438 protein-coding genes, 6 pseudogenes, 1 riboswitch and 1 other annotated feature (2 of these 446 only partly in view) are annotated in these 461,373 nt (G+C 43.5%); of the genes and pseudogenes, 105 read left to right on the plus strand and 339 right to left on the minus strand.

Going from position 1 to position 461,373, the window contains the following annotated elements; genetic code table 11:
- The 13 genes from FED51_RS10620 to FED51_RS10680 form a co-directional block, all read left to right on the plus strand.
- Positions 1-180 carry the 3' portion of a lantibiotic dehydratase family protein gene (locus tag FED51_RS10620; RefSeq protein WP_138090511.1) on the plus strand. The gene continues 2,277 nt to the left of window position 1, outside the view, so 180 of the gene's 2,457 nt are visible here — the last part of the coding sequence; its start codon lies off the left edge, out of view; its stop codon occupies positions 178-180.
- A gap of 18 nt (positions 181-198) precedes the next feature.
- Positions 199-1,329, plus strand: coding sequence for a glycine oxidase ThiO (gene thiO, locus FED51_RS10625; RefSeq protein WP_138090513.1), 1,131 nt, complete (start codon positions 199-201; stop codon positions 1,327-1,329).
- Between the two features lie 6 nt (positions 1,330-1,335).
- A complete protein-coding gene (locus FED51_RS10630; protein WP_138090515.1) occupies positions 1,336-3,807 on the plus strand; it encodes a lantibiotic dehydratase in 2,472 nt (823 codons plus the stop codon).
- Positions 3,788-6,352, plus strand: coding sequence for a lantibiotic dehydratase (locus FED51_RS10635; protein WP_053431144.1), 2,565 nt, complete (start codon positions 3,788-3,790; stop codon positions 6,350-6,352). Before FED51_RS10630 ends, FED51_RS10635 begins: the two co-directional genes overlap by 20 nt.
- A complete protein-coding gene (locus tag FED51_RS10640; RefSeq protein WP_175414319.1) occupies positions 6,339-8,621 on the plus strand; it encodes a lantibiotic dehydratase in 2,283 nt (760 codons plus the stop codon). The genes FED51_RS10635 and FED51_RS10640 overlap by 14 nt, the downstream gene beginning before the upstream one ends.
- The gene (locus FED51_RS10645; protein ID WP_138090519.1) at positions 8,614-10,290 is read left to right on the plus strand and encodes a hypothetical protein; all 1,677 of its coding nucleotides are present in this window, start codon (positions 8,614-8,616) and stop codon (positions 10,288-10,290) included. Before FED51_RS10640 ends, FED51_RS10645 begins: the two co-directional genes overlap by 8 nt.
- A gap of 32 nt (positions 10,291-10,322) precedes the next feature.
- The gene (locus FED51_RS10650; RefSeq protein ID WP_053431141.1) at positions 10,323-12,812 is read left to right on the plus strand and encodes a lantibiotic dehydratase; all 2,490 of its coding nucleotides are present in this window, start codon (positions 10,323-10,325) and stop codon (positions 12,810-12,812) included.
- An 8-nt stretch (positions 12,813-12,820) separates the two neighbouring features.
- Positions 12,821-15,292 carry a lantibiotic dehydratase gene (locus FED51_RS10655; protein WP_053431140.1) on the plus strand — a complete coding sequence of 824 codons (2,472 nt, stop codon included), beginning with the start codon at positions 12,821-12,823 and terminating at the stop codon, positions 15,290-15,292.
- Between the two features lie 5 nt (positions 15,293-15,297).
- Positions 15,298-17,214 (plus strand): radical SAM protein, encoded by a 1,917-nt coding sequence (locus FED51_RS10660; RefSeq protein WP_053431139.1) that lies wholly within the window; start codon positions 15,298-15,300, stop codon positions 17,212-17,214.
- A complete protein-coding gene (locus FED51_RS10665) occupies positions 17,183-17,851 on the plus strand; it encodes a tetratricopeptide repeat protein (protein ID WP_053431138.1) in 669 nt (222 codons plus the stop codon). Before FED51_RS10660 ends, FED51_RS10665 begins: the two co-directional genes overlap by 32 nt.
- Positions 17,851-18,384, plus strand: a complete 534-nt coding sequence (locus tag FED51_RS10670) for an NADPH-dependent FMN reductase (protein WP_053431137.1) — start codon at positions 17,851-17,853, stop codon at positions 18,382-18,384. The genes FED51_RS10665 and FED51_RS10670 overlap by 1 nt, the downstream gene beginning before the upstream one ends.
- A gap of 15 nt (positions 18,385-18,399) precedes the next feature.
- Positions 18,400-19,161, plus strand: a complete 762-nt coding sequence (locus FED51_RS10675; RefSeq protein WP_053431136.1) for a class I SAM-dependent DNA methyltransferase — start codon at positions 18,400-18,402, stop codon at positions 19,159-19,161.
- A 284-nt stretch (positions 19,162-19,445) separates the two neighbouring features.
- Positions 19,446-19,955: a DinB family protein gene (locus tag FED51_RS10680; RefSeq protein WP_010898210.1), complete on the plus strand. Its 510-nt coding sequence runs from the start codon at positions 19,446-19,448 to the stop codon at positions 19,953-19,955.
- A 159-nt stretch (positions 19,956-20,114) separates the two neighbouring features.
- Here the strand turns inward: FED51_RS10680 and FED51_RS10685 are convergent, their stop codons facing one another.
- The gene (locus tag FED51_RS10685) at positions 20,115-20,297 is read right to left on the minus strand and encodes a small acid-soluble spore protein H (protein WP_010898211.1); all 183 of its coding nucleotides are present in this window, start codon (positions 20,295-20,297) and stop codon (positions 20,115-20,117) included.
- Between the two features lie 412 nt (positions 20,298-20,709).
- Here FED51_RS10685 and FED51_RS10690 point away from each other — a divergent pair, with 412 nt between their 5' ends.
- The 5 genes from FED51_RS10690 to FED51_RS10710 all read left to right on the plus strand — a co-directional run bounded on the left by FED51_RS10690 (position 20,710) and on the right by FED51_RS10710 (position 23,887).
- Positions 20,710-21,060: a glycoside hydrolase family 88 protein gene (locus FED51_RS10690; RefSeq protein ID WP_233443757.1), complete on the plus strand. Its 351-nt coding sequence runs from the start codon at positions 20,710-20,712 to the stop codon at positions 21,058-21,060.
- Between the two features lie 26 nt (positions 21,061-21,086).
- A complete protein-coding gene (locus FED51_RS10695; protein WP_053431134.1) occupies positions 21,087-21,329 on the plus strand; it encodes a hypothetical protein in 243 nt (80 codons plus the stop codon).
- Between the two features lie 342 nt (positions 21,330-21,671).
- Positions 21,672-22,289: a TIM-barrel domain-containing protein gene (locus FED51_RS10700; protein ID WP_233443759.1), complete on the plus strand. Its 618-nt coding sequence runs from the start codon at positions 21,672-21,674 to the stop codon at positions 22,287-22,289.
- A 164-nt stretch (positions 22,290-22,453) separates the two neighbouring features.
- On the plus strand, positions 22,454-23,017 hold the full coding sequence (locus FED51_RS10705; RefSeq protein ID WP_010898214.1) for a class I SAM-dependent methyltransferase: 564 nt from the start codon (positions 22,454-22,456) through the stop codon (positions 23,015-23,017).
- Positions 23,018-23,284: 267 nt separating this feature from the next.
- Positions 23,285-23,887, plus strand: a complete 603-nt coding sequence (locus FED51_RS10710; protein ID WP_010898215.1) for a DedA family protein — start codon at positions 23,285-23,287, stop codon at positions 23,885-23,887.
- A gap of 53 nt (positions 23,888-23,940) precedes the next feature.
- Here the strand turns inward: FED51_RS10710 and FED51_RS10715 are convergent, their stop codons facing one another.
- Positions 23,941-24,177 carry a hypothetical protein gene (locus FED51_RS10715; protein WP_175414320.1) on the minus strand — a complete coding sequence of 79 codons (237 nt, stop codon included), beginning with the start codon at positions 24,175-24,177 and terminating at the stop codon, positions 23,941-23,943.
- Positions 24,178-24,706: 529 nt separating this feature from the next.
- On the opposite strand from FED51_RS10715, the gene FED51_RS10720 reads away from it, so the two are divergent.
- The 4 genes and pseudogenes from FED51_RS10720 (at position 24,707) to FED51_RS10735 (ending at position 27,647) form a co-directional block, all read left to right on the plus strand.
- Positions 24,707-25,186, plus strand: coding sequence for a 2-thiouracil desulfurase family protein (locus tag FED51_RS10720; protein ID WP_053431130.1), 480 nt, complete (start codon positions 24,707-24,709; stop codon positions 25,184-25,186).
- Positions 25,182-25,531: pseudogene (locus tag FED51_RS21750) on the plus strand (class I SAM-dependent methyltransferase); the annotation flags it as partial. The gene FED51_RS10720 and the pseudogene FED51_RS21750, both read left to right, overlap by 5 nt.
- A 273-nt stretch (positions 25,532-25,804) precedes the next feature.
- Positions 25,805-26,254, plus strand: a complete 450-nt coding sequence (locus FED51_RS10730) for a MarR family winged helix-turn-helix transcriptional regulator (RefSeq protein ID WP_053431129.1) — start codon at positions 25,805-25,807, stop codon at positions 26,252-26,254.
- 58 nt (positions 26,255-26,312) lie between these two features.
- Complete coding sequence (locus FED51_RS10735; RefSeq protein ID WP_053431128.1) at positions 26,313-27,647, plus strand: MFS transporter; 1,335 nt, start codon at positions 26,313-26,315, stop codon at positions 27,645-27,647.
- A gap of 111 nt (positions 27,648-27,758) precedes the next feature.
- On the opposite strand, the gene FED51_RS10740 is transcribed toward FED51_RS10735, so the two are convergent.
- Complete coding sequence (locus tag FED51_RS10740; RefSeq protein ID WP_053431127.1) at positions 27,759-28,103, minus strand: DUF4181 domain-containing protein; 345 nt, start codon at positions 28,101-28,103, stop codon at positions 27,759-27,761.
- A gap of 322 nt (positions 28,104-28,425) precedes the next feature.
- On the opposite strand from FED51_RS10740, the gene qoxA reads away from it, so the two are divergent.
- From qoxA to qoxD, 4 genes and pseudogenes are all read left to right on the plus strand, one after another.
- The gene (qoxA, locus tag FED51_RS10745; RefSeq protein WP_053431971.1) at positions 28,426-29,385 is read left to right on the plus strand and encodes a cytochrome aa3 quinol oxidase subunit II; all 960 of its coding nucleotides are present in this window, start codon (positions 28,426-28,428) and stop codon (positions 29,383-29,385) included.
- A 33-nt stretch (positions 29,386-29,418) separates the two neighbouring features.
- On the plus strand, positions 29,419-31,362 hold the full coding sequence (gene qoxB, locus FED51_RS10750; RefSeq protein WP_053431126.1) for a cytochrome aa3 quinol oxidase subunit I: 1,944 nt from the start codon (positions 29,419-29,421) through the stop codon (positions 31,360-31,362).
- Positions 31,363-31,365: 3 nt separating this feature from the next.
- On the plus strand, positions 31,366-31,980 hold the full coding sequence (qoxC, locus tag FED51_RS10755) for a cytochrome aa3 quinol oxidase subunit III (protein WP_053431125.1): 615 nt from the start codon (positions 31,366-31,368) through the stop codon (positions 31,978-31,980).
- Positions 31,981-32,298, plus strand: a pseudogene (qoxD, locus tag FED51_RS10760) (cytochrome aa3 quinol oxidase subunit IV); the annotation flags it as partial.
- A gap of 138 nt (positions 32,299-32,436) precedes the next feature.
- Here qoxD and ywcE read toward each other — a convergent pair.
- Positions 32,437-32,718 carry a spore morphogenesis/germination protein YwcE gene (ywcE, locus tag FED51_RS10765; protein WP_010898226.1) on the minus strand — a complete coding sequence of 94 codons (282 nt, stop codon included), beginning with the start codon at positions 32,716-32,718 and terminating at the stop codon, positions 32,437-32,439.
- A 377-nt stretch (positions 32,719-33,095) separates the two neighbouring features.
- Between ywcE and FED51_RS10770 the strand changes: the two genes are divergently transcribed.
- The 12 genes from FED51_RS10770 (at position 33,096) to FED51_RS10825 (ending at position 48,338) form a co-directional block, all read left to right on the plus strand.
- Positions 33,096-33,932: a DUF368 domain-containing protein gene (locus FED51_RS10770; RefSeq protein WP_053431123.1), complete on the plus strand. Its 837-nt coding sequence runs from the start codon at positions 33,096-33,098 to the stop codon at positions 33,930-33,932.
- Positions 33,933-34,402: 470 nt separating this feature from the next.
- A complete protein-coding gene (locus FED51_RS10775) occupies positions 34,403-35,236 on the plus strand; it encodes a histidine racemase CntK family protein (RefSeq protein WP_053431121.1) in 834 nt (277 codons plus the stop codon).
- Between the two features lie 25 nt (positions 35,237-35,261).
- On the plus strand, positions 35,262-36,056 hold the full coding sequence (locus FED51_RS10780; protein WP_053431120.1) for a class I SAM-dependent methyltransferase: 795 nt from the start codon (positions 35,262-35,264) through the stop codon (positions 36,054-36,056).
- A gap of 34 nt (positions 36,057-36,090) precedes the next feature.
- Positions 36,091-37,401, plus strand: a complete 1,311-nt coding sequence (locus FED51_RS10785; protein WP_053431119.1) for an opine metallophore biosynthesis dehydrogenase — start codon at positions 36,091-36,093, stop codon at positions 37,399-37,401.
- A gap of 74 nt (positions 37,402-37,475) precedes the next feature.
- Entirely contained in the window at positions 37,476-39,083 is a 1,608-nt protein-coding gene (cntA, locus tag FED51_RS10790; RefSeq protein ID WP_053431118.1) for a staphylopine-dependent metal ABC transporter substrate-binding lipoprotein, read from the plus strand.
- A gap of 191 nt (positions 39,084-39,274) precedes the next feature.
- Positions 39,275-40,207, plus strand: coding sequence for a nickel/cobalt ABC transporter permease (gene opp1B / locus FED51_RS10795; RefSeq protein WP_138090523.1), 933 nt, complete (start codon positions 39,275-39,277; stop codon positions 40,205-40,207).
- A 1-nt stretch (position 40,208) separates the two neighbouring features.
- Positions 40,209-41,090, plus strand: a complete 882-nt coding sequence (gene cntC, locus FED51_RS10800; RefSeq protein WP_138090525.1) for a staphylopine uptake ABC transporter permease subunit CntC — start codon at positions 40,209-40,211, stop codon at positions 41,088-41,090.
- Positions 41,071-41,895 (plus strand): staphylopine uptake ABC transporter ATP-binding protein CntD, encoded by an 825-nt coding sequence (gene cntD, locus FED51_RS10805; protein WP_053431117.1) that lies wholly within the window; start codon positions 41,071-41,073, stop codon positions 41,893-41,895. The genes cntC and cntD overlap by 20 nt, the downstream gene beginning before the upstream one ends.
- Positions 41,882-42,616: an ABC transporter ATP-binding protein gene (locus FED51_RS10810; RefSeq protein WP_010898236.1), complete on the plus strand. Its 735-nt coding sequence runs from the start codon at positions 41,882-41,884 to the stop codon at positions 42,614-42,616. The genes cntD and FED51_RS10810 overlap by 14 nt, the downstream gene beginning before the upstream one ends.
- 31 nt (positions 42,617-42,647) lie before the next feature.
- A complete protein-coding gene (cntE, locus tag FED51_RS10815; protein ID WP_041821541.1) occupies positions 42,648-43,823 on the plus strand; it encodes a staphylopine family metallophore export MFS transporter CntE in 1,176 nt (391 codons plus the stop codon).
- Between the two features lie 223 nt (positions 43,824-44,046).
- Complete coding sequence (locus FED51_RS10820) at positions 44,047-47,205, plus strand: S8 family peptidase (protein WP_010898238.1); 3,159 nt, start codon at positions 44,047-44,049, stop codon at positions 47,203-47,205.
- A gap of 263 nt (positions 47,206-47,468) precedes the next feature.
- Entirely contained in the window at positions 47,469-48,338 is an 870-nt protein-coding gene (locus tag FED51_RS10825; protein WP_138090527.1) for a LysR family transcriptional regulator, read from the plus strand.
- Positions 48,339-48,392: 54 nt separating this feature from the next.
- Here FED51_RS10825 and FED51_RS10830 read toward each other — a convergent pair whose 3' ends face one another.
- The gene (locus FED51_RS10830; protein ID WP_010898252.1) at positions 48,393-49,007 is read right to left on the minus strand and encodes a PH domain-containing protein; all 615 of its coding nucleotides are present in this window, start codon (positions 49,005-49,007) and stop codon (positions 48,393-48,395) included.
- Positions 49,008-49,301: 294 nt separating this feature from the next.
- Between FED51_RS10830 and FED51_RS21385 the strand changes: the two genes are divergently transcribed.
- The 5 genes from FED51_RS21385 to FED51_RS10850 all read left to right on the plus strand — a co-directional run bounded on the left by FED51_RS21385 (position 49,302) and on the right by FED51_RS10850 (position 52,256).
- Positions 49,302-49,523: a hypothetical protein gene (locus FED51_RS21385; RefSeq protein ID WP_233443767.1), complete on the plus strand. Its 222-nt coding sequence runs from the start codon at positions 49,302-49,304 to the stop codon at positions 49,521-49,523.
- Between the two features lie 124 nt (positions 49,524-49,647).
- Complete coding sequence (locus FED51_RS10835; protein WP_233443770.1) at positions 49,648-50,508, plus strand: sensor histidine kinase; 861 nt, start codon at positions 49,648-49,650, stop codon at positions 50,506-50,508.
- A complete protein-coding gene (locus FED51_RS10840; protein WP_010898254.1) occupies positions 50,435-51,067 on the plus strand; it encodes a response regulator transcription factor in 633 nt (210 codons plus the stop codon). The genes FED51_RS10835 and FED51_RS10840 overlap by 74 nt, the downstream gene beginning before the upstream one ends.
- A gap of 120 nt (positions 51,068-51,187) precedes the next feature.
- Positions 51,188-52,042, plus strand: a complete 855-nt coding sequence (locus tag FED51_RS10845) for an ABC transporter ATP-binding protein (RefSeq protein WP_138090529.1) — start codon at positions 51,188-51,190, stop codon at positions 52,040-52,042.
- A 13-nt stretch (positions 52,043-52,055) separates the two neighbouring features.
- Positions 52,056-52,256 carry a hypothetical protein gene (locus tag FED51_RS10850; RefSeq protein WP_053431112.1) on the plus strand — a complete coding sequence of 67 codons (201 nt, stop codon included), beginning with the start codon at positions 52,056-52,058 and terminating at the stop codon, positions 52,254-52,256.
- Between the two features lie 159 nt (positions 52,257-52,415).
- On the opposite strand, the gene gdhA is transcribed toward FED51_RS10850, so the two are convergent.
- On the minus strand, positions 52,416-53,792 hold the full coding sequence (gene gdhA, locus FED51_RS10855) for an NADP-specific glutamate dehydrogenase (RefSeq protein WP_010898258.1): 1,377 nt from the start codon (positions 53,790-53,792) through the stop codon (positions 52,416-52,418).
- A gap of 203 nt (positions 53,793-53,995) precedes the next feature.
- On the opposite strand from gdhA, the gene gltC reads away from it, so the two are divergent.
- The 3 genes and pseudogenes from gltC (at position 53,996) to FED51_RS10870 (ending at position 56,531) form a co-directional block, all read left to right on the plus strand.
- Positions 53,996-54,901, plus strand: coding sequence for a glutamate biosynthesis transcriptional regulator GltC (gene gltC / locus FED51_RS10860; protein ID WP_010898259.1), 906 nt, complete (start codon positions 53,996-53,998; stop codon positions 54,899-54,901).
- Between the two features lie 348 nt (positions 54,902-55,249).
- A complete protein-coding gene (locus tag FED51_RS10865; RefSeq protein ID WP_010898260.1) occupies positions 55,250-55,816 on the plus strand; it encodes a TetR/AcrR family transcriptional regulator in 567 nt (188 codons plus the stop codon).
- 103 nt (positions 55,817-55,919) lie between these two features.
- Positions 55,920-56,531 (plus strand): annotated as a pseudogene (locus tag FED51_RS10870) (GNAT family N-acetyltransferase).
- A gap of 251 nt (positions 56,532-56,782) precedes the next feature.
- Here FED51_RS10870 and FED51_RS10875 read toward each other — a convergent pair.
- The gene (locus FED51_RS10875; RefSeq protein ID WP_010898262.1) at positions 56,783-57,949 is read right to left on the minus strand and encodes a family 8 glycosyl hydrolase; all 1,167 of its coding nucleotides are present in this window, start codon (positions 57,947-57,949) and stop codon (positions 56,783-56,785) included.
- Between the two features lie 473 nt (positions 57,950-58,422).
- Between FED51_RS10875 and FED51_RS10880 the strand changes: the two genes are divergently transcribed.
- From FED51_RS10880 to FED51_RS10920, 9 genes are all read left to right on the plus strand, one after another.
- On the plus strand, positions 58,423-58,971 hold the full coding sequence (locus FED51_RS10880) for a type 2 periplasmic-binding domain-containing protein (RefSeq protein ID WP_233443775.1): 549 nt from the start codon (positions 58,423-58,425) through the stop codon (positions 58,969-58,971).
- A 31-nt stretch (positions 58,972-59,002) separates the two neighbouring features.
- Entirely contained in the window at positions 59,003-59,647 is a 645-nt protein-coding gene (locus FED51_RS10885; RefSeq protein WP_010898265.1) for a YesL family protein, read from the plus strand.
- Positions 59,648-60,346: 699 nt separating this feature from the next.
- Positions 60,347-61,933 carry a response regulator gene (locus FED51_RS10890; protein ID WP_233443795.1) on the plus strand — a complete coding sequence of 529 codons (1,587 nt, stop codon included), beginning with the start codon at positions 60,347-60,349 and terminating at the stop codon, positions 61,931-61,933.
- Positions 61,934-62,036: 103 nt separating this feature from the next.
- On the plus strand, positions 62,037-63,794 hold the full coding sequence (locus FED51_RS10895) for a sensor histidine kinase (RefSeq protein WP_053431109.1): 1,758 nt from the start codon (positions 62,037-62,039) through the stop codon (positions 63,792-63,794).
- Positions 63,795-64,087: 293 nt separating this feature from the next.
- The gene (locus tag FED51_RS10900; RefSeq protein WP_010898268.1) at positions 64,088-65,773 is read left to right on the plus strand and encodes an ABC transporter substrate-binding protein; all 1,686 of its coding nucleotides are present in this window, start codon (positions 64,088-64,090) and stop codon (positions 65,771-65,773) included.
- A gap of 257 nt (positions 65,774-66,030) precedes the next feature.
- A complete protein-coding gene (locus FED51_RS10905; protein ID WP_233422112.1) occupies positions 66,031-66,894 on the plus strand; it encodes an ABC transporter permease in 864 nt (287 codons plus the stop codon).
- Between the two features lie 14 nt (positions 66,895-66,908).
- Entirely contained in the window at positions 66,909-67,835 is a 927-nt protein-coding gene (locus tag FED51_RS10910) for a carbohydrate ABC transporter permease (protein ID WP_010898270.1), read from the plus strand.
- A gap of 95 nt (positions 67,836-67,930) precedes the next feature.
- Positions 67,931-70,045: a glycoside hydrolase family 52 protein gene (locus FED51_RS10915; protein WP_053431108.1), complete on the plus strand. Its 2,115-nt coding sequence runs from the start codon at positions 67,931-67,933 to the stop codon at positions 70,043-70,045.
- 174 nt (positions 70,046-70,219) lie between these two features.
- Positions 70,220-70,915: a glycoside hydrolase family 16 protein gene (locus FED51_RS10920; RefSeq protein WP_053431107.1), complete on the plus strand. Its 696-nt coding sequence runs from the start codon at positions 70,220-70,222 to the stop codon at positions 70,913-70,915.
- A 600-nt stretch (positions 70,916-71,515) separates the two neighbouring features.
- Here FED51_RS10920 and FED51_RS10925 read toward each other — a convergent pair.
- A complete protein-coding gene (locus FED51_RS10925; RefSeq protein ID WP_053431106.1) occupies positions 71,516-72,709 on the minus strand; it encodes an MFS transporter in 1,194 nt (397 codons plus the stop codon).
- A gap of 100 nt (positions 72,710-72,809) precedes the next feature.
- Between FED51_RS10925 and FED51_RS10930 the strand changes: the two genes are divergently transcribed.
- Entirely contained in the window at positions 72,810-73,682 is an 873-nt protein-coding gene (locus FED51_RS10930) for a LysR family transcriptional regulator (protein WP_138090531.1), read from the plus strand.
- 143 nt (positions 73,683-73,825) lie between these two features.
- The gene (locus FED51_RS10935; protein WP_138090533.1) at positions 73,826-74,893 is read left to right on the plus strand and encodes a helix-turn-helix transcriptional regulator; all 1,068 of its coding nucleotides are present in this window, start codon (positions 73,826-73,828) and stop codon (positions 74,891-74,893) included.
- Positions 74,894-75,126: 233 nt separating this feature from the next.
- On the opposite strand, the gene FED51_RS10940 is transcribed toward FED51_RS10935, so the two are convergent.
- The 3 genes from FED51_RS10940 to FED51_RS10950 form a co-directional block, all read right to left on the minus strand.
- Positions 75,127-75,612, minus strand: a complete 486-nt coding sequence (locus FED51_RS10940; protein ID WP_053431105.1) for a GyrI-like domain-containing protein — start codon at positions 75,610-75,612, stop codon at positions 75,127-75,129.
- A gap of 247 nt (positions 75,613-75,859) precedes the next feature.
- Positions 75,860-77,050, minus strand: coding sequence for an endo-1,4-beta-xylanase (locus tag FED51_RS10945; protein WP_053431968.1), 1,191 nt, complete (start codon positions 77,048-77,050; stop codon positions 75,860-75,862).
- 516 nt (positions 77,051-77,566) lie between these two features.
- Complete coding sequence (locus FED51_RS10950) at positions 77,567-77,857, minus strand: TSUP family transporter (RefSeq protein WP_233443802.1); 291 nt, start codon at positions 77,855-77,857, stop codon at positions 77,567-77,569.
- Between the two features lie 355 nt (positions 77,858-78,212).
- On the opposite strand from FED51_RS10950, the gene FED51_RS10955 reads away from it, so the two are divergent.
- On the plus strand, positions 78,213-78,974 hold the full coding sequence (locus tag FED51_RS10955) for a response regulator (RefSeq protein WP_233443809.1): 762 nt from the start codon (positions 78,213-78,215) through the stop codon (positions 78,972-78,974).
- Here FED51_RS10955 and istB read toward each other — a convergent pair.
- Both istB and istA read right to left on the minus strand, forming a co-directional pair.
- On the minus strand, positions 78,951-79,676 hold the full coding sequence (gene istB / locus FED51_RS10960) for an IS21-like element helper ATPase IstB (protein WP_134229558.1): 726 nt from the start codon (positions 79,674-79,676) through the stop codon (positions 78,951-78,953). The two genes, FED51_RS10955 and istB, sit on opposite strands and share 24 nt — an antisense overlap.
- Positions 79,676-81,184 (minus strand): IS21 family transposase, encoded by a 1,509-nt coding sequence (gene istA, locus FED51_RS10965; RefSeq protein ID WP_134230280.1) that lies wholly within the window; start codon positions 81,182-81,184, stop codon positions 79,676-79,678. Before istA ends, istB begins: the two co-directional genes overlap by 1 nt.
- Before the next feature lie 666 nt (positions 81,185-81,850).
- Between istA and FED51_RS10970 the strand changes: the two genes are divergently transcribed.
- Positions 81,851-82,246 carry a hypothetical protein gene (locus tag FED51_RS10970; RefSeq protein WP_053431103.1) on the plus strand — a complete coding sequence of 132 codons (396 nt, stop codon included), beginning with the start codon at positions 81,851-81,853 and terminating at the stop codon, positions 82,244-82,246.
- Here the strand turns inward: FED51_RS10970 and FED51_RS10975 are convergent.
- From FED51_RS10975 to fadH, 19 genes are all read right to left on the minus strand, one after another.
- On the minus strand, positions 82,243-82,578 hold the full coding sequence (locus FED51_RS10975; protein WP_041820593.1) for a helix-turn-helix domain-containing protein: 336 nt from the start codon (positions 82,576-82,578) through the stop codon (positions 82,243-82,245). The genes FED51_RS10970 and FED51_RS10975 overlap by 4 nt on opposite strands.
- An 80-nt stretch (positions 82,579-82,658) precedes the next feature.
- Positions 82,659-82,790, minus strand: a complete 132-nt coding sequence (locus FED51_RS10980; RefSeq protein WP_010898283.1) for an anti-repressor SinI family protein — start codon at positions 82,788-82,790, stop codon at positions 82,659-82,661.
- A 190-nt stretch (positions 82,791-82,980) separates the two neighbouring features.
- Positions 82,981-83,565, minus strand: a complete 585-nt coding sequence (locus FED51_RS10985; protein WP_053431102.1) for a class D sortase — start codon at positions 83,563-83,565, stop codon at positions 82,981-82,983.
- Positions 83,562-84,185 (minus strand): LPXTG cell wall anchor domain-containing protein, encoded by a 624-nt coding sequence (locus FED51_RS10990; protein WP_233443919.1) that lies wholly within the window; start codon positions 84,183-84,185, stop codon positions 83,562-83,564. Before FED51_RS10990 ends, FED51_RS10985 begins: the two co-directional genes overlap by 4 nt.
- A gap of 205 nt (positions 84,186-84,390) precedes the next feature.
- Positions 84,391-85,023 (minus strand): CalY family protein, encoded by a 633-nt coding sequence (locus tag FED51_RS10995; protein WP_053431100.1) that lies wholly within the window; start codon positions 85,021-85,023, stop codon positions 84,391-84,393.
- Between the two features lie 81 nt (positions 85,024-85,104).
- On the minus strand, positions 85,105-85,674 hold the full coding sequence (gene sipW, locus FED51_RS11000) for a signal peptidase I SipW (protein ID WP_053431967.1): 570 nt from the start codon (positions 85,672-85,674) through the stop codon (positions 85,105-85,107).
- A complete protein-coding gene (gene tapA, locus FED51_RS11005) occupies positions 85,652-86,497 on the minus strand; it encodes an amyloid fiber anchoring/assembly protein TapA (protein ID WP_175414322.1) in 846 nt (281 codons plus the stop codon). Before tapA ends, sipW begins: the two co-directional genes overlap by 23 nt.
- A 299-nt stretch (positions 86,498-86,796) precedes the next feature.
- A complete protein-coding gene (locus FED51_RS11010) occupies positions 86,797-88,584 on the minus strand; it encodes an L-lactate permease (protein WP_053431098.1) in 1,788 nt (595 codons plus the stop codon).
- A 189-nt stretch (positions 88,585-88,773) separates the two neighbouring features.
- Entirely contained in the window at positions 88,774-90,957 is a 2,184-nt protein-coding gene (glcB, locus tag FED51_RS11015; protein ID WP_053431097.1) for a malate synthase G, read from the minus strand.
- 22 nt (positions 90,958-90,979) lie between these two features.
- On the minus strand, positions 90,980-92,416 hold the full coding sequence (locus tag FED51_RS11020) for an FAD-linked oxidase C-terminal domain-containing protein (protein ID WP_053431096.1): 1,437 nt from the start codon (positions 92,414-92,416) through the stop codon (positions 90,980-90,982).
- Positions 92,413-93,768 carry a (Fe-S)-binding protein gene (locus FED51_RS11025; protein ID WP_053431095.1) on the minus strand — a complete coding sequence of 452 codons (1,356 nt, stop codon included), beginning with the start codon at positions 93,766-93,768 and terminating at the stop codon, positions 92,413-92,415. The genes FED51_RS11020 and FED51_RS11025 overlap by 4 nt, the downstream gene beginning before the upstream one ends.
- Before the next feature lie 2 nt (positions 93,769-93,770).
- On the minus strand, positions 93,771-95,096 hold the full coding sequence (locus FED51_RS11030; protein WP_053431094.1) for an FAD-binding oxidoreductase: 1,326 nt from the start codon (positions 95,094-95,096) through the stop codon (positions 93,771-93,773).
- A gap of 178 nt (positions 95,097-95,274) precedes the next feature.
- Entirely contained in the window at positions 95,275-96,030 is a 756-nt protein-coding gene (locus tag FED51_RS11035; RefSeq protein WP_053431093.1) for an IclR family transcriptional regulator, read from the minus strand.
- A 52-nt stretch (positions 96,031-96,082) separates the two neighbouring features.
- Positions 96,083-96,562: a metal-dependent hydrolase gene (locus FED51_RS11040; RefSeq protein WP_053431092.1), complete on the minus strand. Its 480-nt coding sequence runs from the start codon at positions 96,560-96,562 to the stop codon at positions 96,083-96,085.
- Between the two features lie 160 nt (positions 96,563-96,722).
- Complete coding sequence (gene parC, locus FED51_RS11045) at positions 96,723-99,173, minus strand: DNA topoisomerase IV subunit A (RefSeq protein ID WP_053431091.1); 2,451 nt, start codon at positions 99,171-99,173, stop codon at positions 96,723-96,725.
- Between the two features lie 2 nt (positions 99,174-99,175).
- Positions 99,176-101,143: a DNA topoisomerase IV subunit B gene (parE, locus tag FED51_RS11050; RefSeq protein WP_010898297.1), complete on the minus strand. Its 1,968-nt coding sequence runs from the start codon at positions 101,141-101,143 to the stop codon at positions 99,176-99,178.
- Positions 101,144-101,435: 292 nt separating this feature from the next.
- Entirely contained in the window at positions 101,436-101,852 is a 417-nt protein-coding gene (locus tag FED51_RS11055; protein ID WP_041821571.1) for a CoA-binding protein, read from the minus strand.
- Positions 101,853-101,880: 28 nt separating this feature from the next.
- On the minus strand, positions 101,881-102,519 hold the full coding sequence (locus FED51_RS11060; RefSeq protein WP_053431090.1) for a VOC family protein: 639 nt from the start codon (positions 102,517-102,519) through the stop codon (positions 101,881-101,883).
- 206 nt (positions 102,520-102,725) lie between these two features.
- The gene (fadH, locus tag FED51_RS11065; RefSeq protein WP_010898301.1) at positions 102,726-103,499 is read right to left on the minus strand and encodes a 2,4-dienoyl-CoA reductase; all 774 of its coding nucleotides are present in this window, start codon (positions 103,497-103,499) and stop codon (positions 102,726-102,728) included.
- Between the two features lie 204 nt (positions 103,500-103,703).
- Here fadH and FED51_RS11070 point away from each other — a divergent pair, with 204 nt between their 5' ends.
- A complete protein-coding gene (locus FED51_RS11070) occupies positions 103,704-104,285 on the plus strand; it encodes a TetR/AcrR family transcriptional regulator (RefSeq protein ID WP_053431089.1) in 582 nt (193 codons plus the stop codon).
- 25 nt (positions 104,286-104,310) lie between these two features.
- Positions 104,311-106,782 (plus strand): YhgE/Pip domain-containing protein, encoded by a 2,472-nt coding sequence (locus tag FED51_RS11075; protein ID WP_053431088.1) that lies wholly within the window; start codon positions 104,311-104,313, stop codon positions 106,780-106,782.
- A gap of 36 nt (positions 106,783-106,818) precedes the next feature.
- Here the strand turns inward: FED51_RS11075 and FED51_RS21135 are convergent, their stop codons facing one another.
- The 3 genes from FED51_RS21135 to FED51_RS11085 all read right to left on the minus strand — a co-directional run bounded on the left by FED51_RS21135 (position 106,819) and on the right by FED51_RS11085 (position 109,076).
- Positions 106,819-106,995, minus strand: coding sequence for a hypothetical protein (locus FED51_RS21135; protein WP_166740080.1), 177 nt, complete (start codon positions 106,993-106,995; stop codon positions 106,819-106,821).
- A 137-nt stretch (positions 106,996-107,132) separates the two neighbouring features.
- Positions 107,133-107,456 (minus strand): hypothetical protein, encoded by a 324-nt coding sequence (locus FED51_RS11080; protein WP_010898305.1) that lies wholly within the window; start codon positions 107,454-107,456, stop codon positions 107,133-107,135.
- A 102-nt stretch (positions 107,457-107,558) separates the two neighbouring features.
- Positions 107,559-109,076: a carboxypeptidase M32 gene (locus tag FED51_RS11085; protein WP_053431087.1), complete on the minus strand. Its 1,518-nt coding sequence runs from the start codon at positions 109,074-109,076 to the stop codon at positions 107,559-107,561.
- A gap of 156 nt (positions 109,077-109,232) precedes the next feature.
- Between FED51_RS11085 and FED51_RS11090 the strand changes: the two genes are divergently transcribed.
- Positions 109,233-109,544, plus strand: coding sequence for an iron-sulfur cluster biosynthesis family protein (locus tag FED51_RS11090; RefSeq protein ID WP_053431086.1), 312 nt, complete (start codon positions 109,233-109,235; stop codon positions 109,542-109,544).
- Positions 109,545-109,610: 66 nt separating this feature from the next.
- On the opposite strand, the gene FED51_RS11095 is transcribed toward FED51_RS11090, so the two are convergent.
- The 7 genes from FED51_RS11095 to FED51_RS11120 all read right to left on the minus strand — a co-directional run bounded on the left by FED51_RS11095 (position 109,611) and on the right by FED51_RS11120 (position 114,186).
- Complete coding sequence (locus tag FED51_RS11095) at positions 109,611-109,877, minus strand: DUF2564 family protein (protein WP_053431085.1); 267 nt, start codon at positions 109,875-109,877, stop codon at positions 109,611-109,613.
- 161 nt (positions 109,878-110,038) lie between these two features.
- Positions 110,039-110,842, minus strand: coding sequence for an HAD family hydrolase (locus FED51_RS11100; RefSeq protein WP_053431084.1), 804 nt, complete (start codon positions 110,840-110,842; stop codon positions 110,039-110,041).
- 13 nt (positions 110,843-110,855) lie between these two features.
- Positions 110,856-111,932: a branched-chain amino acid aminotransferase gene (locus FED51_RS11105; RefSeq protein WP_010898313.1), complete on the minus strand. Its 1,077-nt coding sequence runs from the start codon at positions 111,930-111,932 to the stop codon at positions 110,856-110,858.
- 81 nt (positions 111,933-112,013) lie between these two features.
- Complete coding sequence (locus FED51_RS11110; protein WP_053431083.1) at positions 112,014-112,556, minus strand: GNAT family N-acetyltransferase; 543 nt, start codon at positions 112,554-112,556, stop codon at positions 112,014-112,016.
- Between the two features lie 231 nt (positions 112,557-112,787).
- The gene (locus FED51_RS11115) at positions 112,788-113,621 is read right to left on the minus strand and encodes an aldo/keto reductase (protein WP_083445517.1); all 834 of its coding nucleotides are present in this window, start codon (positions 113,619-113,621) and stop codon (positions 112,788-112,790) included.
- Between the two features lie 14 nt (positions 113,622-113,635).
- Positions 113,636-113,785: a hypothetical protein gene (locus FED51_RS21140; protein WP_175414323.1), complete on the minus strand. Its 150-nt coding sequence runs from the start codon at positions 113,783-113,785 to the stop codon at positions 113,636-113,638.
- A gap of 17 nt (positions 113,786-113,802) precedes the next feature.
- Positions 113,803-114,186, minus strand: coding sequence for a VOC family protein (locus FED51_RS11120; protein WP_053431081.1), 384 nt, complete (start codon positions 114,184-114,186; stop codon positions 113,803-113,805).
- 124 nt (positions 114,187-114,310) lie between these two features.
- Here FED51_RS11120 and FED51_RS11125 point away from each other — a divergent pair, with 124 nt between their 5' ends.
- Positions 114,311-115,744, plus strand: coding sequence for a hypothetical protein (locus FED51_RS11125; RefSeq protein ID WP_010898318.1), 1,434 nt, complete (start codon positions 114,311-114,313; stop codon positions 115,742-115,744).
- Between the two features lie 39 nt (positions 115,745-115,783).
- Here FED51_RS11125 and FED51_RS11130 read toward each other — a convergent pair whose 3' ends face one another.
- From FED51_RS11130 to FED51_RS11140, 3 genes are all read right to left on the minus strand, one after another.
- Positions 115,784-116,602, minus strand: a complete 819-nt coding sequence (locus FED51_RS11130; RefSeq protein WP_053431080.1) for a uroporphyrinogen-III synthase — start codon at positions 116,600-116,602, stop codon at positions 115,784-115,786.
- 140 nt (positions 116,603-116,742) lie between these two features.
- Positions 116,743-118,137 (minus strand): MATE family efflux transporter, encoded by a 1,395-nt coding sequence (locus tag FED51_RS11135; protein ID WP_010898320.1) that lies wholly within the window; start codon positions 118,135-118,137, stop codon positions 116,743-116,745.
- Positions 118,115-118,576 carry a MarR family winged helix-turn-helix transcriptional regulator gene (locus tag FED51_RS11140; protein ID WP_010898321.1) on the minus strand — a complete coding sequence of 154 codons (462 nt, stop codon included), beginning with the start codon at positions 118,574-118,576 and terminating at the stop codon, positions 118,115-118,117. Before FED51_RS11140 ends, FED51_RS11135 begins: the two co-directional genes overlap by 23 nt.
- A 198-nt stretch (positions 118,577-118,774) precedes the next feature.
- Here FED51_RS11140 and FED51_RS11145 point away from each other — a divergent pair, with 198 nt between their 5' ends.
- Entirely contained in the window at positions 118,775-119,821 is a 1,047-nt protein-coding gene (locus FED51_RS11145) for a Gfo/Idh/MocA family protein (RefSeq protein WP_010898322.1), read from the plus strand.
- Between the two features lie 77 nt (positions 119,822-119,898).
- Here FED51_RS11145 and kduI read toward each other — a convergent pair whose 3' ends face one another.
- The 4 genes from kduI to FED51_RS11165 all read right to left on the minus strand — a co-directional run bounded on the left by kduI (position 119,899) and on the right by FED51_RS11165 (position 123,284).
- Complete coding sequence (gene kduI / locus FED51_RS11150; RefSeq protein ID WP_010898323.1) at positions 119,899-120,729, minus strand: 5-dehydro-4-deoxy-D-glucuronate isomerase; 831 nt, start codon at positions 120,727-120,729, stop codon at positions 119,899-119,901.
- Positions 120,730-120,783: 54 nt separating this feature from the next.
- A complete protein-coding gene (gene kduD / locus FED51_RS11155; RefSeq protein ID WP_010898324.1) occupies positions 120,784-121,536 on the minus strand; it encodes a 2-dehydro-3-deoxy-D-gluconate 5-dehydrogenase KduD in 753 nt (250 codons plus the stop codon).
- 70 nt (positions 121,537-121,606) lie between these two features.
- On the minus strand, positions 121,607-122,386 hold the full coding sequence (locus FED51_RS11160; RefSeq protein WP_010898325.1) for a DeoR/GlpR family DNA-binding transcription regulator: 780 nt from the start codon (positions 122,384-122,386) through the stop codon (positions 121,607-121,609).
- Positions 122,387-122,570: 184 nt separating this feature from the next.
- Positions 122,571-123,284 carry a hypothetical protein gene (locus FED51_RS11165; protein ID WP_010898326.1) on the minus strand — a complete coding sequence of 238 codons (714 nt, stop codon included), beginning with the start codon at positions 123,282-123,284 and terminating at the stop codon, positions 122,571-122,573.
- 168 nt (positions 123,285-123,452) lie between these two features.
- Between FED51_RS11165 and FED51_RS11170 the strand changes: the two genes are divergently transcribed.
- The gene (locus FED51_RS11170) at positions 123,453-124,082 is read left to right on the plus strand and encodes a LysE family transporter (protein ID WP_010898327.1); all 630 of its coding nucleotides are present in this window, start codon (positions 123,453-123,455) and stop codon (positions 124,080-124,082) included.
- 3 nt (positions 124,083-124,085) lie between these two features.
- On the opposite strand, the gene FED51_RS11175 is transcribed toward FED51_RS11170, so the two are convergent.
- The 8 genes from FED51_RS11175 to FED51_RS11210 all read right to left on the minus strand — a co-directional run bounded on the left by FED51_RS11175 (position 124,086) and on the right by FED51_RS11210 (position 130,641).
- A complete protein-coding gene (locus FED51_RS11175) occupies positions 124,086-125,453 on the minus strand; it encodes an amino acid permease (protein WP_053431079.1) in 1,368 nt (455 codons plus the stop codon).
- A 14-nt stretch (positions 125,454-125,467) separates the two neighbouring features.
- Positions 125,468-125,755: a hypothetical protein gene (locus FED51_RS11180; RefSeq protein ID WP_041821576.1), complete on the minus strand. Its 288-nt coding sequence runs from the start codon at positions 125,753-125,755 to the stop codon at positions 125,468-125,470.
- A gap of 590 nt (positions 125,756-126,345) precedes the next feature.
- The gene (locus tag FED51_RS11185; RefSeq protein ID WP_053431078.1) at positions 126,346-126,681 is read right to left on the minus strand and encodes a metal-sulfur cluster assembly factor; all 336 of its coding nucleotides are present in this window, start codon (positions 126,679-126,681) and stop codon (positions 126,346-126,348) included.
- 52 nt (positions 126,682-126,733) lie between these two features.
- Positions 126,734-127,348, minus strand: coding sequence for an alpha/beta hydrolase (locus FED51_RS11190; RefSeq protein WP_053431077.1), 615 nt, complete (start codon positions 127,346-127,348; stop codon positions 126,734-126,736).
- A gap of 16 nt (positions 127,349-127,364) precedes the next feature.
- Positions 127,365-128,348: a ring-cleaving dioxygenase gene (locus tag FED51_RS11195; protein ID WP_053431076.1), complete on the minus strand. Its 984-nt coding sequence runs from the start codon at positions 128,346-128,348 to the stop codon at positions 127,365-127,367.
- Positions 128,349-128,394: 46 nt separating this feature from the next.
- The gene (locus FED51_RS11200; protein ID WP_010898333.1) at positions 128,395-128,832 is read right to left on the minus strand and encodes a MarR family winged helix-turn-helix transcriptional regulator; all 438 of its coding nucleotides are present in this window, start codon (positions 128,830-128,832) and stop codon (positions 128,395-128,397) included.
- An 89-nt stretch (positions 128,833-128,921) separates the two neighbouring features.
- A complete protein-coding gene (locus FED51_RS11205; protein WP_083445516.1) occupies positions 128,922-129,314 on the minus strand; it encodes a DMT family transporter in 393 nt (130 codons plus the stop codon).
- Between the two features lie 175 nt (positions 129,315-129,489).
- Entirely contained in the window at positions 129,490-130,641 is a 1,152-nt protein-coding gene (locus tag FED51_RS11210) for an acyl-CoA dehydrogenase family protein (protein ID WP_053431966.1), read from the minus strand.
- A gap of 228 nt (positions 130,642-130,869) precedes the next feature.
- Between FED51_RS11210 and FED51_RS11215 the strand changes: the two genes are divergently transcribed.
- From FED51_RS11215 to FED51_RS11225, 3 genes are all read left to right on the plus strand, one after another.
- A complete protein-coding gene (locus tag FED51_RS11215; RefSeq protein WP_053431074.1) occupies positions 130,870-133,005 on the plus strand; it encodes an ATP-dependent Clp protease ATP-binding subunit in 2,136 nt (711 codons plus the stop codon).
- A 193-nt stretch (positions 133,006-133,198) separates the two neighbouring features.
- Positions 133,199-134,110, plus strand: coding sequence for a 5'-3' exonuclease (locus FED51_RS11220; protein ID WP_053431073.1), 912 nt, complete (start codon positions 133,199-133,201; stop codon positions 134,108-134,110).
- Between the two features lie 362 nt (positions 134,111-134,472).
- Positions 134,473-135,303, plus strand: a complete 831-nt coding sequence (locus FED51_RS11225; protein WP_053431072.1) for an arylamine N-acetyltransferase — start codon at positions 134,473-134,475, stop codon at positions 135,301-135,303.
- A 96-nt stretch (positions 135,304-135,399) separates the two neighbouring features.
- Here FED51_RS11225 and FED51_RS11230 read toward each other — a convergent pair whose 3' ends face one another.
- Positions 135,400-135,654 carry a DUF2187 family protein gene (locus FED51_RS11230; protein WP_010898339.1) on the minus strand — a complete coding sequence of 85 codons (255 nt, stop codon included), beginning with the start codon at positions 135,652-135,654 and terminating at the stop codon, positions 135,400-135,402.
- A 363-nt stretch (positions 135,655-136,017) separates the two neighbouring features.
- On the opposite strand from FED51_RS11230, the gene FED51_RS11235 reads away from it, so the two are divergent.
- Positions 136,018-136,986 (plus strand): S8 family peptidase, encoded by a 969-nt coding sequence (locus FED51_RS11235; protein ID WP_053431071.1) that lies wholly within the window; start codon positions 136,018-136,020, stop codon positions 136,984-136,986.
- Positions 136,987-137,032: 46 nt separating this feature from the next.
- Here FED51_RS11235 and FED51_RS11240 read toward each other — a convergent pair whose 3' ends face one another.
- The 4 genes from FED51_RS11240 to FED51_RS11255 all read right to left on the minus strand — a co-directional run bounded on the left by FED51_RS11240 (position 137,033) and on the right by FED51_RS11255 (position 139,385).
- On the minus strand, positions 137,033-137,197 hold the full coding sequence (locus FED51_RS11240; protein ID WP_010898341.1) for a YjcZ family sporulation protein: 165 nt from the start codon (positions 137,195-137,197) through the stop codon (positions 137,033-137,035).
- 36 nt (positions 137,198-137,233) lie between these two features.
- Positions 137,234-137,323 (minus strand): YjcZ family sporulation protein, encoded by a 90-nt coding sequence (locus FED51_RS11245; RefSeq protein ID WP_010898342.1) that lies wholly within the window; start codon positions 137,321-137,323, stop codon positions 137,234-137,236.
- 241 nt (positions 137,324-137,564) lie between these two features.
- A complete protein-coding gene (locus FED51_RS11250) occupies positions 137,565-138,359 on the minus strand; it encodes a S1C family serine protease (RefSeq protein ID WP_053431070.1) in 795 nt (264 codons plus the stop codon).
- Between the two features lie 180 nt (positions 138,360-138,539).
- Positions 138,540-139,385: a manganese catalase gene (locus FED51_RS11255; protein WP_010898347.1), complete on the minus strand. Its 846-nt coding sequence runs from the start codon at positions 139,383-139,385 to the stop codon at positions 138,540-138,542.
- Between the two features lie 164 nt (positions 139,386-139,549).
- Between FED51_RS11255 and FED51_RS11260 the strand changes: the two genes are divergently transcribed.
- From FED51_RS11260 to FED51_RS11270, 3 genes are all read left to right on the plus strand, one after another.
- On the plus strand, positions 139,550-139,759 hold the full coding sequence (locus tag FED51_RS11260) for a spore coat protein W (protein WP_010898348.1): 210 nt from the start codon (positions 139,550-139,552) through the stop codon (positions 139,757-139,759).
- A 101-nt stretch (positions 139,760-139,860) separates the two neighbouring features.
- Positions 139,861-140,343, plus strand: coding sequence for a spore coat protein (locus FED51_RS11265; RefSeq protein WP_053431069.1), 483 nt, complete (start codon positions 139,861-139,863; stop codon positions 140,341-140,343).
- Positions 140,344-140,521: 178 nt separating this feature from the next.
- A complete protein-coding gene (locus FED51_RS11270) occupies positions 140,522-141,301 on the plus strand; it encodes an MBL fold metallo-hydrolase (RefSeq protein ID WP_010898350.1) in 780 nt (259 codons plus the stop codon).
- Positions 141,302-141,306: 5 nt separating this feature from the next.
- Here FED51_RS11270 and FED51_RS11275 read toward each other — a convergent pair whose 3' ends face one another.
- The 3 genes from FED51_RS11275 to FED51_RS11285 form a co-directional block, all read right to left on the minus strand.
- Entirely contained in the window at positions 141,307-142,179 is an 873-nt protein-coding gene (locus tag FED51_RS11275; RefSeq protein ID WP_053431068.1) for a DUF1028 domain-containing protein, read from the minus strand.
- A gap of 22 nt (positions 142,180-142,201) precedes the next feature.
- On the minus strand, positions 142,202-143,413 hold the full coding sequence (locus tag FED51_RS11280) for a pyridoxal phosphate-dependent aminotransferase (protein ID WP_083445515.1): 1,212 nt from the start codon (positions 143,411-143,413) through the stop codon (positions 142,202-142,204).
- A gap of 793 nt (positions 143,414-144,206) precedes the next feature.
- On the minus strand, positions 144,207-144,587 hold the full coding sequence (locus FED51_RS11285; RefSeq protein WP_010898354.1) for a hypothetical protein: 381 nt from the start codon (positions 144,585-144,587) through the stop codon (positions 144,207-144,209).
- Between the two features lie 291 nt (positions 144,588-144,878).
- Here FED51_RS11285 and FED51_RS11290 point away from each other — a divergent pair, with 291 nt between their 5' ends.
- Entirely contained in the window at positions 144,879-145,145 is a 267-nt protein-coding gene (locus FED51_RS11290) for a hypothetical protein (protein ID WP_010898355.1), read from the plus strand.
- A 908-nt stretch (positions 145,146-146,053) separates the two neighbouring features.
- Here FED51_RS11290 and trpS read toward each other — a convergent pair.
- The 7 genes from trpS to FED51_RS11325 form a co-directional block, all read right to left on the minus strand.
- Complete coding sequence (gene trpS, locus FED51_RS11295) at positions 146,054-147,052, minus strand: tryptophan--tRNA ligase (RefSeq protein ID WP_053431066.1); 999 nt, start codon at positions 147,050-147,052, stop codon at positions 146,054-146,056.
- 153 nt (positions 147,053-147,205) lie between these two features.
- Positions 147,206-147,457 (minus strand) — a binding site (T-box leader).
- A 63-nt stretch (positions 147,458-147,520) separates the two neighbouring features.
- Entirely contained in the window at positions 147,521-148,216 is a 696-nt protein-coding gene (locus FED51_RS11300) for a DUF421 domain-containing protein (RefSeq protein WP_083445514.1), read from the minus strand.
- 82 nt (positions 148,217-148,298) lie between these two features.
- Complete coding sequence (locus FED51_RS11305; protein WP_053431065.1) at positions 148,299-148,931, minus strand: DedA family protein; 633 nt, start codon at positions 148,929-148,931, stop codon at positions 148,299-148,301.
- A gap of 154 nt (positions 148,932-149,085) precedes the next feature.
- Positions 149,086-149,289: a DUF6501 family protein gene (locus FED51_RS11310; RefSeq protein WP_010898360.1), complete on the minus strand. Its 204-nt coding sequence runs from the start codon at positions 149,287-149,289 to the stop codon at positions 149,086-149,088.
- Positions 149,290-149,399: 110 nt separating this feature from the next.
- Positions 149,400-150,617, minus strand: a complete 1,218-nt coding sequence (locus FED51_RS11315) for an ISL3-like element IS651 family transposase (RefSeq protein WP_138090144.1) — start codon at positions 150,615-150,617, stop codon at positions 149,400-149,402.
- A gap of 244 nt (positions 150,618-150,861) precedes the next feature.
- A complete protein-coding gene (sucB, locus tag FED51_RS11320) occupies positions 150,862-152,097 on the minus strand; it encodes a dihydrolipoyllysine-residue succinyltransferase (protein ID WP_053431064.1) in 1,236 nt (411 codons plus the stop codon).
- A gap of 20 nt (positions 152,098-152,117) precedes the next feature.
- Complete coding sequence (locus FED51_RS11325) at positions 152,118-154,955, minus strand: 2-oxoglutarate dehydrogenase E1 component (RefSeq protein WP_010898362.1); 2,838 nt, start codon at positions 154,953-154,955, stop codon at positions 152,118-152,120.
- A 306-nt stretch (positions 154,956-155,261) separates the two neighbouring features.
- On the opposite strand from FED51_RS11325, the gene FED51_RS11330 reads away from it, so the two are divergent.
- Positions 155,262-155,894: a hypothetical protein gene (locus FED51_RS11330; protein WP_041820608.1), complete on the plus strand. Its 633-nt coding sequence runs from the start codon at positions 155,262-155,264 to the stop codon at positions 155,892-155,894.
- Between the two features lie 26 nt (positions 155,895-155,920).
- Here the strand turns inward: FED51_RS11330 and ku are convergent, their stop codons facing one another.
- Positions 155,921-156,757 carry a non-homologous end joining protein Ku gene (ku, locus tag FED51_RS11335; RefSeq protein ID WP_041821588.1) on the minus strand — a complete coding sequence of 279 codons (837 nt, stop codon included), beginning with the start codon at positions 156,755-156,757 and terminating at the stop codon, positions 155,921-155,923.
- Positions 156,758-156,906: 149 nt separating this feature from the next.
- Between ku and FED51_RS11340 the strand changes: the two genes are divergently transcribed.
- The 4 genes from FED51_RS11340 (at position 156,907) to FED51_RS11355 (ending at position 161,058) form a co-directional block, all read left to right on the plus strand.
- The gene (locus FED51_RS11340; protein WP_233443920.1) at positions 156,907-158,733 is read left to right on the plus strand and encodes a DNA ligase D; all 1,827 of its coding nucleotides are present in this window, start codon (positions 156,907-156,909) and stop codon (positions 158,731-158,733) included.
- A gap of 236 nt (positions 158,734-158,969) precedes the next feature.
- Positions 158,970-159,704, plus strand: a complete 735-nt coding sequence (locus FED51_RS11345; protein WP_053431062.1) for an SDR family NAD(P)-dependent oxidoreductase — start codon at positions 158,970-158,972, stop codon at positions 159,702-159,704.
- Positions 159,701-160,711, plus strand: coding sequence for an S-adenosylmethionine:tRNA ribosyltransferase-isomerase (locus FED51_RS11350; protein ID WP_053431061.1), 1,011 nt, complete (start codon positions 159,701-159,703; stop codon positions 160,709-160,711). Before FED51_RS11345 ends, FED51_RS11350 begins: the two co-directional genes overlap by 4 nt.
- Complete coding sequence (locus FED51_RS11355) at positions 160,711-161,058, plus strand: VOC family protein (protein ID WP_053431060.1); 348 nt, start codon at positions 160,711-160,713, stop codon at positions 161,056-161,058. Before FED51_RS11350 ends, FED51_RS11355 begins: the two co-directional genes overlap by 1 nt.
- A 26-nt stretch (positions 161,059-161,084) precedes the next feature.
- On the opposite strand, the gene FED51_RS11360 is transcribed toward FED51_RS11355, so the two are convergent.
- A complete protein-coding gene (locus FED51_RS11360; protein WP_010898369.1) occupies positions 161,085-161,738 on the minus strand; it encodes a response regulator in 654 nt (217 codons plus the stop codon).
- Positions 161,735-163,171: a GAF domain-containing sensor histidine kinase gene (locus tag FED51_RS11365; protein ID WP_053431059.1), complete on the minus strand. Its 1,437-nt coding sequence runs from the start codon at positions 163,169-163,171 to the stop codon at positions 161,735-161,737. The genes FED51_RS11360 and FED51_RS11365 overlap by 4 nt, the downstream gene beginning before the upstream one ends.
- A 139-nt stretch (positions 163,172-163,310) precedes the next feature.
- Here FED51_RS11365 and FED51_RS11370 point away from each other — a divergent pair, with 139 nt between their 5' ends.
- On the plus strand, positions 163,311-164,279 hold the full coding sequence (locus FED51_RS11370) for a glycoside hydrolase domain-containing protein (protein WP_010898371.1): 969 nt from the start codon (positions 163,311-163,313) through the stop codon (positions 164,277-164,279).
- A gap of 48 nt (positions 164,280-164,327) precedes the next feature.
- Here the strand turns inward: FED51_RS11370 and treP are convergent, their stop codons facing one another.
- The 13 genes from treP to melA form a co-directional block, all read right to left on the minus strand.
- Positions 164,328-165,740: a PTS system trehalose-specific EIIBC component gene (gene treP / locus FED51_RS11375; protein ID WP_010898372.1), complete on the minus strand. Its 1,413-nt coding sequence runs from the start codon at positions 165,738-165,740 to the stop codon at positions 164,328-164,330.
- Positions 165,741-166,103: 363 nt separating this feature from the next.
- Positions 166,104-166,382 carry a hypothetical protein gene (locus FED51_RS11380; RefSeq protein WP_010898373.1) on the minus strand — a complete coding sequence of 93 codons (279 nt, stop codon included), beginning with the start codon at positions 166,380-166,382 and terminating at the stop codon, positions 166,104-166,106.
- A gap of 12 nt (positions 166,383-166,394) precedes the next feature.
- Entirely contained in the window at positions 166,395-167,207 is an 813-nt protein-coding gene (locus tag FED51_RS11385) for an SPL family radical SAM protein (RefSeq protein ID WP_053431058.1), read from the minus strand.
- Positions 167,208-167,333: 126 nt separating this feature from the next.
- Complete coding sequence (locus FED51_RS11390) at positions 167,334-168,341, minus strand: LacI family DNA-binding transcriptional regulator (protein WP_053431057.1); 1,008 nt, start codon at positions 168,339-168,341, stop codon at positions 167,334-167,336.
- A gap of 98 nt (positions 168,342-168,439) precedes the next feature.
- The gene (locus tag FED51_RS11395; protein WP_053431964.1) at positions 168,440-169,477 is read right to left on the minus strand and encodes a Gfo/Idh/MocA family oxidoreductase; all 1,038 of its coding nucleotides are present in this window, start codon (positions 169,475-169,477) and stop codon (positions 168,440-168,442) included.
- A 17-nt stretch (positions 169,478-169,494) separates the two neighbouring features.
- On the minus strand, positions 169,495-170,532 hold the full coding sequence (iolG, locus tag FED51_RS11400; protein WP_053431056.1) for an inositol 2-dehydrogenase: 1,038 nt from the start codon (positions 170,530-170,532) through the stop codon (positions 169,495-169,497).
- A gap of 19 nt (positions 170,533-170,551) precedes the next feature.
- Positions 170,552-172,294, minus strand: a complete 1,743-nt coding sequence (locus tag FED51_RS11405; RefSeq protein ID WP_053431055.1) for a solute:sodium symporter family transporter — start codon at positions 172,292-172,294, stop codon at positions 170,552-170,554.
- Positions 172,295-172,484: 190 nt separating this feature from the next.
- Entirely contained in the window at positions 172,485-174,731 is a 2,247-nt protein-coding gene (locus FED51_RS11410) for an alpha-galactosidase (RefSeq protein ID WP_053431054.1), read from the minus strand.
- Between the two features lie 40 nt (positions 174,732-174,771).
- On the minus strand, positions 174,772-175,602 hold the full coding sequence (locus tag FED51_RS11415) for a carbohydrate ABC transporter permease (RefSeq protein ID WP_010898380.1): 831 nt from the start codon (positions 175,600-175,602) through the stop codon (positions 174,772-174,774).
- Positions 175,602-176,516: a carbohydrate ABC transporter permease gene (locus FED51_RS11420; protein WP_010898381.1), complete on the minus strand. Its 915-nt coding sequence runs from the start codon at positions 176,514-176,516 to the stop codon at positions 175,602-175,604. The genes FED51_RS11415 and FED51_RS11420 overlap by 1 nt, the downstream gene beginning before the upstream one ends.
- Positions 176,517-176,576: 60 nt before the next feature.
- Positions 176,577-177,851, minus strand: a complete 1,275-nt coding sequence (locus tag FED51_RS11425; RefSeq protein ID WP_053431053.1) for an ABC transporter substrate-binding protein — start codon at positions 177,849-177,851, stop codon at positions 176,577-176,579.
- A gap of 133 nt (positions 177,852-177,984) precedes the next feature.
- On the minus strand, positions 177,985-179,028 hold the full coding sequence (locus tag FED51_RS11430) for a LacI family DNA-binding transcriptional regulator (protein WP_010898383.1): 1,044 nt from the start codon (positions 179,026-179,028) through the stop codon (positions 177,985-177,987).
- A 285-nt stretch (positions 179,029-179,313) separates the two neighbouring features.
- Positions 179,314-180,618 (minus strand): alpha-glucosidase/alpha-galactosidase, encoded by a 1,305-nt coding sequence (melA, locus tag FED51_RS11435; RefSeq protein WP_053431052.1) that lies wholly within the window; start codon positions 180,616-180,618, stop codon positions 179,314-179,316.
- A 162-nt stretch (positions 180,619-180,780) separates the two neighbouring features.
- Between melA and FED51_RS11440 the strand changes: the two genes are divergently transcribed.
- Positions 180,781-181,644: an AraC family transcriptional regulator gene (locus FED51_RS11440; protein WP_233443921.1), complete on the plus strand. Its 864-nt coding sequence runs from the start codon at positions 180,781-180,783 to the stop codon at positions 181,642-181,644.
- 439 nt (positions 181,645-182,083) lie between these two features.
- On the opposite strand, the gene FED51_RS11445 is transcribed toward FED51_RS11440, so the two are convergent.
- From FED51_RS11445 to FED51_RS11470, 6 genes are all read right to left on the minus strand, one after another.
- Positions 182,084-185,359 carry a hypothetical protein gene (locus FED51_RS11445; RefSeq protein ID WP_053431050.1) on the minus strand — a complete coding sequence of 1,092 codons (3,276 nt, stop codon included), beginning with the start codon at positions 185,357-185,359 and terminating at the stop codon, positions 182,084-182,086.
- A 30-nt stretch (positions 185,360-185,389) separates the two neighbouring features.
- Entirely contained in the window at positions 185,390-186,838 is a 1,449-nt protein-coding gene (locus FED51_RS11450; RefSeq protein WP_053431049.1) for a glycosyltransferase family 2 protein, read from the minus strand.
- A gap of 3 nt (positions 186,839-186,841) precedes the next feature.
- Positions 186,842-187,876 (minus strand): HEAT repeat domain-containing protein, encoded by a 1,035-nt coding sequence (locus FED51_RS11455; RefSeq protein WP_138090539.1) that lies wholly within the window; start codon positions 187,874-187,876, stop codon positions 186,842-186,844.
- Entirely contained in the window at positions 187,876-189,249 is a 1,374-nt protein-coding gene (locus FED51_RS11460; RefSeq protein ID WP_053431047.1) for a response regulator, read from the minus strand. The genes FED51_RS11455 and FED51_RS11460 overlap by 1 nt, the downstream gene beginning before the upstream one ends.
- A gap of 72 nt (positions 189,250-189,321) precedes the next feature.
- Positions 189,322-190,266: a diguanylate cyclase gene (locus tag FED51_RS11465; protein ID WP_053431046.1), complete on the minus strand. Its 945-nt coding sequence runs from the start codon at positions 190,264-190,266 to the stop codon at positions 189,322-189,324.
- Between the two features lie 625 nt (positions 190,267-190,891).
- Positions 190,892-191,533, minus strand: coding sequence for a nitroreductase family protein (locus tag FED51_RS11470; protein WP_053431045.1), 642 nt, complete (start codon positions 191,531-191,533; stop codon positions 190,892-190,894).
- Between the two features lie 338 nt (positions 191,534-191,871).
- Here FED51_RS11470 and FED51_RS11475 point away from each other — a divergent pair, with 338 nt between their 5' ends.
- Complete coding sequence (locus FED51_RS11475) at positions 191,872-193,317, plus strand: NADP-dependent glyceraldehyde-3-phosphate dehydrogenase (RefSeq protein WP_010898393.1); 1,446 nt, start codon at positions 191,872-191,874, stop codon at positions 193,315-193,317.
- Between the two features lie 92 nt (positions 193,318-193,409).
- Here the strand turns inward: FED51_RS11475 and FED51_RS11480 are convergent, their stop codons facing one another.
- The 11 genes from FED51_RS11480 to queC all read right to left on the minus strand — a co-directional run bounded on the left by FED51_RS11480 (position 193,410) and on the right by queC (position 202,140).
- Positions 193,410-193,892, minus strand: a complete 483-nt coding sequence (locus FED51_RS11480; protein ID WP_010898394.1) for a low molecular weight protein-tyrosine-phosphatase — start codon at positions 193,890-193,892, stop codon at positions 193,410-193,412.
- Between the two features lie 79 nt (positions 193,893-193,971).
- A complete protein-coding gene (locus tag FED51_RS11485; RefSeq protein ID WP_053431044.1) occupies positions 193,972-194,604 on the minus strand; it encodes a YusW family protein in 633 nt (210 codons plus the stop codon).
- Between the two features lie 417 nt (positions 194,605-195,021).
- Positions 195,022-196,206, minus strand: a complete 1,185-nt coding sequence (locus FED51_RS11490) for a Ger(x)C family spore germination protein (protein ID WP_053431043.1) — start codon at positions 196,204-196,206, stop codon at positions 195,022-195,024.
- Positions 196,203-197,675 (minus strand): spore germination protein, encoded by a 1,473-nt coding sequence (locus FED51_RS11495; RefSeq protein ID WP_053431042.1) that lies wholly within the window; start codon positions 197,673-197,675, stop codon positions 196,203-196,205. Before FED51_RS11495 ends, FED51_RS11490 begins: the two co-directional genes overlap by 4 nt.
- On the minus strand, positions 197,672-198,118 hold the full coding sequence (locus FED51_RS21390) for a hypothetical protein (RefSeq protein WP_233443811.1): 447 nt from the start codon (positions 198,116-198,118) through the stop codon (positions 197,672-197,674). The genes FED51_RS11495 and FED51_RS21390 overlap by 4 nt, the downstream gene beginning before the upstream one ends.
- A complete protein-coding gene (locus tag FED51_RS21395) occupies positions 198,115-198,756 on the minus strand; it encodes a GerAB/ArcD/ProY family transporter (protein ID WP_233443813.1) in 642 nt (213 codons plus the stop codon). The genes FED51_RS21390 and FED51_RS21395 overlap by 4 nt, the downstream gene beginning before the upstream one ends.
- 463 nt (positions 198,757-199,219) lie before the next feature.
- Positions 199,220-199,648: an erythromycin esterase family protein gene (locus tag FED51_RS11505; protein WP_053431041.1), complete on the minus strand. Its 429-nt coding sequence runs from the start codon at positions 199,646-199,648 to the stop codon at positions 199,220-199,222.
- 168 nt (positions 199,649-199,816) lie between these two features.
- A complete protein-coding gene (gene queF, locus FED51_RS11510) occupies positions 199,817-200,314 on the minus strand; it encodes a preQ(1) synthase (RefSeq protein ID WP_010898397.1) in 498 nt (165 codons plus the stop codon).
- Between the two features lie 28 nt (positions 200,315-200,342).
- Positions 200,343-201,053 carry a 7-carboxy-7-deazaguanine synthase QueE gene (gene queE, locus FED51_RS11515; protein WP_053431040.1) on the minus strand — a complete coding sequence of 237 codons (711 nt, stop codon included), beginning with the start codon at positions 201,051-201,053 and terminating at the stop codon, positions 200,343-200,345.
- Positions 201,050-201,472, minus strand: coding sequence for a 6-carboxytetrahydropterin synthase QueD (queD, locus tag FED51_RS11520; RefSeq protein WP_010898399.1), 423 nt, complete (start codon positions 201,470-201,472; stop codon positions 201,050-201,052). Before queD ends, queE begins: the two co-directional genes overlap by 4 nt.
- Positions 201,469-202,140: a 7-cyano-7-deazaguanine synthase QueC gene (gene queC, locus FED51_RS11525; RefSeq protein ID WP_010898400.1), complete on the minus strand. Its 672-nt coding sequence runs from the start codon at positions 202,138-202,140 to the stop codon at positions 201,469-201,471. The genes queD and queC overlap by 4 nt, the downstream gene beginning before the upstream one ends.
- 121 nt (positions 202,141-202,261) lie before the next feature.
- A riboswitch (PreQ1 riboswitch) is annotated at positions 202,262-202,305 on the minus strand.
- A 149-nt stretch (positions 202,306-202,454) separates the two neighbouring features.
- Here queC and FED51_RS11530 point away from each other — a divergent pair.
- Both FED51_RS11530 and FED51_RS11535 read left to right on the plus strand, forming a co-directional pair.
- On the plus strand, positions 202,455-203,687 hold the full coding sequence (locus tag FED51_RS11530; protein WP_053431039.1) for an aminopeptidase: 1,233 nt from the start codon (positions 202,455-202,457) through the stop codon (positions 203,685-203,687).
- A gap of 76 nt (positions 203,688-203,763) precedes the next feature.
- Positions 203,764-203,994 (plus strand): hypothetical protein, encoded by a 231-nt coding sequence (locus FED51_RS11535; protein ID WP_053431038.1) that lies wholly within the window; start codon positions 203,764-203,766, stop codon positions 203,992-203,994.
- Here the strand turns inward: FED51_RS11535 and FED51_RS11540 are convergent.
- The 3 genes from FED51_RS11540 to msrA all read right to left on the minus strand — a co-directional run bounded on the left by FED51_RS11540 (position 203,976) and on the right by msrA (position 206,797).
- Positions 203,976-204,608: an SIMPL domain-containing protein gene (locus FED51_RS11540; protein WP_053431037.1), complete on the minus strand. Its 633-nt coding sequence runs from the start codon at positions 204,606-204,608 to the stop codon at positions 203,976-203,978. The genes FED51_RS11535 and FED51_RS11540 overlap by 19 nt on opposite strands.
- 373 nt (positions 204,609-204,981) lie before the next feature.
- Positions 204,982-206,139: an alpha/beta hydrolase gene (locus tag FED51_RS11545; RefSeq protein WP_010898404.1), complete on the minus strand. Its 1,158-nt coding sequence runs from the start codon at positions 206,137-206,139 to the stop codon at positions 204,982-204,984.
- A 151-nt stretch (positions 206,140-206,290) separates the two neighbouring features.
- Positions 206,291-206,797, minus strand: a complete 507-nt coding sequence (gene msrA / locus FED51_RS11550; protein WP_041821603.1) for a peptide-methionine (S)-S-oxide reductase MsrA — start codon at positions 206,795-206,797, stop codon at positions 206,291-206,293.
- 233 nt (positions 206,798-207,030) lie between these two features.
- Between msrA and FED51_RS11555 the strand changes: the two genes are divergently transcribed.
- Both FED51_RS11555 and FED51_RS11560 read left to right on the plus strand, forming a co-directional pair.
- Positions 207,031-208,368, plus strand: coding sequence for a YjiH family protein (locus tag FED51_RS11555; protein WP_053431036.1), 1,338 nt, complete (start codon positions 207,031-207,033; stop codon positions 208,366-208,368).
- Positions 208,369-208,480: 112 nt separating this feature from the next.
- Positions 208,481-208,708 carry a YuzF family protein gene (locus FED51_RS11560; RefSeq protein WP_083445512.1) on the plus strand — a complete coding sequence of 76 codons (228 nt, stop codon included), beginning with the start codon at positions 208,481-208,483 and terminating at the stop codon, positions 208,706-208,708.
- 37 nt (positions 208,709-208,745) lie between these two features.
- Here FED51_RS11560 and FED51_RS11565 read toward each other — a convergent pair whose 3' ends face one another.
- Both FED51_RS11565 and FED51_RS11570 read right to left on the minus strand, forming a co-directional pair.
- The gene (locus FED51_RS11565) at positions 208,746-209,033 is read right to left on the minus strand and encodes a HesB/YadR/YfhF family protein (RefSeq protein WP_010898408.1); all 288 of its coding nucleotides are present in this window, start codon (positions 209,031-209,033) and stop codon (positions 208,746-208,748) included.
- Between the two features lie 175 nt (positions 209,034-209,208).
- The gene (locus tag FED51_RS11570) at positions 209,209-209,730 is read right to left on the minus strand and encodes a DoxX family membrane protein (RefSeq protein WP_138090541.1); all 522 of its coding nucleotides are present in this window, start codon (positions 209,728-209,730) and stop codon (positions 209,209-209,211) included.
- A 554-nt stretch (positions 209,731-210,284) separates the two neighbouring features.
- Between FED51_RS11570 and kamA the strand changes: the two genes are divergently transcribed.
- Both kamA and FED51_RS11580 read left to right on the plus strand, forming a co-directional pair.
- Positions 210,285-211,691 carry a lysine 2,3-aminomutase gene (gene kamA / locus FED51_RS11575; protein WP_053431035.1) on the plus strand — a complete coding sequence of 469 codons (1,407 nt, stop codon included), beginning with the start codon at positions 210,285-210,287 and terminating at the stop codon, positions 211,689-211,691.
- Positions 211,681-211,953: a YokU family protein gene (locus FED51_RS11580; protein ID WP_010898412.1), complete on the plus strand. Its 273-nt coding sequence runs from the start codon at positions 211,681-211,683 to the stop codon at positions 211,951-211,953. The genes kamA and FED51_RS11580 overlap by 11 nt, the downstream gene beginning before the upstream one ends.
- A 281-nt stretch (positions 211,954-212,234) precedes the next feature.
- Here the strand turns inward: FED51_RS11580 and ablB are convergent, their stop codons facing one another.
- From ablB to FED51_RS11630, 10 genes are all read right to left on the minus strand, one after another.
- Entirely contained in the window at positions 212,235-213,041 is an 807-nt protein-coding gene (ablB, locus tag FED51_RS11585) for a putative beta-lysine N-acetyltransferase (RefSeq protein WP_053431034.1), read from the minus strand.
- A gap of 4 nt (positions 213,042-213,045) precedes the next feature.
- Positions 213,046-213,717 carry a 3-oxoacid CoA-transferase subunit B gene (locus tag FED51_RS11590; protein WP_010898414.1) on the minus strand — a complete coding sequence of 224 codons (672 nt, stop codon included), beginning with the start codon at positions 213,715-213,717 and terminating at the stop codon, positions 213,046-213,048.
- Positions 213,702-214,379 (minus strand): CoA transferase subunit A, encoded by a 678-nt coding sequence (locus FED51_RS11595; protein ID WP_053431033.1) that lies wholly within the window; start codon positions 214,377-214,379, stop codon positions 213,702-213,704. Before FED51_RS11595 ends, FED51_RS11590 begins: the two co-directional genes overlap by 16 nt.
- Entirely contained in the window at positions 214,376-215,713 is a 1,338-nt protein-coding gene (locus tag FED51_RS11600) for an aspartate aminotransferase family protein (RefSeq protein ID WP_053431032.1), read from the minus strand. The genes FED51_RS11595 and FED51_RS11600 overlap by 4 nt, the downstream gene beginning before the upstream one ends.
- Before the next feature lie 203 nt (positions 215,714-215,916).
- Complete coding sequence (locus tag FED51_RS11605) at positions 215,917-216,129, minus strand: hypothetical protein (RefSeq protein ID WP_053431031.1); 213 nt, start codon at positions 216,127-216,129, stop codon at positions 215,917-215,919.
- 65 nt (positions 216,130-216,194) lie between these two features.
- Positions 216,195-217,112, minus strand: coding sequence for a chemotaxis protein (locus tag FED51_RS11610; RefSeq protein ID WP_053431030.1), 918 nt, complete (start codon positions 217,110-217,112; stop codon positions 216,195-216,197).
- Between the two features lie 87 nt (positions 217,113-217,199).
- Positions 217,200-218,615 (minus strand): HAMP domain-containing sensor histidine kinase, encoded by a 1,416-nt coding sequence (locus tag FED51_RS11615; RefSeq protein WP_053431029.1) that lies wholly within the window; start codon positions 218,613-218,615, stop codon positions 217,200-217,202.
- Positions 218,612-219,307 carry a response regulator transcription factor gene (locus tag FED51_RS11620; RefSeq protein ID WP_053431028.1) on the minus strand — a complete coding sequence of 232 codons (696 nt, stop codon included), beginning with the start codon at positions 219,305-219,307 and terminating at the stop codon, positions 218,612-218,614. The genes FED51_RS11615 and FED51_RS11620 overlap by 4 nt, the downstream gene beginning before the upstream one ends.
- A gap of 66 nt (positions 219,308-219,373) precedes the next feature.
- The gene (locus FED51_RS11625) at positions 219,374-220,639 is read right to left on the minus strand and encodes a hypothetical protein (RefSeq protein WP_053431027.1); all 1,266 of its coding nucleotides are present in this window, start codon (positions 220,637-220,639) and stop codon (positions 219,374-219,376) included.
- Positions 220,640-220,715: 76 nt separating this feature from the next.
- Positions 220,716-220,982: a hypothetical protein gene (locus FED51_RS11630; RefSeq protein WP_010898422.1), complete on the minus strand. Its 267-nt coding sequence runs from the start codon at positions 220,980-220,982 to the stop codon at positions 220,716-220,718.
- A gap of 178 nt (positions 220,983-221,160) precedes the next feature.
- On the opposite strand from FED51_RS11630, the pseudogene FED51_RS11635 reads away from it, so the two are divergent.
- Positions 221,161-222,158 (plus strand): annotated as a pseudogene (locus FED51_RS11635) (serine hydrolase domain-containing protein).
- A 154-nt stretch (positions 222,159-222,312) separates the two neighbouring features.
- Here FED51_RS11635 and FED51_RS21695 read toward each other — a convergent pair.
- From FED51_RS21695 to FED51_RS11655, 4 genes are all read right to left on the minus strand, one after another.
- The gene (locus FED51_RS21695; protein ID WP_338035663.1) at positions 222,313-222,519 is read right to left on the minus strand and encodes a hypothetical protein; all 207 of its coding nucleotides are present in this window, start codon (positions 222,517-222,519) and stop codon (positions 222,313-222,315) included.
- Between the two features lie 197 nt (positions 222,520-222,716).
- Complete coding sequence (locus tag FED51_RS11645) at positions 222,717-223,454, minus strand: SurA N-terminal domain-containing protein (RefSeq protein ID WP_053431026.1); 738 nt, start codon at positions 223,452-223,454, stop codon at positions 222,717-222,719.
- 209 nt (positions 223,455-223,663) lie between these two features.
- A complete protein-coding gene (locus tag FED51_RS11650) occupies positions 223,664-224,449 on the minus strand; it encodes an ABC transporter ATP-binding protein (protein WP_233443816.1) in 786 nt (261 codons plus the stop codon).
- 10 nt (positions 224,450-224,459) lie between these two features.
- Positions 224,460-225,392: a dipeptidase gene (locus tag FED51_RS11655; protein ID WP_053431025.1), complete on the minus strand. Its 933-nt coding sequence runs from the start codon at positions 225,390-225,392 to the stop codon at positions 224,460-224,462.
- Positions 225,393-225,487: 95 nt separating this feature from the next.
- Here FED51_RS11655 and FED51_RS11660 point away from each other — a divergent pair, with 95 nt between their 5' ends.
- Both FED51_RS11660 and FED51_RS11665 read left to right on the plus strand, forming a co-directional pair.
- Positions 225,488-225,922 (plus strand): Hsp20/alpha crystallin family protein, encoded by a 435-nt coding sequence (locus tag FED51_RS11660; protein WP_010898428.1) that lies wholly within the window; start codon positions 225,488-225,490, stop codon positions 225,920-225,922.
- 23 nt (positions 225,923-225,945) lie between these two features.
- Positions 225,946-226,275: a YppG family protein gene (locus FED51_RS11665; protein ID WP_010898429.1), complete on the plus strand. Its 330-nt coding sequence runs from the start codon at positions 225,946-225,948 to the stop codon at positions 226,273-226,275.
- An 8-nt stretch (positions 226,276-226,283) separates the two neighbouring features.
- On the opposite strand, the gene FED51_RS11670 is transcribed toward FED51_RS11665, so the two are convergent.
- From FED51_RS11670 to metA, 7 genes are all read right to left on the minus strand, one after another.
- A complete protein-coding gene (locus FED51_RS11670) occupies positions 226,284-226,592 on the minus strand; it encodes an iron-sulfur cluster biosynthesis family protein (protein WP_233443818.1) in 309 nt (102 codons plus the stop codon).
- A gap of 84 nt (positions 226,593-226,676) precedes the next feature.
- Complete coding sequence (locus tag FED51_RS11675) at positions 226,677-228,692, minus strand: methyl-accepting chemotaxis protein (protein ID WP_053431024.1); 2,016 nt, start codon at positions 228,690-228,692, stop codon at positions 226,677-226,679.
- Positions 228,693-229,161: 469 nt separating this feature from the next.
- Positions 229,162-230,340 carry an MFS transporter gene (locus tag FED51_RS11680; protein ID WP_010898432.1) on the minus strand — a complete coding sequence of 393 codons (1,179 nt, stop codon included), beginning with the start codon at positions 230,338-230,340 and terminating at the stop codon, positions 229,162-229,164.
- Between the two features lie 38 nt (positions 230,341-230,378).
- Positions 230,379-231,596, minus strand: coding sequence for an EAL domain-containing protein (locus tag FED51_RS11685; protein WP_053431023.1), 1,218 nt, complete (start codon positions 231,594-231,596; stop codon positions 230,379-230,381).
- Between the two features lie 192 nt (positions 231,597-231,788).
- The gene (locus tag FED51_RS11690) at positions 231,789-232,421 is read right to left on the minus strand and encodes a flavin reductase family protein (protein WP_041821615.1); all 633 of its coding nucleotides are present in this window, start codon (positions 232,419-232,421) and stop codon (positions 231,789-231,791) included.
- Between the two features lie 26 nt (positions 232,422-232,447).
- Entirely contained in the window at positions 232,448-233,305 is an 858-nt protein-coding gene (locus FED51_RS11695) for an alpha/beta fold hydrolase (protein WP_010898435.1), read from the minus strand.
- 149 nt (positions 233,306-233,454) lie between these two features.
- Positions 233,455-234,366 (minus strand): homoserine O-acetyltransferase MetA, encoded by a 912-nt coding sequence (metA, locus tag FED51_RS11700; RefSeq protein ID WP_010898436.1) that lies wholly within the window; start codon positions 234,364-234,366, stop codon positions 233,455-233,457.
- Between the two features lie 121 nt (positions 234,367-234,487).
- Between metA and FED51_RS11705 the strand changes: the two genes are divergently transcribed.
- Complete coding sequence (locus FED51_RS11705) at positions 234,488-235,162, plus strand: reverse transcriptase-like protein (protein ID WP_053431022.1); 675 nt, start codon at positions 234,488-234,490, stop codon at positions 235,160-235,162.
- Between the two features lie 152 nt (positions 235,163-235,314).
- Here the strand turns inward: FED51_RS11705 and FED51_RS11710 are convergent, their stop codons facing one another.
- The 10 genes from FED51_RS11710 to FED51_RS11755 form a co-directional block, all read right to left on the minus strand.
- Complete coding sequence (locus FED51_RS11710) at positions 235,315-236,187, minus strand: PHP domain-containing protein (RefSeq protein WP_053431021.1); 873 nt, start codon at positions 236,185-236,187, stop codon at positions 235,315-235,317.
- An 11-nt stretch (positions 236,188-236,198) separates the two neighbouring features.
- Positions 236,199-236,681, minus strand: a complete 483-nt coding sequence (locus FED51_RS11715) for a DUF4352 domain-containing protein (protein ID WP_010898440.1) — start codon at positions 236,679-236,681, stop codon at positions 236,199-236,201.
- Between the two features lie 113 nt (positions 236,682-236,794).
- The gene (gene nadE / locus FED51_RS11720) at positions 236,795-237,613 is read right to left on the minus strand and encodes an NAD(+) synthase (protein ID WP_010898441.1); all 819 of its coding nucleotides are present in this window, start codon (positions 237,611-237,613) and stop codon (positions 236,795-236,797) included.
- 59 nt (positions 237,614-237,672) lie between these two features.
- Entirely contained in the window at positions 237,673-237,990 is a 318-nt protein-coding gene (locus tag FED51_RS11725; protein WP_010898442.1) for a hypothetical protein, read from the minus strand.
- A gap of 126 nt (positions 237,991-238,116) precedes the next feature.
- Positions 238,117-238,347 carry a small acid-soluble spore protein Tlp gene (tlp, locus tag FED51_RS11730; RefSeq protein ID WP_010898443.1) on the minus strand — a complete coding sequence of 77 codons (231 nt, stop codon included), beginning with the start codon at positions 238,345-238,347 and terminating at the stop codon, positions 238,117-238,119.
- A 55-nt stretch (positions 238,348-238,402) separates the two neighbouring features.
- Positions 238,403-238,834: an acyl-CoA thioesterase gene (locus FED51_RS11735; RefSeq protein ID WP_010898444.1), complete on the minus strand. Its 432-nt coding sequence runs from the start codon at positions 238,832-238,834 to the stop codon at positions 238,403-238,405.
- A complete protein-coding gene (locus tag FED51_RS11740) occupies positions 238,831-241,158 on the minus strand; it encodes an AAA family ATPase (RefSeq protein WP_053431959.1) in 2,328 nt (775 codons plus the stop codon). Before FED51_RS11740 ends, FED51_RS11735 begins: the two co-directional genes overlap by 4 nt.
- Before the next feature lie 171 nt (positions 241,159-241,329).
- Positions 241,330-242,937: a copper resistance D family protein gene (locus FED51_RS11745; RefSeq protein ID WP_053431020.1), complete on the minus strand. Its 1,608-nt coding sequence runs from the start codon at positions 242,935-242,937 to the stop codon at positions 241,330-241,332.
- Position 242,938: 1 nt separating this feature from the next.
- Positions 242,939-243,508, minus strand: coding sequence for a copper resistance CopC family protein (locus FED51_RS11750; protein ID WP_010898447.1), 570 nt, complete (start codon positions 243,506-243,508; stop codon positions 242,939-242,941).
- 93 nt (positions 243,509-243,601) lie between these two features.
- Entirely contained in the window at positions 243,602-244,882 is a 1,281-nt protein-coding gene (locus tag FED51_RS11755) for a glycoside hydrolase family 18 protein (RefSeq protein WP_010898448.1), read from the minus strand.
- A gap of 107 nt (positions 244,883-244,989) precedes the next feature.
- Here FED51_RS11755 and FED51_RS11760 point away from each other — a divergent pair, with 107 nt between their 5' ends.
- On the plus strand, positions 244,990-245,628 hold the full coding sequence (locus FED51_RS11760; RefSeq protein WP_010898449.1) for a TVP38/TMEM64 family protein: 639 nt from the start codon (positions 244,990-244,992) through the stop codon (positions 245,626-245,628).
- 61 nt (positions 245,629-245,689) lie between these two features.
- Here the strand turns inward: FED51_RS11760 and FED51_RS11765 are convergent, their stop codons facing one another.
- The 6 genes from FED51_RS11765 to acnA all read right to left on the minus strand — a co-directional run bounded on the left by FED51_RS11765 (position 245,690) and on the right by acnA (position 250,501).
- Positions 245,690-246,184: a VanZ family protein gene (locus FED51_RS11765; protein ID WP_050768979.1), complete on the minus strand. Its 495-nt coding sequence runs from the start codon at positions 246,182-246,184 to the stop codon at positions 245,690-245,692.
- A gap of 153 nt (positions 246,185-246,337) precedes the next feature.
- Positions 246,338-246,478 carry an acid-soluble spore protein N gene (locus tag FED51_RS11770; protein ID WP_010898451.1) on the minus strand — a complete coding sequence of 47 codons (141 nt, stop codon included), beginning with the start codon at positions 246,476-246,478 and terminating at the stop codon, positions 246,338-246,340.
- Positions 246,479-246,524: 46 nt separating this feature from the next.
- Positions 246,525-246,662, minus strand: a complete 138-nt coding sequence (locus FED51_RS11775; RefSeq protein WP_138090543.1) for an FbpB family small basic protein — start codon at positions 246,660-246,662, stop codon at positions 246,525-246,527.
- A gap of 75 nt (positions 246,663-246,737) precedes the next feature.
- Positions 246,738-247,436, minus strand: coding sequence for a DUF421 domain-containing protein (locus FED51_RS11780; protein ID WP_053431019.1), 699 nt, complete (start codon positions 247,434-247,436; stop codon positions 246,738-246,740).
- Positions 247,437-247,444: 8 nt separating this feature from the next.
- Positions 247,445-247,594 (minus strand): hypothetical protein, encoded by a 150-nt coding sequence (locus FED51_RS21145; RefSeq protein WP_010898454.1) that lies wholly within the window; start codon positions 247,592-247,594, stop codon positions 247,445-247,447.
- A 183-nt stretch (positions 247,595-247,777) separates the two neighbouring features.
- Positions 247,778-250,501: an aconitate hydratase AcnA gene (gene acnA, locus FED51_RS11785; RefSeq protein WP_053431018.1), complete on the minus strand. Its 2,724-nt coding sequence runs from the start codon at positions 250,499-250,501 to the stop codon at positions 247,778-247,780.
- A gap of 266 nt (positions 250,502-250,767) precedes the next feature.
- On the opposite strand from acnA, the pseudogene sspO reads away from it, so the two are divergent.
- Positions 250,768-250,923, plus strand: a pseudogene (sspO, locus tag FED51_RS11790) (small acid-soluble spore protein O); the annotation flags it as partial.
- Positions 250,924-250,951: 28 nt separating this feature from the next.
- Positions 250,952-251,089, plus strand: coding sequence for a small acid-soluble spore protein P (locus FED51_RS11795; protein WP_010898457.1), 138 nt, complete (start codon positions 250,952-250,954; stop codon positions 251,087-251,089).
- 41 nt (positions 251,090-251,130) lie between these two features.
- Here the strand turns inward: FED51_RS11795 and FED51_RS11800 are convergent, their stop codons facing one another.
- The 7 genes from FED51_RS11800 to FED51_RS11830 all read right to left on the minus strand — a co-directional run bounded on the left by FED51_RS11800 (position 251,131) and on the right by FED51_RS11830 (position 259,335).
- Positions 251,131-251,619 (minus strand): acyl-CoA thioesterase, encoded by a 489-nt coding sequence (locus FED51_RS11800; RefSeq protein ID WP_053431017.1) that lies wholly within the window; start codon positions 251,617-251,619, stop codon positions 251,131-251,133.
- A 375-nt stretch (positions 251,620-251,994) separates the two neighbouring features.
- Positions 251,995-252,333, minus strand: coding sequence for a hypothetical protein (locus tag FED51_RS11805; RefSeq protein ID WP_053431016.1), 339 nt, complete (start codon positions 252,331-252,333; stop codon positions 251,995-251,997).
- Positions 252,334-252,460: 127 nt separating this feature from the next.
- The gene (locus FED51_RS11810; RefSeq protein ID WP_053431015.1) at positions 252,461-253,873 is read right to left on the minus strand and encodes a YfcC family protein; all 1,413 of its coding nucleotides are present in this window, start codon (positions 253,871-253,873) and stop codon (positions 252,461-252,463) included.
- A gap of 22 nt (positions 253,874-253,895) precedes the next feature.
- A complete protein-coding gene (locus tag FED51_RS11815) occupies positions 253,896-255,212 on the minus strand; it encodes an allantoinase (RefSeq protein ID WP_053431014.1) in 1,317 nt (438 codons plus the stop codon).
- Positions 255,213-255,705: 493 nt separating this feature from the next.
- The gene (locus FED51_RS11820) at positions 255,706-256,590 is read right to left on the minus strand and encodes a sugar phosphate isomerase/epimerase family protein (RefSeq protein WP_053431013.1); all 885 of its coding nucleotides are present in this window, start codon (positions 256,588-256,590) and stop codon (positions 255,706-255,708) included.
- Between the two features lie 28 nt (positions 256,591-256,618).
- Positions 256,619-257,812, minus strand: coding sequence for an MFS transporter (locus FED51_RS11825; RefSeq protein ID WP_233443820.1), 1,194 nt, complete (start codon positions 257,810-257,812; stop codon positions 256,619-256,621).
- Positions 257,813-257,877: 65 nt separating this feature from the next.
- Positions 257,878-259,335 (minus strand): CoA-acylating methylmalonate-semialdehyde dehydrogenase, encoded by a 1,458-nt coding sequence (locus tag FED51_RS11830; RefSeq protein ID WP_053431011.1) that lies wholly within the window; start codon positions 259,333-259,335, stop codon positions 257,878-257,880.
- A gap of 485 nt (positions 259,336-259,820) precedes the next feature.
- Here FED51_RS11830 and FED51_RS11835 point away from each other — a divergent pair, with 485 nt between their 5' ends.
- Complete coding sequence (locus FED51_RS11835) at positions 259,821-260,834, plus strand: LacI family DNA-binding transcriptional regulator (protein WP_053431010.1); 1,014 nt, start codon at positions 259,821-259,823, stop codon at positions 260,832-260,834.
- Positions 260,835-260,932: 98 nt separating this feature from the next.
- Here FED51_RS11835 and fba read toward each other — a convergent pair whose 3' ends face one another.
- From fba to FED51_RS11925, 18 genes and pseudogenes are all read right to left on the minus strand, one after another.
- Positions 260,933-261,799, minus strand: a complete 867-nt coding sequence (gene fba / locus FED51_RS11840) for a class II fructose-1,6-bisphosphate aldolase (protein ID WP_053431009.1) — start codon at positions 261,797-261,799, stop codon at positions 260,933-260,935.
- Positions 261,800-261,834: 35 nt separating this feature from the next.
- A complete protein-coding gene (gene iolI / locus FED51_RS11845; RefSeq protein WP_053431008.1) occupies positions 261,835-262,683 on the minus strand; it encodes a 2-keto-myo-inositol isomerase in 849 nt (282 codons plus the stop codon).
- Positions 262,667-263,713 (minus strand): bifunctional inositol 2-dehydrogenase/D-chiro-inositol 1-dehydrogenase, encoded by a 1,047-nt coding sequence (iolG, locus tag FED51_RS11850; RefSeq protein ID WP_053431007.1) that lies wholly within the window; start codon positions 263,711-263,713, stop codon positions 262,667-262,669. The genes iolI and iolG (FED51_RS11850) overlap by 17 nt, the downstream gene beginning before the upstream one ends.
- A complete protein-coding gene (gene iolE / locus FED51_RS11855; protein WP_053431006.1) occupies positions 263,713-264,624 on the minus strand; it encodes a myo-inosose-2 dehydratase in 912 nt (303 codons plus the stop codon). Before iolE ends, iolG (FED51_RS11850) begins: the two co-directional genes overlap by 1 nt.
- Before the next feature lie 14 nt (positions 264,625-264,638).
- The gene (gene iolD / locus FED51_RS11860; RefSeq protein WP_053431005.1) at positions 264,639-266,552 is read right to left on the minus strand and encodes a 3D-(3,5/4)-trihydroxycyclohexane-1,2-dione acylhydrolase (decyclizing); all 1,914 of its coding nucleotides are present in this window, start codon (positions 266,550-266,552) and stop codon (positions 264,639-264,641) included.
- Positions 266,553-266,564: 12 nt separating this feature from the next.
- Positions 266,565-267,560: a 5-dehydro-2-deoxygluconokinase gene (iolC, locus tag FED51_RS11865; protein ID WP_010898475.1), complete on the minus strand. Its 996-nt coding sequence runs from the start codon at positions 267,558-267,560 to the stop codon at positions 266,565-266,567.
- An 88-nt stretch (positions 267,561-267,648) separates the two neighbouring features.
- Positions 267,649-268,461, minus strand: a complete 813-nt coding sequence (gene iolB / locus FED51_RS11870) for a 5-deoxy-glucuronate isomerase (RefSeq protein ID WP_010898476.1) — start codon at positions 268,459-268,461, stop codon at positions 267,649-267,651.
- 656 nt (positions 268,462-269,117) lie between these two features.
- Entirely contained in the window at positions 269,118-270,092 is a 975-nt protein-coding gene (locus FED51_RS11875) for an ABC transporter permease (RefSeq protein WP_010898477.1), read from the minus strand.
- A 28-nt stretch (positions 270,093-270,120) separates the two neighbouring features.
- The gene (locus FED51_RS11880; RefSeq protein ID WP_053431004.1) at positions 270,121-271,689 is read right to left on the minus strand and encodes a sugar ABC transporter ATP-binding protein; all 1,569 of its coding nucleotides are present in this window, start codon (positions 271,687-271,689) and stop codon (positions 270,121-270,123) included.
- Between the two features lie 82 nt (positions 271,690-271,771).
- A complete protein-coding gene (locus FED51_RS11885; protein ID WP_010898479.1) occupies positions 271,772-272,743 on the minus strand; it encodes a sugar ABC transporter substrate-binding protein in 972 nt (323 codons plus the stop codon).
- A 347-nt stretch (positions 272,744-273,090) separates the two neighbouring features.
- A pseudogene (locus FED51_RS11890) lies at positions 273,091-273,521 on the minus strand (aldo/keto reductase); the annotation flags it as partial.
- A gap of 168 nt (positions 273,522-273,689) precedes the next feature.
- A complete protein-coding gene (locus tag FED51_RS11895) occupies positions 273,690-274,229 on the minus strand; it encodes a hypothetical protein (protein WP_010898481.1) in 540 nt (179 codons plus the stop codon).
- Entirely contained in the window at positions 274,219-274,584 is a 366-nt protein-coding gene (locus tag FED51_RS11900; RefSeq protein ID WP_053431003.1) for a hypothetical protein, read from the minus strand. The genes FED51_RS11895 and FED51_RS11900 overlap by 11 nt, the downstream gene beginning before the upstream one ends.
- 210 nt (positions 274,585-274,794) lie before the next feature.
- The gene (locus FED51_RS11905; RefSeq protein ID WP_010898483.1) at positions 274,795-274,989 is read right to left on the minus strand and encodes a hypothetical protein; all 195 of its coding nucleotides are present in this window, start codon (positions 274,987-274,989) and stop codon (positions 274,795-274,797) included.
- Positions 274,986-275,312, minus strand: coding sequence for a TIGR04104 family putative zinc finger protein (locus FED51_RS11910; protein ID WP_010898484.1), 327 nt, complete (start codon positions 275,310-275,312; stop codon positions 274,986-274,988). The genes FED51_RS11905 and FED51_RS11910 overlap by 4 nt, the downstream gene beginning before the upstream one ends.
- 172 nt (positions 275,313-275,484) lie before the next feature.
- A complete protein-coding gene (ald, locus tag FED51_RS11915) occupies positions 275,485-276,621 on the minus strand; it encodes an alanine dehydrogenase (protein ID WP_053431002.1) in 1,137 nt (378 codons plus the stop codon).
- 177 nt (positions 276,622-276,798) lie between these two features.
- Complete coding sequence (locus tag FED51_RS11920; protein WP_233443822.1) at positions 276,799-277,221, minus strand: hypothetical protein; 423 nt, start codon at positions 277,219-277,221, stop codon at positions 276,799-276,801.
- Between the two features lie 66 nt (positions 277,222-277,287).
- The gene (locus FED51_RS11925) at positions 277,288-278,085 is read right to left on the minus strand and encodes a class I SAM-dependent methyltransferase (RefSeq protein WP_053431001.1); all 798 of its coding nucleotides are present in this window, start codon (positions 278,083-278,085) and stop codon (positions 277,288-277,290) included.
- 172 nt (positions 278,086-278,257) lie between these two features.
- Here FED51_RS11925 and FED51_RS11930 point away from each other — a divergent pair, with 172 nt between their 5' ends.
- Positions 278,258-278,713 (plus strand): DUF2621 domain-containing protein, encoded by a 456-nt coding sequence (locus FED51_RS11930; RefSeq protein WP_053431000.1) that lies wholly within the window; start codon positions 278,258-278,260, stop codon positions 278,711-278,713.
- Positions 278,714-278,733: 20 nt separating this feature from the next.
- Here the strand turns inward: FED51_RS11930 and FED51_RS11935 are convergent, their stop codons facing one another.
- Positions 278,734-279,243 carry a CcdC family protein gene (locus FED51_RS11935; protein WP_010898489.1) on the minus strand — a complete coding sequence of 170 codons (510 nt, stop codon included), beginning with the start codon at positions 279,241-279,243 and terminating at the stop codon, positions 278,734-278,736.
- Positions 279,244-279,526: 283 nt separating this feature from the next.
- Between FED51_RS11935 and FED51_RS11940 the strand changes: the two genes are divergently transcribed.
- On the plus strand, positions 279,527-279,682 hold the full coding sequence (locus tag FED51_RS11940; RefSeq protein ID WP_010898490.1) for an aspartyl-phosphate phosphatase Spo0E family protein: 156 nt from the start codon (positions 279,527-279,529) through the stop codon (positions 279,680-279,682).
- Between the two features lie 5 nt (positions 279,683-279,687).
- Here FED51_RS11940 and FED51_RS11945 read toward each other — a convergent pair whose 3' ends face one another.
- The 8 genes from FED51_RS11945 to FED51_RS11980 all read right to left on the minus strand — a co-directional run bounded on the left by FED51_RS11945 (position 279,688) and on the right by FED51_RS11980 (position 287,742).
- Complete coding sequence (locus FED51_RS11945) at positions 279,688-281,487, minus strand: ABC transporter ATP-binding protein (RefSeq protein WP_010898491.1); 1,800 nt, start codon at positions 281,485-281,487, stop codon at positions 279,688-279,690.
- On the minus strand, positions 281,484-283,241 hold the full coding sequence (locus tag FED51_RS11950) for an ABC transporter transmembrane domain-containing protein (protein ID WP_053430999.1): 1,758 nt from the start codon (positions 283,239-283,241) through the stop codon (positions 281,484-281,486). Before FED51_RS11950 ends, FED51_RS11945 begins: the two co-directional genes overlap by 4 nt.
- A 73-nt stretch (positions 283,242-283,314) precedes the next feature.
- On the minus strand, positions 283,315-283,533 hold the full coding sequence (locus FED51_RS11955) for a YneF family protein (RefSeq protein WP_010898504.1): 219 nt from the start codon (positions 283,531-283,533) through the stop codon (positions 283,315-283,317).
- Between the two features lie 134 nt (positions 283,534-283,667).
- The gene (gene sirA / locus FED51_RS11960; RefSeq protein WP_010898505.1) at positions 283,668-284,108 is read right to left on the minus strand and encodes a sporulation inhibitor of replication protein SirA; all 441 of its coding nucleotides are present in this window, start codon (positions 284,106-284,108) and stop codon (positions 283,668-283,670) included.
- Between the two features lie 231 nt (positions 284,109-284,339).
- Entirely contained in the window at positions 284,340-286,340 is a 2,001-nt protein-coding gene (gene tkt / locus FED51_RS11965; protein WP_053430998.1) for a transketolase, read from the minus strand.
- Between the two features lie 190 nt (positions 286,341-286,530).
- Complete coding sequence (locus FED51_RS11970) at positions 286,531-286,770, minus strand: DUF896 domain-containing protein (protein ID WP_053430997.1); 240 nt, start codon at positions 286,768-286,770, stop codon at positions 286,531-286,533.
- A 90-nt stretch (positions 286,771-286,860) separates the two neighbouring features.
- On the minus strand, positions 286,861-287,514 hold the full coding sequence (locus FED51_RS11975) for a YneB family resolvase-like protein (RefSeq protein ID WP_010898508.1): 654 nt from the start codon (positions 287,512-287,514) through the stop codon (positions 286,861-286,863).
- A 24-nt stretch (positions 287,515-287,538) separates the two neighbouring features.
- On the minus strand, positions 287,539-287,742 hold the full coding sequence (locus tag FED51_RS11980; protein ID WP_010898509.1) for a hypothetical protein: 204 nt from the start codon (positions 287,740-287,742) through the stop codon (positions 287,539-287,541).
- 151 nt (positions 287,743-287,893) lie between these two features.
- On the opposite strand from FED51_RS11980, the gene lexA reads away from it, so the two are divergent.
- Positions 287,894-288,517, plus strand: coding sequence for a transcriptional repressor LexA (lexA, locus tag FED51_RS11985; RefSeq protein ID WP_053430996.1), 624 nt, complete (start codon positions 287,894-287,896; stop codon positions 288,515-288,517).
- A gap of 302 nt (positions 288,518-288,819) precedes the next feature.
- On the opposite strand, the gene FED51_RS11990 is transcribed toward lexA, so the two are convergent.
- The 5 genes from FED51_RS11990 to spoVK form a co-directional block, all read right to left on the minus strand.
- Entirely contained in the window at positions 288,820-289,068 is a 249-nt protein-coding gene (locus tag FED51_RS11990) for a ferredoxin (RefSeq protein WP_010898511.1), read from the minus strand.
- Between the two features lie 977 nt (positions 289,069-290,045).
- Positions 290,046-291,395 (minus strand): type I glutamate--ammonia ligase, encoded by a 1,350-nt coding sequence (glnA, locus tag FED51_RS11995; protein ID WP_053430995.1) that lies wholly within the window; start codon positions 291,393-291,395, stop codon positions 290,046-290,048.
- A gap of 224 nt (positions 291,396-291,619) precedes the next feature.
- Positions 291,620-292,897, minus strand: coding sequence for a methionine gamma-lyase family protein (locus tag FED51_RS12000; protein WP_053430994.1), 1,278 nt, complete (start codon positions 292,895-292,897; stop codon positions 291,620-291,622).
- Positions 292,898-292,915: 18 nt separating this feature from the next.
- The gene (gene hflX / locus FED51_RS12005) at positions 292,916-294,172 is read right to left on the minus strand and encodes a GTPase HflX (RefSeq protein WP_083445507.1); all 1,257 of its coding nucleotides are present in this window, start codon (positions 294,170-294,172) and stop codon (positions 292,916-292,918) included.
- A 90-nt stretch (positions 294,173-294,262) separates the two neighbouring features.
- Positions 294,263-295,210, minus strand: a complete 948-nt coding sequence (gene spoVK / locus FED51_RS12010) for a stage V sporulation protein K (protein WP_053430993.1) — start codon at positions 295,208-295,210, stop codon at positions 294,263-294,265.
- A gap of 158 nt (positions 295,211-295,368) precedes the next feature.
- Between spoVK and FED51_RS12015 the strand changes: the two genes are divergently transcribed.
- Complete coding sequence (locus tag FED51_RS12015) at positions 295,369-296,346, plus strand: tyrosine-type recombinase/integrase (RefSeq protein WP_175414325.1); 978 nt, start codon at positions 295,369-295,371, stop codon at positions 296,344-296,346.
- Positions 296,347-296,377: 31 nt separating this feature from the next.
- Here FED51_RS12015 and hfq read toward each other — a convergent pair whose 3' ends face one another.
- From hfq to smc, 122 genes are all read right to left on the minus strand, one after another.
- On the minus strand, positions 296,378-296,614 hold the full coding sequence (gene hfq, locus FED51_RS12020; protein WP_010898519.1) for an RNA chaperone Hfq: 237 nt from the start codon (positions 296,612-296,614) through the stop codon (positions 296,378-296,380).
- 33 nt (positions 296,615-296,647) lie between these two features.
- A complete protein-coding gene (gene miaA, locus FED51_RS12025) occupies positions 296,648-297,592 on the minus strand; it encodes a tRNA (adenosine(37)-N6)-dimethylallyltransferase MiaA (RefSeq protein WP_053430991.1) in 945 nt (314 codons plus the stop codon).
- 48 nt (positions 297,593-297,640) lie between these two features.
- Positions 297,641-298,411: a class I SAM-dependent methyltransferase gene (locus FED51_RS12030; RefSeq protein ID WP_053430990.1), complete on the minus strand. Its 771-nt coding sequence runs from the start codon at positions 298,409-298,411 to the stop codon at positions 297,641-297,643.
- A gap of 4 nt (positions 298,412-298,415) precedes the next feature.
- Positions 298,416-300,329 carry a DNA mismatch repair endonuclease MutL gene (mutL, locus tag FED51_RS12035; protein WP_053430989.1) on the minus strand — a complete coding sequence of 638 codons (1,914 nt, stop codon included), beginning with the start codon at positions 300,327-300,329 and terminating at the stop codon, positions 298,416-298,418.
- Positions 300,330-300,348: 19 nt separating this feature from the next.
- A complete protein-coding gene (mutS, locus tag FED51_RS12040; protein ID WP_010898523.1) occupies positions 300,349-302,946 on the minus strand; it encodes a DNA mismatch repair protein MutS in 2,598 nt (865 codons plus the stop codon).
- A 186-nt stretch (positions 302,947-303,132) separates the two neighbouring features.
- A complete protein-coding gene (locus tag FED51_RS12045; protein WP_010898524.1) occupies positions 303,133-303,696 on the minus strand; it encodes an outer spore coat protein CotE in 564 nt (187 codons plus the stop codon).
- Positions 303,697-304,121: 425 nt separating this feature from the next.
- Positions 304,122-305,339: an ISL3-like element IS651 family transposase gene (locus tag FED51_RS12050; RefSeq protein WP_138090122.1), complete on the minus strand. Its 1,218-nt coding sequence runs from the start codon at positions 305,337-305,339 to the stop codon at positions 304,122-304,124.
- 164 nt (positions 305,340-305,503) lie between these two features.
- On the minus strand, positions 305,504-305,944 hold the full coding sequence (locus FED51_RS12055) for a YlbF/YmcA family competence regulator (RefSeq protein ID WP_053430988.1): 441 nt from the start codon (positions 305,942-305,944) through the stop codon (positions 305,504-305,506).
- Positions 305,944-307,560 carry a tRNA (N6-isopentenyl adenosine(37)-C2)-methylthiotransferase MiaB gene (gene miaB / locus FED51_RS12060; protein WP_053430987.1) on the minus strand — a complete coding sequence of 539 codons (1,617 nt, stop codon included), beginning with the start codon at positions 307,558-307,560 and terminating at the stop codon, positions 305,944-305,946. The genes FED51_RS12055 and miaB overlap by 1 nt, the downstream gene beginning before the upstream one ends.
- Positions 307,561-307,781: 221 nt before the next feature.
- A complete protein-coding gene (locus tag FED51_RS12065) occupies positions 307,782-308,648 on the minus strand; it encodes a 2-oxoacid:ferredoxin oxidoreductase subunit beta (RefSeq protein WP_053430986.1) in 867 nt (288 codons plus the stop codon).
- The gene (locus tag FED51_RS12070; protein ID WP_053430985.1) at positions 308,649-310,388 is read right to left on the minus strand and encodes a 2-oxoacid:acceptor oxidoreductase subunit alpha; all 1,740 of its coding nucleotides are present in this window, start codon (positions 310,386-310,388) and stop codon (positions 308,649-308,651) included. It abuts the gene before it with no gap.
- A 507-nt stretch (positions 310,389-310,895) separates the two neighbouring features.
- Positions 310,896-311,156, minus strand: a complete 261-nt coding sequence (locus FED51_RS12075) for a stage V sporulation protein S (protein ID WP_010898529.1) — start codon at positions 311,154-311,156, stop codon at positions 310,896-310,898.
- Between the two features lie 97 nt (positions 311,157-311,253).
- On the minus strand, positions 311,254-312,048 hold the full coding sequence (locus FED51_RS12080) for a TIGR00282 family metallophosphoesterase (RefSeq protein ID WP_010898530.1): 795 nt from the start codon (positions 312,046-312,048) through the stop codon (positions 311,254-311,256).
- A 170-nt stretch (positions 312,049-312,218) separates the two neighbouring features.
- Positions 312,219-313,784 (minus strand): ribonuclease Y, encoded by a 1,566-nt coding sequence (rny, locus tag FED51_RS12085; protein WP_053430984.1) that lies wholly within the window; start codon positions 313,782-313,784, stop codon positions 312,219-312,221.
- 147 nt (positions 313,785-313,931) lie between these two features.
- On the minus strand, positions 313,932-314,597 hold the full coding sequence (locus FED51_RS12090) for an AAA family ATPase (RefSeq protein WP_010898532.1): 666 nt from the start codon (positions 314,595-314,597) through the stop codon (positions 313,932-313,934).
- On the minus strand, positions 314,590-314,841 hold the full coding sequence (locus FED51_RS12095; RefSeq protein WP_010898533.1) for a hypothetical protein: 252 nt from the start codon (positions 314,839-314,841) through the stop codon (positions 314,590-314,592). The genes FED51_RS12090 and FED51_RS12095 overlap by 8 nt, the downstream gene beginning before the upstream one ends.
- Positions 314,842-314,872: 31 nt before the next feature.
- Positions 314,873-316,285 (minus strand): AAA family ATPase, encoded by a 1,413-nt coding sequence (locus tag FED51_RS12100; protein ID WP_053430983.1) that lies wholly within the window; start codon positions 316,283-316,285, stop codon positions 314,873-314,875.
- Complete coding sequence (locus tag FED51_RS12105) at positions 316,272-317,270, minus strand: metallophosphoesterase family protein (protein WP_053430982.1); 999 nt, start codon at positions 317,268-317,270, stop codon at positions 316,272-316,274. Before FED51_RS12105 ends, FED51_RS12100 begins: the two co-directional genes overlap by 14 nt.
- Before the next feature lie 122 nt (positions 317,271-317,392).
- Positions 317,393-318,442, minus strand: coding sequence for a recombinase RecA (gene recA, locus FED51_RS12110; protein ID WP_010898536.1), 1,050 nt, complete (start codon positions 318,440-318,442; stop codon positions 317,393-317,395).
- 190 nt (positions 318,443-318,632) lie between these two features.
- A complete protein-coding gene (locus tag FED51_RS12115) occupies positions 318,633-320,252 on the minus strand; it encodes a DEAD/DEAH box helicase (protein ID WP_407901190.1) in 1,620 nt (539 codons plus the stop codon).
- Positions 320,227-321,489, minus strand: coding sequence for a competence/damage-inducible protein A (locus tag FED51_RS12120; RefSeq protein ID WP_053430980.1), 1,263 nt, complete (start codon positions 321,487-321,489; stop codon positions 320,227-320,229). Before FED51_RS12120 ends, FED51_RS12115 begins: the two co-directional genes overlap by 26 nt.
- A gap of 18 nt (positions 321,490-321,507) precedes the next feature.
- A complete protein-coding gene (pgsA, locus tag FED51_RS12125) occupies positions 321,508-322,086 on the minus strand; it encodes a CDP-diacylglycerol--glycerol-3-phosphate 3-phosphatidyltransferase (protein WP_010898539.1) in 579 nt (192 codons plus the stop codon).
- A 36-nt stretch (positions 322,087-322,122) separates the two neighbouring features.
- Positions 322,123-322,617 (minus strand): YajQ family cyclic di-GMP-binding protein, encoded by a 495-nt coding sequence (locus tag FED51_RS12130; RefSeq protein ID WP_010898540.1) that lies wholly within the window; start codon positions 322,615-322,617, stop codon positions 322,123-322,125.
- 140 nt (positions 322,618-322,757) lie between these two features.
- Positions 322,758-323,630: a helix-turn-helix domain-containing protein gene (locus FED51_RS12135; RefSeq protein WP_053430979.1), complete on the minus strand. Its 873-nt coding sequence runs from the start codon at positions 323,628-323,630 to the stop codon at positions 322,758-322,760.
- 16 nt (positions 323,631-323,646) lie between these two features.
- Positions 323,647-324,420, minus strand: a complete 774-nt coding sequence (locus FED51_RS12140) for a DUF3388 domain-containing protein (protein WP_010898542.1) — start codon at positions 324,418-324,420, stop codon at positions 323,647-323,649.
- A 309-nt stretch (positions 324,421-324,729) separates the two neighbouring features.
- The gene (locus FED51_RS12145) at positions 324,730-324,984 is read right to left on the minus strand and encodes a DUF3243 domain-containing protein (protein WP_010898543.1); all 255 of its coding nucleotides are present in this window, start codon (positions 324,982-324,984) and stop codon (positions 324,730-324,732) included.
- Between the two features lie 96 nt (positions 324,985-325,080).
- The gene (gene ymfI / locus FED51_RS12150) at positions 325,081-325,809 is read right to left on the minus strand and encodes an elongation factor P 5-aminopentanone reductase (protein ID WP_010898544.1); all 729 of its coding nucleotides are present in this window, start codon (positions 325,807-325,809) and stop codon (positions 325,081-325,083) included.
- The gene (gene yfmH / locus FED51_RS12155) at positions 325,806-327,104 is read right to left on the minus strand and encodes an EF-P 5-aminopentanol modification-associated protein YfmH (protein WP_010898545.1); all 1,299 of its coding nucleotides are present in this window, start codon (positions 327,102-327,104) and stop codon (positions 325,806-325,808) included. Before yfmH ends, ymfI begins: the two co-directional genes overlap by 4 nt.
- Complete coding sequence (gene yfmF / locus FED51_RS12160; RefSeq protein WP_053430978.1) at positions 327,101-328,396, minus strand: EF-P 5-aminopentanol modification-associated protein YfmF; 1,296 nt, start codon at positions 328,394-328,396, stop codon at positions 327,101-327,103. Before yfmF ends, yfmH begins: the two co-directional genes overlap by 4 nt.
- 53 nt (positions 328,397-328,449) lie before the next feature.
- Positions 328,450-329,178: a GntR family transcriptional regulator gene (locus FED51_RS12165; protein WP_010898547.1), complete on the minus strand. Its 729-nt coding sequence runs from the start codon at positions 329,176-329,178 to the stop codon at positions 328,450-328,452.
- Between the two features lie 50 nt (positions 329,179-329,228).
- On the minus strand, positions 329,229-331,598 hold the full coding sequence (locus tag FED51_RS12170; protein ID WP_053430977.1) for an FtsK/SpoIIIE family DNA translocase: 2,370 nt from the start codon (positions 331,596-331,598) through the stop codon (positions 329,229-329,231).
- 153 nt (positions 331,599-331,751) lie between these two features.
- Entirely contained in the window at positions 331,752-331,973 is a 222-nt protein-coding gene (locus FED51_RS12175) for a YlzJ-like family protein (protein WP_053430976.1), read from the minus strand.
- Complete coding sequence (locus FED51_RS12180; protein ID WP_053430975.1) at positions 331,970-332,740, minus strand: ClpP family protease; 771 nt, start codon at positions 332,738-332,740, stop codon at positions 331,970-331,972. The genes FED51_RS12175 and FED51_RS12180 overlap by 4 nt, the downstream gene beginning before the upstream one ends.
- A 113-nt stretch (positions 332,741-332,853) precedes the next feature.
- Positions 332,854-334,521, minus strand: coding sequence for a ribonuclease J (locus FED51_RS12185; protein WP_010898551.1), 1,668 nt, complete (start codon positions 334,519-334,521; stop codon positions 332,854-332,856).
- A gap of 543 nt (positions 334,522-335,064) precedes the next feature.
- The gene (dapA, locus tag FED51_RS12190) at positions 335,065-335,946 is read right to left on the minus strand and encodes a 4-hydroxy-tetrahydrodipicolinate synthase (protein WP_041820641.1); all 882 of its coding nucleotides are present in this window, start codon (positions 335,944-335,946) and stop codon (positions 335,065-335,067) included.
- A 125-nt stretch (positions 335,947-336,071) separates the two neighbouring features.
- Positions 336,072-337,307, minus strand: coding sequence for an aspartate kinase (dapG, locus tag FED51_RS12195; RefSeq protein WP_053430974.1), 1,236 nt, complete (start codon positions 337,305-337,307; stop codon positions 336,072-336,074).
- Between the two features lie 7 nt (positions 337,308-337,314).
- Positions 337,315-338,364, minus strand: coding sequence for an aspartate-semialdehyde dehydrogenase (gene asd, locus FED51_RS12200; RefSeq protein ID WP_053430973.1), 1,050 nt, complete (start codon positions 338,362-338,364; stop codon positions 337,315-337,317).
- Between the two features lie 118 nt (positions 338,365-338,482).
- A complete protein-coding gene (locus FED51_RS12205) occupies positions 338,483-339,076 on the minus strand; it encodes a dipicolinate synthase subunit B (RefSeq protein WP_010898555.1) in 594 nt (197 codons plus the stop codon).
- 15 nt (positions 339,077-339,091) lie between these two features.
- Positions 339,092-339,970 carry a dipicolinic acid synthetase subunit A gene (gene dpaA, locus FED51_RS12210; RefSeq protein ID WP_053430972.1) on the minus strand — a complete coding sequence of 293 codons (879 nt, stop codon included), beginning with the start codon at positions 339,968-339,970 and terminating at the stop codon, positions 339,092-339,094.
- Positions 339,971-340,156: 186 nt separating this feature from the next.
- Positions 340,157-340,405 carry a YlmC/YmxH family sporulation protein gene (locus FED51_RS12215; RefSeq protein WP_010898557.1) on the minus strand — a complete coding sequence of 83 codons (249 nt, stop codon included), beginning with the start codon at positions 340,403-340,405 and terminating at the stop codon, positions 340,157-340,159.
- A gap of 89 nt (positions 340,406-340,494) precedes the next feature.
- Entirely contained in the window at positions 340,495-341,736 is a 1,242-nt protein-coding gene (locus FED51_RS12220; RefSeq protein WP_053430971.1) for a M16 family metallopeptidase, read from the minus strand.
- A gap of 21 nt (positions 341,737-341,757) precedes the next feature.
- Positions 341,758-342,729 (minus strand): polysaccharide deacetylase family protein, encoded by a 972-nt coding sequence (locus FED51_RS12225; protein WP_053430970.1) that lies wholly within the window; start codon positions 342,727-342,729, stop codon positions 341,758-341,760.
- A gap of 285 nt (positions 342,730-343,014) precedes the next feature.
- Entirely contained in the window at positions 343,015-345,129 is a 2,115-nt protein-coding gene (pnp, locus tag FED51_RS12230) for a polyribonucleotide nucleotidyltransferase (RefSeq protein ID WP_010898560.1), read from the minus strand.
- Positions 345,130-345,272: 143 nt separating this feature from the next.
- The gene (gene rpsO / locus FED51_RS12235; protein WP_010898561.1) at positions 345,273-345,542 is read right to left on the minus strand and encodes a 30S ribosomal protein S15; all 270 of its coding nucleotides are present in this window, start codon (positions 345,540-345,542) and stop codon (positions 345,273-345,275) included.
- Positions 345,543-345,698: 156 nt separating this feature from the next.
- Positions 345,699-346,640 (minus strand): bifunctional riboflavin kinase/FAD synthetase, encoded by a 942-nt coding sequence (gene ribF / locus FED51_RS12240; RefSeq protein ID WP_010898562.1) that lies wholly within the window; start codon positions 346,638-346,640, stop codon positions 345,699-345,701.
- 18 nt (positions 346,641-346,658) lie between these two features.
- A complete protein-coding gene (truB, locus tag FED51_RS12245; protein WP_276403770.1) occupies positions 346,659-347,573 on the minus strand; it encodes a tRNA pseudouridine(55) synthase TruB in 915 nt (304 codons plus the stop codon).
- A 101-nt stretch (positions 347,574-347,674) separates the two neighbouring features.
- Positions 347,675-348,025, minus strand: a complete 351-nt coding sequence (gene rbfA, locus FED51_RS12250; protein ID WP_010898564.1) for a 30S ribosome-binding factor RbfA — start codon at positions 348,023-348,025, stop codon at positions 347,675-347,677.
- A 27-nt stretch (positions 348,026-348,052) separates the two neighbouring features.
- Positions 348,053-348,334 carry a DUF503 domain-containing protein gene (locus tag FED51_RS12255; protein WP_010898565.1) on the minus strand — a complete coding sequence of 94 codons (282 nt, stop codon included), beginning with the start codon at positions 348,332-348,334 and terminating at the stop codon, positions 348,053-348,055.
- The gene (infB, locus tag FED51_RS12260) at positions 348,331-350,523 is read right to left on the minus strand and encodes a translation initiation factor IF-2 (RefSeq protein ID WP_053430969.1); all 2,193 of its coding nucleotides are present in this window, start codon (positions 350,521-350,523) and stop codon (positions 348,331-348,333) included. The genes FED51_RS12255 and infB overlap by 4 nt, the downstream gene beginning before the upstream one ends.
- 15 nt (positions 350,524-350,538) lie before the next feature.
- On the minus strand, positions 350,539-350,844 hold the full coding sequence (locus FED51_RS12265) for a YlxQ family RNA-binding protein (protein WP_010898567.1): 306 nt from the start codon (positions 350,842-350,844) through the stop codon (positions 350,539-350,541).
- Entirely contained in the window at positions 350,841-351,116 is a 276-nt protein-coding gene (gene rnpM, locus FED51_RS12270; protein WP_010898568.1) for an RNase P modulator RnpM, read from the minus strand. The genes FED51_RS12265 and rnpM overlap by 4 nt, the downstream gene beginning before the upstream one ends.
- A gap of 14 nt (positions 351,117-351,130) precedes the next feature.
- The gene (gene nusA / locus FED51_RS12275) at positions 351,131-352,279 is read right to left on the minus strand and encodes a transcription termination factor NusA (protein WP_053430968.1); all 1,149 of its coding nucleotides are present in this window, start codon (positions 352,277-352,279) and stop codon (positions 351,131-351,133) included.
- Positions 352,280-352,302: 23 nt separating this feature from the next.
- Positions 352,303-352,773 carry a ribosome maturation factor RimP gene (rimP, locus tag FED51_RS12280; protein WP_010898570.1) on the minus strand — a complete coding sequence of 157 codons (471 nt, stop codon included), beginning with the start codon at positions 352,771-352,773 and terminating at the stop codon, positions 352,303-352,305.
- Between the two features lie 261 nt (positions 352,774-353,034).
- Positions 353,035-357,336, minus strand: a complete 4,302-nt coding sequence (locus tag FED51_RS12285) for a PolC-type DNA polymerase III (protein WP_138090545.1) — start codon at positions 357,334-357,336, stop codon at positions 353,035-353,037.
- Positions 357,337-357,470: 134 nt separating this feature from the next.
- Complete coding sequence (locus FED51_RS12290) at positions 357,471-359,180, minus strand: proline--tRNA ligase (RefSeq protein WP_138090547.1); 1,710 nt, start codon at positions 359,178-359,180, stop codon at positions 357,471-357,473.
- Positions 359,181-359,223: 43 nt separating this feature from the next.
- Positions 359,224-360,486, minus strand: a complete 1,263-nt coding sequence (gene rseP, locus FED51_RS12295; RefSeq protein WP_053430966.1) for an RIP metalloprotease RseP — start codon at positions 360,484-360,486, stop codon at positions 359,224-359,226.
- Positions 360,487-360,501: 15 nt separating this feature from the next.
- Complete coding sequence (dxr, locus tag FED51_RS12300) at positions 360,502-361,650, minus strand: 1-deoxy-D-xylulose-5-phosphate reductoisomerase (protein WP_010898574.1); 1,149 nt, start codon at positions 361,648-361,650, stop codon at positions 360,502-360,504.
- Positions 361,651-361,677: 27 nt separating this feature from the next.
- Positions 361,678-362,472: a phosphatidate cytidylyltransferase gene (locus FED51_RS12305; protein WP_138090549.1), complete on the minus strand. Its 795-nt coding sequence runs from the start codon at positions 362,470-362,472 to the stop codon at positions 361,678-361,680.
- An 18-nt stretch (positions 362,473-362,490) separates the two neighbouring features.
- Positions 362,491-363,261 carry an undecaprenyl pyrophosphate synthase gene (locus tag FED51_RS12310; RefSeq protein ID WP_010898576.1) on the minus strand — a complete coding sequence of 257 codons (771 nt, stop codon included), beginning with the start codon at positions 363,259-363,261 and terminating at the stop codon, positions 362,491-362,493.
- Positions 363,262-363,416: 155 nt separating this feature from the next.
- The gene (gene frr, locus FED51_RS12315; protein ID WP_010898577.1) at positions 363,417-363,974 is read right to left on the minus strand and encodes a ribosome recycling factor; all 558 of its coding nucleotides are present in this window, start codon (positions 363,972-363,974) and stop codon (positions 363,417-363,419) included.
- A complete protein-coding gene (gene pyrH, locus FED51_RS12320) occupies positions 363,974-364,693 on the minus strand; it encodes a UMP kinase (RefSeq protein ID WP_053430964.1) in 720 nt (239 codons plus the stop codon). Before pyrH ends, frr begins: the two co-directional genes overlap by 1 nt.
- 161 nt (positions 364,694-364,854) lie before the next feature.
- Complete coding sequence (tsf, locus tag FED51_RS12325; protein WP_138090551.1) at positions 364,855-365,736, minus strand: translation elongation factor Ts; 882 nt, start codon at positions 365,734-365,736, stop codon at positions 364,855-364,857.
- Positions 365,737-365,905: 169 nt separating this feature from the next.
- On the minus strand, positions 365,906-366,640 hold the full coding sequence (gene rpsB, locus FED51_RS12330) for a 30S ribosomal protein S2 (RefSeq protein WP_053431955.1): 735 nt from the start codon (positions 366,638-366,640) through the stop codon (positions 365,906-365,908).
- Between the two features lie 161 nt (positions 366,641-366,801).
- Positions 366,802-367,302 carry a DUF6115 domain-containing protein gene (locus tag FED51_RS12335; protein ID WP_138090553.1) on the minus strand — a complete coding sequence of 167 codons (501 nt, stop codon included), beginning with the start codon at positions 367,300-367,302 and terminating at the stop codon, positions 366,802-366,804.
- Between the two features lie 25 nt (positions 367,303-367,327).
- Complete coding sequence (locus FED51_RS12340) at positions 367,328-367,639, minus strand: hypothetical protein (protein ID WP_010898582.1); 312 nt, start codon at positions 367,637-367,639, stop codon at positions 367,328-367,330.
- A 34-nt stretch (positions 367,640-367,673) separates the two neighbouring features.
- Complete coding sequence (locus tag FED51_RS12345) at positions 367,674-369,056, minus strand: flagellar assembly protein A (RefSeq protein WP_053430961.1); 1,383 nt, start codon at positions 369,054-369,056, stop codon at positions 367,674-367,676.
- Between the two features lie 26 nt (positions 369,057-369,082).
- Positions 369,083-369,853, minus strand: coding sequence for a FliA/WhiG family RNA polymerase sigma factor (locus FED51_RS12350; RefSeq protein ID WP_053430960.1), 771 nt, complete (start codon positions 369,851-369,853; stop codon positions 369,083-369,085).
- Positions 369,854-369,885: 32 nt separating this feature from the next.
- A complete protein-coding gene (locus FED51_RS12355) occupies positions 369,886-370,209 on the minus strand; it encodes a hypothetical protein (protein WP_053430959.1) in 324 nt (107 codons plus the stop codon).
- Positions 370,206-370,694, minus strand: coding sequence for a chemotaxis protein CheD (locus tag FED51_RS12360; RefSeq protein WP_138090555.1), 489 nt, complete (start codon positions 370,692-370,694; stop codon positions 370,206-370,208). The genes FED51_RS12355 and FED51_RS12360 overlap by 4 nt, the downstream gene beginning before the upstream one ends.
- On the minus strand, positions 370,687-371,316 hold the full coding sequence (locus FED51_RS12365) for a chemotaxis protein CheC (RefSeq protein ID WP_010898587.1): 630 nt from the start codon (positions 371,314-371,316) through the stop codon (positions 370,687-370,689). The genes FED51_RS12360 and FED51_RS12365 overlap by 8 nt, the downstream gene beginning before the upstream one ends.
- Positions 371,317-371,343: 27 nt before the next feature.
- Positions 371,344-372,384: a protein-glutamate methylesterase/protein-glutamine glutaminase gene (locus tag FED51_RS12370; RefSeq protein ID WP_053430958.1), complete on the minus strand. Its 1,041-nt coding sequence runs from the start codon at positions 372,382-372,384 to the stop codon at positions 371,344-371,346.
- Positions 372,385-372,417: 33 nt separating this feature from the next.
- Entirely contained in the window at positions 372,418-373,284 is an 867-nt protein-coding gene (locus tag FED51_RS12375; protein WP_010898589.1) for a MinD/ParA family protein, read from the minus strand.
- On the minus strand, positions 373,277-374,422 hold the full coding sequence (flhF, locus tag FED51_RS12380; RefSeq protein ID WP_010898590.1) for a flagellar biosynthesis GTPase FlhF: 1,146 nt from the start codon (positions 374,420-374,422) through the stop codon (positions 373,277-373,279). Before flhF ends, FED51_RS12375 begins: the two co-directional genes overlap by 8 nt.
- On the minus strand, positions 374,419-376,452 hold the full coding sequence (gene flhA, locus FED51_RS12385) for a flagellar biosynthesis protein FlhA (RefSeq protein WP_138090556.1): 2,034 nt from the start codon (positions 376,450-376,452) through the stop codon (positions 374,419-374,421). The genes flhF and flhA overlap by 4 nt, the downstream gene beginning before the upstream one ends.
- A 36-nt stretch (positions 376,453-376,488) precedes the next feature.
- The gene (gene flhB / locus FED51_RS12390) at positions 376,489-377,580 is read right to left on the minus strand and encodes a flagellar biosynthesis protein FlhB (protein ID WP_138090558.1); all 1,092 of its coding nucleotides are present in this window, start codon (positions 377,578-377,580) and stop codon (positions 376,489-376,491) included.
- 1 nt (position 377,581) lies between these two features.
- Positions 377,582-378,358 carry a flagellar biosynthetic protein FliR gene (fliR, locus tag FED51_RS12395; protein ID WP_053430955.1) on the minus strand — a complete coding sequence of 259 codons (777 nt, stop codon included), beginning with the start codon at positions 378,356-378,358 and terminating at the stop codon, positions 377,582-377,584.
- On the minus strand, positions 378,358-378,627 hold the full coding sequence (gene fliQ / locus FED51_RS12400; RefSeq protein WP_010898594.1) for a flagellar biosynthesis protein FliQ: 270 nt from the start codon (positions 378,625-378,627) through the stop codon (positions 378,358-378,360). Before fliQ ends, fliR begins: the two co-directional genes overlap by 1 nt.
- 24 nt (positions 378,628-378,651) lie before the next feature.
- Positions 378,652-379,353, minus strand: a complete 702-nt coding sequence (fliP, locus tag FED51_RS12405) for a flagellar type III secretion system pore protein FliP (RefSeq protein ID WP_010898595.1) — start codon at positions 379,351-379,353, stop codon at positions 378,652-378,654.
- Entirely contained in the window at positions 379,350-380,048 is a 699-nt protein-coding gene (gene fliO, locus FED51_RS12410) for a flagellar biosynthetic protein FliO (RefSeq protein WP_233443922.1), read from the minus strand. Before fliO ends, fliP begins: the two co-directional genes overlap by 4 nt.
- An 11-nt stretch (positions 380,049-380,059) precedes the next feature.
- Positions 380,060-380,425 carry a response regulator gene (locus FED51_RS12415; RefSeq protein ID WP_053430954.1) on the minus strand — a complete coding sequence of 122 codons (366 nt, stop codon included), beginning with the start codon at positions 380,423-380,425 and terminating at the stop codon, positions 380,060-380,062.
- Positions 380,426-380,450: 25 nt separating this feature from the next.
- Positions 380,451-381,656 (minus strand): flagellar motor switch phosphatase FliY, encoded by a 1,206-nt coding sequence (gene fliY, locus FED51_RS12420; protein WP_138090562.1) that lies wholly within the window; start codon positions 381,654-381,656, stop codon positions 380,451-380,453.
- Complete coding sequence (gene fliM, locus FED51_RS12425) at positions 381,649-382,641, minus strand: flagellar motor switch protein FliM (RefSeq protein WP_010898599.1); 993 nt, start codon at positions 382,639-382,641, stop codon at positions 381,649-381,651. Before fliM ends, fliY begins: the two co-directional genes overlap by 8 nt.
- 48 nt (positions 382,642-382,689) lie before the next feature.
- Positions 382,690-383,121, minus strand: coding sequence for a flagellar basal body-associated protein FliL (fliL, locus tag FED51_RS12430; RefSeq protein ID WP_010898600.1), 432 nt, complete (start codon positions 383,119-383,121; stop codon positions 382,690-382,692).
- The gene (locus tag FED51_RS12435) at positions 383,122-383,334 is read right to left on the minus strand and encodes a flagellar FlbD family protein (protein ID WP_010898601.1); all 213 of its coding nucleotides are present in this window, start codon (positions 383,332-383,334) and stop codon (positions 383,122-383,124) included. It abuts the gene before it with no gap.
- Between the two features lie 79 nt (positions 383,335-383,413).
- A complete protein-coding gene (flgG, locus tag FED51_RS12440; RefSeq protein WP_010898602.1) occupies positions 383,414-384,205 on the minus strand; it encodes a flagellar basal body rod protein FlgG in 792 nt (263 codons plus the stop codon).
- A gap of 65 nt (positions 384,206-384,270) precedes the next feature.
- Positions 384,271-384,669: a TIGR02530 family flagellar biosynthesis protein gene (locus tag FED51_RS12445; protein ID WP_010898603.1), complete on the minus strand. Its 399-nt coding sequence runs from the start codon at positions 384,667-384,669 to the stop codon at positions 384,271-384,273.
- A gap of 3 nt (positions 384,670-384,672) precedes the next feature.
- Complete coding sequence (gene flgD / locus FED51_RS12450) at positions 384,673-385,188, minus strand: flagellar hook assembly protein FlgD (protein WP_138090564.1); 516 nt, start codon at positions 385,186-385,188, stop codon at positions 384,673-384,675.
- 20 nt (positions 385,189-385,208) lie between these two features.
- On the minus strand, positions 385,209-386,411 hold the full coding sequence (locus tag FED51_RS12455; protein ID WP_138090566.1) for a flagellar hook-length control protein FliK: 1,203 nt from the start codon (positions 386,409-386,411) through the stop codon (positions 385,209-385,211).
- 22 nt (positions 386,412-386,433) lie between these two features.
- The gene (locus tag FED51_RS12460; protein WP_053430950.1) at positions 386,434-387,003 is read right to left on the minus strand and encodes a MotE family protein; all 570 of its coding nucleotides are present in this window, start codon (positions 387,001-387,003) and stop codon (positions 386,434-386,436) included.
- A 10-nt stretch (positions 387,004-387,013) separates the two neighbouring features.
- Entirely contained in the window at positions 387,014-387,454 is a 441-nt protein-coding gene (gene fliJ / locus FED51_RS12465; protein WP_010898607.1) for a flagellar export protein FliJ, read from the minus strand.
- A 1-nt stretch (position 387,455) separates the two neighbouring features.
- Positions 387,456-388,769, minus strand: a complete 1,314-nt coding sequence (gene fliI / locus FED51_RS12470; RefSeq protein WP_053430949.1) for a flagellar protein export ATPase FliI — start codon at positions 388,767-388,769, stop codon at positions 387,456-387,458.
- Entirely contained in the window at positions 388,759-389,559 is an 801-nt protein-coding gene (gene fliH / locus FED51_RS12475) for a flagellar assembly protein FliH (RefSeq protein WP_175414328.1), read from the minus strand. Before fliH ends, fliI begins: the two co-directional genes overlap by 11 nt.
- Entirely contained in the window at positions 389,552-390,559 is a 1,008-nt protein-coding gene (gene fliG / locus FED51_RS12480; protein WP_010898610.1) for a flagellar motor switch protein FliG, read from the minus strand. The genes fliH and fliG overlap by 8 nt, the downstream gene beginning before the upstream one ends.
- A gap of 12 nt (positions 390,560-390,571) precedes the next feature.
- A complete protein-coding gene (fliF, locus tag FED51_RS12485) occupies positions 390,572-392,149 on the minus strand; it encodes a flagellar basal-body MS-ring/collar protein FliF (protein WP_053430947.1) in 1,578 nt (525 codons plus the stop codon).
- A gap of 64 nt (positions 392,150-392,213) precedes the next feature.
- Complete coding sequence (gene fliE / locus FED51_RS12490) at positions 392,214-392,522, minus strand: flagellar hook-basal body complex protein FliE (RefSeq protein WP_010898612.1); 309 nt, start codon at positions 392,520-392,522, stop codon at positions 392,214-392,216.
- A gap of 12 nt (positions 392,523-392,534) precedes the next feature.
- The gene (flgC, locus tag FED51_RS12495; RefSeq protein ID WP_010898613.1) at positions 392,535-392,993 is read right to left on the minus strand and encodes a flagellar basal body rod protein FlgC; all 459 of its coding nucleotides are present in this window, start codon (positions 392,991-392,993) and stop codon (positions 392,535-392,537) included.
- Between the two features lie 4 nt (positions 392,994-392,997).
- Positions 392,998-393,396: a flagellar basal body rod protein FlgB gene (gene flgB / locus FED51_RS12500; RefSeq protein WP_053430946.1), complete on the minus strand. Its 399-nt coding sequence runs from the start codon at positions 393,394-393,396 to the stop codon at positions 392,998-393,000.
- Positions 393,397-394,040: 644 nt separating this feature from the next.
- Positions 394,041-395,258 carry an ISL3-like element IS651 family transposase gene (locus tag FED51_RS12505; RefSeq protein ID WP_138090570.1) on the minus strand — a complete coding sequence of 406 codons (1,218 nt, stop codon included), beginning with the start codon at positions 395,256-395,258 and terminating at the stop codon, positions 394,041-394,043.
- A gap of 196 nt (positions 395,259-395,454) precedes the next feature.
- On the minus strand, positions 395,455-396,234 hold the full coding sequence (codY, locus tag FED51_RS12510) for a GTP-sensing pleiotropic transcriptional regulator CodY (RefSeq protein ID WP_010898615.1): 780 nt from the start codon (positions 396,232-396,234) through the stop codon (positions 395,455-395,457).
- A 35-nt stretch (positions 396,235-396,269) separates the two neighbouring features.
- Positions 396,270-397,664, minus strand: coding sequence for an ATP-dependent protease ATPase subunit HslU (gene hslU / locus FED51_RS12515; RefSeq protein WP_010898616.1), 1,395 nt, complete (start codon positions 397,662-397,664; stop codon positions 396,270-396,272).
- A 46-nt stretch (positions 397,665-397,710) separates the two neighbouring features.
- Positions 397,711-398,253, minus strand: a complete 543-nt coding sequence (gene hslV / locus FED51_RS12520; RefSeq protein WP_010898617.1) for an ATP-dependent protease subunit HslV — start codon at positions 398,251-398,253, stop codon at positions 397,711-397,713.
- Between the two features lie 53 nt (positions 398,254-398,306).
- Positions 398,307-399,221 (minus strand): tyrosine recombinase XerC, encoded by a 915-nt coding sequence (gene xerC, locus FED51_RS12525; protein ID WP_053430945.1) that lies wholly within the window; start codon positions 399,219-399,221, stop codon positions 398,307-398,309.
- 60 nt (positions 399,222-399,281) lie between these two features.
- Positions 399,282-400,589 carry an FADH(2)-oxidizing methylenetetrahydrofolate--tRNA-(uracil(54)-C(5))-methyltransferase TrmFO gene (gene trmFO, locus FED51_RS12530; RefSeq protein ID WP_053430944.1) on the minus strand — a complete coding sequence of 436 codons (1,308 nt, stop codon included), beginning with the start codon at positions 400,587-400,589 and terminating at the stop codon, positions 399,282-399,284.
- 181 nt (positions 400,590-400,770) lie between these two features.
- Positions 400,771-402,843, minus strand: a complete 2,073-nt coding sequence (gene topA, locus FED51_RS12535; RefSeq protein ID WP_010898620.1) for a type I DNA topoisomerase — start codon at positions 402,841-402,843, stop codon at positions 400,771-400,773.
- 74 nt (positions 402,844-402,917) lie between these two features.
- On the minus strand, positions 402,918-403,826 hold the full coding sequence (dprA, locus tag FED51_RS12540; RefSeq protein ID WP_053430943.1) for a DNA-processing protein DprA: 909 nt from the start codon (positions 403,824-403,826) through the stop codon (positions 402,918-402,920).
- Between the two features lie 80 nt (positions 403,827-403,906).
- Positions 403,907-404,815, minus strand: coding sequence for a succinate--CoA ligase subunit alpha (gene sucD / locus FED51_RS12545; protein ID WP_010898622.1), 909 nt, complete (start codon positions 404,813-404,815; stop codon positions 403,907-403,909).
- Between the two features lie 32 nt (positions 404,816-404,847).
- Positions 404,848-406,008: an ADP-forming succinate--CoA ligase subunit beta gene (gene sucC, locus FED51_RS12550; RefSeq protein WP_010898623.1), complete on the minus strand. Its 1,161-nt coding sequence runs from the start codon at positions 406,006-406,008 to the stop codon at positions 404,848-404,850.
- A 200-nt stretch (positions 406,009-406,208) separates the two neighbouring features.
- Positions 406,209-406,394: a hypothetical protein gene (locus FED51_RS12555; protein ID WP_010898624.1), complete on the minus strand. Its 186-nt coding sequence runs from the start codon at positions 406,392-406,394 to the stop codon at positions 406,209-406,211.
- Between the two features lie 147 nt (positions 406,395-406,541).
- A complete protein-coding gene (locus FED51_RS12560; protein WP_010898625.1) occupies positions 406,542-406,820 on the minus strand; it encodes an EscU/YscU/HrcU family type III secretion system export apparatus switch protein in 279 nt (92 codons plus the stop codon).
- Entirely contained in the window at positions 406,817-408,544 is a 1,728-nt protein-coding gene (locus FED51_RS12565) for a hypothetical protein (RefSeq protein ID WP_053430942.1), read from the minus strand. The genes FED51_RS12560 and FED51_RS12565 overlap by 4 nt, the downstream gene beginning before the upstream one ends.
- 23 nt (positions 408,545-408,567) lie before the next feature.
- Positions 408,568-409,359 carry a ribonuclease HII gene (locus FED51_RS12570; RefSeq protein WP_010898627.1) on the minus strand — a complete coding sequence of 264 codons (792 nt, stop codon included), beginning with the start codon at positions 409,357-409,359 and terminating at the stop codon, positions 408,568-408,570.
- Positions 409,360-409,465: 106 nt separating this feature from the next.
- Complete coding sequence (ylqF, locus tag FED51_RS12575) at positions 409,466-410,320, minus strand: ribosome biogenesis GTPase YlqF (RefSeq protein WP_010898628.1); 855 nt, start codon at positions 410,318-410,320, stop codon at positions 409,466-409,468.
- 698 nt (positions 410,321-411,018) lie between these two features.
- A complete protein-coding gene (gene rplS, locus FED51_RS12580; RefSeq protein WP_010898629.1) occupies positions 411,019-411,363 on the minus strand; it encodes a 50S ribosomal protein L19 in 345 nt (114 codons plus the stop codon).
- A 136-nt stretch (positions 411,364-411,499) separates the two neighbouring features.
- Positions 411,500-412,240 (minus strand): tRNA (guanosine(37)-N1)-methyltransferase TrmD, encoded by a 741-nt coding sequence (gene trmD, locus FED51_RS12585; protein WP_053430941.1) that lies wholly within the window; start codon positions 412,238-412,240, stop codon positions 411,500-411,502.
- A complete protein-coding gene (gene rimM / locus FED51_RS12590; RefSeq protein ID WP_053430940.1) occupies positions 412,237-412,758 on the minus strand; it encodes a ribosome maturation factor RimM in 522 nt (173 codons plus the stop codon). The genes trmD and rimM overlap by 4 nt, the downstream gene beginning before the upstream one ends.
- Positions 412,751-413,167, minus strand: coding sequence for a YlqD family protein (locus FED51_RS12595; protein ID WP_010898632.1), 417 nt, complete (start codon positions 413,165-413,167; stop codon positions 412,751-412,753). The genes rimM and FED51_RS12595 overlap by 8 nt, the downstream gene beginning before the upstream one ends.
- A gap of 86 nt (positions 413,168-413,253) precedes the next feature.
- Positions 413,254-413,484 carry a KH domain-containing protein gene (locus FED51_RS12600; RefSeq protein WP_010898633.1) on the minus strand — a complete coding sequence of 77 codons (231 nt, stop codon included), beginning with the start codon at positions 413,482-413,484 and terminating at the stop codon, positions 413,254-413,256.
- A gap of 25 nt (positions 413,485-413,509) precedes the next feature.
- Entirely contained in the window at positions 413,510-413,782 is a 273-nt protein-coding gene (gene rpsP, locus FED51_RS12605; RefSeq protein WP_010898634.1) for a 30S ribosomal protein S16, read from the minus strand.
- A gap of 99 nt (positions 413,783-413,881) precedes the next feature.
- Positions 413,882-415,237, minus strand: a complete 1,356-nt coding sequence (ffh, locus tag FED51_RS12610) for a signal recognition particle protein (protein WP_053430939.1) — start codon at positions 415,235-415,237, stop codon at positions 413,882-413,884.
- 12 nt (positions 415,238-415,249) lie between these two features.
- A complete protein-coding gene (locus FED51_RS12615) occupies positions 415,250-415,579 on the minus strand; it encodes a putative DNA-binding protein (RefSeq protein ID WP_010898636.1) in 330 nt (109 codons plus the stop codon).
- A 135-nt stretch (positions 415,580-415,714) separates the two neighbouring features.
- Positions 415,715-416,707, minus strand: coding sequence for a signal recognition particle-docking protein FtsY (gene ftsY, locus FED51_RS12620; RefSeq protein ID WP_010898637.1), 993 nt, complete (start codon positions 416,705-416,707; stop codon positions 415,715-415,717).
- A 16-nt stretch (positions 416,708-416,723) separates the two neighbouring features.
- A complete protein-coding gene (gene smc / locus FED51_RS12625; RefSeq protein WP_053430938.1) occupies positions 416,724-420,290 on the minus strand; it encodes a chromosome segregation protein SMC in 3,567 nt (1,188 codons plus the stop codon).
- Positions 420,291-420,456: 166 nt separating this feature from the next.
- Here smc and FED51_RS12630 point away from each other — a divergent pair, with 166 nt between their 5' ends.
- Positions 420,457-420,678 (plus strand): DUF1128 domain-containing protein, encoded by a 222-nt coding sequence (locus FED51_RS12630; protein WP_010898639.1) that lies wholly within the window; start codon positions 420,457-420,459, stop codon positions 420,676-420,678.
- A gap of 324 nt (positions 420,679-421,002) precedes the next feature.
- On the opposite strand, the gene rnc is transcribed toward FED51_RS12630, so the two are convergent.
- The 11 genes from rnc to FED51_RS12685 form a co-directional block, all read right to left on the minus strand.
- Positions 421,003-421,794: a ribonuclease III gene (rnc, locus tag FED51_RS12635; protein WP_010898640.1), complete on the minus strand. Its 792-nt coding sequence runs from the start codon at positions 421,792-421,794 to the stop codon at positions 421,003-421,005.
- A gap of 297 nt (positions 421,795-422,091) precedes the next feature.
- Positions 422,092-422,325 (minus strand): acyl carrier protein, encoded by a 234-nt coding sequence (gene acpP, locus FED51_RS12640; RefSeq protein WP_010898641.1) that lies wholly within the window; start codon positions 422,323-422,325, stop codon positions 422,092-422,094.
- 83 nt (positions 422,326-422,408) lie between these two features.
- The gene (gene fabG / locus FED51_RS12645) at positions 422,409-423,149 is read right to left on the minus strand and encodes a 3-oxoacyl-[acyl-carrier-protein] reductase (RefSeq protein WP_010898642.1); all 741 of its coding nucleotides are present in this window, start codon (positions 423,147-423,149) and stop codon (positions 422,409-422,411) included.
- A 3-nt stretch (positions 423,150-423,152) separates the two neighbouring features.
- Entirely contained in the window at positions 423,153-424,094 is a 942-nt protein-coding gene (gene fabD / locus FED51_RS12650) for an ACP S-malonyltransferase (protein ID WP_010898643.1), read from the minus strand.
- A 4-nt stretch (positions 424,095-424,098) separates the two neighbouring features.
- Entirely contained in the window at positions 424,099-425,112 is a 1,014-nt protein-coding gene (plsX, locus tag FED51_RS12655) for a phosphate acyltransferase PlsX (protein ID WP_010898644.1), read from the minus strand.
- A gap of 15 nt (positions 425,113-425,127) precedes the next feature.
- Positions 425,128-425,688 (minus strand): transcription factor FapR, encoded by a 561-nt coding sequence (gene fapR / locus FED51_RS12660; protein ID WP_010898645.1) that lies wholly within the window; start codon positions 425,686-425,688, stop codon positions 425,128-425,130.
- Positions 425,689-425,834: 146 nt separating this feature from the next.
- On the minus strand, positions 425,835-427,883 hold the full coding sequence (gene recG / locus FED51_RS12665; protein ID WP_053430937.1) for an ATP-dependent DNA helicase RecG: 2,049 nt from the start codon (positions 427,881-427,883) through the stop codon (positions 425,835-425,837).
- Positions 427,880-428,767, minus strand: a complete 888-nt coding sequence (sdaAA, locus tag FED51_RS12670; protein WP_010898647.1) for an L-serine ammonia-lyase, iron-sulfur-dependent, subunit alpha — start codon at positions 428,765-428,767, stop codon at positions 427,880-427,882. Before sdaAA ends, recG begins: the two co-directional genes overlap by 4 nt.
- A gap of 68 nt (positions 428,768-428,835) precedes the next feature.
- On the minus strand, positions 428,836-429,498 hold the full coding sequence (gene sdaAB / locus FED51_RS12675) for an L-serine ammonia-lyase, iron-sulfur-dependent subunit beta (protein ID WP_010898648.1): 663 nt from the start codon (positions 429,496-429,498) through the stop codon (positions 428,836-428,838).
- Positions 429,499-429,595: 97 nt separating this feature from the next.
- Positions 429,596-431,269, minus strand: a complete 1,674-nt coding sequence (locus FED51_RS12680; protein ID WP_053430936.1) for a DAK2 domain-containing protein — start codon at positions 431,267-431,269, stop codon at positions 429,596-429,598.
- Positions 431,270-431,290: 21 nt separating this feature from the next.
- A complete protein-coding gene (locus FED51_RS12685; protein WP_010898650.1) occupies positions 431,291-431,653 on the minus strand; it encodes an Asp23/Gls24 family envelope stress response protein in 363 nt (120 codons plus the stop codon).
- Between the two features lie 273 nt (positions 431,654-431,926).
- On the opposite strand from FED51_RS12685, the gene rpmB reads away from it, so the two are divergent.
- Positions 431,927-432,115 (plus strand): 50S ribosomal protein L28, encoded by a 189-nt coding sequence (gene rpmB, locus FED51_RS12690; RefSeq protein ID WP_010898651.1) that lies wholly within the window; start codon positions 431,927-431,929, stop codon positions 432,113-432,115.
- 152 nt (positions 432,116-432,267) lie between these two features.
- Here the strand turns inward: rpmB and spoVM are convergent, their stop codons facing one another.
- From spoVM to FED51_RS12770, 16 genes are all read right to left on the minus strand, one after another.
- Entirely contained in the window at positions 432,268-432,348 is an 81-nt protein-coding gene (spoVM, locus tag FED51_RS12695; RefSeq protein WP_010898652.1) for a stage V sporulation protein SpoVM, read from the minus strand.
- A 415-nt stretch (positions 432,349-432,763) separates the two neighbouring features.
- Positions 432,764-433,414 carry a ribulose-phosphate 3-epimerase gene (rpe, locus tag FED51_RS12700; RefSeq protein WP_053430935.1) on the minus strand — a complete coding sequence of 217 codons (651 nt, stop codon included), beginning with the start codon at positions 433,412-433,414 and terminating at the stop codon, positions 432,764-432,766.
- 5 nt (positions 433,415-433,419) lie between these two features.
- Positions 433,420-434,304, minus strand: coding sequence for a ribosome small subunit-dependent GTPase A (gene rsgA, locus FED51_RS12705; protein WP_053430934.1), 885 nt, complete (start codon positions 434,302-434,304; stop codon positions 433,420-433,422).
- Positions 434,305-434,462: 158 nt separating this feature from the next.
- On the minus strand, positions 434,463-435,680 hold the full coding sequence (locus FED51_RS12710; RefSeq protein ID WP_138090144.1) for an ISL3-like element IS651 family transposase: 1,218 nt from the start codon (positions 435,678-435,680) through the stop codon (positions 434,463-434,465).
- A 159-nt stretch (positions 435,681-435,839) separates the two neighbouring features.
- Positions 435,840-437,834: a Stk1 family PASTA domain-containing Ser/Thr kinase gene (gene pknB / locus FED51_RS12715; protein ID WP_053430933.1), complete on the minus strand. Its 1,995-nt coding sequence runs from the start codon at positions 437,832-437,834 to the stop codon at positions 435,840-435,842.
- A 5-nt stretch (positions 437,835-437,839) separates the two neighbouring features.
- Positions 437,840-438,589, minus strand: a complete 750-nt coding sequence (locus FED51_RS12720) for a Stp1/IreP family PP2C-type Ser/Thr phosphatase (protein ID WP_053430932.1) — start codon at positions 438,587-438,589, stop codon at positions 437,840-437,842.
- A gap of 8 nt (positions 438,590-438,597) precedes the next feature.
- A complete protein-coding gene (rlmN, locus tag FED51_RS12725) occupies positions 438,598-439,686 on the minus strand; it encodes a dual-specificity RNA methyltransferase RlmN (protein WP_010898657.1) in 1,089 nt (362 codons plus the stop codon).
- Positions 439,687-439,728: 42 nt separating this feature from the next.
- Complete coding sequence (gene rsmB / locus FED51_RS12730; protein ID WP_053430931.1) at positions 439,729-441,081, minus strand: 16S rRNA (cytosine(967)-C(5))-methyltransferase RsmB; 1,353 nt, start codon at positions 441,079-441,081, stop codon at positions 439,729-439,731.
- Positions 441,071-442,024 (minus strand): methionyl-tRNA formyltransferase, encoded by a 954-nt coding sequence (gene fmt / locus FED51_RS12735; RefSeq protein WP_010898659.1) that lies wholly within the window; start codon positions 442,022-442,024, stop codon positions 441,071-441,073. The genes rsmB and fmt overlap by 11 nt, the downstream gene beginning before the upstream one ends.
- 31 nt (positions 442,025-442,055) lie before the next feature.
- A complete protein-coding gene (gene priA, locus FED51_RS12740; RefSeq protein ID WP_053430930.1) occupies positions 442,056-444,470 on the minus strand; it encodes a primosomal protein N' in 2,415 nt (804 codons plus the stop codon).
- Positions 444,467-445,681 (minus strand): bifunctional phosphopantothenoylcysteine decarboxylase/phosphopantothenate--cysteine ligase CoaBC, encoded by a 1,215-nt coding sequence (gene coaBC, locus FED51_RS12745; protein ID WP_053430929.1) that lies wholly within the window; start codon positions 445,679-445,681, stop codon positions 444,467-444,469. The genes priA and coaBC overlap by 4 nt, the downstream gene beginning before the upstream one ends.
- A 297-nt stretch (positions 445,682-445,978) precedes the next feature.
- A complete protein-coding gene (gene rpoZ, locus FED51_RS12750; protein ID WP_010898662.1) occupies positions 445,979-446,185 on the minus strand; it encodes a DNA-directed RNA polymerase subunit omega in 207 nt (68 codons plus the stop codon).
- A 1-nt stretch (position 446,186) separates the two neighbouring features.
- Complete coding sequence (gmk, locus tag FED51_RS12755; protein WP_010898663.1) at positions 446,187-446,801, minus strand: guanylate kinase; 615 nt, start codon at positions 446,799-446,801, stop codon at positions 446,187-446,189.
- Positions 446,802-446,914: 113 nt separating this feature from the next.
- Complete coding sequence (remA, locus tag FED51_RS12760; RefSeq protein ID WP_010898664.1) at positions 446,915-447,178, minus strand: extracellular matrix/biofilm regulator RemA; 264 nt, start codon at positions 447,176-447,178, stop codon at positions 446,915-446,917.
- Between the two features lie 97 nt (positions 447,179-447,275).
- On the minus strand, positions 447,276-448,160 hold the full coding sequence (locus FED51_RS12765) for a YicC/YloC family endoribonuclease (protein WP_010898665.1): 885 nt from the start codon (positions 448,158-448,160) through the stop codon (positions 447,276-447,278).
- 271 nt (positions 448,161-448,431) lie between these two features.
- Complete coding sequence (locus tag FED51_RS12770; RefSeq protein ID WP_010898666.1) at positions 448,432-451,140, minus strand: calcium-translocating P-type ATPase, SERCA-type; 2,709 nt, start codon at positions 451,138-451,140, stop codon at positions 448,432-448,434.
- A 190-nt stretch (positions 451,141-451,330) separates the two neighbouring features.
- Between FED51_RS12770 and FED51_RS12775 the strand changes: the two genes are divergently transcribed.
- Positions 451,331-453,043, plus strand: coding sequence for an Rqc2 family fibronectin-binding protein (locus FED51_RS12775; protein WP_010898667.1), 1,713 nt, complete (start codon positions 451,331-451,333; stop codon positions 453,041-453,043).
- A gap of 415 nt (positions 453,044-453,458) precedes the next feature.
- On the opposite strand, the gene FED51_RS12780 is transcribed toward FED51_RS12775, so the two are convergent.
- From FED51_RS12780 to fdhD, 3 genes are all read right to left on the minus strand, one after another.
- Complete coding sequence (locus tag FED51_RS12780; RefSeq protein WP_233443823.1) at positions 453,459-453,740, minus strand: hypothetical protein; 282 nt, start codon at positions 453,738-453,740, stop codon at positions 453,459-453,461.
- A 578-nt stretch (positions 453,741-454,318) separates the two neighbouring features.
- A complete protein-coding gene (gene moaA / locus FED51_RS12785; RefSeq protein ID WP_053430927.1) occupies positions 454,319-455,335 on the minus strand; it encodes a GTP 3',8-cyclase MoaA in 1,017 nt (338 codons plus the stop codon).
- Position 455,336: 1 nt separating this feature from the next.
- A complete protein-coding gene (gene fdhD, locus FED51_RS12790) occupies positions 455,337-456,149 on the minus strand; it encodes a formate dehydrogenase accessory sulfurtransferase FdhD (RefSeq protein ID WP_053430926.1) in 813 nt (270 codons plus the stop codon).
- 440 nt (positions 456,150-456,589) lie between these two features.
- Between fdhD and FED51_RS12795 the strand changes: the two genes are divergently transcribed.
- The 3 genes from FED51_RS12795 (at position 456,590) to FED51_RS12805 (ending at position 460,865) form a co-directional block, all read left to right on the plus strand.
- Positions 456,590-457,849: an L-lactate MFS transporter gene (locus tag FED51_RS12795; RefSeq protein WP_010898679.1), complete on the plus strand. Its 1,260-nt coding sequence runs from the start codon at positions 456,590-456,592 to the stop codon at positions 457,847-457,849.
- Positions 457,850-457,930: 81 nt separating this feature from the next.
- Complete coding sequence (locus tag FED51_RS12800) at positions 457,931-458,296, plus strand: Na-translocating system protein MpsC family protein (RefSeq protein ID WP_041821650.1); 366 nt, start codon at positions 457,931-457,933, stop codon at positions 458,294-458,296.
- A 220-nt stretch (positions 458,297-458,516) separates the two neighbouring features.
- On the plus strand, positions 458,517-460,865 hold the full coding sequence (locus FED51_RS12805) for an FdhF/YdeP family oxidoreductase (protein ID WP_010898681.1): 2,349 nt from the start codon (positions 458,517-458,519) through the stop codon (positions 460,863-460,865).
- Positions 460,866-460,896: 31 nt separating this feature from the next.
- Here the strand turns inward: FED51_RS12805 and FED51_RS12810 are convergent, their stop codons facing one another.
- Positions 460,897-461,373, minus strand: partial view of a class I SAM-dependent methyltransferase gene (locus tag FED51_RS12810; protein WP_053430925.1) — the 3' portion only. Its footprint extends 186 nt past the window's final position; the window shows 477 of its 663 coding nt (coding positions 187-663); the start codon falls outside the window, past its right edge; its stop codon occupies positions 460,897-460,899.

Consider the following 461,373-nt stretch of genomic DNA (forward strand, 5'->3'; position numbering starts at 1 on the left):
ATTTTTGTCGATTTTCATAACTTTTTTACCCTTGAGGTTCTTTATCAACTATTAAAAAGAAATGAACATGTGAGTATTACTGAAATGGTCCCAGCACAAGACTCTCTCTGGTTCACTCGTGGAGAGAACAAGCACACAGCAGAATTTCGCTTCAGCGTTATTCATGAGAATTTAACGTAACAGGACGGGGAGGATTATATGAAAGAGAGATTTGACCTATGCATAATAGGTGGCGGGGTCATAGGTTTATCGATTGCAATCCATACCGCTAAAAAAGGAGCGAACGTACTAGTAGTTGAAAAAGACAGACTTGGCCAAGAGGCTTCCGGAGGTCGAGCAGGCTTATTAACAACAGTCGCTGAAGGAGTAGACAGACATGACCCCTATTCTATTTTTTCACGAGAATCCTTACAATACTTGCTCCAATGGATTCCAGAACTAGAGGAGAAAACACAAATTTCTAGCGGTTTAGTCAAACAAAACTTACTACGTTTAGCGCTTCATGAACAAGAAGCCGCATTACTTGAAGACCATTGGTTGATGCAAACTGAAACCAACTCTCAAATCAAAAGGTTGTCCGCTGAAGAAGCCCGCACCCTAGAGCCTTTACTTTCTAACGATTTAAGAATGGCTATTTGCAGTCCAGATGAGTATCATCTGGAACCCTCATTATATTTAAATGCCTTGGCCAGAATGGCACGACAATTAGGAGTGACAATCCGTGAACAAACAGAGGTTATTCAGTTCATCCATCAAAACAATCGTATGTACGGAGTAGTAACAAATACAGGAACACAAATAGTAGCAGAAACAACAATATTAGCTGCCGGAGCATGGTCTCATCTCTTGTCTAGGTTGGCAAAAGTGAAGGTTCCTGTCTACCCATTAAAAGGACAACTTATCGTTTTGAAGCAAGGGGATACTGACTTAAATGTCATGATTAATACATCTAAAGGTTATATTTTATCCAAGCCAAATGGCACCGTGGTACTTGGTGCAACAAGTGAAAAAGAAAAGTTTAATAAATTTATCACAGCTAAAGGCATACAGGAACTATTACCACTATTTGATTATGTACCAGAACTTAAAAATTGGGAAATACAACATTTATGGGCCGGTCTCCGCCCTGCGACACCCGATGGTCAGCCTATTATTGGCTATGTACCAGAATGGGAGGGTTGGTATTTAGCAACCGGTCACAGTCGTCACGGTGTTTTATTAAGCGGCTGGACCGGTCACTTAGTGGCTGAAGAGCTTGAAGGCAAGGACCAATCCCACAAACTAGGATCATTTGGCTTACATCGCTTTGCGATGGTTGAAAGGAGGTAGGCGATTATGTGGTCATTTTTATCTGATTTTATTGTCCGTAGTACGGGATTCCCTCAACACCTGATGGATCGATTGACGTTCCCCCAATCGATGATCAAAATTAAACAGTATGTTCAGCTCGAACAATCACACGAATCTGAAAGAGATTGGTTTCTTCTTCACTTTAATGAGTGGGTCGCATCTATGCAATTAACGTATCCAAAAGGCGACCCTATTTTTAAGCTTATCTATAAAATGAAAAAGCAGGTTTCAAAAGGTAATGACATTCGAATTGAAAAATGGCCAGTCAATTTGCCTCCAGGGAAAAAATGGATCGAAGAGTATAATAAACGTAGAGCAATGTTAATGGAACAGCGTGCAGAAATGAAAACCGTTCTTCAAAATGAATGGAAAGAGAAAACAGCATCTCTTCACACTATCCTTAAAGAGCCGAAAATTCAAGAAGCCATTGCCCATTCAAATCCTGAAGTATGGAAAACGCTGCAAGGCTATCTTCAAAAATCGATGAGTGACATGAAACCTTGGAGAAAACGGTATGAGGAAAGAACTTACAGTAGTTATCTGCAACGTTTTTTGTTTAAAAATGATACAACAAGCTTTTTTGGACCACTTAATTATGGACAATTTTACAAACAAACTGAACCTGTGAAATACATAAGAACGGGGAGCATTCCTTCTAAACGACGTAGTTTTTTAGCTTATTGGGCGGTCGAAGCACTTGCTAATGAAATCAATCGTGAAGAAGAATGGAGGCCTTATCTACCCCTTTCTTTACAAGATAGCTTCTACCTCACTGATGATGGCGTCATCCAAGCACAGACAAGAAAAAAACTTACGCTAATAGCTGATGTAATCTATATTCTAAGACAATCAGACGGGCGTACTATCAACGAAAACTTGAATCAAGCGTATTCCAAGCCTGTTATTGACCAATTAGAAAAATTAATAGAGAAAGGAATCGTCCAAAGAGGATATAGAGTGTGTCCATCACACCATCATCTACTTGAAGAGTTGATGCATTTTGTTGAATCGTTACCAAACGCAGAATTACGCAAAGAATGGCTCACACGGCTCAATCAATTTCAGTTGTGGCAAGCTGAATATAGCAATGGAGACGCAGAACAAAAAGTGAGAATATTACAACAAGCAGGTAACTTATTTCGTTCGATAACTGGAAAAGAACCGACTCAAGCACAAGGGATGCTTTACGCCGATCGTCATTTATTCTGCGAGGAATGTGCCGGAGATATAAAACACTTTACTCTAAGTACAAACTTGAAAAAAGACATAGAGTCTCGAATAAGCCCTATTTTGGATTGGGGATACTCAATCGCAGTGAGAAAGAAAAATTTAGCACAACAGAAAGCTCACGAAATCTTTATCCAACTTATAGAAAGGAATGGTTTAGACAGAGTCCCTCTCTTAACTTTTTTACTTGCATTAAAGGAACATGCATTCGAAATAGATCTAGGTGAAAAAAGCCCTTCAAAATTATTAGCAAATTGGGTTTCCATGCAGACACTACAGAAATCAAAAAAGATTGAGTTACAGGATGAATGGATTCAAGAACAAATTCGTTCTAGCTCTTTCCATAAGCACTTATGTGTCACCTCACCAGATCTAATGTTACAGGCCGAAAATCTCGAAAAGATCGAACAAGGTGACTTTCAATGGGTTATTGGAGAAGTCCATTGGGGGACTCAAGGTATGAGTAACCTGCTATACTTTCATCCTAATCGTAATCAATGGATAAAAGAAGTCACTCAATCAATGAAATCTCTACCGAACGGAAAACATCTTGTTAACGTTGTTCTTAAACAAAGAGCAGGCAAAAATTTTTTTGTAGAAATGTTCGAAAAAAGCATCACACTCATGGGAGCTTCCGCGAAAGAACAAAAACATGTATATCCGTTTGCTGAGTTATACGTCACAAAGGAAGATGGAGAGTTGGTAATAAAAAATCAAAAGGAGGAACGCATCATCCCTCACATGGGGGAACCAAACAACCCGATTGCCCTTATTTTTTCCGAACCGAGCGTTGTCATTCCTAAGTTCCACATAGAAAATCATACACCACGCATTGAATATCGCAATGTTGTCATCCAACGAGAGACTTGGATTATCCCTACATCCGAGTGGAGTGACGTATCAAATAAAGATCAGTATGAACAGATTCTACACACATGGAAGTTAAAACAAAAATTTGGATTACCAGATGAAGTCTTTGTGCGAGTAGATAGCGAAATGAAGCCTTTTTATGTTCATTTTCACAATCTCTTTTTAATTGATCTCTTACTAAAATATGTACGATCAGAAGAAAAGATCACGTTTAGCGAGTTATTACCGAATCGCAACTCTACTTGGTTTCGAAACCATCAAGGAAGTTATTGTTGTGAGCTTCGAGGAATCATGATTCGACCAGAAGTGAATCATCTGAGTGGAAAGGAGGATCAAGCTTATGCCAACATCGAAACTTGAAAATCATTGGAAGCTTATGAACCGATTTGTTTTGCGAACAACAGGCTTTCCCTTTGCCTTTATCGAAAAGTTGAACGTTGATCGACTAACGAACATTTTGGAAAATTGGCTCCAGATAGAAGAACAAAAAGAGATACTCGCTAAACAGTTTTTGCACAATTATTTTGACAAAATGATGGATTGGGAGTGGAGACAAACCCAGATAAAAGAACAGCAGTACGATCGAGTGAAAAAAGTGAAAAAGTATTTTATTCAACGCAGTCCTCTCCCAAACCACCTATTTAACTGGTGGCAATCAAGAAGTTATCCAGCTGAATGGCTAGAATTCCCCCGTGACTGGAACAGGCTATTTCAGATAGAAGAACAGCTTCTATCAGATGGTGAACAACAATTTAACAAAGAATTCATTCAGAAACGAGTATGGCTAAAAGAGCTATCCAGTGATCCTCTATTTCAGGAGGCGGTGTTTTTAAGTAGCCCCTCTGCTCACGAAGCTTTAAACCGCCACGTGAAAGCTTGGGAAACATCTGATCACAAAGGTCCTAAGCGAAATAAAGATATCCGGAAGAATGAGCTACTTATTTATAGTTATTTGCAAAGATTTTGTACAAAAAATGATACAACAAGCTTTTTCGGGCCAATCAACTTTGGACAGTTTGATCCAACATCAGAAGAGGCGATCACAGTTGAACATACTGAAAAGCACAAGCTACAGCAAAGAGCCTCATTCCTTAGTCAATGGTGTGTCCGAGAGATGGCACGTAAAATCAGTCAAGACCCGTCTGTATTACCGTATATTTCACCTCGAAAAAACCCGTTGGTTAGAGTGAGAAAAGGTTTAGCAACATATCATTTTATTGGAAAGGAGAAAAAACTTCCAAGTGCTTACCTCTCTCTATTAGAACGGATAGATGGGCAAACGACTCCTGAGGAACTTTCTAAATCGTTAAATATGAGTCTAGATACAATGATGCAGATGCTGAAACAGTTAGAAAAAGCAGGTATCATTCGACATGAACTTGAATTGTGCGCAACACGTATACAACAATTGGAAGACTTAAAAGAAATGGTAAATAGATTACCGGAACATGTAGGTAAGCACTGGCGCCACTTTGTTGAAGAAGCTATTCACTTACGCCACAACTTCGAAAAAGTGAGATGGCCTGATAGAATGAAGCATTTTCAAGAAGCTGAAAAATGGCTCAGTACATGGTATGAAGAAAAAGTTCGACGCAAAGAGGGAAAACTATATGGAGACCGTTTAATTATCACTGAAGACTGTGTTGGAAGCGTGAAAAAATTAACAATCGGACACTCCCTTTATCAGCGTATCTATTCAGAAGGAGCTCTTTTATTGGAGTTTCTTAAAATTCCTGCTGCACTAAGGTGGTTAGACTATCAAGCCCACGCACTAGAAGCTTTTGAGAAAATTCGTAGGGGGCGCCAGTCGATCGCATACTCTGAACTCATTCAAATTGTCGATCAGCGAGATAACCCTTTCACTTCTATTAGGGTAAAAGAATTTGAGCAAAGAGCTAGTTCATTGTTAACTCGGACTCCTGAAGGCTACGCCCTTTTACGAGAGCATGTGGAAGACTTGCTTCAAGAATATCAACCGTTAGTCGACCAAGTGTTTGAACTTATGCCTTTTAGTCTTCCAAGTCCAGATTTAATGATTGTATCAAAGTCACCGCAAGAGCTAGAGAATGGACAATTTCAAATAGTAGTGGGTGAGATTCATGATGATTGGAGCACAATATATGACGGTGTGTTCGGATACTTTCATCCTGAAACAACTACCTTAAAAAAAGAATTACAAGCTATGATTTGCTCATTTCCTATTTGGCGTCAGATGTCTAGTGTTGTTTCGAACCGACGACACAAGCACATTACCCCAGAGCTTCCGGGATGGACGATAGAATTAGCGTCAAAATCTATCAAGTCACAAGATAAAGTGATTCCTATGAGTGAAGTAGAAATCGCTAGGTCTAAACAATTTTTAACGTTACGTTATCAAGGACAAAACCTTTTTCTATATCCAGGAGATGTACGAACTGTTGCTCATGGGGCTTTTTCCTTGCCGCGGATCATCCCTGTTGAGCTAGACAGTAATGAACATGCTAAGGATTGTTATACAGACCGAATCTACCTAGGGAATATGGTTTACCAACGAAAACGATGGAAAATAACGTGTGATCAAGTAGACGATAACATTCCTTCTGGGTTCGATTTAATGAAAGCTGGTCAAAAATTCAAATCACGATATGGGCTTCCTACTCAATTTTTTGTCAAATGGAAAGAAACAGAAAAGCCTGTATTTGTTGATGTTCGTAACTATTGGGCGTTAGATTGGCTGTTTCGAACAATGAAAAAAACCTCCACACTCGAATTGGTGGAATTTCTGCCGAACGGAGATTCTCTATGGTGGCACGGAGAGAACGGACCCCAAACATGTGAATTGCGAATGGGATTCACTTATTCACATAAGCCTTTTTCGACATTTATGAAAAAGTTAGAAGGTGATGTTGTCAGTGAAACAATCTAGTATAAATGAAGACCATAATAACTGGGATTTTTTTGGGCATTTTGTTTTACGGAGCACAGGCTTCCCTTATGAATGGATGAAGGAACTTAAAATGCAACAAACCTTTGACTTAATCTTTCAAAATGCGAAATGGGAACAGGTAGAGTCTAAGTTCAATCAAGAGTTAGCAATAAAAAGAGAGCAGTTAAAGGCTTACTTCGATTCGGAAGACTTTCGTCAAGCTGTGTTTATATCTAATCCCGATATGTATCAACATATAGACCGATATATGAAGCATTTTCAATCTCATTCACGCCCATCAAAAGTGAAAAGAATTGAAAAAAAATTATTTACGTACCTTCAGCGCTTTTGTGGCAAGAATGAATCGGCAAGTTTTTTCGGACCATTAAATTACGGTCAGGTTGAGCCAAATATTGACGAGTATTGGGACGGATCGTTTATTGAGACTAAAGATTTACAAAAGCGGGAAGCATTCTTATCCTATTGGGCTGTTAAGGCATTGGCAAAAGCGGTTGCAAAAGAGAATGAGTTAGCACCATATGTCCCTTTGCAAATCCCGTCCTGGATTGTCGTACGCAAGGAGTATGTTGTGTTGTCCTCCGGAAAACGGATTAATCTTCCGGCTTGGATGATGGAAATCATGCATTATATTCAAGAAACTTCTTCTTGTTTATGGGAACTTCAAAATCATTTCAATCATATCGAAGCAGGACAATTGAAAGCATCGTTAGAGAAATTAATTTCTAAAGGACTCATTCATAGAGAGTGGATAATCCCTTCCACCGTTGTACATCCACTACACCGTTTGCTTGAGCAGCTAAGGGAGCTTCCAGATAGCCCTGCGAAGAATAAGTGGTGTCAGGCACTTGACGAATTAGCATCTGAGGTTACTAAACTAGCTAACTTACCGATCGTAGAAAAGCGAAGAAGTTTTGCTCACTTAGAAGAAACGTTTACCAAGCTAACAGGAGAACCTAGTCGTAGAGGAAAAGCTTCTCTTTACGCTGATCGCTTCATCTACTATGAAGATGCGCAAGGGCATATACAAGAATTTAGATTCGGTAAACCTTTTATTGAGGATTTACAAACGAAGCTCGCTGGATCTTTGAATATGAGCGCTGCTTATGGAGAGGAAATATGGGCTTACTATCAAGAATTAGGAAGAAACGTGTATGAGGACATGCAGGTAGAGGCGCGTAACGATGAAAAGAGACAACTCGCCAATTCTGGAATCCCTTTTTCGTCGTTCATCAACAAACTGCGCCAAACGTACCCAGATGTCCCTCAACTACCAAAATCATCGTTTTCGAATAAAATAGAGGCGATTATTAGAGAGAAAGGGACTGAACAGCGTGTTGTTAAGCTTACTTCTGATCAATTAAATGTTTTCCCTTCGAATCGTTCCTTTTATTCTTTACCGGATTTGTTTTTACAAGCGGAAAATATAGAAGCGTTACGTAACGGAGACGTGCAAATCATTCTCGCAAAGCTACACCACCACTTGTTAATGCATAATTGGATGACTTATTTTTATCAAGACAAAGAGAGACTTGAAAGGGACCTGGTTCAACTCGTACAGAAGCTTGATCATGAAGATGGAACCGTCCTATCGGGCCTTGAAATCATGAGAAGAAACAAAGCTTACTATGATTATCCAACAACAGTCATTGAATATGCAGAGAAGCCGGACTCTAGCAAAGAGTCGATCAAGCTTACGGATCTTATTGTGGTTCGCAATGATGACGGACACCTTGAACTACAAGAAAAAAACACTTCCAGACCTATTGAATTATATGTTCCACTTGCTGATCAAGTGCACTATCTACCTTTTGCGATGTTTTCCAAACCGATGCTTCTCCATGTCCCGATTTCTAGCGGGAAACATACACCACGAATTGTAATTGATGATGTCGTATACCAAAGAGAACGATGGTTTTATTATACAAAACAGCTGGTAGATCTGTTTCACCAACTACAAGGGCCTTTGCTATTAAAAAAAGTTGAGGAATGGAGACAGGCAGAAGGAATACCAGAGGTGGTTTACATCAAGGGTTCTGATGTTCGAAAGCCTTATTGGGTCGATTTTAAAAACTATTTTTCCCTTGAGTTAATGCAGCAAATTTTACTAGAAAATAATGAGATTACAATAGAGGAAATGCTGCCAGATCCTCATCATTTGTGGCTAAAGTCAAGAAAAGGGAGTCACTCGTGCGAGTTACGGATGAGTGTTTATAAATTGGGGATTAAGGAGGTTTCTGAACATGCGTGAATTTCCAACAATTGATTCTGAAAGACACGGAAAAACCGATACGCTGGATCCGGTTGAATACCTTCTCATAGGAACCCTCCATTCAGATCATGCTACTGAGGAAATCAAACTGAACATTTCCTTTGAGGGAAAACTGTTTCACAATTTTTATGCACTTAAAGAATGCTGGTGGCAGCTTCGTGAATTAATTAACCGTGATGTTCCTGAATTGAAAGCCCAATTTTCTTCAGAATTACTTTTTCTTTTTCCTGAAGATCCGACCCTTATTGAAGGGAAGCCATTGGCAGAAATAACGGCTGGTTCCTCCGAAAGAAGATTATCAAGAGAATCCGAACAAATCTTTCGTATCGTTTGGGGGATCGCAAGACTTCTTTATCATCTAGCAAAGACGAGACGCTTAAACATCACCTTTTACCAACTAGCAGAAGCTGACAGAGTCAGCCTTCAATTTATTCGTTATCTCTCGAGCATCCTTCAAGAAAAAAGTCTCATCAAGCTTTATATTGGCGAAATCCCAACAACATGGCAAGATGAATCACGAGCGATGCGCAAAAAAATAATCGAAGAATGGAAAAAAGGATTGGTTTTTAATGACAGGAGAGAAAGATCGTTAGCGGTTCGTCCGATGGATCGACCTATGACTGCTGAAGAACAGGTAGCTCTCTCATGGATCACAGAACCTGACGCTGTTATCCATACAAAGGTAGAGGAGATCGTACAGCATTTCATTATGTGGGGAAACTATGAAGCTGGTATGACCCTTGTTGAACATGGGTTGAATCAAACAAATGACAAAGAGAACCTTTCCTTCTTTTGGATGAAAAAGGGGCTTACAAACGCCTTTTGCGGCAATTTTTCTGAAGCAATGGATTGCTACGAGATGACTCTCACGTTCACGAATCTCGCCCAAAGAAAAAGCGCTGTTTGCATGTACCTTGCGCTTTTAGCTAGCAAAAGGTTAGGACAAGAACAGCAAGCACAGGCATGGATTGAAAAAGGATTTAAGGAAGCCAATTTTCTTGAGGGAAAAGAGGCAGATATTGAAAAGGGATGGCTATGTAACGTTCGAGCATTATCAGCGTTTAGAGAAAACGATTATCCAACCGCATTACATTACTCACAGGAAGCCTTCAAACATATTAAAGCCTATCAGGGAGGAGATGCCCTCCACCTAAAGGTTAACGTTCTCTCAAATTTAAGCGTCTTATTTGAGGAAATGACGTATGTTGATAAAGCCTTAGCTACTTGGAGGAAATTCGAATCATTTGTAACACAAGGAGCGACTGAAGCCTTCACTAAAGTTTACTTTTTTCGACTCGGAGCACTACAAATAAAAAGCGGCGATCGAGCGTTAGGGTTGTCCAACATAGACCGAGCTTATCTCATTGCTAAAAAAATTGATGATGCCTTTCATGCTTGTTTCATTGCACAGGAACTCGCCCTTTATGCATGTCAAGATCACCAATGGGAAAAAGCCATTTACTGGTTAAATGAATCTGCATTCATGGCTAGACTGTTCGGCGATAACCATCTCGCAACTCGCCTCGAGGAAAAACGACAGTTAATAAAGCAAGGAGGAAAAATATGCGATGACGGAACATCATTAGAGGAGCCATTAACAAAAATAGGTCGACCATTTTATCCTATTCATATCCCTAACCCACTTTAAAGACTTTTAACCATTTTGTGGAGGTGACTAGCGTGAATGTTAATGATGTAAACTGGGAATTTGTATCAAAACTAGTCGTTCGAAAAACAGGGTTTCCATTTGAAATATTAGAGCAACTCCATTGGAAACAAACGAGCTCTGCAATTACAAAGATGTTTCAATTGGATGGAGAAAAAAAACAAGTAACAGAACAACTTCTTCACAACCTTATTCCAAAAAGTGTTGTCCAACTTGCCGAACACGATCATAAAAAGGGGTTACACCTTCTATCAAGACTTAGAAAATATCTAGGGAAAGGAGCGGTGCGAGACCGAGAAATAAACGAACTAAGGGAGTTATTTACGGGAGAACATCCTCTGCTTGTTGCTCTAAATCGCTGGAAAAACATTGAAGATCAAAGAGAAAAAGAAAGGGAAAAGGCTTACGCATTCTTTCAATTAGAGCTTAAGGAAAAGAGAAAATACCTACAAATGATCTTCAAAGACCCTTACATCGCCGAAGCTGTGTATGTTTCCAATCCTGATGTTTTTAACATCTCGTATCCTAAATTCATAGCCTATCGCGATTTTGATAAACGACCTTCAAAAATTAGAACGTTGGAAATGCGCTTCTATTCCTACTTGCAACGTTTTTGTTCAAAAAATGATACAGCTAGCTTTTTTGGCCCTATGAATTATGCGAAATGGGATAAGGAGCAACTTGCGAATGTAAAGCTAGAAAGCACAGTGGGAAAGTATAGCGATCGCATCGTTCATTACTCATTTTGGATGGTAAAAGAACTAGCGAAACGAATCGCGGAAGAAGCAGATTTTCGTCCATATCTAACCCCAAAATTACATCCTATGTGCAAGTATGATCATGACAAAGTAAGTTTTATTCACATCAAAAAGGAACTTCATTTGCCTGAAACATTTCGGAAAATTCTTCAAGCCATCGTTACCGATTCGCACACATTGTATGAATTATCACACCAACTCAATTTGAAGATGCCGACTCTGAATCATTATTTAAAACAGCTTGAACAAAAGAAAATGATTATTCTTGACATTGAGATACCTTCAACGATTTTCGACCCATTTACATACCTATATTCATGGGTACAGAACTTACCTCCGAGTGACCTTAAGAACGAGTGGTTAAACATTTTAGAGCAATTTGTTAAATACAAGGAAGAAGTTTTGACAAAGGATTTAGCATACCGCCAAAAAGTGACAGCACAGATGGAGACTTTATTTGAACAAGTGACCCATCTTCCAGCAAGGCGGAACCAAGGTCAAATGTACGCAGATCGAACGCTATATTATGAGGAGTGCAAAGGGACAATTAACGAAATGTCATTCGGTAAACATTTCCATGAAGATTTCATGAAAAGAATTAAACCTATCTTTGATATTAGCGCGGCATACGGCGATGTTTTGCGCAATTATTACCAAACGATCGCTAGACGATTATTTAAAAAAATACAAGGACAGCGAAGTCAAATTCCTTATTGTGAATTTATATATCAGTCGCAAGCACTTCTTGAAGCCGAAGACATTGATTTATCGTTTTCCCCACTGGAACATTTTCATCAACAACTAGAGCAGCTTGTACACATACGTCAAGACAACGGTGTAGCAAAACTCTCGGAAAGCGATGTTCGTCTGTTTGATCGTTTCCGAAATTATGCGGAATGCCACACGTCTCCAGATATTATGTTTTCCGCTAAAAGTATAGAAGCTCTAGCTAAGGGAGACTACAAAATTGTACTGGGAGAAGTTCATCAGTTTATCGCTATGTGGGGATCACAGTTACTCTTTGACCCCGAGAGAGAGAAAGTAAATGAGGAAATAAACCAAATGCTAGAAAAGCTCCCTATGTATAGACAGCTATCCGTGATTTTAAATACACGGAGGCACAAAGGTCTTATCCATGAGTCGTTTCCAGGAACCATTATTCAACTGTTCGGTGCTCCTTCAGAAAGGGCGAATCATGTTGTGGAGATCCGTGATTTATATGTGACAGAGGAAGGCGACGAATTATCTTTAGTCGATACAAATGGAAATCAGCATTATTTATACAACAGTGGAGACGAGAACATTCACTTATGGGCCTTTGCTCCATCTCGTGTCAGCTCACCTGCTATTCAATTTACTGGACATACTCCAAGGATTGAAATTAACGATGTTATATTTCAACGCGAACGTTGGGACATTGGGGCTGAAGAACTTCTTACTATTTGCAATCAGGAAGATCCGTTTTTGATTTATGTTGAAATGCAACGGCTCAAGCAAAAGTTTCAGCTCCCTAGATACTTATTCTTTAAAGTGAAATCTGAAAAAAAGCCTTATTATTTCGACTTTGAAAATTTCTTTTCCGTTGAAATGCTCCATAGTTTATTGAAAAAAAATAAGGAAGTGAGCTTTATTGAAATGGAGCCATCTCCAGAGAACTTATGGTTGAAAGATGATAATGGAAAATATTGCTTTGAAATGAGGGGGACCGTTTTTCAAAAGCAAGAAACGCTTCAAGCTAATATTTAAGGGAGCTGATGATCATTAGCATTTCAAATCTCTCACCTAAGTCTAATCGTTCTCAGACAAAAGATTCTCAAATAAGCAAATGGAGCTATTTTTCCGATTGCATTTTACGCTCAACTGGATTTCCTGCCGAGTGGATCGAAAAGCTGTGCTTTCATAAAACGACAACAATGTTCGATCTATGTTATCAAACCGAACAATCTTTAAATGAATTGGTTGAGCGGTTAAAAACATTAGAACAAACTTGTCATATCCCTAGTAATGCCCGACAAGATTGGCAAAGAATTCGCAAGCTAGTAGGGAAAAGAAAGAAAGTTACAGATGAATTCATTCATTTAATGAAACAGAAAGGGTTTGATCAATCCTTAACTCAAGAAATCGAAAGTTATGAAAGAAAACGTCGCCTTCAAGAAAAAAATTGGACAAAAGCTCGTGAGTCATTCGAGGCAGAATTAGTGGAAAAGCAATTATTCCTACAGGAGATTTATAAAAATCCCCGATTGCAGGAAGCCATTTTTCAACAAAGTCCTTCAATGTATAAAAACGCAGTTGTCCCTTATGTTCACTCTTCTTTACAAAAACGGAACACAAATATCAAGCGAATTGAACGACAGTTAATTTCCTATTTACAAAGACTGTGTACAAAAAATGAAACCACGAGCTTCTTTGGTCCTATTCAGTATGGAGTGTTAACCTCAGAACAACAAGACATTGAATATAATTTCAATCAGAAGGAAACTGAACGGAGAGCTTTTATGCCTTATTGGTCAATCAAAGTATTAGCAGCACAAATGAAAGAATGTGACGTATTCTTTCCTTATCTAAATGTAAAACTTTCCTATCAGTATACAAAAACAGGTGATTCAATTCATTCTCCCATTTTAGAGAAAATGGTCAAATTTCCAAAGCCATACGCGGATATCATCAAACATTTAACCTATGAAAATCAATCAATTGAGCAGCTCGCAAAAAAACTTTCTCAGCCTGTGGCATGGTTAGCAAAAAAGCTTCGACTATTAGAAAAAAAGAGATTGATCCTAATTGAGATCCCTCTATCGATCACAGAGCCGGATAGTTTAAACGAATTAAGGAGTTGGATACTTAAAATTAAAGATGTTGAACATCCCGACCTATCACTATGGCAAGAAAGATTGGAATGGCTTTGGAAAGTCAAACAAGCTTATCCTTACATGACGCTTGGGCAGAAACAAGAGCTATTTCACAAATTGGAGTCAACTTTTACTGAGTGGACAGGTGAACAGCCTAGGCGTTTAGGCGGGGAGATTTATGCAGATCGAAATCTTTTGTATGAAGAGTGTCATGGACCGTTAAACAATATTAAAATTGGTGGGTCCATTAAGCACGTTCTTAAGCAAGATGTACCTAAGTGGCTATCGATTTGCGCTAAACACGGGGAACAGAGGCGGAAACAAGAACAAGCATTGGCTCAAGAGATTTTTAAGACGATGTATCCAAATGAAGATTCTGTACCATTTCTGAAATTCGTTCGCGACCTTTCTAATCACCCAGATGTACATACGTGGGAAAAGCGATGGCAATCAATAAAAACAGAAATAGAGGAGGCCATTACCCATGAAGTAGCGAGTAATCCTAAATCAGTTGTCCATCTTTCTTTAGAATACCAAGACTTTGATCGTGACATGGCATGGTTAACTTCTCCTGATCTCATGATAGCTAAAAAAGATGATGATTCCTATCAAGTCATTTTAGGCGAAATACATGACACGATTATGGTTTGGGGATGGGCCTTACAATTTCATCCAGAAAAAGACAAAGTGAATGAACAATTAGTAAAGAAAATACAAAAAAGTACGCAACACCTTCGAATGCTTAACATGCTCTCAAGCAAACGCTTTAAAATTGTACCTTTTGAATATCCAGGTACAACGATCCAAATGAACAGCTTTTCAAACAGCCCAAATGAAAAAATTCCGTTAAGTCAATTAAAAGTAACCTACACGAAAGAGGGGCTAGCGCTAACACTTCCTGATCATGAAGAGGTTTTTTATACGTATAATGGGGAGTTAAATACAATGGTTCACTCGTTTTTTTCATTGCCCCGAGCCGTATCTTTCTCGATCAGAACAGGCGAATCAACTCCACGTTTGATGTTAGGAGACCTTGTCGTTCAACGTGCTAAATGGCACATTTCAAAACAGGACATCTGGAGCAAAAAACACACGGGCTCTTCAATCGAATTATTTTATGAGGCATACCGATTTCACTTAAAAGAAAGTCTCCCTAAAGAGGGATTTGCAAAACTTCCTGGCCAACCAAAGCCTGTCTATGTAAATTTCACTAGTTATTTTCTTATAGAGATGTTGGAGGGACTTTGGCCAGACGGAGAGAATTGTACGTTCAGCGAGATGTTACCAAACTTGTCGGAGCTATGGCTTTCTAAAGAAGATCAAAAAACTCACACCGCTGAAATAAGGCTGAGTTATTTTGTTGAAAGGAGTTAATGACCATGTCCCAATCGATTAATGTAGTTTATCCACCACTTAGAGACCCTTCCGAGATTCCATTTCTTTTATCTTCTTGCATCGCTTCCGCTCGCTCCTCAGGTATAGACATACATTTGTTAGATTTCAATCAAAACTTTTGGGAGTATGTTTTAGATTTAGAAGAAGTAAAAAGTCGTTACAAGACCCTTGAAGGAGATTGGAATTACTGGTCTGAACAACAGGAAATCCCCCCCAATAAAATAGAGTATGTTTATGGCTTGTTAAAAGCCTTTTTAAGACGAGAACATGTTGAAAACAAGCTAGTTGAAGCCGTTAAGATGATGAAAAGCTCAGAAGATCTAAATAAAAGGGAGGAAGCACGAACCGTTATTCGTTACGCATTAGAATTATTTCAACTGCCATACACACCAACCCAACTAGCTCTTAATGACGCAAATTTAATGTTCTCCACAGAGAGTACAGAGCAACTATATAAAAGCATAGAACATCCTAGTAACCCATTCTATCACTTTTTAATGTCTATGATCGAAGAGCGTGCAACGGAGTGGATCATTTGGGTTGAAGCGGATCAACAATTGATTCCAACCTATACGTTAACTTATTTGATTCACAAAAAGTATCCGAACATAAACATTTCATGGGCCGGGCCTTTTTTTGCTGAATTTGGTGCAAACCTAATTACTAGACCACCTTCTTCTATAGATAAAGTCGTTGCTGTCACTCACCCTAATGATTTCATTCAATCTCTTTCATCTGTTCGACGCATTAACAATCCAGTAATCAAGTGGGGATACGATGACTTAAAGATTAGTGATTATTGGACACCTTATGATGACATACGTTTGCGTAAAGAGTGGATCAATGATTTATCCTTTTGTGCATGGTTAACAGGGGAGCATAGTCCAACTATACGTTTTTACTTGTATCAACCGACAACCGCAATAGATGCACTCAAGTGGGGAGAAATACTAGAACGATTCCGATGGGGATTCTATCTTAAATTTGACCAATTCTTGAGTGGAGATGATATTGAAATGCTTAAAAGTAAGGGAGTTGAATGGATCCATTGGGAGCTAAAGGGTTGGCTCGCCACGGACTCAGTAGACGTTGTAAAAGAAAACATGCTACAAACTTGGAGAGCTTGCAAGGAGGCCAATATCCCAGTTTATCACTCGATCGTTCTAGGATACCCTTTAAGCTCTCCAGAAGACTTCCGTGCATTCATCACCTTTCTTTCAGATCATCAGGAGTGGGTTGATCGTAACATTCGCTTTAAACTATTCCGGTTATATGAAAATAGCCCATTTTGGAATCGGCCGAAAGACTATGGAATTACTTGGATACCCGAACAAAAGCCAAGCATGGACTTACAACGAGGATTTCCGTTTCGTACGTATACTGGCTGGGACAGCGAACATTTTTACACATTAGCGACTTCGCTCGTGTCACAAGTGCAAAGAAAAACAAGAAAAGATTTTCCCCGTGATGTTCTCGCAGTGGATGACACGAAACTTTATCTTTCTAATACAAAAGAAGAGGAAGATGTGCAAGAAATCAACATGGACGATCATATAAAAGTTGTCCTTTCATCTAAAATCCAAAACGTTACCCTCCCTTTTTCACCAACCGATTTAGAAAAAGGGGTCCAACTTACAGTACCAGGTCAAGAGAAGACATATTCTTCAGACCCAGTTATACAAAAAGAGGTTAATGTGCTCTATGATCTAGAGAAAGATCGCTTTATTTTAATAAATTCTGCAGTTTCAACGGTACTAAGAACGTGTGATCATGCCATAGAGATAGGAGACTTATTAAAAAGATTTCCAAAGAAACAACATGCCTCAGTTCGTCAGTTAGTGAAGAAGCTTAGACAGGGAGGTATATTGATTGAACAAGCTAGAAGAACGATCTCAACATAGAAAATCAAGGTTCCGGTTTTTAGTCATTTCTACATTTTGGCGTGTCCTGCTCCTTTTGAAAAACGACGCTGAGCCGCTTTTTCATTTGGGAAATATTCATTACGCTTATGGTCATAAAGCCTCTGCGATGAATTATTGGAAAGAAGCAGTATCTAAAAACCGAGAACACGAAAAGGCTTGGCATAATCTTGTTCAATGTGCGGTGATCCAAGAGGAGTGGGAGCAAGCAGCCGAAGGTCTGACCATATTATGTCGTAACCATCCAACTCGATTTGAGTATATGTCCTTGTATACTCATGCACTTAAAAAACTTGGAAAAAAAGAGGAGTTAGAGGAATGGTACTTGTCACATATAAACGGTCCTCATCATGAATGGGCAATAGAAGGGTTGGGGATGCTCTATATTCGAACCAGAAGAGAAATAGATGCTTTTAAACTATTAAGCCCCTTTGTAAGAAAGTTTCCAAATCGACCAGTCGGATTGAAAATATTAGGGATTAGTTCCATTCGCACTTATCAATACGAAGCGGGCTTAACTTTTTTAGAAAAATCCCTTGAATTAAAAGAAGATAAAGAGGTCAAGTCATTAGTTGATCGTGTAAAGCGTTTAAAAAAGGTAAGGGGAGGAAACCGTTAATGGCTAAAATTGTTTTAATCAGCGGAAGTATGAATCCGAATTCAACAAGTAAAAGTATTTTAAAAAGGATTGGTAAAGTCCTTGATAAACAAGGACATGACACGGACATGATTTGTGTATTAGAAACAAACTTTCCGTTGTATCATCCACTAAAACCAATGACAGATGAAATGCAAAAGGTATCTAAAACGATTCAATCAGCTGATGCCTTTGTCATAGGATCCCCAGAATACCATGGAGGCTACTCTGGCGCGTTGAAAAACCTTTTAGATTACCAGGACGGCTCTGGATTCATGCAAAAGCCAGTTGCTCTAGTATCTTCCTCAGGGGGCATGAAAGCGGGAATAAATACGTTAAATTCTTTACGGCTCATTTTTCGTTCTTTACACGCACATGTGATTCCTCAACAACTGGCAGTGTGCGAGAAGGAGCTAAACGAGAAAGGCGAATTAGATGAGGGCGTACAAAAACAACTTCTCACCTTGGTCAAAGGATTATTGCAGGAAATCTCGTTACGATATCAAAGCAAATAATGGAGTTGATAGTAAATGGAATCATCTTACGGAGAGATTTTTGCTAGTTTATATAATCAAAAGTGGTCGAGCTTTGCTTTACAGGCGGCTCCACGCATTCATCAATATTTTACTCAACATGATATTCATGAAAAGAACAAAAAGGTACTAGATTTATGCTGCGGTACTGGTCATCTAGCTTACTTTTTCTTAAAAAAAGAGTACGATGTGACAGGAATTGACCTCTCTCCAGGGATGTTGCACTATGCCAAAAAGAATAATTCTCGTTTTGTCAAATCAGGCCAAGCAAACTTTATCGAAGGGGACGTCACCAATTTTACATTAGATGAACAATTCGGATTGGTTGTTTCTACGTTTGATGCCCTTAACCACTTGCCAGATATAAAAGCATTAAGAGAGTGCTTTAAGTGTGTTTATCACGTTACGAGTAAAGATGGCATTTTTATTTTTGACTTAAACACAAAACAAGGACTTAAAGGTTGGACAAATATCGTTGTAGAGGATAATGAAGATTCAATGATTGTTTCGAGAAGCTTTTATGATGAGCACACTGCTCGAGCCATCACAAATATGACAGGATTTACAAAACAAGAGGACGGACTCTATAAACGATTTGTTCATTCTGTTCACAATTGTGCCTTTGAATTAAAAACTGTAAAAGAAACTCTTTTAGCAATTGGATGGCAGCAGGTCCACTTTGCTCGTTTAAAAGATTTATCCAGCCCTTTAGAAAATCCAGAAGGTGAAGGCCGCGTTTTTATTGTTGCCAAAAAGTGAGCTATGTTTATGCAAACTACACGCCCAACATGAAGTAACAACTTTTGAGTACAAAATTAAAACATATCTAATGCAACCTGAGTTTTATACTAGTATGGACTCAGGTTGCTTGTTTCAGTTGGTTTCATGTTTAATTGATCGCTCTGTTCGGTAACCGGGTAAAAATTAGGGGCTCAGCAGTACTTTATTCCGTTCTGAACTTCAGGTGTTAGTAAATTATTTACATCAATAAAGGATAAGGTCATGATGTAAAGTACCGTTTACTCAATAACGAAGGACGATCAATGGAAAAAACACTACTTACAAATGGGGGAATGATGCTGGTGCATGTGAAAGAATTGTTATTAGATCAATTACTGGCAAATGCAAATGATCCTAGTTGGTATGTCTCTTTTCAAGAATCTGTTGAAGGGCTATCAGAAGAGGATGCGTTTTGGAAACCCGACAAAGAAAGCCATAGTATTGGGGAAATTGTCCAGCATCTTATCTACTGGAATGAAACATGGCAACTTCGCTACAAAAAGTCACATACAGAAGCTGTCCCGCCACTTGAAAACAATGACCTAAGTTTCGTCATCCCAAATGGGAAAACCTTTTCAGAACTAAAAGAGGAACTATTAAAGGTACTATTACGTTGGCAAGATCTCTTGACAGAAGAAGCATTAGAGTCGAAAGTCAACGGATTTCCTGTACATGCAGAGTGGTGGGCACTAATCGGAAACACGACAACCCATAATGCCTACCACATTGGTCAAATCATGTATATCCGAAAAATGCGGAAGAACCTCTTATAAGAACATCTCACCGACAAAAAAGAAAGCAAATTACACGCTTTCTTTTTTGTTTTTGTGTTCCGATAGTACCTTCTCCTTTTTTTCTAAAGAAGGAGCTAATGTCTCTAATCCACTATAATGTTCACGACACCATTACACTTATGCTAGTAATGTTGGTTTTTAATGCTCCATTAACTGGGACAATGGTACATCTTGCTCAAGCTCTGGGTTGTCTAATGGATAAATTCGCGCAGTTTCATTTTGTTCGTCCACATGTTGAATATAGATCGGTACCTCTTGATACGTTACATTCGCCATAATCGGTGAAGCGGCAATTTCCTGTGCACGCTGCGTATTTAACATCGTGATACCTCCTTGAGAAGTAATGATACGATTATTTTTCGGCATTTCCATGTTTTATATTCATTGTAAAAAAAGATGGATGGTTTAAATGCTTTATGGGATATATTCAATATTGACTGAGGCGATGATTTCTCTCCCAATATGAGACCATTCTTTTTTTATTAAAAAATTCAAATCGCAACGATGTACCATTTTGTCTTAACACACTTATATTTATTTCTTTTAGCGATTGCTAGAATAATGATTGAAAACGTTTTCCATTTGCTGATCAACATGAATGAAGACCCTCCAAAAAGAAGGGAAGAGTTAATGATGTGGAAACAAGCCATGACAGATGTAGCTGTAAAGACCCTTACCAATATCGAACGCTTCAACGGACGATTCCCCCACGTGAGCGAAGATGGAGAACATTATGAGCTCAATAACAACAATGAGTGAACAAATGGGTTTTGGTCAGGAATTTTACGGGACAGCTCAGCATCTGCGATCGCTTCATGCGGGAATTCTTGAGCTTCTCTCCCATTTACAAGAGACAGATGCGGATAAAGCCTTTCTTCAACAATCTGTGCAAAAGCAAATGGCATCATTGGTTGAAAATTATGCTTCAGAAAAAGACGCTCAAGGTCTGATCAAAAGAGGGTCTTACAGCGTACGCATCGGTCACGCACCAGACGATTACGTCATTTGGGGAGACTACTTTTACACCGAGGCGTTAATGCGACTTGAAAAGCTGCGTAATGGCTACTGGTATGAAGGAAAATAAGTGTAGCCTAACGAAAGGAGGTACACATGAACAAAGTGATCTCTTATTCTGCTCCCGATGAAGCGGTTGGTCGTGATGATTTTTCAATAAAGGTCCGTCCTTTAAATGGACCTTGGCAAAACCTGTATGTCTATAAAGTGCCCGTCGAAGGTGACAAATTGCGTATTATGGGCAGCTGTGGCGCATCCTTTGATGATCGGAAAACAAGGGGATACCATGGAGGCGGAGACCTTATTGGAAAAATCCACTATGAAAACATCGATATTTAAGAACATCATGAACCCCAGCAGGATTATTGGGGGAGCATTAGCGATTAATGCAAGCGATCGAAACGCGGTAAGGGATGTTACTTATAAACACATTCAAGTCGAGCCATTTGAGGAAGGACAATCATTCGTTTATCTATTCATGAAAAGCGGTAACAGCGAAGTGAACCGTTCCGGTAAGTTTTCAAAAGAAATATACAAAAAGTCGTTGGTTGGAGAAAGGTTTAGATAGTAAAGCCACTGATTTAATCACCCCTAGATAAAATGGAGGGATTATCCTGTGTTCAAAATCAATGAAAATCGCCTCGTGAGAGAGTGCGATTCTGAGATACTATGGATTGAACCTTGGGGAAAGGATGCCCTGCGAATTCGTGCTTCGTATACGGCAATAGAAGACTTGGAGGTTTTCACGGCGGTAATCCCGAAGATCCTTCGTTCCAGGAATGTATCATTCGCTGGTTCCAGTATGGTGTATTTTGCCCTGTATTTCGACTTCATGGAGACAGATTGCCTAGTCAAAAGCCGATCGGAACGACTGGGGGAGGACAATGCCCTAGCGGCGCGGCCAATGAGGTATGGAGTTATGGAGAAGAGGCCTACGAAATCATAAAGGATCTTTTACATGTACGCGAAAGACTCCGCCCTTATATTACTGGCCTTATGAAAGAAGCTCATGTAAAAGGTACTCCGCCTATGAGACCACTATTCTATGACTTTCACGAGGACGAGCACGCTTGGGAAGTGGATGATCAGTACATGTTTGGTCCAGATATTTTAGTTGCTCCTATTCTAAAAGAAGGAGAGCGAAGCCGCCCTGTCTATTTGCCTAAGGGAGCAGATTGGTCGAACCCTTATTCTGGACAGTCTTTTGAAGGTGGACAACAGATAACCGTAGATGCACCATTAAAACAAATCCCGTTGTTCCTTAAAAACGGGGCAGACCTTCCGATTGTTCACCGGTAAAAGGTGTCAAAAGAGTTTTTTCAAGAGATCTTCGTATAACGAGTCCGATTATATGGGCTCGTTTTCCTATGAAAATTAAGCCTTTCTTAAGAATTTTCCACCCTATTTCTTTATATTTCCACGATAAACTAGTAGCATATGATGAAAAAATGGAGCGATGCCGCGTGAAAGCAACGTTGTTTGTTCGTGAATTCCTTTTAAATCCTAGAACGATTGGTGCTATTCTTCCAAGTTCAGACTATTTAGCAGAAAAAATGATGGCGAGTGTCTGCTTCGAACAAGCGAAATATATTATAGAATACGGACCAGGAACGGGTGTATTTACGGATAAGATTCTCCGCTACAGGCACCCTGATACGGTTGTCATGATCATTGAACATAATCGAGAGTTTTTTTGTATCCTCAACGAAAAGTATCAAGACGAAAAAAATGTCATTATCATTAATGGGTCAGCGGAACATATTGAAACATACGTAAAAGAACATAACATTCCGTTTGTAGATTATATTATTTCCGGATTGCCATTTGCTAGTTTACCTCTTCATGTTTCCAATGCTATATTGAATAAAGCTCGATATTTATTAGGAGTTAAAGGAAAGTTTATTACCTTTCAATACACACAAACCAAGGTACGATTGTTTACTCAATTTTTTAACCAAATGACGGTCGAGCGTGTCTATCGAAATCTTCCCCCTGCCTTTGTATTTTCTTGCTATAATGAAAAGTAACGACCATGACAGGAATCGACATAGAAAAAATGCACGTCCAAAAGATGTACCAAAGGAAGTCCTTTCTCGTACATAACTGGAGGGGGCTTTTTCTTTATTGATTGCTAGTTATCTACGACCTTACAAAACTGTAAGGCTGTTTAAAGGTTTTGCGATAGCAATGAACCGATCCGTTCATTACAGTATAGTTAGCACCTTGGTGTTACTGCATCAAGAATACATGCAGAAAAAAGAGAGAAAAATAATTCAAATCAATCGAGGGGCGTCATGGAATTATTTGAATTTTTACTTATAAAATATGGTTACATCGCACTTATCTTAATCCTAACTGGGGGAATTGTAGGACTTCCGATTCCAGATGAGGTTTTACTCACTCTGGTTGGATACTATATTTCACTTGGGAAAATGTCATATGTATTAGCTTTACTTGCCTCATTTCTCGGCGCGACTCTTGGAATTTCCATTAGTTACTTTTTAGGAACAAAACTTGGCCTTCCGTTTTTAATGAAATACGGGCCAAAATTTCACATTTCTCATCAGAAAATTGACCATGCGCAGGCATTGTTCCGAAAATATGGGCCCATTCTCTTGTTCATCGGTTATTTTCTTCCCGGCGTTCGTCATGTAACAGGCTACTTATCAGGATTGTCTAAGTGCAAATTCAGAACGTTTTCACTATACGCTTATACAGGTGCTTTCATCTGGTGTCTTGTTTTTATTACATTAGGACATGAAATCGGAAACAAATGGTATATTGTTGAAAAATATTTATTTAAATCTAGTTTTCTTTTATTCCTACTTATTTTGTGCGTTATCGGCTACTTTATCGTTCGTAACAAACGTATGGAAAAGAATGCGGAGAAGAAGTGACTAACCTTATAAACGTTTTTGGGACTGCGCAGAAAAAGGCAGTCCTATTTTACCTAGTCAACTTTTTTCTTTTGAAATAGAGCCGTCAATAACCCATTCACCCCAAAGCGACTAGAATCACTAGGGTACTCTTTCATTTTTCTTATTTCAATCACAGCAAAATCTTCAAAAATCTGTATAAGTTTCTGTTCTGTAAAACCTAATCCACCTTGAAGACTTTGCTGCCGATAAACATCTAAGTCCGATATAGCAGCTCCACCCAATGGTCCATTTTCGATAAAACAGGTCAAACCAAAATGTCCTCTCTAAAAGACATAATAAGTCCTCGTACTTTTTGATTAACTGTACCATAGTATCCTACCTTTCTTCACGCTTCATGTCCCTTTATGTCTATTGTATATATACAGTCGGGTTAGAAGATCTCAGCTAGGTTAAAAATACGTTAAAACAACAAAAAAAGCGGTTCTTGTTACCTATGACAATAAGGTGCTATAGACGCGGATAGCAGGTTATGTGTTTCATATTTTAGCACTTCTAATATCCAAATGAACCTGCTCCAAATCATTAAGTACAGAGGAAACGAATGCTGTAAAAACGTACACTTAATGAGAAAGTTTGATTCATACTATGACAAATGTTACGTGAATATTTCAGAAACACCTTCTGTAAGGGATTCATGTTATACTCATTACAAACATTTCCTACTAGATTCACAATGGTAAGAAGGCAGGGGGAGATGAAGGAATCTTACTGCCTTGCAGGCCGCTTTATATTGTCATTGAGAGTGGAATTAAATCGAATAGAAGGAAGAGATTTCTAATGATCCTAGTTAGCTCATGCTTAGCCGGCCGTCACGTAAGGTACAACGGTTCTCATTGCCTTAACGAAAAGATTGCAGCTTTAATCGAAGCTGGAAAAGCGACTATGGTTTGTCCAGAATTGCTCGCTGGGTTTTCAACACCGAGGGAGCCAGCAGAAATTGTTGGTGGGACTGGAGAGGATGTTCTCAATGGGACAGCAAAGGTGATCGAAAAATCGGGACGAGACGTAACAGATCTTTACATAAAAGGTGCTTATGAAACGTTAAAATTTGCCCAGGAAGTAGGTACCTCCGTCGTTGTGTTGAAAGAGAACAGCCCTTCTTGTGGGAGCACTAAGATCTATAACGGAAAATTTAAAAATGAGACCATAGCCGGTCAAGGGGTTACGACGGCCCTGCTTGCCAAACATAACATTCGCGTTTTGTCTGATGAAAACTGGCTAGATGCATGTGGTCCTATCGATCTAGAAAACCAATGAATATGATTTAATCGTTGCCGTTTCAACATTAGAGCATGTTGAATCAGAGAATGTTTTTGAAAAAGTCATTAAAAAAATGGCATCGGGAACAAAAAATGAAGGAATAAACTGTATCATTGTTAATTCAGAAGTAGAGAAATTGATATAAGTACAAACGAGAAATTAGATGCGATGATGGAAGTAAACATGAAAACAAAAGATATGTTGAGTAAATTAAGGCAAAGTTATAATGGTTGGGAAATAGTTAATCAATTAGTAAAACCATTGGAATATAAAATTGTTCGTGATGAGAGAGATGTATTGTTAAAAACAAATGCAATCACTTTCGCTGTAAAAAAGAAATAATTTTTCACTAACACACAGGAATAGACCATGCCATTAAATTACGAAAGACAACAGATATACTGTAAAGGAGAATTACGCTATTACAGGGGTTAGTCAGGCCGTGTTTTATCACAAGCTAAAGGAAATAAGAGAAATAATTTGAAGTTATTTCATGTGTGACCCCTCAATCCCCGAATCGTTTCCGTATCCCTTTTACTTATTTGTTGTAAAGGGCCTTGTTAAAGAGTGAGCTTCTTTCTTGACACCCTTTGGTTTAGCATCTAAACTAAACATATGAAAAATAACAATCCTTTACAATCAGAAAACCATGCAAGTCTTCGTCTCGGACGGTTGATCTTACAGCTCCGAAGGTTAGAGAGTACACCGCGAACGTTCGGCCGCGCTGGAGCTCTGACACCGAGTGAGATTCATACGATCGATGCAATTGGTACAGATGAAGGACTACTTATGAAAGAACTCGCAGAGCGGCTCGGGGTTACGAAGGGAGCCGTGTCACAACTCGTCGACCGATTGGAAGCAAAAACACTTGTGAGACGAACCGCACACCCAAAGGTATCTAGAGGGATTCAAGTCGTACTTACCGACAAAGGAAGGGAGGCATATCGTGCTCATGCTGATATGCATGCAGCATTCTACGAGGAATTGCAACAATCGTTCACGAAAGAGGAAATCGCCATTTTTGAGCAATGTGTTTCAAAGCTTCGCGATATTTTAAGTGAATAATGTTTGTCTAATAGTTTAGCTGCTAAACTAAATAAATGATAGAAAACGAGGGGAAGTCATGCCAAATTCACCTGCTCAAGCTCCCGATCCTAATGAGCAACAGACTGGACGCATCCAAGAGTATATCCATAGCCCTATAAAGCAAAAAATCTTATATAAACGCACCTTACTGATTGTTATCATGTCACAAATTTTTGGCGGTGCGGGCCTCGCAGCGGGGGTCACTGTTGGCGCCCTTTTAGCTCAAGACATGCTAGGGGGCGACCGCTATGCAGGCATACCAGCTGCCCTATTAACGCTCGGTTCAGCTGCGGCTGCCTTTTTTGTTGGTCGATTATCCGATCAGTTCGGTCGACGAATAGGGCTAGGAACTGGCTTCTTGTTAGGGGGAGTCGGTGCGATCATCGTTATCTATGCGGCCGTAAGTAACAGCGTCATCCTTCTCTTTCTTGGACTGCTTCTAAACGGTGCAGGAAACGCCACCAACCTACAGGCGCGTTATGCAGGGACTGATTTAGCAAAACCGAAACAACGAGCAACCGCCATTAGTATGGCGATGGTCGCGACGACATTTGGTGCCGTTGCTGGTCCAAATCTAGTGAATGTGATGGGAAATGTAGCTGGTTCCTTCGGTGTTCCGACTCTGGCTGGACCGTTTATATTAGCAACGGTCGCTTATTTACTAGCTGGGTTCATCTTTTTTGCGTTTCTCCGTCCAGATCCATTTCTCGTTGCAAAAGCAATCGTCAAACAAGAGGCTGATCACGAAAAACATAACCATTCAACCCAAACAACAGAGAAGCCACTTACTGAAAAGATGTCAACCATCGCAAAACGGGGGATCATTGTTGGAACGACGGTCATGGTCTTAACCCAAATGGTCATGGTAGCGATTATGACGATGACACCCGTCCATATGCAACACCACGGGCACGGGCTACAAGAGATCGGTCTTGTCATTAGCATTCACATTGGAGCCATGTACCTTCCATCTCTTGTGACAGGTGTTCTCGTCGATAAGCTCGGACGAACAACAATGTCGGTAACCTCTGGCGTCATTTTACTTAGTGCGGGACTGCTCGCTGCGGTTGCCCCTGGTGATTCGTTAGCCGTTTTGATCATCGCACTCGCCTTGTTAGGACTCGGGTGGAATTTAGGGTTAATCAGTGGAACAGCTATGATTGTCGATGCAACCCATCCTGCAACCCGAGCGAAAACGCAAGGAACAATTGATGTTCTCGTCGGACTGTCGGGCGCAGCAGGAGGGGCTCTGTCCGGCATGGTCGTCGCCCAATCTAGCTATGCTACTTTGTCGCTTGCAGGAGGGAGACTTGCCCTTGCTCTCGTCCCGGTCATGATTTGGTATTTGAAGAAAAATGCAAGAGCATCATAAACCTAACTATGAAAAAACATGTTTTGTTACACTCGCAAAACATGTTTTTTCTAGATTAACGACAGATGCCGCGATTCCATTAAGAAATTAAAAAAAGAGAGGGAGTTCCTTTTATGCAAAAAACAAAAAAGCTGTCATTCCAAACACGAGCCAGTGGGCAGCATCAAACAAATAAAAAAGATGTCGCTTCGAGTCTCTCTTATAAATCCATTGTTCGACTGAAAAAAGGAGATTAACAAGCACACCGATAAACGGGAACAGTAAAAAGAAGTTTACGGTTGGATAGATAAGAGGGACAAGGGCACCAACGGCGATCACAACATAAAAAAGAACCGCAAACTCTTTCCTTTCATGTTTATAGCCCCCATTCTTTTTTGAGATTTGTAGCTTTGTCTTTAAAAAGAACCTCAACATAATCCACAAACTGAGCATAATCAATAAAACAATTACTCTCATCTCATTGGCCCCTATCTTGGTTTTGGAAATGTATCTTAATGTAAGTATATCGTAGCTCCATCCTTTGAACAGGGGGGAAGTAACATCTCATAAAAAGATAGGGAACTTTTTCAAAATTTATGTCTAAAAAATTATGTCGAATTTGTGATATTTTTCACGTAACCGTTTTAATTTCGGGCACTTTTTTTTCGAAAATGATAGGATGAGTACACATCCATAATGGCTCAGGATTTCGTCAACCGTTTTAGCTCTACATATTCATTATTTTATTGTCAAAGAAAGGTGATTACAGTTGAGTACACCATCGATCATTTTCAAGTGGATGGCTCTAGCGATGGTCGGTCTCGTATTAACTGGTTGTGGTAATTTAACTGTCCTAGACCCACAAGGTCCAGTGGCTGAACAGCAAAGCGATTTGATCATGTTATCCATTTGGTTCATGATCTTTATTGTGTTAGTCGTATTCGTACTGCTGACAGTTATGCTCGTTAAATACCGTGACCGCGGGAACAATGACCATTACGACCCGTCAATCGAGGGGAGCCACAAGCTCGAAATTATTTGGACTATCGTGCCAATTATCATCGTTACCATTCTTTCGATACCGACCGTGACGACCATTTATAGTTTAGAAGAGGCGCCAGAGGTGTCTGAGGTAAATGCCGAAAACATCCAAGTTGAGCCGCTTGTCATTCATGCGACGAGCGTGAACTGGAAGTGGATATTCAGTTATCCTGAAGAAAACATCGAGACCGTCAATTATGTTAACATTCCCGTTGATCGTCCCGTGCTGTTTAAATTAACATCTGCTGATTCGATGGCATCTTTTTGGGTACCGCATCTCGGTGGACAAAAATACAGTATGGCCGGCATGGAAACGGAATTGTATCTGATGTCTCATAATACAGGTACTTTTAACGGTCGCAACTCAAATTTCACAGGTGAAGGATTTGCTGAGCATCGCTTTGTTGTCAACGCCCTCACCGCAAGAGATTATGATGCTTGGGTCGAAGAAGTTCAGACGGAAGCTCCGCCATTATCGGAAGAAGAGTACGCACATCTGATGGTTCCTGGCCATGCAGAGGAGATGACATTTTCTTCTACGCATCTTGAGTTTGTCAATCATGCGGATGATCCCACATACTCACTTGAGAAACGAGCAGAACTCGGATATGAGGCATTAAATCCGCACTCAAGGGAAGGAAAAGCATATGAAATGCCTACACTTAGTCAACCGATCGACACGACTAGAACGTATGAAGTCGAATTGGATGATGAGTGATGGTGCAAACAGCGGAAGAGAGGAGTTTTACCGTTGAGATGGGATGAATTTATTGTAACGGGTGACCCGTTAATCCTTGCTGCGCAAATTTCTATCGGACTATCCGTGATTTTGACAGTGGTCGCCCTTACGTACTTCAAAAAATGGAAAGTGCTTTGGACAGACTGGATCACAACGGTTGACCATAAGAAAATCGGCATTATGTATATCGCATGCGCCTTGTTAATGCTATTCCGTGGTGGTGTGGACGCCGTCATGATGCGCATGCAGTTGGCTGCTCCAAACATGACGTTTTTAAATAGCCAACATTACAATGAAATCTTTACGACCCATGGCACAATCATGATTATTTTCATGGCGATGCCGTTTTTGATCGGCTTAATGAACGTTGTCGTTCCATTGCAAATTGGGGCGCGCGACGTTGCTTTTCCGTTTTTGAACAATTTAAGTTTCTGGACGTTCTTTTTCGGAATGGCCCTTTTTAATATTTCCTTTATTATCGGGGGCTCCCCTGCTGCAGGTTGGACGTCCTACTTTCCGCTTGCCTCAAACGACTTCAGTCCTGGGGTCGGACAGAACTTTTATGCGCTCGGACTGCAACTTTCCGGAATAGGAACTCTGGCAACAGGAATTAACTTTCTCGTCACGATCTTAAAAATGCGTACAAAAGGCATGACACTCATGAAAATGCCGATGTTTACATGGACGGTTCTCATTACATCGCTCATTATCGTCCTCGCATTCCCGGTATTAACGGTCGCTCTGGCGATGATGACGTTTGATCGGTTATTCGGCACAGCCTTCTTTACGTTACAAGGACAAGGACTTGATATGCTTTGGGCGAACCTGTTCTGGATTTGGGGTCACCCTGAAGTGTATATTGTCATCCTGCCGGCTTTCGGGATTTTCTCGGATATTATTTCGACCTTTGCCCGTAAGAAGCTGTTTGGCTACAACGCGATGGTCGCTTCAATTGTTGTGATTTCCTTTTTAAGCTTCCTTGTATGGGTGCACCATTTCTTTACGATGGGGAATAGTGCAGCTGTGAACTCCTTTTTCTCAATCACAACGATGGCCATTTCGATCCCAACCGGCGTGAAAATATTTAACTGGATTTTCACGCTCCATAAAGGAAGGATTCGCTTTACCGTACCGATGCTTTGGTCCATTGGGTTTATCCCGAACTTTGTCATTGGTGGGGTAACAGGGGTCATGCTCGCGATGGCCGCAGCTGATTACCAATATCACAACACGTATTTTCTCGTGTCACATTTCCACTATGTACTCATAGCTGGAACCGTATTTGCCTGCTTTGCTGGTTTGATTTACTGGTATCCGAAAATGTTCGGGCACCGTTTAAATGAAACGATAGGTAAATGGGTATTCTGGGTTTTCATGATCGGCTTTAACGTATGTTTCTTCCCGCAGTATTTCCTAGGACTTGATGGAATGCCGCGCCGGATTTACACGTATTTAGAGTCGGACAACTGGTTCTCGCTTAATGCAATTTCGACGGCAGGTGCCTTTATGATGGCCATCGGATTTGCCCTATTTGTCTACAACATTTATTACAGCTGGCGTTATGAAAAGCGAGAAACGACGGGAGACCCTTGGGACGGTCGTTCGCTTGAATGGGCAACATCGTCTGCAGTACCACCATTTTATAACTTTGCAAAGTTACCGGAAGTCACTGATCGTGATGCCTTTTGGACGATGAAAGAGAAGGGCATTCGTCTACATGCCGATACGAATTATGAGAAAGTCCATATGCCAAGCAACACATGGCTTGGGTTTGTGATGAGCTTTATAATGTTTATTGCTAGCTTTGCCCTCGTCTTTAGCTGGTTTCCACTGGCGATCATTAGTGGCATCGGGATCTTTATTTGCATGATCCTTCGTTCGTTTGATTACGATGAGGGGTATTACGTAAGCGCAAAAGAAATTCAAGAAATCGAAAGCAAAGCGAAGGGGGCGTAGCGAGTGGCGGCACATGAAACGATAAATCCGAATCAACCTCTTGAATATCAATCAGCTGAAGGCCGCAACAATATTTTAGGCTTCTGGATCTTTCTCGGTGCTGAATTCGCTTTGTTTGCAACATTGTTTGCTTCTTATTTCGTCCTTGTGGATCGCAATGCTGATGCTGTCCGAGCAGCAGACTTGTTTGATTTGAACCTTGTGCTCATCATGACATTTTTGCTGTTAACAAGTTCGTTCACATGCGGGCTCGCGATTCACGAGATGAGAGCCGGGCGAATGAACCGGATGTTCGTCTGGATTGGCTGGACTCTCCTTTTAGGTCTTGGCTTCGTCGGCTTTGAGATCTACGAATTTGTCCATTATGCCCATGAAGGAGCAACACTATCAGCAAGTGCCCATTGGTCTGCGTTTTTCCTTCTCCTCGGGACACACGGCTTGCACGTATCCATTGGAATTGGCTGGATTGTGCTTCTCGTCATTCAAATGAAAAAGCGCGGATTAACGCCACGAACAACATCGAAGTTTTTTATCGCAAGCCTTTATTGGCACTTTTTAGATGTCGTTTGGATTATGATTTTCACAGGCGTATACTTGCTTGGAATGGAGTGGATGTAAATGGCACATGAAAAAGAAACAACGGCCACTCACCGTCACAGCTTTCCTTGGATGCACGTTGTTGGCTTTGCCCTTTCGATTATTTTTACGCTTTTGGCCGTATGGGTTATGAGTCAGACGCATTGGTCATGGAATGTTCGTGTGATCGTCATTTTCATCTTTGCCTTCATCCAAATGACGGTCCAGCTTCATATGTTCATGCATATGGGGGAAGGGAAGTCAGGAACCGTACAGATCGGTCATACGTGGTTTGCCATCGCCATTGCGGTTATTATTGTCGTTGGCTCTTATCTCGTATTAACGACAGGCCACCTTCATACCGATCATGAAAATCACTTGGATCATGGAGGTCATGAAAATCACATGAACCACGGGGAGCACGAAGATCACGAAGATCACTCAGGACACTAAATGAAATGACCTCGGTATTAGCCGAGGTCATTTTTTCTATAAACCCTAGTCCATTGATTCCGTGAATGTGCGAGATTTTGGACGAATGTGCGGATATGCATACAATACAAGAGCCGCAAAATGGGCAATAATAACGTTTACAAAAAAGGCCGTAAGAAAAACGGAGTGATGAAGGTCAAATAAAAACCCTTCAAACATGTGACTTAAAGCCAACACCCACATGATAATAATAAACGGGATACTCGTTAACGCTATTTTTCGATGTTCAAGCCACAAAAATAATGGTGTGGCGCTTGCAACTAGCATATAAGCAAAAAACAAATCCATAGACAACCACTCCTTTCAGGCTTGAGCATACAAACAAATTGTGTCTAGATTGTGTCTTTAGCTAACTGTATCTTATCACAAATTTGTCACAATTGAAAGCGTTTACTGAAAATGAGGCTGATGCTTATCACTCTCATGAAGTCATAAAAAAGAAGGAGAGACACGTGAACTATCCCATACGAAAGTGTTGCTTGCTTCGATTTGTGTCCAAGACGTTTGTCATATTTTGAAAAAATACGTAAAATTCATAGGTTTATTGCCCAACGATAAATTTCTGTTTACACTTTAAGAATGCTGCACTTCTATAAAAAGAAGAAAGGATTAGAAACAATCGCTTTAACCTCTAATGATTCTATTACATAAAGGAGAAGAGAACTTTGTTTCAATGGAAAAATCTTTTTAAAGGAATGGCGATGGGAATTAGCGATCTTGTTCCCGGAGTCAGTGGCGGAACGATTGCATTAATTCTCGGAATTTATCAATCTCTAATCACCGCCATTAATGGTTTAACAACAAAACAATGTAAAAAGCATGTCATGTTTTTAATTCCACTTGTGATTGGAATCGGTTTAGCCCTGCTGACTGTTAGCCATATTATTAGTTGGTTGCTGAACGAATACCCTCAGCCGACGTTATTCTTTTTTATCGGCTTAATCATTGGAATCGTGCCGACCTTGTTAAAGGACATTAACTTTATACAATCATTTACCCCTATTCATTATGGGGTGCTACTTCTCGGTGCGATCATTGTTGGTGCTACAACCCTTCTAAAGGACAGCTCGCCTACCACCATTATGGACCAGCTTGCTATAGGGGATTATATCCTGTTGTTTTTTGCCGGTTGGCTAGCGAGCACTGCGATGATTTTACCAGGGGTCAGCGGATCGTTCATTTTTTTACTCTTAGGGGTTTATCCAACAGTTATTCAAGCTCTATCTACCTTTAACTTAGCTGTTCTATTCACCGTTGGAATCGGAATTATTCTCGGACTTGGGATTACGAGCCGGCTTATTTCCTACCTGTTTGTACAGTACAAAACAGCCACATACGCGCTTATGATTGGTTTTATCGCTGGGTCTGTCTTTGTCATCTATCCTGGGATGGCTGGGGACTTTTTTCTTATCTCACTTAGCGTGATTGCTTTTGCTCTCGGCGGAGGAACAGCGTATATGCTGCATATATATAAGAATAAGCAAGCAGGGGCGAATGGATAGGGTGAAGAATAAGAGTGGGGATGAAATATGAAGCGACAAGCGAGTGTTTGTTGAAACAATCAATCCTACAAAATAAGAGTGGCACTTACTTGGAAGTGCGACTCTTATTAGCTGTGTTATTTTCCAGCCCTTTTTTTATAATCAAGAATTTAGGGATGTATATGATCAAACGAACGAATAAGCAGATTAAAAAGATACATGTTATTAAAATAGATATAATTGGATATCTGTTCAGAAAATAGCCTAAAAAGGGGGTTGACTACAAAAAAAATTCATTATACGATTTAAATCGTAATGATTACAATTTTCATTTGGTTAAATCATTCGATTTTTGAAAAAGAAAAGGAGGTAATATGGAAGCTTGACAGTACCCAACCTCATCGTCTACTTCACTTAAAAGCAGCAAATCAAATTATTATCGTTTTTCGTCTGATGATACGCTTAAAAATGAAAAGAAAAGGGTCGTTGTGATGAAACAAGGAATCGAGTTTATAAAATTTAATCCAACACAAAATATGACCATTCTTGTAGAAACGAATGATCCCATTGGGGAATATAAGCACATCGCGGAAAAAATTATGTCATACGACAGCGTATACGCTGAACAAGTTGGATTTATTGAAAAGCCCTTAAATCGACAAGCTGCTGCACATCTAGAGATGGCTGGAGGTGAGTTTTGTGGTAATGCATGCATGGCATTAGCAGCATTAATTGCATCTGAGAAAGGACTAAAACCAACCGAATTGATGGAAATAGTATTAGAAGTTTCGGGTACTGACAACTTAGTCATGTGCCAAGTGGAAAGAACTTTAGACGAATTTCATTGTCAAGTGACGATGCCGCTACCTAAACAAATCGAACAAAAGATCGTCAAGTATGATGGTAGCGAGATGAACCTGATTATCGTGAGGTATCAAGAGTTTATACATATTGTCATCGAGGTCGACGATTTTAATAAGATAGTGAGGGAAAAAGCCCAGTCATTAGCAAAATTACTAGGAGTAACTCTAGGTACCAACTTGATCGGAATCTTATTGTATAAATCAAACACCAATGAATTGGCTCCTCTCATTTTTGTTCCAGATCTGGACAGTATGATATGGGAAAGAGGCTGCGGATCAGGTACAGCCTCATTAGGAGCTTATCTAGCGTGGAAGAACAAAAAAGAAATTGTAGCAAAAATAAAGCAACCCGGTGGCACGATTCAAGTAATCGCTACGTGTGAGGAAGAAAAGTTAACAAGTTTAAAAATTGAAGGTTCCGTCGGTATAGTAGCACGAGGTAAGGCGTTTATAGATGTTTAATCATCACATAAAAAGGGAGGCATCAATGGTTGCTTTAAAAACTTTTCAAAAAGATTTACGTGAGTTTTTAGACAAATTTGATGCTTTAGCCACAAGCTATGATCATACAACCAATCATTGTTCGGAATTAGAGAGTTTAATCGATGATTACTCTAAGTTTATTACTAACGAGAGAAACAAAGAAATTTGGGGACAATTAGAGTTAGCTAAATCAAGTGAGTTTCAACAACTATTGCTAGATTTGAGAAAAAAATCGGCACTGTGTGTCTCGATTATGGAAAAATATCGTGCCTTGAAGCTACTGAATGGAAATGATGGAATGACAGATTATTTCAAAAACATTGAGTCATGTATCATAAACGAATTCGGTCATTTTCGTGTTTGTTCCGAGTCAAAAGTCTTATTAATAGGATCAGGTGCATTTCCGATGACACCACTATTAATCGCGAAACAAACGGGGGCAGAGGTTGTTGGCATCGATATTGATGATGAGGCCATTACGCTTGGATTAAATGTCCTAGAAAGGTTAGGACGAGATTTGAAAATTCGACTCGAAAATACATTAGTAGAAGACCTTGATTTCACGAAAGAAGCAACCCATATTATTTTTAGTTCAACCGTCGAGAGAAAATTCGAAATACTAGATCAATTGCATGCACGGACGAATGAAGATCTAGTGGTAGCTATGAGATATGGCAATCAGTTGAAATCTTTATTTAATTATTCATTGAAAGAAGTGGATCAGCGGAAGTGGAAAATGGTTGAAAATATCTCAAGACCGCGGCATGTGTTTGATATTGCGTTGTATACAAAGGCATAATTGAGCGCTTGTCAGTATAAAATGGAGGGCTTATATGAGTGAGATGAAGCGAGTCTTATTGTTAGGAACTGGTCCAACATCCATCCAACTGGCGGTAACGTTAAAACATCACTTGAATTGTTATATTGGAATTGCGGGAAGAGAGTCTGTTCGTTCGGAAAGCTTTTTTGAGGCAGTAAATCAAAGTGATCAGCTTATTCACGTCAGCGTTCAAAACGAGATGCATCGAGCGATGGAAGGAACATGCTTCATTGATCAAGTGATAAAAAAGTATGAAACCATTGAAGATGAATGGGACACCCTTATTTTTTCCGTTACCACAGATGCCTATAAGGAAGTGCTAAAACAAATAGATGATGAACTCTTAAAGCGCGTAAAATACATCGTTTTAATTTCTCCAACCTTTGGCTCCAATGGTTTAATCAGCCATTATATGAACAAGCTGAATCCGGATGCAGAAGTTATTAGTTTTTCGACCTACCTTGGTGATACCCGGTGGATGCACGATAGACCGTCTAATCATGTTTTGACAACAGCGATCAAGAAAAAAATCTATATTGGCTCTAACCATGTTTCATCTAAGAATGTACACAAGCTCTGTGAAGTATTTAAACAAATCGGTATTAACGTGCAAGTCATGGAATCTCCATTTGAGGCAGAGACAAGAAATATTTCTCTCTATGTTCACCCTCCGTTGTTTATGAACGATTTTTCATTAAATGCCATATTTGGATCGTTCAGTGCAAAGAAATATGTATATAAAATGTATCCAGAAGGACCCATTACCCAATATTTAATTCGCGACATGTTGGCCCATTGGAAAGAGATAATGGACATCATAGGAAAGATCAATATCAAAAAGATTAATTTACTTCAATTTATGACCGATGATAATTATCCCGTAAGAATTGAAAGTTTATCACGTCATGATATTGAAAACTTCAACCATTTTACGACGATCCATCAAGAGTATTTATTGTATATTCGTTATACCTCACTGTTGATTGATCCGTTCTCAGAACCAGATGAACATGGGCACTATTTTGATTTTTCGGCGGTACCTTTTAGAAAAATTTTTATTAACAAGGAAGGCCATTTAGATATTCCGAGAATGCCTAAGGAAGACTATTACCGTATAAAAATCATTCAAGGGATTGCTAACTACTTAAGTGTGCCTTGTCCAACGATTGATCAATTCATTACAACATACGAGAAGGCAATTAAACAGATCGCTCAATCTCATAAAGATAAAAAATTATCTCAAGCATTTGTCGTGCAAAGTTTTGATGAAGATTTGCAAATGATATGTAGCGAAATAGGAAAGAGAGTAAAAGCAAGACAGTAAAAATACATGAATCCAAACGACAGTATCGACTTAAACCTACTGGCGAAGTGGAAATAGTATTAGGGGGAAATCGCGTGAAAAAAAGTAGACTACTTGTTCATTTCTTTATCCTTTTCGTTTCGATAGGACTATTGGTAGGATGTAGCAACGAAGCTACTCAAACAGATTCAACACCTAGCATGGATGAACTGATTTATGCAACGACCAAAGATATTGACGATATGAATCCTCATTTATACGCAGGCTCTATGCCCGCGCAAGGGATGGTGTACGAATCACTGGTTGAAAATACAGAAGAAGGAATCCAGCCTTTGCTTGCTGAATCATGGGAGATTTCAGATGATGGAAAGGTATATACGTTTCATTTGAGAGAAGATGTGGAATTCCATGACGGGGAACCCTTTAACGCAGATGCAGTGAAGAAAAATATTGAGGCCGTACAAAGGAACGTCGACCTGCATTCTTGGATTAAATTGTCACAAAAAATCGTAGAATGCAATGTAATAGATGAATATACGGTGGAATTAGTCCTTTCGGAAGCCTATTATCCAACATTAGTTGAATTATCCATGACGAGACCGTACGTATTTCTGTCCCCAAACGATTTTACTAATGAGGAGACCAAAGATGGGGTGAATGGCTACCACGGGACAGGCCCATATATTCTTACAGAACATGTGAAAGATAATTATGCAACGTTTGAAGCTAATGAAAACTATTGGGGAGGTGAGCCTAGCATTAAAAAAATCACTGCCAAAGTGCTTCCAGCTGGAGAAACGACCTTTTTGGCCCTACAAAAAGGAGAAGTGAATTTCATTTTCACTGATGATCGTGGTACAGACAGTATTGATGTTGAGGCCATGAATCAATTAATAGATACAGGCGAGTATCAGCTCGTGAGAAGTGAAGCAATGAATACGAAAATAATTGCCGCTAATAGTAGCAATGCGGAGAGCCCGGTAAGTGAAACTGCTGTACGCGAAGCTATTTGGCATGCCATTGATAGGGAAACCATTGCTAATGATATTTTAGCTGGAACAGAAACAGTAGCGGATACATTGTTTTCACATAACATCCATTATGCAAATGTAGAGCTAAAAGACCGAGGCTATGATATAGAAACGGCAGAAGCGATACTCGAACAAGCCGGCTGGACACTTGAAAATGAGAGGAATGCTAGGACGAAAGACGGTATCCCTTTGGCGATGAATCTTTATTATGACAGCAATTCTTCTTCTCAAAAAACACAGGCAGAATTTATCCAGGCATCGTTAAGAGAGATCGGGATTCAGCTAGAGATCATTGGCGAAGAATCCACGTCAATCGCTAATAGAAGGGCAACCGGCGACTATGATTTATTGTTCAATCAAACCTGGGGATTAGCGTATGATCCACAAAGTACGATTGCTGCTTTTACATCTGAGTCTTCTTACTTGCATACGACAAGCGGCATTAACAATGCAGATGAGCTTTACAAAAAGATTGAAGAAGTTATGATCTCTACTGATGAAGACACGCGAGCATCATTATACGCTGATATTTTGACAATCGTCCATGATGAAGCCGTCTTTATTCCCATTTCAAATGGTAGTGTCACCGTCGTAGCTCCCCATAATTTAAACGGTATTTCCTTTAAGCAAACACAATTTGAGCTACCGTTTGAGTTCATGTACTTTGAATAGAACGATAAATAAAAAGGGGCTTTCCCCTTTTTATTTACGAGAAATCAAAGAGGGACACTACCTAAGTCCCTCTTTGATTTCTCGAAGGACATTATCAAGTGATCATTAATAGATTCAGTCGGTCTTTACTATATTTTCGTGGACGTGGACAGAGCGTGCACTATCACTTGATTCTATGAAAGGAGCATTCCATGGGAAGCTATGTCATGAAAAGACTCTTCTCCGTCATCCCGTTGCTTTTCATCATTTCTTTTTTAACGTTTGTTTTTATTAATCTTTCTCCTCTAGATCCAGCTGAAGTCGTATTGCAAGCACAAGGAGTTCCAACTATAACAGATGAGTTAATTGCTCAAACTAAGCAAGAACTGGGGCTTGATCAGCCTTTTCTTATCCAATACTTCCATTGGCTCCTAGCCTGCCTTCAACTAGACTTTGGACATTCATATGTCACGAAAGAACCTGTTTCGGCAATAATCGGTCCAGCTTTTTTTAACACATTGAAACTAACATTGGTTTCGTCGATCGTCATAATCGTTCTGTCCATCCTATTAGGTGTGATCTGCGCGATGAAAGAAGGGAAAGCAATCGATAAATCAATCAGAGGGTTCTCTTTTTTGCTTATGGGAATACCATCCTACTTGCTTGCCTCTTTCATGATTTGGTATTTTTCTGTCAAATTAGATTTACTGCCAACCAGTGGGCTCGATTCCTATCAAAGCTATATACTACCCGTTACGGTCATTACGGCCAGCTACGTGGGCATTTATTTTAGAACCGTTAGAAACTCAATGCTAAGTCACTTAAACGAGGACTTCGTATTATATGGAAGAGCATGCGGCATATCGGAAAAAAAAGTGACGATTCATATTTTGAGAAATTCATTACAAGTGGCCATTTCAATCTTTTGTATGGGGATACCTACGATATTAGGCGGAACAGTTGTAGTTGAAAATGTTTTTGCGTGGCCAGGCTTAGGGAGTTTAAGCGTTAAATCCATTTTAAACAGGGACTTCCCAATTATACAAGCATACGTTCTCATCTTAGCCGTATCCTTTGTCTTCTTCAATACCTTTTCCGATATCATAAACGCTGCGATGAATCCTAAACAAAGGAAGAGTATGTAAAATGAGGCTATTAAAAAATTTAATGAGAGATAAGGTGGCTACACTCTCCTTATCCGTGATTGTGATTACGATTGTAGTTGGTCTTTTTGCTCCTGTATTTGCGCCTCACCCTCCTAATGAAGTCCATATGGAACTAAGATACGCCTCACCTTCCTGGGAGTACCTACTAGGAAATGATCACCTCGGAAGGTGTATTTTATCTAGGTTAATTTACGGCATTCGCCCGAGTGTATTATCGGTTTTAGTGGCATTATTCCTAACGGTTCTGATTGGGCTCGTTCTAGGATTTATCGCAGGCTACTTTAGAGGGAAAGTTGATGCTGTCATAATGAGAATTTGTGACATTATGCTTTCTTTCCCCGGCTACGTCATGCCATTGGCCTTTATTGGTATTTTCGGTGTCGGTCTTGAGAATATTTTGATCGCCTTTATTTTAATGAAATGGGCTTGGTTTGCTCGTGCAATTAGAACATCTGTTATGCAATATTCTCAAGTAGACTATGTGAAATTTGCCAAAGCATCAGGGATTCATGATCTAAAAATTATTTATAAACACCTCGTTCCCGTTACATTTGCTGATGTAGCTGTGATTTCAAGTGGCTCTATCAGTTCCATGATATTACAAATATCAGGTTTTTCATTCCTAGGTTTAGGTATACAAGCTCCCCACGCGGAATGGGGCATGATGCTAAACGAAGCAAGGAATGTCATGTTCTCCAGGCCGGAATTAATGTTAGCTCCCGGGCTAGCAATTATTATAGTGGTTGCTACCTTTAACTTTTTATCAGATGCCTTACAAGTTGCTTTAGATCCAAAACTATTAACCTCTAAACAATATCGTCGAGAAAGAGAGGGGATACACAATGAACCTGTTAGAAGTTGAAAATTTAAACGTCTGGGATCAGCACACGAATCAAGTGATTATTCATAATAGCTCATTCCAACTTAAGCAACAAAGCTGTCTCGCCATAGTAGGAGAAAGTGGTAGCGGTAAGTCTGTAACATGCCGATCGATCATGAGATTGAATAAACCATCAATACGCCAATCAGGAAACATTCTATTTAAAGGAGAGAATCTACACCACCTGTCTGAAAAAGAAATGAGGAGCAAAAGAGGGAAAAACATTTGCATGGTCCTGCAAAACGGAATGCGGGCCTTTGACCCCACTTGTGTCATCGGCATTCATTTAAAGGAGACCCTTTCTCAACATACCGTCTGGAACAATAAAGAAATCGAAGAAAAAATGGCCTTTGCCATGGAGAGTGTCATGTTAAAAAATCCAATAGAGATCATGAATAAGTATCCTCACCAGCTATCAGGTGGCATGCTGCAACGCATCATGATCGCCTTAGCCTTAGTATTAGAGCCAGACATCATTATCGCAGATGAACCAACCACAGCACTAGATACGATCTCCCAATTTGAAGTCGTTGAACAATTGATTCAATTACGAGAAAGAGTTGAGTCCTCAATTCTTTTTGTGTCTCACGATTTAGGAGTGGTCAAAAGAATCGCAGATGATGTTTTAGTGATGAAGGATGGAGAGATCGTTGAGAGAGGCACCACCCAAACCATTTTTTCAGACCCTCAGCAGGATTATACAAAATATCTCGTATCTACGAGACAAGCTTTAGGGGATCATTTTAAAAGAGTCATGGAGGGAGGAGCAATCATTGCTAGTAGTTAAGGGGGTCGAGAAATCGTACACAAAAGGTGGCTTCTTTTCTAAAGAGAAACAAAAAATCCTAAACCATATTAGCTTTGAATGCAGGCATGGCGAATGTCTCGGAATCATTGGTGAAAGCGGAAGTGGAAAATCAACGTTGGGACGTCTGCTATTAGGAATTGAAAAGCCCGATCGTGGACATATTTACTTTGAAGGAAATAAGGTTGAGGAACGAAGTGTGAGGTCAGGAAACATAAGCGCTGTATTCCAAGATTATACTTCCTCCATCAATCCATTTTTTACAGTTGAAACCGCCATTATGGAACCTCTAAAAGGGAAAAAAGCAGCGAAAAGCAAGGTTGATTATCTTTTAAAGCAAGTTGGATTACATCCGTCCTATAAAAAGAAATATCCGCATGAGTTATCAGGTGGTGAGGTTCAGAGGGTATGTATTGCACGGGCGATTTCAACAGAACCGAAATGTATTGTATTAGATGAAGCGATTAGTTCTTTAGATGTATCTATTCAAACTCAAGTGCTTGATTTATTAATAGAACTTAAACGAATCTACCAGATGAGTTATCTATTTATCACCCATGATATTCAAGCTGCTGCTTACATTTGTGATCGAATCATGATTTTTAGACACGGTCAAATTGAGGAGATTGTCCCTACAGAGCAGTTAATCGACGTTCAGTCCGCTTATGCAAGGAAATTATTGAAGAAGGTCATTACATTTTAATGAGGAATAGAGATTCGGAGGAAAAGTCATGTTGAGTGGAGCTTTATCTTGGCCCTTTCTACGTTTGTATCTACTGGTACTTCTTTATTTTAGTGCCAATTCTATCTTAAATGTGATCATTCCTTTACAGAGTGGAACTTTAGGGGCAAGTAATACAACCATAGGGATTATCATGGGCGCATATTTATTTACTACGATGTTCTTTCGACCGTGGGCAGGCCAGATCATCCAAAAGCACGGTCCCATAAAAGTGTTACGCATTATTCTTATGATCAATGGTGTAGCCTTAATCCTCTATACGTTCACAGGATTAGGGGGGTATTTGGCAGCTCGTATGCTACAAGGGGTATCGACCGCTTTTTTTTCGATGGCCTTACAGATCGGTATTATTGACGCACTGCCAGAGAAGGATCGTTCTCAAGGCATTTCCCTTTATTCTTTATTCTCATATATCCCAGGGATCATTGGCCCCATGCTAGCCCTTGGAATTTGGCAAACAGATGATATGAGTTATTTCACTTTTGTGATGATTGCAATTGCCGCCTCAACGATATTATTTGGCTATAGTGCAAAAATGGATAATGATCAGTCTGCCGCAAACCATATCAAACAAAGAGAAAATATTTTCAAATCATTTAATCAATTGGTGAAAAATCCATTTTTATTTAAATGCAGCGTGTTGATGTTAGTAGCCTCTATTATTTTTGGAGCGGTTACGACCTTTATCCCTCTATACGCGGTCCAGTTGGAGGACGGCAATGCGGGAATATATCTTATGATTATGGCAGCTACTGTAGTCTTTGCTCGCTTTACATTAAGAAAAAAAATTCCTTCAGACGGAAAATGGCATTCAACGTTTATGATGGGAACAATGTTCCTTTTGGCAATTGGAACACAGTGTGTAAGTTTTTCAATAACGGGGGGAGTAGCCTTTTTCTATTTAGGTGCAATTTTTATAGGAATCGCTCAAGCCATTATATATCCAACCTTAACAACCTATTTGACTTTTGTCTTGCCTCAGACGAATCGGAATGTGTTGATTGGATTATTTATCGCCATGGCTGATTTAGGTGTTTCACTAGGAGGGGTGATTATGGGGCCAGTCGCTGATCTTTTCTCCTATTCTAGTATGTATATGGTTTGTTCTGTTTTAGGAGCAGCGATGGTTCTCTTTGCGCATGATCGAAGAAACCATTTTATTCGATGATTTAGGAATTTTTCAATTACATCATTTCCCGCCCCAACGCTATCCACACGTACTTCTAAAGCCTAAAACAGCTCGATACGGAGCGGTTTTTTCATACAGATTATAGATATTTTTTACAAATTTACACGAAAGTAATTCTTTCCAATAATGAAAAAACATGATTAAATGGAAAAGAAGGCCATCAACCTTCTAAAAAAATTTGATCGAGTGATGGAGGTACTTGATGAAAACGAAAACGGGGAAAAAAATCACAGCATTATTCTTAGTCTTTATGTTGCTTTGCAGCGTACTGCAACCATTTGGAGCTTACGCAAACGCGCTAGGTTCCATAGACACAGCAACACCGATTACGAAGGGACAAGAGTACCAATTAACCTTTGAAGAAGAAGAACAGGTTCATTGGTACAAGATCGATTCGATCGAAGAGGATGCAAAGGATGATTCTCATTATCAAATTCAATTAACGAGCGAGAATGAAATGAATATTTCTGTCTATCCTAGTCTCGACCGAGCGAAGAGCGATGATACCTATAGCTCGTACAAAAGCTATTCTATGCTCGGGGAGACAGGGAAAATTAATTTTCCTCTTGCATGGACAGGCCCCTATTATATCAAAGTAGAGTACTATGGATCAGATGAAGAGTGGGAGGAAGAAGGTGAAGAGGAATCTCCTACGACCGCCGATTATACGCTGTCATTTGAAGGAATCAAGTTACCCCCTTCGACTGGAATGGAAGAAGAAGATTGCCCGGTGGAGTTAAGTGCTTCACAAAAAGAATCTGGTAAAGAACTATTAAAAAGCTTGCGGACAATTAGAGATCAAGTGTTTTCACAAACGGAACAAGGAAAAGAATTTACTTCTTTGTATTACAAAGCAGCTCCGTTCATCGTGTCAAAAATAGCATTTGATCAAAAATTAAAAGATCAAGTCTATCAAGATTTAGTCACATTAACCCCACTTTTCAAGGAACTGTTAGATAACGGGGCTAATAGCACGTATAAGATCACGAAAAAAGATCAAGACGCGATTCTCAGACTGTATGAACTAGGGGCTGATTCCGTTCCTCATTCCTTACGTGCAGAGATGGAAAAGATCAATCAACAAGTAAACTTGCAAAAAATCGAAGGATTACGTTTAGCCACTGTGTTAGATAAGGCAGGAATGGCACCTGATACGGCATCCACGTCGAATAAAGTCATTGTCAAGTTAAAAGAAGGAAAAAGCGTTAGCGCACTTGAAGCGAAAGCTGAAGATGTAAACGATGAAGCTACCATTTCTCCATTTGAAGATCAAGACCCTTTATTTGAGGACATGTATATTGTCGAACTAGGAGATGAACAAGAGGTCAGCATTTCCTCTCAGGAACTGGATATGACAGTTGATCAACTTGAAAACTTACCAGAAGTTGAATATGCAGAACCTGTCCAAGAGTACGTAGCGTTATCAGCTGACATCCACTATTCCGATCAATGGTCTCTTGAGAATGAAGGAGGCAATCTCGGAGAAGCAGGCGCAGATATTAAATATGCCCCTTTGCAAGAACTAGTAAAAGAGAAAAACTTACCAAACACGTTAATCGCTGTTATCGACACAGGGGTTGATAGCAGATTAGCAGATTTAGAGAATCAAGTTCGCACCGATCTAGGGTACAATTTTATTGGCCGTAATACGAACGCTTTAGACGACAATGGACATGGAACACATGTCGCTGGCATTATTGCCGCCGAATCCAACAATCATTATTCAATGACAGGTATCAATCATGCCGCTGAAATTATCCCGATCAAAGTGCTTGATGGGGGAGGAAGTGGCGATACAGAGTCGATTGCATCAGGAATTAAATACGCAGCAGATCAAGGGGCTGACGTTATCAACTTAAGCCTTGGGGGATCTTATAGCCGCGTAATTGAAGCATCCTTAAAATATGCCTCAGAAAAGGGTGTAACGATCGTAGCCGCTAGCGGAAATGAATACTCACCGTATCTGTCTTATCCAGCTTCTTCCCGATATGTCATCTCAGTTGGAGCTACGAATCGTTCTGACATCGTTTCCGATTATTCCAACTATGGGAAAGGGCTTGATTTAGTAGCACCAGGAACAGACATTCCTAGTCTCCTACCAAACGGAAACGTGACCTATTTTGATGGAACGTCCATGGCTGCACCACACGTGGCAGCTGTTGCAGGGCTACTGTTATCGCAAAATGCAAAGCTTAGCTCTGAAGATATCCAGAAAATCTTAACAGAGACAACGGATTACATCGCCTTTGAAGAGTTGGATAACGAGGAAGACTACTATTTTTATTATGACGATGAAGAAGAACCAGTATTATTACCAGGCTATGACGAAGCATCAGGCTGGGGAAGATTAAATGCACACAGTGCGGTCAGCGCCGTCGATTTGAATGTAAAAGTCAATCGTTTACTTGATAACCAAAACGTTGTAACAGGCTCCGCCAAAAAAGGGACAACAATCGAAGTGACAAACGGCAGTGAAACACTTGGTAGCGGACCTGTAGATGCTAACGGTAAATTCAAGGTTAAAATCCCAGTACAACCTGCCAATCAAGTCCTTTACGTTAAAGCTTCACAAGGTGCAGCAAAGGCTTCGATTCGAATCGCAGTGGAAGAAGGGAAAAAACCAAAAGCACCGAAAGTCAACACGGTTAGTAACAAAGATACGCATGTTACAGGGACAACCGAGCCGAATCTTACTGTGAATGTGAAAGATAAAAACAAAAAAGTGATTGCGACCGGTAAAGCGGATAAGAACGGCGCGTTTAAAGTTAAAATCAATAAGCAGAAAGAAAATACAACCTTATATGTGACAGCTATGGACTTAGGAAACAAGGAAAGCAAAGCTGTCAAAATAAAAGTAATCGACAAGATCCCGCCAAAAGCACCAAAGGTTAATTCGATTAGTGATCGCACGACAACCGTTAAAGGGGAAACAGAACCAAATGCAACCGTAACAATTAAAAAGAACGGCAAAAAACTCGCGTCAGGCAAAGCCGACAAAAATGGAAAGTTTAGCATCAAAATTTCCAAACAAAAGGCTGGAACGAAGCTCTCCATTACAGCTAAGGATAAGGCAGGGAACGTCAGCAAAGCGACGACGAAAACAGTTAAAGACAAAACACCTCCTAAAAAGCCGACTGTGAATAAAGTCACGAGTCGTGATACAAAAGTGACCGGAAAAACGGAAGCGAACGCAACTGTTACCATTAAACGCGACGGAAAAACGCTCGCCTCTGGCAAAGCCGACAAAAATGGAAAGTTCAGCATCAAAATTTCCAAGCAAAAAAAGGGAACCAAGCTATCCGTTACAGCGAAGGACAAGGCAGGAAACACAAGTAAAGCAACGAAAGTGACCGTCCAATAATAGACTATACGTAAAGAGGGTGTCGATTGACATCCTCTTTAGTTATCCCGAAAGCTTTAGATTCCAAACCAATGCAGTGGAAGTGGGGGATTTGTGAAACTGAAAGACTAAAGTAGCCAATCGGATCGTAATTGTTGCTTATTAACGTAAATGAAATAAACATAAATACTTATGAATAATTTGGTGAAAATGAGATTAGAGGTGAATATTCCTATGATAAAACGCCAGATTCTCATTTTCGCTGTTGTCGCTCTAAAGGACTGATGGCTATCGAACTTTTATATCTTAAAACCTTTGTGAAAGTCGTTCAATGCGGAAGCTATACACACGCTGCTTTAAAGTTGGGGTATGCACAATCAAGCATAACTAATCACATACAAAAACTTGAGGAACAGTACGGGGGGATTACGTTACTTGAAAGGAGAGGGAAATCCATGAAGCCAACTCCCTCTGGAGAACTCCTTTATGAATACGCGGAAAAAATCCTCTCCTTGCATCAAGAATCACATATGGCTCTGCAAAAGCAAGAAATCAAAACCATTTCAATCGGAACCATCGAAACGCTTGCCATTTACTGCCTGCCTAGGATATTAGAACAATTTAAAGAGCAATACCCCGATGTTCTTATTCGAATCATCCCTGACTGTGAGGAAAACATTATAAGAAGAGTAAACGATAAGGAAATCGACTTTGGCTTTATTCTCGATTCTCCTTGTATAGTGCCAGAGATTGAAAGTCTTTCGATTCAAAAAGAACGAATGGCAGTTGTCGTACCTTTCAATCACCTATTTGAGAATAGGGAGGCGATAACGTTGAATGATCTAGAAAATCAATCCTTGCTCTTAACTGAGAAGGGGTGTACGTATCGCGCTTTCTTACTCGAAAAATTAAAGAAACACGGCGTTCCTTACAACGTCTCAATGGAACTTAGTAGTGTGGAAACAATAAAAAAAGCAGTACAAAACGAATGGGGAATTGGCTTCTTACCAGATTTTACAATAGCGCATGATGATCCCGTAAAAGCGATTCATTTTGCCAATGAAGAGTTTGATTTCTATCGTCAATTGATCTATAAGAAGGAAAAAACGAATCAAAAAGTATTCAACTTATTTATTTCTTTGTTTAATGAGTAAACCTAAGAGTTTATAAAAACACCAGCGTTACATCGTGTTACGCTGGCGTTCTCGTTAATTTTGAATATATTTTGAAAAAACATCACCGAAATCTTTTCTTGTGTTTTCATTATACGTTGTATCGAGCCAATCAAAGGCGAATTTCGTTGCTTTTTCAAATTCTTCGGAAATCGTCCCATCATGGAAGCGGTTATCCGTGAACAATTCTTTTGAATAGGTTAAACCACTTTTGGCATAGTCCTTCCGCCGATCTTGTTCAATTTGAATATGAGAAATGGCGACTAACGATTTATACAGGTCTGCAATTGCTTCTCCTTCTCTACGATCAATATCAACAGAAAAAGCTTTTTCTCCAATAGTAAATTTGATTTCTAAATCTAAATCAATCGTACCTGCCGTTTCAATCATAATGTTTCGAATAGGGAACAAGTAATAGTCATAACGATATATGTTTCGCTTACTGCTTGTCGCTTTTGCTCCATCAAGGTGAATGAGGGAACGATTGGTAAAGCAATATTCATCGGTTTTTGATTTGATGAGAAAATGAATGTTTTCTCCGTCCTCATGCAAGACATAGTCATCTGATTCCGTTTTGTCAAAATCCTCCGGACGAATAATCTTACCGATATCACTAATCCCAAGAGCATCGCTGGCAATTTTTTTAAACATGTCCACACCCCCTTCTATTATCCTATTTGTTCCATTTCGAATTTACCATAAAAATATAATAAATAAAAGATGAAAGCTGATAGAATGTAGATAAAATCTCCGTTTTTTTGCCTAATCATAAAAAGGGGGACGGTATCTGAATCGAAAAAAATCTTGGTCTCTCTGAAGTAAGATGGTAAAGTCGACAGTGTAAGGGTTAAAGTTCCTTAAATCCTGGGGTTGTTTTTTGTATATCATAGTATAATAAGAAAAAGGTTTGTTGTTACTTCCGACGTGTGTGGGAGGCTTTGTGGCATGGGAAAATCGTATTTTATTTGGCTTGCAGTCCATTTTGTTATCTGGGTATTTGTTCTTTTACATATAGAACCAAGCATACACAATAGTCAATTGGCGAGCATTTGTCTGTTTTTTATCATTTTATTTATCCTCCCCCTCTTTAAACGAAAGCCATGGATCCAAGCAGCATTGTTTAGTATTCAAGCATTGACTACCCTCATCTTTTTTTTATCCTACTGACAATGGATTAAACCTTTATGCTCTCCTCGTACATGGGTTAATTATAGCGGAAGCAGTTTTTTACCTATCTCATTGGCAAAGCTTCGTTGTGATGGGCGTTCAGCTTGGTAGCGCAGCATGGATCATGATACACGCGATCCTTCCGACTTCCGCGTTCACTTTCTCCGTGCTTTTTTATCTATTAGTCGCGATTGCAATGTTGTACCATCAATCCATACATAGACGCGGACTCGAGAGTGAGAAAAAGAAAGATGCTTTATTAGATGAATATCGAAAGATGAAAAGGCAACTCTTAACGGAAGAGGAGCAGGCAAGACAGGATGAACGGATGTTGATCGGTCATGAAATCCATGATTCAGTCGGTCATAAACTTACAGCACTCGTCATGCAACTTGAGGCTTTCCGTCTGACAGCAGCAGAGCAAGATAAAGAAACAATCGAAAGCTTGAAAGTACTAGCTGAACGAAGTCTAGAGGAAACGAGACGGGCGGTCAAATCTTTTAAGCACAAAGAAGTAGGCGGCTTGCAAGGAGTTATCCGTTTAATCCGAAAGTTAGAAATGGAGAGCTTTATGAACATCCATTTCTCTGTCAAGCATGGGGCGTTTGCTGCACCATTAACTGGGGAACAGTCCTTTGCTATTTATCGTGCGATTCAAGAAGCGTTGACGAATATTATGAAACATAGCTCGACACGGGAAGCGCAAGTCTTATTTGAATCGCCTGGCGGGAGCGTTTTTCGTTTTGAAGTCCTAAACGCGGCCCCTCCCAATCCTTTTTTTCAAGAGGGCTATGGATTGAAAGGGATGAGAGAACGATTAGAAAAAGTGGGCGGTTCACTGGATATCGTTCAAAATGAACGCCAATTTATCGTAACAGGGAGCATACGATTATTTGAACGGAGAGGATCATATGATCAAGGTATTATTAGCGGAAGATCAAGTAATGGTTCGCCAAGGCTTGAAGGTCATGATCGAGACAGATGAGGATATTTTCGTAACGGGAGAAGCAACGAACGGTAAAGAAGCGATCCGTTTATGTGAAAGCCAACGTTTCGATGTCGCCGTTTTGGATATTCGCATGCCTGAAATGGATGGAATTGAAGCGGCCAAGGTTTTACGTTCACGCTTTCCCGAGATGAAAATTCTCATGCTCACCACTTTTGATGATCACCAATATGTAATGGAAGCTCTAAAACTAGGAGTTAGTGGCTATATGCTGAAAGATGGAGATACAGAATCCCTCATTCGTTCGATTAAAAGTGCGCTGAACGGCGGCCTCTCGTTGGAGGATCAGGTTGCAGCAAAAGTGATGCCCGTGTTGCTACAACATGAAGAGGCCATCCCAATCGATCCTACCTTAACCCCGAGGGAAATTGCGATCTTAAAATGTATTGGCGAAGGTCTGAATAATAAGGAAGTAGCCGAACGGCTAGGCTTATCTGTGGGAACAGTCAAAAATCAGACGAGTCAGATTTTAGATAAACTAGCCTTAAGGGATCGAACCCAACTGGCGATCTATGCGATTCGTCATCGGCTCGTATGATGATAAGAAAAAGTGACAAAAGTAATAGATGTTAGACCTTCGAGTGACCAGAGTCAGTAGCGGCTTTGGTTTTTCTGTTTTAAGATGCAATTACACAACAGAGGGAAAGGGGAAAAAAGGATGCTTGAAACGATCAATTTGTGCAAAACTTTTAAAGGACAGCCAGCCGTGCAAGAGGTCAATATGTATTTGAACTCTGGTGAATCCGTTGGCTTGCTAGGCCCAAATGGGGCAGGGAAATCAACGACGATCTCTATGATCTCAACTTTGATTAAACCGACAAGCGGAGAAATTAAGCTTAATGGTATAAACATTATTAGTCATCCAGGAGACATTCGAAAAATTTTAGGCGTGGTGCCACAGGAGTTAGCCCTTTACCAAGAACTTTCAGCTTATGAAAACCTTAAATTTTTCGGTTCAACTTATAAAATGAAAGGAAAACACCTTGAAAATAGGATTCAACATGCATTAGAAATTGTTGGATTAAAAGACCGTCAAAAGGATTTGGTCAAAACCTTTTCTGGTGGAATGAAACGCCGGATTAACATTGCAGCAGCCCTGCTCCACGAGCCGAAAATTCTTATTTTAGATGAACCAACGGTTGGTATCGACCCGCAATCGAGAAATCATATTCTTGAAACAGTCCGAACATTAAATGAAAACGAAGGAACAACGGTTTTATACACGAGTCATTATATGGAGGAAGTCGAACAGCTCTGTGATCGATTGTACATTATGGACCATGGGGAAATTATTGCAGCAGGTACGAAAGAGGAACTACTGAGCATTTTATCGACGGAGGATACGATTAAAGTTGAACTTAGTAAGATTGACGAAACTTTTGTTCAGAATGTGAAGATGATCGAAGGTGTACGTAAGGTAGAGGCTTCTCATTCGCAATTGAAAATGATCGCGAAAACAGAGCAGTTTTACGCTATTTATTCCATCGTTAATCCCGCTAATTCCTCTGATTAGTGGGGCCTATATGATGCCTGGTACAATTACGAATCCAGTATTGTTGTTTATCGCTGACCTTTTTCCGATGGCTCATGCCATGGATGCAATGATGTCTGTCATTTTCTATCATGCTGGGTTGTCAGATGTCATAATGGCACTCCTCACTATGTTACTGATTGGGATCATTGCCATGGGCCTAGGGATTAATCTTATCGAACGGAGGAATCAGTAGCCCGACTTCTCCTTAAGTTCAACTACCTAAAAATACAGGTGAAACAACCCACAGACTTCCCTCGACAAGCCTGTGGGTTGTAGCATTGATGGTAATGCTTAGATTTTCTCAAACGGATACTATCAAAAAGCTATGAAATAAGGGAACTCAATGCAAACACTAGACGACCCCGTGGGAAATCATGGCATCTGCAACTTTCACGAATCCAGCAATGTTGGCGCCGACCACAAGATTTCCAGAAGCCTCATACAACTCCGCCGCCTTTATGCTTTCGCGATAAATGTTTTTCATTATCTCATACAGCTTGGCATCCACTTCCTCAAAAGTCCACGCTAATCTTGTGCTGTTTTGTGCCATTTCCAAAGCAGACACGGAAACACCGCCTGCATTCGCCGCTTTCGCAGGCGCAAACAGTACTCCATGCTCTTGAAAGGTATGGACAGCTTGAAGTGTGGAAGGCATATTGGCTCCTTCACCGACTGCTTTCACACCGTTAGCGATTAACATCGTTGCAGCCGCTTCATCGAGTTCATTTTGTGTTGCACAAGGCAAGGCAATGTCGCACGGAACAGACCATATACCTGAGCAACCTTGAACATAATGAGCATGGGGATGTTCGTTTACGTATTCGCTGATCCGTTTTCTTTCGACTTCTTTCAAACGCTTGACCGTCTGTAAATCGATGCCGTTTTTGTCGTAGACGTAGCCTCCAGAATCGCTGCATGCTACCACTTTTGCACCGAGCTGCATCGCTTTTTCCATGGCGTAAATCGAGACATTTCCCGATCCCGATACAACAACCGTACTCCCAGCAAAGCTGAAGCCGTGATCTTTGATCATTTCTTCTACAAAATACACCGTGCCGTAGCCAGTCGCTTCTTTTCTGGCAAGACTTCCGCCGTAGCCAATGCCTTTTCCAGTCAGCACTCCGGCCTCAAAGCCGCCACGCATTTTTTTATACTGCCCGAACATATAGCCAATTTCCTTGGCGCCCACACCGATATCTCCTGCAGGAACATCTATATCCGGTCCAATATAGTTGCTAAGCTCTGACATGAAGCTTTGGCTAAAACGCATGATTTCACCGTCGCTCTTTCCTTTTGGGTCAAAATCGGAGCCGCCTTTGCCACCGCCAATTGGTTGACCTGTTAAAGCGTTTTTAAATATTTGCTCAAATCCGAGAAATTTAATGATGCTTGCATTAACAGAAGGATGAAACCGCAAACCACCTTTATACGGTCCGAGAGCACTGTTAAATTGTACACGAAACCCACGATTCACTTGGACGTTTCCTTGATCATCCACCCAAGGGACTCGAAAGGAAATAACTCTTTCCGGTTCTACGATTCTTTCGAGTATCGCTTGCTTAACATATTGAGGATGCTTCACAAGGACAGGTAGTAACGAATCAAACACTTCCTTAACCGCTTGATGAAATTCATGTTCATTCGGATTACGTCGTTTCACGGTTTCGTATACGTGCTGTACATAATACTGAACGTCATACGTTTGTTTCTCTCTTACCAATGTTGTCATTCCACGGCCTCCCTAACTCCTTTATGTCAATCTTTCAAAAAGTCTCTCATTGTAACAGAATCCTTTTTACGTCATGAGGATTTATTCATGTGAACAAGAATAGATATCTGCTTGGAAGTATTTTATAATTAAATAAATCATCTAATCAATATCAATAATTGATAAGTTTAATGCCTTTTTTAGATGAATGTGAAGGTGATGCTATGGAATTCAGACAATTAACGTACTTCATGGAAGTGGCAAAACGAGAGCATGTAACCGAAGCGGCTGCCGCTCTACATGTAGCTCAATCTGCAGTCAGCAGACAGATCTTTAACTTAGAAAACGAATTAGGCGTTGATCTGTTTATTAGGGATGGACGTCGAGTGAAATTGACTCCCATCGGTAAAATGTTTTTAGAGCGAATCACTCATGCCATGAATGTCATTGATGATGCCAAACGAGAAGTTCAAGAGTATCTAGACCCAGAAAAGGGGACAATTCGTGTCGCATTTCCGATCAGCCTTGCAGCATATACATTGCCAACGGTTATTTACGCATTCCGCAAACGATATCCAGAGGCAAAGTTTCAGCTGAAACAAGCTCTTTATCATGAGCTGATCAATGGGGTTATTAAAGGGGACTATAATATGGCACTTATTGGCCCGGTTCCCATGGACGAAAAGAAAATTGCTCGTAAAATCTTATTCACTGAACAGGTTGTTGCACTCTTGCCGTTGCATCATCCATTGGCTGAAAACAACGCAATCCATTTACGAGATTTGAAGGATGATCCATTTGTTTTGCTCCCAGAAGGGTTTGTTTTCAGAGATATTGTCATCAATGCATGCTCCGATCTAGGGTTCTATCCCAACATCGCTTTTGAAGGGGATGATATCGATGCATTGAAAGGCTTAGTTTCGGCAGGATTAGGAGTCACATTAATGCCGGAAGTCACTCTTGTTGATAGCACGCCTCGCTCAACTGTCAAAATTCCGCTGATTGAGCCGAACGTGACAAGGACCGTTGGTGTGATCACTCCGACTGAACGAGGGCTTTTGCCAACAGAAGAATTATTTTATGCCTTTCTAGAAGAATTTTTTACACAGCTCCATCATTTTAAACATTAACCTGTATCAAAACGAGTGAAGGAAAGGCACGTAAGAAAATCGGAGAATCATACGGATCTGTGGCACTACCCAACTAAACGTTTCGTCATAAGGCGGCTTCTTTGCTTATTCGTTCGAAATGGCGACGGTGGATCGTCGCTCGAAGGCACCAACGAAAACACAGCAACACAAAAATCAGGAGAACCGCCATCAAACGGTTCTCCTGATTTTATGTTTTAAGGTGTTTTTAGGACAGCCTCTTTGCTTAATAGCCCTTATGACAGTTGACATACTATCCATTTATGATTTATACTTTTATCAAGTGATATATTTTTATATCAAAAACATCTAAATAAGGAGAAAAACAAGATGAAAAACGGGATGTCACCAACAAAAGAAGCACGTTTCAAAGCGATTCTTGATGCCGCTACCGAGCTTTTAGTTGAAAAGCCGACCGCGTCCATGAATGAGATTGCGGAATATGCAGGAGTGGGTGTGGCCACTCTCCACCGCTATGTTGAGAACAGAGAAAAGCTAATGGTTTATTTGGGTTACCGAGCCATACAGGCAGTAAGTGAAACTATTGAGGGCATTCCGCTGAATGAAGAAAACGATGAAAACTATATCTCTAAGCTGGTTGAAGCATTAATCCCACTAGGTGACAAAGTGTATTTTCTTGGGCATGACGCATCGGTATATTATAACAAAGAGTTAGAAGAAGCGGACGAAAAGTTAAGAGCACCTGTTCGCTGCGTTATTCAGCGTCTACAGAAAAAGGGATTTTTTATCCAATCGGTTAACAGTGAATGGATCTTAAATGTGCTTTACTCGTTACTTTTCCTAACATGGCAGCAAGTGCAAGAAGGCCATATAGCTAAAAATTCTGCCGCTTCACTTGTGTTAAGTACGTTTTATCACGGTTTCAGAGCAAAGTAACAGTTGATCATCCTACAATCAGAGGGCAATTTGATTTCATTTACATCCTAAAACAACAGCATTCTGATCATTAAATAAGTAGCGAGACAAAGGAGTGTCCATGATGTCACATATCTCAATCGTAAAGGCAGACCCACAATCCCAGCTCGGAGCTAGCCTGAATCAAATGGCACTAGATTATATGGTTAACCCACTAGCAGGCTCTAACAATAAGAACATAATTGATGCAACGTTTCGTAAGTTATGGCAATCGAAAAACAACCGCTTTAGCCATCAGTACGCCTTTGAAGCGCAAATCGATAGACAAACGTTAGGAATGATTACATGTTATCCAATTAAGGTTTTAAAACAGCTTGCCTGGCCGACCTTTAAGCAGCTGTTTTCTTATCGTAAATTGCAGCTTTTTTATTATAATATTCGAAACCTAAAATTACTCTATTTCATCACCACGATGAAAGAGGGGGAAGATGACGAGTTTCATGTCGGAACCATCGCCACATTGCCAGAAAGTAGAGGGTTAGGGGTAGGGAGCCAGCTTCTTCAATTTGCCGAAGTGCAAACGTCTTTACAAGGATTTTCCAAATGCTCTTTAACGGTTAAAAAGGAGAATAAACTTGCGATTAAACTATATCAAAAGATCGGTTAACATATAACAGGAGAAATCAATAAACCTGCATTTTCATTGTACCGAATGGTGAAAACAATAAGTGGATAACAAATAAGTCCTGTTTAAAAGAACCCAACAAACAAGTCTTCGTACTGACAAACATTTAGCCGGTTCCATTTACCATGGTGGAAGCCGGCTTTTTCTAGGCTTTGCTTAGTTTGGTCATGATTAGCTTTCATATAAAGGACACCTCTTCTGTATGGTATGTTTGATTCTCAACAAATCAACTATACCAAACGGCTGGGTGCTTTCTTATGCAATTTTTCATGAGCATAAGAGTATTTCAATAACGTCAGCAACTAGTGTTCCTCTTCTTGGCCCTCAGGAAACCAAATTTTAAAATTGCCGCTTAGTGCGAGCATCGCAAACAAATATAAACAATTATCGTAATAACGGCGGTTGCCGGTGCGAACCGGTGTGTTCCAGAACAAATCCACATTAGCTTTAGCGTATGGTCCATCAACAGAGGCTAAAGAACCCATCGCGTTAGTAGCAATCAGTCCGACAGGGTGCAATGATTTCTCTTCGAACGGTTCCCCGTCTATTTTATAGCGGCGGTAGTCTTCAGGCTCCTTATCTGCAAAAAACGCCTGGATCTTATTTATCTCTTCTGCCGACCACTCGCTTCCTCCGAACCATTCAGCGTCAAGTCCAATATTAGCAGCCACACGATAAGAATCGCTAAAAAAGTGGCCGTATCCCTTTTCATCATTTGGCGTTCCATCATAGTAAGCATACTCAGGCGCAAGTCCTGTTTCAGGATGGCAAGCTATTTTCAAATACTCCCGGCTCGCTTCAGCAGCCTCTTTCCAGAAGACGCGGTCCTCTTCGTTTGCCCATAAACTGAACAGTTCATAAAAATGGGGGAGATGATAAGAGGGATCACTGAACTCCACTTCAGGTATGAATTTAATGAGCTTATTATCCCGGTTCCACATTGGATGGCCAGGACCACCTTCACCATTGTGCACGCAAGTATGAAGTAGCTTACGAGCTTGTTCGCTGTAATTAAACGGCTGTTCATCACCATCGCCCCAGCGGTGCGAAGCAAAAAATAATGCAAGGGCAAAATATTCCTCTCCGTCCGGAGCTGGGCCCCAGGAGTTTTTAGTGCCATCAGGCTGGCATGACCAAGCGAAGTAGCCCGCGTGCACGCCTTCCGTCATATACATATTCTTCATCGTCCAATTCCAGATCCGGTCGAAAATATCCTTTCTGTCCATTTGAACAGCCATCATCATTCCGTAGGACATTCCTTCAGTCCGCACATCGAGGTTTCCCGTATCGAGGAGATAACCTAGATCATCGCCCACTTCATAATAAATTTTCGTTTCTGGGTTATCGCCAAAAAGCTGTTCCCATGTGTCCTTAACTCGTTCTTGGATTTCCGCTTCCGAATACCCGAATTCCTTGAAAAGATTTCGGTACTCCCTCGTATAAAATGCACCTTCTGTCGTTTTCTTCATAAGAAACTGCCTCCTCAATTAATAGTTTTAGCTCCATCCTTTTGAAAAAGAAGTAATTAAACTGCCATTCAAATCTATATAACTTTCCGTTTCATCTCTAAAAGATGGTCGATATGCTCTTTTTGCAATGCAAGCCCGATCTGGCTGCTCCTAAGCAAAGCTTCCAGCTGTTAACGAAACGCCTCGCATGTTCGTGACTTTAATTTTTCCCAATAAAATCACGCTCCCTTTTAGCCAGATTATATCAGGGGAGGGGAGGAGGCGTAATGAAGGAAACTAAAGATCATTCTTTAAAAAATATAGTATTTGGTAGGGGCTTAGCAGAATTCTTAAATTTTTTCGGTAAAAACTATAGTTTGCTATCTTTATTTTGCTGAAAAACTAGAATATTATTATTTATAAATTACATTTTCTTAACAGATAAATTAAAGCGCTTTCATAGGTTGGCGCTAAAGAAGAGGTAGTTTTTATCGGTGAAAAAAAATCTGGTGTTAGTTTGGATGGCTACGCTTCTCCTGCTCACTGCCTGCGGAGCTGAAGGACGGGGTGATGACAGCAGTCTGAATGTAATGTTCATTTCAGAAGTTCCTGTTCATTATGAAGAGAATTTCGGGCCATATTTAGATGAAATACTGTCAGACAGCGAGTTGGACTATGAAAGTATAGAAATCAATGTTGAGCTTTTTCCCGTTTCCCACGAAAAACTTACCATTTCGATTATTGAGCGGGAAGTTGATATTTTTATAGTGGATGAAGGGCTTCGGCACATTCTCCTTGATCCATACGGGCTGCAGCCGCTTGATCCATTGATGGAGAGGGTCACTGTCGATGTCGACGAATTTATTATACAGGATGAAGCAACAGGGGAATTTCACCTGTACGCGATCCCCCTAAATAATGACTCGTCCCTAGTCAAGGATATGGGGTTAATACTACCAACACCGATGATTGGCGCTATAACGAAGGACAGCCCTCATACTGAACTTGCACTTTATCTATTACAGGAGTTTTATGGAAACTAAAATTATTTTTTTGAAAAAAGGGGGATAAACTATGCAGCCAGGCTGGATGTCGAGCAGATTTTACCAAACATGTGACTGGATATGGAAATTAGCATATATCAATTTATTATGGCTTAGCGGTACACTCCTCGGCCTTGTAGTACTAGGCTTTCTGCCGGCAACAACAGCAATGTTTACCGTGCTGCGGAAGTGGTTTACAGGAAATCCCGATGTGGCCATTACGAGAACCTTTTTCCAGGCCTATAAAAACGAGTTTTTAAAGATAAATCTATTAGGGGCTGTACTACTTCTGGGAGCCTATATCCTCTATTTTAACTATATGTATCTCGGAACAGTGGAAGGCACAGTTCATATGGTTCTGTCCCTCGGCTGGTATGCATTTTTAATTCTTTACATCATCACCCTGTTCTATATTATACCTGCATATGTTCATTACAATTTGAAATTATTCCAGTATATTAAGACAGCGCTTATCATTGGGTTTGTAAACCCTTTAGCACTGGTTACACTGGCTATCAGCATTGGACTTCTTGGCTATCTGCTTTATCTCGTACCAGGACTGATACCTTTCTTCGGGCCAAGCACATTCGCCTTGATCGTTATGTGGTGCGCGAACATGTCATTTAACAGAGTTGAGAAGAAGAAAGAGAAGCTTGAATTAGCGGGGCAAAACTAAGTTTCTGACACTGACGTATGAATTTTCACGATTCATAGGAGATGGAAGTTAATAAAAAAGGATTCTTGAAATGTACGCTTGCTGAAATAAAGAAAATTACAGTCCTGCCCTCAAACGGCAAATTTCTAAGTTTAATCTTCTATTTTCTTCAAAAGCTGTGACAACAAGCAATCTATATGGTTGGTACGGTGGAATGACATATGGGAGAACTGCGAGAAGCACCTATCAAACAATTTTCAGGCTACATGGATAAACAATAGCACCACGAACAGGACATTTGAGAGTAAAACAAAGGTAAAAAGAGAAAAATAGTTAATTGCGACCAAGCTTGATTGTGACTACACAGCCATTTTATGCGAATTACCTGCTAGCTACTGTTGAATTTCCAACTGGTTAAAGGTTAAAAGAGGGGAGGGAGGGACAAACTACACCAGATATTGCAACAGATTGGCCGATAAACGACACTTATTGGACAATCTGTCGGCCTATGGCAAAGTCAGCATAGAAAATCTCCTCCACCCCTATATTCACAAAAAATAAGTGCGAGAACCCTTCCCTGTCACCCTCGCAGTCTCACTTAAAAACAAAACTTTCTTCCTTTACCATGATAACGTTATTACATTGTAACCAATTTACTATTTTGCTAAAATTACCTTAGGTTTGATAGTATACTATCTTTTTTCACCCGCAGCAGAGGGAGTGATTTATTTGTACAAAGTACTTTTAGCAGATGACGAATTTTTTGTAAGGCATGGGTTAAAAAGCTTAATTGAATGGGAAAAATGCGGCTACGAAGTTGCAGCTGAAGCTGATAACGGTGAAGATGCCTTTAAGCTGGTACAGGAAATAAAGCCTGATCTTGTCATTACGGATATAAGAATGCCTGTATTTGACGGGCTGCAACTGATACAAAAAGTGAATGAAACATTATCTTTCAATACAAAATTTATTATTATTAGCGGATATAATGATTTTTCATACGCACAAAAGGCCGTGCGTTTCGGGGCCGTAGACTTTGTATTAAAACCAATCGACCAGGACGAACTGGAAGCAGCTCTCATTAAACTTGCGGCGACCCTTGATCAGGAAAAAGCAACAAATTCTGATCAAGAAAAAGTGCTTCTAGACCAAATTTTCATTCACTCTCTTGGAGAAAATAAAAAGGAAAATGAGGTTCGCCGCTGGGCCGCGAAATTAAATATAAATAATCGCGACTTTTATTATTATTTATTACTGGAGGTAAATAACCTGTCTCTGGATAAGGGGTTCATAAATGAACAGTACAAAGAACCTATCAGAAAGGTTATCAGGGAAACTGTTGCAAGACAGGCTGCTACAGAGGAGTATACGGCAATTTACGAACAGCTCGATCATGCGTATGGGCTGCTGATTACATCAGAGCATCTAAAAAAATTTAACGGACAGATTGAACCGCTTGCTGAAAAACTAAGGAAGGATATTCAAGACTTTACAAACATCCCCCTGACTGTATATGTAGGAGCGAAAACAGATGATTTGTCAACCATTAAGAAATCATATGAAACAGCGAACAGCCTACGAAACTATAAATATATTTTTAATGAAAAAAATGTGTTTATCCACGAACAGACAGAGAGCGTAGATACAACATATGATGAACTTAATAATCACCTGTTTGTAACTTTGATGGAACAGATGGAGGAAAACAACTCCGACCGAATCGTTAATATTATTGATAAAATTTTTTCAGAATTCCAGACAAAAAAATTCGTCCCGAGCGCAGTCAAGACATCGGTTAACCGCTGTGTGCACAAGGTGATGCAGACAGTTCAGGCAATGGAAGGGGATACGGGGAAGATAATCTCTGCACAAGCAATGACAAACTGGGAAAGCTACAATCTTACTTTTGACCAGCTAAAACAGGTTTTTACGAAGTTTGTCCTTGAAGCAGCCGTTATCATTCAGGAACTGCGTAAAGAAAATATGAAGGGCGATATTTATAAAGTTAAAACTTATATTGAAAATCACTACCATGAGAATATCAGCCTGAAAAGTATTGCCAGCTTATTTTATATGAATCCTGTATATATGGGGCAGCTATTCAAAAAAACGTTTGGCGTCTATTTCAAGGAGTATCTGCTTAAATTAAGAATAAACGAAGCAAAAAAACTTCTCAGGCAGACAGATATGCGTGTTTATGAGGTGGCTGAAAGAGTAGGGTTCGGGAGCACCGATTATTTTGTTACACAGTTTGAGAAAATTAATAAAATGACTCCGACAGAGTACCGGAACAAGCTGCTAAAATAAGTAGATTCCAGGTCAAATATGGACAGATGGATACCGCAGCAGATGGCTGCAAACTTAGCAGGATTCATAAACGCTTCAAATTACTAGTGAAGGATAAAACTAAATGCTGTTTAAAAAATACAGTTTAAATAACGTGAAATTAAGAAACAAATTGCTACTGTTATATATTTTTTGTGTTTTTCTCCCCATTCTGTTAACTAATATTATTTTCTACAATGTTACTGCAAATAATATTAAAGCTCAGAAGATGGATGATATTGAGCTCGTTGTGGACCAGATTACGAACGAATTTAACAATGCAGTTGACCAAGCCATTGGGATTTCATCAGGCTTTTATACGAACACAAGAATCTATGATTTTTTTGAAACAGAATATGAAACGGCAATAGACTATATTGAAGCATATGATTTTTATTTAAGAGAATACAGCAGATTCAGCCCGCTTTATTATTCCATACAGTCAATTTCTTTTTATACGGATAATCCTAGTTTCATTTACGCCGGCGGTATACGTCCGCTGACAGAGCATACGAAAGAAGAAAAATGGTACAGGTTGTTAACGGAGGCTAATCATCCGATTATTATCAGGACTAATCCTGCTACGGACAGCGGGCTCTTCAGTGTCATAAGAGAGCTTGATTATCACAAAAATAAATACAACCATAAAAAAATTGTCAGAATTGACCTGAATCCACTGACAATTAAACAGATTTTTAACAATGCTGCATTTACTGGTGAAGTTTATTTATTAAACGGCGAGAGGAATATAGAATTTTCCTCTAATGAGGAAGTCAACTGGAGAACAGAACAACTGCATTTTGATGCGCTTGAATTTCCTGAAGACACCATTTTCACAAAAGAAAGAATGCTTTCCCAGAATTACCTAGAAGGCTGGAGAGTGGCCGGGACAATCTCGGAAAATGAAATACTGGAAGAACTTTATAAATCACGGGAGTTTATCGTGATTCTCGCCAGCATTAACCTGCTGTTCCCAACATTATTAATAGTCTTAATTTCTAAATCTATTCATTCGCGACTGCTGCGTGTATTAAAGCATATGAAGAGAATGAAAAAGCAAAAGTTTGACATTATTAATTTTCCTGGAGACAAGGATGAAATAGGAGAATTAACAAACGAGTTTAATAAGATGTCACAGACAATCAATCGATTAATTAATGAGGTCTATGCTAGCAATATTGAAAAGAAGGATCTCCAATTAAGGGAAAAGCAGGCCCAACTGAGCGCTCTGCAAAGCCAGATTAATCCTCATTTTTTATTTAACGCCCTCGAAACGATCCGGATGAGGAGCATGATTAAAGGGGAGAAGGAAACAGCAAAAATAATCCAGAATATGGCGAAAATCTTCCGAAATTCCCTTACATGGGGGAAAGACTGGGTAACCGTACGGGACGAGCTTTGTTTAATTATCTGCTTTCTCGAGATACAAAAGTACCGGTTTGGGGATAAAATGGAATATGAACTTGATATTGATGAAGAAGCATACGATTATATTATTCCAAACATGGTATTTCTCCCCTTTGTAGAGAACGCAAGCATTCACGGAATAGAGTCCGTGAAAGAAAAAGGCATTATTCAAATAAGAGTTGAGAAAAACGATGGAGAAATAGTTTATGAGATCAGTGATAATGGTGCTGGAATGGATGAAGAGAAATTAGCTAGCCTGATCGAGACTCTTAAAAATGAGGAAAGTATGGGAGAAAATGTTGGTATTAAAAACGTTTATTACCGCCTGAAACTTCATTATAAAAATCATTTTGATTTTTCCATTAACAGCAGGCCTGGGCAAGGGACGAATGTACAAATAAAACTTCCTGCGGAGAAAAATAATATTTCAAAATAATAATGATTATTTCTGATTAACTTGAGGAAAGTATTGCTGATACTTTCCTTTTCTGGCTCTTTCCTGTAAAAATAGTTTTCGAAACGTTACGACACATACTGACAGAACGGGGGATTTACTTACATATTCATCTGTTTTTATACATCGGTGACATGAAAAATTTCTGAAAAATTAAACAATAAACTATATATTTTTAAGTGAAAACTATAGTTTACCGGGTCATGCAAAAAGCCTGTCAAAGCTATAATGAAAGTGCTTTCATAAATAAAAGGGATTGCGAGAGGGGATGTCCGATGTTTAAGAAAAAGAGCTTGATTTTATCAATGGCAATGTCTTCGCTCTTAGTCGCTGCAGCATGTTCTAATGATGCTGCAACTGATGCACATGACCAGGACGAAAATAATGCAACTAATGACGCGGTTGAAGTGGAATTAGAGCCGGTTACTTACCACTATTTTAACGCCGGTGCTGCTGGGAAGGACCTCAACACGAACGAAACTTATATCGGAAAAATGCTTGAGGAAAAAACAGGAGTAAACTTCAAGGTGGAGCATCTTGTAGGGGACATCAATCAACGTACAGGTGTAATGATTGCCAGCGGTGATTATCCTGACGTTATCGTTCCTGACGCCGCTATAGATGCTTTATTAGATGCAGGAGCATTCATACCTTTAAATGATCTTCTTGAAGAGCACGGGCCAAACCTGTTAGAAGCTTATGGCGATTACCTGCACATGTTTACACATGACGATGGAAACATCTACTACATTCCTTTCGGGGCTACTGTAAACGAGTTCCAGCCTAACCCGAACATTGACCAGGGTGCGTTCTGGATTCAGCGGGGGATTTTGAAAGAGTACGGTTTTCCTGAAATCAACACATTAGATGAATATTTAGATATCATTACTCGATATGCGAAAGAAAATCCTGAGATTGACGGAATGAGAACCATTCCTTTCACCGGTTTAACGTATGACTGGAGATTCTTCGCTTTTACTAACGTACCGAACCATCTTGCCGGTTATCCAAATGACGGTGGTGTAATGGTTGATATGGATACTCACGAAGCTTCTGTTTACGCAGATTCTGAGTATGCGAAGAGATGGTTAAAAGCATTAAACGAACTTAATGCAGAAGGATTGCTGGATCAGGAAATGTTCGTTATGAACTATGATGAATATTTAGAGAAGCTTTCTTCCGGACGCGTACTTGGATTCTTCGATTATGGATGGCAGTTCGGCACTGCAAGTAACGCATTAAGGGACGCAGGCAACCCGGACCGTGAGTATATGGCACTTCCAGTCGTATTTGATGAAGGCATTAAAGACCAGTATATTGATCCGCCGGCATTCACAGGGAACCGCGGTGTCGGTATTACGGTTAATGCGGAAAATCCTGAGCGCATCATTCAGTTCTGGGATGAATTAATTAAAGAAGATAACCAGCGCTTAGTAATGTGGGGCATTGAAGGCGAGCATTACAACGTTGACGAAAATGGACGCTTCTATCAAACGGAAGAACAGATAGAGATTGTAAACAACCAGAACTTCAGAGATGAATTTGGTATGACAACATTTGAATGGTCCTGGCCGCGTATTAACGGTACATTCTCTGACGGTAATGCAGTTGAAGCAAGAAGGCAGCCTGAAGTTGCTTTCGCTAGCTACAATGATGATGATAAAGAATACCTTGAAGCATACGGAATCAGCACTTTTGCAGAATTGTTCTCCGAGCCTGACGAGCGCCCATGGTATCCTGCATGGAGTGCAAACATCGAGCAAGGCTCTCCACAGCAAATTTTCGAGGAGCGTGCTGATGAGATATTAAGAAGACACTATGCAAGAATCGTATTAGCAGATCCAGCGGACTTTGATAAAGAGTGGGACGATTTCGTTCAGGCATATAGAAGCCTTGATGTAGATGCTTATGAAAACTTCTTTACCGAAGTAGTCCAGGCGCGCGTAAGAGGCGAGTGGTAATATTCACAAAAGCGTAAAACAAAAGGGGCTGTGGCTAACCGAATACTGGTTAGTCATAGCTTCCCTTTTTTAATCAAGTTACGGAGTTCAACTGGGGAGGGATAACAATGGCATTGCAGCAGACGCAATCATCTGCGCCGCCGGGACAAGCTTCATCGCCGGCACCGATTAAACAACCACCGAAAACACCGGCAGGGAAGCCGACAGGTATAAAGTTATTTTTTAAAAAATGTTATGAGCAAAAAGCTTTGCTCTTAATGAGTCTTCCGTTTTTAATCTGGTTAATCATTTTCAGATACGTGCCATTGTATGGATGGTCAATAGCGTTCCAGGATTTCAGGCCTGCGCGCCCGATATTTGATCAGGATTGGGCTGGTTTTAAGCATTTTACATTTTTATTTACAGACCCGCGGTTCTTTGAAGTATTAAGAAATACGTTAGCAATGAGTCTCATTAATCTGGTACTTGGTTTTGTAACCGCTATCGGCTTAGCCATTCTCCTTAACGAACTCAGAAACCTGACGTTTAAACGGGTAGTTCAGACGATCAGTTACATGCCGCACTTCCTTTCATGGGTAGTAGCAGCAGGGCTCGTATCGGCAGCTTTGTCTATTGAAAACGGAATAATCAATATTGTTCTTATGAAACTTGGTATGATCAGCGAGCCGATTATGTGGCTTGGAGTTGGTGAGTATTTTTGGGGAATTATTGGTGCATCGGATGTCTGGAAAAACGTAGGGTGGAACACAATTATTTACCTCGCAGCAATTACGATGATCGATACTGAACAGTATGAAGCTGCGGAAATCGATGGCGCCACCCGCTTGCAACGCATCTGGTATATTACTCTACCAGGCATGAGGCCGGTCATTGTTATCCTGTTAATCATGAACTTAGGCTATATTTTAGAATCAGGCTTTGAAGCGCAGTACTTGCTTATGAATCCAATGAACATGGACTTTGCGGAAAACCTAGATATATTTGTTTTACGCTACGGTATTAATATGGGGAATTTCTCTTTAGCCACGGCAGCTGGAATATTTAAAACGGTGGTCAGCTTCATCTTCCTGTTCTCGGCAAACCATATTGCTAAGAGGCTTGGCGAAGCCAGACTATTCTAGAGGGGGATCGCATCATGAAAATTTTAGCGAAATTAGCGGGTAAACGGCGAGGAGCAGATGATTTTATTTTTGATTCATTAAATATCATATTTATGCTCCTACTCTGTGTCGTGATGCTGTATCCAATGGTTAATACGTTGGCAGTATCCTTAAATGATGCTACAGATACCGTGCGGGGCGGAATTTACTTCTGGCCGCGGGAGTTTACTTGGTATAACTTTGAACATGTATTCAGCCAGTCGCAGCTGTTGCACGCAGGTATGATCTCCGTTTTAAGGACAGTCATCGGAACAGCCATTTCCGTATTTTGTACCGCCATGGTTGCTTATACGATCAGCAGAAAGCAATTTGTCCTGAAAAAATTCGTGACGATCGCATTCGTCTTAACTATGTATTTAAACGGCGGACTTATTCCGACATATCTGTTAATGAGAGAATTATCGTTAATCGGTACGTTCTGGATTTACATTATTCCTGGGTTAATCGGGGTGTTTAACTTAATCGTTATCCGTTCATTTATTGAGGGGCTTCCGGAAACGATTTTTGAATCGGCAAAAATTGATGGCGCCGGGGAATTTACCCAGTTTTTCAAAATCGCATTGCCTCTATGTCTCCCGGTAATCGCAACAGTTTCCCTGTTCGTTGCAGTAGGGCAGTGGAACTCATGGTTTGACGTGTTTATCTATAACTCTAATAAACCAGAGTTAAGCACACTTCAGTATGAATTAATGAAAATATTGCAAAACTCTAACGCATCCATGTCATCAGGCTCTGCGGCAAGTGCCTTTGCTTCTTCCCAAAGCGGGGTGGTTGAAACGGTCACACCTCAGTCAGTTAGAGCTGCAATGACGATCATCGTTTCTGTCCCGATCATTTGTGTATATCCATTCCTGCAAAAATACTTTGTTAAAGGGTTAACTCTTGGCGGAGTTAAAGGATAAGCTTTATTTCAACTATAAAAGCTATAAATATATCTTTAAGGCTACTATCTACAATATTTTGTGATTAATTTCGCTACAGAAAGGGCTAATGCTTTATGTTTACACCTAAAAATATATTTTTTAACGCACATCATTCACCTGTAGGCGCATTTTCAAGCTTTACATTAGGTTTTCCCGGCAGCGGAGGGGGCCTGGACCTGGAGCTGGGCCGTTCTCCAAAGCAAAACGTATATATTGGACTTGAATCGGAAGAAATAGGGAAGTATGAAACTCTGCCTTTCCATCTCGACGCGGAGAGTGAAGCAGCCCGTTACGATCTAGAAAATCCGGACCCGAACCAGAATAAGCCTCAAATTTTGTTTCCTTTCGGGAAGGACGAGATTATGAGAGATTTCAATGCTGGCACGGATACATGGAAAGCAGGCGATTTAAAATTTACTATTTACTCGGCTGTACAAAGCGTTCCTGATCCATCGAAAGCTTCGGAGGAAGAACTGAAAGCAGCAATTGTTCCGGCTGTACTTGCAGAGCTCACCATTGATAATTCACGTGGCAAAGAACAGCGAAGAGCTTTCTTCGGCTATGAAGGATCAGATCCATACAGCTCCATGAGGAAAATTGATGATACATCCAGCGTAGCAGGAGTGGGGCAGGGAAGGTTAACGTCCATCGTTTCCAATGACCCCTCTGTAAAATCCGCCCTCCATTTCAGCATGGAAGATATCCTTTCAAATCCATTGGAAGAAAATTGGACGTTTGGGTTAGGAAAAACCGGTGCTTTAGTTGTTGACGTTAAGCCTGGTGAAGTGAAAACAGTTAGGTTCGCGGTCTGCTTCTTCCGTGGCGGTGTTGTAACAGCGGGGCTTGATACAGAATATCTTTACACCAAATTTTTCAAAACCATCGAAGAAGTGGGAGAGTACGCGCTCGGACAGTTCGATGCGATTGCTGCTAAAGCAGCAGAGTCTGATGAATTAGTTGCCAACAGCAAGCTGTCAGATGACCAGAAGTTCATGATGGCTCATGCGATCCGTAGCTACTATGGCTGCACACAGCTGCTCGAGCATGAAGGGCGACCATTATGGGTCGTGAATGAGGGCGAATACAGAATGATGAATACTTTTGACCTTACTGTTGACCACCTATTTTTCGAACTGAAAATGAATCCGTGGACAGTTAAAAATGTCCTTGATTTATTTGTCGATAGATACAGCTACGAAGACAAAGTCCGCTTCCCTAGTAATGATACAGAATATCCAGGCGGCATCAGTTTCACACACGATATGGGAGTAGCGAATACTTTCTCCCGTAAAAATTATTCTTCTTATGAACTATACGGACTTGATGGATGCTTCTCGCATATGACTCAGGAGCAGCTTGTTAACTGGCTGTTATGTGCTTCCGTTTATGTTGAGCAAACAGGGGATAAAGAGTGGAAGAAAAGCAGGTTGCCAGTTTTCGAGCAGTGCTTTGAAAGTATGCTGAACCGCGACCATCCGGATCCCGAGAAGCGGAACGGGCTTATGGGACTCGACAGCACGCGGACGATGGGCGGAGCGGAAATCACCACTTACGACAGCCTTGATGTTTCCTTGGGACAGGCCCGAAATAACATTTACCTAGCAGGAAAATGCTGGGCAGCCTATGTTGCACTAGAAAAAATCTTTGCTGAAGAAGGTCTCGAAGAGCTGTCAAAAGCTGCAGACGAGCAGGCAGAGAGGGCCGCTAAAACTATTTGCGGAAATGTAACTGAAGGAGGATACGTTCCGGCAGTTATCGGAGAGGGTAATAACTCCAAGATTATCCCTGCGATCGAAGGGCTTGTCTTCCCTTATTTTACAAACTGCCGGGAAGCTTTAGACAGAAACGGTCGTTTCGGTGAATATATTCAAGTGCTGGAAAACCATCTGGAAGCAGTCCTAGAAGAAGGGATTTGCTTATTCCCTAACGGAGGCTGGAAAATTTCCTCAACAAGCAATAACTCGTGGCTGAGCAAAATCTATTTATCTCAATTTATAGCCCGCCATATCATTGGACTGGAGTGGGACGAAAAAGGCGCAAGAGCAGACGCGGCCCATGTGGAGTGGCTTACTCATCCGACATTATCTGTCTGGAGCTGGAGCGACCAGATCATTTCCGGCGAAATCGCAGGCAGCAAATATTATCCTCGCGGCGTAACAAGCATTCTCTGGCTAGAGGAAATAACATAAGGTTCGGTTTTGGCAGGGGGCGGGCAAGAATTATTTGAAGAGAGGGAAACCTCTCTTTATTTGAGTTCAATTAAATAACTCCTATTATCGGACAAACACACTTGCCTGTAAGGGTTATGCTTCATATGATGTAATAGGACCGAAACTTCATAATTAAAGGAGGCATAAAATTATTTGAAACAAACTAGAACAATTAACTGGAGTGGTTACACTTGGAATGTAAAGGACACTCACGGGGGGAAATGGGGGCCAGGGCCAAACTATTTTTCAAGTAGCCATGACAATGTATGGGTCGATGACGCAGGGAGGCTTCATTTGAAGGTCACAAGATGTAATGGTATATGGTACTGTGCTGAAATATTCAGTACGCAAACGTTCGGTTATGGAACGTACCGTTTTTTTATTGATGGACGGCCTGACCAGTTTGATCCCAATATCGTATTAGGCTTATTTACGTATGATAGTATCTCCGACGATGCCCCAGCAGTTTACCACCGTGAAATTGATATCGAATTTGCAAAATGGGGGGACCCACACGCCTTAAACACTCAATACAGTATCCAACCACCAAAAGCTTCTAACACTGAATCTTTTCAAACATTGCTTAACGGATATCGGTCAACTCATAGCTTTAAATGGACTCCATCAGAGATAAAATTTAAGTCGCTTCACGGCCATTACTCAAAACCACCAAACCCTCTAGAATGGTACCTTATTAAAGACTGGTCCTATACTGGAGAGGATATTCCGAATACGAGAAACGAAAAAGCACATCTAAACCTTTGGTTAATGGATGGTAGGGCACCTATCAATCAACAGGATGCTGAAATCGTGATCACAAAATTTGAATTTAAACCGCTGAATCATTAAAATATCATATTGTAACCTCGTTAACTTATAGGGGACGAGGTTATTTTATATTTAAACTTTTGTGCACGGAACATTAGACTGTTATCCTTAAGACTATGATCGAACAATAAGAAATAACCTGACAGACTAAAGACCAATGATGCTGATGATAAAGATGTCCAGTCTAATTTATTTTTTTATTTTCCGTCTCATTTCAAAGAATACTTCAGAAATTGAGACAAAACACAAAAACCAAGAAGTATTCAAAAGAAGTATTTTAACTAGTGGTTTGTCAAATGCAGTTTTTAGTAGATAGAAGTTTCGCAAATAATTTTGGTTCCTATAATATATATTATGTAAACTAAAAATATAATTTAACCGGTTTGTCTTATAAATTCTTATGGGGTCTTCGTCCACGTTTCTACTGTGTACAAAAATAGCCTCTTGCTAACCACACTAAAAATAGCACTATGTCCACCAAACCCGAAACCAATTAGTGGACATAGTATACTTCAGCTCGAATTGATTGTTCAGTACATATTCAATAAATTATTTAATAAAATGACTAAAATTGTTGTTCTGTAAGTGTTAATTCCCCTTTCTCTTTTTCATTAAAAAGTCCTAACCCTTTTGATCAATGGGATAAGGCATCCTATTTTTTGCCTTATTTAAACGAAACGATACTCGGATAAAGAGTAACGCAATCACCACAAATACACTGGCTATCCATGTTAAATGAAACAAATTTACGTATTTAACAATCAGACCGCCTAACCCAGCCCCCATGGTCATTCCAATATTCATTAGGGCGGTGTTAAAGCTGAGCACGATTTCGGATGACTGAGGTTTTAAAGAAATAAGGTAGAATTGTTTGGCTGGCGTGGTCGTCCATGTTGCTACTCCCCAAATCATAATAGTCAAAAATGTTCCTACTGTGGACTGTAGGGTAAAAGTGAATAGTAATAATCCAATGGCATGAATGATCAAGCTGATAGATATGGTACGAGCAGGCCCCCATTTATCTACTGCAAACCCACCAAAACGTGATCCAATAAAAGCGGACGTCCCAAGGACAAATAATGCGACACTGATCATTTCCAGCGGCATTCCTGCTTCTCTGCTTAGTAAAGGTGAAATATAGGCAAAGACCATCGTGTATCCTAAAATCCAGAAAATGGTCGTTCCTAAGCCAGTCATTAACCGTCTATCCTTCATGATCTGAAGCTGTGTTGTAAATGGAAGTGGTTTGTTCGCTTGAATTTCCGGAAGCAATTTATAAAGTGAAATTATAAGAAACAACGAAATAAGCGCGATAATAAGAAAAATATAACGCCAGTCGACGTAAGCAGAGAAAAACGTTCCTATTGGTACACCCAAAACAAGGGATACCGTAAAACCAGTAATAATTTTTGCGATCGCACTTCCTCGCTTTTCAGGAGAAACTATTTGGGCGGCATAATTAGTCGCCACCACAATATAAAGCCCCCCACTCATCGCCATCACCACTCGGGAGAACATCAACAACGAATAGGAATAACTTACAAAAGCGATTAGATTCCCAATCAGAAAAGTGAAAATAGCATACATAAGGACTTTCTTACGGTTATACTTGGCGGTTAGCAAGACAAGAATAAGTGCACCGGCTGCATAAGACAAGGAATACATAGTAAGCAATTGACCAGCGGCAGCAATTGAGACACCCAAGTCTATCGAAATGATTTCAAGAATGCCTGAAAAAACAAATTCGGCGGTTCCTGTGACAAAAGCTCCTAAAGATAGTAAAAAAATAGTCAAGGCTGTTTTTTTGTTTGACATGTTATCTGTCTCCTTCAATTATCGATGTTGCTTTTAGTGTAAATGCCGTGTTAACATAAGTAAAATTGATGTTTTTAATGCAGGAGATGAGTATACACTCATGACAATTGTTCGTTTTGAAGTCCTCACAAAAGTAGTGGAAGTTGGGAGTTTTACAAAAGCTGCCGATAAGTTGAATATGACTCAATCGGCCGTCAGTCATGCTATTTCCAGCCTAGAATCGGAATGGGGAGTCACCCTTCTGATTCGGGATCGTAGAAAAGGTATCTCTCTGACGGACATAGGTCAAAAAACACTTCCTCATATTAGGGGAATTTTAAATCGTATGGAGAAAATCAATCAAGAAGTGGCTTTATCCACCAATTTGGAAACTGGAACGATTCGAATTGGCACGTTTGCTAGTGCATCCTCCTGTTTGCTCCCAAAACTGCTGGTGACTTTTGAAAAAAAGCATCCGAACATTGAATTTATTTTTTATGAAGGAACATATGAAGAGATTAGCGAATGGCTGCAATCGGGAATTATAGACATCGGTTTTGTTGTAAAAGGTCAATCGAATCCTGAATTTGATGTTTTTCCACTTATTAAAGATCAAATGGTCGTTGCTTTTCACCCTGAGCATTCCTTCGCTCAACAAACAACTGTTGAGATAAAGGCTTTAAAAGATGAACCATTTATTATGCCAACGGGCATGTACCAATCTCATATACGTGAACTATTTAAAGAAGGCGCTATTCAACCTTCCGTACGCTTTGAAGTACATGATTGTGCAACCATTGCTAACATGGTACAAGAAGGGTTAGGAGTGACCATTGGACCTGAACTATTTTTGAGCACCCAATCAAATATCGAAATACGGGCATTATCGGTAACCAGTGCTCGGGAAATAGCGTTAGCCTGCTCTTCGCTTTCAGAAGCTTCCCCAGCAGTTAAAACTTTTTTGGCGATAGCCCAAGATGTCTTCAGAGAATAACCATTTCATATGCGCCATAGCATAAACTTATGATTAACACGTTCATGTGCAGCATGATTCCCCTTCACGACCTTTCTTTTCTAAAGTGAACATTACAAAAAATATCCGATTAAGCTGGAATATTTAAAGGAGAGAGTGTCACGATGACAATACATAAACTGAAAGAAAAGGTCGCATCCACCGATTTCGAGCAACACTCTTATGCGTTCCGCCGATTTGTACTCGATGAGTTAAGAGTGTACATTCCTTTTACTGCCGCTTGCTTCACTACGATAGATCCGGAAAGCCTGCTCTCAACTGGTACTGTCATGGACAAACAACTTGAGCCCATTCATACATTGATTCTTGAAAATGAACATACAGGATCAGACTATAATCATTATTTTCAATTAGTCGATTCCTCGCCACATATAGCCACACTACATGATGCCACTGGTGGGAACCTTACCGCAAGTCAACGTTACACTCGCATTTTAGCACCCGCTGGATTTCATGATGAATTACGTGCTGCGTTGATCGATCAAGGGAAATGCTGGGGACATTTGACTCTCTTTCGCTCCAAAGATCACTCCCCTTTTTCTCAAGAGGAACAACAGCTTGTTAACAGCTTACTACCTGCTATAACGAAAAAAGTGAAAAGGCTAACCTTTCAATCAACCTTTTCACCTTCACCTAATAGCTCCCACTTTGAAGCCGCTATTATGATTTTTTCCGATACTTTTGAGCTACTTTCTGCAAATGAAGCCGCGCACTCTTTATTAAGCTTGCTAAGAGAGCAGGAACAACTAGGAGAAGGGACTTTCCCCCGTCCTATTGAAACACTATGTGTAAAAATAAAAGCAACTTCCTCCTCCAAAGAAGAGGGGGAAATTGATCGATGGTCAGTATGTATCCCAGCAGCAAATGGTCAGTTACTCACCCTTTATGCGAGTAAGCTAACCAGTGAACTGCTTCCTGAGCAATATGCTGTCATCTCACAAAATACAAGCCCTTTTGAACGATTAGGCTATTCCCTTCTCTATTACGGTCTCACACAACGTGAAATTCAAATTGTCGAACAAATTGTCAATGGCTACACGACGAAACAAATTTCTAGCCACCTATACATCTCAACCCATACGGTACAAGATCACTTGAAATCCATCTTTGCCAAAATGAATGTGAACAGCCGTAGAGAATTACTTTCCTTTCTCAACCAGGCGAACAAGTAAAACCTTATTTAGAGGAGTTAGGTCTCTCGTTAAAATGTAGGTAGGCAACCATCTTCAAGCCCTTATCGATCGCAGCACTTTGTCATTCTCTCTGTCATGTGTGTTGCGATCATTCAGTCCTCCTCAAGAAGCACCCTCCATTCACCACCTAGAATTGTATCAAGCTTACGAGCACGACAATTAAACGACCTTGAAAACCAATCTACCTATGTTGTTTCGTAATCGCAAAAACATTATTTTTTTACAACGGGTATATAAATATCAAAATGCGGATCATTCGGATCACGATCAACTGGATAATGTTCATGTTTAATTGGCATATAAGGATCATAGTAATCTACGCCATCTTCTCTAATTACGGTATAGTCACTATCAAATAACCATTGATGTAAATCCTGATAAGTCTTTTGGATATCTTCTCCTTTGTTATGTGTTGTCTTTACATACGTCCATTCAGGAACCTTTATTTCCATCATCCCATCAGGAATCTCCTGCTCCTCACTCACTTCATATACAGCATAATGTACAAATCCATTTTCAATGGTGTGATAGGAGAGGCCTAATTGAATGTTGGAATTGATTTTATGCTCTAATTCATCAGCACGATCTTCCATTTGTTGAATGACATTTTTTAAATCCGGGACAATTTCAGAAAAGGTCCCCTCCCATTTTAATCCGATTGCCCGATAGGCTGCTAATGTTAAGATATCATAGCTCACTAATATTTCCTCCCTCTCTCATACGTTGTCATCATTTTCTTTTCACTTTTCGCTATCCATAGGTGAAAAACCTTCTACCATTACCTGCATTGTTATTTTAAGTTGCAACCGTCGAATGTTTGTGTTCCTTTCAGAAACTTGATTATATGATTTTTACTCAACAATAGAGGCTTTTGGTTCCAATAAAAAACAGCTCTGCCAAAGCAGAGCTGTTTCGTTGCTAGACTATTAATTGAGTAGCTACCTTCTAATCAATAATTCTCCAGTAAGCAGGTTTCACTCGATAGTTATGATCAAAAACAAATGGTGCATCGATCCCTACTCCATTATTGTACTCTCTAGCGCGGCCATCAAGCCATGTATGGTTATCAGCAATTCCCCAGAAAGTTACACTGCTAATATCAGCAGCTAATTCTTCGTATAACTCGAAAAGCTGATCGTAACGGTCTGCCTGGGCTTGAAGGAGTTCTGCTGGAATGTCGTCATATGACGTGTATGCCCCTGTCGGTGGCCAGCCATAGAGACTCATGTCTAGCTCAGTTACTTGATTGTCTAATCCTAAACTCGTAAACTTTTCAAAAGAAGCTCTTGTATCTTCAATGGAAGGCCAGCCGATTTGGATATGCGACTGATGTCCTACCCCGTCAATTGGCACTCCTTGCTCTAATAAGTCTTTCACCAGGTTGTAAAGGTCATCTCTTTTTGAAGGAACTTCGGTGTTGTAATCATTAATGTACAACTTTGCCTCTTCACCACCATATTTTCTTGCGGTTTCAAAAGCTACCTTAATGTAGTCAGTGCCTGTTATTTGATACCATTCTGATTCACGCAGGCCCCCGCCATCGTCAATAACTTCATTGACCACGTCCCATGAAGTCACATCATCTTTATAACGTTCAACAACCGTTTTAATATGGTTTTCCATGCGCTCTAATAACAGCTGTTTATTCGCTTCACGTTTATCTGGGTCTGTTTCATCCACCATCCGATTGCCGTCTTCATCGATGAAAAACCATTCTGGTACTTGGCTGTGCCAAACGAGCGTGTGGAAGCGAAGCTCCATGTTATGTTTGCGGGCAAACTCCACAATTTTGTCAGCGCCTTCCCAGTTCCACTCACCTTCTCTTGGCTGGAGTGATTCAGGCTTCATTGCATTTTCCGCCACAAGGCTGTTATAATGATGCTTTAAAATTTGGGCTTGTCTCCCTTCTAATTGATAGGGCTCAACCGCTGCTCCAATATCAAACTGCTCTTGATATCGCTCAGAAAGAGAAGCAACTTGCCATGCAAAAGGCTGATCATTTCTTTTTTCATTTTCTCCAAAGACTCCGGATTTTGGTGGTCCTCCTTGAGCAGCAGCTACATTGCCGATCCCCCCTCCAACTAATAAAGAGATCGCTAGCCCAGCAACAAAAGGCTTTTTAAAAAGTGTAATCATCACAAATTCTCCTTTCGTAGCAAAGTAAAATGCAAAAAATACGGCTTTAACTAAACCTCCTTTCAATAAAGTGGCGCTGTCGATAAAAGAAAGGGCTTTCATAAAGTTGTGAAAAAATTAAATCTTTTACCTACTGGCTACTTATAATCCCATTATAGCAACAATAAACTTAGTTGATCCAGCGAACAAACTAAGTTATTTCAAAATAATCCGAATGTTATAGTAATTAAAACTTGTATTTAGTCCTATTTTAGTTGTCTTAAAGATCGATTAGTCCTAAGTACATGCTTTATGCCTTTTTCGTCAACAAAATGAAAGCATTTTTTATTACAACCAAAGAATGCACTTCACCGTCGAGATAGTGAAACAGGTCCACTTCTTCTTAGAGCTAGAGATTCAGCTTGCCTGGTAAGTGTTTTACATTTGATTCCATTCCCCAATTCTTTTTAAACACCGTATAGATCGTTACAAGGATTAACAAGAATAGAATAATTGGTTTTAAAAATTCAGATGGAATCAGTGAACGATATAAACACCTAAAGCCGATCCGACGATGGAAAGAGGCAATAAGGTAAAAACGAGTTTTTTGTTGATATGGCCAGATTGCAAAAAGTTAATCGTACTTGTCAATACTCCCATGGTTGCTACTGATTTGTTCATTCCTAAGGCGACTGAAGGTGGCAATCCAGCAAACAACAAAGCAGGAATTGAAATCAAGCCACCACCTCCGACAACCGAATCAATAAATGCTGCAACAAATCCTGATGCTAATAAGAAGATCAAAACCTCGATACTGATCTTGCCCATTGCCCTCTCCTTCCCTCCGCTAACATCGTAAGTTTTATTCGCTCATTATCGCATAAATGGAATAGAGTGTATATAAAGGCAAACAAACCATTGCACGGCAGCCCATTCTAAATCTACTTTTTTATGATATTTATCACAAAATAATGCCAATCTGCTTTACAAAATTGTAATATATTATTAAATTTTATTGTATAGGTCTGAAAAAAGGAGAATCCTAATCAACCATAATAGATCTGACTTATGTTAAATATCTCTTTCGAAAGTGCATTGTATGATCAAATATTTGAAAATCATTTGCACAGTAATGCGCAAAATAGAGATTACAGCTGTTTGTTTAATAGAAAGGATGAAGTGTATGGGGTTAATTAACGTATTGATTGCTGATGACCAGACCCTTATGAGGGAAGGCCTGAAGACGATCATCGATCTTGAAGACGATATGAATGTGACCGGTTTAGCAAAGAACGGAAAGGAGGTATTGGATCAAATCCCCTGCCTTCTTCCCCATGTGATCTTAATGGACATTCAAATGCCTATAATGAATGGGATTGAATGTTTAAAGGTAGTTAAGAGAATTTATCCCCACATTAACGTATTGATGTTAACAACGTTTGAAGATGATGATTACATTATTGAAAGTTTGGTCGGTGGAGCCAATGGTTTTTTGTTGAAAGATTTAAATTATGACCAACTGATCTATTCCATACGTCAATCGGTTGATGGACAGATGTTAATCCCTAACTCCATTGCCGTTAAGCTAGCCAAACAGCTCTCTAAATATAATGAGCTGACTGAAGTGGATTTACAAATTGAAAAGTTAAAAAAAGAAGGGTTGCATTTTTCTGAACGGGAACGACAAATTGCCTCCCTTTTAGCCCAAGGATTGACGAATAAAAAAATTGCCGAGAAACTTTATATTACGGAAGGTACTGTGAAAAATTACATAAGTGAAATTTATAGCAAGATCGGGATCCGTGATCGGATGCAAGCTTCCACCTATTTGCGAGATTTAGGAATCAATGACTTGTATTTGGCAAGAGAAAAATGCATAAAACGGCAAGCCTTTTTGCAGCCACTTAATAACACTTATTCCTTACATATTGTTCAAAAGGAATGACTCTTTCATTCGGTTACTATCTCCTCCGAAAATCACTAAATGAGAGTGGTGAATCAGGCGATCTACCACGGCTTCCGTTAAAATAGGGTCGCCAAATACATGATTCCATTGCCCAAACTGCAGATTTGTAGTGATGATAATACTCCGCTTTTCATAACACAAGGAGATGACCTGGAAGAGTAGCTCGGCTCCATGTTTGTGAAGCGGTATATATCCCAGCTCATCCAGAATTAAAAGATCAAGCTTCTCGATTTTCTTAAACAGCTTATTGAGATTTCCTTTGTCATTCGCCTCTAATAACTCATTGGCTAGAGAAGCAATGGTATAAAACTTTACTCGTTTCCCATATTTTTGTATCGCATTCATGCCAATGAGGGTGGAAAGGTAGGTTTTTCCTGCACCAACGCCGCCATAAAACACCATGTTTTCTTTTGATTCAATAAATTCACCGTCCAGGAGAGATTGTTGACTTAACCCCTGCCCCAGCTGAATATCCTTCCAGTCAAAAGGTTTGCCGGATACGTTCGGCAGGGTTGCCGCCTTGAACAAAAGATTAATTTTTCGTTCTTCACGCTGTTCTATTTCTTTTTCAAAGAGCTTCAGTAAATATTCTTCTGTGTTCGCCGCTTCTACCTCTCGGTAGTTCTCTCGAATCCAGCTTAGCTTTAAGCGCTTGGCATATTCTTGGATCTGTTCCTGCATTAGGCCTTCCTCCTTTCCTGCTGGAAGAAGACATCGTATTGATTCATACCTCGTTCAGCTATTGGCATTACTGGAACTGTACTTTTTAGCCTTACTGTCTCTCTGGAGCCTCTGCCATGAATGAGCTGATGAAAGACTTGCTTTATTGTTTCTGTGGATGGATGACATCGCTCGGATGCAATTTCCAGGGCCTCTGTAGCTGTCTCCAGACTATGGTCTTTAAGAAGGTCTGAGAGTAACTGAAGCGCCTTTTTCTTTTCTTCCAGAGTACATTCCTCCAGATAAGTTTGCCATTTAAAGGGCAGTTGATCATAGAAAGTTGTATATTTTAGCGCCGTCGGCCTTTTAGCCATTAGGTACAGATAAGGCTGCCATTTCATCGACTTTGATTCTTCTCCATACAGTCGTTCATGGCTCACAATCACTTCATAGTTGTCCGAAAGGATATCTATCCTGTTATAAGTGATGCCAGCCAATACCTTTTGATTGGCAAAGCGCGGGGAAGTAGAATACCTTTTCGTATCTACTAAGATATAGCCGTACTTGTCTGCTTTGAGAGTTTCATAGCGTACACAAGAGTATTCTTCCGGCGGTAAATACATTAACGCTTCTTTGTCCTCTTCAAACAGCCTGGCAATTTCTTGTTTCTTTTCATAATGAGGACGGTTTCGATCCTTTTCTGCCTCCTCCCATAACCGATCATTCAAATTATCCAGCTGATATACCGTTCGTTCCGGAAGGAAGAAATTATTCCTCGCATATTTAACCATCGCTTCTACATGTCCTTTTTCATTGCCGGCACCCGGATTACAAAATTCATACTCAAACCCGTAGTGCAAAGCGAAGCGCTTGAAACCCTCAGTAAGCTCGCGTTTTCCTTGTGGTAAAACCTTTTTTACTGCGGGGGATAAATTATCAAAACGAATCCTTTTTGGCACTCCTTGCAGATGATGGAAGAACCGTTTTAAGCCCTCCAGGAAACATTCCTGATTTTCAGCTTCAAACACCTGAACTAAGAATGCGTTACTGTATGGAAAAGAAAGCACCAAATACGGCAGGTCTATAACCTTTCCCTTTACTTTAAAAGGGGCTTCCCCAAAATCTACTTGAGCGTCTCCTGGCTTGGATTCCAACGGAAGAGCAGCGTCATCGCTTTCTTCCAATAACTCCTTTTTCCGTTTGGAGACATACCCGCGTACAGTTCGCTCTGAACCTTTGAAACTTACTTCATCTTTAAGTAATTGCCAAATACGTTTGGCAGTCCTTCGATACTTCTTTTTCTTCTTCATATCCTCTCTCAACCATTGATCAACTATGTCTTTGACTGGATCCATTACTGGAGCCGGCTGAGCTTTCTTCTTCTTCTTTTCCGGTTGGAAATTGTCCATATCGGCATACTTTTTGACTGTGCGGAAATCCGTGTTTGTTCTTCTCGCAACATCTGAGTACGAATACCCTTTTGAGTTAACTTCATTTCTGATATACTTAATTTCGTCCACTTGTAACATCTCCTAAAACTACCTCCTGCCAGATTATTGGGTCCAACAGGAAGTGTATTGAATTTTTGGGGTGTTAGCAAGTGGCTTTTTTTATGCAGGCCCCCCGCGGGGGGCCTGCATAAAAGGAATGCCATAACCTACATTTTTATTCTGCCATAAACATCAATGACTAGAGAGCTAGCCAGAAAGTGCAAGTTTAAGCTATCTGTCTTGTAACAGCTTCACACGAATTGACTACCTCTTTTCATTTGAAGATACATATAGGGGAGATATGATCTCATAACAGAATAACCAAGGATACTACACCTATAGATTCTTCTTGATTACAGAAAAACGCTTATCTAGTCTTTTAGAACACTAGATAAGCGTTTTTCTGGCTAAAACTTATAAAAAAAGTTATGCATTTAATTGTATAGTTTCATCATTTTTACTCACTTTTTAGTTGAATATTATGGAAATAATAAGCAAGCTACCTAGAATTAATACGCCCTTAATGACCGTTCCCTCTTTAAATTACAACTTCCTCAATATGTTATATAAATTACCTTTGTTTTTATTAATTTGTACTTAGTATAGCAAGTTTGTTCTTTATAAAGAAATGAAAAGTTGATAAATCTTCTCTCTTCCTTTATAATGTTCTTTATAAAGAACGATTTGAGTAAGGAGAGGTTGACGTTGAGGTCCATCCCCTGTTTAACCGAACCATTTTATGCTAGGTTAAAAATTATACAGGTTCATAGGCGACAGATCTCCTCTAAGGATTCGCTTGTTCAAGTTATTGAATTAGATATGAGAAAGCTTCGGTTTCAATCCGATTTAAAATTTCCTGTCTCTTCTAATGTTGTTTATGCTTTGTATGCCGAATTACTCGACTGTGAGTTTGAATTTGTTGGAACGATCGTTAAATCGATTTTCTTACAAAAACGAGCGGGCTTTGAATATCAACTGAACTACCTTGAAGGCGTACGTACAAAAAAGCCTTCAGCCGGTGCACTGCTTTCTGCCATCGCCTTTCTCGAAGCACTAGGTCATGAAGAAGGCCAACTAAACGCAAAAGCCAACAATCTCTAACGTTCTGATTGTTGGCTTTTCCATTTTTGGAATTCAAGATATTCCTTAAATTGGTCTTTGCTTATCCCTGATTCCATTGCTTCCTTGACTAGTTTCTTCCAATCTTCATCAAGCTCTTCTCTGCTAGTAGTGTCTTGTGTTGATTGTAATAAAGATTCGACAGAAACGTCCAGCACTTGGGAAATTTTTTCTAAGAAGTGAATGGATGGATTGGTTTGAATGTTCCGCTCAATTGAACTAAGATACGATTTGGCCACTCCTGCCCGCTCTGCTAACTCGGAAAGAGAAAGCTCTTTTTCCAATCGGTACTTCTTTACACGTTCTCCAATCATCAAGACCGTTCCTCTCTTTGCTTACCGAATTCGTTGTCATCATTATAACAACGAATTGAATGTTCTGTAAATAGAACCTATTAGATGATCTTGACTTTCTCTTTTTGTGAAACAGTTAAAAAGGAGCGGACTTCTTCAATAGTTAATCCTATTCTTTTTGCCTCCACGATTAATGCATACCATTCTTGATCAAGAACTTTTTCTCCATTCATCCTTGTCCCTCCACAAAAGATTTGATCCAATTACACATAGCCGTTCCCATAACGTCTCAGAAATCTTTGTGACTACGAATCCCTTACCTATTTTAAATAACATTACGTCATAAGTTTAGTTACTTCGGTCATACTTCCAGTCATAATTTATTTGTGATTTCTGAAAATTTTTGACTAATTTGTCGGTTCATTAGTATAGGGCCTCGGTCATCTCGGCTTGTACAATTAGGCGATGGGTCGGATCTTTCACAGGATCACACGTAATGAGCGTAAGTACTGGAGCTGTTCCGTCATGTTGTAAAATGTCGATATTCGTAGGTTCAACAACTGTTATACTGTAAACCGTATATCGATACATGTGATTATTCGTTGTGACGGTAATGACATCCCCTACTTCGACTTCATCGAGTCGGTTAAATTGCCTACCGTATGTTCGACTTCGGTGACCGGCGATCGCTGCGTTCCCTTTTTCTCCGATTGGCGATGACTCAATCATATGGCCGGCCCCAACTTTTAACGTCTCTTGATCAACACCTTGTAAGACTGGGAGCTTTAAAGAAATTTTCTCGATCTCTAATACACCGATCGCATGCGGTTCTTCGCTAGAAAGGAGATGTGGTTCATCATTTGTAGAGGCTTCAAGCTCCCTATTTATTTTTTCATATGAATCAATCAATCGGGTTTCGTAGAACGAATAATACTCGGTCTGTAATCTTGGAAAAAACATAAAAAGTAAGCCGAAACTAATGAACAAAACAGCTGTAATCGTTCTCATGATCCTCCTTCTAGCGACTCCTTACGATTTTTTCGGATGAGAAAGACGATACCGATTGAAAGAAGAAGAATCCCGATCAAATACATCCATGTCTGCACGGCTTCACCTGTTTGTGGTAATATCCCGCCCGGTCCACTCATCGAACCATCTGCTGGAGAATCAATTGGAGGCTGGAGCGTGCTTAACCGACCTTCCGAACGAATCTGAAAGACAATGTCAGTCTGCACTCCTTGATATTCATTACCTGCCTCTTCTGGGAAAGTGACTGTAATAAATAACACATCGTCTTCACCTGAGGATAGAGCTCTTGAATCTAGCTTACGAAAATCTTTTAATTTTCCTGAGTACAACGTCTGCCATTCATCTTTAATCGTTACATCCATGATGTTGTATAGCGCTTTCGAGCCTGAAACAAAAGAAGCTGACAAGACATAAGTACGATCATCCCCCTGGTTTACTATTATTAGTTCACGCGGAATCCAATCCCCTGGCTTTAAATGGTCCACGGAGAATAAAACATCTGCTGGGAACGTTTCAATATCGATCGTTGGCATCCGATCTGATGTAGCATATCCTGTCGTTGGAAATAAGAGCAACAAGAAGCTTATCATCAGTATCATTATCCTCAATATAATCACCACCCCACGAAAAAGAAAATCCATCCATTTTATGAGAGATTTCAGCGACTGTTGGTTTTAGCTTTACTTCTACTTACCTACCCTCAACGCGCTTCACTACTAAATTTTTGTATGAATCATCACGTTGAAGAAAAAGTCAAGGCAATGGACGTACATCACCTTGACTCCTATCGGGTTTTCGTTGTATTTAACGCGCTTGACCTGGTTTTTGTGTTGCTTCAAGTTCATGAGTAACTTTAAGTGTCAAGCCTTGATATTTATTTTGAACGAATTCTCTTGAACCTTCTTTCCGTTCATCAGTCGGAACGAAAGTAATTTTCATTTTTAATCGATCGGTATGACCGACTGGTAAGTCTTTTTTACCTGATTCCCAGATTAGCCACCTGCGATAGTTATCCGCGATATTTCCAGATTGACTTTCGAGTTCAGCTAATGTTTTTCCAGAGATTTCTGGAATAATTTTTCCTTTATTGCTTAGGAAATCGACTCTTAATTGGGTAGCAAAGTCAGCTCCCTCATCAGAGGATTTTAATTTATTACCATTTTTATACACTTCTGTTTGTGTGAACATAAGTACTTCATGAATATCAAGTGTTCCATTATTAGTAATTGTAAACTTGCGCGTCATGTGGTCGCCAGGCTTCAAATTATTTACATCAAAGACGATTGTTGGATCAACACCTAGATCGATTGTACCGGAAGCAAAGGAACTCTCAATCGTTTCCACATCGTTAAACCACGCATACGTTCCTCCACCTAAAAGTGAAACCCCTACCGCTGCGGTAATAACCGCCATCCCTACTTTTCTTTTAATTGTCATAAAGAGTCCTCCTTAAATATTCCCCCAAATGTTAGGTTGAAGGGGTTTTTTATCTATGAAAACCGCCAAATGCGGATTTCATCATGAGGTTTGATCCACTTGCTTTTGCTCCTGACGTTTTTCAAGCGTCCCAATCGCTCGCCAAAGCGTAATGATGGAATACAAGATAAGTAAAACCCCAGGAACAATCATTAAGAGTGCCGTTCCTTCTTTCGTCGTTGCAAATGTGAGAATGTATCCTAGGTATGGGACAGTAAATCCTGTGTATTCACCAACGACATTGGCTGCCAGTACAGGCTCAAGATCAGCCGCGTCATTGTTATCCCCTTTTGTTACATATTGAACATGGTCTCCGTTTTGCAGCACCTCTACAATTCGGTGCGTGACAAGTGTATTGTCTTCTTTTAAAAAGGTAATGACATCTCCAGCCTGAAAACCAGTTCCATTGCCTTCTACTTGTTTCACAGCTATAATCGAGCCTGTATGGAATGCAGGCTCCATTGAGCCGGAGAGAACCACATTTAATTGATGACCAAGCACGGTTGGTTTTCCGCCAGAGGCATGAGAAATAATCGAGAGCATCGCGACGGAGATCATTAATAGAAAAAGAAGAAACGTCATTGATTTACTAATGATTTTCAGTATCTTCATCGGCACCTTGCTCCCCTCCAGTTTCAAGATGGTTCTGTTTCGTGCGGCCTTCTTGCTCCTCTATGTCAGAATGCTCCTTTTCTTCGTTTTTCGGCGAAGGAAAATCGCTAGACTCGTCTTCTTCCAAGATTGTGTCTTCCTCAAATGTCTCTTTATCTTCCTCCATTGAGCTTCTTTCTGCTTCGTCTATCTTTTCTTCAGGCTGTTTACAATCTTTCAAAACAAATGCATCTCCATCTTGCCAAACTTCGCCTTCTTCAGGGTGCCCCTCTTCTTGATAGACTTTAAACTTATAGCGACCAGGTTCTGTTGGTTCGTATGTCAATTCCAATGTTTCTCCTGCTTTGAGAGGATCAATGGTACCTTCATAAAGGATTGTTTCATCCGTAAACGTTGGCTTGCCTTTCAAATTTGGATCAAAGTACACAACATATGTAACGCTTTTTTTCATGTCACCGTCGCCAGCATTTTTAATCGTTACTGATAGTTCTTGACAAGAGCCTTTTTGCTCTCCTTGTAGGAACGTGAGAGAACTACCCCTCCATTCTTCTTTTACGTCATCTTTTCCATCGTCCCACTCACCTGCGTTCGTCGAATGTTCAATTTTAACAACTGCATTGAAGGAAGCAGTCGTAGGCTGTGTGATGGAAGCGAGTGAAAAACATAACAAATAGATAAGAATAAATGTTTTTACAAAAATAGAGAAAGCTACTTTCTTTTTTTGTCGAGCAGTTAAGCGATCTTTGCGCAAAACTCCATCACCCCCAGCAGCTTCGTTTTGTTCTTTATAAAGAACTAACACTGTCAGTATAGATCTATACATTAAGAAAAGAAACCTCTGTAAAGAACGATAAGGACGATATAACGAACATTTTTCACACATTCTCTTTGAATAACTCATGATTTCTCACGTTTTTGTTTTTTATAAAGAACAAAAAATGACATGAATCAAGTTCCTTAATGGATTTAGTTATCCTTTCGGTTATGTTGTCGTTAAACAGATGACGACTGAGGTTCGTTCGAAAAAGCCCTCATCCTCTTACTATATAAAGTGAAAAAGCTCACCTTAACGGCGAGCTTTTTCATTATTATAAAAGTAGGCATTCGTTAAAACATTATATTCTATTTAAAGAACGAATTAGTATGGTTCACGTGAACGAAGGTTTTTTTCAGACGTTTCGGGTTTGTAGCGACTAAATAAAGAACACTAAAAACGATAAGAGACACAATTATCGTTCCAACATGAAACAAGCCTTTTTCATGATACCAGACGATCGTATAACCAATTGCACCTGAGAAAACCACATAATATAAAAATGGAAAAATCGTTTTGCGGATAATCACTCCCTCTTTTCCGACTAACCCGACAACAGCAGAAGCAGCGACAACATTATGGACACAGATCATATTTCCTGCTGCTCCGCCAACCGCTTGTAGCGCGACCACCCACGTTGGATTCACTCCAATTTGTGTGCCCACATCATATTGAAAAAGAGCAAACATCATATTGCTAACCGTATTGCTTCCTGCGATAAACGCACCAAGTCCACCTATGATCGTCGCAAACAGTGGGTAAGCCTCTCCAGTTAGCTGTGCAATACCATTTGCCAATTCGATCGGCATCCGTTCGAAGCCAGCCGAACCACCGCCGGATTGAAGAAATACCTGTACCATCGGAACGGTGAAGATTAAAGCAACCGACGCTAACAATGTCGTACGAACCGATCGTGCCAACGCTATTTTGTATGCGCTTACATTCATGCGGTGCAAAAAGAAAGTTAAGATCGTGACAACGATAAAAGTCGTTCCAGGTGAAAAAAGAGGCTGAAAACTAGCCGAGATCTCTGTACCCAATATCCCGTTCCAGTTCAATTCCCAAGACGTAATCCAACCACGAAACGGCAACATGTCGAGTCGGGATAAAACGAGAAACAACCCGATAAGCATATAAGGTAGCCATGCCCGAAACAGGCTCATCTTTTTCTTAGCCAAAGACAAATCCTGAACTTTAACAGTGCCAACCCATTCGGGATTCCATGAAGACTTTTGATCGAAGTCCCATACCTTATTCTTCGGCAGAAGCAAACCTTTTTTAGCTGCAAATACAACGATTAGTAATCCCGCTAGGCCACCCGTCATAGATGGAAATTCTGGTCCAAGAAGGTTGGCTACGATAACATAAGGGATCGTCATCGCTAACGCAGAAAATAAAGCAAATTTCCAAATTTGTAATCCTTCAGAAAAGGATTTGTTTTTACCGAAAAAGCGCGTCATTAATGCAACGACAAAGAGCGGGATCAACGTTCCTGAGATTGCATGAATGATCGCAGTCTGCCCACCAATCACCGTCGTCAATGTAAGGACGTCAGTTGAGATCGTAGTGTCAGCTGCCAATCCAGATTGGATACCAACAAGCATTGGCGTCCCTACAGCTCCAAATGAAACTGGTGTGCTTTGGATCACCATTCCTGATACAACAGCAGCCATTGCGGGAAAGCCTAGTCCAACAAGCAAAGGAACAGCGACAGCCGCAGGAGTTCCAAAGCCAGCTGCCCCTTCGATAAATGAACCAAACAACCATGCAATAATAATGACTTGAACCCGCCTGTCAGGTGAAATGTCGGTAAATCCTTGACGAATGACACTCATGCCACCGCTTTCCTGTAACGTATTCAAAAGTAAGATGGCACCGAATATAATGTAAAGTAGCGTTCCAGCCGTAATCAATCCGTTGATCGATGCAGCCGTAACTTGCTTGACAGGGACTTGCCAAATAAACAACGAAAGTCCTGCAGCCACAAGAAATGAAATTGGCATCGCTTTACTTGCAGGCATCCGCATCCCAACTAATAAGACCCCCACAACAATAATGGGTAACAACGACATAAAGGCTAACCAGCCGGTGGTCAATCCGCCTCTCCCCTTTCAATAGATTTAGACTATCTATATGAAAGCGACCATCTTCGCAACGTTCGTTAGGAGCTGTGATGGATCTGTTCGTATGTGTCGATAGACGAACATAGTCGCAAGCTTGAGATGCGATGAAAACTATTATGTAAGGAAGCACTTCCACCTAAGGTGATGGAAGTGCTTATTCATTTACACGAGTTCTTTTGCGATTTTTTGTTTAAACTCTAGGCGCCGACGATGCAAGATCGGTTCTGTATAACCACTCGGCTGTTCTGTCCCTTTTAACACGAGCTCTAATGCTGCTTGGAAGGCGACAGACTGCTCAAGATTATCAGCCATTGGACGGTAAGCGGGATCCCCGGCATTTTGTTCATCCACTACTTTTGCCATGCGTTCCATCGTTCGAATCACTTGCTCCTTACTTACGATGCCGTGACGAAGCCAATTGGCCATATGTTGACTCGAAATGCGCAAAGTGGCGCGATCTTCCATTAATGCTGTGTTGTGAATATCAGGCACCTTAGAGCAGCCGATCCCTTGTTCCACCCAACGCACGACATAACCGAGAATCCCTTGGGCATTATTATCAAGCTCTGCTTGAATGTCCTCATTCGTCCAGTCGGTAGAGCCAGCTAGAGGGATTTCAAGAATCTCCTTGCGATAGCACGTTTGATCATCTGCAAGTGTCTTTTGAATGGCAGGTACATGGTGGCGATGATAATGAATGGCGTGAAGCGTCGCTGCTGTTGGCGATGGCACCCATGCTGTATTTGCTCCAGCTTCAAGTTGACTTCCTTTCTGTTCCATCATCTCGTTCATAAGATCCGGCATTGCCCACATTCCTTTTCCGATTTGAGCTCGGCCTCGGAAACCACAAGTTAGGCCCGTGGCTACATTGGATCGCTCATAGGCTGAGAGCCAGCTAGACGACTTCATATCCCCTTTGCGAATCATCGGGCCCGCTTCCATCGATGTATGAATCTCATCCCCAGTTCGATCCAAAAATCCCGTGTTGATAAAGACGACCCGTTCCTTTACTTTCTCAATGCATGCTTTTAAATTTAGGGACGTGCGCCGCTCTTCATCCATGACGCCGATTTTCAACGTATGACGTTCCAAACCGAGAATGTCTTCAATTCGATTAAACAATCGATTGGCAAAAGCCACTTCCTCCGAACCATGCATTTTTGGCTTTACGATGTAAACCGATCCTTTTTTTGAGTTTCGGAATGTGCCATTTTGCAACAAATCATGCTTAGCAATTAGGCTCGTAACGATTCCATCTAGAATGCCTTCTGGCACTTCCTCGCCTGATTGCGTTCGAATAACAGGCGTGGTCATTAAGTGTCCAACATTCCGGATAAACATGAGCGAACGCCCTGGTAGCGAGAACGTTTCTCCATTTGGTGCCGTGTAGCTTCGATCCTCGTTTAACTTTCGCTTTTTTGTTTTTCCTTCTTTCGTAAACGTTGCTTCAAGTGTTCCTTTCATAAGACCAAGCCAGTTTTGATAGACAGCTACTTTGTCTTCAGCATCAACAGCTGCGACGGAATCTTCACAATCCATAATTGTGGTTAGCGCGGACTCAAGGACAATGTCCTTCACCTTTGCCCGATCACTTTTTCCAATTGGGTGTCTTGCATCGATTTGAATTTCTACGTGAAGTCCATGATGAAGAAGAAGAATGACAGATGGGTCTCCTTGTGAACCTTGGTAACCGACAAACTGTGTCTCGTCCTTTAATCGTGTCATCTTTCCAGATTCAAGTGTAACGACTAGTTGCTTATCCATGATGGCATAGTTGATAGCCTCATGATGAGAGCCGCTTGTAAGCGGGAACGTATGATCTAAGAAGTCTTTGGCAAACTGAATAACTTTGGCTCCTCGTTTCGGGTTGTATGTCCCCGTTTTTTCGCATCCGTCCTCTTCTGAAATGACATTCGATCCGTAAAGGGCATCATACAAACTTCCCCAGCGAGCATTCGCTGCATTAATCGCATATCGTGCATTGTTGACTGGAACCACTAGCTGTGGTCCTGCTTGCGCCGCGATTTCATCATCCACATTTTCCGTTGTAATGGTTACATGTTCAGGGATTGGCTCTAAATAGCCGATTTCTTCTAAAAACGAGTGATATGCTGAAAAATCAATGGGTCCTTTGTTTTTTTGATGCCACGCATCGATCGTTGCTTGAATTTCTTCACGTTTAGCGAGAAGCATCTTGTTTTCTGGCATCAATTCAGTGATGATTTGCTGGACACCAGACCAAAAATCTTCCTTCTTAATCCCCGTTCCAGGAAGAGCCCTCTGCTCAATAAATGTTATTAGTTTGGTCGCCACCTGCAAATTTCCCACATGTTCGTATGTTTCCATCATAACTCCTCCTTTATTTCTTTTATGATTGTTTGATCTCAACACAACGGCTAGGGGAAGGGAAAAGCTTCCCGCCGTTTAGGAGATTGCGCGGATTAAACACTTGGCGTATTTCGAGTTGGGCATTGATTTCCTCTTCTGTAAAGACGAAGCGCATCTCTTCTTTCTTTTCAATTCCGATCCCATGCTCACCTGTGATGGTTCCACCAACGGCTGCACACGCCCGGAGACATTCACTCCCTGCTTGTAGCGCTCGTTCGGTCTCTCCTTCTACCGTCGCATCAAACAGAACAAGGGGGTGAAGGTTACCATCACCGGCGTGAAAAATATTTGCGATTCGTAGCCCGTATGTTTCGCTGATTTTTTGAATCGTTGAAAGCACGACCGGAAGCTTTGTCCGCGGGATCACTCCATCTTGTACGAGGTAATCAGGTGAGATGGCACCCATGGCACCAAAGCCTGTTTTTCGGTTCGCCCACCATTTCATCCGTTCTTCTTCAGATGTAGCTACTTTCACCTCGCGAACATGATGCTTTCGGCAAACGGTTAAAATACGTTCAATTTGTTGATCCATTCCGGCAGAAATGCCGTCCACTTCGATTAGCAAAACCGCTTCCGCATCAAGTAGGTGCCCGATAGGGAAAGCGGCGGCCTCCACGCCTTCCATCGCTATGCGATCCATCATTTCAAGCGCTGCTGGGACAATTCCTTCTGAAATGATGTCAGACACCGTGTGACTTGCATCGCTCACTTTGTCAAAGTAAGCTAAAACCGTCTGTTTCGCCTCTGGATGTTTCAAAATGCGAACGGTAATTTTTGTAACAATTCCAAGTGTTCCTTCTGATCCCGTCATCAGTCCAAGCAAATCATACCCAGGTTCATCCAATATTCCAGCTTTTCCGATTTCCACAATGTCCCCATTCGGGAGTACCACTTCCATTCCCAATATATGGTTCGTCGTAACTCCGTATTTAAGACAGTGGGCACCGCCAGCATTTTCTGCCACATTACCACCGATTGTGCAGCAATATTGGCTCGATGGATCTGGCGCATAGTAATACCCTTTGTCCTCAATGGATTGAGTAAGCTTTAAATTGACATAGCCAGGTTCAACGATCGCGCGGCGGTTTTTCAGATCGACTTCAAGTAAGCGCTTCATCCGTACGAGGCTAATAATGACCTCCCCATTGATCGGGATCGCCCCTCCACTTAGTCCTGTTCCGGCTCCTCTGGCGAGAAAGGGAAGGTTGTGATCGTGACAGTAACGGACAATGCTTGCCACTTCCTTTGTATTTTCCGGAAACACAACCGCCTTTGGCAAATGTTTATGAATCGTAAACCCATCGCAATCATAGGCTAGCAAGTCTTCTTTCTTATATAGAACCGAATTGTGTCCGCTTAACAGCTCGTGAAAAGATCGGATGTGAGGATCTTCATACTTGCGCTTCCTTCCAATCATAGTCCATCCCCTCCTTTCGTCTTCAACTCTTCCTGCTGGTAAGCCAAGTCAAGCAATTGAACCGTATGAATGATTCTCTGATTACCTCCGTATTTTTTGACGCCCATAGCCATTTGCAGCATACAGCCAGGGTTCCCCATAGACACCATCTCTACATCACTTGGGACGCACTCCATTTTTTTCTCTAGTACTCTACTAGCCATCTTCGGATGCGTAAGATTATAAATGCCGGCACTGCCACAGCACCGATCAGCGTTCTCCATCGGAATTAACTCAACGCCAGGAATTTTCAGCAATAAGTCTCGTGGCTCCTGACGCACGTTTTGTCCGTGTGCTAAGTGACAGGCGTCATGGTAGGCAACTTTTGCACGGACTTTCCTTTTTGGCTTCTCATAACCTGTATCATACAAGTGTTTGGAAACATCCTTCACCTTCTCGGCAAATGCTTCCGCCCGTTCATACCATTCCCGATCGACTTCGCGAAACAATTCAGGATATTCTTGGAGCATGGAACCACAGCCTGCTGCATTGACAATAATCGTCTCTTCGTTTTCAAAAGCTTTCATGTTCTGCTTTGCAAGTCTTCTTCCCATCTCTCGATCACCTGCATGAACATGCAAAGCCCCGCAGCACGTCTGATCTTTTGGGAGCGAAACGTCGTTTCCGTTTCGCGTTAACACGCGTATCGTCGCTTCATTTACTTCACTGAACATGACATCCATCACACAACCTGCCAATAACGCAACTCTCTGCTTGGACTTCCCCTTAGCTTTTATGAACGATTTCTTGCGATAACGCTTCTGAACAGGCGTTGATACTTCAGGTATGACGGCCTCCATGTCTGCGAAATGCTCAGGAAAAAGGTGAAGCAATCCTGTTTTTCGCACTGCTTTTCGTATACCTACCTTTTGATACACTTTCACCAATGAACCGAGAGCGTGTAGACGATGAGGGTAAGGGAAAAGCCCACGGAGAAATAAATGGCTTACAACCTTTTTCCACCCAGATAACGGAAGAGCTTGGCGGATTTGTCCTCTGGCTTCTTCAATTAAGCCACCAACCTCTACATCTGCAGGACAAGCTGTTTCACAGGCACGGCAGTCAAGGCACGTAAACACCGGATCGGCAAATGCTTCATTCACTTCGAGCTTTCCTTCTGCTACCGACTTGATTAAATGAACGCGCCCCCTCGGCGATTGCTGTTCATGGCCAGTCAGCTCGTATGTAGGACAGGCCTCTAAACACATGCCGCAATGGACACAGTCCGCCCACTTGTTTGGATCGGGGTGATCGGACCAGTGATAGTTAGTCAATGATGGAGGCGAACAAGGTAGCTGCTTTGTGCTACTCATGATTAAATCCCCCCTACAAAGCGAGTTCGATTGAGTATTCGCTGTGGATCGATAGCCTGTTTAATCCCTTGTAACAGTTCCATGTAAGCAGGTGGTTCTCCCCATACATCGACAGTTTGTCGAATCGTAAGAGGAGCATGTGTGAGAACGAGATGTCCAGAGGCACCTGCAATAACTTGACGCAAATCCGCGATCGCTAGACAAATGTCTTGTTCGTCTCCTGTTAAGATGATCACACCGAGACCATGCCCCACACCGCCATGAAAAGAGGTAGAAACATGATATAGGACTGTTAATCGCTTACATTCTTGCAGCACCGAAAAAAGATCGAAATTTTTGACTGCTACTTTGAGCTTAACTGCTGTCTGTTGGTTGGATTGATCCAATGTTTGACTTGACTCCCTTTTTCGCCATTGATCCCAGAATCTATTGGCATCTTCTCGCTGAAAGATGGCAGCGTTCGTTCCCTTTGGCAATTGTGATAAGACGTATTGTTCTTGATAGTGAACCGAGGACGGTATATCTTCAAAGCTAATCAGAAGGCCTAACGCCACCTCCCCTGTGACTGCTTCCGTCCATGTCGAATTCATGATTTCAAGTGCAACCGGCTCCATATAGGAATCAAGTAAACTGGCGACAACATCTTCGATCAGTGTCAGTTGGTTTTCGTTGAAAAAGGCAATGATTACTCGCTCATCCTTTGGAAGCGGGCGTAGCTTTAAGGTCACCTCTGTCATGACACCCAATGTTCCCATCGAACCAATAAACAACTTATTCATATCGTAGCCAGCCACATTTTTGACAACTTTTCCACCAGTACGAATGATGCGACCATCAGGATAGACGACCCGTAAGCCGATGACATGATCCCTAGCTGCTCCATGACGGAGGCGTTTAGGTCCGCTTTCATTTGTGGCAATCATGCCCCCAATCGTTGCAGCTTCATCACAGGGCATGTCGAATGGGAGCGCCTGCTTAAAAATGGCAAGCTCTTTTTGAAGTTTTCGTAGAGGCGTTCCAGCTTTCACAGTCACCGTCATGTCTCCTATCGAGTGGTCTACGATGCCTGTAAACTGTTGAAGTGATACGACCCATTCCGTTTCTAATAATGTCCCAGCAAACCCCCGCTTCGTTCCAGCTCCTTCAACCGTTACAAGATGCTCCTCTTCACTTGCAAGTGTCAGAACATCGGCTAGCTCTCTCTCCGTTGTTGGGATAATTTCTAGTAAACCTGTATTTCCATAGGGATCGTTCATTCGGTCACGTTGTACAACTTGGCTATTATTTAATTGTTTGACAAGTTTGGCGTGCGCATTAGAGACGATCATCTCATCCTCCCCTAACTAAGTTTCTTAATAAGAAACTTAGTTTCCTGTAATGAGTGAAAAGAAAACGCTTTTTCAAGCGATTTTTCTTTGATGCAGATCTTATCTCGTTAATTCCATTAAACCATCTGTTTTCCTGTTTTTCAATAGAATTGTGAGATTTTTTCGAAAACATCTCTATTTAAATGTCTTGATAGCCTAAACGCTGGGATATCTTCTTACCAATAGCTATGATCAATGGTCGTAACTCATGCAAGCGCTCTTTCGATAGGCGAATAGATGGGCCAGAAATACTAACAGCAGCCGTTATAGCCCCTTGATAGTCGAAAATTGGAGCTGCAATGCACGTAATTCCTGGCTCGTTTTCTTCCATTTCATACCCGTAGCCTTCTAAGCGTATTTTCTCTAATTCCTTCATAAACGTTTCTTTATCGGTGATCGTCCGCTCCGTATGAGGTGGCAACCCATAGCGTTCAATTAAACTAATTTGCACCTTTTCTGGTAAATAAGCCATAATTACTTTGCCGACACTCGTGCAATGAATCGGTGCTCTCCGGCCAATTTTTGAATGGGTTCGAAGTGTCTTTGTCCCTTCCAGTTTGTCAATGTAAATCATCTCCCCTTGATCATATAAAACGAGATGGACGACCTCATTTGTTGTTGCCTCAAGCTGTTCTAAAAATGGCCGCGCTTGTCGGCGAATGTCGATCGATTCTAACAAGGTTGCGCTTAACTCTAAATATCGGTAACCTAGACGGTATTTTTTTGTTTCTTCATCTTGCTCAATAAATCCGTGTTCCACAAGTGTAGCCAAAAGCTTATAGGCTGAGCTTTTTGTGAGTGATAGCTTGGCTGCCACATCGGTAACCCCTAGTCCTTGTTTATGTTCGCTCACAAGCGAAATGATCGTTAATGCTCGATCGACGGATTTAACCATATAACCTTCCCCCTTATGGCGCTAGCCCCATTATAGCACAATAAAAAAGCACTTAACCGAACGTAAAAAAATAAACCGTCGCACCGATCAGCATGAACGCGACGAACCGCTCGCCTAATAATGAACCTGTTTTTGTAGTAAAAGGAAAGCGAACCCTCGTTTTTAAAGGATAAAATAAACGAATCCCCTGAGATGTCATCGCATCGAGAATAAAATGGCTAACGACCCCACTTAATAGTCCGAGTGTGATGTCGGTTGAATAGACTGGTAGCCAGTTCAATAGCCAGTAGATTCCTAGTAAAAAGAGGAGACTGTGGGTGAACGAACGGTGACCAAATGTTCGTAAAAGCACTGTTGAAACAACTGGTAATGCGCGGCCAACCATCGATCTCGGGTGACAAATGTCAGGAATAAGCGCGCCAAAAAGAGCCGCGCTATAATAAATGATCGGTTGCTCTACACTTATAGCATTAAAATAGGCCATCGCTGCAGCAGCTGTAAATCCGCCGATAATATGTGTTGGTCCTGTCATGATGTTCAACTCCTACTGTAGAGAGAAGCTACATGTCACCATAACCCTTCTCCCTTTTATCCGCCTCACCGTGTCATCATTTAAAAGTCAATAGTCGGAACCTCTAGGGCCTTGCCTTATGACCGTTTCTCAATGATGAAACATGAAAAAACGAGGGCGGTTATGATTCGCCCTCTTTATCATCAATCAATGAAACCTCTTTCCAAACGTTAGTGACTACTCCCGTTTTGTCTTGATCTAAGACAAAGGACCCGTTGCTATAACGATCACTTCGTCTAAAAGAGGAAGGATCAACAGTGACGATAGTTCCGTCCTCCGTTTTGATGAAGAACGTATCTGAACCATCGGATATGCGTTTGCAGGCTACAATGTGGTGAGGATTTTTCTTTAATTCACGGAGCATTACGAGCCCCCGTTTAGCCCGCGTTGATTTGTCAAATTCAGTAATGGAAATGCGCTTGACTCCTCCGCGATGAGTGACGACGAGAAATTCAACTCGGTCATTGAGAGTAAAGGTGGTCGCATCGACTACCACATCATCGTTTTTTAAATTGATTCCTTTTACACCAGCGGCTCGTTGCCCTACTTGACTAATTTCGTTTTCGCTAAACCAAAGACCGTAACCAAAGCTTGTCGCGATAAACACTTCTTCATTTCCAGATGTACGCATAACAGATACGACTTCATCGTCGTCTTTAAGCTTAAGTGCCATCAAAGGCTTGGAGAAACGCTGCGCTTTGTAGAGTGAAAGCTGAGAACGTTTAGCCATCCCTTGTCTTGTGATAAATAGGAGCGACTCCTCCTCCGAAAACTCTTTCACGGCAAGTGTTGTTAAAATGTCATCATCCTTATCGACCGTGACTAGGTTGGCCACATGTTGACCGTTATCTTTCCAGCGAATATCAGGTAGCTGGTGAACTGGTAAATACAAGTAGTTCCCCTTTTTCGTAAACAACAAGAGAGTATCTTGTGTGTTCATTTCATAACGGCCTAATAAATAGTCGCCTTCTTTCATACCTGGGAGTTCCCCGTTTGAGGCTGCGTACGATCTTAGGCTTGTTCGCTTCACATATCCTTCCTTCGTCACCGTCACCATCACATCTTCTGATGCGACGAGGACGTCCATTGTAATTTTGATCTCCTCGATCTCCTTTTTAATGATCGTCCGGCGCTCATCAGCAAACTGTTTTTTAATGGCCAATAGTTCCTTTTTAACGACCCCGATGAGCTTTTTTTCACTGGCTAAAATCGCTTCTAATTCGTGAATACGCCGCTCAAGTTCCGCAGCCTCTTCTTCCAGCGTAGTAATGTCTGTATTCGTCAAACGATATAGCTGCAAGGTGACAATCGCCTCTGCCTGAGCTTCCGTAAAGTCAAATTGGGCGATCAAATTATCCTTAGCGTTCTTTTTATCTTTAGATGCTCGAATCGTTTGAATGACATCATCTAAGATCGAGATCGCCTTCATGAGCCCTTGTACGATGTGCTGACGATCCTTTGCTTTTTGCAAGTCATACGTCGCCCGTCGGATAATGACATCTTTTTGGTGATCGATGTAGGCTTGGATTAAGCTTTTTAATCCCATTAATCGAGGCGTCTTGTTGTGAATGGCCACCATGTTAAAGTTATATGTAATTTGCAAATCGGTGTTTTTGAACAAATACTGCAAAATCCCGTTGGCATCGGCGTCTTTTTTAAGCTCAACGACAATGCGCAATCCAGTACGGTCCGTGTCATCACGAACCTCCGCAATCCCGTCCACCTTTTTGTCAAAGCGAATTTCATCCATTTTTTTTACGAGGTTCGCCTTGACGACCTCATATGGGATTTCCGTAATGACAATTTGCTGTTTACCACCACGTAGATCCTCAATTTCAGCTTTTCCACGTACGACTACTTTCCCTTTTCCCGTGCTGTAAGCTTGGCGGATTCCTTCGATTCCTTGCACGATTCCACCTGTCGGAAAGTCTGGCCCTTTTATGACCTGCATCAGCTCATCTAAAGTAACGTTTGGATTCTCCATTTGCATAATGACCCCATCGATCACTTCCCCGAGATGATGAGGTGGGATGTCGGTTGCATATCCAGAAGAAATTCCCGTTGAGCCGTTGACGAGCAAATTCGGAAATTTAGCTGGTAATACGACCGGTTCTTGTTCAGAATCATCAAAGTTCGGGATGTAATCCACTGTTTCTTTATCAATGTCACGTAAAAGCTCTGCCGCTATTTTTGACAGTCGCGCTTCCGTATAACGCATCGCCGCTGGTGGATCGCCGTCAATCGAGCCGTTATTCCCGTGCATATCAACAAGAATGTTACGCACTTTCCATTCCTGGCTCATACGGATCATCGCATCGTAGACGGACGAATCACCGTGTGGGTGATAATTCCCGATCACATTCCCCACGGTTTTTGCTGATTTTCGAAACGGTTTATCCGCCGTATTGCCGTCCCTGTACATAGCGTATAAAATTCGTCGCTGTACTGGTTTCAGGCCATCCCTTGCATCAGGCAACGCCCGCTCTTGAATAATATATTTTGAGTAGCGACCAAAACGGTCACCGATCACTTCTTCTAATGGGAGGTCTAAATAACGCTCTGTTTGTGCCACCCTTATTCCTCCTCAACTACTGCTAGGTTTTCGTTTTCTAAGATGTTTGTTTCCTCTTCCAAGCCAAACGCAACATGTGATTCGATCCACTTACGCCGCGGTTCTACTTTGTCACCCATGAGCGTGGATACACGCTTTTCCGCACGAGCTGCATCATCAATCCGAACGCGAATCAGCGTCCGCGTTTCAGGATCCATTGTCGTCTCCCAAAGCTGGGTTGCATTCATCTCCCCAAGTCCTTTATAGCGCTGAATCGTATACCCTCGTCCAACCTTTTTGATCGCTTTTTTAAGACCATCCTCGTCCCATGCATACTCTACCACTTCTTTTGCTCCTGACCCTTTGCTTACTTTGTAAAGGGGAGGTAAGGCAATATAGACCTTGCCTGCTTCCACGAGCGGGCGCATGTAACGATAAAAAAACGTCAACAGCAACACTTGGATGTGCGCACCATCAGTGTCAGCATCAGTCATAATGACGACTTTGTCATAATTGACATCGTCGAGGGTGAAATCGGCACCTACGCCTGCACCGATCGTATGAATAATGGTGCGGATTTCTTCGTTCTTCATAATGTCGTCGATTTTTGCTTTTTCCGTATTAATGACCTTTCCACGGAGCGGAAGAACGGCTTGGAATTTCCGGTCCCGCCCTTGCTTTGCCGAGCCTCCTGCAGAGTCACCCTCCACTAAGTAAAGCTCATTACGCTGCGGATTTTTCGATTGGGCTGGGGTTAGTTTCCCACTTAAAAGCACATCTCTCCGTCTATTTTTCTTTCCGCTGCGCGCTTCCTCCCGGGCTTTCCGTGCCGCTTCCCGCGCTTGTGCTGCCTTAATCGCCTTGCGAATGAGCATCGAACTCATTTCAGGGTTTTCTTCAAAGAAGAAGCTGAGCTTTTCAGAAACTAGGCTGTCAACGGCAGAACGAGCCTCAGGTGTCCCGAGCTTTCCTTTCGTTTGGCCTTCAAATTGTAACTTCTCCTCAGGAACACGAACAGAAATAAGAGCGGTAAATCCTTCGCGAATATCCGATCCATCTAGATTTTTATCCTTTTCTTTGAGTAGCTTCGCTTTTCGAGCATACTCATTCACAGCACGAGTCATCGCGGTCTTTGCGCCAAGCTCGTGGGTTCCCCCATCCTTTGTCCGCACGTTGTTTACAAACGAAAGAACATTCTCGGTATAGCCGTCGTTGAACTGAAAGGCAAACTCAATCTCAATCCCATTGCTCTCACCATTAAAAAAAACGACTGGATGAAGCGTTTCTTTATCCTCATTTAAATATTCAACGAACGCTTTAATGCCATCTTCATAATGGAAAACTTCCTTCGTATCGTCTCGAAGATCCACAAGTTCAATCTTAAGTCCTTTTAATAAAAAGGCCGCTTCGCGAAGTCTTTCTGAAAGTGTTTCCACATTGAAATTCGTCGTGCTAAATACCGTAGGATCTGGCTTGAAATGGATCGTCGTACCTGTTTGGCGAGTTTTCCCTTTCTTTTCTAGGGTTGTTGACGGCTTTCCCCCATTCTCAAACCGCTGTTCATATACCCAACCATCACGCTTAATCTCAACAATGAGCCATTCGGATAAGGCGTTTACAACAGAAGCCCCAACGCCGTGAAGCCCTCCACTTGTGGCATAACCGCCTTGTCCGAATTTTCCTCCTGCATGGAGCACAGTTAAGATGACCTCTGGGGTGGGCTTGCCTAACTTGTGCATTCCCGTCGGCATGCCACGTCCTTCATCTCGCACCGATACGCTCTGGTCTTTATGTATCGTCACATTTATATTCGATCCGTAGCCAGCCAACGCTTCATCGACCGCATTGTCGACAATTTCGTAAACAAGGTGGTGGAGGCCACGGCTATCTGTACTACCTATATACATTCCTGGACGCTTGCGAACAGCTTCCAGTCCTTCTAATACTTGAATTGCATCATCGTTATAGACGAAATCCTGTCTTTGTGCCAAATCTGGTACTCCTTTCACTTTTCCGTCCGCTCATTTTCTCTCTTTTATCATATCATACAAACGCATGTTCGGACTGCATTTTTCCTTTATGCTCTTCCATTGTACTGTTTCTTTCGGTAATCGCAACCTTTTTCTAGATCCTTCTCTATCATCGGTGCAATTTCCTCTATTTTTAACGATCGATCGCCACTTTGTCAAAGGAATATAAAAGAACCTCACATTAGTAACAAGTAATAACTACATGATTCACGATACGAAACAGCCCCAAGTGCCATGACTCGGGGCTGTTCTCTCATGCTTTGAATTTAGCGTGCTCCACTTTGATGCAACGATTCATAATAGACGTTACTCCGTGCTGTTGTAAATAGTCGTAAGCTTCTTTGTTTTCCAGACCTAACTGTGCCCAAAAGACTGGTGCACCAATCTCAACCGTTTCTCTCGCTACGTCCGGTAAGTGTTCGCTCCGTCTGAACACATTGACGATGTCCACAGCTCCTTCAATATCTTGCAAAGAAGGTACTGCTTTTTCCCCTAACACTTCATCGACGGTCGGATTGACTGGTATGATCTCATAGCCGGCGTGTTGCATAGCAGCAGAGACCATGTATGACGTTCGGTCAGGGTTTCCAGATAAGCCAACAACCGCAATCCGTTTTGCCTCTTGGAGAATTTGTTTGATTTTTTCATCGCTTGGATTTGTGATCATGATCGCATCAACTCCTTTTCTCTTTTCAGCATTAGTAAAAATAAAGCTTCCCATTCGATTTTGTCATCACTTCTAATGGAAAAAAATCCGAAACGCGCTCAGACATAAACCATTGTCTATCTTTTGTCACGGTTATAAAAAGTCCGTGTTCATCACCGATGGCACGAAAATGTTCGGTTCCTTGGTCCCAAACCGGATAGCCAAGGGATTCAAATAGCTTCGTTTGTTCACCTAGATCTGCTGTGACTATACCTACTTCGCTTACATAAAGAAGCTGCTCCGATGGCACGAAAGGCTCGGATGTTGTTTGATTCAAATTATGGCGAGCAATCCATTCAACGATATTGCCTGCAGGGTCTTCAAAATAGAGGGCTTCCGCGTTCCAACGCGGAAATGGGACAACGTTCTTTCCTTCATGCTGCAACAAAGTTACTCGTTTTTCCAGCCACATTTTCGCCTCTTGCAACTTATTGCTCGGAATGTTGATCGCATAATGATAAAACGGCTCACCATCATCTTCAAATTGTTCAAACGTTACAAGTGTGCTACCTACAAGGATTGTAACCTGAGAGGTTGTTTCATGGGTAACCCGCAATCCCAATGTTTCTTTGTAAAACGATTTTACTGAATCAAGCTTCTTCGTCGCAAATGTTACGGCTTCAAATTCCATGAGTCAACCTCCTTCTCTTCAAGTTAATACCATCCTATGACAATTGTCGCTGAAAACATGCTGGATGTCTAGCGAAAGAAAAAGAGACCAGCAAGATAAGCTGGTCAATTGAAAAAATAGAGGTGTTACTTGTATGGCTTTTCATGAAGCTAAGTATGGTTCATTACAAAGTTTAACCGCTTACATTTTCTTTGTCAACGCTTTCTTTAAGAAAACGGGAAAAGGGTTCCGCGCAGCCATTGACCGCCGTCAAGGCTAATGCATTCTCCATTCATATAGGTAGCTTCTTCAGAGAAAAGATAAGCTGCAAGACCTGCGATTTCCTCTAATGTACCAAATCGTTTCAAAGGAACCGTCTGCAAAACTGCCTTCTGAAATGTCTCGTTTAGGATTAGCTTCTCAGCCCCCCCTGTTCCTTCAATTGGTCCTGGAGCAATCGCATTCAACCGAATGCCGTACTTTGTTCCCCATTCTACGGCAAGCGTGCGAGTCATTGCTAATACTCCCGCCTTAGCGCTAGCCGAATGAACAACTCCTGCTCCTGCAGTCCACGCATACGTAGCGACCATGTTTAGGATATGTCCTTTTCGTCCGTCCTTAATCCACTCCTTCCCAACCGCTTGTGTGCAATGCCACGTTCCATTGAGAACGATATCAATAACCGATTTCCAACCATTCAGAGACAAATCTTCAGCTGCGCATAAGAAATTACCCGCTGCGTTGTTAACAAGTCCGTCTATCGCTCCGAACTCTGAGAGCGTATCTTTCACCATCCGTTCCACATCATCAGGATTCCTGACATCCATTTGGACGGTCAACACTCGTCCGGAATCTTGTGCAACTTCGCTTTTCGCCGTTTCGAGACGCTCTTGATCTCGTCCTGTGATCACAACATTTGCCCCTAGGGAAGCAAACCTTGCCGCCATTGCCTTTCCCATTCCATTGCTGCCACCCGTGACAATGATTGTTTGATTTTTCATATAGTTCCCTCCAATGTTTTGAATGAATATTCATTCATAATCTATTCTCCATCAACCGGCAAATATCCTTCCCGTTTAATGAAAAAGTAAATTGTGAACATTCGATGGCAAATGTTGAATTAGGTCAACATTTTTTGTATCATGTGTAAAGAGAATTGACCATTTTGTTCATTTGGTCATTTTTAAGCAAAGGAGCGCATAAAGATGGTTAAAAACAAACGAAATCAGATATTGGAAGCTGCCTCTCGTTCATTTTCATTATTTGGCTACAAAGGAACGACCATCGACCAAGTGGCAAAAATGGCAGATGTAGGGAAAGGGACGGTTTATACCGCATTCGAAAATAAAGAAGATTTATTTCATGCCGTGCTTCAGCGTGTCATCGATGAGCTAAAAGCCGTTTTTGCTGAGGCTATTAAAGAAGATCAGGATGGATTTGAAAACATCACTTCCGCACTTGATGAACTTCATACGTTCAAAGAAAAACATCAACTCGTCGCGAAGCTGGCAGATGAAGTAAGAGTACTAGGTTCAGAAAGTGCGAACAAAGCGTTGCAGCAGGTCGAATACGCCATGATTGATTTAGTCAAACAACTGCTCATAAAGGCGGAGAGAAACGGTAAAATTCATTGTCCAAACCCGCAAGCAACTGCATTTCTCTTGTACAAATCCTACCTATCGCTCGTTACAGAATTTGAAGAGAATTATGCACCGTTAGAGAAAGAGGAATTGATTGACATCTTTAAGCTTCATTTTATGCACGGAATTACAAAGGACGAGGCTTAGACGCTAGAATGGTTGAGGTGAAACGATGAATCCATATATTGGAGAACTGAAAGGGATTTGGAACAATAAAAAATTGACGATCGCCTTGATTGGAATCGTGGTCATGCCACTCCTTTATGGCGGTCTTCTTATTTGGTCTTTTTGGGATCCATATTCACAAATGGACCAGCTTCCAGTAGCGATCGTCAATGAAGATCGTGGCGCAGAAATGGACGGGGAAATGATCCGAGCAGGTGACGACTTTGTGGAGGAGTTAAAGAAAGACCCGCCCCTTGACTTCCATTTTGTTACAAAGCAAGAGGCGAAACAAGGTATGGAGGACTTCTCTTACTATTTCTATGTCGAGATTCCGGAAGACTTTTCTGAAAACCTTGTTTCTGTAAAAGAAAAAGAACCTGTACAGGCCGTTATTTCTTACGAAATCAATGAAGATTACAATTATGTATCTTCCCAAATTGCGACAAAAGCAATTGAAGAAATGGAAAAAGAATTGTCCGATACGTTGACATTAACGTATATCGAAATTGCAAATGATGCCTTCAGTGAGCTGACAAGTGCCGTCCTTGCTCTCCATGAAGGCTCCGATGAACTTGCAGATGGGAACGAACGTGCAGCTAATCATATGGAAACGTTAGCCAACGGCTTGCAGGAGTTAACGAACGGAGCTGAATCTCTGGCAAAAGGAATAGATGAAGCAAAAGAGGGAACCGGCCAATTTCGTTCGCAGTTCGAACAGCTTCAACAGGCCCTAGAGCAAACAACAAGTGACCTTGACATCGACAACATGTTTCGTGAAGCTCTTGAACTTACGAGGAATGGAATCATGTTGCTTGAAAGTGAGAAATATGATCGGGCAGCAGATGTGTTTGATGAGCTTGATCAGAAGTTGACCGCCATCAACCAACAGCTTTCAGATGCAGAAAAAGCAGCCACTCAATTAGAACAAGAAATCCAAAACATCCAAGAAATGATCGAGAATTTACAGCAATCAAATGAAGGGATGACAGCCTCCTTTCAAGCAGATGAAAATGGCATCAATCAAAGCTTTGAACAGGTTAGTTCAAATATGAGTGAGACCTTACAATCACTTGAGCGATTCGATGAGCAACTAGAGACATCAGAGCAAGAGATCGCCCACCTGTCCCATAGTGTCGATACGCTCCCTGGGATTATGGAAAACGTCGATCCACGCTGGAAGGATAACGATGATCTCGTGCAATGGTATGACGATTTAGCATCAACAACGGCTAAGCTAAGCGAGTTAAATGATGACTTTCATGCCGCCGTTGATAGCCAAGAGCAATTGCCACATGCAATGAATCAATTAAATAAAAGCGAACAAGAAATCTTAACAACTTTAGAGCAGCTTGAGGAAAACGTACAACAATTTCAGCAAACCACTGGAGACCTAGATGACACCTTGGTCACCGCCACGAATGAACTGCTCAAGCCGTTAGCTGATATTCAACAATTGCTCCAAACGATGCAAGAAACCCTTCCGAGTTCACTTCCTGACCAGACGGATTCCTTCCGTGAAGGAAAAGAGCAATTGTTAGAATCACTTTATCATGTAGAGCAAGGGTTAGAGCGCGGAGAGACTCTCTACCTTGAAGTGTTAACGGCTCAAGATAAAGCTTATGAAGGGATAGTGGCTCTGGATGAAGGACTGAAACAGTTGTCTGACGGTTCTCACCTTTTAGCAACAAAACTAGCTGAGGCTTCAGATGGAAGTCATGAGTTATTAGAAGGGTTGCGAAGTTTAAAAGACGGCGCTCGAAATCTGGAAGTAAATTTACAGAAATTAAAAGATGTCCTTTTTGATGTAGATCCAAATGCCTCACAGGAAAAGATGGTCGCCAATCCCATTGTTTCAAATTCAAAAAATACCGGAGACGGACACTCCTACGGTGAGGGGCTTACCCCTTATTTCTTATCAATTGGTTTGTATGTTGGGGGTCTCACGTTATCCATTATTTATCCGTTCCGAGAGCCACTTGCGCCGCATGCTAATGGGCGTCAATGGTTTATCGGAAAGCTCGGCGTCATCTATACCGTCGGAACGTTACAATCCGTCCTCATTCTCCTGTTCTTGTTCTTTGGCATCGGATTAGAGGTCAAACATCCATTGCTGTTCGTTCCGTTTACCATTTTCACGAGCCTCACTTTTTTAACGCTGATCTTTTTGCTTGTCGGCGTTCTTGATAACCCTGGACGGTTTGTTGCGATCATTCTGCTGATCCTTCAGCTTGGTGGAAGTGCTGGTAGCTTTCCCGTGGAGTTGCTCGCATCCCCACTTCAAACGTTGCACGGCTGGTTACCAATGACTTATTCAGTGTTAGGGTTCCGCTCGGTTCTGTTTATGAATTCACCTAGCCTGTTATCATCAAGTCTATGGTTTATGGGGATTCTTTTGATCCTTTGCTTTGCGGGTGCTCTTTTCTTCTACATGAAGCTATACCCTAAATGGTGTGAGCCTCATGTCGATCGAAACATGTAAAAAACAAACCACCTGTTTTTACCACAGGTGGTTTGTTCATGCTTGCTCCTTCCCCATTAAGCGTTTGACGGCTTCTTTCGGCTCCCAGCAAGAAAATTGATACGCCGGCTTCGTCTCATAACCTAGTCGAATGCATCGGTAAACCATTCCATTATTAACTTTCTCTGCTTCGAAATGAACGCACGTTGCGCAGCAATGGAAGTTCTTCACCATTCGCTCTCCCCTCCCAACGTGTTCCCTCCACTCTCCTTTTCTTTAGTACACGAGTAAAACGTCTCTGATTCACCTTTTCTATAGACCTACAATAGAACAAGAGTTGCTGTCAGATAAGCAACCCTTGTTCTTACACGTTAATGATAAACAATTTGGTCAAGACTAAATCCGTTCGTTGCTAGGACCTCGCATAATTGGTGGGCTTCTTGCTCATTTAAGCTTTGCCATTCATCATTCTCTGCTCGATCACATAAGAGAAATCGTCCGTACAATCCTTTGATTTCCTTTTGTCGGTTTACACGAACACCTTCCTTCGAGCAAATCAACGTGTAAGGCTTCCCTTCATAGTGAAACCGTAAAGACATCGCTTCTTCACCAACATGACGTAAAACATCCTTCACTCCGAACGGCAATTCCTCCACGATCGGTGCTTCCTTTGGGTGACATGTAATAACTCGCAATGCTATGCCTCCTTAGGCAGATGTAATTGTAGTCTAGACCAGCGCAAAGGAGTTCATACAATACACTATGAAATTTTTCAAACGATCGTGTGTTCATCTACACTAAAAATGATATAACCGCCGATATTTTTCATTTAAGTATTGAATAAGTGGTGCTGAATCAATACCTCCACCCGTAATATCTTGAATGATCTCTGTGGGCTTTTTCATTTTTCCATATTGATGGACTTTCTTTGTTAACCATTCCCGAATCGGGGCGTAATCTCCCGATTGAATGAGACGATCGAAGGATGGGATGTCTTTCAATATCGCTTCCTTCAATTGCGCTGAGTAAATATAACCTAGCGCATAGGAAGGAAAATAGCCAAACGCCCCAAAAGACCAGTGTACATCTTGTAAAACCCCTTCCCCATCATGAGATGGACGAAGACCAAGATATTCTTCCATTTTTTCATTCCAAAGGCCAGGTAGGTCCTTCACTTCGATGGAGTTCTCAAACAGCCCTTTCTCTAACTCGTAACGCAAAATAATATGTAAGCAGTACGTTAACTCGTCTGCTTCAATCCGAATCAGCGAAGGCTTTGCTTGATTGACAGCAAAATAGAAATCGTCGAGAGATACGTTATCAAATTGACCAGAAGCATGCTGTTTCAACAATTCATAGTTCCGTTGCCAAAATCCGTAATGCTTACCGACAAACTTTTCCCAAAAAAGGGATTGTGATTCGTGTATTCCCATCGATGTTCCTGTGCAAAGGGGTGTGCCAATTAGCTCTTTTGAAATGTTTTGTTCATAGAGAGCGTGACCCCCTTCGTGGATCGTTCCAAACAATGATACTCGGAAATCACGTTCGTTGTATTTAGTCGTCACCCGCACATCATTCGGGTTAATGCCAATCGCAAATGGATGAACGGTCTCATCGAGTCGACCAGCTTCAAAATCATACCCTATCTCACGTAAAACGGCTTCACTCAAAGCCTGTTGGTTCGCTTTCGGAAATCGTTCAAATAAAACGTCGGCCTCCGGTTGTGTTGCTGATTCAGTGACGCCTTTCACCAATGGAATTAATTGATCACGAAGCGTGCCGAACACTTCGTCAATCGTATCAACGAACACGCCAGGCTCATAATCGTCCAGTAGCGTATTGTACGGATGTTTGTCGTAACCCCAATACCCAATAAAGCGCTTTTTAAACTCAACCAACTTTTCCAAATTAGGACGGAATGTTTCGAAATCTGCTTTTTCCTTCGCTTCCTCCCAAATGGATTCTGATTGGTTTTGAAGCACAACATACTCTTTATATTCTTCTTTCGGGATTTTAACGTTTCGTTCGTACTCTTTCGCACACTCTTCTACGGTTTTTCTCGTAATCTCTGAAAGTTCAGCTTGAACGCCTTCCTCTTGCAAGGCGTGTAAGTATTCGCCCATCTCTGTAGAAGTGGACATTTGAAACACTTCAGAGGAGAGGGTACCGATAACTTCCGATCGCTGCACAATTCCTTTTTTCGGGGCTCCTGTGCGAGAATCCCAAGCGAGCAAAGAGAGAGCTTGCTTATAGTCCTCGATTTTTTTGACCTGATTTAAAAAATCTTTCTCTAGCTGTTGAACAGATTGTGACATTGTTTTCCACCTTTCCAAGTTGTCCATTACTTTATTACTTCATATATCTTTATTTCGGTTTACGAAAAGGAATTTCCTGCTGACTGCAAAAATTTACGAGACTATTATTTTCATGTAAGATATAGGATAGCTATTTTTGAAATTGGAGGCCGTTGAATGAAGTTAACCGTTACAGAGCAGGCAGCAAAACTTTACATCGAGGAAGTTCCGTTAAAAAAAGGAGAGCATTTACGTCTGTATGTACGAGTCGGCGGGGTGGGTTCAGGCGGCTTTTCCGTCGGTGTGATGAAAGATGTTCCAAATGAGCGATCGTATAAACAAATAATTGACGGCGTAACGTTTTTTGTGAACGAAGATGATTTTTGGTATTTTGATGGAATGACGATCGATTTTAATCCCGATACAGTTTTTTTACATGTTGATCATCCTGAGTTTACAAACACCGATCACCCAAATCGGAAAAAATAATATATTTCTTATAAATGCGAATAATCCCGTAACACGTGAAGGGTGGTACGGGATTATTTAATGCTTTTAATCTCTTGCCTCGTCCAATTGATGAGACAATTTATCAATGAGCTCGCTGGAAAATTCAAAAAAAGCTTGATCCACTCCTGTTTGATGGGAAAAGGCGTCATAGTATTGTTTTTTTGCATCTTCTAATGCTTGGGTTGCTGCTTGTAATTGCCCTTCATCCATCGATCTTGTCGCTTGTCCGACCATATGCTCTGCACTTTTAATCGCCATCTCAACTTGCTTTAATTCGTTGTAACCGTATCGTTCTTCGCTTGGCCTTGTCATGTAATGAATGCCCTCCTTGTTTCAATCATCCAGCCCTTAGTGTATTCTTGTCGGCCCTGTTCCATTCATGAGAAAATCAAGAAGATCCGCACCTTAAAAGAGATTCGTCAACAATTTGTTGATACATAAAAATAAAAGCTTTCGGACCATCGTCCGAAAGCTTATGCCATGTTGTTTTGCACGTTCAGTTTTTTTAATATGTCCAATAATTGCTCTAAATGTTCGATTTCATATGTTGGTTCGACTTCACCCTGCTCTTTTTGTTCCCGATTGATCCAAACAGACTTTATCCCGACTCTTGACGCTCCGAGGATATCGGTCATTAGGTTATCACCGACCATGATTGCCTCATCTTTTGTAAGGGAGAGCAAGGACAACGCATGCTCAAAAATCGACGGGTCCGGTTTGCCGCGACCAAAGCCGCCAGAAATGACGATATGATCGAAATAAGGGACGAGTTCTGGTGTAATATCGAGCTTTGTTTGCTGCAGATGAGGTGATCCGTTCGTCAAAAGGAGCAATTGGTAGTTACCCTTTAATTGATCTAACACACGAAATGTTTCCTCAAAAACAAAGGGGTGTTTCTTTCGTTCTTCAGGAAAACGTTCAGCCAGCTCTTCTCCAAGCGCTTGGTCTTCGATTCCAAGCTTGGCCAATCCTTGTGTCCACGCATCCTTGCGATAGGTCGGAACGATCTCTTTCATTTTTCGAAAATGATCATTGTCATCTAAAAATTGTCCCCATAACCCTTCAAATGGGTTGATCCCGATCATCTGTGTGAATTCATACGTCTCATAGGAGGCATACAATTCTCGTGCCACCTCGCGAACAGATTCCTCTAGTGCTTCTGGATCGAGCGATCGTTTGGTCGCTGCGTATTGACAAGTGGCAACAAACGCTTCTTTCACACTTTTTTTATCCCATAACAACGTATCATCTAAGTCAAAAATGATTGCTTTTACCAAGATCATCAAACTCCTATTCGTTCACTTCTCGGTTCCAATTAAACGGATCAGGTAGCTGACCGCGTTGAATACCTGTCAACGTATCGTACAACTTTTTCGATAACTCGCCAATACGTTTATCATTAATCACCATCTGATGCTCTTTCCAATTAAGCTGGCCAATCGGCGAAACAACAGCGGCGGTTCCTGTACCAAAAGCTTCCTCAAGCTTCCCTTTTTCGTAGGCTGCAAACAATTCTTCCATCGAGATTTTACGTTCCGCAACAGGATAGCCCCAATCACGAAGCAGTTCGATGATCGACATACGCGTGACACCCTCTAAAATGCTTCCGTTTAAAATTGGCGTCACAATTTCACCATCAATTTTAAAGAAAACGTTCATGCTGCCAACTTCTTCAATGTACTTTTTCTCAATCCCATCAAGCCACATTACTTGTGCATATCCTTTTTCCGCCGCTTTTTCTTGAGCGATGTACGAAGCTGAATAATTTCCTCCGGTCTTGGCCGTTCCTGTTCCTCCGCGCACGGCTCTCGTAAACTCATCTTCTACGTAGATGTTTACAGGTTGAATGCCTTCTTTATAATAGGAACCAACCGGTGACAAAATAATCATAAAGGTGTATTCGGTTGACGGAACCGCTGATAAGTTGATTTCATTCGCAAAGACGAACGGACGAATATAAAGCGAGGTACCTTCAGCGGACGGAACCCAATCGCGATCAACTTGGAGAAGCTTCACTAAATAGTCGATGGCTGCCTCTTCTGGAATTTGCGGGATGCTAATACGATGACAGGAGCGATTCAAACGCTGGATGTTTTTTTCTGGGCGAAACAACAAAATGCGATCATCGTTTGTACGATAAGCTTTCAACCCTTCAAACACCGTTTGTCCATAATGGAACACCATCGCGGCGGGATCAAGCGTAATCGATCCGTATGGGACAATTCTTGGGTCGTGCCACCCTTTTTCCTCTGTATAATCCATCACAAACATGTGATCGGTAAATACTTTTCCAAAACTCAGCTGCTCTGGATCTGGTTTTTGCTTTGGATTACTTGATCGTTCGATCCGAAGCCCCGTATCAATCATCCGAATCTCTCCTCTTCTCTGAAAATTGTCTACTCTCGTGTATTCCATTATTTTAAAATGTCCGCCTGACAATTACAAGTGTCATTTTAGGGAAAGGGCTAGCTTTTCTTTAAGCACCTCAAGATCGTCCCATAATAAACCGATTTCCGCTAACGATTGGCCAGCCAATTCAAACGATGCTTCCTTCCACTCTTTTGCCCCGAGTTTTCGGTAAAAGCTAGCAGATGGGTTATCCTTTAACACCCATACAAAGAGATTGTTCAGCTTCCTAGCCTTTAGTTCCTGTACTAATGCTGCCAGCAGCCGTTGACCGATGCCTCTCCGCTGGTATTCTTCTAAAATGTATACTGCATAGAGCTCCCCTGCTGCCCCTTCAACTCCATCTCTCACTGGGCCACCGCTAATAAAACCAACGATTTGATCATCCTTTTCGGCTACATATAAAACAGTGTTTTCTGGTGGTTGACTAAAGTAATCCTGCCACCTTTTCTCCTTCTCTTCATAGGATAGGCTCTTTAAGAAGGGTTGCTTAATGATTCCATCATATGTTGTCCGCCAGCTATCCACATGGACGCGAGCAATTCCTGCTGCATCTTCTTTACGTGCGTGTCGGATCAATGCCATCTGTCTCATCCCTTCTTCTTAAAAAATTTAGCTTACTGGCCAGTCTTAATGGCAAAGCTGATTGTTTATCTGCATTTTCATCCGTATAGAACACTACGCTTAATCATCATACTAAAGAAACCTCGATTTAGGATCAGCACAATCGAGGCCTCGTTTTATTCAACCTTATTTCGGATCGTTACGTTCGTGTCACGCGTCTCTCCCACTAAGCGGGCGGTGCTTCCCTTACGTTTAAAAATCAAAGTTGTCTGGATCAGGGCCTACCCGTTCATTTTTGTTCAACTCGTTTATTTTCTGCATGTCTTCCTCGGTCAGTTGGAAATCAAAAATATCGGCATTGCTAATGATTCTGTCTTTTTTAACCGATTTAGGAATCGTGACGACTTCATTTTGTAAATCCCAACGTAAAATGATTTGTGCGGGTGTTTTCTGATGCGCTTCTGCAATGGCTACAATTGTAGGATCATTTAACAACTGACCTTGCTTCAATGGAGACCAGGCTTCCAATTGGATTTTGTTTTGCTTACAAAAGTCATGAAGCTCTGTTTGCGTTAAATGAGGATGATACTCCACTTGATTGACCATCGGAACAATCGACCCTGCCTCTAGGACGTCTTTCAGATGATGCACTTGGAAGTTGCTTACGCCGATTGCACGAACAAGCCCATCTTGATACAGTTTCTCTAGAGCTTTCCATGTCTCGACATACTTGCCTTTCACCGGCCAATGAACTAAGTATAGATCCAGATAATCAAGGCCAAGCTTTTTCAAACTTGTGTTAAACGCCGAAATCGTAGAATCAAACCCCTGATCTGCATTCCATACTTTTGATGTGATGAAGAGCTCCTCACGCGGGACTCCAGATTCAGCAATCGCTTTGCCTACTCCTTCCTCATTCCCGTATACAGCTGCCGTGTCAATACTTTTGTATCCAGCCCTGATAGCATCTTTTACCGACTGGATCACTTCATCCCCTTCACTTACTTTAAACACACCAAGGCCAAACCAAGGCATTTTCACGCCGTTATGTAAGGTAGTCGTTGCTTGTAAGCTGTTTGCCATCATAGATCCTCCTTTTTTTAGAGATCGTCTTCATTTTCTAACAAAATGGAAGAAAAGAAAACAAATTTGCTCACACTTAGCGGAACCGAAATCGTTTGGTAAGCTATTGATCCTCTTCTCGCTTCCGTTTGCTTTCCCAATAAACTCCGCTCTAAGCTTTTTCGCATGTTTCCCTATCCCCTCGTTACGGTGCCACAATCTCAACTTTTATTCGGTTAGGATCTTCACAAAACACGGCATAATGATTCGGCCCTCCGGCGAATGGATGTCGATCCTCATAAAGAATCGGATCGCCTCTTTCTTTTAATTTTTGCGTGAGTTCGTCCACTTTCTCACGTGATGGTGCATGGAACGCAAGATGGTTAAGCCCTGTTCGTTTTCGGTGAAACGTTGAAGTTTGAAAGCGGTCTTCTGTCTGCACAAAGACAAGATACGTTTTGCCATGTTTATAGCTCTTTCCTCTTGACCAGCTTTGATAGTCTTCGTATCCTAGCTCTCCCAAAAGCCAATCCCAAAACTCGATAGATTCTTCTAAATGATCAACATTGATTTCTACATGATGTAGCACAAATTCCTTTCCCCTTTCAATTTACATAAGATTATGATCGTAAACCACTCTGACACCCTTCATTTCTCCTTGACATAAGATGATCTTAACTCAAGATGAAACCTGGAAAGGAGAGACGATCAAGATGGACTTAACAGTCGCCCACTGGCTTTACTTAGCAGGCACGTGCATCATTATCTTAACGATGCTGTTTAGACAAAATGTCGTCGTGCCCGCTCTCCTCATGACGTTCTTGATCGGTTGGACATATAGCGGTTCATTTATGCAAGGATTACAAACCACGTTTAACGGTAGTTTGACAGCGGCCGGAGCATTGTTTAACATCTTTTTAATTATCGCCATCATGACGGCTTTGCTTGATGCATTGAAGTCAATAGGCTCTGATAAGCAAATGATTATTCCTTTTCAAAAAGTAATGATCAATGGCCATGTCTCGTTTTTTATTCTCGTCTTTGTTACCTATACCCTCTCCCTTTTCTTCTGGCCTGCCCCGGCTGTGCCACTGATCGGGGCATTGTTAATTCCGGTGGCCATCCGCTCAGGTTTACCAGCGATGACATCCGCATTAGCAATCTCTCTAGCTGGACATGGGATGGCTCTTTCATCAGACTTTGTCATCCAAGCAGCTCCTGCTCTTACGGCCACAGCCGCCGGTGTTGATGTGACAGAAATTACAGATAAAACATTAATTCTCTCCTTAATTGCTGGCGCCGTTTCACTGTTAATTGTTTATTTTCAAGGACGACGTCACATTCGCTCAGCCTCACCGAGGTTGTTAACAAAATGGGAGCAAAAAGAAGCAGGTAGTGGTGGTGTACAGAGGGCGGACGATCGAATGAAGGTTCGTTCTGGACGACATAGCTTCATCTATGCGTGTCTCGTACCATTAACCTTTTTAGGGATTATCGTTTACGTGATCCTCGCCACATTTACGAGTCTCGTCCCTTCAATTGCCAGTGGAGCAGGAGCGGCATTAATTGGCGGAATTGCGATTTTACTGCTCATTGCAGCAACAGCGTCGTATGACTACCGAACAGTCTTGAAGCATGTGAGCGATCATTTGACGAATGGCTTTGTGTTTGCTTTTAAAGTGATGGGACTCGTCATTCCGATTGCTGGCTTTTTCTTGATCGGCAGTAACAATCATGCTGCTAGCATTTTAAATATTCCTAGCGGTCAAGATGCCCCTGCGTTTTTGTTTGATCTCGTTCAGGCAAGTCAGCTCGTCATCCCTGAACACCCATTCGTCTCTGGTTTTGCGATTTTGATTTTAGGAATGATTTCCGGCCTTGATGGCTCTGGCTTCTCGGGTCTTCCCCTCGTCGGAACCCTTTCTGTTGCCCTCGGTCATACAACAGGAATGGATGTCGCTACCTTAGCCTCGATTGGCCAAGTAGGCGCCATTTGGGTTGGAGGCGGCACACTCGTCGCTTGGTCACCAATCATTGCCATTGCCGGCTTTGCCAAGGTCCCGATCATCGAAATGGTAAGAAGGAGCTTTATCCCTGTATGTATTGGACTAATTGTAGCGACTGCCTTCGGGCTCTTGTTTTTCTAATGAAAAAAGCGATACTCCTACCCTTTAAAAGAAGAGAAGTCATCTCGACTTCTCTTCTTGAACATAAGAAGCTAATGCGACAATCATCGCCCCCATACGTTCGAGCTCAGGTGCAACAATTCGCTTAATTCCTTCATCTTGGAGCGCTTCCGTCGTCACTTTACCAACGGAAACGGCAATCACGTGGCGTTGGAACGCTTCTACCAATAGGTCTTTCATGTTGTTCTTTTTCGCATACGTAAACAATTCCCGCACTTGAATAGCTGCCGTAAAACAAACAGCATCGAATGCCCTTTCCTCAATTTCTCGAAAAAATTGAGCCATCGTTTCTTCTTTCGCTGGAGTATGTCGGTAAGGTAACAACGTTTGAATATCGGCTCCTTTTTCCTCTAAAAAGGCCAGAAGCTTCGGCGCATTTTCTCCATGCAACTGTACCATGACCCGCTTTCCTGTCACGTCTGCACCTTCCATTGCGGCTACGAGCCCGCTTACAGTTCCGTCATTATCGACCACTTCTGCTTGAAGTCCTAATTGTTTAATGACATTCTTTGTTTTGTAACCTCTGGCAGCAATATTGGCTTCCTTCAGTCTTGCAAGAAACTCATCTTTTTTTCCGATTCGCTCGGCAAGCTCGACTAAAGTATTTGTACCGATCCCTGTCGTGAGAATAGCCCAATCTGCCCCTTTTGAAATAAACGTTTCAAGGTCTTTTAGTACTTCATCGTCGGCTCGGAAAACCGTTCCCTGCAACGACCGAACCAACGGGGTTCCTCCCTGTTTTTCAATCAATGTAGACATTTCGTCTGTTTTTCGTGTTCCGGCAAGAACCACTTTGTAACCTGAAAGTGCGTTCCCCATAGAATAGCCCCTCCTTTTTCTCCTCATAAAGAATGGTTACTAACAGTTTAAACGATTGTGTGCTTTTGACAAGTCACGCTGCTTATAAGCTCACCTTGCCGCTATAAGGGAAAACAAAAAGAAGCAGTATAGTCTGCTTCTCACGTAGAAGAGGCGGTCTTAACTAAGTCCAATTCCCTTTCCTCTTTTGTCTTCAAGAAAAAGACGTTTCGGTCTCGGTACAGTAAGACCACGGTTAGAATAAACGAAAGCACATCCGCAATTGGGAATGCCCACCAAACACCTGAAAGACCGAAGATGTGCGGTAAGATTAATACAAGCGGAATCAAGAAGATGATCTGTCGTGATAAGGAAAGGATCAACGCTTGCTTTGGCTTGCCGAGCGACTGATACAATCCTCCCGCTACAATTTGCGCACCAATTAAAAAGGTGACACAAAAGAGAATGTGCATCGCGCTAACACCCGCTTGAATCACTTCACGATCTGCTGTGAAGACCCGTAGCAATGCTTCAGGAAACAGCATAAGTAAAGCAAAGATGCCGATGGAGAAAATGGTCGCAACCTTAAATCCAAGCATCACCGTTTCTCGTAATCGGGAATATTGTTTGGCTCCATAGTTATAACCAACAATTGGCTGCATGGCTTGCATAATTCCCATCATTGGCATCATGACAAACATCATAATACGCTGAACGAGCCCAAAAACACCTACGTAAAAATCACTACCAAAACGAAGGAGCATACTGTTGATCGCGATCATCATCAAACTAGCAGATGATTGTTGTACGAACGCTGGTAATCCAACAAGACACACTTCTTTTATGACAGAACCTTTCATACGAAGATCAGACCAATGAAGGGAGAGTGTACTTTTCCCTGTTAAAAAATAGCGAAGAACCAAGCCTGTGACAGAAGCCTGGGCAATCACTGTCGCAATAGACGCCCCAAGCACGCCCATGTTCAAACCGAAAATAAACAAGACGTCTAGCAGAATATTTAGGACAGCGGGGACGATCATCGTAACCATCGCAAATGTCGCATTTCCCTCTGAACGAATGATATTGTTTGCAGCAAAGGCAAAGAAGAAAAAAATAGAGCCTAAAAGAATAGGGAATAAATAATCGGTCGCGTACCCTTGGGTTACTGACGTAGCACCAAACAATTGTAAAGCTGGTCCAAGCAATGTGAACGCGGAAATAAATCCGATTACACTGAGAACGAGAATGACAGTCAAAATATTTCCAAACACTTGGTTCGCTTCCTCGCCGCGCCGTTCTCCTAAACGTCTTGAAATGACCGAAGCCCCACCAATCCCTAATGCCCCTGCCATTGACATCATGATCATCATAATTGGAAAGGCAATCGTTACACCTGCAACACCTTCAATTCCAACCGCGTATGAGATAAAAATCGTATCCACCACATTGTAAAGAGCCATGACGAACATTCCGATCATCGCTGGGATCGATAAACTTCTCAGTAATTTAGGAATCGCTTCGGTCCCTAATCTTTCACTTTGTTGCTTTTGTTCCATCTGCTTCACGACCTTTTTCTAGATTTGCAATTACTTTTTTTATCCATACGAGAAACAGCTGCTTCTCCTCTTGAGAGAAGCCTTCCATTAGCTGCTCTTCAAAAGCTAATAAGTTATCCCATAAAATCGCCTGAAGTTCTTCTCCTTTTTCCGTTAATGAGATCACTTTCTGTCTTTTATCTCGAGCATTATCCTTTTTCACAATTAGTTCACGCTTTAGCATCGATTCAATGATTCCATTCATCGTAGATCCTTTGATTAACAGCTTCTTTTGTAAGTTCCCTTGACTTAGATCCCCTTTCCTCGCCAAAAGGGAGAGCACCTTTGTTTGTGCAACTGTTAGCCCATAGGTAGATAAATAATCATTGTGACGATTTCGCATCAAATGGGCTGCAACACTGATGTGATAACCTACCTTATCATCAAAATCTTTATTCATTTAGTTAGCCCCCTAACAAAATTCCTTCCTAACTATACACCCAACTCAGCTAAAATAGCAACTCTTTTGTTTCATTGACTAAAAACTTCCACTAAGCTACAATCAAAACGATGAAGAGAAGCCATTAAAGGGAGTTTGCTTCACGTTTAGTTGATGACGCTTACACCCATATCTCAGTTGGAGAGAGGAGCAAGCCAAATGGAACAAAAAAAGCTGCGCGTTGGAATTATTGGAGCTGGAGGGATTGCCCGAACTGTACATATCCCTAGCTATTTATCCTTAAAAGATCAAGTAGAACTCGTTGCTATTACAGATGTACAACCTAAACATGCACAAGCTGCGGCAGAACAGTTCTCAATTCCATATGTGTATAACGATGCCTCCCGGATGATGCAGGAAGTTGAATTAGATGCTGTGAGCATTTGTACACCTAATGCTTTTCATAGGGAGCTAACAATTGAGGCATTACATGCAGGCTGTCACGTCCTTTGCGAAAAACCACCAGCGATTACCGTAGAAGATGCCAAGCAAATGGAAGCTGCAGCAAAGGAAACGGGAAACCTTTTAACGTATGGCTTCCACTATCGTCATTCCCCTGAAGTAGAAACGTTAAAACGTTTTGTCGATGAAGGTGAATTAGGAGAGATTTATCATGTCCGTGTTCAAGCGATTCGCCGCAGAGGGATCCCAGGCTGGGGTGTGTTTACAAACAAGGAGCTTCAAGGTGGGGGTCCACTTATCGATATTGGTGTCCATATGCTGGATACCGCTTTATATGTAATGGGCTTTCCAGAACCAGCAACCATTCTTGGGCAAACCCATCGGAAGATCGGGACTAAAGAGGGGGTTGGTCTGTTAGGTGAGTGGAATTGGCAGCAGTTTTCGATTGAAGATATGGCTGTTGGGATGATCACGTTTAAAAATGGCGCTTCCCTTACGATCGAAACAGCGTTTGCTGCCAATGTGAAAGAGCAGGATCATATGAATGTCTCCTTTTTTGGTGATAAAGGAGGGGCTGACTTGTTTCCCCTTTCCATCTATCAAGAAAAACATCGTACTTTACTTGATATCACACCGGTTTATTTACCAACGTACAACCATCATGAACGAGAGATTAAACATTTCGTTGATTGTTGCTTCCGTCTAGAACAGCCACTCGCTACTCCTGAGCAAGGAATTGTGATCCAGCGTCTCATTCAAGGCCTATATCAATCGGCAGAATCAGGGAAAGCGATTCAATGGTAAAAGAAAATCATCCGATGGGAAGAGCAACTGCCCATCGGATGTTATTTTCGTGAATGCATAGCTTCGAGGCGAAGCCCCTATCGCAAATCTTCCATTTTAATAAATTCCATATCGGTAAATGTGTAATTTTCACCAGCCATTGCCCAAATGAATGTATAGTTCGCAGTGCCAACACCAGAGTGAATCGACCAGGGTGGAGAAATCACTGCCTGCTCATTTTTCACAACGAGGTGGCGTGTTTCATGGGGCTGTCCCATAAAATGAAACACACGGGAGTCATCCTCCATATCAAAGTATAAGTATACTTCGTTACGTCGATCATGGATGTGGGCTGGCATCGTATTCCACATATTATTTGGCTCTAAAAGGGTCATTCCCATCATTAACTGACAGCTTTGAATTCCTTCAGAATGAATGTATTTGTAGATTGTCCGATTGTTCGATTCAGCATCTGAACCGAGCTTAGTCGGAACTGCTTCTTCAATCGGTAAAACTTTAGTTGGATACTCATGGTGAGCAAGGGCCGAGACAAAATAGAAGCGGGCAGGATTGGATGAATCCTCACTATGAAAGGACACATCTCGCTTACCGAGTCCAATATACAAGCAGTCTCTCTTGTTCAACGTATATTCGTCTCCATCCACAATCACTTTCCCCTTCGGCCCTATGTTAATAATTCCGACCTCGCGCCGCTCAAGGAAATAATCGGTTTTTAGGAAATCACCTGCATCCAATGCTAGCGGCTCCTTCATTGGGATCGCTCCCCCGATCACCGTACGGTCAAAATGGGTGTAAACCATCTGAATTTCGCCAGGAGTAAAAAGCGATTCGACTAAAAATTCTTGCCTAAGCTTATCTGTCGTGTAACGTTTTACATCTTCTGGACTAGTCGCATACCGATTTTCCATCTATTAAACACTCCCTATGAATATGATCAAAAAAAGATAACGCTTTCAACGAAACTATGAACTCATCCAACCGCCATCTACACACAAAATATGGCCGTTAACATAGCTTGATGCTTCCGATGCGAGAAAGACAACCGGTCCTTTTAAATCGGCAGGCGTTCCCCACTCACCTTTTGGAATTCGTGACGTAATATAGGCGTTTCTCACCTCATCGGCACGAAGCGCTGCCGTATTATCTGTCACCATATACCCTGGGGCAATGGCGTTTACATTGACTCCTTTTTTTGACCACTCGTTGGCAAGAGACTTCGTAAGTCCAGCGATGGCATGTTTGCTAGCCGTATAGGCAGGAACTCTGAGTCCACCTTGAAACGAAAGCATAGAGGCAATGTTGATAATCCGTCCAAACCCGTTTTCGATCATATGATTCCCTGCTTCGCGGCACATTTGAAATACAGCATTTAAATTGACATTGATGACATCATTCCAATCTTTATCGGTGAAAGCCTCTGCTTCGTTGCGCCGTATAATCCCCGCATTGTTGACGAGAATATCGATACGTCCTGCCTTTTCAATCGCATCAGCGATTAATTGCTTTCCGGCCCCTTCCTCAAATAGATCTGCTTTCAGCTCGTAAAAGGTTCGACCTAAAGATTCGATCTGCTGTCGCGTTTCAGACATATCACTAATCCCAGCGCCAATAACATCCGCTCCAGCCTCTGCAAGTCCAACGGCCATCCCTTGCCCAAGCCCACGGCTAGCTCCCGTAACTAACGCGATCTTCCCTTCTAAAGAGAATAATTGCATGCTAGGTACCTCCTTTTTTTGTTCGATAAGGTTCGTTATAGTTCGATTATAGCATGAAGGGAAACCGCATTCAATCATTCTTTTGCTCTATCGGTGCATAAAAAATCGTTCTGCCTAAAGTCTCTAATCTTTTCTTAATGGCTGAATCTAGGTTCATATCCGTAATGATTTCATCGACCTCTTCGATGGTGGCAAACTGAATTAATCCAACCTTTTCGAACTTAGTCGAGTCAACGAGAAGAGTAACCCGTTCAGCGCAGCGAAGTACTTGCTTTTTCCATTCCACATGCAGGCTGTTAAGCACAGTCAATCCGTGCTCAATTGAAATACCGGTTGCTCCAAAAAATAAGCGATTGACGCGAATACGCTTTAAGAGCTCGGAAGACTCTGGGCTAAAGAGTGAAGATGAAGTCCCGATACGTGTTCCACCAAGGACCATTAATTGTACTTTCTCTTTAGAGATCAATTCCGCAGCAATCCTTACATCATTCGTAATGATCGTGACTGGAAACGCCCCTAATTGCTTTGCAACTGCAAGGGTCGTGCTTCCTCCATCCATAAGAATCGTTTCATTTGGTTGAATTCGCTTGATTGCTTCACCAGCAATCGCCTGCTTCGCTAAGTTGTGCTTCGATTGTCGTTCGTTAATCGGAAAAATTCGCCCCTCGTCATCAAGAGGCACAGCTCCCCCGTGTATCCGTTTCAGCAAACCTTTCTTTTCTAAATGGACAAGGTCGATGCGAATCGTCTTTTCACTTACCTGGAGTTCTCTGCTTAAATCTGACACTTTGACCGCTTTATTCTTTTCTAACCATTCTAGAATTTTTTCGTGACGTTCGACAGATAGCATCCTATTCCTCCACTTTCGCTCGAATTCTTCTTTTCTATTATCGAACTAAAACGAACATTTGTAAACATAAAAGTTATTGTTTCCATTTTTCTGACGCAAGCTTGGCATCATTCTTTTTAGGAGTTAACCCCCTTAATGTAAAAAAGCTACACTTCATAAGAAGTACAGCTTTTCACTTTCCATATTATTGCTCTGACATTCGTTTCGTTAACGCCTTATAGCCATTTCTCGTTAAATTGAATTCGAAATCTACGTAACCGGCTTCCACTAAGTTGTTGACGATTTCTTCTCCTAACTGCGATTCTATCTTTTTCAATTCTTCATTAATAGCTGATATGTCTCCAGACATGATCAATTCTGAGTCAAGATGTTGCACGAGCTCTTTCATCGGATCCACTTTAATAAAATATTTTTTCGTATCTAGAACCGCTTGTTGAATTCGATTTTTCGCGGAAATAAGATCTTTCATCAAGGTCGACATTTCCGAATCTTTTTCCTTCATTTTGGACCGATATTGATTTTTCTCTGCCTCATCTAGTTGAGCCTTCGTTAGCAACTCTTCGAAGAGCTGAGTTCGGTCCAAGTCCACTTGTTCGAGACGTTGGCTAATCTCTTTTTCGTAGATAATCGTTGGTTGTTCTTCACCGGCCTCGTCCGTCTCAACCTCCCCAACTGATTGTTCAACCTCTTTATCACTCTTGCTCTTAGCTACATTCATTTGAATCGAAACAGTGAGGACTCCAAGCCATACGAGAACAAGGACGCGAAACACTATATCGAACCGAACGGCAAATGTTAACATAACAGCGGCCACCACAAACATTCCTACAAGCACGCTCCAATCACCGAGGCTCTCAGGTTTTGTTAGTCGCTGAATGAACGATTTTGATCCTTTCATTTGAACTGTACTCCTTTTGTATGGACTATACTTTTAATACTATTGTTAAACGTTATTATTCTATCATATTTTCGTATAAGGGTCTTTCTGTTTTTTTCTAGTTGTACAACCATCAAATGATGAATACATATGGGGATAGAAGAAGGACAGGTTTGGTGGTGATTTATCGTGGCCATTTTTATGAGTTATGTTTTATTAGGTTTATCGTTAGCTGCTCCAATCGGACCCGTGAATGCCGCTCAGCTAGATAGGGGAATTAAAAACGGTTTTTTTCACGCCTGGCTTGTTGGATTAGGAGCCATAACGGCTGATGTGATCTACATGCTCCTCGTATTTTTCGGCCTTGTGCACTTTTTGCAACTCCCGTTTATGCAAACTTTTCTTTGGCTTTTTGGCTTTTTTGTACTAGTCTATACAGGGATCGAAACGATCAGCTCAGTAAATCATTTAAAGGAAGCAACGAATATGAGGACAAGTGAAACGTACCGAAAATCATTTATATATGGCTTTCTCATGTCCATTTCAAACCCATTAACGATTTTGTTCTGGCTCGGTATTTTTGGCTCTGTTTTAGCCAAAACGGCTTCCGTATACGGACCTGCACAGCTAGTTTTTTATAGCAGTGCGATTTTAATTGGTTTGCTGCTGTGGGATGTGGCAATGGCAGGAATCGCGAGCGGGGCAAGGCATATGCTTACACCTGCCCGCCTCAAAATCGTTTCTATCCTATCTGGTCTTACTCTGATTGGGTTTGGTGTCTATTTCGGCCTTCAAGCCTGCCGGGTATTGTTCGGTTGATCATCATTCAGAATTTGGTTTTAACTTCACAAATATGGAAGGGCGTTTTTTTTCATCGCCCTCCTCTTGCTTCCAGCGCTTTTTCATTATGAGGGTCACAATTCCGATTACAACTAAAAACCCAAGACTAAACAAAAAACCCGGCCTACTTGTTCGGTGAAACAACGTCCCGATTACAGCTAACAAAATGAACAAGGTGCCAATCCAACGCTTCGTTAAACTGTACTGAATTAACTTCCCTGACGAGGCGATGATAAATAGCCAGTTATATAAGAGCATGAGTCCCGCTGCCGTCGTAAAGTATTCGTAAATTCGACCGGGGATAAGCAACGACAACACGACGGATAACGCCATCCCGATCGCCGTTAGTCCGATGGCTGGGAGAGCTATTTTATTTTTTACTTTTTTGGCAAACAGATTAGGGGCATCTTTATCTGCGGCCAATGTCACTAAAATACTCGTCACAGCAAATAAAGAGGCTACCATAGTAGAAAAGCCAGCAATAATCAAGACGCCATTAAACAAATGGGACACGATCGGTAAACCGTATGGCTTCAATGCAGTAATAAATGGACTTGTCTCCGTATTAAAGCGATTGAGGGGGACGAGAATGAGGGCCAGTCCAACAGAAACGACGTATAGAAACGTAAGCAACAGCAGCATGGCACGCCCTGATTTTGCTGCATCCCCTTTTTCCTCCAAACGATTGGCAAGCAACCCCATAATTTCAATCCCGCCAAAGGCATAAAAACCGAAAATGAGGGCTGGCCAGAGTCCAAGAAACCCTTCAGGAAATAAACCGTTCCAAGTCCTCGGTATACCTGCACCTTCAGGGCCAGCGCGAAAAACCCCAAACAAAGCTAAAATGGCCAGAGCAATAAACATGACGATTGCCGCTACCTTCATAACTGCAAACAGATTTTCGATTCTGTCAAACCCTTTCGAGCCAGTCAAAATGACGATGATGCCAAGAACGGCGAAGCCACTGGCGAAAATCCACAGCGGAACATCTGGAAACCAGAAACGAGAAAAAATCGACAGAGCCGTTAGCTGACTCCCCATAATTAACATTTCTGAGGCCCAATACACCCATCCACTCGTAAACCCAGCCCATCGGCCGTAGGCTTTTTTAGCATAAGAACGAAACGATCCTTTCTCAGGGTCAGCAGACGTCATTTGTGCCAATGCATCAAAAACAATATATGTACCGATTCCTGCTAAAATAAATGCGAGCAATACAGACGGGCCGGCCATCTGGATCGCAATGCTCGAACCAAGAAAAAAGCCTGTTCCAATGATACAGCCGACCCCAAGGAGAGAGAGTTCCCACCACTTTAGCATTTTTTCAGATTCAGCCTGACTCGCCTTCATTTGGGCTCCCCTCCTTATTTTCCAGATTCGCTATCGATGTCAAGCTGAAGAGTTTCTCCACCAACCGAAATGGACGTATACAAATCACAATCGTTGAATGTCGCTTGCAACCCTTGAATATACGGCTTCACCACATCGTGAAAATCACCTTTTGCTCCCACTTCTTGCAGATGACCGTAAACATAAAGGTTGGTGTCGAACTGAAGATAAGCTAAATAACCAATCGCTTCTTCTTTATCGGTGATCACATTCAGCACTTGCGCATCCGCTTTTATCATCTCTGGTGCCAAAAACAATTGCACAGCCATCTCCCTTTCTGAGATGTTATTTTCATTCTCCTGTTTAGCATGGTTGGACGTTGCAAAAATCATTCATGACCCGATCAAGAAAACTTGACAAGTGGCAGAAAGGATTAGCTGTACTTCTCTTAAAACTTCCCAATAGTACGTGGACTTGTGATTTTTCGAAATAATCGTTACCTCTTCTTAACAATGAAAAGAGTCTAGGAAAAAACATATAGGGTGGATTGTTTCAAAATACACTCGCTTGCCGCGGGTAAGGCTTCAGCCAATTGGGGGAAAGCCCCCGATGGATCTTCAGCCCTTGCTTTTCCCGCAGGCGTCTCGTGATTTTGACAATCAACTTGGAAAAGTGGTAATGCATATACTCTAAAAGGCAGCTTGACAGTATTCGTATGATGAGGCTAGCTCAAGGGAGGGAAGCCAACGCCAATAAGCACTTTCATTTATTTGGCGAAAATTGATTGAAAAATACAGTGCAGCCTGGTCGGTGGCTCCATGAATCAACAAAAAAAGGTTCGGAGCATTTTATTTTGATGGTCCGAACCTTTTATATTACATTTGGCTAGTTTTTGTCCCAATCTTAATCAAAATTAGTCAGCGACTCCCAAGGCAATCTTGGCATAGCGTGACATTTTGTCTTTTGTCCATGGTGGATTCCACACGATGTTTACATCTACGTCTCCAATTTCCTTTAGTTCTTGTAATTCTGAGAGGGTTTGCTTTACTTGATCGTGAATGACTCCTGCTAACGGGCACCCCATGGAAGTTAATGTCATTACAACGGTCACATTCCACTCGGCATCTACAAGTATGTCATACACGAGACCGAGATTGACGATATCAATTCCAAGTTCAGGATCGATCACATTTTCCAATTGGGCCATGACCAGATCCTTCGTTTCTTGTATTTCTTGCTCTGTTCCCATGACAATCACCTCTCACTTTATTCTTTTCTCGATTTCCCCTCTTCCTGTCATATTATGCTTCTAAAAACTGTTTGTTAAACCATTCCTTCGCTCGCTCCACCTCTTCGCGAGTTAACTGATGGCCCCCGTCAATCCATTGCTCGTAAACATTTGCACCTGCATTCGTCAAGGTGTTGATGAGCTCCTTCGTTTCTGTTTGTGGAATGAGTGGGTCATATTTTCCAGCACCGATAAAAATCGGCATTTGCTGAAGGTCCGGTACTGTCCTGTTCCGTAATGGCACCATGGCTTTAAACAAAATGGCTCCCATCAAAGGTTGCTCGTAATGATACAGCAGGCTAGCTGCGATGTTCGCACCATTAGAATAGCCGATGGCAACAAGCCGGTTACGATTAATTGCATGCTCTCTTACAGCATCATCTAAAAACTCGTGAAGCTCCTTAGTGCGGATAACTAAATCCTCTTCGTCAAATACCCCTTCCGCGATACGGCGAAAGAAACGAGGCATCCCATTTTCAAGTACGTTGCCTCTTACACCCAAAATGGAGGAGCCTGGACTTATCATTTCCGCAAGTGGGACTAAGTCATGTTCATTTCCTCCGGTCCCGTGTAATAGTAAAAGGGTCGGGGCATTTGGATCTGCCCCTTTTCGAAAAATATGCTTCATCCCGTCTCTCCTCCTTTTAAGATTGCGCTGTATCAAGTGGCTTTAAGTTTTTTTCAATCGTCTCACGCTGAGGCTCTAAATATGGCGGCAAGGCTAAGCTTTCACCTAATGTTTCGAATGGTTCATCCCCTTCAAACCCTGGGCCGTCCGTGGCAAGCTCAAATAAAATGCCATTTGGCTCTCTAAAATAAAGGGAACGGAAATAATAACGTTCGACAAATCCTGAGTTCGGCAACCCGATGTTCGTAATGTAATCTACCCATTTCTCTAACTCTTCCTTAGATTCAACCCGAAATGCTACGTGATGGACGCTCCCTCTTCCTGGTCGTTCTCGACCAATATCTTTACGGGTTTCTAGGTGTACCTCTGCTCCAGTTCCACCTTCTCCAGTTTCAAACACTTTTACATCAGGTTGACCTTCCACTAGAGACGGGTAGCTCCCTTTTTCACGATATCCCATCACATCAATTAAAATTTTCTCTGTCAGCTCAGGTCTTGAAACCGTTAGTGTAACCGGCCCAAGACCACGAATCGCATATGCTTCCGGGACAGGGCTCTCCTTCCATGGAATACCACTCGCAACGCCTTCGTTGTTTTCATCAGACACAAGCTCCAAGCGCTGACCTTCAAAATCACGGAACGCTAATGTAGCACGTCCAGTATGGTGTGAGACGCCATCATGTTCGATGCCAAACTCGTCAAATCGCTTGAGCCAATACTGAAGTGCCTCATCGCTCGGCACTCGCAGCGACGTTTTCGTAATACTGTTCGTCCCTTGGTAAGTTTGCCCAGCATGTGGAATTTCGAAAAAGGTCAGATCAGTACCTGGGTTTCCCCGTTCATCTGCATAAAACAAATGGTACACTGACGTATCATCCTGGTTAACGGTTTTCTTAACGAGCCGCATACCTAACGTCTTTGTATAAAACGTATAGTTTTCTTTAGCTTTTGCCGTAATAGCAGAAACATGGTGTTGCCCTTTAAGTGGTTTTAATTGCATGTGTGTCACTCCTCATAAGTTTAAAATTAAACTGACCGCGATAAAATTACGATAAACCGTTGTTTGATTTTTGCAGCTTTTTCAACAATCGTAACAGCTCTAGTTGTTCCTCATTCGTTAAGCTATCAAATTGAGCCGCTTGAAATCGTTGTTGCTCCGGGAGAACATCCGCTAGCAAGCTCTCCCCTTTCTCCGTTAACGTAATCAGTTTTGTACGCCATTCTTGCTCTCTTTTGACAAGGCCGAGCTTTTCTAGTTTTCCAAGAGCGTGAGTCATATTACCCTTTGTTACGAGCAGACGCTCTGCTAGCTCTTGCTGGGATAATGGCTGGTGCGTTCCAATTTGAACAAGAAGGTCAAATTGGGAGATTGAAAGCCCCCACTTTTTTAAATGTTGGTTGGATCGCTTATTGCTCTGTAAATAAAATCTCGCCAGTCGAAACCAGAGTAAAATGCCTAGACGTTCATTTCTTCGTTCGTTCACCGACTAGCCACCTCCGTTCTTTCCACATCAGTTTAGCATTAAACTTAACATCTGTAAATTATTTTGCTCCCTTTCCTAAGACTCAGAAACTACAGTGTTACGCTCGTTTTTTTCGATGGCTTTTTTCTGTCACCTTTATGCATGTCGCTTGTTGCAAACAACACACCCGTTAATGTTAAAATACCACCAACGACCGAAACATATCCTGGAATTTCGTGTAGCCATAGCCAAGATAGAACCATGGCGAGAACAGGGGTGATGTACAAAATAATCGTTGCTTTAGATGCTCCCGCCTTCATCGTTACATACGCAATGGCAAAGTAGGGAACGACAGTAGGAAATAAGCCCAGATATACGACAACCATCGTATGAGATATGTCGGCTGTTTGTATGCTCATCCAAAGACCTGGAGCAAAAAACAACATCCATAAACTACCATATATTATCGTATACAGCGTAAAAGGCAAAAATCCGTATTTCATCAAATACTAAGGTTTTACACGTTCATTAGAAATGGAAAATCGATGCAACGGAGATAACGAAATCACGGACATCCCTTCCATTGATAGGAACTATCGGGAATTCACCTACAGTTTTCCCATCCCTACTTAAAAGCGATCCCCAGTTATGAAGGGGACCGCTTTTAAGTAAGCTCTTCTACTCATCACGTAGGGCTTCCTTTGCTAACATGGCGATCGTCATATCCTCGCTCGGAGGATTGTGCAAGCCAGCGCGCATATCACGATAGTACCGTTGCAAATCATGATCCATATGCAAACTGTGAGCACCAACAATACGCATCGCTATATCCACGACACTCAGTCCGTTATTGATAACCGTTACTTTTGCCATCGCTAGCTCCCTTTTCATTTCCTCTCGCTCCAAGTCAGAGCTTTCATCCCACTGTCTAGCAACCGAATGAAGAATGGTGCGACTTTGCATAAGAAGCATCGCCATTTCTCCGATTTTTTGCTGTACATGGGGTAACGTTGAAATCGTTCCGTCTAGTGTATTTGGTGAATACTGCTTCGCAAAGCGAATCGCCTCATCATAAGCCGCCTGACTAATGCCAAGATAGCATGCCGGAATATGAAGAAGCCAACCTGCTGCTTTTTTCATTCCAGGCTCTATTCGTTCCATAAGCGCTTCTAACGGTAAACGAACATGATCAAGGACAAGGTCGTGACTTGATGTAGCCCGCATGCCAACCATGTTCCACGTCTCATCAATCGTGACACCTCTTGCGTTCATCGGGACTAAAAATTGCCCCACTTCATTTTCACCTGCAATGGTGGCCGTCACCAACGCGTAATCCAACGCTGGTGCCATACTCGTAAACGTCTTTCTCCCTTGGATAACCCACTCTTCTCCACTTTTTGTCGCTGTCGTCGTGGGCTTCCCGCCGCGGGCTGGACTGCCTGTCGCTTTTTCTGTCGCCGCTGAATTCAATAGAATTTGCTTGTTTGGGATTTGCTCACAAATCAAGCGGTACTCCGGCTTTTTCCACTGTGCAGTAGCCCTCCATTGAAAGATTTGACCGACGTGCCAGCCAATCGACAAAGCTGTTGCACCATCAAAACGGGCAATCGTTTCTTGATGTTTCATCATTTCAAGCAGTGTTATTTCTAGGCCACCGAAAGTCCTCGGCAACGCCAAGCTAGGATAGCCAATCTTTTTCAACGCTTCAATATGAGCAAACGGGAACGTGCTTTCCTGATCATGAATTCGCGCCCCCTCTTGAAACGCTGAGGCCACTTTTTTCGTTACCGTAAGTCGCTGCGCTTCCGTCTCACATGTCAAAAGGTCCATCGTCTTTCCTCCTTCAGTTCCTTCTTCTACTGTAGCAAATCTAGTCACTTCCATCGAATGTTTTGATTGGTTTTCTAACAATATCTCCAAAAATTTCTTTTTAAAAATCCTTGACAACTTTGAATTCCTTCGTTAAATTAATAGTCAAAGATAGTCAAAGTCAAATTTCGTATATTTAAAAGGTCAAAGTTAATCAAAGTCAAAAAAATAAATGAGGAGGTATGTATGATGAAATGTCAACAATGTCAAACCAATGAAGCGACTGTCACTTTGCACGTAAAGATTAATCAATCCAGTCAACAACTTCATGTTTGTTCAAGCTGCTATCAACAGATCGAGCAGCCATTTGGTTTCTCCGACTTTTCTTCATTTGACGACATGTTTAAGCAATGGATCGGTTCTACTTCTTCTTCCATGAATGGAAGCGATCAACCTGTAAGCCCTATCGCAATGAAATCAAAAACAAATCATAGCGGAGGTGGTTTTTTAGATCAGCATGGTCGAAATGTAACGGCAGAAGCAAAAGCAGGACAAATCGACCCTGTTATTGGACGTGACCAAGAGGTTGAACGGCTGATCCAAATTTTATGCCGCCGTACGAAAAATAACCCTGTGCTGATTGGAGAAGCTGGTGTCGGGAAAACGGCGATTGTCGAAGGCTTTGCTCGACGAATCGCCGAAGGCAACGTTCCGGCGAAAATGAAAAACAAGGAAGTGTACGAACTTGAGCTATCCTCTCTCGTGGCAGGAACGAGCTATCGCGGCCAATTTGAAGAAAAGATGGAGCAACTCGTCCGTGAACTAGAAGCGCGGGACGACGTCATCCTCTTTATCGATGAAATCCATATGGTCGTAGGTGCAGGTGCTACGTCTGAAGGCTCAATGGATGCCGGAAATATCCTGAAACCCGCCCTTGCTAGAGGACAATTGCAGATCATTGGTGCAACTACTTTAAACGAATACCGTAAAATTGAAAAAGATCCGGCCCTTGAACGTCGCTTTCAACCAATCACAGTTAAGGAGCCGACACTTGAAGCAGCGATTGAGATTTTAAAAGGGGTGCGACCCATCTATGAAGCTTATCATCACGTAAGCTACCCTGATGATGTGCTTGAAGCGTGCGTTCGCTTATCCGATCGATACATTCAAGATCGTTTCTTGCCAGATAAAGCGATTGATTTAATGGATGAGATTGGCTCAGCGCTCACTCTTACATCTGGTCCTACGACCCTTGATGAACTAAAGGAACGCCTTGCTGAAATCACAAAAGAAAAACAACAGGCGACGGCACAAGAAGATTATGAACGCGCAGCCAAACTCCGTGATGAGGAAAATTTGTTACACAAGCAAATGAATGAAAACCGTGCGGAAAAAACTGAAGTTACTGTTGCAGACATTCAAGGGCTCATTGAAAAACGGACAGGCATTCCTGTTCGCAAGCTGCAAAAAGCAGAGCAAACGAAAATGAAAGATTTGCACAACCGTCTCGCTAGACAAGTGATTGGTCAGGCAGAAGCGGTTGAAAAAGTAGCAAAAGCGATCAAACGGAGCCGTGCTGGATTGAAGCCGAAAAATCGCCCGATTAGCTTTATGTTTGTAGGACCAACAGGTGTTGGTAAAACGGAACTGACGAAAACACTAGCCCAAGAATTGTTTGGCTCAAAAGAAGCGATGATCCGCCTCGATATGAGTGAGTTTATGGAAAAACACTCTGTCTCTAAACTAATTGGATCACCTCCAGGTTATGTCGGACATGACGAAGGCGGCCAATTAACAGAGCAAGTTCGCCGTAAGCCTTACAGCATCATTTTGCTTGATGAAATTGAAAAAGCGCACCCTGATGTTCAGCATATGTTCTTGCAAATCCTTGAGGACGGACGTCTCACTGACAGTCAAGGCCGAGCCGTCTCCTTTAAAGATACGGTGATCATTATGACGTCCAACGCAGGTGTTGGTGTCAAAAAAATAACCGTCGGCTTTGAGAAGAATGTGGAAACACAAAATAAAGCCGGAATTCTTGAACAAATCAACCAATACTTTAAACCTGAATTCTTAAACCGTCTTGATGCGATTATTGAGTTTAACCATCTCACAGAGGAAGATCTTATGCGAATTGTTGACTTGATGCTACAAGACTTAGGAGACCGTCTAGCTGAACAAGATATATCCCTTACTGTCTCTGAGAAAGCAAAAGCACAACTCGTTAAAATTGGCTCTGACCGTGCATTTGGCGCGAGACCATTGCGCCGGGCAATTCAAGACCATGTCGAGGACAGCATAACCGAAAAGCTGATCGATGAAGAAAGCATCAACGCCATTCATGTCGATTATGATGTCGTTCAACAATCGTTCACTTTCGCGTAAAACCCGCGTCATTTAGCGCGGGCTTTCTTTTTGTGTTAAGAAGGCATAAAAAATTTTCGTTTTAACTTATACGGTCCTACTGTCGCCCCTAGGCTCTTACAATCGCAGATTTCTTTAGTTGATTAAACAGATGCCCGCCATCCATGGTACAATAGAAAAAAGATTTGAACTTTAACAAAGAGGAGTTTTTCAAGTGCACTCACCTGTTCTATTGTTAATCGATGGCTTTAATTTGCTGAGCCGCGGTTATTTCGCTACATCCTATGGAAAAGACGAAGCCCAGTTACCTCGCAATGAAGCTGGCTACTACATTAACGCATTGCGGGTGTTTTTCCCAAAACTTTTTCAGCTCATTCGTGAGCACAACGTGACCCATGTGGCTGTCGCATGGGATGTGAAGCGGGAAGATAGCCATAGAAGACAAGCATTCGCTTTTTATAAAGCCTCTCGCGGAGAACTGCCAGAAGCTTTAATTGAACAATATGAAACGGCTACCTCACTGTTAGAGGAGATCGGCGTCGCTCAAGTGACGATTCCACCATACGAAGCAGACGATACGATCGGTGCTTTCGCCTGCCGTTGGGCGAAGGAAGAGAAAGGCCATTGCTTCATTTACAGCAATGATCGTGATTTATTACAACTGCTCTCTAAATCCACATCACAGATCATTTCCAGTAAAGGTAAGGACCTGATCTACACAGAAGAGGATTTTAGGAACGACTACAACATTAGTCCTGCTCAATGGGTCGACGTCAAAGCATTACTTGGTGATAAAAGTGACAACATCCCTGGGTGCCCCGGTGTCGGAGAAAAATCGGCCCTTCCTTTAATCCAGCAATACGGAACGATTGAAACACTATATGAACAAATAGAAGATCTAGATCCAAAGTACAAACGATATTACAAAAAACTAGTCGCTGGTGAGGAAAGTGTGATCATAAGCAAGGAACTTGCCACGATTACGACTGAGATTGAGGCTATTTCCTCTTTTTCTTTAAACAGCCTTGTACTAACGACACCTGCCGATTTGATCATAGACACCCTCGCTCGTTGTGGGATTCGCGTGAAGCTTGCCCCGGTGCAAACAGAGCTAAAACTAGGATAGACTTCCATGAAACATCCCGATGATATTACACGTTGTCGGGATATTACCGGTTAGAGCAGCTGCCATCGATTCAAACGATCATGTTTAGATTATCTAAGATGTCCAGTGATGCCTTTTATCATTGACAAAAGAGAAACCTCTAAGGAAGGTGCAGCACCGTCGCCAGCGGTCGTAAAAGTAAATAATCTCTCCCTTGCTCTAGCAAATTTCAAACATTAGCATCTTGGGCCCTTCGTCTCATCCAGCGGCTAGGTCAGCAGCTGCCCAAACAACTGAATAGTCGTCTAATGGAAATATGCGAACTTGTATGCTACTAGAGACTTCTGAACAACCCATCATAGCCAAAACAAGGAGAGGAAACGGTGGACTATCAACTTAACTGTGTCAAAAACTATTTGTCTCTCTTGCAATTACCAATCAACCAACCGTCATATGATTATTTAGCACGTATATGCCAAGCTCATTTAAGTACGTTCCCGTTTGAAAATATAAGCAAGCTTCTATTCTTTAGGAATCGACAAATAGGCATCCCCACAATGGAGCAATTTCTTTCACACTATAAAAGCTACCATTATGGAGGAACATGTTATACTTTGAACGCAAATCTCTTTCGCCTATTACAAGCACTGGGCTTTGATACCTATCCGGTGATGCTTGGTGGAGAACACCTAGGAATCATTGTCCAAATGGACGACGAGCCATTTTATGTAGACTGCGGTGCCACTGCCCCTTTGTTTAGTCCTGTACGTTTGGAGGGGCCTGCTACAACCTCGACCCGGTTTGGCCGTGATGTAGTGCTTCTCCAACCGGATGACACCCCCCCATTCAATTATAAATATATTCGCATAATCGATGGGAAACAAAGCGGCAACACGTGGTACTTTCATTCTCATGATAAAAAAACTATTAATGATTTTTTACCTGCTCTTGAACGTTCATATCAACTCGGCACCACATTTATGTCGATCTTAAGATGTCACCTCTATCAGCCAGATCAAAAGCGTAGTGTATCGCTCGTTAATTCGCGCCTGACCGTTCGATATGATAACGGTGAAACAGTCGTTACTATGCTAGAGTCTGAACAAGAGATCGAAGAGGTGTTGTCCGATGAGTTCAAGCTATCGAGATTACCAGTCCGAAAGGCGATCGCTGTATTAAAGCAATTGTCTGTCGACCTATTTACAGAATCATGACAGGGTGACGGGAGATGCCGACCATGCAAAAAACAGGTAAAAATGGCTTTTACCTGTTTTCGTGTACCGTTACATCCACTTCTATTGTTTCAACGCTTACGATTCTTCATCCTCTAGTGTAATTACTTCACCATCAACCGTTTTGAATGTTCGCTCATAATTGCGGTGGTTGATGACGGTTCTTGAATGGGGATACGTTTCTTCCTCACCTGGAATCGGGTAATCTAGAAATTCAGCAACTACGCTATTCGTGTGAATGGCAAGTACCTTCATTTTATGTCCCTTAAAAAGGATGACTTCTCTCTCTTGTGCAATCGCCAATGGATCAATCGCTTGCTTTTCTTCTGCCATGACAAGGTCCTCCTCTGTACCAATAAAAAACCACTAGATACTTCAATACCCTTTTCTATTGGTAAAACATTATTTGGAACGAATCTTTACTATCGTATCATAATTCGACAAAAGTGTCTCGATTCCTCCCTTGAATTCTTTCTGAAAACTCTCCATATGTATCAAGTATATTTAACCCTTCTCAAAAAGAGAAAACGTTTCATTAGGCCTAAAAACAGGCGACTTTTTGCCTTCCAATCGTCACAATATTTGTCGAAAGAGCGGGGAATTATATGCTAAAAATACTGAATATTCTGTTTTGTATTGTCAATTTAATTAATCCTTGATATACTGTGGTTCAATCCAAATTTGGAGGTGTTTTCCATGGGACAAGTTCGACTGATTCCCTACGAAGTGACATCCATTCAAGATGACACAAAAAAGATCCCTCCAGGCATTGAGATGATTGAAGCTCCAGATCTTTGGCAGCAAGGGTACAAAGGAAAAGGAATTGTCGTTGCTGTTTTGGACACTGGTTGTGATGTGGAGCATTATGAACTACGTGACCGAATCATAGGCAAACACAATGTGACCTCAGATGACGGTAATGATCCCGAAATTGTTTCCGATCAAAATGGACATGGAACCCATGTGTGCGGTACCATTGCAGCGACGGAAAACGACCGTGGCGTGATCGGAGTGGCTCCTGAGTGTCAGTTGCTCGTCGTCAAAGTTTTATCGAATCGAGGCTTCGGAACGACCGAATGGGTTGTAGAAGGAATTCGCCATGCGATCAATTGGGAAGGTCCAAATGGTGAGAAAGTTCAGGTTCTATCCATGTCACTCGGTGGTAAGGAGAATGATCCTCGCCTCCATGATGCGATTAAAGAAGCCGTCGCTTCCGGGCGCTTAGTTGTTTGCGCCGCAGGAAACGACGGAGATGGTAATGAGGAAACAGATGAGTTTGCCTATCCTGGCGCGTATCCTGAAGTCGTTCAAGTTGGCTCTGTTTCATTATCAGGAGAGATTTCTCGTTTCAGTAACTCCAACTGCAAAATCGATTTAGTTGCTCCGGGAGAGAAGATTTTATCTACTTATCCTGGTGACAAATTCGCCACACTGACTGGCACCTCGATGGCTACTCCTCATGTGACAGGCGCTGCTGCTTTACTAATTGAAAAGTTTGAACGAGAATTTGAGCGAAAAATCACAGAGCCTGAGCTTTTTGCTCAATTAATCAAACGAACCGTTTCCTTATCGTACAGCCGAAAACTGCAAGGAAACGGGTTATTGAAGCTAACTTCTGGCGGCTCGCGTATAAGTGAAACAGAAGATCGTATAGAAACAGCGTAATTTTTCATAGAAGAAAGCAGCCTTTTATGGGCTGCTTTTTAATTGATTAGCACTTTCCCCAAGATGCGCCGATGATGATGAGAAGGATAAACAACACTACGATTAGCGCAAAACCTTTTCCTGGGCAGTGGCCAACACCTGCAACTGGACCATAACCGTACCCACAATCATAGCCAGCACCTGCTACCGGGCCGTAACCATATCCATACATACGTAAATTCCCCTTTCTTTCCATAGTTTCATTAGGCTAGCAACAAAAAGCTGAACCTACAATAACAAGTAAAATGAACAACACGACAATCAGCGCGAAACCTCCGCCATGGAATCCTGCACTCAAGACGTTCACCTCCTCACCCTTCTCATTGATACACTATGTCAGTGATTTAAGGTTTGATTGGGTTCTTGAATAAATAATCTATTATGATCCTTTGAAAAAGGGAGAGAAAGGCTTATATCTTGGGCTCTAACTAAAAAAGATGGGTCATCGCCCATCTTTTCCTCTTTTTTTATTCGCGAAAATCTCCGTCATGAATAATGTCTAGATCGACGGTTATGCTCATCAAAAGGCTGTCCATTATTTAATGCTCATTTAAAAGTGGTAAAATATCTGAAATGGGAACAGCAAGGCCCCTCGTACTCCCCTCATCCATTCTGGAGCTCGCAGTTGGTCTGGCATATACGACCCCAACGACCTCTCCCTGCTCATTGATCACAGGGCTACCGCTGTGTCCGGGATAGATTGGATTTGTGATTTGCAATACGTTGTGCTCCCGTGTTTGTTCTAGTACCACACCTTCGTTCACAATTTGACTTTGAGACAATGGGTTCCCAATGACATAGATGGTGTCATCAACAGCCGCATCTTCTTTACTTAATGGTAAATGAGGAACAGAGGCGGCCTCAATTTGAAGCAATGCAACATCAAGAGCAGGATCAGTCCAAATAACCTCACCTTCGTATAATTCGCCACTTGGAAACGCCACAATAATCGAAGGCAGCTCATCAATAACATGATCATTTGTTAAAATGAGCCCGTCACCCGAAATGGCAAACCCGGTACCTCTCGATTGATGCCCATGAATCGTAACAACCGCTTCACTCATTTCTTGTATCTCTTCTCGTTCCATTAACTCCTCGGTTGATTGCCATAGGTTCCATAAATCAGCGTTCACATAATTCAATAACAACCCAAAGGCATTTAAAATAAGAAAGCCTGCAATGAGTAAAGCGATCCATTTTTTCAGTTTTCTTGATCGTTGCTTACGCTGAATCTCTTCTTCATCTGGAGGTTCTTCACGAAAAAAATCTTCTATGCTAGGTTCTTCTACTTCTTCGTCTAGCTCTTCCGATGGTTCTTTTTCATTTTGCCTCATTCATCAACTCTCCTGTATAAGACTTCTATGTATTAAGGATATCATATTTTAAATGGTTTTTTCGATTGCCAACGTAACCAGTCATTTGTTAGGTCCTTATTGATCGAGCTTAATTTTAGTGATTCATTATGGTACGTGAAATTATCAATAAAAAAAAAGAGAAAATGGCCGTCCACTTTCTCAAAACATTGGAGGTACGTGAGGTTTATCAACAATAGGTGTATTGTGTATATACGGTGGAGCTGGACGCAGACGGGGAATACGGCCAAATGCTCCTGGCTCAGCGACATACGTAAATTCAGACAAGCTGTCCATGCTCGGTCCGCTCGCCCACCTTCCTGTACTACTTTCATGCCCTTCTGATAAATTGAAAAACGTATGCGCTACTTCTTGCTTTTCGAGGTGAGTTGGGAACGTGCTCGGTACGACGATATTCTCCTTTTCCTCAAGCTCACATATGGCTGCATACCATTGATTTTGATGCATGCGATCCCTCGCGATTAAGAACGATAGCATATCTCGAACTCCAGGATCTGTCGTCATTTCATACAAACGAACCGCCTGCAACCGTCCTTGCGATTCTGCCGTCAAATTCATTCGAAAATCGGCTAATAAATTTCCGCTCGCAATAATATAATCAGCCGTCCATCGGTTGCCTACGCTATCGGCTGGCATCGCACCGAGACCTGATACGATCGCATGCTGGGGATTCATTCCTCCTAGGACAGCACCAATAACTGGGTTTTTTGCTGCTGCTTCTTGATCTCCTACAGGAGCCCCATCCAATAAACGAGCGATCATCGTCGCAAGCATTTCCACATGAGCTAGTTCTTCTGTTCCCGTATCCATTAATAAATCTCGATACTTCCCATCCCCTCTCGTGTTCCACCCTTGAAACAAGTATTGCAAGGCGACGGAAATTTCACCGAATTGTCCACCGAGAATTTCTTGAAGCTTTTTAGCATAGACCGGATCAGGTCTTTCTGGCTTCGCATGATACTGCAAATGCTTCACATGATAAAACACGTTACCGCCTCCAAGTTATCATCTTTACCTTTCAGCCTATTCCTTCGCTGCCCGTCTTTATGTCAATTTTCGTCTATTTTTCTCTCGGCTAATTCATCTCCCCATACAGAAAAGCTCGAATGGACATAACGTAAAGAGACACTGTAATGGAGGAGGGAATGTAAATGGATTTAAAACCCATGCTAGAAGTTGTCGTTGATCGGGTGTTAAAAAAACACGGAGTCACAGTACAAAATGTTCAGATCGACGAGCAGGAAAAAGCGAAAATTCGCCAGCTTTTGAAACAAGTCGAGTCTGATGTTGAAACCTTTTTGGCCAACCAACAAAAACGAATAAATAAAACAAACGATAACGACCAAGCTCCAGAAAAATAAGCAATACAGCTAAAATTCAACGAAATCATCATGACAGTTTGTCCAAACGATTTTCCATTTCGTTCATACATTATCGTAGAAGGAAGAAAGGGGGAATAACATTGGGTAGAAGAAAGCATTATGATTTGCGGCCAGTTGGGCAAGATACAGTTGCAAACGGCTGGTATGCTCTCGATCCAAAAGCGAAACATCCATTATGCGATGGCCCAACTAATGATTTTACACAAGATGCAACCCAACAAAATAAAATGTTTCAGCTTAGCGATGAGTTGATCGTGATTAAAGATTCCTGTGACGTAAATGTCACAACCACTGACACAAAAGCAGCGGTAAACCTTCAAGCAGCATTACAAGCCGCACTCGTAATACTCATCTCGCTTGCGGTTGGTGATTCACCACAAACAGAGACCATTGCTCAAGAATTGCTACAAACTTCTCGTACAAAACAACTTTCATTCCAAAAAGTAATTGTTGGGAACTCTCGTAATGTTGATGTACAGACAACTGACACTCAAGCGGTGATTAACATTCAAATTTTATTACAACTGTTAATTGTGCTTGCGATTCGATTAGATATTTTATAAGTGAAAAACAGGCGGATCTTAATGGATTCGCCTGTTTTTAAATGACTAAAGAAAGCGGATATCAAATGATGAATAATTTCGGCCACGTTTTACGATGGGCGAGCTTTCTTATACATATTGCCTGAGGATTGCGGCATGTTAACAAACATACATACTTCCTTTGAAAGGAGACTTTCCTATGGCGAATAAACACCATGTATATTGGTATCGTCACCATATCGTGAACATCATCATGATTGTTGACTCCAAGACTTCCGATTGGATTCTCATCGATACAGGTCTGTTTTACTCAGAGGCCTTTATTTTAAAAAAGATTCGTCGTGTTTTGGGAGAGCTTATTCCCCCAAAAGCCATTATTCTGACCCATGGCCATTTTGACCACGTTGGGGCTCTTCGTCCATTGCTACAGCGCTTTCCTAATGTTCCTGTTTATGCCCACGAACTTGAGCTCCCTTTCCTTACCGGACAAAGACACTACGTGAAACCTGACCCGTCCGTTCCCGGAGGGCTGATGGCAAAGCTCGCCTGGCTATATCCATATCATGCCTATGATTTTTCTCGAATTATTTGCCCGCTACCGGATGATGGTACACTGCCATTCTTTACGGATTGGCGATGGATCCATACACCAGGTCATACAGAAGGACACGTTTCCCTCTTTCGCCCCAGCGATCGATTTCTCATCGCTGGAGATGCGTTTACGACCGTTAAACAAGAGTCTCTCCTTTCCGTTTTGGCCCAGAAAAAAGAAATTCACGGTCCGCCTGCTTACTTCACACCTGACTGGGAGTTAGCAAAAACGTCAGTGGAGACCCTTCAGAAGCTCGAGCCTGCCTTTGCTGTGACCGGACATGGACAAATGATGGAAGGAAGCTCTTTGCATTCTGGGTTAAAACGGTTAATCAGCCAGTTTGAACAAGTGGCCGTTCCAGACCATGGAAGATATGTTCCTGAATAGTTTACTTACTCTTTTGCTTTCTTTTGCAAAAAAGAGAATACCACTCGATCAATTGTTTGAGTTCCTGTGCCCATCCGCCCTTCTAAATTCTCAGTGGCAATAAATTGCTGGAGGGCATCTCGCCAATGCTGGGTTAACGACAGGTAGCCCAATGAATGAAGGGATGATTTAATAATAGAAATCCGGTCGTCAGTTAATGGTAATTGATCTTGTTCTTTAGGCTTGGCGAAATAAAGCTGCTGCAATTCAAATATTCTTTTCAGCTCTTGTATCGGCTCAGGATGATCGTCTACGCGTAAATCAATCAATCGGTCATTAAACCCACCATAGCCTCCTTTTTCCTTCACAATGAGGAGCGCAGCCGACTGTTTTCCTCGTCGATCCCCTCCTGCGCACTGCCCTGCCTCCAATGTAAGAAGGAGGCGTTCCGCCAGCGATCCAGTCGTCTGAACAAACTTCTGGGCCATCGCTCTCACTGTCTCCTCGCTCACGAGGAGATTCCCTTGCACCGCAAAACAGGGGCCTGTCATACTTCCAGCCCATTCGTAGCATCCTTGACCTGTAAAACTCGCCGCTCGTCCTTTTGCATCAACGATTCCAACTTGCCTAAGATGTCGATCTGCATCTTCATTGATTAACAGTGCCAACGTTTCCTCAGCCGTTTTACCACGGGCCAAAAGATCAAGCCCTTTAGATCCATAGCTCGTATTTGCATAGGATTGAGTGGCAATAGCCCCTACGCCTGCCTTCGCCCAAGGCACGATGGCACCTACGCCTAAAAACTTCGATTGTACGGCTATCCCCAGTTCATCCGTTTTAGGGTCATAGCCGACAATGGAAAAAGTAGATACAGACCGTTCCTTTCTACTCGTGTTCACGCCATCCCTCCATTCACCATGCCTAAGAAAAGTAAGATTTTAACTTTTTCAATACGGGTGCCGACCGTTCAATTTGTTCCATCGAAACACTGTAGGATAGCCTGAAGTGACCAGCGCGCCCAAAACCAATACCAGGTACAACAAGGAGCTGGAACTCTTCGGCTGCCACTTGACAAAACTTCGTATCATCAGCAATCGGTGACTTCGGAAAAATAAAGAATCCACCTTTCGGATAGACGAACTCAAACCCAGCATCTTCGAGGACTTGAACCATGGCATCGCGACGCTTTTTGTATTCGTGCTGCTCCTGTGTCAACGTGTCCATTTTGCTTATCATGCGTTGCACAGTGACGGTAGCATTTCCAAAACCGAGCGTGCGATTCGCAAAAACGAAGGCTGCCATATATTGCTCGACACTAGGAAAATCAGGTCTAATCGCGAGATATCCTAGCCGCTCCCCAGCCAAGCCTAGATCCTTACTGAAAGAAGAAATATAAAATAGGCGCTCAATTGCCGCAAAAGGATTTGGCACGTTACCATCGTAAATCAATTGACTATATGGATCATCATAAAGAACATGGATTTCCGTTCCCCATTCTTGCTCTTTTGCAACTAAATATTGATTTAATCGCTCTAGGTCAGATTGAGGGATTAGCTGCCCCGTGGGGTTGTGGGGGTTGTTCAAGATGATCGCCTTAGTTTTCGGTGAAATCGCCTTTTCCAGTTCATTAAAATCAAAGGTGAAGTCTTCTGCTAGCGGACAGTAAACAGTAACACCATTCGCATTTCCTACATAGAATTTATATTCGGCAAAATACGGGGTAAATATAATCACTTCATCCCCCGGATTCATAATACTTTTTAAAGCAACATTTAAAGCTCCAGCTGCACCTGACGTCATTGTCACGGTTTGGGCGGTTATGTTTGTGTTAAAACGACCATTCATATGCTCTGCCACTTTTTGTCTGGCTTCTGGTAATCCTTGATTCGGTATGTAACTATGACCACCTGGGATCGGAGCATTGGCATACGCCCGAAGTTGCTCAAAATAAGAAGCAGGCGGATCAATAATTGGATTCCCGAGTGAAAAATCAAAAACATTTTCCGTTCCATGGATCGATTTAAGGCGTTGACCTTCCTCAAACATTTTTCGAATCCATGAACTTTGTGTTAAATTTTGTTCGATCTCTTTTGCGATCATGTAAGCACTCCCTTTACTTATCCTTTCATTCATTATAACGTGACTCCCTTAGAGTGTCATCGTTCATACCGAGCAACAAAAAAGATTTCAAAACAGTAAAAAAGCAATTGAATACGGACAAAGCGCTCATGTATAATGAAAAATGGAGATTGTTAAAATCCTATTTTCTGTTAAACTAAAAGTATAGTAGCTTGTCTTCTAAAAGTAATTCTCTCATCACCGAGTTCCTCATCGACTATTTCACTCATAAAAAAGGACCAAGTATGGCAGTACTTGGTCAATACCCAGCTAGCTTGATTTTCAGTCGGGACTGACCTTTTAGTCGTCGCCTTCACAAATTGAAATAACACCTCATCCTACAGGCAAAACAGAGAAGGTTACTTCTTTTTGTTAAAAAAGACGACTAAACTGAGAACAAACGTCAACGTCGCAAGCAAAATCGAGTTGACTTGCACGACGATGCTTAACGTTTCATAAACGGTCATTGAACCACCCCCTTCTAGGAAGTGGTCAGTCCCTGCGTTTTCAACCTAACTGTTAATTAAATTTTAACAGAAATTTCCGACCTTTACTACGCAGCAACACTGAAAGAATGCCATTTAACTGAAAATAATGAAAATTACCTAAATTTTCATATCCTTCATTTAATCTTCCACGATCATGCATAAAAATGAACTCTTTTTCTGTCGAACAGATAATGAATTAGCCCTACTATAATGAAATTTTTTCCTATGTACGAGCCTTACGACTGATATTGTACCGCAAAAAATCAGCCCCTTCATTATGAAGGAGCTGTCTCATTAACGGCTAGTCTATGGTAAGATCATCAAAAAAAGCGGGCATATTTACCTTCCATTCCATTCGTTCGCTTTCCACCAAATTGGTTTACATAGCCCAATAAAATAAGGAGACCAATCAAAGGAGTACGTTCAGGTGCCTCAATTTCCAATCCTATAAAGCCTTTACTTTTTGCCACTTCCTCAGCGGCATGAATAATGGATAAAACCAGTTCTCGATTCGTCCAATCAATGACATCTGCTACTGAATAGCTGATGCAAAGTGTCTGTCTCGCACTCGCTTTAAAATGCACTGTTCCCTTTTCAAGTGTAACCGCAACACATGATCGTTCCTCTTCGATGTTCGTTGCTTCATTTGGAATTAAGCGTATGATGGGTTCTATATCTTTTCTAAAAATAGGAATAAACATATCATCACCTTTATACCTTTCTATCTTTAAAGCGAACCATATGTATTATTTAAATTCGTCATGTTTTGTCTCCATCCTCCTAAAATCGACAATCAATTTATTTAAATATAAATATATTGCTTTATCTATTGTAGCAACTCTTATTTGTTATGCCAACAAAATTTTAATTAACCCCCTTTTTTCACGGAATGTATTTTTATTCAATTTCGTGTTTTTTTCATTTACACATATTTCACTGTCATTGCTGCAAACTAACGATACAAACCATACTTCCCGAGGTGAAAGCAGCAAATGAATTTATCAATTCAACAAAAAAATACGATTTGTGTCATTATTTTACTTATTTTAATGTTACTCCCTGTTTGGGCAGCAATGGTGTCTCCTCTTGATTTCCAAGGTGCCTTGAAGCTATTCCCATTAGACTTCTCATTGTTCTTTGCCTTTTTAATGGGCGGAATCATCGTAAATTACACATTACGATCATCCAAGTTTATGATCGTCATTATGATTGTCGCTGCAATTGGACTTGCCGTTATTGCCTACGGCTTTATCGTTTAACACCTTTAATTACCACTGATTTTTGGGCGACCAAACATGGGTTTCAGCTTGTAGAGGCTTTAAGATACAACGGCCAAACCATCATGCACCCTTTTTCTACAATAAGTTCCATTTATCCCCCGTTGCAAGTAAAGAGCGCGGAAAAGAATAAAAGACAGGGGGGACGACCTCTCATCTCGCTTTTTCCAATACCATCTCTCTGTTATCAGCTTCCCCTAGTCAATCGAGTGCTACTAATAGGAATTATCGATAACATCGATGATCACTTCAACTTCTGGAACGGCTTTCATAAACGTATGTACAAGGGCCGATGATGCCGTAACTACTAGGAAAAGATCTGTCCTCATGACCCGTAATTGTTTGTTATCTTGAGAATCTTTTCATTCAAGAAAACTCATGTCCCATCCCTCTAGTTTTCGTTCTAGCCAGACAGCATAAGCATATGGAACGCACAAGCCATCCATGAAAATGTTCTACTTAAGGACTACAATAAGATTCTCACCCATTCTGACTTGCATCCTCTCACTTTATTTATCACAATCATCCCTTCTTTAAATAAAAGCACTCCCTCCTTCTTTTTCAGCTTATACTAAAACATATTAAAGAAAAAGAGGAGGAAGTTCATATGACTTTTTCACCTGCAGAAAAAGAAGTTACGCAAACAAAGACATCAATTATCCATATTGCTAGTTAAAAAGACGCGAATCTTGATTGGAATAAATCTTCCATTAACCTTATCCTCCCCCACTCATTTGAAGAGTTTCCTAATTTTTATCGGTTGGAAAATAATTAACAGCTGTTTTTTGTTCTTAGTAATAGATTAGGATGGTATGATTAAAGTCAGTATTTACTCATCGATCATAAACAATCGAACAATTGGCGCCTATGGCTCAATCACTTGTATTCTCTTAATACATATAAAAACCAATCGCTTCTCGCACCTCTTGAATCGTTTGCTGTGCTGACACTTTCGCTTTCTCTTTGCCCATTAATAACAAATCGTGGATATCTGCATCAGTCAATTGCTCGTAGGTTTGGCGAATAGGTACTACTGTCCGTTCAATGGAGGCTGCAAGCATTTGTTTACATGCTACACAACCGATTTCGGCTGTTTGGCATCCTGTTTGAATGGATTGCTGCTCCTCTGGCTCTGAGAAGTATTCATGAAGATGGAACACGTTGCAGCCCGTTCTCGTCGGATGACCAGGTTTTACTTTATGGGTACGAAGCGGATCTGAATAAGCCCGTTTTACTTTTTGCTCGATCACCTCTTTTGGATCTTTAAGGGAAATCGTCGTCCCTTTCCCATCAGACTTGCTCATTATCCCTTCACCTGTTAGTGATGGGACTCGGGCGCTTTGGTTTTCTACAGGTTTTGGTTCTGGAAATAACGGACCATAGTGAGCCGAAAATCGCCGAACAATCGCACGTGCCATTTCTAAATGAACGAGTTGATCCTCTCCTACAGGGACGAGCTCTCCTTTATGAATCAAAATATCGGCAGCCATAAGGACTGGGTACCCCGCGAGACCATAATGGACGTGATCAGGGTGTTTTTTCGCTTTTTCCTTAAATGTGGGACAACGGAGAAGTTCTCCTAACGGCATGACCATCCCTAAGTAGGTGGCTAACTCTGTTATTTCTGCGGCAATAACCGATTGAGTGTAAAAAGTCGCCTTATGAGGATCGAGTCCAGCAGCTACGTATAACTTGGCTGCATCAATCGTTCGTTTCGCTAAGGATGTTTCATCAGAATGAGTCGTGAGTGAATGAATATCAACAATAAAAAAATGAGCATCCGTTGTTTCTTGTAAATTGATGATGTCGCGCATCGCACCAATGTAATTACCGATATGCACATCTCCTGTTGGTCTAATTCCTGATGTAAGGATAGGTTTGCTAATCATAAAAAGTCCTCCTGTTTCGAAAGGTTAATTGATTGAACATCATCAACAAATCGCTTTCCCACCAACCGTCTTCCATAGTCGTCACCTCTTCCTTTATATTTACATTTAGTTCTGACAAGGTGTAGGACCACCAAAAAAGCTCCCCCATCCTTAGAAAAGGACGGGAGAGCCCGCGGTACCACCTTCATTGGTCAATAAATAACCCTGCTTCCTTGTCATCAACAACTCGAGAACAAGTGTCTCATGTAACGACGAGACCTTTCGCCAAAGCCTACTAAGGGAACCATTCCCGTTCGGTTTGGATGCTCCGAAGCCCATTCTGCATCGTTTCTGTACTGATTTCCACCGACCATCAGCTCTCTAGAACAGGACACGATCCATACTCTTCTTCATCATTGCAAACATATGCATTCTCGAACTACCTTCATTCTATACTGGGGACCTCGTCAATGCAACCGTTTTTTCCTTTTAGGAATGAAGGTGATCTCGATACGTATCAATGACGAGGCGCCCTTTTGAATCAAGAACAGCATAAAAGACGTCTTGTATTCCGTACCCCCGCCTAAGAATTTCTTGTTTTAACCACTCTTCAGACAGGTCATTTTCCAATAGATTTTCTTTATTTACCTCACCATCGATGATGAGCTCGATCGGGCGATGCCGTTTCGCTACAGGAATGTTAAGGTCCTTTCTTGTCACTGGCAAGTATTCAGGTTTTTTTAATACCGTTACCGTTCCATCAGTTTCAAGGATGGCGGTTTCAACTTCCTGCCAATCAAAGATTTCCTTTTCGCGGAGCGTTTGTTTAAACATATCAATTGAGAAGTTTTCCTTTTTTAAATTGTGCTCTAATAGCTTCCCATCCTGAATGAGAAGGGTTGGTGTACCGTCTAACCATTTACGAATCGCCCGGCTTTTCCGACTTAAACGAGCAGTAAAAAAGCCTAAAACCGCAATTAATAAGAGAGAGGTTGTCATCAGCCAAAAGTTTAACGATGAATTAAACGCAAGATTGGCTGCGATCGCCCCAAGCATGACCATCGTAATAAAATCATGATTTGTCATCTGGGCCATCGAATGCTTCCCTAGTATATGATTCATAATTAGTAAAAAGCCAAACGACCAAATCGTGCGGAGTATGGTTTGAACGAGCTCCTGAACCACGGTGCAAACATCCCCTTAATCATTTATTCAAATGATTCCCATTACTTGTATTTTTATTCTAATGGTAAACAGGGGCGCTTCTTTATAAAATGCCAGATTGTTCATTTTCCGTTTTCAAACGCTTGCTCTTCTCTCGTCTTTTCTTATAAAGCGTTAAAAGTGTAATGAGTAGGAGCAGAGCTAGCACCGCAATCATTCCGTAGGTTTCAATAAAATTTCCAACATAGCTGATCGATTCATGGAAGGAATAGCCGATCAAAAAATAAACCGAGCTCCAAATTACTTGTGAGGGAGCGGCGGCGACTAAAAACTGGTGAAATCGATAGTTTGATAGCCCAACCGAAAATGGAGTGGCATGGCGAAGGAATGGTAAATAGTAACCGAAAGCTACAGCCCAAAGGCCGTATCGGTTAAGAAAAGCCTCCCCCTTCTCCACCCGAACGACAAAGAGACGGGTATCTTTTAATTTTTGCAAGGAAGGTTTGCCCCCCCACTGACCAAAACCATACAGTAAAATTCCATGGGCGATTACACTAGCGATGATCGTGAAATAGGTTGGGATTGGCTCTAACATCGAAGTAGTGGAAAGGAAGCCTCCTGTCATTAGAAGTATTTCATTGGGGACAGGAAAAAGAAACAAACCGATCAAAAAAAAGACGAAAATGGCACAATAACTCCATTCTTGTACAAGGACATTGATCGTCTGAATATCCAACTTACCTAGCCCCCTCCCTTTGACTTTTGTAGTTGTAAAATAGTATACCATGAAAAAGTTGAAAAAGTTTGAAATCTTTTTTTTGCTTTATTCCCGTTTTTCTTACTGCTAAAACTTAAGCCGCCTTTCATTTTAACCAAAGGCGGCTCGCTCATTATGTATTAGAAAAGTACTCTTTGAAATAACCAGCGACTTTTCCCGTATTATCAACAATAAAATAAAATTCTTCCGTTTCATTTTTGACTTCATACGTTTTTCCTGGCGTTAATACTCCACTCACTTTAAATTTCTTTGCGTCCGTATGCACGCATGTAACGGTCTTCAATGTTTCTTTTGTCGTCCACGTTTCATGAATCACGTCGTTCACTCCCCTTAAATACACTTAACTCCATATCCATTATATAACGAATGGGCTAATAAAGAGGTTCTTAGTCAAATGTTGGGGTGGCATAGGAGGGCGAGCCCCTCTTATCCTACCCCGAATGTCTGATGTTTGAATTGATGATGCAAGAGAATACGGTTTCGCAAGCGATCATAACGCCGAAAACCAAAGGCATTTCTCTTAATCACCTTCGTTTGATTATTCAGTCCTTCAATAAAACCATTGTTTAAGCCAAACGCGAGGCTATTCAAGATCTCGGTCTGCCAGTTCTTCAGCGTCTGAATGGCTCGGTGGAACTCCTTTAACGGGCTCGCCTCCACTCTTCGGTAAAAGGCGTAGAGACCTTGTTTCACCTCGCTCATTCGTCCTTCCCTTCCTTGCATCTTCGCTTCTTGATACCACTGACGAAAATGTTCTTTTAGCTCATACGCTTCCCTTAAATCAGGGGATAGCTCTAAGTACCGCTCCACCTTCTTCTTTTGCTTATCATCCAGTCCTTCTCTCTCTTTCTGAAACAGATGTTTGATCCGTTTACATCGTTTTCGATGATACGGATGGAACGCTTTTTGCACTCGGCGGCGAACCCCTTCCAGAGCCCAGTAGATGTAACGACAGAAATGGAACGGATCCCCAATGATGAGCGGGTGGCCTAAGGCCTTTTGAACAGCCGACTTGAAGGTATAACTGAGATCCATCACGACTGTTTTCACATGATGACCCTTCTCTTGAAGATATCGTTTAAGCGTATCGGCTTTACGATCCGGTAAGATATCCAGTGGCTTCCGTGTATCTGCATCCGCAATGATCACTTGATATTTCCCCGCATTCGTATCCCCTTTGTAATCATCAATCGCAATCCGAGGAGGAAGGTGATCCACCTTCTTCACGAGGGGGGCCGCCAATTGATCAAACCGGCGCATGGCAGTTGTCACGGACGTTTGGAATTGATTCGCTGTGTCCGTAAAGTTCTTCCCTTGAATGAGCCGTAAGCGAAACGCTTGATTCCATTCTACTGTCTGACGCTGATATCGCTCTACAAAACAGGCTTTCTCCGCAAACCGCTTCCCGCATCTGCACGCGTACCGGCGCTTTCGATAGAATAGATACACCCACCGTTCAAAGAGCTTGAGATGTTGAACTTTTTGGATGCGGTAATCATGGATTCTCTCGGTTCTCTCCCCGCAGGATGGGCAACGATGAGGCGTTCGCGGCATTTCTACATGGAGCGCGATAAAGTCCTCTCGTTCCTCCATCTTTGTGACCTTCACACCTTTTAATCCGGGCAAATCCATGGTAAAATTCATCGTACACGCAGCTCCTATCCTTTCTTTGTTTCTCGGCAATTCAAGGATAATGGATAAAGGAGCCTGCGTGCATTTTTTTTGCCCTCTTTTGTGCAAAAACCCCAACATTTATTGTAGAGCCAATAAAGAAAACTCACTCGGCGCACCAGTTAGTAAAACTAGCTTGCCACCAAAATCCTTTAACCAAAGCTGTTATTTAACAAAAAGCCCTAGAGATTCAACTCTAGAGCTTTTCATAGAACCATTAACTATCTAAGAGCAGCGATTCTGGATCTTCTAGCATTTCTTTGACTCGTACGAGGAAGCTTACCGCTTCTTTCCCATCTACAATTCGATGATCGTAAGAAAGGGCAATGTACATCATCGGACGATTTTCAAAGTTTTCTTCATCAATTGCTACAGGACGCCATTGAATCTTATGCATTCCTAAGATCCCCACTTGAGGCGCATTTAAAATCGGTGTTGACCAAAGAGAGCCAAACACGCCGCCATTAGTGATCGTAAACGTTCCTCCTTGCAATTCTGAAAGGGAGAGCTTATTCTCACGTGCTTTCTTTCCAAGGTGCATGATTTCTCTTTCTATGCCTGCGAAACCGAGGCGATCTGCATCGCGGACAACAGGAACAACAAGGCCTTCGTCTGTCGATACGGCGATGCCAATGTCATAATATTTTTTCAGTAAGATTTCATCTCCTTGGATCTCGGCGTTAAGAAGCGGGAACTCTTTTAATGCGCCGATAACTGCTTTTGTAAAGAAAGACATGAATCCGAGCTTCACATCATGCTTCTCAAAAAATTGGTCTTTGCGGCGCTTTCTAAGTTCCATTACCGCCGACATATCTACCTCATTAAACGTTGTGAGCATGGCTGCTGTTTGCTGTGCTTCTACAAGACGCTTGGCGATCGTTTGACGGCGACGGGACATTTTGATTCGCTCCACTGGCTTTCCTGGTGATTCAACGTTAGCTGCGGCAGGAGCCTCTTTTTTCTCAGGTGCCTTCGCCGGAGCAGAAGCTGCTGGTTTCTCTTCATATGAAGCCACATCCTGCTTGCGCAAACGTCCTAACGGGTCAGCTGTTGGCACAGCTTCTAAATCAATCCCTTTCTCCCGCGCAAGCTTTCGTGCCGCCGGTGACGCGACCGGACGATTCCCAGGGGCAGGGGCTGCTTCCTCAGAAGCTACAGGAGAAACCTTCTTCTCTTCTTTCGGAGCCTCTGCTTGTTCAGTTGAAGCAGTAGGAGAGTCGCCTTCCGCTAGAACGGCGATCACTTCGCCTACCTCGACTGTGTCACCTTCTTCTCTTTTTAGTTCTTGAATGACACCCGAGTGCTCTGCCGTAATTTCTACATTGACTTTATCTGTTTCAAGCTCTGCAATGTATTCTCCTTGGGATACGTGGTCCCCAACCTTTTTCAACCATTGCGCGATGGTTCCTTCTGTAATCGATTCTGCTAGTTCCGGTACTTTAATTTCAATCACGATGATGGCCTCCCTTTGCGTTATCGAGTCAAAGTTTCTGTTACGATGCGTTCTTGTTCTTGTTTATGAATGATAGGGTCGCCTTCCGCTGGACTTGAGCGATACGTGCGGCCTTCGTAGCGAACATTGATTCCGTTAGGAGCAGCACGGCGAATTTTCGACTGAACAAACGGCCAAGCTCCCATATTTCGTGGTTCTTCTTGCGACCAAACGATTTCCTTTACGTTCGGATAGCGGGCAAAGATTTCTTGTAGCGGCTCTTTCGGGAATGGATATAACTGTTCAACGCGAACGATGTGCACCCAATCCCAATCTTTATCCGCCTCTTTTTCAATCCGATCTTGCAAATCAATGGCAATCTTTCCACTACAAAGAACAATCCGTTCTACCTTCTCATGGCTTTCCCCTAAATTTGGTTGCTCCAAAACGGTTTTAAATCGTCCTGTCGTCAGCTCTTCCACGGAAGAGGCAACCTTTTGGTTTCGCAACAAGCTTTTTGGCGTCATCATTATGAGTGGGCGCACAGAATCTGTATTTAATATCGCTGCTTGGCGGCGAAGAATGTGGAAGTATTGCGCTGCTGACGTACAGTTTGCAATCGTCCAGTTATTCTCTGCTGCTAAGACGAGGAACCGCTCGAGCCTTGCACTTGAATGCTCAGGTCCTTGCCCTTCGTAGCCATGTGGAAGCAAGCAGACTAGACCTGATTTTTGTCCCCATTTTGCTCGGCCGGCAGACACCCATTGGTCAAACATAACTTGGGCTCCGTTCGCAAAGTCGCCGAATTGAGCTTCCCAGAGTACGAGCGTCTCCGGAGCAAATACGTTATAGCCATATTCAAAGCCGACAATCGCCATTTCACTTAACGGGCTATTGTGGACCGCAAACGACGCATTCGCATGACGGAATGATTGTAAAGGCGAGTGCACATCGTTTGTGCGAGAATCATGCAATACAAGGTGACGGTGGGCGAATGTTCCACGTTCAGAGTCTTGACCCGTCAAACGAATTGGCGTGCCGTCATGTAAAATCGTCGCAAAAGCGAGAGTCTCAGCTAATGCCCAGTCGACCTTTCCATCACCATCAAAAACGTTCAGGCGCCGCTTTAAAATTTTCTCTAGCTTTGGATTCACCGAGAAGCTCTCTGGCCATTCGAGCAATTCATTATTGATCGCCTTTAACGTTTCACTCTGAACTCCTGTATCGAGTTTCGGAAGGCCATTCACCACTTCCACTGGAGGCGTATCTGGTAGATGTTCATCTGTGCGATTTCTTAACGTCTCCTCGTATACGCTTTGCAGTTTGTCTTGCACCTCATCATCAAGCTGCTTGACTGTTTGCTCGTCGATCAAACCTTTTTTAACTAGCTGCTTGCTATAAAGCTCGCGAACAGTCGGATGCTTGCGAATGATTTGATATACCCCAGGCTGTGTCACAGCCGGCTCATCCATTTCATTGTGTCCGAAACGGCGATATCCAATTAAATCAATCAAGAAATCCTTCTTGAAGCGTTTCCGGTATTGGAAAGCAAGATGGACAGCTGCCAAACAGGCTTCCGGGTCATCGGCATTAACGTGTACAATCGGAATCTCAAACCCCTTGGCAGGATCACTCGAATATAGCGTTGAACGTGAATCGAATGTTTCTGTCGTAAACCCGATGTTGTTGTTCGCAATGATATGCAACGATCCACCTGTTTGATAACCGGTTAAGCGGCTAAGGTTCAATGTTTCTGTTACAACACCTTGACCAGGGAACGCGGCATCTCCATGAATTAAAATCGAGTAGGCTTTCATGATATCCTGCTCAGGAGCACCAGGTGATGTCCGATCCTCTTGGGCCGCTCGGGCGTACCCTTCAACGATTGGGCTTACGAACTCTAAGTGACTTGGGTTGTTCGCAAGCGTTAACCTTGCTTCGGCAGTATTTTCATCGCGAATTTGCCTGTCAGCTCCAAGGTGATATTTCACATCTCCCGTCCAGCCATAGTTAATTCCAATCGAGCCTTCCGATGGGAATAAATCTTTATTTAGCGAGTGTAAAAACTCAGCGAAAATCATTTCATATGGTTTGTTTAATACGTGTGCAAGGACATTCAAACGGCCGCGATGGGCCATGCCAATCATCACGTTTGTCGTTCCTTCATGAACAGCTTCTCGAACAACTTCATCTAGCATTGGCACTAAGGTATCTAAACCCTCGATCGAAAACCGTTTTTGTCCAACGAATGTCCGATGCAAAAACTTTTCGAATCCTTCTACATCAGTTAAGCGCTTAAGTAAGGATTTTCGTTGTTCAGTCGATAAGTTTGGTAAGTAGAGCCCAGATTCAATCATACGATTCAACCATTTGCGCTCTTCTTCATCGGTAACGTGTACAAATTCAAAAGCAATCGTCTTTGTATAAACTTCTTTTAAATGATTGATCGCATCTAACCCATTCTTAACATGGGCAGGTGCATATGGACAGAGTAAGTCCACAGGTACGGAGCGAATGTCACTTTCTGTTAAGCCAAAACGATCCAAATCGAACATATCTTCCCTGCGCTGCTCTTTGAGAATTGGTTGAATATCCGCTGCTAAATGACCGAACGCACGAATATGATCAGCTAATTTCACTGCACCCACGAACTTCTTAATGACGTCTGGGTCAGTGATTGATGCTGCTGTAAACGTTGATTGCGTACGCTCTGGTGCTGTTGCCGGCGGTGGTCCCCATTTTTCAAATGCTTCTCTCAATTCATCATCGACCGCATTGGGATCCTTTTGGTACTCTTCATAAAGCTCTACTGCTACACCAAGGTTAGGACCATAAAATCCTTGCCAAGGCTCTTCCGACGTGTGCTCCTTGCTGGACATGAAAAAACCCCCTACTTTCTAGTCAGTCAAAAACTATCAAAGGTTTGTTTTATAACGCTTTCATCAAGTATTTTAACATGTTTGTCACATTTGCTCAAAGGTAATCTGAATTTACGATTTTTCGCATAATTACGCGGGAAACTATTGGTCTATTAAGGTTTTTAAGTAGCAACGCGTTGCCGAATCAAGGCAAAACGACAAACTTAATTTAAGTCTTTAAATTCTGAAAATAAAGTCTTTTTTACTTCCTTTCATTTTCTTCCCTTGCATCCCTCTTCTTTTCATAGTATGGTGTGCTTAGTTTCAATGGGAAAGGTGATGATGATGACCGCTACTGTAGACCAGCAAAACAACCAGATCCTCTCACCTCTTTGCTCAAACTGTCCAGAACCTTATTTCAAGAAAGCTCATCCGGATCTTCCGAATGCCGGTTGTTGTAGTTATAGCCCGACCTTTTCCTTATTCGAGCTATGGAAAATGGTTCAGAAAGATGAGCGCTTTGTCCGAAGGTTATTCGAACTCCCGACAGCTGAGGTGCTGGAAACAGAGGTAAAAGTACATGCCCACGTTCATGAAGGATACTCTGATCGTGATGACCTTTCCAGTCTTTCGCCGATTGAGCAAAGCGATTTAATTGAACGGTACTCTGTCTGTGTTTTTTTACGTAACGGCAAAGGCTGCATGCTGGATGCTAGCTTTAAAAATGCCGTTTGTCGCTCCTTCATCTGTCCTTCTGTTGAAGCGACCTTATCCAACGAATTACTACACGAGATCCAAGCTGCGATTCATGCCATTCAGCACGAAGCAAAGCAATTCCATACAACGTGTAAACAAGTTTTACAAGAGCTAGGGCTCTCCTTAAAAAAAGACCATGATGAAGTGATTCGATTTTTAAAACAATATTACCCGGAGCCAGACCTTCATGAAAAAAGGAGCTGATCTAGGCTCCTTTTTTACTACGTATATTACGCATTTTTCTTCGTTTTGGCGTTTGTTCGCTTGCGTGTCGTTTTCTTTGCCCCTGCTTTTTTTGTTTTATCGATCGACGCTTGAAGCGCCTCCATCAAGTCGGTTACATTAGAAGCTGCTGGTTCTTTCTCCTTCGCTGTTACTGTCTGTTTTCCTGCCTTTTTGTTTTCAATCATTTCCATCAGTGCTTGTCGGTAGTCATCCTCATACTTATCAGGGTCAAACGTTGTCGTCAGTTGATCAATAAGCAAAAGGGCTGTATCGACTTCCTTTTTCGTTACGTCTACCTTCTCAGGTACATTCGGCACTTGATCTACGGCTCTCACTTCATCGGGAAAATGGATCGTTTCCATAAGAAGCGTATTTTTGTATACACGAATAACAGCCAGATGCTCTTTGGCACGAATGATGATTTTTGCAACACCGATTTTTTCCGACTCCGCTAGGGCTTCTCGTAATAACGTATAGGCTTTGCCCCCGCCATCTCCTGGAGACATGTAATAGCTCTTATCAAAGTAGATCGGGTCTATTTCCTGTAGTTTGACAAAGTCAATGATTTCAACCGCCTTATCTTCCTGCTCTTTTTTTAAAGAGGCAAGCTCCTCCTCATCAAGCTCAACGAACTTATTTTTCGCGTATTCATAAGCTTTCACAATATCATTTGGCTCCACTTCAGCATCACAGTTGGGGCAAACCTTTAAATAATTAATCGGGGTCTTACATTCTTTGTGAAGCTGTCTTAAACGAACATCTTTATTTTCTGTTGCAGCATGCAATTTGATGGGGATATTCACAAGGCCAAAACTGATCGTTCCCTTCCACATCGTGTGAATCGTCATCACCTTCTTTCCTTCTTCCCTAGCCTTCATAATGTGTGATGAAACCGGAATGATTATGTAACGGAAGTTTTCTGAAACAGCATGTATCGGTCTCATTAAAAAATAAAAAACTAAAGGTGTGAGGTGACGATTTAGTGAAACCAATGCTTTTACAGACAACGACCGATTTACCGACAGGCGATAACTGGCGCTATGAAGTGAAGTACGATGGGTTTCGTACGATCCTCTTTTGGACAAAGGAGACGATTCGCCTTGAGAGCAGAAATGAACGACTTTTGACCGATCAGTTTCCTGAAATACACGATTTTTGCCAACGAATTTCCAATAAAGTGGAAGCCTGGCTCCCTATAACGATTGATGGTGAGCTTGTCCATCTTGTTAGCCCGTACCGAGCCCACTTTGCCCCGATTCAGACGCGATCGTTTATGCGTAAGCACGAAACGATTGCAGCTAGTAGCATTAAGACACCTGCTACTTTATTGGCGTTTGACATCCTTGAACTAAAAGGAAAAACGCTTGTAGACTTACCGTATGATGAACGAAAAAAACAACTTAAGGCCCTCCTAAAGGCGATCGATGTTCCGTTAGAACCAACGATCCAATCGAATGCGTGCTTGCAAATGATCCCGGCACAAACCGATGGTCAAGCCCTTTGGCAAGCCGTAGAGCTCCATCACGGGGAAGGAGTCGTCGCTAAGGATAGGTTCTCCGATTGGACAGAAGGAAAACGCACAAATCGCTGGTTAAAAAAGAAGAATTTTCGACAGGTGACCGTTTTTTTAACGGCCTATGATCCTGTGAACGGCTATTTTCATTTTGCTGTCTATCGGGATGGAACTAGCGTGGAGGTTGGAAATGTCACCCACGGTTTTGAGGATCACGAACGAGAAACACTCATTGCTTTTATGAACCAAAATGGGATGAAAAAAGGGAAAAGATATGTCCTTGAACCGTCCGTTTGCTTTGATGTAGATTGCATCGATTTTGATGGGAAACATTTGCGCGAACCGATGTTCCATCGATTCAGACTCGATGTCAAACCTGCACAATGCACGTGGAAATCGCTGCAAAGACAGCTAGCCCCGCTGCCTCCACAAGTTGAGATAACTCATCCAGATAAGCCGCTTTGGCCGAGACAAATGATTCAAAAGATCGATTATCTTTACTATTTGCAGGAGGTTGCGCCTGCGATGTTACCTTTTTTAAAAGATCGACCATTGACCGTCATCCGTTACCCTCACGGTGTACGAAGCAACACAGAGCGCGAGGCATTCTATCAAAAGAACTGCCCCGATTATGCCCCGTCGTTTGTTAAAACGGTTCGTTTAGACGAAATCCGTTATATTGTATGCAATGATATTCAAACATTAGTTTGGCTCGGAAACCAGCTTGCACTTGAATTTCACATCCCTTATCACCCCGTTCCTTACACAAAGCCGAGTGAGATTGTTTTTGACTTAGATCCGCCATCAATTAGTCAGTTTTCACTTGCTGTTAAGGCGGCTCAACTAATGAAAAACATGTTCGATGCCCTTAAATTACAATCATTTGTGAAAACATCGGGAGGAAAAGGGTTACAGCTCTACTTGCCACTCCCAGACAACACGTTCACCTATGACGATACCCGATTATTTTCGAAAACGGTTTGCAAGTTGCTTTGCAGCCAATTCCCTGAAGATTTCACGACCGAACGATTAAAAAAACACCGAGGACAGCGGCTCTATTTAGATTACTTACAGCACGATGAAGGAAAAACGATCGTCGCCCCCTTTTCTCCCCGAGGCAATGAAGGAGGATTTATCGCGACCCCTTTACGTTGGGAAGAAGTGACTAACACCTTATCTCCCGATCAATTTCCGATGAAAGCTGTCCTAGAGCGGTACCGAAACGGCATTCAGCCTTTTGCAACCTTTGCCGAGGCAAAGAAAACTCAGCCTTTTGCCGACGTTTTAAAAAAATTCAAACGTTAATCGCTCGCAAAATGTTTCATCATGCGAGCGACCATTAAGTTTACATAATAAAATTATGGTTTATTTAATTTTAACAGGAACATTCGTTCTACACCTTTTGCTGTATGATGTCCAAGACGAATTTCGTAAGCAGCCTCGTTCTTGCCGACGATGAGCGAAAGCAAAAAACTTAATACACTAGCATTGTAACGATGAGTTCACAGCTCACAGTCCTTACAATGAAAGGTGGATATACGATGAATGATACAAAAGTAGTGATGATAACTGGAGCATCAAAAGGGCTAGGAAAAGCATTAGCGCTCACATTTGCGAGAAACCATTGGTCCTTAGCCTTGTGTGCAAGAAATGAGCAGGCGCTAGAAGCTGTTAAACAAGAGGCGTTAGAATCCGGAGCTGAATCGGTTCTCGCCATCCAAGCAGATGGTGCAGTAGAAAAGGATATGGATCGACTCGTCTCTTTAACGGAATCAACGTTCGGACACATTGACGTACTCATTGTCAATGCCTCCATTTTCGGCCCTGGGCCGGCATGGCTTCTCGATTATGATCTCTCTTCATTCCAAGACGTTTTGCTGACGAATGTCCTCCATCCGTTTATGATTACGAAACGTGTGCTACCAGGCATGCTTCAACGAAAGAAAGGAACCATTTTACACGTCACATCAGAGGCAGGAAAAACAGGCTTTGCCGAATGGGGGGCTTACGGGATTAGCAAATTTGCGCTGGAAGGCTTAGCTGAGACATGGGCTAATGAGCTAACGGAGACGGATATTGCTCTTAGCTGGATCGACCCTGGTGAAATGGATACAGACATGCACGCCATCGCTGTTCCTGATTGCGATTACCCTCTTGCAAAACCAGAAGATGTAGCAAATGTATTTTTCGCGATTGCTAGCCGAAAGCGAGAGGAAGTTCACGGCAAACGTTTTGAGGCGCAGGCATTAATGACAAAAGGAGGGGTAAGCTTATGAATCACGCACCGACGTTCTCCATCCCTGATCATCTAAACGCAAGTGAACCCATTGAACGGCAAGGGAAACAGCGAAGTGATGTGAGAATGCTCGTTCTCGATCGAGACTCTCACCGAACATTCCATGAGCCTTTTACGGCAATTGCGAACTATTTACAACAGGGGGATGTCCTCGTCTTAAATCGAAGCCGTACAATCCCTTCCCGATTAATCGGGTCGCTACACGGGGAAACCATTGAGCTCCGGCTGTCCCATGAACGGAGGGACGGCCTATGGGATGGATTAATTCTTAGTTCTAGTGAGCTACACGCCGGTGATAGGATCTTTTTATCTTCAAGTCTTTCGGCCACACTGATAGAAAAAGATGAACATACCCCATTATGGAGGGTGGCGTTTAGTAAAAGAGGCGCTCAACTACTTGAATATGTTTATCGTTATGGAGAGCCGATCGGCTACGAGTATATTAAGAGCCCCCTTTCGATCCAAGACTATCAAACCGTCTACAGCTCCGCTCCTGGTTCTGTGGAAATGTGCTCTGCGGGAAGACCGTTTACGTGGCAGCTGCTAGCGCGCTTAAAACAAAAAGGTGTCCGCATCGCCTTTTTAGAGCTTCATACTGGGTTAAGTTATTATGAAAACGACGTGTGGCCAGATCCTGCACACCATCCTGAACATTACCATATCCCGAAGGAAACAATCGAGGCGCTAAAGAAAGGAAAACGTATAATTGCCGTCGGAACAACGGTCGTCCGAGCATTAGAAACATACGCCCAAACAAATCGTTCACAAGGAACAACGACGCTATCCATTGATGCTGGCTATGAACTGCAGTTAGCAACTGGCCTATTGACAGGATTTCATGAGCCTCAGGCTAGCCACCTTCATATGCTAGCAGCCTTCGTCCAAGAACAAGAGCTATTTCGCGTGTACGAACAGGCGATCAGGCAAGGCTATCAATGGCATGAATTTGGGGACGTGAACTTCATTCTCCCGCTAGGAGATATGTGATGAACTGGGATCATGTCGGAATGGAAACAAGTCGCCTTGATGAGACACTGAAGTTTTATCAAACGTTCTTCAAGTTCGAAGAAGAACAAGCGATTACATTTCAAAAGGAGAACATCCTCTTCATCCGCCGAGGAGCCATCCGACTCGAATTAATTGAAAATCAGCAAGCCTCTCCCCATTCTCAACAGCTTCATATATGCTGGCGAGTCCCTTCATTGAAAAAGGAAATGATTCGGCTTCAGAAGCTCGGCCTTTTACCAATTGAGGGTCCCTTCGCCTTCGACCTGTTTAAAACGGTTTTCTACAAAGGCCCTAACAATGAAATCATTGAACTGATTCAAAGGTGACACTTCTGTGTCACCTTTGAATCAGGTTAAAACCGATCATACTCAGAGATTCCATACTTTATCGCAAAAAGGGCTGCCTGCGTCCGATCATGAACATCCAACTTCCAAAAAATATTTGATACATGGGTTTTCACCGTCTTTTCAGAAATGTGCAACTCGCTCGCAATTTCTTTGTTGCTTTGCCCTTTGGCCAATTCTCGTAATACGTCTTTTTCTCGATTCGTTAAGTCTCTTAACCGCTTCTCTTCCTCAGACTCGTCCCCGTTCATCCTCGTCAGCACATGCTTGGTCACTTTCGGGTGTAGACGGCTCTCTCCTGAGCAAACGGCACGAATCGTTTCTGCAAGCATTTCAGGGTCTACTTCCTTCAATTGATAACCATTTGCCCCTGCTTGCAGTGCAGGAATCACCGACTCTCTTTCTGCACTACTTGATAAGACGACAACATGTACAGTTGGCCATTTTTGTTTAATTTTCTTCGTCGCTTCTATCCCATTTATTCCTGGCATGATGACGTCCATTAATACAATGTCAGGTTGGACTTTTTCAACTAAGGTAAGGGCTGCCTCACCATCTTCAGCTTCCCCTACAATGGTAAAATCGTGATAGGTTTCTAAAAAGTAGATCAACCCTTTGCGAACGACATGATGATCATCCACTACTGCAATCCGAATACTCATCCTTGCTCCTCCTCATCAAACGGGACATGAATGGAAATAACCGTTCCCTCACCCGGTTGAGAGCGAACATGTATCATTCCCCCTATTTGCTTCGCCCTCTCTTTCATATGTTTCATTCCGAATCCTTCTGCATTGGTTTCCTTTATTCCACAGCCATCATCCTGAATTGAAATAATCCCTGTCCCTCGATTCTTGTACATGTGTACAACAACGTCCGAAGGATTGGCATGCTTTTTACAGTTGTTTAACGCCTCTTGAACAATCGGAAATAGCGCAGCCTCTTTTGCCTTTGACCAGCGGATTACTTCACAGCTTGAGAAAGAAACCGGCAGTTGAATTTGACCTGCATACGTTTCAATTGCGAAAATCAATCCTTTTTCAAGCCCGAGTGGTCGCAATTGCCAAATGAGATGACGCATCTCCACCATTGCTTCGGAAGAAAGCTGTTGAATCATCGCAAGCGGTTTTTTTAAAGTATCGTCCCTCGCCCGTTGCTCCGCTCCTTTAGCTGTTAGCCCGATCGAAAAAAGGAGTTGGTTAACCGAATCATGTAAATCTTGGGCGAGCCGTTGCCGCTCTTGGGAGATTAATACGTCCGTTGCCACCTCTTGTAATCGCTCTCTTTCGATGAATAATGCAAGATGATTCGCAATTCGCTCAATCAATTTTGCTTCTATCTTTGAAAATGATGGTGCGTATACCGTTAGACAAATCTTTGTATCACCCATCTGCTCATTAGTGGTTCGTGCTTTTTCATCGCTTTTCCCATAAAAGATCGTAGCCCCATTTGTTAGCGTAAGTGACAGTCCAGACCACGAGAAGTAATCGAGAAGGGATTGGGAGGCCTCCCTTTCAATTCCCTTTCTTCTACTTTTATTTACGTAGGTAACCCATTGATTAAAATTTTCAAACAGATTCGCCCGGAGCTTTTCTTCTTCTAACAATTGAATCCGATGAACTGCCGCTCCCATTTGATAAGCAATCACTTCAAGAATCTCTAATTCTTCTTCTTGAAAATGAAATTTTTCAGAGGCCGCTACGTTCATCAAACCGTATGTTCGATCCCCAGCACGAATCGGGATCGTCGCATGGTGAGTAATTTGCGCGGTCGATCCCCAGTTGTTGAGCTTAGCCCGTTCAAGACGACGACACTCTAAAATATTGACCGCCCCTTGTAGCTTGCCATGGTGTAAACGATCGACACACCAACAGCTTCCTTCGCACATGGGCCGAAACTGATCGTGAACGAGTCCTTCCGGTAAGTTTGAATGGGCCACTAAATGTTGCTTCTCTCCTTCCACCATAAAGATCCAGCCAGTGTCAAGCCTCGTTAATTCTAACGTTTTCTCAAGCACACGCTGGAACATTCTTTGGAGATTTTCACCTTCGTGTAAGGTTTTCGAAAGTTCTTTTAAGATGTGAATCGATCTCATCCTCTGTCTCCATTTCAGCTTTTACATTCATTGTAAAAGGACACTCCCCCAGTTGTAAACTTTCTGGCCCATAAACGTCTTCACCTTTTTCCTATGTTCCCCATACCATACAGTAGCTTTGAATTGGAGGAAGGCGTTTATGAAACGATTCTGTTTACAAGGCATTGTCCTATTAACAGCGTTTTTATTAGCCATTTCTAGCTTTGTCCTTTTTGTCGTCCGAGATGATTATGAAACGGGACAACTTATTCATAACGAAAAACCTAGTTGTTCGAAAAACGTGTTTATTTACTATACGGAAAAACAGGTGGAAATTACCAATGAAAAAAACGACGACCAAAAGGAGAAGGGCAACGGTGAAGAAGACGGAGTGCAGGAAGAGGAGCCTAGTGGAGAAGATGAAAGTGGCGAGGAGCAGGAAGGGCAACGAGATGGTGACGACTTGCCCGAAATCGTATGGGGTGTTGATTCGGTGAATGTAACTGATTCCTCATTTCTTGATTGTGTCACGACAAACTTTGGCTCCCCTACCATTTGGGGGCGCTATTTAGGCGATAAAGAAGATGTATCATACGGACTGACTCCAGAAGAAATTGAGCTGTTACATGATCATGACATTTCGATTCTCATTATTTACAACCAATTTATCGATGCGACTGGATATGAAACAGGAGTAAACGAAGCGGAAGGAGCGCTAGCGTTTGCTGAGGAGCTAGGCATACCTGAAGGGGTTGCTATTTTTGCAAACGTTGAGCCTGAATACCCTGTTGATGGTGCCTTTTTAGCTGGTTGGTACGATACGTTAACGGAAGCGAACTACCCGCCTGCTTTATACGGATTGTTTGACGACGATAGCAATGTTACGATTGCACTCGAAGAAGCAAGAGAAGAAAACGAGACGATATTCGAAGAATTAATTTTATGGTCGAATCAACCACAAGTCGGTATTACGTCAGAAGAAAATGCTCCTGATTCCTTCGACGTGAACGCTCCAGATGGCAGCCGCCCTCTCGGTTGGCAATACGGGCTTGAAGCGGATACGTGCAACATTGATACGAACCTATTTGTCGGAGAAATGCTGAATTATACGTGGGGAAGCGCCGAATAACACGGTTAAAACCCCATGAAACGTATGATTTCATGGGGTTTGCTCAGCCTATGCAGCTTTGCGAATTCGAGCATATAGATACGTTAAGACAAGCGGTAAAATGAAGGCGATCACCATGCCGATAAAGAACACTCCCCAGAAGCCTGCCTGAATTGAGAAAATTCCAGGAAGCCCTCCTACACCGATTGAGTTCGCTAAAACGCCATTAACCGTAATGAACGCACCCCCAATGGCAGCACTAATAATCGCGCAAACAAATGGGAACTTATAGCGAATGTTCACCCCAAACATGGCCGGCTCCGTAATGCCTAAATAGGCGGATACCGCGGATGAAAGGGACAGTCCCTTGAGCTTCTCGTCACGGGTTGCAAACATCATGGCGAGAGCTGCGGACCCTTGTGCAATATTTGAAAGAACTAAAATCGGCCAGAGGAAGGTTCCACCGATCGTACCGATTAACTGTAAGTCAACCGCAAGGAACGTATGATGCATCCCAGTGACTACGAGGGGAGCATAAATGAGTCCATATAAGAAGCCGCCGACGAGCGGAACAGCTGCAAAGATCGATGTGAACACGTTTGTGATCCCATTCCCAATCGTAAAGGTGATTGGTCCAATCGCAGCAAAAGCAATAAATCCTGTAATAAGTAAGGCAACAGGTGCAACAACAAGCAATTGAATGGAATCAGGTACACGTTTACGCAAGAAGATTTCAATTTTTGCTAAGATCCAAGCCGAGAATAAAATCGGCAACACTTGGCCTTGATAACCAACTTGTTCAATCGTTAAGCCAAACAAATTCCATGTGGGAATCTCCCCTTCTAACTGTGCTTGCCCGTACCCCCATGCGTTTAAAAGATCAGGGTGGACGAGCATGAGCCCGAGGACAATCCCTAGCAATTCACTCCCGCCAAACCGTTTGACGGCAGACCAACCGATCAGACCAGGCAAGAAGACGAAGGCGGTGTTCGCGATTAAATTAATAATGCCAGCAAAATCTGCCCATTGGGGATGAATGTCAATGACAGAGGCACCGTCATAAAAAATCCCTTCCGCCGTTAAAATATTGTTTATCCCCATAAGTAAACCAGCAGTTACAATGGCCGGTAATATCGGGATAAAAATATCAGCAAGCGTTTTCACAGCACGTTGGAAAACATTCGTATTTTTCGCTGCCGCATCTTTAACATCTTCTTTCGTTGCTTCGCCGATGCCAGTTTCAGCCACGAGTTCCTTATACACTTTATCAACGGTCCCTTGACCGATGATCACTTGAAACTGACCGTTCGTGGAGAATGATCCCTTTACAATGTCAAGGCTTTCAAGTTTTTCTTGATCAACTTTCCCCTCATCGCGAAGGACAAAACGAAGCCTTGTGACACAATGAGTAGCTGTCTGAATATTGTCCGCACCGCCAATGGCTTCGACAATTGCGTTCACTTCTTTTTTATATTGAGCCATGGTGTTCTCCTCCTGTTATCGTTTTCATGTTGCGTTTTCTTATTAGAATTTGTATATACAAGTCCAACTGCTACTTGTATTTTATCTTGTATATACAAGTTAGTCAATCCTTTTATGTCTGTTTCCTGTTATTTTCTACTTCTTCTCTCGTTCTATAATCGAGCCCTTCCCTTTGTACGAATGATTTCTGTTACGTTAAACAAAAAGGCATACACGGATGATAGAGGTGAATCTCTACCGTTTCAGAATCGCGGAAGATTTTTAACGATAAAGCTTTACCGAAATTTAAGTTGTTATAAACAAAAAAGGTTAACCAGTGTTAAACCGGTCAACCTTATCCATCACTTGATAAATCTTATTACTTCAGCTACTCGCTCGGAACCAGCGAATCAGTTGCTCTTTTTCTAATTCTGTAAACTGATAGTTAGGGGAATCACAGCCCTCTTCGTATAAAACAACTTGAAGTACGTCGCCACTTTCACTAAGGATGAGAAGGGCTTCTGGATCGATGATGTCTTCCGGCATCGCATCACATTGAAAAGAAACAACTACGTGCGTCCAGTGCTGAATCTCGTACGTGCGGACAATCGCAAAGTTTGTTAAAGTTGCTTCTGTATAGCGTTCAAAATTTAAATCAATCATTGTTAAACTCCTTTATGGCAAAAATCCTTCCTGGCTCAGTTTAACACGACTTTCGTCAAAATGGGCACAGAACTGCTGATGAACTTTTTCAAGCGCCGCTTCTTCATACCAAGATTCATAACCGAGCTCAGTCAGTCTATCCGGCATCCTGAGAGCTCGCGAACGCTTCCCATTAGCCCCGTCACCAAGCTCAAACGTATCGATACACACTTGGTCAGCAATCGAAACGTAGGATTCAGCAAAACGATCACTTGATGGAAGGATTGGCGCGACTGTTAACTGAGTCGGTATCCCCGCTTGATATAGAGCGTGGAGCGCTCGCTTTCTCCCTTGGATTGGTGGTGCTTTCGGCGCAAATGCTTTCCGAACCGACTCTAAATCAGTTTCAATGGTCAGGCTCACGCGAACGCGCTTACCAAGCTGCTGCAGAATGTCTACATCTCTCGTTACAAGCGGACTACGTGTTTGAACAAACAAAAAGTCCGGCGGATTGTCTGCCATTACTTCTAACAACGAACGGGTTACCTTTTCCTCCACTTCAACTGGCTGATATGGATCTGTGCTAGAAGACATGAAGAGATGGACTCGCCCTCTTTTCTTTGCTCGTACTAGCTCATTCGAAAAGGTTTCTTTTACCCCTTGTTTTATATCAACCCAGTCCCCCCACTCACCTTTATGGAAAAGAGCGACCGGCATTTTTCTTACGTAACAATAGGAGCACGCAAACGTACAACCAACGTACGGATTTAACGAATAATCATAGCCTTGTAAAAAGCCAGATGTTTTCGTTAACCACGCTTTAGGTGTTCGGTAGGATCGATCCATCGAATTCCTCCTCTATCCCCCATGTCAGGATCTTTTCCTATCATATCGTGTGAAGGCAAAGGCAGTAAAGAACAGATTAAGGTCCTGTTTGCTTTCACGAGCAAAAAAAGAACCCGGCATGTCGGGTTATGTTGCAATCGTTTCATTTTTCGTCGTTCCGCGTATGATCAGCTCTGGGGTATAGAGCACTTTCTCATTTGTTAGCGCTTTTGTTTCAATCGCTTCAAGCAGAAGATCGACAACCTTTCTCCCCATATCGGCCACGGGCTGAGCGACTGTCGTCAATGCAGGCACCGTCGTTGTTGCGAGAATGGTATTATCGAAGCCAATGACAGATAGATCTTCAGGAATCCGAATGCCTAACTCTTTTGCACCATGAATAACACCGATCGCGATCAAATCGTTACAAGCAAATATCGCGGAAGGGAGCAGACCTTTTTCATGCATTGTCAAAAGACAGAATTTCCCGTTTTCTGTAGAGGCGGTCGTTTTGTAAATTTGCTCTTCAACAAACGGGATGCCGTGGGAAGCATGTGCTTCCTTGTATCCATAAATCCGCAACCGACTGCTACTGGCGTGTTCAGCAATGATCGCAATCCGCTCATGCCCAGAAGTGATAAGATACGATGTCGCTTCAAACCCACCCTTATAATCATCAACTGAGATAGAGGGGACCCCAAGTCCACCATCATCCTGGGTTAACATGACGATCGGCGTTCCCTGTTCCTTTAGTCGTTTTAATCCTTCCCGATCATGAAAGCTCGACGCGATAATAAAGCCGTCCACCCGTTTTTGCTGCAACAGTTCAAGATATTTTTTTTCTTTTTGTTCATTTTCGTCCGTGCTGCAAATAATCACACTTAGGCCTGCTTCATGGGCGCGATCTTCAATCGTTCGTGCCATTTCTGAGAAGAACGGGTTAGAAATATCCGGAACGAGCAAGCCGATCGTTTTTGTCGCTTTCCCAGTCAAGGCAGTGGCCATCAAGTTTGGTCGATAGTTCAGACGCTCCATCGCTTGTTTAACTTTTAACCGCGTTGCTGGTCGCATATTCCCCGTATGATTGATCACTTTAGAGACAGTTGCGATCGATACCCCGGCTTCTTTCGCTACGTCATATATCGTTGGTTTCATTAATATTGCCTCTTTTCTGACTCTGTTGCTTATTCCCATTCTACCATAGAGGCACACCACTTTTGCACGGAGAACACTTCTTTCATCGACACTTCCTATTAAGCTAGGATGACTTCTTGAACATTGATTAATGTTTTTGTTGTAAACGATTGTTTGCATGCGTAACCAAGCTTCGTAGACTCCACACCATCCTTTACGGTCACATCCGGCTTCCGTCCTTCAAGAATACAGCGAATGAACTCTTCGGCTTCCGCTCGGTATGCTTGCTCGAAACGCTCAATAAAACCTTGAACACATTCATGAATCACCCCGTGCTCATTCATCACGACCGCTTGATTCCGCTCGGGAATGGAACCAATTCGAATCGTCCCTTTCGTTCCGATGATTTCGGTTTCAATATGGTACCCATGGGCACAGTTTCGACCAGCTACAAACAAACCGATCGCCTGATTGTCAAAGCGAACCATTGCTGCCCCAGTTTCAGCATCGCCAAGCTCAGCAAATTCAGGCCTTGAATAACTTCCACCGATCGCCCACACTTCAGACGCCTCAGCCCCTAAATACCAGCGAGCTAGGTCAAAATCGTGGATCGACATATCTAAAAACAAACCACCGCTGTCATTCGCTTTTGCGAAAGCAAGAAAACCGTCAATTTGGCTTGCCGGATCAAGTCCGTAGCATCTGATCAACACTGGCTCTCCTATCTCTCCACGGTTGATTTTTTCTTTTGCTGCTTGATACGATGGATCATAACGGCGCATGAAGCCAAGCATAAACACTTGGTCTTTGTGGCGATTGACCGCGTTCTCCACTTCCCTAACTTCAGCCAAATAGAGGCCTAAAGGTTTTTCGCAAAAAACGTGGAAGCCTTTTTCGAGCCCTTTCTTGATTTGTTCACAGTGAAAACCTGACGGTGAGGCAATGAAAATGGCATCTAATTCTTCGTTTGCTAGCATCTCCTCGTAGCTCGTATAACCGTAAGGCACGCCCCACCGTTCCCTTGCTTGTTTTACCTCCGCTTCAACGACGCTACATACAGCAGTGAGCTCGCAACGAGGAATGCGAAATGCTAGATTGTCCCCATGCTGCTGCCCGAGCCGTCCGAGTCCGACCAAGCCTACCTTGACACTTTTCAACTCTCCTAGCCCCTTTCTCACTCCGATTTAGCGTGTTCCTCCAATACTTCTACATCCTTCACAGCAACTGGACGATTTTCTAACCAAGACTGCTTTGCCGCCAAGGCGAGCAATTCTGCTTTGTATCCATCTTCTCCTGTGCAGCGCAACGGCTGATCCTCTAAAATCGCTGTTGCAAACTCAGCTACCTCGTCTTTGTACGCTTGCTCGTAACGATCAAGGAAGAAGTGCTTTGGCAAATCGAGTGTCACTGTATCTTTTGTGCTAATTTGTACATTTGTTTTACGCTCATTATCCGCAGATACAGAGCCGAGGGAACCGAACACTTCGACGCGTTGATCGTAGCCATAGACCGCTTGTCGACTATTATCGATGACCGCAATCGCACCATTTTCTAGCATTAGCGTAATGATCGCTGTGTCCACATCCCCGACTTCTCCGATCCGAGGGTCCACAAGGTTAGCCGCTTTGACGGATACTTCTGTCACCTCGCTCCCTGATAAGTAACGAACCATATCAAAATCATGGATCGTCATATCCATAAACATTCCGCCTGATCGTTCCACATAAGAAAGGGGCGGAGCTTCTGGATCACGAGAGCTAACGCGTATAATGTGCGGCGCACCGATCGCTCCTGCTTGCACGCACTCTTGCACACGGCGAAAGTGTTTGTCATAGCGACGGTTAAACCCTACTTGAAACTTCACTCCTGCCTCGTTCACGATATTTAAGGCACCCTTCGTTTCCGTTACATGAAAACTGATTGGCTTCTCGCAAAAAATATGTTTGCCCGCTAAAGCAGCGGCCTTGATGAAAGCGGCATGGGTATCTGTTGACGAGCAAATAAAAATCGCATCAATGTCCCGATTGGAAAAAAGCTCGTCAGGGTTCGTCGTCATTATCTCGACAGAACGCTCAATCTCCGTCCCTTTTAAATGATCCAACTGTACATCTGATACCGCTTTCAACTCCATGTAAGGTGACGAGATAATATTCCTTGCATGAAGCTGTCCAATTCGTCCTGCGCCAATTAATCCAATGTTTACTGTTTTCATGTTTGTTCCCCTCTTTTCGTTAACCTGATTTTTGATTGAATGGATACATTTGATTTAATGGGACTCTTCCACCACGGATACGGTCTGTTTTCTTCCAGAACAAGACGACCCCTCCTATGAATGCAAGAGTTACGATAAAGAAAATGAATTGATAGATCGTGTAACCACCGGAAGACTCCGCCACACCAAGAGGTGAAAAGAACGTGTACACACCGAGCATGGTTAGTAAAATGAATGCTGAAAAAGGCTTCGCATACTTCCACGGCGTTAGATCGACTTTATTGGCAGTCGGAAGGACAAACGGCGTTTCCCGCGGCTTCAGACGACCGACGATCAACATGACGAGTACATTGATCGGGAATAGTATACTTAAGACATATAAAAAGTTGACTTCGCCTAAGACAACTTTTGATCCGGCGTATAAAACGACATGAACGGCAACTAACACTTTTGGTGCCGATGCCGGGACATATTTACTGAAAAAGCCGACAATCACCATCGCGATGATAGGCAAGCTATAAAAGCCATTCATCTCCTGTAAAAAGTAATATAGGCCTTGAGGTGCATAAAGAATAAAGGGTGCAATTACGACAGCGGTAATGGCTAAACATGCCGCAAAAATTCGTCCGGCCTTGACGAGCTCAGGTTCTTTCGCATTTGGTTTAAAGATCGGCTTATATATATCCAGTGTAAACAACGTAATCGAGCTGTTTAACACATTATTAAACGAACTTAAAATCGCTCCGAATAACACTGCGGCTAAAAATCCTGAAAGAGCAACCGGCATAACGTCGATGACAAGGCTCGGATACGCCATATCTGCATTCGCTAGCACATCCCCATAGAGAAGATAGGCAATAATCCCTGGCAACACGAGAAAGGCGGCGCCGAAAATTTTAAACATACCTGCAAACAGGACACCTTTTTGACCTTCTGCTAAATTTTTCGCTGCAAGTGTCCGTTGAATAATCGATTGGTTCGTGCACCAATAGAACAAATTGTTAAATAGAAGCCCTGTTAGGAGAACCGCCCAAGGAACGGATCCCTGATCATTCCCAATAGCATTAAGTTTCGTCGGATTCGCGCTTACCAGTTCACCTACACCACTGGCAAAATCGCCCCGTCCAAGGACAAATAAGGCTAGAATGGGAATAAGTAACCCTCCGATAATCAACCCAATTCCGTTAATCGTATCACTCATGGCGCACGCTTTAAGTCCACCTAAAATAACATAGCCGCAACTAATGATACCAATCGCAATCGAAATGCATAGCACAATCATAAAGGGGCTTATATCCATAACGCTTGATAAAGAAAAAATGCTATCGATCACTAGAGCACCGGAATAGAGAACTGTCGGAAGGAAAACGGTTGCATAACCGAGTAGAAACAAAACGGAAACGATTTGCCGTGTCCGCAAATCAAAACGCTGTTCCAAAAAGTCAGGGATGGTCGTAATGCCAAGCTTTAAGTAGCGCGGCAAAAAGACAAATGCCATTAAGATTAAGGCAATGGGTGCTGTTACTTCCCATGCCATGACGACCATGGATTCCCCAAATGCCTGGCCGTTTAACCCTACTACTTGCTCAGTTGATAGATTTGTTAAAATAAGGGAGCTAGCGATGACGATTCCTGTCAGGCTGCGCCCACCAAGAAAATACCCGTCGGAGCTCGATAGATCAGTGCCTCTTGTTTTATACCAAGAAAACCACATAACAAAAATAGAATACGTTAAAAAGGATGCAAGAATGATCCAAATCAAGCCGTTCACTCCTTTAGAGGCATAAGTTAAGCGCTTTAAAAAAATAAACAGAATACTATAATTCTATTTAATTCCTTCTAAGGGAAAAAGATAAAGTAAGCGCTTTCCTTATGCTGAGTATAATATAGGCTTGATTGGAAATCAATCTTTTTTTTGATTGATCTGAAAATTCATTTAAGAACGATCGCCGTTAATGGCGATCGCTCTCGATTCTTTTCAGTTTAAAAACGTACGATTGGAAATCCCCTGATTGCTCATCCTCTCTTAAAGCACTGGCCCCCGAAAATTCATTCGGCAATTGCAGACCAGAATGCATAAGCTCATCTCCGCCATACGTTCCAATCATGCCGTCAATTTGATATAAGCCACATTCCTGTAAGCCGGTAAGCTTCAGCTGACGAAACCCAGCATTCACCTTTGCCAGTGTTTGGTAATAGCCGACGAGCGCTTCTGATTGATCCTCTGACACGACGATCCAACTCGTCACATTTCCATCCCCTACAAATGGACTACGTAACCGATAAAACGTACCAAACATGATCAGCTCACGGTGTTCTTTATAAAAAGCGATTTGCTTTTTCATGTTTTCTTTTTCTTCGTCTGTCAATTGGGTCACGTCCAATTCGTAGCCAAACGCTCCGAAGAAAGCGACGTTGCCGCGAGTCTCAAGGCTTGTTACTCGACGTACCTGATGGTTAGGAACTGCCGATACGTGTGCACCGATTGAGCTCAACGGATAAACCATTGATGTACCGTATTGAATTTTCAATCGTTCAATCGCATCGGTGTCATCGCTCGTCCATGTTTGCGGAGCATAGTAAAGCATACCAGGGTCAAAGCGGCATCCACCGCTCGCACATGATTCAAATAAAACGTCAGGAAATTCCGAAATGAGCCGCTCGTATAAGTCGTAGACACCAAGAATATATCGGTGGGCAATCTCTTGCTGCCGCTCTTTCGGCCACGCAGGTGAACCGATCTCTGTTAAATGACGATTCATGTCCCATTTGATATAGGAAATCGGTGCTTTTCTTAGAAGCTCCGCCATCATCTCATAAATAGCATCCACCACTTCAGCCCTTGAAAAATCTAGGACATATTGGTTGCGACCATGGGACTGGCTACGGCCTTCCACATGGATGATCCAATCTGGATGTTTCTTAAAAAGTTCACTCTCTTTATTGACCATTTCCGGCTCAAACCATAGCCCGAAAGCTAGACCGAGCGCTTCTATTTTTTCAGCTAATCCTTCAATGCCATTCGGAAGCTTTTCGGAATTTACGAACCAGTCTCCTAACGATGTCGTATCATCGTTTCTTGTTCCGAACCAGCCGTCGTCAAGAACAAACAGCTCTACCCCAAGCTTTTTTCCTTCCTTCGCAAACTCGACTAGAGAGTCCTCTGTGAAATCGAAATAGGTGGCTTCCCAGCTATTTAATAGAATCGGTCTTGGCCGATCTCTCCAATTCCCGCGGACGAGACGAGACCGGTATAAAGAATGGTAGAGCTGACTCAAATGATTTAATCCCTGATCGGTATAGACCATAACGACTTCTGGCGTTTGGAACGACTCTCCAGCTTCAAGAAGCCATTGAAAATCGAAAGGATGGATTCCCATCTGAACTCTTGAAACATCATATTGGTCCACTTCCACTTGAGCTAAAAAGTTCCCACTATAAACGAGACTAAACCCATAAACCTCACCATGGAATTCTGTTGTTTGTGGTCTTTTTAAAGCTATAAATGGGTTTTGCTGACTACTGCTCGCCCCTCGCGTGCTTGAAATTTGATGAATCCCTGGAACGAGAGCACGCTCCTTCACATATCGCTCTCTTGACCACGATCCTGAAAGTTGAAGCATTTGAAAATCTGCATCAGGAAGATCAACCGACATGCTTAGAGCGCGCATGAGCTGAACCGGCGACGAATGATGGTTAATGAACCGCGCATGCCGTGTAATCACGTTTGTTTCTGCAAATACGGTATAGGTCAACACAAGCTCAACATCAATGAGTGAATCATAGAGGAACACCTCAAGCGTTGCGGCTTCCTCTTCCGATTCGACGTACGTGGCCGGAAGTCCCTTCAATGGTTTCTTTCCGCTGGAGATCACATGGTTTTTATACTCAAAGTTCGTAATTCGGCTCCCATTTTCCTGAAGAATTTGGAAGGCGGGCTCACGATAATCGGTTGTGCCATATGAAGGAAATTCCTGCTTAATCAAATCGAGGGAAAACTCTAAGTTTCCTTCAAACACACATGAACTTGTCGCCCGTCGTTGAAATCGAAGTAAATGGGTAAAAGAATCCCGGTGTTCAATCTTTTTCCCGTAATACAGGTGCCCGAGTTGCTGATTGTCCAAAACCGTAAAAATATAGCTGCTTCCTTTTGTTTGTAAATGAAACTCCTTTGTTTGTTCTGTATAAAAAATAGGCATGGGCTCCCCCTCCACAAACTAAGTCTAGTCTCTTTAACGTTTATCCTTTTACCGAACCAGATGATAAGCCGGCAATAAAATATTTTTGTAAGAAAAGAAACAAAATCGTCATTGGCAACATTGCCATGAAGGCCGCCGCAGCGACGAGGTTCAAATTGCTTTGGTTTTCTCCAAAAAAGCTCGCTAAAGCAACGGTCAGCGTATGAACATCTTTGCTTTGCAAAAAGAAAATCGCAAACTGATAATCGTTCCAAATAAACACGCACGAAATAATGAGCACTGAAGCTGTGACAGGCTTAAGCAACGGAAAGACGATTCGGAAAAAAATACTAATGGTGTTACACCCGTCAATTTTCGCTGCTTCTTCAAGCTCTTTCGGGATTGTTGAACGAATGAACCCTGCGTAAAGAAAGATCGTTAGCGGTAAAAATGCAGCTAAATTGTTTAAAATCGCAATCGTTCTCGTATTCAGCATCCCTAAATTCACGACCATTTGGTAAAGCGGAACAAGGGCGGTTAACGGGGGAACGACCATAATTGCGACAAAAAAGAGCAAAACGAATCGATTTAATTTCGTCTCACGTCTCGCTAAAGGATAGGCTGCCATCGACCCAAACAAAATGAGGAGCACCGCTGCACCAGCCGTAATCAACCCAGTATTAATAAACGCATTTCCTAGGTTGGCACGCTCCCAAGCTGTCGCGAAATTTTCAAGCGTAAAATAGTCCGGTAATGCCCAGCGTGAGCTAAAATCTCCCCGTTCCTTTAGCGCCATCGTGAGGAGGATGTAAAACGGAATAAAATGCAGTAACGTAATGACGGCTGCTAGTACTGTTAAGAGTCGCCGTTTCGTTTTTTCCTGTTCTTGCATTATGCTTCTACCTCCTTACGTTTAAAGTAGACGAGGGCCAAAATGCTCAAAACAAGAATGATAAAGGCCATAAATACCCCTTGGGTAGCCGCATAGCCTGCATCTTGTCTACTGAAGTAAAGATGATACATAAACGTGGACATCGACTGAGAAGCATTTCCAGGTCCGCCGCCTGTTAAAGCAATGATGACATCAAATAGCTTAAGTCCACCGATAATGTTAAGAACGACGTTAATGGTAATCGATGGCATTAAAAGCGGTAGCGTAATGTTTTTGAATTGCTGAAAGCTTGACGCCCCGTCCAATTGGGCCGCCTCGTAGTAATCTTTTGAAATACTTTGCAAGCCCGCTAAATAAATGATCATCGCAATACCAACAAACTGATAAGTATTGACAAAGACAATTAACCACGGATTAACTGCCGGATTCCCTAAAATATTCAATGGTTGGAAACCAAAAAACGTAAGAGCATCATTCATCGCACCACCTTGATAGGCAAAAAAGAAATACCAAATGTAACCCATGACAAGAGGGCTAATAATGACCGGCAAATAAATAATCGTTCTTGTGATCGTGCGCATGCGAATGCTCTGATTTAATAACAAGGCATAGCCAAGTCCAATCAAGTTTTGCAACAATGTACTGCCAATTCCATAAAGTAACGTATTTTTTACGACGAGCCATGTTGTCGGGTCTGTAAACATTCGCTCATATTGGGCAAATCCGACCCAATCAAATGATTGCGAAAACCCATTCCAGTTCGTAAAGGAGATTCGAATCCCATTAAGAAACGGGTAAACGATGAATGTGACAACGGCAAGTACAGCAGGAAGATACATCCATGAAAGGGATGATCGCTTGCTTTTTACAGGTTGTCCCTCCGGCCCGATCACCTTTTTCGCTAGTTCTGCCATCGTTTCCACTCCATTTCAGGCAGAGGAGAGGCACAAGCCCCCTCCCCTGCATGTTTTCAATTATTGTTCACGTAGTCGTAAATACTCTTTTTCCATCTCTGCTGATACTTGTTCTGGTGTTAACGTACCTGATAATAATTCTGCAGACGTGGTACCCATCACATCCCACATACCACTCGGTAAAAAGACACGGTCAAAATATGGCTGTACTTCTACGTCAGAAAAAACGTCATAATATTCGGAATAATAATTTTCCGCATCAACATCAATCAATCCGGCTGTAAGCGAGGTGCCTTCAGCAATCGTTTTTGCATTCTCTGGTTGGGCAAGGAATTCAATGAACAATTTTGCTTCCTCTAGATGAGGTGTTTGCTCAGAGACTGCAAATGTGTGACGCTCGCCCCCAATCCAAGACGGGCTGTCCCCTTCGTGAATTGGAAGAGCAGGAAGCGTCCCAACCTTCACTTCAGGATTCAGCTCGGAAACCTCTGGACCGAACGAACCACCTATAAATGAGAAGGCAATTTTCTTTTGCGCCATCAGTTCAACAGCAGATGGCTGCATGGCTGTTAACACATCTTCATTTAAAAGCCCTTTTTCTTTCATCTCTAGTAATACTTCTGGTAGGTACGTATAGTTTGTCCAATCAAATGACCCATCTAACAATGATTCTGAGTAATCATGGTCAGGGTGTGTAATTAACAACGGTGTGGCCATGACATCTTTAAACTGGGCTAACGAGTGCGGGTTTCCTCCAGGGAACCATAACGGCGTTACGTCTCCGTTCGTTTTCTCTTTCACCGCTTCTAACGCTTCTAAAAATTCGGAAAATGTTGTCGGAGGCTCAATCCCTATCTCTTCTAGTAATGTTGCATTGTATGTCATCCCATCCTTCGCCTGGTTGAGAGGATACGCATATACCTTGCCGTCTTCATCCTTTAAGATCGGCTCTAACGCTGGATCTAAGCGCTCCACCCATTCCATATCGCTAAGATCGGCCACATACTCACCGTAACGCAATTGCGCCCAGCCGTGTGTATCAAATAAATCCGGCATATCATTTGCTGCCATTTTCACCCGCATTAAATCTTCATATCCCCCGCCGCTCGGAGTATTTAGATCAACCGAAATGTTTGGATGCTCCTCTTCAAATGCATCGATAACACTTTGTAAAGCTGCCTGCTCTTGTTCTTGTTCCATTGACGAAAAGACCGTTAAAACGACTTGATCACCGCCGCTACCGTTTTCACTACTACCACCACTTCCAGAACTTGAGCACGCGGCCACCATTAAGATCAGGATTGCAACGATCAGTCCGCTTGCAACTTTTTTCATGTTCATCCCCCTATTGTTCGTTTTTCTTTGGCGTTTGCTATAAAAGATATGGTAGAATGATAATCTAATGTTTTTCTTAAGCCAAAAGTCATTTGATGAATAGCCTGCCAATGCTTTCAAATGGCTTTTTGGTTTATGAGACACCACCTCCTTTAATAGCAGTCACTGCCTCGCTAACGCTTTCGCGGACAACAAGTTCAGTCGGGACGACGACCTTCAGTGGCAACGTCCGCCCATTCAATCGGTCCAACAATAGTTGAACAGCCATTTCCCCCATCTGCTCAGTAAACACTTTAACCGTTGTTAACGGTGGATCAACAAACTGTGCCATTTCATTATCGTTAAAGCTAACCAATGAAACATCCCTTGGAACTGCAATATTCGCTTCTTTTAATGCCCGCAATGCCCCTACCGCCATCGGATCACTAGAAATGAAAAAGGCTTCTGGTAGATTGCCAGCTTCAATGGCTCGCTTCATGAGTTTGTACCCTTCCGTCATCTTGTATTCTCCGATAAATACAAGCGAAGGCTCATAAAGACCTAACTCTTCCATTTTCTTCACATAGACCGTATGCCTGAAATCTTCTATCTCTACCTTCCCTTGATCAGATAACTGCCTCTCTGTTCCACCGATGTATCCGATCCGGCGAAACCCTTTTAAGAATAAGTAGTCCAATGCTTTACTTGTCGCCTTTTCAAAATCAATCACAACAGAATCAAACTCTTCCTCACTTGGACAGCGATTGACGAACACGAGATGTTCCAAAGGTGCTGTCATTTGCTTAATCTTATCTGAGGTAACACCACCGATTATGATCAGACCATCTAGCCCATCTATATTAGAAGTCGTTGTTGAGTCTTGAACATGTATCACTTTTGTCGAATAAATCCCTTTTGCTTGTAATGTTTGCTCCACACCGTTTCGAATCGAATTAAAATATGGATCATCTATTTCTTCTTCAGGTGACTGTAAAATAATGATCCCGATATTAGGCGCTACCTGTTTCTTTGTTTCCTGCCGTTCTTTTATTCGTTTATACCCAAGTTCTTTTGCAATCGAGTAAATCCGTTCCCTTGTTTCTTCCGTTACTGATAACGTCGCATCCCGATTTAATACTCGTGACACCGTTGCATTGGAAACGTTCGCTAATTTCGCAATGTCCTTTATTGTTGCCATTATCCCCACCACACGATCTATTTTACTAAAATTATCAGATTATTAACTAAACTTTTACTTAATGAAATCCTACCATATAGGGTAAGCGTTTTCAATAGTGTTTTTAAAATTAATTAATAAACTTTTTTGGACAAGATCGTTTAACGGGGGTAAGCTGCTCTGCTAAAAACGGTGTACTGTAAAAATCAGTAGACGTTTCTTTATGATTTTAAGCTGGAAGCGATCACCTCGACTAAGAAAAAAATAAAGATCGCCCCTAGGAGAGACGATCTTATATCTTCTGTTTTATTTGAAGGACTGTAGCCAGCTTCCATGGGCTTCTATTAAATCATCACATAAGGAAACAATATCATCGATCGAAAGTTCACTAGACGTATGAGGATCTAACATAGCTGCCTGATAAATCGCCTCTTTTTTCCGTTTCATCGCCGCTTCAATTGTCAGCAGTTGGGTATTGATGTTTGTTCGATTTAGCGCGGCTAGTTGCTCTGGAAGTTCGCCCACATACGTTGGTTGAATGCCATTTCGATCGACGAGACACGGCACCTCGACACAGGCGTTCTCCGGCAAATTGGCGATTAATCTACCTTTGTTTAAGACGTTACCGCCAATTTGAAACGGCTTATTCGTCTCCATCGCCTCCATTATATAGGAGGCATATTCATGAGTCCGTTCATGGGTAATATGCTTGTTGTTTACTAAATCTTTACGCATCTTTTTCCAATCTTCGATTTGATTGATGCACCGCCGTGGATATTCATCAAGGGGAATGTTTAGACGTTCAATAAGCTCCGGATATTTTTCCTTAATAAAGTATGGGAAATACTCTGCATTATGCTCAGAGGATTCCGTAACATAGTAGCCGAAACGAAACATTAACTCAAAGCGAACCATGTCATCATGCCGTTCATTTTGTTGTTTTTCCTTTGCTCTACGTTTGATTTCAGGGTATAGGTCTTCCCCTTCCCTTGTAATTTCCAAGAGCCATGCCATATGATTAATTCCTGCAATTTTCCACTGAATATTGTCCTTTTCCATCCCGAGGCGATCGAGGAGTTCAGGTGCACATACTTGCACACTGTGACACAAGCCTACCGTTTTTACTCCCGTATACCGCAGCATAGTCCCTGTCAATGTGGCCATAGGATTTGTGTAATTCAGCAGCCATGCATCCGGACATACCTCCTCCATGTCAGTAGCAAAATCGAGCATGACTGGAATCGTTCGCAAGCTGCGGAAAATCCCCCCGATCCCGACGGTATCTGCGATCGTTTGGCGTAACCCGTATTTTTTCGGTATTTCAAAATCAGTTATCGTACACGGATCATAGCCGCCGACCTGTATGGCGTTGACGACGTATTTAGCCCCGCGCAACGCTTCTTTTCGATCTGTGTACGCTTTGATTTTAACATTTGCTTGCAATGTTTCTTTTAAATGCTTCAGCATCGTTTCAGAATCATGTAAACGATCAAGGTCAATGTCAAATAGCGCAAACTCAAATTCTTGTAAGCTCGGTGTCAGCATGCAGTCACCGAGTACGTTTTTCGCAAATATCGTACTTCCTGCTCCAAGAAATGTAATCTTTCCCATGTGTCATCCCCCATTCACTCAGTAAATTCAACCATAGTATAAAGGGGAAACGGAAACAAACATATGGATTTTTTGCACTTATATATGGAGAAATGTTACTTATTCAGATATGATAATGTAAATAAATCAATGATTTTATGTAAGGAGTTATAGACAAACGTGATGACTGAAAAAATACAGTTTGCCCTCAATTCCTTTTCTGAGCACGGAGAAAATAATGTCTTATTTTCAGGGTATAGCCAAACATTCCCCTATCATAAAGTGGGGCCTCAAGTCCACGACTATTTTTTGCTCCATGTCGTCCTTCGTGGAAAGGGATCATTTCACTGTGCGGGAAAGACGTACTCCCTATCAGCAGGGGATAGCTTTTTTATTTATCCAAAGGAGCTAGTAACTTATGAATCGGATAGGACAGATCCTTGGTATTATACGTGGGTCGCTTTCCAAGGCCCTTTTTTTGAGGAAACTCTACGCTCTGCCGGCATTCAACCTGAATCACCTATTGTTTCTCTCGGCGGCAAAGGTTCGATGATTAAACAATTATTTTATGATCTTTATTCGAGCATGAAAGAGCTAAAAGTAGCTAGCTCCTTAAAGACTAACGCTTATTTACGACTTATTATCAGTGAATTTATTGAACAAACAACGATTTTAGACGAACATTCACAAAAGGAAGATCATCAATTAGATCAGCATATACAGGATGTCATCCGTTTGTTGAGCCTTCGTTACTTTGAACCATTATCAATTGAAACCATCGCTGCTTCTTACGGCTACAACCGAACCTACTTTTCGAAGAAATTCAAAGAGTATACAGGTTACTCACCAAGTAAATATTTACTAAATATACGCATGAAAAAAGCTGAAGCATTGCTTCAAAAGTCGCTCACGATTCAAGAGGTCGCCTCTTCCGTCGGCTATAGAGATCCCCTCTATTTCTCTAAGCAATTTAAACAATGGTCAGGAGTAGCCCCGAGCGTGTTTAGGCAGCAGCACTTAAAAGAGTCTGAGCCAAAACAGGGTTAATAAGAGTGTTTATTTTATAGGGGAGTGATTGTTTTAAAAAAACACTCGCTTGCCGCGGGCAAGGCTTCAGCTAATCGGGGAAAATCGCCCGATGGATCTTCAGCTCTTGCTTTTCCCGCAGCGTCTCGTGATTTTGACCATCAACTTGAAAAGGGGAAAAGTCCGTCTAGTTATGGTACAGACAAAAAAGGATAGCTTGACAGTATTCGTATGATGTGGCTAGCTTAAGGGTATCAGCCTAGTTACCCAACCCATTCATCAATTCCGTGTCCATCCTGAAGTTCAAGACCTTCTTCGTGAGTGCTTCTGAACTTGCGAAAGTACACGGCCATAAACAGCAATCAATCAACAGAAAAAAGGTTCGGATCATCAAAATAAAATGATTCGAACCTTTTTATTACGTTTGGCTAGTTTTGTCACAGCTTCTTGTTTAGGTGTGTTACTCTTTAATGGAAGTAAACGCTTCTTTTACTAGATCATAGGATTGCTTCAGTCGTTCTTCATAGAGGGGAATATCCCACGTTTCCCAAGTATACATGTTCATCGCTTCATCCGTCAGACGATCTCCATCTAGTGCTGGTAGAGCATCAACGACTTGATAAGAGTCATCATCCTTTGGTTCAACAAATAACACCGCTGCACGAACCCCTTCGATGATCTCACTCGTTTCTCCGCCTTCACCCTCGTAGATAGCCGACATGACCTCACGCTGACTCGGGTCTTTAAAACTTAATAGTAGCCATGGAATGCGGACTTCTATCATTCCTTTTTCTTCATTGACAAAAAAGTCAGCAAGGGAATCGTAATCATCTGCTTCAGGATCACCATTTCCATGACGCAGTTCTCCTGTATCGTAGTAACTAAACGGGATCACTTCATTCGTTGATGGAATACGGATCTCTTGGTTTAATGCATAGTGAATCTTTTGAAACACCCCCGTATTATTTTGAGGCTCAATGGATGTCTCTTCGATCATTTGATAGATTTGGCTGTATTGATAGGTGAAGAAATCATAATAGGCGTCTACCTTTACTCGCGATTCATCATAGCCCTTCAATTCGATAATGAAATCAATTCCGTGATCAAAGGTCACACCCTCAACTTCTTTGATGTGCTCATTACCTTGACCCGGTAAAGTATCTAGCACCAAAATCGGGAATCCATCTTTAAAGAAATCGTCAGTTGATCCCGACTTCATATCGATTCGGAAATAAAGGTAACGTTCATCGTGATCCATGTACAGCCTCTTCACATACGGGTGATCCTCTTCATAAAGTAAGGATGCATCCTCCCAATCTTGATCGTCTCCATTCACTTTCACTTTTAGACGGTCAAAGCTGAGCAAGCCAAATTGCTGCTCATTCGTTTGAGCATTGGACCAAAAAGGACGACGGTCAGGATTATCGTAATCCATCGTGTTCCATGTGCGTTTGAACCATTCATCCTGCCACGTAAAGATAAGCCCACCTAAAAGCTCTTCCTCGATAATATCCTCAAACAATTCGACGACAATTTTGCCTTGCTCTTCTTCTGACAAAAACCCTTGATTCTTCCCAAATGGATTTTCGTGGGTAAGACCTCTAGATGCTGGAACACCAAATTCAGCGATCAAAATCGGAAGATCGTGAGCATCATGCAAATCCTTCAAATAGCCCGCGTAATTATTCAATTCACCCCGATGATCCACATAATGAATATAGTCTTCTTCATAATTCAAAAAATCAGGGTAATACGGGTAAACATGATAGGAGGCAAATTGATTGGTTTCTGTTGCTGGTCCTTTGAGATGAATCACATTCGGATCCACACCGACTAGATCTTCATCTTCGTTTGGCTCCGCTGGATGTGTCAACAGATCGGTTGTAACCCAGTTTGTAAAGCTGACTGGCCTAATCCAGTTATATTGCTCTATTTCATACGAAAGCAAAATATCAAACTGATTAGCTAGCCAATACTCAAACGGCTCAGCATCTTTTGTTTCCACATATTTGCCGTCATAATCCCCTATATCAGGATTGTTTTTATTCGTTGCTTTGACTGTGTGAGGATACCACTCAATCCCAATAATCCAGCCGATCGTATAGGGGGAAACATCGGCTTGATACACGCCATGGGCATGCCCAGGATTAGGATCCACGACAGCATTTCCATGGATAACATCAACGATTCGTTTCATTTCTTGTTGAAACTCTTCATTTGTTTCTTCATCAAACGCATTAAGTGTATCTTCAAGTGGCTCTTCATCGATCCACACGCCATGAAAGAGATAAATCGGATTTTCATGCTGTTCGTTATATCGTTTTAACGCATGATAAAAGCCCGGTGGGTGTAGTGTATACACACGGATTGCATTTCCGCCCATCTCTCCGATTTGTTCAAACCAGCGATAGTAATCTTTTTCTTTAATGGCCGCTTCCCCTGGAAATGTCCCCGGTTTCCCCATCCCGAGGTTAACTCCATGGATTTGCAACTTCTTCCATTCATCGTCTACGAATACCTCGTAATCTTGATCTTTGATTCTTGCCGTATACGCAAGACCATCCTTTTGTGCCACAGCCACCGCTTCCTCAGGTTCGATCAGGGTTTCAGCAGTGTGCAGCTCAAGGATCGTTTTCATCATTGGCACGTATGTTTTCCAAAAAAAGCGCTCCTCCGAAAAATCATCCCATGCCAGCAAAGCTTTTAATTTGTTGATCCCTTTGTATTGATGGACTTTTGGAACTTCTGCGATATCAGTAAAATCACCTGCAAAGTAAAAGCTTCGCGATTGGGGACGATCATGTCCAACCACTGCTGCAAACTGAATTGGAAGATCATGCTTCAGAAGCTCCGCTTTCCCTTCATCTGTCAAGTCCCAGTCATAATAAGCTAGAACATCTTCTTCACGCTCTGCCTCAACAACATCAAACCAGTACAAGTAATTTGGACTTGTAGTTAAATTGAACAGTTCCTGCCCCCGCTCCGTAAAACTCATGCGAATGCCTTTTTCATTAAAATGTTCCTTTTCGAGCAAAACGACAATTTCTTGAGCCTCCTCATCAACGAGGATAAAACCTGGCCCCTCATAATTCCACTCCAAACCTAACTCGTTGTAATGATCAAGCATCCAAGCCGGAATTTCGTCGTTTAGTTCATGGTCTAGCTCTTGGAAGTAGCGACCGATCCACCCAGAGCGCTTAACGTATAAATATTCACTAACACTGTCACGGACATTCTCCTCAGTTGGAGAAGCAAACGAGTTAAATTCAACGATGAGAGTACTTCGCTTCTCTTGCTGCAAACGATCATAAATCGTTTGCCATTCCTCCATTTCGAGCCCCCCGTATAAAAGCTCAGAGCGAGTTCCTTCTCGTTTAAGATCGATCCATGGTAAGTCTTCCTCATAGACACCATACGTATCGGCTACGTAGATTACATCCGCATCATCTAACGATTCAGGAAGAGGCTGAACCGAATACGTTTGCTCGCTTTCATTAGGAACAAACCCATAATAATCAGTCGCCGCGTGATACGATGACCCGTCTTTTTTTTCATACTTATAGCTATTCAAAACCCACGTAATTCCAAGATGCTCACGATAGGTTTCGTCAGGGACCGTTTTGTCGAGAATGGCGACCTGCAATTCCGTCGGCTCCTTTAAATACCATAAAGCAACAGGCAAAAACATGAGAAGGAGCAATAAACCGATACTTAACTTAATCAGCAACGCCTTCATATCTAAATTCCTTTCCGTAAAAAGTAGACTCTAGCTAGCTTTTTGTTCTGCTTTGGTCAATCCTTTTCGCGTCATTTCTCCCCATGCCTTTGACCTGAACAAGGCTTCAATAATGGCTCCAAAACGCCAAAGCACCGTTAGTGGTCTATACCATAAAGCTTCAAATAGAGAAAAGATCATCAAGCGAGACATATCGCTAACCTTTGGATACCGTTTTAAGCTCCACCCCTCTAAAATAACAGCAGTCATGGAAAAAACGGTCCCGTATAAGACAAACAGGAGGAACAAGGCCAATGCAAACTCTACATAAAGACCTCCAAAGAAGAAAGCAAACACAATATAAAGATAGCCCATTAATTCAACGACGGGGCCAAAAAACTCAACAATCCAAAAGTAAGGAATGGATGCCGTTCCAACTAAACCATATTTCGGATTAAAGGTCATCCCGCGATGTAGCCATAGACTTTCCATTAATCCGCGGTGCCATCTGCTTCGTTGTCGTTGTAGAACCCTGAATGTTGCTGGCGCTTCAGTCCAACAAACGGGATCAGGGACGAAGGTGATTCTTTTTTTCAATCTTTTTTCTTTTACCAAGCGGTGGAGTCTGACGACAAGCTCCATGTCTTCACCGACGGTTTTCTTTGAATACCCTCCTGCTTCCATGACCCATTTTTTCGCAAATACGCTAAACGCACCAGATATAATGAGCACCATGTTATGCCGGCTCAATCCAATTCTTCCCATTAAAAAAGCACGCAAATATTCAATGACCTGCATAACGACTAATGGATTTTTCGCTAGCTGAACAGACAGCACACTCCCCATCTGAATATCGCTTCCATTGGCAATGCGTACGTTACCTCCCGAAGCGATAACCTCGTCCTCATCATCTCTTGATGTCACAATGGGTTTCATCACTTTTAACAAAGCATCTGTTTCTAATATCGAGTCACCGTCAATGGAACAAAAGTATGGATACTTTGACACATTAAGCCCTGCATTTAACGCATCTGCTTTCCCCCCATTGCTTTTATCAACCAACAGCAAATGAGGGAAAATCGTCGATTGATAGACCCCTTTAATCGGCTCCGTTTCGATTTGCTTACGGATCACCTTCCCAACCTTAACCATCTGAAAGTGTTCAATTATAACCTCCAGCGTTTGATCCGTTGAACCATCATTGACAACAACGATTTCAGTCTGTGGGTATTTTAAGCTTAATAAAGAGCGAACCGTTTCAATAATCCCTGTCTCCTCATTGTAAGCTGGAACTAGGATAGAGACAGGCTTCGTATACGTTAATTCTAAATAATCATCATAAACCTCTTGCTTATTAAGCTTCTGCTCTCGTTTCAATTGAACGACGGAAAGTAAGAGCATTCCGGTATAAACGAGCACGACAATCCCCATATATCCTAGAAGGAACCAAGCAAAAAGATAGGGAAGGTACGACACTATATTTGTTATAGCATTCATCATCGATCACATTCCTAAGGCTTCTTTCCCTATGTCTTTCGCATAGGGATCTTCTTCGGTCTCCACAATCGCGCGAAGCACCGATTTGCCATTTTTTTGTTGAACTATGGATTGGGCAGCTTGTGAGCGAACCCACCACGACTGATCTTTCAATAAATGTTGTAAGCTGCTAACCGCCTCGGGTGAATCTACATTGGCCAATATTTTGGCGACCATCATGCGTTCCTCCCAATTCTCAGATTCTACAAAAGGGTAATAGATTTTTTCGTTTTGAACGATCCCAAGTTGGCTGAGTGCCTTAAGTGACCGAACTCGAACCTCCAGCTCTTCATCATGAATTCGCTCCTCTAGAAAGGGAACCATTTCAACGAGGTGTTTGACCCCGATCATATCAAGGACGGTGTGTTTCAATGGAGAAGGGAAGTCTTGATAATGATCAATCATGTTTAAAAACGGCTTTTCTTCTAACTCAAATAACAATTTTCGATACTCCATTTCATTCATCTCAATCTTCGGATTCAATAAATGCTGTAGAAAGTCTTCATACTGAAAAGCAGCTAATATGCGATAAATCTGTAGGTACTCGTCATCCGAGTAATGTTTGTTTTCGTTTAGTATGTTTAGAACATCATCTAACAGATCCTTCATCCGAAACTCTAAAATCCGATGGAGCGTATTCATGCGAGTGCTCCAATTCAGGCTATTTAAATTTTTTCTATAGTAGGGCGAAAGGAATTGATGCGCGTAATCGGTAATTCGCGCTGATACCATGTCACTACTAATATTTTTAGCATATGAACGAAGGATTTTTTCCATGGCAATGAGCTTTGTTGAAGAGTCTGGAATAATTTGCTCAGCAGGCGCATCACCTTCTATTAAATAACGATAAGCCCAGTCGCTTCCGTCTTTAACGTAGTCAGCGATTTTGCGCTGAACACGAACTTCGATCATTCGTTGGACAACTAAATAGATGAATAACAAAATCAAAACGGCCATAAAGCTCAAAATGGCTATTGTTAACCATACGATCGCATTCCCCATTATCGTAACCTCTTTAAATACCGTTTAAGACGAGATTCTACAAATTTTACGTTAAACGGCTTTGTAATATAATCATCGACACCCATCTCAAAAGCGTATGTGACATCTTCTTCTGTTTTTCTGTTCGATAACATCATGACAATATACTTTTCATTGTTTGGCATTTTTCGCAGCTCATGGACCATCTCCAGACCATTTCGCTTAGGTAAGACGTCATCCATGATCACGATATGTGTATGGGCTGACCGATGCCAAGAAGATTCTAATAGCGCTTCCCCATCAAAAAAGGTTTGAACATCAAGTTCGAAATATTCGAGCGTGAGTCGCTGTAGCAAATTAACGAGTACGCTGCGGATTACCTGATCCTCGACAATCACCGTTACTTTTATTTTCTCAACGTTTGGTTCTTGGAAGTCATTGACTGTTTCGATCGTTGAAGCCCCTTTAAAAACAGCCTCCTGCAAGGCTTCTTTTCCTTTTTCTAGCATCTCTTCATAAGTGACGTCTGCATTGTTAATCTCCACAATGCTTGCACTAAGCTCGATGAAAAATTGTAGTGGCTCCCCGTTTTCCGTAGTCGTCACGGGAGGAATATGTTCAAAGACACGACGAACAAAATATCCCGCCTCTGTTTGACCCCCGTTTGGTAAAATGACCGCGATCTCATCCTCTGCATCCATTCGAAAGGCAAGATCAGAATCCCGCACTTGACTTTTAATATAGTCGCTCACCGTAGCCACAATTTGATCTGCAATCGTTAACCCATATTTCGTTTTTAATTCGTAATAATTGTATAAAGATAAGAAGATCACCGTGAAAGATGTTTTAAACCTGACCAGATTCGCAACCTGCAAATGAAACATTTTCTCTAAAAATCGTTCCGTGTATAATTGGGTCACTAAATCAATTTGCCGGTCGTATTTTATTCGAGTACAATAATCAAGCTTTGCTTTCATCTTTAAATAGAACGTTTCTAGGTTAAATGGGCTGGATATGAATTCATGTCCGTTCGCAAAAATTTGGCCCATTTCCTCATGGCTGCATTCACCTATGTAAAAGAAAGGGACGTGAAGATAATGGTGACTCCCACTTGTTTTTTCGTATAATTGATACATTTGTTTAGATTTCGCTGTATTAATAAACACAACACTATCAATAGAAAGGGACCCGAGAATTGCGACCGCATCCTCCGATTGATTCGTAGATACGAGCTCAAAATCACCTTGATCCACTAGTTGGTCCTCAAGCAATTTGTAGATAGGTTCATGGTCATAATAAATGAACACAACCTGTTTCTCTTTCTTTTCCTGTCGCTCGGCTACATCTTTCGTTTGCAGGGGGTTTTTTACGCCCTGTTGATTCGTTTCTCCCACTCTATGACACCTGCCTTTTGTAAATGCCTTTTATCCATCTGTACTTTCCACCGTCAATCATCCCCCGTAAGATTACATACTTTGGACCACCACCTGATTTTTGCCTGTTTTTTTTCCTTTATATAAAGCGTCATCTGCCGCTTTAATCAACTCTTCGATCCGAACCGAAGGGCGATATTCAGAAATTCCAAATGTCGCAGTAATCGTAATGGTCATCCCTTTATAAATGACGGGAGATTCATTGATTTTTTGTCTAATCTTTTCACAAGCTCTTTTCCCTTCTTCCAGTTTTGTTTCTGGAAATAGCAAAAGAAACTCCTCTCCACCCCACCTTGAAACATAATCACTTGAACGAACACTGTTCTTAAGAGTGGATACGAAATGTTTCAACACATGATCACCGCAATCATGACCGTACGTATCATTGATGTTTTTAAAGAAATCAATATCAACGATCGCTAAAGTAAAAGATCTCCCGTGCCGTATGCTCCGATTGATTTCTGCACGTATTTTCTCCTGCATGTCTCGACGATTCATTAAGTTTGTAAGAAAATCTACCCTAGACAGCCGATCAACCTTCTGAATTTTCCCTTTCAGTTTTTCATTTTGCTCTTCCAACACTTTTACATGTTGCTCTAGCCTCTTTCGTGAACTTTCTTGCTTCAATAAAGATTTCATTCGAAGCACAAGCTCTCTCGCCTCAAAAGGCTTGATTATATAGTCTTGCCCTCCTACCTCAAAACCTTTAATAACGGCCTCTTTCTCTTTTAAACTTGAAACAAAAATGACAGGAATTTTCGCCGATTCTACCTGAGCTTTTAGACGCCTACATGTTTCAAATCCGTCCATATCTGAGAGCGCCACTTCGAGCAAAATCAGGTCTGGGACGTTTTCCTTTGCCATTCGAACCGCTTCTTCCCCCGTTCGGGCAACCATCACAAGAAAATGAGTGTTCAGTAGATTTTCTAGCTTACGAATATTTGATTGTGAATCATCAACAATTTGGATTTTTTTCATCCGATTCACATCCCCTATCAACGTTACCGTTTAAATGTTTAACATCGTCATCTTCCTCTAAACCTAAAGTCCCCCATATTAATAAGTGCCTGCGGTTGATGATGGTTCCATTATGATGGAGAGAACATGAATCTTTTTGCTCTTTTTTTCGTGACTAAATAGGCAAAAACTATTCCTACAATGATCTTTCTCATCCATTTTTCCCTTCCGCCCCTTTGAATGATCAACATTATATCAAGGACTTCTGCACAAAAACTATACATCCACCTAATATAAGGGATAAAATTAAGTAAAAGGACTGGCTACTGATCTAGGAATGAAGTTTACATCCCCTCAATTGTAGATGGTTCCTAACAATATGAGGTTCGTCATTAAGACTAAATGTATAGTGAAATCTCCATGTACTTACCTATTTTAAAAAAGATCACGTCATAAGTTTAGTTACTTGAGTCATAAATCTAGTCATATATATTTCTGATTCCATTTTATCAGTAAATGAGTGATCACTATATGGTAAAAAAAACTATATACACTAGATAAGGTCTTCCCTTTTTCGTACATAGAAAAGGCATGAGCCATCAGAGACTCATACCTTAAAACGTTTCGTTATTTTAATTTTTCTTCATTAAAATGAATTTTTAACGACAACTTCTTCTAATGAAAACCGTGATGACGGATGGGCCGGTTTTGCTGCTTTCCCAACCGTAATGAGCATGACAGGTACATACCGTTCAGGAACGTTAAACGCTTTGACAAATTCTGCTCCATTAAAGCCCCCCATCGGACACGTGTCATACCCTAGCCCCCTAGCTGCAAGCATTAAATTCATCGCAGCCAACGAAGCGTTCAAAAACGCAGCATCCCGTGCAAAAGTCCCTCCCCGACCGTAGGCACCGTTAATTTGACCGACAAGAGTATTTTTCACTTCTTCTGTCATAAATCCATTGTCAACAGCTGTCTGATAAACAGCCTCAGCATTTTTATTCGCCTCTAAGTCACCAAGTACCGCAACGGTGAACGAGCTGTCTACCACCTGAGACTGATTGTATGCAATCGGTAATAATTGTTCTTTTTTCTTTTCATCCTCAATCACGAGAAACTTCCAATGTTGTAAATTCCACGATGATGGTGCCAACGCGGCAGCTGTTAATATTTGTTCCTTTTCCTTTTCCGAAATCTTAAATCCTTTTTCATACTGCTTAACAGAATGGCGTTCTTCAATCGTTTGAAAAAGTTTAGCGTCATGATTCGTTGTTAATTGTGGCATGAAGCATACTCTCCTTTCTTTCGTTCTTTCATATCGTAACGAATCGACTTACAAAAGTAAAGTGATTGAACGATTGAATATTAGGTCACTAAAAGACTGCCTTTTCCCTGTTTCACTTGCATAAATTGTCACATAATAAGGCTGAAACTGGGATCACAACGAAAAAGCGTTGCTCAAAACAAAATAAATAGAAAATTACCAAAATTTTTAATCATGGGCAAATAAAGCGCTTTATTTGTGAAAGTATGAGCAAAACACTTGTCACCATTCTCTTTTCCCTCTATAATCGAGGAAACTCTTAAAAATATATATAAAAGAGTGGAGAGGTGGTTTACAGTATGGCTTTACAAACAGAACAATTCAACGCAAACATTCTAAGGAATGGTGAGTGGGTGGAAAGTCGAACTGGCGAACGCATTTCGATTTCTGCTCCAGCATCTGGCGTAGCTCTTGGATCTATCCCAGCCTTATCCCAAGAGGAAGTAAATGATGCGATTCAAGGAGCAAAAGATGCACAGAAAATTTGGAAGATTCGCCCGATTCATGAACGTGTAGACTTGCTTTACGCTTGGGCTGACCTTTTAGAGGAACGAAAAGAGATCATTGGCGAACTCATCATGCATGAAGTGGCCAAACCAAAAAAATCAGCAATTGGTGAGGTTAGTCGAACAGCTGACATTATCCGTCACACAGCTGATGAAGCCCTCCGTTTAAATGGAGAAACCCTCAAAGGGGACCAGTTCAAAGGAGGAAGTTCGAAGAAAATTGCTCTGGTGGAGCGCGAACCTCTTGGTGTCGTTTTAGCGATTTCACCATTTAACTACCCAGTTAACCTTGCGGCAGCAAAAATTGCCCCAGCCCTCGTGACAGGAAATACTGTCGTCTTTAAACCGGCAACTCAAGGGTCATTAAGCGGTATTAAAATGGTTGAAGCACTTGCAGATGCAGGAGCACCAGAAGGAATCATTCAAGTTGTAACCGGCCGTGGTTCTGTTATCGGTGACCACTTGGTTGAACACCCAGGGATTGACATGATTACATTTACAGGTGGAACAACTACTGGAGAGCGTATTTCCGAAAAAGCGAAAATGATTCCTGTCGTTTTAGAGCTTGGCGGAAAAGATCCAGCGATCGTTCTCGACGATGCCGACTTAAAGCTTACAGCTAGCCAAATTGTGAGCGGAGCTTTTTCCTACTCTGGTCAACGTTGCACAGCGATTAAACGTGTGTTCGTTCAAGACAGTGTAGCAGATCAGCTCGTAGCTAACATTAAGGAGCTAGTCGAGCAACTAACGGTCGGAAGCCCTGAGGACGATGCGGACATTACTCCCGTTATTGATGAAAAAAGCGCCGCGTTCATTCAAGGGTTAATCGATGATGCCCTCGAAAATGGAGCAACCTTACTATCTGGCAACAAGCGTCAAGGCAACCTCTTGTCACCGACACTGTTAGATGATGTCACACCTGCAATGCGTGTAGCTTGGGAAGAGCCATTCGGCCCTGTCCTTCCAATCATTAGAGTGAAAGACGCAAATGAAGCCATTAGCTTGAGCAATCAATCCGACTATGGGCTTCAAGCGAGCATCTTTACGAAAGACACCGATCGCGCGATCAACATCGGGAAACATTTAGAAGTCGGGACGGTCCATATTAACGCAAAAACAGAGCGTGGGCCTGATCACTTCCCATTCTTAGGTGTAAAAAAATCTGGTCTAGGTGTACAAGGCATTAAGCCAAGCCTTTTATCCATGACTCGCGAGCGTGTGACCGTACTTAACCTGTAATCTTATGGCTTGTCGAGTGGAAAAGACTTTTCGCTAGTAACTGTAAAGAGCCAGCGACATCCTAGAATCGCTGGCTCTTTTTACACATTGGTTTATCCTTGATCCGTTAGCCCTTCTTTTTCACAGATATAAGCAAGCAACCGCTCACATCCTTCGGAAATAAGATCGTACACTTCATCAAAATTCCCTGTAAAGTAAGGGTCTGGTACATCCACTATCGTTGCAGCAGGTACATAATCTAGAAGCCGAGAAATCTCTGCTTTTCCAGTTGCTCCAGCTATCGCGCGAAGGTTTCCGACATTCTCCGTATCCATTCCGATCATATAATCAAAGCGATGAACATCCTCTTTTACTACCTGTCTCGCCTTTAATCCCCCGGAAGGAATGTCGTTTTCCTGTAAAATGGTCAGTGTTCCTTTATGAGGCGGTTTGCCCACATGCCAGTTGCCCGTTCCAGCTGAATCGATTTGAAATGAAGCAGATAGCCCCGCTTCGTTCACTTTATGACGAAAGATCGCTTCAGCCATTGGTGAGCGGCAAATGTTTCCTAAACATACAAACAATACTCGTATCACATTTCTCGACTCCTTTAATTCTCCTCTTGTATACAGAAAGCAATATGAGCTTGGCCATCATTCTATGGAGCCCGATGATTTAGTCAAAAAATTCAATCTCAAGATCCAGCTCTTCCACTTCGGATGGATCAATGTCGAGGATCGCATAAACTTGAGATTTTAACCTGTCAGAGTTCGTTCCTTCCGAAAGATCAAGCTGGGAAAGAAAATCTTCCATCCACTCAACCGCTTGTTTACCCGACATTTTTTCCTTATGCGCTCCATCCCACTCGACTTTTGCCTTCCCTTTCTCGTTTTTCTTCTGTTCATACTCCATTTCTAGCTCGTCTCCGTCCTGCCATTCCAACTCTAGCTTAAACTTTTTCACATTAAGAGCAAAGGCTTGATTGTTTTCATCAGCAGGTTGTTGTTCGGTCTCCTCTACGTTTTCTGACCCAGATGTTTCTGAAGGAGTGGACGTATTCTCCTCTATTGGTTCACTATGTTCAGTCGCTTCTTCTCCCCGGCTCTCTTCTTCAAGCAGATCATCAACGACAAGTGCTTCTTCATCTGAAAATACGGGTTGGGACGAGTCTTCCTCTTCCCCATCTATCTCGATCGTCTCATGATCTTCTGGTACCTCCAGCTCATGATCTTCCGTTGCCGATGATCCACAAGCAGCAAGGAGAAGGAGAGTCAATATACATATGCTAAATAAATAATGCCGCTTCATAAATTACCTCCTTCCCTCACTACTATACTAGATTCGGGCTAAAAGGCAATAAGTCGACACTCCTTTTTCTTTAATTAATTCACAATCGGTGGCCTCCAAAAATCATTTCAAGACCCCTGACACGACTTCATCTACGAATCAGCTCCGTTCTTAGTGTTGGAGATTTAGACACGAATCTGAAGCATCCTCAAAATATAGTAGTTTTACAAATATATACTTAAATGTCAGATGACTAAACTTCAAAGAGGGAATTCAGTGCAATCATTTTCAACAAGACCAGAGCTATTTATCATTTAGAAAATCGCTTCAATTTCCGATTCCAGTGTTGTTCATATTGAATCAATGACGTAAGTAAACCTTGACAAATGAATTCTTTATAAGCCTATCATCAACCTTAAAGGATTACTTCCAGCCATGTTATTCATTATCCCCCTCCTCCTTTAGATTGATCTTCCGATTTTTCATGCCTCCTGTATGCTCGATAGATAAATCAATGATGACATTTTCTAAAGTTCCATCTGCCAAAATAGGGGCTTGGCTTTGTTTCAATTGTTGCCACGCCTTAAAATCAGTTCGGTATAAAGAATGCTCGATATTAAAAAAGTCCACATTTTCTTCAACCCCTAATTGAAATAACTCTTTAACTTCGTTTCTAATGGCATTCTCCGCTTTTTGTTCTATAGCCTGAAGCTTTAAAGTATCGTTCGTAGTTCGACTCAAAAAATAGCCTTTTAAACGAAGATAAACATTGCATTTTAGCCTACCTTCATCGAAAAACACTTCCACTCGATTCCATGGATACTCAACAGCAATTTGGAATTCGGTCTGCTTTTCATCTGGAATCATAATGGACGTTCGCATCGTATCAGGAGAAATCCAGCGCAAACCGTCTATTTGATCCAACGAGTAAAAGCCTTTGAATTGATCATTTTGAATAAAAAAGGCACCCTCTTGGGCAAGTTTAGGGTCGACTCGATTGTCTTTTTCCCACTGTTCTTTGTCGATCCTAATGGACGGGATATACGATGTCTCAACAGGTTCATAGATCTCCCGTGAGAATTGATAAAATTTTATCGGGCGTATTTTTGAACTTTGATCATGAATTCTTAACGGCACATGAAGTATCGTATCCAATGAAGTTTGTCCATAAAACCCATAGGTTGAAAACACTTCTTGGATGTCTTCTTTTGTTGCAAATACCCACGGTGTCAAACGAAATTCATAATATCGTGTTAAGGATTCAAAAATGTCATCGAACCCTTTTATTAAAGCCGCTTCACTCAGCAGAATGGATGTTACATGAGCCCACACCGTTCTTTCCTGTGTTGTTTGATAAACTTCAAAAAACGAATCTTCAAACGTATCTGCAGCAACTTCTGAGACCCACATACTTCCCCTCTGACCAACATGCCCCTCCGTCCGTGCAATCCCTTCAAATGAGACAAATTGAATGTATCCGTAATACTTCCCATCCCTATAGTCAAAACCGATAGCTGTGGCATAGTTTAAGTGTTGTATCTCTTTAACATCTCTACAACCGCTAAGGGTTGTTCCAACTAAAAAGAGTACGACAAAAAATAAAAATTTAATCTTGCGAATCATAAATTGTTATCTCCTTTTTTAAGCATAGACGAGTTAAATTTTTTTCGCTTAAAAGGATTGACAAGTAATGCGGCTAGAAAATCTTTATAACTCAACGAGGCAATGGGATCTAAATAATCAATATGAAAGGAACTTAAACGTGATAAATAAATGAGTATGCTGAACATACTGATGAAGAAGCCGTATATTCCTAAAAACGAACTTAGTACTAACGTATAAATTCTTAAAACACTAACAGTCGAAGTCAACGATTGATTAACAAGGGTAAACGTTGCCACGGCCGTAAGCGCAATGATCACAATAAGGGCCGGAGAGGCTAACCCCGCACGGATGGCGGCATCTCCGATAATAAGCCCGCCAACAATGGAAATCGTCGGTCCAAGAGCTGAAGGCATGCGGAGACCCGCTTCTCTTAACAATTCAAATAATCCAAGGATAAATAAAGCTTCTACGACTGACGGAAACGGTAAGCCATCTCGGGCCACGGCTGCCGTAGACAATAATGGGAGAGGTAATTGGTCCAAATTAACAGAACTAATAGCAAGCCAAAAGCCAGGCAAAAAAATCGCAACACTTAAACTTATAAGGCGTAATACTCGCTGGAACGCAACAAAAAAATAAGGAAAATGAGTATCTTCCGGAGATTTAATCAGCTCAAATAAATTAATTGGACCAATTAGAACTGTTGGAGATCCATCAACAACGAGAATAAACCTTCCTCGCAACATACACTCGATCGCAAAATCCGGCCTCATAATGTAGTCAAAAAGAGGAAATAAACAGAACGTGCGATCAGAAAGCCATTGTTCCAATTGTCCACCACTCGTAATACTTTCTGAGTCAAATCGTTCTAAACGACTCCTTACTTCATGAAGCATTTTAGGGTTTATTTTATTGTCAAGATAAAGGAGTGCTACTTTTGTTTGACTTATTGATCCTAATGTAAAGGCTTCACTAAATAGGTACTCTGTTTTTAATCGTTTACGAATAAGGGAAATGTTAAGATTGAGTTCCTCTGTAAACGCATCTTTAGGTCCTTTAATTGATACCTCTGTACGAGATTCTGCCGGTTCTCTTTGTGGTACTTTAGCAACATCAATTCCATAAAAGAAAGAATTTCCTTTTTGGTAAAATATAAGATACCCAGAAAAGGTTTTCTCAATTAGAGAAGCTACTGTTTTGATTTGAATGCTAGGTGGAATGTATTCTTTGCATTTATAGTTTTCAGCTTCCATTTCCTCAACAAAGGCATAGTAATACTCATTTACCCGAGTTACATCCACCATACCTTTACAATAAAAGGAAATTAAAGAATGATCTTGGTCTGAAGCCTGAACAAAATAAACATCAGAATAATCATGAAAAAACTGTTTTACTTCCTCCGTCGTTAGAAGTCCCTTTTCTAATACTTGCTCTAGGTATTCTGTTTTTGTTATAGGTTTTGGCATATATTTTTGTCTGAAGATCATAGGCGATTCCCTAATCCTTTCCTTTGCGGTAAATAGCTGATCAAAAGAAGAAGGAACGACAGTGAAAAGCCGATAATAAAGGCTACAGGGTATAGATACATCCTAATAACCGTTTCCACCCATATGTCGCTTATTGGCAGTAATGCTACAACTCCTAAAACCAAAGTATAGATGGACAGTATTAACTTTTTAAAGTGAATAGATTTGAAATCTAACGTATCGTAAAGGAGAAAGGAAAATAAGGCGATACGAATCGTCACCCCAGAAAGTAATTGAAAGACAGCTAAAAAGTCCACATGCGAAAAATGTTCACCAAGTACGACTAACCGCCACTGTTCAAAAGCTGGGAAACGCATTTGCGCAGCTACTTCTGGACCGAATGCTGCAATAGATCCGATCGTTGGTCCAAGAGAAAGTCCCATTAGTAAGGTGATGAGAATCACAATATTTCCATACGAAAATTGTTCTTTCGTATGCTTTTGTAAAAGAATAAGGACAAGAAGGTCCACGCTTGCTCCAAAACAACCACTGTTCCAGAAAGTACCGGATCTAATCCATTAGTTAAAATAGGGAATATGTAATGGTAATCCTTTTCCCGCATGGTCGCAATTGCAACAAAATGACCAAGTATCCAAACAATCGGTAACAAAAATACTGACATATATACAATTGTTTTTAAATTTCTGTATGCTGCCCAAATACATAAGCTCAAAAAAGGTACTACAATCATCCATGTTGGTGTTAGAGGGAGGAAATAGATATTAACTGATTGAATGAGATCGTAAAAAATACTGATCCCAGCTAAAGCAAAGTACATGATCATGATAAATACAACAAATCCCGCAACTGGTCTACCAGCTCGCTTCTTGACCCATGAATAAAAGGAGGTTCCATGTCGGTTTTTGTTTAAAATAAAATAAAGAACAGTTCCCCAAATAAGCAATAGAACATAGCCAATTAAAATACAAATCCACGCGTCTCTGCCGGCAGCTTGCAATAAGTGTGGAATTAAAAGGACATGGTTTGATATCCCTATCGCTAATAGCAAGACGAGGAAAATTTGCGTTCGAGAAAACTTCACTGTGAAACCCACCCATCTCAATTGAGGTTACACCTATTGTTTTTTTTCTTATGTTTTTTATACAAAGGATGACGTGGGAAAATTAGACTTTACCCTACATTATGAACTTATCGTTTATTGTAAAGAGTTTCCTCTTTGCCAGATTGACATGAAGACAACTTTTCCCACCTTTATATTATCCATCTTTTTTCCACGTGGATGTTCCGAACTTGAAATCGAAAAATAATCCAGCTATACCGAGCGTCCCCATAATACTTTAGAGTAGAGTTTTCTTTCCCTAACTTCCCAACTCCTGAGGTGGCTTCACACATTTAATGAAGAAAATAGCATCATAAGCCTTAATAGGTTTTAAGACGAGAGGAGCCAATCCTAGTAATCTCGTTTCTAATAGCCACCATGCTTGCTTGTTCCAAGCATTTCTTTTTGCCCCAATATTCGTAGGTAAAAAGAACGTATGGCCATTCTATTCCTTTAGTAGAAGTTCAAGATGGTACTGATTTATCATTGTGATTTCGTGAAGGTCCTTATAAGGGGTTAAGCATGTGCCACTTCCAGCATAAAACCCAACAGAAAACACTCGGTCAGCGTATTTTTTCGCGAGCAAGTGATCTACCGTTTTTATTCTTAATAGTTCCAATAAAAGGGAGCGATTTTTGCGAATATGATAGTTATGGGCCCAAACAATGAGTTTCTCTCCCTTATAATAATTGCGCAACCATTCGATGTTTTCAAACATGAACTGATCTCGAAGGCTTCCTGACCACAAGCGTCCTTTTAAATTTACTAATAGCCATTGCTTTCGATTAACCATCCCTCTATGAATCAAAGGTATAATTTCCTCACTGATTTGTTCTTTCCATTCCGAGCGTTTCTCCGTAAATGTTCTAAACATTTAATCCCCTTTCTGTGCATACAATATCGAGTAAAATGCCATTATTTTAAGTCAATCCACCCGAGAGCTTCCTACCTTCTAGTTAGGCAAACTGCGGATTCAAACAAAAAATGCTCTCAAACCTTTCTCTTGGCTGAGAGCACTTCTTGTTGGATAAATTTAAAAGCGTTACCGATTGTCTACCGTTTCAGGGTATAAATCATGGTTCATCATTCGATATTCGGCCATTTTCTCGTATTTCGTTCCAGGACGGCCATAGTTCGTATACGGGTCAATGCTAATGCCACCACGAGGAGTAAATTTACCCCACACTTCGATGTAGCGAGGGTCCATGAGCTTGATCAAATCGTTCATAATGATGTTCATCGCATCCTCATGGAAATCACCATGGTTGCGGAAGCTAAACAAGTATAGTTTCAGTGATTTACTTTCCACCATTTTTACATCGGGAATGTAGCTAATGTAAACAGTAGCAAAGTCAGGCTGCCCCGTCATTGGACAGAGTGTTGTAAATTCAGGACAGTTGAATTTCACAAAGTAATCTCGCCCTTGGTGTTTGTTTTCAAACACCTCTAAAATGTCAGGATTGTAGTCAAACGTATAGGTTGTCCCTTGGTTTCCAAGCAACGTAACCCCTTCAAGCTCTTCCTCTTTCCTTCCAGTCACTGTTCATTCTCCTTCCAAATAAAAAGTATTAGACACCACGCTTATTCCCCCACACAAGTGTATGGAGCTGCGGTAAAATTTTCGCATCGTTCATGATCGTTGAATCGGTCGCTTTGGCAATGAGCCATTCATATCGGTCAAGAAGTGTCCGTATTAAAAGGTCATTATCGCCTGTCACCGTATCCTCATTTCCAACTTGTAAAAAGAAAGGGACATGTGGATACCGTTCGTGGACATATTCTGCATAACGAAAATCCTCATCATTAAATACGACAACCTTTAAGCTCATTTGCTTTGTATCCAATCGCTCAATGATTTGATCAAGCTTCGTAAAGTCGGTTTTCATTTGTGAACTTGGCGGTTTTGGCGAAATCGTTAAATCGTCGATTTTGAGAAACCAATCCTGCCATAAAGAGCCTTGTGTCTCTAGTGCCACACGAATGCCTTTGTCGTGAAGCTTGTCCACCAGCTCGCCTATCCCTTTATGAAGAGCAGGATTCCCGCCGGAAATGGTCACATGGGAGAAACGCTCCCCGCCGATCTCCTCCAATTTTGCAATGATCTCATCAGCCGTCCTCAGCGTTGCTTTGAGTGAGCCGTCCCATGTGAAGGCCGAATCACACCATGAACAGCTATAATCGCATCCCCCCGTGCGGACGAACATCGTCTTTTGCCCTATGACCATTCCTTCTCCTTGAACGGTTGGACCGAAAATCTCCATTACTGGAATTCGCTTCATTCCGCCACCTTCTTTGGCCTGTACACAACATAACTTGTTGGGGTTTCTCTCACAACCACTTGGACGCAGACGGGCTTATTTGGCCGATTGTCTAAATAAGCCTGAATTCGCTCATAGATCGTCTTCGCTACCATTTCGGTTGTGGGGAAAGTCCCTTTGAATTCGTCATGGTCATTTAATAGTGTATGATCATATCGTTTATGGACGATTGTTTTTAGTTGTTTAAAGTCAACGAGAAATCCTGTTTTATCTAATTCGTCTCCAGCGATTGTCACATTGATGAAATATGTGTGACCGTGAACATCCTGACATTTTCCTGCGTCTTTTGCCGGGATGAAATGGGCAGCAGCTAAGTGCATATCTTTATTTAACTCGAAGCTGTACGGATGGTGGGTTTGCGGATAAAATTGCTGCATCATGCCCGGTCACCTTCTTTTTCAGCCAGATACAACTCTAACCCGCGGCGACGTAACATACAAGCAGGACATTCCCCGCAGCCATCACCACGAATTCCGTGATAACACGTGAGCGTCTTTTCTCGTACAAAGTCCAAAGCCCCTAATTCATCTGCTAGCTTCCACGTCTCTGCCTTATCTAACCACATAAGCGGCGTATGAATGACAAATTGGTCATCCATCGCCAAATTTAATGTGACATTTAGCGATTTTATAAACACGTCGCGACAGTCAGGATAGCCGCTATAGTCTGTTTCACACACTCCGGTGACAAGGTGGCGCGCACCGATTTGCTTGGCGTATACAGCAGCAAACGAAAGAAACAATTGATTGCGCCCTGGGACGAACGTAGACGGGAGCTCACCGTTCTCTCCATCTTTTACTGCAATCTCCTCTCTCGTAAGCGCACTTTCTGTTAATTGATTCAGCAACGTCATATCGAGTACACGGAACGAAACCCCAAGCTGTTCAGCAATTTCCTTTGCACACTCAATTTCCTCGGCATGACGCTGGCCATAATCGAACGTCACTGTCGCCACTTCATCAAATGTTTTCAATGCCCAAAACAGGCATGTCGTACTATCTTGGCCGCCACTGAACACTACGACGGCTTTCTTTTTTTTGTTTTCCATCTTCCCTCATTCTCCTTTCACAACAGAGCGGTTTCCCCTCTTACCTATCGTGAAGAACGAGCTCGAAAAACCCTCGCCGGCTAGCGGCAAACGAAAAGAAAACTGTACCGCTTGATACAGCCTTGCCTTAGTTTTTTATAGAGGGAGTTCGCGAACCTCTCTCACAGAAAACCTGTGAAATTCTTCATGGCAATACGGCTATTATACTATAGCTTATCCAGTTTGGGTAGCGTCATCCTTTTCTTACTATGAAAAAGTTGGTAAGATAATTTTGTAATCCACGGGAACGAATAGATAATGAAATGAGGGATAACATGACAACGTTTCAAGAAAACCTAGAAAAATACGCAGAACTTGCCGTAAAGGTAGGGGTCAACATTCAACCTGGGCAAACCTTAGTCATCCGCACACCGATTTCAGCTTTGGAACTCGTCCGCCTCGTGGCGAAAAAAGCTTATGAAGCTGGAGCAAAAAATGTTCATGTCGAATGGAGCGATGAAGAGCTTACGCGGACAAAGTTCCATTTGGCACCAGATGAAGCGTTCCACGAGTATCCAGCATGGATTGCCAAAGGGTTTGAAGAGCTAGCGGAAAACGGTGCAGCGTTTTTGTCGATTACCGGTCAAGATCCGGATCTATTGAAGGATGCCGATCCTGAACGAGTTGCCAACTTAAACAAAGCCGGGGGGAAAGCTTTAAAAACATTCCGCTCGTATATTATGGCTGATAAAGTGAGCTGGTCGATTGTAGCCGCCCCTTCAGAAGGTTGGGCGAAGAAAATATTCCCAGACGAATCTAAAGATCGAGCAGTTGAGAAGCTTTGGGAGGCAATCTTTGCCGCTACGCGTACTGACCAAGCAGACCCTGTTGCTGCATGGAAAAACCATTTGAAGACATTGGATGAGAAGATGAACGAACTGAACAAACGTCGCTACCATGCCCTCCATTACAAAGCACCTGGTACGGATTTAACGATTGAATTGCCTGACACACACTTATGGGTGTCTGGTGGGAGCACAAATAAAGATGGCGTTGACTTTGTCGCCAATATTCCGACAGAGGAAGTGTTCACCGCAGCCAAGAAAACAGGTGTCAACGGAACAGTAACCAACACGAAGCCATTGAACTATGGCGGTACATTAATTGATCAATTCACGCTCACGTTTAAAGACGGGAAAGTCGTTGATTTTACTGCCGAACAAGGATACGAAACGTTGAAACGGTTGCTGGATACTGATGAAGGTGCCCGGTACATTGGTGAGGTTGCTCTCGTACCACATCAGTCACCTATTTCAGAAACAGATTTAATTTTCTATAATACCCTTTTTGACGAAAACGCCTCCAATCATTTAGCCATCGGGACGGCCTATGCGTTCAATATTGAAGGCGGGAAAGAGATGAGTGAAGAGGAGCTTGAGCAGGCCGGAATCAATACGAGCATCACACACGTTGACTTCATGATTGGCAGCAGTGAAATGGACATTGACGGTATAACAAAAGATGGAAAGCGCGAGCCTGTGTTCCGTAAAGGAAATTGGGCGTTCTAATTTGCCAAAAGCCAACCATTCCCAGTGGTTGGTTTTTTTCGTTTTGGACACACTTAGAAAAAAGGAGGAATGCCTTATGAGTCCAAGTTATATTTGTCCTCAATGTAAAACGAACCGTTCTCGGTTTCACTTCATCGAACAACAAGCGGAGGCCGTCAAGCTTGATCCCCAGACAGGTGAAGTCATTCAAACATATGCCCAAGAACAATTAGAGCCTTTCCATATGCCATACCGAGGACCGCAAATGAGAGTCCAATGCGGGGCGTGTGGTCTTATTGAGGATGAACGTCAATTTGTTCGGTCATAAGAAAATTCAAGCTTCACTCTCGCGACGATTTCCATTTGCTGTGGTTCGATAGGCGGACCGACAGTTGCAGCAAGGGCATATGCTTGCCTTTGAATGGTCACTGGTCCGTCTATCAACTCCCTCATGTTCACAGGAGGCTGTTCTAATTCAACCATGCTGGCACCTGCCATCGCCTGAGCATGGTCATAGCCTCTGCGTACAGCTAGCTGCAGTGCCTGCTGATAGTGAGCCTCCTCATCAGATACTTTAAACCGAAGATCTCGTGTCTCGTTCGCCCCATGCGCAAATGCTTCAGCGTATACCTCTCCTACAACAGTTAAATCATCGACAGTCACGTCAAACCAAGTAACAGCAGAATAGCCACGAACGATTTGTTCGCCATTTACAAATTCGTAGATCGGTGAGACGGAATAGGCCAAAGTTTCGATTTGTTCTACTCCTCTCATTCGCTGCAAAGCCCCTACCACCGCTTGAGCTCGTTCATTATTTTCCCTCACTGCTTCTTCCACATTTGAATGAGTCGTGGACACACCGATGCTAAGCACGACCACATCCGCCTGCACAGTAACCTTGCCTTCCCCTACCACTGTTAGCCTTCCATGCTCATTTGTCATGAAACGATTCCCCCTTTGGGCATTGCTGTGATAAATCATATGTGCTGCATTCTCAATAGGTTCGTTTTTTGTCTTTGCTTCGTACAACCAGCTATGAGCAAGAAAGAGACTGGGACAAAACGAGCCAAGCGCAAAAAAAGATCCAGATCATTTTATTTTGATGATCCGAACCTTTTTCTGTTACTTCATGAGATGTCTGTTTGATCGGCGTTTATGGCCGTATACTTTCGTAAGTTCTATCCACGCTTAACTAGACGGACGTTTTCAAGTTTATGGTCAAAATCACGAGACGCCTGCGGAAAAAAGCAACAAGTGGTTTTTGAAACAATCAACCCCATATAAAATAAACTGTGTTTTGTACTAGCCTCTTCGGTCACCATCCAGAAAATAGAGATAGGGACTGTTTTCCGATGAGAAATCCACCGATAGCATAAGCTTCAAGCCGATCCTTAATCGCCACTTGGGCAGAAGGTACGTCATCAATGACGAGTTCATATGGTTTAGCGTCCATATCGTCATAGAACGACTTTTTCAAAAACATGGAAGCCTGATGAAGAGCATCATCCCCTCTCTCCATTACTTCATAAAAGGAAACGAATCCGTGCATCACACCATTGTAGCGGATCGCTTGCACCGGAACACCTGCATCTGCCAAGCTTTGTGCATACATTTCTCCTTCATCCCGGAGTGGGTCAAACTCAGCAGTTACAACAAAGGCCGGTGGAACCCCTTCCAAATCAGCATTCAGCGGAGAAGTGTAGGGATTTAACCACGACTCTTGCTGAGGCGTATATTTCTCTCGAGCCTGAACCATAACCGCTCGCGATAGCAGATAATATCCGCTATCATAATGATCCCGCGAAGGAAATGCGACATCTTGGAAGGTCGTAAGGGGATATAACAATACTTGGGCGGAAATCTCAGGACCTTCTCGATCTCTTGCCATTAGCGATACGACAGTGGCGATATTGCCTCCTGCACTATCCCCAACAACTGCAACATTTGCTGGGTCTCCGTTAAACAACTCAGCATTTTTTGAAATCCAATCAAGTGCATCATAGCTATCTTCAATCGCTGTTGGGAACGGATGACCTGGAGCCACGCGATAGCCAACCGCAACGACAATACTGCCTGTCCGGACCGCCAAAGCGCGAACGATATTATCATGGGTGTTAATGTCCCCATATCCTTCTAAAAATGCCCCGCCATGATAATACAAAATAATTGGATGGGGTCCACTTGCTTTAGGCTGATACACTCGAGCTGGTATCGATGCCCCGTCTGAAACAGGTATTTGAATCAACTCTGTCTTAAATCGTGAATGTCCATTTGATTGTGTAAGAAATTTCGGTGGACGCATGTCAGGAGTTACTAAATTATGATGAATAGCATGGAGTAGTACAGCGGTTTTCGGAGGAACTTTTCCAGCTTCCGTATGGGACCAATATTCCACGAACGTGATCGAAATGATCATAAAACCTACGATAGCTGAAACAATTGCGAGTAAAACCGTTTGGAATATCCTGATCATACGCTGCTTCCTCCTAACTCTAAGATGTCAAACAGGATGTACTTTATTATATCAAAAAATGTGTAATTTGTTAACGGATTATTACAAATTAATCACATATTTTCACACATTTAAACGGATTTCTAGTTAAAGAAAAAAGTAGCGTTGCTCGCTACTTTCCCCAATGTTTATAAATAAATTCATCCCGACCTGATTTTTCACGATCTTCCTTGTATGCCATCGGATTTTTTTTATAAAATTGCTGGTGCTCCTCCTCGGCTGGATAAAAGGTTGCCATCGGTAATATGCTTGTCACGATGGGCTTTTTAAATTTTCCACTCTTCTCAAGTGCTTCTCTCGACCGCTCGGCAAGCGCGCGCTGCTCTTCGTTTTCATAAAAGATAGCTGTACGATATTGCGGTCCCCTATCGTGAAATTGCCCATCTGGATCTGTCGGATCAATTTGTGGCCAATAGAGCGATAACAATTTCTCGAATGGAAACAACTCAGGAACGTATGTAATGTGAACCACTTCATAATGACCAGTTGTCCCGGTTTTTACTTGTTCATATGTTGGGTTTTCGACCGTCCCCCCTGCATAACCAGATACGACACTTTCGATGCCAGGTTGTTTATCAAACGGCTGAACCATACACCAAAAGCAGCCTCCAGCAAACATCGCTCGTTCTAGACGTTTTTCCACTATTTCTCCCCCTTTTACAATCGTAATCGAATTATAGCATAGGCAGTACATACCTGAAAGCTCATTGCTTATAGGAGATAGACTAGTTTTACAACTCGTACGCTTCACAAAGATTATGCAAAAGAGGTTTCCACAGGGATAAGAATATGTTATTTTTAAAAAGCATTATTTATAAACATGCAACCGTTAAGTAAGGTGGTTTAATAATCATGAAAACGTCGTGGAATATGAAAGGTTTTTTACTATTTATTCTTCCTTCTTTTTTTGGGGTCTTTTTATTTATGGTTCCGATTCGAACGGAAGATGGTTATAGCATACCCGTAGCGATCCTTGCTAATTCCCTTCAGATATGGCTTTCTCCCATACTCCCTGGACTACTAACAGCACTGATCGTGATCTCCGCTTTGATTAGCGCCTATGCAACGATACGAAAACCGGTCTTTTTTAGCGAGAAACCGAATGTATCAAAGCTCGTTGTCGTTTCGCCATTTTGGCTTGTTGTTCGTTTGATCGGTGCCATGTTTGCTGTGGTTACGTTCTTTACTTTAGCTGATGAAGCCATCATTGAAGTAACTGGTGGATTGCTGTTATATGATTTGATGCCGGTCCTTTTTACTGTCTTTTTATTCGCTGGTTTTTTCCTTCCGCTCCTGCTGAACTTCGGTTTGCTAGAACTGTGCGGAGCGCTCTTAAATCCCCTGATGCGCCCACTATTTAAGCTTCCTGGTCGTTCGGCCATTGATAGCTTGGCATCTTGGATGGGAGATGGAACGGTAGGGGTCATGTTAACGAACCAACAATATGAACAAGGTTATTACTCAGAACGAGAAGCCGCCGTTATCGGAACGACTTTTTCCGTCGTTTCTATCACGTTCAGTATTGTCATCCTTGACAAAATGGACTTAATGAATTATGTCCTTCCATACTATGGAACGATCGTCTTGGCAGGATTCATCGCTGCGATTATCATGCCGCGAATTCCGCCGCTTTCACGGAAAAAAGAACGATATTATACTCATGAACCGAGCGTTCATGAGTCTCGTCCTGCTACTAGTTCCTTATTGTTATGGGGATTGACAAAAGCGATGAACAGAGCACGGAACAACTCTGTTAAAGACTTGTTCCAAAAAGGGCTTTTGACAGTTGGTGATTTATGGATTGGGGTTTTACCTGTGGTGATGGCCTTTGGAACAGCCACCGTCCTACTTGCAGAAACGACTCCCCTTTTTGAATGGCTCGGCATTCCATTTGTCCCGCTGTTGGAGCTAGCACAAATTCCTGAAGCAATTGAAGCCTCGAAAACAATGCTCGTCGGATTTGCCGATATGTTCTTGCCAGCCATATTAGGGAGCGAAATTGAAAGCGAACTGACTCGTTTCGTGATCGCTTGCTTGTCAGTCACTCAGCTCATTTACATGTCTGAAGTGGGAGGCTTGCTCCTCGCCTCTAAGTTACCGATCCGCTTTATCGATTTAGTGCTTATCTTCCTAGAACGTACGATCATTACACTTCCTATTATTATCATGATGGCCCATCTCATCTTTTAAATAGGACCGTCTATGTCGTTTGCACATAGGCGGTTTTCTCATGGTCATACACCCTTTTAGACATGTGGCATACTATACAGCGTGAACAATTGTCTTGAAAGGATGAAAGCTCGTGCAACACGCCGATCAAAGTCGTCCGCAAATGATATCATCTGTGGAGCCTTTCCTTTTTCAAACCCTTCAATCCACACTTGGCCAGCACGTCGTCATCCAGACGACAAAAGGGAGCATGCGGGGAAGGTTAACAGATGTAAAGCCAGACCACCTTACCTTACAAATGGAGGATGCGACATTCCTTATTAGAACCCAAGAAATTGTATGGGTTCTGCCAAAAGCATAAAGCTCCGCCTTTGCTAGGCGGAGCTTTATGCTTCTTTTTATTCATAAACAAATTCAATTTCGTCGTACTTACGACTATACTTCACTTTTAAATCGAGATCTTTAAAATACCACAAGTCCTCATTTTCAATGTAAAAGGTAACGCCATCCACCTCCGACTTTGCCCCAATTTCCTTTGGCGTCTCTTGGCTAATCCCCAAGGAGAAGCCACTTTGAATCGAACCACATCCACCGTATCGTGCATAAAAGCGAATATTCTCTCCACCTTCTAAGCCAAATTCATCTTTAAACCATTGAAGCGCTGGCTTCGTTATTTGAATGTTCATCGTTTCACTCCTTCTGATGCCTTGCGTTCTTATTTCTACTGCCCATCCTAACAAAGAACATCCAATAGGATTGATAAGCTTATGTTCCTTAAAATTAGCTTACCAAAAAATCTCGCTTGAACAAAGACATTGGCTTACAAATGTATTAACTTGCCTTTCTTTCGGTGATCTTCTTTTAGGATGCAAGCTTGTCAGAAGAGGTTATTGGACTTTTTTGCTCCAGCCTGTTTTTTTGAAGCTTCTCACGAATGAATGGAAGCACGTAGCGGTCACCACCAAAACGACCAGCATTAGCACCAGCAACAGAAATGAAAATCGTAAGCAGAATCATCCACGGATTGGAGGAGATTGTTCCAGCAAACAGGAACGAGAAATTCATCATTAATCCGAAAAAGGCGGCTGCAGTCGTCAAGACACCTAAGAGTAGACCAAGTCCAACAAGCAATTCCCCCCACGCAACCATAAAACTGAATGTATCGGCATTAGGCAACGCAACATGTTCGATAAATGTATGGTAGCGAGGGTACTGTTCAAGTACTGCTTCATTTCCAACCACACCGAATAAATAACCTTCTGCACTAAACCCCTCGGTTACCTTCCCCCATCCTGCCGTTAGCCATTGCCAGCCAATATATAGACGAAGCACCGTGATGAGGCTTGCAGCATAAACATTTTCTCTTAAAAATTTCATGATCATTATTAAGTCCCCCTTTTTCTCTAAAATACTTTGTGAACAATTTCACATAAATAACGAAAGAAAAAAGTTGTTTACTATTTCACATTAGTTTTCAAACACCCTTTTCCTTTCACCTTTATTATGCCACAATAAACTTTGTGAAAATAATCACAAATTTGAACAGGTTGTGACAATTGTCTGATATAAATCCATTTTTTTCTTATATCTTTCCTTCAGGAAACTTTTTTTATCTTGTGCATAAACTGGACAACAAAGGGGTGGAACGTCATGAAATATGGGAAAAAGCAAAAAACGATTTTTTATGCTGAATTATTATATAAATGGGGCGTCATCTCTAAAAATCAAAAAGATCAACTACTCAAAAAGATACAAAACGAATAACTTTATTCAACTTTTGGGCGTTTGCTGCATTTATTAATAAAAGAACGAAAAAGCAGAAGACGCCCTTGAATTATTTTTTTACGATGACAATCAATCCACGATCATACGATCCTATGATTCTCTTACTGTTTCGTTCTCACGGCGTCGATCGCACTAAAGGAGGCGAAGCAAGAATGGTACAATTGTATCAGCCGAAACGACATTGGAAAGACATTTCTCTTTGGAAAGACGTGACGGAATCACAATGGAACGATTGGCTCTGGCAACTAACCCATACGATCCGAACCATCGATGATTTAAAGCAAGTGATTAATCTAACAGAAGAAGAAGAAGAAGGCGTACGTATTTCAACGAAAACGATTCCGCTAAACATTACGCCCTACTATGCCTCACTCATGAACCCAGACGATCCACGTTGTCCAATTCGAATGCAATCGGTTCCGATCTCAAAAGAAATCGAAAAAACAAAGTATGATATGGAAGATCCTCTTGCAGAAGATGAAGATTCTCCTGTTCCCGGGCTGACCCATCGCTACCCAGACCGTGTGCTTTTTCTCGTGACGAATCAATGTTCCATGTACTGTCGTTACTGTACAAGACGGCGTTTTTCCGGCCAAATTGGTATGGGGGTCCCGAAAAAACAAATGGATGCCGCCATCGACTACATTGCCCAAACCCCAGCAGTACGAGACGTGCTACTTTCAGGGGGCGATGGCTTACTAATCAATGATCAAATTCTTGAATACATTTTAAAGAACTTGCGGGCGATTCCTCATGTGGAAATCATTCGGATTGGAACGAGGGCTCCGGTTGTGTTTCCACAACGAATCACAGATCACCTTTGCTCTATTCTAAAAAAATACCATCCGGTCTGGTTAAATACCCATTTTAATACATCATTGGAAATCACAAAGGAGGCGAAGGAAGCCTGTGAAAAGCTAGTCGACGCTGGTGTGCCTGTCGGAAATCAAGCCGTTATCCTTGCCGGAATTAACGACAGCACTCACATTATGAAAAAATTAATGCATGACCTTGTCGCCATCCGCGTCCGCCCTTATTATGTATACCAGTGTGACCTTTCAGAAGGAATCAGTCATTTCCGCGCCCCAATTTCTAAAGGCATCGAAATTATGGAAGCGTTGCGCGGGCATACGAGTGGCTATGCCGTACCGACCTTTGTTGTGGATGCCCCTGGAGGCGGTGGGAAAGTCACACTCCAACCGAATTACATTTTATCGCAAAGTCCAAGCAAAACGGTATTGCGCAACTTTGAAGGGGTTATCTCCACCTATCCAGAACCTGACCATTACGTTCCAGGGAAGGCGGACGATTATTTTGCCAAAATGACCGGAATTACAGGAGATGAAAGGAGCATCGGAATTCACCGGCTCATGAAGGATGAAGAAATCAATCTTGTGCCGAAAGGGTTGAAGCGGTTAGAGCTACGTTCTGTTTATGAACAAGATACAAGGCATCGGTCCTTAAAAGATTTACGTGAAAAACGCGATCAACTAAAGGAGAAGAAATGGCTAGCAGAACAGCGGAAGCTACAAGAAGGGAAGAAATCCGATGAAATGTAGATGGTGCGAGGTGGAAAATCCTATCAATCGAACGATGACGACTTACTGGGAGTTACCGTCAGGATTGCGCGCCATCCAATTGAAAGCGGTTCCATCCATCTATTGCTCTCACTGTCATATTGAAGAAGTGGATGAGACAATTTTAGAGGAGCTAGAGGATCAATTGCTACTTGTAGACGAATCTGCCATTCCTGATGAAACGACCTATGAACAGTTAATGAAGATGCCTCGACGATTAAAACGGAATTATTTTAAGCTTTAAAAACCTAATCCCACTCCTTCTGGATGGAAGATGGAGGTCTTCCCAAGGGTATGAGCCTCTTTACCGAACCATTCATCGGTTCCGTGTTCATGCGGAAATTTAAGACCTCCTCCGTGACTGGGTTGCATATTTTAGTGTCCTCTTACGGACATTCGAGTGAGATGCTAATCAATCAGCAGACGATCCCATGAATCAACAGAAAAAAGTTCGGATCATCAAAATAAAATGATTCGAACTTTTTTTATACGTTTGGCTAGTTTTGTCCCAGCCCCAGTATATGGCTAACGAATGTTAGTAGCGGTAAGTCGCTTCGTCCATATATTCATATCCTCGAACCCTGTTCCGATTATACAATTGTTTACCATCGTTCCCTCATAGGAAAATCCCCGTTTTTTGATCGTCACATTCATCCCGAAGGAGTGAGACCTTGTAATGGAATAAACGTTTTCCTCGCCTTCTTCCCATAACCATTGCTCTAACTCACATAAAACAGAAGACAAATACCCGTTTCCTCGCGCTTCTTTTTTTGTTGCGCAATCGGTTATTTCCCAGCCACCGAATCCGTTTGGTACTGCTGAGGCCGCGCAAATTATGTCCGTACCTTCCTTAACTCCAACGAATTTTGCCCCTTCTTTCATCGTTTGCTGCAAATATTGTGCAGAAAACACATCTGTCGGATAACGCTCAAACACATGGCGATACAATTGAGCAAGTGAATCCGTATCGGCTTCATTCAGACGCTGTACAGCGTGAGAGGAAAGATCTAATGTCCGCTCAATCTTTTGTACATAGGATAATACCTCCCGGTGAAGACGCTCATGATCCGAGTTTTGTCTGTCTTCCTTTAAAAAGAAGGAGAAAACGTTCGCTTGGCCATTATGAAAATAAGTAGAAACAGCCCCTTCTTGTAACCATCCTTCTTCACAAAAAAAATGGGCGCATGACTCGTGGACGTAGGCAATCATCTTACCAGTTACGCGACTTTTTTTACGATAAGCGTTTTCGAGCGCTTCCTTGGCGTTCGTTTTTATCGATAGAACGATCCGTTCATTGCGATCATCCCGTTCGACTAACCATGGAATATCCAATTGTTTATACCTCCCTAATCCGAACCGACTGGCGATTGACCTCAAGTTCGGCTTCTGTGTACGTAAGCACATCTTCGATCGTATAAGGGGCAAAAACCTCTGTCAACTGAAAACGCTCTCCTTTTCGCTGCAATACTGCCATATCGGTAATAATCATATCAACGCATTTTTTCGCTGTTAACGGATAACTACAACTTTTTACAATTTTCGGTTCTCCCTGACGATTGACATGATTCATTAAGATAATGACCTTGTTTGCTTTTACAGCAAGCTCCATTGCCCCACCAATTCCAGGCACCTTTCTCCCTGGTACGATCCAATTAGCCACATCCCCTTGTTCACTCACTTGCAGTGCCCCTAACATCGTTACATCCAAACGACCACCGCGAATTAACGCAAAGGCTGTCGCACTATCCACATACACGCCCCCTGTTTTTAACGTAACAGGGAAGCCCCCAGCATTGCATAAATGCGGCTCCTCTTCTCCCTTTTTCGGACTTTTCCCCATGCCAATAATTCCATTTTCAGCATGGAACCAAATGTTCTTTCCTTCGGCAACATAATCGACAACAAGGGACGGAATGCCGATCCCTAAATTCACGATCATGTGATCGGTTAACTCTTCCACTGCACGCTTCACCATTTTTTCCTTTTCCCGATTTATTCCCACATCCACTTCCAGTCCACCCCCTCACTCTCGACCAATCCATCGACAAAGGCCCCAGCTGTAACGACCTCTTCTGGATCGAGTTGGCCGAGCGGAACGAGTTCCTCTACCTCAGCGATCGTATACCGACCTGCCATTGCCATGAGTGGATTGGTGTTCCGCGCGCTCTGATCATAGACAAGGTTTCCAAACGGATCGGCTTTTTTCGCATAGATGAGACTTAGATCAGCACGTACTGGCTTTTCCAGCAGGTAAGAGGTGCCGTCCACAACAACTCTCTCCTTCCCTTCTGCTACAATCGTATCCATCCCCACATCTATAAGGATTCCGCCTAATCCGACACCTCCAGCCCGAATTCGCTCCATTAACGTTCCTTGAGGCGAAAACTCAACTTCAAGCTTTCCTGCCTGCATCAGTTCACCAGCGATTGGATTGGAGCCGATATGGGATGTAATTAAACGCTCAGCTTGCTGAGAACAGACGACCGGGCCGATGCCAATCGTCGGAAAGCCTGCGTCGTTTCCGATTAGTGTAAGATTTTTCGTCTTAGATTCTTTTAACCATTTGACGAGCGTCGGTGGGGTGCCGATCCCGCCAAACCCTCCGTACATGATAGACATCCCGTCCTTAAACCGTTCCAATACGTCATGTTTGCTCATTTGTTTGCTCATGTCTCAGCCCCCAACAGCTGTTTTTCGACTCGTTCAAGTGTCCTTGCTAATTTTCCTAACAATTCACATCGTTCCTCTTTCGTCAACGTGAAAGGTGGAGCAATTAAACAACCAGCTCCTTCCCCCTTTAATCCGGCAGCTGATGGATATAGCAAAAGGCCTTGCCGTTGAGCCTCGTTTACGATACCAGCCGCCACTTGAGCATCTTTCGGAAAAGGTGCTTTTGTCGCTTTATTTTTCACAAACTCAAGCCCGATGAGCAACCCCTTCCCTCTCACATCCCCTACGATCGCCGAGGCCGTTTGAATCTCTTGAAGATCCTCTAACAACTTTTCACCAATTGTAGCTGCGCGTTTTACGAGATCGTGTTTTTTTACGTAGTGGAGTACGGCTAACCCAGCCGCACAGGATAAAGGATTGGCGCTAAACGTATGACCGCTCATAATAAGGTTCGATCCTGCTTGAATTGGCTCAAGCACATGGTCGGCGACAACGGTTGCAGCGAGTGGGGCGTAGCCTGCGGACAACCCTTTGCCTAAAGTGACAATGTCAGGCGTCGCATCCCAATGTTCAATCGCCAGATCCTTCCCTGTCCGTCCCATTCCCGTCATCACTTCATCGCAAATGAATAAAATGTCATGCTGATCGAGCACTTGTTTTAGCGCTTCATAGTACCCTTCCCCCGGTACTAATGCAGTTCCCGCGGCGCCAACAATCGGTTCAGCGATAAAAGCTGCGATCCTGTGAGGTCCGATCTGCTCGATCAGGTGATCAAGCTCTTCCGCATAGTCAACACCAGACATTTCTCTCACTTGTCTGTACGGATACGGGGGAGATAAAAATGGGGGCCGGTCTAGCATTCCTTCAAATCGTTGTCTCCGTTCATAATGACCTGACAATGAAAGCGCTCCTTGTGTAATTCCGTGATAGCTCATCCATCTAGAGAGAATTAACGTTTTCTCAGGACGTCCGCGCTCTTGCCAATATTGAATTGAGATTTTAATTGCTGTTTCGGTTGCTTCTGAGCCACTGTTCACAAAAAAGCTATGATTCAATTGCCCTGGCAGCTGTTCCGCTAATTTCGTTGCGAGCCGCTCTGCCGGTTCATTCGTAAACTGAGAGCGATAGACGAACGATACTTTGCGAGCCTGTTCGTACATCGCCTGGACAACTTCATCCACCCCATGGCCGATCGATGCGGTGACAGCTCCAGAGCAAGCGTCAAGATAGCGCTTTCCATCCATATCATAAAGCGCTGCTCCTTTCCCGTAGGAAACACACGGATAGTTTCGGTTAAGCAGTGGTTTTATTAAATAGCTTTCATCCTTTGCCATCACGTTCCCCCCTTTCACCTATTCTCATTCTATTCGCCGAAAAGAAGCGTCATGCTAGGAAGGAGAAGGCATCCATTAAGAACGAACGCATCGACACTGTCAACTCTTAATGGCAAAAACAACCGTTTTCCTCCTCGTTGATCTTCATAGAAATTAAGCTTTCTTAAAGCGCAAAAAAACCCGGCAGATGCCGAGTTTTTACGTTATTTATATGCTTTGCCTTTCGTTAAATGGCACGGGACGCCATAGCCAATCGCTCCAGGCTTTCGCATTTTTTCCATATAAGAAATTCCGATGGTACACTGCGTTCTACATCGTTCACACACATCAGATGTTACTACCTTCATGTTATATTTCGTTTTCTCCTCTTTTGATAGCTGTACGAAGTTTCCTTTTTTGTTTGATCCTTTTTTCAAGGCTGCCCCATCCCCTCCATTCAAGATAGGATAGTGTATGTGAATGAGGGGTGGTGGGTGAGTGTTTATCCTTTTTGCAGCAAGGAATCGAGCATCTCGACGAGCTGTACGATTTCCGGTTTTCCGATTTGGGCATCTGCCCCGACACGCTCCCCTTTGTGATAAAGATCTTCTGTAATAAGGGAAGAAAAGATCACGACAGGAAGATTGGATAAAACCGGGTCCGTTTTTACACGTTTCGTTAAGTGGTGTCCATCCATTTGCGGCATTTCAATATCTGAGATCAATAAATCGACGAAGCTTGTCGCTGCTTGTCCGTGTTGCTCCACTAATGTGTGTAAAGCTTCCCATGCGCCTTTTCCATTTTCAAAGAAATGGAGATTAACATAGCCCGCTTCGTTTAATGTATCCTTTAATAGGTTGCGCAATACAGCTGAATCTTCGGCAATGTAAATCTTTTTCTCTGAACGCTCCCGCACGCCGAGCGCGCGAACCTTTTCAATACTAAGCCCTGCCTCTGGATTGATGTCTACCACAATTTTTTCAAAATCTAATAAGAGCGCCATCTGACTTTCAAGCTTGACGATTCCGATTGTATGCGCGTGCCCGCTATGGAAAAGCTGGCTCGGCTTTTCAATTTGCTCCCAAGAAATTCGATGAATCCGCGATACTTCGTGGACATGAAACGCTACTTTTAACCGATTGAGTTCGGCAATAATGAACTTATCTTGTTGCGGATTCGAAGATGGCGGCAAGTTCAACACTTGGGCTAAATTAATAACAGGGATGACTTCCTGTCTTAACCGAATAACACCTTCAATATGAGGATGACTGTTTGGCGTTTCGGTCATTGGCAATGGGTTGATTATTTCCCTAACCTTTAACACATTGATGCCAAACAAACCACCTGCAATCGAAAACATAATGATTTCTAATTCATTCGTCCCACTCTCTAGTAAAATGTTAGATGTATGATCGCTCATGTACGATTCTCCATTCTTAAGACATTGTTACTATTAAGTGTACTGGATAACCGCCAAATTAACAACTATCATATCAATACTTTAATCCTATTTCTCTAATTTCTTTGCCTCAACTTCTTCTTCCTTAGCGAAGATCAAGGTGAACGTCGTTCCTTTTCCTTTCTCACTGTCAACGAAAATGGTTCCACCCATTTGCTCAACTAATTGCTTTGTAATTGCTAGCCCGAGTCCTGTCCCGCCATATTTCGAGTTACGCGAGCGATCCGCACGATAAAACCGATCCCAGATATATGGTAATTTGTCACTATCGATCCCTTCTCCATTGTCCGAAACGGAAATGACGTTTTTCCCATCTTCAGCGTAAAGGATAAGATTAATGGTTCCATTCGAAGGTGTATGACGTATGGCGTTGCTTAACAAGTTTTGCATGACTTGCTCAAGACGACCTGAATCCACAAGGGAGAACAAAGGAGAATGCTCTTTATGAATGGCCAGCGTGACGTTCTTTTTCTTTCCTTCAATGGTTGAGACCCGTACCGAGCGTTCAACGACGGCCTCTAAGTCCGTTTTCGTTAAATGAAACGAAACGTTTCTCTCTTCCAGCTTCATTAACTCGAACAAGTCGCCGACTAACCGCTCCATCCTTATTGCTTCTTCATGAATGATCATTGCTTGATCCTTCTCATCTTCCGTTAAACCCTCTCGCTTTTTCAATAAAGCAGCGTACGCCTTAATGTACGTAAGAGGGGTTCTCAACTCATGGGAGATGTTTGAAATCAGCTCATTCCGTGATTCTGTTAGTTGTTTTAGCCGACTCGCCATCTCATTAATGCTGCCCATGAGATCTCCGATTTCATCGCTACCGTGAACAGGAAGTCTTGTATCAAATGCGCCTTTTGCTATCTTTTTCGTCGCTTTCTGTACAGTTTTGATCGGCGCGGTTACCTTTCGAATAAGCCCATAAAGTAACGCCCCAGACAATAGCAAAGTCAAAGCTCCCATCATCGCTGTAAGCATGACGAGATTGGTCCGAGTGTGCTCAAACAACCCTGTATCATGGTCTAAGAACAAATAACCGGCAACGTGCCCGCCTTGGTGAACAGGAACGGTAGCCCATACGTGAGGGATGTGCTCTTCCATCACATGAACGAGCTCAAGCGTTACTTGGTCATTCAAGTCATTTGATTGAATCCAATCGACATATCGCTTAATCCAACGCTGATCATGCGTATTCCCAGCCATCATCGGTTCAAACTGTTCATTTAAAATCAGGAAGACATTGTCCTCCTGACGTTGCTCCATCCAAAAGACGTGCTCCTGCGTGTTGGCAGTCCAAGATTGTTCAAGGATCTCACGATGCGCCAGCAACCTTGATGTGATATCCTTTTCAAGCTGCTCATAGTAAAACTGTTTAGATAGTACATAAAATGACAAGCTCATGGCCGCGATAACGACCAATAAAAATCCACCGACGACCACCGTAAATCTAGTCGCAACGTTCATTGATTTATCCCCTCATGTTCCACATACTTATAGCCAACGCCCCATACTGTTTGGATCATAGTACTATCAGCTCCGACTTTTTCAAGCTTGTCACGGATGTTTTTAATATGGGCATCCACATTTCGATCATAGATTTCCACTTGGCGATCCCATGCCAAATCTAGAAGTTGTTCTCTTGTATATGTTCGTCCAGGGTTACTGAGTAATCTGTGCAATACCCGGTATTCGGTCTTTGTTAAACCGAGTGACTGACCAGCAAAGGAAATGTCGTGTGCTTTTTCATTAACCTTGAGCTGTTTTTCCTCACCCTTTCTTGATGCAAGCCCACCTTTACGTCTTAACACCGATAAGATCCGCGCGTTTAATTCATCGGGCTCGAACGGTTTGACGATATAATCGTCGGCTCCTTCATTTAGTCCACGAACGATATGCTCCGTTTCCCCTAGTGCGGTTAACATAATAATGGCAACATCCTCCTGTAAATGACGAAGCTGTGCGATGAGCGAAAAACCATCAACATCTGGAAGCATAATATCGAGCAGCACAAGGTCAAATGGCTCCGCTTTCAAGCGATCCATTGCGGCTAAGCCGGTTGCAGCCGTCTGTACAAGATAGCCTGCTTCTGATACACAAACCGTAATTAACACTTGCATCTTTTTCTCATCATCAACAACTAACACTCGCCTTTCCATGTCCATCTCCCCTTTAAATGAAAGAAAACATTGCTTGTCCTAGCATAAGACAAGCAATGCGTTTGATCAATGGTGATGTCCTTCATCTGATTGATGGGCAGATACAATTTCTAGCCTTTCGTCAATCACACCTTGCACTTGATAGGAAACCCGGTCCACATCACCAATGATATAGCCGTGATTGTAAGGACCTTCTGTCGGATCATCTGCAAATACCGGCTTCAACTTCGCTAAATATTCGTACACTGGCTGAGTTAACTCACCGTCATCGAGCCAAATTAGCGGGCTGTGTTTTCCTAAATGAGCGAGTGGAGCAGCGGCAATGGCTAGCTCAGCATCGTTTGTCGATGAAAAAACGAGTCCATGTCCAGGAGATGTAATATCCCAGCCGAAGTCGGTCGCTTCATCCTTATATGATGAGAAAGCAATCGCTTGTTCGACAGGGGTATCCCCTTCAATCCGTTTGACTTCTCCGTATGCTTCAAGTTCTGATGCCACGTTTTCTGAAATGATCGCTTCAGGTCCAAGCAAATAAATGATCGCCTCCCCACCTCGCGCTTCGAGTGCCTCTACGGTTTCTTTCGGAATCGCACCGTCTTCAACGAATAGAAGTGACTCATTCATATGGGCAATCCAATAAGCAGCAGGAATCGTAAAGCCCTTTGCATCTTCATCCAGCGAACCGACAAGCACTGCTTGCGGTACATCGCCAATCGTTTCAATAAATGATTCTTCAATCAGCTTCCCATACTCTGGAGCTGAATCTGCCGTAATTTGGGCAATCGTATAAGCGGATAATTTGTCTAACTCAGCTTGCGGCAAATCCCCAATGACCAAAATCTCTGTGCCTTGATCATTCCCGAGGGGATCGAGACGGGCAATCTCTTGAATCACCTCGTCCGAAATCGTCCCATCGTAATAAAGCATCGGTCCGTTATTCGGATGATGAACGAGGGTCAACGAGGCAAGAGATGCTCGCCAATCTGTTACGGAAGCCAAAATAACCGTATTCGGTTGATTTTGCTCATGTGTTGCTGGCCAGCCCATTTGTGAAAGTTGAATCGCAAACGAAATGGGATCATTTTCTGCTAGCCTTGTCATATTTTTAGTTTGTAACGTCTGGAGATGGTTGCTCGCTTCTTCCCGTAAAGCGTGTGGCGGGGTCACCGCCTCTTCCTCCAGCATACGACGATCAACCTGCTCCTCGGTTGCTTCCTCCTGTTTTTCTTCCACTGCGTCATGATCCTCATGGGGAGAATCTGAACTTGGACTACAAGCAGCGATGATCGCAAGGAGTAGCATGCCCGCCACCATCGGTTTCCAACTTCTCATATGTACGCCTCCTTTCTTCTTTAAGCTAACGGAAAAATTTAAAGAAAATATGAAGAAACGTACGTACCTTAATTTTTTAACGATCGTACCATTCCTTTACTTTTTCAAGATCCTCGATTAATTGCTTCAATTCCTCTTCATTAAGTTTTATTGGCATTTGATCATACAATGTAAGAATTTGTCCACCCGTATCAAACTGATGTGCCGTTAAATAGTGGTACAAAGAAAGAAGTTGCCCTTCTTTGAGCGTTGACTCTGCTTGAAAGTGCTTAATTTTTTGTAAGGTAAATTCGTTGCGGTTTTGATCAAATTCACCGGAAAGGATATTTCCTTCAAGCTTCATGTATTATCACCCTTTATGTTCCGTCTTGCTAATAGGGTGTCAACATTTTCTTTTCTTATCATGACCAACCGGGTTATGTTTACAATTCGCTAAAATATTTCCCATTTTTCTCTGTTTTATATGCTAAACTTTAGGAGGAAAAAGTTGAAAATTTCAGAATGATTGGAGAGAATGGTTCATGGAAAATCACTTGCACACGATCATGGAAGATTGGAAACTGTCTGGAACAGCGTTAATAAAAAAAGGGGAGGATATACCGATTATTTCCAGCCACGGTTTTGCTAATCGAGCAGAACGAATACCGAACGAGCACCACACGCGCTTTGGCATTGCTTCAGGCTGCAAACTCTTTACGGCAATCGCGATTTGTCAGCTCGTGGAAGCGGGTAAGCTTTCCTTTGACACACCGCTATCTGACTGGTTAGATGCTCCTTTTCCGAATGTCACAATCCACCACTTGCTCACTCATACATCTGGAGTCCCAGACTATTTTGACGAGGAAATCATAGATGACTTTGAAGGTTTATGGAAAGACGTTCCGATGTATTATCTTCGCCGTTTAAAGGATTTCTTACCATTGTTTCAGCATGCACCGATGAAATTTCCTCCTGGCGACCGGTTTCATTACAATAACGCTGGCTATATTTTATTAGGTTTGGTCGTTGAGAGTGTTATCGGTGTAACGTTTCAAGAATATGTGGAAGCGAATGTTTTCCAGAGGGCAGGAATGCACGAGTCTGGATATTTCGCCTTTGATACTTTGCCGGCTAAAACCGCCCTCGGTTACATTGATTTAGAAGACGGTTCTTGGAAAACGAACCTTTATTCCTTACCGGTCATTGGCGGCTCAGATGGCGGGGCGTATGTCACAGCAGAGGATATGATGAAGCTGTGGCTTGCACTCATGAGGCATAAACTATTAAACGAAACCTACACACAACAGTTGCTCCCCCCCATGTTCATTGTGAGGATAACGACTATTACGGCTACGGTGTATGGATCAAGCAACAGGATGGAGCAATCAGCAAATATCATGTTATGGGCTATGACCCTGGTGTTTGTTTTCACTCAGCCTTCTATCCAACCTCAAACGGAATTGTCGTCGTCTGCGCAAACCAATCGTCTGGAGCCTACGATGTGATGGCAACGATTGAAGCCCTATTTTCAGAAGCATAAAACTAGTTCACCGTAACGGTGTTTGGTTCTGAACAGCACTCATTAGGGAAAAGTTAGTTGAGGCGAGTTCACTTTCAGAATAATAGCGAACGGGCATCCCTTTAGAGGTAGCGAACTCTCTTTTCTCGTACTGCGACCAATATAACCGTCCACCTCAAGGACGAAAATTTCGTCTGACATCTCTATTTTTCGCTTGAATGTTTTCAAACATCTGTACTTGTTCTTCCGTCATTTCAATCCCTTCTCTTTGCTCAAAAAAACCGACGCTTAACACAACATGTCCTTTTAGCGTCAAATAAGCATTGACTTGTTCAAACTCTGTCTTGAACTTCGTAGAACCACATAATGTTATCACCTTCATCGTATCATTCCTTTCTCCTGTTATCTCGCTATTGTACAACAGAGAGAAAGTATTTGAATATGGGAGTAAAGACTCCTTACAATCGATTCTCATAAAAGGAAACGAAGAAGACACACCAACACAAAATCGGGTGACCTGTATCTCAAACAGTTCACCCGATTTTATGCTCCAAGGTGCTTTTGAGGCCAGCCCCTGAGTTATATATGAACGGTAATATCCCCTTCTTCACGAAGCTTCTCAAAAAGAACTTCCAATTGCTCTTGTTCTTTTTCTGCGATCAATCGCTGTTCAATATTACTTTGCAGCTCTTCGAAAGTGGGCAGTTCATCTTCCTCATAATACTGCTTTTCTTCTTCATAACGAGCTTGGATTTCTTCTTCGGTCACGTTAATCGCTTCGGTTTCCTCTTCGACGTATTTTTGTTGGCGGACGTAATGCTCAATTTCCTCTCGTAGCTCATCCATGGAGGAGCCACCTTCTTCTAGGGCTCCCATTAATTCTTCTTCCGAGGAGAATTGTGCCACGATAAACGCCAACTCTTCGTCAATTTCCTCTTCGGACACTTCAATCTCTTTTTCAGTTGCGGCTTGCTGAAGCAATTGTTCGTTTATTAGTTGCTCAATCGTCTGCTCTTCAATGAGCGAGATCATTTGCTCCCCTTCTTCTCCTTCAAGCGAAATACCGTATTGAGCCATGGTCATTATTTGCTGCTCAAGGACCATTACATAGGTTTCTTTGTCAATCGATTCCCCATTTACGGTTGCGACAGGATCAGGAAGATTGTTAATGTCAATAATCTCTTCAATCGAGGGAATTTCACCATTCGCTTCTCCATCTATGTTCGTCTCTGCATTTTCTTGTTCTTGACCGTTACAAGCCATTAGGCCAATTGAAAGTGCAAACACTCCAACGATCAATCCTACCTTTTTAACCAATGACGACTCTCCTTTCGTTGATCAAGCCTGTCGCCATTGTAACATACAAGGAATTGAAGTCTAAAACTTCCCTCTTCTGATGCCGGCTCTCAAGGCAAAAATGTAAAAAACAATCAAAGCAAAAACCTTTTAATAACAGGCACAAAACAAAGTAGCACGCCAATTTTAAAAAATGATGTAAGAAAAGCGCAAGGCTTATTTTCCCCTGATCACATAGGCTTGACCCAATACCTTCCTGATTCTACGATAACGTCCAGCGGACAGCCAAAGGCAGCGGTGATCGTTTCTTTTGTGAGCACCTCATCTTTTCGCCCTTGCGCAACTACACGCCCATCTTTAAGCATGAGCACATGGGTGATAAACGGTTGAATTTCTTCTGGATAATGCGTGACATAGAGAAAGGTCGGGGCTCCTTTCGTCGTTGCTACTGATTCAAGCGTCTGAAGCAACTGTTCACGAGCAATAAGATCAAGACCCGTTGTCGGCTCATCTAGAATAAACAACTCAGGTTTTGCTACCCATGCCCTCGCTAGGAACGCCCGTTTCCTCTCTCCTTGCGAGAGGGTTAAAAAGCGCTCATCCGTTAGATGGGTAAGGCCAAACGTTTCGATGGCCGCCTCCGCTTTCGCTACATCAGCTTCCCCTAACGGTTCATAAACACCGACTGTACCGTGAAGCCCGCTCAGCACAATCTCGAGCACAGTATCTTGACCTTTCGTATGGAATCGATCATCTAATGACATGCTCACCCAGCCAATTCGTTTTCGAACTTCTTGAATCGGCACTTGGCCATAGCGATTTCCTAGTACGGCTACATGTCCCTCAGTTGGCCATTCATAGCCTGTGATTATTTTCAATAATGACGTTTTTCCAGAGCCATTCAAGCCAACGATTGCCCAATGCTCCCCTTGCTCCACTTGCCAGGAAATTTGCTGTAAAATCGGCTTTTTCGCTTTCCGTAGTGTGACCTGTTCGACCTGTAAAATGTCTGCCACGTCCATCACCTCATACATACGAAATCGGTGTTGCTTTCAAAAAATTGTCCCATGCAAATCCACGAACTAGCTCTTCATCGTACCGCTTCAATAATTCGTCCATGAACCATTGAAATCTCCCTGCATGTTCCAAACCATCCACAAAGCAAGGGATACCATCAAAATCGGAGCCAAAGCCGACATGCTTTTGCCCCCCGAGGGAACAAATATGCTCAATATGCTTCATGACATCATCGATTGAAGCATCATCGGTCCCCGTCAAAAAATGAGGGTGAAACACGATGCCTATAAAACCACCCGCCTCAATTAAGGCCTTTAGTTGAGCGTCGGTTAAATTTCGTCTATGATCACATATCGCTTTTGCGTTGGAATGAGTCGCGACCGGGAACTGTGCATACTCGATCACATCCCAGAAGCCTCGTTCACTTAAATGGGATACGTCCGTCAATACGTGGTGTTCATTGTTTAATGAAACGACGGCTTTCCCCCATTCCGTTAGACCTCCGCCCCTAGGCTCTCCAACACCGTCCGCGCATAGATTCGCCTGATTCCATGTCAGACCTAGAGAACGAACACCGAGGCGATAGAGCGTCTTTAGCTTTGTCGGATCATCACCAAACGGGTCCGCACCTTCCAATGTTAAAATCGCTCCTATCTGGTCATCATCAAGGGTCAGCAAATCGTCCCAACGTTCAATAAACGTAAACTGAGGATGCTTTTTTAAAATCTTTTCGTGAAAGAGCTCCGCTTGTTGTAAGGCGACTTGGAACTTTTGATCAAAGGGAATGTCGGGTTCGACGAAGATCGCAAAGCATTGTGCCCTTACCCCACCTTCCATTAAACGGACAGCATTGGCTTCAATTGCTGGATCATCTGTATATTCCTTCGCAGGGTCTTCCCACAGCTTGAGTAAAGCATCACAATGGGCATCGAAAATACGCAACCATTTCCTCTCCTTTCTCTCGAATGTGCTTTCACTTTCACCGACATTGAACCATATATATAGAGTAACGAACATAGGTAAAGGAGGCTATTCATATGAGTCGCGAGGAGAGCGGTAAAAGCAAGCTCCCTAACGTATATCAAGATTTTTTACGTTCCATCGATGATTTTTTTTCTAAATCGTTTCAACATCTCCATGATAATGGGATGTTCGCTCCTTCCATTCCGATTCGCCAATACGAGAAAGGAGAGCAGTTTATCATTGAAGCCGAACTTCCAGGCGTATCCAAAAACCAAATTCAGCTAGACGTTTTCCCCCAATATGTACGTATTCGCATTCATGAAGAAGAAGTACTTGAAATGCGGGAAGATGAAAAAGGAATCTACTCAAAATCCATCTCAAGTCAAGCGAGAGAACGAGTGATTCCTTTCCCATACCCCGTGCAAGAAGGTGATATCAAAGCGAGATTACGAAACGGCTTATTGACGATCGCGATTCCGAACCATCGGAAACGTATCAACATTGAATAATTGGAGCGAAAGGAGGCGTTGACATGTACAACCTGCATCCTCGTCAAACATGGTCTCAAGGTGCCTATTACCAACAGCCTTTTCAGCATTCGACTTGGCCAAATCATCCCCAACCAACTAGCTCTGGATGGGGACAAATGTATACGAGCACAGGCCCTAGCTTCCCACCGCCTTTTTACCCAAATTACTTTTCTCAGCAAAAGCCTAAAGCTTCCCCATGGAAAGCGGCTTTTACGAATCAGGATGGCACCTTTGACATTAATAAAACGTTTCAAACCGTGGACCAAGTGGTGAAAACTGTTAATCAAGTGACACCCCTTGTGAAGTCTGTCGGTTCGATCTTTATTAAATAAACCAGCCTTTACATCGTGCGAATCGATTGTCCGTAGGCTAATGTTTGATTTCGATTGATCAGCTTGAATCCTTGAGAAGGAACAAAATCTACTTTGACTTCCTCGCCAATCTCTTCGGCTGCCTTCTCATCATATATCCACGTCATTCCATGAAACGACTGGACGTGGTCGTCTTGATTTACGTGATCGTACGCTAAATAAAACTCAATCATCGTGCTGCATTCGTACGTATCTCTTGCCACAATTCGAATCGCACGATCGCCAAGCTCCAGTTTATCCAGCTGGCTTTTTGCAGATTCTGTTACTATGATTTTCACAAATATCCTCCATTCATCGTTATGTAACAGAAAAGGAGTCCTAGAGACTCTTTTTCTGCTCATCATAGACAAGTGCGAACGAACTTAAGAGTTGGATTCAGACTCCGTTTGAAATTGGCGTACGGATTGGTTCAATTCATGGCTTGCTTCTTGAAGCTGTTCGGCTGCTTCTGTAATCCGCTGAAGGGCTGTAACCTGCTCGTCTGTTGACGCGTTTACTTCCTCGGATGTCGCCGCGGCTTGCTCTGCCACTTCCACTACTGCCTCGATACGTTTGACAAACTGGCTGTTTTGCTCAGCAAGTGTACCGAAATCCTCTTGGACACTAGCAAGTGTTTCGTTCATTTGCTTAATGAGGCTTGCCATGTGAAGGAACGTATTCTCTGTTTCATCGACTGAATCCGACTGTTCAGAAAGAATGCTTCGCGCTTGCTTCATGTCCACGATGACCTGCTTCGAGCGATTGACGATTCCCGTGATCGTATCACCTACACGAACGGTTTCATGTGACGATTGTTCTGCAAGTCGGCGAACCTCATTCGCTACGACTGCAAACCCCTTGCCGTGCTCCCCTGCTCGCGCCGCCTCAATACTTGCGTTTAAAGCAAGGAGATTCGTTTGCTCCGACAAATGGTTGATCGTGTGGATCACTTCGTTGATTTCCATAATATGATCGGATAATTTAAGCAATCCGTCTTCCATCTGATCAAACACTGTGTTCGCTTCCAATGTCTTCGTTTTTAGATGCTGAACTTTCTCTGAGCCTGATTGTCCAGCCAAACGTGTTTCATTGGAAAGGCTGCCGACCTCTGTCATGGATAAGCTCATTTGCTCCATTTGCCGTGCCAATTGGTCAATTTGACGCTTAGCTTCATCCAAATGCTCCACCTGCGTTGTTGAACCTATGGCCACATCGCGGACAGCCAAAGCAATTTCTTCGCTTGAGGCAATTGTCTCTTCCGAAATGGCCGTCAAGTGATCAGCTGCTTCTTGGACGTGGGCGGTAGAGCCTTTGACAGTCGTAATGATCCCTCTTAATTGTACGAGCATTTCTTTAAAACTTTCTGTTAATTGCCCTACTTCATCGTTTCCTGCAGCTCTTACGTCAACGGTAAGGTCACCGGACGCCACCGTTCCGACGTGTGTTCCTAGCCGGCTAATTGGCTTTGTAATCGAACGAGCTACCAATATGACAATCATCATTCCGACGATTAAAGCGATAACGGACACAAGGATAATCCCATTTCGCACGGTATTTACATCTTTTAGCATGTTATCCCGCTCAAATTCCATTCCAACGATCCAACCGGTTAACGGTACGGTTTGGAAAAATAAAATCGTTGATTCACCATCTGTTCGTCCATTTTCCGAATCTGAGGTTGCCTGTATCACTTGCCCATACAGCTCATCCTCAGTCACCGTTTCTCCAAGTAGCGTCGGATGAACAATTGCAGTACCTTCACGATCAAAAAGGAAGATCGCTCCATCGTAATTCATCTCGATACTTCCGAGAATATCAGAAAAATCATTTAATGTCATATCAATCCCAGCAACCCCTTGAGCCTGTCCACGTTCATCCAAAATCGCCTTCGCGACAGTCATGACGATTTCTCCGTCCTCTATGCTCACATACGGACTAGTCCAAACAACCTCCGTAGGGGACGCCATCGCCAGTTCATACCACGGACGAGTCGTCGGATCAAAATCATCCGGCAAATCAACAGTAGGAACGGTCTCAATTGTTCGCCCTTCTGTTGCTACATAACTCAACTGAATGTTCGGATGTAGTTGTCCGTATCCGGCTAATTGACCAAGTACCTCTCCACTTACGTCTGATGAACCAGCGTCGATTTGCTCATTGACATAGGTTAATGTACGCGGATCATTTGCAAGCAATTGCAATTGATGAACATGCTCTTGTATGTATCGTTCCGTATACCGGCTCACCTCCTGTAAGACGGTTACCGCTTCATTTTCTACTTGCCTCTCAATGGAGCGTGACATTTGCATGTACGTAATAAGTGACACCGCCATTAGGACCATTAGTAGCGTCATTGAAAATAAGACTGTTAGTTTCTTTTGAATCGATTGCTTAAACAAAAGGTAATCTCCTCTCTAAGTTGTCATTTTTCTTGATCGTCAAAGACACAATCATCCTACCTAGGACAATTGGTCCTCCACCGTCATATTGTACCTAATTACCTATGAAATTTCTATCATTGTTTGAAATTTCTCTGAAATCAAAAGATTTCTTTTGTTAAGCAAAGGCTTTCATGACTGCTTTATCCATTTTCTAGTAAATTCCAAGCGTTACATTCACCTGTTGCAACTGGCTCCGCTCCTCTACCGATGAGTCTGATTGATACCTACTGTACGCAGCTCCTGTCTCACAGAGGCGATGCCTTCCTGTTATCATTTGAACGAAACGGCGGTCTGCATGAGAGAATCGACGATGATCGCATGTTAATAATAATCCTCCCCTTTATTTAACTGAATTTTCAGAAAAAAGCCATCTATACATGAGTATACAACGATAAGAAAAAAGCAGCCACTTCAAAGCGAAGGACTGCTATTTTTCAGCTATGGCAGGGAGGGGATGGAACGATTTTTTATAGACGAAATGATAGACGGTCATACCTAACGCTCCAATGAAAGCTGAAAGAGCAAGATAGGAATAGAGTGTCGGGATACTGAATGCTTGAATCATCCAACCGCCGAATAACGAGCCAAAAATTCCAGAGAGCCCAAAGGTTGTCGAGATAAACAGCACATGCCCTGTCGCTTGTAAATGCTTCGGAATCAAATGGCTTACAAAGGCAAAGGCCGCCACGTAAAACACCCCAAAGGTCATGCCATGTAACGTTTGTAACGGCAAAAGCAGCCACGGTACAGCGACCATGCTCACGAGCCACCAACGGACTCCGTAGAAAACAGCTGCAAAAATGACAAATCCGATCGGGGAAAATTTTCGAAACCATAAAGTACTCGTGGCAAGAACAGCCGCTTCGGTAGCAACCCCGATAAACCATGCCCAGCCTATGTATGATTCAGGCCCGCCTAATTCGACAATATAGATGCTGAGAAAGATATCATTGGTCCGGTGGGTAACCGTAATAAACACGATACATACTAAGAAAAAGAAAATTTTCGGATCAATCGCAAGCTTCAAAGCACTTAATAAGGTGACTGGCTTTGTTGTATCTGAAAAATCCTCCAAGCCAAACGATAACCATAGCGAGATAACCGTGACGACAAGCAATGGCACCATAATATATGTCACCCCGATGGCAGCTAAAATATAGCCTACAGCGAGGGACGTAAAACCAAACCCGAGCGAGCCCCACATGCGAATTTTCCCAAAAGAAAGACGCCTGTTGATCGCTGTTTTTTGCGCAAGACTATCACCTAGTGCCGTCGTTGGCGACAAAAACAAAAACAGAACAAACATCATAATAAAATAACCAGCAAAGCTGGCAGCACCCATAAAAGCAAAAATGGCCACGATCATCCCAATTAGGGCAATTTGAAGCATTCGTTTGATCGATTTATATTTATCGCTTAAAAAGCCCCACGTCGGCTGGGCTAAGATCATAGCAAAAGGCCCCACCGCCATAAGCACTCCAATTTCCCCTGCCGTAAGTCCGACAGCTGAAAAATAAACGGGTAAGTAGCTCGTGACAATGGTCATCGACGAATAAGCAAAAAATAAATAGGCCATAAGCCGATAGACCGACTGAACACGTATCATAATTTCTCCTCTTTTCTACTGATAGCCGATCTCGCTTTTTAAATCAAGCCATCTTGTTCAAACAAATATTGGTATGGAATATCTAAATACACATAGAGATTGTCTTTGATTGGGTATGCATACGTACGAATTCGTTCATCCCGTTGAATATCCGAATAAAGATCGGACAAAATGCCTCTCTTTTCATAGTTCATCCTTACGATGTTCTCCAGAAAATAGGGACGCCAGCTCCAGTTTTTATACCGACCTTCTCCCCGTAGCTTCCATTCACCGTTTTCATCTTTTTCGGCATTGGAGGATTGCTGGAATCCATCTCCATCCGTAATGTACACTCGAAAGGCAAACTCATCACAATCTTGAGCAATCGCCAGCACCATCTCATCATACGAGGTCATATGTTCAATTCGTTTTAACGTTATCCTTAACTGTTGATTCGCTTTCTCCGTTAACTGAAGCTGGGCCTCCATTTTTTTTCGCTCGTAAACAATGAAATGATGAAAGTCCTTTTGTAGTTTCTCTTTGCACAGCTCTCGGTCGACGAATGTCTCTCTTGGTGGCGCTAAATACAAGCCTTGATAGTAACGCCCACCGTTACGCCACGCATAGTTTAGTTGATTAAACTGCGAGATTCCCTCAAACAGCAAAGTGGCTCCAATTTTTCGCGTAAGCATGGATAATGAATGATGCACTTCCTGATACATTTGCGAAAAAGCCTCTTCATGAAACCGTTCTAAGTTAACCTTTACGATATTCGGCTTTAATAGAGCGAGCCGATCTAAGTTCGCTTCAGACAAACCGACATCATCGATACTCATTCGAATTCCTAAGCTTTGAAAATACATAAACACATGTTTTAAATCGTCTAGGTGGCCGTCGAGTTGCTCCTCTTTAATTCCGATGATCACTTTCGTCAAATCTAGGCCTTGCTCTTGATAAAATTCGAGTCTTTTTAATACGTTTTCCCCGTTTGTTTTAGCCAGCAGCACTCCATTATATTTCAAACAAAGAATGAGCTGATCATCACCAGCTAAATAATGCTCCAAGGCTAGCGTCTGTACATGATCTTCTAGCTCTAGCCTATACTCGTCTGGGATGGAAGTGTCATGAAAAAACCAGCCAAGGCTTTCCTCTCCCTCACTTCCCTCATAACGGGCCAACACATCATAAGCGACAACCATTTGGTTATCTGCACTAACGATTGGTTGATAGTAAGGCAACACTTTCGATTTGTTCATCAACACGTCTAACGGGTCCATCGATGCATACACCTCCTGCGCAAACGAAACAAAAATCAAACGCTAGGAAACACAGTTGTTTCTACTAGTGTTTGACATGATGACCTAGCAATCAGCGCTCATATTCCATTCTTATTTATTATAGCATAGCACCTTTAAGAACACCGTTCTTTTGCTCTCCGTAAGAAAACGAAACAAGCGACCTTGGCGGCCTTACTCTCGATTCTGTGAAATGGTCGGACGATCAAGTGAAAATGTCTCACCATATTTACCGTATTCATTTCCTGCCAACCGGCTAACAGGCCGTAACGCTTCTGTATCAATTCCACCGTCTTGAAATAGGTCATCTGCTACTTCATAATGGACGACCCGACCAATCAAAAAATCAGCAGCAGGTTCGCCGCCTTTCCCGCCGATCGGGATAACATTCTCCACTTTACATTCGAGACGAATACGACTCTCTGCTAAAGAGGGGACGCTCACGACCTCACTAGGGACTTCTGTTAATCCTGCATATTCAACCTCGCTTTCCTCCGGAGGAAGAGGAATCGAACTCACATTCACCGCTTCAACGTTCTGTTCATCGACGACATGCACGACAAATTCACCTATTTCTTGGCCATTTCGCGCTGTGTCTTTTGGTGTCCCATCTGGCTTACGACCCACTGAAATGCCAATGAGGGGCGGTTCGGCGGTCAATACATTATAAAAGCTAAATGGCGCAGCGTTTACGACTCCCGCTTTACTTTTCGTCGTCACGAACGCAATTGGCCGAGGTAGAACAGCACCAATGAGCAATCGATAATTTTCTTTTCTGCTTAACGAGTCAGGATTTAACTTCATCAACATCACCTCGCTTTCATGCTATCAAATCATGAGAAAAAAGAAAACTGGCGACGTTTGCGAATAAATCGATCGATCGCCTTCATGATCTCTTTCGGTCGTTCCTCGGGTAAAAGGTGACCTGTGTTTTTATAGACGATCAACGATGCGTTTGGCAAATCACTTGCTAACCGCTGACCAATTTTTACAGGTATGACGCGATCTTGCTCCCCCCATAACAGTAGAACGGGATGATGAATTTTACGTAACTCTTCCTTTGGCAAATCACCTTCCCGTTGGCGCATTAAACAGAGGAGCGCATCATAAAACGTCTCATCAGCTAACGGCAACCGGTACATTTCCACCGCTTCATTGTTCACAATCCCCTTATTATAAACGACTTGCTGCAATGCTTTCGTTACATCTTGCCTTTGGACGTACCATTTGACCATTTGACGCAAGAATGGGATATAAGACAAAAAATAAAATGGGCGCTTCACTCGCTGCAAATACCCTGAACTTGATAACAAAACGAGCCGCTTCACTAGATGGGGCTTCCATTTCGCTACATAAAGAGCCACCTGTCCTCCCATCGAATGACCAACAAACGTCACCTTCGAAACATTGAGCTTTCTCATTAGAGCCACCATAAGCTCTGCATAGCATTGAAATGAGTAGGTAAACGTGCGCCCTTTCCCACTACGTCCAAAGCCAGGTAAGTCAACAGAGATTACCCTTCCCCGTTTCGCTAATAACGGCATAAGCTTTCGATAACTGTAAGTAGAAGAGACAAAACCGTGAATCAAAAAAAAGGTTTCTGTCGATTGATTTGATGGAATTTCTGCTACATAGACTTCCGTCCCGTTCACGTAATAGGTTGTTTCCGTCATTAGTCCGCGTCTGCCCATTTGCCTTCTCCTTTACAATCGAACGATCCTGCATCCTATCCTGTATTCTTAATGTCTACGTTCTGAAAAATTCCATTCATGAAAATAGCATCTTTTTTCAAATTATGGAAGAGAGCGCATTTAAAAAAACGAACGGGAGATTCCGCTCGTCATCTGGATAAATCGTAAGGGGTTTCTTGATATACGTAGTAGTTTAGCCAGTTGGAAAACAGCAAGTATGAATGGGCTCTCCAGCGCAGTAATGGCTTTCTAGTGGCATCGTCATTTGGAAAATAGTTTTCCGGCACTTGAATGTTCAACCCACGCGCCCGATCTCGCTCATACTCTTGCTGCAACGTACAGGCATCATATTCCGAATGACCTGTGACAAAGATCTGTTTTCCATCCTTCGAAGCCACAATATATACGCCTGCCTGCTCTGATTCGCTTAAAATTTCAAGGTCGGGATGGGCTTCGATCTGCGCTTTGTTAATATCGGTATGCCGGGAATGGGGAACGTAAAATTCATCGTCAAATCCTCTTAACAATTTCACGTTCGGTACATTTATTTTATGTGGATATACCCCAAATTGTTTTTCTGGTAATGGAACCTTTTCAACGCCATAATGATAGAAGAGGCCAGCCTGTGCACCCCAACAAATGTGAAGCGTTGACGTGACATTCGTCTTGCTCCATTCCATGATTTGCTTTAATTCATTCCAGTAATCCACTTCATCATATGGGAGTGTTTCAATTGGAGCACCCGTTATGATCATTCCATCAAACTTCTTCTGTTTGACCTCGTCAATCGTCTGATAAAAAGTTTGTAAATGATCATAGGATGTATTTTTGGAAATATGGGTATCTGTATACATAAATGAAACTTCCACTTGCAATGGTGTATTTCCTAAAAGACGCAGCAGTTGTGTTTCCGTTGTTTGTTTAATCGGCATTAAATTTAAAATGACGATCTTCAGCGGCCTGATATCTTGTGAATACGCACGACTTTCAGCCATCACGAAGATGTTTTCTTTTGTTAAAATTTCTTTCGCTGGAAGGTTGTCTGGGATTTTAATTGGCATGATGTTCTCCTACTCCTTTACGTTTATCTTTTTTTGTATGTATATATAGTACCCTTCCCTTTTAACTAATAAAATTACCATGAAATAAGAAAATTCGCAATGATCAAACGGAGGTATTTTCATGAAAGTGCAAATCGAATGGATCTATAAACACCCGAATCGTTCAATCACCCATCCATTTACAAGCGGGGACATGAGCCTTACAGAAGCACTCCAAGTCGCTGACGATCTGGAGCGAACGGGGCGAGTAAAATCGTTAACGTTCCGAGATCATAAAGGGGTGACCTGGTCAAAGAAAGAGCTACTCCGTTTAACAGAAGAAAAGTCGACCACCGCTCATAACATTCGTTGTTACTGTGATGGTGGTTATGATCGTGAGACCGGCTTGGCCGGCATTGGGATTGTCATTTATTATACACAAAATGGAAAAGAATTTCGGATCCGGGAAAATCAAGTGCTACAGCAGATCCAAGACAACAATGAAGCAGAGTACGCTGCACTTCTTGCTCTCTTCCAGCGCCTTCAAGCGTTAGACGTTCGTCACGAGGATGTCACCATCTACCTTGATTCATTAGTCGTGCAAAAACAAGCATCTGAGGAATGGCCTGTGTATGAAATGCATTATCATACATGGCTTGACCGGATGGAGCAAATCATTTCATCCCTCCATTTGACTGTTCGCTATGAGCTCATTTCAAGGGAGAATAATCAAGAGGCCGATCGATTGGCGACGCAAGCGTTAGAAGGGACCATGGTGAATAGCCATGCGCAAAAAGAAGGCCAGCATTATAAATGATGACCTTTTATCGATTAGAAATTTCGTTGCCTATTTAATCGAATAGGAAAAACTGCGCTTCCCGCCAAATCATCCTATAGCGAAAGCCCGTGTTTCCTATCCTTTAGCCCTTTATAGTAAATTGACTTTAAGTGACAAAAGACGAGGAGCGATTACGCCCTCGTCTTTTTACGTTCCAAATCGTGCAAAAGTTCATAGGTCAATTGATCAGGTATTCTCGTCGTTCCAAGAGGGGCTGCCGTCCGGCCATATGATTCATGATGGAAATCCGAACCTCCTGTACGTAGCAGCCTTCTCCCCGTTTCCGCTTCCATCCTCTTACATAGCTGTTCATAGTGTGCGACTACTTCGCGAGAATGATCCCTGTGATACACTTCGATTCCGTCTAATCCATACTCTCTCACCCAGCCGATCAACTGATCATCCAAATCGTAATAGCCAGGATGAGCTACTATGGCCACACCGCCTGCTTGGTGGATCCATGCAATCGCCTGTTCGACGGAAATGTATTCTTGCCTTTTAACATAGCAAGGTCGTCCCTCTGCTAAATAGTGCTCGAACGCCTCCTGAACTGAACGGACATAGCCTTTGTCCATCAACGCTTTAGCCACATGTGGGCGACCGATCGCCCCTCCATCCGCGTAACGAAGGACGGCGTCTTGTTCAAGGGGGACGCCGGCCGCTTTTAGCTTCAGTAAGATCTGTTCTAATCGTTGTTTTCGAATGTCCTGCTGCCGATCCAGCCTTCGCTTTAACGTATCGTTTTTCCAATCGATCCCATAACCTAGCATGTGAACACTCTGACCCGACGACTTCGTTGATAGTTCAATTCCGGGAATCAAGGTTAAGCCAAGCCTGTGAGCTGTCTGCTTGGCTTCTTCAATCCCATTGACTGTGTCGTGATCGGTTAGCGCAACAAATTTGAGGTTCGCTTGATGGCATTTCTCCATTAGTTTCGTAGGCGAATATCCCCCGTCGGAGGCGGTCGAATGCATGTGCAGGTCGCTGTTTCTGGAAAGGCTCATCTTCCATCTCCTTATGAATCAATCGTAATCTCCCATGATACTTGTCCCGTGCGAAGATGATCTGTGTAAATAAGCTCATAGCTCGTGTCCACAGGTACTTTAAAGGCAATTTCGCCACGATTCTTTCGATCAGGATGAAGCTGTCCACCTAGGATACCCTTTGTTTCAACATTTGACGCATGAGGATGAGCATACCCTTCGGAATCTACGAGCGTAAATTTATACAAAGCGAATTCTTTTACTTCGTTGCTCGTATTTTCAACGGTTAGATCAATGATCACTAGCTGCATATCCTCTTCATCTGCTAGGTCTTCCACTCTCGCTTCATTTAACGAGATTTTTAGATCGTTTACTTCCTCCACATGCGAAGAACTGGCTGAAGCCAAAGCACTGTCTGATCCTTGAACCTCTATCGGTTTATCGGAACGTGTAAAAGAAATCACGCCTACTAGAACAGCAAATAGAATCGCTAAAATGGCAAGCTTTCCTTTCATATCGTCCACTCCTTAACGCTTCTATCTGTCATTGTTTCAACCTGTTTACAAACAGGATCGAACAAGCACTAGTATAACGTTATGAGCGAGCTGTGAGAATCATACCGATTTCCCTATTTCCACCACGAATCAAAAATCGTAACAGGTAACTGCCGCTTATGTTCAGTCGCCAAATATCTTGACTCAATTTTTTTGCGAATGGCATCATGTACTTGTTTTCCTTCTAAATAATCGTCTAGTTGCTCATATGTGAGTCCGAGCGCTTCCTCGTCAGGTAAACCAGGACGATCATCTTCTAAATCAGCGGTCGGGGCCTTTGTATACAAATGGGTCGGGGCACCTAGTTCTTTTAGTAGAGATTTCCCTTGACGTTTCGTTAAACCGAACAAAGGAGCTACGTCGCAAGCACCATCTCCATGCTTTGTAAAAAATCCAGTAATCGCTTCGGCCGCATGATCGGTCCCGATCACGAGGCAGCCGTAATGAGCACCTACATCATATTGAGCTTTCATTCGCTCTCTCGCCTTCGTATTGCCTTTATTAAAATCGCTTAGCACTTCTCCTGTCGCTTGTTCAAACGACTTAGTTGAAGCGTCAACGGCGTCTTTAATGTTGACAGTGATCGAGCGGCTTGGCTTGATGAAGGCAATCGCATCCTGTGCATCGGCCTCATCCTTTTGCACACCGTACGGAAGGCGAACGGCAATGAAAACATATGAAGTGTCCTGCTCCTCTTCATTTAATTCATCGATCGCCATCTGTGCTAACTTTCCTGCAAGCGTTGAATCTTGCCCACCAGACAGTCCGAGAACATATCCTTTTGCACCACTATGTTTTAAATAGTTTTTGAGGAACGTAACCCGCTTTCGGATTTCTTCCTTCGGTTCTACCATCTGGGAAACGTGAAGTTCCTTTATTATTTGCTGTTGCATAATAACCTCCTACACAAACAATCTGTCCATTCTTATCGTAAATGAGCCGCGGTTTTGATTCAATCAGAATCCTTCGGTTTAAGCGAAAACTTTGTCAGATGATCTTCCAAACCTTCCTGTAGCAAAATGTCCACTTGCCGTTTCCCTAGTAAATCAAAGTGCGGGAAATCGACCCGATGATGGATCCATTCTTGTTTCAGTCCATACTGCTGTCCCCAGCATGTCAGCTTTTTGAGATCACGACACGCTACCTTTGTTACGGTATGGCATTCAGGAAAGCGGGAATCTAACCAGTAGTGGGTTAAAAACGCAATTTCCCCTCGGCTCGCTTTTTTCTTCCATTCCAGTAATTGTCGTCGATTAATTCCAAATGCCATCTTCTCCCGCTCCTCCTTTCTATTATGATAGCACGTCTTGCCCTTCTATTCGAAACACTTGGCCTGTCTGCAAACCATTTGATAAACAAAAAAACCGCACCTTTTTGTCGATGCGATTTCTTTGTTTTAGACTTCATCGTCATTGATTCGTGCACTTTGCTCATCTAAAATTTCTGATTCAAAAGCGTCTAAGCTTTGCTTACGCCGGTTGTTTTTTTCTTCTGTCCGCTGGCGCTCTTCAGCGTTCATCTCTTCATGGGCGAGCGCTTCGTTTGCTGCTTCCATCTTCGCCTTCGTATTGCGAACCATTTGTTTCAGCCGCTCAACATTGTTGTTACGATTATCAGGGTTTGCCATGGGTCATCCTCCAATCATTTGCCATTAACCCTAGTATTGCATCGCTGTTTTTGTTTTATTCGCTAGCCGTGATTCGCAAATACGCTTCATGCCACGCGGGAAAGTGTTTACGAATGGCAATAGGTCGGAACGTATCTTTCTTCACACAGACGTGCGTACTTGAGCCTGTTACACATGTCACACCTTCTCCATTGACCACCTCATAGCCATATACCACCCGCAAACCATCATATTGCTCCACCCACGTATGGATCGTCACCGTTTCTCCGTAGTGGACAGGACGCTTATAAGAAGCATGAATATCGGCAACTGGTGATAATACCCCGTCCTTTTCCATATCCGCATAATGAAACCCCATTTCTTTAATGAGTTCACCACGCCCTAATTCAAACCAGATGAAATAATTTGAATGATGTACAACGCCCATTTGATCTGTTTCCGCGTATCGCACGTCAATGGCTGTTTTTGTTACAAACGGCCTTTTCATCTGACGTCGCCTCCCTTCTCTTCTATAAAATCCCTTCCCGTTAATGTCATTAACTGTTCTTCGCTAATGTCTTCTTCTATTTCTGTGATTCGTATCGCTTGCCGTTGGATCGCCCGCTCTAACAGGTCGACAGCAAAGCGGCCATTGCTTGGATGGCCTGATTCAGGAAGAAGTTGTCCAACTTGACGTCTTGCTTCTTCATCCAGATGATAGCCATATTGTTCGCTGTGATAGTCAATCATCGCTTGAAGCTCTGCTTTCGTATAGTCAGCAAACGTGAACACCTTTTTGAACCGACTTTTTAGCCCTGGGTTAGCCGTAAGGAGCTCCTCCATTTCCTTTGGATAGCCGGCCATAATAACGACGAGGTTTTCCCCTTGCTTCGTCATTTCATCGACAAGGGTGTCCACTGCTTCTTTTCCGAAGTCTTGTCCTCCTTTAAACAGGCTGTACGCTTCATCAATAAACAAAACACCCCCGAGGGCATCACGAATCCGCTCCTTCGTTTTTAGCGCCGTCTGCCCGACAAAGCCTGCAACGAGGTCACTTCGGCTAACGATGGAAACATGGCCCCGCTTCAATAACCCAATCTCCTGTAATGCCTCGGCAAACAGCTTAGCCACCGTCGTTTTCCCTGTTCCAGGATTGCCTGAAAAAATCGAGTGAAGCTGAATAGGGATCGTCGTCATTCCTTTGTCTCTCCTCATTTGCTGGACCTTAGCAAACGAAGTCAACTGTTTCAGTTCACGCTTGACGTCAGCCAAGCCGATCAGTTGCTCAAGACGATCGATGGCTCCCTCTTCTTTCTGCTCGTCATCTTCCTGCAAAAAGTCCGCTCTAGTTAGCAAAGCGAAATCCTCCACATGGGCTTGATCTAGCTGAACCTTGGCTCCTTTTTGAAAAATTGCGTTCATTACGATATTTTTTACCGTTCGGCCATTTCCAAATGATTCGTCGACTTGCGCCTCTTCAATCCGTTGCTTTAACGCTAGGCGAGCACCGTCAGTCAACGTAAAATCATTATCAAGAGCCACTTGCTCCCCAATCAGTAGAAGCTCGTCGATCGAGTAATCGGAGAGATGAATTTGGTTTTGCTCAGGGAAACGGCTGCGTAGGCCAGGGTTGGAACGGAGAAATTGCTCCATTTCTACAGGATAGCCAGCTAAAATGAGCGCGAATGTCCCTGCATACTTCCCGCTCGTCATCGCAGCTACAAGCGTGTCAATCACCGCTTGTCCGTAATCATTACCAGAAGCCCCTTCACGCTTCAAACTGTAAGCTTCATCGATAAAAAGCACACCGCCTGCCGCTTTTTCGATGAGCGCCTTCGTGTTTTCTTCCGATTGACCGACAAACCCGCCTACAAGCTGGGAGCGATCTACTTCTAACACTTCATTGCGCTCTAGCAAGCCGAGCTCATAATAGAGTTGGGCAAATAATCGCGCAAGCCGCGTTTTCCCAGTCCCTGGATTTCCCGTTAAGATCATATGCAGGCTCATCTCATCGAGAAATTGATAGCCTGCTTTTTTCCGTTCCACTTGATATTTTAAAAATTGATAATGATGGTGAACCCTGCGCTTCACATCTTCTAAACCGACCATCTTTTCTAGTTCATCTAGTGGAGAAGAAGGGGGTCGTGCTTCCTCTTCCATTTGGGCGATTACCTGTGTCCATTCACGATGAAGGGCTTCAATTTCCTCAACAGCTTGGCGGATCTGCTGAAACTGACTTTTCGAATAATACACCCCGCTTACTGAATGAGCATACTCTTCTGTAGCCTTCACAATAAACAGAAGTGGTTCCCGAAGTGAGGTAAAGAGCTTGTTTAATTGCACAAACGCCTGTTTCTTATGTTCATCCCCGGTAGCCTCTGCCCCTTGTTGGCCATGATCAAGAGCCTTTCGGTAAGAAGACTCATGCTCAAAAAATTGCTCCGCCAACTCAAAATAACGGAGGGCTGTTTTCTTTTTAACCGTCCCGTGGTCCGTCTCACGAATCGTTGGGAACGTGGCGGGTAGAGGAAGATCTCTTATCGCCTCAATCACTTGCTGAAGTTCCAATGTCAACAATCGCGGGTTCTCAGGTTCTAGGTTGAGCCCTTCATCTAGCCACTGCTTCGTTCGCTTATCCGCTTCTCCTTTACGCTGCAAACGTGCACCTGCGATTAAAGCCAATAAATCGGCTTTTCCCTTTGTGTACTGCTCATTTTCTTCTAACCACGAAAGCCATTGCAAGCCCCTCGCTTCAGAAAATACTTTCGTTCCATTCAAAAACGCTTGCAACTCGGCTTCAAATTGTTCGATTGTTCGTTCGTTTTGACACATCGCTCTGTTCCTTTCTACTTCCACCAGCAACCATTATCTCTTTTCATTTGTGATCGTGCAGCTTGTCCTGCTCTCTCACCGACATATAGTATAAGTGTAGCAATTTTTACCGTTATAGTGAAATGAAAAAGGCAAGCCCATACATAATGAGCCTACCTTCTTACACCTTTCTTAATGGCAATAAACCCCTTGTTCAACACCTGCTGGCAAGAATTGATCAACCTTCGTTCCATCCTCTGCAAGGAAATCGATCACTGGCTGACTCATTTCAACATCAGACTGATAGACATGGTAGAACACGCCATTCGTCAATTCTGTTACGTAGGAACCATCCTCATAGTGTAATTGCAGGCGGACCGTTTCCTTTGGTTCCTGAATCATTCCGAATGTCACATATGTGTAGTTGCTACCCGTCTGCTTCCATTGACCATCCGTCACTTGGAAGGTGCGAATTTTCATTGGTTCGTCATACACAGACGTCCCACCCACAGTCAGCATAGCTGCTGGCAAGCGATAAAAATCACCTGTTTCCGAATCAATACCTAATTTCTCAATGACAAAATCATGGGCATTGACCGTGTAAATAACGGTCGTCGTCTCTTCGGTCTCATCCTCTAATACTATGTCGATACTCGTCTTATCTTCGTACGTTGCTTGAATGGCCGCTTCCACCGTTGGATATCTTGTTTCATCCACGAGAATACTGACGGGCGTGACACTCAGCATGAGCCCAACATATAAAAGGAGTGATATCGTTAAGCCACTCGTCGTAAAGACGAATAGTGAATGACGGCGCAACGACAAGACACTAACGGCAAGCCCGATCATTGCGAGAATCAAACATGCAATTCCCGGGCCTGTCGGGCTTAGAGTCAACTGCTGAAACACAGACAGGCCTTCTGGATGAAAGAGCAAAAATGACCATGCTGGCGGTTCCACTTGCATTGTTTCAGCCACTTCATGGGGAGGTGTTTGTCTTGTCATGAAAGCAGACAAAAAGAAAACAACACATCCAACGACAGATTCAATCCGAATGGAACGTTGCACAACAGAAAGAGGCTTTTCCGCTCTCAACCAAAGAAGGTGGCGCAGGCCAAACAAAAGCAATGGGAGAAACAACAGATGTTTCATGAGCAAAAATTGACCGTAAGTTAACGCCCAAGACGGGACGTACTCAGGAACAATATCGTTCATCAACAAGAGCCCCGACACACTAAGGACCGCAACTGCACATACAACCATGAGTGAAAACCAGCGATGAAATTTTAAACCATCGGTTAAAGGTCGAGCCCCCCAACCGACCATTAATAACGTTCCGATCCAAACGGCACTAGCAAGCAAGTGGCTCGTATTTAAAACAAAACCTTGCCACCCTAAGAGTGCCGTGCCGTGACTAACCCAGCTAACGGAAACAATCAGTAACAATACACCGACAAAAAAGAGATTAGCGGTGACTCGCTTCTCTGGAAACAAGAGCAGGACACCTAGGAAAACAGTAACCGTAAAAACAACGAACCAGCTCTGGCCAACTGGATGCTGAATGATAACCGTGCTGGCTGCTTCTTGAAAGCTAAGGGAAAATTGTGATTGAACAACCCTTACCACTTCATAAAGTTGATAAGCAAGGAGAAGAGGGATCGCACTTAGCGCTAGAGCGATTCCTCTTGAACGAACCATCAGCACAGGTTTGTAAGCAGTCGGAACGATCCTAAGGACCGCATGACCTATCAGCCATGCGAATACGATAAATAACATCCCACCGCTCATACCACTAAGCATGTTACTTTCTTCTCCGTAATTGCTTGATAACGATGGCAATAGCTATTAGCAAAACAGTCCCAACGAAAGGCAAAATGAAGCGAACATGGTTGCCTTCCGCTAATGGACGCTCATCTTCAGGACTAGTCTCTTCATTTACTGGTTCTTCGCTTTGCTCTGGCTCATTATCGCCTTCACCTTCTGTTGCTTCCTCTACCGGCTCAGTCTCCTCACTGACAGCTTCCACAGTAAAAGAAAAGCTCCCTTCTGTTACGTGAGTATCCGAGCCAAGAACTGTCCATTCCACTGTATAAACACCCGCTTCTAGCGGGGTTTCCATGACGATCACCATTTCTTGATCCCCTAGATCAATCGAAGCCACTTCATGTTCATGCCCGTCCTGATCAAAGACTTGAGCTGAACTTGGTGATTCAATCCCACCATCAAAATAGAGATGGATGTTGTCAACTAAGTCTGTCACCGTTTCTCCGTCCTCTGGCTCGGACGATGAAACATATGAGTGACCGTAAACGGTTGAAGTTGGGATTATTAACCATAAAACAAGCATCATACTTAACGTACGTAATCTCATGTCTTCCTCCTAAAATACGAATGATTCCATATGCTTTTCATAGCTTACCAAATCTTTAGGAGAAAGAAAAGGCAAGTGACTTTGCCTAAACATTCATATTTTCCGTACGCTGAAATGCTCTTGGATCAGCAACCAGTTTTGCGGAATTTCAATGCGTAACACCCAATAGCTCACCCCGCGAAGGCCAAGCTCTTTAACAAGTTGAAATTTTGCTTCGATACTCCGTGCATCCTCAAACCAAACTTCGTGATCTCGTCCTTCCACGTCCCGATACGTAAAAAAAGGAGATTGGGCCGTTTCGTCATATTGAATCGTTGCCCCGTACCGAGCGGCAATTAGAAGCGCTTCTTGCGGACTAATCGCTCGGGCAAATTCGCCTCCTGGCTCATACGGCAAAGTCCAGTCATAGCCGTAGAGCGGGATGCCCATCATCACTTTATTTGCAGGCATCACTGATACTGCATATTCAACAACACGCCGCACTTGGTCGAGCGGAGCAACAGCCATGGGCGGTCCGCCACTCCATCCCCATTCATATGTCATGAGCACTGTGAAGTCAACAATTTCTCCGTGAGCAGGGTAGTCATGGGCTTCATACCACGCCCCAACTTGTTCTGGACCCACTTTTGGCGCAAGTGCTGTCGATAACGTATAACCTGTGGCTCTAAGCCGGTCTGCTGCTTTTCGCAAAAAAGCATTATAAGGCTCACGATCTTCTGGTCGTAAGTGCTCAAAATCGATATTTAGGCTCCGATACCCTTTTTCTTCCATGACGGAGATCGCTTCTGTTAGCACTTTATCTTGCAACGCCTCACTTTGCAAAATAGCTTCCCCGAGTTCTGGATTAAAGTTATCACCTTCGATATTGGTTATGACCAGAACAGGAGCAATGGCAAAAAGTGCACTTGCTTCAAGGGACGGCTCATCTGGAACCGGTATCAATTCTCCTTCCCTTGTCACTTGATAGCTAAAGACGGAAACGTATGTGAGCCATGGACCTATTCGTGAAATGACTCGAGGTTCCGTTTCTAGAGGAGGCCTCGGTTCAATATAGCCATTGACTTCGATTTCCGTTTTCGGCTGTGGTGGCAAATACAAACGTAAGCCTGGCTGGAGCGGTTCGTTAACATTTAGCTGATTGATTTGCGCAATTTGCTCTACCGTTGTATTAAACCGTCTAGCGATCGAATACAAGCTGTCGCCCGGCTGTACAAAGTAATAGCGTCCGACAATCGGAATGACCATTGTTTGACCTGGAACGAGCGTGTCAGGGTTCGGGATTTCATTGGCCATGATCAACTCATTCGCGTTAACACCGTACAGATTCGCGATCGAAAATACACTCTCATTTTCTTGCACCACGTGAATTTGCATACGGTCCCCCCTTTTAGAAATGTGACAAAACCGTGAATCGTTCCCTACATCCCACAATTTATGCGACAATGGAACTGTTCATGAACAATGAAGTAGGTGTAAAAGAAATGGTAAAAAAACTATTCATTCTTATAAGCTACGGGGTCATAGCAGCACTCATTTACCTTTATGGAGAATGGTTGCTCGAATGGATTCAACAAGGTGGTGCTCGTTTCATCTTCTTGACCGTGATCATTGCCACGTTACTTGCTCTTTTCCCGATCATTCCATATCCAATCATTGGCGGTGTTCTTGGAGCAGCCTACGGCCCGTTCCTTGGAAGCGCGGTCACATGGATCGGTTCCTCGCTCGCATCGATCATTATGTTCATGTTTGTTCGGTATGGCTATCAAGATTGGGGGCTTTCGCTGATCCGACGCTCGGACCTAGTAACAAAAGTAACCGCCATGTTTGAAAAAAATGCCTTTATGGCCATATTTATTACACGCCTAATCCCCATCATTCCTTCAATCATTGTTAACATTTATTCCGCGCTAAGCCGCGTTTCGTTTATAAACTACAGCATCGCTTCTTCTCTTGGGAAAGTGCCATCGATGATCTTGTTTGCTGTTGTAGGGAACTCGATTGCGACAAACCCATCCCAGCTCCTTTGGATTGCCCTCTTCTACAGTAGTTTTCTCCTTATCGTCTGGATAGGATATCGAGCGTGGCAACGAGTGGCTCTGCAAAAACAAGCAAATATTTGACCGTTTGTCTCTAATATATAGTTAAAAAGCTCCCGTGCCTATCCGGCTATTGGGAGCTCTGTCATATATAATGTTTCCGTTTGTTGTCACTAGGAGCAATATAGTGAATTCGCGTAGCAAAAAAAGCAAAGACAATATACAGAACAGCACCAATCCAAGCTCCAACCGTATTCAAGATGACATCATCCACGTTCGCCACTCGATACGTGAACAAAAATTGGTTCGTTTCAATGAATAGGCTAAATAAACAACCAAGCCCTACAATTGTTTTCAGCTTGTGGATTTTTTTTACTGCCATCGGTAATAAAAACCCAAACGGGATAAACAACAACACATTTCCGAGCAAAATACGAATCGGATCCCATATATCTGGACTGAACACAGAAATGCGATAAATGCTCCGCAACGGCACTAAGTTGTAATTTCGCCCTCCAGGCCCTTCTGGTCCAAGGGAAGCTCCATAGTTCCATGCAAATAACGTTATATATAAGACAACGATTAAATATAGCAAGAAAAGGATGGCCCATCTCTGTTTGTTCTTTCTGTTCGTCACCATCTACACTCCCTTGAATTTAAGAGGACTGTCCCTATTATTTCGTGTTTTTGTATGGAAAACAAGCTTTTTTTATAGTAAATAACCGACAGGAACAAACAATTCCCCTACAAAAAATAGCAGCCTTGATCGCTTTTTGCGGTCAAGGCTGCTATTTCAACCTTTCGGAGGGATGTATTGGGGGTTCTCATTCCCTTTTGTGTTCATCTTTTTCCCTTTATTGGCATCTGACTTTCTCGGCTGGGTTCCTAAGTGATCTGGGCGAAACTGGGCAGAACCATGTTTCATCTTCGCCATATGAGCACCTCCTTTTGTTCTTTAGATTTTGAAGGAGGTCTTTCTTCTATCCGTGCAATTTTTTACTTATATGTCGCTGCTCCCATCGCTCCTCGATTTTCTCCATCGCCTCTTTATCATTTAAAAGCTGATCTCTGTTTTCTGAAACTAACTCTTGAAATGACAATTTTCTGATTTTTTTCATGTTTCCACCTCTTTCATTTTTAAACAGTATGGCAAATGAGGTGGAAAAGTATACATTTTTGCACGTGCTATGGACTTATTTTCTGCTCAAATAAATGGATTGTGTCTCATCAATCGTCATTAAGAAGACATCTTGCTGAGTCACTCCATATTCAGCTAATTTTTCTCTCAACCAATTGAGATTACCAACTTTCTTTACATTTGCATGGACGATCCGCCCATCTTCAATTAACACACTCTGATATCCTTTATCCTCAGGGTGCTGTCCCATATCATTTGGTGTTAACGCGTCATATTGAGATTTTTTAATGACGCTAATCGCTCCATTCATTTCGAGAATCGCATAATCCACTTCATTCAAGTCAGTCGCTCCTGCTTGACGAAGACCCATTAGAAGTTCGTCGACGGTTATTTTCGCCTTACGAAGTTGTTCCTTCAAAATCTGTCCATGACGCATGATAATAATCGGCTCATCTTCAATAATTCGTCGAAATCGTGGAGTTCTTAAAGCGATTATCGAAAGCATTAAATGCAATCCTGAGATAATAGCCGCAGCAACGACCGGTCCTGCCATTGGTAACTCTCCATCAACAAGAGGTTCACCTAAAACATCCCCGATGACGACGGCAAAAATAAAATCAAGTGCATCGATTGAGCTCATAGAGCGCTGTCCAAGAACCTTTACGATTAAAAAAATATACAAGTAGACAATAAGCGCACGAATAATAAACCCATACAACGGTAAGGTTTCTGTCCCTTGCCAAAAGTCAAACATACTGTTATTTACTCCTTTGCAAAAAATGCGTCTTCGTCCGCTTTGTTTTTCATCCCCATTTTCCCTACCTCCATCTCGGCATATGTGGGGATAGGACGCGACTTTTTCTCTTTGCCTTGCTCTTGATTTTTTACTTTTTTATTGGTTGGTTGATTCATGGGGCTTCACTCCTTTTTCTCTCCCGTTATTGTGTAACATTTCGTTTGTTTTTATAATATAGTACGTGAAATTATCAAAATAAACTTAGCTTATCGCTCTTTCTTTATCGAGGTTAATAAAGAATGTGTCAATTGAATATAAAAAGCTCAGCCCTCTATAGAGAGCTGAGCTAAAATCACACATTACTTTTTGATTTGGGTAAATTTGTTACGAAGAACCATTTGTAAGATTCCACCATGACGGTAGTAATCTAATTCCACTTCACTGTCAAAGCGTACGAGAACATCAAATTCTGTTTTGTTGCCCGCTTCGTCCGTTGCTACAACCTTTACCGTTTCACGCGGCTTCACATCGTTTGTAATGTGGACTTCAAATGTTTCTTTTCCTGTTAAGCCAAGAGACTCAGCATTGTCGCCTTCCTTAAATTGAAGCGGAAGAACACCCATAAGGACGAGGTTGCTACGGTGAATACGCTCGTAACTTTCAGCAATAACCGTTTTAATGCCGAGAAGGTTCGTACCTTTCGCTGCCCAGTCACGAGAGGAACCCATACCATAATCTTTCCCTGCAAGAATGGCAAGACCTGTACCTTCCTCTTTATAACGCATCGCAGCATCATAAATGCTTGTGACTTCTCCCGTTGGCCAGTAAGTCGTGTAACCACCTTCAGTTCCTGGGGCAATTTGGTTGCGAATTCGAATGTTTGCAAACGTTCCGCGCATCATGACTTCATGGTTACCACGACGAGATCCGTAGGAGTTGAAGTCTTTCGGTTCTACCCCTTTCGAAATTAAGTACTGACCAGCTGGTGTATTTTTACCAATCGCTCCTGCTGGAGAGATATGGTCAGTCGTCACTGTATCTCCAAATTTACCGATGACACGCAAACCAGAAAGTGGTTTAATTTCTTCTGGATCTGGTGAAAGATCTTCAAAGAACGGTGGGTTTTGGATATATGTTGAATCATCATCCCACTTATAAAGCGGTTCATCCGTTGTTTCGATTTCATTCCAACGTTCATTGCTCGTAAAGACATTTTCGTACTCTCTACGGAACAATTCAGGTGTAACTGTTTCTTCAACGACTTTCTTAATTTCGTCAGCGGACGGGAAAATGTCGTTAAAGAAAACATCGTTGCCATTTTTGTCTTTTCCAATTGGATCGTTTAATAAATCAATGTCAACCGTACCTGCAAGAGCATAGGCAACAACAAGCGGCGGTGATGCTAAATAGTTCGCTTTGACGAGCGGATGGATCCGACCTTCAAAGTTACGGTTACCTGAGAGAACAGATGTCACGGTTAAATCGTTAGCGGCAACCGCCTCTTCAATTTCATCCTCGAGAGGACCGGAGTTTCCGATACATGTCGTACAGCCATAACCAACGATGTTAAAGCCAATTTGCTCAAGGTATGGAAGTAAACCAGAATCACGAAGATATCCTGTTACGACTTTTGAACCAGGAGCAAGCGACGTTTTAACATATTCAGGCACATCTAGACCAAGCTCAACCGCTTTCTTTGCGACAAGCCCTGCTCCGATTAGCACGTATGGGTTTGACGTGTTCGTACAGCTTGTAATCGCTGCAATCGCAATCGAACCTGTGCGCATGGTTGTTTCACGACCGTCTTTAAACGAGACTTTCACTTCTTTATTAAATTCATCTTCTGTTAACCCAAGGCCTTGTGTTCCTTGTGGTGCCACAACCGCACGGTGGAACTCCTCTTGCATTTTTGAAAGAGGAATAAGGTCTTGCGGACGTTTTGGACCGGAAAGGTTTGCCTCGATTTTTGAAAGGTCGATTTCAACAACGTCTGTGTACGTTGGGTCTGGTGTTTCACCAGGCACATAAAAGAGGCCATTAGCTTTGCAATAAGCTTCTACAAGCTTGATTTGCTCTTCAGAACGACCGGTGAGACGCATGTAATCTAACGCTTCATCATCAACTGGGAAGAATCCGCATGTTGCTCCGTATTCTGGTGCCATGTTCGAAATTGTCGCGCGGTCTGCTAACGGCATTTCGGCAAGGCCTGGACCGAAATATTCCACAAATTTTCCAACTACTTTTTTCTCGCGAAGCACTTGTGTAACTTTTAAGGCAACATCTGTTGCTGTCGTTCCACTCGGTAAAGTTCCTGTGAATTTGACGCCAATTACTTCTGGAACTGGGAAGTAGGACGGTTGTCCAAGCATTCCTGCCTCAGCTTCAATTCCGCCAACACCCCAGCCGAGAACCCCGAGCCCGTTAATCATCGTTGTATGAGAATCAGTACCTACAAGAGTATCAGGGAACGCAACTGTTTCCCCATCCTGCTCGTTCGCATGGACAACGTTTGCAATATACTCAAGGTTTACTTGGTGAACAATTCCGGTTGCCGGTGGTACAGCACGATAATTGTTAAATGCTTTCTTCGCCCAATTTAAAAACTTGTAACGCTCTTCATTTCGTTGAAATTCCAGGTTCATGTTGAACTCAAGGGAATCGTTCGTTCCGAACTTGTCCACTTGTACAGAGTGGTCAATGACGAGATCAACTGGAATCTCAGGATTGATCTGATCTGCGGAACCTCCCATGTCAGCCATCGCTTTACGAAGTGACGCTAGGTCAACGACAGCCGGAACACCTGTAAAGTCTTGCAAAATGACACGTGAAGGTTTAAACGGTACATCGATATCCTTTAATTGATCAGTACCCCACTTTGCAAGGTTTTTCACATGTTCTTCCTTAATCACATAGCCGTCATATTGGCGCAAGACGGATTCAAGAAGAACCTTGATGGAATACGGTAACTTGGAAACGTTACCTTCTCCCGCCTTCTCTAAGGCTTCCAAGGAATAGTAGTGGTACGTTTTTCCGTCTACATCGAATGTAGATTTGGCATTAAACACATCGTTTGTCTTTGTCATATGCAGTCCCTCCTCCAAACACTATCATACCGTAAGCTGTCAAAATTGTCTAAAATACGACTCATGGAAAATTGGATGCTGACGCAAAAAAAGAAAGCGCTTTTAACCCTTTGCGACCTTTTTCCTTCTTAAGAATAGCAAAACTTCCTTCAAGAATAAATGGATTTTCAAAATTTTTTCACGATAAATTAAAAACAGCGGACAAAGTACGTAAAATGGAGCAAATGGTTCACACTATCTGTAGGAGGTGAAATGATGGTACGTAAAAAAGCAAAGCAAACCATTCCCGTCCTGGAATGAACGCAGCTAAAGCTCAAGGGAAGGATGCGGGCTTAACATCTCAATTTCACGCGGAAATAGGACAAGAGCCGCTCAATCAAGCTCAGAGGCAAAACAATAAAAAGCGAAAAAAGAACCAATAGCTTATTTGAAATAGGGGGGAAGAGTGAAATGACCGAGCGACATACAGCAAAAGACATTCGTAAAAATGCACCGAAAGGCGAGAACCCTGGACAGCCTGAACCTTTATCAGGGTCAAAAAAAGTGAAAAAGCGAAATCATGTCAGCCAAACAAACGGGGAAGGCTGAGAATGAAGGGACTGGACCGATTCGGTCTTAGTCCCTTTTTTCTAACGTTGATGATTTTTTTGCATTTGGCGGCGCCGTTGGCGAATCTCATAGCGCTCTTTTGCTCCTTCGTAGTGCCATTTTTCCTCTTCTGTTGTTGGCACGACAGGAGGAATTTCCGCCGGTTTACCGTCTGGATCTAATGCAACAAACGTTAAATAGGATGTAGCCGTTAAACGCCGTTCACCTGTTAACAAGTCCTCCGCTTCAACTCTGACGAACACTTCCATCGATGTTTTTCTCGTATACGTCACAATGCCCTCAAGACAAATCGCTTCTCCTGTACGAATAGGGGAAATGAAATCAAGGCTGTCGCTCGATGCCGTGACTACTTGCTTGCGACAATGGCGCATCGCAGCAATACTCGCCACTTTATCCACGTAGGCCATGACATTTCCACCGAAGATCGTTCCATGGTAGTTCGTATCTGGTGGTAACACAATATCAGTCATCACCGTAAGCGATTCACTTGGACGTTTTCCTTCCTTCATCAGGATCTCCTCCTCTCAATTATCATGTCACAAAATGAACAAGTCATGTCTTATGTAAGAGATATTGGTTTTTTATAACCACAAAAAAAGCACCGATTGCGGTGCTACACCGGACACTCGTCGATTTTCTCTTTCGCAAGATGAACTCTGCTAATGGATCTCTTGTGACGACCTGTGATGGCTCCTCCCCTATTGTAGGGGATGCTAGTCGGAGATGCAATATTAGCAACCGTGTTCAACACTCAAAAATGGTCTCTACGAATTAGTTATATTCGAATGGAAAACCACCAAGCCTTAATGGCGGACACTTTCTTCCGCTTCCCTCTAAGCCCCTACTTCAGACGATGATTGTGTCTGTGTGACTAGCATCTGTACTTATTCGTTTCTCCGGCTAGCCCGTCTTCTGGCGATCACGAAAAATGGCAACGGAATGACGATCCACGCAGCGTTCTTCAACAAACTGTTAATTGCGCGCTGTCGCTCCATCGCTTTTTCTCGTTCCTGTTCTAACTCATATTCTTCCATAAGCTGGGCATCTGTTTTTTCTATTTCGCCTTCTCGCTCTTGATTCACCATTTTGTAGTCGTGAAAACTCATGTAATACGGGGTTGGTGCAACGAGATCTGTCATGTTCATGGCCACTGCGACAGCTCCGCCAATCATCATGACGAGCGTGATAAACATCACCGCGTAATAATAGACAGAACGAACCAAGGGACCACCTCTTTTCGGTGAATATAAAGGAAATGGATCTCTCCTTCTTCCATTATATATGAAAAGGAGAAGAGAATATATCTTTCTTTCCTTGAGTCCGTTCATTGATTTTTGGCCTAACCAATTATTAAAATGGACCCCAATTAATCGCATGGGCGATGACTAAGTAAAAGCAGCCGATCGTAAACCAAGCTATAAGTAATGGGAAAATAAATTTTACCCATTTTCCGTAGGACACTTTAGCCGCTGCCAATGTCGCAACAAAATACCCTGACGTTGGAAAGATAATATTAGATAGCCCATCCCCGATTTGAAAGGCAAGAATGGCGGTTTGCCTTGTCGTTCCAACAAGATCAGCTAACGGAATCATGATTGGCATCGTAATTAAGGCTTGTCCACTACCTGATGGAACGAAAAAGTTAAACAATCCTTGCGTCACAAGCATGCCTAATACCGTAATGGAAGACGGCAAGCTACTGATCGCATGGGATAGTCCATAAATGATCGTATCAATCATTTGCGTCTGCTCCATAATGATCGAGACCCCGCGGGCAATTCCAATGATCATTGCACCCATTAATACGTGTTGAAAGCCTTGATTAAACGCTTCACTAATTTCATTTCCACTTAGCCCAGCCACAAGACCGACAATGATCCCCATCGCTAAAAAGTAACCGGCCAGCCCGATAAAGTCCCACTGGAAGTTCAAGACACCGTAAATCATTCCGATGAACATAAGAATGACAATGAAGCCAGCTACTTTCCCGCGGGAGCCTATCTCATATGTTTTTTCTTTTTCATCACTGACTAATTCTTTATATTCCATTTGTTCTGGGTGGTTCTCTAATTTTTTTGCATAAAACATTAAAAATATCACACTTGATAGCACAATCGTTGCTAAAACCATTAAACGAAAGCCGACCCCTGAATAAATGGGCAATTCCGCAATTTGCTGAGACAAGCCGACAGTCCCTGGATTGGTCAGAGCAGCTAAAAAACCTCCTGTCGTCGACGTGAGGGCGATCCCTGTAGCTAACATCCGATTGTATCCAAGCTTGATCATTAAAGGAATTAAAATCGGCACATAGACTAAACTCAGTTCCGGTGTACCGATAAACGCAGTAATCATGGAAAAGGTGACGACGAGAACCGGAATGACCATCACCTTTTGTTTCATAAACGTTCTCGTTAGCCGATCAACACCGTAGGCAATAATTCCTGTTCGATTGAGCACCATGAACGTTCCACCAATCATAAACGTGAAAAAGACTACAGGTGCGGCTCCTACCATTCCATTGGGAATCGCTGTTAAGAAACCCATGATGCCTATTTGTTCTCCTTCAATAAAGGAAAACACCTCTGGATTAATCATCAGTCTTCCCATCGGTCCTTCGACTCGTTCGTATTCTCCTGCTGGTACGAACAAAGAGGCGATAGCCATCATGGTGACAAACGCAAACAAGATGACATAAATATGAGGAAACGTAAATTTTTTCGTCTGGCGTTTACTCGCTTTTCCGATCGGTACGTTAATAGACATCTGTCTTCCTCCCTTTTCTCACTCAATGATCTTGGTAAACATGCTTACCTTGGCAGATTGTATGCTTTACCTTCCCTCTAAAGCGTTGACCAACATACGGACTGATCGGATGGCGATAATACAAATCACTTGCGTCTAGCGTATATGATTCATTTAAATCTATAAGCGTAAAGCTGGCCTCGGCTCCTACTTGAATCGTTCCTTTTTGCGGATAGAGTCCGAATCGCTTTGCTGGCTCTGTCGATAGTAGTTGCACAATTTGTGTCAATGGCATTTTTCGTTTATGGTAGCCTTCAGTCAGCATGACAGCCAATGTATTCTGACATCCGGCAATACCGCCCCACACCTCAAAAATCGTTTTGCCTGTTTTCATTTGAGGTAGCGATGGGGAATGGTCTGAACTAATTAGATCGATTTCTCCTGCCATTAGTCCATCCCATAAATCTTCTACTTCTTGTCGCTCTCGTAACGGAGGAGCACATTTGGCTAGATAGCCAATTTCAGCAAATTCATCAAGCGAAAACAACAAATAGTGTGGGCACGTTTCCACCGAAACGTTTACCCCTTCCCCCTTCGCTTGTTTAATTCTTTTTAGAACCTTTCGACTACTTACATGACAAATATGGAGCGGACAGCAAGTGAGCTGAGCGAACCGCAAGATCCGCTCGACTGCCTCAAGCTCTGAGACGATCAGACGAGCTTCACTGTAATCTTTCACTGTCAACCGCTGTTCCTCTATTGCAATGATCGTCAACGCGTTCACCATTTCGTTTGATTCGGCATGAACAGCCAAAATGGAGCCGAGCGCTGCAATCTTCTTCATGCCTTTCAGTAAGGTTTTATCATGCGAGAACTGAAAATCATCCGTGCCACACTCGGACATAAAAGCTTTAAAGCCTATGACACCACCGTCGTGTAAGTCCTGAAGATGATCGATATTTCCCGGCACCAGTCCGCCCCAAAACCGATAGTCTACAAGAGACTTTTCATTAGCTAATTGACGCTTTTTGTCTAACTCCTCTCTCGTAATTGTTGGCGGATTGCTGTTTAACGGCATATCGAAATACGTGGTGACCCCTCCAGCCGCCAAGCTTTTACTACCAGATGCAAACCCTTCCCACTCCGTTCTCCCAGGCTCATTAAAGTGAACGTGGACATCAACCATGCCAGAAAAAAGGTGTAGACCCGTCCCGTCGATTGCCGGGCCATCATCGCCTGAAATGGATCCAGGCTCGGTAATGGCTGACACAATCCCGTTGCGAATCGCAACATCAGCTCGATAAGTCGTTGTTTCCGTGACAACCGTAGACGATCGAATGATTAAATCAAATCGCTTCATATTGATTCGCTCCTGCATTCATAAGTTTTCTGAGCATGTTAAGATAAGCAAAAGTTTTATATTTTCTGATAGTATAAAAAGAAAAGTAGCTCTAGGCATTAGCTACTTTCTCTAAAATTCATCGATTTATTTAGTTATCATCTACGAACGAATCGTTGGGTGATTCCGCTGAAATTCAAAATATAAGCAGCTATCCATTGATTTTTTCATCTTATCGTCACCGTTCTCCCTAGGGAGATTTGCTGTTAGGCTTTATGACAAACTTTTTCATCTCAACGTTTGTTATGAGACAAACTCGGTTTACTGTCCTATCATGATGGAAGAGAATTAAAAGGGGATTTTTCAGGGCGCCTTAAAAGGACAGCTTGAATGTATGCATGTGGCTAGCTCAAGGATATGGGCCTAGTTCAACAGAAAAAGGTTCGGATCATTTTATTTTGATGATCCAAACCTTTTTTCTTACGTTTGGCTAGATTGGTCTCAGCCTCTTATTTTATTCAACTACGACACCTACATTTTTATCGACTAGCTCCTCCGTAATACGCTTGAGCATAAAGCGGCTCGATTCGTCGGCACGGTGCTCCTCACCGAATACTGCCGATGTGACAATGCCGTCAAATTTTAGTTCCCGAAGTTTTGAAAACAGTACATCCCAATCAATATCCCCTTTGCCGATATCTAAATGTTGGTGCACGGTTGCATGGACTCCCGGTGGGTTCACGACATAGCGCAAGCATGACGATGCTTTATGATTGTACGTGTCGGCAATATTGATATGCTTTAGCTTATCGCCAGCATAGTCTAGCATCGCCGCTATATCCCCTTTACCATCATCGTAAAAGAATGTATGAGGGACCGCATAAAAGTAGCCGAGCCAATCTTTATCGAAGCCTCGAATGAGATCGACTGCTTCATTATTGCGCTCAATAAAATCGAATGGATGGGCTTGAATATGAATCTCTAAACCTTCTTTTTCGAACAGTGGAATTAACTCTTCCATTGAACGCACAAACATTTGCTCACATTTGTACGGTTTATCATTATGACCGGTAAATTCTGTATTCAACACTTGAACATCCATCTCGACGGCGATTTCTATCACCCGCTTCCAGTTGCGCACCGCCGCTTCCCGATCTTCCTCATCAGGACCAGCCCAATGCTGCATCGGTAAAAGGGAAGAAAGCTGAACACCAGTATCACTCAAAGCCTTTTTGAATTCTTTAATCCGTGCTTTATCGACCCGTGGGTATTTGTAAAATGGCATGAAATCATCGCGTGGTGATAGTTCAATATATTTATAGCCTAACTCGGCTACTTTATCGACCATTTTCGGAATCGGCAAGTGACGATACATATACGGATCTAATGCAATTTTCATACGTAAAACCTCCAATAAATCTTTTTGATTAGCCACTCATGTCAAAACGTTCGATAGACTGCCTTTCTTCGTTTCGTTTCCAAACAAATACAAGGATGCTAGCCAGCAGCGCTAATCCTGCACAAAAGTAAAAACCGACCGCAAGGCCAAAGCTTGCGCTTAAAACACCTGCAAGAAAAGGGCCAGTAAACATCCCAACAGCATACAACGCTTGATACACTCCCATCGCTGTCGCCCTTTTTTCACGGGCAATGGATTCGATCGACATCCCTAAAAGGAGGGGGAAAAGAATTCCTAAGAAGAATCCGTTGAACCCTTGAACGACCATTAGCGGCACCTTCGTGTCGATCATCGGTGTCAAGAGCGTAAACACCACCGTACCGAGAAATGCAACGTTTAATGCGTTCCATTTTCCAAGACGCGGGACAATTACATTCCCTAAAAAAAGGGTTCCAATGGCATGGGGTATCATAAAAGCAAAGACGACGAAGCTTAGTTCCTGTGTGTTTAGCCCAATACGGGTCGCATATGTTGGGAGAAAGCCAAACATGGTTGTAAAAATAATACTATGGGCAATGATCGATAAAAACGACACCTTTAAGAGAAGAGGCTCTCGGATCACGGAAGACAGATCACCTAGCTGAACAGGGGCTCCTGCCTTTACGTTTGGTTCGTATATGAGTAGTGCAAGTGTAGCCCCTAGTAAGCTAAGTAGTCCCCCAATCCAAAATGGAGCATGCCACCCGAGAGAATCCACTATGAAACCGCTTACGATCATGCCGAGAAGCTGTGCAAGTACGACGATAAAGGAAATGCTACTCATCGCTTCGTGGACACGAGAATCCGTAAAGTAACTTGAAAATAAAACAGTAAACACAACCCACGTTGCTGCAGCGACCCCTGCTAACGCTCTAGCAAGGAGCACAAAGCCTAAATGCTCCGTTAACGCGAAGAGAAAACAACTCGCAGCACTTGTGCACATTCCAAAAATGATAAATGGCTTTCTTCGTTTTAGCAGGTCCGATACAATGCCAATCGGCAAGCGACAAACGAACTGCATAAAGCCATAGCTACTTAACACAAGTCCAATGTAGACATATTTTCCACCGAGAAATTCGATGTACGGTGACAGGATCGGCAAATATACAAAATGCGAAAACCAAAGGAAGAACGAAACGCTATAAAAAATCACCTTATTTCGAGTGAATGCAGAACCGACCAAATCATCACTCCACCTAAACGGCTAGCCAAAGGTGCCATGAACAGTCATGGCACCTACTTACCAGATTACCAACGAGCCGTTACCATTTTCTTGCGTGTATAGAATTCCACACCGTCCGTACCGTTCGCATGCAGGTCGCCATAGAACGAGTTTTTCCAACCTGAGAATGGGAAAAAGGCCATCGGCGCCGGAACGCCTAAGTTGATTCCGAGCATACCTGCATCGATTTCTTCACGGAATTTTCGAACAGAGCTGCCGTTAGTCGTGTAAAGGCACGCACCGTTAGCAAATTCAGATTGATTTGTTAGCTGAATCGCTTCGTCCAGGCTTTCCACACGAACGACCGATAAAACAGGAGCAAAGATTTCTTCCTTCCAGATCGTCATCTCCGTCGTCACATTGTCAAATAGTGTTGGCCCGAGGAAATATCCGTCTTTTGACACATTGTCTTTACGACCGTCCCGCACAAGTGTTGCTCCTTCTTTCTCTCCAAGCTCAATATAGTTTTCTGTCTTTTGTTTATGAGATTCACGAATGACCGGTCCGAGGAAAACGTCATCGTCTAAGCCGTTACCAATCGTAATCTCATTAACTGCTTTCTGTAATTTTTCCATTAACGGCTCAGCTACCTCACCGACTGCAACGACAACAGCTGCTGCCATACATCTTTCTCCTGCTGATCCGTAAGCCGCATTCACGATTTGATTCACGGCCCCATCCAAATCGGCATCTGGCATGACGATCGAATGATTTTTCGCCCCTGCAAGCGCCTGTACTCGCTTACCATGTTGTGAAGCGGTTTTGTAAACATATTCAGCCACAGGTTGAGAACCTACAAACGATATCGCTTTCACATCAGGATGTTCAAGCAAACCGTTTACGACATCATGAGCCCCGTGTACAATGTTCAGTACACCTTCAGGCAAACCCGCTTCTGTAAATAGTTCGGCTAAACGATTGGCAAGTAGTGGCGTGCGCTCAGATGGCTTCAAGACGAATGTATTTCCGCAGGCAATCGCTAACGGGAACATCCAGCACGGGACCATCATTGGAAAGTTAAATGGTGTAATTCCGCCAACGACGCCGATTGGGTAACGATACATTCCAGACTCAATGTTCGTGGCAATATCCGGGAGCTGTTTCCCCATCATTAACGAAGGAGCCCCAGCCGCAAACTCCACGCATTCAATTCCACGCTGTACTTCTCCGTATGCTTCCTTGTAGCTTTTTCCGTTTTCTAGTGTGACGAGACGCGCCAGCTCTTCCCAATTTTCTACAAGCAATTGTTGATACTTAAACAAAACCCTCGCTCGTCTTGGGACTGGCGTTTTCCCCCACGTTTTAAAGGCTTCCTTGGCCACTGATACTGCACGATCTAAATCCTCTCGATTTGAAATAGGAACGTGGGCTAAGATTTCTCCTGTGGCAGGATTGGGGACAGCTTCAGTTTTACCTGAATCTGATTCCACCCATTGACCACCGATAAAGTTTTTTAGCTTCTCACCTGTTGCTAAGTTTGCCATTATCCTAACTCCTCTCTCTTACGATCTTCGACATGTATAGAATGTAGATCCTCAATGGAGTCCCTATATTTGAAATCGATTTCATTCAATTGTTATAGGGATTTCTAAGTCTCATTCTAAAGGAATCGACTCATTTTGTAAACGCTTTTTTAGCTATTTTTTTAATTTTTTCAATTGCCAACCCTTTTCAATACTTGCTTCTAATAGCCCTTTGTCATTTTGAAATCGTTTTCTGTTTTGGTTTCTTTTTCACTCTTTTTTTCATCTGGAGATTTTCATCGGAGAAACCGTGTGTTAATTTTTAAACGATCGTTTTTTTAATTAGGGAATTCATTGTTTGCAAAAGGAGCAAAATACTATAAAATGAATAGTATATAATTGAACTTTTATGAAATCGATTGTAGTCTGAATATTCTATTGATAAGAATGTCTATATTATAATAAAAGTAAGCGCTTTTTTATTTTAGCAAAGGTGCGTGACGCGTATGAAAATGAGTGATGTTGCAAAACTAGCAAACGTCTCGCCTGCCACAGTTTCTAGAGTACTAAGCAACCCTGAACTTGTGAGCAAGGAAACGAGAAAAAAAGTCCTGGATGTTATTAACCAAGTGAATTACAAGCCCCATATTGTGGCAAGACAATTTAGAACGCAGGAAACAAAGATGATCCTCGTGGTTGTCCCTGATATTACGAGTGCTTTTTTTTCCAAGGTGCTACGCGGAATTGAGCACATGGCGATCGATCATGGCTACCAGGTCATTTTAGGCGATACAGAGCATGACATTAACAGAGAGTTGGAATACATTAATTTACTTCACCAAAAGCAAGTAGATGGGATGGTGCTATTGACCGCGCGAATCGATAAGGAGAAGCTCCAAGACATCTCCGCACACTTTCCAATGGTATTAGCTTGTGAATATATGGACGGCCTTGATGTACCAACGGTCTCAATCGATAACATTAGCAGCGCCCGGAAAGCAACGGAGCATTTAATACAACTCGGTCATAAACGAATTGCCCACATTACCGGTCCGATGAATATTATTTTAAGTCGCGATCGTTTAAAAGGCTACAGGCAAGCAATGCTCGGCCACGATATTCCGATCGATTCCGCTTATATTCAAGAAGGAGAGCTCACATTCGAATCAGGATATGATCAAACAATGAAGTTATTAGCACTTGAAGCTCCTCCAACCGCTATTTTTGCTTTCAATGATGAGATCGCGATGGGAGCGATGAAAGCCGCGAAAGATAGCGGATTATCCATCCCTAATGAGTTGGCGATCATCGGCTTTGATAACATTAAAATGGCCATGATGGTGGAGCCCCGCTTAACGACGATCGATCAGCCGAAATATGCGATCGGTAAAAAAGCGATGGAACTGCTACTAAAACAAATCAACAATGAGTCGATCAAAAAGAAAAAATTCGTCTTAAAAGATGAGCTAATCATAAGGCAGACCTGTGGTGCCGAGCAGCAGACAGTCTCCCACGTATAACAAGCATACGAAAATAGCTCTTTCCCTCATATTAAGAGAAAGGTTTAAACCTAAAAGGTTGGCGCTCTTTTCACGCCAACCTCTTTTCAATAAATGAATTAGACACGTTCCTTAGCCTTACCGCTCGTTTGAAATTCCCGCATTTTTGTCTTGACCGTCTCTACAATCGCTTCGGTACCAGGGGTTGTAATCGCTCGATAATCGTAGATGTCTTGATCGTTCGTCAGAATCGTTCGGACTGCATGCGCCCAAGCTTGTAAACACTCTGTATTCACGTTGATTTTCGCATGACCAAGCAGGATCGCTTTACGAATTTGATAATCTGGGATCCCCGAGCCACCATGTAAGACGAGAGGAACACCTGTCCGCTCCGAAATGACCTTCATTTCTTCAAACCCAAGCTTTGGTTCCCCTTGGTATGGTCCATGAACAGAGCCTAGGGCTGCTGCTAAAGCGTCGATGTTTGCTTCCTCTACCACTCGGACACATTCATCCGGGTCTGCATATTTGACACCACCGATAAGTCCGTCCTCCATACCACCGACCGTTCCAACCTCTGCTTCAACTGAAACATTGCGCGGCTGGGCATAAGCAACTACCTCTTTTGTCATCGCAATGTTGTCTTCAATTGGTGAATGAGAACCGTCGATCATAACCGACGTAAAACCTGCATCGATTGCTTGTTTGCATCGGTCGATCGTCATGCCATGATCCAAATGGAGGGCGACCGGAACAGTAATCTTCATTTCGATCAAAAGGCTATTAACCATGGAGGTGATCGTTTGAAACCCTCCTAAAAAATCGACGAGTCGGTCTGACGCTGCGACAATTACTGGAGCCTGCTCTTCTTCAGCCGCTTGTAAGATCGCTTGCGCCCACTGTAAGTTATTTAAATTGAACTGACCGACCGCATAATGACCTGCCTTTGCTTTCTTTAGCATTTCTTTCATTGATACGAGCGCCACCGTTAGCACCTCTCCTACTTATAAGTACGCATGGTTTATTTTGTCGTCTCTAGTGTAAAGTGCTTTGAAACAACTTCCACTGTCGTATCCTTTGCTGTTTTTATCGCCTCTTCTGCACTCAACTGGTAATATTCTGGTCTAAACAACTCAACAGATACAGCCCCTGAATAGCCTTTTTCTTTTAAAATCGATAACATTTGATCAAGATTAATAGCGCCATGTCCTGGCCACACACGATCTTCATCGGTCAAAAAGCCAACGGGAAAATCTTCTGTATCATCCATGTGCAAAATGAAGATCTTCGAAATGTCCGCTTTCTCTAGATCTGAAATGTTTGATCCCATAGCATGGAAATGGAAGCAATCGAGCACTAAGCCAATATTATCTCGCCCTACCGCTTCAACGATTTCATACGCCTGACCAAACGTGTTAACCGTGCATTGCGGGTGTCCGATAAATTCAAGTGCCACCTTCACACCATACGTTTTGGCTATTTCCGATAGCTCGGTCAAAACGTTCACGCAGCTTCTCTTGATCTCACTTTTTAAAATCTTTTCCTCTGTCACGAGCGGCACAGCGACCACATAAGGGATGTTGAGCGCTTTGGCTGTCTCCATCATCCCTTTAAATTCGGTGATGATTTCCTTGTACCCAGCTTCATCACGATTATTGAAAAAGACGAGTGCATTTAATGCCAACGGCTTAATATGATTCGTTTGAAAAAAGTGTTTCAATTCATCCAATGTGTGATCTTTTAAGTACTCAGGCAATTTATCCATTGTCCGAATTTCAATGTAATCATAGCCGTTCTTTTCGCAATATTCCAAATCCTTTACTAAGTTAGAGTTTTCCAATGTGGTTGCTTGATTATAGCATAGCTTCATGTGCATTCTCCTTTTTCACACTGTAAAATGCAGGTTTCTCTTTTAGTGAAATGAATTGTTTTTGCCCAGAGTTTGACGCTTTTAATGCAGCATCTGCCGTGATTGCAGCAACATAACCATCCCAAGCGTTCGGACCGCTCGGTTCACCTGATTGCTTAATCGAATCGATGAAATGTTGCAACTCCACATCATATGCCTCAATGAATCGCTGCTTCCAATCCATTAAAATGTTGGTCCCAAGTGTTGCTCTTTTTCTAAACGAAATGCTATCCACTTCAGGAAGGCTGGCAATTCCTTCTTCTCCGATCACTTCACATTGGATGTCATAACCGTACTTGCAGTTTACAAAAACTTCCGCAGTAATGAGCACCCCGCCTTTCGTTTCCAATGTGACCACTCGTGGATCTCTTAAATGAGGCAATGCATGCTTTGTCTTTTTCGGAAACGAGACTGACACGGATTCATATTCATCATCGATCAACCAATGGAGCACATCTATTTCATGGATTAACGTATCATGGATCGCCATATCATCTGTATAACTTTCCCCTACTTCTGGGTTGCGATGGGCGCAACGAACCATTAACGGCTCACCGATAAAATGATCATCGATCGCTTTCTTTAATTGCACATAGCCTTTGTCATAACGGCGCATAAATCCAACTTGAACCAAACGCTTTCCGTGGTTCATTTCAGCTTCAATAATTTTCATGCACCCTTCCGCTGTCGTCGCAAGGGGCTTTTCCACAAACACATATTTTTCTGCCTCAATCGCACCTAATACATTCGCTTCATGGGCAGGTCCCCAGCTTGTTACAAGGACGGCATCGACATTGTCTGCGGCAACGAGCGAGCGATCGTCTGGGTAAACATCTGCCTCTAGCTTCATTTGCGTAACCACTTGTTTAGCGGCCTCCTGGTTCACATCGGTTACTGCAACAATTTTCCCGCCTGATAGCTTGTTCTCAATTCGTTTCATATGTTCCCGGCCAATCGCTCCCGTCCCAATCACTCCGAAGCGTAGTGTCATTAGATCCTCTCCTTCATCTCATCGGTTGTAAGTAACTTTTCATCGATATACTGTCTCGCCTTTAGCGCATACTCGAGGGGATGAGCCTTGGCTGGATCTTGCTCCGCTTCCACGACGATCCACCCTCTATAATCACGAGTAAGTAGAACATCGTACACCTTTGTAAAATCAATACATCCATCCCCAGGGACGGTAAACATTCCGGCTAAGAATGACTGCAAAAACGATTGACCCTGCTCTTGACATTTTGCTAAGATATCGCTTCGTACATCTTTAAAATGGACGTGCTTGATCCGGTCGAGATGCTTTGTCAAGAGGAGCATATAGTCATTGTCCGAAACGTAAATATGACCAGTATCGTACAAAAGAGAGACGAGTGTTGGATCTGTATTCTCCAGTAGGCGATCAACCTCTGCTAACGTCTGTACGCCAGTCCCCATATGGTGGTGATACACTAGCGTTAAGCCGTATCGCTGGGCAATCTTCCCTAATTCGTTTAACCCTTCACATAAGGTTAGCCACTCCGAATCTGTAAACATCGGCTTTTCCGTAAAAATGTTTTGCTCGGACTGTTGAATGCTGTACGTTTGCTCTGACACAACAGCTACGGAAGCGCCCACTTCCTCAAGATACGCACAATGAGCATGAAATTCCTTTGAAACGCTTTCAAATGGATCACGAATGAGGTAGCTACTAAACCATTGACCAGCAATTTTCAAGTTTCTAAGTTCAAGCTCTTTGTTTAATGTTTTTGCATCCGGAAAAAAACCGCCCACTTCTGTTCCTTGAAACCTGGCAACGACGATATCGCTCAAGAGGTGGGACAACGTATTGCCCGCACCTATTTCAGGAATATCGTCATTGCGCCATCCGATTGGAGCGATTCCCCATAAAATCTTTTGATCCGCCATTGACGCCACCTCCATTAATACTGCTTCGCCCGCGTTAACTTTTCTTGCTTTAGCTCGTATGCTTGCTGGATTCCTTCACGATCAGACACTTCGGAAACACCGAGGTTCCACCAGCTGCCATCATAGCCATCTGTCATCGTTTTCGGAAGTACTTTAATGTCGATCAACGTGGAGCACTCTTGTTTCTTGGCATCTTCTAACGCTGCTTTTAACTCCTCAACCGTGCTGACGCGGTACGATTTGGCCCCGTATCCTTCCGCCACTTTTGCATAATCAACGTGTAAAATCTTTTCGTCAGCCGTTCTGAATTCACAGAAGTAGCTACCACCACCAAAATCCATCTGCAAATTGTTAATGCAACCATAACCTGAATTATCAAACAGAAGGACGTTTATTTTTTTATGATACTGGATCGCCGTCACCAGCTCGGAGTGAAGCATGAGAAAACTACCATCGCCAACGATCGCATATACTTCTTTATTCGGTTCTGCCAGCTTCAGCCCTAATGTACCCGACACTTCATAGCCCATGCACGAATAGCCGTATTCTAAGTGATACGTATTCGGAACTTCAGCGTGCCAGAGTCGTTGCAAATCACCTGGAAGAGAGCCGGCAGCGCAAATGATCACACTGTCCGGGTCGATTGTTTCATTAATGGTTAGCAAAGCGGTCGTTTGCGCAAATTCTGTTTGAAGAGCATCGGCGTACTCATTCATCACCTCTTGAGTGAAATGACCTTTTATTTCTGGTTCAAATCGCTCCCGATCAAACGTTACCTTCCCGAGTCGCTCTCGTTCCTTTAACCATTCGGCTTTTAGTTGGCCAATGTCATCACCATATTCACTCTTATATCCTTCAAGCATAGGCACTAACGCTTCCAATGTTCTCTTGGCATCTGCCACGACAGGAAATGCATCGAGCTTGTATGCTTGCATGCGGCTCACATTAATATTTACAAATTTCACCTTTTCGAAGTCAAACAGCGTTTTCGATGAGGTCGCAAAATCTGTAAATCTAGTCCCGATCCCGATCACGAGATCTGCCTGTTGGGCCGCCTTATTCGCTGCTAACGTTCCTGTGATTCCGAGCCCACCTAGATTATTTTTAAAGGAAGCCTCTACCGCAGATTTCCCTGCTTGCGTCTCTGTTAACGGTACATTGAAAGCCTCAGAGAATGCGATAAGCGCCTCTCTAGCCTCCGAATATTTCGCACCACCACCAACAACGAGCAACGGTCGCTTGCTCTTCTTAATAAGATCAGCCGCACCTTTCAGCTCACGTTCGCTAGGAAGCTTTCGGTCAATATAATGTACGCGTTTCTCAAAAAATCTCACATCATAATCAAACGCTTCCCCTTCGACATCCTGTGAAATACAAATTGTCGCAGGGCCCGCTTTGGCTGGGTCGGTCATGACCTCAAAAGCGCGAATTAAGCTTGACATAAGTTGCTCTGGGCGTGTAATTCGATCCCAGTAGCGAGATACTGGCTGCAAGGCATCATTTGTCGTAATGGCGATGCTTTGTTCTTGTTCAAACTGCTGCAATACAGGGTCTGGTTGTCTCGTCGCATACGTATCAGCCGGGAGTAGTAAAATTGGAATTTGGTTAGCAAGGGCGGTTGCAGCAGCTGTTACTAGATTGGCTGACCCTGGCCCACTTGATGTAGTAATCGCATAGATTTTCTTACGAAGCATCTGCTTGCTGTACGCAATCGCCGTATGCGCCATCCCTTGCTCGTTTTTCCCTTGATACACTTTTAGGTGGCCAGGATCTTGCTCTAAAGCATGACCAATCCCCAATACATTGCCATGACCGAAAATATTAAAGATGCCTTCCACGAACGGAAATTCTTCACCATCGATATGAACATACTGTTGATTTAAAAATTTAATTAATGCTTGAGCTGTCGTTAATCGAATCGTTTCCATCTGCCGTCACCTCTATGCGATCGTAATCGTTTCATCTTTTTCAATTAGCGCTTCAATTTCTTCCACAGACGGCATTGCGTCAGATGAACTATGCTTGCTCACAACGATTGACGCCGAAGCGCTACCGTATTTTAATGCCGTCTCGATCCCTTTTCCTGAAATCAACGCATACAAGAAAGCGGATGCGTAGGAGTCACCTGCGCCGAACGTTTTCAGCACTTTCGTTTTATAAGCGTAGCCGCGATACGCTTCCCCGGCCTTCGTATAAGCAAAAGAACCTTCAACCCCGTGCTTAATGACGATCAATTCTGGAGAATGCTTGAAAAGGTAACGGATCGTCTCATCATTGTCCCCTTTTTCTGTACGGTTCTCGAGCACATCAAATTCTTCCCGTGTTCCAATGACGATATCAGACTGCTCCGCTACAAGGGAATAATAGACTGCTGTTTCTTCTGGTGTTTCCCAAGAGTACGGACGGTAATCTAACTCAAAAACAACCTTTACATCGTTTCGCTTGGCCAAACGAATCGCTTTCAACACCGCTTCCCGAGATGGGCTCTTTGATAGTGCGGTACCTGAAACAAGCAATAGCTTAGACCGTCTAATGTACGCCTCATTCACCTCTTCTGGGGATAAGTAAAGGTCAGCCACATCTTGACGATACATTAAAATGCTGCATTCTTCGGGACTCTTAATCTCTGTAAACGCTAAACCTGTTTTATGTCCCTCCTGATCAACGACAAGGTTGGACGTATCCACCCCAACACCTCTCATGTAGGATTCGATAAACCGCCCGTGTTGATCGTCTGCGATTTTCCCGATAAAGCCTGCCTTCAGTCCTAGCTTTGAGCTCCCGATAACAATATTAGCAGGGGACCCGCCTACATATTTAGAGAACGTCATTGTCTCTTCCATCGGTCTGTTGTATTCAACAGCATTTAAGTCAATGCATGCACGCCCAATCGCAATCAAATCAAACTCTCGATCTGTTGAAAGTTCATAGGTCATGAAAAGACCACTCCTTTTAAAATTTCTTCAAAAATACTTGGCTAAGCTACGTTCTTTAAAGTGGTACAGCTTTCGCGAAGTCGCTAAATTACTCAATAATCCATTCATGGGCCGGATCATTAAAAAACTTCCAAATTCGCTTAGGTCCAGCCATCACATTTAAATAGTAGGACGCATACCCTTCCGGCACGCCAACAGGGTGGTATCCTTTAGGTACGATAACCATGTTCTCATTCTCCACCGTCATCGTTTCATCAAGGGAGCGGTCATCCGTGTATACACGTTGGAAGACAAACCCTTGCTTAGGATTGACCTCATGGTAATATGTTTCCTCTAATAACGATTCTTCAGGCAATAAATCGCGATCATGCTTGTGCGGAGGATAGCTAGACCAGTTTCCGCTTTCTGTAAAAACCTCAACGACAAGAAGACTATTAGCAGAAGGGTCTGAATCGGGTAGAATATTGTGTACCATTCGCTGATTATTCCCCTTGCCCCGATGCTCAACGCCATTATCCTCAGCCTTGATAAGCTTAGTTGGAAGTTGATTTTTCGAAGGGGCGTAGCAAAGAGCTACCCGCGCTCCGGTGACCGCCTCAATCGAAAACGTTTGATTATTTGAAACATAAACACTGTCGGTTGGCTTCTTTTCAAAAACAGATTCACGCGTTCCAATATTCTCAAACGTCACCTCATGATCGGTCACATGAACCTTCCCTGTTACAACGACAATGCAGCATTCTTTGTTTTCTAAAGTTTCTGAATAAGTTGCCCCTTGTGAAAGATCTAATGCCTTAAACGATACGTATTCTAAAGAAGCGTTGTCAGCTGTCACATCGTGGACAAGTGTTACTCCTTTACTTATTTCTGCTCGCTCTGGCTTACGAAGCAATTGACTCATTGACTGAACCTCCTACTATGAATCGTTATTGTAATCGATTTCATTGATTTCCTAAAAAATATGTTGTTCAAGCCCTCTCACTTTCAATGCTTTCACAACTTCTATGTCCTTTTGTCCAGAATAATATTAAAAGCGCTTTCAGTCAATAGTTTTTCATGTACTTTCAGTGTTTTTTTGAATGGCAGATTAATTGTTCTCCCGTTAAAAAATGAGTGTATAGCCATTCTAACTGCCTTAATTCTTCGCTATTCTTCCTTCGAAATATCTGAAATCGTTTTCAAATCACCCCGCTTCTTTTAGTTTTGCCCAATAAGTGGCTGTGACAAAATATAAGCTGGTCTAAACGAAAGCCGTTCCTTTATAAGCGGCTAATTCCATGCTTCCACTGAACACGAGGAATGAACTTACTAGCAAAACAGCCATACTCACGAGTACTATCACACCAAATAAAACGCTTTCAACCGTGCGTTTTGACTTATTTTTATTTTTCGATAGATAAAACTTTTTTCTTTACTTGCCATTAAAAAAGATCGGAATCTACGCCCTCAGGACGAATTCAGATCTTTTTTTCATTTAAGTCTATACTTCTCATTTTGTTGTAAATGCCGACCAATAATGAATCGGTATTGTTATGAACGACAATCAATGTGGCTTGCCTACTTTTTCTGTCTGTTTTTTCTCGTATCAATGTAAACAGCTGAAACGATGATGGCCCCTTTGACAATTTGCTGCCAGTAAGAGCTTACTCCTAGGAGATCCAGTCCATTGTTCATTACGCCAATAATGAGAGCACCGATGATCGTTCCACCGACCGTTCCAATTCCACCAAACAGACTCGTTCCACCGATAACGGCTGAAGCAATCGCATCGAGCTCAAACATGACACCCGCTTGCGGCTGACCGGACGAAATTCTTGACGTTAAGATGATTCCGGCAATCCCTGCTAAAAGACCAGCATACGAATAAACGAACATCTTCACTCGACTTACATTAATCCCTGCTGTAATGGCTGCTTGCTCATTCCCACCAATGGCATAAATGTATTTTCCGTATTTTGTTTTATTAAGCAAAACCCATGTCACGATACCAACGAAGGCAAAAATGAGAACAGGTACAGGGATTCCGAAGATCACACCTTGACCGATAAAAGCGAACTTCTCATTTAATCCTCCGATTGGTCGTCCATCACTGTAGAGCATGGCCGCTCCCCTTGCCGCTGTCATCATCCCTAGCGTGACGATAAACGGTGCAAGCATCGCTTTCGCTACTAATGTCCCGTTAATAAGACCGATAAGCAGCCCGACGCCAACTCCCATTAAAATCGGTAGCATGATTGAATCGCCTTGAGCAAAGCTAGCTACGACAACGGAAACGAGAGCGATAAGAGAACCTGAAGATAAATCGATTCCTTTCGTGATGATAATCGGTGTAACGCCGATAGCGAGAATACCGATTATCGACATCTGTCTAACGATATTTACTAAGTTTGTCGATGTTAAAAAGTGTGGTGTTAAAATAGACATTAACGCGATGAGTAATATCAAAATTAGAAAAATTCCGTACTTTTTAAGGATATGCTTCGCGATTTCTTTTGTTTGACTAGATTTATTTCTCTCTATCTCTAGACTCATGGTATCCTTCCTCCATTCTGTTCATACATCAACCGATCTCTATCTTATTGGCTGTAACCGTTTGTTCGAAATTGTTATGAACGTGAAGCTTTTTCGCCATTTTTGCTTGGCCTGTCGCATATTGCATAATCTTCTCCTGGTTCGCTTCCTCCCGTGTGAGCTCCCCGGTAACCTTCCCTTCATGCATAACCAAAATTCGATCACACAACCCAAGAATTTCTGCCATCTCTGATGATACAACAACGATTGCTTTCCCTTGACTCGCTAATTCAAAGATTAAATTGTAAAATTCTGATTTTGCCCCTACATCGATTCCTCGAGTCGGTTCATCGAGAAACAAAATATCTGGGTTTTTTAAAAGCCATCTAGCAAGCAAGACTTTCTGTTGATTACCCCCGCTCAGATTTTCAACGATCTGTTCAATGGACGGAGTTTTGATGTAGAGCTTTTGTTTTTGTTGCTCGCAATCTTTTTTCACTCGTTTTCCATTAAGCCAACCCATGTTAATGTATTTATCGATATTGACAGTGATCATGTTCTCCCTAACCGACAAGGGAAGAAATAAACCTGTCAACTTGCGGTCCTCCGTTAAAAAACCCATATTGTTCTTCACAGCATCCTGCGGGCTCTTTATTCTAGCTTTTTGCCCGTTTACAAAAATTTCCCCTGATTCGGCTTCCTTGACGCCGAAGATCGTCTCAAGCACTTCGGTTCTTCCTGAACCCATTAAGCCTGCAAATCCAACAATTTCTCCTTTCCGGACTTCAAAGCTAACGTCTTCAAAGTAGTCTTGTTTTGTTAGGCTTTTTACGGAAAGGATCACTTCGCCAAGCTTCGGTTCAGGTTTATCAAAAATTTGGTTCAATTCGCGACCGACCATCATTTTAATCAAGTCATCTCTCGTTAAGTTTTTCGCTGTATCCGTACCAATGTACTTGCCATCACGAAAAACAGAAATGTCATCAGCAACTTCATCCAGTTCGCTCATTTTATGAGTAATGTATATAATGCCAACACCTTTCTTTTTCAATGATTCAATCATTTTGAAAAGCTGTGCTACTTCCTTTTCTGTGATGGCAGATGTCGGCTCATCCATAATGACAAGCTTTGAATGAAAAGATATGGCTTTCGCGATTTCAATCATTTGCGTATTGGCTATGCTAAGCTCGCCCATCTTTTTTCTTGGATCGATGTTTATCTCTAAACTTTCTAACAAATTCCGTGTCATTTCTATTAGTTTTTTATTGTCTACGAGCCCACTCTTTCCAAAGGTAGGCTCTCTGCCTAAAAATATATTTTCTGCTACTGTCATCTCTGGAATTGGACTTAACTCTTGATGGATCATCGATATCCCTTTATCGAGAGCGTCGTTAATACTGTTAAACGTCACTTCCTCACCATCAAAAATAATTTTTCCCTCGTTCGGTTTGTACATGCCGATTAAGATTTTCATTAACGTTGATTTCCCAGCGCCATTTTCCCCCATTAATGCATGGACGGAGCCTTTTCTCACTTTTAATTGAACCCGATCGAGCGCCTTCACGCCGGGGAATTCCTTTGTGATGTCTACCATTTCTAATAAAAAATGTTCACCCATGTATAGTCCTCCCATATCCATAGGATTACTAGTCGTGAAAGGAAACCGAATAACAGCTTCCTTTCACGCTTTCCGTATTAGATTAATATTTCGCCTCGTACTCTTCCACATTTTCTGGCGTGACAAGTTCGTATGGAATCATAGCATCTTCCACATCTTCTCCATTGGCTGCCTGTACAGCAACCTTTACACTCGTTGCCCCTTGCCCTTTAGCATCTTGGAAAACCGTAACATCAAGCTTTCCTTCCTTCATGGCTTCAAGGGCTGCCGGGGTTGCATCAATACCTGCGACAATGACGTCATCCAGTTTACCTACAGCCTCTAACGCAAGAATTGCTCCAAGGGCCATTTCATCATTGTTCGCTACAACTGCATCAATTTCCGTCCCAGAGTTCAGCCAGTTTTCCATTAATCTCATACCTTCTGAGCGATCAAACTTCGCCGTTCCTTGTAAAACCACTTCTAGACCATCATGTTCTTCAATAATCTGCTTGTTCCCTTCAGTCCGCATGATTTGCGCTTCATGGCCTAGTTCTCCATCCATGATGGCAATATTACCCTCGTTATTTAAAAGCTTGGCTACTTCCTCCATTTGTAATAACCCAGACTGAATCGATTCAGAACCTACAAATGCAGTTGCTTGATCTACTCCATCAAACGTTCGGTTGGCGATAATGATTGGAATTCCCGCATCATTAACCATGTTCACGATATCGACTGCAGAGGTCGTATCAACTGGATTAACGATAATGGCGTCCACATTACGAGAGATGAAGTTTTCTACTTGAGCCATCTGTTGCGTACTATCATTTTGAGCATCACTGAAAATGAATTCAAAGTCTGGGTAATTGGCAGCTTCTTCCTTCATTGCATCCTGCATGTATGTTAAAAACTCATCTAAGTTAGAAATGGATACTCCGATTACTTTTTGTCCCGAATCCCCGGTTGATTCTCCATTCCCATCTCCGCTCGTTTCGCCCCCACTTCCACAAGCGGCTAATAGTAAAGACATCAAAATACTAAAAGCGATAAGTATGGTTTTATTTTTTTTCATTCTCAGTTCCCCCTTAACGATTCAATTGATTTCTCGTTTCTGCAATCGATTACATTTCCATCCATTCTAACTTACAATTTATTTGGGTATAATCACCTCCTTATCCAATCAAAAGAACTAAGTTTATTCATTAAAAGATTTTGAAATCGATTACAAAAAGGTGGAATTCAAGTTGTTACGCTTATATTACAACACCCTCTCATTTTTGTAAACGCTTTTATACAGAATTTTTTTAATAATTACTACCCTTACTTTCTTAATTTATTGACTAAACGATTACTTTTTACTAGACAAACCGAAAAAGAGAGGGTTACCCTCTCTTTTTCACTAAAATGAAATCGATTTAGTTATGGACGGAACAATTGATCAATTTGTCTTATTTCCTCATCGGTTAGCTGCACTTTAAGTGTTTTTAAGTTGTCCAACACTTGCTCGCTATGTTTTGTCTCAGGAATCAAAACATCAATGGCCTCTTGTGTCAAATACCATGCAAGGACGAGATGTACCACTTCCGTTTGTTTCGCGTCGGCTAGTTTCCGAAGTTGGTTAACTTTTTTAAATGGTTTATAAACGCTTCCCCTTTAAGATTCGGCTAACTTGCACGAAAATCATGGAACGTGGTGTCTTCGTTATATTTTCCTGCTAATAAACCAGATGCAAGCGGAAAAAATGGAATGAATGAAATGCCATTTTTTCTTGAGTAAGGGAGGAAATCTTGTTCAGCTTCCCGCTGAATCAAATTGTAATTTCCTTGAAATACGTCAACATATCCGTCCTCTAGCCTTCGAGCAGTTCATTGTCCGATAGTAGGTTTCGTCGGGTATGTTCTTTCTCCGTTACAAGACTGAGATACATTTAATATACCATGCAAAAAAGACACCACTATATAGTTAGTGACGTCCTTTAGTCCTTTAACATTGTGTATTTCTCGTGTTACATCTAACTTTTAGTTGTCAAAGATTTCATCGATTAGTTCGTTCAAGGACATATCACTGTCAACCTCAAACGTACCAGGCTTTAGCTTATTGGCAAGTCCACGATCTTCTACACGCTTTGAAAATTCGCTAGCTTTTTCAATGATGCTCGCTCGTTCGAGGGCCTGTCCAACATCGATGCTTGTCATCCCTGGAGAGACGGTTAAAATCGTCCGGTAAACAACTGAACGGTCCTCTTCGGCCTCTTCCTCATCTGTCGTCTCTTCTTCTTCAGGCGCTTCTTCTTCCACTTCTTGGTCCGCAAGCAATTCTTCCATTTCTTGTTCTACACGAATATTCGCAGCTGTACTTACTTCGACTTCCCATTCTTCTTCGGTTTGCACGACATAACCTTCAGCCTCTAGTAATGCCCGCATTTCTTCGAACGTTAAGTCATTAGAAGGTCCCGCTGCTTGTCCTTCCTGATCTCCAGAAAAATAATAGACTGCCCCGCACAGTCCAGCAGCAATAAGGATTCCCCCTGCAAAGCTTCGCATCGCATTAGGCGTCATGAACTACTTGCCTCCCTTCTTCTACAAATGGTGCAATTAAACGCTCAACCTCTTGCTCAGGCTGCTGAACTTTCATCGCAATACTCTCAATTGAGTAGCCTCTTTGATGTAAGTCGAGCACTTGGCGAACGAGTTGGCGTTCCTCCGAGCTTCGCTTGACCCCTGCTTCTGCAGCCGTGATCTCATTGTCAAGCTCTATTTGACGAATCTGTTTTTGCAGCTCTTGAATCTCTTCCATTAAAGAAACGGAAAATCGCTCCAATTGCTCATCTTGTTTTTTCGTCTGGTCAGTAAAAAACGAAGCAACAAGTAAACCAATCGCTACGACAAACAAAATGACCAATATCCACTCCATTTTCCTGTCCCTCCTTTACGACTTTTTAACCCCACCAATCTACCATTATACATGGGATTTAAAGAAAATTCGATTCCTTTCATCATTTCTCATCACAATCGTTCTTTTGATCTATTCTTCCTCGCTTTAAAAGGGGGCTCAAGAAAGAAGAATGTTAGAATTTGTCGGAGTTTCGTTGTTTTTGCGCTTGCCTGGGAAATGTTCCTCCCTTTATTTCGTCCATCCAGGCTCATACGTGTAAATGACGCCCCCACCCCTCTGGGCATTGCCACGAAAGGATTTCATGTCCTCTTGTTCAGCTAACACTTGACGGAAGATGAGAAAATCGTTCTTTTCAATACGAACAGACTCAAGCTCACCGTCTCTTAGCTGCTGAAGTAACAGCTTTGCTTGGTCGTTACTCATCGCCTGCCTCCTTCTTTCTCTCCATCGTTCATCATTCGATAGTTTACCGTATGTACAGTATAAAGCATTCCGAGGAGCGCAAGTGGCAAGTAAGTAAGGATTAGTTCATAAGGTCGCCCTTCGCCACCACTTGTCAAGAAGATTGCAAGAAAAAGTGGAAAAAATACGACAAACATCGAGCCTTTGATTCTTGAACGAGGCTCAATATGATGACTAGCCCCACATTCTTGGCAAACAATTGGACGATATGAAAAAAACGCTGAAGCCCACCGCTGTTTTTGGCTAATTTTCTCCTGACACGATTCACACTGATTAAACGCCATCTGTCTCTCCTTCTTCCATTCATCCTTGCTTATTGTAGCACGGAATTTGAAAATTGACGAGATTGGAATCGATCTTTCACGACAATCTTCGAATATTTGTCCACTCAAAAACATTGAATGACAAAGCGCAAGAAAAAAGGTGACAATGTTTCGTCACCTTTTTTCCGACACCTTATACATTTTCAACAGAAAGCCCGCTTAACGCGCTTTCCACAGATTGATAGTCATATCCTAAGTCTCGAGCTACTGCCTCATATGTTACCCATCCGTTCGCCGTATTGACCCCTTTGGCCAATGCTGCATTTTCGGCAATTGCACGTTTAACACCTTTATTCGCAAGTTGCAATGCATATGGCACCGTCACATTGGTAAGTGCAATCGTCGATGTTCGCGGAACCGCCCCTGGCATGTTGGCTACAGCATAATGGACAACGCCATGCTTCGTATAGGTCGGTGCATCGTGTGTTGTAATCCGATCGACGGTCTCAACGATGCCCCCTTGGTCAATCGCCACATCCACGATGACAGAACCTGGCTTCATTTGTTCAACCATTTGTTCGGTTACAAGCTTCGGTGCTTTCGCTCCCGGAATGAGCACAGCCCCAATGACTAAATCTGACGCGGCTACTGCTTCGGCGATGTTCATCGGATTGGACATAAGCGTTTGAATGTCGGTTCCATATAAATCATCCAATTGGCGCAAACGTTCAGGGCTCAGATCAACGATCGTTACATCTGCGCCAAGTCCCATTGCCACCTTTGCAGCATTGGTCCCAACGACACCTCCACCAATAATCGTTACTTTCCCGCGGGTCACTCCTGGGACGCCAGAAAGAAGAATGCCTCGTCCGCCTTTTGGTTTTTCCAAAAATTGAGCACCAATTTGCGCTGCCATCCGGCCAGCGACTTCACTCATTGGTGTTAAGAGCGGCAAGCTTCGGCCTACTTGAACGGTTTCGTAGGCAATCGCTGTCACTTCATTTTCCACAAGTGCCTTTGCTAACTCGGGCTCCGCTGCTAAATGTAAGTACGTAAATAAGAGTAAACCTTTTCTAAAGTAACCATACTCTTGTGGTAGAGGCTCCTTCACTTTCATGATCATATCCGCTTTTGCCCAAACAGATGCTGCATCGTTCTCAATTGTCGCCCCAGCTTCTCCATAATCAATATCATCAAATCCACTTCCAGAACCGGCACCTCTTTCGATAAGCACTTGGTGGCCTGCTTGAACGAAGCTCATCACACTGGCAGGTGTCATTGCGACTCGATTCTCATTATTTTTGATCTCTTTCGGTACCCCGATGATCATTACATTCTCCCCCTTTTTTCTAAAAATCTCAATTTATTGTTAGTATACTCGCAATCTATACTGCTGGCTTTGTGCATCCGTCGAAATTCTGATAAAGTCTATTTGTGTTCCGGACACAAACGAACAAGCATTCTTATGTTGATAAAAAAAGAACACCTGCTCAAATCGAAGCAGATGTTAAAAATAGCGAAAGATTTTTAGCGCAAACATGGCGATAATGGCCACCATTAGGAACAAGCTATGCTTTTTCAAGTTTGTCACAAGCACTGCTCGTTCCTCACTTGACTCTTGATTGTCCTTTAAGAGCCGAATCCCTTTTGCCGTCAATCCAAGCCATGCACCGATGGCAATCCATAACACGATGACCCCCCACACCCAAAGGCTTGTCCAATCAGCAACCATAAGTAAGCCGCTTACGACACTAACAACAAGGGCGCCATGGGCTACCAAAAGAATAGGCTGATAGATCGAGAGGAGCTTTTGAAAGCTCTCTTCTCTGTCTAGTAAGCTCCCTTTAATCAAATAAGGGAGTGGAATCAAGATGAAAAAGACGAGAGCTACCAACACATGTATACCGTAGCTAATAATGTATGTCACCACTTACACCTCACCTGCTGCCGTTATCCAAACATACAGCTTTATCTTAAATGAAAACGACAGCACGGTCTATGATGAACCTTTATTTTTTACCGTTGGCTTTCTCGCCTTCATTAAAATCGATTCACCTCTAAAGGAGTACACTCTTCCATCCTCCACGACAATTTTGAACTTTTGATAATATTCGGTTGGCTTGCTTTTGATAAAGTCGGAAAGCTCCTGTTTCTTTTCTGTTGTAACGTTCATCCGGTCACACCAGTCTTCAAAGATGAACGTTTTATGAAAACAGTGGAGTTCTTCGAGTTCAAATCCGGCTTCTTCAAGCATTTTCAACCAATCTGACTTTTTCCAGGCGCGATGATGGCTATAATCTCGCTCTTTTTCTACATAATTGTAGAAAACATCAAAGGCATCGTTTTCTGGAGCGCTGTTATCAACCAATAACAACTGTCCCCCTTTTTTTAACACGCGATAGGCTTCGCTAACAAAAGATGCAGGATTGGGAAAATGATGAGCCGCAATTCGACATGTAACGATATGAAATCGTTCATCAGTAAAAGGCATTTGTTCAGCATCACCTTGTACGTACTCCACCTGTTGGTGACCGTTCCCCTCAATAAATGCTCGCGCTACTTTTAAAATATCTTCCGTTAAATCGAACGCAACGACCTTTTTTACAAACGGAGCGAACGCATTGGCCACATGCCCGCCGCCAGTTGCCACATCGAGAACCTCCTCGTTCCCTTTTAGCGCTGCGATTTGCATAAACTTGGCCAAGTCGCTTCCTTTCGCATGGATCTGACTTGTCACGTAACGTTCCGCGCTTTTGCTGAATTGTGATTGCACTTTGGCTTTATGCTCCTCCACTCTTACAAGCTCCTCCTTTCGCTAAATCAAAACAACCATTGTAGAGGGCCTACAATTGTGTCATTTATCATGTTATCATGAAGTACTTGCAAATTTTGCCGAAATTACAGATAGCTGAATCTGTCTTTCGTTTATGGTACGATAGTCGAGAGAATAGTAGAGGTGAAATGTCATGTCAACATGGTTTATGTGGTTTATCGTACTATGGACGATTGTGTTGATCACATTAATGTTCATCGGTGGCTACTTTATGTTCCGCAAGTTTTTAAAGCGACTGCCAAAGGAAGACGGAAAATCGATACTGGATTGGCAGGACTATTATATCGAAAAAACCCTTCATCTATGGGGAGACGAGGAAAAGGCTTTTCTAAATGAGCTCGTGGAACCTGTTCCCGAGCTGTTTCGGGATGTGGCAAAAGGGAAAATTGCTGGGAAAATTGGAGAGCTAGCCTTGGACGAAGACGCAAGCCGCATCGACACGGAGCTGATTATTCGCGGATACATTTTGGCCACTCCGAAACGAGATCATAAATTTTTGCGAAAAAAATTAGCAGAGCTGAACATCGATGTGTCCCCATATGAACCTTTATTTGAGCAACATAGCAAAAAGACAAGCGCTTCCAACTAGCGAAGAGCTTGTCTTTTTTCCTACGTTTCTGCTGGAATGATCGCCTTGTTGCGATTTTCCTTTCTCATTTGCTTTTCTAACTTCTTATACGATACGTACATGGCGACTCTCCATGGAATGATCATCCCATATGCTAATAGAAAAAACATCCCCGCCAACTCTTCGAATTGAATAGAATCCCCGATGATCAATTTAAACGCAATTCTCAAAATCAATAAGCCAATTAGGATAAACACAAAGGCTTTTGATCGCTTTAAATAGATGTGATCCCCACGAATTTCGAATTTTGACGTTTTAATGAGGAACAAGGAAAATATCATACCAACGCAAAGCGCCTCTAACACTTGCCAGCTGGATGGACGGAACGGTGGGTAGACAAACATGAAAAACCCAGTTGACATAAAAAATGGTGGCAAGATAATTTTCTTAACCGTTGCTGGCCGTTTGGATGCTTTTAATCGGATAATCAGTACCATTGTCGCCATGAAAATGGCACCGATGGTAGACAGGAGCACATATGTGTCATTCATAGTAGCTCCCCCCTTTCTTCGTTCGGGAAGCATCTCATAGTTTACCTTACAAGAAAGTCCATATTCTTTCAATGGTCGCATAAGGAAAAACGTACTCTATTTGTCATTTTCCCAAAGAATATTCATGATCCTTTCCATTCTTTTAGACAATTCCTAAGTTTTGGTTGAGCTTTTAATTGAGATCTAATCCGAGCCTCAGTATAATAATGTAAAGAATGTCACATTGATCGCAAGAGAGCACACAACTTCATTATAGCATGACCGCGGAAAGGGATCCTTATTAATGATAGGTGAAAAACAATTACGCCGGTTAATTGAACAAAAGCGAAACCAGCTGATTCAAGCTGGTTTAAAAAACGGGCTAGGTCATTCGAAAACATTAGAAAAAAGCAAGGAGCTTGACAAACTTCTAAATGAGTATAATAAAGTCAAATCATAGCACACTTAGGACAGCAGTGCTTCTCCTTGTTCATCCCCTTTTTGCAAAACATACATTTTTTGATAAAGTCCCTTTTTGGCAATGAGTTCATCATGAGTTCCCCGCTCTACAATTTCTCCTTGGTGAAGAACGAGAATTTGATCTGCATCCTTTATCGTCGACAATCGGTGAGCGATCGCAATCGTCGTCCGTCCTTGTTTCATTCGCTCAAGTGCTTCTTGTATTGCTTCTTCCGTCTCCGTATCCACACTTGCCGTTGCCTCGTCCAAAATAAGAATCGCCGGCTCACGGACCATGGTACGAGCAAAGGAGAGCAGTTGTCGTTGGCCACTTGAAAACGTTGCTCCCCGCTCCGTCACCTTTGTCTCATAACCATGAGACAGCCGCTCGATAAATCCATCCGCCCGAACAAACGAGGCAGCCCGCTTGATCCGATCATCGGAAATGGCTTGATCATACAAACGAATGTTGCTCGCAATCGTTCCTGTATAAAGAAACGGATCTTGCAAAACAAGCCCGACCTTAGCGCGCAGCTCATTATTTTCAAAGGACGTGAGCGGTTTACCATCGATGAGAATTTCCCCATCCTGCAACGGATAAAATCGCATTAGCACATTGATGATCGATGTTTTTCCACTACCCGTATGGCCGACTAGGGCGACTGTCTCTCCTTTTTTCACCGTGAACGAAATGTTTTTTAAAACGTTTGTTTTCCCGTCATAGGAAAAGGAAACATTCCGGAATTCCACATTTCCTTCCCCTATGATCGCTGGATGTTCATTCCCCTCACGATCTGGAGCTAACTCCCGATGATCCATCAGTTTAAAGACGCGCCCCGCTGAGACAATCGCTTGCTGAAACATAGAAAGTCGCATCATCATTTGATTAACCGGCTCAAAAAAACGGTCTAAGTAATTGACGAAGGCGTAAACGACACCAATTTCAACCGCTGTGTCCATAGACATGATCCCAAAATAACTCAAAATCAACATAAGCGCCAAGATGGACAAGACATCAACCGCTGGACGTAACAATAAACCGTCCAGCTTCATGCTTTTCATTCCCGCTAAAAAATGCTCGTCGTTAATGGCGCTAAATTCTTTCCGCATCCGCCGTTCTTGGCGAAACATTTGAATGATAGCCATCCCTTGAATCGATTCGTTTATTCGTCCATTTAAGAGACTTAGTTTTTCGCTCATATCTGCATAAAACCGAGAACTATATTTTCGGTACACTTGCATTAAAGCAAAAATGAGTGGTAGAAGAACAAGACAGTAAATGGCCAAGGTCACATTTAAATAAAACATGGCGGCAAAAATACCAATTAAGAATATGATATTTTGCACAAACGTCGCTAAAACCGTCACATACAATTCTTTAATAGACTCCGTGTCATTCGTTATTCTGGAGACAAGCCCTCCTGCAGGTGTTTGGTCAAAAAAGGAAAGACCGAGCCGTTGCACGCTCGAGAACACGTCAATCCGCAGTCGCTGAACAATGGACAAGGCAACTTTTTGAAACAAAAATAGTTGATAATAATCGATGATGACAGCTGTCAAATGAAGGACAAGATAGCCAGCTCCAAGGAGAAAAAGGACGTCTGTTGGAAAATAGCGTGGCGTTAAATAATCATCGATAAAAATCTTAACGATGATCGGCCCGAGTAGCTGAGCACCTGTGGCAATAAACAGTAACAGAAAAGCGACCATGAGCTGTCCTTTATAATGGGCCGCATACGACAGCAACCTTTTAAAGACAGTGCGCTGTTCTTTACTTGATAACACGCGATCTTTATGATCTATCATGACGAACGCCCTCCTTTCTCTACAAGGGTTTCGAGCTGCTGTCTTTCATACATGTTCCGGTACCAACCGCCAGCTTCCATTAACGTTTCATGCGTTCCTCGTTCAACGATACGCCCATCATCCATTACAAGGATATGATCCGCATGTTTAATCGCGCTTAATCGGTGGGCGGTAATGATCGTCGTCTTCCCTTTTCGTTCTGCTCGTAACGATGATAAGATCGCTTCCTCCGTTTTCGCATCGACTGCAGACAAAGAATCATCGAGGATGAGAATATTCGGGTTAGCAAGCAATGCACGGGCAATTGAAACGCGCTGTTTTTGTCCGCCGGAAAGGGTCACGCCTCGTTCGCCTACGACGGTATCATACCCTTGTTCAAATTGTATGATATCGTCATGAATATGGGCTAATTGGCTCACTTGGATGATTTCTGAAATCGTGGCATCCGGTTTGGCAAACGCAATGTTATCCGCAATCGTAGCAGAAAAGAGAAAGTGGTCTTGCGGCACGGTCCCAAAGGCAGCCTTTAGCGCGTCCAGTGTATAGTGTTCGATCGGTCGACTGTCAAGGATAATCGTCCCTTGCTTTATGTCATACTCTCGCTGTAGTAAACGGAGAAGGGTCGTTTTCCCAGCTCCTGTTTTCCCTACGATTCCTAACGTTTCTCCCTCACTCAATTCAAACTGAACGTCAGCTAAAGCCGGCTCCTTTTGATTCGGATAAACAAATTGATCGATCGCAACGTCTACGTGTCCTGTCGGCGGAACATGAATGCGTGCCCGGCTGTCGGTAATCTCTTGCTTTGCTTGCAAAAGCTGTGACACGCGATTATAGGAGGCACGGCCACGTTCGACAATGTTGAATAAAAATCCGAAAGCAAGCATTGGCCAAATAAGCAAGCCTAAGTAAATCGTAAAGCTCGTTAATTGTCCGATCGTTAACTGTTCAGCAATAACGAACCTGGCGCCGAAAACGATCGCGAGAAAATAGGAAAGACCTACGATCAATGAGATGGTCGGGTCAAAAAGAGCATCCACTCGAGCCACAGCTACATTTTTCTTCACCACATCATCTGATTGTTTGCGAAACGCCTCAATGTCTTGTTCCTCTTGTCCAAATGCTTTTGTTACCCGAACCCCTGTCACACTTTCTTGCACCTTATCATTTAATGAGGAAAACGCTGCTTGGGCATGGTGAAAGCGCTTATGTAATAACGATCCATAATAACTTGTAAGAAGCGCCATAAGAGGCATCGGGAGCAAGCTAATCAAGGTAAGCTCCCAGCTAATCGTAATCGCCATTGTAAGGATCACGAATCCACCCATCGTTAGCGAGTCGACTAGAGTGAGTACCCCTTGCCCCGCCGTGGCTTGAATTGCACGAATATCATTGGTGGCATGGGCCATTAAGTCTCCTGTCCGATGCTTTTGATAAAAGGGAGCGGCCATGTTCGTAAAATGGGTATACAATTGATTACGAAGAAGCCGAGCCAAACGGAGAGAAGCGCCAAAAATCATGACCCGCCAAAGGTAGCGTGCAACATAGACAATGAGCGCAAGCGCCGCCAAAACCCCAATCCATTGGAGCAACACTGGCATCGTTAATGTCCCCTCGTAAATATGATCAACAATGATTCCGACGACACGCGGCGGGACGAGTGTTAATAAAGAAACAATCGCGAGCATGACAATACCAAACCCGTAAGATTTTTTCTCCTGTTTAAAAAACCACCATAAATCAACGAAAACTTTCACCAGTTCTCCACCCCCAGATTTGACAGACCTTCTATAGACGAAAAAACACCCCAGTCTAGAGGTGTTTTGAGTTTTATTTACTTTGCTGCTTCTGCATCGCTTTCATCATTTGATTAATCTTCTTCTGCGAAGGGTTTTGCCCCATTTGCATTAACATGACGCGAAGCATTTGCTCATTGATGGGTGGGTTTTTCTTCAAATAGGACATCATCGTCTTACGAGCAATAAAAAAGCCAATCGCAATACCGATGACAATACCTAATGTAATCCAAAGTAAGATCATCCAGTTCATACGTCCAAAAATCCTCCTTCAAACTGTCTCAAGCCAGGCTTGTCCTGACCAATCTTATTTATTATAGCGTACATCCTATATTTTTAAAAGAGTGAGATATGAAAAAATTCCCTACCGGAGGATCGGATCATCGTTTAGACGAGCTTCACTTGCCTGACCGGATTTAGCCATCCATACCGCATACGCTGCACATCGATGGCAAAAAACGCTCCTCGCACTTTTCGCAACGCTTCAAATAAAGTGGTTTCAGCATCAATCGTCCCCTCGCTCGTTAACAATAAGCGATCTTGTTGAATGAACAGTTCGGCTTGTGATTCAGAACGGCTCGCATAAAGGCGAAAGGTGGTCTTCGTCTTTTCCACCGTAAAACCAGCTGGCTGTAAATGGTGAAGAACATGCTGAAGATGAAGCGTCGGTATCGCTTCTGTAATATATTGAATTTGTTTTTTTATTAACGCTTCATTCACCTTTGTGGCATGCTCTTTTTCTAAAAAGAGATGAAACAGTTTGCTCTCTTGTCCAAAGTATTGCCGAGCCACCTCGTCGACGATTAAATACAACTCGTACTGTCTCACGCTCACCACGTCCCCTTCATGTATTCTTTTCAATAGTATACTGCTTCTTTGAAAAAGACCTTGTCTGAAAGTGGAGCAAGAGAACACTTTTTTTGTCGAAAGCCTACTTTTTCTGAAGAAAATGCTCTAAAAGGACAAATAGATGCTCTCTTCTTTATTATTTTGATTTTTCAAAAAAATACTCAGTGCGTAAAAAAGGGCCGCATGGTTTTCCATGCAAGCCCACAGTAATTATTTGTTTTCAAGGAGTGCCTTCGCACGAGCAACTACATGTTGAACGGTAAAGCCAAACTCTTCCATGATTCGTTCACCTGGGGCTGATGCACCAAAGCGATCAATCGCTACAACATCCCCTTGATTCCCTACATATTTCGCCCAGCCAAGTGAAGATCCCATTTCAATTGCAAGTCGAGCGGTCACATCGGACGGAAGTACTTCCTCTTTGTAGTCTGCCGATTGCGCTTCAAAACGATCCCAGCTAGGCATACTGACAACAGCCGCATGAATACCCTCTTTCTCAAGGGCTTCTTTGGCATTCACTGCAAGGGATACCTCTGACCCTGAAGCGAGTAATAAAAGATCAGCAGAACCATTAGCTGGTGCCAAAACGTAGGCGCCTTTTGAGACACCATCATATGCACGGTCCACTGCGCCTTCAAGAGTCGGTAAATTTTGTCTTGATAAGACGAGAGCCGTCGGTTGATCTTTACTTTCGAGTGCGAGTTTCCACGCAGCTACCGATTCGTTTCCGTCTGCTGGACGAATCACAGACAACCCTGGCATCGCACGTAAAGAGGCAAGCTGCTCTACCGGCTCATGTGTTGGTCCATCTTCGCCAACTGCAATGCTGTCATGAGTAAATACGTAGATGACCGGCAATTGCATTAAAGCAGCTAAACGAATCGCAGGGCGCAAGTAATCAGAGAAGACGAAAAATGTGGCGCCAAACACTTTCAAGCCGCCGTGTAAAGCCATTCCGTTCATGGCAGCACCCATGGCAAATTCCCGAACACCAAACCAAACGTTACGACCGCTGTAGTCATCACGGGAGAAATTAGCTTCCCCCTTAATGAGCGTTTTGTTTGAAGAAGCCAAGTCAGCTGAGCCACCAAAGAGTTGAGGGACAGTTTTCGCAAAAGCGTTCAATGCTTCACCGGATGAAGAACGAGTGGCAACTGATTTGCCGACCTCATAAGATGGCGCAACAGCATCCCACCCCTCTGGAAGATCGCCGTGAACAGCTAGTTCGAACTGGCTCGCGAGCTCAGGGTATGCTTTTTTATATTGGGCGAACAGCTCATTCCAGCTCTCTTCCTTCTCAGCTCCTTGCTGTTTGACCTGCTCATAATAAGCAGCCACTTCTTCTGGGATATGAAATTCATTTTCATATGTCCATTCATAGGCTTCCTTTGTTAACTTCACTTCGTCCGCTCCAAGAGGCGCTCCATGAGATACGGATTTTCCTCCCTTATTCGGTGAACCGAATCCGATGGTTGTCTTTACTTCAATTAACGATGGGCGCTCGTCCGCCTTCGCCTCTTCAATCGCTTTCGCAATTTCGTCTAGATTGTTTCCATCCTCGACACGAACTACGTGCCATCCATAAGCTTTGAAGCGGTCCTCTACGCTTTCAGAGAATGAATGGTGTAGGTCCCCATCAAGGGAAATATCGTTGGAATCGTACAACAAGATCATGCGCCCTAGTTTTAAGTGACCAGCAAGAGACGCTGCTTCTGCTGAAACACCTTCCATTAAATCGCCATCTCCACAAATCGTATAGGTGTAATGGTCAACGATATTATACCCATCGCGGTTGTATGTAGCAGCTAAATGACGTTCTGCCATTGCCATACCTACGGCCATTGCAACCCCTTGTCCAAGTGGACCTGTCGTCGCTTCTACACCAGGTGTATGCCCATACTCTGGATGCCCAGGTGTTTTGCTTCCCCATTGTCGGAAGTTTTGTAACTCCTCAAGCGAGAGGTCGTAGCCTGTAAGGTGTAGTAGGCTGTACAAAAGCATCGAGCCGTGCCCTGCCGATAAAACAAAGCGATCGCGATTTACCCAGTCTGGATTAGCTGGGTTATGGTTCATGAATTTCGTCCATAAACAAAACGCCATCGGCGCTGCTCCCATCGGCATTCCAGGGTGTCCTGAATTGGCTTTTTCCACACTGTCAATGGATAGCGTTCGAATCGTATTGACTGCTAACTGTTCAACATGTTTCGACATCGTCTGTCTTCATCCTTTCCGTTACTGAAAACGTTCTTTTCGCTTTTCATGATAAACGTTATCGGACGATTGCACAAGCATTCGTTTAGGATTTGTTAAAAAAAAATTCATGTAATTATTAATTAGTAAACAAATATATTAACATTTTGATTGTTAAAGAGATAGAAAACGCCAGGAATCTGTCCTGGCGTTAGTGAATGTCGTTGCGGTACTTATTTTTGCTTTGTTTTAATTTATCTGGTGTTACGTCATTTCCTGCTCCATCGACGACCGTTACCGAATGTAGTTGATTTTTAAAGGACTGACGAAATTGTTGAATGTATTCTTCACGTAATTTTTTTTGCTCGCGAAGCTCACCATCTGTCAGACCTGTTGTTTTTGCTCGCTTTGCTAGTTCATTGATCCGCTCGATTTTTTGCTTAGAAAGCATCGGTTGTTCCTCCTAACTTCTCACAATCATCCTTATCACTCTACATGAACGTTGACTATCTTGCAACTAAGGAGAACCAAAAGAATGGCCCTATTGTTCCCCATGAAGCTGCTCGTCCATATATTCTTGATAACGACGATGCACCGTTGCTTTCGAGACATTAAATCCAAGACCTTGTAGTGTTAAGGCAATTTCATGAAACGTTAGGTTTTTCTGACGAAGGCGAACGATCTCCTTGATCGGCAGTTCCTTTCGTTCTCTCCCACCAGAAACACCTTGTTTTATATTCCGTTCGGGACGATAGCCATTTTTGACGGCTTGTTTCATTCCTCGCTTGATTTTTTTGTTATGAAGCTTACGCTGATACTCTTCCACGATCGCTACAATGTCAAGGACCATTTCATCTGCTTCTGATAGCCGAAGCTCCCCCTGATCACGAATCGTATAGATGGAGACACCTAATTTTCGTAACTGATGTAACAAAGCTATCTTCGAATGCCCTCGTGCAAGCCTTGTATCATCTTGACAAAGAAGGATATCAGCTTGCCCGCGTTGGAAAGCATCTATGCATTCTAACAATACAGGCCTGTCTAGAGAAAAGCCACTTGCTCGCTCTTCCAATGTAGCAACGACTTCTAGCGCATGTTTATTTGCAAGGGTGAGAAGCTCATGCTTTTGCCGAGCTAAGGACGTTTCTTGGCTCGTCTTTTCTGTGCTGACACGACAATAAATAATGGCTTTCAATGGACATCATCAACCTATCTACTCTTAGTCATTATGCATAATCGATTCATAGACGACAGATCCTTGACCGTGAAGGTTCTCGTGTTGCTCCTCTTGTTCGTACGAGAACATAGAGGTAGAAGCAGGATCGCTATCATCAGCAAATATAAGCGTTCCGTACATCAATAATAACGTAATAAGTGCAACAACTAACAATGAAATTTCTTGGCCAGATAAACGTCTAAGCATAGAGAATCACCTCATAAGAATGTTTGTTCCCCTTTATCATAAACAAGAACACTTGTTTGTGTCAACAATAAATTAGAACTTATGTTTGCATTACATATGTTCGCATGGTATAATTTAGTCAGTATAGGAAAGAAAAGAGAGGTGCCCCACCTTGTCAAAACTATCTAGAAGACAGCAAGAAATTTTAGATTATATCAAAGAAGAAGTTCGAGCCAAAGGATACCCTCCCTCTGTTCGCGAAATTGGCGAAGCCGTTGGACTAGCTTCAAGCTCTACTGTTCATGGCCATTTATCTAGGCTAGAGAAAAAAGGGTACATTCGTCGCGACCCAACGAAGCCTCGCGCGATCGAAGTGCTAGACTTAGAGAATTTGGCATCTGAAACGACTGAAGCGAAAGCTACGTATATCCCTGTCGTCGGGAAAGTTACTGCCGGATTGCCAATTACAGCTGTTGAGAATGTGGAAGAATATTTCCCACTACCTGAACAATTAACAGCCAACGACAACACATATGCACTGCGAATTCAAGGGGACAGCATGATCGAGGCCGGCATCTTTGATGGAGATCTTGTCATTGTGCGACAACAGCAAACGGCCGATAACGGTGATATCATTGTTGCCATGACAGAAGAAGACGAGGCTACCGTTAAAAGATTCTTCCGCGAAAAAGATTACATCCGTCTTCAACCGGAAAACTCAACAATGGAACCTATTATTTTGACATCTTGTACGATCTTAGGAAAAGTCATAGGCGTATTTCGTACCATCCATTAACTTGTCCTGCCACCAATCTATGCAACGTTCTATTTGTTTATAACCCATTACACTAGAAAAAGCTCAAGGGCCCTCCTTGAGCTTTACTATTTAATTTGACTAGTACAATCGTGCTGAAGCTAAAGAAGACACAGCGATTGCCGAACCTTTAAAGGGCAGCAAATCCGTAGTTGTTCTTATACTTAACAGCTATTGTAAGCAAAAAAACACGCCAATGGTTCATGCCATTGACGTTGCTTCTTACTGTTTTTACACAAAAGTTGACTTGGCTTTAATCCGCGTTAGCTTTACATCTTGAATTATTATTCAAATTTATTGGCATCTCCTTCAAACGGTTCATCTGCTACGCGAATGGAATCGGTAGGGCAGCCTTCAAGGGCATCTTCCATGTCTTCGATCAAATCTTCTGGTACTTCGGCAACCCCTTCGTTATCGTCTAAAATGACGTATGCCAATCCTTCGTCATCATAATCATAAACATCTGGAGCAGCTGCGCCACAAGCTCCACATGCAATACAGGTCTCCTTATCCACAATCGTATACTTTGCCATTTCGATTTCCCTCCCAAGGTTGTTGTGTTCTATCTATTTATAAAAGGTAGGAACAACCATTCACTTAATATTCCGACTTTTCCGTCGGTAAGTAAAGGTGTCCCGAAAAAGCAATCACTTTTTGAAAGACCTCTTGAAGTGACTTCACCTCAAGAGGCCTCAGGAATTACATTCATACGTTTGCATGTACTGCTCACGTCCCTATAAGTGTATCCTGAGTGCGGGACAAGTTTCCTCATTCATAGAATACTCTTGCACAGTGGCCTTTTCATTTTTTGTACGTGCCTTAGGTGATAACTACATTTTACACAACATAAATACCCTTATCAATAAATAATTATTCACTAGAGCAATGTGTCGTCAACCCTCGTGTTATAAGATCTAACATTATAGTTAAGCCTTATCCTGGTATTTTACATACCAATTTATTTATGTTGTACGCTAGTGTTCAATCAATTTTCATACCCATCCTTAAAACCTTACAATCCTAAAAAACCTTAGCGATAAAGCCCTTACAAGAATGTGATAAAATCTATAGTCGATTATTTTAAAATTTTTCCCTTAAAGTCTTAACTTCTCTAAAAAATAGGACACCTAGTCAGGTATCCTTGTTTGCTCTTTTACCGCATATAATGCACTTTTCTGTATAGTAGTCATATCTATGTTTACCTTTGACCTTGCAATCGAACCAATACTTAACCCGTTTCAAGTCTTGCATCAGCTCCTTAAGGTTTATTACTTTCATTCTACCTATTATTTTACCTAGATGTAAATACTTTACTTCATTTATCTGAAAAAATTGTTATTCTTGATCACCATCCGATAAACTATTTTAACAAAATCACCTATGTTTCTAGACTTCATCAAGCCTCATCGCTCGAAGCCAATGTTTTTCTCATTTCAGGTTCCTTTTAAAGGTAAACCATTTTATAAAGTAATAAAACCCCCGAAGCCTATCGCTTCAAGGGTTTCTTAGATTAATAGGTTTGCATGTACTGGTCTCGCTCCCATGGGTGCACTTGGGTGCGGAACATATCCCATTCGATTTCTTTGGCTTCGACAAAGTGCTCCACGGCATGCTCTCCGATCGCTTCAACTAGCACGTCATTTTTCAGGAAGTTGTCGACTGCTTCTTTTAGTGTTGATGGTAAGTCACGAATTCCCTCTTCATCACGCTCTTCCTTGCTCATCACGTAAATGTTACGGTCTGTTGCTGCCGGTGGTGTAAGCTTGCGTTTGATGCCATCAAGACCAGCTGCTAGCATTGCTGCCATTGCAAGGTAAGGATTAGCGGCTGGATCTGGGCTACGAACTTCGATTCGCGTGCTTAAGCCGCGAGAAGATGGAATCCGAACGAGAGGGCTCCGGTTGCGCATCGACCAAGCAACATAAACAGGTGCCTCATAGCCTGGGACAAGGCGCTTATAAGAGTTCACAATTGGATTCGTAATCGCTGTAAAACTGTCGGCATGTTTTAAAATGCCTGCTAAAAATTGCATCGCGGTTCCGCTCAACTGGCTTTCGGTTGATTCGTCAAAGAACGCATTTTCTTTCCCGCGGAACAAGGACATGTTGCAGTGCATCCCTGAACCATTGACGCCGAAAAGTGGTTTTGGCATAAACGTGGCATGCAAGCCGTGTTTGCGAGCAATTGTTTTAACGACAAGCTTGAACGTTTGAATGTTATCACATGTCGTCACAGCGTCTGCATATTTAAAGTCGATCTCATGCTGGCCTGGGGCCACTTCATGGTGGGAAGCTTCAATTTCAAAGCCCATATCCTCCAGCTCAAGCACGATATCGCGGCGGCAGTTTTCCCCTAAGTCCGTCGGTGCGAGGTCAAAATAGCCTCCCTTATCGTTTAACTCAAGCGTTGGCTCTCCTGATTCATCATTTTTAAAAAGGAAAAACTCTGGCTCTGGACCGATGTTAAATGCTGTGAAACCGAGCGCTTCTGCTTCTTTTAGGACCCGCTTCAAAATGCCACGAGGATCACCTAAGAATGGTTTTGGTTCTTCTCCAGGCTTTCCAGGTTGGTAGACATCACAAATCAGACGCGCAACCTTTCCTTTTTCCGGTGTCCAAGGGAAGATGACCCACGTTTCTAAATCCGGGTACAAATACATGTCTGATTCCTCAATTCGAACAAACCCCTCGATGGATGAGCCATCAAACATCATTTTGTTGTCAAGGGCTTTTGGCAATTGATCAACCGGGATTTCCACATTTTTAATCGTCCCTAGTAAATCAGTAAATTGAAGTCGGATAAAACGAACGTTATCTTCTTGGGCAATGCGCAAAATGTCTTCTCTCGTAAACTTTGCCATTCGTAGGTATCCCCTTTCCTGCACTTTTCATAATAAATCGAAATTTCCGAGTATAATCCTAGCATCCTTTTGCCATCACTCGTCTTTTTTCGATCAACTTTACTACAAGTCTACTTGAAGGGTATCGATCTGTCAAATATATGCAAGATAATCTGACATAGTAATTAATCTAACAAACTTTTTTTACTAGAATCTATCAAAGGATAAACGCCTTCTTAATTCAATCAAGAAGGCGTTCCCTTTGTTTCCAGGCTAAGCATTTCATCTGCAGCTTGCATGACGGCTAGCTTTACGTGCTCGTATGTGAGCCCACCTTGAACGTACGCAATGTAAGGCGGTCGAACAGGTCCATCCGCCGTTAACTCGATGCTCGCCCCTTGAATAAATGTACCTGCTGCCATGATGACAGGATCTTCATAGCCCGGCATCGAACTTGGCTGTGGGGTGACGTGGGCATCGATCGGTGATGCCGCCTGAATCGCTTGGCAGAAAGCGATCATCTTCTCACGATCAGGAAACTGAACGGACTGAATTAAATCTGTCCGCTGTTCGTCGTAACGAGGGCTCGTCCTCATCCCTAGTTCGTCTAAAAATGCTGCAGTGAAATGAGCGCCTTTCACGGCTTGACTCACAACATGAGGAGCAAGAAACAGACCTTGAAACATTTCAAGAAGACTGTATAAGGTTGCTCCTCCCTCGGTACCAATTCCCGGTGCAGCTAAACGGTAGGATGCTTGCTTCACATAGGGTGCTTTACCAGCGACATAGCCACCAGTTTTAACGATCCCACCGCCCGGATTTTTAATAAGCGAACCAGCGATAACATCCACCCCAACGTGGCAAGGCTCTTTCGCCTCAACAAACTCACCGTAACAATTGTCCACAAACACAATGACATTCGGGTTGATTCCTTTGACAAACTGAGCCATTTGTTCGATTTCATTAATAGAAAACGAAGGACGGTCGGCGTATCCTTTCGATCGTTGAATCCCAATGACTTTCGTCCGCTCATTCATCGCTGCCTTAACCGCAGCTTTGTCCACCTTTTGTTCGGCAGTAAGGGGAACGGCATGATACGTGATGCCAAAATCTTTTAACGAGCCCCCTCCCTCTTCGCCGCGAATGCCGATCACTTCCTCAAGGGTATCGTATGGCTTTCCTGTTATGTACAGAAGTTCGTCACCTGGACGCAACAAGCCGAATAGAACGGTAGCAATTGCATGGGTGCCTGAGATGATTTGTGGACGGACGAGGGCTGTTTCGGCCCCGAAAACATCCGCGTACACCGCTTCAAGGGTTTCCCGGCCAAGATCATCGTAACCATAGCCGGTAGATGGGGTGAAATGGTGTTCTGAAACTTGCTTTCGCTTGAATGCATCAAGTACTCTTTTTTGATTCACTAGCGCTATATGTTCCACATGCTCTACATTTGATACTATTTTTTGTTCTGCGTTTCTTTTTGCTTTTTCGATGGTTTCGTGGTGTTTCCAAGTTGTGATCATACTCGCACTCCTATCCTTCTAATCCAACAGTTGCTCGGCCCACGCATGATTAGGGTGGACATATCCTTTTACTTGATAGCATTCCCGATCTTCGTCCCACTTCATTTCCGTCATGATCGTTTCTCGCCGTAGCTTGGCCAGCTTATTCCCTTCATCACTAGCCAATTCGGTTACGTATGGGGTAAACAAATCCACTAACGTCCGTTCGATCATCTGCCGTAACCGTTGAATGTCTTCTCGTTTATGAGCTGACATTTCGATGCCGTTTTGCTGATGAACGGGAATGATTGGGAGGTTCGGTTTGTCTGCCTTATTATAGACAACTAGCATCCGGGACTGGTCGACCTCCAATTGGTGTAATAATTCTGAGACGGTTTCCATATGTGCTTGCAGTTGTTCGCTGGAGCGGTCGACCACATGAAGCAACAAGTCAGCATGCTTCACTTCTTCAAGCGTGGAACGAAACGCCGCCACTAATGTTGTCGGTAATTGGTTAATGAATCCGACGGTATCGGAGAGAATGACTTCCATCCCGCTTGGCAGACGCATTTTTCTTGTCATTGGGTCAAGTGTCGCAAACAGCAAATCTTCCTCGTAAGAGTCGGATGCGGTTAAACGGTTTAATAAGGTTGACTTTCCGGCATTCGTATAACCAACAAGGGCGATCCGAAACGTTTGATTCCGCTCTCGCCGCGCTCGGTACCGATCACGGTGCTTCACCGTATGCTTTAACTGTTTATCAATGTCAGCCATTCGTTTCCGAATGTGACGCCGATCCGTTTCAAGCTTCGTTTCCCCAGGGCCCCTCGTCCCAATACCCCCGCCGAGCCGTGACAACCCTTGCCCTTGACCGACAATACGTGGAAGCAAGTAATTTAATTGGGCTAGCTCCACTTGTAGCTTTCCTTCGCGCGATTTCGCTCGGCCAGCAAAAATATCTAAAATAAGCTGTGTCCGATCAATGACACGAACCCCTAAGCGATTGGTCAAATTGCGTACCTGGCTTCCCGACAGTTCTCCATTTACAATCACAAGATCGGCTTCCTGTTCTTCCATTTTTATCGCTAGTTCATCAAGCTTCCCCCGACCAATGTACGTTGCCGGTTCAATAGCTTCTCGCTTTTGCGTCAGCCGATCAATGACTGTTCCTTGAGCTGTAAGCGTCAATGCTTCAAGTTCTTCTAGGGATGCCTCAAATTGCTCATCGGTCATGTTAGGAAGCTGACATGCCACTAAGAAAACCCGTTCCGCATTTGTTTCCTTTAAATGTTCCAACCGTTTTCCTCAATCCTTTCCAATAGTCACTGAAGTGATCATACAAAATCATAAGGCTAAGCGCAACCGCTCAGCCCCAATCTTTTTTGGCTATGGTTTTACATTCGAGGATTCAAAATGAAAGTCCTCTGCCTTTAACAATAAAAGCGCCTCTCTAGAATAGGACCCTTCCTGTAGTAAACGTACCGCCTGCCTACGAATCGCCTCCTCGATCATGTTCCGAATGTAACGTCCGTTGCTGAACGTTCTCCCTTCATATTGGCGCACTTTCGTGACATGCTCACGAATGAGATGTTGCGCCCGTTTCGTCAATTGGTATTCTCGCTCCTTCACCATGTTCTTCACAATTTGCATAAGCTGATCAGTCGTGTAATTAGGAAAATCCATCGCAATTGGAAAGCGGGACGGCAATCCTGGATTTAACGATAAAAAATAATCCATTTCATCTGAGTAGCCTGCCAAAATAAGAACGAATTCGTGCTGCTGGTCTTCCATCGCCTTTACGAGCGTATCAATCGCTTCCTTACCAAAATCTTTTTCCCCACCGCGAGCCAAAGAATAGGCTTCATCGACAAATAGGACTCCGCCTTGGGCTTTTTTAATTAATTCACGGGTTTTTTGCGCTGTATGTCCAATGTATTCCCCCACTAAGTCTGCCCGCTCCGCTTCAATGAGCTGCCCTTTCGAGAGGACATTCATGTCGCGAAAAAAACGGGCGATTAACCGAGCCACCGTTGTTTTTCCTGTGCCAGGGTTTCCTTTAAAAATCATGTGTAGCGCTTGTTTAGACGCCTTTAACCCTTGCTCTGTTCGGCATTGATTAATATAAATCCATGCATAGACTTCTTTAATTAATCGCTTGACCTCATCTAGCCCTACATATTTTTTAAGTTCTCTCTCCATTTTTTCAAGTACGTAATGCTTTTCCCGCTCTTCTTCTGAATGGAAAAAGGTTTCTTCTTCCATTTTGTTCGGTTTATTGTGTAAAATGACGTTAATACGTCCTTTCACAGATGATGAGGAAGGTGTTTGACTCAATGATGTTTCACCCCTTCTCTACGAAGCTAACGAACAATGCTAGACAGATTTATAAACGTCCCTTCTATAACTATACGCAAAACGCCCAAATTTGTGACAAACGTCTAGTCGATTTTCTACATTGGCTCAAAATGTGTCTGTTTCGAAGGGAGATGACGATGGATAACAAAATGGATGCTCTTATCGAACCGTTCCTCCTGTCCCTTGAAATGAAAGGACGCACAGCAGGTACAGTGCGTCGCTATCGCTATGACCTACTTGACTTTTTTCACTGGATGCAGGCAGAAGAGAAGGAGATTTCATTACAAGAGTGGAAGGAGCTCACGCCAGAGGAGCTGCACGAATTTTTTACGGAGCTAGGTGGAAAACGGAACTACAGCACACGAACGATTCGTCGAATTCATTCGGTGCTCCAGCAATTTGCCTTTTATTATCAGCCTCAAGGAGGTACCTCATCCCATGCGATTCACACGATCGACAAACCTGATTTATTCGTTACACCGCTCAAGGAAAATGATTGGGTTCGGAAGGAGGAATTCGAATCGTTATGTGAAACCATTCAATCTCTTGATGGCTTGACTGAGCGACAGCGGGAGGTTCGGCCAAAACTAATGAAACGGAACCTCCTAGTCGTACGCCTCTTTTACAACTATGGTCTCTCCCTTCAAGAAGTCGCTTCCTTATCAATGATCGATCTCCAGTTCGCAAAACGAACCGTGACAGTGGCAGAAGGGAAACGTGAGCAACGCACCCTTTCATTAGCAGAGGCAGACGGGAGGCTCGCATTTGATTATTGGCAGACCATCCCTAAGCCTGTCCGGCCGAGACTCCACTCGCAAGATGCGTTTTTTGTTGCCTTTGATTTTCAACGAAAAACGTATCGTTGGTCTTATGAAGGGGATGAGCCGAAGCAGTGGACAGAGATCGGGATTCAAAAAATGTTACGCCAAGACGCTTCACGAGCTGGGCTTCGGAAAAAAGTTTGCGCACAGCATTTACGGAACTCATTCATTCTCTCACAACTGGCAAATGGGACAAGTGAAGAAACGATTCGCCGAATGCTCGGGTTCACGAGCCCCTTATCGTTACGCCGTTATGTCAAAACACTTGAAACACTTCACGATCGAAAAAGCTGACCTCCTATGCGGAGAGTCAGCTTAATTTCTGTCACGATGGTTCATTTTCGGTTTTCATTTGCACATTGCGCTGCGGTGCGAACGTGGAAATGGCATGCTTATAGACAAGTTGTTGCTTTCCTTCGGTCTCAAGGATCACAGTGAAGTTATCAAAACCTTTCACCAGTCCACGGAGCTGAAAACCATTGAGCAAGAAAACGGTGACAGGTATGTTTTCTTTGCGTAGCTGGTTTAAAAAGTGATCTTGGATATTTACCGATGATTTCATTTTCGACAGTCCCCCTCTTCTTCGCTACGTTTTCTATTTCGATTTTTCTTCTAGCTTTCCTGCTATGAAATTGTGAATTTCCATAATTTTTTTGTCAAAATCGACATCGGTCATATCGAACCATGTCACATTTGCTTTATTTCGAAACCACGTTAGCTGACGCTTCGCGTAACGGCGAGAATTTCGCTTTAATGTGTCAATCGCTTCTTCCAGCGTCACGTTCCCGTCTAAGTAATCGTACATTTCTTTATAGCCAATCGCCTGCACCGATTGACAATCTCTGATTCCACGGTCGTACAGCTTTTTTGCTTCGTCTATTAATCCTTCTTCAACCATTTGATCAACCCTGCGATTGATACGATCATACAAAACGTCACGCTCCATCGTCAAACCGATCATGACGAGGTTATACGGAGAAGGGGTTTCCTCTTCATGACGCGCCTGCTCTGTCACCGTCTTTCCGGTAAGTTTGATAATTTCCAACGCTCGGATCACGCGGCGATAATTGTTCGGATGAATGGCAGCTGCTGCCTTTGGATCTACTTTAGACAATTTGTCGTGCAATGCTTGGACCCCATAGCTGCTTACAAAGGCTTCAAGTTCGTGCCGATAGTCTTCGTCTGCACGAATGTCACCGAGATTGAATTGATGGATGACGGCATTCACATACAAGCCCGTTCCACCGACAAGAAACGGAAGCCTGCCCCGTTCATGAATTTCCGTAATGAGCGGCGTGGCTAAATCTTGAAAGTCAGCTACAGAAAACGACTCGCTCGGATCTTTAATATCGATTAAATGATGAGGCACACCGTCCATTTCTTCGGCTGTGATTTTCGCTGTGCCAATGTCCATGCCGCGATACACTTGCATGGAATCACCGCTGATCACTTCACCGTTCAATCGTTTGGCAAGCATGACACTCGTCTTCGTTTTTCCAACGGCTGTCGGTCCTACGATGGCTACTAGCTTTTCTTTCATCATCTTCTCCCTTTTCTTCCATTTACAAACCTATCAAGATGAAACTTTTTACTTTTCGATATAGCCATAATGAAAGGCAGCTTGTTTTCGGCGAATGACATGGAAGCCGAAAGCTTCAAAACGCTCGCTCTGCCAGTGGTCTTTCAGCACGACCCGCCTTCTTGCTACCCGCAACGCATCGGCGATAGCCTCACGAGAAAGATCATCATATAAGGCGTGTAGCTTCATTCCTGCCATCCCTGCTGAAGCAATCGTCTGCTCAAACATCGGATCGAAGTAAACGACATCGAACGATTCATTCGCTAGTGTATGTAAAATTTTGCGGTGGCTCCCGTGAATGACCTTGATCGAGCGAAGGGCAGAAATAAAGGCAGCAGGGCCTTCGCTCCATGTTCGCATCCCTTGCTGTACGAGATAAGCGAGGGGCAGACTCCCCTCAATCCCAACTACAGTTCCTGTTTCTCCAACCACCACTTTTGCTAGCGTGCTATCCGCTCCAAGACCGAGTGTACAATCGAGAAAAGTATCGCCTACTCGTAGCTGTGCCGCATCGATTAGCGGATCATGCCCGGTTTTCTGCCATTGCTTCACGCGCACCATCGCACCATTTGGATGATAGAAAAACGGCTCCGCTGAACCTTGACGATAGAGGACATCTCGCTCTTCTCCGACGATGACCATATCTTGTTGGTACGTGTGCATTAACGTTTCAATGGAGCGTCGCTTACGCTTAACGTACGTTCCCTTTAACGCCTCTGCGTAAACGCGCCCCTTCTTTTCAAGGGTTTCTTCTTTTTTTAACCCTGTTGTGACAATCATGACATTACATCACCCGTTTGAACATTTTCTCCATCTCATAGGTCGTGATTTGTACGATAATCGGGCGTCCGTGCGGGCACGTAAACGGATCGCTTGATTTCCGTAATGCCTCCAGTAATGCGTACATTTCATCATGGCGCAGATGGCGGTTTGCTTTAATCGCAGCTTTACATGACATGAGAATCGCTGCCTCTTCTCGAAGCTTCTTAATGTCAACCTTTCTTTTTTCCATTAACTGATCAATCATTTCCCGAATCGTTTCTTCCTCTAAGCCTTTAGGAAACCAAGTAGGGTGCTGACGAATCATAAATGTCTGCGGCCCGAACTCCTCGAAAAATAAGCCGACTTGCTTCAAATCTTCCAAGTGCTCTTCAATATACGCTGCTTCCTGTAATGTGCATTCCACCGTAATCGGCACAATCAGCTCTTGTAGCTCGTTTGTCACTTCTCCAACCTTCTCGCGAAAATATTCATACTTCATTCGCTCTTGAGCAGCATGCTGATCAATTATATACAAGCCTTGATCATTTTGTGCCAAAATATACGTTCCATGCATTTGTCCAATTGGATACATTGTCGGTACCCGATTCACAGGCAACGAGTTGGACGTTTCCTCTTCCATTGAAGCTTGTTCCATCGCACCCTTTGCACCGGCAGTCAGCTCAGCGGATGGGGGCTCCTTTTCAAGGGCAGGCTCAACGCTTGCCGATGCCTCACGGACCATATTTATTGATGGTAAATCATTTGATAGCTTTTTCTCCTCTTGGAAAAGAACATTTTTATCGATCGAAGAGCGTTGTTCATTTCCCTCATTACTCGAAGTACTTCCTCGGTCCTCGCTCGGTTTTGCTGATGTAAAATCGTCCAACGTAAAGGAGAGCTGTTCACTTTTTTGTTTTCCCCCTGTAGGCTTTGTTGCTTCTGGAATGAGCTGCTCCTTTTTAAAAGCACGCTCGATCGTCTCTGTCACTAACCGGCATAATTCTTCTTCTTTACTTACTCGAACTTCAAGCTTGGACGGGTGAACGTTCACATCGATCAGCTGCGGATCGAGCTCAATGTTGACGATTGCAATCGGATACCTACCGATGGGAAGCAACGTATGGAAACCTTGTTGAATCGCTTTCGAGAGAGCTACATTTCGAATGTATCGGCCGTTCACAAGTAGCGACATGTACTGTCTCGAAGCTCGAGTCACTTCCGGTTTTGCCGCAAATCCGCTCACCGTAAAATCAATCGTCTCCCCGCTTAACGGTACCATTTGTTTGGCGACCGTTCTTCCGTAAATCGCCGCAATCACTTGCAACTGATCGCCGTTTCCCGACGTACGCAACACATTCTTTCCGTTATGAAAAAGCTGGAACGATACATGAGGGTGGGCGAGGGCCAACCGATTGACAACATCACTAATATTCCCGAGCTCGGTATGAACGGTTTTGACGTATTTTAACCGAGCAGGTGTATTGTAAAAGAGCTGTGTGACGGTTAAATCTGTCCCTTTCCCCATGGCGGTTGAACCAATTTTTTTAATCACACCGCCCTCTAAAACCATTTCTGTCCCTCCATCACCGCCAGTGCTCGTTTTGATCTGGACGTGAGAGACTGAAGCAATACTCGGTAGTGCCTCCCCGCGGAAGCCGAGCGTTGCGATTTGAAACAAATCTTTATCCGTCTTTATTTTACTTGTCGCATGACGGAAAAAGGCTGTTTCGACATCTTCTCTTTCAATCCCATCTCCATCATCAATGACGCGAATGCGATCAAGTCCGCCAGCCTCTACTTCAATCGTAATTTTTCGGCTGTTGGCATCAAGGGCATTTTCCACTAACTCTTTGACGACAGACGCAGGGCGTTCGACAACTTCCCCTGCAGCAATTTTATTGGAGAGATGATCATCGAGCTTAATGATCTTCGCCATTTCCTCACCTCCTTGACCGCTAACGTAATTTTTGCTGCCACTGATTTAATAAACGAATCGCCTCCAAAGGGGTCGTGTTTAGGACATCGACCGACTGAAGGTCATGTAGTACTGTTTTTTCCTCGTCCGATAACGGCTGTTTGTTCCCTTTGGGCTTGTACGCTTCCAACGGTTCTGGTTCAAACAAGGAAAGCTGCGTAGGCTCGTTAGTAGACGCTACTTCCTTCTCGGAAGCGACTATCTCCTTCTCCCCTTCAAGTTCAGCTAGTAGCGTTTCGGCCCGTTCGGTGACCACATTTGGCAATCCTGCAAGCTCTGCTACATAGATTCCATAGCTTCGATCGGCTTGTCCATCGACGACTTTATGCAAAAACACGACCGTTCCTTGCTCTTCCACTGCCGACACGTGAACATTTTTTACGTCAGAAAGCTCCTTTTCAAGAGCTGTTAACTCGTGATAATGGGTAGAAAACAGCGTTTTTGCACGAATTTCATCATGAATGTATTCAATAATCGCTTGGGCGAGTGCCATTCCATCATAGGTGGAGGTGCCGCGACCAATTTCATCGAGCAGGATGAGGCTGTTTTGTGTCGCCTTTTGTAGCGCATATTTTGTTTCTAGCATTTCCACCATGAACGTGCTTTGTCCGCTAGCTAAGTCATCCGCTGCCCCAATTCTCGTAAACACTTGGTCAAAGATCGGCAGCCTCGCTTCATCCGCAGGAACAAAGCAACCGATTTGTCCCATGATCGCAATTAACGCAAGCTGGCGCATGTACGTGCTTTTCCCCGCCATATTGGGCCCTGTAATGAGGAGAATGCTTCGTCCATCTTTCATATCTACGTCATTGGCTACATATTCACCATTCGGAATTACACGCTCGACAACTGGATGGCGTCCTCCTTTAATGGCAATCGCCCGATCCTCTTGAAGTGCTGGCCTCACGTAATGATGGGTTTCGCTGACGGTTGCAAACCCTTGAATGACATCGAGCTCGCTAATCATTTGGGCGAGCGCTTGCAACGGTCGAATGTAGTCCTTCACTTGCTCACGGACTTGTAAAAATAAGTCGTATTCAAGCTGAACGATGGATTCCTCAGCGTTTAAGATGAGAGCTTCCTTTTCCTTTAACTCTGGGGTGACGTAGCGCTCGGCATTCGTGAGCGTTTGCTTCCGCTCGTAGCGTCCTTCCTCTAGTAGGTGTATGTTCGCTTTCGTCACTTCAATATAATAACCGAACACTTTGTTGTAGCCGATCTTTAACGATTTAATCCCAGTCGCTTCCCGTTCTTTTTGTTCAAGCTCTGCAATCCATGACTTCCCATTTCGACTTGCATCACGATATGTATCAAGCTCCTTGTGAAAACCATCACGGATCATCCCGCCTTCCTTAATCGAGACCGGAGGGTCATCGACTAAGCTATGCTCAAGCAAATCGACTAATGATTCACAGCGATCGATCGTTTGCAATCGCTCATTTACATCTTGATTACCGATTTTTTCTACAAGGGCAAAGATTGCCGGAATTCTCTGCAATGATTTGCGTAACTGAACGAGCTCCCTTGCATTGACATTTCCGTAGGCCACTTTTCCGACGAGTCGTTCTAAATCATAAACATGGCGTAGCTCATCACGCAGTTCTTCCCGCTCAAAATAATGATCAAGGAACGATTGAACTAGCCCTTGTCTCCGCTCGATTTCTTTCTTCGAGAGCAGTGGACGTTCAACCCATTGCTTCAACAGCCGCCCCCCCATGGCCGTCACCGTTTCATCCACAGCCCAAAGAAGGGAACCCTTTTTCTTTTTTTCCCGCAACGTTTCCACTAGCTCTAGGTTCCGTCTAGAATGAAGATCGATTTTCATCACTTCATTTGGTGGATCATATTGAACAGGCTGTAAATGCTCAAGCGAACGCTTTTGCGTCCGTAACAAATACTGCAAAAGTCGGCCAAATGCTCGCAGCAACTTTGGTTGTTCCACGTTTTCACATAGGGATTCGTAACCTTTTGGCAGGTCCTCTGCCTCTTCCTCAGACAAAGTGACCGAGAGCGATTGACGCAAACGGTGAGCGTCTTCTTCAGTCCAGCCTGGACTCAGGACGACCTCCTTTATGCTTGAAGAAGCAAGTTCATGGAACAAATCATCCTGTTCACTCACAAGACTAACCCTGCTTTCACCTGTCGTTAAATCGGCGCGAGCGATGCCATAGCTCTGATCTTCAAACCTCGTTACCGCGCATAAAAAATTGTTCTCCTTTTCAACAATTAATTTCCCGTCCATGATTGTACCAGGGGTGATCAGCTTAATCACTTCACGCTTCACTACACCTTTGGCATTCTTGGGGTCTTCTACTTGCTCACAAATCGCAATTTTATACCCTTTCTCGAGCAGACGAGAAATGTAATGATCGGCCGAATGGTATGGAACGCCGCACATCGGGATACGTTCCTCCCCTTTTCCTCTACCCGTTAGCGTTATTTCTAGTTCCTGTGCAGCCTTAACAGCGTCATCTAAAAAAAGTTCGTAGAAATCACCTAAACGGAAAAATAAAAAGGCATCTTTGTATTGTGCCTTGATCTCTAAATATTGCTTCATCATAGGAGTTTGTAGTGCCATTGGTTCTCGTTCACCGTCCCTTTTTGTTCGCTCCCATTATATCATAAGGAAACGAGATCCGCCCAGCAAAGGGTGAAGATCTCTTTACGTCACACGATGAAATACCATCATCACTTGCCTGAATTTTTCTCGTTTTTAGTCTCTAAAAATAAAAAGCTAGGAACTCAGCTTCCTAGCTCAATCGATTTATTCTTCTAGCTCCCCTTGTAAGAAGTTTGGATCGAGATCCTCGAACTCATCTTCCGTCAATTCTAGCTCTTCAGTGGACTCAGGGATTTCTTCAATAATCCCATCTGGATTAACTGCCACAGCTACTTTCGTTTCCCCAATGCATTCTACAACAAATTCACGCTCCACTTGAACATCCACGTGGACACCACTCTCAGCAATCGTGGCTTCAAGTGTGTTCGGCTGTTGAATTGGTCTGGCCACTACGTCCATTTCTTTTGATAGCACATTCTCATCCCGCATCGTTAACGGAATAATGTCCGTGTAGCTCACCGTTTGAGTCGCCACATCGGTTTTTGTATTATTTTTGTAAGAGAACCAAACATTAATGTCATAGCTGCCTTGCACTTCGACATTTTCACCCTTCTTATCCGCGCTGTATTTGTGGTTAATAATCCAGCAGCCTAAAATACTTGAAGGCTTTTCGGAAGGGCTGATTTTGTGACTTGCTTGAGAAAACTTGCGACCTTTACCACATACTGCTTTCGTAATGATCTCCCTGTAATTTAGCCCATCGGACATTGGTTAAAACCCTCCTCATTCTCAAATCAAAACCTGGCGTGTCGGCACTCGCCTATCACCTGCGAAAATCTACACTCCCATCCTATGCGGGGCAAATGACTAGTGTGCAGAAAAAGAAAGAAAAGAATTCGATTCAAGCTCTGTCTGTAACACGATATGTAACGGGAAGCCTGTTTAGTACTGAAATTTCTTATGTTTTCCTCCACTTTGATAAACAGAGACGGTCTCTTTCTTCATTTGAAGAGCTATTGATCTTCTCTCCTTTGCACATGTTTATAAAACGTTTTGATCTTAATGACGAATACAAGGGAATCACGTCTTTATATGGATGCATACTGCTGGTGCTGCATCCGCCAGAGGCTTGCAAAGCTACAAAAAACGGTTCTTAGTCAAATGTTGGGGTGGCATAGGAGGGCGAGCCCCTCTTATCCTACCCCGAATGTTTGATGTTTGAATTGATGATGCAAGAGAATACGGTTTCGCAAGCGATCATAACGCCGAAAACCAAAGGCATTTCTCTTAATCACCTTCGTTTGATTATTCAGTCCTTCAATAAAACCATTGTTTAAGCCAAACGCGAAGCTATTCAAGATCTCGGTCTGCCAGTTCTTCAGCGTCTGAATGGCTCGGTGGAACTCCTTTAACGGGCTCGCCTCCACTCTTCGGTAAAAGGCGTAGAGCCCTTGCTTCACCTCGCTCATTCGTCCTTCCCTTCCTTGCATCTTCGCTTCTTGATACCACCGACGAAAATGTTCTTTTAGCTCATACGCTTCCCTTAAATCAGGGGATAGCTCTAAGTACCGCTCCACCTTCTTCTTTTGCTTATCATCCAGTCCTTCTCTCTCTTTCTGAAACAGATGTTTGATCCGTTTACATCGTTTTCGATGATACGGATGGAACGCTTTTTGCACTCGGCGGCGAACCCCTTCCAGAGCCCAGTAGATGTAACGACAGAAATGGAACGGATCCCCAATGATGAGCGGGTGGCCTAAGGCCTTTTGAACAGCCGACTTGAAGGTATAACTTAGATCCATCACGACTGTTTTTACATGATGACCCTTCTCTTGAAGATATCGTTTAAGCGTATCGGCTTTACGATCCGGTAAGATATCCAGTGGCTTCCGTGTATCTGCATCCGCAATGATCACTTGATATTTCCCCGCATTCGTATCCCCTTTGTAATCATCAATCGCAATCCGAGGAGGAAGGTGATCCACCTTCTTCACGAGGGGGGCCGCCAATTGATCAAACCGGCGCATGGCAGTTGTCACGGACGTTTGGAATTGATTCGCTGTGTCCGTAAAGTTCTTCCCTTGAATGAGCCGTAAGCGAAACGCTTGATTCCATTCCACTGTCTGACGCTGATATCGCTCTACAAAACAGGCTTTCTCCGCAAACCGCTTCCCGCATCTGCACGCGTACCGGCGCTTTCGATAGAATAGATACACCCACCGTTCAAAGAGCTTGAGATGTTGAACTTTTTGGATGCGGTAATCATGGATTCTCTCGGTTCTCTCCCCGCAGGATGGGCAACGATGAGGCGTTCGCGGCATTTCTACATGGAGCGCGATAAAGCCCTCTCGTTCCTCCATCTTTGTGACCTTCACACCTTTTAATCCGGGCAAATCCATGGTAAAATTCATCGTACACGCAGCTCCTATCCTTTCTTTGTTTCTCGACAATTCAAGGATAATGGATAAAGGAGCCTGCGTGCATTTTTTTTGCCCTCTTTTGTGCAAAAACCCCAACATTTATTGTAGAGCCCAAAAAACACCCTGCCTAGCTGTTGGCTAAACAGGGTGCAAAATTAGCACTTCTCCTTACCACACCCATCATCGATGAGCGGATTTTTCGTTGTCGTTCCTCGAAGCAAGTCGCCTCCCATGGAGGTGATGATATGATCGGTTACCGTTTTGGAAATGGTCATCGATACGAGTTGCAACAGCTCGTTCACATCCATCTGGCTCTGTTTAAACTCTTGTACGAGCGGTATTGCATCAATTTCGTTTTGCAGCTCGTCGATTTTCGCTTCCACTTCTTTTAATGCCTCTTTTTTTCCATAGTGCTGTAGGTTCACTGCTTCTTTTTGATATTTTTTTATTTCGGCAATGATCTCTTGCACGCGGAGATGTTCGTTAATTTGCTTCTCAGCACGCTTAAAAAAGTCAACTTCTTCTGTTTCTGCGATCATTAACGCAAGTTCTCTTGCCCTTTGCTTAATATCATCTCTTGTATATTTCGCCGACATTATCCATTCACCTCAGCCATTTCTACCATTTCTCCGTTGAGTGACCACGTTTTTGCTTCGGTCACTTTGACGTACACGATGTCACCGATGACCGACTTGGGTCCTTTAAAGTTGACAAGCCGATTGGTTCGTGTCCGTCCGGCTAAAATGTTCGGATCTTTTTTACTTTCACCTTCTACGAGCACTTCGACGACTTTGTCTTGGTATTCCAAGTTTTTTTGTGCGGAAATTTCGTTGACGAGGGCGTTCAATCGCGCTAATCGTTCCCGTTTCACTTCCATTGGAACGTTGTCCTTCATTTTCGCCGCTGGCGTTCCTTCACGCGGTGAATAAATGTAGGTGAAGGCACTGTCAAATTCAATTTCCCTCACGAGGCTTAGCGTATCTTCAAACTGTTCGTCCGTTTCGTTCGGGAAGCCAACAATTAAATCGGTCGTAAACGACGCATTCGGAATAGCCCGTTTAATTTTTTGTGCCAATTCCACGTATTGCTCTCGCGTATATTTGCGCGCCATCAGTTTTAAAATCTCTGAGTTTCCATGTTGCACTGGGAGATGGATATGCTCCACAAGATTGCCACCTTTGGCAAGAACCTCGATCAAATGATCATCGAAATCACGAGGATGACTTGTCGTAAATCGAACGCGCGGGATGTCAATTTTACGAATTTCATCCATTAAATCCCCAAGACCATAGTCAAGATCAGCTAAATCTTTTCCATATGCGTTGACGTTTTGACCGAGAAGCGTGATTTCCTTATAGCCTTGGCGGGCCAAGTCACGCACTTCCTGGATAATATCCTCCGGTCTCCGGCTCCGCTCTTTCCCCCGCGTATACGGAACGATACAGTACGTACAGAACTTATCACAGCCGTACATAATGTTGACCCATGCTTGTGTTTTTCCTTCACGAGCACGTGGCATATTTTCGACGATGTCGCCTTCCTTTGACCACACTTCAATAATCATTTCTTTGCCAAAGAGGGCATTGCGTAGAAGGTGGGGTAAGCGATGAATGTTGTGCGTCCCGAAAATCATATCAATGTGTTGGTGCTTTTGCATGATTCGATTGACGACGCCCTCCTCTTGGGACATACAGCCACATACTCCAATGACGAGCTCCGGCTTTTCCCGCTTTAGCTGCTTTAAGTTTCCAATTTCACCGAACACTTTGTTTTCTGCATTTTCACGGATCGCACATGTATTAATTAAAATGACGTCTGCATCTGTCGTTTCATCGGTCGCTTCAAAGCCCATCTCTTTAAGCATACCCGCCATATTTTCCGAATCGTGTATATTCATTTGACAACCATACGTGCGAACAAGAAATTTCTTCCCGGCCCCGATTGTTTTCATATCTTCAGGGATTAAATCGTCCGGGCGGAGCACTTTCACTTCTTCTTTTCCACGACGCTTGCCTTGCTTATAGTCTGGCTGGTCGAAGATCGAGATTTCCCGTCCTGCAATTTTAATGACTTTTTTTCCATCTTCTTCGCTTACGACTTTGGCGTTGGAAAAGTCAAAGTATTTGCTGTAATCCTTCGTTGCCGATCCAGCTTCTTTCGTGCTGACTGCATCCGTGTTTCCATTCCGTCCAAGGCGTTGTTCTTCATTCATTGGACATGCTCCTTTCTATAGTAAAACGAGTCATCGTCTCCTTTGAAACAATGATTCACGTAAAAAAGCAAATGCTCAAGTTTCAATTATAACGCCATCATCTGACAAACTCAATGCTCTCCGCCCGAAATCTCAAGAAATCGACATGAACTAGGAATAGGTTGCTATTTTAAAGTGTAAACAAAAACAACCACTCCGCTGTGTGAGTGGTTGCCTTCTGCTTACATAAATTCTCCGACGAGTTCTTTAAATTTCCCTTCATCAATCGTTAAATCTTGATCGGCTAATGGTTTCTCATCATAACCGGCAATGAGATCTTGATAGGACGGTTGTTTATCGTTTTGGTAAATGAGGCCTGTGACTAAACCGTTGTGCTCCATTAACGTTTGCATCGCAACCATCCGGTTCTGAGGATCATAGCCTTCAAGATCGGATAGTTTCGTCAAGTTTTCCTTAAACCAGTCATACGTGTTCACCTTGTTGAACGTAACACATGGACTGAAGACGTTAATGAGGGAAAATCCATTATGGTTAATGCCTTTCTCAATGAGTGCCGTTAATTCTTTTAAATCACTAGAGAAGCTTTGTGCCACGAATGTAGCCCCTGCAGTTAAAGCCATCTCCATGACGTTTAGCGCTGATTCGACAGATCCACTTGGCGTACTTTTCGTCTTAAATCCGACATCGCTTCGCGGAGACGTTTGTCCTTTTGTTAATCCGTAAATTTGGTTATCCATAACAATGTACGTAATGTTAATGTTGCGTCTGATCGCATGCACTGTATGGCCCATTCCGATCGCAAAACCGTCTCCATCTCCCCCTGAAGCAATGACCGTTAAATCACGATTTGCCATCTTCACACCTTGAGCGATCGGAAGAACACGCCCGTGGACGCCGTGGAATCCATAAGCGTTAATGTAACCAGAAATCCGTCCAGAACAACCAATTCCAGAAATGACCGCGAGCTGATCAGGTTCAAGACCTACGTTAGCGGCTGCACGCTGGATTGCTGCTTGAACAGAAAAATCTCCACAACCTGGACACCAGTTTGGCTTGACTTTATTTCGAAAATCTTTAAACGTCGCCAATTAGATCAACTCCTTGCAAGTTTGATAGATTTCACCTGGTAAAAACGGATTCCCGTCGTATCTCAAAACATTCTCGATTGCTTTCACGTCACAGTTCATTTTGATGAGGCTCGCAAGTTGAGCTGTCGCGTTATGTTCGACGACAACTACTTTTTTCGCCTTTGTTAAATATGGCTGCAGTTCATGCTTCGGAAACGGGTGAACGAGACGAATATGGGCATGGTTGACACGAATGCTGTCGGCTTCTAACCGAGGAATCGCCTCTTCTATCGCCCCTCTCGTTGAGTTGATGCCAATCACTAATAAATCTGGATCTTCGTGCGGCGCATGGATGTGAACAGGGGTTGGGAAACGTTCTGGCAACGCTTCAACCTTTCGAAGCCGCTTTTCCATTTGTTCTATACGATTCGTCGCACTCTCTGACGGCTTCCCTGTTTGATCGTGCTCAACACCTGTTACGTGGTGAATTCCATTTTTTTGCCCTGGGAGAACACGAGGAGAGACGCCAGTTTCCGTTAATTCATAGCGCTTGTAATATTCGCCTTTTTCTTGTTCAGTTAACTGGTCCTCGTTTTGCAATGACCCGCGACGAATTTCCACCTTGCTGAAATCGAGCGGCTCGACCGTCTGCTTTCCGAGGGATAAAGCCAAATCTGTTACGAGGATAACTGGACACTGGTACTCTTCTGCTATGTTAAAGGCCTCGACCGTATCATAAAAGGCCTCCTCAACCGTACTTGGAGCCATTACAACTTTCGGAATATCTCCGTGGGTGCTATAAATCATTGCCATCAGATCAGATTGCTCTTGTTTTGTCGGTAATCCAGTACTTGGGCCCCCGCGCTGCGTATCGACAATGACAAGCGGCGTTTCCGTCATCCCTGACAAACCAATTGCTTCCGCCATGAGAGAAAGACCTGGTCCGGCAGATGCCGTGAAGGAACGCACGCCAGCATAGTTAGCGCCTATAGCCATCGTACATGCAGCAATCTCATCTTCCGTTTGAATGACCGCTCCACCGAATTCCGGAAGTTTTTTAATTAAGTATTCCATGATCTCTGATGCAGGGGTGATTGGATATGCCGCCATAAATCGGCTACCAGCAGCAACTGCCCCCATTCCGATCGCATCATTTCCAATCATAAACATCCGCTTTTTCCCGTCTGCTTCTTTCAGTTGTAGCTGATTGCCATTTTCCGCTTTTTCGATAAAGAAAGCCGCACCAGCTTTTAAAGCTTCCATGTTCTTTTCAACGACAGATGTACCTTTTCGCAAAAAGATCTCTTCGACCACTTCACGGAACACCTCTGGTTCGAGTCCAAGAAGGGCACTTGACGCACCGACGGCAACCATGTTTTTCATCAGTGATGTTCCTAACTCTGTCGCAATCTCAGTAAATGGCACCGCATATAGAGTAGCAGACGAACCTTCAGGAAGCTCAGGGTTAAATTTAGCATCAGCGATGACGACCCCGCCTTCACGGAGTTCATGGACGTTCACATCGATCGTTTCTTGGTCAAATGCAACAAGAATATCTAAGTCATCAGAAATAGCGTTCAGCGGTTTTATTGAAACACGAATTTTATTGTTCGTGTGCCCCCCCTTAATCCGTGACGAAAAATGACGATAGCCGTACAAATAGTAGCCTAACCTGTTTAATGTTGTTGCAAAAATTTCTCCCGTACTCTCGATCCCTTCACCTTGTTGACCTCCAACTTTCCATGAAAGTTGCTCAAGCATGAATTCTCCACCCCTTTAGTAAAATTCAGCGTATGACCTTGTTGAAAAATTTCTCTTATTGTCATAGTTTATCATATTCCCGAGTAAACAACTAGAAATAGTACAAAATTTTTTGACAAATTGCCGAGACGCATGTATTCATGGTCTAAACGTATTTATCATAGATGGCATGGATAAAAAAAGCAAGAACGAATCGCCAGAAAAAACGCCTTGAAGGGAATTCTTTGTTCTACAACTGCTCGTTTTTCTGATGAAAAATCAAGGCACTACTGGGGTTAAACTGCTTTTACAGGAAGAACATTTATCTTTTCCTCGCGCACAAAAAATCAAAAAAATGTCGTCGTGCTTATAGGGGCTGGCGTACAAAAGATCAATCAACTCATTTGATTTTTTCTAAAGAAAGCTCAGCTTGTCGTCCTGTCCTATAGAGAAGCGGTTGTTAATCCTTTACTCTCGTATACAAAAAAAAGCCTGCCTTCACAAGGAAGACAGACTTTTTTAAAAGGGTTACCGCGGTTCAACAATCAGCTTAATCGCTGTGCGCTCTTCACCATCTATTTCAATGTCAGTAAAGGCGGGAATACATACGAGGTCAATTCCACTAGGAGCTACAAATCCACGGGCAATGGCAATCGCTTTGATTGATTGGTTAAGTGCTCCTGCACCGATCGCTTGAATTTCCGCTGCACCTCGCTCACGGATGACTCCAGCTAGCGCTCCTGCAACAGAGTTAGGTGTAGATTTTGCTGAAACTTTTAATACTTCCATTCCTTGTACCTCCTCATCAAATGGATGATACCACTCTACTTACTAGTATTTCGAGATTGAGGACTTTATTCCTTAAAAATGTAGAGCAAGGCATTGACTAGAAATAGAATGGATGATCCTCGTTAATGAGAATCCGCTCAATCGATTTAGCTAAACCTGTTTTTGGGTCCAGTTCAATTACTACTCCACTTAATTGTTCCCGACCTTTTGCCACTTCAAACCTAACAGGCAAGTTTGTTAAAAATTTTTTTACAACCGCTTCCCGTTCCATACCCAAAACGCCGTCATAAGGCCCCGTCATCCCCACATCGCTCAAATAGGCAGTCCCTTTCGGTAAAATGCGCTCATCTGCTGTCTGGACATGGGTATGGGTACCGATGATCGCGGAGACGCGCCCGTCTAAATACCAGCCCATCGCTTGCTTCTCACTCGTTGCCTCCCCATGCATGTCCACGAAAATAAATGGCGTTCGCTTACGAATGTCATCAAGAGCCGTATCCATGGCCTGAAACGGACAGTCATTCGGTGACATGAACGTTCGGCCCATCACATTGACGACTGCTACTTCAATGGCATTCACTTTAATAAACGTGTAGCCCTGACCTGGGGTACCTTCTGGATAGTTGATCGGTCGTACTAAGGCAGGGGCTTGATCAATAAATTCAAAGATTTCTCGGTTATCCCAGCTATGATTGCCTAGCGTCACCGCTTGGGCACCCGCATCAAGAAAGGTTTTATAGATCTGCTCCGTGATTCCTCTGCCACCAGCAGCGTTCTCTCCGTTAATGATCGTAAGCGTCGGTTTGTATTTCTTTTTTAGTGGCCCAAGATAGTCTTTCACCATTTTTCGGCCTGGGGAGCCAACCACGTCCCCAATAAACATAAGTCTCATTCAAATGCTCCTTTTCTATCCCTCTAAGTTCCACCTTGTTTCTATCATAGTCGAATGACACCAAAGAGACAAGCGCCCTTACCGCTAGTCAGCGGATGAAGACAACGAAGATTAATCACCTGCAACAACAGAGCTCACTGATATAAAAATAAAGTGGTGCTAGCACCACTTTATTTTGCATACTCGACCGCTCGGGTTTCGCGAATGACAGTGACGCGAATATGTCCCGGATAGTCAAGCTCCTCTTCAATTTTCTTCGTAATGTCGCGGGCGAGCTTATGGGCAAGGACATCGTCGACGATTTCCGGCTTAACCATAATTCGCACCTCGCGCCCCGCTTGAATGGCGTACGTTTTTTCGACACCATCGAAGGACTCTGAAATCTCTTCAAGTTTTTCTAGGCGTCGGATGTAAGTTTCAAGCGTTTCCCGTCTCGCTCCAGGTCGTGCGGCCGATAATGCATCAGCTGCAGCAACCAATGAAGAGATAATTGATGTGGCTTCTGTATCACCGTGGTGTGAGGCAATCGCATTAATGACCACCGGATGTTCCTTGTACTTTGTCGCTAACTCAACACCGATTTCCACATGGCTTCCTTCCACTTCATGGTCAATTGCTTTTCCTATATCATGAAGCAGGCCGGCCCGGCGGGCAAGTTTTACATCTTCCCCCAACTCCGCTGCCATTAGTCCTGCTAAATATGCCACTTCCATCGAATGCTTTAACACATTTTGGCCGTAGCTCGTCCGGAACTTCAGTCGACCTAAGATTTTGATTAAATCTGGATGGAGCCCGTGGATGCCCATTTCAAACGTCGTTTGTTCGCCGTATTCTCGAATGGCCTCGTCCACTTCACGGCGAGCTTTATCAACCATTTCCTCAATTCGAGCTGGATGAATCCGTCCATCTTGAACGAGCTTCTCTAAAGCGGTTCGAGCAATTTCTCGTCTGATCGGATCAAACCCAGATAAAATAACAGCTTCCGGGGTATCATCAATGATGAGATCAATCCCTGTTAGCGTCTCTAAGGCTCGAATGTTGCGTCCTTCCCGTCCGATGATACGTCCTTTCATCTCATCGTTCGGTAAATTCACAACAGAGACAGTGGTTTCCGCTACATGATCCGCAGAGCAACGCTGAATCGCGAGCGACAGAATTTCACGGGCTTTTTTATCCGCCTCTTCTTTCGCTTTTGCTACGCGCTCTTTGATCAGCAAGGCCGTTTCATGAGCCATCTCCTGCTCGACTTCAGCGCGGATGACTTCACGTGCCTCTTCGCGAGAAAATCCCGAAATTCGCTCAAGCTCTACTTGCTGCTTGTTCAAGATTTCCTCCACTTTGCTATCCATCTCTTCAATTTGTCGTTGTTTTTTGGTGAGAGATTCCTCCCTTTTATCCAATGATTCCTCTTTTTTGTCCAAGGTTTCACTTTTCCGGTCTAGAATCTCTTCTTTCTGAACCAAACGATTCTCTTGTTTTTGAATCTCGTTTCTTCTTTCACGAATTTCGCGCTCCGCTTCTGTTCGAAGCTTATGAACCTCATCCTTCACTTCAAGGATGGCTTCCTTTTTCCCCGCTTCGGCTTCGCGCTTCGCATCTTCAACGATTTGTTTCGCAGCATGTTCGGCGCTGGAAATTTTCGCTTCGGCAATCGATTTTCGAACAAGATATCCAACAACTGCACTGACTGCAGAGACAACAAGCAAAATGGAGATGAACAAGACGTTAAATTCCATGCTCTTTCACCTCCTCTTGCTATCTAATTGTTGGGATTCACATTACAATCATTCATTTTCTCATAATTAAACACACGAATGCCACAGAAAAAAATGGTTAACATTTTGTTGCATTCTTCTTTATTCTATCGGTGATACAGGAGATTGTCAAGTGTTGTCAATTTTAACAACTTCGCTGACACCATCGCGAATGTCAACATGATAGGCTGTGTCCCCTGACTCCGCCAAGTGATGATTATGGGTAATCATTAAGATTTGGCGCCCAAACATCGTAGCTAATGACCTCAAAAACTCATAAAGAGGCTGGACATATTCCTCGGAGACGTGCTTGCCTGGCTCGTCAAGCAAAATCGGGCCTGGCATGGACGGTTGTATCGTTTCAAGCAATGCAACCCTAAGGGCGAGAGTGACGATGTCGACTACCCCGCCTCCTCTCGATTCCTGTGGCTTCGTTTTGACTTTTACTCCCTCGTATTCTGTTAACACGTAAAATTCAGCGACCGCTTTGCTTCCATGCTCTTCAAGTTCAATGTGAAAGGAAAACAACGGTCCAAACACATATTGTAGAGCATTCGTTACGAGCGATTCTATTTGTTGCTTCGCTTGCTCCCGTGCATATTCTGCAGACTGTTGCAAGAGAATTCGCGCCTTTTCATAAACATCCCTTGTCTCACGAAAAGATTCTAGCTGTTTTAGCTTTTCATCCAATTGCTTTAGCAGTAGCTGTCTTGTCGCATCAAGCCGTTGCCACTCTTCATTCGCTTTCTTCAATCGTTGCTGGACGCTCGCAAAATGGACAACATACTCACTCATCCCGCAACAGTTCCTTTGGAATTAAATCCATCGTTTCCTGGAGGCCTTTTTCGATTTCCCGCTCCAAGCGTGCAATTTCTCCTTCTAAATCCTCAGGTTTTACGCCAAGCTCCTCCAAATCTTCCAATAGGCGTTTTCGCTGGTTTTCAAGCTCCTCTAGTTTCGCTTCAGCTCGGTAGCGCATATCCTTTCCTTTTTCAATCGCTTCCTTCATTTTTGCTAGCTGTTGTTCTACTTGTTTCATGGTTCCATCCTCCAAATCTTTACTCAACCGATCAGTGGCGAATCGCCTGACCACAGGTCGGGCACGTACCTTCCTGTAAAAGAAGCTGATGATGGTCATGCTCAAGCTTGATCAGTTCTTGTTTTGTTTTATGTAAGAAGGCTTGTCCATCGTCCATTCGTTTTCTCACGTGTTCAACTTGTTGCTGTAACTCTTTTAGTTTCCCCAGCTTTTCGAGCTGGACGTTTAACTGTCCAATCTGCTCGTTCGCTATGACGGCCCCATTCGATTGATCTTTTTTTTCTTGCCATTGAATCCGCTCTTGTTCATAGTTCCGCCATCTACGATAGATAGTGTCAAGGTGTTGCTTCCGTTCGTAATAAGCTTGCAGCTTATGAAAGTTGACGATCCGATCTGTTGTGACAAAGGACGTTTTTTCAAACGCCGCAAAGGCATGATGCTTAACCCTTTCCTGTTCGTCCCAATACCGCTTATGTTTAGATAGGACTTCAAGCCTTCCTTTTAGTTCACTCATTCTGTTCAACTGCTCATTCGCTAATGCCATTTGATTTGTTTTCTGAATCCATAAGTGGCACTTTGTCACCTGTGTCTTTAACTCACCTAGTTGGCGATGAAACTGACGATAAACCGTTAGGCGTGAGAGAGCCGCTTGAATCCTTTCATACCCATGGATCCACTCCTCAAGGTGTTGTACCCGCGTCAGCTGCCTCCGAACGTGGGCTTGTTGTTCCCTTTGTTGTTCCAGCGCGCGCTCGAATTCCATAAGCTTTTTCTTTTTTTCCTCAAGCTGGTGAAGCTCGTTCATTTTCTGTTCCGCTTGTTCAAGCTTCCGCTTATGTAAATCGAGCGATTGAAAAGGAAGCAATTCCCCCTCGATTCGTTGTGCCTCTTCTTCATCATACTTCATTTTTTGATTCAATCTCGAGAGGTCTTTCGTCGTATCGCGTATCGCCATGTCCAAAAAGTGTGCACCACTAATTCGACCGATTGCTTTTGCTCGGATCGCTCCTGTCTGATCAAGGAGAAATGGTCCGTCAAGCTGTTGAGCAACGTGAAGCTGGATTTCATGATCACGGTCAATTCGAAGTGGCTTCATTCCGTGGGCGTCCAGCACCTCTTGTGGAACATGAATACCAAATCCCTCTAGGATAAGGTCTTCCTCCTCTGGCCGCTTTATGACATAACGATTCTTCGAAGGAGTACGTTCACGAACAATGGTTGTTCCATCAGTAAACGTCACACGAACACGGACAAAATCAGCACCTGCCCTCATGAAGTCCGTCCCTCTTGGCAAATTAAACAAGGCCCAGCGAATGGCCCGTAAGATTGAGGTCTTTCCACTGTCAGATTCTCCGACAATGACATTCATCCCTTCGCCAAATTCAATAACCGTATCAAGGTGTGATTGAAAATTTTCAAGCCTGACCTGATTAATCGTACTCATGTTCCCCACCTTTCCAAGCTTCCTCAATGACGGTAATTCTCCTTAATGCCTCTTGTTTCACCGGTTCTTCCACATTGGACATCGCCGCAATTTCATTGATCACATCATTCATATTTAACGACTGGAATTCGGCATGCTCTTTCACTTGCTGAATAAAGGCATGAAGTTTTTCTTCTTGATTTACAGACTTTTCTAAAAAGCTCCGATCAAGAACCTCTTCGCCATTTTTCGCTGATTGTAGCGGACGCTCCTTTAAATCAATACCATCTTTTGTAATCGTCCCTAAAATGACCGTAGGAGTGCGGACAAGCTCTGTCCAGTGGTTGTTAATCCGAGCAATGGCCCCTGGGTTGCATATGTAACGTCCGTCCTTTTGTTTAATGCCAAAGCCACCGTGAAAATGGCCTGTTAACAACACGTCCGCACTTGTTCCCCATATATGATCGATCAATGTATGTGGAATTCCTTCCGGCAAGGCTTTCTCAACGAGCATACTATGAACGAGATGGACCATCACATCCGCTTCATGGACATTCACCGGATAATAGTCAAGCTTCGGATCTCGCTGATCAATATCGTAATGGTACGGCTGGCCAGAAATTTGGACTTTCACTCCATCTTTTTCAACTAACACGGGCGTTTGTGGATCGATAATGTGAATGATTCCAAATGAATGAAGCAATCCAAGCATCGTGCGTGAAATCGTCTCAGGATTATGCCCAAATGTGTCATGATTTCCAGCAATCGCGTAGATCGGCCGTGAGGTTTTACGGAAAATTTGCGCAAACTGACCGACAACATTTGGTGAAAGGTCAGGCCGATCAAACACATCCCCCCCATGGAGCAGCATATCCACTTTTTCCGTCTCTGCGATCTCCATTACTTCATGGAGCTTGTGTTTTAACGTTTCCACGAACGGATCTAACCGATTTTTCGGTGCTGTTCCGCGAATATGTGTATCTGTAAAATATAAAAATTTGATCATTTGCTCGTCTGTGGCTTAATCAGAAGCCTTCGCACCTACCTTTCCATTAAACTATGGGATGACCGTAACGAAAATCCCCCCTATGTCTATTGTAACGTTAGGGGGGACGTACAGCACGTATATTATTTCAAATCGAGTGGGAGATCTTCAAACTCCTCTTCCGATGGAGCCTCCACCTCAATCTCTCCGTTCAAACCGTAATGCTCGCGAATTCGGCTTTCAATTTCCTCCGCAGCTTCAGGGTTTTCCTTTAAAAATTGTTTCGCATTCTCGCGCCCTTGACCGAGACGCTCGTCATTGAAGGAATACCAAGCTCCGCTTTTTTGCACAATATCAAGCTCAGAAGCAATATCTAAAATCGAGCCTTCACGGGAAATCCCTTCACCGTACATAATATCCACTTCCGCTTGTTTAAACGGAGGAGCCACTTTGTTTTTCACGACTTTAATTTTCGTCTTGTTACCGACCATATCGTTTCCTTGCTTTAACGTCTCTGCACGGCGCACTTCGAGACGAACAGAGGAATAGAACTTAAGCGCTCTTCCCCCCGGTGTCGTTTCCGGGTTTCCGAACATAACACCAACTTTTTCACGAATTTGGTTAATGAAAATTGCAATTGTTTTTGACTTATTGATCGCACCTGAAAGCTTCCGAAGCGCTTGAGACATTAGGCGTGCTTGCAAGCCAACATGGCTGTCACCCATCTCCCCTTCTATTTCCGCTTTCGGTACAAGAGCTGCCACACTGTCGATGACAATGACGTCAATGGCCCCGCTGCGAACTAACGCTTCAGCGATTTCCAACGCTTGTTCTCCGGTATCAGGCTGTGACAATAAAAGCTCATCAATGTTTACACCTAGCTTTTTCGCATAAACCGGATCAAGGGCATGTTCCGCATCAATAAACGCAGCTTGACCACCATTTCTTTGCACCTCTGCAATCGCATGGAGGGCAACGGTCGTTTTACCAGATGATTCTGGACCATACACTTCAATAACTCTTCCACGAGGGTATCCGCCAACACCAAGGGCGATGTCAAGGGCAAGAGCACCGCTGGAAATGGTAGATACACGTTGTTCTGCTTGTTCTCCCAGCTTCATGATCGAGCCTTTTCCGAATTGCTTTTCAATTTGTCGTAACGCCATGTCCAACGCTGCTTTACGATCACTCATCTATCATCTCTCCTCTATTGATACGATCAATTATACAAATAGGCGAATCTATGTTTCGTTCCTTTTCTATCATACAATGTTTTGATCCATTTGCCAACCATTTTTACGAACATTTATTCGCTTTTTTATCATAGAAGATGAAGAAAAGGACTGAATGCGCTCAGCCCTCTCCAACGATTATCGTTCGACTCTATTTTTGAAATGTTCTTCGCTGTGATTCCCGCTTTGGACGAGGTTTTGCTGGCTCAAGGTTCACACGAGCACCGTTGATCCTTGAGTAACGAAGCGCTTCATAAACAAACGGAGCCACTTCTTCAGGCACTTCAACAAACGTGAATTTTTCAAAGATGTCGATTCGGCCGATCGCCTTACCAGGAATGCCAACAAGCTCTGCAATCTCCTCGACAAGAATCTTTGGACTCATATTCACATTTCTACCAACATTGATAAAGAAACGGACCATGCCTTTGGCACCACCGGTTTCCCCAAAGCTATATCCCGCATCCTCAGGAGCTGTGTCCATCGCGTAGTTTAATTGAAGGAGAGCAGAGATCACCTCTTTTGAATCGTACTCTGCCATCAACTCTTCAGTCATTTGCTCGAAGAGGTGCTTTTGGTTAGAGCCTTTCTCAATTCGATGGGCGATTTGCTTCTTCCATGATTCTTTTTGTTTTTCCACCACATCTTCAATCGTTGGCACTTCTTGAGACGGGATTGACATTTTAATTTCTTGTTCGATCGAACGGAGATGTTTCATTTCCCTTGGCGTGACAAGCGTAAGTGCAAGCCCTTTACGTCCTGCACGGCCTGTACGACCGATCCGGTGAACATAGCTTTCTGGATCTTGGGGAATATCATAATTGATCACGTGAGAGACGTTCCCCACGTCAATCCCTCTCGCCGCCACATCGGTGGCAATCAAGAATTCAATCGATGAGTCACGGAATTTCCGCATAACTGCATCACGCTGAGATTGTGTTAAATCACCGTGTAATCCATCGGCAATGTAACCGCGAGCTTGCAATGCTTCCGTTAGCTCTGCCACACCTTTTTTCGTCCGGCAAAACAAAATTCCAAGATCAATCTGCTCGCTGTCAATAATCCGGCAAAGAGAATCTAATTTATTCCGCTCTAACACTTTATAATAAAATTGATCGATAGAAGGTGCTGTCACTTCTCGTCGATTGATGGATACGGTTTGTGGATCGTTCATATATTTGCGAGATAGCTTTTTAATCGCTGGCGGCATCGTCGCAGAGAAAAGCAAGGTTTGGCGCTCATTTTTCACCTGGCGCAGAATGGACTCGATATCATCGATAAAGCCCATATCAAGCATTTCATCAGCTTCGTCTAAAATCACTGTATTAACGTGGTCTAAAATTAACGTTTTCCGACGCAGATGATCGATAATACGACCCGGTGTCCCAATGACGACTTGAACTCCTTGTTTTAAAGCTTTGATTTGATGAACAATCGATTGTCCCCCATAAATCGGAAGGGTACGAATTTTTTTGTGCTTGGAAAGCTTTTGAATTTCTCCTGACACTTGGATTGCTAGCTCTCGTGTAGGTGTTAAGATAAGAGCCTGTACATGGCGGCCCGTCGTCACTTTTTCCACTACTGGTATGCCAAATGCAGCTGTTTTTCCTGTTCCTGTTTGGGCTTGGCCAATGACATCACCACCTGCAAGGATTGCAGGAATCGCCTTTGCTTGGATAGGAGATGGCTCTTCAAATCCCATCTCAATAATCGCCTTTTTAATTTCTTCTCCAATTTGTAACTCATTAAACTTTATCATTGCTTCGTTCATTCCACCTTTTTATTCTGTTCAAGATCTGCTGACATCCGTGCTTTAATGTGCGCTCACGAATCTGTTCACGGCTGCCAGAAAGTTGAAGGGTGATCGCTTCCGGCTCGTCATCTCGGAAGCACAAACCGATAAATACCGTACCTGGTTCTTTTCCTTCGGATGGTGACGGTCCAGCTACACCTGTAAAACTGATCGTCACATCGGCCTTTGTTAGCTTTTTCACTCCTTGTGCCATCGCTATAGCACATTCTGGGCTGACTGCCCCGTGCTGTTCTAACACGTGTGGAGGGACGTTTAGCCAACTTTGCTTCATGTCATTAGTATATGTGGTTATCGCGGCAAGAAAACAGGCAGATGCCCCAGGAATATTTGTTATTCTGGCGCCGAATAATCCTCCTGTCAGGCTTTCTGCACTAGCAAGCGAAAGCCCCGTTTTCGTTAAACACGAAACGAGCTTTTCCATTAAAGAAGTTTCGTCATATCCATAAAAATAGTGACCGACCCGCTCACGTATCTTCCTCTCTGTTTCATCTAACAGCAGCGCTGCCTGTGTTTCATCATGATGCTTTACTGTTAACCTTAACGTGACTTCTCCTTCGCTGGCAAGGGGAGCAATCGTTGGGTTCGATTGACCATCTATGAGATCTTCTAGCTCGGTCTCAAGCTTCGATTCTCCGATGCCAAAAAAGCGCAGTACGCGGGAAATAATTTGCACATCGCCAACATGGCTGCTTAAGAATGGAATGACTTGCTCTGTCACCATCGGTCTCATTTCCCGTGGCGGACCTGGTAAAAGAACATAGGTGACCCCTTGATGGATCGTCGCCATACCTGGTGCCATGCCATAATGATTTTGAAAAATAGTAGCCTCTTTCAGGACGAGTGCTTGTTTGCGATTGTTTTCCGTCATTGGCAAGTTTCGTTTCTCAAAAAAGGAAACAATTTGCTCAAGGGCTACTTCATCGATCACAAGCTCTTTGTGAAGAAACGATGCCACAACCTCTTTAGTCAAATCATCCTTCGTTGGCCCCAGTCCCCCAGTGAGGATGATCAACTCGGAACGTTTACTTGCGATTTCAAGCGTTTCCTGAAGTCTTGTCGCGTTGTCACCAACGACAGAGTGATAAAAAACGTCAACCCCTGCTTTTGCTAGCTGCTGCGAGAGGAATTGGCCATTTGTATTCGCAATTTGTCCTAAAAGCAGTTCTGAACCGACAGCAATTACTTCTGCTTTCATGTGAAAATTCCCTCAGTCCTACTTAGATTTCAACAAAAACTCTTTGTTTTTCAGGAAATAATCGACGCCTGAAACAATCGTTAAAATGGTAGCAACCCATAACGCGATTATCATAAAAGGAAAACCTACTGCAGCAAAAGGAACGTTATAAAGCAAGCAGGCAATAATCGCCACGATTTGCGAGACCGTTTTCCATTTTCCGAGCTTACTTGCTGCGATCACTGCTCCGTCAGAGGCGGCCACAAGACGAATTCCTGTGACAGCAAACTCACGACTAATGATGATGATGGCCATCCATGCTGGAATTGTTCCAATTTCTACAAGTCCCACTAATGCCGCCGTCACGAGCAGTTTGTCAGCCAGCGGATCAAGGAACTTCCCAAAATTAGTGACAAGCTTCCATTTCCTCGCATAATAACCGTCAAGCCAATCAGTAGCAGCCGCTAATACAAACAGAAACAGAGCGACTAAATGCGAAACAGGGATTTCCACACCGAACAGCACCGCTGTACCTAACGGAATGGGGGCGAGCAAAAACAGCATAAATAACGGGATTAAGCCTATTCGTGATAACGTGATCTTATTTGGTACGTTCACCGTATTCGACCCTTTCTTTTATGCTATCCTTACGAATTATCGCATATTAACAAACTGTACGGGAAAGTCCAAGTCTTGCTCTTTCACCAATTGAATCACTTGCTGTAAATCATCGATATTCTTACCCGTTACCCGAATTTGATCATTTTGGATTTGCGCTTTCACTTTTAATTTTGAATCACGAATAAGCTTTGTCAGCTTCTTTGCCCGCTCACCTTCAATTCCCGAGAGAAGGGTAACCACTTGGCGAACCGTGCCGCCAGCCGCACGCTCAATCTTTCCAAAATCCATCGTCTTTTGTGATAATCCCCGCTTAATAAACTTTGATTTTAAAATGTCGATAACACTTTCTAATTTGTACTCATCGTCTGAAATGAGGGTAACTTGCTCATCCCCTGTTCGCTCGATTGAGCTTTTTGAGCCTTTAAAGTCATAACGATTCGTAATTTCTTTCATCGCTAAATTAATGGCGTTATCCACTTCTTGAAGGTTTACCTCTGAGACAAGATCAAAAGAATGCTCTTTTGCCACGTTCATCATCCTTTCATACTGCATTGAAAGCAACGTTTTTAGGCCTACGTAACATTGTACCATAATATGGACTCATTTCGTAATTTTAAATCACATTAAAAGAAAAAAGCTACTGATGAGCCAGTAGCCATAGGTCGTTCTTAACGTTCTGATGGGTTAAACACAATGTTCACACGTTGATGTGGGGTGTCAAGAGGGAATTCGAATGCCTCGTCATTAATCGTCAAGTTAACAAAAGTGGAAGCGCCGAAATTAAATTCAATTTCCTCTTCTCCACTAAAGTCATAAGTCTGCTCATCACCTTCTCCGGCATTGGCAGCAAAAAATGTATTTCCAAGGCCATTCTCAATCGCCACATAAGACGTCCCATCAAATGTAATCTCAACATCAAATCGATCGGTTCCACTCAATTCATAATAGGAACGATTGCCAACAGATTCAATGTGAACAAGCTCTGATTCATCAGCCTCTTCCGCTTGCTCGTCTTCGGCAGCATCGCTTCCATTGTCCTTTGGTTGCTCTTCTTCCTCTTCAACTTCTTCTACGCCGGGATCTTCACCAACTTCCGCTTCCACATCATGCTCTTCTGGCGGTGGCTCTTGTGCCCGATCGTTCCCTTGTGCAAAATACCAAATGCCGATCGCAAGCAATAAAATCGCCGCTACAGCAGCCACCATCGGCAAGAGGGAAAACAACTTTGATTTTTTCTTTGGCACAGGTGGTGCGGTACGCTTCATACGTTCACTACGAGCCGGTCGATCTGGCAAATCTTTTTGCGGGTTTGGCAATTCATTCGAAAACTCATCAAATAACTGCTCAGGATCGAGCCCTACCGCTTCTGCATACGTTTTAATAAAAGCTCTCGCATAAAATACGCCTGGCAGTACATCATAGCGTCCTTCTTCAATCGCAAGTAAGTAGCGCTTTTGAATCTTAGTTGTTCTTTGTAAATCATCCAGTGATAATTGTTTTTCCTCACGTATTTCTCGCAAACGTTGACCTAATTCTGACACTTTTAACACCTACCAACTAACTAATATCGAAAGAAGAGAATCCAGATTCCACCATATCATATGTAATTTCTTCTCCTTCTTCATTCCGCAGCTCGATTATGCAATCGAAATCGTCGAGTTCGTATTCTGTTTCACGAATAAAAATATCTGGGTGTTCCACTACCTTTACAGCTGGCAATCTCATAATGTCGCGAACAAGCATGCGATGCTTTTCATTAGCTCTCATCGTTGAAACAATGCCATCGATGATGTAAATATGCTCTTCGCTCAGCTCATCATCCGCCAGTTGACTTCGTACGGTTTGCCGCAAAAGAGTAGAAGAAATAAACGACCATCGCTTGTTTGCACAGACGCTAGCAGCAACAATTGACTCCGTTTTTCCAACACGCGGCATCCCACGAATACCGATTAAATAATGCTCGTTGCGCTTAAACAATTCGGCCATAAAATCAACAAGCAAGCCGAGCTCCATACGAACGAATCGAAACGTTTTGCGGTCGTCTGCATCACGTTCAATATAACGACCGTGGCGAATCGCTAACCGATCACGGAGTCGTGGCTCACGAAACTTTGTCACAGTGATATCTTCAATCGTCTCTAAAATCGTACGAAATCGCAAAATCTGGTCGTCATCGACGCTACGAATTAACATCCCTCGACGCATATCATCGACACCGTTGATTGTCACAATATTACAAGAAAGCATTCCGAGTATTGATGAAATATCGCCTAAAAGGCCTGGACGATTTTTATGAATTTGATATTCTAGGTACCATTCTTTCACGCTCATCAACTGTCATCCCCTTATGAAGTACAAAGGATCATTCCAAACGCCTAACAGCTTAATTTCACATAAGAAGGGGCTACTTTCTAACAAATGTTAACTAACCTTTATAATAATTCATTTTCTACTTATTGAAAAGGGATTTCTGTCATAACCCATAAAATCACACCGAAAAAAGTCGTTTTATGAAAATAGCCCTGGAAATCATCATAAAATCGTAAACATTGTGTGAGACTAGAAAGGAAAATTCCTCCTTATTTTCCAGTCTCAGAACCAGAAGAAAAAACGCCGCGACTGCGGCGTTTTTGATTTGTCTTATCTATAATCGCTACGAACGAGCTTTACCATCATGTTTGCAATCGCATGTTGCTCTTCTTCATTTGCGACTTTCCATAAATCAGCTAAGATGCGCTCTTGCTCATTTTGCGGCTCCACTTGCTTCGCCAAATATTCACCAACTTGATAAGCAACATCAGAAATAACACCATCGTTCATTCCTTCGGATTCGGCTTGTTGTAATCGATCGCCCAAAAAATCTTTCCACTGTTCCCAGTTGTCTAATACAGACATGTTGTACCCTCCTCAAATATCAATTTCGTGATTAGTGTGCCAAAGAGGGTGGAAAATATACACAAAACAGAAGGAAATATTTCTTTGGTCACTTTATTAACAATACCAGCCGCCATTTACGGACAATACGTGGCCATGAATGTAAGTCGCACGCTCTGAGCATAAGAACGCGACGGTTTCAGCGACTTCCATTGGAGTTCCTAGTCGGCCTGCTGGGATTTCTTCTGTAAGAGCTAAAACTTCCTCCTCCGTATAGCTTGAAAGCATGGAAGTGTTAATCGCTCCTGGAGCCACACCGTTCACTTGTATGCCGTTTGGCGCCATTTCTTTTGCTAACGCTTTAACGAAGCCATTCATGCCACTTTTCGCAGCCGAGTAGACGACCTCATACGCAGCACCTGTCTCACCCCAAACCGAAGAAACCGCCACTATCTTCCCGTAGCGGTTTCTTAGCATATGAGGGAGAAATCCCCGAGAGAGTTCCATGAAGCTAAACAAATGTTGTTGGAAAGTTCTCATGATGTCTGACGTGGACGTATCGAGAAACAGCTTTTCTACGCTTTGTCCTGCGCTATGTACGAACACATCGATCGCCGAGCCGCATTGGGTTAAAAGCTCCTCCACTCCAGCGGCATGGCTAAGGTCAGCCTTGACTGTGACCACTTCCGCCTGAAGCTGCTCGCAGGCAAGACGAACGTCGTCAATGCTCCGCTCATTTTGATAATAGTGTAAATAGAGGGTCGTATGAGGAGCGGCTAATGCCTTTGAAATGGCCGCCCCTATTCCCCCCGATGCACCAGTAACTAAAACCCGTCGCTGCTTCACCCTTCCTCATATCCTTCTGGCTTCACTTGGCAAACGGTGAAACGCTCTTTTTGGAAATGATCATGTAAAATGTCGGTTAGCTTCTCTACCGTTAAGGATTCCAACGTAGGAACAACATCAAACAAGTTCATTTTATTGAATTCATAACGTGTAAATTGGTTGGCAATGAACTCAGGTGAATTAAGGGAGCGTAAAAATCCGCCAATTTTCTTTTTAATGACTCGTTTTACTGCAGCTTCATCAAGAGGTTGCTCCTTAAACGCTTCGACCATCTCCTCAATACGTTCAGCCAATCGATTAGGTGATTTTGTATCACCGCCCATAATCGTAAACCCAAAACCGTATTCAGATGTGTGGTCAAATGAGAACGTATCATTAATGAGCCCTTCATCATCGAGCTGTTCGTATTGTTTTGATCCTTGGCCAAACATGAGCTCAAGTAAAACATTGATTCCTAGTTCGCGAACGAGTAGATCCTTCCCTTGCCGGACCGGTTGTTTTTCTTTATAACCGACTAAGCACTTTGGTGTTTGAACCGACATCGAAATCACGCTATGAGGCTTCGCCACCTTCTCAGGCTCTGCTGGGAAAAAGCGTTGAATGTCGCCTGCCGGCTTAAATTCTTTTTTCCCTTGATTCTCTTTGACTAGTGTCATCATCTCATTTACATCAACAGGGCCGACGATGAATAAGAGCATGTTGGACGGATGGTAAAACGTTTCATAGCACGTATAGAGCAAATCTTTCGTTATCTTAGAAATAGACGGAATCGTACCTGCAATGTCAATCTTCACTGGATGGTGCTCATACATGTTTTCAATCACACCAAAATAATTTCGCCAATCAGGGTTATCATCATACATTGTAATCTCTTGACCGATAATGCCTTTCTCTTTCTCCACCGATTCTTCGGTAAAGTAAGGATGTTGGACAAAATCGAGCAGTGTCTCTACATTTTTCTTTACGTTTGTCGTGCTTGAAAATAAATAAGCGGTTCGAGTAAAGCTCGTAAACGCATTACATGAGGCTCCTTGCTTGCTAAAAAGCTGGAACACATCCCCTTCTTCATCCTCAAACATTTTATGCTCTAAAAAATGAGCAATTCCATCGGGAACATGGAGCGCTTCTTTTTGGTTCAGCGGAATAAATTCTGAATCAATTGAACCATACTTCGTCGTAAACGTAGCATAGGTTTTGTTAAATCCTGTTTTCGGGAGGATGTATACGTCTAAACCGTTCGCCAGTTTCTCATGGTAAAGGGTTTCTTGTAATTGTTCAAAAGTTACGTTATTCACGCTTGCTCCTCCCCTTTCAAGAAATAAATGGTATCGAGAACCACTTTGTTAGCCGCAGCTACAACTTGCTCCTTCGTAATCGCATCGATTTCGGCAAGCCACTTCTCCAACGTTCGCTCATGATTACTGACGATATTATGATACATCACTTCAATTTGACCCCTAGGAACGTCAGCCGTTTCTAACAATTGATTTTTTAACATGGCTTTCGTTTGCTCAAGCTCTTTATCCGTAAAACGACCGTTTTTCATTTCTTCGAGCTGTTCTTTAATAATGGTGACCGCTTTTTCGTAATTGGTAAATTCAATCCCTGACATGACGATAAGTAGTCCTTTATGGCTTTCAAACCTAGAAGCTGCATAATATGCTAAGCTTTCTTTTTCCCTTACATTAATAAAAAGCTTTGAATGAGAGAAACCGCCAAACAAGCCGTTCATCACTTGCATGGCGACATAATCTGGGTCGCCATACGTTGTATACGCCCGAAAACCAATGTTTAGCTTTCCTTGCTTAACGTCTTGTTTTTCGATGACCTCACGAGCTTCCTTCACTTCAGGGCTTGGAATAGAGGCAGGTACACTATCCGTCTTCGCTTCCTTTTGATACGTTGCTAGCTTTGAAAAAGTGTCCTCCACTGTACTCATGAGCGACGGGTCCCCTTTTTCGCCTAAAACGAACAGGTCGATCCTGTCGGAGTGTAGCATTTGTTCATAATAACGGTAAAGCTCCTCTGCAGATAGCTGTTCAACCTGCTCACGTGTTCCGTAAACAGATAAACCAAACGGTTCGTCCTTGCACATTTCTTCTGTCACTCGCAGGCTCGAATATCTCATCTTGTCATCATAAAGGGATTCAATGCGCTCTAAAAGAGAACGCTTCTCACTTTTGACGACCGCCTCATCGAACTTGTTGCCACTCACCTTTGGTTCAAGTAATACTTCTGCTAAAAGGGAGAGCCCTTTTTCGAAAAGGGGTGTGGAATCAGAGAGAAACTCTTCATTTGCCACATCGAGGCGGATCGTTATAATGTGCTGTTCTCCTTTTTTCTGCACATCGGTTGCTAATGTTGCCCCGTACAAATCGTCCAATCGGTTTCGCAGGTCACTCCTCGTTGGACTTTTCGCCGTACTGTTTTGTAATACGTTCGCAAGCAATGCTCGCTTGGCGACCGTCTCTTTTTCAAGGGGTGCCTTTACCATTAACATGAGCGTGTTTGTTTTATACTTATCCGTTTTCAATAGATGCACATGAAGCCCGCCAGCTCGGGCATAGCTTTCCTGCAATTCATTCAATTCATTCAGCTCCTTTGTCTATCTATAGGAAAAGTCGATACGTTTTCTTTAGGTTATGCCTTCACACGTTTTCTTACAACGTGGAACGTAAATTTATCTGCACGAAAGTAGTTATAAGAGTAAAGAACGGGTGTATCATATTGGTCATAGTGCATCTGTTTAAGTAAAAGGAGCCCTGTCTCTGCTTCACATTCTAAGATTTCAGATACCTTTTCATGGAAACCAATCGGTTCAATCGTTGTCACCGCATGGGTGATCATCCGATCAGAGCCAGATTCCAAATGGTCGAGAATGGAGTTGATCTCGTGAACAGAATGCTGCCCGATTAATTCAGCCGGAAGCTTGTCAAGACAGTAAACAATTGGCACCCCGTCGGCTGTCCGCACTCGTTCAATCATCATGAGCTGGTCTAGGTTATCTGTTTGAAACCTCCGCTTATCATCGTCTGTTGCTTCGATCTGATAAGAAGATAAAAAGATCGTCCCAGGCTCCATATCCGCATGGCGTATCATGTCGGTGACACTGTATAATTCCTCAATTCCTGCCGAAAAAAGAGGCTTCGTATGGACAAATGTGCCTACCCCATGTCTACGAACCACAACCCCCTCTTCTTCAAGCAGACGAAGGGCTTCTCGAAGTGTTGCCCGAGAGACACCTAACTGCTTGGACAGTTCAAACTCAGATGGGAGCTTCTCTCCTTCTTCATAGACACCCGCTTCCATATCATGCTTTAATTTATCAATGACCTGTAAATACAACGGCCTGTGATCGACTTTAATCACATGAATCCCCCCTTGATTCTCCCTCTCAAAAAATACTCCTTATGCAGCCATTAATGGGACGAAGCTTCATCGTCTTGTGCCTGAACGAGCACCTCTCTCGGCTTACTGCCTTCGTACGGGCCGACAATGCCTCTCGCTTCCATCTCATCAATGAGCCTCGCCGCACGTGTATAACCGATACGGAACCTTCGTTGTAACATGGAAACCGATGCTGAGTTCATTTCAATGACAAGGTTTACTGCATCATCATAGAGCTCATCATCCACTTTCTCTGTTACTTTCGTCTCTTCCGTCGGCGTCATTTCTTCAGCATATTGAGCTTTCTGCTGGGCGACGACAAATTCTACGATCGTTTCCACTTCTTCATCAGATAAAAAGGCCCCTTGGACACGGGTCGGTTTCGTTGCTCCCATTGGCAAGTAGAGCATGTCTCCACGGCCTAACAGTTTCTCGGCTCCACCTGTATCTAAAATCGTCCTGGAATCCGTCTGCGAGGAAACTCCGAACGCGATCCTTGACGGAATGTTTGCTTTGATGACACCGGTAATGACGTCCACTGATGGACGCTGTGTTGCTAATATCATATGAATACCAGCTGCCCGTGCCATTTGCGCAAGTCGAGCGATGGAATCTTCCACATCGCCTGAGGCAACCATCATTAAATCTGCAAGCTCGTCCACAATGACCACAATGTATGGCAACGTCGGTTGCTTTGCATCTTCCTTTTCATTTTGGCGCGTAATCATTTCATTATACCCTTCAATATTTCGCGTACCTGAATGGGAGAACAAATCATATCGTCTCTCCATTTCCGCAACGACTTTCTTTAAAGCCTGCGATGCTTTTTTCGGTTCAGTGACAACCGGTGTAAGCAAATGAGGAATGCCATTATAGACATTGAGCTCAACCATTTTCGGATCGATCATCATCAGCTTCACTTCGTGGGGCTTCGCCTTCAGTAAGATGCTCGTAATGATCCCGTTGATACAAACGCTTTTGCCGCTACCTGTCGCACCTGCCACAAGCAGGTGGGGCATTTTGTTTAAAGGGGCAAAAACAGGCTCACCAGAAATATCTCGACCAAGCCCAACCGATAATACGTTGCGATCCGCCTTAGCTTGCGGAGAATCAAGCACTTCCCTAAGCGTTACGATCGCCACTTCTTGATTCGGCACTTCAATCCCAATCGCTGATTTTCCAGGGATCGGCGCCTCGATGCGAATGTCTTTTGCGGCTAGAGCCAAGGCTAAATCATCGGCTAAGTTGACAATTCTGCTCACCTTCACTCCCACATGGGGATTCACTTCATATTTTGTCACAGCAGGACCTAAGTGTACCTTTGAAACGTGAGCTTTTACACCGAAGCTTTCAAGCGTTTTTCTTAGTTTTTCTGCGTTTTTATGTAGCAGTCGTTTCTCCATCGATTGATTTGGATTGTTTGGCAATTTCAATAACTCAATGGTTGGTAATTGATAATCATCATTCGGTGTTACAGCGGTTGCAAGCGATACAGTTGGCATCTCTTCTCCTTCTTGACCTTGAGATGCTAGCTTATCTTCCTCAGGTGCCTCTTTGTTCACCTGATCCTCTTGCTTAGCTGGTTTCACCTGCTGCTTAACCGTTGCATCATTTTTCGCTTCATGACTCACCCTCTGAGAAAAGTCGACGATCTCTAACGGTTGATCGTTTTCTTCTTGAGCAGGGTCTTCGTTACGGCTGCGTTTCGCCGCTTTTTTCTCTTTTCGTTCCTTCATCAGCTTACGATCTTGCTCCAGCTTTTCTTTTGATTCTTGACGAAATTGCTTCCATTCATTCCATGTCCCTTTGATAAAGTCGACTACCCATAAATACGTACGGCGGATCGCTTTTCCGAACAAATCTGTGATGGAATGGCCGGTAAGCAAAATCAATCCAGCCATAAATAAAATAAAACATAAAAACAATGTCCCACCGTCAGCAAATAAAAAATGGCTGGCTGCATAAGCTATCGCTCCGATCATCCCTCCTCCTAGATCGGAATGCTGAACCTCACCATACATATCAAGCCAAAATAAATTCCACGTGTTACGAATAACGGATTGATCGCTGAATCCTTCGTTTCCTTGGAGTTGTCCAAACAATCCTACATGGCTAAAAAGAAGGGCTGAAAGCAGCATCAAGTATAGGCCGCCGATCCTTCTTGACCATAGGGGTGGTTTCTCTCGCTTAACCATAATGTAAAGCGCGGCTACAAGCAGCGCAATTGAGAGAACGGCGTACCACTCTCCTAGGAAAAAACGAAACAACCGAACGAGCGTTTCACCGACCGTACCTAACTGTGCTAATGCGACTACGGCAATAACCAAAATGCCGAGCCCTACTAACTCAAAGGTTAGTTGGGATTGCCATGCAACTTTTTTCTTTTTTTTACGTTTAGCCATCGTGTCACCCTCTACTACTTAAACAATCAAGGAGGATGCTACATAAGAAGCAGCCATGTTGGCTGCTTCCACCATCCTTGGATGAAATTATTATAGCACAGACAAAAACATCACTGCATCCGAGGAAAACGGAAAATAGCAAGTTTCCCGTGCTTAAAGTTGCGGTTTCGCGTAAATCACCGTTCCGGGTGCGAACCTTGACTCTAAATAGTGACGAGGGTTGCTGCTTATTAAACGGACTACTCTGTATTCAGATGAGGACATCTCTTCTACGATCACCATCGCTCCGTCTACGTCAATGGTCCGCACATTTCCCGATGGCTGCGTGTCTTCATAGAAGATCGATTCATATGGAACCATCGTATACAATATCATTGCATCATTTCCCCTTCAGGATGGGGTAGCTGCTGCTTTTCGATGAGTTCCGTTAATTTCTGCATCGCTTTGCCGATCCCTCCCACTTCATCAATGAGTCCGTATGTTACGGCGTCAGTTCCAATGACGTTTGTCCCGATGTCCCTCGTTAAATTCCCTTTTGAAAACATGAGCTCCTTAAACTTTTCCTCCGAAATATGAGAATGTTTCGTCACGAAGCTAACGACCCGTTCCTGCATTTTATCTAAATATTCAAATGTTTGCGGTACACCGATGACAAGTCCTGTTAGCCGGACCGGGTGAATCGTCATCGTCGCAGTCTCAGCAATAAATGAATAATTAGCGGCGACCGCAATCGGAACGCCGATCGAATGACCCCCTCCTAATACGAGGGTGACGGTAGGCTTTGACATGGTCGCAACCATTTCGGCGATGGCAAGTCCTGCTTCAACATCTCCGCCCACCGTATTTAAAATGATCAGTAATCCTTCAATTTTTTTATTTTGTTCCGCGGCTACAAGCTGTGGAATAATGTGCTCATATTTGGTCGTTTTGTTTTGCGGAGGCAGCTGCATATGCCCTTCAATCTGACCGACAACCGTTATGCAATGGATATTGGACTGTTCCATTTCTGGAACGTTCGTTTGACCCAATTGCTGAATTTTTTCAATAATGCCTGAAGGCTTCCCTTCTTGATTAGGCTCTTGTTGCGGTTGCTCTGGCTGCTGAGGTTGCTCTGGCTGTTCATCTTGTCGTCCGTAATCCATGATCATCCTCCTTTTCATCGTGGTGTTAGTATAAACGGCAAGGGAGCATTTCATGCGACAGCGATATTTCTCAGAAGCAAAAAACTAGTCAGGAATCCCTGACTAGTTCATTTTTATACTTCCATAATAATTGGTAAAATCATTGGCCGACGCTTTGTTTTTTCAAACAAAAACCGACTGAGGACTTCACGAACATTGCTTTTCAATGAAGACCATTCGTTCACATTTTCGGTGACACATTTTTTTAACGTCTCGGTCACTAATTCATTCGCTTCTTCAATTAATTTTTCCGACTCTCGTACGTAAACAAATCCGCGCGAGATAATATTTGGTCCAGAAAGAATCGTTCCTGATTGTTTGTTTAACGTCACAACAACAACAAGGATGCCATCTTTTGAAAGGAGGCGACGGTCACGAAGAACAATATTTCCCACATCTCCGACACCTAGTCCATCAATAAGGACGTTACCAGATGGGACTTTGCCTGCCTTTCTTCCTTGACCATTTCGAAATTCAACGACTTCTCCTTTATCGACAAGAAAAATGGCCTCTTCTCTGATCCCTACACTTTTCGCTAACTCTTTATGAGCATGTTGCATGCGAAATTCACCGTGAATGGGGACGAAAAATTTTGGACGCATGAGGTTCAACATCAGCTTCAATTCCTCGGCGCTTCCATGCCCTGACGCATGAACCTTTCCATGACCGAAAATGACATCTGCACCAATACGGTGAAGTAAATCAACGATAGTGGATACACTTCTCTCATTTCCTGGAATTGGGGTTGCGGCGATAATCACCGTATCGTTTTCCGTAATCGTGATTTGACGATGCGCCCCTTTTGCCATCCGCGATAAAGCAGACATTGGCTCCCCTTGGCTACCGGTCGTAATAATCGCGACCCGTTCATCATCATATTTTGATACTTCCTCAATATCGATAAATAGATCATCCGGAGCCTCTAAGTAACCTAATCGTTCTGCGATCGAAACGACTTTGACCATGCTTCGCCCTGCTACAGCTAATTTCCGATTCGTTGCAATCGCTGCATGAATCACTTGCTGTACTCGATGGACATTTGACGCAAATGTTGTGACGATGATTCGGCCTTTTGTTTGCTCAAAAGCCTCTGCAATCCCCCGACCGACCTCCGTCTCTGACTTCGTCATCCCTGGGCGCTCTGCGTTCGTACTATCGGAAAGGAGACATAGCACCCCTTTGTGACCAATCGCCGCCATCTTTCCAATCTCAGCTTGCTTTCCATCTACAGGCGTTTGATCGAATTTGAAATCACCTGTATGAACAATAAAACCTTGTGACGTTTGAATGCAGATTCCTACCGAATCTGGAATGCTGTGATTTGTTCGAAAAAAGGAAACGGGGGTAGAGCCTAATTTTAAGCGAGAGTTACTATCAATAAGCTTTAACTTTGCTGAACGGATCAAGCCTGCTTCTTTTAGTTTTTCTTCAACTAAACCAAGAGTAAGCTTTGTTCCATAGACAGGGACATTTAACTTTTGCAATACATATGGCAAGCCGCCAATGTGATCTTCGTGACCGTGAGTGAGCAGGATGGCCCTTACTCGCTCTTCATTTTCCACTAAGTATGAAATATCCGGGATGACCACGTCAACCCCGAGCATTTCATCATCGGGAAACATTAAGCCTGCATCGATGACGAAAAGGTCATCGTCTACTTCTACGACGTACATGTTTTTGCCAATTTCACCTACGCCACCTAAGGCAAAAACACGAATGGATTCTGTTGTTTGCTTTGACAATTCTGTTCCTCCTACTTCTATTCAAAAAAAATAATCCTACATTTTCGTGAGCTACACAAGACAAATTTGTCCAATTTTTATCCCTATCTTAATTCAGCAAAAGTTAGTCAGGAGCCGACCTTTCATCCGCTTCCTCTAAATGGATCTCCTTCAAGTCATCACATGGCACCGTCACGATTGTGCATTCTTGAGACTAAGGAGCGTCCTCATAATGAAATAGTCGCCACCCAATAAAAAGTACCGTTCCATACACACCTTGAAAAAAAGTGACGCCAACGAACGATCGTTGACATACTGTATCCGAACTCATCACTTATGCTTAGTATACATGATCTCTCAAGTCGAAAACAAGTCTAGCTGTAAAATTGTGCTACGTTCCATATCCATAGCATTTTACCATGGAATATGTTCTTTCCTTTGCTTGGTTTTTCTGATGGAAGGAAAGTGATGGTTATTAACCTTCTCCACATACTTCCCCCATTCAAAGCTCGTTTCTATACTTTTCACATTATGTAAAAAAAGCGCCGAGTCCATTCGACGCTTTTACGAGACTTTCAACTGTTCAATTAAAAACTGTAAATGTTGCCGTTGCTCAGATGTAGGTGGCACGAGCGGTAAGCGGACACCACCTGTATCGAATCCTTTGATCTGCAAGGCGGCTTTCACACATGTAGGATTTGGCGCAGTAAATAAGCCTTTCATGATCGGCAAAAGCTTCCGGTGGAGATTTGCTGCATGCTCCACATCTCCACCCCGAAACGCCATCATCATTTGCTGCATTTCAGGTCCTATTATGTGGGAGGCGACCGACACGACCCCTTTTGCTCCGATGGATAAGGCCGGGAGTGTTAGCGAATCATCCCCACTATATAGATGAAACGTATCAGGGGTTTGCTCGATGACCGACACCATATGATCCAAATCACCGTTCGCTTCTTTTAATGAGGTAATATTCGGGATATAAGAGAGTTTCACAATTGTTTCCGCTGATAAATTCACAACGGAACGGCTCGGAATATTGTACAACATAACCGGCAAGTGTGTCGCTTCTGCGATCGCTGCAAAGTGAGCGTACATCCCTTCCTGAGACGGTTTATTGTAATAAGGTGTGACAGCCATAATGCCATCAACTCCAAGAGCCGTCGCTTTCTTCGTCAGTTGGGCGGAGACGTACGTATTGTTCGAACCTGTCCCTGCGATCACTGGAACTCGTTTGTTCACAACCGTGACAACTTTTTCAAATAGGGCTAGCTTTTCTTCTTCTCTCAATGTTGGTGATTCACCAGTCGTACCTGCTACAACGAGACCCTCTGTCCCATTGGCAAGCAAAAATTCCACAAGTCGTTCCACTTTTTCTAGATCAACATTTCCCTTTGCATCAAAAGGGGTGACCATGGCTGTAAGGACGTGGCCAAAGTCCATCATCATCATCTCCTAACAACGGCTGTATTTGCGCGAACAACAAGCGGTTCAGCCTCCTTCCTTAAAGGAAACTGGAACCGCCTAGCCTTTATCGTATACTATTCATTTACCCCTTTTTTCGTTTCTTGTCAAACTTGTTTTTGTTTCGTTTGCTCCGATTGTTCAAGGTGGAACATGCGATGAAGGGCATTGACTGCTTTTGTTAAATCGTCTTCGCTGACGAGCACCCAAATCGTTGTATGAGAATCAGCCGATTGTAAGATACGGATGTTCTCCTGAGAAAGAGCTGCAACAATTTTAGCAGTCACACCTGGGACTCCTGTCATCCCCGCACCAACAGCAGACACCTTAGCACAATGCCGTTTCACTTCTGGATCAAAACCGAGCTCTCGTAATACTTCGATCGCCCGATCTGCCACTTCATCCATTACCGTATAAACAACACCAGTTAAATTAATGTTGATGAAATCAACGCTAATTTTTTCAGCGGCCATCGCCCTGAACACTTTTTCCTGCAAATCAAATTCTCCATCTTTCGAGTGGACTTTGATTTGTGTCACTCCCGACATGTGGGCGATCCCCGTGATGATCCGATCTTGGACATCCCTCGCACCAGCTTCCGTCAGCATCGAAGTGACAAGCGTTCCTTTTCCATCGGAGTACGTAGAGCGAATATGGATAGGGATCTTCGCTTGCATGGCAATTTCAACTGCGCGGGGATGGATGACTTTAGCTCCTTGATATGCCATGTTGCACACTTCATTATACGTCATCGTATCCAGTGGGCGAGCCTCACTTACGATCCGTGGATCGGCTGTCATGATCCCCTCCACGTCCGTGAAGATGTCAACCCATTCGGCATCCAGGGCTGCCCCAAGGGCCGTGGCAGACGTATCGCTTCCGCCGCGTCCAAGCGTTGTCGTCTCACCTGTAGGTGATTGACCTTGGAAACCAGCCACGACGACGACATCTTGATGAACGAGCGTCTTTTTCAAACGATCCACTTTCATATCGACTATTTTTGCATTGGTGAATTCTTCATTCGTCCGGAACCCAGCTTGTGCCCCGGTCATCGCGGTTGCTTGAATTCCTTTCTTGAGTAAAAGTTCGGTGAAAACAACCGAGGAGATGATTTCACCGCACGAGACGAGAAGATCCTGCTCTCGTTTTGCAATTGTCTTCGTATCCACTAGCTGTAAAAGGGTATCTGTCGCATAAGGATCACCGCTTCGTCCCATGGCGGAAACGACGACAACGACCTTATATCCACCCTCTACGGCTTTTTCGACGTGTTTAGCTGCCATTTCGCGTACTTCAGCCGTTTTGACCGAGGTACCACCAAACTTTTGGATGATAATTTTCATATGACACCTACTTCACGAGACCGAGCTTCACGAGACTCTCTGCAATTTGCACAGAGTTCCATGCAGCCCCTTTTAATAGATTGTCAGATACGACCCACATGTGGTATCCATTATCCCGGTCTAGATCACGGCGAAGTCGACCGACGAAGACGTCTGGCTTACCGACCGCATGGATCGCCATTGGATAAAGCTGCTCGCTCGGATTGTCCTGGACCGTTATACCTGGAGCTGTTTCTAAAAGTCCTTTTAATTCAGAAACGGAAGCTCCGCCCTGTTCGGTTTCAAAATAGACTGATTCAGAGTGTCCCGTTTCCACCGGAAGACGCACGCACGTGGCAGCTACTTCTAATTCAGGCATGTGCATAATCTTTTTCGTTTCGTTGATCATTTTCATTTCTTCAAATGTAAAACCATTGTCTTGGAACAAATCGATTTGCGGGATGGCATTAAATGCGATTTGATAATGCTTTTTGTCCCCACCCACAGGTAAAATCTCTGGGTTTACTTCATTACCCTCAAGCACTTCTTTCGTTTGAGTTTTCATTTCTTCAATCGCCTCAAGGCCAGCTCCAGAAACAGCTTGATACGTGGAGACAATCACTTTTTTCAAGCCGTATTTTTGCCGAATTGGCTCTAAAGCAACGACCATTTGGATCGTCGAGCAGTTCGGGTTTGCGATGACGCCATTATGGTTTTTCACATCTTCTTCATTTACTTCCGGTACAACAAGCGGCACTTCTGGATCCATCCGGAACGCACTTGTGTTATCAACACAAATGGCACCACGTTTAATCGCTTCTGGTACAAGCTTCTTGGAAACAGAGCCACCCGCGCTAAATAAGGCAATTTGCACGCCTTCAAACGCTTCTGGAGTCGCCTCCTCCACCGTATATGGTTCACCTTTAAATGTAATCGTTTTTCCCGCAGAACGTTTAGATGAAAGTAACTTTAACTGTCCTACTGGAAAATTACGCTCTTCTAACGTTTTTAACATTTGCTGTCCTACTGCGCCTGTTGCGCCGACAACAGCTACTGAAAATGTTTGCTGATTGGTCATTTACGTCGTTCTCCTTCCCCTACAGTCGGTTTCTATTATGAGACGCTTGAAATCACATCTCGACTCTCTTCCTACAACTTTAAGGGAAATTTTTTATTTGCGCAACTCCACTCTGGGGCTAATCTCTGAATTTTTCAATTAAAACTGGCTGATATTGCTGACCACGTAACGCAGCCTCTATCGTTTCCGGTAATGCTTCCATTCTAGCGACAAGAGAGTTTGGCTTGACCTGCGGATTGTCCTGGCCAAATGGAATAAAATAAATATTTTTTGTTGCCATCAATCTCATGATATTTATCCCGTTTAGGCCTAGTGCATCGTTCGTAGAAATTCCGACAACGACTGGCTTTCCATTTCTTAACGTTGCTTTGGCCCCCATGAGAACGGGAGAATCCGTCATAGCATTGGCAAACTTACTCGTTGAATTTCCAGTCATTGGGGCGATGACCATACAATCAAGTGGTGTTTTCGGACCAAATGGTTCAGCTTTCACCATTGAATCAACGATCGGCTCTTCAGTAATCTGCTTGATTTTATTTATCCACTCGCTGCTTTCACCAAATTTCGTATCTGTCGTTTGCACGGTATGGGTGACGAATGGCGTGACCTTCGCTCCTAACTCTACTAGTCGCTCCATCTGCGGAAGAACTTCATGATACGTACAATGAGAACCCGTTAATCCAAATCCAACATGCTTTCCTGCAAAATTCATTGATAATCTCCCCCTCTAAGATGGTTCAGCTAACAGTTTCACGAGGACATCAGCTAAAATGCGACCAGCTGTTTTCGGGGCAACAATCCCCGGCAATCCTGGGACGAGCAACGCTTTAATTCCCCGTTTTTCCGCATAACGAAAATCCGTGCCTCCTGGTTTAGAGGCTAAATCGATCACGAATGTGTGAGAAGGCATTTCGGCTAGCACGTTCGCCGTCACGACAAGTGCGGGAATCGTATTGATGCACACATCCACATCGCGCAGTTCTTGGGCCGCTTTGGAAATGTGGAATGGCTCCATGCCCATCTCTGCAATCCGGGCAAGCAAGTCAGATTCTCTCGCACCTACTTTTACTTTCGCTCCCAATGCCGCAAACTTACGTGCAACCGACATCCCGACACGTCCTAAACCGAGAACGGCTACGTTGGCACCATGAATCGTAAAGTCCGTGTGTTGAATCGCCATCATGATCGTTCCTTCTGCCGTAGGAATGGAATTATATATGGCGATATCATCCCGTTCCATCAGCTTGACAAGGGTCCGGTTCGTCTTTTTCATACATTGATTTAAATACGTATTGCTAATTCCCGAGTAGACGACACAATGGTTGGGTGTTTTTTCGATCATTTCTTCCGTTAATACAATCGACTCATTTGAAAAGATTGTATCCACTTTTCCTGCTTGATTTGTTCCACTAATGGGTAAAAGAATCGCATCTACCGTATTCCAGTCCACTTCATCGATTCTCATTTTCGTAACACCGATAAAGCCATCATCCAACTGATCGAATCCGACAAGGGATATCTTCGCATCAAAGGTGGACAGCTTTCGAATAATCTCTAGTTGTCTGGCATCACCGCCGATAATGACGACGTGCTTTCCCGTTAACATCTTGCTGACTCCTTTCTTTTCCCCCATTCATCCAAGGAATGACGGGGTGCAGCCATTCACGATAGCTTATGAAAAGCCATGACATTCGGTGAATGGTAGATGCGGAGCCTGTCCTTCTTTCTACATTAAAAAAGGCTGGTTTCCCCCTAAATAAAGGAAGGTCACCAGCCTCTCATAGGAGTCTTTTTATGATGACTCCATATGCTCTAGATCAATGATGATCATGTCTTGACCAATTTTTTTGATCTGATCCCAATAAACCGTCACTTCTTTTTCCTTTTTACCAAACCCAAACCAACGCATCGTTGGAATGATGAATGCCTCAATTTGCCCATTTTCCTCGTCGATGACTAAGTCCGTTTGACCGAGTACCCCTAGACGTTCGCCTCTTTGAAAATCAATAATCTCTTTACCGCTAATTTCACTTAGCCGCATCGGCATCCCTCCCGTACAATTCCCATAGTTCACATGTATGAGGAAACGAACAAAAAAAGACCAGCGAGGCGCTGATCTTTGTTTTTCTATTAGTGAATCAATGCTTTTGGAAGCTCACCGTTTGCATTAATCAAAGAAATGGACGGACTAGCAGATAAGAGTATTTTCGCTAAACGAGACACATCTTGCTTTTGAACTGCATTAATCTGTTCGATCATTTCATCCAATGAACGATGTTTTTTTAATAACAGTTCATTTTTCCCATTCCTACTCATGCGGCTATTCGTGCTTTCCAAGCTTAGCATGAGGCTCCCTTTTAGCTGTTCTTTTCCGTTTTCCAATTCCTTTTCCGTCAAACCCTTTTCGGCCAGGGCTGACGTTGTCTCTTGAATCGAATAAACTAAATCATCTAGCTGGTCATGGCCTGTTCCTGCATAGATCGTAAGCATACCGCTATCCCGGAACGAAGAATGGTAGGAAAACACGGAGTAACAGAGCCCTCGCTTCTCGCGAATGTCTTGAAACAGCCGGCTGCTCATACTACCACCTAAAACATTGTTCAACAACACAAGGGCATACACATCCTTGTCCCCAATCGGAAGTCCTGGATAACCGAGACATAAGTGGGCTTGCTCCGTCTCTTTTTTACGTACAATCCGATTCGGAAGAAACATCGGCTTTTCTCCTTGATAGTTATAGGTTGTCGGCTTCACCTGACTAAACGTTTCCTTGATTTTATCAATCAGTTCATCATGAACATTTCCCGCAACCGAAATGACGACATAGTCACCGGTATAGAAGCGATCCATATAATGACGTAACATTCCCTCATTAAATGAATTTAACGTTTCCACCGTTCCGAGAATCGGATACCCGAGAGAGTGCTTTCCATAGGTTGCCGAGCTTAATAAATCGTGAACGATATCGTCTGGCGTATCATCAACCATTTTAATTTCTTCAAACACGACCTTGCGTTCTTTTTCCAGCTCTTCTTTTTGAAAAGTAGAGTGAAAGAACATGTCTGAAAGGGTATCAATAGCCTGTCCGGCGTGATCGTCTAGAACTTTCGCATAATAGCACGTATATTCTTTGGACGTAAACGCATTGACTTGACCGCCAATCGAGTCAAAAAACTCGGCAATCTCCTGAGCAGACCTCGTATTCGTCCCTTTGAAAAACATATGCTCAAGAAAATGAGAGATGCCGTTTTCTTCAGCTGATTCATGCCTTGAGCCCGTTCCCACCCATATCCCGATGGATACGGAGCGAACGGTTGACATCTTCTCGGTAATAATCCGAACACCGTTATCTAGCGTCATCGTGTTAATCATGCTCGCTTTCCTCCTTACGCCTCAAGGAGTTACACCTGCATTGATCCGAGACTCATCCATCAAATCAGAGACTGTTCCAATATGCAAGCCTCTATCTTGTATTCCGCGAATTAAGTTTTCCAAACCAGCTGCTGATGACTCCGTTGGATGCATTAAAATCATCGCCCCTGGGTGGACTTTGCTCAAAACCCGATCAACCATCTCATTTGGATCTGGATTGCGCCAATCGATTGTATCAACAGACCACATAATCGTCCGCATTCCGTGCTCTGCTGCACGCTGAACGACAAGATCATTGTAGCTGCCACTTGGAGGGGCAAACCATTTCGGTGTAACTTCAATTGTTGCCTTGATGACTTCATTCGTTTGTACTATTTCTTCATCCATTCGTTCGCGTGTCAGACGCTGCATATCTGGATGGGAATAGGCATGATTCCCGATTTCATGCCCTTCCTCTACTATCATTGTAGCTAATTGTGGGTGTTTTTTCACCCATGAGCCGTCAAGAAAAAAAGTGGACTTTACATCGTACTTGTTCATCGTTTTGAGCATGGTGGGCAAATGTTCGTTTCCCCAAGCTACATTTACAAGCAGCGTCACCATCGGCTTTTCTGGATTGCCGCGAAAAACAGGGGAAGGGGGCAAATCGTCTAAATGTACGCTTGGCTTTGTCTCGCGAAAGACGAGATAGCGTTCATCGAAGCGCCCTTCCTGCTTCATCCGATTGTACGAGCTCTCTACATCTACCTCAAGCCCATTATAGCCGGGGATCGCTTTCCATACGCGATCAATTTTTGCGTCGATGGCAGGCTGCTCGTACTCAGGTGCTCGGTCTTTAATCTCTTCGTAAAGCAAATCTGTCATTTTTGCAACAGGTAGTGCCTCTTCTTTTAGTTGCCCGATATATTGTGAGGAAAACGGATTTTGAACCGCTCCGTACGTCATGAGTAAAATGATTGCAAATACACAGCCGTGGATGAGTATTTTTTTCATGTGACACCCTCCCTCTTCTATTAACGCTATGCAAGACGTGGACAGGTTAGAACGTTAGAGAGAGGGGCTTATAATTATGTATAGGAGAGAGTTCACTTGTCAGCAAACTCTCTAACATCCCTTCATGAGTTAAAGAAAACAAGGTGACTTTAAGGGGCAGCAGAGCCGCAGATGCTGATACTTTACATCTAAAGCTTTTTCTACGTCGAACGATGTTCACCGCTGATTTTCATGTTTTCTATCGTTGAAAAAAGAGACTGGTTTACAGGCTCCAGTCTCTTTCTGTTACTTCTGGTTCTGCTCTTCCGCCTTTTTTTGCTCCTTCAACACTGCTTTGCGCGACAGGTTGACTCGGCCTTGGTTGTCAATTTCCATAACTTTTACGAGAATTTCATCGCCGATTTTTACAACATCTTCGACCTTATTTACTCGCTCTTCTGCTAGCTGTGAAATATGAACAAGTCCGTCTTTTCCTTTAAATAGTTCAACGAAGGCACCGAACTTTTCAATCCGTTTGACGGTCCCGAGGTACATTTGTCCAACTTCTACTTCCCGAACGATGTCCTCAATAATTTCACGGGCTTTGTTGTTCATGTTTGTATCAGCTGATGAGATGTAGATCGTCCCATCTTGCTCAATGTCAATCTTTACACCTGTATCTTCAATGATTTTGTTGATCATCTTTCCACTTGGTCCAATAACATCACGAATTTTATCAGGATTGATTGTCATTGTTAAGATTTTTGGCGCATATGGTGAAAGCTCACTGCGAGATTCACTAATGGCTTCAAGCATGTTATCTAGGATGATCATCCGGCCTTTGCGTGCTTGTTCCAGAGCTTGTTCGAGAATCGCTCGGTCAATACCAGAAATTTTAATATCCATCTGTAAGGCCGTTACACCTTTTCTCGTACCCGCCACTTTAAAGTCCATATCACCAAGGGCATCTTCCATTCCTTGAATATCCGTAAGGACGCTCACATGCTCATCTTGCTTGACGAGCCCCATCGCAATACCCGCAACGGGTGCTTTGATTGGAACCCCTGCATCCATCATGGCTAAGGTAGAGGCACAAATGCTCGCTTGTGATGTGGACCCGTTCGATTCTAAAACTTCAGAAACGAGACGGATCGTGTATGGAAAATCCTGTTCGCTCGGAATGACCGGCTCTAGCGCTCGCTCCCCTAATGCACCGTGACCAATTTCCCGACGTCCTGGTCCACGAATAGGCCCAGTTTCACCCACACTGAATTGTGGGAAGTTATAATGGTGCATAAACCGCTTCGATTCCTCAATCCCAAGGCCATCAAGAATTTGCACATCACCTAACGCACCGAGTGTACAAATGCTGAGCGCTTGGGTTTGTCCACGTGTGAACAAGCCAGATCCGTGTGTTCGCGGTAAGATCCCCACTTGTGATGAGAGTGGACGGATTTCATCAATCTCACGACCATCCGGGCGAATCTTTTCCACTGTGATGAGACGACGTACTTCTTCCTTGACAATTTTATGTAAGATTTCATTCACTTCAGATAAAGGAACGTCCTCATTGTCTTCATACGTCTCTAATACTTTATCCATCACAGCTTCAATCGCATCTTGACGGGCATGTTTTTCCGGCACTTGAACTGCTTGCTTTAAATCCTCCTCCGCTTTTACGCGAACTTCTTGTTCAAGCATCGGATCTACTTGCTTTAACACCACATCGGTTTTCGATTTTCCAACTTCAGCTGCAATCTTCTCTTGGAATTCAATTAGGCGTTTAATTTCGTTATGACCAAACATGATCGCTTCTAACATAACATCTTCCGGTACTTCTTCAGCTCCGGCCTCTACCATGTTAATCGCGTCTTTTGTTCCTGCCACCACTAAGTGAATATCGCTTTTCTCGAGCTGATCCTGCGTTGGGTTAATGACAAATTGTCCGTCAATCCGACCAACCGTCACACCTGCTATAGGTCCTTCAAACGGGATATCAGAGATGGATAGGGCTAAAGATGATCCTACCATCGCTGCCATTTCAGAGGAACAATCTTGATCCACACTCATGACAATGCTGATCACTTGCACTTCATTACGAAATCCTTCTGGGAACAACGGTCGGATCGGACGGTCGATTAAACGACTCGCCAAAATCGCTTTTTCACTTGGTCGACCTTCCCGCTTAATGAAGCCACCAGGGATTTTTCCGGCTGCATAAAGTCGCTCTTCGTAATTGACTGTAAGTGGAAAAAACGGAAGGTCCTTTGGCTCCTTGGATGCAGTAGCTGTTGAAAGAACCGCGGTATCTCCGTAACGAACTAGTACGGCACCGTTTGCCTGTTTCGCCAACTGGCCTGTCTCCACTGTGAGCTTCCGTCCTGCCCAATCAATAGAAAACTCATGTCTTTCTTGTTCCATTCAGACGTACTCCTCTCGCACGTAAATTAAACAATCTTTTTTTATTATTGCCGATTTATGAGGAAATTAAAAGAGTCATTACGTAATTTTGCCTGCCTTTTTCCGTAAGAAAAAAGCGGGAAATCTCCCGCTTTTTCTCTTCATTATCGACGTAGGCCAAGCTTATCAACAAGGTTACGATAACGAGTAACATCCTTGTTACGCAAATACGTTAACAAGTTACGACGTTGACCTACCATTTTAAGAAGACCACGGCGTGAATGGTGATCCTTTTTGTGCGTACGTAAGTGCTCGTTCAACGTGTTGATTTGCTCAGTAAGGATAGCCACTTGAACCTCTGGAGAACCTGTATCATTCTCGTGGGTTTTGAACTCATTAATGATTTCATTTTTGCGTTCTTGTGTTAATGCCATCCTGTCCACCTCCTTTTAGTAAAAACTCCAATTCCCTAGCAAGCGTCGGTGAAATCGTCTTGCCAAGCAATGGATCTTTTCCGGGATCGTATCTCCCGTTAAGTACAAAGTGTAGTTTACAACGTTTCGAATAGAAATGCAAGCTGAATCTTTATTTCATTGATTAAAGTATGCTTTTGCGGTTTCTGTGTCTTGTTGGATTTGCTTTTTCAAGTCTTCGAGGCTAGCAAATTTTTGCTCTGACCGAATTCGCTTTTTCCAGCGTACGGTTAAGCCTCGTTCGTAAATATGACTAGCGAAATCAAAGAGATGGACTTCAATCGTCCGCCCGTGGCAAGTGGAATCGTGAAAGGTCGGTTTATAGCCGACATTGCAAACCCCTTGAAGCGTCCGACCATCAAGAACGGCTTCCACAACATATACGCCCGTCGCCGGAATCATATAGCGAGCAATTGGTGCAACGTTCGCTGTCGGAAAACCGATCGTCCGCCCTCGCTTTTCTCCATGTACGACCTTCCCTTTCACCTCATAGTCCCTTCCGAGAAACTGAGAGATCTCTTCTACTCTGCCCTCGTCAAGGAGTTGGCGGATATGTGTTGAACTAATTTTTGTTCCATGCTCCTCCACCTTAGCGACAGTCGTTTGAGAAAAAAGATTACGGGCATGAAACGGGAGGGTTTCCATCGTTCCTTTTCCGAGCTGGCCGTATGTAAAGTCAAAGCCAGCCACAACATGAATCGTATGTAATGAAAGTAAATACTCATCGACAAACTGCTGCGGAGTTAATGAAGCGAAAATCTCATTAAATGTTACGACGAATAGCTTATCAACCCCGAGTGTTTCGATTTCTGTGATTTTATCCTCAAGGGGTGTAATATAATACATCGGTTCAGACGGCTTCCGTAGCACTTCTTTCGGATGGGGATGAAAGGTCATAACAGCAGACATTGCGCCTTTTTCTTTTGCTATTTTTACAGCCGTTTCGATCACCGTTCGATGTCCGAGATGCACGCCATCAAAATAACCGAGTGCCATGACGGTTGGCGGATTTTCATGTCGGTCATATTGAATCGGATGTGTTAAATAGATGGTTTCCATCGGCCTTGTTCCCCTTTTTTATTGCTGATCATTCGCTAGCATTTTTTCTGGCTTGACGAACCCGTCCTTCGACGGATGGGCTTTGTAAATAGCAAGCAATGCTCCTTCTTCATTATAAACCGTAAAACGAGGATGATTGAACCATTTTTGTGGCAAGACGGCACCATGGCGAATTTTTTCCTCTATCTCCTTGTTCACTTGCACACGAGGGATATCTGAAATCGCTGTTTCTATTGGCAGCAACAGCGAGGAACCCTCCCCTTGTTCTAGTCTCTCCTCTAGTTCTGTAAAGGTGAAGCATTCCTCCAATGAAAAAGGACCTGACTTCGTTCTGACGAGGTCTGACATATGGGCAGGATAGCCGAGCGCCTTTCCTATGTCAACCGCTAACGTTCGGACATACGTTCCTTTGCTGCAAGAGACGTTAAACCGAAAGCGACAAACACCTTCTTCATAGACTATATCACTCATTCGTTCGAGAGAAAAAATAGTGACCGTACGCTCTGGTCGTTCGACAGTGATACCTGCTCGTGCATACTCATACAAGCGCTTTCCTCTCACCTTTACGGCAGAGTACATCGGTGGAATTTGTTTAATTTCTCCAACAAATGTTGCGAGCACTTGATCAACTACTGCTTCGACAAACGGCTGCTGAATCGTTTTTGTTTCAACCGTATCACCGCTTCGATCCTCCGTTGTCGTCGAAAACCCGATCGTCACTTCACCTTCATAAGCTTTCGGATAGTCGGACATGTACTGGGCCACTTTGGTCGCATGGCCAATACAAACCGGCAATACACCATAAACGTCAGGGTCCAGTGTCCCCGTATGGCCGACTTTTTTCGTTTTCAGTAGTCGCCTAAGCTTCGCCACACAATCATGGGATGTCATCCCTCTTGGTTTTGCTAACGGCAAAATTCCTGTCATATCCATCGTTCGACTCTCTCCTCTAGCTCGTGCCTATCGGCGTGTGAAAATAAGACATAAAGATGGAAAAGAGGATAGGAACCATCGCGTCCTATCCTAATGCACCGTTACTCCCCATCTCGATTAATATCCTGGAGTAATTTTTCGATGCGATTTCCGTATTCAATGGATTCATCAAAATGGAAAAACAATTCAGGGGTTTTTCGTAAGCGAATCCGTTTACCGATTTCTGAGCGAATAAATCCTTTTGCCTTTGAAAGTCCAGCAAGAGTAGCCTCTTTTTGCTCATCATCACCAAGGACCGTAATATACACATTGGCTTGCTGCAAATCACCTGTAACGTCGACCCCAGTAACCGTCACAAATTCAATTCGCGGATCTTTCAGTTCCCGCATAAAAATATCGCTTAACTCTTTTTTCATTTGTTCACCGACACGGTTGGCCCGAACATTGCTCATGAATTTTTCACCTCTTTTCGCTCGATGTTATAACCATTCGTAATTCGTGAGCGCTCGCTCAAGAGCTGGCTCCCCGTCAATAAGGGAAAGGGAGCGTTGTAGCTCCCGTTCGGCTACCCTGCGATCAGAAGCGACTGTGACAATTGAAAGCTCGGCCCGCTGCCACACATCTTGATAGTTCGTTTCCGCGACCGCGACATTGTACCGTTGCTTTAGCCGTGTTAACACACTTTTTAAGACCGCGCGCTTTGCTTTTAATGAGTTGACATCATAGATGATCAGCTCACAGTACACAGCGCCAATGATCATGTTCGCTCAATCTCTTCCATGACGTACGCTTCAATGATGTCGCCTTCTTTAATGTCATTGAAATTTTCTAGCGTAATCCCGCACTCATATCCTTGTGCGACTTCCTTCACGTCATCCTTAAAGCGTTTTAGAGCGTTGATGCTTCCTTCGTAAATGACGACACCGTCACGGATTAAACGAACGGTTGCATCGCGAACGATTTTTCCTTCTGTGACATAGGAACCAGCAATCGTTCCGATACGAGATACTTTGAATGTTGTCCGTACTTCCACTTGCCCGATAATTTTCTCTTCATACTCTGGATCGAGCATCCCTTTCATCGCTGCTTCGATTTCCTCAATTGCATTGTAGATGACGCGATGAAGACGGATGTCAACTTTTTCTTGTTCGGCTGTCCGCTTCGCTCCTCCATCTGGACGAACGTTAAATCCGATGACAATGGCATTGGACGCCGCAGCTAAAATAATATCGGACTCAGTGATCGCCCCAACTCCTGTATGAATGATGTTAATTTTAACACCTTCAACATCTATTTTTTCAAGCGAGCCGCGCATCGCTTCAACCGATCCTTGTACGTCTGCTTTAATAATGACATTGATCTCTTTAACTTCCCCTTGTTGGATTTGATTAAACAAATCATCAAGGCTCACTTTTGATGTTTCGGCCCGCTCTTCTTCTTTTTGACGTGTCGCGCGAGCTTCCCCGATTGAACGAGCTTTCTTCTCATCAGCAAATGCTTGGAACTGATCGCCTGCTTGCGGTACATCGTTCAAACCAGTAATTTCAACTGGCGTGGACGGTCCCACTGCTTTCACGCGACGACCTTCGTCATTGACCATCGCCCGCACGCGGCCAAATGTGCTTCCAACGACGATTGGATCGCCAACTTTTAACGTTCCGCTCTGAACGAGAAGGGTAGCAACTGGACCGCGTCCTTTATCGAGCTCCGCTTCAATGACCGTTCCGCGAGCTAACCGGTCTGGATTTGCCTTCAGCTCCTCCACTTCAGCCACGAGAAGCACCATTTCAAGTAACTCATCAATGCCTGTGCCCGTTAAAGCCGAGACGTTCACAAAGATTGTTTCGCCTCCCCATGCTTCTGGTACGAGCTCATATTCTGTTAGTTCTTGCATGACACGATCTGGATTTGCTGTTTCCTTATCCATTTTGTTAACCGCAACAATAATTGGAACACCTGCCGCTTTCGCATGGCTGATCGCCTCTTTTGTTTGCGGCATCACACCGTCATCGGCAGCAACGACTAGGATCGTAATATCCGTCACTTGTGCACCACGTGCTCGCATTGTTGTAAATGCCGCGTGACCTGGTGTGTCGAGGAACGTGATTTTCTTTCCTTCGACGGTCACTTGATAAGCACCGATATGTTGCGTAATTCCGCCCGCTTCCCCTTCGGTTACTTTCGTGTTTCTGATCGAATCAAGGAGCGTTGTTTTCCCGTGGTCGACGTGACCCATAATCGTTACGACTGGTGGACGCTCTTTCAATAGGGACGGATCATCTTCAACGACATAGCTTTCAATGTCCGTTTCATCAATGATCACTTCTTCTTCTACTTCTACTCCGTAGTCTTCGCAAATTAACTCGATTGAATCTTTATCAAGCTCTTGGTTAATTGTGGCCATCACGCCGAGAAACATTAATTTTTTAATAAGCTCAGACGGCTCTTTGTTTAACTTTTCCGCAAGCTCTCCGACCGTTAGTGATCCGGAAAATGTCACTTTCTCCGGTAATGGCTTCGCTTTGTTCATCTCCGGCTGACGCCCTCTTCCCCGTTGATTTCGCTTATTGTTGTTGTTTTTTTGATGTTGTTTTTTATTTTTGTTGCCCTTGTGTTTTGGCTTTTGTCCCCCATCTTGCGCCTTTCCTTTTTGTTGGTCGCTACCTTGGGAGCGGTCATGTTGATTATTAGCTTTAGCAGGGGCTGGATTCGGCTTACGTTGTCCATGGTCTTGAGCAGGTTTTTTCTCTCCGGCCTTTTTCTGCTGCTCAGGCTTCCCGCTTCCACCTTGCTTCTGGTTCCCGTTCCCTTCAAGGAGTGTGATCGTCTTTTCATCGATCACGGACATATGGTTGGAAACGTGGACATTAAGACCTTTTAACTTTTCGATTACTTCCTTACTTGATAGATTTTTTTCTTTGGCGTACTCATATATTCGCATCTTCCTCATATGTCTACCTCCACCTCATTCGTCGATTAATGCGGCTAACTTTCGAGAAAATCCTGCGTCTTTCACTCCGATCACAACGCGCTCATGCTTGCCGATTGCTCGCCCAAGCATCTGTCTGTTGCCGACAACCTTTACAGGAATTTGATAACTGCCACATTTATCTAAAAGTTTTTTCTTTGTATGAATCCCAGCATCAGATGAAAGGATGACGAGGGTTACTTGGCCGTTTTGGACGGCTTTCACCACTTGTTCTTCCCCTGTGAGCAATTGGCGGGCGCGAGCGGCCAATCCTAATAGCGATAGCCACTTTGCCTCACTCATTTGGAGCTCCCTCGCTGTCTCGCTTCCTCTAGCTGGTCGTACACATCATCCGACACTTTGACGTTTAAATGTTTAGACAAAATGTCTTTTTTCTTTGCCAATTCAAAGCACTCTTTATTGTTGCTAATATAGGCACCTCGTCCGTTTTGCTTTCCAGTCGGATCAATGAAAACGTTCCCTTCTGGTGAGCGTACGACGCGGATTAATTCTTGCTTTGGTTTCATTTCATTTGTGACAACGCACTTTCGGAGAGGGATTTTACGTTGTTTCATTAGCATCATCCCCTTTACTCTTCCTCGTGGTTTTTGCTCGTTTCCACCGTCGCTTCTGGCTGATCAGCCGTTTCCTGATCCAATACTAGAGTCTCATGGCTAGCTGCTTCATCCTCAAGTAAGCCTAGCTCCTGAGCCTCGCTCTCACTTTTAATGTCAATTTTCCATCCTGTCAGCTTTGCTGCAAGACGAGCGTTTTGTCCACGCTTACCAATCGCTAGTGACAGTTGATAATCTGGAACGATGACCTGTGTCGTTTTTTCTTCTTCGTTCACATTAACTTTGACTACCTTTGAAGGGCTGAGCGCATTCGCTACATATTCAACAGGGTCTTCAGACCAGCGAACGATGTCGATCTTTTCGCCTTTTAATTCATTGACGATTGTTTGCACCCGCGACCCTTTCGGACCCACACACGCCCCGACTGGATCCACCTCGGGATTTTCCGCATGGACGGAAATTTTTGAACGATCTCCCGCTTCACGGGCAACCGATTTTAGCTCAACTGTTCCGTCATAAATTTCCGGTACTTCGAGTTCAAACAGCCGTTTTAATAAACCAGGATGAGTACGAGAAATCATAATTTGCGGACCTTTTGTCGTCTTTTCTACTTTTGTAATGTACGCTTTGATTCGGTCGTTGTGACGGTACGATTCGTTTGGCATTTGTTCGCTAAGTGGCAACAGCGCCTCTACCTTTCCTAAATCAACATAGATAAACCGATTGTCTCGGCGCTGGACGATCCCCGTCATAATATCCTCTTCGCGGTCAATGAAATCGGCATAAATAATGCCACGTTCTGCTTCCCTCACTCGTTGTGTAACAACCTGTTTGGCCGTTTGCGCGGCAATCCGTCCAAAGTCTTTTGGTGTTACTTCGATTTCCACCACATCATCCACTTCATAGTTAGGATTAATCCCTTTGGCTTCATCAAGAGAAATTTCCAGTCTTGCATCAAATACTTCCTCAACAACTTCCTTTCTAGCAAACACGCGAATGCTACCATTTTCACGATTCACATCCACACGTACATTTTGCGCCTGATTAAAATTGCGCTTATAGCCAGAAATAAGTGCCGCTTCAATGGCCTCAATGATTACTTCTTTGCTAATTCCCTTTTCCTTTTCAAGCGTTGTCAGTGCGTCCATAAACTCACTATTCATGACGCCAGCTTCCCCCTTTCAAATTAAAAGACAACTGCGAGCCTCGCGCTTGCGACTTTCGCATACGGAATGGTGACTGTCTTCTTCCTCGTTTTAATTTTTATCTCGATCGTTAAGGTTTCACCGTCAAACTCGGTTAGTTCTCCCTCAAGCGCTTTTTCTCCATCAATTGGCTCATATAGCGTCACATGAACGTTTTTGCCGATCGAACGCAACAAATCCTTTTCCCTTTTTAACGGGCGCTCTGCTCCAGGGGATGAGACTTCAAGAAAATAAGCCTGCTCAATAGGATCTGTTTCATCTAGCTTTTCACTTAATCGCTCGCTTACCTTCCCACAGTCTTCTAAATCGACGCCTGTTTCAGAGTCGATGAACACACGCAAGAACCAGTCTTTTCCTTCTTTCTTAAATTCAACATCGTACAGTTCTAGATCAAGCTGCTCCAATATGGGCTTGACGAGCTCTGCCGTAATGTCTACTACTTTTTTACCCATCTATACCCTCCTTCACTTATTGTTTCCGTCGTTTCGTTTTCCTTCAAAAAAACCGCTCGTACGATTGATAAATTTGGCTTGGTAAAACATACGTTTACACCTTCGTGTGCTCCCCTATCTTCCAGAGGTTTTCCCTTTGTGATAGAGGAACAAACGAAAGAGTGGGTTTCCCCACTCTTTGCTCCGAAACTATTCTAAGTATTACCATAAAAACAATATCATACTCTTTCGCTCTTTGCAACTAGGCTAGAGGATGATCTACTAAAACAGCGATAGTTGATTCGATTCAGGTAATCCTTCCAGGCACCCGTGAGCATCGAGATTTTCTAATACTGTCTTTGTTATTTTGCTTCGTTGCTGCAAATCTTCCTTCGAAAGGAACTCCCGCTCATCTCTTGCTTTAACGATGTTAATCGCAGCATTTGTTCCAACACCTGTCAGCGCGTTGAACGGTGGGATAAGCGTATTGCCCTCCACAAGAAACTCAGTCGCTTCTGAGCGATATAGGTCAACTTTTTGGAAGGAGAAGCCACGCTCGACCATTTCTAACGCAAGTTCAAGGACGGTCAGCAAGCTTTTCTCTTTCGGAGATGCATCGAGTCCTTTACCGTTAATCTCCTCGATTTTCGCCCGAATGGCTGCCGAGCCTTTTACCATCGTATCGAGGTCAAAATCGTCCGCTCGAACCGTAAAATAAGAGGCGTAATAAAGGATCGGATAATGGACTTTAAAGTAAGCGATCCGAACCGCCATTAAAACGTAAGCAGCGGCGTGAGCTTTCGGGAACATGTATTTGATTTTTAAGCAGGAGCCGATGTACCAATCAGGCACATCATGCTTTTTCATTTCTTCAATCCATTCTGGCTGAAGGCCTTTCCCTTTACGGACAAACTCCATAATTTTAAAGGCAAGTGATGGTTCAAGTCCTTTATAGATCAAGTAAACCATAATATCGTCCCGGCAGCCGATCACATCTTTTAACTCACACGTTCCGTTATAAATGAGCTCGTTCGCATTGTTAAGCCATACGTCTGTTCCGTGAGATAGACCTGAAATTTGTACGAGTTCTGAAAACGTACTCGGCTTTGTTTCCTCTAACATCTGCCGCACGAACCTTGTTCCAAACTCAGGAATCCCAAGCGTTCCTGTCTTACACATAATTTGTTCCTCAGTAACACCTAACACGTCTGGACCACTGAAGATTTTCATCACTTCTGGGTCATCCGTCGGGATTGTTTTTGGGTCAATCCCACTCAAATCTTGGAGCATTCGGATGACCGTTGGATCATCGTGTCCTAGAATATCGAGCTTTAGCAAGTTGTCATGGATGGAATGGAAGTCGAAATGAGTCGTTTTCCATTCGGCTCCGCGGTCATCTGCCGGGAATTGAATCGGGCAAAAGTCGTGAATGTCCATATAATCTGGAACAACAATAATTCCGCCCGGATGCTGACCGGTCGTCCTTTTTACCCCCGTACAGCCCGTCACAAGTCGGTCGATCTCTGCCCCGCGGAAGTGGAGGTCGTGATCACTTTGGTAGCCTTTAACATATCCGTAAGCTGTTTTTTCCGCAACTGTACCGATAGTTCCTGCACGGTAGACGTACGATTCACCGAACAGCTCTTTCGTATAGTTATGGGCTCTAGGCTGATACTCCCCCGAGAAGTTCAAATCTATATCAGGAACCTTGTCCCCTTTAAAGCCGAGGAACGTTTCGAACGGAATGTCTTGTCCGTCTTTTACATAAGGTGTTCCGCATTTTGGACAATTTTCATCTGGCAAGTCGTAGCCTGAACCGACCGACCCATCATTAAAGAAATGAGAATGATGACAGTTAGGGCATACGTAATGAGGCGGCAAGGGGTTCACTTCAGTAATCTCAGTCATCGTCGCCACAAACGATGAACCGACCGAGCCACGAGAACCGACTAGGTAGCCGTCATCGAGTGATTTCTTTACAAGTTTATGCGAGATTAAGTAAATAACCGCAAACCCGTGTCCGATGATGCTCTTAAGCTCTTTTTCTAGCCGGGCTTCCACAATTTCAGGTAGAGGATCACCGTAAATCTTCCGGGCTCTATTGTAGCTCATTTGCCGAATTTCCTCATCGGCCCCTTCAATTTTCGGAGTGTACAATTTATCTGGAATCGGATGAATCTCTTCGATCTGATCTGCAATGTGATTCGTGTTCGTGACTACGATCTCTTTCGCCTTCTCTTCCCCTAAAAAGGCGAACGCCTCTAGCATTTCCGATGTTGTTCGAAAATGAACTTGCGGGAGTGTTTGCTTATTTAAAGGATTGGCCCCGCCCTGTGAAGCAATTAATATTTTTCGATAAATGTAATCTTCTTCCTTAAGGTAGTGGGCATTTCCTGTCGCAACAACTGGCTTGCCAAGCTGCTCTCCAAGCTTGACAATATTCGCTACGATTTCCTGCAACGCTTCGCGGCTTTTCACAAGCTCTTTTTCGATCAAATGTTCATAGTTTGCTAGCGGCTGGACTTCGATATAATCATAGAATTTGGCGATTTCTTCTACTTCTTGCGGAGTTTTTTGCATCATACCCTCGAACACTTCACCTTTGTCGCAACCAGAGCCAACGAGGATCCCTTCCCGATGCTTTTGCAACTGAGAACGAGGGATGCGCGGTGTACGATAAAAGTATTCGACATGGGCCATGGACACGAGCTTATATAAGTTTTTTAACCCTTCTTGCGTTTGTGCAAGCAAAATGCAATGGGACGGCCGTTGGCGGTGGAAATTTCCTTCCCCCATGTTGTCGTTTAATTGGTCATGATACAAAATGTCTCGCTCCGTCGCGTCTTTAACCATTCTCCAAAGCAAATGTCCTGTTGCTTCCGCATCATAAATCGCCCGGTGATGGCTTACGAGCTCGATGTCAAACTTTTTGCAAAGCGTATTTAGACGGTGGTTTTTCAGTGTCGGGTAAAGAAAACGTCCTAACTCTAATGTGTCTATGACCGGATTTTTTGCTTCACCGAGCCCCATTTTTTGAAATCCTGTATTGAGGAACCCCATATCAAAGCTGGCGTTGTGGGCGACGAGGACGGCATCGCCGATAAACGCATGAAATTCATTGAGCACTTGCTCCACTTCCGGTTGGCCTTTCAGCATATCATCCGTAATTCCTGTTAGCTCTATAATCGTATTGGTGAGCGGTTCATGAGGGTCGGCAAATCGCTCAAACCGATCAATGATTTCGCCGTTTTTCACTTTAACTGCCGCAAGCTCAATAATTTTGTTGTAAACGGCAGAAAGCCCTGTCGTCTCCACGTCGAAAACGACAAATTCGCTATCGAGAAGCGGTATGTGGGCTTCATTATAGGCAATCGGTACACCGTCATCGACCAAGTTTGCTTCAACCCCATAAATGACTTTGATCCCGTGCTTCTGACTAGCACCGTACGCCTCAGGAAACGCCTGAACAACGCCATGGTCAGTAATGGCAATCGCCTTGTGGCCCCATTTGCTCGCTTGCGTTACATACGCACCCGCAGACGAAATACCATCCATTTGACTCATTGCCGTATGCAAATGGAGCTCAACCCGCTTTTCATCGTCTGGTGCTTCATCTTTCGTCTCTTTTCCACTTACTTCATTGACGTCGTTCGCAATCATCACAAGATCGCGAACGAACGTATCGTTTTGAACCCCGCCACGAACTTTTACCCACATTCCTTTTTTCACAGCTTGTAATAACGGAATGTCTTCTTTATCACGAGAGAACATTTTCACCAAGATCGAATCGGTGTAATCTGTAATCTTAAAGGTTAATAGCGTCCGCCCGCTGCGAAGCTCCTTTGTCTCGGCTGCAAATATGTAACCTTGAACGGTAATACGGCGTTCTTCCTCCACGATCGTCTCGAGGGGAACGGGTTCATCCTTGATCGGATAACCAATCGTCAGCTTCTCTTCCTTCATCTTCTTTTCCACTTGCTGTTCAAGCTTTTTCTTTTCTAGTATCGCTTCAACCACTTTCGAATGATCTTCTTGCTTTCGCTGTTCGACAAATTTTTCAAACGCCTGCTTCGATTCCTTGACTTCCGCATCTAATTGCACAGCCGGGAAGCCAAACGATTGCACCGCTTGCTGCAACGGTTCCGTCAGCTTCCGCTTTAACGCGATTGCTTCTGTTTCATTTCCGACTTGAATGACAAGTCTTTTGCCGTCAAAGCGCGGTGTTTGCTTCTCAAGCATTTCTTTAAGTGGTTGCGAGATATTCGTTAGTTTAGCAACGATCAATGGCCAATAGGATTGCCACACTTGTTCTGAGAGATCCGGTTGTCCATATTGGATCTGAAAGCTCACCTTGGCAATGTGAGAGAACGTCTGAACCAAGCGATCGGCAAGTAGCTCATAGATGGAAGCGGGTAACACCGTCGGTATAGACAACTGAAAGTGCCATCGGCGCTCATCTTTTTTGATCGTGAGCTTTTCGATTTTTCCATCCTTCAAATGGTTAGCTGTTACGTCTTCCGGGATGAGTAGCTGCTCCATTAACAATTTGAAGCGCTCCTGGCGCACGCGTTGTTCTTCGTTCATCCTTCTCCCTCCTTTACAAAAAAGCAAAAGTGTTCGTTAATAGCTAGATATCTCTGTTTATTCTTCGCTTCCTTACAAGAAGCAGGCAAAAATGAAGGTACCTCCAGATGAGAGGTACCATTCTCACGCTTCCCTTACTCTGCTAGCTGCTGCAACTTCGCTTGAATTGTCGGTACCAGCTCATCTGCATGGACCTCAATCACTTCACCTGTTTTGCGGACTTTCACTTCCACATAGCCTTCATCTGCCCGTTTTCCGACGGCGACACGGAGCGGTAAGCCAATTAAATCAGCGTCTTTAAACTTTACTCCGGCACGCTCTGGTCGATCATCCAACAAAACATCCAGACCCGCTTGTTGCAAAGAATGATAGACCGAGTCTGCTAGTTTCATCTGCTCTTCTTTCTTCACATTTAACGCAAGCACATGAACGTCAAATGGGGCGACTGACGTCGGCCAGACGATCCCATCCTCGTCATGATGCTGTTCAATGACAGCTGCCACCATCCGAGACACACCAATGCCATAACAGCCCATAAGCATTGGCTGGGACTTCCCGTTTTCATCTAAAAACGTGGCTCCAAGCTTTTCGGAATAAACGGTACCGAGCTTAAACACTTGACCGACTTCAATCCCCTGAGCAAAGCGGATTGTTCCTTTTCCATCTGGAGATGGGTCCCCTTCTTGAATAAAGCGAAGATCTGCGTATGTGTCGACGGTAAAGTCACGCCCCTCATTGACGTGAATAAAGTGTTTGTTGCTTTCATTTGCTCCGCACACACCGTTTACAATCGATTTAATACCGTGATCAGCAATGACTTTAACCCCTTTTACATCGACAGGACCAATCGTCCCCACCTCGGTACCAATCACCTCTAATACCTCTTCCTCTGTTGCTAAGCGAATGTCTGAAGCGCCTAAAGCGTGCTTCAGCTTAATGTCATTCAGCTCGTGATCGCCGCGGAGTAAAATAAGGGCCCATTCGTCATCGATCGATACGAGCAGTGACTTAATGATTTTTTCCTCTTGAACAGACAATCTCTCTGCCACTGCACGAATCGTTTTGGCATCTCCCGTATCAACTAACTCCCGCTCAAGCAATGGCTCATCTGGGCGTGTGTAGTTTACCTTGACAGCTGCCATCTCAATATTCGCCGCATAATCCGATTGATCGGAGTAAGCGATCGTATCTTCGCCCACATCAGCAAGGGCCATAAATTCATGGGTATCCTTCCCACCAATGGCACCAGAATCAGCGATAACTGGGCGCACGTTAAGGCCTGCACGGCGAAAGATGCGACTGTAAGCATCATACATTACCTTGTACATCTCATCTAAGCTTTCACCACCCGTGTGAAACGAGTAAGCGTCTTTCATAATAAATTCGCGTCCGCGAAGGAGTCCGAACCGAGGTCTTCGTTCATCACGGAACTTCGACTGAATTTGATAAACGTTGAGCGGTAATTTTTTATAGGAGTTGATGCTATCACGAATGAGGGATGTAATGACCTCTTCGTGGGTCGGGCCGAGGGCAAACTGACGGTTATGCCGATCCGTTAGCCTCATGAGCTCGTCACCATACTTTTCCCAGCGTCCAGATTCTTGCCAGAGCTCTGCAGGGTGCAACGTTGGCATCGTAATCTCTTGCGCTCCAGTTTGATCGAGTTCTTCCCTTACAATTGATTCGATTTTACGAATCACTCGACGTGCAAGCGGTAAGTACGTATAAATACCTGCGGCCACTTGACGGATCATCCCAGCTCGTAGCATCAGCTGATGGCTTACGACATCTGCGTCTGCTGGAACTTCTCTCATCGTTGGCACGAGGAAAAAAGATTGTTTCATGAAACGTCCCTTCTTTCATATCTACTCATCATTTAAATGCTTTTTATAAAAACAACCGGTTAATATCATTCCATGTGACGACAAGGACGAGGAGCATTAATAGGGCAAAACCTACGAAATGAACGAGCGATTCCTTGCTCGGATCAAGAGGTTTCCCGCGTACCGCCTCCAAGCCTAAAAAGACGAGTCTCCCACCATCAAGGGCTGGCAATGGTAGCAAGTTGACGATCCCCAAGTTAACACTCAGCGCTGCTGTCCATTGTAATAGGACAAATATACCCATTTCCGCTGCCTGGCCAGTATAATTGACAATCCCGACAGGACCTGCTACGTAATCTAAAGAAAATTGACCTGTCACGAGCAGTCGAAGCACGTCAAAAATCATCGTCATATACGTATAGGTTTGCGTCGCTCCGAATTGAAGACCTGAAACGAGAGTGGCCGGTTCTGGTGCTGGGCGTTCGATCCCTACTAAGCCAATTGGCTCACCATCCATCCCTTCGACCTGATTGGGTGTGACCGGAATTTGCAAAATTTGTCCTGCCCGCTCCACTTCAAAAGTAATCTCTTCATTTGGGTGTTGTTGGATGATCATCGTCATATCAACCCATGTTTCAAGAGTCTGACCATCAATGCTTAGCACATAGTCGCCCTTCTGCAAGCCAGCAGTCTCAGCTGCACTATTTTCAGCGATATTTCCGACAACTGGGTCTTCTACAGGAATTCCTTGCATAAAGCCATGAGCGGCAAGCAGGACAAACGCTAAGACAAAGTTCATTAAAGGGCCTGCAAAAATCGCCAATGCTCGCTGTGCTACCGATTTTGAACCGAATTGCCGATCATAAGGGGCAATTTGTGTTGCCTCTTCATCTTGTACCATCTCCGCTTTTGGATCGATGTCCCATCGCTTCCGTTCACCGTCGTCGTCATAGGCCTCAATGAACAGTTCACGTTCTAAGTCAATACGCTCTACTTGGACAACCTGTGCTTCTGGATGCTTCGATTTGTTGTTCACAATGATGCGAGACACTACGTTTTTTTCATTAAACACGAGCCCCACTTCATATCCAGGTTTAATGGTAATCAACTCTGGATCTTCGCCCGCCATACGCACGTATCCTCCAAGAGGAATTAAGCGAATCGTGTAAACTGTCTCATTTCTTTTCCATGAGAACAGTTTTGGTCCAAACCCGATCGCAAACTCGCGACACAAGATGCCTGCCCTTTTTGCAAAATAGAGATGCCCCCATTCATGAACAGAAACTAAGACCCCAAACATCACTAAAAAAGCAATTAGTGTTTGCACAGTTATACCCCACCTTTATTTTATCAACGAGTGGACAAACGCTCTCGTTTCTTGATCGACATGTAAAATGTCCGCTAAACTTGGTGAATCGATGCGCTCGTGTCGTTCAAGCGCCTTTTCAATCACATCTTCAATGCCTAAAAACGATAGCTGGTTGTTTAAAAACAACTCGACGGCTTCTTCATTCGCTGCATTTAAGACCGTAGGCATCGTTCCACCTTGCTTTCCTGATTCGTATGCGAACGCCATACAACGGAAACGTTCCATATCTAATGGAGCAAAATGAAGCTTACCTACTTCCCATAAGTTTAACTGTTGTCCCTCATGAAATTCAAGTCGGTCGGGATAGGAAAGGGCATATTGGATCGGCACGCGCATATCGGGTGTCCCTAGCTGGGCAATGACACTTCGATCGACAAACTCTACCATGGAATGGATAATGCTTTCTTTATGTAGCAACACATCAATTTTTTCATACGGAAGATTGAACAACCAGTGGGCTTCAATAACTTCAAGCCCCTTGTTCATCATCGTTGCCGAATCGATTGTAATTTTTGCCCCCATGGACCAATTAGGGTGTTTTAAAGCATCCTCTACGGTTACACCGTTTAACTCGTCCCGTGATTTATCGCGAAAGCTCCCTCCAGAGGCGGTAATGATGATTCGGTGCAATCGATCCATCCGTTCTCCTTGCAACGCTTGGAAGATGGCCGAATGTTCACTATCAACTGGCAGCAGCTTTACGCCATGTTCCCTTGCTTTTTCTGTTACAAGATGTCCCGCTGTAACAAGGGTTTCTTTATTCGCGAGAGCAATCGTTTTCTTTGCTTCAATCGCCGCGAGAGTTGGAGCTAAACCGACGCTACCAATAACGGCATTGACAAGAATCTCGGCTTTCTCGGCAGTTGCCACTTCGATAAGTCCTTCTTCTCCACAGACAACTCTCGTACCTTCTGGAACTTTGGAAGCCAACGTTTTCCGGTCCTCATCTGTCATGACTGACACTAGAGGCGGTTTAAATTGATGAATCTGCTCTTCTGCGAGCGTTAAATTTTTTCCTACAGACATGGCAACAAGGCGAAATTTGTCTCGGTGGTTCGCCAGCACGTCCAATGTTTGCGTCCCTATGGATCCAGTTGCTCCTAATACACTGATACCTTTCACATTTTCACCTACACTTCTAAATAGACGTTAAAGCAAATGCAATAAATGCAAGATGGGCATGACATAAATCAAGCTGTCAAACCGGTCTAATATTCCACCATGACCTGGCAAGACAGTCCCTGAATCTTTTACGGCATAGTGACGCTTTAAGGCGGATTCCACAAGATCACCAAGTTGCCCGAAGACAGAAGCGACTACGATCACCGCAAGAGCGACTCCATAAGAGGAAAATAGCGGCATAATCCAGTAAAAAAGGCTACCGATGATAACCGCTAATATGATTCCTCCGATGGACCCTTCGATCGTCTTATTCGGGCTAATGTGTGGCCAAAGCTTATGCTTGCCGAACGCCCGTCCTGCAAAATAAGCGCCTGAATCGGTCGCCCAGATAACAAATAAAACGAAAAAGACGAGAGGAAGCCCGATTTCGGGGATTTCGCGACTTAATAGTAAAAAATGAAATCCATATCCTATGTACGCTGAAGAGAGGATCACGAACCCTGCCTCATCAAATGTAAATGTATTTTTCGTTAATACGGTAAGTAACAAAAGAAATAATATAAAAAAGATGAAAATTTCAACCTTCGTGAAGTCAGGAATAACTACTTTAAACCAATCGTTCGGCAGGAGCAGCATCCACATTGGCAAAAGGCTGAACGCCCCCATCGGTGAGTAAGGCGCAATCTTTTTCATTTTTAACAATTCGCTCATTGCGATCGTTGCGACGACAATGATAAACATCGTAAACGGAAGCCCGCCTACAACGACGAATGTTAGAAAAACTAGTCCAAAAATAATGGCTGTAACAACCCTTTGTTTCAAAAGAGGTTCGCCCCTTTCTTAAACGCCTCCATAGCGCCGTGCCCGTTTTTGATAGACAGCGATCGCTTCCGTCAAATGGTGTTCTGTAAAATCCGGCCAAAGCACATCGGTAAACCAAAATTCACTGTAAGCTAATTGCCATAGCATAAAATTGCTCAAGCGTATTTCTCCACTCGTTCGGATCAGCAAATCTGGGTCGCGGAGGTCAGCCGTCATTAAATGGCGGCTAATCACGTCTTCTGTAATGGCATCGCTCGAAAGGGTTCCCGTCTCTACTTCTTTGGCAACCTGTTTCATCGCTTCCACCATTTCATATCGACTGCCGTAATTTAGCGCAAAGTTTAATATAAGGCCCGTGTTATCTTTCGTTTCCTCCATTGCTTTTGTGACAGCCTTCGCTGTATGCTCCGGTAAGGTGTCCAATCCCCCCATGATTCGCACTTGTACATTTTCTTCCATCAAGTTTGGCAGCTCGAGCTTTAAGAAACGTTCGGGAAGCTTAAGCAAATAATCTACTTCTGTTCTTGGACGCTTCCAATTTTCCGTAGAAAATGCGTATAGGGACAGCACTTCAATCTTTAAATCAATGGCTTTTCGGACAATTTTATTAATGACTTTCATCCCCTCGCGGTGTCCTGCTATGCGAGGAAGACCTTTTTTCTTGGCCCAACGGCCATTTCCATCCATAATAATGGCCACATGTTTTGGAATTGCTGATTCATCAAGCGAATGGGAAGGTGTCGTATGATTTGAACGATTTCCCTTCCACTTTGAAAACTTTTCAAGCATGGATAGCCCTCCAACAATGTTGCGTTCAAACTCCTTATTTTATGAAGACCGTTGTGCCAACCAGATCGGAGCCTTTTATGAACAATTTAATTAGAGAAAAAAACCCCCTATCATCAGAGGGTCTCTTACATTACTCTATTTTAACGTGAAAGTGATTATACTTCCATGATTTCTTTTTCTTTCGCTTCTGCTTTTTGGTCGATTTGCTCGATGTACTTGTCTGTCAGCTTTTGGACATCCTCTGTCACTCTGCGCAAATCATCCTCTGTCAGTTCACCGTCTTTTTGTCGTTTTTTCAAATCATCATTGGCATCACGACGAATGTTTCGAACGGCAACCTTCGCCTCTTCTGCTGACTTTTTCACAAGCTTTGTTAAGTCGCGACGACGCTCTTCCGTAAGCGGTGGAATTGTGATACGAATCACAGTTCCGTCATTGGAAGGGGTTAATCCGAGATCTGACTTTTGGATCGCACGTTCAATGTCTGAAATGGATGACTTATCGAATGGTTGAATGACTAATAAACGAGCCTCTGGAACTGAAATGGTCGCCAACTGATTAAGCGGTGTTTCCGCTCCATAATATTCCACTGTGATGCGATCAAGCATCGCTGGATTCGCACGACCAGCTCGTAACTTTGCTAATTCACGTCCTAGCGCTTCCGTTGCTTTCGTCATACGTTGTTCTGCATCGTTTAACACTTCTTTTGACATTAGTTACTCCCCCTTACAACAGTACCGATTTCTTCTCCAAGAACGGCCTTTTTAATATTACCTTCTTCCATAATCGAGAACACAATGAGCGGAATGTTGTTGTCCATACATAGGGATGAAGCCGTTGAGTCCATGACCGCTAGGCCTTCTTTTAACACATCCAAATAGGAAATGGACGTATATTTTTTGGCATTGACATCAACAGAAGGGTCAGCATTGTACACACCGTCCACTTTATTTTTCGCCATTAAAATGACTTCAGCCTCGATTTCAGCTGCCCGTAGTGCAGCCGTTGTATCGGTAGAGAAATAAGGATTTCCTGTTCCTGCGGCAAAAATGACAACCCGCTTTTTCTCCAAATGGCGAATCGCCCGTCTGCGAATATAAGGCTCTGCCACTTGTCTCATTTCAATCGAGGTTTGAACGCGTGATTGGACGTCAAGGTTTTCCAAGCTGTCCTGTAACGCTAATGAATTCATGACCGTCGCTAGCATCCCCATGTAATCTGCAGTTGCTCGGTCCATCCCTTTCGCGCTACCTGCCATCCCGCGCCAAATGTTGCCACCACCTACGACGACAGCGACCTCTACATCTAATTCAACGATTTCTTTAATTTGTGAAGCAATCGATTGAATGACTTCCGGATCGATGCCATATCCTTGTTCTCCTGCTAACGCCTCGCCGCTCAACTTTAAAACGACTCGTTTATATTTAGCCATGAGTACCTCCAAAGTCTTATCTGAAGTTCAAGCTCCACTCTCTATGTATATGTGTTTCATGCTGAAGCTCGCTTTTTTGAAAAAAGGGACACGCAGTGCCCCTTTTTATCTTCAAAACAGGCGCCACCGCTCACTCTACTATGCGCCTTGCGTGTTCCTCATTACTTCTTCACTTGAGACATAACTTCTTCTGCAAAGTTGTCTTCACGCTTCTCGAGCCCTTCCCCTACTTCATAGCGGATGAACTCTTTCACAGTAGCCCCTTTGCTTTGCACGTATTTGCCAACTTTTTGATCGCCATCTTTAACGAATGCTTGGTCAAGTAAACATACTTGCTCAAAGTATTTGCCAAGACGCCCTTCCACCATCTTTTCGACGATGTTTTCTGGCTTACCTTCATTAAGTGCTTGCTGTTTTAACACTTCGCGCTCGCGAGCTACTTCATCCTCAGACACTTGATCGCGTGTCACATAAGTAGGGTTAATCGCTGCAACGTGCATCGCAATATCCTTCGCAAGCTCTTCATCTGAAGATTGACCGATAACGGAAAGAACCCCGATGCGTCCACCCATATGGATGTACTGTCCAAACACATCTCCGTCTTCTTTTTCAACAATTTCAAACCGACGAAGGGAAAGCTTTTCGCCAATTTTTGCAATCGCAGAGTTGATGTATTCTTGAACCGTTTCTCCACCGTTAAATGGTTGCTCTAGCGCTTCTTCCACAGAAGTAGGACGTTTTTCTAGCAAGTGAGAAGCTAATTCAGCTACGAGTTTTTGGAAGTTTTCGTTTTTTGCGACGAAGTCTGTTTCAGAGTTAACTTCGACGATGATCGCGTGATTCCCTTCTGCTTTTACATAGGCTAGTCCTTCAGCAGCTACGCGGTCCGCTTTTTTCGCCGCTTTCGCAATCCCTTTTTCACGAAGATAGTCAATCGCTTTATCCATATCTCCGTTCGTTTCTGTTAATGCTTTTTTACAATCCATCATCCCTGCGCCTGTTTTTTCGCGCAGCTCTTTTACCATGCTTGCCGTAATTGCCATGGAACATTCCTCCTTAATGATTATGTATGATGATCTTATCTTTGTAAGCTGTTCATTTTAAGAAAAGCTCGGCTTTTTAGTATGCTTTGCTTTCCTGTCTTTTCTCATAGTGGAAAAAAAGGCGATAAAGGGTCACTCCCCTTTATCACCCTTTCCGAGAGTTTTGACATTAAGCTGTTGTCTCTTCTGTCTCTTCCGCCACTTCTTCTGCCTCTTCGCCAGCACCAGAAGTTGCTTCTACTACAGCATCTGCCATTTTTCCAGTCAAAAGTTTAACCGCGCGAATCGCGTCATCGTTACCTGGAATGACATAATCGATTTCATCCGGGTCACAGTTTGTATCTACAATCGCTACGATTGGAATGTTTAGCTTATGAGCCTCCGCGATCGCAATACGCTCTTTACGAGGGTCGATCACAAAAAGGGCATCCGGAAGGCTGTTCATATCTTTAATTCCGCCTAGGAACTTCTCAAGACGCTCCATCTCTTTCTTAAGAAGGATAACTTCTTTCTTAGGAAGAACATCGAACGTTCCATCCTCTTCCATTTTCTCGAGCTTTTTAAGGCGATCAATGCGCTTTTGAATGGTCTCAAAGTTCGTTAATGTACCACCTAACCAACGTTGGTTGATATAGTACATACCGCAGCGCTCAGCTTCTTCCTTCACTGAATCTTGCGCTTGCTTTTTCGTCCCTACGAAAAGGACTTTCCCGCCGTCAGCAGCAAGTTCGCGAACAAAATTGTACGCTTCCTCTACTTTTTTGACGGTCTTTTGTAAATCGATAATGTAAATTCCGTTACGTTCTGTGAAGATGTAGCGATCCATTTTAGGGTTCCAACGGCGTGTTTGGTGACCGAAGTGCACCCCAGCTTCCAACAATTGTTTCATGGAAATAACTGCCACATCCAACACCTCCTCTTTGGTTTTTTTGTCCTCCGCACTCATCATGTTCATGCAAGACTACCTGTTCAGATAGCACCTTTGCCTGAATCCGAGGCGTGTGTGATTAACACCGTGGATTAATATACCACACGAAAAGAGGGAAAGCAAGAGCGAGTCACGATTTAACCGTAAAATTTCAATAGTAGCTCTACTTCCCCTTTTCCCATATTTAATTTTTTAGCAATCTCTTCAACGGAAAGTCCCTGTTTCGCTAATGAAATGACTCGGCTTTGATCGGATGTTTCGACAATGACGGCTTCGTCATTGGACCCGTCAAGCCACGGGGGAACAGACTCCTCTTGATCTTCTGGCGGAGGGGGATCCGATTCTCGTACAGCCTCTGGCTCAGGCTCACTCATTGGCTTAGCGGGGGTAGCTAGGGTAGAAGCGTCCTCCGGCTCCTTTGCTACTGGCACCTTTCTCATCGCTTCGAACTGCTTGAGAAGCTTTTCATTTTCTTCTTTCATTTCGAGCGTATACGCCGCAAGTAAATCCTCTATTTCTTTGACCGTCTTTTTGTGGTCTGTCTCCGTTTCTTTTAACGATAGCTTTTGCATGAGTGTGATGATCCAGAGAAACGTCACCCCGTGAAGAATTAAACTGATAATGGCGATTGTGCTCATTTCTCCTCCTTCAGTTGTGCAAGGTTTAGCCTGAAAAATCAATAAATTGCCCTTTATATGGATGGCTTTTCTGCACTTTCTTTTGCTGCTTTTTCCGCTCTTCTTTCTCTTTCTCGTGCTTTTGTTGCCCTTTCTCCTTGTCGCCGTCGCGAAATCTGGCCACATCGGTTTCTTCTGCTTCGTTTACTTGCTTTCTCTTAGTGTTTGTCTCATCTTTTAACTGTTCTTGAATAACCTCTTGCCCTACCTGACCCCGTTGCTGAAGCTGATCTTGAATTTTCCCCACTTGCTGGGAACGAGGAATCGCCCCTTGATATTCAATCGGCCTGATGCTCACAAGCACCCCTCCTAATGAAACCTATCGCTGCCTTTTACCGAGAAGACAGTTGAATTTCTTGATCGACGAGTGACAGCTTAACATTCGAATGGTTTGAAACGATTTTTCTTCGATACTTTCCAAAATGGGCGCTCACATTAGGGTACAGGGTTTGTTCAACGACGATTGAACCGGCTTGATTTAGTGTGAGCTTCTCCTGTACGTCTTCTAATTGCTCTTTGATTTGCTCATGCTTTTCCTTTACTTGAACTAGTGTATTTTTCACCCGCAACCGTTGAACCCGACCGTTAGCTGTAAGCCCATTTTCTTTTTCTAACTCCTGAAATTTTTGCAAGAGTAGTGACAGCTTTTTCAGTTCCTCTTCTGTTGTTTTATATTCTTTTGCCAACTGTTTTTCTTTTGTGACCCACTTTTCCTTAGCGCCAATATACAAAGAGGTTTTCGTATGCATACTATTGCCAATTTCCTTCGCATAAATGTGATCTTCTGCTGATAAGACACCACCAACAATGTTCCCTTTCCCTCTTGTGCAAATAATCTTACCTCCCGCCGTACACGTGCTGTGCAAAATGGATTGGACGACTTCAATATCACCGCCCACTTCCACTTTCGCTTGGTTAATGAACGTTGTATGCAAACCACCCTCTGCACGAATACATCCGCGATTTTGCCCGACAATTCCGGCCCCGACAAAGATCGAACCGCCTGCTTCTAACGTCGCACCTTCCACTGTCCCAAAAACGCGAATATCGCCTCCCGCCTTCACGACAAATCCGTCAGGGACGTGACCACGAATGATGACGTTTCCAATAAATGAGATGTTCCCATGCTTCATCGTTAAATCGCCTGGAACCTCATAAACGGGATAGACATGAATCGTACGTTTATCAACGCTCATTTGCCCGTCCACAGCAGCTACTAGTGTTCCATTGGCTTCATCTACTGTCGAGTTTTTACCAGGACGAAGAACAAATTCACGCCCTGGTTTTGCCTTGATCGGTTCCCCTAAAACATTCATGCCGTCTTCTCCTAGGGTCGCAGGAATTTTTTTGCCGATGACCTGCCCCTGCTTCACTTCTGGAATCGATAAGACATCACGAAGGTTCATCGCTGAAATCGAGTGGACGTCACGCTCTTCTTCCTCATGTTGGATCGGCTGCAAATAGCCATGCTTTCCATTTTGAGGCTGTAACCCTTCAGCCACTTTCACTGACGACGTTAGCCCTTTTTCGCTTTTAACGACCTGATCAATGACAGATTCTTTTACGCCAAACACAACACCGTGTTCCTTCATAAAAGAAAGCAACTCATCCTTTGTCACTGGATGATCCTCTGGGAAAGGCTCGTGTTGTTTCAATGTTGCTTCCATCTTGTCTCGTGAAATAATGACTTCAAAAATTGTGTCCAGTTTGCTCATAGTTTTTCAAATCCTTTGTCAGCGTTTTATGCATTTCTTTTTTTCAATGCCTGTTGCAACCGGAACAACGCCTTCGAATGAATTTGTGAGATTCGTGATGTCGATAACTTTAGAATTTGTCCTATTTCTGTTAATGTCAATTCTTCAAAGTAAAAAAGACCGATGACTAATTGCTCTTTTTCATTTAATATATTCGCGATCAATTGTGAAAGTTCCTCTTTTTGCGCCTCTTCTAGTAATTTTTCTTCAGGACTTAAGGATTGTTTATCAATAATCGTAGCGGTATACGTTTCTTCCCGATCACTATCGTTTGTCTTTTCATCCATGGATAGCAGGTTTGCGACGAGAGATTCCGTCATTGTTTGTGAAACCTCATTCTCACTTAAACCGACTTCCTTCGCCACTTCTTCTACCGATACGTTTCGTCCTAGCTTTTGCTCTAGCTTTTCAGTCGCCGCTTCAATCTTTTTAATTTTTTCACGCATCGATCTCGGTAGCCAATCCTCTTTCCTTAATCCGTCCAAGATCGCCCCCCTTACGCGAAACGAAGCGTACGTATCAAACTTCAAGTCACGGTCTGGGTTAAATTTTTCTAGTGCATCTAATAAACCGAGCATCCCATGACTGATTAGATCATCCTTGCTCACACTCCGCGGCAAGCCAACTGAAATTCGCTGTACGTGATAGTGGACAAGAGGAAGGTATTGGCGAATTAACGCATCACACGCCTCCTGACTACGCTCAGTCAACCACTCTGTCCAAATTTTATCATCCGCCATCGTAGAAACACTTGACATCTCGGTTCCCTCCCGTACCTAATTTGAATCGATTAATCTTTTACGTACGCTGCTGCTTGTTCAGGTGTTTCTCGTTCAACTTCGGACTTGTTCACATTTTCCTCTACAAGTACGTCCCCTTGAGACTCGTCATTTGTTAGTGAACGCTGTTCTCCCTCTACTCTTGGGTTGCTGGCTAACGCAACAGCAAAAAGCCAGCGAAACATATATGTAAGGAGAAAGACAATCACGGCCCAAAACAGAGAACGAATCAGGCTTGTTACCCATACATTCACTTGTAGGTTACCGAAAAGGACAATCAAAAAAGTGATACTCCCCACCACTACATTGGTTCTCCAAGTGCCGAGTAAATTCATATTTCCTTCTCTCCTTGATGTACGGTCCGGATGGAAAGCCGTTTGGTCTCTGGGTTAAATTCGATCGTTCGTCCGTTCGAGCCCCCTACATCCTCAGCTAAAATCGGAATGCTCAGCTCACGCAACTTTTTCTTTACTGCTTCTACATTTCGTTGACCGATCCGCATCATATCACTGTTCGAGGCAAAGGAAAACATTTGCGCTCCTCCGGCCATTTTTGCTTTTAATGAATAACGTTTGGCTCCAATCGCTTCAAGCTTCGAAAGCAAGAGATCTAGCGCCGTATCGGCATACTTTGCGCGATTAAACTCCTGCTTTTTCCCTAACGCGGAATCAGGAAGCATAATGTGGGCCATTCCTGCTACTTTTTTCACGTCATCATATAGAACAACGCCGACACATGAACCAAGCCCAGCTGTCCGTATCGTGTGTGGTGGGGTTACAACGTTTAAATCAGCCATTCCTACTTTTACAACGTCATTCATGTAGGCCCACTCCTAGAGAAGAGAACATCACATCAAATGACTCCGGATCAGGAAGTAAAAAGAAATGTCCAGCTCCGCGTCTCTCCCCTTCCTCAGAAATTTGCGTATCAATCACAATCGCTTCGTCACCAATTTGAGAGAGAGGAATCAAACCATAATTTAAGATCGCACCAATCATGTCGATGCTAAGTCCAGGAACGGATGGATAAAGCTTAAGTTTTGTGAAATCAGCTAAAGCCGACAAATAAGAGCCTGCTAGAATATTTCCTAGCTCCTTTAGGGCGGACATGGAGAGGTCATCCATTTCTCCTTCCAGTGATGAACGACTTGCCCCTGTTAACTGTGCAACCATCCCCTTTGCTTCTTCAAGCGTTGCAAGAAAAAACATACTTCCAGGAGCATCTCCTTCAATTCGTAAGAACGTCGCGGCTACGACTTCTTCAGGTCCACCGATCCATTCGGTTAACTCTTGAAATGAAACGATATGGACATTCGGTACATTCATGTCAATTGTTTTTTGCAGCAGTTGAGATAATGCCGTTGCTGCATTACCTGCACCGATATTTCCGATTTCTTTCAAAATGTCTAGGTGAAACGCTTGTAATTCGCTCAAATTTTCCATTCCGCCCTCTTCCTCTCTCGATGATTATCACCTTTTGCATTGACGAACGATACTGTCAGCTATAAGTTCAAGGTGGGTCACTTCATCTACAAGCTTTCTTTCAATCGCCACTTTCGGCATTCCAAATACGACACAAGACTGCTCTGATTCAGCAATCGCATAACAAGATCCGCGCTTAAGTTGTTCCAAGCCTTCCGTTCCATCTGAACCCATTCCAGTCATAATGACGGCAACCTTATAGATACTAGATAAAGCAGATACAGATTCAAACAAAACATCCGCCGATGGACGGTGTCCCTTACGCGGCTCTTCTTTCGTTAAATGTAAGGCGATCGACGTTCCTAATCGTTTCGTCTCGAGATGGTACCCACCTGGCGCAATATAAGCGACTCCTGGGCGAATGATCTCTCCGTCTTCCGCTTCCTTCACGTGAATCTCACACAAGCTATTAAGCCGATTAGCAAGAGATTCGGTAAAGCCAGCCGGCATATGTTGCACGATTAATATCGGTGCTGGCAAATCTTTCGGGAGCTTTGTCAATACTTGTTTCAAGGCTTTCGGTCCACCAGTCGATGTGCCAATCACAATGATCGTTTTGTCGAAAGGCACCGGCTGCTGAAGTGGTCGGAAAACGACTGGCGCCTTTTTGGACGTCGGCTTTAATTTCACGTTCGGTGCCGATGCGACTTTCTCAATCAGCAGATCACGAACTTTTTCTAGATCAAGGGAGATCGGCCCTGAAGGCTTTGTTATAAAATCGACAGCTCCAAGTTCCATAGCGGTTAGTGCATTCTCTGCCCCTTCTTTCGTTGTACTGCTAACGATAATGATGGGCAGCGGGTTTTCTGACATCAGACGTTTTAACGTTTCGATTCCATCCATAACCGGCATTTCTACATCTAATGTCATCACGTCAGGGGCTAGCGTTTTTCGTTTCTTCAGGGCATCCTCCCCGTTTCTAGCTGTTCCCACTACCTCAAGGCGAGGGTCCGATTCTAGCATCGATGTGATGACCTTACGCATGAACGCCGAGTCATCGACGACTAATACTTTGATGCGGGATTCCATATGACACCTCCCATCACTGCAATCTTGACCGTTTTAGCGAAACCATTTCCTTATTTTCTTCATAAACGATTGATACGAGGGAGCCCCCCTGTCCACTCGGTGCCCAAGATAGGTATGGACGAGCTTCCCCATCGCCATGCTCGCCTTCGCCTGTGGTGCATGGAGAACGAATGGGGCTTGTGCTTTAACCGCCTTCACGACATGGCTATCTTGCGGAAGGTAGCCAAGCGAGTGGATGTCTTTTTTCAAGAAGTGGCTGACGACACGTTTAAAATTAGCGGCTGTCTGCTCCCCCTCTCGTTTCGATTCTGCTCGATTCACGATCAGTAAAATCTCAGGATTTTCGATCGGTTCCTTGCAAATATACTTGACCATGGCGTAAGCATCCGTAATAGACGTCGGTTCCGGTGTCGTGACAACAAATATTTCATGGGCAGACAAAATAAATCGAAGACTTTCGGCTGTTGCTCCAGCTCCCATATCGAGAATGATATAATCATAGATTGCCCCCAACGATTCAAGTTGCTGGAAAAAACGTTCCATTTGTCGTTCGTTTAATTCGACAAGCTCAGAAAGTCCCGAACCTCCAGCAATGTATGTGATTCCTTCTGGTCCTTGCTCTGCTATATCCCAAATCGTTAGTTCCCGTTTAATCATATCGATGATGTGGTAGCTAGGGGATAGTCCCATGAGAATGTCAAGGTTGCCCATTCCTAAATCTAAATCAATCAAGGCAACTTTTTGGTTTTGCCTAGAAAGAGTGAGGGCAAAGTTAAGGGAAACATTTGATTTGCCGACGCCGCCTTTTCCACTAACAACAGCGATTACTTTCCCTTGTCCCCGTCCTTGCTCCATCACGCCATCAACCATTCTTCTGAGACTTTCCGCTTGGTCACGCATGGCCTTTTGCCCCTAATATAGTCTGAATGATCCAATCGTTGGATGATTCAACGATATCATCCGGGACATTTTGCCCGTTTGTTACATATGCCACACCCTTGCCTTGTTCAAACATCATATTGAGCATAGCCCCATATGTATCAGTCTCATCTTGCTTCGTAAAAATGATCTGTTTGATCGGAACGAGCGAAAATTGTTCAATAATCGCTTTCATATCTCGATACTTCCCTGTTAAGGAAAGGACGAGATAATTTTCAGCTTCATGCTTAAAATCAATGACCTTCTCCAATTCTTTTACGTAAAGGGCGTTTCGAAAATTTCTTCCCGCTGAATCGACTAATACGAGATCATAATGGATAAATTGGTTTTTTGCCTTCTGAAAATCTTCCATCGAATAAACGACTTCTAACGGAATATTTAAGATTTTAGCGTATGTTTTGAGCTGCTCAACTGCTGCAATCCGATACGTATCGGTTGTAATGAGGGCTACTTTTTTCTTTTTCTTCAAGACGCTATGAGCCGCAAGCTTGGCAATCGTCGTCGTTTTTCCAACACCGGTTGGACCGACGATGTTAACGAATTTTTTTTGAAAGGTTATCCCCCCTTCTGGGAGAAGGGATAGTTTTCGCTTTAAAAGTTGCTCTCCTTTCGTTAACAGCTCTTCATAGGACCACGGTGTTTGCTCATCCCCTTCCTCTTGTAGCCAAGCTTGCAGTAAGTGTTTGACGAGCTGGAGACGCACGGCTTCACATACTTCTTGCTGTTTCAACTGTTCGTCAAAGGAATGAAACGGTTCTGGATAGGACTGCATACTCGTTTCTTTTGTATTGATCGTCTGCATCATTTTTTTAAGCTCTTGAATTTCGACGAGAAGCGATTCGGTTGACTTTTCATTTACTGATGACGGTCTTCCATCAACGTTCCAGCCCTTTCTTTTTTTAGGGGGCAAGGTGACTTTCGCCCGTTCAATAGGGTCTATCGCCGCGATCACTTCCAACTTCTTTTTCGTAAAAAAGCCGAGAAATCCACCGGTCTCAATCTCTTTTGAATTAAGGATGACCGCATGCTCCCCTAACTCCACACGAATTTTTTCCATAGCCTCCCCCATGGACGAAGCCACGTACTTTTTTACCTTCACGACGGATTCACCACCCCTACACTTTGAACTTCAACATTCGCTTCTAACTCGTTATAAGACAGAATTGGAACTTGCGGCAAATATCGTTCAAGCAGCTGACGAACATACATTCGAACTGCCGGTGAACAAAGGATCACAGGTGGCTGGCCCATTTGCGATAAACGATCCGCTTCTTGGGCAGCGGCTTCAATGATTTTCTGCGACTGATCAGGGTCGATCGAAACAAAATTCCCATGTTCTGTCTGCTGAACACCATCAGCAATCATTTTTTCTACCATCCCGCTCAAGGTGACAACGTATAAAGGCTCTCCTTGCTGGGCAAATTGCTTGGAAATTTGTCGTGATAACGATTGACGAACATATTCCGTTAACAAATCCATATCCTTCGTCATTTGTCCGTAGTCGGCGATCGTTTCAAAAATGGCAGGCAAATTGCGAATCGAAATGTGTTCCTTCAATAAGTTTGTTAACACCTTCTGAATCTCACCAATCGACAACGTATTCGTTACTTCTTCCACAAGGGCTGGATACGCTTCTTTTAAATGATCGACTAATTGCTTTGTTTCCTGACGGCCGATAAGTTCATGTGCGTGACGCTTAATCACTTCTGTCAAATGGGTCGATACAACTGACGGCGGATCAACAACGGTATAGCCAGATAGTTCAGCTTGTTCTTTCATTTCCTCACTGATCCAAAGGGCCGGTAAACCAAACGCTGGCTCTACAGTTTCGATACCGACCACACTTTCATCCTCTACTCCAGGACTCATCGCCATATAATGGTCGAGAAGCAGCTCCCCTTTGGCAACTTCATTCCCTTTAATTTTGATCGTATATTCATTCGGCTGAAGCTGAATGTTGTCGCGAATGCGAATAACTGGAACGACCATTCCGAGCTCTAGCGCCATTTGCCGCCTGATCATAACAACCCGGTCAAGCAAGTCTCCCCCTTGGTTCGTGTCCGCAAGTGGAATGAGTCCATAGCCAAATTCAAATTCGATCGGGTCAATTTGCAGCAAATTGACGACACTTTCCGGAGACTTTAAATCCTCATTCTCATCTGATGCTTCTTCTTTTTCTTCCTCTGCCAATTGTTTTTGCTCCCCTTGGGACAAATGATATCCACCAAAGGCGAGCACCCCTGCAATGATCGATGTGACAATGAGCGAAATGGGCGTTAATAGCCCTAATGCAAGAATGGTACCAGAAGCCACATAGAGCATTTTCGGGTAAGCGAGCAATTGTTTCGTAATATCTTGCCCAAGGTTTCCGTCAGATGCTGCTCTTGTGACAATAATTCCTGTAGCTGTCGAAATGATCAGGGCCGGAATTTGGCTGACGAGACCATCCCCTACGGTAAGCAGTGTAAAATGATTCGCTGAGTCTGACAAACTCATTCCCATCTGCATCATGCCAATCACTAGGCCGAAAATGATATTAATGATGACAATGACAATTCCGGCGATGGCGTCCCCCTTTACAAACTTACTAGCCCCGTCCATTGCACCGTAAAAGTCTGCTTCTTTTTCGATTTTTTCCCGGCGTTCTTTTGCTTCAATATCGGAAATCATCCCAGCGTTTAAGTCGGCATCGATGCTCATCTGCTTTCCTGGCATCGCGTCGAGGGTGAAGCGGGCACCTACTTCGGATACACGCTCTGCCCCTTTTGTGATGACGATAAACTGAATGATAATCAAAATGAGGAAGACGACAAATCCGACGAGAGGATTTCCACCGATAACGAAGTTTCCGAATGTATCAATGACATTTCCAGCTTCTCCGTTCCCTAAAATTGATCTTGTCGTCGACACGTTCAGTCCTAGACGAAATAACGTCACAAGCAAAAGCAATGTTGGGAAAATGGAGAACTGTAACGGCTCCTTCGTGTTCATCGCCACGAGTATAATCAAAATTGCGAGGGAGATGTTCGTGATAATTAAAAAATCCAACATCGCCGGCGGCAATGGGATGATCAGCATGATCACGATCAGTATAACGCTTAATAATACGGCTAAATCTCTTGCTCTCACGATGGTCTCTCCTCACATACAGTAAATTTTAGTCTTCTACACTTGTTTCTTCTTCAATCGATAGACGTAGGCAAGTACTTCAGCAACGGCTTTAAACAGCTGCTCAGGTACTTGATCACCAATATCCGCTTGATCATACAACGCCCTAGCGAGAGGTTTATTTTCCACTGTGACTACGTTATGCTGCTTGGCCAAGCTTTTTATTTTAAACGCCACATAGTCTACGCCTTTTGCCACGATGACTGGGGCATCCATTTTAGATTGGTCATATCTCAAAGCGATCGCGTAATGGGTTGGGTTCGTAATGACCACATCCGCTTTAGGCACTTCCTGCATCATTCGCTGCATCGCCATTTCCATTTGTTTTTGCTTACGCTTTGATTTAACTTTCGGGTCCCCTTCCACGTTTTTATGCTCATCCTTCACATCTTGTTTCGACATGCGGATTTGTTTCTCATGATCGTACCGCTGATACAAGTAATCAGGAATCGATAAAATTAATAGAAGGATCGCGATAAAAATTCCTAGCAACGCCGTTAACTGTGCGACGGTAACAAAAGAGTTCTCTACACTTTTTTGCGATAACAACATAACATCCTCTAAGCTAAACCAAACGATCGAAAAGGCGGCCAGCCCTGTTAACACAATCTTTAATAAAGATTTCAAAAACTCCACAAGGGCACGAACGGAGAAAATTCGTTTAGCTCCTTTAATTGGATCTATTTTAGATAGCTTCATTTTTAATGGCTCTGTTGTAAACAAAGGGCCAACCTGGATGTAACTCGCCAACACTCCAGCTATTAAGGCAATAGCCATAATCGGTAATAGAACGATCGCTGCTTCCATTGTAATTTCAAACATCAGTTCAGCGACGCTCTCTTCTGTAACATCCATTAACAAATAGCTTTCGAATGTATGGATCAACAGCTTTTCTAATGTACCACCAAGAAGGGGTCCGCCAAATAGCCACAAGAACAAAAAAACGCAGAGGAGGATGATCGCTGTATTCACATCGGTGCTTTTCGCAACCTGCCCTTTTTTTCTAGAGTCTTGACGTTTTTTCGGCGTTGCTTTCTCCGTTTTCTCTTGTGCAAAAAACTGCAAATCTATTTTCATGAATGAAGCCATATCATGTGCCCCCTAAAATGGCCATCATTGCTCGCATCGTTTCTAGCATTCGCTCAAATAAGTAACTAACAGACATGAAAAACACGCCCATAAAGATCATTAAAAGCGGCAGCCCTACTAAAATTTTTAGCGGCATCCCGACGACAAACACGTTCATTTGTGGAACCGCACGAGAAACCATTCCAAGCGCAACATCGACTAAAAACAAAGAGCCTACAAGAGGAAACGCCATCTGAAAAGCGATGATAAACATCGTGTTTAATGTTGTCGCAATCAATTCAATCATGTTCTCATCAGAAACGTTCAAGAACGGTTGATTTAAAGGGATAAACTGATAACTATAATACATTCCGTCAATCAACAAATGATGACCGTTTGTCGCAAGCATAAACAAGAGGGCGAATGTATAAAGGTAGCTTCCGATTAACGGACTTTGTGCTCCTGTTTGCGGGTCTACTATGTTCGCAATCAAAAAGCCTATTTGCACATCGATAAATGCTCCGGCCGCTTGAATCGCATAAAGAAGCACCATGGCAATCAAGCCAACCATAAGACCAACTAAAACTTCTTTCATAATTAAAATGACATAAGTCCCGTCAAATAGAATGATTTCAGGCTCTAAAGAAAAAGTGAGAATCCAAGCAAGAAATAAAGCGATGCCGACTTTAAACATGGCCGGAATGTTCCGATAAGAGAAGAGAGGCATCGTCATTAAAAAGGCTAGCATTCGAACAAACACAAGCAAAAACATTGGTAAAAGCTGAATCCAATCCACCATTATCCGATAAACCGATGCAAGTTATTGAAAATGGAATAAGCAAAGTTTAAAAGTTGGGAAAGCATCCACGGTCCAAAAAGAACAAGAGATACGAGGACGCCTACAATTTTCGGAATGAACGCCAATGTTTGTTCCTGTATTTGAGTAGTCGCCTGAAAAATGCTGACAAATAGACCGAGCCCTAATGCCACGAGAAGAAGCGGGCCGGCAACGAGCAGGACAGTCCAAACCCCGCGCTCGGCTATACCTATAATAAAATCGACACTCATTTAGATCACCTTCTAGATCCTCTTCTAATTGAAACTGAGTAGCAAGGATTGGACGACAAGATACCATCCATCGACCAATACGAATAAAAGAATTTTAAACGGTAAAGAAATCATGATCGGGGGTAGCATCATCATCCCCATGGACATCAAGACACTAGCGACAATCATATCAATGACTAAAAACGGAATAAAAATAAGGAATCCAATTTGAAAAGCGGTTTTTAGCTCACTGATTGCAAACGCTGGGACGAGAGCGGTAAGCGGTATATCCTCAATTGATTCCGGTCGATCATGTCCTGCATACCCCATAAATAGAGCCAAGTCTTTTTCTCTCGTGTGCTTTGCCATAAACTCCTTCATCGGTATGGCTGCCCGATCCATTGCTTCTTGCTGGTCAATTTCTCCGTCCAAAAACGGTGTCAACGCTTGGTCATTCACCTCGGCAAATACAGGTGCCATGATAAAGAATGTAATAAATAAGGCGATTCCGATAATCACTTGGTTCGGCGGCATCGTCTGCGTAGCCAAACCTGTCCGGACAAAGGATAAGACGATCACTACCCTTGTAAAGCATGTCATCAATATGAGGATGCTTGGCGCTAAGGATAAGACGGTTAGTAATAGCAATAGTTGAACCGTCGTGGCTACCCCCGCAGGATCGTCTGTCATAAATTCTGGGTCAAGTCCTGGTAGTTGAATCGCTGTTAATAATAATAATTCCGTCATGATTTGTCCTGCTCCCTCATTGCTTTCCGAATACGTTCCTGAGTTGATTGAACGTCAGACAACTGCTTTTGCAGTAGCTGTTTAAACGGTTGTCCTTCCTGTAATGGCTCATCCTTCGCGGAGGAACGATTCCGTTTCGTAAGGTCTTGCACCCACGTCATCGCTTTTGTAATGGGAGCATGACTGTCAGCGTAGATCGTCTGTTGCTTAGCAAGTAATTCTTCTTTCTCTTGCTCATTCGTTATTTCTTTTAACAGTTGAATCGACTCACCTACACCGACAACGAACAGGCGGTCACCTACTTTAATAAGCTGTACTGAGCGGTTAGAGCCAAGAGGAACGCCTCCTAGATTTTGCAGGGCTTGGGTCGACTTGAATGAACGAGAGCGTTGGCTAATGAAACGCATCACGACATAGATTAAGAAGAGCACAAACGCCAATGCTGCAAACATTTGCAAAAAGAGAAAAAAGATATTTTGCTCTTGAAAGGCCTGTTCTTCCTCAGGCACTTCCATCACACCCGGTTCCTCCCCGCTCCCATTCACACTAGCTTCTCCTTGGCAAGCTTCTTGAAACGATCCTGCAACACTATCACAGTCAACCTCATCGGCGAACCCTTTATTTGGTGACATGATGCTGAACAAGCACACCATTAGTAAAAAGCTAATTGCTTTAGTTGTCATGTTTCCTTTCATGACCAAGTCCATTACGCTCCTAACGTCTTCTGAATCGCATCAATGACCCGATCAGCCTGAAACGGCTTCACAATAAAGTCCTTTGCCCCTGCTTGTATCGCATCAATGACCATCGCTTGTTGACCCATGGCCGAACACATGATGACCTTCGCATTCGGATCAATCGCTCGGATGTCTTTTAACGCAGCAATTCCATCTTTCTCAGGCATCGTAATATCCATTGTGACAAGATCTGGTGAAAGTTCTTTATATTTTTCCACCGCTTGTTCGCCATCATGGGCTTCCCCAACTACGTCATAACCATTTTTCGTTAAAATATCCTTGATCATCATGCGCATAAAAGATGCGTCATCCACAATAAGAATTTTAGCTGCCATCTGCACTCAACCTTTCTTTCGGTATTTATTTTAACTGTTCGATTCGTTCTCTTTGCGATAAAATCTCGGTGACACGAACTCCGAAGTTTTCATCAATGACGACCACTTCGCCTTTCGCGATTAACTTCTGGTTCACTAAAATATCGACAGGTTCCCCAGCAAGCTTGTCTAACTCAATGATCGAGCCTTGTGTGAAAGAAAGAATATCCTTGATTGAGCGTTTCGTCCGCCCCAATTCCACTGTTACTTGCAACGGTATATCTAGGAGCATATCCAAGTTGCCCGCTTCTGTATCGTTAAGTTCAGGATGTTCAAAATTCGTAAAAGCGGCAGGTTGAACATTTGCTTGCCGTCTTGTTTGAAGAGGTGGTTGTGACATCGATTGTCGATACCCTCCTTGCGTTGGTTGCTGCATATGAACTGGATCTGTTTGATTGGTTGGAGGTGCTTCGTTCACCGTTTCTTGCCTTGGCTGTTGATCTACTTCCATCGCCACTGCACCGGCCACTTCATCTTGGGCAGGATTCATCAAGTCGTCGACCATTTTTTTCGCAAAAGGCACGGTGACGAGCTGCATAATAGAAGAGTCGATCAGTTCCCCAATCCGTAGACGAAACGATACTTTGATGAGAACATCGCCTTCTGGTACACGATCGGTGCCTTGATCATTTCCCACATCCAGCATGTTTACGCCAGGCGGTGAAATATCAATACGTTTATTAAAGATCGTCGACATGGAGGTCGAAGCAGAGCCCATCATTTGATTCATCGCTTCTTGAACAGCACTTATGTGCATCTCGTTTAGCTCTTCCTCAGGATTCAATCCGTCACCGCCAAGCATTAAATCTGCAATAATCGTAGCATCCTTCGTGCGGATGACTAGTAGATTCATACCTTCAAACCCTTCAGTGTAATCCACATGGACTGCCACATGGGGCTGGGGAAACTCTTTTTCTAATTGATCCTTGTGTATCACAGATACTTGCGGCGTCGTAATGTCTACCTTTTCGTTTAGCAATGTCGACAACGCCGTTGCAGCACTTCCGAAGGAAATATTGCCGATTTCACCGAGTGCATCTTTTTCAACCTCTGTTAAGAAACCTTCTAAGCTATCTCCTTTTTGATTTTCTGGGGCATCCAAACCATCGACTTCCTCTGCATCATCCCCATCACTTGCAACTCCCTTTAACAATTCATTGATCTCATCTTGGGAAAGCATTTCATCATTCATCTTCTGCCGCCTCCTCAATTACATCTGTGACTTGAACCGCCAGATGGTTTTTCTTTTTCCCTGGTTGCGCTAAATATTTCAAATGACCACCGACCCGGACGTTTAACGGTTCATGGATGGACTGATCCAGCTCGATCACATCACCAATTCCAAGGTGAAGAAATTCATGGATGGTGATCTCTGAGCGGCCAAGCTCTGTCTGAATTAGAAGTGGAGCCTGACGGACTCGATGTTCAATGGAATCCAGTTCACCCGGTTGGCGCTGCTTTTTCTTTTCTTGCATCCAATAGTGGACCGATAATTTTGGCAAGACTTCTTCTAGAACAACATGCGGTAAGCAAATGTTAATCATGCCAGAAGTCTCCGCAATCGTTGTGGATAGAGAAATGACAACGACGGTCTCATTTGGTGAAACCATTTGTAAAAATTGCGGATTTACTTCAACTGCATCCATCTCAGGTTCTAGTTCGATTACGGTGCTCCATGCTTCTTGAAAGCTATCTAGCGTTCGTTGAAACAATTGGGACATAATCCGAGTTTCAATCTCCGTCAAGTTGTCAACTTTATTCACGCTCACCCCTTGACCTCCTAACAACCGATCCAACATCGCATACGCAACATTTGGATTCACTTCGATTAAAAAGCGCCCGTCAAGAGGAGCCGGTTCAAATACGTTCAAGATCGTCATCTTTGGAATCGAACGAATAAATTCCTCATACGGCAACTGATCAACCGATGCGACAGAAATTTGAACGAACGTCCGAAGTTGGGCGGAGAAATATGTGGTTAATAATCGTGCAAAATTTTCATGAATTCGACTGATGCTGCGAATTTGATCCTTTGAAAAACGAAGCGCACGCTTAAAGTCATACACTTTTACCTTTTTCTCAAGCTCTTCCTTTTTCAGTTCATCAGCGTCCATTTCTCCAGTGGAAAGCGCCGAGAGTAAGGCATCAATCTCACCTTGTGATAAAACGTCAGCCAAGAACCTCACCTCTCAATCTACTCTAGCCAATTTGTTTTCTTTTCATCGTTATTGAATGACCCATTCGGTCGTATAAATTTTCACGACTGAACCTTCTTGCATAAGCGCGTTAATGTCATCTTGAAGTTGGGCCTCCAGCTTTTCGATTCCATCGGCACCCGATAATTGAGAGGCGTCCATTCCTGCTAAACTACGAATAATAATGTTGTTCACTTGAAAATCACGCTTTTGTACTTCTTGTAAGGCATTACGATTGTCTACGTGGATCAGGAAACGGGCACGGACAAAGTCATTTGATAATAAATTTGTCGTGATTTCCTCTGTCTCATAAGATTGTGCAATAATCTCATCGATCGTAGGCTCCCGATCTTGTTCATCTTCATTATTAAAATAATTCACGAAAATAAGGACCGCGACCCCCACTAACGTTAGAACAATCAGGATGATGAGCATGATGTTGACTAAACGATTTCGAAACACTTATGAGCCCTCCACATCTTTATTTATTGCTATAAGGCCAATTTGGTTAAAACATTCTCTCACTTTTTCATTGACCTCATCTATGCTGTTTTGTACGACAATTTTTTTCCCATTTATTAGCGTAATTGTTGTATCAGGAAAAGCTTCAATTTGTTCAATTAAGGTCGCGTTTAAAAGAAACGGACGGCCATTAAGACGAATTAACGTAATCATCGGAAATGGAAGGGCTAGAGCTGTCCCTAGCCCATACCTCCTTCATCAGGTATTTTTACGCGAGATGGCGATCATGCCATTAGCGCTTCAAGTTTACTAGCTCTTGTAAGATTTCGTCAGAAGTAGTGATAATCCGAGTATTCGCTTGGAACCCACGCTGTGCAACGATCATTTCTGTGAACTCTTCAGATAAATCAACGTTTGACATTTCTAGCGTTCCAGCTATAATGTCACCTGTTCCTCCATTACCGGCAGAAGTAAACAGCGGAGCACCTGAGTTTGCAGACACTAAATAGAGGTTGGCTCCAGCTTTCGCTAGACCTTCAGGGTTTGCAAAGTTCACGAGACGGACCATCCCTGCTTCTTGCAAATCACCATCTTCGTCAATATACGTCACCGTTCCATCTTGCCCGATGCTAAAGCTTTGGGCTGTCGTTGGGACCGTGATCGGGTTGCCGTTCGTATCCATCAGACGAAGCCCTTGGGCATTAACAATCGTGCCTTGCTGGTCAAAATAAAAGTTTCCTGACCTCGTATAATAGAATGTATCCCCATCTTGTACTTGGAAAAATCCATCACCAGAAATCCCTAGATCAAGCTCGCGGTTCGTATTTTGCAAACTTCCTTGTGTATGGACATTGTCAATCGATGCAAGCTGCATTCCTAGACCAACCTGACGAGGGTTTACCCCACCGCGGTTCGCTCCAGGAGCGGTTGCCCCAGCAAGTTGTTGGCTTACCATGTCTTGAAATGTGGTCCGACCTTTTTTGTATCCAAACGTATTGACATTCGCAATATTATTTCCAATCACGTCGAGCTTCGTTTGAAAATTTCTCATTCCAGAAATACCTGAATACATTGAACGTAACATTTTTTGCTCCTCCTTTTTTGACTGCGTCCATCAATCAGCAGCCTTGGCTTCCTTTCGGTCCAGCCTTATTGAAATGATTTGTTGTTCACTACGATTGTTCCGTCAATATTGGTAAAAATATGATCTTCCGCTTCATCTAGATCAAGGACTGTAATGACTGTTTTGTTTTTGGCACTCACGACAAGCGCAGCTTCTTCTGTTAAAATGAGTGGATCTCTCACGCCTTTTTGTTCGGCCTCTAACACTTTCTCTTCAATTCGATTCCAAAGTGGCTTTGAAATCGAAATGCCTCGTGACAGCAGTCGTTGCTCCGCATGTTTGCTTAACTTTAGCGACTGCCCTTTCTGAAGCTCTGTTTGAAACAGATTTCCAAACGAGACATGAGGAGACGGTTTCGATAAAGCGGAACCTTTTCGTGTTAAGGGCTTCATCGACTGTATCGAACCAGTGATTCTTGGGTCCACAACTTATCCCTCCTGTTCATCAGGTGCGCTGTCGCCCACATCCCCCTCAGCTTCCTCTTGATGATTCGTTTTGCCGGATACTTGAACCAATTGATCGGCAGATATCCAACGTCCACTATCGAGCTGAATGCTAACATTTCCGTTCGTTTCAAGCCTTACAGATGTAACGGTGTTTTCAACAAGCTCTTCTTTTTGTCTGTACTCATCTATATCAATGATCCGCTTCCACGTCACACGCTTACCAATTAATTCGCTATGCTGGACAAGCGTTTGACTTGTTTGCTGTTTAACAAACTGTTGAATCGCGCTGTTCATGTTTGTCATTTGTTCCAAGGATGAGAACTGCGCCATCTGTGCGATAAATTCACGGTCATCCATTGGATTCAGCGGGTCTTGATACTGAAGCTGGGCAATGAGGATTCTCAGAAAATCATCTTTTCCTAAGATTCCCGAGTTGCTTTGTTCTTTCGGGCGATTTTCGTAATAGTACGAGCCATCAATACCGTTTGTTGTCGTCACGAACCGTCACTCCTTCCCCTCTAAACTTGTTCATCAAAGCCGACATCATCCAAAAATTGCTGGAACGTCTCACCGTCTGAATGTTCCTGATCCTGCCGTTGCTGTTCCTTTTCCTTTTCGTCCTTTGTTGATTGTTGACCTTGATTTTCACGCTCTAACAACGAATGTGACGGTTGCTGAACAACTTCAATTCGCTCCACGTTCAACTGTTGCTGTGTGAAGGCATAACGCAACTGATTCATTTGTGATTCGACAAGCTCCCTTGCCATCGTGGTCGACGTCATGATTCTCGCAACGATGGCACCGTTCGTCTGGGTTAACTGAATATCCAAACGTCCAAGGTGTTCAGGCATGAGCTTAATCGTCATTTGTGTTCCATTTTGTAATTGCACGACATTTCCCCGTTGTAAAATTTGTTGAAACTGACGAAGAAACTGTTGTTGCTGGACTTCTTTTGGCTGCTGTTCTCCGAGGTGGATGACGAGCTGTTGTGTCCGGTTAAGCGCTTGACCTAGCTCCTGACCATGATGTTGAAGCGTTAAGCCTTGCACGCGTCCTTCATTTGCATCATTGGCTAACAAAAACGGACGATACGTTCGGCTCGTTTCTACTAAACTGTTCTGCGTTTGTTGCTGCGTTCCATCATTCGTAAGAAGCTTAGTCTCTCCTTGCTTAGTCAACCATTCTTTCGCCTGTTCGATAAAAGCTCGGAACTGTTCTGACAAAGTGTGTTGCCCTTGAATAACGACAAACGGAAACGCTCGCTCCATGATTTGCACAACATGGCCTCTTATTTGAGTAGGTAGTTCTGGATTCCCTGACGCTGTCGTCAACTGTAGTGCAGCAAGCAAGTGGAAGACGGCTTGCTCTTGTTTTGACATGGCTTGAAAATCTTCAAAATCAACCGGATCAGCCTTTTCTGTCAACAGCGACTCTAGCTGCAGTACCGATTCCATTGGCAGTACGTCCATCAACTCCACGAGCCACTCCTTCACATCGTTTGGCACTTCTTCTTGTATATGTAGAAGTGAATAGAACAGCTCTAACGATTCAATTGATGGCTCAGTGCCTTCTGACCATGTGCCGAGCTCTCCTTCCTCTGAAGTGAGTGAATCAAGCACCATCAAAAAGTTCGCTTCTCCTGTCAATGAACTTTCTGATCGCGGCGTTTGACCATTGATGTGGGGAACATTTCCAAGCTGCATCATCATCGCTGGTATCAATTGGTTTCACCTCCTTTCGTTTTTAGGACTGGGGGTCGTTAAGTCGTGTCATGATCGTTGCTGCCTTTTCTGGATCCATTTTCCCTAAAATGGCAGCCCGGCTATCTGTGGATAGGAGGGACATATGAATCACTGCCTCTTCAATGTCCACTTCTTCAAGGATGGCAGCAGCATTTTTAGGAGACATGGACTCATACGTTTTGGCTAGCTCCTTCACTCGATTGTTCGTTTGCTCTGCTACGCCTTCTTCCACCTCTTCTCGCTGTTCCAAAAGCGCTTTTTCATCTTCAGCCTGCTTTAGCTCTTCTGTCGTTTCCCTTAATTCCCGCTCAAGGCGGTCTAATTCTGCTTGCTGGCTCGCTAGTTGTTCCTCTAACTCAGCAATTAGCTCCTCTCGCTCCTCTTCTTCAGCTGTCTGTATGTAATTCCCTACAACTGGGAGGTTTGCACCGATTTCCTTCGCCTCTTTTACTACGTTGTAACCTAGAAGATAGGCAATTCCTGAAAACAACAAGCCGGCGAAAATAATAGGAATGACGATAAGAAAAAGAATAAATTGAAATTTGCTAGTACCCTTCTCTTTTTTGCCCATACACTCACCTTTACACTCGGAATGCAAATGCCTGGACGGATAGCTCATCCATGATCTGCTGTTCCCGCTTCTTTTCTTCCAACAAGAAACGCTCCTGTTTTTGTTGTTTCATTTTTTCATATTTTTTCAGTTCAATCGAAATGGCCTGTAAATCGCGGTGCTTTTTGTCCATTCGTTCACGCGCGAGGCTCGTAGCACGCTGCTGTTGTTGAATTTCTTGATGCAATTGGACGATGAGCATTTCACGCTGCTGAAGCTCGTGTATGGACGTGCCCACGGCAATTTTTTCACGTGCCTGTTCCTCAAGCTTTTCCCTCTGCTTTAAGAGGTGATAGAGTTTTGTCGCTACTGTTTCAAATGTGTTCATTGCTTCAGAATACTGTTGTTGCAGTTCTTCCTTCTGTCTTTTCTTAAGATCAAGAACTTTTTGCAGCGTATATTCAAATGTCAACTCAATCACCCTTTCCAAAAGCTTGAATTAATTGTTGGATCGAATGTTCAGCAATCGCCACTTCATCCGTATTTTGCCTTAAAAAGGAAGTCACTTCCAGCTGTCGCTCGATCGCTTCATCAATTTGTTTCGATGAGCCACGCTTGTAAGCGCCAATGTTAATTAAGTCTTCCGATTCTTTATATACCGATAATAGTGAGCGAACATGCTCTGCAGCACGCTTTTGCTCATCTGTAACAATATCATTCATCACCCTACTCACACTTTTTAAAATGTTGATCGCAGGATAATGCCCCTTATTGGCAAGCTCTCGATCAAGGACGAAATGCCCATCAAGAATTCCGCGAACCGTATCTGAGATCGGTTCATTCAAATCATCTCCGTCGACGAGAACCGTGTAGAAGCCAGTGATGCTCCCTTTCCCATTGGTTCCTGCTCGTTCCAATAATTTTGGTAGCAAAGCGAAAACTGATGGAGTATAGCCTTTCGTTGTCGGAGGTTCACCGACCGCTAGACCAATTTCCCGTTGTGCCATCGCAAACCTTGTGACTGAATCCATCATTAAATTGACGTGTAGGCCCTGGTCCCTAAAATATTCAGCAAGAGCAGTTGCCGTCATCGCCCCTTTAATTCGCATGAGGGCTGGTTGGTCTGAAGTGGCCACTACGATAATCGACCGCCTAAGTCCATCTTCGCCTAAATCCCTTTCAATAAAATCTTTCACTTCTCGTCCCCGTTCGCCGATAAGAGCAATGATGTTCAGATCAGCGGCAGCGTTTTTCGCTAACATGGCAAGGAGTGTGCTTTTCCCTACGCCACTTCCGGCAAAAATCCCGACACGTTGTCCTTTTCCGACTGTAAGCAGTCCGTCTATCGCGCGAACCCCTAAGTGCATCGCTTCCTTAATCCGTGGACGAGAAATGGGATTTGGCGGCGGGTTATCTGTCGGATACGGCGTTAACCCATTAGGTAATGCTTCCCCAGTTAAAGGCCGACCACAGCCATCAATGACATGGCCAATTAAGCTATAGCCCACCTTCACTTGGAGAGGGCGACCAGTTCCTTCAACTAAGCTACCAGGAGCAATCTCTGCCGTCCCGTTAAGCGGCATTAAAAGCACTCGCTCTTCCTTAAAGCCGACTACCTCAGCCATCACTTTTGTTCCTTGTTTTCCTACGAGGATGTAACACAATTCACCGATGGAAGCTTGTGGTCCTTTTGCTTCTATCGTTAAACCAATCACGCGAGTCACTTTTCCATACCATTTATAAGCAGATAACGATGGAATCAGAGAAATGAGTGATCTAGCGTCCATCGTCTGCCTCCTTTAGCTTTTCAAGCAGCTTTTGCTTTAATTGTTGAAGCTGACTATCCATTGAGGCATCGATTCTCCCAAACTTTGTTTCAAGAACACAGCCATTATCCGTTAAGTTCAAATCGGGATAAACATGGATGAGCCCTTCTCCCGATAAGATGGAAGCCAGTTCGTTTTTTTGTCGCAACGTCTGCTCATACCACTTCGGATGCACATAAATTGACACTTCCTCAAATTCCCTGACCTCTTCCATCACTTGTAGGACTAAGCTTTGCCAGAGGGATTCATCTTCTTCTAATCGCTTTGCAACGATTTTTTCGCAAAGAGCTGCAGCTAGCTTAATAATGGTTGGCTGAGCTTCCTCTATCGTGCGGTGATAATCATCTTTAGCACTTTCCACAATCGCATAAGCTTCCTTAATGGAGTGACGATAAGATTCAAGGCCTTCCGATTGCCCTGCTTGATACCCCTCTTCAAACCCCTCAGCCATCGCTTGCTGTTTCAACCGCTCGATTTCTTCTGTTGCCTGAATACGCTCTTGCTCGATCGCCTCGCGAATAGCTGCGGCCTGCTGCTCCGCTTGTCGAATGATATCCTCTGCCTCGCTCTTCGCTCGCTCTAGTTCACCTTCCACAACGTTCGCTGCATCGCTAGCCTCCGCACTTGACTCGTAATCTGAATTATCTCTAGAATCTGCTGTTCTCGCCGCAACGAATAAGTTACGAACCCCGATTTGTTTTACACGTTGTGCCGTATCATTGTCATTGACTGGCTTAATAATTTTAGACAATAATATCATCTCCTCCGCCTCGTGCGATGATAATTTCACCAGCCTCCTCTAAGCGGCGAATGACTGCAACGATACGCGTTTGTGCTTCTTCCACATCACGCAGGCGGACAGGCCCCATAAATTCCATCTCATCCTTAAAGGTTTCAGCCATACGCTGAGACATGTTGCTAAGGACAATTTCTTTCACTTCATCACTTGCAACTTTAAGCGCTAACTGCAAGTCTTCATTCTCACAATCGCGAATCACACGCTGAATTGAACGATTATCAAGAGTAACAATATCCTCAAAGACAAACATCCGCTTCTTAATTTCTTCTGCAAGCTCAGGATCTTGAATTTCTAATGCATCAAGAATCGTTCGCTCTGTGCTTCGATCAACACTATTTAACACTTCGACTACCGCTTCAATACCGCCCGTCTCAGTGTAATCACTCATCGCAGTCGTCGATAGCTTCTGTTCTAATATCGCCTCAACCTCATTGATGATTTCTGGTGAAGTACTGTCCATTAGCGCGATCCGTTTCGCGACATCTGCTTGAACTTCCTGAGGAAGATCCGATAAAATTTGCCCCGCTTGTTCAGACTCTAAATAAGAAAGGATAAGGGCAATGGTTTGCGGGTGCTCATTTTGAATGAAGTTCAAAATTTGAGACGGATCTGATTTTCTAGCAAAGTCGAATGGCCTCACTTGAAGAGTGGAGGTGAGGCGATTAATAATGTTCATCGCCTCTGTTTCCCCTAATGCTTTTTCGAGAACGCTCTGTGCATAGCTAATCCCGCCTTGTGAGATGTAATCTTGAGCTAGCACGAGCGAATGAAATTGATCAAGAATGCCTTCCTTCATTTCGCTATCTACTTTACGTACATTCGCGATCTCCAGTGTAAGCTGCTCGATCTCCTCTTCGGACAAATGCTTATACACTTGTGCGGAAACTTCTGGCCCGAGCGAGATTAGGAGGATCGCTGCTTTTTGTCTACCTGTTAAACCTTTTTTAGCCATGTGGTACCCCTCCTAATCTTCCGACAACCAAGTTCGTAAAAGTTTCGAGAATTCTTCTGGTCTCTCTTTCGCCATTCGTTCAATTTGCTTTCGTTTTTGTGCTCCAGTCCCTTCCTCTTCTTGTGGTAGGTCAGGGATCTCTTCAGTTAATGCTCCGTCATCGTCCATCAAATCCTCGTCGGAATCTCCTCTTCTTCTCACTAACAGAACAATAAGGAAGATAATCGTAGCCAGAAGGATTCCTCCAACGACATATACCCATACCGGAACGGATGAACGAGCGCCTGTCTCTAGATCTGCCTTTCCTTCAAACGGCTGGGAGGAGACAAATATCTTTTCATTGAACTCATCATCCGTTAACTCAGCGGCATAGACACCGGAAATGCTCGTTCGGACAACCGTACCTAAAATTTGCTGAATATCCGCCAATCGATCTGCTGGTAGTTCCTCCATTCCTTCTGGTGGTTCCACCATCACTTGGATGCCTAAGTCGCGAATCTTGTACGGACTTTCAACAATATCGCTTCGGATTCGGTTGACTTCGTAGTTAATACGATCTTCTGTTAATTCATAATCAACTTCGCCCGTTCCATACACTCCTGGGAAGTTCGGGATATCATCACCGACGCCTTCAATGCCTCCCTCAGGAGTCCCTTCTCCATTATAGGTCTCGGTAATGTTTTCTACACTAACGGCGATCCCTTCCATATTCTCTTCATCTACAGGCTCCACTCGTTCTTCTTGACGGTTTTCTTGCGTAAAGTCAATGTCCGTTGTAACCGAAACAAGAACTTTATCACGACCGACTAGAGTGCCGAGCATTTGCTGCAAGTTTCTCGTTAAGTCCCTTTCAATGTCGCGTTGGATGGCTCGCTGTTGTTCATAGACTGATAGGGTTGAACCTGTCGAATGGTGATCATCGTACAGGTAATCCTCAAACATTTGGTTCATGATCACAATATTTTCAATTGGGAGGTTTGGTACGCTTCGAGAAACGAGATGATAAAGTGCTCTTACTTGCGAAGCGTCTAGCTGAAAACCTGGGGCTAGATCAACAACAACGGATGCTGTTGCCTCCTGCTGACTATCGGAAACCCAAAGCGTTTGCTCTGGTAGAGTGATCATAACATTGGCTTGATTGACACCATCCACGCTACGAATTAAATCCGCTAGCTCAGATTCTATCGCTGCCCGTTCCATAAGGGAAAACTCGTTGTCGGTCATGCCAAATCCCATCGAATCACGAAAAGTTGAATAGTTAATCGTTCCACTTTGCGGTAGCCCTTCAGCAGCCAATTCAACCTTTAGTGCATCAACCTGCGTTTCAGGTACGAGGATGGTCGTCCCATCATTTGCAATTTCAGAAGAAATCCCCCGAGCATCTAACGTCTCTTTGATATTTCCAGTTTCTTGCAAAGTTAAATTTGAATATAAAGGAACATAATGGGTTCTTGTGCTGAAAAAAGTTAGGAACGCGAGAAGAATGATGATCAATAACACGGCCCCAACAATAACCATTTGCTGCTTTTTCGTTCGGTTTCTCCAATATTCGGTTACACGATCTCGATAAAGTCTAACTCTCTCGTTCATGAGTCCTCCTACCTACCAACATGAAATCAATTCTTTGTTTAATTGAGCGATCTTTTTTAGGTGATTATACTTGCATTCGCATGATTTCCTGGTAGGCCTCAATGACTTTATTTCGTATTTCCACCGTAGCAGAAAGGGTGATCGATGCCTTTTGTCCTGTAATCATCACATCATGCAAATCTTCAATTTTGCCTTTTGCTAAAAGCTCCGTTTTTTCCGCCGAAACTTTCTGCAGATCATTTACATTATTTATCGCTTGAGACAACGCTTGTTTAAACGTCTCTTGCGCTTCGGCTGGCGTGTGTTTGTTTACGGAAGATGAATTTGCTTGATTTAAAAAGACCGGTGCAGTTACAGTTTGAATTTCAGCCATTCACTATTCCTCCTAACGTCCAATTTCTAAGGCTTTCATCAAGATGTTTTTCGATGCGTTTAACGTAGTGACATTCGCTTCATAGGAACGAGTCGCACTCATTAGATCAACCATTTCCCTCAAAGGATCAACGTTAGGCATTTCAACATAACCTTCTTCATTAGCATCAGGATGGTCAGGCTGGTAAACAAGTTTGAAAGGTGTTTGGTCTTCAACGATCGCTGAGACTTTCACCCCATTTCCGATCTTTGACTCAGAGCGTTTCATCGCTGTATGTAAATGAGCAGAAAATGGAGTTTGTTCATTTGGTTGAACGGCGATCATTTTCCGTCGATATGGCTCCCATTCTCCATTTACCTGTCTAGCTCTTGTTGTTTCTGCATTCGCCATGTTGGCTGAGATGACATCCATGCGGAGCCGTTGTGATGTTAAAGCAGAGCCGCTAATGTTCATTCCGTGAAAGATCGACATAGTGTTATCTACCTCCTCTTATAACCGTCTGCAAACTGTTAAAGTTACCGTTTACTCGTTCAATTAAGGCATTGTAATAAATTTGATTTTTAGCTAGCTCCGTCATCTCAAGGTCTACATCGACATTGTTCCCATTATGGTTATACGCCGTTTGCCTTATTGTTTCTACTGGACTTGAACCTTGAGACCTATTAAACGCTATATGCTTCTCATGGGTTCGTTTTGCTTGTAAACGAGTGTTTGATAGAGCTTCATCGAATACTTTTTGAAAGTTTACTTTCTTCGCTTTATAGTTCGGAGTATCTACATTGGCAATGTTTTGTGAGATCGCTCGCTGTTGTAAGGAGGCCCCATATAAGCCTTTTTCAAGTGCGGATAATGTCGAACCAGAGAATAAATTCAATATCGTCACCTTCCTTTTTCACATTTCCACCAATTATACTATATAAAAAGTCCCTATTTCATCGTGCTTTTTAGAAATAATTCGACATAACTCAGGAATTTTAGGAAAGGATTCTACATGAAATTCTAACCAAATTATTAAAAAAAGTCTAATAGTGTTGGGAATGTTTCATTTTTTAATATAAAAGAACTAGTTCAAAATACTTATTAATTAAATGGAACTTTGTAATGAACCTCGTGATTTTATGTATATATCCGAAAACAGTAGGAAGTTTGTAACAATATTCCTCTATTCCATCATATCAAATTCTTAACTCCCGTCAATCGGCATTATTTGACATGATTTTAATATTAAACTTATCAGCAATTGTAAACTTTAGTATTAGAAAAATTTACATGGAACCTTATGAATGATTCTACGATAAAAAATGAAGAAGTATAGTTCTTTCCTATTATAGAAAGCGGTTTCCCCTCTCTTTTCATATAGGTATTTAGATATAATGAATATCTCACATATCGATTTTAGACGATCATAGAGCTGTCTCCTGCAGAAATCTCGTTTGAAGGAAGCGAAGAGAGGAAAACCTGCAAACAAAAGAAGGTTCTTAGTCAAATGTTGGGGTGGCATAGGAGGGCGAGCCCCTCTTATCCTACCCCGAATGTCTGATGTTTGAATTGATGATGCAAGAGAATACGGTTTCGCAAGCGATCATAACGCCGAAAACCAAAGGCATTTCTCTTAATCACCTTCGTTTGATTATTCAGTCCTTCAATAAAACCATTGTTTAAGCCAAACGCGAGGCTATTCAAGATCTCGGTCTGCCAGTTCTTCAGCGTCTGAATGGCTCGGTGGAACTCCTTTAACGGGCTCGCCTCCACTCTTCGGTAAAAGGCGTAGAGCCCTTGTTTCACCTCGCTCATTCGTCCTTCCCTTCCTCGCATCTTCGCTTCTTGATACCACTGACGAAAATGTTCTTTTAGCTCATACGCTTCCCTTAAATCAGGGGATAGCTCTAAGTACCGCTCCACCTTCTTCTTTTGCTTATCATCCAGTCCTTCTCTCTCTTTCTGAAACAGATGTTTGATCCGTTTACATCGTTTTCGATGATACGGATGGAACGCTTTTTGCACTCGGCGGCGAACCCCTTCCAGAGCCCAGTAGATGTAACGACAGAAATGGAACGGATCCCCAATGATGAGCGGGTGGCCTAAGGCCTTTTGAACAGCCGACTTGAAGGTATAACTAAGATCCATCACGACCGTTTTTACATGATGACCCTTCTCTTGAAGATATCGTTTAAGCGTATCGGCTTTACGATCCGGTAAGATATCCAGTGGCTTCCGTGTATCTGCATCCGCAATGATTACTTGATATTTCCCCGCATTCGTATCCCCTTTGTAATCATCAATCGCAATCCGAGGAGGAAGGTGATCCACCTTCTTCACGAGCGGTGCCGCCAATTGATCAAACCGGCGCATGGCAGTTGTCACGGACGTTTGGAATTGATTCGCTGTGTCCGTAAAGTTCTTCCCTTGAATGAGCCGCAAGCGAAACGCTTGATTCCATTCCACTGTCTGACGCTGATATCGCTCTACAAAACAGGCTTTCTCCGCAAACCGCTTCCCGCATCTGCACGCGTACCGGCGCTTTCGATAGAATAGATACACCCACCGTTCAAAGAGCTTGAGATGTTGAACTTTTTGGATGCGGTAATCATGGATTCTCTCGGTTCTCTTCCCGCAGGATGGGCAACGATGAGGCGTTCGCGGCATTTCTACATGGAGCGCGATAAAGCCCTCTCGTTCCTCCATCTTTGTGACCTTCACACCTTTTAATCCGGGCAAATCCATGGTAAAATTCATCGTACACGCAGCTCCTATCCTTTCTTTGTTTCTCGGCAATTCAAGGATAATGGATAAAGGAGCCTGCGTGCATTTTTTTTGCCCTCTTTTGTGCAAAAACCCCAACATTTATTGTAGAGCCCAAAAGAAAGCTCGCCAATTGGCGAGCTTTTACGTAAAAATGCGTTCTTCACGAACGCATTTTTTTACAAAAGTTTTAGCTAGCTTTAATTTTCTCTAACTCAACTAAAAATTTATCATTCAACACTTTAATGTAGGTCCCTTTCATCCCTAGTGAGCGCGATTCAATAACACCAGCGCTCTCAAGCTTTCTCAAGGCGTTAACAATCACTGAACGTGTAATACCGACACGGTCTGCAATTTTACTAGCGACAAGTAAGCCTTCCTTACCATCCAGCTCTTCAAAAATGTGCTCAACCGCTTCGAGCTCACTATAGGATAATGAGCTAATCGCCATTTGCACAACTGCTTTGCTTCGTGCTTCCTCTTCAATCTCTTGCGTCTTCTCATGAAGAATTTCCATTCCTACAACCGTTGCACCGTATTCTGCAAGGATGAGGTCATCATCGTTAAACGAATCGTTGAGACGTGCCAAAATCAAAGTTCCGAGGCGTTGTCCTCCCCCTGAAATAGGAACGATCGTCGTCAATCCTGTTTTAAATAATTCTTTATTTTCAACTGGGAAAGCCGTGAATTCGCTATTAATATCTAGGTTAGCAGATGTTTCTTCAACCTTGAATAGGCCTGTCGTATATTCTTCTGGGAATTGACGGTCCTCAAGCATCTTTTTCATTCGCTCGTTTTCAATCTCTTGCTTTATCGCAAAGCCTAGTAGCTTTCCCCGACGGCTTACAACAAAAATATTTGCACTAATAACATCGCGCAACGTTTCAGCCATTTCGCGGAAGTTTACGTGTTGAACCCCAGATTTTTGTAACATGTCATTAATTTTACGCATTCTTGATAATAAACTCATTTCCATTTGTTAATCTCCTCCTAGTTATTACATCGTCATAAAATGTATTGACTTAAATCTCGATTTTTTGCAATGGCCGCTAGCTTCTCTGTTACATACTCTGGTGTGATGACTATTTCCTCTAAATTTACATCCGGTGCTTCAAATGACAAATCTTCAAGCAACCGTTCAAGAAGCGTGTGCAGTCGTCTCGCTCCGATATTTTCTGTCTCCTGATTTACTTCTGTTGCAATCGTCGCAATCTTATGAACAGCTTCGTCAGTAAACACGATTTTTATACCTTCTGTTTCCAATAGGGCAGCATATTGCTTCAATAACGCATTATCAGGTTCAACTAAAATACGGACAAAATCATCCACCGTTAAATTACTCAACTCCACACGAATCGGGAATCGTCCTTGCAGCTCTGGAATGAGGTCGGAAGGTTTGGCTACATGGAAAGCGCCGGCTCCAATAAACAGCATGTGATCGGTTGATACCGGTCCGTACTTCGTTACAACCGTGGAACCTTCAACGATTGGCAAAATATCACGCTGCACTCCTTCACGGGACACATCGGCACTCTGTTGTCCTTTTCCAGCAATTTTGTCGATTTCGTCTATAAACACAATTCCCAATTGTTCCGCTTTTGAAACAGCTTCTTGGGTCACTTCATCCATGTCAATCAACTTCTGTGCCTCTTCTTCTGTCAGCACCCTCCGTGCTTCGCGTACAGTGAGTTTACGTTTTTTCCGTTTTTTCGGCATCATGTTCCCTAACATTTCTTGCATATTCATCCCCATTTGTTCCATTCCAGAACCTTGGAGCATATCAAAAAATTGCGGTGTCTGTTCTTCCACTTCAACCGTCACATAGTGGTCTTCCAGTTCACCAAGTGCAAGTTGATGACTCATTCGTCGTCGCCGCTCCGTCAATGTGTCTTGCTCCGCCGACGTTTCCTGATGGTCCGTATTTTCTTGCTGCTGACCAAAGAGCATCTCTAGAGGATTTTTATATGCTTGTGTTTTTTTCTTTGCTGGTACGAGCAGCTCAACAATCCGCTGGTTGGCTTGCTCTTCCGCCTGCTTTTTAACACCCTTCATCTTTTCTTCTTTTACGAGGCGAACTGAGGTTTCTACAAGATCACGAATCATCGATTCCACATCTCTACCCACATAGCCAACTTCTGTAAACTTTGTCGCTTCTACTTTGACAAATGGTGCACCTACAAGCTTCGCTAATCTTCTTGCAATCTCTGTTTTCCCGACTCCTGTTGGACCAATCATTAATATGTTCTTTGGTGTAATTTCGTCCCGGAGTTTATCTTCTAGTTGGAAGCGTCGATAACGGTTTCGCAGCGCAATCGCGACAGATCGCTTCGCACCTTCTTGACCTACGATATACTGATCGAGCCGTTCAACAATTTGTCTTGGTGTAAGAACGTTTTTCAATTTCATCACCCTCCAAACATCTTCTTTCCAAGCCATGGCGTTAGGTTTACAGTTCTTCTACAATCAATTGATCATTCGTATAAACGCAAATGTCTCCAGCTGTCTCAAGAGCTGCTTGGGCGATTTCTCTAGCTGATAATTGCGGAGCCTTTTTCTTCAGGGCGCGGCCGGCCGCTAACGCATAATTCCCTCCAGAGCCGATCGCTAAAATACCGTCATCTGGCTCGATCACTTCTCCCGTTCCTGAGACGAGTAACAAATGCTCTTCGTTCATGACGATAAGCATTGCCTCCAACCGACGAAGAACTTTATCGCTGCGCCATTCTTTTGCGACCTCAACAGCAGATCGCTGTAAGTTGCCATTGAATTCTTCTAGCTTCGCTTCAAATTTTTCAAACAATGTGAACGCGTCGGCAACAGAACCTGCAAAACCAGCTAACACTTTGCCATGATAGATTTTACGTACTTTCCTTGCTGTATGTTTCATAACCACGGCATTTCCAAATGTGACTTGGCCATCGCCTGCCATCGCACATTTCCCATTATGATGGATGGCAAAAATAGTCGTTGCATGGAATGTCATTTCCATTCGTTAAGCCTCCTTACGAAAATAAATTACGGCTTTCATGTACTCTACCTATTTTATGCGCGTGGGTGATGAGTTCGATATACGTCCCTTAATCGATCCTTCGTTACATGTGTATACACTTGTGTCGTTGATAAGTTCTCGTGGCCAAGCAAATCTTGAACGACGCGAAGGTCAGCCCCATTGTTCAACAAATGAGTGGCGAACGAATGGCGCAAAGAATGCGGGCTTACGCGAGTAGAGAGAGCCGCCTGGTCAAGAGCCTGGTGCAAAATTTTTCGCACTCCTCGTTCTGTAAGGGGACCGCCCCGGTAATTTAGGAATAAATCGCCGGGAAGATCTACACTTTTACTTTTTTTTAGCAGCTTTTCTCTCCCATTTTCTATGTACTCTTGGATGGCGTCACACGCAAATGAGCCGATTGGAACGTAGCGCTCTTTTCGTCCTTTCCCAAAAACAAAGACGGTACCTAGGGAAAGGTCTACATCTTGAAGCTTCAGTCCACAACATTCACTTACACGCAAGCCCGAAGCATAAATTGTTTCAAACAAGGCTCGGTTTCGTAATTGCAATGGTGAGTCTCCGTTTAGTGCATCAAGTAACTGCTCCATTTCCTCTTCATAAAGAAAGGAGGGAAGTTTTTTCACCCCTTTTGGCGTATGGGCTAGCAAAAATGGGTTTTCCATCACCCATTTTTCCCGGACGAGAAATTGATAAAAGCTTCTTAACGTGGAAAGTTTTCGTGAAACGGTGGATCTCGCATATTCCTGTTCATAAAGAACGGTTAAATAGTGGCGTACAAATGCATAAGAAACAGCAGCAAACGATGGGATTGACTGCTGCTCCATAAAGTCACGAAAATGCCTTAAATCTAACTCATAATTTATGATCGTATGAGGAGAATGATTTTTTTCCATTTTCAAATAAAGAAGAAAAGCCGAGACCCATTGATCGTTTCGAATTTCCACCATTGACCACCTCTTTTAAAGCTTTTAAATTCTAACATATGTTTCGTCAGGGGGCAATACTATTTACATTTTTTTCACAAAATTCTGAATTGATTCTAGTGCCCGCCCAGCTAACGTTTCATAGCGTATTTTTTTATCCTTGATCCGGGTATCAAGAGGTGGTAGTAAGCCAAAGTTGGCATTCATAGGCTGGAAATTTTTCGAATTGGCTGTTGTAATGTAATTCGCCATGCTTCCTAGCATCGTCGTATCTGGGAATACAACGAGCTCTTTGCCTTGGACGAGACGTGCCGCATTGAGACCTGCGACAAGACCGGCTGCCGCGGATTCCACGTACCCTTCAACCCCTGTAATCTGTCCAGCAAAGAAAAGATCTTTCCGCTTCTTGTATTGATAGGTTGGCTTTAATAAGTTAGGTGAATTAATAAACGTATTGCGATGCATGACACCGTAGCGGACGATCTCTGCGTTTTCTAACCCTGGAATTAATTGAATCACTTCTTTTTGCGGCCCCCACTTTAAATGGGTTTGGAAGCCGACAATATTATACAGTGTCCCCGACTGGTTGTCTTGTCGTAATTGCACGACTGCGTACGGGCGCTTACCTGTTTTTGGGTCCTCTAAACCGACTGGCTTCATCGGTCCGAATAGAAGCGTCTTTTTCCCTCGTTTGGCCATAACTTCAACAGGCATACAGCCTTCAAAGAAAACTTCCTTTTCGAACTCTTTTAAAGGGACCGTCTCTGCAGAGGTGAGAGCCTCATAAAACCGATCAAACTCCTCCTCTGTCATCGGACAATTTAAATAGGCTGCTTCTCCTTTATCATAACGCGACTTGAGGTAGACTTTGTCCATATTAATTGAATCGGTTTCAATTATAGGAGCGGCTGCGTCGTAAAAGTATAAGTATTCTTCACCGGTTAATTGTTTTAGCTGCTCGGATAATGCTTTTGACGTTAACGGGCCTGTCGCTATGACCGTTGGTCCATCAGGGATCTTTTGAATTTCCTCGGTAAAAACCGTTACATTCGGGTGCTCTCGTACCGCTTCGGTAACCGCTTGCGCAAATTCATGACGATCCACAGCTAGAGCTCCCCCTGCTGGAACCGAGCAACGGTCAGCTGAACGGATAATAACCGAATTCAAACGCCGCATCTCTTCTTTCAACACACCAACTGCATTCGTCAAACTATTTCCACGCAGCGAATTGCTGCAGACAAGCTCTGCAAATTTATCCGTATGATGGGCAGGTGTTTGCTTCACTGGACGCATCTCGTATAGGTAGACAGCGATTCCCCGCTCAGCGATTTGCCATGCAGCTTCACTTCCAGCCAACCCTGCTCCGATAACATTAATATGTGGCGTAGACATAATGACCTCCTTTTGCCTCTCTTCGTCAAAATACAAATGTTCATTTAATGTTTACAAACTTGCAAAAAGCCCAACCACTTTACGTGTCAGGCTTTCTTCCAGTACTTAAGATAACCAAAACAAATCATAATACGTTTAAGCTACCATTGCAACTCATAGGTGGTTTTTGACACAAAGTTGCTTAATTTGCTTCCTCTTTGTAATCACAGGAAGAACATTGAACTTGAACTTGTTTTTTCGTCCGTTTTTCTACAAGATAGCTTGAACACTTCGGACATGAACGGGCGATCGGTTTATCCCACGAGACGAAATCGCACTCAGGGTATTGATTACAACCATAAAACACCCGACGTTTTTTACTTTTCCGCTCAACAATTTCTCCTTTTTCACACTTTGGACATTTCACACCAATTTCTTTCACGATTGGCTTTGTGTTTCGACAGTCCGGGAAGTTGGAACAGGCCATAAATTTGCCGTAACGCCCCATTTTGTACACCATTTCATGGCCGCACTTTTCACACATTTCTCCCGTCGGTTCATCTTTAATTTCGACTTCTTTCATTTCTTCTTCTGCGACTTTTAACCGTTCTTCAAACCCTTTATAGAAATCGTCGATGATCTTAATCCATTGCTGCTTACCTTCCTCGATTGAGTCGAGGTCATCTTCCATCTTGGCCGTAAATTCAACATCAAGAATTTCAGGAAAAAACTCTGTCATGAGCTCAAGGACAATTTCACCGAGCTCGGTTGGAACAAACCTCCGCTCATCAAGGGCCACATAGCCGCGTTTTTGAATCGTATCAAGCGTCGGTGCATAGGTGGATGGGCGGCCGATACCAAGCTCCTCCATTGTCTTCACAAGTCGAGCCTCCGTATATCGAGGAGGCGGCTGTGTAAAGTGTTGGCTCGGTTCGATCTCTTCTTTCGTCACCGTTTGCCCTTCTTGTAAGTTCGGGAGAAGACGATCTTCTTCCTTCTTCCCTTCGTCATTTCCTTCGATGTAGACTTTCATAAATCCAGGAAATTTCACCTTTGAACCTGTTGCTCGAAACAAGACGCCTTCATTGGAAAGATCGACGGTCATCGTGTCCATAATCGCAGGAGCCATTTGACTAGCGACAAGCCGCTCCCAAATTAATTTATAGAGACGTAGCTGATCGCGAGATAGGTACTCCTTCAACGATTTAGGATCTCGCTCGACTGAGGTTGGCCTGATCGCTTCATGGGCATCTTGGGATTTTTTGTCTTTCTTTACTGCCTTCGTCCCATTTTGCGCATATTCTTTTCCAAATTTTGATTCAATGTATTCTTTTGTTTCCGCTTTCGCTGTATCGGAAATACGAGTAGAATCTGTACGCATGTATGTAATGAGACCTACCGTACCTTCTTTTCCTAAGTCAATACCTTCATACAGTTGTTGTGCGAGCATCATTGTTTTCTTCGCGCGGAAGTTTAATTTCCGAGCGGCTTCCTGCTGCAGTGAAGACGTGGTGAACGGGCTGACCGGATTTCGCTTTCGTTCCTTTTTCTGTACGGAATCGACGTGAAACTGATCGCCTTTTAACTTTGCCAATACGTTATTCACGTCATCTTCTGATTTAAGCTCTACCTTTTTACCGTTCGTTCCATAGAACTTTGCTTCAAAAGGCTCTCCGTCCAAGGCGAATGTCCCTTGTATGCTCCAATATTCTTCAGGTTCAAACGCTTGAATTTCTTTCTCCCGATCAATAATCATCTTAACGGCGACGGATTGAACACGTCCAGCGCTTAACCCTTTTTTTACTTTTTTCCATAATAAAGGGCTAATGTTATACCCAACGAGACGATCCAAAACCCGTCTTGCCTGCTGGGCGTCAACTAAGTCCATATTGATCGGCCTCGGGCTTTTAAAAGCATCTTTTATCGCTTGTTTCGTAATTTCATTAAATACTACACGGCATTCAGACGTTTCATCAATGTCTAAGCTATGAGCTAAATGCCAAGCAATCGCTTCACCTTCACGATCCGGGTCGGCTGCTAAATAGACGCGTTTCACCTTCTTGGCGGCGCTTTTTAACTCTTTTAATACTGGTCCCTTTCCGCGGATCGTTATATACCTCGGACTATACTCGTCCTCTATATCAACGCCCATTTGACTTTTCGGTAAGTCACGAACATGACCCATGGACGCCTTTACCGTATATTTTTTTCCCAAGTACTTTCCAATCGTTTTCGCTTTAGCGGGAGATTCCACGATTACTAAATAGTCTGCCACAAAAATCCTCCCCCTTTCACAGAAATGAATCTTCCCTATTATGAAGCAGAGTTTCTCCTTTTGTCAAACAGAAGTTAGAAAAACTTGTCACTGTCACAAGATTGTTGAAATCCACAAAGTTCTTCTATTATATCGTCCGCTCGTTGAATTAATTTTGCCCCTTGTTGAATTAACTGATTCGTCCCAGCTGCTTTCTGATTGGTGATCGCTCCCGGCACAGCAAAAACATCACGTCCTTGTTCTAGGGCTTGGTCAGCCGTGATAAGCGAGCCGCTTTTTTCTTTTGCTTCAATGACGACCGTCCCAGCACATAATCCGCTTATGATTCGGTTCCGTTCAGGAAACTGCCACGGCCTCGGCTTTACATAAGGTGGATATTCGCTAATCATCAGTTGGCTCACCATTTCGTGTTCAGCAAATGGGCGATGAGCAGCAGGATAAAGATTGTCGTGCCCATGGGCGAGAACGGCGATCGTCTGCCCGCCATTTTTCACAGTTAATTGATGGGCATGTATATCCACCCCTGCGGCAAATCCACTCACGATTACCCAACCGTCCTGTAGGAGTGGAGGAATAAGAAGCTCCAAGCTTTTTAACCCAGTCGTTGAAGGTTTTCTCGTTCCTACAATCGCCAATCGCTTTTCTGAATAAAGTGTATTCATTCTCCCTCTGCAAAACAACACAAACGGTGGGTCATAAATCTCTTTTAACAGGTTTGGGTACCCTTTGTCAAAGATCGTAACCGGAACGATTTGCTTTTTCTTATAATATTCGGACCAGAAATCTGTTGAAACCCGTCGTAAATGCTCGTAGAGATGTCGTGCTTTTTTTGTCGAAAGTCCATAGGTTTCGGATAATTGTACGTGGGATTGCTTAAAAATTACAGTCAATGTTTCATCAAAATGGAGAATTTTTTTAAGTAGGGCGCGTGACATGGATGGTAGACTTGCAAGGTGAGTTAACCGTTTGGCTCGTGAGGACAAAAAGCCACATCCTTTCTTCCTGTTAGGCGGAGGTAACAAAGGGGAAAAAGCCCCCATCAAGGGAGCTTTTTATGTGAAGATTATACTTGATGTGTCGTGCACTTTTCTAAAAGCCCTTGCTCTTTAAGAACGGAAATAAGCGTTTCTCCCATAACGGAAGGCGTTTCCGCTACTTTTACGCCGCAGCTTTCGAGCGTTTTAATTTTTTCAGCGGCCGTTCCTTTTCCGCCAGAGATGATCGCACCAGCATGACCCATGCGCTTTCCTGGAGGTGCTGTTTGACCACCAATAAATCCGACAACTGGCTTTGTCATATTGGCTTTGATCCACTCTGCCGCTTCTTCTTCCGCCGTACCACCAATTTCACCGATCATGATAACTGCGTATGTGTCAGGGTCTTCATTAAATAACTTTAGGACATCAATGAAGTTTGTGCCATTCACTGGATCTCCGCCGATACCGACAGCCGTTGACTGTCCAATGCCGGCTGTTGAAAGCTGATGGACCGCTTCGTACGTTAATGTTCCGGAGCGGGACACAACGCCAACGTGGCCTTTTTTATGAATATAGCCAGGCATGATCCCAATTTTGCACTCTTCCGGCGTGATCACACCCGGGCAGTTTGGCCCAACTAAACGGGTCTTTTTCCCTTCCATATAACGCTTAACCTTTACCATGTCCATCACAGGAATTCCCTCTGTAATACAAATGGCAAGGTCGAGCTCAGCATCGACAGCTTCCATGATTGCATCTGCAGCAAATGCTGGCGGTACATAAATAACAGAAGCGTTTGCACCTGTCGCTTCAACCGCTTGACTCACCGTATCAAATACCGGGATGCCTTCTACTTCTGTTCCGCCTTTTCCAGGTGTTACACCACCGACAATGTTTGTTCCATATTCAACTGCTTGCTTTGTATGGAACAAACCTGTTGCACCAGTAATCCCTTGTACGATGACTTTTGTATCCTTGTTAATTAAGATACTCATTCTCCACGTCCCGCCTTTCTAATCCTATCATTCTATTTCACGAGAGAAACAATTTTTTGTGCACCGTCTGCCATTGAATCGGCTGCTGTAATGTTTAATCCAGACTCTTCAAGCTTTTTCTTACCTAAATCAACGTTTGTTCCTTCAAGGCGAACGACAAGAGGGATGCTTAATCCTACTTCCTTCGTCGCTTGAATAACCCCTTCTGCGATGACATCACATTTCATGATACCACCGAAAATGTTAACAAAGATTCCTTTAACACTTTCATCAGAAAGAATGATCTTGAACGCTTCTGTAACTTTCTCTGCCGTCGCACCGCCTCCAACATCGAGGAAGTTCGCCGGTTCACCGTTGTAATGTTTAATAATATCCATTGTTGCCATGGCTAAACCTGCACCGTTTACCATGCAGCCGATATTTCCATCTAAAGAAATGTAGCTCAAATCATATTTTGACGCTTCGATTTCCTTTGGATCCTCTTCGTCTAAATCACGGAATTCGAGGATAGCCTTTTGACGATAAAGAGCATTCGAATCAAAGTTTAGCTTCGCATCAAGGGCCATGACCTTTCCATCACCTGTTGTGACGAGCGGATTGATCTCGGCAATAGAGCAATCTTTTTCAACAAATACTTTGTACAATCCGAGCATGAACTTCACTGCTTGTCCAACGAGCTCTTTCGGAATGTTGATGTTGAACGCCAATCTGCGCGCTTGGAAGCCTTGTAAGCCGACCACTGGATCGATGATTTCTTTAAAGATTTTTTCAGGTGTTTTTTCTGCCACTTCCTCGATTTCAGTACCACCTTCTTCAGATGCCATCATGACAACGCGAGAAGTGGCTCTGTCGAGGACAAGACCAACATAGTACTCTTTCTGGATGTCGCACCCTTCTTCGATAAGTAAGCGCTTAACTTCTTTACCTTCAGGACCTGTTTGATGAGTAACTAACGTTTTTCCTAAAATCTCGTCAGCATATGTACGAACCTCATCAAGATTTTTCGCCACCTTGACGCCGCCTGCTTTTCCTCGGCCCCCTGCGTGAATTTGCGCTTTTACCACACAAACATTAGAGCCGAGCTCTTTTGCTGCTTCAACCGCTTCGTCAACAGAAAAGGCAACTTTTCCGTTCGGAACCGCTACACCGTACTGACGAAGGAGCTCTTTCCCTTGGTACTCATGGATATTCATTCTCTCTCCATCCTCCTGTCAAATGCAAGATTTTACATACTGCTATTGCCGTATGCTTATGGAATTCATCAGTGACATCATGCATGATTTGAGGCACTTCGCATGATCCTTTTTCATTTTAGCACTTTTTCAAATATTTTGGGAGGGGTTCTTCAATTCTTTCCCGCAAATCCGGCAGTAAACGACAGTAGGTGGGCAAATCAATTATCCTTTTTTTCATCTATCTTTCGCCTTTTTACCTTTTTTCGTTTTCCACGTATCCATTTCACCATATCCTTTGCGGTACGATCCTTCTCAAGGACCGAAGGATAGTGACCAAACTCCGGGGCTACCTCTTCTTGAAACCATCTACTCTCTCTTGCTTGGAGACGATACCGTTTTTTCACGTAGTTCCCTCCTTTCAGCTAGGTCGATCACTTAGAAAACCTCGCCTGTCGACCAGTTTTTATTGACTAGAGACGATCGTTTCCTTTCGTGTAAAATATAAAAAAGCTAGCCATCGTTAGTATGCACACGAACAATGGCTAGCATGTTTAAGACTTATCAGAATGCTGATCGATTTGATAAATGAACGCAAACAGCTCCGCTACTACCTCATATAGCTCCTCAGGTATCGTTTCGTTAATTTCTAGCTGGCCTAGTAGCTCCACAAGAGAAGGATCTTTTTGGATCGGGACTTTCGCTTCTTCTGCTCGTTTAATCAGTTCATCTGCTACAAGTCCTTTCCCCTTTCCAATGATGCGGGGGGCTTTTTCCTTTTCTCGGTTATAGCGAACAGCCACTGCTTGCCTTCGTTCCTCATGTTGCCTCATATGCGTACGTCCACCCCTTGATAGCCTATTTTCTCCGGAGATTGCCACGAAATGGCGTTCTTTTTTTCAGTCTCAATCTCTTTCCAGACGAGGGAGGACAAGCTATAGTCTTGCCGTTCTAATCCGCTTTTTAAGACAGGTAATAACCCGCTCATTAACAAGGTAGGCTTCGGGTGTTCATTAAAAATCGTAACAGCTAAAATCCGATGCTGGATTTGTACATCGACGATTGTTTCCTTCAAATGCGCTAACGATAAATAAAACAATATTCGACAATGGTCGGGACTTAGTTGACCGTCCGCCTGCCGTTTTCCTTCCCACTGAATCGTCAAATCGGTCTGGAAACTGCCAAGCATAAGCGGAAGCTGAATCGCCGTTTGCGTGATCGGCCCCGACGTTTCACTCGCTACAAGCTGATGTCCCGTTACTCGGCTTAATGCCGCTTCGAGCCGTTCTTTCATTTTTGGCGAAAGTTCTTGCTGCATGAGCTGGAGCAGCAAGCCTTTCATCCGATCGTTGGCGAGTGGATCTGTTCCTTGTTGAAAGCTTTGTCCTACTTCTCGCTCATATTGCAAACCGAGCGCTTGTAAAAGACGAATGAGTTGGGCTGCGATTGGCGAGCTCGTCCCTGTCCCTCCTATCTGCTGCTGAGGGGAGGAAAGCTGAAAGGAAGTGGTCCACGCAAGCTGCTCCTCTCGAGATAGATTCACTCCGTTTCCCGATAAGAAGGAGGTGATCATAGCTGGAGTCACCTTTGAGCCCAAAAGCGGAACTAACGCGATCAGTTGTTGGCTACCTTTTTCTCCAGGTGGGATGCTCCCTTCTGCCATTAGTCGCTGAAATAACTCCCTCGGTGCCAACTCCCGAACTATTTCATTCGTTAATGTCGGCCATAGTTGCTGCACGATTTCACGGTTTTCCGGTCGCATGAGCGCTTGCTGGAACCGTGAGAAGAACGACTCTCTCGTTTCTCCTTGATTCATGATACCGAGACGGTTAAGAAGTTGAACAGCTCCTTCACGAACGGACGGCTCAAGTCGATCATTTGCTACCATAGACAAAAGCTCAATGACCGGTGAACGTCCTTGAGGAATCTTCCCGTCTTGCATTAACGCCTCCATTCGTGCACCGTATGATTCAAGCTGGGGGTGAGCGCGAAGTTGCTGGATGAGCTCTGTTAGCTGAGATGATAACGGAGGGCCTTCGTGAAGGGCACGGTAGGCAGAAAATGTTTCAGAGGTTATCGGCAGCTGTCGCAAGAGCATTCCTTGTAATAACCGAACACCTTCCTCATTTAACATTCCAGCAGCCGTTAAGATTGGAGCTCCTGCTTCAATCGTCCCTTTCGTAAACGGCATTCGCATCCCCATTAGCTGACTAGCCAACCATTCATTCGTTTTCGTCTGGGCTAGGCCTAGCTGTTGAAGCAGTTCCTTGATCATTCCCGCCTGATCTCCCTGTACGGGGAATGGTTGCTGTGACAATACTTTTAGCCGCGGAACACCACTGCTTTCTTCTTGCACTTGAAAAAAATAGTCCTTTCCAGCAGATAGGGCTGCTTCTAACCTTGCCGTTAACGTCATTCGTCCGAGCTGCAAAGCGACGAGGTTATTCGGAAACAGCTTAACGATCTTTCCTTTGACAACTTGCCCCTGTGAGAGCTGAATCGTTCTCGGTGCTTGTGTTCGTTCGGTTTGAGAAAACGCCGATCCTTGAACGAGCATTCCCCGACCCCCCTATAAAAAAATTACGATGTTTGTCTAGTAGCCGCTGTTTCCTGGACAGGCCTGAAAGAACGGCGGTGCTCCGGTGTAATTCCGTGTGCGTTCAAGGCCGCAAGATGTTCTTCTGTCCCGTAGCCGACGTGGCGCTCGAATCCGTATTCAGGATAACGGTTGGCCAAATCGGCCATGTAACGATCGCGCGTCACTTTCGCTAGTACCGAGCTTGCAGCGATGGACAAGCTTTTTTGGTCCCCTTTTATTAACGATTGTTGCGGGAGGGAGAGGGGCAAGTTCATCGCATCAAGCAGGAGCGCGTCTGGATTGACAGATAGCTGGTCGATGGCGCTCATCATCCCTTGTTTCGTCGCCTGATAAATATTCACCTCATCTATTACAGTAACAGGTACAATCGCCACACTCCACGCGAGCGCCACTTCCTTTATCCGATCATAAAAAGACTCCCTCGTCTCTTTTGCTAGCTTTTTAGAATCGGTCAAACCTGGAAGCTGGACGTCTTTTGGCAAAATAACAGCTGCGGTCACAACCGGCCCAGCCAACGGCCCCCTCCCAACTTCGTCCAAGCCTGCTACATGCTCATATCCTTTGGCCCAAAGATCTTTCTCGTACGCGAGCATCTCTTCATGCTCCATCCAAAGGGCCTTCTCCTTTTCTAATTGACGTTCATAGCGTTTCAGGGCACTTTGCACCCCTTTTCGTTCATCAGCCTTTAGCATCGCTAAAAAGGTTTCATCGATTGACGCATCCCCTTGACGTAACAGTGCGTCAATTTCTTTTATCGATAACCGTTTGCTCACAGGTAGCCACTCTCCTTATGTATGGTATCGGCGTATTTTATGTCTGTTTTTACCCACCGACGCAAGGTTTTAATTGATCGAGAAAAAACCGTCTAGTGACTTGCCACTAAACGGTCTTTCCCGGCACTTCAAGTGTGATTCTTCCGAGCGTCCCTGCCCGTAATTCCCGTAAAATCATTTCTGCTGTTTTATCGTAGTCGATGTAACCACCAGACAATAAATGGCCTCGTTTTTTCCCGATCGCATCAAACAATGTGACACCGTCTTCCGGAAGCTCATTTAGTTTGTAACGATCCATTAGGCGATCTGGATACATCTCCCGCATGTAACGAAGGACAAATAATGCCACATCCTGAAAGTCTAACAGCTCGTCCTTGATCGCACCAGTCGCAGCTAACCGAAAGCCTGTTGCTTGATCATCGAACTTCGGCCATAAAATTCCCGGAGTATCTAGAAGTTCAAGCTCTTTTCCGACCTTGATCCATTGCTGCTGTTTCGTAATACCTGGACGATCACCGACCTTGGCGATTCGTTTCGATGCGAGCCGATTAATAAGCGTTGATTTCCCTACATTCGGAATCCCTAAAATCATCGCACGAATGGCGCGTGGCTTCATTCCTTTTGCTCGCTGCTTTTCGATCAAGGCTTGGGCCAATGTTTGACATGCTGGAGAGATTCGGGAAACCCCTTGTCCGGTCTGGGCATTGATTGGAAGGACGGTCGCTCCGCCTTCTTCAAAAAAGCGGGTCCATTCCTTTGTTTTGCTCGGATCGGCTAAATCGTCTTTATTTAACAAGACGAGGCGCGGCTTATGAGCAACAATTTCGTCCATCATCGGGTTGCGTGACGATAATGGCACCCTTGCATCCAATAGCTCAATCACGACGTCGATGAGCTTTAGCTTTTCCGTTACTTCCCGGCGCGCCTTTGCCATATGTCCTGGAAACCATTGAATGGTCATAGATTACGCTCCTTTCTATAGAACAATGTCGTATGTATTCATTATGAGAAAAAGGAGCTTTTTTACACTTTAAAAAGGTTCACTTTTGCATGGACTAAAGTATAAGAAAAAATCGATTTCGCTAAAGAACTTGGCGATAAGCCAAGCTTTTTTCATAAGCTCCTGCTTTCAGATCTATGTACATGGGATGCTTTATAAAAAGTCCGTGCACCTTAAAAAGGATACCACTGGCGAAAAATGGTGTCAACGGGCGGCAGATCCGATCATTCCGAAGCTCTGTTTAGTTCAATCATAGGTAAGTACCAACGGTTGCGGAATGAAAGGACCTCTGTATGAGGCTCTAATATCAATGTGGAAGAATAACGCCAAAATAATAGATCATAAAGGGAGCTGAGAAAAGGTCTTCCCCGAGTAAAACATAGAAATCAATTACTGAACCCTTTAATTCTGAATGGCTATGAAAAATGACATAGATTGTAGCTATTCTTTTGGATTGGTAGCTTTAGTATACTATACTTTATCCCTATAAGAGAAATCATTATCCCGAAAAGCAACAAGTCCCACGGCAGCTTAACGGAATTTTTTTATTAAGTTGGCTCATAAAGTCCACAGATGATGAAAGCTCACCTAATTAAAAAGACGGCTCTCACGTTTGAGAACCGCCCTTTTTGATCGTTGATTTACCGCTACATGCGCGATTATCGAATTTCTTTAATACGAGCCGCTTTTCCGCGTAGGTTACGCAAGTAGTAAAGTTTTGCACGACGTACTTTACCGCGACGCTTCACTTCAATCTTATCGATTTTCGGTGAATGTAATGGGAATGTACGTTCAACACCTACACCGTAAGAAATTTTACGAACAGTAAACGTCTCACTTACGCCAGTCCCACGGCGTTTGATCACAACACCTTCGAACACCTGAATACGCTCACGAGAGCCCTCGATAACCTTCACGTGCACACGCAATGTGTCTCCAGGACGGAATGAAGGAAGATCTGTGCGAAGTTGTTCGTTTGTTATTTCACGGATAATGTTGTTCATCGTAGAATTCCCCTCCTTCCCTACAGATGCTCATGACAGCTTCTACCCCTGCAGCGGAACATCGTAATACTGGCAATTGCCACAAAGAAGATAATACCATATTCTCTCGAACAAAACAAGAGATTTCGGAGCAACGTTATTTTTCCTGTTGCTTACGGATGGAGTCAAGGAGTTCCTGCTCTTCCTCCGTTAGCTTTCGTCCCTCTAGTAAATCGGGTCTCCGCTCAAGCGTTCGTTTTAACGACTGTTCCTTTCGCCATCTCTCAATGTTTTGATGGTGTCCTGATAGCAGAACGTCTGGAACCTTCCAGCCGCGGAAATCAGCAGGCCGGGTGTACTGAGGATGCTCCAGAAGTCCTGTGGAAAACGAATCGGTTTGCGCCGATGTCTCATTGCCCAGGACGGCTGGAAGAAGCCGGGTCACACTGTCGGCAATCACCATCGCCCCAAGCTCACCCCCTGTTAAGACGTAATCACCGATCGAAAGCTCGTCGGTGACGAGGTAAGAGCGAATCCGCTCGTCATAGCCTTCGTAGTGTCCACAAAGCAAAATAAGGTGCTCTGCCTGTGCTAGCTCCTCTGCTTTCCGCTGGGTAAATGTCTCCCCTTGAGGGCACATTAAAATGACGCGCGGCGTCGATGAGCTTTTCTTTGTCAGGTCCTCAACTGCATCGAATAACGGCTGGGGGCTCAACACCATGCCAGCCCCACCACCATATGGATAGTCATCTACTTTCTTATGTTTGTTTTCCGAATACTCACGAAAATTAACGACGCGAAAGGACACCGCGCCTCTCTCTTGCGCCTGTTTCAAAATTGAAGAGTGAAGCACGCCCTGAAACATTTCGGGAAACAATGTGAGAAAATCGATCTTCATTCCAACAGCCCTTCCATTGGTTCAATCGTAATCTGCTGTTTCTCGAGATCAACTTGCTTCACCACCTGTTCAATATAGGGGATGAGCAAGTCCTTACCTCCTCTGCGGCATTGAACGACCCAAACGTCATTCGCGCCAGGGGATAAAATTTCCTTTACCTTTCCTAGCTCTTCCCCAGCTATCGTGACAACGGAGCAACCGATGATCTCATGGTAAAAAAACTCTCCTTCCCCTAGCTCAGGCCGGTCCTCGATCGGCACTTGCAACCGGCCGCCCTTAAAAGCTTCCACATCGTTAATGGAAGGATAGCCTTCAAAGCAGAGTAAATCAAAATTTTTATGCTTGCGATGGGATGCGACCGTCACCGCCACTCGTTCATTCTGATTTGGGGGCATCACATATAGTGTCTTACCGCTGGAAAAACGGTCGTCTTCAAAGTCGGTTGTCGAGAGAACGCGCACCTCTCCGCGCACACCGTGGGTATTAACGATTTTACCTACATTCAGCCATTTACTCATCTCTTTTCCTTCCTTCTCGTACTTCATGAATTACGCCATCTTTTACGATGATCTCCGGTTCTGTCATTAATTGTTCCCAGCGATCGCCTTCCTGAACCTCACAAATCGATTCTACGGTCCCGGCCTTCAGCTCCGATCCGAGCGGAAGCTTCTCCATTTGATGCCGTTTGAAGGCAACCGTTTTCAGACGTTCTTCTCGTTGATTCATCTCTTGACGGTACGTTTCTTTTAACTGCCTTTCCCGCTCGAGATTTCCTTGATATTGCCGGAGCGCTTTGCGCAGCTGGAACGAGAGTTGCTTCAACTCGTTCTCGATCTGTACCTCTTCTGCACGAAACCCTTCCAATAGCTCCTGCTTCTTTTTTTCCGTTAACACTTCTTTTACTTGAACTGTTCGCAAAATTTTCATCGCTCACCTCAAGAGCTTCTCTAGATCGAGAGAATAGACAAAAAGGGAGAGGTTTCCCCTCACCCTTTCTGCCGTCATGTTTAGGATTAATCGATGATGTCTAACCGAACTCGCCTCTTTTGCTTTGTCGCTGCTGCATAGACGACAGAACGTAACGCCTTCGCTGTGCGACCTTGCTTCCCTATCACTTTTCCCATATCATCCGGATGAACCGACAGCTCGATGTGCAAAGAATGGCCATCATCGTGCTCAGAAACACGAACATCATCAGGATGATCCACAAGCGCCATTGCGATATGTTCTACTAACGTTTTCATCATCGGCCCCTTTACATTTTATCGATTACTTTTCGTTTTTTGCGTTGTGTAACTTTTCCATTAAACCAGCTTTTGAGAAAAGGTTACGAACCGTGTCAGAAGGCTTAGCACCTTTTAACATCCAGTCAAGCGCACGGTCTTCTTTCAACTCAACCTTCGCTGGTTGCGTGAGTGGATTGTATGTTCCAATTTCCTCAATGAAACGTCCATCACGCGGAGAACGAGAGTCTGCTACAACAACACGATAGAATGGGGCTTTTTTAGAACCCATACGTTTTAAACGAATTTTTACTGCCATTCGTTTGACACCTCCAAAATCATTTCACACAATTTTTTATAATAACATCTTTTTCGCTAGCATTCAAGAAAAACTAGAGAAAAGGATATGTTACCTACATTAAAACGGCATTTTAAAGCCTCCAAAGCCTTTCCCTTTCTTCTTGGCTTTGCCTGCCATGTTCGTCATTTGCTTCATCATCTTTTTCATCTCTTCAAACTGCTTTAACAGCCGGTTGACATCTTGAATCGCCGTCCCGCTTCCTTTCGCGATCCGTCGACGACGACTCGCATTAATGATGCTAGGATCTTGTTTCTCTTGCTTCGTCATGGAACGGACAATCGCCTCAACGCGGCTAATTTGCTTCTCGTCCACTTGCAAGTTTTTCAAGCCTTTCGCTTTGTTCATCCCTGGCATCATTCCGAGCAGTTCATCGAGCGGTCCCATGCTCCGCACTTGGTCGAGTTGCTCCAAGAAATCATCGAACGTAAAGTCCATTGTGCGCATTTTTTTCTCAAGTTCACGCGCTTTTTCTTCATCGACAGTGGATTGCGCTTTTTCAATGAGTGTCAGCACATCCCCCATCCCAAGAATCCGCGAAGCCATTCGCTCTGGGTGGAACGGTTCGAGCTGGTCAATCTTTTCACCCATCCCGGCAAATTTGATCGGCGTGTTCGTAACCGCCTTAACCGAGAGGGCAGCTCCGCCTCGAGTATCCCCATCCAGCTTCGTCAAAACGACGCCGGAAACATCGAGCTGCTCATGGAAGCTTTCCGCCACATTAACCGCATCTTGCCCTGTCATCGCATCAACGACGAGCAAGATTTCATCTGGCTTGGCCACTTCCTTTACTTGTTGCAGTTCATCCATCAGCTCTTCATCGATGTGAAGACGTCCAGCTGTATCGATGAGCACATAGTCGTGATGCGCTTCTTTCGCCCGCTCGATCGCCTGTTTCGCAATTTCAACAGGGCTTACTTGATCACCGAGGCTAAACACAGGCATGTTTAATTGTTTACCTAATGTCTCAAGCTGTTTAATCGCAGCCGGACGATAAATATCGGCAGCGACGAGAATCGGGTTCCGGTTGTGCTTTTTCCGCAAATGGTTGGCAAGTTTCGCCGTCGTCGTCGTTTTCCCAGCCCCTTGAAGACCGACCATCATCACGACCGTTGGCGGCTTGCTCGCAACTGCAATTTTGCTTTGCTCACCTCCCATCAACGCCGTCAGCTCTTCATTGACGACTTTGATGACCTGTTGTCCAGGTGTCAAGCTTTTCATGACTTCTTGACCGAGGGCTTTTTCCTTCACATTGGCGATGAATTGCTTCACCACTTTAAAGTTTACATCCGCTTCTAGGAGAGCCAGACGAACTTCACGCATCATTTCTTTTACGTCTTGTTCACTTACTTTCCCTTTTCCGCGAATTTTCTTCAACGTATCTTGCAGCCGCTCGGCTAAACTTTCAAACGCCATACATGTCGCCTCCTACTCTAACGTATCAAGAGATTCAAGCAACGCCATCAACTCTTCTGAAGTCGCTTGCTTGTCAACAGCTTCTTTCAATTGCTGCAATATCTCGGAACGTTTCTCGAATTTGGCAAGTAGCGAAAGCTTTTCTTCATATTCTTCTAGCATTGCTTCCGTCCGCTTGATGTTATCGTAAACAGCTTGGCGGCTCACATCAAACTCTTCGGCAATTTCACCGAGAGAAAAATCATCGAGATAATAGAGTGACATGTACTTTCGTTGCTTTTCCGTTAACAGCGACTGATAAAAATCAAATAGATAATTCATTCGCAACGTTTTATCAAGCACACCCTCACCCCTTCACGAAGCTTCGACGAACACGCTCGAAATTCACATTGTTAAGTGAAATTCCTTTACGAGTTCTCATCTTACCGTAATCAGATTTACGTGTCAAGTTTTTTTCTTAACAATTGAATAAAGGCCTCACTCTCTGCCCTCTTCTTCATCCACCATGTCTTTAAAGAGGCCATAGACGAATTGCTCGCTATCAAATGGCTGGAGGTCGTCTATTTTTTCGCCAAGGCCGACAAACTTAACCGGAATGTCAAGCTCGTGCCGGATTGCTAAGACGATCCCCCCCTTCGCTGTTCCATCTAATTTTGTTAAGATGATTCCTGTCACGTCGGTCGTTTCTTTGAACGTTTTGGCTTGCGACATGGCGTTCTGTCCTGTCGTTGCATCAAGGGCGATCAACACCTCGTGCGGTGCACCAGGGATTTCACGGGAGATGACCCGTTTCACCTTTTCCAATTCTTTCATTAAATTCACTTTGTTTTGCAATCGTCCAGCTGTATCGCATATGAGGATGTCCGCTTCCCGCGATTTTGCTGCTTGAATCGCGTCAAACATTACAGCTGCAGGGTCAGAGCCTTCAGATTGTTTTATGACATCGACGCCTGCCCGTTCACCCCACACTTCGAGCTGTTCAATTGCACCCGCTCGGAACGTATCGCCAGCGGCTAAGATTACTTTTTTTCCTTGTTGCTTATACATATGGGCCAGCTTACCGATTGAGGTCGTTTTTCCGACACCGTTCACCCCGACCACAAGGATAACCGATAATCCAGCTGGTTGAAGATTTACCTCGGTCTCGCCTCCCTCTTTTTCAAGAAGCTCGGCTAATTTTTCGGAAATGATCGGCTGGATGTCTTTCGAGTCTTTAATGTTCTGTCTGCGCACCTCATCCTTCAATTCTTCCACTAAATCCATAACCGTTGTCACACCTACATCGGCACCGATTAATATTTCCTCTAGTTCTTCAAAAAAGTCTTCATCCACACTGCGATATTTATAGACGAGGTCATTCATTTTCCCCGCAAAGGAATCCCGTGTTTTTTCTAACCCTGCCTTAAATTTCTCCGTTACTTCTGTTGTTTGTGTTGAGATTTTTTCTTTTAGCTTTTTAAAGAAGCTCATGTCGTTCCCTCCTAGCTTAGCTTTCGATTAACTCTTTCGTTTCTTCTAATTTGACCGAGATCACCCTAGAAACCCCGGACTCTTGCATCGTCACGCCATAAAGGACATCTGCCTCTTCCATCGTTCCTTTGCGGTGGGTGATAACGATAAACTGCGTTTGATCACTGAAGTCCTTTAAAAATTTCGCAAACCGGCTAACATTCGCCTCATCCAAGGCAGCCTCCACTTCGTCAAGCACACAAAACGGAACGGGGCGAAATCGTAAAATCGAAAATAGGAGAGCGATCGCCGTCAACGCCCGCTCACCACCCGAAAGCAGTCCGAGGTGCTGTCGTTTCTTCCCAGGTGGCCGTGCCATAATGTCAACACCCGTTGTCAGAAGCTGGTCCGGCTCTGTTAACACAAGATCAGCCTCTCCACCGCCGAACAATTCCTTAAAGACGACGCGAAAATGGGCTTGAATTTCTGTAAAACTATCATGGAACCGCTTCGTCATTTCCTCATCCATTTCTTCAATTACATTGTGTAGCGTTTCCTTTGCTTCGACAAGGTCTGCTTGCTGTTCCTTTAAAAATTCATAGCGTTCGCTTACCCGTTCGTATTCTTCAATCGCCCCTAGATTCACCGTCCCTAGCTCTTCGATTGCTCGTTTTATGAGCTTTACTTTTGTTCGCGCCTCTCCGATCTCCATCATTAATGGATATTCCACTTTCGCTAGATCGTAGCTTAGCTCATACTCATCCCGTAGCTGGTTTAAACGGTTGTCAAGCTCGACGTCTAGGCGGTTCACCTTCACTTCGGCATCGCGACTGGATTCTGACATGTAAGCACGTTTTCGTCCTAGATCGGCCAACAGCTGTTCTTCTGCTTCAAGCTGTCCTCCGAGCTCCTTCCGCTTTGTTTGCAAGTGGGCAACATGTTCGCTTAACTCGCTTTTTTCTTGACGACTCTTTTCAATTTGCTCGTCCAAGGAAAGCTCACCACTCGTACTTTGTGACAGCTCTGTCTCCAACAGCTGAAACGTTTCTTTTCGCTCCCGAAGTTTTTCCTTTTCCTCAGCTAGCTGCTCAGAGACCCTTGCTCGTTGCTCTTCAATGTTGCCATACCGCTCTTTCGCCGTTGCAAGCTGGATTTTCAATTCGGTTAATTGTGACTGCCGCTCTTCCTTGGATGATTGGCTCTGCTTCAGCCTTCCTTCAATCTCCGCAACCGTTTGCTGCATCTTGCTCGCTTCCTGTTCGGCACTCGTAAGCAATTGCTTTAATTCAGCAAGCCGAGCGCGAATTCGCGTTTCTTCATCAGTAAACGACTCATGCTCGCGGTCGACCAATGATAAACGCTCGCGCATCGCCTTCACTTCATAGGTAACCGCCTGCCACGTTTCTTTCGCTTCATCAACTTCAGCCCGGGCAGCTTCCCCTTGTAAGCGTAAGTCCTCGATCAATTGCTGCAATTCTGTTCGTTCGTTTTTTTGTTGTTTAACTTCCTGCTCTAATTTCGCCGCCGCCTTCTCTAGTTGCTTTAGTTTGTCCGTTAATTCTTCTAGCTCGCGCTGACGGCCAAGAAGCGGGGTTTGCTTTTGTTTGACACTCCCTCCTGTCATAGAACCCCCAGGATTGACCACATCTCCTTCAAGGGTGACGATGCGGTAACGATGTTGGAGTAACCTAGCTATAGCATTCGCTCCTTCTAAGCTTTTCGCTACGATGACGTGACCGAGCAAGTTCCTAATGACTGGCGTGAAGCGTTGATCAAACGATACAAGCTCACTAGCAATCCCAACAAATGCATCATGTTCTTGAATCAATTGCATAGAGGCCGCTGGAAGCTCGCGCCCTTTCATGACCGGAAGAGGTAAAAAGGTCGCTCGGCCAAAGCGTTGCTGCTTTAAGTACTGAATCGCTTGTCTCGCCGCCTGCTCTGATTCGACAACGATATGCTGTGCTCCTCCACCTAAGGCGATTTCGATCGCTGTTTCATATGGCTTTGGCACCGTAACGAGTTCGGCGACCGCACCCACAATTCCTTTTAAAGTGGAGTGGCGCGCTTTTAACACCTCTTTAACCCCTTGGAAAAAACCTGAGAAGTCAGCTTGCATTTCTTCAAGAACGTCTTTCCGCGACGTTAATCGCTGGATGAGCTGATACGCTTCGTACAGTTGCTTTTCTTTTTGCTCGTAGACGCGAGTTACTTGCTCTACCTTCCGCTGCTGGTTCCGGTACTCGTCCACAAGAAGGTGAAGCTGTTTTTCCTTTGCTTCAAACTGCATGCGCTCTTGCTCTTCCTGTGCTTCCAGTTCCTTTCGCTTTTGAAAATACGCTTCATTTTCTCGGATGAGCCGTTCCTGCTTTTGCTGTAGCTGCTGCAACTGCTCTTCTAAATAGCGCGTCTCATTTCGCAGCGATGCTTGTTCGTTTAATAGTTCAATGTAATCAGATTTTAACCGATCGACCGTTTCTTCCAGTTCTTTTTCATTTCCGTGAAGAGCTTTTTCTTGATTGCGTATTTCTGCTTCAAGCGCAGTCATTTGCTCGTAAGCTTTTTGTTTCGCTTCTTCTTCTTTTGCTAAATGAACTTTGAGGGAGGCGACCTTCTCCTCACCTTCACGGATCGTCTGCAAAAGTTGCTCCCGATTTTCCGCAGCATTTTTGAGCCGCTCCTTCAACACATCTCTCCGGCCTTCGCGTTTTTCTAATGTTTCACTTGCCGATAAAAGCTGTTGCTGGGCTATTTGGGCTTCCTCATCCAATTGGGCGATCTGTTGCTTCAATCCTTGCACGGATTGTTCTTTTTCGCTGATTTGCTGCTCTAAAGCTCGATGTTGTTCTTTTAATAGATCAAGAGCTTCCTTTGCTTTGTTCCACTCTGTATGTATCCGGTCAATATCATAGACAAGGACGGCAATCTCAACTTGCTCTAATTCTTTTTTCTTTTCTAAATAGTCCTTTGCCACGGATGCTTGAATTTTTAAAGGCTCGACTTGGCCTTCAAGCTCATGAAGAATATCCTCGACGCGATTCAGATTCTCCTGTGTGTCATCGAGGCGTTTTTCCGCTTGCTGCTTCCGCGTTTTATATTTAAGCACACCGGCCGCCTCTTCAAAAATGACGCGGCGATCCTCTGCCTTACTGCTCAAAATTTCTTCCACTTTCCCCTGGCCGATAATCGAATACGCTTCTCGTCCTAGGCCAGAGTCCATAAAAAGATCGACAATGTCTTTTAACCGGCATGGCTGACGGTTCAATAAGTACTCGCTCTCTCCAGAACGATAAACACGCCGTGTGACACTTACTTCACTATAGTCGATCGGAATATGCTGGTCCTCGTTATCGAGCACCAAACTGATTTCAGCAAAATTCAATGGCTTTCGTGTATCGCTTCCTGCAAAAATAATATCTTGCATTTTTGACCCTCGGAGCGACTTTGCCGACTGTTCACCGAGCACCCAGCGAATGCCATCTGAAATATTGCTTTTTCCACTTCCATTTGGGCCAACAACCGCTGTTACACCTTTTACGAACTCAACGGTCATTTGTTCGGCGAATGATTTAAATCCGACAATTTCTAAACGTTTGAGGAACATCGTTCAAACCTCACTTTCTACAGCCTATTTATTTTATCATAGAGCGAAGACCAATGGAATCGAATCAAACAAGCTGTTTTTACGTATAAAATCAATAAGACAAAACGTCTTAGGTATGATACGATGTTGCATAATTAGTTCATTACTTAAAGAAAGGACTGTGACCATGAATTTAAACGAGGAAAGCCGAGAAAATGTCGTGTTTATGATCGAGGAAATTAAAAAGAAGCTCCAAGTTGTAAATGGGTCTGTTCTCAACCCAGATAGTGTGGATATGAGCCGCTACGAGGACTTACGAGACATTTATGACATGATTAAAAAGAAAAACAACTTCAGCGTCAGCGAAATGGATGCGATCGCCGTCGAGCTAGGAAGGCTTCGCAAATAACAGACGTCTATAATTAAAAAGACTTAGCTTACCACCAGTTTTCCTAGCCTTTTATATCGTGTTTCCATGCCTTTTTGGCTCACTCACTGTTAATGGTGCGAAAAAGGGCTAGGACAAAATACAGTAGGAGTGGCACTCACCGCGACGATGAGTGCCACTCTTTTTTAGGTGTTATTTTAGATGGGGTGATTGTTTTAAAAGCCACTCGCTTGATGCGACTAACAACAGACGATCCATGAATCAACAACAAAAAGGTTCGGATCATCAAAATAAAAAAGCCCGAACTTTTTTAATACGTTTGGCCAGTTTTGCCTGAGCCTCTTGTTATTGCTCCTTCTTTTGACTCAATGTAATTAATGCTTGCTGGGCAGCATGTTGCTCGGCCTCTTTCTTTGAGCGACCTGTACCGACTCCGAGCGTCTCATTGTTCAAAACGACTTCTGAAACAAACTCCCTGTTATGGGCAGGACCCCGCTCTTGGACAATTTCATAGTGGATGTGACCCAAATTATCTCGCTGTATGAACTCCTGCAGCTGACTTTTAAAATCCATCATATGAGAAAAAGCACCTTCACTAATTTTCGGGTAAATCGTTCGCTCTAAAAACAAATACACTGCGTCCATTCCTTGGTCTAAATAAAGAGCTCCGACAAACGATTCAAATACGTCAGCCAATAGCGCGGGACGCTTACGCCCTCCCGTCATTTCTTCCCCTTTCCCAAGTAACACAAGCTCCCCAAAATGGAGCTCCTCTGCCAATTGGGCAAGGGATGGCTCACAGACGATCGAAGCACGTAATTTGGTCATATCCCCTTCACTCATCTGTTCAAACGCCTTATAGAGATATTGCGATACCGCCAATTCCAAAACGGCATCTCCGAGAAATTCCAGACGTTCGTTATCTTTACATGATTGAATTCGATGCTCATTCACATAGGATGAATGGGTAAATGCTTGAACCAAAAGTTTTTTATTGGCAAACGTTAGATTGAGCGTGCGGAGGAGCTCATCAAACATTTGCTGCTGTTTTGCTGTGAGCGTTAAACGTTTCGGTTGTCGTCTCCGCTCTGAATGCGAATGATGTCTATGCTTGCGTTGGTTTTTCGAATGTGGCATGTCGACCTCCAAAAACGATAGGACAGTTTTCACGATAAAGTGAAACTCCATTCAGTGAGTTTTTTCAATCACCACTGAATGTTAGTTAAATCAATCGGTTGTTTCTGTGGCCAGCACGACGCTGTTCACACAGATATTGTCACTCGCTGTGACATTTTAATCCAGTTCTATCCACGTTTACTTCGTTTTTTTACTTAAGCCTTAAAATGAAAGTCCTAACGCTAGTTAACGGGATAAAACGAGAAAAGCATGTTGTAGAAAAGGAGGTCCCATATAAACACATGGGACCTGTTAAACTTACTGACGGCCTTCTATGTATTCAACCACATCAGCAACCGTCGCAATTTTTTCTGCTTCTTCATCTGAAATTTCAAGATCGAATTCATCTTCTAGCTCCATTACGAGCTCAACAACATCAAGAGAATCCGCTCCTAAATCATCTTTAAATGAAGCTTCTGGCTTCACTTCCGCCTCATCAACCCCAAGACGATCAACGACAATTTTAGTGATACGAGATAATGTATCTGCCATTTTGTTCACCTCCTCTCAAAATGCGCTTCTATAAGCTAGAAGCATTTTAGCTAAAGTTGAAACATCCTGTCAAGATCCTTTCGTTACATGACCATTCCGCCATTTACATGGATCGTCTGTCCTGTTAAGTAAGAAGCATCGTCGGACGCTAAGAAACGAACCGCTTTTGCCACTTCCTCAGGCTGTCCTAGACGAGCAAGGGGAATTTGCCCTAGCATTTGTGCTTTGACATCTTCCGGCAATTCACCGGTCATATCTGTTTCAATAAACCCTGGAGCGACCGCATTTACCGTAATATTACGGTTAGCAAGCTCACGGGCAAGTGTTTTCGTTAAGCCAATGACACCTGCTTTGGCCGCAACATAGTTCGCTTGTCCAGCATTCCCAATGGCACCAACAACAGACGATACGTTAATGATTCGCCCAAACCGCTGCTTCATCATCGGTCGTGTAACAGCTTTCGAACAGTGGAAAACTCCTTTTAAATTCGTATCGATCACCGCATCCCAATCTTCTTCTTTCATGCGCATAAATAGGTTGTCTCTTGTAATCCCTGCGTTGTTGACGAGAATATCGACTGCACCGAAAGTATCGATCGTCTCTTTGACCATTGCTTGGACCGACTCACTGTCAGCTACATCGGCTTGGATCGCAATTGCCTCCACTCCGAGTTCTTTAATCTCAGCAACGACTTTTTCCGCTTTCTCCTTATTCCCTGCATAATTGACCACGACATTCGCTCCATGACGTGCCAGTTCCATCGCTGTTGCTCGGCCAATTCCGCGAGATGCCCCTGTAACAATCGCTGTTTTTCCTTGTAGCATCGCTTATGCCTCCTGTTCCAATTTTTTTACCATCGCTTCAATGCTTGCCCGATCACTCACAGAAAAAACATTAACCCGGCGCTGTACTTTGCGGACGAGGCCTGAGAGCACATTTCCTGATCCGATTTCCACGAACGTATCCACTCCGAGCTCAAGCATGCGACGAACAGTGTCCTCCCAACGAACTGGAGAGTACACTTGCTCAATGAGAGATGAGCGAATGTCAGCGGCTTTTTGAACGAGATCTGCTGTCACATTGGCAATAACAGGTGGAGCGGCATCAGCGATTGCCAAATCGGCTAACACGGCTTCAAGCTTTTCGGCAGCCGGTTTCATAAGCGATGAATGAAACGGTCCGCTCACTTGCAATGGGATCACTCGCTTCGCCCCTGCTTCCTTTGCTTCCTCTGATGCTTGTTCGACACCCTCAGCAGAACCTGAGATGACAATTTGTCCAGGACAGTTTAAGTTTGCAAGTTCAACGACAGCCCCTGCTTCTGTTACGCGCTTCGTTACTTGTTCTAATTCGTCCCGCTCCATGCCAAGGATGGCAGCCATTGCTCCTTCGCCGAATGGTACCGCTTCTTCCATAAACAATCCACGGTGATGAACAGCGTACACAGCATCGGCAAACGTTAAAGAGCCTGAAGCCACAAGGGCACTGTACTCCCCTAGACTATGACCGGCTGTATAATCAGGTTTGATTCCATATTCACGCACGAGCGATAAAACGGCCGTGCTCATCGTCAACAAGGCCGGTTGCGTATTTTCCGTCCGGCGCAATTTTTCTTCTGGCCCTTCAAACATAATGCTTGAAAGGGAATAGCCGAGTCTTTCATCCGCCTCGTCAAAAATCTCTTTTGCTTTTTCCTCTGAAAGTAATTCGCTCCCCATGCCGACAGACTGTGAGCCTTGACCTGGGAATAGAAATGCTACTTTTGCCATCGTCTCACTCTCCCTTTTCTTCGCTACCTTTTGTCGCCTTGGCAACTTCTGTTTTTATGATCGTCGTCACTTGCTGATTGACCATTTCGTACGCCTGGGCAATCGTATGATAAACGGAGGATGCCACAGATGAACCATGCGCTTTTATGACTGGCGCCTTCAAACCGAACAACGAAGCCCCACCATATTCGGAGTAGCTCATGACTTGTTTGATCTCTTTAAATCGGCCTTTTAATAGAGCGACAGCCAATTTGCTTATAAACGTTTTCGTTAGTTCTCTCTTCAACAAAGAAAACATTGATCCTGCTGTGCCTTCCACACTTTTTAACACCAAATTCCCTGAAAAACCGTCGCAAACGACAACATCGCAAGCCCCGTTCAACAATTCTCGCGCTTCCACGTTACCGATAAAATGAAAAGGTCCCGCCTCGAGTAGAGGAAATGCTGCCTTCGTTAATTCATTCCCTTTTCCAGCTTCCGTGCCGACATTTAACAGACCGACTCTCGGCTGCTTGATGCCCCGCACCATTTCCATATATGTATTACCCATGATCGCATATTGTAACAAATGCTCCGGCTTTCCATCCATATTCGCTCCTACATCGAGAAGAAGGAACCCTTTCTCATCGAGGGTAGGTAACATAGGGGCTAAGGCTGGCCGGTCAATCCCTTGGATTCTGCCTACATACAAGAGGCCTGCTGTCATAAGCGCTCCTGTATTCCCAGAGGAAATGACAGCATCCGCCCGCCCCTCTTTCACTTCTCGAACGGCTAACACCATAGACGAATCCTTTTTACGACGCACTGCTGTTGTCGGTTGATCAGTGTCTTCAATTTTCTCCGTCGTATGTAAGATCGGTAACCTCGGATCATTAGCAGGAAGCAAAGGACGGATCTCCTCTTCATTCCCGACAAGTGTTATCGTTAAGTCAGGGAATGCTTTCACCGCTTTTATCGCCGCCTCCACATGTGCTTCTGGCGCGTGATCTCCACCCATAACGTCTAAGGCTATTTTCATCTGAACCTCTCCATTCTATTGTTCTTGAGCAGAACGGTACATCAGGAAATCTCCTGAAAATACGAGCTCCTGCTCCACAAAGCTGTTAACAACCACTAAGGTTCGATCCCGCTCTACTTTTTGCACTTCTGCTTTTGCAACCACACGCTCACCAGCTTTTACTTGCCGAGTGAAGCGAATTGTCGCTTTTGCCGTTAACGCTAGATCATCATCAATGATGGCGACCGCAAGAGAGTTTGCCTGGGCAAACAAATAATGACCTCTCGCAATTCCAGTACGTGAAAAAACATGCTCCTTTTTCACATCCAGGATGGAAATCGCTCGCTCGTCTAACTGCAAATCCACGATTTCACCAAATACTTCTTCCATCGGAAGGGCTTTGACTTCATCCAGCTGTTTTTGCGCAACATCTTTAATGCGCTCTCTTAACTCTGGGATCGAGAGTTCCATGCGATCAAGGCGAATCGTCTGGATGCTGACACCAAACCGATCCGCCAGCGCCTCATCCGTAATAAACGGATTAGCATCGATCGTTTCTTTCAAATGACGTTGCCTATCTTGTTTTTTTCGTTTCATGTGCTACCGACCACCGTATCACACTTGAATTATTTTCATCATTATGATCAGTCCTTATACGAACATCAACCAGTTTCTCCCAATCTAAACATATGACTAGGTACTAAGAGTAGTATATAATTAAGCCTTGTTTTTTTCAACAAGTTTTAGTCAAGCTTCTCTCCATCCAAAACACCCTCGGCCTGCAAATAGGTGACAAGCTCACGGTATTTCGGATCTGACCAAAAAGTTTTACTGTTCACAAGTGTAGCTGCATCTTGTCTAGCCGTTTCGAGTGCTCGGTAATCATGAACCACATCCGCCACTTTAAAATCAGGTAGCCCGCTCTGCTTTGCGCCAAAAAAGTCTCCAGGTCCCCTAAGCTCTAAATCTCTTTCCGAAAGGGTGAAGCCATCATTCGTTTCTGTCATGATGCGCATTCGTTCTTTCCCAACCTCCGATTTAGGATCGGCAAGCAAAATGCAATACGACTGATGCTCCCCTCGTCCGACTCTGCCTCTTAATTGGTGTAGCTGGGCTAATCCGAATCGTTCCGCATCATAAATGACCATGATCGTTGCATTTGGAACGTTCACCCCAACTTCTACGACCGTAGTGGATACGAGAATGTGAATCTTGTTTTCACTAAATGCGGTCATCACCGTATCCTTTTCCGACGGATGAAGTCGCCCGTGCATTAAGCCTACTTGGAACCTCGGATCAAAATGCTGTTGCAAAATAGAGTGAACGTCAATCGCATTTTGTACGTCAAGCTTTTCTGACTCTTCAATTAGTGGGCAAATGACATACGCTTGTCGACCCTTCGCCAGCTCTTTTTCCATAAAGTCAAGAACCCTTGTCAGCATATCGTGCTTCGCCCAATACGTTTCGATCTCCTTACGTCCAGCCGGCATTTGATTGATGATCGACACATCCATATCACCAAACGCCGAAATGGCCAACGTTCGAGGAATAGGCGTTGCCGTCATGAATAAGACGTCAGGGTAGGCTCCTTTATCGCGCAACGCCCGCCGTTGCTCGACACCAAATCGGTGCTGTTCATCTGTGATAACAAGGCCGAGATCATGAAAGGCCACATCGTCTTGAATTAAGGCGTGGGTGCCGATGACGACGTCCACATCACCTGCCTTAACCGCCGTTACCGCTGCTTGTCTGCGTTTTCCTTTCACAGAACCGGTCAAAAGGGTCAAACGAACACCGCTCGGCGCAAACAATCGTTCTAGCGATTGAGCATGCTGTTCCGCTAAAATTTCAGTCGGAACCATCAGGGCCGCTTGCTTTCCGGCCGTGACTGCAGCGAACATGCAAATGGCAGCGACGACCGTTTTCCCTGAGCCTACATCACCTTGTAGCAAACGATTCATCCGATAAGGGGAGCTCATATCCGTGAGAATTTCACCTGCGACTTTTTCTTGCGCTTCTGTAAGCGAAAAAGGAAGAGCTGCAATAAATTGATCCACCTTTTGCTCGTTCACCTTCACAGCTCGACCATTCGATTGCTCTCGGTTCACTTTGCGAAACGCCTGCATCTTGAGCTGGAAGAAAAGAAATTCTTCATATACCATCCGTCTCCGTGCTTGTTTTAGTGCTTCCCGATCGGACGGCATGTGCAAATGGAAAACGGCTTCTCGCTTTGACACAAGTTTGTACCGTTCCCTTATCTCAGGTGGGAGCGGGTCGGTGATTTGCTCTCCAAACTGACGTAACGCTACGTGTATATACTTTTTCAATGTTTTACTTGTCAGCTTTCCAGATACTGAGTAAATGGGCTCAACGGTTGCTCTTTCCGTATGGTTTCCTTGTTTAACTTCATTGACCGTTAATGTGAGTCGATGTTGATCCCATTTCCCGGTCAACGTCACTTCCTGGCCGACCTTAAGCTGCTGCTTTAAAAATGCTCGGTTAAAAAACACGGCCGTTAAAAGCACATGACCGACAAGTACGCGAACCGACATCCGATTTTTCTTTTTTCCGTAATAGCGGACAGTTGGCTCACTTTGCACGGTGCCGACAACTGTTGCCCGTTCGTCATGCTTAATCTCTTCAATCGGACGGACTTGATAGTCTTCATAACGAAAAGGAAAGTGCTCAAGCAAATCAAAAACAGAGTATAGCTGTAAGGAGGCCAACTGTTTGGCTGTTTCATCCCCGATCCCCCTTACTTCCATAACCGGTAAACTCCTCAACTGATTCATTTTTTATCGAGGGCCACTCCGAAAATTTTCGCCTCTAGCTCGCGACCCTTCGGAGTTGCCGCCAACCCTCCCTGTGCCGTTTCTTTATATGCTACAGGCATCGCCTGACCGATTTTATACATCGCATCAATCACTTCGTCGGTTGGAATCCTGCTCTGAATGCCAGCAAGCGCCATGTCCGCAGCCGTAATCGCAATGGAGGCGCCGATTGCATTACGTTTCACACATGGGACTTCCACAAGTCCGGCCACAGGATCACAGACGAGGCCTAACATATTTTTCAACGCAATCGCCATCGCTTCCGCCGATTGACTCGGCGTTCCCCCTGCAAGCTCTACAAGGGCGGCCGCAGCCATACCTGTCGCAGATCCAACCTCAGCTTGACAGCCACCAGCAGCACCTGAAATTGACGCATTGTTGGCAACGACAAAGCCAAAGGCGCCTGACGTAAATAAAAAGCGAACTTTTTGTTCTTTCGTAGGAGATAACCGTTTTTCCATGCCAAACAGGACACCTGGTACAACGCCGGACGCCCCAGCTGTTGGCGTCGCACAGATCGTACCCATCGCTGCATTTACTTCATTTGTCGCCACCGCTTTGCTGACAGCATCAAGAACCGTTTCACTCGATAAATAGTTCCCCTTCTTTAGATAATCTTGCAGCAGTACCGCATCGCCCCCTGTCAAACCAGAAACCGATCGCACTTGCTCCGTAATCCCTCGTCTGACGGCCTTTTCCATCACGTCTAAGTGATTTTCCATCTGTTCGATAATCGCTTCACGCGATCGCTCGGTCACTTCGATTTCCTGTCGAATCATAACCTCGGAAATGGGAATCGCTTGTGATTCTGCTAGCTCCACAAGTTCAGCTACATTGCGAAACATTCACGTACCTCCTTCGTATCGTTGTTTGATCCATATGCGTACTCTCCCATATTACAGGGTAGCTATGGTTAATCATGGATTTTCGTGACCGTCACGATGTTAGGTAATCGTTCTAGCTCTTGTAGCAAAAGATCGTCCACATTTTGATCCACTTCGATGACCATTAGCGCTTCTTTTCCTTTCTCTTTACGGGAGACTTCCATATGGCCAATGTTAATTTCATGCTTTGCTAACATATTTGAAACGCTTGCAATTACGCCAAAACGGTCGGTATGGACAACGAGAATCGCTGGATGGTTTCCCGATAGCTTCAAGTGAAAACCGTTTAACTCAACGATCTCAATCTTCCCACCGCCGATGGAAACACCGACCACTTCTAATTGATCCTCTCCCTTTTGTAGCACAACTTTCGCCGTATTCGGATGGTCTGTGATCGCTTCTTCTTCGTGAAAGTACACGCGGACTCCCTTTTCTTTCGCTAACTGTAGTGAGCGGGGAATCCGTGGATCAAACGTATCAAAATCGAGAATTCCCCCTACGATTGCCACGTCTGTTCCGTGTCCCTTATATGTTTCTGCAAACGAACCGTAAAAATATATGTCACAACGCTCCGGCTGTTGTCCAAACAGTGTTCGTGCCACTCGTCCAATCCTGGCAGCGCCAGCTGTATGAGAACTGGATGGCCCAATCATAACGGGCCCGATAATATCAAAAACGGTACGGTACTTCATGGGCTGTGCCTCCCTTTCAACCTTTTTCGTTCACTACATGGATTAACCCCCTACAAAGATTTTGCTTTCGTAGGGGGCCCTCCTGCTCATTGATAGTTTATTCAACAGCAAACAAGTAAGCATACAGCGGTTGATCACCAATTTGTTCATCTACTTCAACTTCTGGATACGATTGTTCAATAAATTGAATAAGTTCTTCCGTCTGTTCATTCGTCGCATCTGCACCTTGAATGACCGTGACAATTTCGCTGTCCTCATCTATCATTTGCTCAAGCAAACGTTTCGTTACATCAAGCATGTCTTCACCTGAGGTCACAATCTCTTTTTCAAGAATGCCCATAAAGTGACCTTTTTTAATTTCGAGCCCCTCGATGGACGTATCGCGAACAGCGTACGTCACTTGGCCAGATTTGACATGGGCCATCGTCTCCGCCATCACATTAGCATTTTTCTCTAAGCTTGACGACGGGTTAAACGAAAGAAGTGCTGCAAGACCTTGAGGAACGGTTTTTGATGGCACGACTTTAACGTTCACATCTGCCACATCTGCCGCTTGCTGTGCTGCTAAAATAATATTTCCGTTATTCGGAAGGACGAGCACGTTTTTCGCATGAACTTCCTCAATCGCTTTGACGATGTCTTCAGTACTTGGGTTCATCGTCTGTCCTCCTGGAATGACAACGCCTGCTCCTAAGCTTTGGAACAGCTTAGCAATTCCATCCCCCATTGACACGGTCACGATTCCTAGCTCGCTAAGAGGCTTTTTTTCTTGGTCTGGGAATGCCTGCTTTGATTCCTCAAGAAGATGCGTGTGCTGCTCTCTCATATTCTCGATTTTCGTATGAATCAGGCTACCGTATCGCTGAGCACGAGTTAATACTTCACCAGGGAACTCGGCATGAATATGTACTTTTAACAAATCCTCGTCACTAACGACAAGCAATGAATCTCCCCACTCACTTAACTCGTCGCGAAACGCTGGCTCATCAAACGGGTAGGTGGACAACTTATCCGATTCAAAACGAACCATAACTTCCGTACAGTAACCGAATTCAATATCTTCTGTTGCCAAATGGCTCTGCGCGTTTTGATGGTGCTCCACTTTAATAAGGTTGTCCATTGATGGAACCTCATGAATTCCTTCTTTCAATGGTTCCCCTTTTACAGCCGCTAAAAATCCTTCATAAATGTAGACAAGACCTTGTCCACCTGAATCAACGACGCCTACTTCTTTTAAAACAGGGAGCAGATCAGGGGTTCGCTGCAACGATTGCTTTGCTTCTGTCACGATGATTTCTATCAAGGACACTAAATCATCGGTATGTTTAACCGCTTTTTTCGCCGCATTTGCACTATCCTTTGCAACAGTGAGAATCGTTCCTTCAACGGGCTTCATCACCGCTTTATACGCCGTTTCCACTCCTTGTGTTAACGCTTCAGCAAAATCAAGAGCGGTGAATGCTCTTCTTCCTTCTACGCTCTTTGAAAAACCACGGAAAAGCTGAGATAAAATAACACCAGAATTTCCGCGTGCTCCCATGAGTAAACCTTTCGCAAAGGCAGCCGCTAATTCACCGGCATGATCTCCGTGAAACTTTTTCACTTCTTGTGCGCCTGAAGTGATGGTTAAATTCATATTCGTCCCTGTGTCGCCATCTGGCACAGGGAAAACATTTAATGCGTCAACAACCTTTGCATGTTGTGATAAATTATTGGCGCCTGCAATGAAAAGGTGTGCTAATGTTTTTCCATCCATCTCTTTTACTGCCACAAACGTTTCCTCCTAACACACTTACGGGTTAGTCACGCGAACCCCTTGAACAAAAATGTTCACCGAATCCACATCTATCCCTAACATGGTTTCAAGTTGATACTTGACTTTCGTCTGTACATTGTAGGCCACCTCAGAAATTTTTGTTCCGTAGCTGACAATGATGTACATATCGATATGTATTTCGTCCTCTTCTTCGCGAATGACGACCCCACGACGAAAATTTTCCCGCCCAAGTAATTCAGATAAGCCGTCTTTTATTTGCTTCTGTGATGCCATTCCAACGATTCCGTAACAATCGACGGCAGCGCCCCCAGCAATGGTAGCAACGACGTCTTTTGACACATCAACGGTTCCCAATTGGGTTTTCATTTCAATGGACATACGTGCATCCTCCTTCTTTCCCTTAAGATCATGAACAGCTTAGCAACGCGAAAGCAAATGCGTTTTAACGTCATTTTACTATACTCTTATCGTTTTTGAAAGCGGGCAAACGAACGGTTCGCTTAAATCCATCCATTTCAGCACTACTGTCAAGGAAGAAACCTTGATAAAGTTACGTGGAAACTATTGCTTTTCTGAAATGCCTGTGCTACTATAGTCGAGTATGATTTTGGATGATAATGATCATCGTTTCGGTATAAGGAGGTGCACATCATGGCACGTAAATGCTACATTACAGGACGTCAAGCAAAAAGTGGTAACAAACGTTCTCACGCAATGAACAAAACGAAGCGCCGCTGGGGAGCGAACGTGCAAAAGGTTCGTATTCTTGTGGACGGGAAACCTAAGCGTGTCTACGTTTCTGCACGCGCGTTAAAATCCGGTAAAGTTGAGCGCGTATAATAAGTATGGCTAAAAACACCTCTTCCCATGAGGTGTTTTTTGTTTTTTAAATCTGTTGAAGGCGTGGAGACGGAGGCGTAACAATGCCCCCGTCCTTCGTTCCTTAAGGCTCACCCGCATGAGAAAAAGCACCGTACCGTGACGATGCTTCCTCACCCCTTTTTAAACGAATTTAACACAGCCCGTACGACCCCGCCAAGGAATTTCGGCAACTTAATCGTATAAAATTTCATAGTTCCTCCTCCTCACATGAATGCGCGTAGGCAAGGGGTTGTGCCCCCTCTTTTTTAAGATCGACAGGTTATGGTTACTTGAAAACAACAGAAAATAAATCCTTCTCTTTTACTACTATATCCAAACCCCTCGATCTATTCCTTTTTTTTTCACCGTCCTTGCTCTTGTCTTCCTGTCTCTATCATATGCGCCAATGCTTTGTTTATGTTCCTTTACTGAAAGAAATCCAATCTAGTGAACGAAAGAGGATGAACATTTCGCTTCGAACGGTTATGTTGACCCTAAGTGATTGCGAGCTTTTAAAACGCAACAGTGCCGTTTGTCCTTAGAGCTAACTCTCGTACGAACTTTACTAACAAAATTTTAAAATATCTTAATATGCAAAAACGACAGCTTGTTTAGCTGCCGTTCTCCTCAAATACTACCTCTAATTCGCTTAATCGCTGCTGCCCGATCTTCCTCATTAAAAACAGCCGAACCTGCCACTAACACATTCGCCCCCGCCTCCACGCACTGTTTCGCCGTTTCTTCGTTTACACCACCGTCTACTTCAATCTCAAAGGTTAGCCCCTGCTCTTTTTTTAGAGAAGCTAATTCTTTTATTTTTGGTAGGACAGAAGGGATGAACCGTTGCCCGCCAAATCCAGGATTGACCGTCATGAACAACACCATATCCACATCTGATAGCACATGCTGAATCGAGGAGACAGGTGTCGCTGGATTTAAGACAACACCCGCTTTTACGCCGCTTTCCTTAATGAGATGAAGCGTTCGATGCAAATGGGGACAAGCCTCCACGTGAACCGTGATGATATCTGCCCCTGCTTTCGCGAAGGCAGGAATGTATCCGTCAGGCTGCTCAATCATTAGATGGACATCCAGAGGCAGGGTCGTTACTGGTCGAATCGCATCGACTATTAATGGACCGATCGTAATATTCGGAACGAAATGACCGTCCATTACGTCTACATGAATGTAATCCGCCCCTCCTCGCTCCACATCTTGAATCTCATTTCCTAAGTTGGCGAAGTCTGCTGATAAAATCGATGGAGCTATTTTAATCATCGTGGTTAGAACCTCCGTTTATGTTGGGTTTTTACTTCTTCTAAAAATGTCACATAATGCTCGTAGCGAAATTCGCGTATTTCACCTTGAGCTAACGCTTCTTTTACCGCACATTTCGGTTCTTGCGTATGGGTGCAGCCGCGAAATTTACATGACGGGAGGCGGTCTCTCATTTCAGGAAAATAGTGGGACAGCTCTTCCGGTTCCATATCAATAAAATCAAGGGAGCTAAACCCTGGTGTATCTGCTACGAGACCCGACCCGAATGGAATAAGCTCCACATGGCGCGTCGTATGCTTTCCTCTTCCTAGGTGGGAAGAGATTTGATTCGTTTCAATATCCAAAGCCGGGTTTATGGCGTTTAGAAGCGAGGACTTCCCTACACCTGATTGTCCTGCAATGACGGACACATGATCGTCAAACGCTTTTCGGATAGCGTCTAGCCCGAGTTGTTCAATCGTGGACGTCAAATAAACTTTATACCCAAGCTGTTCATAATCATTTCGATACTGCTTGATCGTCTCTAATTCTCCTTCGGTCAACAGATCGATCTTGCTTATCACGATCAACGGTTCAATTCCGTTCGCTTCCACATGGACAAGAAATCGGTCTAACAGCAAGGGCGAGAATGTCGGTTCTGCTGCAGAAAAGACGAGTATGGCTCGGTCGACATTGGCAATGGGGGGTCTGATCAATTCATTTTTTCGTTCCATTATCTCTAGAACGTAGCCATCCGTTTTGTTTTCTGCTTCGAATACTACCTCATCCCCTACTAACGGCTTAATGTTTCGATTACGAAAGTTTCCCCGCCCTCGACATTGAAACAGACCATCTTCATTTTGGACGTAATAAAACCCACTTAATGCTTTAACAATCGTTCCTTTCGGCATGCAAGCCTCCTTGTCTCTCGTTTTTACCATTCTTATTGTAGCGAAAAAAGAGCTGAATGTGAATGTCTAATCCCTGCATGCACTTAGACGGTTTTCACAGTAGCAAGAAAAAAGGTTCTTAGTCAAATGTTGGGGTGGCATAGGAGGGCGAGCCCCTCTTATCCTACCCCGAATGTCTGATGTTTGAATTGATGATGCAAGAGAATACGGTTTCGCAAGCGATCATAACGCCGAAAACCAAAGGCATTTCTCTTAATCACCTTCGTTTGATTATTCAGTCCTTCAATAAAACCATTGTTTAAGCCAAACGCGAGGCTATTCAAGATCTCGGTCTGCCAGTTCTTCAGCGTCTGAATGGCTCGGTGGAACTCCTTTAACGGGCTCGCCTCCACTCTTCGGTAAAAGGCGTAGAGCCCTTGCTTCACCTCGCTCATTCGTCCTTCCCTTCCTTGCATCTTCGCTTCTTGATACCACTGACGAAAATGTTCTTTTAGCTCATACGCTTCCCTTAAATCAGGGGATAGCTCTAAGTACCGCTCCACCTTCTTCTTTTGCTTATCATCCAGTCCTTCTCTCTCTTTCTGAAACAGATGTTTGATCCGTTTACATCGTTTTCGATGATACGGATGGAACGCTTTTTGCACTCGGCGGCGAACCCCTTCCAGAGCCCAGTAGATGTAACGACAGAAATGGAACGGATCCCCAATGATGAGCGGGTGGCCTAAGGCCTTTTGAACAGCCGACTTGAAGGTATAACTGAGATCCATCACGACTGTTTTCACATGATGACCCTTCTCTTGAAGATATCGTTTAAGCGTATCGGCTTTACGATCCGGTAAGATATCCAGTGGCTTCCGTGTATCTGCATCCGCAATGATCACTTGATATTTCCCCGCATTCGTATCCCCTTTGTAATCATCAATCGCAATCCGAGGAGGAAGGTGATCCACCTTCTTCACGAGGGGGGCCGCCAATTGATCAAACCGGCGCATGGCAGTTGTCACGGACGTTTGGAATTGATTCGCTGTGTCCGTAAAGTTCTTCCCTTGAATGAGCCGTAAGCGAAACGCTTGATTCCATTCCACTGTCTGACGCTGATATCGCTCTACAAAACAGGCTTTCTCCGCAAACCGCTTCCCGCATCTGCACGCGTACCGGCGCTTTCGATAGAATAGATACACCCACCGTTCAAAGAGCTTGAGATGTTGAACTTTTTGGATGCGGTAATCATGGATTCTCTCGGTTCTCTCCCCGCAGGATGGGCAACGATGAGGCGTTCGCGGCATTTCTACATGGAGCGCGATAAAGTCCTCTCGTTCCTCCATCTTTGTGACCTTCACACCTTTTAATCCGGGCAAATCCATGGTAAAATTCATCGTACACGCAGCTCCTATCCTTTCTTTGTTTCTAGGCAATTCAAGGATAATGGATAAAGGAGCCTGCGTGCATTTTTTTTGCCCTCTTTTGTGCAAAAACCCCAACATTTATTGTAGAGCCAGAAAGAGCTTAACCGATCGGCTAAGCTCTAGTGTCAATCAATAGGTATACTCTCTCGATGATTTGACGAATTCACCGTTAATGTAAAGGTCAAACGACCCAGGTTGATCCGCGCTCGCTTCTAATGGAATTTGATATGTTTTCGTTTCACTGATTGTCTCATCTATAAACACTCGATCTTGCCCACCTGTCGTTGCGTCACGGTAGACGATACGAACTTGCACTTCTTGTGATGCCTCAATCGGTTGGTTAACCAGATGAGAGCGGGTTTGCGGCTGCTGCGGTTGCTGCGGCTGTTCTTGCTGACCGCCTCCCTGATCCGTTTGTGGTTCAGGTCCCCGTGAAACCACAATGGTAACGTCATCCCCCTCACTTACCGTCGCCCCGCTCGCTGGCGAATGAGAGATGACCCGCCCCTCGGCGACAGAACTGGAATAGTCATAGGAAAAACGTGTGCGAAGACCGTTTTCCTGTAAATACCCATGAGCCTCATTCTCGGTCATTCCTTGCATATTTTCCAAGACAATGTCGCTCGTTGCACTATAGATCAGGGTAACGGTTGTTTCTTCAGGGACAACCGACTCACCAGCTTCTGGCGTTTGCTCAATGACGATGCCTGGTGAAACATCATTCGTTTCCCGCTCTTCTAACCGGACATCGGCAAAATCATTTAATAAACGCTGAGCTTCCTCAATCGTTCTGCCTGTGACATCAATCATCTGCCCTTCCTCAGGGCCCGTGCTTACGAATAATCGAACGGTCGACCCTTGTTTGACGACAGAGCCTGGTCGTGGATGTTGACTGACGACTTCTTCTGCAGGAGCATCGTCCTCCACATCTTCTCGCTCCACTTCTAAACCTAGGCTTCTCAGTTCTGCTTCAGCCTCTTCAAACGAACTCTCTCGAACATCCGGAACGTCCACATCATCTACTTGGAACCAGCTCGGCATTAAGGCAAGTGCTGTAACACCCGTCCCAATTAGCAGGAAGAGAACGATCAAGACCGCCCACAACCATTTCCGCCTTTTCTTTTTCGGCTTCTTTACTTCCTCTTCTGCTGCAGGTGCCTTCGGTTCCTCGACCTTTTTGATCGGAGGAGCTTCCATTGTCTTTTCGAAATCCTCTTGCTCTAACTGCTCGTCTTTTATAATGGGGATCGCCTTTGTTGCTTCCTCGTCATCCTCTTTCTGATCATAAGGACGCTCATTCACTCTAGCAGGATCGAGGGCAGTTGATAAATCCTCGTCCATCTCCGAGACAGTTCCGTACCGGTAAAACGGATCTTTCGCTGTCGCTTTTACAATCACGTTTTCAATGCTTTGCGGCAAAGATGGCTGAATTTCTTTCGGCGACGGAATGTCATTTTGCAAATGCTTTAAGGCAATCGAGACGGCTGTGTCACCTGAAAACGGCAGTTGACCCGTTACCATTTCAAACAGCACAATTCCGAGTGAGTAAATATCGGACTTAAATGTAACAAGGCCGCCTCGTGCTTGTTCTGGTGATAAGTAATGGACGGAACCCATCACCGAGTTTGTATGGGTAATCGTCGCAGATGACATGGCGCGGGCAATGCCAAAGTCAGTCACCTTTACGACACCATCCTCACCAATTAAAATGTTATGAGGTTTAATGTCACGGTGGACAATTTGATTCATGTGGGCGTGAGAGATTGCCGCCATCATTTGACTCATAATATCAATCGTTTCGTCAACAGGTAACGGCCCTCGCTGTTGGATCAGCTCCTTAAGAGTAGGGCCCTCCACGTACTCCATGACGATGTAGTATAGGTTCTCTTCTTCCCCTACATCATAAATACTGACGACATTTTGATGGGCTAAGCTGGTTGCTGCTTGGGCTTCGCGGCGAAACCGCTTAATGAACTGTTCATCCTTCGAAAATTGAGCCTGCAAGACTTTCACAGCGACTTGGCGGTCCAAAATGACGTCCATTGCTTTGTATACATCGGCCATCCCGCCGCCACCAATTGTTTCTAGAATTTCATAGCGACCACTAATTCGCTTTCCTATCATATCGATCACCTGTCTTCAGACGAGGAACCTGTATTTTTAATTAACGCCACTGTGATATTGTCTTCGCCCCCGCGATCGTTCGCTAATTGTACCATCTCTCTCGCCGTTTCATTAACTTCTTTCGTACCAGACATGTACCGAGCAAAATCTTCATTTGATAGCTTATTTGATAGACCATCTGAACATAATAGGAGAACATCATCTGGCTCCCATGAGAAGGTAGTCAGATCGATCTTGATATCCAATTCGGTCCCAAGCGCTCTGAGCAATACATTTTTGCGCGGATGGTGCTCAGCTTCTTCGTCTGAAATTTGCCCCGTACGAACGAGCTCATTGACAAGGGAGTGGTCCCTTGTCTTTTGGGAAAATCCGTGCTCATTCAATAAATACGCACGACTGTCCCCAATATGCGCAATTGTCACTCGTTCCTTATCGACAATTGCCGCAACTAATGTAGTGCCCATTCCTTGACATTCTTCATGCTTTTGCGCGTAATGATAAAGGCTCTCATTCACATGAAGCACTTGATTCCGGAGCCACCCTTCGCTTTCTTGACTAGAAGGGGAAAGGCTCGCTTCCTCCCACGCTTCTTTCAGCAGCTCAGTTGCCATCTTGCTCGCTACATCGCCCGCTTGATGACCTCCCATCCCGTCAGCAACCACGACGAGCAGTTGCCCGTTCTTTTCCATAATTGTCCCGTTATCCTCATTATGAGGACGAACCTTCCCAACATCGGTTAAAAATGAAAAGTTCATGTTCCCGGTCACCTCGTTTCTTCTTTCCTCTCCTTCGCCCTCAGCTGCCCACAAGCCGCATCAATATCATGACCTTGCTCGCGGCGAATTGTCACATTGACACCCCGCTCTTTTAACGTACGTTCAAACGCAAAAATTTGATCACGGGGCGTGCGAACATAATCTCGCTCCGGAACATAATTTACCGGGATTAAGTTCACATGGCATTTAATGTCTTTAATTAGATCGGCAAGTTCTTCAGCATGCTCAACCTGATCGTTTTCCCCTCCGAAAAGACCATACTCAAACGTAACACGTCGACCAGTTTTGTCAATGTAATAACGGATCGCGTCCATCAGCTTCGGAAGAGGCCAGGCCCGGTTTACCGGCATCAACTTACTTCGTAACTCCGTGTTTGGTGCATGTAAAGAAATAGCGAAATTGATTTGCAGCCCTTCATCGGCGAATTGATATATTTTTGGCACAACACCACTAGTCGAAACGGTAATATGGCGTGCACCAATGTTGAGCCCTTTATCATGATTGACGGTTTTTAAAAATGGCATCAACGCTTGATAATTGTCAAACGGCTCGCCAATCCCCATGACGACAATCGAGCCAACTCGCTCGCCCTGTTCGTCCATGGCACGCTGTGCTTCTACGACTTGAGCGACGATTTCTCCTGCTTCCAAGTTTCGCTTCAAGCCTCCTAAAGTAGAAGCACAAAACGTACAGCCGAGACGGCAGCCGACTTGGGTTGTGACACAAACACTGTTCCCATAGTTATGGCGCATGACGACTGTTTCAATGGAATAGCCGTCGTGTAACTCAAATAAAAATTTGATCGTGCCGTCGGAGGATTGTTGCTTTGTCACCGTTTTTAATGTCGTTAAGTTAAAATGTTTCTCTAGCTTCGCGCGCAAATCCTTCGATAGGTTCGTCATTTCTTGAAACTGCTTCACTCTTTTTTCATAGAGCCATTCAAAGATTTGGGTTGCGCGAAATTTCGGTTCACCTTGCTCTTTTAGCCACATCTCTAATTCTTCAAACTGTAGCGTGTAGATGGATGGAAGGTCTCCCCCTTGTTTTGGATCGACTTCCACTTTTAGTTGTTCCACCGTTTCACGTCCTTTCTTTATAGTACCATGCCCATTGTGATGTCACGTTCCTTTTTTCAAGCAAGTGATAAAGAAGCCATCGGTTCCAAAATGATGGGGAAGTATGGTCACCATCCCTTCACGAATGTTGCACGTCGCTTGTACAGCAGCTGGCAAACGGTCAAGAACCGTATCATCGATGGAAAACTCACCGTGCGCCTCCATAAATTCAGCGATAACCTGCTCGTTTTCTAGTTGGTCGATCGTGCATGTACTGTAGATGAGTAACCCGCTTGGTTTAACAAGCTTGGCGACAGATGAAAGGATATCCAGTTGCACATTGCGGATCGCTTTCATGTCTGCTTCCCTTTTCGTCCATTTAATATCAGGCTTCCGCCGGATGACACCGAGCCCGCTGCATGGGGCATCGACGAGAATTCGGTCAAACGGCTCGTCCGCAAACACCTCACGCGCCTTTCGTGCATCTAACGTCTGGGCTTTTATATTGTCAAGGCCAAGGCGCTTCGCCTGCTCTTCGATCAACTTCACTTTATGACGGTGCATGTCTAGGGAAACAATCGTCCCTTCACCGTCCATACGCTCTGCCATATGAGTCGATTTCCCGCCAGGCGCTGCACAAGCGTCCAAAATTCGCTCTCCTGGACGAGGGGCTACAGCTCTTGCAACGAGCATGGAGCTTTCATCTTGAATCGTGAGCTCCCCATCTTGAAACAGACGAGTCGACGTAATCGTTCCTTTATCAACGACAATGGCGTCGTCGGAAAGAACCCCATTCGTCGCTTGTACTCCTTCATGTTCTAACCGTTCCAACGCTTCCTCGACCGTTCGTTTTCTAACATTAACCCGAGCGGTGACTTTCGGGGGCAGTAGCATTTCTTCACAAATAGAGACCGTCTCTTCCTCCCCGTATTGATCGATCCATCGTTTTACAAGCCACTCAGGATAGCTATATTCAACAGCTAAACGCTTCACCTTATCCTCGATTGCCGCAAACGGCGGCATCCCTTGGCGCTGCATGGAACGAAGCACCCCGTTTACTAGACCGCTTATTCCTTTATGGCCCCGCTTTTTCGCGATGTTCACCGCTTCGTGAATAATCGCATGGGGAGGGACCTTGTCCAAATAAACGAGCTGATAGACAGAAAGTCGGAGGAGGATCCGCACCCAATCCTCCAGCTTCCTTTTTCCTTTTGCGACGAACGAGGCGATATAGTAATCGAGTGTTTTTTGCCGTTGAACCGTCCCGTAGACGAGCTCGGTTAATAACCCGATATCACGAGGCTCCAAGTTCGCTTGTTTTATTTTTTGGTTAAGCAATAGATTGCTGTACGCTTGACTTTTTTCAATTTGCACTAAGGTTTCAAGCGCCACTTCCCGTACTGACTTAGCTGCCATCCTGTCCTCCTAACACACTTCCAACCGATAGCTGACTTCCTGCCCCGCGCAAAAAGTCCCTTGCCAGCATACGTTTTTTCCCAGCTGGCTGGAGATCTGTCACTTTCAGCGCAGTTTCGTCACCTGTGGCAACGAGAAAACCGTTTTCCTCCAAGGCTATAACGGTACCTGGGGCTTCTTTTTTCGGGCTGCTCACTTTTTCAGCCCACCATATTTTCATTGGCTTCCCATTCCAAAGCGTATAAGCCACTGGCCATGGATGGAGTCCGCGAATTTGATTGTAAATTCGTTCTCCCTCCTTACGCCAATCGATCTCTTCTTTCTCACGGGTAATGTTTGGAGCAAACGTGGCGAGCTGATCGTCTTGCGGAATCGACTGGAGTTCGCCTTTAATCAGCGGCGGAATTGTTTTTGCTAATAAGGCTGCCCCGGCCTCACTTAGTTTATTATGCAAAGACCCGACATGATCGTCATCCGCAATTGGGACAGTCACTTGTGTTAAAATGTCACCTGCGTCTAGCTTCTCAGCCATGTACATAATCGTAATCCCTGTTTCTTTTTCACCATCAATGATCGCTTGATGAATCGGCGCCCCGCCGCGATACTTCGGCAATAACGATGCGTGAACGTTAATGCAGCCATGCTTCGGATACTCAAGCAAAGCGTTAGGAAGAATTTGTCCGAACGCGGCTGTTACAATAAGATCAGGTTCAAAGGAAAACAGACGCTCTAGCTCGGCCTCGTCCCGAATTTTTTCTGGTTGCAAAACCGGAATTTGATGCTTCTCCGCCTCCACCTTCACCGGCGGCGGGGTTAACACCCGTTTTCGTCCAACTGGGCGATCTGGCTGGGTGACAACAGCTGCGATCGTATATCCATCTTCAATTAAACGACGAAGCACCGGAACAGAGAAGTCCGGTGTCCCCATAAAGACAATCTTCATTCGTTCCATCTACCTTTCCATTAGTCGCATTTTACATAAACAGATAAGGCTGTCTATCAATGTTTACCTGCAATTCGCCACGGCTCGTTTCCTGCAAAAAGTGCTGACGAATTTCACGTAGAATTCGGCTTAATTCTGGTTCATTTTTGTATTTTATCAGACATTGGTAACGATATCTATCGTTGATCCTCGCAATCGGTGAGACGACTGGCCCTAAGACGATCGCTCGGTCATCTAACTGCTCTCTTAAGAAGCGGACAATCTTCTCCGATACATCAATGACCTTCGTAATTTGTGAGTGACTAATATGAATGAGTGTTAAATAATAGTACGGCGGGTAGCCTCCTTGCCTGCGATACATCATTTCTGTCTCAAAGTAAGACAAATAATCGTGTTGCTTCACGAGTTCGATGCTGTAATGGTCTGGCGAGTACGTCTGCACAACGACCTCTCCAGGCAACGTGTGACGCCCGGCCCGGCCGCTCACTTGTGATAACAGTTGAAATGTCCGTTCGGTCGCACGAAAGTCTGGTAAGTGCAACATCGCGTCCGCTGCCAGGATTCCCACGAGGGTTATGTTCGGAAAGTCCAATCCTTTGGCGATCATCTGCGTCCCAAGCAAAATGTCGGCTTCCCCTTGACCGAACTGTTTCAGCAGCTGTTCATGGGCTCCCTTTTTTCGCGTCGTGTCTACATCCATGCGGATGACTCTAGCCTCAGGCAACACTTTTCTCAATTCTTCTTCCACCTTTTGTGTACCTGAGCCGAAAAAACGGATATGTTCACTCCCACACGACTTACACACCTTCGGCATCGGCTCTTCATGGCCGCAGTAGTGACATTTTAACGAATGGTTGCTCCGATGGTACGTAAGGGAAATGTCACAGTGCTCACATGTAGCTACATACCCACAGTCTCGACACATGACGAACGTTGAATACCCTCGTCTATTTAAAAATAAAACGCTTTGTTCCCCTCGTTCAAGCCGTTGCTTTAACTTAGAAAACAATGCTTCTGAAAACATGGAGCGATTACCGCCTCTCAGCTCTTCCCGCATGTCAACTACCTCAACGGTCGGCATCGGGCGGTCGTTCACACGCTCTGTCAAAGAGAGGAGCGTATACACCCCTTTTTTCGCCCGTGCATAGGACTCTAACGCAGGCGTTGCACTTCCTAAAATAACCGGGCACCGATGATAACGTCCGCGGAACATCGCCACATCCCTTGCATGATAACGGGGCGCTTCTTCTTGCTTGTACGTACTTTCATGTTCTTCATCAATAATAATAATCCCTAAATTTTCAAATGGCGCAAAAATAGCGGAACGGGCACCGACGACAACCTGTACTTCACGGCGATGAATCTTCCGCCATTCATCATACTTTTCACCAACGGACAGCCCAGAATGCATAACAGCCACTTTTGAACCGAACCGGCTGCGAAACCGATGAACCATTTGGGGAGTAAGGGAGATTTCCGGAACGAGAACGATCGCTTGCTTCCCTTTCGCGAGGACACGGTTGATCGCTTGCAAATAAATCTCTGTCTTCCCACTCCCAGTTACGCCATGAAGAAGAAACGGCTCATGGCGGTTCTCTTCGATGCTTCTCGCAATTGGCGTAGCAACGTTCTGTTGGGCAATGGTTAACGGAAGGGGTTCCGTTCGCTCGACATCTTTCTCAAGAAACGGGTCGCGATAAACTTCTTCCTCAATTTCCTTCACTAGCCCTTTATCCATAAGTCCCTTTAAGGTTGCTCGTGTTGTCTCTAGCGCTTCAATTAACGAGAGGGACGGATAACGACCGCCTTGCTCGGCTAAGAACAACCACATGTCCCGCTGCTTTTTCGCTCGTTTCGGAATCTGTTCAAGTCCTTCGTCTTTGTTTACGTGACTTAATTGGACGGTGATTCGCTCTGTTTTTTTTCGACCCTTGTCTTCAACTACATACGTCCATTCAAGCAACTGCTCGTTCAATGCCGATTTCACATGCTGAAGCACTTCTTTTCTTTCGTTGGCAAGCGTTTCCCACGTTATGGCGTCTTGCGTTTGAAAATAAGGTCGGATAGCGCTCGGAAGCTTGTCCACTTCGGTCAGCAAACGTAGCTGTTTGATCACCTTTGTCCGCATCGCAGCTGGCAGCATCGCCTGGTAAGCAGATACTTGAAAGCAGAGCGTCTCATCCGTTAGCCATTCCCCTAACTCCAGTAGTTCCTGTGTCAGGACGGGCTTACCGTCAAGGACATCCGCCAACTCTTTTAATTTACCTTTTTTCACGCTAGATTCGTGCTTCACCGCCAGAACAAACCCTTGAACCTTCCTTGGTCCAAAAGGCACAACGACACGCAATCCGGACTCAATGATCGACTCCAGTCGTTCTGGTACAAGGTAATCGTACCGACGGTCGGTTTGCATCGTTGGCACATCGACGACGACTTCAACGATCATTGGTTCTCTCTTCCTTTTTCCAATTGTTCGCTAATCATCATGATCAGACAGTGTGCCACTTCGTCTTTTGTCATCAATGGCAAAGGCTTCACGTCTCCTTGCTTAAAATAAACCGTCACTCGGTTCGTATCGATTTGAAACCCTGCTCCTTCCTCGGTTACATTGTTCGCCACAATCATATCTGCGTTTTTTTCTTTTAGTTTTTTTTGTGCGTATGTTTCTACTTCTTGCGATTCTGCTGCAAAACCAACGAGGAATTGGCTTTCTTTCTTTTCGCCTAACGTCTTTAAAATGTCAACCGTTCGTTCAAGTTCAATCACCCAGTCGCCGTCCTTCTTTTTCACTTTCTGCTCATGGACTACCCTCGGGCGATAATCAGCCACGGCTGCTGTTTTGATTACGACATCGGCATCGGAGAATTCAGCCAAGACCGCTTCATACATGTCTTGTGCAGATTTGACATTCACGACGCTAACCCCATCGGGCTTTTCTAGTGAAGTTGGTCCAGAAATGAGTGTTACGTTTCCACCAAAGTCTCGCGCTGCTTTCGCTAACGCATACCCCATTTTTCCTGACGAGCGATTCGTAAAAAAACGGATAGGATCAATTGTTTCCTGCGTCGGCCCAGCAGTGATCACGATCTTTTTCCCCGCTAAGCTTGACGATGGTGGGGTAAAGTGGACTTCGATTGTCTTCAACAAATCTTCCGGTTCAGGCATACGCCCTTTTCCGATCCAGCCACAAGCTAAATAACCAGCACCCGGCTCCAGCAGCCGATAGCCATCCTTCGCGAGCTGCTGCATATTTCGCTGCACGGCAGGGTGTTCATACATGTTGACATTCATCGCTGGTGCGAGATAAATGGGTGCTTTCGTTGCCAGTAACATCGTTGAGAGCATGTCATCTGCAACCCCGTTGGCTAATTTACCGATCAAGTTGGCCGTCGCTGGCGCAATGATGATCACGTCTGCCCAATCGGCAAGCTGAATATGAGCAATTTCGCTCGGATCTGGTTCTGAAAATGTGTCATCGTAGACCGGATGCCGGGTCAATGCTTGGAACGTGAGCGGAGTGACAAATTTTTTCGCCCCCTCTGTCATGACAACCTTCACTTCAGCACCTGCTTGGACGAGCTTACTCGCGAAAGCGGCTGATTTAAACGCGGCAATCCCTCCTGATACACCTAAAACGACGCGTTTCCCTTGTAGCATGTCCTATCCCCCATTTTGTTCTGATCTCAGACTTTCACATGAGAAGAGCTTAGCTTACCGCCAAGCTTTACTAGCCAGAGCGGCGTTTTTCGTATTCTTTAATCCTTCCATAATTAAAGTGATAGAAACGCTTGGCTCATCACCAAATCGCGAAAGCCTTTGGTTTTAATACGGCCCTTTTTTGCCCTCTTTTGTGCAAAAACCCCAACATTTATTGTAGAGCCCTAAAAATAAGTGTTTGACAGTATAAGAAAACAACCTAAGCCATAATGGATAGGTTGCCTGTCCTACTTGCTTTTACTGTTCTTTCCGTTCGTACTGAAGGTGATCTTCCACGATTTCTTCAAGAGCGACACCAACTGGCTTGAACGATTTTGGCTTTCCTACAAGCGGTCCGCGTTGGTCGTCTTCCTTCAGTTCTCGTGCACGTTTTGCAGATACTGTCACAAGGGTATATTTAGAATCTAATTTGTCCATAAGTGAATCAATTGACGGATAAAGCATGTTATTCTACCTCCACTAGTTGATGGTACTTTTCAATCAAACGTTCTCGTTTGCAATGCTCAGCGGTGACGATTGCTTTGATGCGGTCAACCGCTAGCTCCACTTCGTCATTTTCGACGACATAATCGTATTTTTTCATCATTTCTATTTCTTCTTTAGCGACGTTCATTCGCTTATTGATGACTTCTTCTGTCTCCGTGCCGCGGCCTACAATACGACTGCGCAACTCCGCCAAGCTTGGTGGCATTAAGAAAATAAACACACCCTCTGGAAATCGTTCGCGTACTTTGAGAGCACCCTGTACCTCGATTTCAAGAATAATGTCCTTTCCGCTATCAATCGTTTCGCGGACATATTGGATCGGCGTGCCGTAATAGTTCCCTACATACTCGGCCCACTCCAGAAGCTCTTCTTTTTCAATCATCGCTTCAAACTGTTCCCGCGACTTGAAAAAGTAGTTCACGCCGTCCACCTCTCCTTTACGAGGAGCTCTCGTCGTCGCAGAAACGGAGTATTGAATGTTTGTGTCATGCTTTCGAAGTGCACTGCACACCGTTCCCTTTCCCACACCAGCGGGGCCGGAAAGGACGATAAGCAAACCTTTCTCTTTTTCCATGATGAACCTCCCTAAAAAGAAAACAGAAGGCGCATTCGTCATCGTTCGTTTTCGGAACGGGCATTGCGTCTGCGCCTAAGTCCTACCTTATAATCATTATGTACAGACGGGCGTTATGCTTCGCCTTCTAAATCATCTTTGCTCGTTAAACGCTGGGCCACGGTTTCAGGTTGTACTGCGCTAAGAATGACGTGATCGCTATCGGCAATTATGACCGCACGCGTTCTTCGCCCGTACGTGGCATCGATCAGCATGTTTCGGTCTCGCGCCTCTTGAATGATCCGTTTAATTGGAGCGGATTCTGGGCTGACGATTGAAATGATTCTGTTCGCTGATACAATGTTACCAAAACCGATATTGATTAATTTAATGTTCATTCGTTTCCCCTGCCTTTGGAGAGCGCCTCGCTACTCTCATCAATTTTGCCAATCATGGCCGTTCCTATACTTGTCACAATCTTATTATTCTAGCATGTTATTCAATATTTTGCACTTGTTCTTTCATTTTCTCTATTTCACTCTTCATCTCAACCACATGTCTGCGAATCGCCAAATGGTTGGCCTTTGAACCGATCGTGTTCGCTTCTCGGTTCATTTCTTGTACAAGAAAATCAAGCTTTCTTCCTACAACGCCCCCGCCTGAGAGAATGTTCGCGAATTGCTCAATATGAGAACGAAGTCGCGTAAGTTCTTCCGAAATATCACTTTTTTCTGCAAAAAGGGCCACCTCAGCCAGAAGCCTACTTTCATCCAACTGGCTCTCAAAGCCCGATAAAAATTCATTGACCCGCTTTCGCAACTTGTCCCGGTAATGATCAACCACCTCTGGACTGTACGTATCAATTTGTTCGACAAGCTCACTCATGATGTTAAGGCGAACGTCAAGATCTTGTTTTAAGTGGCTTCCTTCCTCCATCCGCATGTGTCGCAAATCGTGAACCGCTTTCTCCATTGCTTGTTTGATCACCTGGATAAGCTCTTCATCCACTTCCCCTGCCTCATTGACTTGGACAAGCTGGTCAGAAAAGAGCAGAGAGGGAATATCGAGCACATGCTCCTGATTAATGGTCTGAGCGATTTTTCGTGAAGCTGCCTCATATTGTTTGAGCAGATCCCAATCGACTTCAAGTTCTCTTTTTGTCAACGCTTCTCCTTCTATTTTAATAAAAACATCAAGCTTTCCGCGTTGCACAGCATTTTTCGCGATTTTTTTCAGCTCTTCTTCTAAGAAAGATAATGGTCTCGGCAGGCGGCAATTCCATTCAAAAAAGCGATGGTTGACTGATCGAAGCTCAACCGTTGCTTTAAATGCATCGCCTTCAATCGAAGCGAACCCATACCCTGTCATGCTTGCTATCATGTCTATCACATCCACAACGTTATTTTAACAAAATCATATGGGCTCAAACAAGTAAAGATAACGTCGCTTGCTTGAGAAAAATCGAGATGATAGTAGAAAACAGCGGAAAACGGCACTTTTCCCCCTCTCTTGCACGAAGAGAAATGAGCGTTTGTGAAAAACATTCGAAACTCCGCCTTCTATCATCCTTTGATGAACCTGATGGCATAAGGAAAGCCTGGCTCCACCTATTCTTTTTTCGTTTTCTCTGGAACGCAGGCTAGCCCTCTATTTATTTTGCCTTTAGTAAGCGAAATCCTCCTAAAACGACGGTTGGAATTGCAGCCATTCCGATAATGAGTAACCATTCACGCCCGGTTAACGGAACGGTATGGAACACTTGCTGTAATGGAGGGTAATAGATCACGATCAGCATTAATAAAACGGACGAAAGTACCGCTAGGACTAAATATTTGTTCTCAAATGGGTTACGGTGAAAAACCGAATATTCACTTCGGCAATCAAACACGTGAATGAGCTGAGCCATCACAAGGGTAACAAAGGCCACGGACTGAGCTCTAGTCAAATCGTCTGGATTCGCTTGTAACGTCAGCCAGAAAGCGGCCAATGTGACAACGCCAATCATAAATCCCCGGCTCACGATTTTCCATGCAAGCCCCCTAGCAAATATCCCTTCTCGCGGATGGCGGGGCGGCCGCTTCATAACGTTTCCTTCGGGCTGATCCATCCCGAGCGCCATTGCAGGCAAACCATCAGTCACGAGATTAATCCAAAGAATTTGCGTCGCAACGAGCGGCAAAGGCATGCCGAGCAACATGGCAAACAGCATAACAAGTATTTCCCCTACGTTTGACGCAAGCATGTAGCGAATGAACTTGCGAATGTTATCGTAAATGTTCCGCCCTTCGCGAATGGCGGCGCGAATCGTCGCAAAGTTATCATCGCTCAAAATAAGGGAAGAGGCCTCTTTTGCTACATCCGTTCCCGTAATCCCCATGGCAATCCCGATATTCGCTGCTTTGATCGCTGGAGCGTCGTTGACTCCATCGCCTGTCATGGCTACAATGTGGCCCCGCTCCTGCATGGCCTTGACAATCTTCAATTTATGTTCGGGAGAAACTCTTGCGTATACGTAGATTTGATCGACCATCTCGGTTAGCCTACGATCTGTTAAGTGGTTAAGCTCCGTCCCATCTATGACTTTCCCTCCAGCGGGTAAAATGCCAAGCTTTTTCGCTATCGCAGCCGCTGTAAGGCGATGATCACCTGTAATCATAACGGTTTTAATTCCTGCTTGACGGCATTCTTCAATCGAATCAAACACTTCTTCACGTGGAGGATCGATCATCCCTTGTAAACCGATAAACGTAAGGTCACACTCTGCTTCATAAGCTTCGTCTACCGACTCATTTGGCCTGAGCGGTCTGTAGGCAACGGCAATCGTTCGTAGCGCCTGTGATGCCATCGTTTGAATCGTCCGCTCTACCTCTTCCCGGCGTTTGGGGGTTAACGCTTCCTGCTCTCCGCGATAACGGATTTTTTTACTCACCTGTAAGATGACATCGGGTGCACCCTTCGCCACGACAAAACGCTGCCCTTTCTCATTTTCAACAACGACGCTCATCATTTTGCGGGTCGATTCGAACGGAAATTCTTTCAGTCTTTTAAACTGTCTATCTAATTGTTCCCGGGAGAAGCCTGCCTTCATGGCGGCAACTAACAGAGCCCCTTCCGTCGGATCGCCTTCGATGTGGTAGGCTGTGCTTTCCTTTGTTTTCAACATCCCTTTTTTTACCGTCCGCTGCTTCAACTGTGAATTATTGCATAAGAGCCCGTATGAGAGCAAGAGATGTAAACTCCGGTGCCTTTTCGGGTCCGTTTCCTTTTTCCCTTTCGTAAAAAGACCATGGGGCTCATAGCCCGTCCCTGACACATGCCATGTTTCACCACTTGCCCATACTTGCGTCACCGTCATTTTATTTTGCGTGAGCGTGCCTGTTTTATCAGAGCAAATGACGGAGGCACAGCCGAGCGTTTCCACAGCGGGCAGCTTTCGGACAATTGCTCTTCTCTTGATCATCCGCTGCACCCCTAGGGCAAGGGCAACGGTCACGATAGCCGGTAATCCTTCTGGGATTGCAGCCACGGCAAGGGAAACTCCGGCAAGAAACATTGTGTACGCATCATGACCCTGTATGACCCCAATGACGACAACCATTGCCGTAAGTAAAAGCGCAACAGCGATCAACACTTTCCCTAGTTGCTCAAGCTTTCGTTGTAACGGCGTAATGACCGTTTCCGTCGTTTGCAACAGGTGAGCGATTTTGCCCATCTCAGTTTTCATTCCTGTTGCTACCACAATCCCTATTCCTTGCCCCTCGGTGACAAGGGTACCCATAAACGCCATGTTCGCTTGGTCGCCTAGCTGTAAGTCGGTCTGCTCCATTCTGTCCCCATGCTTATGAACGGGAAGCGACTCACCTGTTAAAGAGGACTCCTCAATGCGAAGGCTTGCCGTTTCAAGTAAGCGGATATCCGCCCCAACTCGGTCACCGCTTGTTAGTTTCACTACATCGCCAGGGACAACAGTAGCGGCTGGAACCTTTAACCATTTACCATCACGTAAAACGACCATTTGCGGTGCTGATAATTCTTTTAACGCCGAAAGGGATTTTTCTGCCTTTCGTTCCTGAATAAATCCGAGGACGCCATTTAGTAGAATAATTAAAATGATGGTAATAGCGTCAATATATTCTCCAAGCAAGCCCGAAATAAGCGTAGCTGCAAGAAGGACGAGAACCATGAAATCTTTAAATTGCATAAAGAAGAGAATCAAGGCTGACACCGATTCCCCTTCGTCCAGTTTATTGAAGCCAACCCTTTTTAATCGTTTGTCGACTTCCCTTTGCGGCAATCCGTCTGCCCCAAGGACCCCTGTTGCTTTTTTTACCTCTTCCTCTCCCATTTGATACCACTTCATGGTCACACCTCACATCAGTTTGTCCCGTTATACAAGCCATCTTATTCAGACAAGCACCATTTCATGCTATACTCTTGTCATTGGAGACAAACGTTTCTGTAGAAAAGCTTGGCTTGTTGCCAAGTCCCCTTCTTTTCTTAAGCGATCATGATGCGTATCCATGTATTTTTGTTTTTTGAGGTGAACAGCCATGTCTTTTGACGGTCTTATGACACGAGCCATCGTCCACGAATTACAGGAGACGATCAGCGCAGGAAGAATATTAAAGATCTATCAGCCGTTTAAAACGGAGCTTTTACTAACGATTCGGGCTCAAGGAGCGAACCATCAACTGCTTCTCTCTGCCAATGCCAACTTTGCCCGAGTTCACTTTACGAAGGAGAAATATGCGAATCCTGCAACACCACCGATGTTTTGCATGCTTTTACGCAAGCATTTAGAAGGAGCCGTCATTGAGGAGATTAAACAAATCGACCTTGATCGGATCATTGAAATCACGGTCAAAACGCGAGACGAAATTGGCGATACGAGCTACAAGACGCTCGTCATTGAAATCATGGGGCGCCACAGCAACATGATCCTCGTCGATCCGAAAACGAATGTGATTCTTGACAGCATTAAACATGTAAGCTTGGCGCAAAGCAGCGTCCGTCCCGTTCTCCCAGGTCAACCCTATACGAGACCGCCGGCCCAAGGGAAAGCAAACCCGCTGACAGCGACAAAAGAAGACATTTTGAAGAAGCTAGACTGGAATGAAGGTAAGCTCGATCGCCAGCTTGTCCGCGCGTTTTCTGGCCTTTCCCCTATCGTAGCTAAAGAGATCGTCTTTCGTGCGGGTATGGCGAACCGCGACTCGCTCCCTGCTGCATTTACGACCTTCATGCAAGATGTGGCGGCGCACCGCTATGAACCAACGTTTATACAAGGGGAAGAAAAGGAACAGTTTTCGTTTCTCCCGCTCACCCATATGAAAGGCGAACGAAAAACCTTTGCTTCATGTAGCGCCCTTTTAGATCGATTTTATTTTCAAAAGGCAGATCGAGACAGGGTGAAGCAGCAAGCCCATGACCTTGAGCGGTTTTTACGGAACGAGCGGGACAAAAACGTAAACAAGATTAAAAAGCTCGAGAAAACGTTGGATGATGCAGAAAAAGCGAAGCAGTACCAAAAGTTTGGTGAGCTAGTCACGGCCAACTTACACCTCGTCAAACGTGGGGATGCGTCGGTTGACGTATTGGATTATTATGAGGAGGACGCCCCGACCATCACAATCCCTCTCGATCCACAAAAGCAGCCATCTGAAAACGCCCAAGCGTATTTTCGCAAATATACGAAGGCAAAAAATTCAGTCGAGGTGACGAAGGAGCAAATTGAAAAAGCCAAAATCGAAATCGACTATTTTGAGCGCTTGATTCAACAAGTCGAAACGGCTTCTGCGAGAGATGTAGAAGACATACGGGAAGAGTTAATCGAAGAAGGCTACCTTCGCCGCAAACAAAAGGTGAGCAAAAAACGTAAGGAAACTACGCCGCAACCAGAGCAGTACGTTTCCTCAACCGGCATCCCGATCATTGTCGGAAAAAACAACAAACAAAACGAATACGTAACGAATCGACTCGGACGGCAAGATGAAATTTGGCTCCATACGAAAGACATCCCTGGGTCCCACGTCCTCATCCGTAGCACAGATCCGGATGAAGTAACACTTCAGGAGGCAGCGAACTTAGCCGCTTACTTCAGCAAAGCACGGCAATCGAGCTCCGTCCCTGTTGACTATACGAAAATCCGTCACGTAAAAAAACCGAACGGGGCCAAACCAGGCTACGTCATTTATGAGAATCAAACGACCTTGTTCGTCACCCCCGATGAAGAGAACGTCATTCAACTAAAGAAGCAATCATAAAAAAGTCTTCTTGTTCACTATAACGGGACAACATCTACCCGGATAACGGCCACTCAAAACAGGCCTTATTCGGGTATTTTTTGGCGATTGAAGAGCAGGCAAAAAAAAAACGCAGACCCCTTGACCCTTCCATTGACTGCAAACAACGAAAGGACAGGCGCTGCTTGGATGAAAATTATGGTGATATGAGTGCCCTTGAGGATACGGACAAGCGACATAATCATATAACGTCATCTTGCCCGTAAATCATCACTGCTTGATTCACGAAATCGACTTTAACCACGGTACCAATCGGTAATCATTGTTCTCCCTTAGATGACGAGAGACTATACATTAGCTTTTTCCCTCTAGTTTCTTTAACAAATTTTCCTTTGTTTTCGGGTAGACTTTTCTCAAAATGAAAAGGATCCATAGTTCAAAGAGAAAAAGGAAAAACAATACGATCCCAGTGCCAATGACTTTCATTGAAAGGATCAAATCTTCTTCCTTTTGAAAAAACCATCCATAAAATAATAATACAGAAACTGCTACAACAGGAAGCGCCATAATAATTGCAAAAAGTATATTTTGCCATAGAAGCGCAAAGTACACCCGATCGCTTACTCCATTGGTTCTCTTCCTTTATTTTCTGATAAAAAAAGCCGATCTCCGTCTTTCTTGCTTTTAATGTGTCTACAAATAGATGAATCAGCCTCATGATTGTCACCTTTATTTCAGATCCCAATTAAATCGTACCCAGCGAAAAAGTGGCTCGTGAACTACTTCGTTACCCACACTACCTTACTATTCCGACTAAGCAATTCTCTCGAAACGAGATGTTTTACAAATGAGCGTAAAAAGTACGTGAGAAAAAAGAAATTGTCTTACCCACACCAAAGTCTCTATGCAAACTCTCGCAAGCAATCCTTCATTCCTTGCCATCGTTAGCATAGACCCCCTTACATGGATGACTTTGGATAAAACTACGTATCTATTGTACAAATTTCATATCGTGAAAGGAACCTTATCACAGCGATTAGGGTCTAAGGTCTTTAGATTATAAAAAACGAATAGGTGTATAGGTCTAATATGGGGGATGAGGTGAAATAAACAGGAGGGGTTTATAGTTCTTTTATAATTCTAGTGTTCCAATGAAAATATGCCATTTGGACCATATTCATCCTTTTACATGGCGCAACACTTAAACACGTTTGGTCATTTAAATCAATAGGAACGTTTTCCACAACAGATGACCCCGCGCTTCGGTGCCGTACCGATACGCGGGGCTCTTTTCCATCAGCCACCGATATGTGACATTTCAACTTTTTTCCGTTTGTTCGTATGGCTCGTTCGCTTGAGCGAGTATTGATCGTCACGCACATGCCAAATGGCGGCAAGCTTTTGCTGGATCGCCTCATCGGATGCGTCGCTGCGAAGAAGCTCGCGGAAGTCGTGACCTTTTGTCGCAAAGAGGCATGTGTAAAGCTTTCCTTCTACAGATAACCTTGCTCGGTTACACGTTGTGCAAAAGGCGTCGGTTACTGACGAAATGACGCCAATTTCCACCGAAGTTCCCTTATAGCGATACCGCGTCGCAACCTCGCCTGGATAATCCGACTCGACCGGCTCAAGCGGATGGACTTTATGAATCATCTCGAGAATGTCTCGCTTTGCGACGACATCATCCATGCGCCAGCCATTGGAGTTTCCTACGTCCATGTATTCAATAAACCGGAGCGTGTACCCTTTCTCCTTAAAAAATTGTGCCATCGGCAATACATCCTGGTCGTTTACTCCTTTTTGCACGACCATGTTTACTTTTACGCCAAGCCCCGCCTCCTTTGCGGCCTCCATTCCGTCAAGGACTGGCTTCGTCCCGATCCCTCGACCATTGATCTTGCCGAAGCGCTCATCATCCAAGCTGTCTAAGCTGACAGTCACTCGTTTCAGCCCTGCTTTTTTCAGCTTGTCAGCCATTTTCGGTAGCAGCGTGCCATTCGTTGTCATCGCTACATCCTCAATGCCTGTTGTTGCGGTTAGCATGGAAATGAGCTGATCTACATCTTTCCGCATGAGCGGCTCACCGCCGGTAATGCGGATTTTTTTTATCGGGGAAGTTTGATGAAATAAATGAACGAGCCGGTTGGTTTCCTCAAAACTAAGAATCTCAGTCTTTTTTAAAAAAGGATAGTCAGGTCCAAAAATGTCGGCGGGCATACAATAGTGACAGCGAAAGTTACAACGATCAGTAACAGAGATTCGCAGATCTCGGAACGGGCGATTAAGTCGGTCGGTCATCGGTTGAGTTCCCATGTCATTGAACCTCCTTTTTTGGTGTAAGAATCCGCTCTGGAACGGTGTAAATATTCATCCGTCCGTCACGGATAAAGCCAGCGGTCGTGACATTTAATTCCTCAGCCATCGTCAATGCCAGCTCGGTTGGTGCCGATTTGGACAGCATGATGCCGACGCCAATTTTAGCTGCCTTTAATAGGACTTCCGACGATATCCGGCCGGAAAACAACAGCACTTTATCGCGGACAGGTACGCCGTTCATTAGACAGTATCCGTACAGTTTATCTAACGCATTATGGCGACCAATATCGGTGCGGGAGATGAGCATTTGTTCTGGGGTTGCAAGGGCGGCGTTATGGACGCCTCCTGTTTGCTGAAAAATGACGCTTTGCTCCTGAAGGGCTTCCATCAAGCGAAAGCATTGTTCAGGCGTAATCGTCGTCCGGCTCGTGGACGTCTTAGCCGTTTTTGCGTCATTGTGAAAATAAAAGGATTGTCGGCTCTTTCCACAGCAAGAACCGATCATTCGTTTGGAGTAAAATTGCCATTCGGTTGGCAGCTCTTTCGTGAGAGAAACATAGGCAAACCCACGCGATTCATCGATGGAAAGGGAGGCGACATCTTGTTTGTAAAATCGAATGAGTCCCTCTGAGCCTAAAAACCCAATCACCATTTCTTCTAGATCGGCCTGCGTACAGACCATCGTCGCAAACTCACGATCATTTACATAGATCGTCAGCGGGTATTCACGTGCCACCTGATCCTCTCGATGTACAACGTTTTGATCGGTAATTGAAATAATTTTTCGCGTTGCTTGCATAGGGTTTGTCAACTTTCCTCACCTTCCTCCACAGGTGAAATTAGCTTACATTTAATCATAGATTGAGAAAATTCACAAGTCTACTTCCAAGAGTAAATAAAAAAAGCTGGACGGGACATCGGTTTTTCCTTCCTCTGTTCATCTGGTACGTGAGTAACCCTATTCATCAACTAAAAAAGCTCTTGTCAATGTATCCGTTTTCATGATAGAATCAAAACGGATTTATTCACAATTTTGCAACATTTTGCTCGAGAAGGATGGACACGGGATAGCGAACCTGTCGCCGGTTATCCTTTCAGCAAATGGACATCAAACGCTCCGTTTGGTTCAGCAGCAGCGTACCTGTTTGTTGGCTAAACCGTCGTCTTCTTCGCACGTTATGTGCATTTGAAGCTCGGCGGTTTTTTGTTTTAATTGTAACCGAAAAAATGATGTTGGGGAGTGAATAATCGATGAAAACGACAAAAAACCGTTGGCTCATTGCGCTTGCGGCAGTTGGAATCCACATTTCGATCGGCTCGGTCTATGCTTGGAGCGTCTTTACGAATCCATTGATTGAGCAATTCGGTTGGGGTTTGGGGGAAGTGTCCTTAACATTTAGTATCGCCATTGCGTTCCTCGGCGTTTCCGCAGCGTTTATGGGGCACTTCGTCGAAAAACATGGACCGCGAAAATCAGGGATGGTGGCTGCCTCGTTTTTCGGACTCGGCACCTTAGGCGCAGGGCTCGCCGTTTCTCTTGAATCTCTTTGGCTGCTCTATTTTTCCTATGGGGTCCTTGGCGGATTTGGACTCGGTGTTGGCTACATAACCCCTGTCTCTACCCTCGTCAAATGGTTTCCCGACCGGCGCGGCTTAGCGACAGGACTGGCGATCATGGGCTTTGGCTTCGCCTCCCTCGTGTTTAGCCCGATCATGAATGCGTTCATTACATCTGTTGGTATTGCTGCAACCTTTTTTATCCTTGGTGGCCTTTACATGATCATTATGTTTACCGCTGCTCTATACTTAGAGCCACCCCCTCAAGGCTGGGTACCTGCTGGTTTTAAAGAAGCAAAAACGGAAAATGGTCGTTTGCAAAAGCAGGATCTCTCACAACTAACGGCCAATGAAGCGGTAAAGACGAAACGGTTCTGGTTCCTATGGACGATGCTTTTCATTAACGTCACATGTGGGATCGCGATTTTAGCCGTTGCCTCGCCAATGGCTCAAGAGATTACGGGCATGACAGCAGCAACAGCGGCAACAATGGTTGGACTTATGGGGCTTTTTAATGGACTGGGACGAATCGGCTGGGCGTCCATTTCTGATTACATTGGGCGACCGAACGTATACACTGCCTTTTTCCTTATTCAAATTGTCGCCTTCGTGATGCTCCCTTCGATCACGCACGTGCTATTGTTTCAAGTGGTGCTCTTTTTCATCATGACTTGTTACGGCGGTGGGTTTGCGTCGATTCCTGCTTACATTGGGGATCTGTTTGGTACGAAGCAGCTCGGTGCGATTCATGGCTACATTTTGACAGCTTGGGCATTAGCGGGACTCGTTGGACCTATGATTGCTTCGTATATTCGCGAGACGACGAATAGCTATGCAGGCACCCTTTACATTTTTACCGGCATGTTTATAGTCGCCCTTGCCGTTTCCCTTTTTATTCGTGTGGACATTCGTCAGTTGCGCGCACAAAGCAACAAACAGGGACTCGTGAGCTGATTGACAGAAAATGAAGGCGCAAGCTATGATGAAGGAGAAGAATACTAGAGGAAACGATTGGGTCATAAAGGGCTGAAAAACATGAATAAATACGAAGCTGAATTTAGTAATCTCGTACGTGCTTTCCGAAAAAAGCATATGGGCAAAGGCCCAAGTAAGATTAACACTACCTTTTGTAAGAACTGGGCAATCTGTGAAATGGAAGGCAACCTCTCACCTGTAGAAAAATTTATTGCCAGCGCCGATGAAGGAAAACAAATGCTAAGAGCCGCTCGAACCGAGATGGTGAAAGAAATGTATCGAAAAAACCGCCCAGTGGAAATGGAAAGCTTCCTCGGCACCGAGCTTGTCGATCTTTTTGTTGACATTGATATTGAACGAGATTTCGGCATGTCTGTGTTTGTGTTTGCTGATAACATTGAAGAAAAATTTTCGAAAAAGCGTTGAGCCTGCGTCAATAGCGCTCCTGTTTGCGTCAGGATCGACCGCTTAACAGCTTAACTGGATTTTTGTTGTTGGTACTTGATAGCGCTCCTGTCAAAGGCTAACCGCTGCATATTCGACTTGAAGCTTCCTTCAGCGAATACCAGCGGTTTTTTTTCACTGTCGAACACTTGCTTCACTTACGGTCGTAACCTTTACGAGCCATAAGAAAGGATGATCATGAATGGGAAAGACGAAACATGCTGGCCCGATGAAACTAGATAAAAAATGGGACCCGTCATTATGGGCGGGGAAAGTGCCCCTCGGCTTAGGAAAAGTGAAACCAAAACATATTCGCGATACGTTAAAAGTCGCACTCGAAAATCGCGACAATCTTGGCTATGCCTACCGTATTTTAACACAGGGGGTCTGCGACGGCTGCGCCCTTGGCGTTTCCGGCTTGCAAGACCAAACGCTCGCGGGACCACACCTTTGCACCACACGGTTAAATGTATTACGGTTGAACACCATGCCGGCCATCGATCCGAAATGGTTGGACGATGTGGAAGAGCTTAGGAAGCTTGATAGTACGGAGCTACGCAAGCTCGGCCGGATTCCGTATCCACTGTCGCGAAAGCCGGGAGAAAAAAGATTTACCCGCATTAGCTGGGACGATGCCTTGAACCGTATCGCCGCAAAAATAAAAGCGATTGACCCAAAACAGCTTGCTTTCTACTTAACGGCAAGAGGAATTACAAATGAAGTGTATTACACAGCGGCCAAGGTGGCTCGTTTTCTAGGAACGAACAACATCGATAATGCGTCGAGAATTTGTCATTCTCCAAGTAAAACGGCGTTAAAACGTTCTCTCGGTATCGGTGCGTCAAGCTGTAATTATCAAGATTGGATCGGTACCGACGTCCTCGTCTTTTGGGGCTCTGTTGCCGCCAATAACCAGCCAGTATCAACAAAATATATGTATGCCGCGAAAAAGGCAGGGACGAAGATCATTATGATTAACCCGTACCGTGAGCCGGCGATGGAAAACTATTGGATCCCTTCGATTCCTGAAAGCGCCCTGTTCGGCACACAAATAGTTGATGATGTATTTCAAGTAAACATTGGCGGCGATATTGCGTTCATGAACGGGGTGATGAAGCATTGGTTTGAAATGGAGAAAGAGCAGCCAGGATCTGCGATCGACCACGCGTTTATTGCGAACCATACGAACGGCTTTGCAGAGCTTAAGGAGCATGTGGAGCAATTAAACTGGAACGACATCGTGAAGTCTGCCGGGCTTTCGAAAGAACGAATCCTCGAGTTCGCCAAGCTTTTAGCCAACTCACGATCGGGCGTGTTTATTTGGAGCATGGGACTTACCCAGCACCGATTTGCGACCGATAACATTTCCCAAGTCGCCAATTTAGCTCTTTTGCAAGGGTTTATCGGGCGAAAGCATTGCGGTGTGATGCCGATTCGCGGCCATAGTGGTGTGCAAGGCTCAGGAGAAATGGGCGCTGATCCATTTGTCTTGCCTGGCGGTGATTTTGAACCAGAACATAAAAAGCGGATCGAAGCGATCTGGGGATTCCACATTCCAGATTGGCAAGGGGACACGGTCGGGCAAATGTTAGAGAATGTCTTGCTTCCAGACGATCATGAACGAAAGGTGCGACTTTTTTATACGAGTGGTGGTAACTTCCTTGAAACGATGCCGGACCCAGCGTTTATCCAACGCGTGTTGGAAAACGTCGAGCTTCGCGTCCATCAAGACATCATTTTCAACACGTCCACTCTCGTAGATGCAAAAGAAGAAGTGATCGTTCTTCCAGCGATGACGCGCTATGAACAGCCAGGTGGAGGAACGTCGACGAGCACGGAGCGAATGGTCTACTTCAGTCCGGAAATTAAAGGCCCGCGAATCGAAGAAGCACGGGCAGAATGGGACATTTACGTCGAGCTCGCCAAACGAGTCGATCCAGAACGGGCCCATTTAATCGATTTTCAAACTGCCCAACAAATCCGTGATGAAATTGCCGTAGCTAATCCGAATTATGACGGAATCCAACACCTGAAAAATCGCGGAGATGTCTTTCAATGGGGAGGTGCATGGCTTTGTGAAGGGGGTGTTTGCCCAACACCTGATGGACGTGGAAACTTACTCCCTATCGACCTACCAGAGTTCCGCCGCACCGAGGGTCACTTTTACGTGACAAGTCGGCGAGGCAAACAGTTTAACTCGATGGTGTACAGTGAAACGGACCCATTTAACGGAGCCGATCGTTATGACGTGATCATGAACGAAACGGACGGGAAGAAATTAAATATTCGTAACGGTGAATCGATTGTCGTCTACAACCAATATGGTACGTTCCAAGGACGCGCCTGCTTTGGCGACACCCAGACAGGGAACATTGCGGTTTATTGGCCTGAAGGAAACATGCTTCTTCCGAAAGGTGTTTACGAAACGCATGCGAAAATCCCTGAGTACAATACGACGGTGATCGTTGAAAAAGCCGAGAGCTTCCATGCGCAAAAAGACAGACGCTACCTCGAAAAACGGGTCGAGGAGCTGGAGCTTGAAGCGAACTGAGAAAAACCGCCTCGATTTGAGGCGGTTTTCGTTATTTGTTCCATGACGCAACCGTCACGACCGCTAAGCCGTCAAGGACGAGCTCATGGGTAACCACCCATGCTCCGTGTTTCTTAAAGAAATGCGTAAGCTGTTCAGCCGTATAACGATGACGACGTGTCGAGACATTGGACCATTGCAATAGCGTTTTTTCTTCAAAGCCTGTAATCCCGCTCTTCTTGCAGTAAGCTTTTGCAGCGGCATGATTCATCTTGTTAGTCGGGTTTAGCATTCCGATCACACCTGCCCCATTTAGCACCCGAATCATTTCCTTCATCCCTCGCTCGGGCTCTGGCAGAAGGAACATGACACAAGTAGATAGGCAAACGTCAAACGATTCATCGGCAAACGGCAGATCATACGCGTCCCCTTGGACGACCGTCAACCTTCCGCATTGCTTGTGTTCATGCAATCGCTCTTCTGTCGCCAATACCATTTGTTTTGACAAATCCACTCCTGCTAAGTGGGC

It is taken from the genome of Halalkalibacterium halodurans (assembly GCF_005671335.1).
Classification (GTDB): domain Bacteria; phylum Bacillota; class Bacilli; order Bacillales; family Bacillaceae_D; genus Halalkalibacterium; species Halalkalibacterium halodurans.

What these genes read in the sequence shown, in the direction of transcription:
- asd (WP_053430973.1), bottom strand. Translation starts at nt 338,364, where the DNA reads ATGACCAATCAGCAAACATTTTCAGTAGCTGTTGTCGGCGCAACAGGC.
- FED51_RS11680 (WP_010898432.1), bottom strand. Translation starts at nt 230,340, where the DNA reads ATGATACGTGTTCAGTCGGTCTATCGGCTTATGGCCTATTTATTTTTT.
- FED51_RS10720 (WP_053431130.1), top strand. Translation starts at nt 24,707, where the DNA reads ATGATCCTAGTTAGCTCATGCTTAGCCGGCCGTCACGTAAGGTACAAC.
- FED51_RS11315 (WP_138090144.1), bottom strand. Translation starts at nt 150,617, where the DNA reads ATGAATTTTACCATGGATTTGCCCGGATTAAAAGGTGTGAAGGTCACA.
- FED51_RS10995 (WP_053431100.1), bottom strand. Translation starts at nt 85,023, where the DNA reads ATGACAATTAAAAGAAAAGTAGGGATGGCGGTTATTACCGCAGCGGTA.
- moaA (WP_053430927.1), bottom strand. Translation starts at nt 455,335, where the DNA reads ATGGGAACTCAACCGATGACCGACCGACTTAATCGCCCGTTCCGAGAT.
- FED51_RS11990 (WP_010898511.1), bottom strand. Translation starts at nt 289,068, where the DNA reads ATGGCAAAGTATACGATTGTGGATAAGGAGACCTGTATTGCATGTGGA.
- fmt (WP_010898659.1), bottom strand. Translation starts at nt 442,024, where the DNA reads ATGAAGATTGTCTTTATGGGGACACCGGACTTCTCTGTTCCGGTGCTT.
- FED51_RS12710 (WP_138090144.1), bottom strand. Translation starts at nt 435,680, where the DNA reads ATGAATTTTACCATGGATTTGCCCGGATTAAAAGGTGTGAAGGTCACA.
- FED51_RS11195 (WP_053431076.1), bottom strand. Translation starts at nt 128,348, where the DNA reads ATGCAATTAAAACCACTTAAAGGGCAACACCATGTTTCTGCTATTACG.
- ribF (WP_010898562.1), bottom strand. Translation starts at nt 346,640, where the DNA reads ATGGAAACCATCTATTTAACACATCCGATTCAATATGACCGACATGAA.
- FED51_RS11355 (WP_053431060.1), top strand. Translation starts at nt 160,711, where the DNA reads ATGAACTGGGATCATGTCGGAATGGAAACAAGTCGCCTTGATGAGACA.
- FED51_RS10875 (WP_010898262.1), bottom strand. Translation starts at nt 57,949, where the DNA reads ATGAAGAAAACGACAGAAGGTGCATTTTATACGAGGGAGTACCGAAAT.
- acnA (WP_053431018.1), bottom strand. Translation starts at nt 250,501, where the DNA reads ATGACAAAGACAAACGATGTGTTTAATGCCAAATCTACATTCGATGTA.
- truB (WP_276403770.1), bottom strand. Translation starts at nt 347,573, where the DNA reads ATGGATATGACAGGAATTTTGCCGTTAGCAAAACCAAGAGGGATGACA.
- FED51_RS12115 (WP_407901190.1), bottom strand. Translation starts at nt 320,252, where the DNA reads ATGAACGAAGCAATGATAAAGTTTAATGAGTTACAAATTGGAGAAGAA.
- FED51_RS10680 (WP_010898210.1), top strand. Translation starts at nt 19,446, where the DNA reads ATGGAAAAAACACTACTTACAAATGGGGGAATGATGCTGGTGCATGTG.
- rimM (WP_053430940.1), bottom strand. Translation starts at nt 412,758, where the DNA reads ATGAGTAAATGGCTGAATGTAGGTAAAATCGTTAATACCCACGGTGTG.
- FED51_RS11370 (WP_010898371.1), top strand. Translation starts at nt 163,311, where the DNA reads ATGAAACGATTCTGTTTACAAGGCATTGTCCTATTAACAGCGTTTTTA.
- FED51_RS21385 (WP_233443767.1), top strand. Translation starts at nt 49,302, where the DNA reads ATGGGAAAATCGTATTTTATTTGGCTTGCAGTCCATTTTGTTATCTGG.
- FED51_RS11090 (WP_053431086.1), top strand. Translation starts at nt 109,233, where the DNA reads ATGAAGTTAACCGTTACAGAGCAGGCAGCAAAACTTTACATCGAGGAA.
- FED51_RS10820 (WP_010898238.1), top strand. Translation starts at nt 44,047, where the DNA reads ATGAAAACGAAAACGGGGAAAAAAATCACAGCATTATTCTTAGTCTTT.
- FED51_RS11380 (WP_010898373.1), bottom strand. Translation starts at nt 166,382, where the DNA reads ATGATTGATTTAAATTTTGAACGCTATACAGAAGCAACTTTAACAAAC.
- glcB (WP_053431097.1), bottom strand. Translation starts at nt 90,957, where the DNA reads ATGGAAACATACGAACATGTGGGAAATTTGCAGGTGGCGACCAAACTA.
- FED51_RS11215 (WP_053431074.1), top strand. Translation starts at nt 130,870, where the DNA reads ATGAAATGTCAACAATGTCAAACCAATGAAGCGACTGTCACTTTGCAC.
- FED51_RS12780 (WP_233443823.1), bottom strand. Translation starts at nt 453,740, where the DNA reads ATGAGGCTGATTCATCTATTTGTAGACACATTAAAAGCAAGAAAGACG.
- FED51_RS12255 (WP_010898565.1), bottom strand. Translation starts at nt 348,334, where the DNA reads ATGATCATTGGCGCTGTGTACTGTGAGCTGATCATCTATGATGTCAAC.
- qoxA (WP_053431971.1), top strand. Translation starts at nt 28,426, where the DNA reads ATGGCTCTAGCGATGGTCGGTCTCGTATTAACTGGTTGTGGTAATTTA.
- queD (WP_010898399.1), bottom strand. Translation starts at nt 201,472, where the DNA reads ATGATGCAGCAATTTTATCCGCAAACCCACCATCCGTACAGCTTCGAG.
- FED51_RS11900 (WP_053431003.1), bottom strand. Translation starts at nt 274,584, where the DNA reads ATGGAGTGGATATTGGTCATTTTGTTTGTCGTAGCGATTGGTTTACTT.
- FED51_RS11450 (WP_053431049.1), bottom strand. Translation starts at nt 186,838, where the DNA reads ATGATGAATGCTATAACAAATATAGTGTCGTACCTTCCCTATCTTTTT.
- FED51_RS12595 (WP_010898632.1), bottom strand. Translation starts at nt 413,167, where the DNA reads ATGAAAATTTTGCGAACAGTTCAAGTAAAAGAAGTGTTAACGGAAAAA.
- ylqF (WP_010898628.1), bottom strand. Translation starts at nt 410,320, where the DNA reads ATGACCATTCAATGGTTTCCAGGACATATGGCAAAGGCGCGCCGGGAA.
- FED51_RS11415 (WP_010898380.1), bottom strand. Translation starts at nt 175,602, where the DNA reads ATGCAAGAACAGGAAAAAACGAAACGGCGACTCTTAACAGTACTAGCA.
- coaBC (WP_053430929.1), bottom strand. Translation starts at nt 445,681, where the DNA reads ATGCTACAAGGGAAACGCGTCGTTTTAGGTGTATCAGGAGGGATTGCC.
- flhB (WP_138090558.1), bottom strand. Translation starts at nt 377,580, where the DNA reads ATGGCTTCATTCATGAAAATAGATTTGCAGTTTTTTGCACAAGAGAAA.
- rnc (WP_010898640.1), bottom strand. Translation starts at nt 421,794, where the DNA reads ATGCCACATTCGAAAAACCAACGCAAGCATAGACATCATTCGCATTCA.
- nadE (WP_010898441.1), bottom strand. Translation starts at nt 237,613, where the DNA reads ATGCAACAGCAAATAATAAAGGAACTTCACGTTTCCCAGATGGTAGAA.
- hfq (WP_010898519.1), bottom strand. Translation starts at nt 296,614, where the DNA reads ATGAAATCATCGGTAAATATCCAAGATCACTTTTTAAACCAGCTACGC.
- treP (WP_010898372.1), bottom strand. Translation starts at nt 165,740, where the DNA reads ATGGCTCAATATAAAAAAGAAGTGAACGCAATTGTCGAAGCCATTGGC.
- FED51_RS11485 (WP_053431044.1), bottom strand. Translation starts at nt 194,604, where the DNA reads ATGAAGCGGCATTATTTATTTAGCATATGTATATTGACTCTCCTTCTC.
- rpoZ (WP_010898662.1), bottom strand. Translation starts at nt 446,185, where the DNA reads ATGCTTTATCCGTCAATTGATTCACTTATGGACAAATTAGATTCTAAA.
- FED51_RS11145 (WP_010898322.1), top strand. Translation starts at nt 118,775, where the DNA reads ATGGAACAAAAAAAGCTGCGCGTTGGAATTATTGGAGCTGGAGGGATT.
- cntD (WP_053431117.1), top strand. Translation starts at nt 41,071, where the DNA reads ATGAACCTGTTAGAAGTTGAAAATTTAAACGTCTGGGATCAGCACACG.
- FED51_RS12070 (WP_053430985.1), bottom strand. Translation starts at nt 310,388, where the DNA reads ATGCTTGAGCAACTTTCATGGAAAGTTGGAGGTCAACAAGGTGAAGGG.
- FED51_RS12140 (WP_010898542.1), bottom strand. Translation starts at nt 324,420, where the DNA reads ATGAGCGTGAAAGAATGGTACCTAGAATATCAAATTCATAAAAATCGT.
- FED51_RS11620 (WP_053431028.1), bottom strand. Translation starts at nt 219,307, where the DNA reads ATGGAAAGGCGAGTGTTAGTTGTTGATGATGAGAAAAAGATGCAAGTG.
- iolI (WP_053431008.1), bottom strand. Translation starts at nt 262,683, where the DNA reads ATGAAGCTATGCTATAATCAAGCAACCACATTGGAAAACTCTAACTTA.
- FED51_RS11075 (WP_053431088.1), top strand. Translation starts at nt 104,311, where the DNA reads ATGAATCCATATATTGGAGAACTGAAAGGGATTTGGAACAATAAAAAA.
- FED51_RS12775 (WP_010898667.1), top strand. Translation starts at nt 451,331, where the DNA reads ATGTCTTTTGACGGTCTTATGACACGAGCCATCGTCCACGAATTACAG.
- FED51_RS12795 (WP_010898679.1), top strand. Translation starts at nt 456,590, where the DNA reads ATGAAAACGACAAAAAACCGTTGGCTCATTGCGCTTGCGGCAGTTGGA.
- mutS (WP_010898523.1), bottom strand. Translation starts at nt 302,946, where the DNA reads ATGGCACTACAAACTCCTATGATGAAGCAATATTTAGAGATCAAGGCA.
- FED51_RS11725 (WP_010898442.1), bottom strand. Translation starts at nt 237,990, where the DNA reads ATGGCATTTGGAATTAATCGACGACAATTACTGGAATGGAAGAAAAAA.
- pyrH (WP_053430964.1), bottom strand. Translation starts at nt 364,693, where the DNA reads ATGGCTAAATATAAACGAGTCGTTTTAAAGTTGAGCGGCGAGGCGTTA.
- FED51_RS11945 (WP_010898491.1), bottom strand. Translation starts at nt 281,487, where the DNA reads ATGATAGATCATAAAGATCGCGTGTTATCAAGTAAAGAACAGCGCACT.
- FED51_RS11830 (WP_053431011.1), bottom strand. Translation starts at nt 259,335, where the DNA reads ATGGCAAACTTAGCAACAGGTGAGAAGCTAAAAAACTTTATCGGTGGT.
- FED51_RS11340 (WP_233443920.1), top strand. Translation starts at nt 156,907, where the DNA reads ATGCTTTTACAGACAACGACCGATTTACCGACAGGCGATAACTGGCGC.
- tkt (WP_053430998.1), bottom strand. Translation starts at nt 286,340, where the DNA reads ATGTCGAAACATGTTGAACAGTTAGCAGTCAATACGATTCGAACGCTA.
- kamA (WP_053431035.1), top strand. Translation starts at nt 210,285, where the DNA reads ATGGTACAATTGTATCAGCCGAAACGACATTGGAAAGACATTTCTCTT.
- FED51_RS12050 (WP_138090122.1), bottom strand. Translation starts at nt 305,339, where the DNA reads ATGAATTTTACCATGGATTTGCCCGGATTAAAAGGTGTGAAGGTCACA.
- FED51_RS12055 (WP_053430988.1), bottom strand. Translation starts at nt 305,944, where the DNA reads ATGTCGGCGAAATATACAAGAGATGATATTAAGCAAAGGGCAAGAGAA.
- FED51_RS10655 (WP_053431140.1), top strand. Translation starts at nt 12,821, where the DNA reads ATGATCATTAGCATTTCAAATCTCTCACCTAAGTCTAATCGTTCTCAG.
- FED51_RS11260 (WP_010898348.1), top strand. Translation starts at nt 139,550, where the DNA reads ATGGATTTAAAACCCATGCTAGAAGTTGTCGTTGATCGGGTGTTAAAA.
- FED51_RS11615 (WP_053431029.1), bottom strand. Translation starts at nt 218,615, where the DNA reads ATGAACGTTGCGACTAGATTTACGGTGGTCGTCGGTGGATTTTTATTG.
- FED51_RS11040 (WP_053431092.1), bottom strand. Translation starts at nt 96,562, where the DNA reads ATGACAGGACCAACACATATTATCGGCGGATTTACAGCTGCTGCAGCG.
- trmFO (WP_053430944.1), bottom strand. Translation starts at nt 400,589, where the DNA reads ATGTCTACGCCACATATTAATGTTATCGGAGCAGGGTTGGCTGGAAGT.
- FED51_RS11125 (WP_010898318.1), top strand. Translation starts at nt 114,311, where the DNA reads ATGGACTTAACAGTCGCCCACTGGCTTTACTTAGCAGGCACGTGCATC.
- fliE (WP_010898612.1), bottom strand. Translation starts at nt 392,522, where the DNA reads ATGGCTGAAATTCAAACTGTAACTGCACCGGTCTTTTTAAATCAAGCA.
- FED51_RS10670 (WP_053431137.1), top strand. Translation starts at nt 17,851, where the DNA reads ATGGCTAAAATTGTTTTAATCAGCGGAAGTATGAATCCGAATTCAACA.
- FED51_RS10845 (WP_138090529.1), top strand. Translation starts at nt 51,188, where the DNA reads ATGCTTGAAACGATCAATTTGTGCAAAACTTTTAAAGGACAGCCAGCC.
- FED51_RS10645 (WP_138090519.1), top strand. Translation starts at nt 8,614, where the DNA reads ATGCGTGAATTTCCAACAATTGATTCTGAAAGACACGGAAAAACCGAT.
- FED51_RS21135 (WP_166740080.1), bottom strand. Translation starts at nt 106,995, where the DNA reads ATGGTGAAGAACTTCCATTGCTGCGCAACGTGCGTTCATTTCGAAGCA.
- FED51_RS11410 (WP_053431054.1), bottom strand. Translation starts at nt 174,731, where the DNA reads ATGCCTATTTTTTATACAGAACAAACAAAGGAGTTTCATTTACAAACA.
- FED51_RS11475 (WP_010898393.1), top strand. Translation starts at nt 191,872, where the DNA reads ATGGCTTTACAAACAGAACAATTCAACGCAAACATTCTAAGGAATGGT.
- recA (WP_010898536.1), bottom strand. Translation starts at nt 318,442, where the DNA reads ATGAGTGATCGTAAAGCAGCGTTGGACATGGCGTTACGACAAATTGAA.
- sucC (WP_010898623.1), bottom strand. Translation starts at nt 406,008, where the DNA reads ATGAATATCCATGAGTACCAAGGGAAAGAGCTCCTTCGTCAGTACGGT.
- FED51_RS10930 (WP_138090531.1), top strand. Translation starts at nt 72,810, where the DNA reads ATGACAATTGTTCGTTTTGAAGTCCTCACAAAAGTAGTGGAAGTTGGG.
- FED51_RS10835 (WP_233443770.1), top strand. Translation starts at nt 49,648, where the DNA reads ATGATACACGCGATCCTTCCGACTTCCGCGTTCACTTTCTCCGTGCTT.
- ald (WP_053431002.1), bottom strand. Translation starts at nt 276,621, where the DNA reads ATGATCATCGGGGTACCGAAAGAGATCAAAAATAATGAGAATCGAGTC.
- FED51_RS11715 (WP_010898440.1), bottom strand. Translation starts at nt 236,681, where the DNA reads ATGAAAGGAAAGCTTGCCATTTTAGCGATTCTATTTGCTGTTCTAGTA.
- FED51_RS11235 (WP_053431071.1), top strand. Translation starts at nt 136,018, where the DNA reads ATGGGACAAGTTCGACTGATTCCCTACGAAGTGACATCCATTCAAGAT.
- FED51_RS12335 (WP_138090553.1), bottom strand. Translation starts at nt 367,302, where the DNA reads ATGAGCACAATCGCCATTATCAGTTTAATTCTTCACGGGGTGACGTTT.
- FED51_RS10885 (WP_010898265.1), top strand. Translation starts at nt 59,003, where the DNA reads ATGCAGCCAGGCTGGATGTCGAGCAGATTTTACCAAACATGTGACTGG.
- FED51_RS12100 (WP_053430983.1), bottom strand. Translation starts at nt 316,285, where the DNA reads ATGAGTACGATTAATCAGGTCAGGCTTGAAAATTTTCAATCACACCTT.
- ftsY (WP_010898637.1), bottom strand. Translation starts at nt 416,707, where the DNA reads ATGAGCTTCTTTAAAAAGCTAAAAGAAAAAATCTCAACACAAACAACA.
- melA (WP_053431052.1), bottom strand. Translation starts at nt 180,618, where the DNA reads ATGGGAAAGATTACATTTCTTGGAGCAGGAAGTACGATATTTGCGAAA.
- xerC (WP_053430945.1), bottom strand. Translation starts at nt 399,221, where the DNA reads ATGGTGGAAATTCGAAACGATCAATGGGTCTCGGCTTTTCTTCTTTAT.
- FED51_RS12370 (WP_053430958.1), bottom strand. Translation starts at nt 372,384, where the DNA reads ATGGAATCCCGCATCAAAGTATTAGTCGTCGATGACTCGGCGTTCATG.
- FED51_RS11175 (WP_053431079.1), bottom strand. Translation starts at nt 125,453, where the DNA reads ATGAAGGCGAGTCAGGCTGAATCTGAAAAAATGCTAAAGTGGTGGGAA.
- FED51_RS11360 (WP_010898369.1), bottom strand. Translation starts at nt 161,738, where the DNA reads ATGAGTATTCGGATTGCAGTAGTGGATGATCATCATGTCGTTCGCAAA.
- fliQ (WP_010898594.1), bottom strand. Translation starts at nt 378,627, where the DNA reads ATGAGTGTCGATTTTATTATAGGTATAGCCGAGCGCGGGGTTTGGACT.
- queC (WP_010898400.1), bottom strand. Translation starts at nt 202,140, where the DNA reads ATGGAAAACAAAAAAAAGAAAGCCGTCGTAGTGTTCAGTGGCGGCCAA.
- pnp (WP_010898560.1), bottom strand. Translation starts at nt 345,129, where the DNA reads ATGGAACAAGAAAGACATGAGTTTTCTATTGATTGGGCAGGACGGAAG.
- FED51_RS11385 (WP_053431058.1), bottom strand. Translation starts at nt 167,207, where the DNA reads ATGGATCGATCCTACCGAACACCTAAAGCGTGGTTAACGAAAACATCT.
- FED51_RS11780 (WP_053431019.1), bottom strand. Translation starts at nt 247,436, where the DNA reads ATGTTTGACTTTTGGCAAGGGACAGAAACCTTACCGTTGTATGGGTTT.
- FED51_RS11070 (WP_053431089.1), top strand. Translation starts at nt 103,704, where the DNA reads ATGGTTAAAAACAAACGAAATCAGATATTGGAAGCTGCCTCTCGTTCA.
- FED51_RS11115 (WP_083445517.1), bottom strand. Translation starts at nt 113,621, where the DNA reads ATGATGGCAAACAGCTTACAAGCAACGACTACCTTACATAACGGCGTG.
- FED51_RS10915 (WP_053431108.1), top strand. Translation starts at nt 67,931, where the DNA reads ATGTTTACACCTAAAAATATATTTTTTAACGCACATCATTCACCTGTA.
- FED51_RS11755 (WP_010898448.1), bottom strand. Translation starts at nt 244,882, where the DNA reads ATGCAAATTCACGTGGTGCAAGAAAATGAGAGTGTATTTTCGATCGCG.
- frr (WP_010898577.1), bottom strand. Translation starts at nt 363,974, where the DNA reads ATGTCAAAAGAAGTGTTAAACGATGCAGAACAACGTATGACGAAAGCA.
- iolG (WP_053431007.1), bottom strand. Translation starts at nt 263,713, where the DNA reads ATGACACTACGCTTCGGAGTGATTGGGACGGGAGCGATTGGCCGGGAA.
- FED51_RS10775 (WP_053431121.1), top strand. Translation starts at nt 34,403, where the DNA reads ATGAAACAAGGAATCGAGTTTATAAAATTTAATCCAACACAAAATATG.
- FED51_RS11895 (WP_010898481.1), bottom strand. Translation starts at nt 274,229, where the DNA reads ATGACGCCTAATGCGATGCGAAGCTTTGCAGGGGGAATCCTTATTGCT.
- fliG (WP_010898610.1), bottom strand. Translation starts at nt 390,559, where the DNA reads ATGGCTAAAAAAGGTTTAACAGGTAGACAAAAAGCAGCGATCCTCCTA.
- FED51_RS12225 (WP_053430970.1), bottom strand. Translation starts at nt 342,729, where the DNA reads ATGAAAAAAATACTCATCCACGGCTGTGTATTTGCAATCATTTTACTC.
- FED51_RS11365 (WP_053431059.1), bottom strand. Translation starts at nt 163,171, where the DNA reads ATGAGATCGATTCACATCTTAAAAGAACTTTCGAAAACCTTACACGAA.
- dpaA (WP_053430972.1), bottom strand. Translation starts at nt 339,970, where the DNA reads ATGTTAACGGGAAAGCACGTCGTCATTATCGGCGGTGATGCCAGACAA.
- FED51_RS21695 (WP_338035663.1), bottom strand. Translation starts at nt 222,519, where the DNA reads ATGAAGGTGATAACATTATGTGGTTCTACGAAGTTCAAGACAGAGTTT.
- FED51_RS11035 (WP_053431093.1), bottom strand. Translation starts at nt 96,030, where the DNA reads ATGGTTAAATCCGTCGATCGAGCATTAACGATCATTTCGCTTGTGAGC.
- FED51_RS12290 (WP_138090547.1), bottom strand. Translation starts at nt 359,180, where the DNA reads ATGAAACAATCTTTTTTCCTCGTGCCAACGATGAGAGAAGTTCCAGCA.
- FED51_RS10980 (WP_010898283.1), bottom strand. Translation starts at nt 82,790, where the DNA reads ATGAATGGAGAAAAAGTTCTTGATCAAGAATGGTATGCATTAATCGTG.
- FED51_RS12345 (WP_053430961.1), bottom strand. Translation starts at nt 369,056, where the DNA reads ATGAGCAAACTGGACACAATTTTTGAAGTCATTATTTCACGAGACAAG.
- kduD (WP_010898324.1), bottom strand. Translation starts at nt 121,536, where the DNA reads ATGCAATTATTCTCTTTAGAAGGGAAGATCGCGTTAGTTACGGGAGCT.
- FED51_RS12415 (WP_053430954.1), bottom strand. Translation starts at nt 380,425, where the DNA reads ATGGCAGCTAAAATTCTTATTGTGGATGACGCATCTTTTATGCGCATG.
- FED51_RS11205 (WP_083445516.1), bottom strand. Translation starts at nt 129,314, where the DNA reads ATGAAATACGGATTTTTGCCTTTTACGCTGTATACGATAATATATGGT.
- FED51_RS10630 (WP_138090515.1), top strand. Translation starts at nt 1,336, where the DNA reads ATGTGGTCATTTTTATCTGATTTTATTGTCCGTAGTACGGGATTCCCT.
- FED51_RS11750 (WP_010898447.1), bottom strand. Translation starts at nt 243,508, where the DNA reads ATGAGATTACGTACGTTAAGTATGATGCTTGTTTTATGGTTAATAATC.
- FED51_RS10825 (WP_138090527.1), top strand. Translation starts at nt 47,469, where the DNA reads ATGGCTATCGAACTTTTATATCTTAAAACCTTTGTGAAAGTCGTTCAA.
- FED51_RS10635 (WP_053431144.1), top strand. Translation starts at nt 3,788, where the DNA reads ATGCCAACATCGAAACTTGAAAATCATTGGAAGCTTATGAACCGATTT.
- FED51_RS11270 (WP_010898350.1), top strand. Translation starts at nt 140,522, where the DNA reads ATGGCGAATAAACACCATGTATATTGGTATCGTCACCATATCGTGAAC.
- FED51_RS11595 (WP_053431033.1), bottom strand. Translation starts at nt 214,379, where the DNA reads ATGAGCAAACAAATGAGCAAACATGACGTATTGGAACGGTTTAAGGAC.
- FED51_RS11610 (WP_053431030.1), bottom strand. Translation starts at nt 217,112, where the DNA reads ATGAGCGATCATACATCTAACATTTTACTAGAGAGTGGGACGAATGAA.
- fliY (WP_138090562.1), bottom strand. Translation starts at nt 381,656, where the DNA reads ATGAATGATGAAATGCTTTCCCAAGATGAGATCAATGAATTGTTAAAG.
- smc (WP_053430938.1), bottom strand. Translation starts at nt 420,290, where the DNA reads ATGTTCCTCAAACGTTTAGAAATTGTCGGATTTAAATCATTCGCCGAA.
- FED51_RS11695 (WP_010898435.1), bottom strand. Translation starts at nt 233,305, where the DNA reads ATGGGCAGACGCGGACTAATGACGGAAACAACCTATTACGTGAACGGG.
- FED51_RS11110 (WP_053431083.1), bottom strand. Translation starts at nt 112,556, where the DNA reads ATGGCATTGATCCGACACGCACGTAAAGAAGATGCAGCAGGAATTGCT.
- FED51_RS12075 (WP_010898529.1), bottom strand. Translation starts at nt 311,156, where the DNA reads ATGGAAGTATTAAAAGTTTCAGCAAAATCTACACCTAACTCTGTTGCA.
- fliR (WP_053430955.1), bottom strand. Translation starts at nt 378,358, where the DNA reads ATGGTGGATTGGATTCAGCTTTTACCAATGTTTTTGCTTGTGTTTGTT.
- queE (WP_053431040.1), bottom strand. Translation starts at nt 201,053, where the DNA reads ATGAAGCGAATTCCAGTAATGGAGATTTTCGGTCCAACCGTTCAAGGA.
- iolC (WP_010898475.1), bottom strand. Translation starts at nt 267,560, where the DNA reads ATGACCTATGAACTTTCAACAGATCGAGAGTTTGATTTGATTGCGATT.
- FED51_RS12350 (WP_053430960.1), bottom strand. Translation starts at nt 369,853, where the DNA reads ATGTCAAGTGTTTCTACGATGGCGGATGATAAAATTTGGACAGAGTGG.
- FED51_RS11630 (WP_010898422.1), bottom strand. Translation starts at nt 220,982, where the DNA reads ATGAAGCTTGAAGGAAATATCCTTTCCGGTGAATTTGATCAAAACCGC.
- FED51_RS10990 (WP_233443919.1), bottom strand. Translation starts at nt 84,185, where the DNA reads ATGATACTGATGATAAGCTTCTTGTTGCTCTTATTTCCAACGACAGGA.
- FED51_RS11505 (WP_053431041.1), bottom strand. Translation starts at nt 199,648, where the DNA reads ATGTTTAGAACATTTACGGAGAAACGCTCGGAATGGAAAGAACAAATC.
- FED51_RS10895 (WP_053431109.1), top strand. Translation starts at nt 62,037, where the DNA reads ATGCTGTTTAAAAAATACAGTTTAAATAACGTGAAATTAAGAAACAAA.
- FED51_RS10910 (WP_010898270.1), top strand. Translation starts at nt 66,909, where the DNA reads ATGAAAATTTTAGCGAAATTAGCGGGTAAACGGCGAGGAGCAGATGAT.
- plsX (WP_010898644.1), bottom strand. Translation starts at nt 425,112, where the DNA reads ATGAAAATAGCCTTAGACGTTATGGGTGGAGATCACGCGCCAGAAGCA.
- FED51_RS11020 (WP_053431096.1), bottom strand. Translation starts at nt 92,416, where the DNA reads ATGATTGGAAGGAAGCGCAAGTATGAAGATCCTCACATCCGATCTTTT.
- FED51_RS10865 (WP_010898260.1), top strand. Translation starts at nt 55,250, where the DNA reads ATGAAAAACGGGATGTCACCAACAAAAGAAGCACGTTTCAAAGCGATT.
- FED51_RS11600 (WP_053431032.1), bottom strand. Translation starts at nt 215,713, where the DNA reads ATGGCAAAGGATGAAAGCTATTTAATAAAACCACTGCTTAACCGAAAC.
- FED51_RS11135 (WP_010898320.1), bottom strand. Translation starts at nt 118,137, where the DNA reads ATGGAACAAAAGCAACAAAGTGAAAGATTAGGGACCGAAGCGATTCCT.
- FED51_RS10730 (WP_053431129.1), top strand. Translation starts at nt 25,805, where the DNA reads ATGAAAAATAACAATCCTTTACAATCAGAAAACCATGCAAGTCTTCGT.
- FED51_RS11955 (WP_010898504.1), bottom strand. Translation starts at nt 283,533, where the DNA reads ATGAACTGGATGATCTTACTTTGGATTACATTAGGTATTGTCATCGGT.
- FED51_RS11495 (WP_053431042.1), bottom strand. Translation starts at nt 197,675, where the DNA reads ATGATCTTCAGACAAAAATATATGCCAAAACCTATAACAAAAACAGAA.
- fliF (WP_053430947.1), bottom strand. Translation starts at nt 392,149, where the DNA reads ATGAACGAGAGAGTTAGACTTTATCGAGATCGTGTAACCGAATATTGG.
- FED51_RS12505 (WP_138090570.1), bottom strand. Translation starts at nt 395,258, where the DNA reads ATGAATTTTACCATGGATTTGCCCGGATTAAAAGGTGTGAAGGTCACA.
- FED51_RS11130 (WP_053431080.1), bottom strand. Translation starts at nt 116,602, where the DNA reads ATGGGGAACGCACTTTCAGGTTACAAAGTGGTTCTTGCCGGAACACGA.
- rsmB (WP_053430931.1), bottom strand. Translation starts at nt 441,081, where the DNA reads ATGGCAGCTAAGTCAGTACGGGAAGTGGCGCTTGAAACCTTAGTGCAA.
- FED51_RS12080 (WP_010898530.1), bottom strand. Translation starts at nt 312,048, where the DNA reads ATGAGACTTATGTTTATTGGGGACGTGGTTGGCTCCCCAGGCCGAAAA.
- FED51_RS12565 (WP_053430942.1), bottom strand. Translation starts at nt 408,544, where the DNA reads ATGCTCGTTCAAGGATCGGCGTTTTCTCAAACCGAACGAACACAAGCA.
- FED51_RS12030 (WP_053430990.1), bottom strand. Translation starts at nt 298,411, where the DNA reads ATGATTGTCACAACAGGGTTAAAAAAAGAAGAAACCCTTGAAAAGAAG.
- istA (WP_134230280.1), bottom strand. Translation starts at nt 81,184, where the DNA reads ATGTTACAAGTGGACGAAATTAAGTATATCAGAAATGAAGTTAACTCA.
- ffh (WP_053430939.1), bottom strand. Translation starts at nt 415,237, where the DNA reads ATGGCGTTTGAAAGTTTAGCCGAGCGGCTGCAAGATACGTTGAAGAAA.
- FED51_RS11250 (WP_053431070.1), bottom strand. Translation starts at nt 138,359, where the DNA reads ATGAGGCAAAATGAAAAAGAACCATCGGAAGAGCTAGACGAAGAAGTA.
- FED51_RS11580 (WP_010898412.1), top strand. Translation starts at nt 211,681, where the DNA reads ATGAAATGTAGATGGTGCGAGGTGGAAAATCCTATCAATCGAACGATG.
- FED51_RS11330 (WP_041820608.1), top strand. Translation starts at nt 155,262, where the DNA reads ATGGGAAAGGTGATGATGATGACCGCTACTGTAGACCAGCAAAACAAC.
- FED51_RS11745 (WP_053431020.1), bottom strand. Translation starts at nt 242,937, where the DNA reads ATGCTTAGTGGTATGAGCGGTGGGATGTTATTTATCGTATTCGCATGG.
- miaB (WP_053430987.1), bottom strand. Translation starts at nt 307,560, where the DNA reads ATGAATGAAGAACAACGCCTTGGACGGAATGGAAACACGGATGCAGTC.
- FED51_RS11325 (WP_010898362.1), bottom strand. Translation starts at nt 154,955, where the DNA reads ATGTCCAGCAAGGAGCACACGTCGGAAGAGCCTTGGCAAGGATTTTAT.
- FED51_RS12720 (WP_053430932.1), bottom strand. Translation starts at nt 438,589, where the DNA reads ATGAACTTTTCATTTTTAACCGATGTTGGGAAGGTTCGTCCTCATAAT.
- FED51_RS12220 (WP_053430971.1), bottom strand. Translation starts at nt 341,736, where the DNA reads ATGATTAACACGATGACGCTAGATAACGGTGTTCGGATTATTACCGAG.
- FED51_RS11820 (WP_053431013.1), bottom strand. Translation starts at nt 256,590, where the DNA reads ATGAAAATTGCATTAGATCCGTATATGTATCGTCACTTGCCGATTCCG.
- thiO (WP_138090513.1), top strand. Translation starts at nt 199, where the DNA reads ATGAAAGAGAGATTTGACCTATGCATAATAGGTGGCGGGGTCATAGGT.
- rny (WP_053430984.1), bottom strand. Translation starts at nt 313,784, where the DNA reads ATGGAATTTAACGTCTTGTTCATCTCCATTTTGCTTGTTGTCTCTGCA.
- rimP (WP_010898570.1), bottom strand. Translation starts at nt 352,773, where the DNA reads ATGGGTAAAAAAGTAGTAGACATTACGGCAGAGCTCGTCAAGCCCATA.
- flgC (WP_010898613.1), bottom strand. Translation starts at nt 392,993, where the DNA reads ATGTCGATCTTTCACGGAATGAACATTAGCGGCTCTGCTTTAACATCA.
- FED51_RS12105 (WP_053430982.1), bottom strand. Translation starts at nt 317,270, where the DNA reads ATGATCAAATTTTTATATTTTACAGATACACATATTCGCGGAACAGCA.
- FED51_RS11060 (WP_053431090.1), bottom strand. Translation starts at nt 102,519, where the DNA reads ATGGAATTTGAAGCCGTAACATTTGCGACGAAGAAGCTTGATTCAGTA.
- FED51_RS12600 (WP_010898633.1), bottom strand. Translation starts at nt 413,484, where the DNA reads ATGAAAACGTTAGTAGAACATATCGCAATGGCGCTTGTGGATCATCCT.
- iolE (WP_053431006.1), bottom strand. Translation starts at nt 264,624, where the DNA reads ATGGCGGATCAAAAGATTTTATGGGGAATCGCTCCAATCGGATGGCGC.
- FED51_RS11290 (WP_010898355.1), top strand. Translation starts at nt 144,879, where the DNA reads ATGAATTTATCAATTCAACAAAAAAATACGATTTGTGTCATTATTTTA.
- sucD (WP_010898622.1), bottom strand. Translation starts at nt 404,815, where the DNA reads ATGAGTATCTTAATTAACAAGGATACAAAAGTCATCGTACAAGGGATT.
- FED51_RS11905 (WP_010898483.1), bottom strand. Translation starts at nt 274,989, where the DNA reads ATGAGTAACGACCAAGCAAAGCTGTTACTTCAGCAGCTAAGAGACGGT.
- FED51_RS11095 (WP_053431085.1), bottom strand. Translation starts at nt 109,877, where the DNA reads ATGACAAGGCCAAGCGAAGAACGATACGGTTACAACGAATTAAAGCAA.
- fliI (WP_053430949.1), bottom strand. Translation starts at nt 388,769, where the DNA reads ATGGACGCTAGATCACTCATTTCTCTGATTCCATCGTTATCTGCTTAT.
- FED51_RS12090 (WP_010898532.1), bottom strand. Translation starts at nt 314,597, where the DNA reads ATGAGTGAGTATGTTGTCCATTTTGCGAGCGTCCAGCAACGATTGAAG.
- FED51_RS10840 (WP_010898254.1), top strand. Translation starts at nt 50,435, where the DNA reads ATGATCAAGGTATTATTAGCGGAAGATCAAGTAATGGTTCGCCAAGGC.
- FED51_RS11760 (WP_010898449.1), top strand. Translation starts at nt 244,990, where the DNA reads ATGGTAAAAAAACTATTCATTCTTATAAGCTACGGGGTCATAGCAGCA.
- FED51_RS10925 (WP_053431106.1), bottom strand. Translation starts at nt 72,709, where the DNA reads ATGTCAAACAAAAAAACAGCCTTGACTATTTTTTTACTATCTTTAGGA.
- FED51_RS11665 (WP_010898429.1), top strand. Translation starts at nt 225,946, where the DNA reads ATGTACAACCTGCATCCTCGTCAAACATGGTCTCAAGGTGCCTATTAC.
- cntC (WP_138090525.1), top strand. Translation starts at nt 40,209, where the DNA reads ATGAGGCTATTAAAAAATTTAATGAGAGATAAGGTGGCTACACTCTCC.
- FED51_RS11350 (WP_053431061.1), top strand. Translation starts at nt 159,701, where the DNA reads ATGAATCACGCACCGACGTTCTCCATCCCTGATCATCTAAACGCAAGT.
- FED51_RS10945 (WP_053431968.1), bottom strand. Translation starts at nt 77,050, where the DNA reads ATGATTACACTTTTTAAAAAGCCTTTTGTTGCTGGGCTAGCGATCTCT.
- priA (WP_053430930.1), bottom strand. Translation starts at nt 444,470, where the DNA reads ATGATCGTTGAAGTCGTCGTCGATGTGCCAACGATGCAAACCGACCGT.
- flgG (WP_010898602.1), bottom strand. Translation starts at nt 384,205, where the DNA reads ATGTTACGTTCAATGTATTCAGGTATTTCTGGAATGAGAAATTTTCAA.
- FED51_RS12360 (WP_138090555.1), bottom strand. Translation starts at nt 370,694, where the DNA reads ATGAATGACGTTGTAAAAGTAGGAATGGCTGATTTAAACGTTGTAACC.
- FED51_RS11285 (WP_010898354.1), bottom strand. Translation starts at nt 144,587, where the DNA reads ATGTTTATTCCTATTTTTAGAAAAGATATAGAACCCATCATACGCTTA.
- tlp (WP_010898443.1), bottom strand. Translation starts at nt 238,347, where the DNA reads ATGGCAAACCCTGATAATCGTAACAACAATGTTGAGCGGCTGAAACAA.
- FED51_RS10985 (WP_053431102.1), bottom strand. Translation starts at nt 83,565, where the DNA reads ATGAGAACGATTACAGCTGTTTTGTTCATTAGTTTCGGCTTACTTTTT.
- FED51_RS11885 (WP_010898479.1), bottom strand. Translation starts at nt 272,743, where the DNA reads ATGAAAAAAAATAAAACCATACTTATCGCTTTTAGTATTTTGATGTCT.
- tsf (WP_138090551.1), bottom strand. Translation starts at nt 365,736, where the DNA reads ATGGCAATTACGGCAAGCATGGTAAAAGAGCTGCGCGAAAAAACAGGC.
- FED51_RS11280 (WP_083445515.1), bottom strand. Translation starts at nt 143,413, where the DNA reads ATGAATGAAAGGATAAGTAAAGGGAGTGCTTACATGATCGCAAAAGAG.
- FED51_RS11535 (WP_053431038.1), top strand. Translation starts at nt 203,764, where the DNA reads ATGAGTCCAAGTTATATTTGTCCTCAATGTAAAACGAACCGTTCTCGG.
- FED51_RS12365 (WP_010898587.1), bottom strand. Translation starts at nt 371,316, where the DNA reads ATGGAAAATTTGAGCGAATTACAAGCGTTTCACCTAGACATTTTGAAA.
- gdhA (WP_010898258.1), bottom strand. Translation starts at nt 53,792, where the DNA reads ATGACAACATTGGTAAGAGAGAAACAAACGTATGACGTTCAGTATTAT.
- FED51_RS11165 (WP_010898326.1), bottom strand. Translation starts at nt 123,284, where the DNA reads ATGAAAGGATCAAAATCGTTCATTCAGCGACTAACAAAACCTGAGAGC.
- FED51_RS11490 (WP_053431043.1), bottom strand. Translation starts at nt 196,206, where the DNA reads ATGATTCGCAAGATTAAATTTTTATTTTTTGTCGTACTCTTTTTAGTT.
- FED51_RS12175 (WP_053430976.1), bottom strand. Translation starts at nt 331,973, where the DNA reads ATGATATTGTATACGATGGTTCCATATGAATCGATCTTCTATGAAGAC.
- FED51_RS11710 (WP_053431021.1), bottom strand. Translation starts at nt 236,187, where the DNA reads ATGAGCCTTTCCAGAAACAGCGACCTGCACATGCATTCGACCGCCTCC.
- FED51_RS12375 (WP_010898589.1), bottom strand. Translation starts at nt 373,284, where the DNA reads ATGCGTGACCAAGCGGAAAGTCTCAGAAGAATGGTTGATGGCGTGATG.
- istB (WP_134229558.1), bottom strand. Translation starts at nt 79,676, where the DNA reads ATGCAGGAACAGATCCAAGAATATGCCAAGCGCTTAAAGCTAAGCTGG.
- FED51_RS11740 (WP_053431959.1), bottom strand. Translation starts at nt 241,158, where the DNA reads ATGTGTCAAAACGAACGAACAATCGAACAATTTGAAGCCGAGTTGCAA.
- FED51_RS11430 (WP_010898383.1), bottom strand. Translation starts at nt 179,028, where the DNA reads ATGGCAACAATAAAGGACATTGCGAAATTAGCGAACGTTTCCAATGCA.
- FED51_RS10780 (WP_053431120.1), top strand. Translation starts at nt 35,262, where the DNA reads ATGGTTGCTTTAAAAACTTTTCAAAAAGATTTACGTGAGTTTTTAGAC.
- FED51_RS12000 (WP_053430994.1), bottom strand. Translation starts at nt 292,897, where the DNA reads ATGATCACAACTTGGAAACACCACGAAACCATCGAAAAAGCAAAAAGA.
- FED51_RS10935 (WP_138090533.1), top strand. Translation starts at nt 73,826, where the DNA reads ATGACAATACATAAACTGAAAGAAAAGGTCGCATCCACCGATTTCGAG.
- FED51_RS11185 (WP_053431078.1), bottom strand. Translation starts at nt 126,681, where the DNA reads ATGGGAACAGAGCAAGAAATACAAGAAACGAAGGATCTGGTCATGGCC.
- glnA (WP_053430995.1), bottom strand. Translation starts at nt 291,395, where the DNA reads ATGGCAAAGTTTACGAGAGAAGACATTTTGCGCATTGCCCAAGAAGAT.
- FED51_RS11540 (WP_053431037.1), bottom strand. Translation starts at nt 204,608, where the DNA reads ATGACAAATGAGCATGGAAGGCTAACAGTGGTAGGGGAAGGCAAGGTT.
- rpsO (WP_010898561.1), bottom strand. Translation starts at nt 345,542, where the DNA reads ATGGCATTAACACAAGAACGCAAAAATGAAATCATTAATGAGTTCAAA.
- FED51_RS11190 (WP_053431077.1), bottom strand. Translation starts at nt 127,348, where the DNA reads ATGAAGCATATTTTTCGAAAAGGGGCAGATCCAAATGCCCCGACCCTT.
- sipW (WP_053431967.1), bottom strand. Translation starts at nt 85,674, where the DNA reads ATGAAGATACTGAAAATCATTAGTAAATCAATGACGTTTCTTCTTTTT.
- hslV (WP_010898617.1), bottom strand. Translation starts at nt 398,253, where the DNA reads ATGGAAATGACATTCCATGCAACGACTATTTTTGCCATCCATCATAAT.
- FED51_RS11770 (WP_010898451.1), bottom strand. Translation starts at nt 246,478, where the DNA reads ATGGCGAAGATGAAACATGGTTCTGCCCAGTTTCGCCCAGATCACTTA.
- FED51_RS11230 (WP_010898339.1), bottom strand. Translation starts at nt 135,654, where the DNA reads ATGGCAGAAGAAAAGCAAGCGATTGATCCATTGGCGATTGCACAAGAG.
- FED51_RS11570 (WP_138090541.1), bottom strand. Translation starts at nt 209,730, where the DNA reads ATGATCATGAAATTTTTAAGAGAAAATGTTTATGCTGCAAGCCTCATC.
- FED51_RS12310 (WP_010898576.1), bottom strand. Translation starts at nt 363,261, where the DNA reads ATGCTTGAAAAGTTTTCAAAGTGGAAGGGAAATCGTTCAAATCATACG.
- FED51_RS11910 (WP_010898484.1), bottom strand. Translation starts at nt 275,312, where the DNA reads ATGGCGTTTAATCAGTGTGAATCGTGTCAGGAGAAAATTAGCCAAAAA.
- FED51_RS12770 (WP_010898666.1), bottom strand. Translation starts at nt 451,140, where the DNA reads ATGAAGTGGTATCAAATGGGAGAGGAAGAGGTAAAAAAAGCAACAGGG.
- ywcE (WP_010898226.1), bottom strand. Translation starts at nt 32,718, where the DNA reads ATGGATTTGTTTTTTGCTTATATGCTAGTTGCAAGCGCCACACCATTA.
- FED51_RS10850 (WP_053431112.1), top strand. Translation starts at nt 52,056, where the DNA reads ATGCCTGGTACAATTACGAATCCAGTATTGTTGTTTATCGCTGACCTT.
- FED51_RS10830 (WP_010898252.1), bottom strand. Translation starts at nt 49,007, where the DNA reads ATGTTTAAAAAAATTGCCAGCGATGCTCTTGGGATTAGTGATATCGGT.
- FED51_RS11765 (WP_050768979.1), bottom strand. Translation starts at nt 246,184, where the DNA reads ATGGTGACGAACAGAAAGAACAAACAGAGATGGGCCATCCTTTTCTTG.
- FED51_RS11445 (WP_053431050.1), bottom strand. Translation starts at nt 185,359, where the DNA reads ATGAAGGCGTTGCTGATTAAGTTAAGTATCGGTTTATTGCTCCTTCTC.
- FED51_RS11705 (WP_053431022.1), top strand. Translation starts at nt 234,488, where the DNA reads ATGAAAGTGCAAATCGAATGGATCTATAAACACCCGAATCGTTCAATC.
- FED51_RS10735 (WP_053431128.1), top strand. Translation starts at nt 26,313, where the DNA reads ATGCCAAATTCACCTGCTCAAGCTCCCGATCCTAATGAGCAACAGACT.
- FED51_RS11815 (WP_053431014.1), bottom strand. Translation starts at nt 255,212, where the DNA reads ATGAAGCGATTTGATTTAATCATTCGATCGTCTACGGTTGTCACGGAA.
- metA (WP_010898436.1), bottom strand. Translation starts at nt 234,366, where the DNA reads ATGCCAATTAAAATCCCAGACAACCTTCCAGCGAAAGAAATTTTAACA.
- FED51_RS11465 (WP_053431046.1), bottom strand. Translation starts at nt 190,266, where the DNA reads ATGAAAAAAATCCAAATTGTTGATGATTCACAATCAAATATTCGTAAG.
- FED51_RS11880 (WP_053431004.1), bottom strand. Translation starts at nt 271,689, where the DNA reads ATGGGTGAACATTTTTTATTAGAAATGGTAGACATCACAAAGGAATTC.
- FED51_RS12265 (WP_010898567.1), bottom strand. Translation starts at nt 350,844, where the DNA reads ATGAGTGAGGCAAAGTGGCTATCGCTATTAGGATTGGCCGCTCGCGCC.
- rpsP (WP_010898634.1), bottom strand. Translation starts at nt 413,782, where the DNA reads ATGGCAGTAAAAATTCGTTTAAAACGTATGGGTTCTAAAAAAGCCCCA.
- fliO (WP_233443922.1), bottom strand. Translation starts at nt 380,048, where the DNA reads ATGAAAGGAAACATGACAACTAAAGCAATTAGCTTTTTACTAATGGTG.
- FED51_RS11970 (WP_053430997.1), bottom strand. Translation starts at nt 286,770, where the DNA reads ATGCTTTCTAAGCAAAAAATCGAGCGGATCAATGAACTAGCAAAGCGA.
- FED51_RS11440 (WP_233443921.1), top strand. Translation starts at nt 180,781, where the DNA reads ATGACTGAAAAAATACAGTTTGCCCTCAATTCCTTTTCTGAGCACGGA.
- spoVM (WP_010898652.1), bottom strand. Translation starts at nt 432,348, where the DNA reads ATGAAATTTTATACGATTAAGTTGCCGAAATTCCTTGGCGGGGTCGTA.
- FED51_RS11685 (WP_053431023.1), bottom strand. Translation starts at nt 231,596, where the DNA reads ATGGACCCGTTAGACGTGTTGATGAACAAATCGAAAGTGTTGCCTTAC.
- FED51_RS11835 (WP_053431010.1), top strand. Translation starts at nt 259,821, where the DNA reads ATGAAAATGAGTGATGTTGCAAAACTAGCAAACGTCTCGCCTGCCACA.
- FED51_RS12685 (WP_010898650.1), bottom strand. Translation starts at nt 431,653, where the DNA reads ATGTCCATTGAAATGAAAACCCAATTGGGAACCGTTGATGTGTCAAAA.
- FED51_RS11935 (WP_010898489.1), bottom strand. Translation starts at nt 279,243, where the DNA reads ATGAATGACACATATGTGCTCCTGTCTACCATCGGTGCCATTTTCATG.
- FED51_RS11345 (WP_053431062.1), top strand. Translation starts at nt 158,970, where the DNA reads ATGAATGATACAAAAGTAGTGATGATAACTGGAGCATCAAAAGGGCTA.
- fadH (WP_010898301.1), bottom strand. Translation starts at nt 103,499, where the DNA reads ATGAAAAATCAAACAATCATTGTCACGGGTGGCAGCAATGGAATGGGA.
- mutL (WP_053430989.1), bottom strand. Translation starts at nt 300,329, where the DNA reads ATGGCGAAGATCATTAAGCTCGATGATCATCTCTCCAATAAAATTGCT.
- miaA (WP_053430991.1), bottom strand. Translation starts at nt 297,592, where the DNA reads ATGAAAGAAAAGCTAGTAGCCATCGTAGGACCGACAGCCGTTGGAAAA.
- remA (WP_010898664.1), bottom strand. Translation starts at nt 447,178, where the DNA reads ATGAACATTAAATTAATCAATATCGGTTTTGGTAACATTGTATCAGCG.
- FED51_RS12215 (WP_010898557.1), bottom strand. Translation starts at nt 340,405, where the DNA reads ATGCGGCTAAGTGAAATTAGCGGTAAAGAGATTATTGATTTTCAAAGA.
- FED51_RS10660 (WP_053431139.1), top strand. Translation starts at nt 15,298, where the DNA reads ATGTCCCAATCGATTAATGTAGTTTATCCACCACTTAGAGACCCTTCC.
- fabG (WP_010898642.1), bottom strand. Translation starts at nt 423,149, where the DNA reads ATGCTACAAGGAAAAACAGCGATTGTTACAGGGGCATCTCGCGGAATT.
- FED51_RS11140 (WP_010898321.1), bottom strand. Translation starts at nt 118,576, where the DNA reads ATGAATAAAGATTTTGATGATAAGGTAGGTTATCACATCAGTGTTGCA.
- FED51_RS12435 (WP_010898601.1), bottom strand. Translation starts at nt 383,334, where the DNA reads ATGATTACGTTAATTCGTCTTAATGGCCGTCCGTTTCTTTTAAACGCG.
- codY (WP_010898615.1), bottom strand. Translation starts at nt 396,234, where the DNA reads ATGAGTTTATTATCAAGAATGCGTAAAATTAATGACATGTTACAAAAA.
- dapG (WP_053430974.1), bottom strand. Translation starts at nt 337,307, where the DNA reads ATGAAAATTATCATCCAAAAGTTTGGTGGTACCTCGGTCAAAACGGCT.
- FED51_RS11875 (WP_010898477.1), bottom strand. Translation starts at nt 270,092, where the DNA reads ATGAGTCTAGAGATAGAGAGAAATAAATCTAGTCAAACAAAAGAAATC.
- FED51_RS12765 (WP_010898665.1), bottom strand. Translation starts at nt 448,160, where the DNA reads ATGATAGCAAGCATGACAGGGTATGGGTTCGCTTCGATTGAAGGCGAT.
- FED51_RS10975 (WP_041820593.1), bottom strand. Translation starts at nt 82,578, where the DNA reads ATGATTGGAGAACGTGTAAAGAAGTACCGATTGGAAAAAGAGCTTTCT.
- FED51_RS11565 (WP_010898408.1), bottom strand. Translation starts at nt 209,033, where the DNA reads ATGAACATTCAAATAACGAAGCCAGCGCTTCAATGGTTTAAAGATGAA.
- FED51_RS12180 (WP_053430975.1), bottom strand. Translation starts at nt 332,740, where the DNA reads ATGGATTACGGACGACAAGATGAACAGCCAGAGCAACCTCAGCAGCCA.
- FED51_RS11160 (WP_010898325.1), bottom strand. Translation starts at nt 122,386, where the DNA reads ATGCTATCTGTCGAACGTCACGAAAAAATTCTAGAATGGTTAGAAAAG.
- fabD (WP_010898643.1), bottom strand. Translation starts at nt 424,094, where the DNA reads ATGGCAAAAGTAGCATTTCTATTCCCAGGTCAAGGCTCACAGTCTGTC.
- FED51_RS21140 (WP_175414323.1), bottom strand. Translation starts at nt 113,785, where the DNA reads ATGCGAAAAAGCTTAGAGCGGAGTTTATTGGGAAAGCAAACGGAAGCG.
- FED51_RS10740 (WP_053431127.1), bottom strand. Translation starts at nt 28,103, where the DNA reads ATGAGAGTAATTGTTTTATTGATTATGCTCAGTTTGTGGATTATGTTG.
- iolD (WP_053431005.1), bottom strand. Translation starts at nt 266,552, where the DNA reads ATGGAAACGATTCGATTAACGACAGCTCAAGCATTAATTAAATTTTTA.
- rpe (WP_053430935.1), bottom strand. Translation starts at nt 433,414, where the DNA reads ATGATTAAAATAGCTCCATCGATTTTATCAGCAGACTTCGCCAACTTA.
- fapR (WP_010898645.1), bottom strand. Translation starts at nt 425,688, where the DNA reads ATGAAACGAAAAAAACAAGATAGGCAACGTCATTTGAAAGAAACGATC.
- FED51_RS12800 (WP_041821650.1), top strand. Translation starts at nt 457,931, where the DNA reads ATGAATAAATACGAAGCTGAATTTAGTAATCTCGTACGTGCTTTCCGA.
- FED51_RS10955 (WP_233443809.1), top strand. Translation starts at nt 78,213, where the DNA reads ATGGGGTTAATTAACGTATTGATTGCTGATGACCAGACCCTTATGAGG.
- infB (WP_053430969.1), bottom strand. Translation starts at nt 350,523, where the DNA reads ATGAGGAAGATGCGAATATATGAGTACGCCAAAGAAAAAAATCTATCA.
- FED51_RS12045 (WP_010898524.1), bottom strand. Translation starts at nt 303,696, where the DNA reads ATGTCCGATGGGCTAAATTACAGGGAGATCATTACGAAAGCAGTATGT.
- iolG (WP_053431056.1), bottom strand. Translation starts at nt 170,532, where the DNA reads ATGAAAACAGTAAACATTGGATTAATTGGCGCAGGACGAATTGGACAG.
- FED51_RS12015 (WP_175414325.1), top strand. Translation starts at nt 295,369, where the DNA reads ATGGATAACAAAATGGATGCTCTTATCGAACCGTTCCTCCTGTCCCTT.
- FED51_RS11030 (WP_053431094.1), bottom strand. Translation starts at nt 95,096, where the DNA reads ATGATCGTCTCTAATGCGCACGCCAAACTTGTCAAACAATTAAATAAT.
- sdaAA (WP_010898647.1), bottom strand. Translation starts at nt 428,767, where the DNA reads ATGTTTCGCAATGTAGCTGAACTTGTGGAGCTAGCAGAATCACAAGCG.
- FED51_RS10695 (WP_053431134.1), top strand. Translation starts at nt 21,087, where the DNA reads ATGAACAAAGTGATCTCTTATTCTGCTCCCGATGAAGCGGTTGGTCGT.
- FED51_RS11545 (WP_010898404.1), bottom strand. Translation starts at nt 206,139, where the DNA reads ATGATCAGGATATTCCAAACGGTTTTACTCGCAATTGTTTCAGCTATC.
- trmD (WP_053430941.1), bottom strand. Translation starts at nt 412,240, where the DNA reads ATGAAGATCGATTTTCTCACATTGTTTCCCGAAATGTTTCAGGGCGTG.
- FED51_RS12095 (WP_010898533.1), bottom strand. Translation starts at nt 314,841, where the DNA reads ATGAAACAAGTAGAACAACAGCTAGCAAAAATGAAGGAAGCGATTGAA.
- FED51_RS10900 (WP_010898268.1), top strand. Translation starts at nt 64,088, where the DNA reads ATGTTTAAGAAAAAGAGCTTGATTTTATCAATGGCAATGTCTTCGCTC.
- FED51_RS11390 (WP_053431057.1), bottom strand. Translation starts at nt 168,341, where the DNA reads ATGAAACCAACGATATATGACGTAGCGAAAGAAGCCGGGGTATCGATC.
- nusA (WP_053430968.1), bottom strand. Translation starts at nt 352,279, where the DNA reads ATGAATAGTGAGTTTATGGACGCACTGACAACGCTTGAAAAGGAAAAG.
- FED51_RS11930 (WP_053431000.1), top strand. Translation starts at nt 278,258, where the DNA reads ATGTCAACATGGTTTATGTGGTTTATCGTACTATGGACGATTGTGTTG.
- FED51_RS10690 (WP_233443757.1), top strand. Translation starts at nt 20,710, where the DNA reads ATGAGCTCAATAACAACAATGAGTGAACAAATGGGTTTTGGTCAGGAA.
- sdaAB (WP_010898648.1), bottom strand. Translation starts at nt 429,498, where the DNA reads ATGAAGTACCGTACCGTTTTTGATATTATCGGGCCCGTTATGATTGGG.
- FED51_RS11795 (WP_010898457.1), top strand. Translation starts at nt 250,952, where the DNA reads ATGACCGAGCGACATACAGCAAAAGACATTCGTAAAAATGCACCGAAA.
- gltC (WP_010898259.1), top strand. Translation starts at nt 53,996, where the DNA reads ATGGAATTCAGACAATTAACGTACTTCATGGAAGTGGCAAAACGAGAG.
- tapA (WP_175414322.1), bottom strand. Translation starts at nt 86,497, where the DNA reads ATGTATAGATCTATACTGACAGTGTTAGTTCTTTATAAAGAACAAAAC.
- rplS (WP_010898629.1), bottom strand. Translation starts at nt 411,363, where the DNA reads ATGAACAACATTATCCGTGAAATAACAAACGAACAACTTCGCACAGAT.
- FED51_RS12170 (WP_053430977.1), bottom strand. Translation starts at nt 331,598, where the DNA reads ATGGCTAAACGTAAAAAAAAGAAAAAAGTTGCATGGCAATCCCAACTA.
- kduI (WP_010898323.1), bottom strand. Translation starts at nt 120,729, where the DNA reads ATGGAAAATCGGTATGCGACTAGTCCAGAAGATGTAAAACGTTACACG.
- FED51_RS12355 (WP_053430959.1), bottom strand. Translation starts at nt 370,209, where the DNA reads ATGAATTTACTCGGCACTTGGAGAACCAATGTAGTGGTGGGGAGTATC.
- FED51_RS11810 (WP_053431015.1), bottom strand. Translation starts at nt 253,873, where the DNA reads ATGTCTATTAACGTACCGATCGGAAAAGCGAGTAAACGCCAGACGAAA.
- FED51_RS10710 (WP_010898215.1), top strand. Translation starts at nt 23,285, where the DNA reads ATGGAATTATTTGAATTTTTACTTATAAAATATGGTTACATCGCACTT.
- FED51_RS10905 (WP_233422112.1), top strand. Translation starts at nt 66,031, where the DNA reads ATGAGTCTTCCGTTTTTAATCTGGTTAATCATTTTCAGATACGTGCCA.
- FED51_RS21145 (WP_010898454.1), bottom strand. Translation starts at nt 247,594, where the DNA reads ATGAATCAACCAACCAATAAAAAAGTAAAAAATCAAGAGCAAGGCAAA.
- FED51_RS11420 (WP_010898381.1), bottom strand. Translation starts at nt 176,516, where the DNA reads ATGGCAGAACTAGCGAAAAAGGTGATCGGGCCGGAGGGACAACCTGTA.
- FED51_RS12205 (WP_010898555.1), bottom strand. Translation starts at nt 339,076, where the DNA reads ATGAATTTTGCAGGAAAGCATGTTGGATTTGGATTAACGGGTTCTCAT.
- FED51_RS12460 (WP_053430950.1), bottom strand. Translation starts at nt 387,003, where the DNA reads ATGGGCAAAAAAGAGAAGGGTACTAGCAAATTTCAATTTATTCTTTTT.
- opp1B (WP_138090523.1), top strand. Translation starts at nt 39,275, where the DNA reads ATGGGAAGCTATGTCATGAAAAGACTCTTCTCCGTCATCCCGTTGCTT.
- FED51_RS11085 (WP_053431087.1), bottom strand. Translation starts at nt 109,076, where the DNA reads ATGTCACAATCTGTTCAACAGCTAGAGAAAGATTTTTTAAATCAGGTC.
- FED51_RS12560 (WP_010898625.1), bottom strand. Translation starts at nt 406,820, where the DNA reads ATGAGGCAACATGAGGAACGAAGGCAAGCAGTGGCTGTTCGCTATAAC.
- FED51_RS12285 (WP_138090545.1), bottom strand. Translation starts at nt 357,336, where the DNA reads ATGAACGAAGAACAACGCGTGCGCCAGGAGCGCTTCAAATTGTTAATG.
- FED51_RS11240 (WP_010898341.1), bottom strand. Translation starts at nt 137,197, where the DNA reads ATGTATGGATATGGTTACGGCCCGGTAGCAGGTGCTGGCTATGATTGT.
- FED51_RS11425 (WP_053431053.1), bottom strand. Translation starts at nt 177,851, where the DNA reads ATGAAAAAAGTTGCAAGCGGACTGATCGTTGCAATCCTGATCTTAATG.
- FED51_RS10675 (WP_053431136.1), top strand. Translation starts at nt 18,400, where the DNA reads ATGGAATCATCTTACGGAGAGATTTTTGCTAGTTTATATAATCAAAAG.
- rsgA (WP_053430934.1), bottom strand. Translation starts at nt 434,304, where the DNA reads ATGCCGAAAGGAACGATTGTTAAAGCATTAAGTGGGTTTTATTACGTC.
- FED51_RS12805 (WP_010898681.1), top strand. Translation starts at nt 458,517, where the DNA reads ATGGGAAAGACGAAACATGCTGGCCCGATGAAACTAGATAAAAAATGG.
- rbfA (WP_010898564.1), bottom strand. Translation starts at nt 348,025, where the DNA reads ATGAGCAATGTTCGGGCCAACCGTGTCGGTGAACAAATGAAAAAAGAG.
- rnpM (WP_010898568.1), bottom strand. Translation starts at nt 351,116, where the DNA reads ATGAAACAACGTAAAATCCCTCTCCGAAAGTGCGTTGTCACAAATGAA.
- pknB (WP_053430933.1), bottom strand. Translation starts at nt 437,834, where the DNA reads ATGATAGGAAAGCGAATTAGTGGTCGCTATGAAATTCTAGAAACAATT.
- FED51_RS11470 (WP_053431045.1), bottom strand. Translation starts at nt 191,533, where the DNA reads ATGCCACAATTAACAACGAATCATGACGCTAAACTTTTTCAAACGATT.
- FED51_RS11210 (WP_053431966.1), bottom strand. Translation starts at nt 130,641, where the DNA reads ATGGACCTTTTGACATGTGAGACGGAAGCGCAGCGACTTACGGTAACG.
- gmk (WP_010898663.1), bottom strand. Translation starts at nt 446,801, where the DNA reads ATGGAAAAAGAGAAAGGTTTGCTTATCGTCCTTTCCGGCCCCGCTGGT.
- dapA (WP_041820641.1), bottom strand. Translation starts at nt 335,946, where the DNA reads ATGATGGACTTTGGCCACGTCCTTACAGCCATGGTCACCCCTTTTGAT.
- FED51_RS11555 (WP_053431036.1), top strand. Translation starts at nt 207,031, where the DNA reads ATGAAAACGTCGTGGAATATGAAAGGTTTTTTACTATTTATTCTTCCT.
- FED51_RS11455 (WP_138090539.1), bottom strand. Translation starts at nt 187,876, where the DNA reads ATGGGGAATGCGATCGTATGGTTAACAATAGCCATTTTGAGCTTTATG.
- FED51_RS11625 (WP_053431027.1), bottom strand. Translation starts at nt 220,639, where the DNA reads ATGAGAAGTTGGAAACCGATGGTGGCGGGCATGCTACTCCTTGCGATC.
- FED51_RS12630 (WP_010898639.1), top strand. Translation starts at nt 420,457, where the DNA reads ATGAATTTAAACGAGGAAAGCCGAGAAAATGTCGTGTTTATGATCGAG.
- FED51_RS10785 (WP_053431119.1), top strand. Translation starts at nt 36,091, where the DNA reads ATGAGTGAGATGAAGCGAGTCTTATTGTTAGGAACTGGTCCAACATCC.
- FED51_RS11800 (WP_053431017.1), bottom strand. Translation starts at nt 251,619, where the DNA reads ATGAAGGAAGGAAAACGTCCAAGTGAATCGCTTACGGTGATGACTGAT.
- acpP (WP_010898641.1), bottom strand. Translation starts at nt 422,325, where the DNA reads ATGGCAGATACATTATCTCGTATCACTAAAATTGTCGTTGATCGTCTT.
- FED51_RS10685 (WP_010898211.1), bottom strand. Translation starts at nt 20,297, where the DNA reads ATGTTAAATACGCAGCGTGCACAGGAAATTGCCGCTTCACCGATTATG.
- FED51_RS11940 (WP_010898490.1), top strand. Translation starts at nt 279,527, where the DNA reads ATGATAGGTGAAAAACAATTACGCCGGTTAATTGAACAAAAGCGAAAC.
- FED51_RS11660 (WP_010898428.1), top strand. Translation starts at nt 225,488, where the DNA reads ATGAGTCGCGAGGAGAGCGGTAAAAGCAAGCTCCCTAACGTATATCAA.
- fliP (WP_010898595.1), bottom strand. Translation starts at nt 379,353, where the DNA reads ATGACGGAATTATTATTATTAACAGCGATTCAACTACCAGGACTTGAC.
- FED51_RS11775 (WP_138090543.1), bottom strand. Translation starts at nt 246,662, where the DNA reads ATGAAAAAAATCAGAAAATTGTCATTTCAAGAGTTAGTTTCAGAAAAC.
- FED51_RS12145 (WP_010898543.1), bottom strand. Translation starts at nt 324,984, where the DNA reads ATGTCTGTATTAGACAACTGGGAACAGTGGAAAGATTTTTTGGGCGAT.
- iolB (WP_010898476.1), bottom strand. Translation starts at nt 268,461, where the DNA reads ATGAGTCAATTGCTTCGTAAGCCAGAGCGAGCAGAAATAAGTAAAGGA.
- FED51_RS11530 (WP_053431039.1), top strand. Translation starts at nt 202,455, where the DNA reads ATGACAACGTTTCAAGAAAACCTAGAAAAATACGCAGAACTTGCCGTA.
- FED51_RS11105 (WP_010898313.1), bottom strand. Translation starts at nt 111,932, where the DNA reads ATGATTGATACGGGGCTTCGGATCGAACGATCAAGTAATCCAAAGCAA.
- FED51_RS11980 (WP_010898509.1), bottom strand. Translation starts at nt 287,742, where the DNA reads ATGCTTAGACGTTTATCTGGCCAAGAAATTTCATTGTTAGTTGTTGCA.
- FED51_RS12120 (WP_053430980.1), bottom strand. Translation starts at nt 321,489, where the DNA reads ATGAAAGCAGAAGTAATTGCTGTCGGTTCAGAACTGCTTTTAGGACAA.
- trpS (WP_053431066.1), bottom strand. Translation starts at nt 147,052, where the DNA reads ATGATTAGCAAACCTATCCTTACATCAGGAATTAGACCAACAGGAGAT.
- FED51_RS11735 (WP_010898444.1), bottom strand. Translation starts at nt 238,834, where the DNA reads ATGAAAAGGCCGTTTGTAACAAAAACAGCCATTGACGTGCGATACGCG.
- rpmB (WP_010898651.1), top strand. Translation starts at nt 431,927, where the DNA reads ATGGCACGTAAATGCTACATTACAGGACGTCAAGCAAAAAGTGGTAAC.
- FED51_RS11025 (WP_053431095.1), bottom strand. Translation starts at nt 93,768, where the DNA reads ATGAGTAGCACAAAGCAGCTACCTTGTTCGCCTCCATCATTGACTAAC.
- FED51_RS10950 (WP_233443802.1), bottom strand. Translation starts at nt 77,857, where the DNA reads ATGGGCAAGATCAGTATCGAGGTTTTGATCTTCTTATTAGCATCAGGA.
- msrA (WP_041821603.1), bottom strand. Translation starts at nt 206,797, where the DNA reads ATGTTTGCTGGAGGCTGCTTTTGGTGTATGGTTCAGCCGTTTGATAAA.
- recG (WP_053430937.1), bottom strand. Translation starts at nt 427,883, where the DNA reads ATGAATCAGTTGAGGAGTTTACCGGTTATGGAAGTAAGGGGGATCGGG.